Genomic DNA, 456577 nt, shown 5'->3' on the forward strand with positions numbered 1-456577 from the left:
GAGCGCCATCTCCCGTAGGAGCGGTCATCGGCCGCGAAAGGTGCGCCGCGGTGCGCTTGCCGCGTGCGCTGGCCCCTTCGCGGCCACGGACCGCTCCTGCGGGGAGGGGGTGTGGCGCCGGTCATTGCCCCCGCGCATTCGCCGGGAAAAAAGAGTAGAGTGGCGCGCTTTTCCGATCTGCCCAAAGTTTTTTCATGAAAAGTTCCGCACCCGCTGCACCCAAGCGCTTCACCCTCAAGGTCGCCCTCTGGCTGCTCGACAGCCCCCGCCTGGGCCACAAGGTCAACGTCAAGCACCTGGCCGGGCGCATGCTCAAGCAGCCCGCGCGCGAAGGCGTGGTGGTCGCGCAGAGCCGCCTCGGCCAGTTGATGTGCCGCGATTGTGGCAACGCCCGTGACCAGCGCATCGGTCAGCAACTCCTGCGGCAGGCCGCCCGCGCCGGCGATGCGGGCGCACAGAACGCACTGAGCGATCTGCGTCGCGACTGACACTCGGTTTGCCCCAGGCGGCCAATGGCCTCAGACTGCCGCTCATCGAATTCGCATGAGAGCACACCATGGCCCTGGACATGACCAGCCTGTTGATTGGCCTGCTGGCTGCCGCCTTGCCGTGCCTGGCGCTGGCCTGGCAGCTGCAGCGCAGGAGCACCGCCGCCCTGGCCCAGGTCGCCTTGCTCGACGAGCGCCTGAGTAACGCCCAATTGGCTCAGGACGGCCTGAGCGCGCAGCTCGACGCCTGCCGCGATGAGGTCAGCGATCTGAGCCAGGCCAACTCGGCCAAGCAAGCCGAACTGGCCGGCCTGCGCCGCGAGGTCGAACTGCTGCAGAACGAACGCGACAATGCCCGCGATGCCGCCCACGCCTGGAGCCTGGAGCGCAGCACCCGGGAAACCGAGTTGCGTCGCCTCGATGCCCAGTGCGCCGGACTATCAGCCGAATTGCGCGAACAGCAGGACAGCCACCAGCAACGCCTGAACGACCTGCAGGGTTCACGGGACGAACTGCGCGCGCAGTTCGCCGAACTGGCCGGCAAAATCTTCGACGAGCGCGAGCAACGTTTCGCCGAAAACAGCCAGCAACGCCTGGGCCAGTTGCTCGATCCCCTCAAGGAGCGTATCCAGTCGTTCGAAAAGCGCGTTGAAGAGAGCTACCAGAACGAGGCCCGCGAGCGCTTTTCCCTGGGCAAGGAACTGGAGCGCCTGCAACAGCTCAACCAGCGCCTGAGTACCGAAGCCACCAACCTGACCCAGGCCCTCAAGGGTCAGAAAACCCAGGGCAACTGGGGCGAGCTGATTCTGGAGCGGGTGCTCGAGCATGCCGGGCTGGAGAAGGGCCGCGAGTACCAGACCCAGGTCAGCCTCAAGGGCCCGGATGGCGAGCGCTTTCAGCCCGACGTGCTGATCATGCTGCCCGGCGACAAGCAGGTGGTGGTCGATTCCAAGGTCAGCCTCACTGCCTATCAGCAATACATCGCCGCCGAAGACGGTGCCATTGCCCAGGCGGCCTTGAAGCAGCACGTGCTGTCGCTGCGCAATCACGTCAAAGGCCTTTCCGGCAAGGACTACAGTCGCCTGGACGGTTTGCATAGCCTGGATTTCGTCCTGCTCTTCGTGCCCATCGAGGCGGCATTCTCGGCCGCGTTGCAGGCCGAGCCCAACCTGTTCCAGGAGGCCTTCGACCGGCAGATCGTCATCGTCAGCCCGACCACCCTGCTGGCTACTCTGCGCGTCATCGACAGCCTGTGGAAGCAGGAGCGGCAAAGCCAGAACGCCCGCGAGATCGCCGAGCGCGCCGGATGGCTGTATGACAAGTTTGTGCTGTTCATCCAGGACCTCGACGAAGTCGGTAACCGCCTGCAGCAGTTGGACAAGGCCTACGGCGCGGCGCGCAACAAGCTCACCGAAGGACGTGGCAACCTGGTCAGCCGCAGCGAGCAACTCAAACTGCTGGGCGCCCGCGCCAGCAAGAGCCTGCCGCCGGACCTGCTCGAGCGCGCCATGACCGAGGCCCATCAGGACAGCGGCGCCGAGGCCGACGCCGACGGCGTGTCAGTGCCGGCCCAGGTGCCGGTTGAGTAGCGCCCGCAAGGCCGCAGGCTTCACCGGTTTGGCCAGGTAGTCCAGGCCGGCGGCGTGCACCAGGGCGACGGTTTCGGGGCGCGCGTCGGCGCTGATCACCACGCCCGGTACCGGCTCGGCCAGCGCAGTGCGCAGCCAGGCCATCAGTTGCGTACCGGTTTCGCCCTCGTCCAGGTGGAAATCCACCAGCGCCAATTGCGGCCGCTTGCCGGCGGCCAGCAGTGCTGCGCACTCCTGGCGATTGCGTGCGGTCCATACCTCGCACCCCCAGCGGCTGAGCAAGCTGTGCATGCCCAGCAGGATGCTGTCTTCGTTGTCGACGCAGAGCACCCGTGCACCACCCAGCGGTTGGCTCATGGGCGTCGGGGCGGGCAGGGCGGTTGCCGTGTCTGCGCCGGCCAGGGGCACGGTCACACTGAACACGCTGCCATGGCCAGGCCATGAGCGCACCTGCAACGGGTGGCCGAGCACCCGGCACAGGCCGTCGGCAATCGCCAGGCCCAGCCCCAGGCCTTTTTCGGCACGGGTCTGGTGACTGTCCAGGCGCTTGAATTCTTCGAAAATCATTTCCAGCTTGTCGCGGGCAATGCCCGGGCCTCGGTCCCACACCTCCAGGCTCAGCGCACCTGGCTTGCGCCGCACACCCAGCAGGATCGGACCGCGCCCATAGCGGAAGGCGTTGGTGAGGAAGTTCTGCAATACACGGCGCAACAGCTTGATATCGCTGTCCACCCGCAGCGCGCTGCCCCGCAGGCGAAAGTCCAGGCCCTGTTCCCGAGCCTGGGCCTTGAACTCAGGGCCCAACGCGTCGAACAGTTCGTTGAGCGCGAAGCCCTTGCGGTCCGGGCTGATCTTGCCGTTCTCCAGGCGGGAAATATCCAGCAGGTCGCTGATCAGGTCTTCGGCCGAACGCAAGGAGTTGTCCATGTGCTGCACCAGCTGGCTGGCTTCGGCCGACAGGCCCGGCTGATGGGACAGCGCTGCGGAGAACAGCCGCGCCGCGTTGAGCGGCTGCATCAGGTCGTGGCTGACCGCTGCCAGGAAGCGCGTCTTGGACTGGTTCGCCGACTCGGCATGGCCCTTGGCTTCGGTCAGCGCCTGGTTCAGCTGGGACAGCTCATGGGTGCGCTCGGTCACCCGTTGTTCCAGGCCTTCGTTGGCGTCCTTGAGCGCCTGCGCGGCTTCGCGGTAGGCGGTGATGTCGGTGAAACTCATGACGAAGCCACCGCCCGGCATCGGGTTGCCGATCAGCTCGATGACCCGCCCGTTGGGAAACAGGCGCTCGGAGGTGTGCGCGCGACCCTGACGCATCCAGTGCAGGCGCCGGGCAACGTGTACCTGCGCCTCGCCGGGCCCGCACAGGCCGCGCTCGGCGTTGTAGCGGATGATGTCGGCAATCGGCCGGCCCACGCTGATCAAGCCTTCCGGGTAATTGAACAGCTCCAGGTAGCGGTGATTCCAGGCCACCAGGCGCAGCGACTGGTCGATCACGCTGATGCCCTGGGTGATGTTCTCGATCGCACCCTGCAGCAGGGCACGGTTGAACTGCAGCACTTCGCTGGCTTCGTCGGCGATACGCACCACGTCTTCGAGCTGCATGTCGCGGCCTTCGATGGCCGCCTTCACTACCGCGCGCGTCGACGAGCTGCCCAGCACGCCTGCCAGCAGCCGTTCGGTATGGGCTATCCACTGGCCATCGGCATTCTGGTTGGGGTTGAAACCCTTGCCTTGCCGATAGGCGTAGCGCAGAAAGCTTTGCCGTGCGCGCTCCTCGCCGACGAAGCGTGCCGCCAGGTTGAGCAGGTCATTGATCTGCACCGCCAGCAGCGAGCGGCCATGGGGCCCGGCATTGATCTCCTGGCCGATGAATCGCCCGGCTTGCCAGTGTTCGCTGACGCGGGTACGCGACAGCACCGAAACCCAGGCGAACAGAATGAAATTGCCGGCCAGCGACAGCACCACCCCTTGGGTCATGGGGCTGATGGGCAGGCCGAACGGGTTGCCGTGAATCCAGGCCAGGCCGGGGAACACGTCCAGCGGCAGGTTCAAACTGTGCGCCGCCACCGGCAGCACCAAGGTGTAGAACCAGAGAAAGATGCCCACCGCCAACCCGGCGAAAACCCCGCGACGGTTGGCCTGTTTCCAGTACAGCGCACCGAGCATTGCCGGGGTCAGCTGGGTTACGGCGGCAAAGGCAATCTGGCCGATGGTGGCGAGGCTGGCGGTGGAACCGAGCAGACGGTAGCTGACGTAGGCCAGCAGCAGGATCACCACGATGCTCACTCGGCGGACGCTGAGCATCCACTGGCGAAACACTTCGAAGGGCCGTTCCGCGCTTTGCCGACGCAGCAGCCAGGGCAGCAGCATGTCATTGGAAACCATGGTCGACAGCGCTACGCTGGCGACGATGACCATGCCGGTCGCCGCCGAAGCACCGCCGATGAAGGCCAGCAAGGCCAGGGCCGGGTGGGCTTCGGCCAGTGGCAGGCTGATGACGAACGAGTCGGGAATCACCGAGCTGGGCAGCAGCATCTGCCCGGCCAGGGCAATCGGCACCACGAACAGTCCGGCCAGGATCAGGTAGGCGGGAAACACCCAGCGCGCCAGGCGCAGGTCCTGCGGGTCGGTGTTCTCCACCACGGTGACGTGGAACTGCCGCGGCAGGCAGAGAATGGCCATCATCGCCACGCCGGTCTGCACCACCATCGAGGGCCAATTGATCGTCTCTTGCCAGTACGCTTCCAGGCGCGGCGCCAGCATGGCCTGGTCGAGCAGGTCCTCGAAGCCGTCGTACAGTCCATAGGTGACGAAGATGCCCACGGCCAGAAACGCGAACAACTTGACCAGTGCTTCGAAGGCAATGGCCAGGACCATACCGCGGTGGTGCTCGGTGACGTCGAGGGTGCGCGTGCCGAACAGAATGGTGAACAGCGCCAGCACCAGCGTCACCACCATGGCGGTGTCCTGGACGCGGGTCCCGGTGGCGTCGGCACCGGCGCCGATCAGCAGGTTCACGCCCAGCACGATGCCCTTGAGCTGCAGGGCGATGTAGGGCAGCACGCCGACCAGGCAGATCAGCGCCACCACCACGGCGAGGCTCTGCGACTTGCCATAGCGCGCCGCGATGAAGTCGGCAATCGAGGTGATGTTTTCCTGCTTGCTGATCATCACCATCTTTTGTTGTACCCAGGGCGCCAGCAGCATCAGCAGCACCGGCCCCAGGTAGATCGGCAGGAACGCCCACAACTGCTCGGCCGCCTGGCCCACCGCGCCGAAAAACGTCCAGCTGGTGCAGTACACCGCCAGCGACAGGCTGTAGACCCAGGCCCGTACACGGGGCGGCAGGGGCGTGCTGCGGCGGTCGCCGTAGAAAGCGATGGCGAACATCACGGCCATGTAGGCCAGGGCGACGGTGGCGATCAATCCGCTGGACAACGACATCGGTGACTCCGGAACGGGGCAGGCGGAAGCCCGGCGAAGCGGGCACCCGCCAGTCTCGCACGGCGCATGCGATGGCGTCAGCGCCGACCATGGTCGCAGCCACTGTCATCGAGTTGGGCGATAGGCGGTATAGCGTTATGCTGTGCGCCGACGATGCCGCCGCTGCCCGCGGCCTCGTCCCCCCGCCAGAGCCCAGTCCACGCGGCATCATTCAGGTACAGGATCGATGAGTCAGCAGTCGCAGTTCGCCTTGCTCGGCAAGCGCCGTTTCCTGCCGTTTTTCGTGACCCAGGCCCTGGGTGCTTTCAACGACAACATCTTCAAGCAATCGCTGATCCTGACGATCCTCTACAAGCTTGCCATCGAGGGCGACCGCAGCGTCTGGGTCAACCTCTGCGCGCTGCTGTTCATCCTGCCGTTCTTTCTGTTCTCGGCGCTGGCCGGTCAGTTCGGCGAAAAGTTCGCCAAGCACCGCCTGATCCGCGCCATCAAGCTGGCCGAGATCGTCATCATGGCGGTGGGGGCAGTAGGGTTGGCATTCGACCAACTGTGGTTGATGCTGGTCGCGCTGTTCGCCATGGGGACCCACTCGGCGCTGTTCGGCCCGGTCAAGTACTCGATCATGCCTCAGGCCCTGCGACCCGAAGAGCTGGTAGGGGGCAATGGCCTGGTGGAGATGGGCACGTTTCTGGCGATCCTGGCCGGCACCATCGGGGCGGGCGTGATGATGTCGTCCGCCCACTACGCCGGTGTCGTCGCCACCGCCGTGCTGTCGGTCGCCGTACTGGGCTATGTCGCCAGCCGCAGCATCCCGCCGGTCAGCGCCGCCAATCCGGGGCTGGTGCTGGACTGGAACATCGCCCGGCAGACCTGGTTCACCCTGCGCCTGGGCCTGGGTCAGACCCGCGCGGTGTCGCGCTCGCTGGTCGGCAACTCTTGGTTCTGGTTCGTCGGCGCGGTCTACCTGACCCAGATTCCCGCCTATGCCCAGCAGTGGCTGGACGGCGACGAAACCGTGGTCACCTTGATCCTCACCGTGTTCTCGGTGGGCATCGCGCTGGGTTCGATGCTGTGCGAGCGGCTGTCTCGGCACAAAGTCGAGATGGGCCTGGTGCCGCTGGGTGCGCTCGGCCTGACGCTGTTCGGGCTGCTGCTGTGGTGGCATTCCAACGGCGTCGTGCAGGCCGCGCAGCCACAAGGCTGGCTGACGGTGCTGGGTCATGATCAGACCTGGTGGGTATTGCTGGACATCCTCGGCCTGGGGGTCTTTGGCGGGTTCTACATCGTGCCGCTGTACGCGCTGATCCAGTCACGTACCGCCACCGAGCAGCGCGCCCGGGTCATCGCTGCCAACAACATTCTCAATTCGCTGTTCATGGTGGTGTCGGCCATCGTTTCCATCCTCTTGCTCAGCGTGGCGAAGCTGAGCATTCCCCAGCTGTTCCTGGTGGTGTCGCTGGCCAATCTGGCCGTCAATGGGTACATATTCAGCGCGGTGCCCGAGTTCGCTTCGCGCTTCCTGCTCTGGCTGCGGGGTGGTTGATCGCTGCGGCGCCGCCGCTGTACCGAGCAGGCCTACAGCGATTCGGGCCGTCCCAGCACCACGCTGAGCGCGTTGCGTGCGTCGTCGAGCTGGACCAGCGTGGCATGCCGGGCACCCAGGGCATCACCGTTCTCGATGGCCGTCAGAATTGCCTTGTGCCGCGGCAGGGCCAACTCATGCAGGTTGGGCCGCTGGTTGGAATGCCGCAGGGCCTCACGCAAGGCCAGCGACAGCATGTTGCACAGGTGCGCGAGCAGGTCATTATGCGTGGCATCGGCGATGCGGCTGTGGAAATCCAGGTCCGGCTGCAGCACGTCATCGACCGACCCGGCCGCCTCCATGCGCTGGTAGGCCTCGCCGATCGAAGCCACTTCGGCCTCGGTGGCGTGCTGGGCGGCCAGCGCCGCCGCTGCCGGCTCGATGATGCTGCGCACGCTGGTCAACAGGGCGAAGAACTCGTTCTGCGGCGTGCTCTGCATCACCCAGTGCAAGACATCGGGGTCGAGCATGTGCCACTCACGGCGCGGCTTCACCACCGAACCCACCCGCGGCCTGGAGTACACCAGGCCCTTGGCCACCAACACACGGGTCGCCTCGCGCAGCACCGGACGACTGACCGCGTATTCTTCACACAGCAGGGCTTCGGCGGGCAGCCGATCGTCAGGCTTGAAGCGGCCGGAGACGATCTGCATCCCCAACTCCTGGACGATCCGCGAGTGCATGCTTTTGCGATCTGAAGGCTTGCGATAATCCATGGGGTGCATTCGGTCCTTGGGGCAGGTAATGCGCGATGATAGCACCTGCGCGCCAAGTCTTCGGACGGGGTGTCAGAGCCCTTGCTGCAGGTTCTTGCGCAGCGACAGCAGGCTGGTCTGCAGCGCGCGCAGTTCGGCACTGCTGTGGCAGCTGGCCTTGACGATGTTGAGCGGTACCGACTCGGCCTTCTCGCGCAGCGCACGACCCTGCGGCGTGAGCTCGACGATGACCACGCGCTCGTCGTCCTTGCTGCGGGTACGGCTGAGCAAGCCTTCGGCTTCCAGGCGCTTGAGCAGCGGCGTCAGCGAGCCGGGGTCGGTCAGCAGGCGAGTACTGATTTCGCCCACGGTCATGCCGTTCTTTTCCCACAACACCATCATAGTCAGGTATTGCGGGTAGGTCAGGCCCAGTGCCTGCAACAAGGGCTTGTACACCTTGGTCATCAGCAGCGATGTCGAGTACAGCGAGAAGCACAGCTGATTATCCAGCAGCAGGCTGTCGTCGGCGCTGACTGCCTCGTCGTGAGTGGATTCGGTGTTCATGCTGATCCTTTTTCCAATGGTGCAAGTGCATTAGGCGATCCGCCGTTCGCAGGTTTCGGCGCTTCGCTCGTTCCTTCGTGAAGCTGGTGTTGATTTCGAGCTACAAACACCGTGCATAGTTCGTTCGAGGTTGTGCAGCACTTCTACATCCTTCGGCGGCGGTCACACTGGTAGGATGCACGGCTGGATGAGGCGCGGCGGATAGAGAGAGACAGTATGTTCGAAACATTGCTCTACATTGCCTTGGGTGCGGTGATGGGCACGCTGGGTGGGGTGTTCGGCATCGGCGGGGGCTTGATCGCGATCCCGGCACTCGGCGTGCTGTTCGGCGTGGACCAGCAACTGGCCCAGGGCACGTCGCTGGTGATGGTCGTGCCCAATGTGCTCCTGGCATTATGGCGCTATCACCAGCGTCGTCCCATACCCTGGCGCAATGCCTTGCCATTGGCCAGCGGCGGACTGGTGTTCGCCTGGCTTGCCTCGGTGCTCGCGGCAGGGCTGGACCCGGCGTCGATGCGGGTGGGCTTCGTGGCCTTCCTGTTGGTACTGGTAGTCTACAACATTGCGCAGATGTTCCTGCGCCCCGTGAACGGTACGGGCGAGATGCGTCATTCCTGGCCGTGGCTGGGTGTACTGGGTGGCTTTTCCGGGGTGATCGGAGGCTTTTTCGGAGTTGGCGGCGCCGTGCTGGCCACACCCGTACTCACCAGCGTTTTCGGCACCACCCAGATCATGGCCCAGGGCCTGTCGCTGGCCCTGGCCGCGCCCAGCACCAGCGTGACCCTCTTGACCTATGCCGTGCACGATCACGTCGATTGGGCCATGGGCGTGCCGATGGCCATTGGCGGCCTGTTGAGCATCAGCTGGGGGGTGAAGATCGCCTATAGCCTGTCGGAAACGGTCCTGCGCGGCAGCTTCTGCGTGTTTCTGCTGCTGTGCGCCATCCTGCTGCTGTTCAAGGTCTGAGGCCTGGCCCACCACACCAGGTGCCGGCTCGGGTGGATTAATGCCACAATCGGCGCTTTCATACGTCGTGACGAGCCTCCAGGTGGAAGACCAAGACACCCTGCAACCCCGCGAACGCACCGAGCGCATATTGGCCGAGGTGCACGACGCCTGGGGCATGATCCGCGTGCTGGAAGTCGCCGACTACCGCTTCCTCGAATTCGGCGATGCCATAGAACAGAGCTGCACGTTCACGGCCGACCCCAGCTGGCTGGAATACGACTACACCCGCGCCATGCTGGTGGGCGCGCTTTGCCATGCGCAACCTGAAAGTGCCCTGTTCCTGGGTCTGGGTGCCGGTACCCTGACCCAGGCCTGCCTGAAGTTCCTGCCCCTGGAAGACGTCGAGTGCATCGAACTGCGCCCGGACGTGCCTCGCCTGGCCATCGAATACATGGGCCTGGAAGACGATCCAAGGCTGTACATCCGCGTCGGCGACGCGCTTGAACTGCTGCCCACTGCCGAAACCGCCGACCTGATCTTCGTCGACCTGTACACCGACCACGGCCCAGCCCCCGCCCACCTGGCCTGGCGGTTCCTGGAACAGTGCCAGCAACGCCTGAACCCCGATGGCTGGCTGATCATCAACCAGTGGGCCGGTGACGACGGCAAGCCGCTCGGGGCCGCCTTGCTGCGCGGTCTCTACCAGCGTCACTACTGGGAATTGCCAGTCAAGGAGGGCAACGTGATCGTCATGGTGCCGGCCGATGTCGAGCAGGTATTGGACATGGCCGGCCTGTGCCAGCGTGCCGAGGCCCTCGCGCCCCGGCTGGGTTACTCGCTGCAGGGCCTGATCGACCTGGTGCGCCCGGCCAGCTGAGGCAGTGCGGCGCACCACTGGCGACGCTACTGGCCCTGGAACAGGGCAGGGCGCTGCTGCTGCATGGCCGCCAGACCTTCGCGCGCGTCCTCGCTGGCGAACAGGCGCCCGCTGGTTGCCGCCAACTGGAGGCTGGCGGCGCCTTCACCTTCGCTCACGGCCAGGCGTGCCGACGCCAGGGTCGCCTGCACGCCCAGCGGTGCCTGTCGGGCAATCCGCTGAGCAAGCTGCAGGGCGTTGGGCAGCAGGTCTTCGCTGGCCATCACTTCCTGCACCAGACCCAGGCGCAAGGCTTCATGGGCATCGAACTCATCGCCGGTCAGCAACCAGCGCATGGCGTTGCCCCAGCCGGCTATCTGCTGCAGGCGCAGCGTGGCGCCGCCGAACGGGAACAAGCCGCGCTGCACTTCCATCTGGGCAAAACGGGTATTGCTCGCGCACAGGTTGATGTCGGCCGCGAGCATCAGCTCGATGCCCACGGTCAGGCAATAACCCTGGGCTGCGACGATCACAGGCTTGCTCACCACCGGCCCACCCGATACTCGCCAGGGATCGCAGCCCCCAGGCGGTACCTGCCAGCCCTGGCTCAGGCGCGTGCTCACCTCGGCCAGGTCCAGCCCCGCAGTGAAGTGCTCGCCATGGCAGAACACCAGGGCCACGCGTGCCGCCGGCTCGCGCTCGAACGCGCCGTAGGCCAGGCTCAGGGCGTCGAGCATGGGCAGGTCGAAGGCGTTGCGCTTGGCAGTACGGTCCAGGCCGATGAGCATGACGTGCTCGCGCAGCTCGCAGCTGACCTTGCCGGGGCAGGGGGTAGGCATGACGGCATCCTCGGAATGGTTTGAGTGAAAGGTTTCAGCTGCCGCACCTGCGCAGGCGCCTCTGCTAAAATAGACTGCGCCGCCGATTCGCGCAAAGCCCGTGTGGCTCAGGCGTGCACGCGGCACGATGGTTCAAAAAAGTCTCACGTCGCGGCCATTTTCAGGTATAGTGCGCGCCGGTCTTTAACCAGGCCACGTTTAGGTAGCGCAATCCCCCGAAGACAGCTTCGGCTGCATGTCCGTTCCGCGGACTCTCCCTAACGATTCTTTCATTCAATCGTTTTCGCAAATCCCCGCCGACAAAGCTGCCAGGGTGACTCTCGAGTCTTACAAGGCATGCGCAGCTTTGGAGCATGGGTCTTTGCGGATGCACTTAGAGGCAGACCCATGACCCAGGAAATCGGCGGCTTCGCCGCTCTCGAACTTCATCCGAACATTGTTGCTGCTGTAGTCGCTACCGGCTACGAAGAGCCTTCGGCTATCCAGCAACAATCGATCCCGATCATTCTCGCCGGTCATGACATGATCGGCCAGGCGCAGACAGGCACCGGCAAGACCGCGGCCTTCGCTCTGCCGATCCTGCATCGTATCGACCCGAGCAAGCGCGAGCCGCAAGCCCTGATCCTGGCGCCAACCCGTGAGTTGGCGCTACAAGTAGCCACTGCATTCGAAACCTACGCCAAGCAGATGCCTGGCGTTACCGTAGTGGCCGTGTACGGCGGTGCCCCGATGGGCCCGCAGTTGAAAGCAATCCGCAACGGCGCGCAAATCGTCGTCGCCACCCCCGGCCGTCTGTGCGACCACCTGCGTCGTGACGAGAAAGTCCTCGCCACCGTGAACCACCTGGTGCTCGACGAAGCCGACGAAATGCTCAAGCTGGGCTTCATGGATGACCTGGAAGTCATCTTCAAGGCCATGCCCGAGACTCGCCAGACCGTACTGTTCTCGGCCACCTTGCCGCAGTCGATCCGCGCGATCGCCGAGCGTCACCTGCGTGACCCCAAGCACGTCAAGATCCAGACCAAGACTCAGACCGTCACCGCGATCGAGCAGGCTCACCTGCTGGTTCACGCCGACCAGAAGACCTCGGCTGTCCTGCGCCTGCTGGAAGTCGAAGAGTTCGACGCCCTGATCGCCTTCGTGCGCACCAAGCAAGCCACGCTCGACCTGGCCAGCGCCCTGGAAGCCAAAGGCTACAAGGCCGCGGCACTCAACGGTGACATTGCCCAGAACCAGCGTGAGCGTGTCATCGAGTCGCTCAAGGATGGCCGCCTGGATATCGTCGTCGCCACCGACGTCGCTGCCCGTGGCCTGGACGTACCGCGCATCACTCACGTGTTCAACGTCGACATGCCGTACGACCCCGAGTCCTACGTGCACCGTATCGGTCGTACCGGCCGTGCCGGTCGCGAAGGCCGTGCGCTGCTGCTGGTCACCCCGCGTGAACGCCGCATGCTGCAGGTGATCGAGCGCGTGACCGGGCAGAAGGTTGCCGAGGTTCGCCTGCCCAACGGCCAGGCCGTGCTGGATGCGCGCATCAAGAAGCTGACCAACAGCCTCGCTCCGCTGGTCGCAGACGCCGAAAGCACCCATGGCGAGTTGCTCGATCGCCTGACCGCCGACATCGGTTGCACCCCGCGCGCCCTGGCCGCAGCCCTGCTGCGCAAGGCTACCAATGGCCAGGCGTTGACCCTGGATGCGGTCGAGAAGGAGCAGCCTCTGGTTCCGACCAGCGCTCCGCGCGAACGCACCAGCAGCGGTGATCGTCCTGAGCGCAGTGACCGTGAGCGCCGCGCGCCAATGCCCCTGGGCGAAGGCCGCGCACGCTGCCGTACGGCCCTGGGTGCTCGCGACGGCATCGCCGCGAAGAACCTGCTTGGCGCCATCCTCAACGAAGGCGGGCTGGCCCGTGAAGCCATCGGTCGCATTCAGGTGCGCGACAGCTTCAGCCTGGTCGAGCTGCCGGAAGATGGTCTGGAGAGTCTGTTGAGCAAGCTCAAGGACACCCGTGTCGCTGGCAAGCAGCTGAAACTGCGTCGCTATCGCGAAGACTGATTGCCTATAGTCTTCAGGCATAAAAAATCCCCGACTGGTTCGGGGATTTTTTTTGTCTTGATCGCGGCTCGTTCATCGCCAGCTCGAGCTCGCTCCGTGGGAGCGGGCTCTGCCCGCGAAGCGGACACCGCCGATCAATCAGTTCTTGGCTGGCGGCACTTGGGTAGCCGGAGTGGTACCTGGTGCGACCGGCATGCTCGAATCGGACTTGGTAGCTTCCTGAGCTGCAGCCTTGTTCGATTCCATGGCCGCTTCGTTGGCCTTGGCGTTTTCCTTGGCGGCGTCATTCATCTTGTCTTGAGCCGAGTCCATTTTCTCTTGCGCTTCCTGACGGTGCTCGGCAGCGTCCTGGGCCTTGTCTTCGGATTTCTTGTCGCATGCAGCCAGACCAAGGGTGGCAGCCAGCATCAGGGAGTAAGCGAGTGTCTTGCGCATGATGTTTCTCCTTATTGGGTATCTACGAGGCTAAGAGGGTGTGCGCCGGATATAAGTTCCGTCACGGCGGTTATATATAAGTATCGGATCGCAATGAGGTTTTTCCATGACCTTGCTGTACCGTTCAAGCATCCACCCGGTTTTCACGGTGGCCTTCGGTGAAAAGGTCGATGCACGCGCCCTGGCGGGCTCGCCTGTCGAAGCCACCCTTGAAATCCCGATCGGCGGCCCCATCTCCTTGTCATCCCGCCGCTCATCGGCGGCACCTGCCATCTGATTGGAGTTTGATGACCATGAGTGTGGAAACTCAAAAGGAAACCCTGGGCTTCCAGACCGAGGTGAAGCAGCTGCTGCACCTCATGATCCATTCGCTGTATTCCAACAAGGAAATCTTCCTTCGCGAATTGATCTCGAACGCCTCCGACGCTGTCGACAAGCTGCGTTTCGAAGCGCTGGCCAAGCCTGAGCTGCTCGAAGGTGGCGGCGAGCTGAAAATTCGCATCAGCTTCGACAAGGACGCCAAGACCGTCACCCTGGAAGACAACGGTATCGGCATGAACCGTGACGATGTAGTGACCCACCTGGGCACCATCGCCAAGTCCGGTACTGCGGACTTCATGAAGAACCTCACCGGCGACCAGAAGAAGGACTCGCACCTGATCGGTCAGTTCGGCGTGGGCTTCTATTCGGCCTTCATCGTCGCCGACCAGGTTGACGTGTACAGCCGCCGCGCCGGCAGCCCTGCCAGCGAAGGCGTGCATTGGTCCTCCAAGGGCGAGGGCGACTTCGAGGTTGCCAACGTCGAGAAGGCCGAACGCGGCACGCGCATCGTTCTGCACCTGAAAAGCGCCGAAGATGAATTCGCCGATGGCTACCGTCTGCGCAACATCATCAAGAAGTACTCCGACCACATCGCCCTGCCGATCGAGCTGCCCCAGGAAAGCTCGCCCGCCGAAGGCGACGAGGCACCGGCGCAGGAGTGGGAAACCGTCAACCGCGCCAGCGCCCTGTGGACCCGTCCGCGTACCGACATCAAGGACGAGGAATACCAGGAGTTCTACAAGCACGTCGGTCACGACTACGAGAACCCGCTGAGCTGGAGCCACAACAAGGTCGAAGGCAAGCTGGAATACACCTCGCTGCTGTACGTACCTGCGCGCGCGCCGTTCGATCTGTACCAGCGCGAAGCACCGCGTGGCCTGAAGCTGTACGTGCAGCGCGTGTTCGTCATGGACCAGGCCGAATCCTTCCTGCCGCTGTACCTGCGCTTCATCAAGGGTGTGGTCGACTCCAACGACCTGTCCCTGAACGTTTCGCGCGAGATCCTGCAGAAAGATCCGATCATCGACTCGATGAAGACGGCGCTGACCAAGCGTGTGCTCGACATGCTCGAGAAGTTGGCCAAGAACGAACCCGAGCAGTACAAGGGCTTCTGGAAGAACTTCGGCCAGGTCCTCAAGGAAGGTCCTGCGGAAGATTTCGCCAACAAGGAAAAGATCGCCGGCCTGCTGCGCTTCGCTTCCACCAGCGACGACAGCGGGGAGCAGAGCGTTGGCCTGGCTGACTACCTGGCACGGGTCAAGGAAGGTCAGGACAAGGTCTACTACCTGTCCGGCGAGTCCTACGCACAAGTCAAGAACAGCCCGCACCTGGAAGTCTTCCGCAAGAAAGGCATCGAAGTGCTGCTGTTGACCGATCGTATCGACGAGTGGCTGATGAGCTACCTGACCGAATTCGACGGCCAGGGCTTCGTCGACGTTGCCCGTGGCGACCTCGACCTGGGCAAGCTGGATTCCGAGGAAGACAAGAAAGCCCAGGAAGAAATCGCCAAGGACAAGGAAGGCCTGGTCGAGCGCCTCAAAGCGGCGCTGGGCGATTCGGTCAGTGAAGTGCGGGTTTCCCATCGCCTCACCGATTCGCCGGCGATCCTGGCCATCGGCGAGCAGGACCTGGGCATGCAGATGCGCCAGATCCTCGAAGCCAGTGGGCAGAAGGTGCCGGACTCCAAGCCGATCTTCGAATTCAACCCCAACCACCCGCTGATCGCCAAGCTGGATGTGGAGCAGAGCGAAGATCGTTTCGCCGACTTCTCCCATATCCTGTTCGATCAGGCGGCCCTGGCGGCCGGTGACAGCCTCAAAGATCCTGCCGGTTACGTTCGACGTCTGAACAAGCTGCTGGTCGAGTTGTCCGTTTAAACAGTCCAGGTAAAAAGCCCGCTTCGGCGGGCTTTTTCGTTTTCAGTCATGACCTTTTGGAGATGCAAGCGTGAGCACATTGACCGTTCAATCCGTTGTCTACCAAATCGACGGGCAGGCGTACGAAAGCCGCCTGGTCTACGACACTGATATCGTGTCGCCACGTCCGGGCCTGGTGATGGCGCCGAACTGGATGGGCGTCAGCGAAGGTGCCGAACGCATTGCCCAGTCGGTGGCTGCCAAGGGCTATGTGGTGTTGCTGGTCGACTTGTATGGCCAGGGCGTGCACCCGGGCAACAACGATGAAGCAGCGGCTGCCATGATGCCGCTGAAGAACGACCGTGCCTTGCTGCGCAAGCGCATGCAGGTTGCGCTGCAGCAACTGCACGAGCAGACGCATGCCGCTGTCGATCCGGCGCAATCGGCGGCCTTCGGTTTCTGCTTTGGCGGGTGCTGTGCGCTGGAGCTGGCACGTACGGGCGCGGCGCTCAAGGCAACCGTCTCGTTCCATGGCACACTCGACACGCCCAACCCGGCCGATGCCCATGACATCAAGGGTTCGGTCCTGGTGCTGCACGGTGACGCCGATCCCCTGGTGCCTGCCGAACAGCTGCCGGCCTTCCGTTCCGAGATGAACTCGGCGGGTGTGGATTGGCAGTTGACCAGCTACGGCGGAGCCTACCATTCGTTCACCGACACCGAGGCCAACAACCCGGGTGTGCAGATGTACGATGCCAAGGTCTCGGCGCGCGCCTTTCAGGCCATGCACAACCTGCTCGAGGAAGTGTTTCAGGCCTGATTCGCAGGCCCATGGGGGCGGTACGTGGCCGCGAAGAGGGTCGAACCGCCACCCAGGTGCCTGGCTGCTAAGCCTCGGCCAGGTACGTCTCGATATCGACCACTGCACTGGTCATCAGCTTGTGCACCGGGCAGTGATCGGCCACGCGGTCCAGGTCATGACGCTGCGCTTCCGTCAGGTTGCCGAGCAAGGTGAGCTTGACCTGCAGGCGGTATTTGCCGGTGGGCTCCTCGCTCGCATCGCGTTTGACCTCCACATTCACACCCGTGAGCGGGATGTTCTTGCGCTGGGCATAGAGCTTCAGGGTCAGGGCCTTGCAGGCGCCCAGTGCGGCGTCGAAATAGTCATGGGGAGAGGGCGCCGAACCTGCCCCACCCAGGGCTTCCGGCAAGTCGGTGTGAAAAGAGTGGCGGCCATCGATGTCGATGCTGTGGCGAAATCCGTCGCCAGGTTCGGTAGTCACGGTGATAGCCATGGAAATCCCTTCGTTGGTGTGCTCGAGTCACACTGTATAGAGGGTTGCGCCATCCGGGGGGTTCAACCGCAGTCAATTGACCGATTTCAGGCAAAAAAAACGGCGCCCGCAGGCGCCGTCCTTCAGTAGGGCTGCGAGCCTTACTGACCCTGCCAACGCTTGAGTACCAGCGTGGCATTGGTACCGCCGAAGCCGAAGCTGTTGCTCATCACCGTATTGATTTCGACGTTTTCCTGGGTGACGGTCTGCACTGGCAGATCGGCCACGGCAGGGTCCAGTTCGTCGATGTTGGCTGACCCGGCAATGAAGTTGCCTTCCATCATCAGCATGCAGTAGATGGCTTCGTGCACGCCAGCGGCGCCCAGCGAGTGCCCGGACAGGCTCTTGGTCGAGCTGATGGCCGGATACTTGCCGGCGAAGACTTCCCGCACACCCTTCATCTCGGCCACGTCGCCCACCGGTGTGGAGGTGCCGTGAGTGTTCAGGTAGTCGATCGGGGTATCGACGGTGGACAGCGCCTGCTGCATGCAGCGGATGGCGCCTTCGCCGCTTGGCGCGACCATGTCGTAGCCATCCGATGTGGCACCGTAGCCAACGATCTCGGCATAGATGTGGGCACCGCGGGCCAAAGCGTGTTCCAGCTCCTCGACCACGACCATGCCGCCGCCGCCGGCGATGACGAAGCCATCGCGGTCGCTGTCGTAGGCACGCGACGCTTTTTCAGGCGTGTCGTTGCGCTTGCTGGAAAGGGCACCCATGGCGTCGAACAGGAACGACTGGCTCCAGTGTTCCTCTTCGCCGCCGCCGGCGAACACCACGTCCTGCTTGCCCATCTGGATCTGCTCCATGGCCGTACCGATGCAGTGCGCGCTGGTGGCACACGCCGAGGCGATGGAGTAGTTCAGGCCCTTGATCTTGAAAGGGGTGGCCAGGCAGGCCGAGACGGTGCTGCTCATGGTGCGGGTGACCCGGTACGGACCGACGCGCTTGACGCCTTTCTCGCGCAGGATGTCCAGCGCTTCCATCTGGTTCAAGGTAGAGGCGCCGCCCGAACCGGCGATCAGGCCGGTACGCGGGTTGGAAACCTGCTCGTCGGTGAGGCCGGAATCCTTGATGGCATCCTGCATTGCAAGGTACGCGTAGGCGGCGGCATGGCCGACGAAGCGGTACACCTTGCGGTCGATCAGCTCTTCCAGGTTGAGGTCGATGGAACCGGAAACCTGGCTACGCAGACCCATTTCGGCATATTCCGGGTTGAAGCGGATGCCAGGGCGGCTTGCACGCAGGTTTGCGGAGACGGTGTCTTTGTCATTGCCCAGGCACGAAACGATGCCCAGACCAGTGATAACAACGCGGCGCATGCGGATAACCCTTAGAAATTTTCGGTGGATGTAAAGACGCCGACCCGAAGGCCGTCGGCGGTGTAGATCTCGCGGCCGTCGACGCTGACCGAGCCATCGGCGATGGCCATGTTCAGCTTGCCCTTGAGCACGCGCTTGATATGAATGTTGTACGTGACCTTCTCGGCCGTCGGCAGCACCTGGCCGAAGAACTTCACTTCACCCGAACCCAGCGCACGGCCACGGCCCGGCAGGTCCTGCCAGCCGAGGAAGAAACCCACCAGCTGCCACATGGCATCCAGGCCGAGGCAGCCCGGCATCACCGGATCACCCTCGAAGTGGCAAGCGAAGAACCACAGGTCCGGATTGATATCCAGCTCGGCGACCAATTCACCCTTGCCGTACTTGCCACCTTCGGCGCTGATATGGGTGATGCGGTCCACCATCAGCATATTCGGGGCGGGCAGTTGCGCGTTACCTGGGCCGAACAGCTCGCCACGACTGCAGCGCAGCAGATCTTCCCGAGTAAAGGCGTTTTGTTTGGTCATGCGAGCTCCTCAATAGTCCCTGGTGGCAGGGGGCAGATCTTCCCGACCGACCAGAAGAATCAACGCCTGGGTCGGCAGCCTACACATAGACTATTGCGTTGTAGTGAAAGTCACAGCGCAAGCGATACGGAAGTACACTTGTTCACTGAAATTATAATGCCAGACAGCAGGCTTTGTCCGAATGGATGTACAAGACTGCCGCACTTTAGCATTTCTTGCCAGCAACGGGCGCTGTCACGAGGACATCCGGCATCCCTTCCACGGCGCTGGTTCAGCTCGTCCAGCGCAGCAGAACCTGTTGCAGATCTGCCCGTTTGAACGGTTTTGCCAGGTAATCGTTCATTCCGGCATCCAGGCAGGTGGCGCGGTCGCCCAGCAGCGCGTTGGCGGTCAGGGCGATGATCGGCAGCTCTGCGCGGCCAGCAATCTGGCGAATCTGCCGCGACGCCTCGTAGCCGTCGAGGACCGGCAGGCGACAGTCCATCAGCACCGCCGAATAGAGGTGCGCACGCACCTGGCTGACCGCTGCTGCGCCGTCGCTGACCACATCGACGGCGTAGCCCAGGCTGCGCAGCATGGCTTCGATCACGGTCTGGTTGACCGCGTTGTCTTCCACCAGCAAGACACTGTGGCCGACGCCGTCGTCGTTGCCGGACAGGTTGGGCACCGCTGCCGGGCGGGCCAGGCTCTGCTGGCTCAGCGCCAGCGGCATTTCCAGGGTGAACAGCGAGCCGTGCCTTTCCTTGCTTTGCGCACGCAGCGTGCCCCCCATGCGTTCGGCCAGCGTACGCGCGATCGGCAGCCCCAGGCCGGTGCCGCCGTAACGGCGCGAAATCGAACTGTCGGCCTGGGCGAACGCGTCGAACATGCTTTCCAGTCGATCTTCGCCGATGCCGATGCCAGTATCGCGCACGGTGCAGGTCAGCCAGATCAATTGATGATCCAGCACCTGCCACCGCACGCAGATGTCCACACCGCCTTCATCGGTGAATTTCAGCGCATTGCCGATCAGATTGACCAGGATCTGCCGGATGCGCGTCGGATCGCCCTCGACCTGCAACCCCTCGATGCCCTCGGCCAGCGTCAATTCCAGCGCCAGCTTGCGTTGCCTGGCGGTGTGCTGGAAGGCCTGCACGCAACTGGTGATCAGCTCGTGCAGGCTGAAACCGATGTGCTCCAGTTCCATCGCCGCCCGCTCGATGCGGGAAAAATCCAGAATGTCGTTGATGACCTTGAGCAGGTGTTCGGTGGACTCGGTGGCCACCTGAGCGTAATCGCGCTGTTCATGGCTCAGCACGGTGGTTTCGAGCAGCTGCAGCATGCCCAGCACGCCATTCATAGGGGTGCGCAGCTCGTGGCTCATCATCGCCAGGAAATCCGACTTGGCGCTGTTGGCGCGCTCGGCCTCCTCGCGAGTCTGGATCAGTTGCTGCATGGCCTGATGCTGTTCGTGGCTGGCCTTGGCCAGGGCGCTGGCAAGGTTGTTGATATGCCCGGCCAGATGCCCCAGCTCGCTGTCGTCGACGATGGGCAGCGGCCGGTCGAACTCGCCCTGGCCTATGGCCTTGACTACGCGGCTCATTTCACTGATGGGCTGGGCCAGGCTGCGCGCCAGCCGCCGGGCCAGCAGATAGGTGAACAACAGTGCAAACAAAGCCAGCACGCCGGCCTTGAGGACGATTTCCTGCTGGCGCTCGCTGAAGGCGTCGTCGGACATGCCGACGATCACCCGGCCCAGGTAATCGCCGCTGCTGGCACTGCCCATGTGCTGCTGCACCTGAGCCTGATGGTCTTCCAGGAAGGCCCCACGGATCTGGATCGGTGCCTGGAACACTTCGACATGGGCCGACCGGTGCTCGTTTCTGACTCGCTGTTCGACATAGGCCAGGCGCCGGTCGGTCTGGTCCTGAATCTCCAGGAAACGTACGTGAGGGGTAGCCAGGGTTGCGCCGAGCAGCCCTTCGAGTACCGCGGCATTATCGGTGACCACGCCGTATTCCGCGGCGGGGGCGAGCTGGTTGGCGATCAACTGGCCGGTGTGATTGAGTTCCTGGCGCAGGTCCTGCAAACGCACGAAGGTGAAGAAACCGATCAGTAGCAGGGTCAACAGCAGGGCCGGCCCGACGCTGATGATCTGGGTGCGTGTATGAATGTCGCGGTTCAGGCGCAACTTCATGTCGGGGCGCAGGGCAATGGGAAAGTGGCGGACACGACAGGGCCTGAATCGAGTTGAACAGTCAGGCATGTTAACCGGTCAGAGCGACAATTCCAGTCGTATTGTTACCGGGGCGCAGGCCGGGACTGGTCGTGTCGAGGTGGCTCCGTATAATGCCCCTCATCGCCCTCAACTCGACCAAATGGATGGGATATGACTCAAGAGCAGCCGATAGCCGTGCTGGGAGGAGGTAGTTTCGGCACCGCCGTGGCCAACCTGCTGGCCGAGAACGGCCATTCGGTCCGTCAGTGGATGCGCGACCCGGAGCAGGCCGAGTCGATTCGCCTGAACCGGGAAAATCCGCGCTACCTCAAAGGCATCAAGATCCTGCCGGGGGTGATCCCAGTCACCGACCTGCCCGCGACCATCGCCGGCAGTGCGCTGATCTTCGTCGCGCTGCCCTCGAGCGCCTTGCGCAGCGTGCTGGCCCAGCATGCCGATCAGCTGAGCGGCAAGATGCTGGTCAGCCTGACCAAGGGCATCGAGGCGCAGACCTTCAAGCTGATGAGCGAGATTCTCGAAGAGGTTGCGCCAGACGCGCGTATCGGCGTGTTGTCCGGCCCCAACCTGGCCCGCGAGATCGCCGAACATGCCCTGACCGCCACGGTGGTGGCGAGCGCCGACGAAGCCCTCTGCGAGCGCGTCCAGGCCGTGCTGCATGGGCGTACGTTCCGCGTCTATGCCAGCAGCGACCGCTTCGGCGTCGAGTTGGGCGGCGCGCTGAAGAACGTCTATGCGATCATCGCCGGCATGGCCGTGGCATTGGGCATGGGCGAGAACACCAAAAGCATGCTGATTACCCGTGCCCTGGCCGAGATGACGCGTTTTGCCGTCAGCCAGGGCGCCAACCCCATGACCTTTCTCGGTCTGGCCGGTGTGGGCGACCTGATCGTGACCTGCTCGTCGCCCAAGAGCCGCAACTATCAGGTAGGGTTTGCCCTGGGCGAAGGCCTGAGCCTGGAGGACGCCGTGTCGCGCCTGGGCGAGGTGGCCGAAGGGGTCAACACGCTCAAGGTGCTCAAGGCCAAGGCTCAGGAGCTTCAGGTGTACATGCCGCTGGTGGCGGGCTTGCACGCAATCCTGTTCGAAGGGCGTACGCTGAACCAGGTGATCGAGCTGCTGATGCGGGCCGAACCCAAGACCGATGTCGATTTCATTTCCACCAGTGGCTTCAACTGAGGAACACGTCATGAACCGTCCTTTCAACGACCCGGGCCGCGAGGTCATCCTTTTGCGCGTGCTCTGGATGCTGGTGTTCGTGCTGGTCTGGCAGGTTGCCCAGTTCCTGCTCGGCGCGCTGGTGCTGGTGCAACTCATCCATCGCCTGGTCCAGGGCGCGCCGAACGCTGCCATGATGGCCTTCGGCGACAGCCTGAGCCGCTACCTGGCCCAGATCGGTCGCTTCGGCAGCTTTCACACCGAGCAGAAACCCTGGCCGTTTTCCGATTGGCCACAGGCGCGTCCTGCCGACGGCGAAGCAGCCTATGACGCAGGCGCGGCTCGTCCCGTGGCCGACGAGCCCAAGCCATGAAGCTCTGGGTACTGCGCCACGGCGAAGCCGTCAGCCATGCCCGCAGCGATGCCGAGCGGGCCTTGACCTCGGTGGGCGAACGACAGGTGCTGGCCAGCGCGGCGCGCCTGCACGATCAACCTCTGGATGCCATTCTCGCCAGCCCGTATGTACGCGCGCAGCAGACCGCCGCTCTGGTCCACGGCGTGCTGCACGGCGCCCCGGCGGTGCAGACCGTGCCGTGGCTGACGCCTGAAAGCGATCCGCTGGAGGTGGCCGGGCACTTGCAGGCGCTGGGTCTGGAGAACGTGCTGCTTGTCAGCCACCAGCCGCTGGTGGGCAATCTGCTGAGCCTGCTCGTCCACGGCAACTTGCGCGAGCCGGAACCCATGCAGACCGCCAGCCTGGCCGAGCTGCACGGCGACTGGCCCCTGGCCGGGCTGATGTCCCTGTACGCCGTTCACCATCCCTAACCTGTCAGGAATCCTCCCATGAGTTTGTGGCGCACCGAACCGGATCTCGAACGCTTGAATGCGGCGCAGAAAAATACCATCGGCGAGTTGCTGGATATCCGCTTCGAAAGCTTCGATGCGCACTCCCTGACTGCCAGCATGGCCGTTGATGCACGGACCCACCAGCCGTTCGGTCTGCTGCACGGTGGCGCCTCAGTGGTGCTGGCAGAAAGCCTGGGCTCCATGGCCAGTTTTCTGTGCATCGACACCGAGCGTTTCTACTGTGTAGGCCTTGAGGTGAACGCCAACCATCTGCGCGGGTTGCGCAGCGGCCGAGTGACGGGCGTGGCCCGTGCGGTGCACATTGGCCGCAGCACTCACGTCTGGGACATTCGCCTGCAGGGCGACGACGGCAAAGCCAGCTGCATTTCGCGCCTGACAGTGGCCGTGGTGCCGCTGGGGCAGAACCCGCCGGCCCGCTGAGTCATGACTGCGCCGGTCCGCGAAATCCGCCTGTCGCTGCCTCATATCGAGCTGGCCGCCCAGGTCTACGGACCCGAAGACGGCAGGCCGGTGCTGGCGCTGCACGGCTGGCTGGACAACGCCAACAGCTTTGCCCGTCTGGCGCCGAAGCTGGCCGGGCTGCGCATCGTCGCCCTCGACCTGGCCGGGCATGGACACTCCGGGCATCGTCCGGTTGGCGCCGGTTATGCCCTGTGGGATTACGCCCACGATGTGCTGCAGGCGGCCGACCAGCTGGGATGGCAGCGCTTTTCCCTGCTGGGGCACTCGCTGGGCGGGATCGTCGCCACCTTGCTGGCGAGTGCCTTGCCCGAGCGAATAGAGCGCCTGGCGCTGATTGACGGCGTGGTACCGCCGCTGGGCGCTGCCGAGGAGGGGCCACAGCGCCTGGGCGAAGCCCTGCATGCGCAGCAGGCGTTGGGTCATAAGCGCAAATCAGTGTATGCCGACATCAATCGGGCCGTGCTTGCGCGCATGCAGGGTCGTATCGCCGTCAGCCACGAGGCTGCCGAATTATTGGCGTCGCGAGGGCTTGAAAGGGTGGCAGGTGGATTCAACTGGCGTAGCGACAGCCGTCTGACGCTGCCATCGCCGGTGCGCTTGAGCGAAGAACAGGCACTGGCGTACGTGCAGGCGATTCGTTGCCCGAGCCTGTTGATCCTCGCCGAGCAGGGCCTGCTGGTGAAAAATACTGCGCTGCTGGCCCGATTGGGGCTCCCCCTGCAGGCGCTGCCCGGAGGCCATCACCTGCACCTGAATGACGACACCGGGGCCAGGCTTGTCGCAGACTGTTTCAATCGCTTTTTTGCGATACCTTGACTTGCAGCAGGCAACTGCAGAGGCTTGTCAGGTTGAAACAGGAGAAGACCTTGATGGAACTCGCTGCTACGCTCGTTTACAGCCCTCCGGGCCACCACGCCTTGCTGCCCTCATGAATGCCTCGAAGCGGCTGCTACCGGTACTCGCCGCTCTGCTGGGCAGCGCCGTCCTGAGCACCTCAGCCATGGCCGCCGAGCTGCCCGCGCCGCCGGACGCCAAGGTCGTCGACCAACGTCCTGCGGTCGACAAGGAGCGCATCTATCCGCTGGGGTCGCTGCGCAAGATCAGCGGCAAGCTGCGCATGGACGGCCAGGTCAACGCCAGAGGCCAGGTCAGCGCCACCACGTATGAACTTCCCGAAACCCAGACCGCGCGACAAGCCTTCAACGATGCCCGCGAGGCGCTGCAGCAGGGGGGCGCGCACACGCTGTACTGGTGTCAGGCGCGCGACTGCGGTGAAAGCAGCCTGTGGGTCAACGATGTCTTCGACGGCGCGCGGCTGTCGGGGGCCGACGATCAGCAGGCGTTCGTGCTGCTGCGCCAGGCCGCTCCAGACGACAACACCCTCACAGCCATCTATGCCATTACCCGTGGCAACCGTCGCGCCTATCTGCACGTCGAAAACTTCGTTGCCGATGCGCCACTGGGCGAGTTGTTGCCCACCCCGGCCACGGTGCTGCACGAATTGCGCAGCACCGGCGATCTCGATTACCCAGCCATGGGCGAAACGCCCGATGACACCTGGGTGGCCTTGCTGGCCCGCAGCCTGCAACTCGATAGCTCGATTCGGGTGAGCGTATCCGGTGTATCGAACGCTGCGGCCGCTGCATGGCGCGATGCGCTGGTCGCCAAGGGTGTGCGCGCGGCTCGCTTGGAAACCGGTACCGAAAGCGTCAAGGGGCTGCATCTGGAAATCATTCGTTGAGCCTGCGTCGCCTTTGGAGCATTGATGCCGAGTAACGATCGCCTGCTGGTACAGATTGTCTTGCTGGCACTGCTTGGCGCCTGCCTATGGGTACTGGCGCCGTTTTGTTCAGCCCTGCTGTGGGGTGCGATCCTGGCCTACGCCAGTTGGCCGCTGATGCGGCTGCTGACCCGCTGGCTCAATGGCCGCGAGTCGCTGGCAGCCGGTATTCTCACCGGCTGCTGGATGCTGCTGGTGGTCTTGCCGCTGGTCTGGTTGGGCTTCAACCTGGCCGATCACGTGCGCGATGCGACGGCGTTCATTCGCGACGTGCAGGTCGACGGGCTGCCCGATGCGCCTGGCTGGCTGGCCGGCATTCCTCTGGTCGGTACGAGCCTGGTCGGTATCTGGGACACCCTCGACGAGCAGGGCGCGGCGTTCCTGGCCAGCGTAAGGCCGTACTTGGGGCAAGTCGGCAATTTCCTGCTGGCGCGCAGCGCGCAGATCGGCGGCGGGATCCTCGAACTCACGCTGAGCCTGGTCTTCGTGTTCTTCTTCTATCGCGACGGGCCGCGCATGGCAGCCTTCGTGCTCCGGCTGCTGGAACGTCTGATCGGAGAGCGTGCCGGGTACTACATCGATCTGGTGGCGGGTACGGTGCAGCGGGTGGTCAACGGGGTGATCGGTACCGCCGCCGCCCAGGCGATCCTGGCCTTGATCGGCTTCCTGATCGCCGGCGTGCCTGGGGCATTGGTCCTCGGCATCGTCACCTTCCTGCTCAGCCTGATTCCCATGGGGCCGCCGCTGGCGTGGATTCCGGCCACCGCCTGGCTGGTGTGGCAGGGCGACTATGGCTACGCGATATTCCTCGGTATCTGGGGCACCTTCGTCATCAGTGGCGTGGACAACGTGCTCAAGCCCTACCTGATCAGCCGCGGCGGCAACTTGCCGTTGGTGATCGTGCTGCTGGGGGTGTTCGGCGGGCTGCTGGCTTTCGGCTTCATCGGCCTGTTCATAGGTCCGACCCTGCTGGCAGTGGCCTACAGCCTGCTGCACGACTGGACCCATACCGAACACAAACCGCTCTAGATACCCACCCTGTGGGGATCATTTTGGATACAGCGGCGGTAACCCGGCGTTTTCCGCGGAGGGCTCGAGGGGCGGGTCGGTGCGCAGGAGGCTGCCGATGGCGCGCCACAGCTCTTCGCCTTGCCAGTATTGGCCGCTTTCGCTGTAGAGCGCGCCATTGAGCCCATCCAGAGCGTCGGACAAAGGCACGAAGCGCGCCGTCATGTCGGCCAGCGTCTCCGGCTGCTGCCGGGCCCAGGCATCCAAAGCCTGGCGGGTGGCCTGGGGGTCGTTGGCCTGGCAGGCGCGCTTGAGGTCATCGAGCAGAGTGCGCGGGCTTGGTCCGCTTTGGGCTGCGCGCAGGACCGCCGGCTGCCCACGGGCGCGCCACCACAGGGCGAAGCCGATCATCGTGGTGAACGCCAGCATGACGCTGACCAGCTTCCACAGCCAGGCCACGTCCGGCTCGGCATCACGGTTACCGACCGGCGCATCGACCATCAGCCCGGCGTTGCCGGCAACCTCCAGACTACGCGCCGGCAGACCGGTACGCTCCAGATGGTCCTCATGGGTGTTCCACCAGACCATCTCGACGCTCGGCAACTGCAGGGTGCCACTGCGCGCCGGCACCAGTGCCTCGCGTTCCTGGCGGCTGCCGATCAAACCTCGTTCACCGATCTGGTTGTTCAACTGGGGCTGATCCGGGTAGCGTCGCAAGCCTTCCACTTCGGTACCGGGCAACGCCGGCAGTTGCGCACTGGACAGCCCCTCGGCCTTTACCTCCAGTGTGCGAGTCAGAGAATCACCAACCTGGCTGCTCGGCGGGTCGGGGTTCCAGCTTTCACTCAGGCTCAGGCTGCGTGCCGGCAACCACGGCGTGTCGGCGGGGTAGGCCGCTGGGACGCCCTTGACCGTCAGGGCCATCTGCGCGGACGTCACCTTCATCAGCTTGCCGGGCCGCGGCGCGCTGTTGGCGCTGTCGCCAGGTGCGGTTGGCTCGACGGTGGTGGCGGTGAATGCCAGGGCAGGAATAATCAATTCGCCACTGCGTTGCGGATAGATTGCATAACGCATCTCGATGACCCCGTGGCGGACGCCGTCGATGATCTTCTCGAAGGTGCGCGATCCGCCCAGCGGCTCGATGCGCGCCTCGGCCAGTCGCAGAGGTGTGAGGCTGCTGTCGTCGTACAGGGGCACCGAGTGATAGATGCGCAAGGTCAATACTGCCTGGGCCTGCACATAGACACTGTCTTCATCCAGGCTGGCGTCGATGAACACCGGGGCCATGTTCGCGCGCAACGGCGGGTCGCTGTGCAGCACCTGCAGGACGATCGGCTGGCTGCGCAGTTCGCCCAGTTGCAGCGCAGCGATGGTAACGCTGCCGGTCTGTCGCGGGAGCAGGGTGATAATCCAGCGGGTGGTGGCCTGGCGGTCGCCGTCCAGGCTGGTCAGGCGATTGACCTGGCGCGTGTCGCGCACATCGAACGAGCCTTCGAGTGGCGTCAGGTCGGGCTTGCCGAACTGCGTGACGTCGGTGGTTTCCAGGGTCAGCTCGACCGTTTCCCCCGAGTTGAGACGCGAGCGATCGACGCTGGCCACCAACGTGGCGGCATGCGCGCATTGGCCAAGCACGGCCAGGGTTGCACTGATGCAGAGGGCGCTGAAGCGACTCATCGAATCTTGTCCTGATGTTGTTGCTGTTCATACCAGAATTTGCGCCGCAACAGCTCGGCCGGGTCGTCCGGGATCTGTCGCAGCCACTGCTCCAGGGCTTGACGCTGTTCGGCATCCAGGGTGGCCTGGGTTGGTCGTGACGGTGGCCGGGTCGTGGATTCGTCGCTCGGTGGCTGCGCCGGTGCCGAGGATTGTGCCTGATTCTGTTCTCCCCCCGCCTGACCCGAGGGGTTTTCCTGGCTGCTCTGCGCGTCGTTGTTGCCTGGGGAAGCGTCGGCCGCCGCGGACGCGTTCGGATCCTCGTCGTCCGGCGCCGTGGCACCTGGTGCTCGGGGCTGGGCGGCCTGGTCTGCGGAAGCGGCGGGAGCTTCGGCCGGGGCCTGGCGCAGAAGCTGTTCCACCAGCGTGCGGTTGTCCAGCGCCGGCTGCAGGTCCGGCTGGCGCTCCAGCGCCTGCTCATAGGCGTCGAGGGCAGCTTCCAGTTCGCCGCTGCGCGCCAGGGCGTTGCCGCGGTTGTAGTGGTCGCGGGCGCTGTCGCCCTGGGCGAACCGCTCGGCGGCCGCTTCGTAGTCGCCCGCTTCGTACAGCGCCATGCCTTGCCACTGCGCATCGGCGAAGCGCCGCGCGGCCTGGGCCGGACGCTGCTGTTCGAGCAGGGCCTGGCCTTGCTGATCGCGGCGCAGCCAAAGGTCCTGAACATCGAAGGCATAACCTGGCTGCGGCACGATCAGCAGGCATAACGGCAAACAGAACAGCCAGCCGCGGCGGCCAGCGAGCGCCGCCAGCAACAGCAGAGGCAGCAACAGCCAATGACCTTGATCGGCCCAGCTGTCCAACTGCTGCGTCGTGCCGTTGCCGCGCAACAGCGTGGGGCGATCGAGCAAACCGAGGTTGCGCAGGTCCAGATCATCCAGACGCGCTTGTCGGTACAGGCCGCCGACATCGGCAGCGAAGCTGCGCAGGCCGACACTGTCCAGGCGCGGCAAGCGAATCGCGCCTTGCTCGTCCTTGAGAAACTCACCGTCTTCCTGCTTCACGGGCGCCCCGTCACGGGTGCCGATACCCAGGATCAACAACTGTGGAGAGTGATTGTCCAGTCGCTGGGAAATCCCGCGACGTTCCGCTTCGGACAGCTGCGATGCCAGCAGCAGTATGCGGCCCTGACCCTGTTCGGCCTGGTCGAGCAGTTCCAGTGCGCGCTGCACGCCGAGGTCGGCGCGCTGGCCTTCGACTGGCATGATCGAGGGCTTGATCGCCTCCAGCAGGTTGCGACTGGTTCCCAGGTCGTCGGATAGCGGCACCAGCACGTGCGCGCTGCCGGCGTAGACGATAATGGCCGTCTGCGCATCGCGGCGTGCGTCGAGCAGGTCCAGCAGCTTGCGCCGCGCCTGCTCCAGGCGATTGGGCACGACATCGGTGGCCAGCATCTCCGGGCTCAGGGCGAGCACCACCACCAACGGGTCGACGACGGTCCTGCCCGGCTGTTCGATACGCTGCCAGCTGGGTCCGAGCAGGGCCACCGCGGTCAACAGCCAGGCCAGGCCCAGCACTATCCAGGGCGCCTTGCTCTGCCGACCGCTGCCACCGTCCAGCAGGACTCCGTGAAAGTGGCGGGGCAGCAGCAATTGCCAGCGCCCCGCGCGTTTCTGCCGGTGCCACAATTGCCACAGCAGCCAGACCAAAGCTGGCCAGGCCAGCAGCCACCAGGGACGGAACCAATGCGGCCATGCGTCGATCATTTGCGCCTCCGCAATTGCAGCCGCTGCAGGCGCTCGCGCCACTGCGGAGCTGTCGGCAGAAAGCGACGCTTGCGCAGGAACAGCTGCAGCGGGTTGTTCGGCCAGTTCTGGCGCACGACCAGCAACACACTGAGCAGCAATGCCGCGCTCAGCGGCCAGCTATACAGCGCTTGCGCCGGTCGCGCCTGGGTGGGCTTCTGGTCGACCGGTTCGAGGGTGTCGAGGCTGGCGCCGATGGCTTGCAGCTGGTCGCCGTCGCGAGCACGGAAGTACTGGCCGCCGGTGATCTGCGCGATCTCGCGCAACGAGGGCTCGTCCAGGTCCAGGCTGGGATTGAGGCCGAGCATGCTCAGCGCGCCATCGGCACTGGGGTCGGCACCGATGCCGATGGTATGGATGCGCACATGCTCCTGGGCCGCCAGGCGCGCGGCAGTGATGGGATGGATCTGACCACCGTTGTTGGCGCCATCGGTGACCAGAATGAGCACCCGGCTTTGCGCCGGGCGCAGGCGCAGACGTTTGAGCGCCAGGCCGATGGCATCGCCGATGGCGGTATTCTTCCCGGCAATGCCGATGCGTGCTTCGTCGAGCCAGGTACGCACGGTGCGTCGATCGAAGGTCAGCGGTGCCTGCACGTAGGCCTTGCTGCCGAACAGGATCAGCCCGACCCGGTCGCCCTGGCGATGTTCGAGAAAGTCACCGAGCAGGCGCTGCACCAGCTCCAGCCGACTGATGTCTTCGTTCTGCCAGGGCATGTCGGGGTAGTCCATGGATCCGGACACATCCACGGCCACCAGCAGGTCGCGCCCGCTGGCAGCGATGGGCAGGGGGTCGCCCAGCCATTGCGGGCGCGCCGCCGCGATCAGCAGCAGCAGCCACAGCAGCACATACGGCGCCTGTTGCTGCCAGGTCGGCAGGCTGATGCGTGCCCGGCGCCCGGCCAGCCCCTCGAGTTCATCGAGGAAGCTGACCTTGAGCGCCGCCTCGCCGCTGTCGGCGGCCGGCAGCAGCACGCGCAGCAGCCACGGCAGCGGCAGCAGGGCGAAGACCCACAGCCAGGCGAACTCAAACATGCTTGCGTATCCAGGTTTCGACCGACTGCTGCAGGCCGGCGATGGCCTTGTCGTCCAGCTTGCACTCAGGCTTGTAGACCCCTTCGACCAGTACCATCCAGCGCGTCAGACCGGCAGCCGGGCAGCGGTTGTCGAGGAAGGCCAGCCACTGGCGGCCATTGAGCACATGGCTGTTGGCGTTCGGGTAGTGGTTGCGGCACAGGCGCTTGAGCAGGCCGTTGATCTGCTGCAGCCACGCTCCGGCAGGGGCGCCATCGTAGGGTCTGGGCAAGCGCGCCAGCTCTTCCAGCGCGCCTTGGCGCACCGGATCCAGGGGTTGCTCGACGGTGGCCGGCATCACGGCTTTGCGCCGCCAGCGGTGACGCCAGTGCCAGGCAGCCCAGCCCAAGGTCGGCAGCAGCACGACCAGCAGCCACCAGCCAGGCGCCGGTGGCCACAGGCCGATAGGCGGCGGCGCGATCAATGGCTGCAGTTGCTCAAGGGTACTCATTTGAGTTTGCCCGGCCGCTGCGGGTTGAGGTACTCGCGCAGCTGCTCGATCATCTCGCTCTGCGTGCTCAGGGGCATCAACAGTACACGCAGTTTTTGCCCCAGACGTTCCCATCGGGCGATGCGCGCCTCGCTCAACGCGCGGTAGGCCAGGCGCATCTCCGGGTTCAGTGTATCGATTTCCATCTGCCTGCCGCGCTGGGCGAAACGCAACAGCCCGGCGGCCGGCAGCGCATGATCGAGCGGGTCGGAAACCGGCAGCAACAGCAGGTCGCAGTGGCGCGACAGCAGGCTGAGCTGCTGCTCGGCGCCATCGGTCAGCGCGCGCTCATCACAGATGACGATGGCCAGGCTGCCGGGGCGCAACACTTCGCGCGCCCGACGCAGGGCCATGCCCAGCGCGTCCTTTTCCGGCAGCGCTTCGGTGTGCAGCGACTGGTTCACCCGCACCAGGCGGTTGAGCAACTGCAGCAGGCTTTGCTTGCTGCGTCGGGGCTTGATCTCGTAGTGCTCGCCGTCGCCGAATACCAGCCCGCCGACTCGATCGTTGTGCCCCAGCGCGGCCCAGCCGATCAACGCCGCAGCCTGGGCAGCGAGCACCGACTTGAACATCTGGCCCGAACCGAAGAACAACCGCCGGCTCTGCTCGACGAGAATGAAGATGGGCCGCTCGCGCTCTTCGTGGAACAGCTTGGTGTGCGGTTCCTGGGTGCGCGCCGTGACCCGCCAGTCGATGCTGCGCACATCGTCACCTGCCTGATACACGCGCACCTGGTCGAAGTCCACGCCGCGGCCGCGCAGTTTGGAGTGGTGCAGGCCGATCAACGGGCTGCGCTGGGCCGGGGTGGAGAACAGCTGCACTTCGCGCACCCGATGGCGCATTTCGATCAGCTCGGCCAGGCTGATGCGAATGCCAGGCTCTGGCCGCGGCTCCTGGGTCATGGGGCTAGGCGACGGCCACGACGTCGAGGATGCGCTGGATCACGCGGTCCTGATCGACCCCGGCGGCTTCCGCCTCGAACGACAGGATGATGCGATGACGCAGCACATCGAACAGCACCGCCTGGATGTCTTCCGGGCTGACGAAATCGCGCCCCGCCAGCCAGGCATGGGCGCGTGCGCAGCGATCCAGGGAAATGGAGCCCCGCGGGCTGGCGCCATAGGCCAGCCATTCGCCGAGCTCGGCGTCGAACTTGCTCGGGGTGCGCGTCGCCATGACCAGCTGCACCAGGTATTCCTCCACCGCATCGGCCATGTACAGCCCGAGGATTTCCTTGCGTGCGGCAAAGATGGCCTGCTGGCTGACACGCCGCTCGGGCTTGGTTTCGCCATTGAGCGCTTCACCGCGAGCCTGCTGCAGGATGCGCCGTTCCACGGCTGCATCCGGGAAGCCGATCTTGACGTGCATCAGGAACCGATCGAGCTGTGCCTCGGGCAGCGGGTAGGTGCCTTCTTGCTCGATCGGGTTCTGCGTCGCCATCACCAGAAACAACGGCGACAGGTCGTAGGTACTGCGACCGACACTGACCTGACGTTCGGCCATGGCCTCGAGCAGGGCCGACTGCACCTTGGCCGGCGCACGGTTGATCTCGTCGGCCAGCACCAGGTTGTGGAAGATCGGCCCCTGCTGGAACACGAAGCTGCCGGTCTCGGGTCGATAGATCTCGGTGCCGGTGATGTCGGCCGGCAGCAGGTCCGGGGTGAACTGGATACGGTGGAACTGAGCCTCGACGCCTTCGGCCAGTTCCTTGATGGCTTTGGTCTTGGCCAGCCCCGGCGCGCCCTCGACCAGCATGTGACCGTCCGCCAGCAGCACGATCAGCAGACGCTCGACCAGTTTCTCCTGGCCAAGGATCTGCGTTGAAAGAAAGGTTCGCAGCGCCATCAGCGCTTCACGATGTTCCATCGTCGACGGTTCCTGAAAAAGGGACCGAGTACGCAGGTGAGGGCGTCTTGGCCGGGGGTCACTACTTTAATGCATTGGCGGGTGGCAGAGAAATCGGTGTGTTCGATCGGGCACCTCTGTGTCCCGTAGGAGCGGCCAGTGGCCGCGAAGAAGCTTGCACGGCCAGAGAGATCGGTTGGGTCGGCCGGCCATTTCGCGGCCACTGGCCGCTCCTACACGTATACAGATATACAGAGCTGCGGAGAGCGGGGTCAGCCGATTTCCAGCGTACCCACGCCCTCCAGCAGAATCCTCAACGTCTCTTCGATCTGCGCCAGCTCTGCCGCGTCGCTGGCATGCACGATCTCCAGCAGGTCATCCCCACCGAACACCGCGGCATCCCCGGCTGCCACGGCCACCAGCAGGCGGTCGGCGCTCAACGTGACCTTGAGATCGCGCAGCAGGTAAGGGTCGTCGCCGAGGGTGATCTCCAGCTCTTCTTCGTCCGGAAAGCGCGTCATCAGAAACATTTCGTCTGCGCTGCCGTGGCAGCACAGTAGCGCCATGTCGTCTTCTTCCTCGTCACGGGGGTTGGCCAGCAGCAGAGTGGCGGTGATGCGCATACGGGGGAACCTGTCATATGAATATGCCATGATTATACCCGACTACTGTCCGATCGGCTGGAACGCCCGTACCAGCGGTCTCGTACGACAACTCCTGCATGACCGAATATGTCGCCGCACCGCAAGAGTGCATGCCAGGCTCTGGGTAAGCTAGGTCGTTGGACCTCTTGAAATGTCGCCCCGCAGCGCCGGATTGGCTATGGTTGATCCGAACCGGGGTGACTTGCGACGCTTCACCCAATAACAAAGCCCAAGCGGAGTACCACAGATGGCGTTCTTCACCGCAGCCAGCAAAGCCGACTTCCAGCATCAACTGCAATCGGCCCTGGCTCAGCACATCAGCGAACAGGCACTGCCACAAGTGGCGCTGTTCGCCGATCAGTTCTTCGGCATCATCTCGTTGGACGAGCTCACCCAGCGGCGCCTCAGCGACCTGGCCGGTTGCACCCTGTCGGCCTGGCGCCTGTTGCAGCGCTTCGATCATGCCAAGCCAGAGGTGCGCGTCTACAACCCCGATTACGAACGTCACGGCTGGCAGTCCACCCACACCGCCGTCGAAGTGCTGCATCACGACCTGCCGTTCCTGGTGGACTCGGTGCGCACCGAGCTCAACCGGCGCGGCTACAGCATCCACACCCTGCAGACCACCGTGCTCAGCGTGCGCCGCGGCAGCCAGGGCGAGCTGCTCGAAGTGCTGGCCAAGGGTGCCCAGGGCGAAGACGTCCTGCATGAATCGCTGATGTACCTGGAAATCGACCGTTGCGCCAACGCCGCCGAGCTCAGCGTGCTGGCCCGGGAGCTGGAGCAGGTGCTGGGCGAAGTGCGGATGGCGGTGCAGGACTTCGAGCCGATGAAGGCCAAGGTCCGCGAAATGATCACGTTGGTGGAACAGACCGCGTTCGCCAGCGACGAGCAGGAAAAAGCCGAGATCACGGCGTTCCTCGAATGGTTGACCGACAACCACTTCACCTTCCTGGGCTACGAAGAGTTCGTGGTCGATGCCGATGCGCAGGGTGGCCAGCTGCGCTACGACCCGCAGTCGTTCCTGGGCCTGACCCGGCTGCTGCGTGCCGGCCTGAGCAGCGAAGACCTGCATATCGAAGACTACGCCGTGCAGTACCTGCACGAGCCGATGCTGCTGTCCTTCGCCAAGGCTGCGCACCCCAGCCGTGTGCATCGCCCGGCGTATCCCGACTACGTGTCGATCCGCCAGATCGACAGCGATGGCAAGGTACTCAAGGAATGCCGCTTCATGGGCCTGTACACCTCGTCGGTGTATGGCGAGAGCGTGCGCGAAATTCCCTACATCCGGCGCAAGGTCGCCGAGATCGAACGCCGCTCCGGTTTCCATGCCAAGGCGCACCTGGGCAAGGAACTGGCCCAGGTGGTCGAGGTGCTGCCGCGCGACGACCTGTTCCAGACCCCGATCGACGAGCTGTTCAGCACCGTCATGTCGATCGTGCAGATCCAGGAACGCAACAAGATCCGCGTGTTCCTGCGCAAGGACCCCTACGGGCGCTTCTGCTACTGCCTGGCCTACGTGCCGCGCGACGTGTACTCCACCGAAGTACGGCAGAAGATCCAGCAGGTGCTCATGGAGCGCCTCAAGGCCAGCGACTGCGAGTTCTGGACGTTCTTCTCCGAATCCGTGCTGGCCCGCGTGCAGTTGATCCTGCGCGTGGACCCCAAGAGCCGTCTGGACATCGACCCGCAGCAACTGGAAAACGAAGTGATCCAGGCCTGCCGTTCGTGGCAGGACGACTACGCCAGCCTGACCATCGAAAGCTTCGGCGAGGCCGCCGGCACCAATGTGCTGGCCGATTTCCCGAAAGGCTTCCCGGCCGGTTTCCGCGAGCGCTTCGCCGCGCATTCGGCAGTGGTCGACATGCAGCACCTGCTGGCGCTGTCCGAATCGCGCCCGCTGGTCATGAGTTTCTACCAGCCTCTGGCGCAGGGCGGCGAACGCCAGCTGCATTGCAAGCTGTACCACGCCGACACGCCACTGGCGCTGTCCGACGTGTTGCCGATCCTCGAGAACCTGGGCCTGCGCGTACTGGGCGAATTCCCCTACCGCCTGCGTCATCGCAGTGGTCGCGAGTACTGGATCCACGACTTCGCCTTTACCTACAGCGAAGGCCTGAATCTGGACATCCAGCAGCTCAACGACACGCTGCAGGATGCCTTCGTGCACATCGTGCGCGGCGACGCCGAGAACGATGCGTTCAACCGCCTGGTGCTCACCGCAGGCCTGCCATGGCGCGACGTCGCCTTGCTGCGCGCCTATGCGCGCTATCTCAAGCAGATACGCCTGGGCTTCGACCTCGGCTACATCGCCAGCACCCTGAACAACCACACCGATATCGCCCGGGAACTGACGCGGCTGTTCAAGACCCGCTTCTACCTGGCGCGCAAGCTGGCCGGCGATGACCTGGACGACAAGCAGCAACGCCTGGAACAGGCCATCCTGAGTGCCCTGGACGACGTTCAGGTGCTCAACGAAGACCGCATCCTGCGTCGCTATCTGGACCTGATCAAGGCCACCCTGCGTACCAACTTCTACCAGCCCGATGCCAACGGCCAGGTCAAGTCGTACTTCAGCTTCAAGTTCAACCCCAAGCTGATTCCCGAACTGCCCAAGCCGGTGCCCAAGTTCGAGATTTTCGTCTACTCGCCGCGAGTCGAAGGCGTTCACCTGCGTTTCGGCAACGTCGCCCGCGGCGGTCTGCGCTGGTCGGATCGCGAGGAAGACTTCCGCACCGAAGTACTGGGCCTGGTCAAGGCGCAGCACGTGAAGAACTCGGTGATCGTGCCGGTGGGCGCCAAGGGCGGGTTCGTCCCGCGCCGACTGCCACTGGGCGGCAGTCGCGACGAGGTGCAGAACGAGGCAGTGGCCTGCTACCGCATCTTCATCTCCGGTCTGCTCGACATCACCGACAACCTCAAGGACGGCAGCGTGGTGCCGCCGGCCAATGTCGTGCGTCACGACGATGACGACCCGTACCTGGTGGTGGCTGCGGACAAGGGCACCGCGACCTTTTCCGACATCGCCAACGGCATTGCCATCGACTACGGCTTCTGGCTTGGCGATGCGTTCGCCTCCGGCGGCTCGGCGGGCTACGACCACAAGAAGATGGGCATCACCGCCAAGGGTGCCTGGGTCGGCGTGCAGCGCCACTTCCGCGAACGCGGCATCAACGTGCAGAAAGACAGCATCACCGTCATCGGCATCGGCGACATGGCCGGGGACGTGTTCGGCAATGGCTTGTTGATGTCCGACAAGCTGCAACTGGTGGCGGCATTCAACCACCTGCACATCTTCATCGATCCCAACCCCGAGCCGGCCAGCAGCTTCGCCGAGCGTCAGCGCCTGTATGACCTGCCTCGTTCGGCGTGGAGCGACTACGACACCTCGATCATGTCCGCCGGTGGTGGCATCTTCTCGCGCAGTGCCAAGAGCATTGCCATCAGCGCGCAGATGAAAGAGCGCTTCGACATCAAGGCCGACAAGCTGACCCCGACCGAGCTGCTCAACGCGCTGCTCAAGGCGCCGGTCGACCTGCTGTGGAACGGCGGTATCGGTACCTACGTCAAGTCCAGTGACGAGAGCCACGCCGATGTCGGCGACAAGGCCAACGACGCCCTGCGCGTGAATGGCAACGAGCTGCGCTGCAAAGTGGTGGGCGAGGGCGGCAACCTGGGCATGACCCAGCTGGGCCGTGTCGAGTTCGGCCTCAACGGCGGCGCGACCAACACCGACTTCATCGACAACGCGGCCGGGGTGGATTGCTCCGACCACGAAGTCAACATCAAGATCCTGCTCAACGAAGCCGTGCAGGCCGGGGACATGACCGAGAAGCAGCGCAACCTGCTGCTGGGCAGCATGACCGAGGAAGTCGGCCATCTGGTGCTGGGCAACAACTACAAGCAGACCCAGGCGCTGTCCCTGGCGGCGCGCAAGGCCTACGAGCGACTGGCCGAGTACCGCCGCCTGATGGCCGACCTGGAGGCGCGTGGCAAGCTGGACCGTGCCATCGAATTCCTGCCGACCGAGGAGCAGCTCAACGAGCGCGTCGCGAACAAGCAGGGCCTGACCCGAGCCGAGCTGTCGGTGCTTATCTCCTACAGTAAGATCGATCTCAACGAAGCGCTGCTGGCTTCGGCAGTACCCGACGACGTCTATCTGACTCGTGACATGGAGACGGCCTTCCCGCCGTCGCTGGTCAGCAAGTACGCCGAGGCCATGCGCAGCCATCGCCTCAAGCGCGAGATCGTCAGTACCCAGATCGCCAACGACCTGGTCAACAACATGGGCATCACCTTCGTGCAGCGCTTGAAGGAATCCACTGGCATGACCCCGGCCAGCGTGGTCGGGGCCTACGCCATCGTGCGCGACATCTTCCACCTGCCGCACTGGTTCCGCCAGATCGAGGCGCTGGACTACCAGGTATCCGCCGATGTCCAGCTGGCTCTGATGGACGAGCTGATGCGCCTGGGTCGACGGGCCACCCGCTGGTTCCTGCGCAGCCGCCGCAACGAGCTGGACGCCGGTCGCGATGTGGCGCATTTCGGTCCGCACATCGCGGCGTTGGGGCTCAAGCTCGACGAACTGCTCGAGGGTCCGACCCGCGAGCGTTGGCAGACCCGCTACCAGGGCTATGTCGAGTCTGGCGTACCGGAGCTGCTGGCGCGCATGGTTGCCGGCACCAGCCACCTGTACACGCTGTTGCCGATCATCGAAGCGTCGGACGTCACCGGCCAGAATGCCGCCGAAGTGGCCAAGGCGTTCTTCGCCGTGGGCAGCAAGCTGGACCTGACCTGGTACCTGCAGCAGATCAGCAGCCTGCCGGTGGAGAACAACTGGCAAGCGCTTGCACGCGAGGCCTTCCGCGACGACATCGACCTGCAGCAGCGGGCAATCACCATTTCCGTGCTGAAAATGCAGGATGCGCCGGGTGACGTCGAAGAGCGTCTGGACCTGTGGCTGGAACAGCACGAGGTGATGGTCAAGCGCTGGCGTGCCATGCTCGACGAGATCAAGGCCGCCACGGGTACCGATTACGCCATGTACGCAGTGGCGAATCGCGAACTGATGGACCTGGCATTGAGTGGGGGCGTGCAAGTCAGCTGAGGCGAGGTTGGCTTTTTCGCGGCCGATGACCGCTCTTACGGGTTATCCGTAGGAGCGGCCATCGGCCGCGAAGCGCTCAGCGCCCATCTCTGACCCGATCACCGCCCACAAAAAAACCCGTCATTCGACGGGTTTTTTCGTTCAGCTCATTTCAGCGTGGCATCAAGCCTGAACCACCGGAATGTTCGCGTTGGCCGCAGCATCGCGGAACTCGGCGATCTGGTCGATGCTGGCCGCGTACTCCATGTACTCCTCGACGGTCGGCAGCTTGCCCAGGATGGAGGCAACGGCAGCCAGCTCGGCGGACGCCAGGTACACGTTGGCACCATCGCCCAGGCGGTTCGGGAAGTTACGGGTCGAAGTCGACACCACGGTGGAGTTGGGCGCCGTTGATAAGAAATTTAATGCACATCAAAATCAAGCAAGATAGCTTGTCGAAGGTACTGATAAGACGAAAGCCGAAATTTCTGTTTGTAGGCGGGAAAAGATTTCGTCTATGTGGACCATGCGAGTTAAAGAGATATCATTGTCGGGAATTATTAGGCCCTATAGGTCAGGTGTCTGATATTGCAGAAAAAATAAAAAATACGTTATCCTGTGAGATATATTCCACTCCGCATAAGGCGTACTTTGTATGGAAGCAATAACCCTTGATAAGCTCAATAGTAGCTCTTTCGAAAAGCTGTGTAGAACTATTGCTCTTGCGAAGTTTGGAGTTGCTGGAAATGTTTTCCCTGCAGGCGCGGATGCAGGGCGAGATTTTTCTTATAGCGGTCCAATAGCTGGCTATGAAAATCTGGGTTGGGATGGTTACTTAGTTTTGCAGGCTAAGTTTAAGAGCTCTCTTAATTCCGGCAAGCCCAATGTAGAGTGGATTTTAAATCAGCTGATAAAAGAATTCTCGAAGTTCGAAGATGGGAATGGTTACTTGGTTCCAGAGTATTACATAGTTGCAACCAATGTAAGTCTTTCTGGTGCTGACTCTTATTCTACTTCTCTTAGGCAAGGTGGTTTGGCCAAAGTCGAGGAAAAGCTCAAGGCTTTATGTGAAGCTCATGGTGTGAAGGGTTTTGATATATGGGGTGCGGATAAGATCATAGACTTGCTCGGTATGTACCCAGCGATTAGATCGTCTTACAGTACGTGGCTTATGCCGGGTGATGTGCTTGAGGCTATTGCAAAGAAAATTTTCAACAAAGATGAGGATTTTTCTAGAGCATTGAAAATTGCATTAATTCACAGTTTGCGCCGCGATAAAAATGTCAGGCTCAAGGACGCAGGAAGTGTGAGCGATGATCAGATTAGATCGAGTCAAGTATTTGTTGACCTGCCTGCGTCACTTTCAAATAGTAGGCTAGCAAGCTCGTTTCCATTTGTCGCGCAGGTGGTTGAGCTTGCTAAGACAGTTTTCAAGCCGAGCTTGAACTTAGGTGGTGACCGAAAAATAGACAATAAAGTAGTCCTGCTTGGTGGGCCTGGTCAAGGAAAATCCACTGCTTCACTTTACTTGGTTCAGCTTTTCAGGTCGAATCTTCTGGCTAGCGATTCTTCCCAAATGATCGACGGAGCTTTGCAAGATTTGATTGGCGAAACTTTGCAGCGGAGTTGTGAAGAAAATATTCCCGCATGTTTACCTAGTCGATATCCGTTTCACATCTCTCTACCAGCTTATGCTGATTTGGTGAGTGAGTCGAAGAAAGTAGGAAGCCGAAAGATATCTTTGATGCGATATGCAGTGGATGAGCTCGGCAGTATCACAGATACTGATTTTGACGTACCTATGTTCAGGAGATGGTTAGAAGGATTTCCTTGTCTATTTGTTTTTGATGGTTTAGATGAAGTTCCGCCAAGTGGTGAAAGAAAAGAAATAATAGCTGCTATCAATGACTTTGTCGGTGAGTTAGTAGCGCTTGATTCCGATTACTTTGTGATGGTAACAAGTCGACCACAAGGTTATAATTCTGATTTAGACGGAGTTCATTGGACGCACTGGAATTTAGATGATCTAAGTTCTGATAAAGCTATAGCTTATGCACGACTGCTTGCCAAGTCATGCTACAGGGATGACCCCGATAGACAGAAAAAAATCACGGCCCATTTAGAGGTATCTATAGAAAACCCAATCACGCGCCGTCTTATGCTGAGTCCGCTGCAGGTTACAATATTGCACATGATTGTTGATACTGGTGGAGGGGTTCCTAGTTCGAGATGGAATATATTTAATGATTATTTTGAAATATTGAAGCGCCGTGAGAAAGCCAAAAGTGGCGCTGCTCAGAAGATTCTGGACAAAAACATTCATCTCATCGGTCCTATACATCAGAGGGCTGGACTTGTTTTGCATGTCGAGTCTGAACGAGCAGGCCAAGCTACATCGCATCTCGACAATGATAAGTTTGCAGAACTAATAAGAGGTTATCTAAAGACAGAGGAGTACGAGTTCCGGGACTCTTTGACAAGAGAGTCTGAATTGTCCGAGCTGGCTTTGAATCGTTTGGTTTTGCTTTCCGCCCGAGAGGAAGGTCGAATTAGTTTTGATGTGAGATCATTGCAAGAGTATATGGCGGCATCAGCGCTTACTGCCGCATCCCCAGAAGTAATTGAATTCAGATTGCATCATTTAGCTGGAAGATCCCACTGGCAACATGTTTTTACGATTGCAGCAAGTCGGTGCTTTTCCGAAGATAACCTTCACTATCTCAGATCAGTAATTACAAATATTCCTCGACAACTCGATGTAAACGAAGCGCACAAAGTTGTAGGTAGAGGGGCCCGGCTTTCATTCGAACTATTTTGTGACGGCATAGCGGCTGATCAGCCGAAGCATCGCCGACAGCTTGCTAGTCATGCCATGGAGCTTCTTTTTTATGGAAGCTATCATTTGCGGCTGCCGTTAAGTATGTTAAGTGAAGAGCATACGGAAAATCTGATTATGGAAGAGCTAAAGCAGCGTTATCTGGTTGCCTCTTCACCTGAAGTTAAAGCTGCTGCTTGGAATTTGCTAGTGCAGCTAGCCATGTGCGGTGTGCGACCTGCTGTTTACTATTTAGGCCGACATTGGCCAAGTAATTCTCAGGATGTTTTTGAAATCATAAGGTTTGGGGTTTTGCCAGTTGGTCTGTCTTCTGGATTAGGCTCCATAGTCGAAGTCGTTTGCTCTCGTCCTCTAACTGAATTAGCAAAATCTGCTTCAAGTCTTATAGATTTATGCATTAGAGGTACGGGCTACTTATCTGAGGGTGACAACGGTTTAGAGGTAAGTAGTATCAGAAATATTTTTTCAGTATTTAATTCAAAAAATAAAGGCTTCAGCGTTTGGTGTTGGTTCGCCAATTAGTATGTCAATAAATCCAATTGATGGGCTCGGACTTATTAGAAAACCTTCACAGCTCCATGGGGTACATGAAGAATGGAATTTGATATTCGCAGCAAGTGAGTTCTCCAGGGGTCCAAGTCTAGATGCTATAATGGGCTGTATTGATATCTTTCTAAAAATAGATATTGTGAAGCGGGATGAGCTACTAAGCTATCTGCCATGGCCATTAATGTATGTGTTAAGTGATGCTAAAGAGTCTGCAGCTGAACTCATAGATGCGCTGTTGGGCGGTAGGTACGGCTATAGTGGTCAGTGGCTGGATGCTGAGGGTAGGGCGTTGCGCCTAGGTTTTAGCGATGCTGACTTCCTTTACTCTGATAAGTTTGAAGGACCAAACCCAAATATCGCCACAATTGGATGTCTTCCTTATGTAGAGGCCATATTTGAAGGTCGAAACATTTCGAATATAGTCCCCTCTTATATATCAGTGCTGATGAAAGTTTTTTCAGAATGTCAAAGTAAAAATCTAAAGTTGACCCTTGCTGACTGGATCTGTTGGCTAGCTGAATATACCGATAAGGAATTCTGGAAAGATTATTATGAGCTCGGCGTAATAAATGAGATTCTCTCCCGCTATAATGATGTCGATATGTCAATAGCGGTCTTTAATTTAGTAGATATGGCGGGTTGGTCAGAGCAATCTATACTTTATTCTAAAGTTTCTGAGAATTTATATTTTAGGTCTCCCGGGTTTGGGCATTTTTACGGTGACTTAAATGAAATCCCATTACTTAAAATTTGTGCGTATCTCGAGCAAGACTCCAAATTTATGGGTTTTGCAAATCTGCTCTGCTGTTACGCACTGCTGAATCCCGCCTTAAAAATACCTTTTCCGGTCGCCGCTATTAAAGCATTAATTTCGAATGAGCATAAATTAATAAAATTTTCCGCTCATGTTATTCTTTTGCTTGTTGAGGAAATCAATGCTATTCAGTTTGTTTCTATTTTACCTATAGTGTTTGAGTCGGGGAAAAATTTAAAGTCTATATTAAATTGTCTGAATTTGATGTTGGAAAGCTCTTTGTTCAGTAATGATCAGAAGATTCTGATATGCGTGCATGCAGTGAGGGCTCTTGATGAAGCTGGCTCAAATTCCAAACAATTATTTCAGGAGCGATTATCTCGGATCTTGGATTCAGATTTGAGTGGGCTTGCTACTTATGAGGTTTGGGATAGACTTGGTTTGCCGGCTGATGCGTTTATCCGCAATGGTTAGATCTTGGACTTTTGTCTCAGTGGGACTTTGGCAGTATCATAGTCGCCATGCTCGACTATATCGGTTCAGCCATTTTAGCCGATCGCAAAATGCATGTGGCTGATTCTGATCCGATGGACCTGGCATTGAGAGTGTGTAATACAGGTCAAGCAACGGTGGCCTTTTCACGGCCGATGACCGCTCCTACAGATAATCTGTAGGAGCGGTCATCGGCCGCGAACGCTCACCAATCCCGCGACGATCACTACCCACAAAAAAACCCGTCATTCGACGGGTTTTTTCGTTCAGCTCATTTCAGCGTGGCATCAAGCCTGAACCACCGGAATGTTCGCGTTGGCCGCAGCATCGCGGAACTCGGCGATCTGGTCGAAGCTCAGGTAGCGGTACACATCGGCAGCCATGCTGTCGATGCTGGCCGCGTAGCCCATGTACTCTTCGACCGTCGGCAGCTTGCCCAGAATGGACGCGACAGCGGCCAGCTCGGCGGAGGCCAGGTACACGTTGGCACCATCGCCCAGGCGGTTCGGGAAGTTACGGGTCGAGGTGGACACCACGGTGGAGTTGGGTTCCACGCGTGCCTGGTTACCCATGCACAGCGAGCAGCCCGGCATCTCCATGCGTGCGCCAGCCTTGCCGTAGATGCCGTAGTAGCCTTCTTCGGTCAGCTGATGGGCATCCATCTTGGTCGGCGGCGACAGCCACAGGCGCGTCGGCAGTTGGCCCTTGACCTTGTCGAGCAACTTGCCGGCAGCGCGGAAGTGGCCGATGTTGGTCATGCACGAACCGATGAACACTTCGTCGATCTTCTCGCCCTGAACGGTGGACAGCAGACGTGCATCGTCCGGATCGTTCGGTGCACACAGGACCGGCTCTTTCAAGTCGCTCAGGTCGATCTCGATGATCTCGGCGTATTCGGCGTCGGCATCGGCACTCAGCAGTTCCGGGTTGGCCAGCCACGCTTCCATGGCCTGGGCACGACGTTCCATGGTCCGCGCATCGCCGTAGCCTTCGCTGATCATCCAGCGCAGCAGGGTGATGTTGGACTTCAGGTATTCGGCAATGGCCTTTTCCGGCAGCTTGATGGTGCAACCGGCGGCAGAACGCTCGGCCGAAGCGTCGGACAGTTCGAACGCCTGTTCCACGGTCAGCTCGTTCAAGCCTTCGATTTCCAGGATGCGGCCCGAGAAGGCGTTGATCTTGCCTTTCTTCTCGACGGTCAGCAGGCCTTTCTGAATGGCGTAGTACGGAATCGCGTGGACCAGATCGCGCAGGGTGATGCCTGGCTGCATGGTGCCCTTGAAGCGCACCAGCACCGACTCGGGCATGTCCAGCGGCATGACGCCGGTAGCGGCCGCGAAGGCCACCAGGCCGGAACCGGCCGGGAACGAGATGCCGATCGGGAAGCGGGTGTGCGAGTCACCACCGGTGCCGACGGTGTCCGGCAGCAGCATGCGGTTCAACCAGCTGTGGATGATGCCGTCGCCTGGACGCAGGGATACGCCACCACGGGTGCGGATGAAATCCGGCAGGGTGTGATGGGTGGTCACGTCGATCGGCTTCGGATAGGCCGCGGTGTGGCAGAAGGACTGCATGACCAGGTCGGCGGAGAAGCCCAGGCATGCCAGGTCTTTCAGCTCGTCGCGGGTCATCGGGCCAGTGGTGTCCTGGGAACCGACGGTAGTCATCTTCGGTTCGCAGTAGGTGCCGGGACGCACGCCCTGGTTCTCGGGCAGGCCGCAGGCCTTGCCGACCATCTTCTGCGCCAGGGTAAAGCCCTTGCCGGTGTCGACCGGGGCTTCGGGCAGCTTGAACAGATCGGTTGGGCCCAGGCCGAGTTCGGTACGCGCCTTGTCGGTCAGGCCGCGGCCGACGATCAGCGGGATACGGCCGCCTGCGCGGACTTCGTCGAGCAGTACCGGGGTCTTGAGCTCGAACGTGGTGATCACTTCCTCGCTGTCGTGCTTGCAGACCTTGCCCTGGTGCGGGTACAGGTCGATCACGTCACCCATGTTGATGTTCGACACGTCGAACTCGATCGGCAGGGCGCCGGCGTCTTCCATGGTGTTGTAGAAGATCGGGGCGATCTTGGTGCCGAAGCAGAAACCACCAGCGCGCTTGTTCGGCACGTACGGGATGTCGGTACCGAAGAACCACAGCACCGAGTTGGTCGCCGACTTGCGCGACGAACCGGTACCGACCACGTCACCCACGTAGGCAACCGGGTAACCGTCGGCGTACATCTGGGCAATCTGCTTCATCGGGCCGATCGAGCCCTGCACGTCGGGCACGATGCCTTCGCGGGCCATCTTCAGCATGGCCAGGGCGTGCAACGGGATGTCCGGGCGCGACCAGGCGTCGGGCGCAGGCGAAAGGTCGTCGGTGTTGGTTTCGCCGGTGACCTTGAAGACGCGCAGGCTGATCTTGTCGGCCAGGGTCGGACGCTTCTTGAACCATTCGCCGTCGGCCCAGGATTGCAGTACGCCTTGAGCGTGGGCATTGCCGTTCTTGGCTTTTTCCGCAACGTCGTGGAAGGCATCGAACATCAGCAGGGTGAACTTGAGCTGTTCGGCAGCCACCGGCGCCAGGGTGGCGTCGTCGAGCAGTTCGACCATGGTGGCGATGTTGTAGCCACCCTGCATGGTGCCGAGCAGTTCAACGGCACGCTTGCTGTCGATCAGCGGCGAAGTGACTTCGCCCTTGGCCAGGGCAGAAAGAAAACCGGCCTTGACGTAGGCGGCTTCGTCGACGCCCGGTGGCACGCGGTTGGTGATCAGGTCGACCAGGAAAGACTCTTCGCCGGCGGGAGGGTTTTTCAGCAGCTCGACCAGGCCTGCGGTTTGTTCGGCGTTAAGCGGCTGGGGCACGATACCCTGGGCGGCACGCTCTTCGATGTGTTTGCGATAGGCTTCAAGCACAGTTATTACCCTCATCAGTGGTCCCGGAAGGGACGCTCATCCAGAGAACGCCTGCATCCATGCGCACGGTCTTTTCGGCCGTTCAGTCAGGAGGGCAGGTGTTCCATGCAGAAGCTGTTTTCAAAGTTTTACGCCGGTAGAAGGGAAATCTGATGAGGGCTGGCACCGGACGAGCGGTGCCAACACCCTTCTACTGGATCAACTGTGCTCGTGACGCTTTGAAAACAGCTTCCAATGGACATTGGCGCCTAAAAAGGCTGCATGATTCTACTTTATTTCGCGCAGGAAGTTAAGTTAAGCCCCACGATTTCTGGGGTGACCCCTGTTAGACAAAGGACTAACATGCGCCCGGTGTTCCACCGTCCAGCGTGCCGATCCACCATGTCCAACCATTCCATCAAGACGCCCTGCGTGGGCCTGTGCTCCACCGTCTACGGTGACCTGGTATGCCGGGGCTGCAAGCGCTATCACCATGAAGTCATCCATTGGAACGGCTATGACGAAGCCCAGAAACGCGCAGTGTGGATCCGTCTGGAGCAGTTGCTGGTGCAGGTGATGGTGGCCAAGGTGGAAGTGTTCGACCCGTCGAAACTGCGCCAACAACTGGAACAACGCAAGATCCGTTTCGTCGAGCGCCAGTCGGAGTACTGCTGGGCCTACCAGTTGATCGCCCGCGGCGCCCGCGTGATCAACAACCTGGAGGCTTACGGTCTGGTGCTGCTGCCCGAGTTCCGCGACTGGGATCTGCCGCAGCTGCGCGATGCCATCGATCGGGAGTTCTTCATTCTGTCCGAGGCGCATTACCAACGTTATATCGCGCCGGCGTTCGTGCGCGAGCTGACCGAACAGCGCATTATCTGAAGTCGACCCTGCGCTGAGGCCTTCGCGGGCAGAGACCCGCTCCCACAAGGGCCACAACAGTCTCTGTGGGAGCGGGTCTCTGCCCGCGAAGAGGCCCGCCCTGACACACTCACAACCCCGGACACCCCCATGCTCATAGTCGCCGACGAAAACATCCCGCTGCTCGACGCATTCTTCGAAGGTTTCGGTGAAATCCGCCGCTACCCGGGCCGAGCGATCGACCGGACGGCTGTCGCCGATGCCGATGTCCTGCTGGTGCGCTCGGTAACCCAGGTCGATCGCACCCTGCTCGAAGGCAGCAATGTACGCTTCGTTGGCACCTGCACCATCGGCACCGACCACCTCGACCTCGATTACTTCGCCGCAGCCGGTATCCACTGGGCCAGCGCCCCGGGATGCAATGCCCGAGGCGTGGTCGACTACGTGCTCGGCAGCCTGCTCACCCTGAGCGAAATCGAAGGGCTGGCGTTGCCCCAACGCTGCTACGGCATCGTCGGCGGCGGCCAAGTGGGCGGGCGGCTGGTACAGGTACTGCGCGGCCTGGGCTGGGATGTGCGGGTGTGCGACCCATTGCGTGCGGCAAGTGAGGGCGGCGACTTCGTCAGCCTGGAACACATCGTCGAGCACTGCGACGTGATCAGCCTGCACACGCCCCTGACCCGCGACGGCGACCACCCAACCTGGCACCTGTTCGACAGCCCGCGCCTGCGCGCGCTCAAGCCAGGTACCTGGCTGATCAATGCCGCCCGCGGCCCGGTGATCGACAACGCTGCATTGCTTGAAGTGCTGCTCGAACGCGAAGACCTGCAGGCGGTGCTCGACGTCTGGGAGCACGAACCCGCAGTCGACCGTGCGCTGGCCGACTGCTGCGTGATCGGCACTCCGCACATCGCCGGCTACAGCCTCGACGGTCGCCGTCGTGGCACGGCGCAGATCCATCAGGCGTTGTGCGGCTTTCTCGGTCGCAGCGTCGATGTCCACCTGGACGACCTGCTGCCCAGGCCCTGGCTCGGCGAGGTCAGCCTGAGTGCCGACAGCGACCCGGCCTGGGCGTTGGCCATGCTCTGTCGTGGTGTCTACGACCCGCGCCGCGACGATGCCGATTTGCGTCGCAGCCTGGCCGTCGACAGCCCGCATGACCTTCCTCATGAAGCCGACGCTGCCCGGCAGCGGCTGGCCTTCGACCAATTGCGCAAGCACTACCCGCCGCGTCGCGAAATCGAAGGGCTGCGCGTGCGCATCGACGGTCCTGCACCGGAGCTCGAACGCATCGTCGTAGCTCTGGGGGCGTTGCTGGTCCGGACCGACACCTGAGACTGGGTGCCAGAACGTCGAAACCCGGCATCAGGGCCGGGTCTCGTGGGCAGCAGGGCGGTTGGGTCGATCAGTCTTTGCCGACCGGCTTCACCACGTGTTCTTCCAGTTCGCGGCAGGCGTCCTGCACCATGTTTTCGGTGATGGGTACTTCACGCCCCTGTTCATCGATGATCGCGCCCCCAACGGGCTCCTGGGGTTTCACACGTAGCACGTCGATGCGTTTAGGCGTGTCGTCATGCGAGCTCATGGCCTGTCTCCTCTTCAGATGTGTGCGCCGTCTGTTTCGGGCTGCTTCCTAGCTGACTTTGTCCGTTTGCTGGAGTTCCACTGTAGTCGATCGGGCGTCTGGGTGTAGGCTTGCAGATCATCTGAAAACGGATCACCTCCCTTGCAGCTATTGTCTTCGGGTCAGCGTCGCGGTTTGCGCCTGGCCTGGCGCTTCATGCGCCCCTATCGCTGGCAGGCCATCGGCGCGCTGCTGGCACTGCTGGTAACCGCCGGCATCACCCTGTCCATGGGCCAAGGCATTCGCATGCTGGTCGACCAGGGCTTCATGACCCAGTCGGCACACCTGCTCAATCGTTCCATCGCCGTGTTCATGGTGCTGGTACTGGCCCTGGCCACGGGAACGTTCGCGCGCTTCTATCTGGTGTCCTGGATCGGCGAGCGCTGCGTCGCCGACATCCGCAAGCAGGTGTTCGACCATTTGGTCCACTTGCATCCGGCGTTCTACGAAAACAACCGCAGTTCGGAAATCCAGTCAAGGCTGACTACCGACACGGCGTTGCTGCAATCGGTCATCGGCTCGTCGCTGTCGATGTTCCTGCGCAACCTGCTGATGGTGGTCGGCGGGGTGGTGCTGTTGTTCGTCACCAACCCCAAGCTCACCAGTATCGTGGTAGTCGCCCTGCCGCTGGTACTGGCGCCGATCCTGATGTTCGGGCGTCAGGTGCGGCGTCTGTCGCGGCAGAGCCAGGACCGCATCGCCAATGTCGGCAGCTACGTAGCCGAAACCCTGACCCAGATCAAGACCGTGCAGGCCTACAACCACCAGGCCGAAGACCAGAAACGCTTCGCCGTCACCGTGGAGCAGGCGTTCGACACGGCCCGGCAACGCATCGTCCAGCGTGCATGGCTGATTGCACTGGTGATCGTGCTGGTGCTGGGTGCCGTCGCAGTGATGCTCTGGGTCGGTGGCATGGACGTGATCGGCGGGCGCATTTCCGCAGGCGAACTGGCCTCGTTCGTGTTCTACAGCCTGATCGTGGGCAGTGCCTTCGGCACCTTGAGCGAAGTGGTCGGTGAGCTGCAGCGCGCCGCCGGTGCCGCGCAGCGCATTGCCGAGCTGCTGCAGGCGCGCAGCGATATCCAGCCGCCCAGCGTCGGTCTGCAGCAACTGCCGCCGCGGGTCACGGGGGCGCTGGCGCTCGACGAGGTGATATTTGCCTACCCTGCGCGCGAGGCGGCACCCGCCATTCGCGGCCTGAGCCTGCAGGTCAGGCCGGGCGAGACCCTGGCCCTGGTCGGGCCCTCGGGCGCAGGCAAGTCGACGCTGTTCGATCTGCTGCTGCGTTTCTACGACCCGCAGCAGGGCCGCATTCTCATCGATGGGATCGACCTGCGCCAGTTGGATCCGCAGGACGTGCGTCGGCAGTTCGCCACGGTGTCGCAGACCCCGGCGCTGTTCTTCGGCAGCGTCGAGGATAATATCCGCTATGGGCGGGCCGACGCCACGACCGAGCAGGTCGAGGACGCCGCGCGCATCGCCCATGCCCACGACTTCATCATGCAACTGCCGCAGGGCTACCAGACGCCGCTCGGCGATGCTGGCCTGGGGCTTTCGGGAGGCCAGCGTCAACGCCTGGCGATTGCCCGCGCCTTGCTGGTCGATGCCCCGATCCTGCTCCTGGACGAGGCCACCAGCGCTCTGGACGCGCAAAGCGAACACCTCATCCAGCAGGCCATGCCGACGCTGATGCAGGGTCGCACCACACTGGTCATCGCCCACCGCCTGGCCACGGTACAGAACGCCGACCGTATTGCAGTGATGGATGAGGGGTGTCTGGTGGCGCTGGGAACCCACGCCGAGCTGGTGGCCAGCAATGCGCTCTACGCGCGCCTGGCCCACTTGCAGTTCGGTCGCTAGCGCAAGCGGCCCCCAAGGCTGGGGGCCGCGATCATCAACGGTATTGGCAGAGGTAGGCGGTTTCCACTTCCACGGTCAGTTGGAATTTGCTGTTGGCAGGCACGTTGAACTGGCTGCCGGCAGTGAAGGTTGTCCATTCGCTGGCATCGGGCAGCTTGACCGTGAGGGCGCCGGAAACCACGTGCATGATTTCGCTCTGGGCTGTACCGAATTCATACTCGCCCGGTGCCATGACGCCGATGGTGGCAGGGCCGTCCGTTTCGGAGAAAGCAATGGACTTCACGGTGCCGTCGAAGTACTCGTTGACCTTGAACATGAGGCGGTTCCTTGCGGAGGATTGGAAAGGGCTGGCCAGTATGCCCAAGCCCTGGCAGGTCGTCATCCGCTTTACGGCGCGAGCACCATGGGCAGCAGCCGCGCCGTGTTGCGTGCGTCTTCGAGGGCGCGGTGCTGCTGGCCGCAGAACTGCAGTCCGGCCAGTTGCAGGGCACTTGTCAGGCCGAGCGGCCGCGGCAGCTGGCGAGCCTTGGCAAAGCGCTGCTTGAGGTTGATGTGGGGCACTCGCGCCAGTGCGCTTTCCAGGTTGAGCCGCTGCCAGTCCTGCAGCAACTGCAGCCGGTCGTAATCGCCCCAGCTGACCCAGCCCTGCAGTTGCCCGCGGTGGGGTGACAGCCACTGCTCGAAGCTTTTCCACACCTGGGTCAGCACCGCCGCGGCGTCCACGTCCGCTTGCTCGATGTGGGTCAGCGTCCGGCAGAACGGGGTCAGGCTGGGGCGTCGCAACGGTTTGACGAATCGCTGGAAGTGATCCACCTCGCGTCCGTCGCGGTTGACCAGGCTTGCACCGATCTCGATGATTTCCATTTCAGTGACCGGCCAACCACCTTCATCGGTGGTGGCTTCCAGGTCGACGACCAGCCAATGCGGCATACCAGGCTCCCAGGCACATGCGCTTAGAGCCTAGAGCACAACCGCAGGCAAAGAGTTCCGATATCCCTGCAACCGCGCAATAGCGCAGTTCGATGCTGCCTGCCGCAGGCGGACGGGGGAGTGCCGGGCACCGGCACAGGGTTTAGCAGTTGTCAGCCCGACGTAAAACCCCTAGCGTACGTGCTTCGCGAAACGGCTGGTGGGGGTTTTCTGTCTTGAAGTACGGTTATGTTAAGGCGGCCCTGCCACGTCTGTTGCTGGCTGCACTGGTTCCATGGGTAGCGGCCCTGTGGGCATCGGGCACGCAAGCGGCCCAGGAAGTACGCATCGGCGCGGCGCATTTTCCGCCGTACGTCGTGCACCCCGAACAGGGTCGCAACGAAGGCCTGTTGCCCTCGCTCATCGAACAGCTCAACCAGGTGCAGACCACCTGGCACTTCGTTCTGGTGCCGACTTCGATCGCGCGACGCTATCAGGATTTCGAACGCGGCCGGGTCGACATGGCGATCTTCGAGAACCCGCTGTGGGGGTGGCAGCGCATCAAGCACAGTGCGGTCGATCTCGGGCTGGAGGATGCCGAGGTGTTCGTGGCGCTTAAGCAGGGCAATGATCAGGACTTCTTCGCCGATCTGAATGGCAAGCGCATGGCGCTGTTCTACGGTTATCACTACGCGTTCGCGGATTTCGACGCCAACCCGCAGTATCTGCTGCGCAGGTTCAACGCCGTACTGACGTATTCCCACGAAAGCAACCTGATGATGGTGGTGCGCAAGCGGGCCGATATTGCGATGGTCACCCGGTCATTTCTGAGCGATTTCGTCGCACGCAACCCGGATATCGGCTCGCAGCTGCTGGTTTCGCAACGGTTGGACCAAATCTACCGACACTACGCGCTTATTCGCCCCGGTGCGCCGATCAGTGCCGAAGAGTTCACCACCCTGATGCAGCAGATGCACGCCAGCGGCAGATTGCTGCCTATCTTTGCGCCAGCCAAAGTGGCCGTGCTGGCGCAACCTGCTCGCCGTGTAGTGGTGCGCAACCCTGCAGCCAAGCCCTGAAAGGCCTAGCGATAGGATTGACGCCCCGAGACGCGAGAGACATACGCCCGGCTTTCGCGTTCGGCTTCCTCGCGGGTCGCGAAGGGGCCTTCCAGAGTCTTTTCCCGAGTGCTGAAAAAATAGAAACCGTTGACCGTGCTGAATCGTTCGGCACGAAAGTGCGTGGTTTCAACAAGGTCCTGCGCACGCTTGCCAAACATGATGTGCGTCCTGTGTAGAAATGGATCTTGGATGTGGATCGGGCGAGTTCGCCGCCGGCGTCATCGTTGGCAAACGATGACGCCGGCGGCGAGAGCTTAAAGCATTTCTTCGGGCCGCACCCACTGGTCGAACTCGGCTTCGCTCAAGTAGCCCAGGGCCAGTGCCGATTCGCGCAGTGTCAAGCCTTCAGCGTAGGCCTTCTTGGCGATCTCGGCGGCCTTGTCGTAGCCGATGTGCGGGTTGAGCGCGGTGACCAGCATCAAGCCACGCTCGAGGTGCTCGCCCATCTGCTGCGCATCCGGCACCAGACCGGCGACGCAGTGTTCCTGGAAATTGCGACAGCCATCGGCCAGCAGCTTGATGGACTGCAGCAGGTTGTGAATGATCACCGGCTTGTACACGTTGAGTTGCAGGTGACCCTGGCTCGCGGCGATGCCGATGACCACGTCGTTGCCCATGACCTGGCAAGCGAGCATGGACAGCGCCTCGCACTGGGTCGGATTGACCTTGCCGGGCATGATCGAGCTACCCGGCTCATTGGCCGGCAGTTTGATCTCGGCCAGCCCTGCCCGAGGCCCCGAACCCAACAGGCGGAAATCGTTGGCCAGTTTCATCAAGGCCACGGCGAGGGTCTTGAGAGCGCCCGAGAGGCTGGTCAACGGCTCGTGGCCGGCCAATGCCGCGAACTTGTTCGGCGCGGTGACGAACGGCAGCCCGGACAGCGCCGCCAGCTCCGCGGCGATGGCTTCACCGAACCCCTTGGGTGCATTGAGCCCGGTACCCACCGCAGTGCCGCCCTGGGCCAGCTCACACACGGCGGGCAAGGCGTTGCGGATGGCCTTCTGGGCGTATTCGAGCTGCGCCACGTAGGCCGAGACTTCCTGGCCGAAGGTAATCGGCGTGGCGTCCATCATGTGCGTGCGGCCGGTCTTGACCAGCTGCGTGTGGCGTCCGGCCAGCTCGGCCAGGCCTTCGCCGAGCACCGCGATTGCTGGCAACAAGTCAGCCTGCACGGCTTGCACGGCGGCGATGTGCATGGCGGTGGGGAAGCAGTCGTTGGAGCTCTGTGAACGATTGACGTGATCGTTGGGATGCACTGGCGACTTGCCGCCGCGGCCCTTGCCGGCCAGTTCGTTGGCGCGCCCGGCGATCACCTCGTTGACGTTCATGTTGCTCTGGGTGCCGCTGCCAGTCTGCCAGACCACCAGGGGGAACTGATCGTCATGCTCGCCTGCAAGCACTTCGTTGGCGGCTTGCTCGATCAGTCGGGCGATGTCGGCCGGCAGGTCGCCGTTGCGATCGTTGACCCGCGCCGCGGCCTTCTTGACCAGCGCCAGGGCGTGCGAAACCGGCAGCGGCATGCGCTCCTCGCCAATGGCGAAGTTCACCAGCGAACGTTGGGTCTGGGCGCCCCAGTAGGCCTCTTCAGGAACTTCGACCTGTCCCAGGCTGTCTGTTTCGATACGACTCATGCGGTTCATGCTCCTTGTTGTCGATCTCGCGTCACACCCCGATGATGCACGGGCGGGTCTCGCTGCAGTTCATCGGCAGCCTTGCTGTTAGGGTACGTACCTGGCGTCAGGTTCCATGAAACTGCACCTGCGGTTCGCAGTCTGGGGTTGAGAGACGCACGAGCTTGAGCGCAAAATGATCGTTTCTGGGGTTTTACCTCGCCTGCTAGATAAGGAAACTCGATGACTCGTTTTCGCGCCATCTGCACCGCGGCAGTTCTCGTCTGTGCCAGTGGCCAGGTACTCGCCGACACCGCCAGCCACAATGCCAGCGCCGAAGCCTTCCTGATGATGGCTCATGCGGACAAACTGGGTACGCCGGTGTACATGCAAGTGCAGCAAATGTTCGCTCAGCGCTTCGAGCAGACCAAAGCCCCGGCCAGCAAGCAGGCAACCCTGGAAACCTACCAGGCCAAGGCCAATGCCGCGTTGGACCAGGCCATCGGCTGGCCCAAGCTCAAGCCAGACATGGTCAAGCTGTACACCACCAACTTCTCCGAGCAGGAGCTCAAGGACCTGGTCAAGTTCTACCAGTCGCCGTTGGGCAAGAAAGTCCTGGAAAAAATGCCCGCCGTGACCCAGCAGTCCGCCCAGCTCACCCAGCAGAAGCTGGAAAGCGCAGTGCCTGTGGTCAACAACCTGTTGGCTGACATGACCAAGGAACTGGACCCACAGGGCGCTGCCAAAGCTGCTGCCGGTCCGGCCAAGCCAGCGAAGCCGTAACGGAGTCGTTGCTGATGTCTATGAAGGACCGCATCGTATCCACCCTGCAGATGCTGCAACCCGCACATCTGCAGGTGCTGGACGAAAGCCACATGCACAGCCGAGGCACCGAGACCCACTACAAGGCGGTGCTGGTCAGTGACCGCTTTGCCGGGCTCAACAGTGTCAAGCGTCACCAGTTGGTGTACGGCACGCTCGGCGAACTGATGGGCGAGTTCCACGCGCTGGCGCTGCACACCTATACGCCCCAGGAATGGGCGCAGGCAGGGGCCGCACCGGCGTCGCCCACCTGCGCCGGCGGTGGGCACTAGGCAACGGAATTTGCTAGAATCTGCGACCCGCCAGCGGCATGCCGTTGGCGGGTTTTTTCATTTCTGTTCACTGACCTGTCGCCTGGCTCGTCCGGTGAACTGTCCCCCAAGAAAATCCGGTCCGGCTCTTGCGCGGTCGACCACCTGGAGCGTTTTACCCATGACCCAAGCGATCGTCGTGGCGGCACTGTACAAGTTCGTCACCCTGGAAGATTACGTCGAAATGCGTGAGCCGCTGCTGCAGGCCATGCTCGACAACGACATCAAAGGCACCCTGCTGATTGCTGCGGAAGGCATCAACGGCACCGTGTCCGGCACCCGCGAAGGCATTGATGGCCTGCTGGCCTGGCTCAAGCTAGACCCACGCATGGACGACATCGACCACAAGGAATCGTACTGCGACGAGCAGCCGTTCTATCGCACCAAGGTCAAGCTGAAGAAGGAAATCGTCACCCTCGGCGTCGCCGGTGTCGACCCCAACCGCACGGTTGGCACCTATGTCGAGCCGCAGGACTGGAATGCGTTGCTCGACGATCCTGAAGTCCTGCTGATCGATACTCGCAACGACTACGAAGTTGCCATCGGCACCTTCCACGGCGCCGTGGATCCCAAGACCGCGTCTTTCCGCGAATTTCCCGATTACATCAAGGCTCATTTCGACCCGGCGGTGCACAAGAAGGTCGCCATGTTCTGCACCGGCGGTATCCGCTGCGAAAAGGCGTCTAGCTACATGCTTGGCGAAGGCTTCGAAGAGGTCTATCACCTCAAGGGCGGCATTCTCAAGTACCTGGAGCAAGTGCCCCAGCAAGAGAGCAAGTGGGAAGGTGATTGCTTCGTCTTCGACAACCGCGTCACGGTGCGCCACGACCTCAGCGAGGGCGATTACGATCAGTGCCATGCCTGCCGCACACCGATCAGTGTCGAAGATCGTGCCAGCGAGCACTACGTGCCCGGCGTCAGTTGCCCGCACTGCTGGAACAGCCTGAGCGAAAAGACCCGCAAGAGCGCCATTGATCGTCAGAAGCAGATCGAACTGGCTCGCGCGCGCAATCTGCCGCACCCTATCGGCCACAACTATCGCAAAGCTGCCCAGGATTGAGCCCATGTCGCGCAACCGCCTGATCTACGTGATGGACCCGATGTGCTCCTGGTGCTGGGGTTTCGCGCCCGTGGCCCAGGCCCTGATCGATCAGGCCGAGGCGGCAGGGGTCAAGACCCATATCGTAATGGGCGGGCTGCGCAGCGGCGGCGCGGCGCTGGAGCCGACCACCCGCAACTACATCATCGAGCACTGGCATGCGGTGCACGAGGCCAGCGGCCAGGCCTTCGAGTTCGAGGGCGCACTGCCGGCAGGCTTCGTCTACGACACCGAGCCGGCTTGCCGAGCGATCGTGGCGGTGCGCGAACTGGCCCCCGATCTGGCCTGGCCGTTGGTCAAGCTGATCCAGCAGGCGTTCTACACCCTGCGCCTGGATGTGACCCAGCCGGTGCAGTTGGCTGCCCTGGCCGAACAGGCCGGTGTGCCGCGCATCGAGTTCGTCGAGGCGTTCGACAGCGATCGCAGGGTACAAACTACCCAGGCCGATTTCGCCTGGGCGCAGGGGCTGGGCATCGCCGGCTTTCCGACCTTGCTCGCCGAGCGCGATGGCCAGCTGGCTTTGCTGACCAATGGTTACCGACCGTTGGCCGATCTTGCGCCGTTGTTGGCGCGCTGGCTGGAACGTGCTGCCGATGCATGAGCGACCGGGCCCCGTCGGGGTGGCAGGGTCGCAAACCACGCCCGTGGCAGACCGCCTGAGTTGGGGCGAAATACGCCGATTGGCATTGCAGCACAAGCGTACGCTGTGGACCGCCAATGGCGTCGCCGTACTCGCTACCTTGTGCAGCGTGCCGATACCCCTGCTGTTGCCGCTGCTGGTCGATGAGGTCTTGCTCGGGCATGCCGGCAGTGCCACGCGCTGGATGAGTCAGGTGTTGCCCGCCGCCTGGCAGATCCCCGTCGGCTTCATAGGGCTGATGCTGGTGATCAGTTTCACCCTGCGTTGTGGGTCATTGCTTTTCAACGTCGTGCAGGCGCGGCTGTTCGCCGGCCTGGCCAAGGACGTGGTCTATCGCCTGCGCCTGCGTCTCATCGAACGGCTCAAGCGCATCTCCCTCAGCGAATACGAAAGCCTGGGCAGTGGGACGGTCACTACCCATCTGGTCACCGACCTGGAAACCCTCGACAAATTCGTCGGCGAAACCCTGAGCCGCTTCCTGGTGGCGATGCTGACCCTGGCCGGCACCGCGGGCATCCTGATGTGGATGCACTGGAAGCTGGCGCTGCTCATCCTGCTGTTCAACCCCCTCGTGGTGTACGCCACGGTGGTGCTGGGCAAGCGCGTCAAACACTTGAAGAAGCTCGAGAACGACAGCACCGCGCGCTTCACCCAGGCGCTCGGCGAAACCCTGGACGCCATCCAGGAAGTCCGCGCCAGCAACCGTCAGGGTTATTTTCTGGGCCGCCTCGGCCTGCGCGCTCGCGAAGTGCGCGACTTTGCGGTCGCCTCGATGTGGAAGAGCGACGCGTCGGGCCGCGCCAGCGCGCTGCTGTTCCAGTTCGGCATCGATATCTTCCGCGCTGCAGCCATGCTCACGGTGCTGTTCTCCGACCTCAGCATTGGCCAGATGCTGGCAGTGTTCAGCTATCTCTGGTTCATGATCACCCCGGTCGAACAGCTGTTGAATCTGCAATACGCCTACTATGCTGCAGGTGGTGCGCTGAAGCGGATTAATGAATTGCTCGCTCGCGCCGATGAACCCAGGTATCCGGGCGGCAGCGATCCGTTCCGCGATCGCGAGACGGTGGGTATCGAGATCCGTGGCCTGACCTTCGCCTATGCCGAGGACAAGGTGCTGGACCGCCTGGACCTGAGCATCGCGCCCGGTGAAAAGGTCGCCATCGTCGGCGCCAGCGGGGGTGGCAAGAGCACGCTGGTGCAATTGCTGCTCGGGCTCTATACGCCACAGGCCGGGGAGGTGCGCTTTGGTGGCACGCTGCAGCAGGCGATGGGCCTGGAGACCCTGCGCGATAATGTCGCGGTGGTATTGCAACATCCATCGCTGTTCAACGATACGATTCGTGCCAACTTGACCATGGGGCGCACTGCCAGCGACCATGCCTGCTGGAATGCACTGCAGATCGCCCAGTTGGACAGCACCGTGCGGGACATGCCCCACGGCCTGGACAGCATTGTCGGCCGGTCCGGCGTACGCCTTTCCGGGGGTCAGCGGCAGCGTCTGGCGATTGCTCGAATGGTGCTGGCCGAGCCCAAGGTGGTCATTCTCGACGAAGCCACCTCTGCGCTCGATGCCGCCACCGAGTACAACCTGCACCAGGCCCTCGCGCGTTTCCTGCGAGGGCGCACTACCTTGATCATTGCCCACCGGCTCTCTGCGGTGAAGCAGGCCGACCGCGTGCTGGTGTTCGACGGCGGCCGGATCGCCGAAGATGGCGATCACCAGCAGCTTATCGCCGAGGGCGGGCTGTATGCGCGTCTGTACGGTTATCTGCAACAGGTCTGAGTCCGCGGCTGGCGGCGCGCCCAGCCATGAAAAAAAAGATTCGGCACCGACGAAAACTGTGCCGGTCCTTTCCGAAACTAGCCTAGAGTGTGCCAGTGGTGATTGAAGTTCTGACTTGGACGTTGCCTGGATCGCTGAAGCAAGGAACCTCATGAAGCACACACAGACTCTCGATACACCGAGATTGCTGGGGATTGTCTGGCCATTCATCGCCGTCGTGGGGTTGATGGCAATGCTGGGTTGCATCAGCCTCTACGCACTGTCCGCGGTGCGCAGCTATGTCGCGGGCGAAAGCTTCTGGTCCAAGGGTCAGAAAGACGCGATCTACTACCTGAACCTGTATGCCGACAGCCGTGACGAGGAAGTCTTCCAGAAGTACCTGCGCGCCATCGCCATTCCCCAGGGCGGTCATCAGCTGCGCCTCGCCCTCGACCAGCCCGAGCCCGATCTGGCGGCTGCACGGGCGGGCATCCTGAAGGGCAACAACCACCCTGACGACATGCAGAACATCATCTGGCTGTACCGTCACTTCAGCGATGTGAGCTACATGTCCAGGGCCATCGCGCACTGGAAGATCGGCGATACCTACCTGGTCGAACTCGACGCCCTGGCGCAGCAGATGCACGCGGCGCAACAGGCCGGCACCGCCAGCGAAGCGGACATGGCGCGCTGGAAGCACCAGATCATGCTCATCAATGACGCGGTGACGCCCGCCGCCATGGCCTTCAGCGCGGCATTGGGCGAGGGCTCGCGCGCGGTGCAGTACCTGCTGGTGGTCAGCAACCTGCTGGTGGCGCTGCTGTTGATCGTGCTGGCGCTGTGGCGCACGCGCAAGCTGCTCAACCAGCGCCATGCCTTCGCCTATGCCCTGCAACTGGAAAAGGACCGCGCCCAGGTAACCCTGGCGTCCATCGGCGATGGGGTGATCACTACCGATGTCGAGGGCGCGATCCTCTACATGAACCCGGCCGCCGAGCGACTGACCCACTGGAGCGCCGATCAGGCCGTGGGGCTGCCGCTGGCGGCGTTGTTCAACCTGCTCGACGAAAACGCCGAGAAGGACAGCTTCACCCTCATCGACCACATCGTCAGTGGCGACCTGCGCGGCGGCAGCGAACACGCCAAGCTGATCCAGCGCCTGGACGGCAGTACGGTCTCGGTGACGCTCGTCGGCGCGCCGATCCAGACCGACCAGCACATCAGCGGTACCGTGCTGGTGCTGCACGACATGACCCAGGAGCGGCAATACATCGCCAACCTGTCGTGGCAGGCCACGCACGATGCATTGACCGGGCTGGCCAACCGCCGCGAGTTCGAGTTCCGTCTCGAGCAGGCGCTGGCCGCGCTGCAGCGTTATCCTGGCTGCCACTCGCTGATGTTCCTCGACCTGGACCAGTTCAAACTGGTCAACGACACCTGCGGTCACGCGGCGGGCGACGAACTGCTTCGCCACATCTGCGCACTGCTGCAGTCCGGGCTGCGCGAGGGTGACACCCTGGCGCGCCTGGGCGGTGACGAGTTCGGCATCCTCATCGAGAACTGCTCGGCCGCCGAATCGGAGAAACTGGCCGAAACACTGCGCCACACCGTGCAGAACCTGCACTTCGTGTGGAAGGGGCGCCCGTTCGTCACCACCGTCAGCGTTGGCATGGTGCACCTGACCCAGGCGCCGATCACCCTCGAAGCCTCGATGCGCGCCGCCGACATGGCCTGCTACCTGGCCAAGGAGCGCGGTCGCAACCGCGTTCAGGTCTACCACGCCGCCGACAGCGAACTGACCGTGCGGGTCGACGAGATGGCATGGGTCCAGCGCCTGCACATGGCCCTGGAGGAAAACCGGTTCTGCCTGTATGCACAGGAGATCGCCGCCCTGGGGATACAGGACGGACCGCCGGGTGGGCACATCGAGATCCTCCTGCGCCTGAGCGATGAAACCGGCCGCATCATCATGCCCGAAGTGTTCATCCCGGCTGCCGAACGGTACGGCCTGATGACCGCCCTGGACCGTTGGGTGGTGCAGAACGTATTCAAGGTGGTGCGCCAGACTCTCGACCAGCCCGACCAGGGGCCGTTGGCAGTGTGTGCGATCAACCTTTCCGGCATCAGCATCGGTGATGACGAGTTCCTCGAGTTCCTGCGTGAACAATTTCGCCTGCACGCCATTCCGGCCGAGCTGATATGTTTCGAGATTACCGAGACCAGCGCCATCGCAAATCTTGGCAGCGCAATCCGTTTTATCAATGAATTGAAGGGCTTGGGTTGTCACTTTGCACTCGACGACTTCTGCGCCGGTATGTCTTCGTTTGCCTATTTGAAACATTTACCTGTCGATTATTTGAAAATCGACGGCAGCTTCGTTAAAGATATGTTGGACGACCCGATCAATCGGGCGATGGTGGAAGTGATCAACCATATTGGCCACGTCATGGGCAAGCGCACCATTGCCGAGTTTGTCGAGACGCCTCTGATAGAACAGGCCTTGCTGGAAATTGGTGTGGACTACGCACAAGGATATTTGATCGAGCGACCGCAGGTTTTCACCTGTGACAGTCTGCGCCGTCACCTGGGCAGACTGCGGCCGTTGCGCTTTGGCGTTCCCGACACTTTCCGATAAGGGCAATTTGCCGCTGTTCTTCACTTAATTAAATGGAGGTTTGCCAGTGAACGATCCTTTTATTCGCCTGGGTCCGCTGATGGACGCAAAAAGTTATCCCGAGTGGGCACAGAAACTGATCGAAGACTGTGCGCCGAACAAGCGTCGGGTCGTCGAGCATGAGGTTTACGCGCGCATGCGCGACAACCAGCTGAGCTCGCGCACCATGCGTCATTACCTGATCGGCGGCTGGCCCGTGGTGGAGCAGTTTTCACTGTACATGGCGCAGAACCTGACCAAGACGCGTTTTGCCCGGCATCCGGGCGAGGACATGGCGCGGCGCTGGTTGATGCGCAACATTCGAGTCGAACTCAATCACGCCGATTATTGGGTGCATTGGAGCCAGGCGCATGGCGTCAGTCTCCAGGATCTCATCGCCCAGGACGTGCCGGCCGAGCTGCACGCGCTCAGCCATTGGTGCTGGCAGAGCTGTGCCACCGACTCGCTGGCGGTTGCCATGGCAGCCACCAACTATGCCATCGAGGGTGCAACCGGCGAGTGGTCGGCGGTGGTCTGCGCCGACGACACCTATGCCCAGGCGTTTCCCGAGCAGAACCGCAAGCGCGCCATGCGCTGGCTGAGCCTGCATGCCCAGTACGACGACGAGCATCCGTGGGAAGCCCTGGAGATCATCTGCACCCTGGTTGGCAACCATGCCACCGAACTGCAGCAGGCCGAGCTGCGCAACGCCATCTGCAAGAGCTACGACTTCATGTTCCTGTTCCTGGAACGCTGCATGGCGCTGGAGCTGCAGCGCACCACCACCCTGGACAAAAGGGTCGTGGCTTGAAACAGGGTAGGGGCATGACGCAGGACTAGCAGGATCGCCTCAGGCGGCACCACGGTTGCGCGACAGGCTGGCTGGCCGGTCGTTACAGCGGCGGGTGCCCGCCCTGAGGACACATTTCACTGGGCGTCCAACGCCCGGCCATTGACCCCGATACTGTCGGGTCCCATCAGGTACAGATACACCGGCATGATCTGTTCGGGCAACGGGTTGCGGCCAGGCTCCTCCGCCGGATAGGCCTGCGCGCGCATGGCCGTGCGCGTGGCACCGGGGTTGATGCTGTTGGAACGTACCGCGCTGACACCCTCCAGCTCGTCGGCGAGGGTCTGCATCAGGCCTTCGGTGGCGAACTTCGACACACCGTAGGCGCCCCAGTGGGCGCGTCCCTTGCGACCGACACTGCTGGAGGTGAACGCCACCGAGCCATCTGCCGCCTGCTTGAGCAGAGGCAGCAGTGCGCGAGTGAGCATGAACGTGGCGTTCACGTTGACCTGCATCACCTGGATGAACTCGTCGTCGGGCAACGCGTCCAGTGGGGTGCGCGGGCCAATGATCGAGGCGTTGTGCAGCAGGCCGTCGAGGCGGCCGAAGGTGGTCTCGATCATCTGTGCCAATTGCGCGTACTGTTCGCTTCGCGCGCTCTGCAGGTCGAAGGTGATGACCACCGGCTGGGCATGCCCGGCGGCTTCGATTTCGTCGTACACGGTGGTCAGGTTGGATTCGGTCTTGCCCAGCAGCAGCACGGTGGCGCCATGGGCGGCGAAGGTTTTCGCGGCGGCAGCGCCAATGCCACGGCCGGCACCGGTCACCAGGATGATGCGCCCGGCCAGCAGGTCGGGGCGGGCTGAGTAATCGAACATGGAAACTCCTGGAAAGTAGTACGGTTCAGCAGCCGCAAAGGGCCTGGTCGAGCACGCGGCGCAGATCCGACGGGTGATCGACCACCACGTCGGCGCCCCAGTGATCCGGGTTGTCGTCGGGATGGATGTAGCCGTAGCGCACTGCGGCGGTCCTGGTCCCGGCATCGCGGCCCGACTCGATGTCGCGCAGATCATCACCGACGAACAGCACGCTGGCCGGGTCCAGGTCGAGTCTGCTGCAGGCCAGCAGCACGGGTTCAGGGTCCGGCTTGCTGCGCGTTACATGGTCGGGGCAGATCAGCACCGCCGAACGCTGTGCCAACCCCAGTTGCTGCATGATGGGCTCGGCGAAGCGCAACGGCTTGTTGGTCACCACGCCCCAGATCAGCTTGGCCTGCTCGATATCCGCGAGCAGTTGCGCCATGCCTTCGTAGAGATGGCTGTGGACCGCGCAGCCGTGTTGGTAGCGCTCGAGGAACTCCAGGCGCAAGGCTTCGAACTCAGCTGACTCGGGTGCCAGGTCGAACGACGCCTGGATCATGGCCTTGGCGCCACCGGAGATCACGTCGCGCACACGCTGCTGGTGGATTGGCGCCAGGCCGCGTTCGGCGCGCATGGCCTGGCAGATGGCGACGAAGTCCGGCGCGGTATCGAGCAGCGTGCCGTCCATATCGAAAAGTACCGCTCGAAGGCGCATGCTCATTCCTCGCGAAGGGTCTGGATCATGTAGTTGACGTCGACGTCCGAAGCCAGCTTGTAGTGCTTGGTGAGCGGGTTGTAGGTCAGGCCGGTGATGTCCTTGACGGTCAGTCCGGCCTCGCGGCTCCACGCGCCGAGCTCGGAAGGGCGGATGAATTTCTTGAAGTCGTGGGTGCCGCGCGGCAGCAGCTTCATGATGTACTCGGCGCCGATGATCGCGAACAGGTACGCCTTGGGGTTGCGGTTGATGGTCGAGAAGAACACCTGGCCGCCAGGCTTGACCATGCGGAAGCAGGCGCGGATCACCGACGAAGGGTCTGGCACGTGTTCGAGCATTTCCAGACAGGTGACCACATCGAAGCGCTGCGGGCATTCGGCCGACAGGGCTTCGGCGGTGATCTGGCGGTATTCCACTTCCACCCCGGATTCCAGCTGGTGCAGGCGGGCAACCGCCAGCGGCGCCTCGCCCATGTCGATCCCGGTGACCTTGGCGCCGCGCAGGGCCATGGCCTCGCTCAGGATACCGCCACCGCAACCTACATCCAGGACCTGCTTGCCCGCCAGGTTGACGCGCTCGTCGATCCAGTTGACGCGCAACGGATTGATGTCGTGCAGCGGCTTGAACTCGCTGTTGCGATCCCACCAGCGGTGCGCCAAGGCTTCGAACTTGGCGATTTCAGCGTGGTCGACGTTGCTCATTGGGTGTCCTCTAAACGATGTGATTCTTGAATTCTGTAGGGCCGGGCGGCGCAGTCGTCATCGCTCGGCGGCGATACGCTCGCCCCAGGCGCATGCCTTGTCACGCAGCAGTTGCTCGTCCAGGCGGGTCAGGCGACCTTCGTCGAGCAGTTGCCTGCCGGCGACCCAGACATGCCGGACACAATCGCGGCTACTGGCGTAGATCAGTTGCGACACCGGGTCGTAGACCGGCTGCTGAGCCAGTCTGGACAGGTCGAACGACGCCAGGTCCGCAGCCTTGCCGACCTCCAGCGAGCCGATGTGCGTCTCCATGCCCAGGGCTCGGGCGCCATTGAGGGTGGCCATGCGCAGTGCGCGATGGGCATCCAATGCGGTCGCCGAACCGGTCACGGCCTTGGCCAGCAGCGCTGCGATGCGCGTGTCGCCGAGCAGGTCGAGGCTATTGTTGCTCGCCGCCCCATCGGTGCCCAGGGCCACATTGACGCCGGCCTGCCAGAGCTTTTCCACCGGACAGAAGCCACTAGCCAGCTTGAGGTTGGACAGCGGGCAGTGCACGACGTTGCTGTTGCTTTCCACCAGCAGCGCAAGGTCGGCGTCGTCTATCTGAGTCATGTGCACCGCCTGGAAGCGCGGCCCCAGCAGGCCGAGGCGGGCCAGCCTGGCCAGCGGACGCTCGCCGCTCTGTTGCAGGGCATCGTGCACTTCGCCTGCGGTTTCGTGAACATGCATGTGGATGGCGGCATCCATTTCGTCCGCCAGTACCCGGATCTTTTCCAGGTTCTCGTCGCTCACCGTGTAGGGCGCATGGGGGCCGAAGGCAATGCTGACGCGTGGATGGTGCTTGAGGTCGTTGAACAGCTCGACACCCTTGTGCAGCGCCTCGTCGGCATCACGCGCGCCGGGAATGGGGAAGTTCAGCACCGGCACGGTGATCTGTGCGCGCATGCCACTGGCGTGCACGCGCTCGGCGGCCACTTCCGGAAAGAAATACATGTCCGAAAAACAGGTGATGCCGCCCTGTAGCTGCTCGGCGATCGCCAGGTCGGTGCCGTCGCGCACGAACGCTTCGCTGACCCAGCGGGCCTCGGCGGGCCAGATGTGGCGTTCGAGCCAGGTCATCAGCGGCAGGTCGTCGGCGAGGCCACGGAACAGCGTCATGGCCGCGTGCCCATGAGCATTGACCAGCCCCGGAGCGAGCAGCTGCCCCGGCAGTTCGCGGGTTTCGCGTGCCTGCAGCCGGGCGGCTGTGCTGCGTGGCCCGATGAAGGCAATCTGGCCGTCGCGGATGCCCAGGGCATGCTCCTCGAGCACGACACCGGCGGGCTCGACCGGTACCAGCCAGGTGGGCAGTAGCAGCAGGTCCAGGGCGGTATCGACATCGGGCATGGCAAGTTCCGGGGCTTCGGCAGGTGATGGCGAAGTATACCCGAGCGTCTTGGACGGGGGCTCGCTATAATCGAGCGCTTTTGGTGTCTGAGTACGGAGTGGGGCATGCGTGATCGATTGTTGGCGGCGGAACGGGTCAAAGCCGTTGATTGGCGAGGTGACGCGTTGCACCTGCTCGACCAGCGCGCGCTGCCTGCGCAGCAGGTCTGGCGCCCCTGTATCGATGCACCCGGCGTGGCCGACGCGGTCCGCATCGGGGTCGTGGCCGGTGCCTCGGCCGTTGCCATCAGCGTTGCCTATGCGGTAGTGCTGGCGGCACGCCTGCACCGTGCGGCCGGGCCTGACTGGCGCACCGCGCTGGACGAGGACCTGCGCCTGCTGGCGGCGATCCGCCCGGCCACCGCCGACCTGTTCTGGGCGCTGGAGCGCATGCGCGAGCGCCTTGGCCGGGTGCGTGCCGGCGAGGACCCGCTGCCCGCGCTCGAGGCCGAAGCCCTGGCCATTCACGAAAGCGACCGCGAAGCCAACCTGACCATGGCTCAGTTGGGCGTGGAATTGATCCGTCGGCACCAGGGCAATCTGCAGACCGTGCTGACCCACGCCAATCCCGGTGCCCTGGCCAGCGGCGGGTTCGGCACGGCGCTGGGGGTGGTGCGCGCCGCGTTCCACGACGGCATGCTCGAACGTGTCTATGTCGACGAAACCCGGCCGGGCCTGCAAGGCTCGCGGCTGACCGCCTGGGAGCTGTCCAGCGAGGGTGTCCCGGTGACCGTGGCCGCCGACTCGGCAGCTGCGCACCTGATGAAAAGCAAGGGCATCACATGGGTAATCGTCGGTGCCGAGCGGATCGCCGCCAACGGCGATATCGCGGCCCGGATCGGCACCTACCAGCTGGCGGTCTGCGCGATGCACCACGGTGTGCGTTTCATGGTGGTAGCCACCAGTGCGGCGATCGACATGGCGCTGGAGAGCGGCGATGACATTCCCCTGCTCGAACGCGATGGCCGAGAACTTCTGGAAGTGTCCGGGACACGCATCGGCGCGGATGTCGAAGCGTTCAATCCGGTCCACGACGTGACGCCGGCCGACCTGATCGACGTGATCGTCACTGAAAAGGGCATCGTCGAGCGGCCTGATACGGCCAAGCTGGCGCAGCTGATGTGTCGCCGGCGCCTGCATTGAGTCCGTCGCACCGACAAATCGGCCTTTTTTCGATGCGGGCCTGGCCTAGCAGCGCCGCAGCGCCGTGTGAGAGGCTTGATCTCACTCGATCAAGGGTCCTGTCAGGGTTTAAGGGGATAGGTGTCTGACGGCGATTGTGCTACCATCCGGCGGTTTTCGGGGGTGCATCGCGGTGTCCCCCCAACGCCGCAGGTCCAAGGCGTAACTCGTTGATTTGTCGTAAGTCGCCGTTGGCATCGGCCAGCGGTGGCAAGCTTCGTTCTTCTCACAGGGAGGCAACGGAGTTTCACCAGAAAAAGGAATCAGGCTTCTCATGGGCGAACTGGCCAAAGAAATCCTCCCGGTCAATATCGAAGACGAGCTGAGACAGTCCTACCTCGACTACGCCATGAGCGTGATCGTCGGTCGTGCACTGCCTGATGCACGTGATGGCTTGAAGCCCGTGCATCGCCGCGTTCTGTTTGCGATGAGTGAGCTGGGCAACGATTGGAACAAACCCTACAAGAAATCGGCCCGTGTGGTCGGTGACGTGATCGGTAAGTATCACCCGCACGGTGATACCGCGGTCTACGACACCATCGTGCGCATGGCCCAGCCGTTCTCGCTGCGCTACCTGCTGGTCGATGGCCAGGGCAACTTCGGTTCCGTGGACGGCGACAACGCCGCCGCCATGCGCTACACCGAAGTGCGCATGACCAAGCTGGCCCACGAGCTGCTGGCCGACCTGCACAAGGAAACCGTCGACTGGGTGCCCAACTACGACGGCACCGAGTTGATCCCTGCGGTCATGCCGACGCGCATCCCCAACCTGCTGGTCAACGGTTCCAGCGGTATCGCCGTGGGCATGGCGACCAATATCCCGCCGCACAACCTGGGCGAGGTGCTCGACGGCTGCCTGGCGGTCATCGACAACCCGGACGTCACCATCGATGAACTGATGCAGTTCATTCCCGGGCCGGACTTCCCGACTGCCGCCATCATCAACGGTCGCCAGGGCATCATCGAGGCGTACCGCACCGGTCGTGGCCGGATCTACATGCGCGCCCGCTCCCATGTCGAGGACATCGACAAGGTCGGCGGTCGCCAGCAGATCGTCGTCACCGAGCTGCCGTACCAGTTGAACAAGGCCCGCCTGATCGAAAAGATCGCCGAGCTGGTGAAAGAGAAGAAACTCGAAGGCATCTCCGAGTTGCGCGACGAGTCCGACAAGGACGGCATGCGCATCGTCATCGAGCTGCGCCGCGGTGAAGTGCCGGAGGTGATCCTCAACAACCTCTATGCCCAGACCCAGCTGCAGGCCGTGTTCGGGATCAACATCGTTGCCCTGATCGACAACCGTCCGCGCATTCTCAACCTCAAGGACCTGCTCGAAGCCTTCGTTCGCCACCGCCGTGAAGTCGTCACCCGGCGCACCGTGTTCGAACTGCGCAAGGCGCGCGAGCGCGGCCACATTCTCGAAGGCCAGGCGGTTGCGCTGTCCAACATCGATCCGGTCATCGCCCTGATCAAGGCCTCGCCAACGCCGTCCGAGGCCAAGGAAGCGCTGATCAGCACGCCGTGGGAGTCCAGCGCCGTGGTGGCCATGGTCGAGCGTGCCGGTGCCGAGTCCTCGCGTCCGGAAAACCTCGATCCACAGTACGGCCTGCGCGACGGCAAGTATTTCCTCTCGCCGGAACAGGCCCAGGCCATCCTCGAGCTGCGCCTGCATCGCCTGACCGGTCTGGAGCACGAAAAGCTCCTGGCCGAGTACCAGGAGATCCTCAACCAGATCGCCGAGCTGATCCGCATCCTCAACAGCGCCGAACGCCTGATGGAAGTGATCCGCGAGGAACTGGAACTGATTCGCTCCGAATATGGCGATGTGCGCCGGACCGAGATCCTCGATTCGCGCCTCGATCTGACGCTGGGCGACATGATCCCGGAAGAAGAGCGCGTGGTGACCATTTCCCACAGTGGTTACGCCAAGACCCAGCCGCTGTCGTCCTACCAGGCCCAGCGCCGGGGCGGCAAGGGCAAGTCGGCCACCGGCGTCAAGGACGAGGACTACATCTCGCACCTGCTGGTCGCCAACAGCCATGCCACGCTGCTGCTGTTTTCCAGCAAGGGCAAGGTGTACTGGCTCAAGACCTATGAAATTCCCGAGGCGTCCCGTGCTGCGCGCGGCCGTCCGCTGGTCAACCTGCTGCCGCTGGATGATGGCGAGTACATCACCACCATGCTGCAGATCGACCTCGAGGCCCTGCAGGCCACCGCTGGCGCCGACGAAGACCTCGACGACGCCGACGATACCGTCATCGAAGGCGAAATCGTCGAGGCCGAAGAAGTCGTCGAAGCCGTTGAAGGCGACGAGGGCGACACCCCCGAGCTGGTGGCCGAGCCTACCGGTGCCTATATCTTCATGGCGACCGCCTTCGGTACGGTCAAGAAGACGCCGTTGGCGCAGTTCGCCCGTCCGCGCTCCAGCGGCTTGATCGCCTTGAAACTCAAGGAAGGCGACACTCTGATCGCCGCAGCCATCACCGACGGCGCCAAGGAAGTCATGCTGTTCTCCGACGCCGGCAAGGTGATCCGCTTCGCCGAAGGCGTGGTGCGGCAGATGGGCCGTGGTGCCCGTGGTATCCGCGGCATGCGCCTGGGCAAGGGCCAGCAGCTGATTTCGATGCTGATCCCCGAATCCGGCGCGCAGATTCTCACCGCCTCCGAACGCGGCTTCGGCAAGCGCACGCCGTTGAGCAAGTTCCCCCGTCGCGGCCGTGGCGGCCAGGGCGTGATCGCCATGGTCACCAAGGAGCGCAACGGCAAGCTGGTTGGCGCGATCCAGTCCCAGGAAGGTGAAGAGATCATGCTCATCTCCGACCAGGGCACGCTGGTGCGTACCCGTGTTGGCGAAGTCTCGAGCCTGGGCCGCAACACCCAGGGCGTGACCCTGATCAAGCTGGTCACCGACGAGAAGCTGGTGGGCCTGGAGCGAGTCCAGGAGCCATCGGAAGTCGAGGATGACGAGCTGGAAGAGGGTGTCGAAGGCGTTGAAAGCGCCGAAGGCGGCGATGCGGTCGATTCCGAAGTGGCCCAGGGTGATGTCGAGCCCGATGCCGCCGACGAAGCGCTCGAGGAGTAAGCTGTAGGGCAGGGGATTGGGCGGTGCGCCCTTCGCGGGCAGAGCCCGCTCCCACAAGTTCTCCGTTGCATCGGGAGCCTCGTGGGAGCGGTCAACCGCCGCGAAGGCAGCACCGCCGATCTTCCGGCGGACACACCCGGGCCAGGCCCGAATTCAAGCAGAGCGAGAGTGGATGTGAGCAATCGAGCCTTTAACTTCTGCGCAGGCCCCGCTGCGCTTCCCGAAGCTGTGCTGCAGCGCGCCCAGGCGGAAATGCTGAACTGGCGTGGCAAGGGCCTTTCGGTGATGGAGATGAGCCATCGCAGCGAGGACTACACCGCCATCGCCGAAAAGGCCGAACAAGACCTGCGCGACCTGCTTGGCGTCCCGTCCAACTACAAGGTCCTGTTCCTGCAGGGTGGCGCCAGCCAGCAGTTCGCCGAAATCCCCCTGAACCTGCTTCCCGAAAGCGGCACGGCGGACTACGTCGAAACCGGTATCTGGTCGAAGAAGGCCATCGAGGAGGCGCGTCGCTACGGCAACATCAATGTCGCTGCCAGCGCCAAGCCCTACGACTACCTGGCCATCCCCGGCCAGAACGAGTGGAAACTGACGCCCGGCGCGGCCTATGTCCATTACGCTTCCAATGAAACCATCGGTGGCCTGCAGTTCGACTGGGTGCCGCAGACCGGTGATACGCCACTGGTCGTCGACATGTCCTCGGACATTCTCTCGCGTCCCATCGACGTGTCCAAGTTCGGCTTGATCTATGCCGGCGCGCAGAAGAACATCGGCCCCAGCGGCCTGGTCGTGGTGATCGTGCGCGAAGATCTGCTGGGCAAGGCGCGCAGCGCCTGTCCGACCATGCTCGATTACCGGATCGCTGCCGACAACGGCTCGATGTACAACACGCCTGCGACCTACTCCTGGTACCTCTCGGGCCTGGTGTTCGAGTGGCTCAAGGAGCAGGGCGGCGTTGCGGCCATGGAAGCCCGCAACCGTGCCAAGAAAGACCGCCTGTACGGCTTCATCGATGCCAGCGATTTCTACAGCAACCCGATCTCGGTCAACGCCCGGTCCTGGATGAACGTGCCGTTCCGCCTGGCCGACGAGCGTCTGGACAAGGCATTCCTGGCCGGCGCCGATGCGCGCGGTCTGCTCAACCTCAAGGGTCACCGTTCGGTCGGTGGCATGCGCGCCTCCATCTACAACGCCCTGGACCTTGACGCCATCGAAGCGCTGGTCGGCTACATGGCGGAGTTCGAAAAGGAAAACGGCTGATGTCCGAACATGAACTCAAAGCCTTGCGGGTACGCATCGACAGCCTCGACGAAAAGATTCTCGAGCTGATCAGTGATCGCGCCCGCTGCGCCGAAGAAGTCGCGCGGGTGAAGATGGCCGCGCTGGCCGAAGGCGAAGTGCCGGTGTTCTATCGGCCCGAACGCGAGGCGCAAGTGCTCAAGCGGGTCATGGAACGCAACAAGGGGCCGCTGAGCAACGAGGAGATGGCGCGCCTGTTCCGCGAGGTCATGTCATCCTGCCTGGCGTTGGAGAATCCGCTCAAGGTCGCCTACCTGGGCCCCGAGGGCACGTTCACCCAGGCAGCCGCCATGAAGCACTTCGGCCACGCGGTGATCAGCAAGCCCATGGCGGCGATCGACGAAGTGTTCCGCGAGGTGGTTGCAGGTGCGGTGAACTTCGGCGTGGTGCCGGTGGAAAACTCCACCGAAGGCGCGGTGAACCACACCCTCGACAGCTTCCTCGAACACGACATGGTGATCTGCGGCGAAGTCGAACTGCGCATCCACCACCACCTGCTGATCGGCGACAACACCAAGACCGACAGCATCAGTCGCATCTATTCCCACGCACAGTCGCTGGCGCAATGCCGCAAGTGGCTGGACGCGCACTACCCGAACGTCGAGCGCATCGCGGTCGCCAGCAATGCCGAGGCGGCCAAGCGGGTCAAGGGCGAATGGAACTCGGCGGCCATCGCCGGCGACATGGCTGCCGGCCTGTATGGCCTGGAGCGCCTGGCCGAGAAGATCGAAGACCGTCCGGACAACGCCACACGGTTCCTCATCATCGGCAGCCAGGAAGTGCCGCCTACCGGCGACGACAAGACCTCGATCATCGTGTCCATGAGCAACCGGCCGGGTGCGTTGCACGAGCTGCTGGTGCCGTTTCACGACAACGGCATCGACCTTACCCGAATCGAGACACGGCCATCGCGCAGCGGCAAATGGACCTACGTGTTCTTCATCGACTTCATCGGCCATCACCGCGACCCGTTGATCAAGGGCGTGCTGGAGCAGATCAGTCAGGAAGCCGTGGCACTCAAGGTGCTGGGCTCATACCCCAAAGCGGTTCTTTAACAGAAGGGTTAGTACGCATGACCGATTTCCTTGCCCTGGCCCAGACCGGCGTTCAACAACTGTCCCCCTACGTTCCCGGCAAGCCGGTGGATGAGCTGGCCAGAGAGCTGAACCTGGATCCGGCCAACATCATCAAGTTGGCCAGCAACGAGAACCCGTTGGGTGCAAGCCCCAAGACCCGTGCCGCGATCGAACGCGAACTGGCCGAACTCACACGCTATCCCGACGGCAACGGTTTCGACCTCAAGACCCTGCTGGCGCAGCAGTGCCGCGTACAGCTGGACCAGGTGACCCTGGGCAACGGCTCCAACGACATTCTCGAACTGGTCGCCCGAGCCTACCTGGCACCGGGCTTGAACGCGGTGTTCAGCGAGCACGCCTTTGCCGTCTATCCATTGGTCGTGCAGGCCGTGAATGCCGGTGCGCGGGTCATCCCGGCCAGGCAGTTCGGCCATGACCTGCCGGCGATGCTGGCAGCGATCGACGACAAGACCCGCGTGGTGTTCCTGGCCAACCCGAACAACCCGACCGGTACCTGGTTCGGCCCGCAGGCGCTGGAAGACTTCCTCGCCGCGGTCCCGCCCAGCGTGGTCGTGGTGCTCGACGAGGCCTATATCGAGTACGCCGTCGGTGGCGAGCTGCCGGACGGCCTCGACTACCTGGCGCGCTACCCGAACCTGCTGGTCTCGCGCACCTTTTCCAAGGCCTATGGCCTGGCTGGGCTGCGGGTAGGCTATGGCTTGTCTTCGCCGGTCATTGCCGATGTGCTCAATCGTGTCCGCCAGCCGTTCAACGTGAACAGCCTGGCATTGGCTGCCGCCTGCGCCGCGCTGACGGACACCGACTACCTGCAGCGCAGCCGCGAACTCAACAGTGCCGGCATGCAGCAGCTGGAGGCGGGGTTCGCCGAGCTGGGCCTGGACTGGATTCCTTCCAAGGGCAATTTCATTGCCGTGGACGTGGGTCGCGTTGCCGGGCCGGTCTATCAGGGCCTGCTGCGCGAAGGGGTGATCGTGCGCCCGGTGGCCGGCTACGGCATGCCCAACCACTTGCGCGTGACCATCGGCCTGGCCACGGAAAACAGCCGTTTCCTGGAGGCATTGCGCCTGGTGCTGGCCCGTGTCTGAGTTCACGCAATTGCAACCGGGCGCTGCCAGAATAGGCCGCCTGGTGGTTGTGGGGCTGGGACTGATCGGCGGCTCGTTCGCCAAGGGCATCAAGCAAAGTGGCTTGGCCGACGAAGTGGTGGGGGTCGATCTCGATTCGCGCGCCTGCCTGCGGGCCGTCGAGTTGGGTGTGGTCGACCGCTGCGAAAGCGACCTGGCCCGTGCCTGTGTCGGCGCCGACGTGATCCAGTTGGCGGTGCCGATCCTGGGCATGGAAAAACTGCTGGCGGCCCTGGCCCGGCTTGACCTGGGCCGAGCCGTGATCACCGATGTCGGCAGCGCCAAGGGCAATGTGGTACGGGCCTTTCGCGACGCTTTTGGCGGGGACCTGTCACGCTTCGTTCCGGGCCATCCGATCGCCGGTTCAGAGCAGAGCGGGGTAGAGGCGGCCAATGCCGAGCTGTTCAAGCGGCACAAGGTGATCCTCACGCCGCTGGCCGAAACCGCGCCCGATGCGTTGCGATGCGTCGATGGCCTGTGGAGTGCCCTGGGTGCGGACGTCGAGCACATGCAGGTCGAGCGTCACGACGAGGTGCTTGCCGCCACCAGTCACCTGCCGCACCTGCTGGCGTTCGGCCTGGTCGATTCGCTGGCCAAGCGCAGTGAAAACCTGGAAATCTTCCGCTACGCTGCGGGCGGTTTCCGTGATTTCACGAGGATCGCCGGCAGTGACCCGGTCATGTGGCACGACATCTTCCTCGCCAACCGCGAGGCTGTACTGCGCACACTTGATACATTTCGCAGCGATCTCGACGCCCTGCGCGACGCGGTCGATGCAGGGGATGGGCATCACCTGCTGGGCGTGTTCACACGCGCCAAGGTGGCCCGCGAGCATTTCAGTAAAATCCTGGCCCGTCGGGCCTATGTGGACGCTATGAACTCCAACGACGACCTGATCTTCCTGGGCAAACCCGGTGGCAGCCTCAAGGGCCGCATTCGCGTACCGGGTGACAAATCCATTTCGCACCGCTCGATCATGCTCGGCTCCCTGGCCGAGGGCACTACCGAAGTCGAAGGCTTCCTCGAAGGCGAGGACGCCCTGGCGACCCTGCAGGCCTTCCGCGACATGGGCGTGGTCATCGAAGGTCCCAACCAGGGCCGGGTGACCATCCATGGTGTCGGTCTGCATGGCCTGCAGGCGCCGCCCGGGCCGATCTACCTGGGCAACTCCGGGACCTCGATGCGCCTGCTCGCCGGCATTCTTGCGGCGCAAAGCTTCGACACCACGTTGACCGGCGATGCCTCGCTGTCCAAGCGCCCGATGAACCGCGTGGCCAATCCACTGCGGGAAATGGGCGCGGTCATCGAGACGGCTGCCGAGGGTCGTCCGCCGATGGTGATCCGCGGCGGGCAGCGGCTCAAGGCGCTCGACTACACGCTGCCGATGGCCTCCGCACAGGTCAAATCCTGCCTGCTGCTGGCCGGATTGTGGGCCGAAGGCAAGACCACCACCACCGAGCCGGCACCGACCCGCGACCACACCGAGCGGATGCTGCGCGGCTTCGGTTATCCGGTCGAGGTCAATGGCCCGCAGGCGTCGGTCGAGTCCGGCCACACGTTGAAGGCGACCCACATCGAAGTGCCCGGCGATATCTCGTCTTCCGCATTCTTCCTGGTGGCCGCCTCGATCGCCGAAGGCTCGGACCTGACCCTGGAGCACGTGGGTATCAACCCGACGCGCACTGGTGTCATCGATATCCTGCGCCTGATGGGTGCCGACATCACCCTGGAAAACCAGCGTGAAGTGGGTGGCGAGCCGGTTGCCGACCTGCACGTGCGGGCGGCTCGACTCAAGGGTATCGAGATCCCCGAGGCGCTGGTCCCCCTGGCAATCGACGAGTTCCCGGTGCTGTTCGTGGCTGCGGCCTGCGCCGAAGGGCGCACCGTGCTGCGCGGCGCCGAAGAGCTGCGCGTCAAGGAATCCGACCGTATCCAGGTCATGGCCGACGGCCTGCTGGCGCTCGGTGTGAAATGCGAGCCGACCGCAGACGGCATCATCATCGACGGCGTCGGTCACGGACTACCGGCCATGGGCGGCGGCGAAGTCCACGGCCACGGCGACCACCGCATCGCCATGGCCTTCAGTATTGCCTCGCTGCGCGCCAGTGCGCCGATCCGCATCCACGACTGCGCCAACGTCGCCACTTCGTTCCCCAACTTCCTCGGTCTCTGCGCCCAGGTGGGTATCAACGTGGCCGAAGAGGGCGCGTCGTGAACCAGGCGCCGGTCATCACCATCGACGGGCCAAGCGGTTCGGGCAAGGGCACCATCGCCGGTATCCTCGCCAAGCGCCTGGGCTGGAAGCTGCTCGATTCAGGCGCGTTGTATCGCTTGCTGGCCTACGCGGCACGCAACCATGGCGTCGATCTGAGCAACGAAGCGTCGCTGATGGTGATGGCAGCCCATCTCGATGTGCAGTTCATCGCCGCTGCCGACGGCCAGCCCCAGCGCATCGTGCTGGAAGGCGACGACGTCACCCGCGACATCCGCAACGAGCAGGTGGGTGCCGGCGCCTCCCAGGTCGCGGCCCTGCCAGCAGTGCGCGACGCGCTGTTGCAGCGCCAGCGAGCATTCCAGGAGTCACCGGGCCTGGTGGCCGACGGTCGCGACATGGGCACGGTGGTGTTCCCTGAAGCGGCGTTGAAGGTGTTCCTCACCGCCAGCGCGGAGGAACGTGCCCGCAGGCGTTACTTGCAGTTGAAGGCAGCGGGCAACGATGTTAGTCTGTCGAGTCTGCTAGATGAGATACGTGCACGCGATGAGCGTGACACCCAGCGCGCAGTGGCCCCGCTCAAGCCGGCGGCCGATGCCATACAGCTGGATTCCACGGAGTTGTCCATCGAGCAGGTGTTGGAACGCATCATGAGCGAGATCGCGCTACGCGACATCGCCGGGTGACGAAGAAGCCATACGGGAACCCAGTCAACATCCCGGTGGCTTTCTTTTACTTGAACGAAACCCACGTTGTCTGGAGCGTGGCTGATGGGCGTATGTTTCGCCCAAATCTACAGGAATTAAAATGAGCGAAAGCTTTGCAGAACTCTTTGAAGAAAGCCTAAAAACTCTCAATCTTCAGCCAGGCGCAATCATCACCGGTATCGTTGTCGATATCGACGGTGACTGGGTTACTGTCCACGCCGGCCTGAAGTCCGAGGGTGTCATCCCGCTCGAGCAGTTCTACAACGACGCTGGCGAACTGACCATCAAGGTCGGTGACGAAGTTCACGTTGCGCTGGACGCGGTAGAAGACGGCTTTGGCGAAACCAAGCTGTCCCGCGAAAAAGCCAAGCGTGCCGAGTGCTGGATCGTTCTGGAAGCAGCTTTCGCCGCCGAGGAAGTGGTCAAGGGCGTTATCAACGGTAAGGTTAAGGGCGGCTTCACTGTCGACGTTAACGGCATCCGTGCGTTCCTGCCTGGTTCCCTGGTCGATGTCCGCCCTGTGCGCGACACCACCCACCTGGAAGGTAAAGAGCTCGAATTCAAGGTCATCAAGCTGGACCAGAAGCGCAACAACGTTGTCGTTTCCCGTCGCAGTGTCCTGGAAGCCGAGAACTCCGCCGAGCGCGAAGCTCTGCTGGAATCCCTGCAGGAAGGTCAGCAAGTCAAGGGTATCGTCAAGAACCTCACGGATTACGGCGCATTTGTCGATCTGGGTGGCGTCGATGGCCTGCTGCACATCACCGACATGGCCTGGAAGCGCATCAAGCATCCATCGGAAATCGTCAACGTTGGCGACGAGATCGATGTCAAGGTCCTGAAGTACGACCGCGAGCGCAACCGTGTTTCCCTGGGCTTGAAGCAGCTGGGCGAAGATCCATGGGTTGCCATCAAGGCACGTTACCCAGAGAGCACCCGCGTCATGGCGCGCGTCACCAACCTGACCGACTACGGCTGCTTCGCAGAGCTGGAAGAAGGCGTGGAAGGCCTGGTACACGTTTCCGAAATGGACTGGACCAACAAGAACATCCACCCTTCGAAAGTCGTACAAGTCGGCGACGAAGTGGAAGTCATGGTTCTGGACATCGACGAAGAGCGTCGTCGTATCTCCCTGGGCATCAAGCAGTGCAAGTCGAACCCGTGGGAAGACTTCTCTGGCCAGTTCAACAAGGGTGACAAGATCTCCGGCACCATCAAGTCGATCACCGATTTCGGTATCTTCATTGGTCTGGACGGCGGCATCGACGGTCTGGTTCACCTGTCCGACATCTCCTGGAACGAAGTGGGCGAAGAAGCCGTACGTCGTTTCAAGAAGGGCGACGAGCTCGACACCGTCATCCTGTCGGTAGATCCAGAGCGCGAGCGCATCTCCCTGGGCATCAAGCAGCTGGAAGAAGATCCGTTCTCCGACTACGTGTCTGCCAATGACAAGGGCGCCATCGTTCGCGGTATCGTCAAGGAAGTTGACGCCAAGGGCGCTGTCATCACCCTGGCCGACGACATCGAAGCCACTTTGAAAGCTTCCGAAATCAGCCGTGACCGCGTTGAAGACGCGCGCAACGTTCTGAAGGAAGGCGAAGAAGTCGAAGCCAAGATCATCAGCGTCGACCGCAAGTCCCGCGTCATCCAACTGTCGATCAAATCGAAAGACGTTGAAGACGAGAAAGAAGCTATCCAGAGCCTGCGCGAGAAGCCAGCCACTTCGGATATCGCTGCTGGTCCGACCACTCTGGGCGACCTGCTGCGTGCTCAGATGGAAAAGCAGAACTAAGTTCTGTTTGACCTGTAGAAAAAGGGCGACTTCGGTCGCCCTTTTTTGTGCCTGCGATTCTTGCCGTGTCGAGAGTTGAGCGCGGCGGGCGCCGAACTAACCCCGACCTCGGATGCTCAAAGGGATAAGTGAATACCCAAGGATCTCCAGGGATGAAAACCGTAGTAACCGCAGTGCTGTTCGTCGTAGTGGGTCTGACATCCGCATGCTCCACCACGTCGGTGGTCAAACGAGATTATCGGGGCATGCAAGCATTGCAGATCAATTGCAGTGGCCTGGGCTCGTCCTGGGGCAAGTGCTATGACAAAGCGCAGCATGCCTGCCGCGCGATGGGCTATAAAGTCCTGGCGAAGACTTCCGATATCAAGGAAGAGCCCGAAGACGGCTTCCTTGGCTGGAATCCGGGCATGGCCAGCCGAACCATGTTCGTGCGCTGCAACGGTCAAGGTTGAGTAGCCCTTGAAGTTGCTCCAGCTGACCTGCGGCTGGTAAATGACATACGAATGGTTACAAACTTTTCCGTCACGTCTCTGACACCCGCCTGAAGTAAATTAGTAATCGGCCATCTACTTGGATAGGGTAGGTGGTGTATTGCCAGTCATCGTTTTCGATTGAATTCCTGCTCCTTGAACCCGTGTCCCTCCCAGAAGTAGACAAGGCCCGAGTCATGAAATTTACCCTGCTCATCGCAGCATTGCTGCTGGTGACCGCCTGCGCCGCCACCTCCACGTCCCACGGCAAGCGCGGCAGTCGTGGATTGCACATCACCTGTTCCGGACTGACCTCGTCCTGGGCCCAGTGCGAGAAAGAGGCCGAATCGGCCTGCGGCCCTGCCGGTTACCGTACCCTCGCCAAGTCCAGCGACGTCAAGGAAGAACCGGACGACTATGTCTTCGGCCTCAACCCCGCGGGTTATTCCACGCGCAGCATGATCGTCAAATGCCGCAAGAGCACTGCGTTCAAATAGGGCACGCACAACTCATTTTCAAGAAGTCAAGAGTCGGGCTGTTCAAATCTGTCAAGCCATGCTAAAACCTTCTAAGCACTGATCTAGCTGCTTGATAAAGAAGGGAAAAATATGACGAAGTCGGAATTGATCGAACGTATTGTCACCCATCAAGGTCTACTTTCATCCAAGGATGTGGAATTGGCCATCAAGACCATGCTCGAGCAAATGTCGCAGTGCCTGGCCACAGGTGACAGGATCGAGATACGTGGTTTCGGCAGCTTTTCCCTGCACTATCGCGCCCCTCGGGTCGGACGCAATCCCAAGACCGGGCAGTCGGTGAGCCTGGATGGCAAGTTCGTTCCGCATTTCAAGCCCGGCAAGGAATTGCGTGATCGGGTGAACGAAGACGAAGAGCTCGCTTGATCGACGTTGAAGGAGAAGGCTTTGCGTAATCTCAAGAAGTTGCTGCTGGTGCTGATTTTCCTGGCAGTCGCTGCTGTCGTGCTGGTGTTCGTACTGGAGAACCAACAGGCCGTTGCGTTGAGCGCTCTTGGTTGGTCCACCCCGTCGTTGCCAGTGTCTGTGTTCGTGTTGGCAGGCGTGCTGGCAGGCATGCTGATCGGGCCATTGTTCGGCTGGTATATCGCCCTGCGCAGCAAGCACCGTTGGCGCAAGCAGCTGCGCGCCAAGGCCCGGGCGGAGCAACGTGCAACCCTGGCCGCCGCATCCACCGATTCGAAAGCCACTGTTGCCGCACCCCAGCAGGCGGTGGTCAAGTAATACGTCCTGAGGGTTCCGTATCCACTGCGGAAACATCGCGTATTACCGCGTGTCCTGAGCGAACGGCATTTCCTGCGCCGTGCCAGCGCGTTCTGTTGCACAATAGCCGCAGACCGTTTTCCAGGACCCATAATGTCATTTCCATTCCGTTACGGGCGACACCTTCCAGGCGCCGTGCTGGTTCTTGCATGGCTCGGCCTGGCAGGGTGTTCCTCCCCCAAGACCGCCATCTACGAACATGAAAATTTTGCTGACTCAGGTACGTTTTCTCGCAACTACCCGGTCAGCGATATCGCCTCCTGTGAAGCCGCGCGTCGGGCATTGCTGAGCCAGGGCTACATCATCACCAGCAACGATCCGCGTCAGGTGAGTGGACACAAGAGCTTCCAGCAGACCGGCGAGAGTCATCTCGAGATCAGTTTCAACGTAGTCTGCGTCGCCGATGCCAACAGCGAGCACAGCTCCACGCTGTTCGCCAATGCGCTGCAGGATCGCTATGCGCTGAAGAAGGTCAACAACTCGGCAAGCGTAGGCGTGGGGGTGCTGGGTTCGGTCTCGATGCCGATCGGTTCCACCGACGATTCCATGGTCAAGGTGGCCAGTGAAACGGTGGCGTCGGACAAGTTCTACGACCGTTATTTCTCTCTGGTGGAGAGCTTCATGCCCGTGCAGGCGAAGAAGGTCGTATCGACCCCGCCTGTCAAGGATGAGCTGGGCATGCCGGACACTGCACCTGCGGCCCCCGCTGCATCTGTAGCGCCTGCGACTGCGAAGCCAGTCGTGCCTGTAGCCGCGCCGCTGGTTCCGCCGACTCCGCCCGCTCAGGCGCAGCAGGCAGAGGTGGTGCCCGAACAGGAGGCTTCGCAGCCTGTCGCGCCCCCGGCACAACCGGCCCCCATCGAAGTCATCCCGCTTCCCGAGGCCACCGAGGCGACCCCTGAGGCCGTACCGCAGGCGCCCTCTGTAGAGGCGCCCGTTTCGCAGCCCTGAGCGAGCGGTGGGGTCACTGACGGCTGGCGCGGCGGTACTCGCCGGGCGTCATTGCGCACCAGCGTTTGAAGGCGCGCTGAAAAGCCTCGGCCGATGTGAATCCCAGCAGGTAGGCTATTTCGCCGAATGCAAGTTCGGTGTCGCGGATGTAGGTCTGCGCCAGGTCACGGCGGGTGTCGTTGAGAATCGAGCGGAACTGCGTGCCCTCGTGGGTCAGCTTGCGCCGCAAGGTCCAGGCCGGCATCTTCAGGCAGGCAGCGATTTCGTCCAGCGTCGGCTCGCGTCCGCCGTTGAGCTGTGAACCCAGCAGTTGGGCGACCCGCTCGCCAACGGTGCGCACGCGCGTCAAACGCTCCAGTTCCTGCTCACACAGCTGCAACAAATGCTGCCAGGTGCTCGGGCAGTGCTCGGGGTTGCGCAGGTTCAGGCTGGCATGGGTCAGGCGCAGCTGGTTGTGCTCGCAGTTGAAGGCGGTATGGGCGGGGTAGTGTGCTGCATAGCCGGGCGGGTCGAACTCGATTTCCATCCGCTGTGCAATCACGTTCTGCCCGGCAAGTACAGTCAGCTGCTGCAGCCAGCCGGTCAGCAGCGAGTCCACCACAAAACGGTTGTAGGCATTGTAGGGACTGATCGAATAGAACCGCAGCCAGGCGCCTTCGCGGTCTTCGTGAAAACTCGATTGCCCGCGATAGTTGGCGGCGTACAGGGGTTCGAAACGAATCAGCGTACGGGCTGCCTCGCGCACTGTCGGTGCCTGCGCGGCCGTGACGCCGGCCAGGCCTGCCTGGCTCAGGCGGCTTGCCTGGCCGATGCGCAGGCCCAGCGCGGGGTCGCCGGTAAGGGCGATCGCCGCATGGCCCAGGCGCATGTAGCGGGCGATGGTCAGTCGCGCTCCGGCGACGTTGAGCCGGCTTGGCTCCAACCCATACTGGGCCAACAGGGGCAGCGGGTCGTGGCCATGGCTGCGCACTGCCTGTGCCAGGCTCTGGGTGAAGCCGACCGACAGGTCGCCGAGTTTGATCCGCTGGCCGCTCACGCGCCTACAGCCACAGATTGATCAGGCGCGCGCCACGCCCGTCGCCGACCTGGCCGAAACGCTCGCGTTGGCGGGCGAAGCTGTGCCCTTCGTAGAACTGATTCCAGAAGTGCCCGCCCATGAACACGGTCATGCTTGCCAGTGGCGCGCTTTCTGCGACCAGCCGTTGCCAGGCCTGGGCCTCGCTGACCTCGCCGGGCAGCAGGGCGGCATCGCTCGGCGTTGCGTCGATGCGAAAGCCGCGCCAGGGCTCGGACCAGCGCCCACGCCCGAGTACCGAGGCGGGCACCGCGAGCAGCTGCACGTCTTGCTGGCGCAACTGGGCGTGACTCGCCGGATGCCAGCTGTCGGTGCCGATCAGGACGGCCAGTTTGCCCGCCGGGGTGTCGAACACGTTGAACGGTGCGTCACCCAAGGGTTGCACGTAGCGGCGAGTGGGATGGCTGGTGAAATGCTGGAGCTGTGGCTGGCCCAGCACGGAGCCATCGGGCGCGAACACGACACTGGCGTTGTACAAGGCGCCGTTCCCGGTTCGCAGGCGACCCTCCACGACAGAAGGCTTGGGCAGGATGATCGAGCCTGCCACCAGGGTCACCCTGAATTGCCTGGCCAGGCCGCCAAACAGCTGCTGGTACTGCTCGGCCATGCTCGCGGCCTTCATGCGCAGGTAGGCGTCGGCGAAGCGGTCTTCGCCCTCGGCCATGGCCCAGCCGCCGAGCAGGCGCAATGGATTGCTGGCGGCCAGCCACTGTTCGGCATCGCGACGCTGCACCACCTGGTAGAACTCGTTCTTCTCGCCCACCGCCCATAACCAGGTACCGATGTGCTCGGGCAAGACCACGATGGTCTTGCTGCCGACAAGGCCTGCATCCTGGGCATGCTGCAGGTATCCGGCCAGTTTCAGGCGCAGGCGCTCGACGCTCTGGTAATCCGCCGGGAACAGCTCGGGCTGGATCCCCAGCAGATTGCCGCGCTCGGATGGCGCGCCGTCGACACCATCGAGCTCGATGCGCAGGTCGGACAGGTAGTGCCCGGCGGGGCGCTGGGTCGTCCACAGCGCGTAGGTACTCAACGCCGCCAGGCAAAGCAGGGCAACCACGGACATCAGGATTTTGCGCATGAGGGACAACAACCAGCTCCTGTTCGTGAATCCGCACTAGGGTAGACGTCGCGTGCAGCATGATCAATGACTTGTCATTTCAGGTCATTGAGGCGTGCGGCTCGGGTGTCTACTGTTTGACCCTACCTGTGACCGAGCCCGCCGCAAGAGGCTTGGCACTTTTCCGTGATCCGCCTGTGGAGTTCCCATGGCCGCTGCTTCCTATCCTCATCTGCTGGCACCGCTGGACCTGGGCTTCACCACCCTGCGCAACCGAAGCTTGATGGGCTCCATGCACACGGGCCTCGAGGAAAAGCCCGGTGGCTTCGAGCGCATGGCGGCGTATTTCGCCGAGCGTGCGCGGGGTGGGGTCGGCCTCATCGTCACCGGCGGCATCGCCCCGAACGAAGAGGGCGGGGTGTATGCCGGGGCGGCGAAGCTGAGCACGCCCGAGGAAGCCCAGCGGCATGAAATCGTCACCCAGGCCGTGCACGCGGCGGGCGGCAAGATCTGCCTGCAGATACTGCATGCCGGGCGCTATGCCTACAGTCCCAAGCTGGTGGCACCCAGCGCCATCCAGGCGCCGATCAATCCGTTCAAGCCGCTGGAACTGGACGAGCAGGGCATTCGGAAACAGATCGCCGATTTCGTCGGCTGTGCCCGGCTGGCCCAGTCGGCCGGCTACGACGGCGTTGAAATCATGGGGTCGGAAGGCTACTTCATCAACCAGTTCCTGGCGGCTCACAGCAACCAGCGCAGCGATCGCTGGGGCGGCAGCTATGCCAATCGCATGCGCCTGGCGGTGGAGATCGTCGGGCAGGTGCGGCAGGCGGTCGGGCGCGAGTTCATCATCATCTTTCGCCTGTCGATGCTCGACCTGATCGAAGGCGGCAGCATCTGGGAGGAAGTGGTCGAACTGGCGCAGGCCGTCGAGGCTGCCGGGGCCACCCTGATCAACACGGGCATCGGCTGGCACGAAGCGCGCATTCCGACCATCGCCACCAAGGTGCCACGTGCGGCGTTCAGCAAGGTCACCGCCAAGCTGCGCACGGCGGTGCGACTGCCGCTGATCACCACCAATCGCATCAACACCCCGGAGGTGGCCGAGCGCATTCTCGCCGAGGGCGACGCGGATATGGTTTCGATGGCCCGGCCGTTTCTGGCCGACCCCGAATTCATCAACAAGGCTGCGGCCAGCCGCGGCGACGAGATCAACACCTGCATTGCCTGCAATCAGGCCTGCCTGGACCACACCTTCGCCGGCAAGTTGACCAGTTGCCTGGTCAACCCACGCGCCTGCCATGAGACCGAACTCAATTACCTGCCCGTGACTCGGGTGCGCCGGATCGCCGTGGTCGGCGCCGGGCCGGCAGGGCTGGCCGCAGCGACCGTGGCGGCCGAGCGCGGACATGCGGTGACCCTGTTCGATTCCCGTGATGAAATCGGCGGTCAGTTCAACGTGGCCAAGCGCATTCCCGGCAAGGAAGAATTCAACGAAACCCTGCGGTATTTCGATCGTCGGCTGACCCGCCTCGGCGTCGACGTGCGCCTGGGTGCGCGGGTCGATGTCGCTGCGCTGGTCAAGGGGGGCTTCGACGAGATCGTGCTGGCCACCGGGATTGCCCCGCGGCTGCCCGACATCCCGGGCATCGACCACCCCATGGTGCTCGGCTACCTCGACGTGCTGCTCGAAAGGCGGCCCGTGGGCCCGCGTGTGGCGGTGATCGGCGCCGGTGGCATCGGCTTCGACGTCAGCGAGTTCCTGGTACATCAGGGGCCGTTCACCAGCCTCGATCGCGAGGCCTTCTGGCAGGAATGGGGTATCGACCTGACGCTGCAGGCCCGCGGTGGCGTGGCCGGGGTTGCGGCGCAGACCCATGCACCGGCGCGCGAGGTGTATCTGCTGCAGCGCAAGGCCGGCAAGGTGGGCGACGGCCTGGGCAAGACCACTGGCTGGATCCATCGCGCCGGTCTGAAGAACAAGGGCGTGCGCATGGTCAACAGCGTCGAGTACCTGAAGATCGACGACGACGGCCTGCACGTTCGGGTCGCCGGGGGCGAGCCACGGGTGCTGCCAGTGGACAACGTAGTGATCTGCGCAGGGCAGGATCCGTTGCGCGAGCTGGAGCAGGGGCTGCGCGAAGCCGGGCAGCGCGTGCACCTTATCGGCGGCGCCGACGTGGCCGCCGAACTCGACGCCAAACGGGCCATCGATCAAGGCTCGCGCCTGGCGGCGGTGCTGTAGAATCGGCTGCCGCGCCGGACCCGACGCGGCCCTCTTCGTTTCCTTTGGCTGGCCAGGCATCCATGCTTCTCGATCTACCGCGTGCACCGCTGCAACCCTTGCGACTTTCCTGGCTCGGCGCGGCCGGCATAGAGGCTGCCGTGCTGCGCCTGGACCTCGTCGACCCGCTCATCAGCGGCAACAAGGCATTCAAGTTGCAGCATCACCTGCTGGCCGCCCAGGCCAGTGGCTGCAGCGGCATCATCAGCCTGGGCGGGGCCCATTCCAATCACCTGCATGCCCTGGCTGCCGCCGGCAAGCGCCTGGGCCTGCGCACGGTCGGGCTGCTGCGCGGCCATGTTCAGGCCACGCCGACCGTGAGCGACTTGCAGCAATGGGGCATGGAGCTGCACTGGCTGGGTTACGAGGGCTATCGTCAGCGCCACCGGGACGACTTCTGGGCCCCCTGGCAGGCACGCTACCCCGATCTGCGGCCGGTACCCGAGGGCGGCGGTGGGCTGCTGGGCGCCAAGGGCTGCGCCGTCCTGCCCTTGCAGGTGCAGGCGCAGCTCGCAGACATGGGGTGGGACGATTTCGATGGATGGTGGCTGGCCGTGGGTACCGGTACGACATTGGCTGGCCTGGTCCTCGCCGAAGCCGGCCGCCGCTGGGTGTACGGGGCGGTGGCGGTAGGGCCGAAGCATGGCGTGAACGAGCAGGTCAATGCACTGTGTGGCGACCAGGGTCATAGCTTGATCGACGGCAGTCGTGGCGGCTTTGCCAGGATGGACAGCGAACTGCTCGCGTTCATGCACGCCTGTGAAGCCGAGTCGGGCATTCCATTGGAACCGGTGTACACGGCCAAGGCGTTGTGGGCCTTGCGCGATGCCTGTGCGGCAGGCTCGCTGCGGCCGGGTTGTCGTCTGGTGTTCGTGCACACCGGCGGCCTTCAGGGATGGCGCGCCGCCGCCTGAACGGTCAGTCGCGATGCGGCAGCATGCGTCGCAGGGTGTTGTCTCGGCGCAGGTAATGGTGGGCCAGGCCCAGCACGCCGTGCAGGCCGATCAACCAATAGCCCCAGCCGGCAATGCTCATGTGCCATTCCTGCAAGCGTCCGCCGAGGTCGCGGTCCTCGGCGATCAGGTGGGGCAGTTCGATGCCCCAGAACGATACGGACCTGTTCTGTGCGCTGAGGATCAGCCAACCCAGCAGCGGCAGGCCGATCATCAGTGCGTAGAGTGCGGCGTGCATCAGGCTCGCCAGACGCGTCTGCCATACCGGTAGCGGCGGAACGATGCGCGGCGTGACCCCCAGGCTGCGCACCAGCAGACGCAGCCAAACCAGCAGCCCCACGCTCAGGCCCAGCATGAAGTGGAACTGCACGATCAGCGCGCGTGCGCCACTGCCTCTGACGAACTGGCCACGCAGCTCGATGCAGGCATAGGTGGCGGCCAACAGGACAAGCATCGACCAGTGCAGGGCGATGGACAGGCTGCCATAGCGGGCGTGGGTGTTTCTCCAGTTCATCGGGTGACTACTCGGGCGGTCATGCACAGGGTATCGGGCCGGCCGTGGACATCTTTAGCCGCCCCTGCGATTCACACGCCCGACAGGGCCGGCCAGGCATCGGCGACCAGGAAAACCCGTTCGGCTTCCTGCCAGTCGCCGTGGTCGTCGCGGGTCAGGCGCACGAGCATCTGCGCCGCGGCGAGCGGGTCCAGTTGCTGCATCCAGGCCTTGAGCTGGTCGGGTGCCCAGGCGTCGGCGGCGGCGAGCCGTGCCGGCGCCAGCCAGGCATCGCGCGGCAACGGCTGCCAGCGACCCTCCGGGCGTTGCTCGACGAAAATGGGCCAGTCGCGCTGATGCACCCAGCTGCCGCGCAGATGATCAGGATGGGCGTGCTCGGGTGCCTGGGCCTGACCGGGCCAGGGATAGAACAGATAGCCGCCGAGCCACAGGTGCGCGTCGAACTGCTCGATGCCCAGGGCCAGCATGGCCTCGCGACCCTCGCTGGAGGTGGAGATGGGTAATTGGTGCTCTGTCAGGTGGGTCAGCTTGCGACCCAGCCGATCCTGGCTGTTGGGGCCCAGCCACTGGAAAACATCGCGACCGTCGGCGGCGACCGGGCCCAGGTAAAGCTTGATCGCCAGTTCCAGGTGATGCACCCCATCACGGTCGCGGATCACCATGTCGAGTTCGCCCAGGGTGTGCTTGTCACGGCGGATCGGCAGGTTGGCCGCCAGCGGCTCGATACCGGGAGCCTGCTGCAGGGCGAACTGCCAGAGGCGCTCGTAGTAGAGGCCCAGGCGCCGGGTAGGGGCCTGCGCCAGCCAGTCGAGCAGCGGTTGGCTGGCGTCGTCCAGACCGTTCAGCCACGCCTGCAGGTGCTCGGGCTGTTCGGCCCAGGTGCTGCCTGCCAGTGGATGACGTTGCTGCCAGGGCGCCGTGTGCAGCAGGGGTGGGGCGAGGATGACCCACGCCAGGTCGCGCACCTGGGGCTGGCGCAGGCGGCGCGGAAAGTCGGCAAGGGCAGCGAATGGATTCATGGGACGGTCCCGGTCAATGGCGCGGTGGTGGAAAGGGTTTTGTGCGGCAACGGCTTTACTCCATAATCCAGATCCGTATTTGTGTCCGCAACCGGCGGTTGCGCGACAGCGTTGTGGAATGTGCCTGGCGCATCCCGATAGCCAGACCAGACCCGAGCAGGAGCCTCATGGAGCAATTTCGCAACATCGGTATCATTGGCCGCCTCGGCAGCTCGCAGGTGCTCGATACCATTCGCCGCCTCAAGCGCTTCCTGCTGGACAGGCACATGCATGTCATTCTCGAGGACACGATCGCCGAAGTGCTGCCGGGGCACAACCTGCAGACGTCATCGCGCAAGATGCTGGGCGAGGTCTGCGACCTGGTCATCGTGGTCGGCGGCGACGGCAGCCTGCTGGGCGCAGCGCGGGCACTGGCGCGACACAACACGCCGGTGCTGGGGATCAACCGCGGCAGCCTGGGGTTTCTTACCGACATCCGCCCCGACGAGCTCGAGGTCAAGGTGGCCGAGGTGCTCGATGGTCACTACCTGGTCGAAAACCGTTTTCTGCTCGAGGCCGAGGTTCGCCGCCATGGCGAGGCCATTGGCCAGGGCGACGCGCTCAACGATGTGGTGCTGCACCCCGGCAAGTCGACCCGCATGATCGAGTTCGAGATCTACATCGACGGCCAGTTCGTCTGCAGCCAGAAGGCCGACGGCCTGATCCTGGCCACGCCGACCGGCTCCACCGCCTACGCGCTGTCGGCGGGTGGGCCGATCATGCATCCCAAGCTCGATGCCATCGTGATCGTACCCATGTACCCGCACACCCTCTCGGGTCGGCCGATCGTCGTCGACGGCAACAGCGAGATGAAAATCGTTGTCTCAAAGAACATGCAGATCTACCCGCAGGTTTCGTGCGATGGCCAGAACCATTTCACTTGCGCTCCGGGCGACACTGTCACGGTGCGCAAGAAATCGCAGAAACTGCGCCTGATCCACCCTCTGGACCACAACTACTACGAAGTGTGCCGGACCAAACTCGGCTGGGGCAGCCGGCTCGGCAATACCGGAGGCGATTGATGCTTGACCCGGCGCGAAGTTATGACCTGATCGGCGATGTGCACGGATGCGCGCATACCCTCGAACATCTGCTCGACCGGCTGGGCTATCAGAAACACGGTGGCGTGTGGCGGCATGCCTCGCGCCAGGCGCTGTTCCTGGGCGACATCATCGACCGCGGGCCGCGTATCCGCGAGTCGCTGCACATTGTCCACGACATGGTCGAGGCCGATCAGGCGCGCTGCATCATGGGCAATCACGAGTTCAATGCGTTGGGCTGGAGCACCCCGGCATTGCCCGGCAGCGGCAAGCAGTACGTGCGCGAGCACGTGCCGCGGCACGAGCGTCTGCTGCAGGCGACGCTGGACCAGTTCGCCCACCACCCCGGCGACTGGCACGATTTCCTCGGCTGGTTCTACGAGTTGCCGCTGTTCCTCGATGCCGAGCGCTTTCGCTTGGTGCACGCGTGCTGGGATGCCGGCCTGATCGAACCTTTGCGCCGCCAGCACCCGGATGGCTGCATCGACGCCCATTTTCTCCAGGCGTCGGCGGTCAAGGGCAGCTTTGCCTGCCAGGTCTTCGATCGTCTGTTGCGCGGCACCGACATGCGCCTGCCCGACGGCCTGACGCTGACGGGCGCCGATGGCCTGAGCCGTGCGTTCTTTCGCACCAAGTTCTGGGAAGACGACCCGCAAACCTACGGCGACGTGGTATTCCAGCCCGATGCACTGCCTGACGATGTAGCCTGCGCGCCGTTGAGTCCTGAACAGAAAAGCGCTCTGCTGCGTTATGGGGTCGACGAGCCATTGCTGTTCGTCGGTCACTACTGGCGCAGCGGGCGACCGGCGGCGATACGCCCGAACCTGGCCTGCCTGGACTACAGCGCAGTGTTGTACGGCAAACTGGTGGCGTACCGCCTGGATCAGGAAACCCGCATCGATCCGCGCAAGTTCGCGTGGGTCGAGGTCGAGCGCCCGGAGGCGTTTTGATGAGTGCAATTGCTGTAATGCGTCTGCCGCTGAACACCGATCTGAGTGGCTTCGTGGGCCTGTTGAGGCGTCTGAAGGTGCCCCATCGCGTCAGCGAGGAGCAGGGCAGTCAAGTGTTGTGGGTACCCGACGAGCGTCTGGCCCAGGATGTTCGCGAGCTGTACCAGCGCTACCCCGAGGGCAATGCCGAGGTCGATCCTGAATTGATGGCGCGGCATGCGCCGGTGCGCGGTCCGGGGTTTGCCCAGCAGCTCAAGTCCAGCCCCGCCACCGCCCTGGTGCTGCTGGCCTGTCTGGTGGTGGCGGGGTTGACACTTCTGGGCGAGAACCTGGGCAACCTGCGCTGGCTGACCTTTCTCGATTTTCAGGTCAACGGTGAATACATCTATTTCACGCCCTTGGCCGATACCTTGGCCAGCGGCCAATGGTGGCGGCTGTTCAGCCCCATGCTGATTCATTTCGGCTTGTTGCATCTGGCGATGAACGCCTTGTGGTACTGGGAGCTTGGGCGACGCATCGAGGCGCTGCAGGGGCGCATCAACCTGATCGGTCTGACCCTGTCGTTCAGCCTGGTCTCCAACGTGGTCCAGTACCTGGTCAGCGGGCCCAGTCTGTTCGGCGGTTTGTCGGGCGTGCTGTATGGCTTGCTGGGGCACTGCTGGCTGTACCAGTGGCTGGCGCCCAACCCGATCTACCGCCTGCCGCGCGGCGTGCTGGTGATGATGCTGGTGTGGCTGGCGCTGTGCATGAGCGGGCTGGTCAGCGTGCTGGGCTTCGGCGAAATCGCCAATGGCGCGCACGTCGGTGGCCTGCTGATCGGCTGCGCGACCGGCCTGGTCGGCGGCTTTCTGGCCCGCCGCAAGATTCGCTGAACGCAAGCCGCCTCGGCGGTGGGGGTGGTTGGAAATTGGTCGGCTGCTCTTTCGGTCTGGGGTAACTGCGGGCACAATGCGGGTCCTTTTTTTGGCTGGCCATGCCTGGGGCCTCGAAATGATCAATACGCCGTATTACCTCATCGACAAACAGAAGCTCTTGGGCAACCTGGAGAAGATCGCCTACGTGCGTGAACACTCCGGGGCCAAGGCGTTGCTGGCGCTCAAGTGCTTCGCCACCTGGTCGGTGTTCGACCTGATGGAGCAGTACATGGACGGCACCACGTCGTCGTCGCTGTACGAGCTCAAGCTGGGTCGGCAGAAGTTCGCCGGCGAAACCCACGCCTACAGCGTGGCCTGGGCCGACGACGAGATCGAGGAGATGCTCGCCAACTGCGACAAGATCATCTTTAACTCGATCGGCCAACTGCAGCGTTTCGCCCAGGCGTCCCAAGGCAAGACCCGCGGTCTGCGGGTCAACCCGCAGGTGAGCAGCTCCGACTACCTGTTGGCCGACCCGGCGCGTCCGTTCAGCCGTCTGGGCGAATGGGACCCAGCCAAGGTCGAGACGGTGATCGAGCAGATCTCCGGCTTCATGTTCCACAACAACTGCGAGAACGGTGATTTCGCCCTGTTCGACCAGATGCTGGGGACCATCGAAGAGCGCTTCGGTCACCTGCTGCACAAGGTCGAATGGGTCAGCCTCGGTGGCGGCATTCATTTCACCGGCGAAGGCTATGCTCTGGACGAGTTCTGCGCCCGGCTCAAGGCCTTTTCGCAGAAGTACGGCGTGCAGGTGTACCTGGAGCCTGGCGAGGCGGCGATCACCAACAGCGCCTCGCTGGAGGTCACCGTGCTCGACACCCTCTACAACGGCAAGCACCTGGCCGTGGTCGACAGCTCGATCGAAGCGCACATGCTCGACCTGCTGATCTATCGGCTCAATGCGAAGCTTGCGCCCAGCAGCGGCGAACACACCTACATGGTGTGCGGAAAATCCTGCCTGGCCGGGGATATTTTCGGCGAATACCCGTTCGAGCGCCCTCTGGCCATCGGTGATCGCCTGTCGTTCGTCGACGCGGCGGGCTACACCATGGTCAAGAAGAACTGGTTCAACGGCTTGAAGATGCCGTCCATCGTAGTGAAACAACTCGACGGTACAGTCGAGGTGGTTCGTGAGTTTGGTTTCGAAGACTACCTGTCCAGCCTTTCGTAAGCGGACAGCCGAGGAGAAGTGAATAAATTGAAGAAGAACGTTCTTATCATTGGTGCAGGAGGTGTTGCCAAGGTGGTGGCCCACAAGTGCGCGCAGCACAACGATGAACTTGGTCGTATTGCCATCGCGTCGCGCAACATCTCCAAATGCCAGGCCATCATCGACAGCGTCAAGACCAAGGGCAGCCTCAAGCAGCCCGCCGACATCAAGGCTTTCGCGCTCGATGCGCTGGATGTCGAGGCGACCAAGGCGCTCATCGTGGAAACCGAATCGCAGATCGTCATCAACGTCGGCTCCGCTTTTCTGAACATGTCGGTACTGCGTGCCTGCATCGACACCGGCGTGGCCTACCTGGACACCGCCATCCACGAAGAGCCGGGCAAGGTCTGCGAAACGCCGCCCTGGTATGGCAACTACGAGTGGAAACACCTGGAAGAGTGCCAGCAGAAAAACGTGACGGCCATTCTGGGTGTGGGCTTCGATCCGGGCGTGGTCAATGCCTATGCCGCGCTGGCGCAGCAACAGCATTTCGATCGTATCGATTCGATCGACATCCTCGATGTCAATGCCGGCTCCCACGGCAAGTATTTCGCCACCAATTTCGATCCGGAAATCAATTTCCGCGAGTTCACCGGGCAGGTCTGGAGCTGGCAGAACAGCCAGTGGACCAGCAACACCATGTTCGAAGTCAAGCGCACCGATGACCTGCCGGTGGTGGGTTCGCAGAACCTGTACCTGACCGGGCATGACGAAGTGCACTCGCTGTCGAAGAATCTCGATGTGCCCAACGTGCGCTTCTGGATGAGCTTCGGTGAGCATTACATCAATGTGTTCACGGTGCTGAAGAATCTCGGCCTGCTGTCCGAGCAGCCGGTGACGACTGCCGAAGGCCTGCAGGTGGTACCGCTCAAGGTGGTCAAGGCAGTCCTGCCGGATCCGTCGTCGCTGGCACCGGGCTATACGGGCAAGACCTGCATTGGCGATCTGGTCAAGGGCACTCGCAACGGCCAGCCGCACGAAATGTTCATCTACAACGTGGCGGATCACGAAGACGCCTACGCCGAAACCGACAGCCAGGGTATTTCCTACACCGCGGGCGTACCGCCCGTGGCTGCGGCCCTGCTGGTTGCCCGCGGCGAATGGGACGTGCAGCGCATGGCCAACGTCGAAGAGCTGCCGGCCGAGCCGTTCCTCAGGGCGCTCGACGCCATGGGCCTGCCGACGCGTATCAAGGACGCCTCCGGTGACCGTGCCTGGGATGCCAGTGCGTAATCCGCTGTAAATGCTGTTGTAGGAGCGGTCTGTGGCCGCGAAAAGGGCCTCGCGGATTGTCTGGTGGACCGCGGTGTCTGGTTCGCGGCCACTGGCCGCTCCTACGGGACGGTGTGCAGAGTGATTCCCGAGAGTAGCAACTGGGGTCGCGGTATTTAGTGGATTAACCGTTCGTCTGGCGCGAGTCGGGAATTTTGGAACATCACGTTGCTATCAGCGGCCTGATATTTCGTAACGTTCCCACTCTCGTGCGAGGCAATGACAATGATCAAGACTGACCGTAAATGGATGGTGGCGCTGTGCGCCGCCGGCGTGGCAATGGCGTTGAGCGGTTGCGCTCGCGATCCAGAAAAACGCTCGGTTTCCGAACTCGCCGTGAGCGGCACCAAGAGCATGTTCCGTACCGATTCGGACATGCAGACCGTTCTGAACAAATTCGCCAGCTTCGATGCCAAGGCCGTGGAGAAGATCACGGCAGTCGAGGCACGGCAGCAACCTACCATCGCCGACGCCGTGAAAGGCGTGCTCGCCGATGAGAAACGCGACAGCACTCCGACTGCACTGGTCCCCGGCGTTACCACCCGCGACATCACCGTGCCCGGCGCCGCAGGCTCGTTGCCAGCAACCGTCTATACGCCTGAAGGCACCGGCCCGTTCCCGGTGGTCCTGTATTTCCACGGCGGTGGTTGGGTATTTGCCGATCGCAAGGTGTATGACGGCGGCGCTCGTGGGATCTCCAAGCAAGCCAATGCTGTGGTCGTCTCCGTGGACTACCGCCGCGCGCCCGAAAACAAGTTTCCTGCAGCTCATGAAGATGCACTGGCTGCCTATCGCTGGTTGAGCAAGAACGCCGCCTCCGTCAACGGTGACGCGAAGCGCCTGGCGCTGGCCGGTGAAAGCGCTGGCGGCAACCTCGCCGTGGCAACCGCTGTGGCCGCACACAAGGCCGGGTTGACCGCGCCCAAGCACGTGCTGTCGGTCTATCCGGTCGCTCAGTCCAACACCGAAACCGAGTCCTATCGCAAATACGCCGACGCCATGCCGCTCAACCGCCCGATGATGCTGTGGTTCATCGACAACGTGACCAAGGGTCCGGCCGACGTGAAGGATCCACGTATCGACCTGGTGCATGCCGACCTCAAGGGCCTGCCACCGGTGACCGTGATCAACGCCGAAATCGACCCACTGCGTGACGATGGTGCCCAGCTGGAACAGGCGCTGCGTACTGCAGGTGTCAGCGTCGAGCGCAAGGTCTATCCAGGCGTGACCCACGAATTCTTCGGCACCGCAGCCGTGGTGAAAAAAGCCGAAGAAGCGCAGGCCTATGCCGGTGAGCGTCTGAAATCCGACCTGGCCAAATAACAAGAACATCCACCGTGATAAAGACCTGAACCGAGCCGAGGTGTGCACATGAGCCATTCTTCAGACACTCAATATCCAGACAGTCAATTGCCCGACAATCGACTGACCGTCACTCCGCTGGTATTTCAGCCCTCATTCGAGCAGGTGCCCGACGACGAGGAAGATACCAGCCGAGAACTGACGGAAGTGATGCGCAGCATTCTGGACACCACGTTCGAAGATGGCGGCCACGCGTTGCGTGGCGTGCATGCCAAGGCTCATGGGTTGGTACGCGGGCACATCACGGTACTCGATGGCCTTCCTGCGCCGTTGGCGCAGGGGGCTTTTGCCACCCCTGGAAGGTTGCCTGTGGTAATGCGTTTTTCCACCAATCCCGGTGATCTGCTGGACGACAAGGTTTCGACCCCACGGGGCCTTGGCTTGAAGATCGTCGGGGTACAGGGTGCTCGTTTGCCGGGCAGCGAGGGGGACGTCACCCAGGATTTCGTCATGCAGAACGCCAAGGCGTTCACGGCAGCCACGCCCAAGGCTTTCCTGAAGAATCTCAAGCTGCTGGCCAAGACCACCGACAAAGGGCCGGGCCTGAAGAAAGCCTTTTCGGCGCTTCTGCGCGGTGTGGAGTCGGTGATCGAAACCATGGGCGGCGAGAGCGGCACGCTGAAGAGCATGGGTGGGCATCCGCTGACCCATGTGCTCGGTGAAACCTTCTACAGTGTGGTGCCGTTCCTATATGGCGAGCATTACGCCAAGCTGGCGGTAGTGCCGGTGGCACCGTCGCTGACCGAGTTGACGGATCAAGCCGTCGACCTGGACGATAAACCGGACGGCCTGCGTGAAGCGGTCAGCCATTATTTTGCAAGCCATGGGGGTACGTGGGAAGTGCGTATCCAACTGGCCACCGATCTCGACGAAATGCCGATCGAGGACGCTTCGAAAGTCTGGTCCGAAGAGCTGAGCCCCTACGTCACCGTGGCGCGTATCGAGGTGCCGGCGCAGGCGGCCTGGAGCGAAGAGGCTATTCAGACCATCAACGAGCAGATGTCATTCAGCCCGTGGCACGGGCTGGCCGCGCACCGTCCTCTGGGTGGCGTCATGCGCGTGCGCAAGCCGACCTATGAAATGTCCGCAGGCTTTCGCGCCCAGCACAACGGCTGCCCCATTCACGAGCCGCGCTGAACCCCTCGGCCTTTGGTCAATGGCCGGCTGACGCGTAGGCGGGAAACCGGGTGGTGAAGGTAGTGCCGGCCTCGGCGCTGGAAACCACCTCGACTATGCCGCCGTGGGCCTTGGCGATCTCGCTGACGATGAACAGGCCAAGGCCCACGCTACGGACTTCGCGACCCGCTTCGGAGCCCCGCGTCATGGGCGAGAAGATCGAGCTCAACTGCGCTTCGTCGATCGCTTTGCCCTGATTGTGCACGGTGATTTCGACCGCGCCCTGGGCTGCCGCGACTCGCACCTCGATCGGAGTGGTGCCATCGCCATAGGTCATGGCATTGGACACCAGATTGCCCAGCAGCTGTGCCAGACGGTCTGCATCGGCCTGGCAGAACAGCGCTTCGTCGCTGGCGCTGAAGACGATCGTCCGTTGCGGGTAGAGCAGGCGCAGTGAATCCACGGCGGCGGCAATGGCACGGTCCAGCTGCACCGGCGCACGGCTGACGGCCAGGCCCTGGCCGATGCGAGCCTGGGTGAAGTCGAGAAGATCGTTGATCAGGCGCTGCGACCGAGCAGTCGCATCGCTTATATGGCCAAGCATGGTGCTCTGGCGCTCGGTCATGTCCAGCGAACGCAGATACTGCGCAGCCATGGATACCACTTGCAGCGGGTTGCGCAAGTCGTGGCTGACGATGCCGATCATCTGCTCGGCGAACAGGGCGCGGTCGACGGCCAGTTCACGTTGCCGATTGAGTTCGTGTTCGAGCACCACATGCCGCTGCAGCGCGTCTTCGGCCTGACGCTTGGCCTGCAGCAGTTCCTGTTCGAAACGGATTCGGTCGGCGACGATGAACGCCGATATCTCGTCGAACACACCGCCGTTGTGATCGCGGCGACTGGCGTTGAGTACCATCGGCGTGACCTTGCCGTCGGCCGTCAGGAAGTCCAGCTTGACCTCGGCAATCGAGCGCTGCATCACCAGCAACGGCATCCAGTGCGTTTGATAGAAGATGCGGCCGCCAACGGTCAGCAGCTCCTGCAGCTTGCGCACCCCGACCAGTTGTTCGCGGGTGTAGCCCAGCCAGTGGCAGAAGGTCTGGTTGACCTTGAGAATCAAGCCCTTGTTGTCGGTCAGCAGCAGGGCGCACGGAGCTTGCTGATACAGCGCCTCGGCATCCGGGATGCCCGCGGGCTCGGCCGTCATGCCGGCAGGCGGCCGCAAGTCTGGGTCAGGAACGTCTGGATGGCGCCGATGCAGGCTGCGGGCTGGCTCAGGTGCGGGCAGTGGCCCTCGTTCTCGATGACCACCATGCGGCAGTCGGTGATAGCTTCGGTCAGGTATTGGCCAACGGCCTTGGGCGCAATGAAGTCGTCCGAAGACTGGATCACCAGCACCGGCTCGCGCAGCTCGCGCACGTCCGCACGGCTATCGGTGAGGAAGGTGACGCGGGCAAAACGCTTGGCGATGTCCGGGTCGGTCTGGCAGAAACTGTTGGTCAGCTCGACGCCCAGTTCCGGATGTTCGGGATTGCCCATGATGCTCGGCGCCATGGCGCTGGACCAGCCCAGGTAGTTGCTTTCAAGGGTGGCGAGCAGGGCGTCGATGTCGTCGCGGCTGAAGCCGCCGGGGTAGTCCGCATCGTTAATGTAGCAGGGCGATGGGCCGACCATGGCATGGGCGCCGATCAGTCCGGGGCTGCGCTTGGCGGCCATGGCGCCGGCCATCGCGCCGACCGAGTGACCGATGAACACCACCGGGCCCTCGCCGAACTCCTGGATGATCTCGACGATGTCGTCGGCGTAGCCCGCCAGTGTCGAGTACTTGTCGATGTCGTAGGCGCTCACGTCCGAATTGCCGCAGCCGACCATGTCGAACAACACGGTCCGGTAGTGCTCGGCAAAGGTCGGCTCGACCAATCGCCACATGTTCTGGTCACAGCCAAAACCATGGGCAAACACCAGTGTCAGCGGGCCTTTGCCCTTGATCACCACATTGTTGCGAGCCTGAACCGACATCCGTGAAATTCCTGTTTGCGCAAGCGAGCATGCGGGGCCAATCGGGCCGCTAGTCTACCGGAGCATAGCCACCAGCGTCAGGCTCGCCAGCGTTTTCAAACGGTGTTTTTTCTCACGTGTTCGAGCAGTGCCTGCAGCGGGTGACGGACCGTGTGGCCGTCTTCGCGCTTGACCTGGCTGCGGCAGGAGTAACCGTCGGCAAGCAGATTTCCAGCGTCATGATAACGGGCCAGCAACGGCTGCCAGGACTGCCCGTAGATGACCTTGGAGGTGGCGACATTGCGCGCTTCGTGGCCATAGGTCCCGGACATGCCGCAACAGCCACTTGCCAGCACCTGCAGGGTCGCGCCCAGACGGCTGAACACCTGTTGCCAATGGGTGATGCTGCCGGGCTCGTTGGTCTTTTCGGTGCAGTGCGGCAACAGCTGGTAGACCCCAGCGGTGCCGGGCCGGTCGGTCTGTGGCAGCACCTGGGCGAGCCACTCCTGGGGCAGCAGTACGGTAGGCGCATGGTCCTGGCCCAGGGTCTTGGCGTACTCCTGGCGATAGACCAGGGTCATGGCCGGGTCCAGGCCGACCAGGGCGACACCGCTGGCCTGCAATTGGCGCAGTGATTGCGCGTTGTGCCGCGCGGCCTTGTCGAAAGCACCGAGAAAACCCTGCACCTGCAGCGGCTTGCCGTTGGCTGCGAAGGGCGCCAGGTAGATATCGAAACCCAGCCGCGCGATCAGTTCGAGCCAGTCGGCCATGACCGGCGTGTCGAAGTAACGGGTGAAGGCATCCTGCACCAGGACCACGCTGCGCTGACGCTGCTCGGTGGTCAGCCGGGCGAGCTGCTCGGCGCTCGCCGGGCGTACGTTCCAGTCCCGGCAGTGCGCCTGGAAATCGACCAGGCTGAGCAACGGGCTGTCGACCATGCCGGCCACGTGTTGCAGCGCATGACGCACCGGCGAGAACGACATGACCGCGTTGTAGGCCCTTGGAAAGCGTGCCAGGTACGGAATGCTGAATTCCAGCGAACCGATCAGGTAGTCCTTCAGCGGCCGTAGGTAGCGGCCATGGTAGAGCTGCAGAAAGCGCGAGCGGAATTCCGGCACGTTGACCTTGACCGGGCACTGTCCTGCGCACGACTTGCAGGCCAGGCAACCGGCCATGGCGTCGTAGACCTCATGGGAAAAGTCTTCGCGGCCCATGCGCCGAGCCAGGCTGTTGCGGGCACGTTCGAACAGGCTGCCGCTGGCGGTGTGCAATACGTTGGCGCCGTGCAGGCCCTGCAGGCGCAGCCATTCGCGGATCAGCGAGGCGCGTCCCTTGGGCGAATGAATGCGATTGCGTGTGGCTTTCCATGACGGGCACATGGCGTCGTTCGGGTCGAAGTTGTAGCAGGCACCGTTGCCGTTGCAGTGCAACGCACTGTCGTAGCTGCGCCAGACGCGCTCGTCGATGCGGCGATCCAGCTCGCCGCGCAGGGTCACCTCGTCGACCTGGGTCAGGCGCGCACTGGCGACGCTGGCCGGCGTGGCGATCTTGCCGGGGTTGAGCTGGTTGAACGGGTCGAAGGCGGCCTTGAGCACCTGCAGGGCAGGGTACAGCTCGCCGAAATACTCGGGCACGTATTGCGAGCGCAGGCCTTTGCCGTGCTCGCCCCAGAGCAAGCCGCCGTGGCGCTGCGTGAGGGCCGCGACCTGATCGGAAATGGGCCGGATCAGGGCCGCCTGGCGCGGATCCTTCATGTCCAGGATCGGCCGCACGTGCAGCACCCCGGCATCGACATGGCCGAACATGCCGTATTGCAGGCCGTGACTGTCGAGCAGGGCGCGGAATTCGCCGATGTAGGCCGCCAGGTTGTGCGGCGGGACCGCGGTGTCCTCGACGAACGGCTGCGGCCGGGCCTCGCCCTGGACATTGCCGAGCAGGCCGACCGCCCGCTTGCGCATGGCATACACGCGACCCACCGCCAGGGCGCCGACCGCCAGGGTGTGCCCCAGGCGCCGTACCGTGGTGTCCTGCTGCAGGTGGGCGATGAACTGCTCGACGCGCTGCTCGACCACGTCCAGGTCGTCGCCGCTGAATTCCACCAGGTTGATGCCCAGGGTCGGCGCCTGCACGTCGGTGGGGAAGTATTCGGCCACGCCATGCCAGACGATGTCGTTCATCGCCAGCAAGAGGACTTTGGAGTCGACGGTTTCGATCGACAGCGGCTGGTGCGCCATCAATGCGTTGGCATCGTTCAGCGCGTCCATGAAGCCGGCGTAGCGCACGTTCACCAGGATCGAATGCTTGGGGATCGGCAGCACGTTCAACTTGGCCTCGACGATGAAGCCCAGCGAGCCTTCCGAACCGCACAGCACGCTGTTCAGGTTGAAGCGCCCGTCGGCTTCGCGCAGGTGGGCCAGGTCGTAGCCGGTGAGGCAGCGGTTGAGCTTGGGGAACACCGCGTCGATCAGCTCGGCCTGCTCGTCGGCGATGGTCGATGCGCAGCGATAGACTTCGGCGATCCGCCCGTCGCCATCCCGGCTGGCCTGCAATTGCGCGGCATCGAGGGTATGGCTGTGCAGGCGCTCGCCACCCAGCAACAGGGTGGTCAGTTCCAGCACGTGGTCGCGGGTCTTGCCGTAGGTGCAGCTGCCCTGGCCGCTGGCGTCGGTGTTGATCATGCCGCCAATGGTCGCGCGATTCGAGGTCGACAGCTCCGGTGCGAAGAACAGGCCGTGGGGTTTCAGGGCCGCATTGAGCTGGTCCTTGACCACGCCGCTCTGCACTCGCACCCAGCGCTGCTCGACGTTGATCTCCAGCACCTGGTTCATGTGCCGGGAGAGATCCACCACCAGGCCATCGGTCAGCGACTGGCCGTTGGTGCCAGTACCGCCGCCGCGCGGGGTCAGCACAACGCCGCGATGTTCCGGCTGGCTGGCCAGGTGCGCGAGCAGTTGCACATCGGCCTCATGCCGTGGGAACACCGCCGCCTGGGGCAGGCGCTGATAGATCGAGTTGTCAGTGGCCAGGACCGTGCGGGTGGCGTAGTCGTCGACGATCTCGCCCTGGAAGCCCGCACCTTCGAGCTGGCGCAGCAGTGCCTGGTAGGGCGCAAGAGGGGCTTTCTGACGGGACAGTTCGGCGATCATGGCAGGCGGTATCCGGCTGGTTTGAAGGGTCTGCATTCGAAATATGCGGGCTGGCAGTGGGCACTGCTTACCGCGGTCGCTCTGCAGAGAGAGGCCTGCCCATGCTGCAGGTTGCTTGCAACACAGGGGGTGTGGACGTATTTTCGCGAATGCACGACGAGCTGGCAAACGTATATCCTTCGGTTTTTGCATGAGTTCAATGAATGAATCCCAGACGGCTCACGCCCTCCATGTCGTTGTTGCTGGCGTTCGAAGCGGCCGGCCGCCACGGCAGTTTCACTCGGGCGGCGGCCGAGTTGGCCCTGACCCAGAGTGCAGTGAGCCGACAGGTGCAGGCGCTCGAAGCGCTGCTGGAAGTGACGCTGTTCAGGCGTGACGGCAGGCACATCGAGCTGACGGCGGCGGGCGCGCTGTATCAGCACGAACTGGCCGGAGCGCTGGCGCGCATTCGTGGCGCTACCCTGCAGACCATTTCGCACCGTGCCGAGGCCGATACCCTGCACCTGGCGGTGCTGCCGACCTTCGCTTCCAAATGGCTGATGCCGCGGATGGGCGATTTCTACGCTCGCCATCCCGGCAGCCTGGTGCATATCCATTCGAGAATCGTGCGTGGGGACCTGTCCGAAGGCGCGCAGGACATGAGCGCGATCATCTGCGCGGGTTCGGGGCAGTGGCCGGGTTATATGGCGCACCGGCTGCTTTCAGAGAAGCTGGTTGTGGTGGCCAGCCCCAGGGCCCTGCCTGGGCATGCGCACGTGTCGGTGCAGGACGCCGCTCGGCAGCTGTTGCTGGGTGTAGTGTCGCGCCCCCACGCCTGGTCGGACTGGTTCGCCAGCGTCGGGCTGGCAGGGTCGCCGAGCATGCGTCTGGGGCCGAGCTTCGAGCACACCGCGCATCTGATTCAGGCCGTCATCGCCGGCATCGGGATCGGGCTGGTGCCGCGCATCCTGGTGCAGGACGAGATCGCCCAGGGTGAGTTGGTGACCTTGTTCGAACCCATGGAAAGCGGGCGCGGCTACTACCTGGCGTACCCGACGCACAACCAGCAGCTGCCGTCGCTGGTAGCCTTCCGCGAGTGGTTGTTGTCCATTCCATTTCCGGACAGTTGATCGGGTACCCGATCCCCTGTGGGAGCGGTCATCGGCCGCGAAGGGCGCCCTGCGTATTATCTGCCGTACCGCGGCGCTCATTTCGCGGCCACAGACCGCTCCTACATGTTCTGTAGCAACTTCGCCGACCAACCATCGAAGCGGCCAGCTGTCAGAGTGCCACTGACCATGAGGAATCCCTGTGTTTCATATCTATGCGACTGTCGCCTTCCTGTATGTTGCGCTGCGCTTCGTCTACCCGCTGCCCCTGGCCACCGGCTGGCGCGTGCTGATCGGCCTGGCACTGCTGGCCGCGTCCAAGTACCACATGCTGATCCTCGCCTTCACCGGGACGATGTACTCGCCCGAAGTGCCGTACGCGGTCGCCTATGGCGCCGGGTGGGCCTTCACCGCGTTTGCCCTGTTGTTCGTGTTCGTGCTGGTGCTGGACCTTGGCATCCTGTTCACCCGTCTGGTCCGGCGCCATCGCCCGTCGCGTGAAGCCCTGGTCAAGTGGCGCTGCGGAGTCGCGGCCCTGGCGGTAGCAGTCTCGGGTTTCGGCGTGGCGCAGGCCACCCGGGTGCCGGAGGTGCGTCAGCTGGAGCTGGAGATTCCCGGGCTTGCCGCGTCGATGGACGGCTTCCGGCTGGTGCAGTTGTCCGACCTGCACATCAGCGTGCTGTTTCCCGAGCCCTGGGTGGAAGAAGTGGTCAAGCGCAGCAACGCGCTGGCGCCTGATCTGGTGGTGATCACCGGCGACCTCATCGATGGGACCTTGCAGGCGCGGGCCACCGATGTGCGGCCTTTGGCGCAACTGCGCGCCCGCAATGGCGTGATCGCCATCCCCGGCAACCATGAATACTATTTTGGCAACGAAGGCTGGATGGCCAGATTCCGCGAAGCCGGCATGCACAGCCTGATCAACCAGCATGAAGTGGTTGGCGACGCGCGCGGGCAGTTGGTCATTGCCGGTATCACCGACAAGGTCGCCACCCAGTACGGCGGCAGTGCGCCGGACCTGGAGCTGGCCCTGCGCGGCGCACCGGCCGGGGCACCGATCGTCTTGCTCAACCACCGACCTGCGGGGATCAATGAGGCGATCGCTGCCGGGGTCGACCTGCAGCTTTCCGGGCACACCCACGGCGGGATGATTCGCGGCTTCGACCAGGTAGTGGCCAGGGCCAACGAAGGGTTCGTCTCGGGTTTGTATCGCCGCGCCGGCCTGCAGTTGTACGTCAGCAACGGCAGCGGGTTGTGGAACGGCTTTCCGATCCGCCTGGGCGTGCCGTCCGAGATCACCGAGTTCACCTTGCGTGCGGTACCGTCCGGCCAATGAAACGGCAGCTGATTGGAATCAACGGCGCAGGCCGTACTCACTTGTCTGACGCGTGTTCAATCACAACAGGGGCGAGCAGATGAGCAATGCATTCAAGGTAGGCGATGCGGTGCGCTGGAATTCCGAAGCGGGCGAGATCCACGGCAAGGTGACCAAGGTCCACGTCAAGGATGTGGAATTCATGGGCAAGCACCGCCCGGCGTCCAGGGACGAACCGCAGTACGAGGTGAAGAGCGACAAGACCGGGCATTCGGCGCTCCACCACGCCGGCGCCCTGCACAAGGCGTGATGCGGCGCAGGGCTGTCGGCGATCTGTAGGAGCGGTCTGTGACCGCGAACCGGACAGCGCGGTGGATCAGGCAGTGCGCGGTGCCCTTTTCGCGGCCGCTGACCGCTCCTACAGGTCACTGGCGAGGCATGACGCGGTTTGCGCCGCTGCTACAGGGATTGCGCAAGCCGCGGTGGGGATGCATGCGCAGGGGCAAGCTCGGTAGTTATTTGAAATCCGCAGCGCTATGCCGTTCCGGCACTTGGGTCGCTTCATCGCCCCAGGTGCGGTTGACCCGCTGGCCGCGCTGCACCGCGGGGCGTTGGGCGATCTCTTCGGCCCAGCGCTGTAGATGAGGGTACTCCTCGACCGACAGAAACTGCGCGGCGTCATACAGATTGCCGCGCACCAGTTGCCCGTACCAGGGCCAGATGGCGATGTCGGCAATGGTGTAGTCGGCACCGGCCACATAACGGGTCTGGGCCAATTGCTTGTCCAGCACATCGAGCTGGCGCTTGGCTTCCATGGTGAAGCGGTTGATTGGGTATTCCAGCTTCTCAGGCGCATAGGCGTAGAAATGCCCGAAGCCGCCGCCCAGGTAAGGCGCCGCGCCCATCTGCCAGAACAGCCAGTTCATCGCTTCGGTACGGGCGACGGGGTCCGCCGGCAGGAACTCGCCAAATTTCTGCGCCAGATACAACAGGATGGATCCAGACTCGAACACCCGCACGCTTGCGCCTGCGCTGCGGTCCAGCAGCGCGGGAATTTTCGAGTTCGGATTGATTTCCACGAAACCACTGGAGAACTGATCGCCATCGCCGATGCGAATCGGCCAGGCATCGTATTCAGCTTCGGCGTGGCCCAGTTCCAACAGCTCCTCGAGCATGATGCTGACCTTCACACCATTGGGCGTCGCCAGTGAATAGAGCTGCAGCGGGTGCTTGCCCACCGGCAATGGCTGTTCGTGGGTCGCCCCGGCAGTGGGGCGATTGGTCTTGGAGAACTGGCCGCCGGAGTCTGCGTCGTTTTTCCAGACCTTGGGCGGAACGTAGGGGGTAGGGCTCATGCAGTGCGCCTCCTGATGGGCTTGAGATGTGCCTTCACGGTGCTTGAACACCCGTGCCTGGCGTGGGAAGTATGTGGTGAAGATAGGACTTGGCCCGGGCCGGTACAGTTCATCCCCGCACCGTTCGGGACCCGTTGCAGTACCGTCGAGTAGCAACCAGCTGTTTTTCAAGAATATTTGTTACGCATGGGGTTTCCTGTGGAAAAGAAACCTGATAAATTCCCGCTCGTTCATGCAGAGGCCAGCAATTGGCACTTCTTGCACCGGATACAGGGGCGTCGCCAAGCGGTAAGGCAGCAGGTTTTGATCCTGCCATGCGTTGGTTCGAATCCAGCCGCCCCTGCCATTAACCGGTCACTTGAACCAGCATTCTCGTCCCATCCTCTCTCTACCCACAATATACTGTGCATCGATCCCGTTGATCGCTTCTATTGACGGCACCTCGAACATTGCCTGGCGAAACGCCTGTGGTCGCTACCTTGGCCTTCTGGCACCGCTTGCGTCTGGAACTGTGCGGTCAGGCCACTGCCTATAAGGCATAGCGATGCAACCATTGATATCACCTTGATAGGGTAGTTGGAGGCGTTCTGAATCACACGACAAACGTGGCAACTGCTTCTCAGGTCGAGCGTCTGCGCCGGATATTGCAAGAAGCAGGCTTCGATCCGGGCGACGCTCGGACCCGTGCCGCCCTGGAGCAGTTGCAAGCGTCGGTTCCACATCCAGAGCTCGCAGACGATGACGCTGAAGGTCTATCGCAGGCCACGAGTGATGCCCGTGAACGAGCGGCCCTCGAAAGCTTCAAGGAAACCCAGGAGCGTTACCGCCTGGCCGTCAAGGCCACCAACGACGCGATCTGGGATTGGGACCTGAGCCGCAACCATGTGGTGTGGAACGAGGCGCTGGAACAGGCTTATGGGCATCCTCTGGCTTCAGTGGAAGGCACCGGCGAATGGTGGATCGAGCACATCCACCCAGAAGACCGCACCCGCGTCGACACTTCCATCCATGCGGTGATAGACGGCACGCTGTCGGCTTGGTCCGGTGAATACCGTTTCCAGCGGCACGATGGCAGCTATGCCGAAGTGCTCGACCGCGGCCATGTGATCCGCAATGCCGAGGGCCAGGCGGTGCGCATGATCGGTGCGATGCTCGACCTGACCCGCACACGCGCTGCCGAAAGCGCGCTGCGTGAAAGCGAAGAGCGCTTCCGCAAGATTCTTGAAAACATCGAATCGGCCTTTGCCATCGTCGAGGTCAAGTTCGACGAGCAGGATCTGCCGGTCGATTACCGGTTCCTGGAAGCCAACCCGGCCTTCGAGCGCCAGGCCGGGGTCAACCTGCGTGGGCGTTGGGTGACCGAATTCGCTCCGGACCTGGAACAGTTCTGGTTCGACACCTATGGCCATGTGGCCAAGACCGGCGAGCCCGCGACGTTCGAGAACTACGCCGAAGCGTTCAAGCGCTGGTTCGATGTGCGGGCGGTGAAGTTCGGTTCCAGCGACGAGCGCATCATAGCCATCATCTTCAGCGACGTTACCGAGCGGCGTAATGCCGAGGAGCGACTGCGCGCCAGCGAGGCCGTGGCCCGGGAAAACATCGAGCGCGTCCAGCTGGCACTGGCGGCCGGGGCCATCATCGGGACGTGGCACTGGCATCTGCCAACCGATCGTTTTGCGGTCGATGAGGGGTTTGCGGCGGCGTTCGGGCTGGACCCGAAACTGGGCCGCGAAGGCCTGAGCCTCGAGACGATCGTGGCCACTGTGCATCCCGATGACCAGGAGGGCTTGGCTGCCGCCATCGATGAAGTGATCCAGCGCGGTGGCAGTTATTCCCATCAGTATCGCGTGCGCCGGGCCGACGGCCACTACTACTGGATCGAAGCCAACGGTCGCGTCGAGAACGATGCGCAAGGCCAGCCACTGCGTTTTCCAGGCGTGCTGATCGACGTCGAGGCGCGCCGCTCGGTCGAGGCCGAGCGCGATCGGGCCCTGTCTGCGTTGCGCGCGCTCAACGATACGCTGGAACAACGAGTGACCGAGCGCACGGTCAAGCTGATCCAGGCCGAAGAAAAACTGCGCCAGTCGCAGAAAATGGAAGCGGTCGGCCAGCTCACCGGTGGTCTGGCCCATGATTTCAACAACCTGCTGGCGGGCATTTCCGGCGCGCTGGAGCTGATGAGCACGCGCATTGCCCAAGGCCGTTGGATGGAAACCGACAAGTACATCAGCACTGCCCAAGGCGCCACCAAGCGCGCGGCGGCGCTGACCCACCGTTTGCTGGCCTTCTCGCGGCGACAGACGCTCGACCCGCGACCTACCGACGTCAACGTGCTGATGGAAGGCATGACCGAGCTGATCCAGCGCACGGTAGGCCCCAGTATTCGCGTGGAGACGGTCGGCGCCATCAACCTGTGGCCGACCCTGGTCGATGTCAGCCAGTTGGAAAACGCGTTGCTGAACCTGTGCATCAACGCCCGCGATGCCATGCCCGATGGCGGTCAGATCACCATCGAGACGGCCAACCGCTGGATGGACCGGGAGGCGGCCCGTACCCATGACATTCCCGAAGGGCAATACCTGTCGGTCAGCGTCACCGACACCGGCACCGGTATGTCGCCGGATATCATCGCCAAGGCGTTCGATCCGTTTTTCACCACCAAGCCCATCGGCCAGGGCACAGGCCTGGGCCTGTCGATGATCTATGGCTTCGCCAAGCAGTCGGGTGGCCAGGTGCGGATCTATTCCGAGCTGGGTCAGGGCACCACCATGCGCATCTACCTGCCACGCTATTATGGCGAGGTCGATGACGAACTGCCGGAAACCCGCGAGTCGCTGGCTGCCGCGGCCCATGCCGGAGAAACCATCCTGGTCGTCGACGACGAACCGACGGTGCGCATGCTGCTGATCGATGTGCTCGGCGATCTGGGCTATACCCTGATCGAGGCGGCGGACAGCCTCGCCGGGCTCAAGGTCCTGCAGTCGGATGTGCGCATCGATCTGCTGATCACCGACGTCGGTTTGCCAGGCGGCATGAACGGCCGGCAGATGGCCGATGCCGGGCGTGAGGTGCGCTCCGACCTCAAGGTGCTGTTCATCACTGGCTACGCGGAAAACGCAGCGATCGGCAACGGCTATCTGGGTCCGGACATGCAGGTGCTGACCAAACCGTTTGCCATGGATTCCCTGGCTGCCAGGGTCCGGGAGCTGATGAGCCTTTGAGCCGCGCGTCGTAGCGCAGGCCTTCGCAGGAGTTGTCGATGAACCGATTCGTTGCCACCACGGCAGATCTGCAACCCGGCTGGCAGTCGCGATGCCGCCTTGGCTCAGTGGAAATCCCCGCGCACTACATGCGTGGCGGTACGTCGACTGGCGTTGTCCTGTGGGAGCCGTTGCTGCCTGCCGACAGCGTGCTGCGCGAGCAGCTGCTGCGCCAATTGATGGGTGTGCCGGCCGTGGGCAGCTATGCCGGCAATCGGCAGATCACCGGCCTGGGCCGTGGCCCGGCGACCAGCAACAAAGTCTTCGTGATGAACACCGAGCGCGTCGGCGACGGTGTCCGTTTGATCAGCACCCTGGCGCAGCTGGCCAGCGATCACGCGCAGATCGACTGGAGCGTCAACTGCGGCAACATGTCCAGTGCGCTGCTGCTGTGGGCGCTGGACATGGAGCTGGTCGAAGCATCGGCCCGTGGCCTCTGCGAAGTCGACATTCGCAATACCAACACCGGCGTGATCACCTCGGCGCGCATGCAGCGTGATGCGCAAGGACGTTTCACCGAATCGGCGATTCCCGGCGTGTTGGGCGAGTATCCGGCGGTCGATCTGTTTCTCCATGCACCGGTGGGCAACAAGACCGGCGCCCTGCTGCCGACCGGAGCGGTAATCGACCGCATCGAGGGCATCGAGGTGTCCTGCGTGGACGTAGCGGTGCCGATGGTCATCGTGGAGGCGAGCAGCCTGGGCAAGACCGGCCATGAACCTGTGGCGACACTGGCGGCCGATCAAGCCTTCATGGCCACGCTGCGTACCCTGTGGACCCAGGCCGGATTGAAAATGGGCCTGCGCCGCAAGGATGGCGTGTTGATGACCGCCGCCGAACTGGGCCGCAGCGAAACCATTCCGAAAATCTGCATCGTCGCCGCCCCACGCGATGGCGGCAACATCGCGGTGCGCTACTTCACGCCTCAGACCGGCCACGCCTCCATGGCCGTATCCGGCGGTTGCTGCCTGGCTGCCGCCTGCCTGCTGCCGGGCACCACTGCCCACCGCGTGGCCTTGGGTATTGCCACACCGGGTGTATCCCTGATGGACATCCAGGTCAGCATCGAAAACCCGGCCGGTCGCCTGGACACCACGGTTGTGGCGGCCTTGGACGCTGGGCATCTGCAGATCCGCAGCGCGGCCTACCGCCGCAGCACGCAGGTCCTCATGCGCGGCCACGTGCCGCTTTCCGGGGCTTCGAGTGAACTGCGACAGGCACTGCTCGGCGTTCGATCCTGAGCCACCGAGCCCTGCAGGGCCCGGCAGCAGCGGGTAGCTACGGCATGCCCAGCCAGTTCGGCAGGGCCAGGGAGATGAAGGGCACGTAGGTCACCAGCAGCAGGAACATCAGCAGGATCGACAGCCACGGCAGGGCGGCGCGAATGGTCTGGCCCAGGGTCAGTCCGGTGACGGCCGAGGTGACGAACAGGTTCAGCCCTACCGGCGGATGGACCAGGCCGATCTCCATGTTGACCACCATGACGATGCCCAGGTGAATCGGGTCGATGCCCAGCTCCATGGCGATCGGGAAGAAGATCGGCGCCAGGATCAGGATGATCGCCGAAGGCTCCATGAAGCTGCCGGCCACCAGCAACACGATGTTGACCATGATCAGGAAACCCAGTGGCGTCAGGCCTTCGGACAGCACCCAGTTGGTGATCTGCTGCGGTATCTGTTCGGTGGTCAGCACGTGGGCGAAGAGCATGGCGTTGGCGATGATGAACAACAACATGATCGTCAGCCGGCCCGATTCGAGGAGCACCTTCGGGCATTCGGCGAGGCGCATGTCCTTGTATACGAACAGCGCGATGAACGCCGAGTAGACCGCCGCCACGGCGGCCGCTTCGGTGGGAGTGAACATGCCGCTGTAGATGCCGCCGAGGATGATCACCAGCAACAGCAGGCCCCAGAAGGCACGGCGGGCAGTGCTCAGCCATTCGCGGAAGGTGGCCCTGGGCTGCGCCGGCAGTTTCTTGATTCGCGCAACGATGTAGATCACCACCATCAAGATCACGCCGAGCAGGATGCCCGGAATCACCCCGGCCATGAACAGCTTGCCCACCGAGGTCTCGGTGGCCGCCGAATACACCACCATCACGATCGAAGGCGGGATGAGAATGCCCAGGGTGCCGGCGTTGCAGATGATGCCGGCGCCGAACTCGCGTGGATAGCCAGAGCGCACCATGCCGGCTACGGCAATCGAACCGACCGCTGCAACGGTGGCCGGCGACGATCCGGACAGCGCGGCGAACAGCATGCAGGCCAGCACCGCAGCGATCGCCAGGCCGCCACGGATATGGCCCACGCAGGCGTTGGCGAAATCGATCAGCCGTTGTGCCACGCCGCCGGTGGTCATGAAGGCGCCGGACAGCAGAAAGAACGGGATCGCCAGAAAGGTGTAGCTGTCCGAGGTCTCGAACAGTTTGATCGCCAGCGAGCTCAGGGAGTCCTGGCTGAACAGCAGGATCGACACCGCGCCGGACAGGCCCAGCGAAATGGCGATGGGCACGCCCAGGAACATGAACACGAACAGCAGCAGGAACAGGCAGATAACGGTCATCAGCGTTGCTCCTCGCCAGGGTGGGCCAGCTTGCTGGCTTCGGCAGCCTCGTCGGCCAGGCCCAACCCGGTCTGCCGATGGCTGTAGATGCGGTACATGATTTCCAGGTAGCGGGCGATGATCAGGGCGAAGCCGATCGGCACGATCAGCGCGATGTGGCCGACTTCGATGCCGTAGCGATCCAGATCCTCGGCACCGATGCCGGCCACCAGAACCGCCGACACCCACTTGATGCTGGCGACCAGGAACAGGCCGGCATACAGCAGGCAGCAGCCGCAGGCGATCATTGCCAGGACACGCTGGGCCGGCTTGCTGGTTTTCTTGACCAGCACGTCGACTCCCAAGTGGCCGGCAGTACGCACGCCATAGGCGATGCCGAAGAAGATCAGCCAGCCGAACAGTGCTTTGGTCAGCGCGATGCTCCAGGTCATTTCCTGGGCGTAACCCATCAGGTGATCACCGATACCGGCGAACAGATCGCTGCTCCACGCCCATTTGTCGCTGAGGACGTAGAACATCGTGTAGAGGTTGTTGAGCGCGACGTAAGTGAACGTCACCAGTGTCATGGCAGCCAGCAGGAAGGCGATCATGCCTTCTTCGAAACGCTCCCAGACTTGCCTGAGCGATTGCATAGGAATTCTCCGAACGTCGTGAGAGCGACCGCCGCCCGCCGGGCAGCCGCGCGTCCATCACCGCTGGCCCTGGCCAGCGGATGCAGGGTACGGGACAGGCGCTTACGAGGCCTTGTTGGAGGCTTCGGCTGCCTTGATCAGGTCGGGTCCGATCTGCTCGGAGAATTTGTCCCAGACCGGGCGCATGGCTTCGCGCCACTGTTCGCGTTGCTCGGCCGTCAGCGGGTCGATCTCACTGGTCTTGGCATCGATGATTTTCTGCCGGGCGGTCTGGTTCAGGGCCTCCGCCTGCTTGTTCACCTCGACGGTGACCTGGTCCATGAGTGTTTGCAGTTCGCCGCGGACATCGTCGGGCAGGCCGTTCCAGAACTTGGAGTTGGTGATCACCATGTAGTCGATCAGGCCATGGTTGGTCTCGGTGAAGAACGGCTGGACCTCATGGACCTTCTGGCTTTCGTAGTTCGACCAGGTGTTCTCGGTGCCATTCACGGTGCCGGTCTGCAGGCCCTGGTAGACCTCGGCGAAACTCATCTTGCGCGGGTTGGCGCGGATCGCCTTGAACTGTTCCTCGAGTACGCTGGAGGCTTGCACACGGAATTTCAGTCCGCGGGCGTCCTTGGGCAGGATCACCTTCTTGTTCGCCGACAGTTGCTTCAGGCCGTTGTGCCAATAGGCCAGGCCGTGAATGCCCTTGTCGTCCATCGAGGTCAACAGCGCCTTGCCCTGCGGCCCCTGCTGGAAGCGGTCGACCGCAGCCAGGTCATCGAACAGGAACGGCAGATCGAAGATCTGCACCTGCTTGGTGTAGTGCTCGAACTTGGCCAGCGAGGGGGCGAGCATCTGCACGTCGCCCAGCAACAGTGCTTCCATCTCCTTGCCGTCGCCGAACAACGAGGAGTTGGGATAGACCTCCACTTTCACCTTGTCCTTGAGCTTGGGGTCGGCGGCCACCAGTTTCTGGAACAGCAGTGCGCCTTGGCCCTTGGGGGTGTTCTCCGCCACCACATGGGCGAACTTGATGACGACGGGATCGGCGGCCTGGGCCAGGGTTGCCATCGAAACGGCGGCGGCGCAGAGCAGCGCCTGGGTCAGCTTGAACATCGAGATCACCTTGTTATTGTTGTAGGACAATCCATTTTCGGCGGCTGTTTCGAGCCAACCGGCCCGATGCAGCGTAGAAGTGTTTTCAGCTTCAGGGTCGCTCAATCGCGCCTGTGGCGAAAATCTGTATTTGCATAACCCGGCGTTCGGCTCTGGCGAACGCCAATGTGCAGGCTAGCCGCCCGACGATTCCACCAGGCGTCTGGCACGCAGCAGTACCGGTGCATCGATCATCTGGCCATCGAACTGGAAAGCCCCCGCACCTTTCGCAGCCGTACTGGCCGCCAGCACCGCATGAGCCCATTGGAGCTCGGCCGCGCTGGGCGCCAGTGCGGCATGAATGACCGCCACCTGTCTGGGGTGAATGCACAGTGCACCGCCGTAGCCGAGGTTGCGCGCGTGTTCGATGGCGCGTTGCAACCCCGGCGTGTCGTCCAGGGCGGCGAACACACCGTCCAGGGGCGGTAGCAGGGCGGCGGCCCGCGAGTGCAGTTGCACGCTCATGCGGCCCTGATCCAGAAAAGCCTCCGCCGCGGGCGTACCATGGCTCAGGCCCAGATCCAGGGCCAGGTCCAGGCTGCCGAAGCACAGGCGCTGCACCCCGGGGCCATGGGCGATCGCCTGCAGCGCCAGCAAGCCTTTGGCGCTCTCGATGATGGGCCACAACGGTTTGCCGCTCTGGCAGGCCGTGGCGAGTTGCGCGCAGGTCTCGGTCTTGGGCAGCACCACCCCCACCACGCCAGGATTGTTCGCGCAGAAGGCCAGGTCGCTGGCGTGCTGGGCATGCCCTGGGGCATTCACTCGAACCATGACCTGCGCCGTGTCGGTGTGCCGGAGGAAATCTGCAAGGTGCTGACGCGCGTGGGGTTTGAGTGCTTCTTCCACGGCGTCTTCGAAATCGACGATCACCGCGTCGGCGCCAGCGGCCAGGGCCTTGGCGAACCGTTCGGGGCGGCTGCCCGGCACGAACAGCGCCGAGCGAAGGGGAGAGGTCGGCATGGCGCGGATTCCCGTGTTGGTCGTGGCACGCCGCAGCAGGCGGCGGCGATACCGAAGGTGCCGGTTGGTGCGTCAGATCACGCCGCTGGCGCTCATCTGCGCCCGTTGATCGGCGGAGTAGCCCAGTTCCTCGAGAATTCCCGCCGTGTGCTGTCCCAGCGCGGGCACCGCGTCCATGCGCGGGACGAACGCGGTGTTGCTGGCCGGCGGCAACAAAGCGGGAAGCCTGCCGGAGGGGCTGTCCACCTCACGCCAGCGCTCGCGTGCGGCGAGTTGCGGATGCCGCCAGACGCCGGCCATGTCGTTGACCTGGGCATTGGCGATCTGTGCGGTTTCCAGACGGGCCAGCACCTGTTCGACCGACAGCTGCGCAAAACTGTCGACGATGATCTGCCGCAGTTCATCGCGGTTGCGCGAGCGTTCGAAGTTGCTGGAAAAGCGCGCGTCGTCGGCCAGCGACGCATCCAGCAGCACCTTGTCGCAGAACAGCGCCCATTCACGCTCGTTCTGCAGGCCGAGCATGATGGTCCCGCCGTGCCCGGTCGGGAACGGTCCGTACGGATAGATCGTGGAATGCGCCGCACCGGCGCGGGCGGGCGGTGGCGCACCCTTGTAGGCGTAATACAGCGGATAGCCCATCCACTCCACCAGGCTTTCGAGCATCGACACGTCGATCCGGCTGCCCACCCCAGTCTTGTCGCGCAGCATCAACGCCGAGAGCACCCCGGTGTAGGCGTACATGCCGGCGGCGATGTCGGCGATCGAGCAGCCGGCCTTGGCCCGCTCGTCTTCGCCGGGGCCGCCGGTCACCGAGAGAAAGCCGCCCTCGCTCTGGATCAACAGGTCGTAGGCTTTTTTCTTCTCATAGGGGCCGCCTTCGCCGTAGCCGGAAATGTCGCAGACGATCAGTCGCGGATAACGCGCGTGCAACGCCTCGAACGACAGGCCCATCCGCGCTGCAGCGCCGGGTGCCAGGTTCTGCACCAGCACGTCGGCCTTGGCCAGCAGGCCGTGCAGGACCGCGTCGGCGGCTTGCTGCTTGAGGTCCAGGGTCAGGCTTTCCTTGGAACGGTTGGTCCAGACGAAATGCGACGCCAGGCCGTCGACACGCTGGTCGTAGCCACGGGCGAAGTCACCGCTGCCGGGGCGTTCGATTTTCACCACGCGCGCACCGAGGTCGGCCAGTTGGCGGGTGCAGAACGGCGCGGCGATGGCGTGTTCCAGGCTGACGACGGTGATACCGTCCAGCGGACGCGGGTTGAGCTCGGTCATGGGGTCACCTGTGGGTCAGAACAAATCGTTCAGGGTCGATGCGTCGCGCAGGTGCCAGATCTTGTCGATCAGCACGCGCGCCTGGCTCGCCGTACGTGCACCGGAAAAGGCCAGCAGACGCAGGAACTTGTCTTCCAGTTCTGCGCGCGAAAGGGTATTGCCAGGGTCGCCCTTGGGCTCGTCGATCGCGGCGCTCAAGGTGCGGCCATCGGTGGTGGTGACGACGACCCGTCCCAGCCAGCGCGCGGGGTAGGCGGCGTCGACCTCGCGGTCCAGCTCCATGCTGACCTTCTCTCGGAAGCCGTCGACAGCAGGGTCGGTCAGCGCCAGATCGCGGAACTCGATCAATTGCGCACTGCCGTGTACGGCAATCAGACCCAATACCGCGCCCATGGAAAACTTGGCCTGGTGCACCGTGCTGGGCTTGACCACCCGCCCGAGCACATCGATGGCACCCTGATGGACGCGCGTGACGACCTTGGCGATCTGTTCGTGCTGCAGGCCCTCGCGTTGCATCAAGTGCAGCAAGGCGTCGGCGGCAGGGTGGGTGTGGCGGCACGATGCGTGGAACTTGAACGAGGTTTCCGCCAGCGCCCAGCGGCTGCCGAGCCGATCGTCCAGGCGGGTGGCGTCGGCGTCGCTGGACATACCGGCCGCCAGGCCTTGCTCGCCTTCGAGGATGTTGCGCGCACCGCTCAAACCGTCTTCGGTCATGTACGCCGCCAGCAAGCCATCGGCAGCAGCCTTGGCGGCGTGCAACTGCTTGGAATCGGCCGCATCGCGCAGGAATTCCCAGAGCCCGGCGGCCTGGGTGCCGGCAGTGCCCAACAGGTTGATGAACTGTTCGCGGTCGAACCCCAGCAGCTTGCCCACGGCCACGGCGGCAGCCAGGGTGCCAACCGTGGCTGTGGTGTGGAAGATCCGATAGTGGGAGCGGCCCATGAACTCGCCGATGCGGATGCCGGCCTCGTAACCGGCCACGGCCGCCAGCAGCAGCTCGCGCCCCGACTTGCCGCGATCCTGAGCCGCAGCCAGGACGGCGGAAAACACCACCGTGGCCGGGTGCAGTACCGAGCTGTTGTGCAGATCGTCCTGCTCGACCAGGTGCGACGCGGCACCGTTCACCAGCGCGGCGAAGTAGGCCGATGTGCCTTGGCCGCTGCCCAGCATCCTGGCGGGGCCGTCGCCGGGCCCCATGCGCCGTGCATAGCGCTCGAACAGGGGAATGGGATGGGCACCCTGGCTGGCCAGCGCCGAGCCCATCCAGTCCAGGAACAGGTCTTCGCAACGGGCGAGGACGGGCTCGGGAATGTGCTCGTAGTGCAGGTCGGCGAGGAAGGTGGCCAAACGGTGCGTGGCGTTCATCGACAGCTCCTCAGAAACTGCGTGGCAATTCGAGCAGATGCTCGGCCACGTAGGACAGGATCAAATTGGTGGAGATCGGCGCGACCTGGTACAGGCGGGTTTCGCGGAACTTGCGCTCGACGTCGTATTCGCAGGCGAAACCGAAGCCGCCGTGGGTCTGCAGGCAGGCATTGGCGGCCTCCCACGAAGCCTTGGCCGCCAGGTACTTGGCCATGTTGGCGCTGGCGCCGGCGTTCTGCCCGCTGTCATATTCGGCACAGGCGCGCCAGCGCATCAGGTCGGCTGCTTCGATCTCGATGTGCGCTTCGGCAATCGGGAACTGCACGCCCTGGTTCTGTCCGATCGGCCGGCCGAAGACCACTCGATCGCGGGCGTAGGCACTGGCCTTTTCGATGAACCAGCGACCATCGCCGATGCATTCGGCGGCGATCAGCGTCCGCTCGGCATTGAGGCCGTCGAGGATATAGCGAAACCCCTTGCCCTCCTCGCCGATGAGGCTGTCGGCGGGCAGTTCGAGGTTGTCGAAGAACAGCTCGTTGGTCTCGTGGTTGACCATGTTGGCGATCGGCTGCACGGTCAGCCCCATGCCGATCGCTTCACGCAGATCGACCAGGAAGATCGACATGCCTTCGGATTTCTTCGTCACCTGGGCCAGCGGTGTAGTACGCGCCAGCAGAATCATCAGGTCCGAATGCTGCACTCGGGAGATCCACACCTTCTGCCCATTGATGACGTACTTGTCGCCCTGGCGCTCGGCGGTGGTCTTGATCTTGGTGGTGTCGGTGCCGGTGGTCGGTTCGGTTACCGCCATCGATTGCAGGCGCAATTCGCCACTGGCCAGCTTGGGCAGGTAGTGGCGCTTCTGCGCCTCGCTGCCGTGGCGCAGCAAGGTGAACATGTTGTACATCTGCCCATGCACCGTGCCCGAGTTACCACCGCAGGCGTTGACCTCTTCGAGGATCACCGAGGCCTCGGCCAGGCCCAGGCCCGAGCCGCCGTATTCGCTGGGAATCATCGCCGACAGCCAACCGGCATCGGTGAGGGCCTTGACGAAGGTTTCGGGAAAACCCTTGTCCTCATCGATCTTGCGCCAGTAGGCAGCGTCGAAATCTGCGCACAGGGCACGAACGCCCTCGCGGATGGCATTGAGGTCTTCTTCATCGTAGACGGACATGGCACGGTTCTCGGAGTCGATGATGGGTTCGCGGTCAGTGGCCGGACTGGGGCGGGGAGCTGGAGTCGAAGGTGACATCGGCGCTTTGCGCGACGCCCGCCTCGTTGCCGGCCCACAGCCGCGCCTTGCCCTGTTCGAGCAGGCAGCCACTGAGCTGGAACGCAGTGGGCACGGTCAAAGGGCGTACGCCGCGATAGGCGAAGTGGCGCACAGGCTTTCGAGGGTTGGCGCGGATGAAGCTGCGCAGCAGCAAGGTGGCGATCAGCGGCCCGTGCACCACCAGGCCAGCGTAGCCCTCGACGTCAGTCACGTAGGAGTGGTCGTAATGGATACGATGGCCGTTGAAAGTGACGGCCGAGTAGCGGAACAGCAGGGTCGGGGTCGGCTTTACCGTTTCACTCCACTGCGCAGCGACCGGTGCAGGGTCACTGAACAGTTTGGGAGGGTTCGGCTCCCGGTAGACGATGTCCTGCTCTTCGCGCAGGCACAGGCGGCCGCCCTGGGTGTAGTCGTGGCGCACCGTGACGAACAGCAGCGCGCCGGTGTGGCCGTGCTTTTCCTCGATACGCAGGATGGTGGACAGGCGCTCGGCAGCGCTGCCCACCGTCAGTGGCGCGATGAACTCCAGACGGCCACCGGCCCACATGCGGTTGCGATTGTCGGCGGCGGGCAGAAAGCCGCCGCGCAACGGGTGGCCATCGGTGCCCAACTGGTCTTCCGTGACCGGCGCCTGGAAAAAGCACCACTGCCACAGGGGCGGCAGCGGCTCGCCGTCTTTTGGCGCAGGTTCGCCGAAGGTCGCGGCGATGCGCTCGGCAATGTTCTGGCTGAGCACATCCTGCGCCTGATCGGTGCGGCCCATCCAGGCGCTGTAGTCGATGGGTGAATCTGATGCGCTCATGGGTGGCCTCTGCATTTTTGTTGTGCTGCGATGATGCGAGGGCCGCGGCATTCTGTGAATTTGCATTTGCGTAAGGCGGCGTTCATATTTGCCGAACGCCTGAAGGTAGGATCCCCACCATGCACTTCGACCTGGCCGACCTGCGCCTTTTCATCCATATCGGCGAATCACCCAGCCTGACCCAGGGCGCGCGCCGGGCGTTCCTCTCGCCGGCTGCGGCGAGTGCCCGGATCAAGGCACTGGAGCAGCAACTCGATACGCGCCTGCTGTACCGTGACAGCCGCGGCGTAGAGCTGACGCCGGCAGGGCAGAAGCTGCTCGTGCATGCCCGGCTGATCATGCGTCAGGTCGACTACCTCAAGGCCGACTTCACCCACTTGGGCGCCGACTCGGCCGGGCACATCCGTATCTTCGCCAACACCACGGCGGTGACCGAGTTCCTGCCCGAAGTGCTGGCCGGTTTTCTCGCCCGGCGCCCCGGGGTAAGCGTAGATCTGCAGGAGCGCCTGTCGCGCGACATCGTTCGCGGCGTGCTCGACGGCAGCACCGACATGGGTATCATCGCCGGCCCGGTCGAAGCGGCGGGGCTGCAGGTGATGCATTTCAGCACCGACCGCCTGGTGCTCACCGTGCCCGTGGGGCACGAGCTGGCACAGTGCAAGCGCATCAGCCTGAAACAGACCCTGGCGTTTCAACACATTGCCCTGCACGAAGGCAGCACCTTGCTCAGCTTTCTGCGCGAGCACGTCGAGCGAATCGGCCAGGGGCTGTCGCTGCGCATTCAGGTGTCGAGCTTCGAAGCGATCTGCCGGATGGTCGAGGCCGGGGTCGGCATCGGTATCATTCCAGAGTCGGCGGCCCTGCGGCACACCCGTACCATGCGCCTGGTGACCATCGAACTGGACGAGCCCTGGGCGATACGCGAGCGCAGCATTCTGGTACGCGAGCTCGAGGCGTTGCCCGGCACGGTTCGCGCGCTGATCGCCACTTTGATGCCGACACCGGTGCCGGATTGAGATGATGCGTTGCAACTTGGCCCCAGGCTTTCTATCATCGCCGCGGGTGCACCGCTGCATACGGCAGGGGGCAGGTTAAAGTTCAGCGTTGGTCGGGCCGCCAGCGGAGAGCTACCGTGCCTGCAAAAAGACCGGCGACACCTGCCATTCCCCGCCCTCAACAGCTCACCGAACGCGCCCTGGCGGCGCTCGAACGCTTCTCCCACATCGAGGCCGTCAGCGGCATCGTGTTGCTGCTTGCCGCGATCACCGCACTGGTCTGGGCCAACAGCTCGATAGGGGATTCCTACGAGCACTTCTGGCATACCCAGGTCACCTTGGGCCTCGGCGATTTCAGCGTTTCGCAGTCCCTGCATTTTCTGGTCAACGACGGCCTGATGACCATTTTCTTTCTGGTGGTGGGTGCCGAGATACGCCAGGAAATCAAGGATGGCGCGCTGGCCAACCTGCAGCTGGCAGCCCTGCCGCTGGGTGCGGCACTGGGTGGCGTGCTGATGCCCGCCTTGCTGTACCTTGCCCTCAACCACGGCACACCGGCCAGCGCCGGCTGGGCAGTGCCGACCGCCACCGACATCGCCTTCGCCGTGGGCGTGCTGGCGCTGCTGGGTAAATCCATTCCCGCCAGCGTGCGGATCCTGCTGCTGGCACTGGCGATCATCGACGATATCGTGGCCATCCTGATCATCGCCGTGTTCTATACCGCCAGCCTCGATTATCTGGGTCTGCTGGTGGCCGTGGCCGGGTTGCTGCTGGTGCTGCTGTTCCAGCGCATGGGCATCAGCAAGGCATATGCCTATGTGTTGCCGGGCGCGATCGTCTGGTTCGGCCTGCTCAAGACGGGCGTCCATCCCACCCTGGCCGGGGTGATTCTGGGCTTGATGACGCCGGTCTATTCCAAGCCGATGAGCGAGCGCCCGGTGGATATCATCCGCCGCAATTTCAACGAGCTGATGGAGCGCTTCACCCCCGGCAGCGACAATCGCGAGGCGGTTGCCGAGCCGCTCAGGCAGTTGCGCGATGCGCAGCGCGAAGTGCTGCCGCCGGTGCAGCGGATACAGGTCGGGCTGCATCTGTGGGTGGCGTTCGGCGTCATGCCGTTGTTTGCGCTGGCCAATGCCGGGGTCAGTTTCGCCGGCGCCAACCTCAGTGACGCGGTGTCGCAGCATGTGTTTGGCGGGGTGATGCTGGCTCTGGTGCTGGGCAAACCGCTGGGCGTGCTGCTGTTCAGCTTTCTGCTGGTGAGGCTGAACATCTGCAGGCTGCCCGAGGGTGTGACCTGGAGTGGGGTAGGCTTGGTCGGTCTGCTCGCCGGGATCGGCTTCACCATGTCGATCTTCATCGCTTCGCTGGCGTTCTCCGACCCGACCCTGCTGGCTTCGGCCAAGCTCAGTGTACTGGCGGCGTCCACGGTGGCGGCGGTGCTGGGTCTGGTCTGGGGCAAGCTCAGCTTCGGCAAGGCGCGGCCTGCGTGACACCGATGGCCTGAGCTTGTGCTGGCTTTTGTGGGAGCACTGAGCTTGTTCTGGCTTTTGTGGGAGGGCCGAGCCTGTTCTGGCTTTTGTGGGAGCGGGCTCTGCCCGCGAAGAGGCCAGCGAGGACCTCTTCGCGGGCAGAGCCCGCTCCCACATGAATCTGCTGCATCCCACATGAATCTGCTGCATCCCACATGAATCTACTGCTGGCCATATGAGTCTGCTTTGGCAAGAGCCTAGGTGTTCATGGAAGGTCGCGGCTGGCCGATAGCCTTGTATCGGTTCCGCGCATTCTCTTTCAGGCCATCCATGCTCAAGTCCAGTTTCACCTCTCCGGCATCCTCCGCCAGGCCTGCGAGCAGCACCGCCCTGGCGCAGACCTCGTTGGTCACCTTTTGCGCCAGCCTCGCCGTGGTCTTTGCACTGGCAGTCGCTCTGTCCCTGTATTTCGCCCACGGTCTGGATCGCACCGAGCGCGTCCAGGGTCACTCGATGGTGCAGAAAAGCATCGAGTCCGAACGCCGGCTTCTGCAACTGACCATCAAGGACTACTCGTTCTGGGGGGAGGCCTATCGGCACCTGCATCTCAAGGTGGACATGGAGTGGGCCTATGTGCGGGAAAACTTCGGTCCGGCGTTGTACGACGATTTCGGCTACCAGGCCGCGTTCGTCATAGGGCCGGGCAACCGCTCGGTGTATGCGGTAATCGACGGCAAGTATGAAACCATAGCGGCTGCGGATTGGCTGGGCCGCCCCGTCGATGAGTGGGTCGCCGCCGCACGCGCCCTGGCCGACGACGAAAAGGTCTTCACCGCACTGACCAGCCTGGCCGGAACACCGGCCCTGGTCGTGGCGGCAGCGATCACGCCCAGCACCGATCCCACGGTGCAGACCGACGACCGGCCGCCGTCGGTCATGCTGGTGGTCAATCGTCTCGATCCGCAGCGGCTTCAAGCGCTCGGCGAGAGCATGGGCCTGCGCGGGCTGCGGGTGGCCCGTACCGATGACACCACGGCTGCCCACGCGCTGGTCGCGGCCGAGCACGGCACGACTCTCGACATGCAGTGGGACGCAGCAAGGCCGGGACGACAGATGATCATCGTGGTATTGCCCATAATCATCCTGGCGACGCTGATCATCCTCGGCATGACCTGGGTCATGCTGCGGCGCAATACTCGCGCTGCGCGCGCTCTGGACAGCAGCCACCAATTGCTGCGCGACAGCCAGGTGGCGCTGGCGCTCAGCGAGTCGCGCTTTCGCGACGTAGCCGAAGCCAGCTCCGACTGGATCTGGGAAACCGATGGCGATGGTCATGTCACCTACCTGTCCGACCGCTTCGAGACGGTCACTGGGGTGGGCAAGGCGCAATGGCTGGGCATCTCGATCGACGACCTGGTCGAATTGCCCCAGGGCACGCTCCTGGCATGGCTGCGCGGCAATCCAGGGCAGGGCAACCTGACCACTGAATGCAGCTATATGGACGTGCATCGGCAACGGCGTACGGCGCGGATCGCTGCGCGGACCATCGGCGATCAAGGCTTTCGGGGTACCGCCACCGATGTCACCGAGGAGATCGACGCGCGGCGACGGGTCGAGTACCTGTCGCGCCATGACGTGCTGACCGGCCTGCCCAACCGCAGCCAGTTGCGCGACTACCTGGAAAGCCGTCTGGAAAACGCGCTTGCCGCCCGCCAGCCACTGGTCATGCTGACCATCGACCTGGATCGGTTCAAGCCGGTCAACGACCTGCTCGGCCATGCTACCGGCGACCGCGTGCTGTACCAGATCGGCGAGCGCATCAGGCAATGCGTGCGCAGCCAGGACATCGTCGCCCGGGTCGGTGGCGACGAGTTCGTCATGGTCGTGGCGGGCGCGGTCGGGCATGCGGAGATCGAGGCACTGTGTCGACGGCTGATCGAGCTGATCGAGCAGGTCATCGAGGTCGACGACCAGGACATCCATGTCAGCGCCAGTATCGGCATTGCCGTGTCGCCGGGCGATGCGGCGCACGCCCCTGAACTGCTGCGCTATTCGGACATCGCCTTGTACGAGGCGAAGGCGAGCGGGCGCGGCACCTGGCGTTTCTATGATGGCGACATGAATGAGCGGATCATCGAACGTCGGCGCCTGGAAAGCGACCTGCGCTATGCGATCAAGCATGGCGAGTTATGCCTGCAATACCAGCCGCGCTTCCGCATTGCCGACGGCCAGATGGTCGGGGCCGAGGCGCTGGTGCGCTGGCAGCATCCACAGCGTGGCCTGCTGGCGCCTGATGCATTCATTCCGATCGCCGAAGACACGGGCTTGATCACCGCACTTGGCGACTGGGTGATGAACGCGGCCTGCCGGCAGGCCAGTCAATGGCCCGAAGAGCTGTTCGTGTCGGTCAACGTGTCTTCCAAGGAGTTCCAGGGCGGACAATTGGTGGAGCGGGTCAGGGCCGCCTTGTTGAGGTCGGGCCTGACGGCGGCGAGGCTGGAGCTTGAGGTTACCGAAAGCGTGATGCTCGAAGATGCCGACAATGCGTTGACCCTGATGCGAGCGCTGAAGGGCCTCGGCGTCCGGCTGGCCATGGATGATTTCGGCACCGGCTATTCATCGCTGAGCTACCTGCGCACGTTTCCCTTCGATGGGCTCAAGATCGACCGCAGTTTCGTCGGCCGGCTGGGCGACAGCCAACCCGACCTGGCCATCATCGAGGCGGTGATCGGCCTGGGTCGGGCACTGTCGCTGACGGTGACGGCCGAAGGCGTGGAAACGCTGGAACAGTTGCAGCTGCTGGATTCGGTGGCTTGCGACGAGGGCCAGGGTTATTACCTGAGTCGGCCCCTGGACGGCGCGCGGTTCGAAGAGCTGCTGCTCGCCAGTTGCGCGCGTTGATCGACCAGGCCAACCCTCCAAAGCCCGCGGGTATCGCATGCACCGCCGACGCGGCTTGCGCCGCTGCTACAGGGGCTGCGGGGGTGTGTGTCCGCCGACGCGCCTGCACTCCCCGTAGGAGCGGTCAATGGCCGCGAAGGGGCGCTGTGGATTATCTGACACACCACGACGACGGCTTCGCGGCCATAGACCGCTCCTACGAAGGCCCTGCAGGCACGCCTCCATCCCCTGTAGCAGCGGCGCGAGCCGCGTCCGAATACGCCGCGGTGTGACAGCCGGATAGCATGCACCGCTGACGCGGCTTGCGCCGCTGCTACAGGACTGCGGGGGTGTGTGGGGGCGCCTGCACTCCCCGTAGGAGCGGTCACTGGCCGCGAAGGGGCGCTGCGGATTATCTGACACACCACGACGACGGCTGCGCGGCCACAGACCGCTTCTACGAAGGCCCTGCGGGAACGCCTGTGTCCCCTGTAGCAGCGGCGCGAGCCGCGTCCGGGGGCAACGCGTGGCTGCGGTCACTGACCGGGCCGGTGCAGCTTTTCCAACGCCTGCAACTGCATCAGCAACGGATGATACGGCGCGCGGGTACCTGCACCGTCGGCGTCGCCGAACACGCCTGCGGGACAATAACGGCCATCGTCCCAACCCGGATAGTCCAGGAATGGATACCAGCACAGCCCCTGCACATCGACCCCGCGTTGCAGCGCCACTGCCAGCTGACTGCCCACGTAGTCCAGCCACGGCCCTCGCGCATCACCCTCGGCGCCGGTTTCGGCCAGCAGGATCGGCCGTCCATAACGCCGATGGAGCTCAGCCAGCAGCCCGGCCAGCGGACGAAACTCGGGGTGCCCGCGCAAGATCCGTTCGCCATTGTGCCGCCACTGATTCTGCGGGTAGAAGTTGGCCCCAATGATGTCCAGGTAGGCCTCACAGCCGCCCAGCCCCGGCCACTGCCGACCGGCCAGCATGTCCCAGGCCTGGAACTGCGACAGCCGCTGACCCTCGGCGCGCTCCTGGTCCACGGCGCGTGATGAGTCCGGCACGACGTGAATCAGCGGGTCGCACTGAACCAAACGCGCCGCGGGCGCCTGCGCGCGAATGGCCTCGATCGCCTCGATGCTGGCCCGCACCAGCTGATGCTTGAGTTCCAGCCCACGGCCATGCGCGCCGGGGTTGAAATAGCCGACGTCGCCGCCGGCCCAACTCCAGAACGACATCTCGTTGATGGGGGAACAAAAGGGCGCCTCGAAGCCTTCATCAACCATCAACCGTGCCGCGGCCCCGGAGAAGCGCGCAAAGCGTTCGACGAATTCGGGTCGCCAGATATCCAGGCCATCCGGGTAGCCGTAGTGACACAGGTCCCACACCACCTGCAGATTGCACTCGCGTGCGGCGCGCAGCAGGGGCAGGAAACTGCTCCAGTCGTAATACCCTGAACGCTGTTCGATCACATGCCAGCGCAGGCCGTCGCGCGCGGCACCAATGCCACTGGCCAGCAACTGACGATAGTCATGGGCCGCCCAGCGCAGATGGCCGGTGCTGACCTGCACATCCACACGTTCACCATCGCGCCGCCGCTGCGCGGCGCATTCGTAGCCGGCCATGATGAAGGTATTGAACAGGCCAGGCGGGTTCAAGCGCCTTGCTCGTCGAGCGCCGTCGACGCCCCGGCTCCCTCGGTCGGCAAGGCTTGCTGCTCGATCCGTTGATACAGTGCCAGCGCCTGGCCCACGACCTGATCCATGTTGTAGTACTTGTAGGTGCCCAGTCGCCCGAGGAATGTCACCCCCGGCGTGTCGTCCGCCAGCGCTTTGTAGCGTTGATACAGCTGGGCGTTTTCGGCCCGCGGAATCGGGTAGTAGGGGTCGCCTTCGGCGCAGGGGTATTCGTAGGTGATGCTGGTGTGCGGATGTTGCTGACCGGTGAGGTGCTTGTATTCGGTGATGCGCGTGTAGGGCACCGCTTCATCGGGGTAGTTGACTACGGCCACCGCCTGCAACTGTGGTTGCTGGAGGGTCTTGTGTTCGAAGCGCAGCGACCGGTAGGGCAGGCGACCCAGGCGGAACTCGAAGTATTCGTCCACCGGGCCGCAATAGATCAGCTGGGTGTACGCCAACTGCTCGCGCGCCCGGGCGAAATCGGTGTCCAGCAACACGTCGATGCGGGGATGGTCGAGCATGTTCTCGAACATGCGTGTGTAGCCATCGAGCGGCATGGCCTGAAAACTGTCGGTGAAGTAGCGGTCGTCGACGTTGGTGCGCGTGGGGATCCGCGAGGTCACCGACTTGTCCAGCTGCGAAGGGTCCAGGCCCCACTGCTTGCGGGTGTAGCCCTGGAAGAACTTCTGGTAGAGCTGCTCGCCGATCTGATTGATCACCACATCCTCGGAGGTGCGGATGCATTCAACCGGCTGCGCCCGTTCGGCAAGAAAGCGCTCGGCCCCGGCCTCGTCCATCTGCAAGCCGAACAGCGTATTGAGCGTGGTCAGGTTGATCGGGATCGGCACCAGGTGGTCGTCGACCCGGGCCAGCACGCGGTGCTCGTAAGGGCGCCACTGGGTGAAACGCGACAGATAGTCGACGATGCGCTGGGCGTTGGTATGGAAGATGTGCGGCCCGTAGCGGTGGACCATGACGCCCGCTGCATCCAGATGGTCGTAGGCGTTGCCGCCGATATGCTCACGGCGGTCGATCACCAGCACGTTCATGCCAAGCCCTGCGGCCAGGCGCTCGGCAATGACGCTGCCAGCGAAGCCGGCACCCACCACCAGGTAATCATAAGGGCGTCCATCGCCGTGAGCGGACGGACCACGGCAGGCGCTGTCGAGGGTTACCTGAGGCATTCGATCTGCTCCTTCATGGCGTTGCAGGTCTTGTCCCACGACATGCCATCCAATGCGGCATCGGCCTGGACGACCACGCTGTCACGGGCTTCGGCACCCAGTGCGCGTTCCACCGCAGCGATGAATGCCGCGGGGGTGTCGGCGATGCTTACGACACCGCTGGTGCCATAGCCGCTGATCACGTCGGCAATCGGTGTCGACACCACCGGGCGCCCGCCAGCAAGGTATTCGGGTGTCTTGGTCGGGCTGATGAAGCGCGTGGAAGCATTGATCGCGAACGGCATGAGGGCAACGTCCCAGCCGGCCAGGTAGTGGGGCAATTGCTCATACTGCTTCGCCCCGAGGTAGTGAATGTTGGCGCGTTGCGGCAAGGTCTGCGGATCGATCTTGACCACCGGGCCGATCAGCACGATCTGCCACTGCGGCCGCTGCCGGGCCAGCTCATCGACCAGCTGAATGTCGAAACGCTCGTCGATGACACCGAAGAAGCCCAGCCGCGGGTGGCCGATCGCGGCCTGATCGGCCGGATCGGGCAGCAACGCCCGGGCCTGGGCGAAGTGGGCGATGTCGACACTGCTGGGCATGGCGTGGGCGTTGTCGTGCTGATGGCGCTTGGCTTCCCACAGACTCTGCCCCCCGGTGAACACCACGTCGGTACGCGCCAACAGTTGGCGTTCCCTTTCGATGAGTTCCGGCGGAGCGCCCATGAATGCGGACAACTCGTCCATGCAATCGAAGATAGTCACCTGGCCGTGCAGATGGTCAGTGAACGCCAGGCTCATCGGGGTCAGGTACCAGAGCAGCAGTTCGGCGTCGCGGTGCTGGGCCAGGTAGCCATCGAGCAGGTCGCGCTGCATCGCGATGACCTGGTCGTGAGGGGTGCCCGCCGGCAGCTGCGGCACCAGCACGGTCACGCCGTGTGCTGGATGGCTGGCCAGCAACTGCGGTTGCACATGCTCGGCGAACAGCGGCTCTTCGAAGAACAGCACGTCGTAGCTCTGCGCCAGGCGTGACATGAGGTGTTGGGGTCGCTGGTAGACGAACCCCCAGCGCAAGTGCGACAGACATAGCATCAGCGGTCGGCCTGCGGGCGTCGCGGTGCGCGCTGGAGTGGACAGTGGGGCAGGGGTGAAGCCGGGCGGCGCCACATCGGTCATGGGGGTGTCCTTGGTCAGTGCCTGAATCGGGACTGAAGCCAGTTGAGCTGGGCTTCGACGCCACCCGGATGGATGTTGCAAGGCAGTGCGGCGAGCGAGTGCATGCGCGCGGTGCGTTGGTACTGATTGAGACGCCGTCGCTGCAGGCGGCGTTCAACTTTGATTTGCCGACCGCCTGGGATATGCCAACCGTCTGGCTGCCGTTTGGAACTCCGCGCCACCGCGCGCGCCCATAGTTTCATAGGCCTGATCCCGTCGTCGTATCACGCAGGTGCTATCCCTTGATCTTGACCGGTGCGCCTGCGGGCGACGGGAGCGACGGCGATGATTCTGGTCACAGGCGGTACGGGTTACATCGGCGCACAGGTGGTGCTGCAACTGCTTGCTCATGGGCAGACTGTGGTGATCTTCGACAACCTCTGCAACAGCTCGCGTGCAAGCCTGGAGCGTATTGCCCGGCTGGGCGGACGGCGGGCCCGGTTCGTACTCGGCGACGTGCGCAACCGAGCGCAGCTGGATGCCCTGTTCGCGGATTTTCCCATCGCTGCGGTGATTCATTGCGCTGGCTTGAAAGCGGTTGGCGAGAGCGTGCGCGAGCCGTTGCGCTATTACGACAGCAATGTCGGCGGCAGCATTGCGCTGTGCCAGGCGATGGCGGCCGCCGGTGTCTTCACGCTGATTTTCAGCTCTTCGGCGACGGTCTATGGCGACTGCGCCACGATGCCCATCGACGAAACCTGCGCCACCGGATTGCCGACCAACCCGTACGGGTTTTCCAAGCTGATGGCGGAGAACGTCATGCTCAGCCTGGCGGCTTCGGATGCGCGCTGGTCGGTCGGGCTGCTGCGCTATTTCAACCCCATCGGCGCCCATGAATCGGGCGAGCTGGGCGAGGCGCCGGCACAGGTGCCGAACAACCTGCTGCCGTATCTGCTGCAGGTGGCCAGTGGGCGGCGCGACGTGCTGCAGGTGTTCGGCAACGACTACGCTACGCCGGACGGCACTGGCGTTCGTGATTACGTGCATGTGATGGACCTGGCCGAAGGGCACTGGCGGGCTTTGCAGGCATTGTTGGGCGGCAGCGGGGTGCGCGTCTGGAACCTGGGAACCGGGCGGGGGTATTCGGTATTGCAGGTGGTCGATGCTTTCACCCGCACCTGCGGAGTGCCCATCGCCCTGGCCTTCGAGCCCAGGCGCGCGGGCGACGTCGCGCAGTGCTGGGCCGACGCGGGCAAGGCGCGCCGCGAGCTGTGCTGGCAGGCCCGACGCGGCCTGGACGACATGCTGCGCGACGCCTGGCGCTGGGAGTGCCGCCTGGCAGAGGAACACCGGCCCATCGTCTATACAACCGAAACCTCTACCACGATCCCTGTAGCAGCGGCGCAAGCCGCGTCCGGACACGCCGCGGTGTGACAGCCGGACAGCATGCACCGCCGACGCGGCTTGCGCCGCTGCTACAGGGGCTGCGGTGGTGTGGGGGGATGTGCGTGACCGCCGACGCGGCTTGCGCCGCTGCTACAAGGGGCTGCGGTGGTGTGGGGGATGTGCGTGACTGCCGCCAGCACCCTGCGTAGGAGCGGTCATCGGCCGCGAAAGGGCACTGCGGATGGTCTGGCACACCGCGGCGACAACTTCGCGGCCACAGACCGCTCCTACGAAGGCCCTTGAGGAACACCTCCGTCCCCCTGTAGCAGCGGGGCAAGCCGCGTCCGGACACGCCGCCGTGTGACAGCCGGATAGCACGCACCGCCGACGCGGCTTGCGCCGCTGCTACAGGGGGCTGCGGTGGTGTGGGGATGTGCGTGACGAGCCCACCGCCGCCAGCACCCTGCGTAGGAGCGGTCATCGGCCTCGAAAGGGCACCGCGGATGGTCTGGCACACCGCGGCGACAACTTCGCGGCCACGGACCGCTCCTACGAAGGCCCTCGAGGAACACCTCCGTCCCCCTGTAGCAGCGGCGCAAGCCGCGTCCGGATACGCCGCGGTGTGACAGCCGGACAGCATGCACCGCCGACGCGGCTTGCGCCGCTGCTACAGGGGCTGCGGTGGTGTGGGGGGATGTGCGTGACCGCCGACGCGGCTTGCGCCGCTGCTACAGGGGCTGCGGGGGTGTGGGGAGATGTGCGTGACCACCGACGCGGCTTGCGCCGCTGCTACAAGGGATTTCAGTGCATCGGTTCGTTGCGGGGTGTTGGACACCCCGCAACACTTGGATTTACAACACCACGCTCGGCAGCCAGAGGGAGATGGCCGGAATGTAGGTGACCAGCATCAGCACCAGGAACAGCGCCAGGTAGAACGGCAGCAGCGCCTTGACCGTGGCTTCGATGGTCACCTTGCCGACCGCCGCACCGACGAACAGCACCGCGCCGACCGGCGGTGTGATCAGGCCTATGCCCAGGTTCACCAGCATGATCATGCCGAAATGCACCGGATCCACACCCACGCTGACGATCACCGGCAACAGGATCGGTGTCAGGATCAGAATCAGCGGCGCCATGTCCATGATCGTGCCCAGCATCAGCAGCATCACGTTGATGCACATCAGGATCACGTAGCGGTTGTCCGACAGCGTCAGGAACGCCGTGGTGATCTTCATCGGGATTTCCATCAGCGTCAGGATGTAGCCGAAGCTGGCGGCGAAACCGATCAGAATCATCACGATGGAAATGGTCCGCGCCGCCCGGTGCATCAGCTTAGGCAGGTCGCGCCACTTGTAGTCGCGGTAGATGAACATGGTCACGAAGAACGACCACAACACGGCGATGGCTGCCGATTCGGTCGCGGTGAACACGCCCGAAAGAATGCCGCCGAGAATGATCACCAGCGCCATCATTCCCCACAATGCCTCACCGGCGATCTTAAGCGCCTGGCGCATCGGAATGACTTCGCCCTTGGGATAGTTGCGCTTGCGCGCAAAGATCATGCACAAGCCCATCATCACCGCACTGAGCAATAGCCCTGGCATGATCCCGGCCATGAACAGCGAAGCGATCGACACCGAGCCGCCAGCGGCCAGCGAGTACAGCACCGAGTTGTGGCTAGGTGGCGTCAGCAGGGCCTGGACCGAGCCGCTGACGGTCACGGCCGTGGAGAAATCACGCGGATAGCCGGCCCGTTCCATTTCTGGAATCAACACCGAACCCACCGACGCGGTATCGGCGACCGACGAGCCGGAGATGGCCCCGAAAAAGGTCGAAGCGACGATGTTGACCAGCGACAACCCACCGCGCACGAAACCCACCAGCACGCCGGCGAAGGCTACGAGCCGGCGCGACATGCCGCCTTCGGCCATGATCGCACCCGCCAGCACGAAGAACGGAATGGCCAGCAGCGAGAATTTGTTCACCCCACCGGCAATCTGGATCATCAGGGCGTCGGCCGGGATGTCGATCCACCAGGCACCTATCAATGCCGACAGGCCCAGCGCATAGGCCACCGGCATGCCCACCAGGATCAAGGCGATGAAGCTGCCCAACAGTATGAGAGCATCCATTTACGCGGCACCTTCACTGGCTTCTACGACGTCGAACCGCATCACGGCGCGGTGGCTCTGGTCACCCAGGAACAGCTTCTCGAGGATGAATACCAAAGTCACGATGCCGCCGATCGGGATGGGCAGGTAGGAAATGCCTACCCGCATGGAAGGAATTTCACCCAGGTACTGGTTCCAGGTGTTGGCGCACAGCTTGAAGCCCTTGAAGATCATGAACAGCGCGACCACCGCCATCAGCAGCTGAACCGCGAATGCCGCCACTCGGCGAATCTGCGCCGGCATGCGGTCCACGGCCATGGCTACCGCCATGTGTGCGCCGGCGCGGTAGCTGGCGGCGGCGCCGAAGAAGGTGAAGACCACCATCAGCAGGATTGCCACCGGCTCCGGCCAACTGGAACCGCTGCCCAGTGCGTAGCGGGTAAAGATGCCCCATGGAATGATCAGGGTCATGGTCAGGACCGACAAGCCGGCGATCCCGATGCACACCCGGTAAAGCAGGTCGTTGAAACGCAGCACAGTGTTTTTCATGAGGCTCACCCAGCGGCGGGGGAGCGGGCACATGCCCGGTCCCCCGTGGTGTTGACGGACAGACTTACTTGACGGCTTCGATGCGGGTGATCAGCTCTTTGTACGGCGCGCCGTACTTGTCGCGCACTGGCTGGGTCGCATCGTAGAAGGCTTTCTTCTGCTCGGGCGTGAGGGTGATGAACTCCACGCCACCGGCCTTGAGCTTGGCTTCGGCTTCGCTGGATTTCTTGTCCCACAGCACGCGCTCTTCCATTTGTGCTTCGCGAGAGAGCTTTTTCACCAGCGCCTGTTGCTCGGGGTTGAGCTTGTTCCAGGTGATCTTCGACATCACGATCGGCTCGGGCAGGATCAGGTGTTCAGTGAGCGTGTAGAACTTGGCGTTCTGGTAGTGGTTGTGTTCGAGCATGGTCGGCGGGTTGTTCTCGGCGCCGTCGATCACGCCGGTCTGCAGGGCGCTGAAGATCTCGCCGGTGGCCATGGCGATGCCGTTGCCGCCCATCTGGTTGATGGTGTCGATGAACACCGGGTTGCCTTGCACGCGGATCTTCATGCCCTTGAGGTCACTGATCTGCCGTACCGGCTTCTTGGTGTAGAGGTTGCGCGTACCGCCATCCATCCAGCCCAGCGCGACCAGGTTGAATTCGGAGTTGGTGATCTTGTCGAGAATCTCCTGACCGATCTCGCCGTCGATGATGCTGCGCATGTGGGCTTGGTCGCGGAAAATGAACGGCAGGTTGAACACGTTCACGTCCGGTACTACCGGGCCGACGATGCCCAGGCTGACGCGGGTCATCTGCACCGCGTTGCTCTGCACCTGCTCGACCACTTCCTTCTCGGAACCCAGTACACCGCCTGCGAACATCTTGAAGCTGATCTCGCCCTTGCTCTGCTCTTCGAGTTTCTTGCCCATGGCCTGCTCGGCCACCACCGGCGGGTAGCCGGCCGGGTGCACTTCGGCGAACTTGATCTTGATCTCGGCCTGCGCCAGCCCGGACAGGCAGAAGGCGAGCGGGAGAGCGGCTACGAGTAACGTGCGTTTGAAATCCATGGATAACTCCAGCGTTGTTGTTGTTTTAAAGTCGCAAAGGATTCAGTTGTCGCCAAACGGCCCGGCGGCCACGAAGGCGCCGCCCTGATAGACCCTCGCCGGGTCGTCGGCGGCAGGCATCGGCTGGGCTTCGATCTTGTCGCGGAACACTTCCGAGCTGTCCTTGGGTGTGAAGCCCAGGTGCGCGGCAAAATGGTTGTCCCACCACAGATCACGGTTGGCCGAAGCCCCGTAGACCACCGTGTGGCCGACGTCCGGGGTGAACAGGCTCAGCTCGATGAGGCGGGTCAGGTCGTCGAAACTGAGCCAGGTGCTCATCATTCGGCGATTGGCCGGCTCAGGAAACGAAGAGCCGATGCGGATGCTGACGGTTTCGATGCCGTAGCGATCGAAGTAGAACGTTGCCAGGTCTTCGCCGTAGGACTTGGACAGGCCGTAATAGCTGTCCGGACGCCGGGGCGAATGGGCGTCGATGGTCTGGTCCTGCTTGTAGAAACCGATCACGTGGTTGGAGCTGGCGAATACCACGCGTTTGACGCCATGCCGGCGTGCGGCTTCGTAGATGTGGAAAACCCCGCAGATATTGGGCCCCAGGATGTCTTCGAACGCGTGCTCCACCGACACCCCGCCAAAATGCACGATGGCGTCCACGCCCTGCACCAGCTCGTGCACTGCCTGCTTGTCGGCGAGATCGCACAACTGGAATTCTTCCTGGGTATCGGAACGAGTAGCTGTATCGGTAGAGGCGGGAAGCGGGACGATATCGGAGAGCCGCAGGGTACGGGCGAAGGGTTTCAGACTTTCTCGCAGCACCTTCCCCAGACCGCCGGCGGCGCCGGTCAGGAGAAGGCGATCGAAGGGATTCTGGACGGAGTGAGTGCCTGTCATGAGCGAGTCCTTTTATCGTTATTATTTTGTCATCTGTTGTCGTATGACTTATTTCGGATTATCGACAGCTCTCGGCGATCTTGTCAACGCGACTAATGTCGAAATACACCAAGGTCGAATGCAGCTTGCGGTCGGCACGGCCTGGCTACAGGCGAATCCAGCGCTGGCGCATCCAGCCGCTCAAGGCATCCACCGCCAGCACCAGGGCCAGCATGGCCAGAATGAGCGTGCTGGCCCGTGCTTCCTGGAACAGGCTCAGGCTCACGTAGAGCATCTGTCCCAGCCCGCCGGCACCGACGAAACCGAGGATGCTGGCCATGCGAATGTTGTTTTCCCAGCGGTACAGGGTGTAGGCCAGCAGTTGCGGCCACAGATTGGGCAAGGTGCCGTAACAGAAGGCCAGCCAGGCATTGCCGCCCTGCAGGCGGATGGCGGCGGCGGGTGCGGCAGGGGTGTTTTCCAGGGCCTCGGCAAACAGACGGCCGAGGACCCCGGCGGTGTGCAGCGCCAAGGCCAGGGTGCCGGCATTCGGCCCCAGGCCTGCGGCGAGCACCATCAATACCGCCCAGACCAGTTCGGGAATGGCCCGCAGGGCATTGAGCACCAGTTTCGTCAAGCCTTGCGCCACCCACCCCAGGCGCCCGGCCGCGGGGATGGCCAGCAGCAGTCCAGCGAGCGCCGCCAGCAGCGTGCCTAGCGCCGACATCGCCAGGGTTTCCAGCGCGCCATGGCCCACCGCCCGCAGGTGGGTGGCACTGAGGTCAGGCGACATGAAGCGTGCCGCGTAGCTGGTCATGTGCCGCAGGCTGTCGACATTGCCCAGGGTGAACAGGTCCAGCCCCAGATAGACGAAGGAGCCGACCACCGCCAGCACCATCGCCAGTATCAGCAGCAGGTTGCCCAGGCGCCTCATGCGAAGCGTCCTCTGAGCAGGCGGCTGAGCAGGTCCGCGAGCAACACCAGGGCGATGAACGTCAGCAGCATGCTGGCCACCTCGGCCGAGGCGAACATGCGCATCGACAGGTCGATCTGCTGGCCCAGGCCGCCAGCGCCGACGAAGCCCATCACCACCGAGGCGCGCACGGCGCATTCCCAGCGGTACACGGTGTAGGACGTCAGCTCGGCGGCAGCGGCCGGGAGAATGCCATAGGCGAACGCAGCCAGGCGGCCGGCGCCGGCGCGCAGCAGCGCCTGGGCCGGGCGCTGGTCGACCGACTCACAGATCTCGGCATACACCTTGCCGAGCATGCCGGCGTAGGTGATGGCGATGGCCAGCACGCCGGCCGTCGGGCCCAGGCCGACGGCGCGGACGAACAGCAGGGCCCAGACGATTTCCGGCACGCTGCGCAGAAAAATCAGCACGCCACGCACCGGCCAGCGTACGCAGGTGCCGGCCCAGCCGGGTTGGCCGCCGAGGTTGGCAGCCGACAACGACAGCGCGCGGCTGGCCAGCAGGCCGGCGGGAATGGCCAAGGTCAGCGCCAGGGCCATGCCGGCCGTGGCGATGGCCAGGGTCTGCAAGGTGGCGTCCAGCAGCAGCGTCAGAAACGCGGGGTCATGCGCGGGCGGCCAGAAGTCGGCGAGAAAGGCTCCCATGGATTGGGTGCTGGCCGGGTCGAACAGCACCCATGGATCGAGCTCGGCCAGGCGTATGCCCGGCCACAACAACAGTACCGCCAGGGCGGCAAGCAGAAAACGCGGCAGCGCGGCAGGGTCGCGTCGGTCCCTGCTCAGCATCGCGGCAGCCAGTGAGCAGGGGTGTCGGCCGGCGTTTGCACGTGGCTTAGGTGTTCGTTCGCGTACAACGCCTCCAGGCGCTGCGCGGTGACCTGCGTGGCCTCCAGGTCGAAAGCGATCTGGCCGTCGCGCACGCCGACGATCCGTGGGAAGCAGGCCAGCGCCAGCTCCACCGTGTGCAGGCTGGCCACCAGCGTGACGCGCTGTTCGCTGGCATGCTGGCAAAGCATGTCCAGCGTGTGCCTGGCCAGCCGTGGGTCCATCGCCGAGACGGGCTCGTCCGCCAGCAACAGCTCCGGCGCCTGGTACAGGGCGCGGGCGATGCCGACACGCTGCAACTGGCCGCCGGACAATTGCTGGCACTGGGCGAACAGCTTGTCGTCCAGGTCCAACCGCGCCAGCAGCGCGCGGGCCCCGTCGATGTCCACCGGGTGCAGCAGGTTGAGCAGGCTCTTGCCCAGCCCCCATTGCCCCAGCTTGCCGGCCAGCACGGCAGTCACCACCCGTTGCCGCGGCGGCAGCGGCGGGGCCTGATGGATCAGCGCGATACGTGCGCGCAGACGCTGGCGCGCGCGACTGCCGAGGCGCCAGGGCTGCATGCCCAGCACCTGCAGCTCACCGGCGCTGGGCGGCAGAGCGGTTGCCAGCACGTTGAGCAGGCTGGACTTGCCAGCGCCCGAAGGGCCGATGATTGCCACGCGCTCGCCGGGCTCGATGCTCAGGTTCACATCGCGCAGGGCCTGCACACCGTTACGGTGGCGCAGGTCGATAGCCGACAGCCGCAGGGTCATTTCAACAGGTCGGCAGCGCGAGCGGCGTCCTCGATACCCTTGTAGTTCTCAGGCTTGGTGGCGATGAAGCGGCTGGCCGCCTGCAGGTCGAGAATGGCCTTGTCGTCGGGCTTGGCCGGGTCGAGGGCGAGGAAGGCCTGTTTGATCTTTTCTGCCAGGGCCGGGTCCAGGGTACCGCGCACGGTCCAGTTGTAGTCGAAGTAGGTCGGCGTGGTGGCGAACACCTTGACCTTGCTGGTATCTACCTTGCCGCTGTTGACCAGCTTGTCCCACACGCTGGCATTGAGCACGCCGGCGTCGACCTTGCCCGCCTGTACCCACGCCGCGGTGGCGTCATGGGCGCCGGAGTAGGCGACCCGGCTGAAGTAGGTTTCCGGCTTGATGTTGTCCTGCAGCATGAAGTAGCGCGGCATCAGGCTGCCGGAGGTCGACGAGATCGAACCGAAGGCGAAGGTCTTGCCCTTGAGGTCGGCCAGCGACTTGACGTTCGGGTCGCTGGTGATGAACTTGCTGGTGAACTGCGCATCCTGCTCGCGCTGTACCAGGGGAATCGCGTTGCCGGTCTTCAGGTTGACCTGGACGAAGGTGAAACCGCCCAGCCAGGCCATGTCCAGGCGATCGGTCGCCAGCGCCTCGACCACGGCAGGGTAGTCGGCCACCGGCACGAACTCGACCTTCATGCCGATCTGCTTTTCAAGGTAGGCACCCAGCGGCTTGAACTTGCGCAGCAGTTCGGTAGGCGCCTCGTCCGGGATGGCCGAAACACGCAAGACATCGGCAGCGAAGCTGGTGACGGCGCTGGCGCAAAGAGCGAGGCCGGCGACCAGTGACAGGGAGCGCTTGAACATGGTGGGTCTCCGAAAGATGACGCAAGCAGCGCGGGCAAGGCCCGGCACGCGTGGATACGAGGTGGCGCGATTATAAGAGTCACTGCAGGAAAGGCCAGCTTTGATAGAATTCGCAGCCTGATTCCAGGACGTCGAGAATGCTGCCATGAATTCGCCTATCCGTTTGACCCAGTACAGCCATGGAGCCGGTTGCGGCTGCAAGATTTCGCCCAAGGTATTGGAGGTGATTCTGGCCGGCAGCGGCGCACAGAACCTCGACCCGAAGCTGTGGGTCGGCAATGCTTCGCGCGACGATGCCGCGGTGTATGCCATCGACGACGAGCGCGGGGTAGTGTCGACCACCGATTTCTTCATGCCCATCGTCGATGACCCCTTCGATTTCGGGCGCATTGCCGCCACCAACGCCATCAGCGACATCTATGCCATGGGCGGCGATCCGTTGATGGCCATCGCCATTCTCGGCTGGCCGGTCAACCTGCTGCCCCCGGAAGTTGCCCGCGAGGTGATCCGCGGCGGTCGGGCGGTGTGCGATGCTGCCGGCATTCCCTTGGCCGGTGGCCATTCGATCGACGCTCCCGAACCCATTTTCGGCCTGGCGGTGACCGGTCTGGTCGACAAGCGCCACATGAAACGCAACGACACCGCCCAGGTCGGCGACCGCCTGTATCTGACCAAGCCGCTGGGCATCGGCATTCTCACCACGGCGGAGAAGAAATCCCGGCTACGTGAAGAAGACGTGGGCGTGGCCCGCGACTGGATGTGCACGCTGAACAAGCCCGGCAGCCGCTTCGGCAAGCTGCGCGACGTCACCGCGATGACCGACGTCACCGGTTTCGGCCTGCTCGGGCACCTGGTCGAAATGGCCGACGGCGCCCAACTGACTGCACGCCTGGAGTACGCCGCCGTGCCGCGCCTGCCGGGTATCGACCACTACCTGAGCGAGGGCTGCGTGCCTGGCGGCACCCAGCGCAACTTCGACAGCTACGGCGAACGCATCGCTGCGCTGAGCGACGAGCAGCGTGATCTGCTCTGCGATCCGCAGACCAGCGGCGGCCTGCTGGTTGCCGTCAGCGCTGCCGGCGAAGCCGAGTTCGTCGCGCTGGCTGTCGAGCTGGGTCTGCACCTGGCGCCGATCGGCACCTTGATCGAGCGCCAGCCCCACGCTGTCGAGGTGTTCTGATGCGCGAAGACAGCAGCGACTACCGCGCGTTGTTCCTCGGCGAGGTAGCGATGATGGACGCGCGCGCGCCGGTCGAATTCGACAAGGGTGCATTTCCCGGGGTGCACAACCTGCCCTTGATGGACGACCTGGAACGGCAGAAAGTCGGTACCTGCTACAAGCAGCACGGCCAGGAAGCCGCCATCGAGTTGGGGCACCGCCTGGTGTCCGGCGAGATCAAGGCGCGCCGGGTCGAAGCCTGGGTGGCATTCGCCAAGGCCAATCCCCAGGGCTACCTGTATTGCTTCCGCGGCGGCCTGCGCTCGCAGACCGTACAGCGCTGGCTGCGCGAGGCAGGCGTCGAGTACCCGCGGGTACTGGGCGGCTACAAGGCCATGCGCAGCTTTCTGCTCGACACCCTGGAACAGGCCGTCGAACAGTGCCAGTTCGTTGTGCTGGGCGGCATGACCGGCACCGGCAAGACCGACGTGCTGGCGCAATTGAGCAACGCTTTGGACCTGGAAGGCCACGCCAACCACCGCGGTTCCAGCTTCGGCAAGCGTGCGACCGGGCAGCCTGCGCAGATCGATTTCGAGAACAGCCTGGCGATCGACGTGTTGAAGAAGCGGGCCGCTGGCATCGAGCAGTTCGTGCTTGAGGACGAAAGCCGCCTGGTGGGCAGTTGCAATGTGCCGTTGAGCCTGCATCAGGGCATGCAGGCGTATCCATTGGTCTGGCTGGAAGACAGCTTCCAGAATCGCGTCAAGCGTATTCTGCGCGACTACGTGGTAGACCTGTGCGCAGACTTCGTCGGGTTGTATGGCGAGCGCGGTGAAGCGCTGTTTGCCGAGCGTCTGCTGCAGAGTCTGGACCGCATCCACAAGCGTCTGGGCGGCGAGCGCCATCAACGCCTGCAGGGCCTGATGCAGGCCGCGCTGGAAGAGCAGCGGCGCTATGGCCTGGTCGACCTGCACCGTGGCTGGATCGAAGGCCTGCTGCACGAGTACTACGACCCGATGTACGCCTATCAACGCGAGAGCAAGGCGGCGCGCATCGAGTTCGCCGGCGATCAGGCGGCCGTGGTCGACTACCTGCGCGAGCGTCTGGCCAGGGGCTGAAGACGGCGAGTGCAGTCTTCAGCCCCTCGCCAGGCTTGGCTCAGTTGATCCGCGGGTGCTGTTGCACCAGGAGCTCGCGCTTGGCCTGCAGCGCGGCGATCTCGCTGTCGATGTCTTCGATCTTCTGCTCGATGTTGTCGTGGTGCTCGACCAGCAGTTCACGGGCTTCGGCGATGTCCGAGGCCGCTGGCGCAGCGCCGCGCAACGGCTTGTTGGCCGTCTCCTTCATGGTGATGGCGGTGATGAAGCCGACCACGGCGAACACCATCAGGTAATAGGCCGGCATGTACAGGTCGTCGGTGCTTTCCACCAGCCATGCCACGGCCGTCGGTGTCAGGCCGGCGATCAGTACCGAAACGTTGAATGCACTGGCCAGGGCGCTGTAGCGGATGTGCGTGGGGAACATCGCGGGCAACGTGGACGCCATGACGCCGATGAAGAAGTTCAGCACCACGGCCAGCATCAGCAGCCCGGCGAAGATCCAACCGATCTGGCCACTGTTGATCAGCATGAAGGCCGGGATGGCCAGGAAGAACAGGCCGATGCTGCCGAACAGAATGAAAGGCTTGCGGCCGAACTTGTCGCTGGCGAAGCCGATCAGCGGCTGGGCGAACAGCATGCCGACCATGATCGCGATGATGATCAGCACGCCATGGCTTTCGCTGTAGTGCAGGTTGTGCGACAGGTAGCTGGGCATGTAGGTGAGCAGCATGTAGTAGGTGACGTTGGTCACCGCGACGATGCCGATGCAGGTCAGCAGGCTGCGCCAGTGCTTGGTTGCCACTTCCTTGAACGATACCTTGGGGCCGCCGGCCAGGCCTTCGCGGTCGCCTTGTTCGAGCTTTTCGACGTGCTGCTGGAAGGCCGGGGTTTCTTCCAGCGCGTGGCGCAGGTAGAGGCCGATCATGCCCAGCGGCAGGGCCAGGAAGAACGGCACGCGCCAACCCCAGTCAAGGAACTTCTCTTCGCCGATCACTGCGGAGATGCCCACCACCACGCCTGCACCGAGCACGAAACCGGCAATCGAGCCGAAGTCCAGCCAGCTGCCGAGGAAGCCGCGTTTGCGGTCCGGAGCGTACTCGGCCACGAAGATCGAGGCGCCGGTGTATTCACCGCCCACCGAGAAGCCCTGGGCCATCTTCGCCAGCAGTAGCAGGATGGGTGCCCAGATGCCGATGGAGGCATAGGACGGAATCAAGCCGATTGCGAACGTACTCAACGACATGATCACGATGGTGGCAGCCAGGACTTTCTGCCGTCCGTACTTGTCGCCCAGGGCGCCGAAGAACAGGCCGCCCAGCGGGCGAATCAGGAAGGGTACCGAGAAGGTGGCCAAGGCCGCGATCATCTGCACACTGGGATCGACGTCCGGGAAGAACACTTTGCCCAAGGCGTAGGCCACGAAGCCGTAGACGCCGAAGTCGAACCATTCCATGGCGTTGCCAAGCGCGGCGGCGGTGATCGCCTTGCGCATCTTGACGTCGTCGACGATGGTGATGTCGTTCAACCCGATCGGGTTGACGGTTTTTCTGCGAGATTTCATGGGTGTTTCTCTTGTGTCAAAGCGGCTTGTCCCCATGAGATACAAAATGACACTAAATAATTCACTGATGACGGCGATTTAGTATCGCAGCGGTTGTCCGGGCGCCAGCGTACCCATGGGGGCGACAGATCGCCCAAGACGAAGACGCCAAAAAACCGGATAATGCCGGCCATTCGTTTTAGCTGTCATCAGGTGCTGCCCCATGGAAATCAAGGTCAATTTTCTCGACAACCTTCGACTTGAAGCCAAGTTCGACGATTTCACGGTGGTGGCCGACCAACCGATCCGCTACAAGGGCGACGGCTCGGCGCCGGGCCCGTTCGATTACTTCCTGGCATCCTCGGCGTTGTGCGCGGCCTACTTCGTCAAGCTCTACTGCAACACCCGCAACATTCCCACCGACAACATCCGCCTGTCGCAGAACAACATCGTCGACCCGGAAAACCGCTACAACCAGATCTTCAAGATCCAGGTCGAACTGCCTGCGGACATCTCGGCCAAGGATCGCCAAGGCATCCTGCGCTCGATCGACCGCTGCACCGTGAAGAAGGTCGTGCAGACCGGCCCGGATTTCATCATCGAGGAGGTCGACAACCTCGACGCCGATGCCCAGGCCCTGCTGATGCCCGCGCAGGCGGAAGGGGCGAGCACCTATGTGCTGGGCAAGGACCTGCCGCTGGAGCAGACCATCGCCAACATGTCTGGCATCCTTGCCGGGCTGGGGATGAAGATCGAGATCGCCTCGTGGCGCAACATCGTGCCCAACGTATGGTCGTTGCACGTCCGCGATGCCTACTCGCCGATGTGCTTCACCAACGGCAAGGGTTCGACCAAGGAAAGCGCGCTGGCGTCGGCCCTCGGTGAATTCATCGAGCGGCTCAACTGCAACTTCTTCTACAACGATCAGTTCTGGGGCGAAGACATCGCCAATGCGGCTTTCGTGCACTACCCCGACGAGCGCTGGTTCCAGCCGGGCCGCAAGGATGCGCTGCCTGCCGAGATACTCGATGCCCACTGCCTGGCCATCTACAACGCCGACGGCGAACTGCGCGGTTCTCACCTCTACGACACCAACTCGGGCAATGTGGAGCGGGGCATCTGTTCGCTGCCTTTCGTGCGCCAGTCCGACGGCGAGACGGTGTATTTTCCGTCCAACCTGATCGAAAACCTCTACCTGAGCAACGGCATGAGCGCCGGCAACACCTTGGCCGAGGCCCAGGTGCAGTGCCTGTCGGAGATCTTCGAGCGCGCAGTCAAGCGCGAGATTCTCGAAGGCGAACTGGCGCTGCCCGACGTCCCGCCCGAGGTGCTGGCGCGCTATCCCGCTATCCAGGCCGGCATTCAGGGGCTGGAGGAGCAGGGCTTTCCGGTGCTGGTCAAGGATGCCTCCCTGGGCGGTCGCTTCCCGGTAATGTGCGTGACCTTGATGAACCCGCGCACCGGCGGCGTGTTCGCCTCGTTCGGCGCCCATCCAAGCCTGGAAGTAGCGCTCGAGCGCAGCCTCACCGAGTTGCTCCAGGGCCGCAGTTTCGAGGGGCTCAACGACTTGCCCCAGCCGACCTTCGAAAGCCATGCGCTGATGGAGCCGAACAACTTCGTCGAACATTTCATCGATTCCAGCGGTGTGGTGTCGTGGCGCTTCTTCAGCGCCAAGGCCGATTTCGCCTTTGCCGATTGGGATTTCACCGCGCAGGGCGACAATGCCAATGCCGAGGAAGCGGCGACGTTGTTCGCGATCCTCGCCGACATGGGCAAGCAGGTTTACATGGCGGTCTATGAGCACCTGGGTGCCAAGGCGTGCCGGATTCTGGTGCCGGGTTATTCGGAGATCTATCCGATCGAGGATCTGATCTGGGACAACACCAACAAGGCCCTGTTTTTCCGCGAAGACATCCTCAATCTGCACCGGCTCGATGACGACGCGCTGGGCGACCTGTTGCAGCGCCTGGAAGAGTCGGAGCTGGACGACTACACCGATATCCGCACCTTGATCGGTATCGAGTTCGACGAGAACACCGTGTGGGGGCAACTGACCATTCTGGAGTTGAAGGTGCTGATCCAGTTGGTGCTGGAGCGCTTCGACGACGCCAAGGAGCTGGTCGAGATGTTCCTGCAGTACAACGCCAATACGCTGGAGCGCGGTTTGTTCTTCCAGGCGCTGAACGTGGTGCTCGAGGTGCAGCTGGACAGCGACCTGGACATGGCCGACTACGAGTTCAACTTCCGCCGCATGTTCGGTGACGCGCGGATGGAGGCAGCGCTGGGATCCGTGGATGGCAGCGTGCGTTTCCACGGCCTGACCCCGACCAGCATGAAGCTCGAAGGGCTGGACCGTCACCTGCGCCTGATCGACAGCTACAAGAAACTGCACAGCGCCCGCGCCAGGGCCTGATCCACCGCGCTGCCCTTTTCGCGGCCACGGGCCGCTCCTACGGAAAACTCAGCCGCCCGTAGGAGCGGTCATCGGCCGCGAAGAACGCGCTGCGGACTGTCTGATCCCCCGCGGTGCCCTTTTCGCGGCCACGGACCGCTCCTACGGAAAACTCAGCCGCCCGTAGGAGCGGTCATCGGCCGCGAAGAACGCGCTGCGAACTGTCTGATCCACCGCGGTGCCCTTTTCGCGGCCACGGACCGCTCCTACGGAAAACTCAGCCGCCCGTAGGAGCGGTCATCGGCCGCGAAGAACGCGCTGCGGACTGCCTGATCCAACGCGCTGCCCTTTTCGCGGCCACGGGCCGCTCCTACGGAAAAAGGCAACACCGCCTTCAAGGCGCGGCAGGCAGGTAATGGTCCAGCAGACGCTGGATGGAGCCGTTGCGGTGCAGCGTCTCCACCGCCTTGCGCAAACTGCTCACCACGCGCGGCGAGCATGTCTTCGAACACGCCAGGTACAGGTCCGTGGTCATCAGCACCGGGCTCATCAGCAGCGGCTGCTTGGAAACCTGGCGCCAGATGTACTGCGATTCCGGCACCCCGTTGAACCAGGCATCGACCCGTCCCAGCAGCAGCATCTGCGCCGGATTCTCACCGATGCGCAACGGGTAGATCTGCGACGCATCGAACCCTTCGTCGTACAGCTTGCGCTCCTGCGCGCTGCCCATGCCCACGGCGATCCGTCGATAGGTCCGACGTGCCTGGGCAAAGCTGTCGACGCGCTTGTCGAGGGTGAAAAACGCCCGGTCCATGCTCATGATCGGGGCGATCCAGGTGTAGCTGGTTTCCCTGTCGGGAGTTCGCGACAGCGGCACGATAAGCATGTCCTGCCCGTGCTGCACAGTCCGTTGCGCGCGAAGCCAGGGCAGCACATTGATATTCATGTGATAACCCGCCAACGTCATGGCCTGCCGGGCGGCGTCAGCGACAATACCTTGCTGGCCCGCATCGCCCGCCATGCTCAGCGGCGGCGCCTCGGGCATGTACAGATCGAAGGTGCGCGGGTGCGCGGCCCAGGCAGCCGGGAGGAGGGCGCTGCACAGCAGCAGACCGCAGACAGACTTGAACAGCAATCCGCAAGTGCGGTTCAGATGACCCATGGCAACGATCCGATGACTTTCAATGGCAGGCTCCTGGACGGCCAGCATAGTCGCTAATGGCGCTACCTGCTCGCATGGGAACCGCGTCGACCTCAGCCCATCCATATCCGATACATACCTACGCACTGAGGACACTCCAGGTGGAGACCAAGCAAAGCTGGTCGTTCGATGCAGCGCAGATCGCGCAGGCGCAGCGCTTCAACAAGACCCTCGAGCGCCTGCCGCGGTTCCGCATCCGCAACCGCGTCACGCCAATGCTGATCCAGACACTGCTGCGTGCCGACCAGCTGGGCAAGGCGCTGAAGCCTGTCAGCCATGGCCTGGCCATCGAGAACCGCGTGCTGGTCAGCGCCGATGCCGTTCCGGTAAGGGTGCGCATCATCCGCCCGCAGGGGCCGGCCAAGGGCTTGGTGCTGGATTTCCATGGTGGCGGCTGGGTGATCGGCAACGCGCAGATGAACGATGACGTGAACATCGCTCTGGTGCAGGCCTGCGACGTGGCGGTGATATCGGTGGACTACCGGCTGGCCGTGTCGACCCCGCTGCAGGGCTTGCTCGACGACTGTCTGGCGGCTACTCGCTGCGTGCTGGGTGGCGGCTTCCCCGAGTTCGAGGATCTGCCGGTGATCATGGTCGGTGAGTCTGCCGGTGGTCACCTGGCAGCGGCCACATTGTTGCAGCTCAAGCGGTGGCCGGCGTTGCTGCAACGCGTGTGCGGGGCGCTGCTGTATTACGGGGTGTTCGACCTGACCGGCACGCCCAGCGTGCGCCAGGCCGGTCCCGACACTCTGGTACTGGACGGGCCGGGCATGGTCGAGGCATTCCGCCGCCTGACTCCCGACCTGGCCGACGAGCAGCGGCGGCAACCGTCGCTGTCGCCGCTGTATGGCGACCTGGACGGACTGCCGCCAGCGCTGATGTTCGTGGGGGAACTGGACCCACTGCGCGACGATACCCTGCTGATGGCCGAGCGCTGGGGCAGGGAGGCCGCCGTGGATCTGCGCCTGTTGCCGGCCTCGCCCCATGGTTTCATCCACTTCCCTACGCCCATGGCCGCGCGAGCGCTGACGTACAGCCGTGAATGGGTCGTCCGCCTGCTGGCGGCACGCGCTGCCCAAGATCCTGCCGGATGAGTTGAAATACGTTGGCGTGCTCGCCAGAATGCCCGCCCCTGCGGGCCTGAACGGCGCGCGGTCAACCCGGAGAATCGTTGCCTCGTGAACCCGCAGAGCTTGTCTCACCGCCTGGAGCAGGTCGCCGCCCCAGGTCCCCACCGGCGCGCATCTGGCTGACATCGGTTCGGATCATGCCTACCTGCCGGTGGCCATGGTGTTGCGCGGCATCGTCTCTCGGGCGGTGGTCGGGGAGGTCGCCCGGACACCGTTTCTGGCGGCCCGGCGCAGCGTTGACGAGAACGGGCTGGCGCATTGCATCAGCGTGCGTCAGGCCGACGGCCTGGCGGCAATCGAAGCGAGCGACCGGATCACGGCCGTGACCCTCTGCGGGATGGGCGGCGAAACCATTCGCGACATTCTGCAGGCGGGCAAGGCGCGTTTGAGCACCGGCGAGCGGTTGATCCTGCAGCCCAATGGCGGTGAGCGCCACCTGCGGCAGTGGCTGATGGACAATGGCTATGGCATCCGCCATGAAGAGGTGCTGCGGGAAAATCGCTTCGACTACGAGATCATCGTCGCTGACCATGGCGAGCCGGTCGCGTACAGCCCACAGGAATTGTTTTTCGGGCCCTTGCAACTGCAGCGACGCACGCCGGCGTTCCTGGCCAAGTGGCAACGCCTGCTGCACCTCAAGCGCCGCACCCTCGAGCGCCTGGCCCACGCCCGGCAGACCGGGCTCGACGGCAAACGCATGGAGCTGGCCGAACACATCGACTGGATCGAATCCCTGAATCCCCGCTAACCCTACGCATACAGCACGGTTTTACCAATCGATCGCCTGCCCATCCCAGGCCCAGAAGCTGCCGGTCTGGGTTGGCCCGTGCTGGCCGATCAATTCGAGCAGGCAGCGCGCGGCGAAATCGGGGTCGAACAATTTGCCGGCCGGCACGTTGGCTTGAAAGGGCTGGGACAGGCGGGTGTCGGTGGTGCCCGGGTGCAAGGCCAGGACCGTGGCGGCGGGGTTCAAACGCTTGAGCTCGATGCTGGCGGTGCGCAGCAACTGGTTGAGCGCCGCCTTGCTGGCGCGATAGCTGTACCAGCCACCCAGACGGTTGTCGCCGATCGAACCGACGCGGGCCGACAGCGCCGCGAAGGTCGTAGGCTGTTTGCGCAACAACGGCAGCAGATGCTTGAGCAGCAGCACCGGCGCAAAGGCATTGGTGGCAAAACTGGCCTGCAGACTGCTCAGCTCCAGTTGCGCCAGACCTTTTTCCGGCCGCGCGCCGTCCTGATGCAGAATGCCCAACGTGCTGATCACCAGGTGCAAATGAGCGCAATCGGCCGCCACCGCATCGGCCAGCCGCTGCAGCGCCTGTTCATCGCGCGCATCGCAATCGAGGCTGACCAGACGAGGCCCATGGCGCTCAGCCAAAGCCGCCAGCTCGGCGCTGGTTGTGGCCTGCCGGGAAACCGCAAACACCTGGGCGACATCCTCACGCTGCAACAACTGCTCGCACAACGCCAAGCCGATGCCCTGACTGGCACCACAGATCAGCGCGCAGGCGCCACTGGATAGATCGGGTATCAACGCCATGCTGCACCGCCCGGGACAAGGATCGTACCGATAGGACCCGGCACTGCGGTCGAACGTTCTCGGGGGCGTTCATGGATAGCTACCCTGCGCCCTGACAGGCGACCGCACACTGCCGCTGCATGGCCCATGACGCGCCACCCGAACTCGCGTCACTCCTGCTCGGCGGCTGGGCGCGGGGCATCGTCCTCGGGCGCCAGCTTCGCCCGGTCCGCCTTGCTGATGTAACGGTCCTTGCTCTGCGGCGCCAGCTTGGCGCTGGCCTTCTTGGCATGTGCCTGCAACAGCTGTTTGATTTTCTTGCGGCGATTCATGGCGTGGCCCAGGCGGAAAGTGGGGCGATGATACCAGTACGGCTCATCGACCCGCTTGTTGCGCCCGATCAGAAGCTGTACTTGGCCGTCAGCATCAGGTTGCGCGGATTGCCGTAGCTGTCGCCGCCATAGCTGGTCGAGTTGGCGATGGCATTGTAGTACTTGCGGTCGAACACGTTGTTGGCATTCAACTGCAGATCCAGGTTGCGGTTGACCTGATAGCCGGCCATCAGGTCGGTGATGGCATAGCCACCCTGTTCCAGGCGGTAGCGGCTGCCGTCGGCCAGGTCGATGTCGTTGTACAGGCGGCTCTGCCAGGACAAGGTGCCGCCCACGCGCAGTTTTTCCAACGGGCCCTGGAAGCGGTAGCTGGTGGTGACCTTGAACAGGTGCTCGGGAATGTCGGTGTCGAAACGCTGGTTTTCATTCTGTGGGTTCGCGTTGTCCTTGAGCGTGTGGACCCGCGCGTAGGTGTAGCCACCGCCCACCTGCCAGTTATCGGTCAGCGCCCCTTGCAGCTCGAAGTCGATACCCTGGCTGCGCACCTCGCCCGAGGCTTCGTAGCAGCTGAGTTGCGGGCAGTTGTCGACGAAGATCTGCACCGCGCGGTTTTCCTGGTCGACCCGGAACAACGCCAGGCTGGCGTTCAAGGCGCCGTCGAAGTACTCGCCCTTGATGCCGATTTCGTAGTTCTTGCCCACGATCGGCTTGACCGGCGTGCCGCTGGTGTCCTGCGCGCTCTGCGGGGTGAAGATATCGCTGTAGCTGGCGTACACCGAATGGTGGTCGTCCAGCGTGTAGATCAGGCCGGCGTAGCGGGTGACGTTGCGAGTCACCTTGTAGTCGCCTTCGCCGTCGCGATTGTCATAGTCGTACCAGTCCACCCGACCACCCAGGATCAGCTTCAGCGGGTCGGCAAGGCTCAGCCGCGTGGTCAGGTACACGCCATCCTGGGTAGTGACTTCGCGGCCGTTGTCGGTGTGGGTGAAGTTCGGCTTGCCGGCGTCGATCGGCCAGTTGGTGTCGTACGGGTCGTAGTTGTGGGTGGTCATGTCGTAGATGCGCTTGCTGGCCCCCACCACCAGTTCGTGGGTCCGCCCGAACGCCTGGAACGGGCCGCTGGCAAAGGCATCGAGGCCGGCCTGGTTTTCGTCGTGGGCGGACTGGTAGACGGTACGTGCCAGCGTGTTGTTGACCCAGCGCGACTGATAAGAGCCGGAGAACAAGCCGTTCTGCTCGGCGTAGTTGGCGTTGACCTGCAGGTTCCAGTCGTTGGCCAGGCGCTGGCGCACTTCGGCGAACACGGTATTGATTTCCTGGTCCTTGTTTTCCCAGTCGGTACCCGGATTGTAGGAACGCGGCAGGTCCAGATGATGGCCGTCCTGGCCGATCATCGAGGAGCCCCAGAAGTAGTTGGTCTTGTCTTTCTGATGGGAGAAACCGAGGGTCAGCAGGGTGTCTTCGCCCAGGTCCGCCTCGGTGACGGCGTAGAACAGGCCGTGGTCCTCTTCGACGCCGTCGATGAAACTGTTTGCGTCTCGGTACGAACCCACCACTCGGCCCCGCAGCGTGCCGGCCTCGTTGAGCGGGCTGGACGCGTCGATCTCGCCACGGTAGTCGTCGTGGCTGCCGGCAGCGCCGGTCAAGGTCACCTTCTGCTCGGCCAATGGCCGTTTGCGCACCAGGTTGATCGCCGCCGAGGGGTTGCCGGCACCGGTCACCAACCCTGTCGCGCCGCGCACGACCTCGACCCGATCGAACATGGCCAGGTTGGGCTGGGCACCGATGGTGACGCCCGAATAGCCGCTGGGTATGCCGTCGTACATCAGGTTGTCGATGTCGAAGCCGCGCGCCGAATAGGCCTGGCGGCCGGGGCCGTTGGCATAGTTGAGGAACAGGCCCGGGGTGGCGCGCACCGCATCGTTGATGCTGGTCATGGCCTGGTCATCCATGCGCTGACGGGTGATCACGGTCACCGATTGCGGCGTTTCGCGCAGGCTCAGCGGCAGCTTGGTGGCGGTTGCCATGGCGCCGGTGGTGTAGGACTGCGAGCCTTCGGTGAAGCTGCCCAGCTGGAACGAATCCGAGGTGATCTGGCTGGCACCCAATTCGATGACGCCCGGGGCCGTCTGTCCTTGGGTCTGGGCGCCATCGGCAGCCAGTGCCGGGGCCATCGTGGCCATGCAAATGGCCACTGCCAACAGATTGCGCGGAGCGTGGGGGCGTTGCAGCGGGGTAGGGCGTGACATGTAAAGCTTCCTGGCCAGACAAGGTTAATGCGAATCGTTAGCACTATTGTCTCAGAAAATTCCTACACATGGCGCAGGCGTATCAAAAAAACCACCTTCCTTTCTGCGAATTGCTCGCTGGCTTGTAGGAGCGGTCATCGGCCGCGAACCCGGCGCCACGATGCATCAGCCGATCCGTGGCGCTCCATTCGCGGCCGATGACCGCTCCTACGGGGTCCCGAAGGTACCGGTGGTCGCGGCCAGGGCCTACAGGGCCGACGCGTCACCCATATGTCACATTTCATGTCTAGCTTCGATCATCACACCCCGGGCGCCGGCCTTCTTCCCTACCGCAAAGAGCCGCCATGGAAATCGATATCTTCAAAGACCTGCTGGTCCCCGTCATCGGTGGTCTGGGCATCTTCATGCTCGGCCTGGAGTTCATGTCCGATGGCATCAACAACCTGGCGGCCAACCGCATGCGCGCCTGGCTCGCCAAGCTGGCCGGCACGCCGGTGAAAGGCTTGGCCGCCGGCACGGTGATCACCGGCGTGCTGCAATCGAGCACGGCCATGACAGTCATGGTGGTTGGCCTGGTCAACGCCGGCGTGGTCGGCCTGCGACCCGCCATCAGCGTGATCATGGGGGCCAACATCGGCACCACCCTAGGCAACGGCCTGATCGCCATGCCGCTGGGTCCGCTGGGGCTGATCTTCGCCGGGGTGTTTGCCCTGGTCTACGTGTTCAGCAAGAGCGAGAAAACCCGTCACCTGGCGCTGGCCATCATTGGCTTCTCGCTGATCTTCTATGGCCTGAACCTGCTCACCGGCGGCCTCAAACCCCTGCGCGGCCTGCCCGAGGTGATGTCGGTCATTTCCAGTCTCCAGGCCGACAGCTATACCGGGCTGGCCATCTGCGTGCTGACTGCCGCGGGCATCACCGCGATGATCCATTCGTCCTCAGCCACCATCGGCATCGTCATGGGCCTGGGCGCCGCGGGCATCCTGGACTGGCAGACCGCCGTCGCGTTCTCCCTGGGCGCCGACCTGGGCACCACCGTCACCTCATGGCTGGCCTCGCTGAACCTGTCGAAGAACGCCAAGCGCGCCGCTTACGCGCACATCGCTTTCAACTTCATCGGCGTGGCAGTGATGTTTCCGCTGTTCTTCCTGTCCATGGACATCCTGCAAGGCGCCATGGGCCTGTTCGGCATGGACGTCACCCGCTCGGAAATGGTCGACGGCAAGGAAAGCTTCCCGCTGGTGCCCGTGGCAGTGGGGCTCTATTCAATCGGGTTCAATATCTTCAACACGGCGCTGATGTTTCCCTTCATCGGCGTGTTCGACCGCGTGCTGTCGCGCATCGGCGCCAGCCGCAGCGACCAGGAGGACTACGCCGTGCCGCGCTATCTCGACCGCGCCGCGCTGGCCAGCGTGAACACCGGTGTCGCGGCGGTCAGCCAGGAACTGACCCGCCATGGCCAAGGCATGGGTTTGCTGCTGGATGCGGCGCGTGGCCAGTCCCAGGCGCTGAAGAACGCCACGGAACATGAGCACGCGCTGGACACCCTGAGCCAGGAGATCCGCGGCTACACCGCGCAGATGTTCAAGAACGATCTGACTGCGCGCCAGACCAACCTGCTGGCCAGCCTCATCGAGGAAGAGGATTTCAGTGCGAGCCTGACCCGGACCCTGTCGCAGATCACCCGCCGCATCGAGCGTCAGGTGTTCAGCGCCAACGCCCGCAAGATCATCGACGCCATCCTCGATATCGTCGAGCCGGCAGTGCGCAAGGGACCACAAGGGGTCTACCTGCCCAACGCCCATGCCAAGGACCTGCTGGCCCTGCGTGAACGTTGCCTGCAGGGCGAGCAGAAGCTTGGCTGGGACGAACGCGGCGCCATTCTGGCGTTGTTGGGCAGCGCCGAACGGGCGCTGAATCTGGTCCAGCGCATCACTGAGGAACGCCTGTCGGTGTCACGCGAACTGGATCAGGTCGATCCGGTCGCAGCGGCCGACCACCCCCCGGCAGGGGTGTTGGCCAAGCCGCTGTAACCGGCCTCGGTGCTAGCGGGCAGCGGCCGCTGGCGAGGAGTTGTACCAAGGCCGCAGCAGGCTGAGCAGGCCCAGCAGCGCCATGCCTGCACCCACCCAAAGGGGTGCTCGCAGGCCCAGACCGGCATCGATCACCGCGCCGCCGGCCCAACTGCCCAGCGCCAACCCGGCAGTGATCACCGAGGTGTGCAAGGTATTGACCAGCGCGCCGGGCTCGGCGGCTTTCATCACGCGCGCGACCATGGCCGGGTTCAACGCCACGCCGGTCAGGCCGACCGTGAGAAAACACGCCAGGTTGAGCCAGAACACCTGGCCGGCCAGGGCGAATCCGCCCAAGGCCAGCACCAGCAGCGCCAGGCCCCAACCCAGCGCCGCGTAGGTGTGCCGATCGGCAATGCGGCCCACCACCATGTTGCCGAGCACGTTGGCTACGCCGTACAGCGCCAGCAACGGCGCCACCTGGGCGGGCGCCACGCCGACTTCCTCGATGAGGATCGGCGTGCAATAGCTGAACGCGGCGAAGGTGGCGCCGATGATCAGCCCGCTGGTGACATAGGCACCCCACAGGCTGCGGTTCTTCAGGCTGATCCATTGGCTGCCCAGCGACGGCTCGTCTCCAGCCTCGGCGCGAGGCAGGCGGGTGGCAACCAGCACCGTGCACAGCGAGGCCAGCGCCACTACCAACCAGGCACTGGCACGCCAGCCATAGTGATGTTCGACCCAGGCGGTCGCCGACACACCGGCCACCGGCGACAGCATGAGCCCGGCCAGCACCACCGAAATGGCCCGGCCGCGGTCCTGCAGGCTGACCAACCCTGCGCACAGGGTCATGCACAGGCCGATGCAGGCCGCGCTGGAAACCCCCATGACGATCCGCGCCAGGGCCAGCACCGTATAGGTGGGCGCGGCCGCGGCCAAGGCGCCGGCCAGCACATACACCGCCAGCAGCCCGACCAGCGCCCGCTGGTTGCTGATCCCGCGCGACAGCAGCAGAACCGTGACCGGTGGCCCGCCTAGGGCCATGCCCAGCGCATACAGGGCAATCAGGTTGCCGACCTGAGCCAGGCTCACGGAAAACGCCGAGGCCAGCGCAGGCATCATGCCCGCTACCATGAACTCGGCGGTCACCAGCGAGAAAATCGTCAAACCCAACAGGTAGACGGTCGGCGGAAGCTTGGAACGGGTGGTCATGAGCATCTCGGACAAAAATGAAGCTGGCTACCCTAGGGATTCTTGAACGAATGGTCAAATAACCATTGGCGCTGTACTCATGCCCGACGACGGTCGGCGCCGACGCTTGCATCGAGCGGGCGGCGCGGCGATGCTCACAGGCTTTTCCCACCGAGAGCGCGCTGTCATGCCCTGCGTAATGCAAAGCCCTGCCGAATTGGCCATGGATGAAACCTTCTGGAAGGACGTTGCAGCGCGTTACCCGCGCGACGACGGGCCGATCAACCTCGACGGCGGCTATTTCGGGCGCATGAGCGAAGGCGTGGTGAGCGCCTATGAAGACGCGATCCGTCATGTCAACCGGAGCAATTCGGTGCACGTGCGCCAGCACTTCGACAAGCATGAGGCCGACGCCATCCGCCAGCAGCTCGCCGAACTGATGGGCGTGCCTGCAGGCGAACTCACCTTTGCCCGCAGTGCGTCCGAAGCCTTGTATTCACTGATCCGCAACTACAAGTGCCTGCAGCCGGGCGACCAGGTGCTGATCAGCGACCTGGACTACGGCTCGGTGCAGGGCGCCTTCGACTGGTTGCAACAGGCCCGCGGCGTCGAGCTGGTGCGTCTGGTCCACGAGCACCCCGCCAGCTACGAGGGCTTGCTTCAGACCTACCGCCAGGCCTTCGTCACCCACCCGCGGCTCAAGCTCATGGCGCTGACCCACGTCACCCACCGCACCGGCCTGGTCATGCCGGTCAAAGCCATTGCCAGCGAGGCCAAGGCGCACGGGATCGACGTGATTCTCGACGGCGCGCACTCGCTGGGCCAGATGGAAGTCGATCTGGCCGACATGGGCGTGGAAATGGCGGGCTTCAACCTGCAGAAATGGATCGGCGCGCCGCTCAGCCTCGGGGCCATTCACGTACGCCGCGAGCGCCTGGTCGATTTCGCTCCCGACATGGGCAACCCCAGCTACCCGGCCGACGACATACGCTGCCTGACACCCTACGGCACGCCCAATGTGCCGGCGCTGATGAGCCTGCCGACCGTGTTTGCCGAACATGAGGCGCTCGGCGGCTGGCAGGTCAAGGGTGCGCGCCTGCGCTACCTGCGCGACCTCTGGTTGCCTGCCGCGCGCGCGCTGCCCGGCATTGAAGTGCTCACGCCGGACGATCCACGGCTGGCGTGCGGCATCGCCTCGTTTCGCTTTCGCGACGTGGAGGACCAGCAAGGCAAGATCGATCAATTGCTGGCGCAGTTCAACCTCTTCACGGTTGGCCGTGACGGCTCGGCCTGTGGGCCATGCATACGGGTAACGCCAGGCATCAACACCACGCCGGCCGACATGCACGCCCTGGTGGGCGCTTTGACGCTGATGAGCAAGTGACTGAACGCGGTTGCACTACAAGATCTGCGCGGCGGGCGCCGCGCAGATCCGATTCACCCAAGGGCAGGGCGCCCCCAGGTCGGCCTCAACGGTTGGGGGTTACCCGCCAGATGGTGTTGGCCAGGTCGTCGGCGATGATCAGTGCACCACGCGGGTCGACCGTGACGCCCACCGGGCGGCCGCGGGTCTTGCCATCGTCGCCGCGGAAGCCAGTGGCGAAGTCGATCGGCTCGCCAGCGGGTTTGTCACCGGCGAACGGCACGAAGATCACCTTGTAGCCCACGGGATTGTCGCGGTTCCAGCTGCCGTGCTCACCGACGAATGCACCCTGGGCAAATTTCTCGCCCATGGCCGGGATCGAGAAGTCCACACCCAGTGCAGCCACGTGGGAGCCCAGGCTGTAGTCGGGCTTGACCGCAGCGGCGACTTTCGCCGGGTTCTGCGGCTGAGCGCGGGAATCGACGTTCTGGCCCCAGTAGCTGTACGGCCAGCCATAGAACTGGCCTTCACGTACCGAGCTCAGGTAGTCGGGCACCAGGTCCGGGCCCAATTCGTCACGCTCGTTGACCACCGCCCACAACTGGCCGGTCCCCGGCTGAATGGTCAGCGCCGTCGGGTTGCGTATACCGGTCGCGTAGGGCTTGTGCGCACCGGTCTGCGCATCGATCTGCCAGACCATGGCGCGGTCGATCTCGACCTCCATGCCGCGTTCGGTCACGTTGCTGTTGGAGCCGATGCCCACGTACAGGTAGCGCGCGTCGTCACTGATGGCCAGCGACTTGGTCCAGTGGTGGTTGATCGCCGACGGCAGGTCGGCCAGTTTGGTCGGTGCCGCGCCGGCTTTGGTCTGCCCGTCGGTGTAGTCGAAGCGCACCAGGGCATCCTGGTTGGCCACGTACAGTTTGCCGTTGGCATAGGCCAGGCCGTAGGGCGCGTTGAGGTTTTCCGCGAACACCGTTTTCAGCTCATAGGTGCCGTCGCCATCGGCGTCGCGCAGCAGGGTCAGGCGGTTGCCGCCTTTGACCTGGGTGTTGCCCTGGGCTTTGATGTAGCTGGCGATCACGTCCTTGGGCTTGAGCTTGGCGGCGCTGCCGCCGCGACCCTCGGCCACCAGGATGTCACCGTTGGGCAAGACCAGGGTCTGCCGCGGGATGGCCAGGCCGGTGGCGATCGCGCTGATGGTATAGCCTTGCGGCACGGTCGGCTTGCTGTCCCCCCACGCCACCGGCTCGGCGATCTTCATGCTCGGCAGCAGGCCGCGCTGCGCTTCCGGCAACTTCGGGTCGGGCCCGCGTGCCTGGGTGCTGTCGGCTTCGCTGCCGCAGCCGGCGAGCAGCAGCGCCACGCTCAAGGCCGTCAATGCGCCTGAATATTTCATCGAACACCTCCCGAACGCAGATTGCTCAAACCGACCCATGCCGCTACCAGCGACAGTACGGTCACCACCACCGACATGACCAACCCGGTCGGCATCACCGCCCAGGCATCCTTGGCATGCTCGAAGGCGTTCACCAGCCCCAGCACCCACGTGACCAGCAACAGCAGAAAATACAGCACCGCACGTCCGCCCTTGTGCTCGGCACGGACCAGATTGATCAAGGCGAAGACCAGCGCCAGTCCGCAGAACACCAAACCCCCGGCGATGAGCCAGGCAGCGAAGTTGCTCCATTGGATCTGGTAGCTTTGGTAGTAGGCGATATCACTGAGCAGGGCGCCGAGAAACAGCGGCACGGTGCCGGCCAGAAAAATCGCATGCAGCGGGCCTGGCCTGTGTCGATAGGCGAGTTGGGTAGAAGTGGTCACGATTGTTCCTCATCGTTGGACAACATCGGCACGGGTGTACCGGCTCGTCAGGGGCGCAGGGTGCGCATAGCAAGGGATCGCCGACGCCAACTGTTAGTTCACCAGGCTTCGTGTCGAAATATTTTACGCGGCGCATGCGCAGCCCAGCGCAATGGCCCGAGCCAGACGCCACCGGCCGTCGGCCGTCGGCCGCCGCGATCTTCATTCAAGCAATCGCCTCGAGTGGCCGATACAACGCCAGCCCATGCTTTCGCAGGGTTTCCCTTCTCGAGGTCTGTCATGTTCAAAACGTCTCTGCGCGCACAGGTCCTGGCGCTGCTGGCCAGTGGGTTGCTGATCCTGCTGCTGATTGCCCTGGGCAGCTTCAAGTTTCTGGCGGCCAGCCTGGATGACTACACGGCGCTGGTGGCGGGCCCCCTGCGTGCCACTGAACTGGTGGACCGGGCCAACGTCCAGTTCAAGACCCAGGTGCAGGAGTGGAAGAACGTGCTGCTGCGCGGGAAGGATGCCAAGGCGGCGGACAAGTATTGGGCGCAGTTCGAGGAGCAGGAGCGCGCGGTGGCGGCGACCTTGCAAGCGCTCGGCGAGCTGCCGGGGGTGCCCGCGGGCATCAGCCAGAATGCGCAACGCCTGCGCGCCGAACACGCAGTGCTGGGTGCGGCCTATCGCAAGGGGCACGACGCCTTCCTGGCCAGCGGCGCCGATGCTGCCAGCGGTGACCGCGCCGTGGCAGGCGTCGATCGCGCTACCAGCGAGCAGCTCAATGCCCTGGTCAGCGAACTGCGCACACTCGCCGACGAACAATCGCTGCTGATCAACCACCAAGGCCACCAGGCGATCATCTGGGGCATCGCCATCATGCTGGTGTCGGGCCTGTTGATCACGGCCCTGAGCCTGTGGCTGGTCAACCGCAACCTGGTCACCCCGGTACGCGATCTGATCGACTACGTGGCGCGCCTGAGCCAGGGCCATCTGGCCGAGCGGGTGGTCAGCCATCGCCGTGACGAGCTGGGTCGCCTGGCCGTGGCCGCGAACACCCTGCGTGATTTCCTCGCCGACACCTTCACCCGCCTGCAACGCAGCACGGCCAATCTGGACCAGGCCAGCGGCGAGCTCAACACCATCGCTGCAGTCATGCTGCAAGGCACCAGCGAGCAGTTCGAACGCACCGACCAGGTGGCCACGGCGATGCAGGAAATGTCTGCCACCGCCCAGGAAGTCGCACGCCACGCCGCTGGCGCAGCCACTGCGGCGGATGACGCCGACCGCGAAGCCCAGGACGGCGAGCAGGCGATGCAGGCCACCATCCATACCATCACCCGCATGCGCGGTGAAATTGCCGTGACCGGCGACGTCATTCGTCAGTTGCGCGACGACAGTGGCCGTATCGGCAAGGTATTGGAAGTCATCCGCGGCATTGCCGACCAGACCAATCTGCTCGCGCTCAACGCCGCCATCGAAGCCGCGCGCGCGGGCGATGCCGGCCGCGGGTTTGCCGTTGTGGCTGACGAAGTGCGCACCCTGGCGCAGCGCACCGCCGCCTCCACCCAGGAAATCCACCAGATCATCGACACCGTGCAGACAGGCGCGGTGAACGCCGTGCAGGCCATCGAAAGCGGGCAGAAGCGCAGCGACGAGGGCGCCGAGCAAGTGGTGGCGGCGGGTCAGACCCTGACCCGCATCACCCAGACCATCGAGTCGATCAGGGACATGAACCGGCAGATTGCCACCGCTGCCGAGGAGCAGAACGCGGTGGTCGAAGACATCGCGCAGAATCTGGTTGAAATCACCGCCATCGCCACCACCAACCAGGGCAGCGTCGAGCGCACCCAGGCTGCCAGCAGCCACCTGCATCAATTGTCGGCGGAACTGGCTCAGGTCACCGCGCGCATCAAGGCGGCTTGAGCGAGCGCCCCGCCGCCAGCTGGCGCTACTTGCCCTTGGGCAGCAGCCGCGCCAGCTTGCGCATCTCCACTTCGGCCTTGGCCAGCTCCATGGCCGACGCCTCTTCCCAGACCCGCTGCAGCGGCTGCAGGTCGGGCTCGACCTTGACCTTGATGCACCACTGGTGATGGTCGTGCCACGAGCCCAGTGCCGACTGCACCGCCTTGAGGGATTTCTCCGCCTTGGGCGACAGCGGCGACAGGTCCCCGAACGCCTGGATCAGGTAACGTGTGCGCTTGACCAGGATCCGCAGTTCGTGGCGGTCGAACTCGGCATCCTTCAAGGCGTGCCGCAGCTTGCGCACGTGCTTGTCGAGGGTCTTGATCACGAGCTTTTCGAACGCTCGCGAGTGGCTGCCCAGTTCGCTGGCGCGGAACGCGGCCGACCAGGTGTCCAGCGCACTGAACAGGGCGTTCAGGCTCGAATGGTCGACGATCACCCGATGCTCGCCTGCAAGCCGCGCGCGACGTTTGTCGGCCGCGCCGTGCAAGCCACGCCGCTCCAGCTCCTGCACCATGACTTCCAGATCGCGGGTGGGCGTGGTGAAGCGGCCCACGTTCTTGGCTGCGCTCAGCAGCGGTTGCAGCGCCGGCAGCGCACGAACCGGTATCAACAGGCTGCGAATGCGCCGTACGGCAATGCGCAGATCGTGCAGCGCCTCTTCGTCGGTCGCTGCCTGCAGACGTACCCGCGCATGAAAGAGCGCCACTTCCAGTGCGATGATCTCTTTCACATAGCTGTCGACAAATGCCATCGAATCCTCCAATAGATAGTCACGCAGCGTCGTCGCGAACGCCTGTTCAGTGATAGACCGGAAGGCCTGGCCAACGTTGCCCAAGTGCACGGATGAATATGTTTGCAAATACATCAACCGCAAACGGGTGACTGATTTTCCTGTCCGCTAAACCTCGAGGGCCCAGTGCGGTCACACCTACACTTTCCACCGCAGGCAAGCGCTGCACGTCCCACCAGGAGCTTTTCGATGACTGTGAAGTCAGACCCCGTCAAACCCTCGACCCTCAACCCACCGGTATTCTGGATATCGGCCATCTTGCTGTTGCTGCTGGTGCTGTTCGCCAGCCTGATGCCGCGGCAGGCGCAGACCTTCTTTGCCGTGGTGCAAGACTGGATCTTCACCAACGTCAGCTGGTTCTACATCCTGGCCGTGGCGATCATCCTGGGCACCGTGGTGTTCCTGGGCGTGAGTCGCTACGGCGACATCAAGCTGGGCCCGGACCACAGCACCCCGGACTACAGCAGCATGACCTGGTTTGCCATGCTCTTTTCGGCAGGCATGGGCATCGGCCTGATGTTCTTCGGCGTCGCCGAGCCGGTCATGCATTTCCTCAACCCGCCCTACGGGGAGGGTGCCACGGTCGCTGCGGCGGGCGAGGCGATGAAGATCACCTTCTTTCACTGGGGCCTGCATGCCTGGGCCATCTACGCCATCGTCGCCTTGATCCTGGCGTATTTCAGCTTTCGCCACGGCCTGCCGCTGACCCTGCGTTCAGCCCTCTATCCGCTGATCGGCGAGCGCATCTACGGTCCCATCGGGCATGCCGTGGACATCTTCGCCATCATCGGTACGGTGCTGGGTGTGGCCACTTCGCTGGGCTTCGGCGTGGCGCAGATCAACACCGGCCTCAACGCGCTGTTCGGCGTGCCGGTGTCGATCCCGATCCAGATCGCGCTGATCATCGGCACCACGGCGCTGGCCACTCTTTCGGTGGTGTCCGGGCTGGACAAGGGCATTCGCCGGTTGTCCGAGCTCAACCTCGGGCTGGCCGTGCTGTTGATGGCCATGGTGATGATTCTCGGCCCCACCGTGCTGATCCTGCAGACCTTCGTGCAGAACACCGGCGGGTACCTGAGCGAAATCGTCAGCCGCACGCTCAACCTCAATGCCTACCAGCCCACCGACTGGATCGGCGGCTGGACCCTGTTCTACTGGGGCTGGTGGCTGGCCTGGTCGCCGTTCGTGGGGCTGTTCATCGCGCGCATCTCGCGCGGCCGCACCATTCGTGAATTCGTCACCGGCGTGCTGCTGGTGCCTACCGCGTTCACCCTGCTGTGGATGACCGTGTTCGGCAACACCGCGATCCACATGATCCTCGAGCAGGGCATGGTAGACCTGGGCATTGCCGTGGACAAGGACACCTCCCTGGCACTGTTCGCGTTTCTCCAGCACTTCCCGTTTTCCGGGGTGATCAGCGCGCTGGCGATCATCATGGTGGTGGTGTTCTTCGTGACGTCCGCCGACTCCGGCGCCATGGTGGTCGACATGCTTGCGTCCGGCGGTTCGGAAAACACCCCCGTGCGCCAGCGCATCTTCTGGGCCTCGAGCATGGGCCTGGTGGCGATCGCGCTGCTGCTGGCCGACGGCCTCAAGGCCTTGCAGACCGCAACCATCGCCAGCGCGCTGCCCTTTACCCTGGCTTTGCTGCTGAGCATGCGCGGCCTGCTCAAGGCGCTCAAGCTCGACGCCACCAAGCGTGACCTGCGTCACCAGGCACTGGCCATCTCGCCAAGCACGCCGCGTACCGGCGGCACCTGGCAGCGCCGCCTGCGCACCCTGGCGATGTTTCCGCGGCGTGCCCACGTGGTTCGTTTCATCGAGGACGTGGCGCGTCCGGCGTGCCTTGGCGTTGCCGAGGAATGGCGTCTGCAGGGTTACGACTGCACCGTGGAAGATGGCGAGGAGGGCGGCGTGCGCCTGAGCGTCGGTCCTGCCGACACCGCCTTCATCTACGAGATCAGGCCCCATGCCTATGCCACACCCAGCTTCGTCATGAGCGGGCCGCCGGGCGAAGAGCGCAAATACTTCCGCGCCGAAGTGCATCTGCGCGAGGGTGGCCAGGATCACGACGTGATGGGCTGGTCCCGCGACGAGGTGATCGGCGACATTCTCGACCACTACGAGCGGCACATGCACTTCCTGCACCTGGTGGGTTGAGCTTCACGCCGTTTCAATTTGCAATGGCCGGGCGGTAACATGCCGGCCATTGCCATCCCTCATTTCAGGAGCCTCCCATGGCCCATTCCGACATCACGTTCCTGCCAGACCCCGACCCCGAGTCGATTTCCTCGGACGTTGCAGGCTTCGGCGGCCTGCTGGTGACTACCCAGATCCCGACCCGCGCCGACGGAAGCCTGGAGCTGGGCAGCATCACCGAGCAGAGCGAATGCACGCTGCAGGCGCTGAAGGTGGCGCTGGAGGCGGCGGGCAGTTCGCTCGATCGCGTCCTGCACCTGACCATCTACCTGACCGACATGGCTGATCGTCCCGCGTTCAACGAGGTCTACCAGCGCTTTTTCGCCAAGCCCTGGCCGGTGCGTGCGGCGGTGGGCATCACCGCGCTCGCTGCCACAGGCATGCGCGTGGAAGTCACCGCCATGGCAGCCAAGGGCTGATCGTGCAGGAGAGCAGCATGATCGAAGTCACCGAGGTTTCCATCGCGCAACTGCGCGCCGCGCTGGAAAACGGCCAGACCACCGCTGTCGAGCTGGTCCAGGCCTATCTGCAGCGCATCGCCGCCTACGACGGCGCCGACACGCCCACCGCGCTGAACGCGCTGGTGGTGCCGAACCCCTCGGCACTGACCGAAGCCCGCGCGGCGGATGCACGTCGCGCCAGTGGCCAGACGCTGGGGCCGCTCGATGGCATCCCCTACACCGCCAAGGACAGCTACCTGGTCAAGGGCCTGACCGCAGCTTCCGGCAGCCCGGCCTTCGCCGGGCTGGTGGCGCAGCGCGATGCGTTCACCGTCGAGCGCCTGCGCGCTGCCGGGGCGATCTGCCTGGGCAAGACCAACATGCCGCCGATGGCCAACGGGGGCATGCAGCGCGGTGTCTATGGACGCGCCGAAAGCCCGTACAACGCCGACTTTCTCACGGCGCCTTTCGCGTCCGGCTCGTCGAATGGCGCCGGCACCGCGACCGCCGCCAGTTTCGCGGCCTTCGGCCTGGCCGAGGAAACCTGGTCCAGCGGGCGCGGTCCGGCGTCCAACAATGGTCTGTGCGCCTACACACCCTCGCGCGGGATCATCTCGGTGCGCGGCAACTGGCCACTGACGCCGACCATGGACGTGGTTGTGCCATTTGCTCGCACCATGGCCGATCTGCTGGAAATCCTCGACGTGGTGGTCGCCGACGACCCCGACACCCGGGGCGACCTGTGGCGCCTGCAACCCTGGGTGCCGATACCCCAGGTCGCCAGCGTGCGCCCGGCGTCCTACCTGGAGCTGGCCGCGCCCGCCGAGGCACTGGCGGGCAAGCGTTTCGGCGTCCCGCGCATGTACATCAATGCCGACCCGCTGGCGGGCACTGCGGAGCAACCGGGCATCGGCGGCCCGACCGGGCAGCGCATCCACACCCGTGCTTCGGTGATCGAACTGTGGCAGCAGGCACGGCGCGCCCTCGAGGCGGCTGGCGCCGAAGTCGTGGAAGTGGACTTCCCTCTGGTGTCCAATTGCGAAGGCGACCGACCGGGTGCGCCAACCGTGTTCAACCGCGGCATCGTCGACCCGGCGTTCCTTCACCATGAGCTGTGGGACCTGACCGCCTGGGCGTTCGACGATTTCCTGCGCGCCAATGGCGACCCGGCGCTCAACCGTCTGGTGGACGTCGATGGGCCGCTGATCTTTCCGCACGACCCCGGCACGCTGCCCAACCGCGAAGGCGACCTGGCCGCCGGTATGGACGAGTACGTGAAGATGGCCGAGCGGGGCATCACCCCGTGGGACCGGATCGACACCCTCGCCGACGGCCTGCGTGCACTGGAACACACCCGCAAGATCGACCTGGAAGACTGGCTGCAGGCACTGCAGCTGGATGCCGTGGTGTTTCCTACCGTCGCCGACGTGGCACCGGCCAATGCCGACGTCGACCCGGCCGCGGCGGACATCGCCTGGAGCAACGGTGTGTGGGTGGCCAACGGCAATCTGGCGATCCGCCATTTGGGCGTGCCGACCGTGACCGTGCCGATGGGCGTGATGGCCGACATTGGCATGCCGGTGGGTCTCACGTTCGCCGGCCGCGCCTACGACGACACGCAACTACTGCGGTTCGCCGCGGCCTTCGAAGCCACGGGCAACCGCCGGGCGATTCCACCGCGCACGCCACCCCTGCAGCGCTGAGCGTACGGACGACACCCGGGCGTCATGGCGCTCCGGTGTCAGCCGCCGCGCTGGCCATCGGTGCGGTCCATGAGCTCATTCCAGATGTACATGACGGCGTAGGCACGCCATGGTCGCCAGTCTTCGCTGCGCAGCCGTTGATGACCGGGCTTGAGCAGCTCGGGGTGTGCGCGCGTGATCTCCTGCATGATCACCAGATCGCTGCCCGGCCAGGCGTCGGCGTCCCGCCAGGCACGCATCGCCACATATTCGACCGTCCACGGGCCAATGCCCGGCAGTGCCAGCAGGCCTTGGCGCAGGGGCGTCAGGTCGGTACGTGTGTGTTCATCGACGAACGCTTCGATCTGTACCTGATTGCAAGCCACTGCAGCGGCGAAGTTCTGCAGCGCGGCCACGCGCTTGCCGGGCATGCCGATGCGGTCGAGGTTGACCTCGGCCAAGGCAGCGGGAGTGGGAAACTGCCACGCGACTTGTGGGTGCTGTGGCAGCGCCACCGGCCGCCCGGCCCGCTCGGCCAGACGCCCGGCAATGGTGGTGGCCGCCTTGACGCTGACCTGCTGGCCGACGATGGTGCGCACGATCAGCTCGAAGGTCGACCAGGTGCCAGGCACGCGCAGTCCCGGCGTCTGCAGCAGCAGGCGACCAAGCCAGGGGTCGCTGTCCAGCGCCGCGTGCAACCGCTGCGGGTCAAGATCCAGATCGAACATGCGCCGCAGGCGTGGCACCAGCGCGGGCAGGTGAACGCTGGCCGGTCCATCGATGCGCGCGATCAGGCAGTCACGGGTCGGGTCCTGGCGGACACTTAGCAGGCCTTCGTCACCCTGCCATTCGACGGTACGCAGGTAGACGCCGTCGATGACGGTCTCGACCAAGGCGCTGGAGCGTCCGCCGTAGAACCTGAGCAGGCGCTGCCAGTCGAAAGGCGGCTGATAGAACAGCTCGATGTCGGTACTGAGTGAGGGCATGGTGAAAAACTCCTTGCCGGTTCAGACCGTGCATCCCGCCACTTTGCTGCATCCACAGCCGACGCGGCTCGCGCCGCTGCTACATCCAATCCCCGTCGACCTGTAGCAGCGGCGCAAGCCGCGTCCGGCCTTACCGCGTTCATCCAGACACACCGCCTTGCCCACCGACGCGGCTCGCGCCGCTGCTACATCCAATCCCCGCCGACCTGTAGCAGCGGCGCAAGCCGCGTCTGGCCTCACCGTGTTCATCCAGACACGCCGCCTTGCCCGCCGACGCGGCTCGCGCCGCTGCTACATCCAATTCCCGCCGACCTGTAGCAGCGGCGCAAGCCGCGTCTGGCCTCACCGTGTTCATCCAGACACACCACCTTGCCCGCCGACGCGGCTCGCGCCGCTGCTACATTCGATCGCCGTTGAGGCTGCATACCGCATTCCTCTGTAGCAGCGGCGCAAGCCGCGTCCGGCCTTACCGCGTTCATCCAGACACACCGCCTTGCCCGCCGACGCGGCTCGCGCCGCTGCTACAGACATGTGGTTACCTGGCTGCTGCGGGGCGCTTGATCATCAGCAGGGCTACGATCAGCGCCAGCACCGCCACGCCGGTGGCCAGCAGGCCGAGGGATTCCAGGCCAAATTGACGAATGCCCAGGCCACCGAAAATAGCGCCCAGACCAATGCCGGCATTGGCCGCCGAGATGTTCAGCGACGCCGCCAGGGCCTGAGCCTTCGCGCCAGCCTGCATCACGCGCACCTGGCAGATCGGAAACAGCGCCGTATAGGCGATGCCCCAGGCAATCAGTGCCGCGATCAACCAGGCGCGCTGCTCGGCCAGCGCCACCGCAGCGGTCATGCCTGCGCCCAGCACCAGCAGAAACACCACCATCGCCCCCAGCGGGCGTCGGTCGACCATGCTGCCACCCAAGTGGTTACCCAGCATGCCGACTGCGCCGAAGCCCATCAGCCACCAACCGACCTGACCTGCCGGCACACTACCCAACCGCTCGAGGATGTCGGCCAGGTAGGTATAGGCGGTGAACATGGCGGTAAAGGTCAGCACCGACAGCAGCACGTGGGCCAGGAAGCGCGGCTGACGCAGCATCGCTGTCTGCTTCTCGCCGACCGCGGCGGCGGGCGAGCCAGGCAGTTTCGGCATCACCAGATGCATCAGCACGCCAATCAGCAGCGACACCCCAGCCAGCACCCAGAAGCTCCCGCGCCAGCCGATCAGGTCGGCGGCCACGGTGCCTAGCGGAACGCCGAACACCAATGCTGCGGAAATGCCCAGGTACACCTTGGCCACGGCCTTGCCGGATTGTCCGGGCGCAGCCAGTTGGCCGGCGGTTTCACTGGCGGTGCCCCAGAACACCGGTAGCGCCAGGGCAGGGATGAAGCGAGCGATGGCCAGCACCCAGATATTGGTGGACACCGCCGCCAGCACATTGGACGCCGCGAACACCAGCAGAATCAGGGTGAACAGTTTCTGGCGCTCGACGTGCGCCAGACGCGCCGTCAGATACGGTCCGAACAGCATTACGGTGAACGCGAACAGGGTTACCACCTGACCGGCCAGGGCTATGGAAATGTCCAGGTCTCGTGCCAGGCTCGGCAACAAGCCGACGATCAGGAACTCGGTGGTCACGATGATGAAGGCCGCCACGGCCATGATCAGGATCTGCACGCCGGAAGCGCTGCTGCTCGAGGCAGACGGCGCGGCGTCGGCCATGTGGGAAGAAGACATGGAACTTAACTCCGGAAAGATTTTGTAATAGCCTATTGGGGAAGTCCTGGAAAATCCCGGCCATTAATTACCTTGTGAATTGAACTGAATTCACCAATCGGAGATGCGATGTTTTCCTCGGAGCGCCTCAAGGGCATCGACGTCTTCGTCAGCGTCGCCGACCTGGGCAGTTTCACCGCCGCCGCCGAACGCCTGAACCTCAGCAACTCGGCGGTCAGCAAAGGCGTTGCGCGCCTGGAAGCGCGGCTCGGCGTACGGCTGTTCCAGCGCACCACCCGACGCCTGGCGCTGACCGAGGCAGGGCAGACGTTCTACCGCACCTGCACCAGCGTGCTCGCCGACCTCGAAGAGGTTGAACTGGCCATGAGCGCCGAGCAGCGCGAACCCCATGGCCGCCTGCGCATCGACCTGCCTGCGTCCTACGGCCGATTGCACGTGCTGCCCCTGATTCTCGAGTTCGCTGCGCGGCATCCGCGGCTGCAGCCTCACGTGTCGTTCTCGGACCGCTTCGTCGACCCTGTCCAGGAAGGCATCGACATCGTCGTGCGCATCGGGGGTTCCGATGCCTGGCCGAGCAACGTCGGGCGACGCTTCCTGGGGCGTCAGCGACTGGTATTCTGCGCAGCACCCGCCTACCTGCACGAGCACGGTACGCCACAGGGCGAGCGTGAGCTGGAACAGCATCGCTGCGTTGGCTATGGGCAGACCGATGGCACGGTCTATCCGTGGTACTTCAAGGGCCGCCAGGCCGGCGACATGGAGCGACGGACCATTCATCCGCACGTGGCCGTTGGCGACGGCGAAGGGCAGGTAATGGCCGTGCTTGCCGGGCAGGGCATCGCCCAGCTGCCGACCTGGCTGATCCAGCGGCATCTGGACAGCGGCGCGCTGGTCGAAGTGCTCGCGCCATTGGCCACCGACGGCCTGGCAATGAACCTGGTGTGGCTGAAAAGCCGTGAAGCCCTGCCCAAGGTGCATGCTCTGCTGGAATTCCTCACCGCGCGACTGACCCCGGCCGGCTCGGTTCCCTAGCGGTCTATGGCCGGGGGCCGGGATTTCGCTTTACGCACTCGGTACACCGTTTAAAATGCCAGCATCCATTGGAGGCCTCCGCATGTCGTCATTCGCCCACATGATCGAAAACATCACCCCTGATATCTACGAAAGCCTCAAGCTGGCCGTCGAAATCGGCAAATGGTCCGACGGCCGCAAGCTGACCGCCGAGCAGAAAGAACTGACCCTGCAGGCCATCATCGCCTGGGAAATGAAGAACCTGCCCGAAGATCAGCGTACCGGCTACATGGGCCCGCAAGAGTGCGCCTCGAAGTCCGCGCCGATCGAAAACATCCTGTTCAAGTCGGATTCGATCCATTGACCTGCGATCTCTTTGCGCAAGACACCCTGCAAGAGCTCGGTCGCGGTGCGGCCAGCAAGATGTCCGCACAGCTCGAGGCGCCAGTGGTGCAGTACCAGCTGCGTCTGGGCGATACGCAGATTGCCGTCAATCCCTTGATCGGCAGCAAGCTGCGCCTGGAGTTTCTCGGCGCCATCCACTGCGTGAACTGCGGGCGCAAGACCAAGACCAGTTTCAGCCAAGGCTACTGCTACCCCTGCATGACCAAGCTGGCCCAGTGCGACGTGTGCATCATGGCTCCGGAAAAATGCCACTACGACGCCGGTACCTGCCGCGATCCGGCCTGGGGCGAGCAGTTCTGCATGACCGATCATGTGGTCTATCTGGCCAACTCTTCAGGGGTCAAGGTCGGCATCACCCGGGCCAGCCAGTTGCCTACCCGCTGGCTCGACCAGGGCGCCAGCCAGGCACTGCCGATCATGCGCGTGGCGACCCGCCAGCAATCCGGGCTGGTCGAAGACCTGTTCCGCTCGCAGGTCGCGGACCGCACCAACTGGCGCGCGCTGCTCAAGGGTGACGCCCCGGCTGTGGACCTGGTGGCCATCCGCGAGCAACTGTTCGACAGCTGCGCGGCCGGTATCCACATGCTGCAGGATCGCTTCGGCCTGCAGGCGATCCAGGCCCTGAACGATGTCGACCCCATCGAGATCCGCTACCCGGTGCACACCTACCCGAGCAAGATCGCCAGCTTCAACCTGGACAAGAACCCCATCGCCGAAGGCACGTTGCTGGGCATCAAGGGTCAATACCTGATCTTCGACTCCGGCGTCATCAATATTCGCAAGTACACGGCTTACCAATTGGCCGTGCATCAGTAGAAGGGTTTTCGCATGCGTACCGAACAACCGAAAATGATCTACCTGAAAGACTATCAGGCGCCCGATTATCTGATCGACGAGACGCACCTGACCTTTGAGTTGTTCGACGATCACAGCCTGGTCCACGCGCAGTTGGTCATGCGCCGCAACCCGGCGCGTGGTGCCGGGCTGCCACCGCTGGTGCTCGACGGCGAGTTGATGGAGCTGCTCGGCGTCAAGCTCGACGACAGCGACCTGGGCGCCGCCGACTACCAGCTGACCGCCGACAGCCTGACCCTGCAGCCGCGCAGCGAGGCGTTCACCGTCGACACCAGCGTGCGCATCCACCCCGAAACCAACACCGCACTGGAAGGCCTGTACAAGTCCACCGGAATGTTCTGCACCCAGTGCGAAGCCGAAGGCTTCCGCAAGATCACCTACTACCTCGACCGTCCCGACGTGATGAGCCGCTTCACCACCACGTTGATCGCCGACCAGCAGCAGTACCCAATCCTGCTGTCCAACGGCAATCCGGTCGGCAACGGTCCCCAGGAAGATGGCCGGCACTGGGCCACCTGGGAAGACCCGTTCGTGAAACCGGCGTACCTGTTCGCGCTGGTGGCCGGTGACCTGTGGTGCGTGGAAGACAGCTTTACCACCGTCAGTGGTCGCGATGTGGCGCTGCGCATCTATGTCGAGCCGGAGAACATCGACAAGTGCGCTCACGCCATGACCAGCCTGAAGAAGTCCATGCGTTGGGACGAAGAAGCCTACGGCCGTGAGTACGACCTGGACATCTTCATGATCGTCGCGGTCAACGACTTCAACATGGGCGCCATGGAAAACAAGGGCCTGAACATCTTCAACTCCAGCGCCGTGCTGGCCCGCGCCGAAACCGCCACCGATGCCGCCCACCAGCGGGTCGAGGCCATCGTGGCCCACGAATATTTCCACAATTGGTCGGGCAACCGGGTGACCTGCCGCGACTGGTTCCAGTTGTCGCTCAAGGAAGGCTTCACCGTCTACCGCGATGCAGGCTTCAGCGCCGACATGCATTCGCCGACCGTCAAGCGCATCCAGGACGTCGCCTACCTGCGCACCCACCAGTTCGCCGAAGATGCCGGCCCGATGGCCCACGCGGTGCGCCCCGACAGCTTCATCGAGATCTCTAACTTCTACACCTTGACCGTGTACGAGAAGGGCTCGGAAGTGGTCGGCATGCTGCACACCCTGTTGGGCGCCGAAGGCTTCCGCAAGGGCAGCGACCTGTACTTCGAGCGTCACGATGGCCAGGCCGTGACCTGCGACGACTTCATCAGTGCGATGGAAGACGCCAACGGTGTCGAGCTCGAGCAGTTCAAGCGCTGGTACAGCCAGGCGGGCACGCCACGCCTTCAGGTAAGCGAACGCTACGATGCGCAGGCTCGCACCTACAGCTTGACCCTGCGCCAGAGCTGCCCCGAGACCCCGGACAAGGTCGAGAAGCTGCCATTCGTGATTCCCGTTGCGCTGGGCCTGCTGGACGCCAGTGGCCGCGAGCTGCCATTGCGTTTGCGCGACGAGGCCGCGGCGGTCGGTACCAGCCGTGTGCTGGCGGTGACCGAGGCGGAGCAGACGTTCACTTTCGTCGACATCGCCGAGCAACCATTGCCGTCGCTGCTGCGCGGCTTCAGTGCGCCGGTCAAACTGATCTTCCCGTATACCCGTGACCAGCTGATGTTCCTCATGCAGCACGACAGCGACGGTTTCAACCGCTGGGATGCCGGCCAGCAGCTGTCGGTCCAGGTGCTGCAGGAAATGATCGGCCAGTACCAGCGCGGCGAGTCATTGTCGATGGATCCACGCCTGCTCACGGCCCTGGCCAGCGTGCTGGAGAATCCGCAACTGGATCCGGCGATGGTTGCCGAGATGTTGTCGTTGCCCAGCGAGGCCTATCTGGCCGAGATCAGCGAAGTGGCCGATGTCGACGCGATCCATGCCGCTCGCGAATTCGCCCGCAAGCAGCTGGCCGACGGTCTGTTCGATGGGCTGTGGACGCGCTACCAGGCCAATCGCGAGGTCTCCAGGGCCACTGCGTACGTGGCCGAGAAAGAGCATTTCGCCCGCCGCGCGCTGCAGAACATCGCGTTGTCCTACCTGATGCTCAGCGGACGTCCCGAAGTGCTCGCCGCTACCCTCGAACAATATGATGCCTGCGACAACATGACCGAGCGCCTGACGGCCCTGGCGGTGTTGGTCAATTCGCCGTTCGAAGCGGAAAAGGCGCGTGCCCTGCAAGCCTTTGCAGAACACTTCAAGGACAATCCACTGGTCATGGATCAGTGGTTCAGCGTGCAGGCGGCCAGTGGCTTGCCGGGTGGGCTGCAGCGGGTGAAGGCGCTGATGCAGCATCCGGCGTTCACCCTGAAGAACCCGAACAAGGTGCGTGCGCTGATCGGTGCCTTCGCGGGTCAGAACCTGATCAACTTCCATGCGGCCGATGGCTCGGGCTACCGTTTCCTGGCCGACCTGGTGATCGAGCTCAATGCCCTGAACCCGCAGATCGCCTCGCGGCAACTGTCGCCGCTGACCCGTTGGAGAAAGTACGACAGTGCGCGGCAGGCACTGATGAAAGCCGAGCTTGAACGGATTCTCGCCTCCGGCCCGCTGTCCAGCGACGTCTACGAAGTGGTCAGCAAAAGCCTGGCTTGATGGATTGATTGGTGGGGATTCTTCGCGGGCAGAGCCCGCTCCCACAATGAGTGCGTGTACATCGTCTCATTGTGGGAGCGGGCTCTGCCCGCGAAAAGGGCCCCGCAAATTGGCTGACGCGCCGCAGCGCTCGGTTCGCGGCCACAGACCGCTCCTACAGGAGCGTTACAGGGTCAGGTGCTGACCTTCAATCCCACCAACCCCAGGATGATCAGACCCACACTGACCATCCGCATCAGCGCCATCGACTCGCCAAACAGCACGATACCGGCAATCACCGTACCCACCGCACCGACCCCGGTCCAGATGGCATAGGCGGTGCCCAAGGGCAGCTCACGCATGGCCAGGCCGAGCAGGCCGAGGCTCGCCGCCATGGCGGCAACGGTCAACACGGTAGGAAGGGGGCGGGTAAAGCCGTCGGTGTACTTCAGGCCGATGGCCCAGCACACTTCGAACAGACCGGCGAAGAACAACAGTAACCAGGACATGGAAAAACCCTCATCGAAGATGGGGTCGTCCCCGTTTGCAGGAAAAGTGGCGCCGGGTCGTCCCGGCGCCGAACACCATGTTGCCCATCCTTGCCCGATGGATCAAGTGCGACCGGTCAAGGTTCGGTCTTCAACGCGCCCGGCTCGGTGCCTTCCATGCGCCGGAAATAGGTCGAGAGCAGTGCTCCGGAAATATTGTGCCAGACGCTGAACAAGGCGCTGGGCACCGCCGCCAGCGGTGAGAAGTGAGCACTGGCCAAGGCCGCGCCCAGTCCCGAGTTCTGCATCCCGACTTCCAGGGCCAATGACTTGCGCTGCGCCAGCGGCAGCTTGAACAGCTTGCCGGTGAAGTAGCCGAGCAGGAAACCGAAACTGTTGTGCAGAATCACCACCGCCATGATCAACAGGCCCGACTCGGCAATGCGTGCCTGGCTGGCCGCGACCACGGCGCAGACGATCAACACGATACTCACCACCGACACCAGCGGCAGCACATCGACCGCCAGCTGGACCCGCGCACCGAGCAGCTTCTGGGCAACGACGCCCAGAACGATCGGCAGCATGACCAGTTGCAGGATCGACCAGAACATTTCCATGAACGATACCGGCAGCCAGGCCGAAGCCAACAGCCAGATCAGGGCAGGGGTGAGCAGCGGGGCGAGCAGGGTAGTCACCGCGGCGATGGCCACCGACAGCGCCAGGTCGCCCTTGGCCAGCCAGGTCATCACGTTGGACGAGGTGCCGCTCGGGCAGCAACCGACCAGAATCACACCGACGGCGATCTCCGGCGGCAGATGGAACACCTGGCACAACAGCCAGGCGACACCTGGCATGATCACGAAGTGCGCAACCACGCCCAGCGCCACGCGCCACGGATGACGCCCTACCTCGGCAAAATCGTCGAGCTTGAGGGTCAGGCCCATGCCGAACATCACCAGGCCCAGCAGCGGCACGATCAGCGGCTTGAGGCCGATGAACCATTCAGGCGCCAGAAACGCCAGTATGGCGAACAGCAGGACCCAGTAGGCAAAGGTATTGCCAACGAAGCGACTCAAAGCGGCCAAGGCGCGCATGGGGTAGTTCCTTCTTATATAGAATCATCATGTTGGTACCCGCAAACCCCTGGAGGAGCGGTCCGCGGCCGCGAAAGCCGCACCACGGTCTGCCTGACACATCGCAGCGCCCCTTCGCGGGCAGAGCCCACTCCCACAGAAATCGCGCACCCCCTGTAGGAGCGGTCCGCGGCCGCGAAAGCCACACCACGGTCTGCCTGACTCACCGCAGCGCCCCTTCGCGGGCAGAGCCCACTCCCACAGAAATCGCGCACCCCCTGTAGGAGCGGTCCGCGGCCGCGAAAGCCGCACCACGGTCTGCCTGACACATCGCAGCGCCCCTTCGCGGGCAGAGCCCACTCCCACAGAAATCGCGCGCCCCCTGTAGGAGCGGTCCGCGGCCGCGAAAGCCACACCACGGTCTGCCTGACTCACCGCAGAGCCCACTCCCACAGAAACCACACAACCCCTGTGGGAGCGGGCTCTGCCCGCGAAGGGCGCGCTGCCGGTCAAATCCCCTGGGGCAGCTCTTCGCCGCCCAGCGCCTCGAACAGCACTGGCAGGAATTCACCGAAGGTCAGCATCATCAAGGTAAAGCTGGCATCCAGCTGCCCCAGCGCTTCCTCGCCACCGTCCTGCTCGGCTTGATCCTGCAGCAATTCCTCGAACTTCAAACGCTTGACCACCATCTTGTCATCCAGCACGAATGACAGCTTGTCCTGCCACGCCAGCGACAACTGGGTCACCTGCTTGCCAGTGCTCAGGTGCAATTGGATCTCGTCGCTGGTCAAATCCTGGCGCTTGCAACGCACGATACCGCCATCTTCATGGGTGTCGCGCAGCTCGCACTCGTCCAGAACATGGAAGTCATCGGCCGCTTTCTGCGCCTTCACCCACTCGGTCATGGTCGCGGTCGGCGCCACCTTCACGGTCAGCGGGCGCACCGGCAACGAGCCGATCACCTCACGCAGGGTCGACAGCAGATCTTCGGCGCGTTTCGGGCTGGCCGAATTGACCAGGATCAAGCCTTGCTTGGGCGCAATGGCGGCGAAGGTCGACGAGCGACGAATGAACGCGCGCGGCAGGAAGGCCTGGATGATCTCGTCCTTGATCTGGTCGCGTTCCTTCTTGTAGACCTTGCGCATCTGCTCGGCCTCGATCTCCTCGACCTTCTCCTTGACCGCGTCACGCACGACGCTGCCCGGCAGGATGCGCTCTTCCTTGCGTGCGGCGATCAGCATGAAATCCTGGCTGACATGCACGAACGGGGCGTCTTCGCCTTTGCCGAACGGCGCCACGAAACCATAGGTGGTCAGTTCCTGGCTGGCACATGGGCGTGCCGGTTTAGTCGCCAGTGCGGTTTCCAAAGCCTCGGCGTCGAAGGGGATATCCTGGGTAAGACGGTAGACAAGCAGGTTTTTGAACCACATGGGGTGAAGCACTCCTCAACATTAGGCAGGCATTATTCTCCGTGTGCGAAGCCGACGCCATCCCTGTGCTAAGTGTTTGGAAGGCCTCGAAAATTTTTTTGAAAAAGTGCTTGCCAGAGTTTGGGTCGCTCCGTAGAATGCGCGCCACACCGAGAGACAAAGGGTGATTAGCTCAGCCGGGAGAGCATCTGCCTTACAAGCAGAGGGTCGGCGGTTCGATCCCGTCATCACCCACCAATCTCTCTCAGTGTTACGCGCAGCGGTAGTTCAGTCGGTTAGAATACCGGCCTGTCACGCCGGGGGTCGCGGGTTCGAGTCCCGTCCGCTGCGCCATTAATTCCGCCTCAGAGCCCTTGAACTCTCTGAAGCAAAAAACAAGCGACCTTCGGGTCGCTTTTTTTTTGTCCAGAATTCCTGCCCGCAGGCAGCCCGTGGGATCAATGTGTGGGAGCGGGCCGCGAAATTTGTGGGAGCGGGCTCTGCCCGCGAAGCAGGCGCTGCCGTGTGTCAGGGGTAGCACAGCTCCCACAGGGTTTACCACGCTGGCTGCTTCATTCGCCGCGGATGTACTGCTGCAGCTGCTCGATCAGGCTGGCTTGTTCGGCGATGGCTTCCTTGACCAGGTCACCGATGGATAGCAGCCCCAGCAGTTGGCCGTTGTCGACCACCGGCAGGTGGCGCAGACGACCCTCGGTCATCAATGCCATGCAATGATCGATGTTCTGTTGGGGAGTCACGGTGATCACATGGGCGCTCATGATCTCGCTGACCGGCGTGCCAATCGACGAGCGCCCCAGCAGCACCATCTTGCGTGCATAGTCGCGCTCGCTGACGATACCCACCACGCGCCCCTCGACCACCACCGGCAGGGCGCCGACATTCATCTGCGCCATGAGCTTGAGGGCATCGAACACCATCTGTTGCGGCTCGATGGTGTGCACCTGCTGGTTGTGCTGGACTTTACTCTTCAACAGTTCCGCGACGGTTTTCATGGGCTATGGCTCCAGGGAAAGGCGAGTGCAGCTAAAGCGCCCTCGTGTGCCGTGGCGCCATGTCAATTAGTCCACGTTCCGCACCGTCCGCTGCATCCCCAAAGCGAACACCACATGCCCAACTGCGTTATGCGGCTGCCGCGTTCAGCCCGCCGGGGCGGCCTGGCACTGTCGGCAGATATGCTTGCCATTGCGATTGGCCCAGCCCAGTTCGGCAATGCGCGCCTCCGCTGCAGGTTTCTGCGCCTTGGTGCCGAGCTTGGCGTCCACCGCAAATTCGAAGTCGAGGACCTTGCCGCAGCTGTCGCAATTGACTTTCCACTGATGGATCGCCAGTTCGCCGAACACCGGGCCGGTGGCCACGGCCACCCACTGGCCAGGCGGGTTGATCAGATGACGGACCTTCTCCACCACCAGGCGCATCGAAAGATCCTTGCTGCCCTTGAGGGTGACCAGCAGGGTGTCGGTGTTGTGGATCGAGCCGCCGTTGCCGGTGACCTGGTAACGGCCGGGCATGAGCGCGCGGCACTCGATCAAGGTGTGCTGCGGGTTGAGCAGACTGAAGCGGAAATCGTGTTCGACCATGGGTCCTCCAAATAGACGCGACATGCTAGCACGCCGGCCACGGCGGGGCCTCAGGCCATCGCGCGGGCCTGTTCCTCGAGGCGAGTGATGGCGTCGTCCAGTTCATCCAGCGCCGCCAAGGCTGCCGGATCGTTCTGCTTGAGCAGGGTTTCGCTGCGCAGGCAGGCCGCACGCAGTTGCGGCACGCCGCAGTAGCGTGTGGCGCCGTGCAGGCGATGCACCCGCTCGATCATGGCATTCTGATCGGCATTGATTCGCGCCAGTTGAATCGCTTCGCGGTCGGCCTGCAGTGACGCCAGCAGCATCGCCAGCATGTCGGCGGCCAGATCGGCCTTGCCTGCCGCCAGGCGCAGGCCTTCGGCGGCATCGAGCACCTGCAGGGTATTGCTTTCCAGCGGCAGGTCCGCGGTCTTGTCCAGGGACTGCGCGCTGAGCGCCAGCCCGGTCCATTTCAGCACCACCTGGGCCAGCTGGCGTTCGCTGATGGGCTTGGTCAGGTAGTCGTCCATGCCGCTCTGCAGCAAAGCCCTCTTTTCATTGGCCATCGCATGGGCAGTCAGCGCCACGATGGGCAGGGCGGCACCGGTCTGGGCACTTTCCCACAGCCGGATGCGCTCGGTGGTTTCGCGGCCGTCCATCTCCGGCATCTGCACGTCCATCAGCACCAGGTCGAGCCCGCCTTCCTGTACGGCCTTGATCGCTGCCGCACCGTTGTCCACCGCTCGCACCTCGGCGCCGAGGTCTTCGAGCAGGGTCTGCACCAGCAGCAGGTTGGCCGGATTGTCGTCCACGCACAGCACGCGCGGTGCGCGCTCGCCGCTGCCCTCGGGGCTTTCGTAGCGCAATTGCTTGGGGTTGATCAGGTCCGCCAGCGCACGGCGCAGTCGGCGTGTGCAGCTTGGCTTGGCCTGCAGCTGACGATCCGCATTGGGCACTGCGGCATGGAACAGCGCTTGCTCGGTAGTCGGGCACAGCACCAGCACCTGGCAGCCGCTCTGCTCGATCTCGCGAATCTGCACGCCCAGACGTTCCGGCGATATCTCATGGGCGGTGATGCCCAGCACGGCCAGATCGAGCGGCTGGCCTGCCTGCCGCGCAGCGTGGGTGGCCAGTACCAGCTTGTCCAGCGACTTGAAGTCGGTGACGTCCAGGCCACAGTCTTCGAGCTGATGCTGCAGGGCCTGCCGCGCCAGTTCATGGCCATCGACGATCGCGATGCGACGGCCGAGCAGGGGCGCCGACGGCAGGTCCTCGGCATCGTCGCGGGCCTTGGGCAGATTGAGGCTGATCCAGAATTCCGAGCCCTCGCCGGGCGTGCTGTCGACCCCGATCTCGCCGCCCATCTGCTCGACCAGACGCTTGGAAATCACCAGCCCCAGGCCCGTGCCGCCGGGCTGCCGCGACAGCGAGTTGTCGGCCTGGCTGAAGGCCTGGAACAGCGCCCGCACATCCTGGCCGGACAGGCCGATACCGGTGTCCTGGACACTGATGCGCAGTTGCACGCTGTCTTCGTTCTCGTCCTCCATCATGGCGCGGGCGACGATGGTGCCCTCGCGGGTGAACTTGATGGCGTTGCTGACCAGGTTGGTCAGGATCTGCTTGAGCCGCAGCGGGTCGCCGATCAGCGACAGCGGAGTATCGCGGTAGACCAGGCTGACCAGTTCGAGCTGTTTGGCATGGGCGGCGGGTGCGAGGATGGTCAGCGTGTCCTGCAGCAGGTCGCGCAGATTGAAGGGAATATTGTCGAGTACCAGCTTGCCCGCCTCGATCTTCGAGAAGTCCAGGATTTCATTGATGATGCCCAGCAGGCTGTCTGCGGATTTCTCGATGGTGCCCAGGTAATCCAGCTGGCGCGGGGTGAGCTCGCTTTTCTGCAGCAGATGAGTGAAACCCAGTATGCCGTTGAGTGGGGTCCTGATTTCGTGACTCATGTTGGCGAGGAATTCGGATTTGATCCGGCTCGCTTCCAACGCTTCCTTGCGCGCCAGGTCCAGTTCGATGTTCTGGATCTCGATGGTTTCCAGGTTCTGCCGGACGTCTTCGGTGGCCTGGTCGATGCTGTGCTGCAGTTCTTCCTGGGCATCCTGCAGGGTTTCGGCCATGCGATTGATGCCGGCGGCCAGGGCGTCCATTTCATGGCTGCCCATGGCCGGTACGCGACTTTCCAGATTGCCGTCCTTGATCTGCGTGACGGTGTCCTTGATCTGCCGAATCGGCGCACTGATGCTGCGACTCATGTGCGCGGCAAGCAGCGCGGTGATGCTCAGCCCGGTGAGGATCAGCAGCAGGCTGGCGAACAGGCTGCGGTAGCCGCGCAGCAAGGTGCCGTCATGGGACAGTTCCAGTTCGACCCAGCCCAGCAGGTGATCGACTTCGCCGGGCACCTCGTCACTGGCCAGGTCGCGATGGCGGCCGAACACGGGCATCAGATAGCGCGTGGCGTCGAAGCCGCTGCGCTGCAGCGAGTGCGTGCTGTTGCCGATCGGCACCGCGTTGAGCATCATCGGCCCGGCATGGGCGAGCAGGGTCCTGTCCGCCCCCAGGAAGGTCACCGAGCGCACGTCGGTCAGCTCCAGGGATTGCGCGGCGATGCGCTCCAGGCGCTCGCGGTCCTTGGCCGCCAGTGCCGGTGCGGCCAGCGGCGCGAGCTGTTCGGAAATCATGTCGCCGCGCTGCAGCAACTGCCGCTGCAGGTCGGACTGCTGCATCCAGGTGAAATAACCCCCCAGGATCAGCGCCATGCAGGTGGCCGGAATGAGCGCGAGCAACAGCACGCGGGTTTTGATACCGAGTTTCTTCAACACGCCGCAGGCGCCTTTCTGACTGAGCAATGCTGGGAAAATACAGCGGGGCGTGCCGATGCGCCAGTCGCGCGCGCCGCGGCGTTGGGCCAAAGGCATGTGCAAGGTCGCCAGGGGCTGAACCAGAACGACCAAAGGTCATGGAAGGGCATTGGGCTTGCGCGTGTGAAGGTGCCGCACCGGTTGCTTATGCTTTCGCGCTATAAGGTGCGCACTTTGCGTGATATGGGTAGGCGCCGTTTGCCGGTATGATAGGCCACCCCCGCAGTCTGGATTGCGAATACGCCATGACCCCGCAGTACCTAACCATCGCCGACTGCGTCGGCAACACGCCGCTGGTGCGCCTGCAGCGCCTGGCCGGCGAGACCAGCAACACCTTGCTGCTCAAGCTGGAAGGCAACAACCCGGCCGGTTCCGTGAAGGACCGCCCGGCGCTGTCGATGATCAGCCGCGCCGAAAGCCGCGGGCAGATCCAGCCCGGCGACACCCTGATCGAAGCGACCTCCGGCAATACCGGTATCGCCCTGGCCATGGCGGCGGCGATCAAGGGCTACAAGATGATCCTGATCATGCCCGACAACTCGACAGCCGAGCGCAAGGCGGCCATGACCGCCTATGGCGCCGAGCTGATCCTGGTCACCCGCGAGCAGGGCATGGAAGGCGCGCGCGACCTGGCCGAGCGCATGCAGCGCGAAGGGCGCGGCAAGGTCCTCGACCAGTTCGCCAATGGCGACAACCCCGAGGCGCACTATCGCAGCACCGGCCCCGAGATCTGGCAGCAGACCGCCGGTACCATTACCCATTTCGTCAGTTCCATGGGCACCACCGGCACCATCATGGGCACCTCTCGTTTTCTCAAGGAACAGAACCCCGCGGTGCAGATCGTTGGCCTGCAACCCATGGAGGGGGCTGCCATTCCCGGCATCCGCCGTTGGCCGGAAGAATACCTGCCGCGCATCTACGAGGCCGATCGGGTCGATCGGATCATCGACATGGCCCAGCACGAAGCCGAAGAAACCACCCGTCGGCTGGCGCGCGAAGAAGGCATCTTCTGCGGCGTGTCGTCCGGCGGCGCGGTGGCAGGCATGCTGCGCCTGTCGCGCGAAGTGAGCAATGCGGTCATCGTCGCGATCATCTGCGACCGCGGCGACCGCTACCTGTCCAGCGGCATCTTCGACGCGCCCAACTGATGGCCAGAACCAAACCGGGCCTGCGTTTCCAGCCGACAGGCGGCACCCGTGCGCCACAGGTACCGACCGGCAAGAAACAGCGCCTGCCGATCGAGCGCCTTGCCAACGACGGCCGCGGCATTGCCTTCTTCGAAGGGCGGACGTGGTTCGTCAGTGGCGCCCTGGCCGGCGAGCAGGTCGAGGCGCGGGTGCTCAATGCCCACGGCAAGATCGTCGAAGCGCGCTGCGAGCGCGTGCTCGTGGCCAGCGAACTGCGCCGCCCGGCGCCGTGTCCGCATTTCGGCACCTGCGGTGGCTGCAGCCTCCAGCACCTGCCGCACGACCGGCAGTTGGCGCTCAAGCAAGGTCTGCTGGCCGAGCAGTTGTCGCGCGTGGCCGGAGTCGCGCCCGAGCAATGGGCAGCACCGTTGAGCGGGCCCGAGCTGGGCTATCGCCGACGCGCCCGGCTGGCAGTGCGCTGGGATCCCAAGGCGCGTCATCTGGCCGTGGGCTTTCGCGCTGCAGCCAGCCAGGACATCGTCGACATCAGCCAGTGCCAGGTGCTGGTGCCGGCGTTGCAGCCGGTCATCGAGCAGTTGCCACAGCTGCTGCGCAGCTTCGTCAAACCCCAGTCGCTGGGCCACGTCGAGCTGTACGCGGGTACCGCACTGGCCTTGCTGCTTCGTCATACCGCCGCGCTGGCCGATACTGACCTGGCGGCGCTGCAGGCCTTCTGCACGGACCTGGGCCTGCAGTTATGGCTGCACGGCGAAGGCGAGCCGGCACCGCTGGTCGCAGGCGCAACGCTGGGGTTCGCCCTGGCCCCCTGGGGGCTCGAGCTGGCGTACCGACCCGGTGACTTCGTCCAGGTCAACGCGGCCGTCAACGATGCCATGATCGCCCAGGCGCTGGACTGGCTGGCACCCGAACCCCACGAGCGAGTCCTGGATCTGTTCTGCGGGCTCGGCAACTTCGCCTTGCCCCTGGCCCAGCGCGCGCGCGAAGTGGTGGCGGTCGAAGGCGTGGCGGCCATGGTGCAGCGTGCTGCCGACAATGCCGTTGGCAACAATTTGCATAACACTGGTTTTTACCAGAGCGACCTGTCGCAGCCTCTGGACGCCGCCGAGTGGGTGGGTGAAGGTTTTTCTGCGGTACTCTTGGATCCACCTCGCGACGGTGCTTTCGAGGTGGTGCGCACGATCCGCGCACTGGGTGCGCAACGTCTGGTGTATGTCTCCTGTAACCCGGCAACTTTGGCCCGCGATACGGTCGAATTGTTGAGGCAAGGCTACAGGCTAAAACGAGCCGGGATCCTCGACATGTTTCCGCAAACTGCGCATGTCGAGGCCATGGCGTTATTCGAAGCGGGCCAGGATGGCCCGTCCAATCCGACTGGCGCGCGAAACGCCTGACCATTGCCGGCCCAGCATTGGTCATAGCCAGCGACTGTTGATGCGCTTCGGCGTGTTGTAGGGAAAGGTAAGCAAGATGGTACAGGTGAGAGCACGCCAGCCGATCAACACCGACGGCAGTATCAATCTCGATGCATGGCTGGATCATATCGTCAGCGTGGATCTGGTGCTGGATCGCGAGGCCCTGAAGCAGGCCTGCGAGTTCGCCCAGGCCGCCGAACTGGTCGGCAACCCGGCCCAGCATTCCTGGGCCGACGGCACGTCGTGTTTCCAGGCGGGGCTGGAGATCGCCGAGATTCTCGCCGACCTCAAGCTCGACCAGGATTCACTCATGGCCGCGGTCATCTACCGCGCGGTCCGCGAGGGCAAGGCGAGCCTGGAAGAGGTCGGCCGGCGCTTCGGCAGCACCGTGTCCAAGCTCATCGACGGCGTGCTGCGCATGGCGGCCATCAGCGCCAGCCTCAGCCCGCGCCAGTCCATGGTGCTGGGCTCGCAGGTACAGGTCGAGAACCTGCGCAAGATGCTCGTGGCCATGGTCGACGATGTCCGCGTGGCGCTGATCAAGCTGGCCGAGCGTACCTGCGCGATCCGCGCGGTGAAGAGCGCCGACGACGAAAAGCGCAACCGCGTGGCCCGCGAGGTGTTCGACATCTATGCACCGCTGGCGCATCGACTGGGCATCGGCCACATCAAATGGGAGCTCGAGGATCTGTCGTTCCGCTACCTGGAGCCCGACCAATACAAACAGATTGCCAAGCTGCTGCACGAACGCCGCCTGGATCGCGAGCGTTTCATCACCGAGGTGATGAGCCAGCTGCACAACGAACTGCTCGACACCGGGGTCAAGGCCGACATCAGCGGGCGGGCAAAACACATCTATTCCATCTGGCGCAAGATGCAGCGCAAGGGCCTGGAGTTCAGCCAGATCTACGACGTGCGCGCGGTTCGCGTGCTGGTTCCGGAAATGCGCGATTGCTATACCGCGCTGGGCATCGTGCACACCCTCTGGCGGCACATCCCCAAGGAGTTCGACGACTACATCGCCAACCCCAAGGAGAACGGCTACCGGTCGCTGCACACTGCGGTGATCGGTCCCGAGGGCAAGGTGCTTGAAGTACAGATTCGCACCCACGCCATGCACGAAGAGGCGGAGCTGGGTGTTTGCGCGCACTGGCGCTACAAGGGCACCGACGTCAAGTCCGGGTCCAATCAATACGAAGAAAAGATCTCCTGGCTGCGCCAGGTGCTGGAATGGCACGAGGAGCTGGGCGACATCGGTGGCCTCGCCGACCAGTTGCGGGTCGACATCGAACCCGACCGGGTCTATGTGTTCACCCCCGACGGCCACGCCATCGACCTGCCCAAGGGCGCTACGCCCCTGGACTTCGCCTACCGCGTGCACACCGAGATCGGTCACAACTGCCGCGGCGCCAAGATCAACGGCCGCATCGTCCCGCTCAACTACAGCCTGAACACCGGCGAGCAGGTCGAGATCATCACTAGCAAGCACGGCACGCCCAGCCGTGACTGGCTCAACTCCAACCTTGGCTACGTCACCACGTCCCGCGCACGGGCGAAGATCGTCCACTGGTTCAAGTTGCAGGCCCGCGACCAGAACGTCGCCGCCGGCAAGTCGCTGCTCGAGCGCGAGCTCAGTCGCCTGGGCCTGCCTCAGGTCGACTTCGACCAGCTGGCCGAAAAGGCCAACCACAAGGGCGCCGAGGACATGTTCGCCGCCCTCGGCGCGGGCGACCTGCGCCTGGCGCATCTGGTCAATTCGGCGCAGCAACTGGTCGAGCCCGAACGCGGCAACGAGCCGATGGAGCTGGTCACCCGCAAGGCCACCGGTTACAAGCCTGGCAAGCGCGGCGATATCCAGATCCAGGGCGTCGGCAACCTGATGACGCAGATGGCCGGCTGCTGCCAGCCGCTGCCGGGCGATGCCATCGTCGGCTACATCACCCAGGGCCGCGGCGTGAGCATCCACCGCCAGGACTGCGCGTCGGTGCTGCAACTGGGCGGGCGCGAGCCGGAGCGGATCATTCAGGTCAGCTGGGGCCCGGTGCCGGTGCTGACCTATCCGGTCGATATCATCATCCGTGCCTACGACCGTTCGGGCCTGCTGCGCGACGTTTCGCAGATCCTGCTCAACGAGCGGATCAACGTGTTGGCGGTCAATACCCGCTCGAACAAGGAAGACAACACTGCCTTGATGTCGCTGACCATCGAGATCCCCGGCCTCGACGCCCTCGGACGCCTGCTCGGACGCATCTCGCAGTTGCCCAACATCATCGAGACACGCCGTAACCGGACGCCGTGAACCGGCGGATCCCGACACCTTTGCAAAGAGCCCGAGCATGTACACACTGCAAGACCTGCTCAACCTCATGGCCCGGCTGCGTGATCCGCAGCACGGTTGCCCGTGGGATGTGAAGCAAACCTACGCCAGCATCGTGCCGTTCACCCTGGAAGAAGCCTATGAGGTGGCCGACGCCATCGAACGCGAGGACTTCGAGCACCTCCAAGGCGAGCTTGGCGACCTGCTGTTCCAAGTGGTCTATTACAGCCAGCTGGCGCGCGAGGAAGGCCGTTTCGAGTTCGATGGCGTGGTCGATGGCATCACCCGCAAGCTGATTCGCCGCCACCCCCACGTGTTCCCCACCGGCGAGCTCTACGCGGCCCTGGACACGCCGCAGCTGGACGAGCAACAGGTCAAGCAGCGCTGGGAAGAAATCAAAGCCCAGGAGCGTGCCGAGAAGGGCGGGGCGGGCGAGCAGCTGTCGCTGCTTGACGACGTGCCCGCAGCGCTGCCGGCCTTGTCGCGTGCTGCCAAGTTGCAGAAGCGTGCCGCGGTTGTCGGTTTTGACTGGCCGGGACCGCTGCCGGTGCTCGACAAGGTCCGGGAAGAACTCGACGAGGTACTGGAGGCCATGGCCGCCGACGATGCGCCAGCGGTGGCCGAAGAAATCGGCGACCTGTTGTTCAGCGTGGTCAATCTGGCCCGTCACCTCAAGGTCGACCCGGAAAATGCCCTGCGCGGTGCCAACGTCAAGTTCGACAGGCGATTCCGCTTCATCGAGCATGCATTGCGCGACACCCATACCAACATCCAAGATTGCACCCTGGAAGACATGGACGCCCTGTGGGGCGAGGCCAAACGTCAGGAACAGAATCTGCCCAGCTGTGGCTGAGCCGTTTTATAAGTGAGCAGAACACTATGAGCCTTTCCCTCCGCGACCAATTGTTGAAAGCTGGACTGGTCAACCAGAAGCAGGTCAAGCAAGTCAGCAAGGACAAGCAGAAGCAGAAGCGTCTGGAAAACAAGGGCCAGGTCGAGGTGGACGACACGCAGCAGCGTATCGCCCAGCAAGCCATGGCCGAGAAGGCGCGCCGCGACCAGGAGCTCAATCGCCAGCAGCAGGACAAGGTCGAGGAGAAGGCCCGCGCCGCGCAGGTCAAGCAGTTGATCGAGGCGACCCGGCTGCCCAAGCTCACCACCGAGGACTACTACAACTTCGTCGACGACAAGAAGGTCAAGCGCCTGTCGGTCAACAACCTCATGCGCAGCAAGCTGAGCAACGGTTCGCTGGCGATCGTGCAGCATGGCGGAGGCTATGAGGTGATTCCGCGCGAGGCCGCGCTCAAGGTCCAGGAGCGCGCGCCGCAGCGCATCGTCATGCTCAATGTGGCCACTGAAGAAGTCGAGTCGGCAGAAGATCCATACGCCGCCTACAAGATTCCGGACGACCTGATGTGGTAACGGCCTGAAACGACAAACCCCGCCTGAGCGGGGTTTTTCTTGCGCGGCGAACGGTCAATTCGAAGCGCGTTGGCTTTCGAGTGTTTCCAGTTCGTTCTTGTAGCTGTGGGCATCGTTCTCGTTGTGGAACATCCCTACCAACAGGTCCTGCTGATAGACATCCCAGATCTGGATGCCTGCCGCCACGCCTTCGTGGGACATATGGGCTTCGTCGCGTTCGGTCACTTTTACAGTCATGGGAAAGCTCCTTTCTCGAATATCTGCAACCTGGCGTGTGCAGGTCTTTGTTATAGAGTTGGGTAGCTTGCTAAGTAAACAGACGAATCCTGCAACAGTTTTTTACCGAAACAGCAGCAATCGGCAAACGCCCGTGGGGCGTGCGCTGCGGCGGATTGTCGCAGCGGGTTCAGTGCTGTGAAAAAAATTTCATCCAACAAAAAACCCATCCGAAGATGGGTTTTTTTATCGCTGCACGGGATCAGCGAAGGGTAGTGCTCTGTGGCGTGGTGTCGGCATCACGGCCTTCGGCAACGCCCAGGTCGTCTTCCGGACGGCCGTCGACGATGGCGCGGCCACCGGAAGCCAGCTCGGTCTGCAGGACTTTCTCGTCCAGCTCGCCTACCCACTTGGCAACCACCAGCGTGGCAACCGCGTTACCGACCAGGTTGGTCAGTGCGCGTGCTTCGGACATGAAGCGGTCGATACCCAGGATCAGTGCCAGGCCGGCGACCGGCAGTTGGCCAACGGCCGACAGAGTAGCGGCCAGCACGATGAAGCCCGAACCCGTGACACCGGCAGCGCCCTTGGAGGACAGCAGCAGTACCAGCAGCAGGGTGATCTGGTGAGTCAGGTCCATGGTGGTGTCGGTCGCCTGGGCGATGAACACGGCGGCCATGGTCAGGTAGATCGAGGTGCCGTCCAGGTTGAACGAGTAGCCAGTCGGAATGACCAGGCCTACTACCGACTTCTTCGCACCCAGGCGTTCCATCTTGATCAGCATGCGAGGCAGTGCCGATTCCGAGGAAGAAGTGCCCAGAACGATCAGCAGTTCTTCACGGATGTAACGGATGACCTTGACCACGCTGAAGCCGTGAGCGCGGCAGATGGCGCCCAGCACCAGCAGCACGAACAGTACGCAGGTGACGTAGAAGCAGATCATCAGCTGGCCCAGCTGCACCAGCGAACCTACACCGTAGGCGCCGATGGTGAAGGCCATGGCACCGAACGCACCCAGCGGAGCCAGCTTCATGATCATGTTGATGATGTTGAACATGGCGTGGGCGAAGCCATCGATCAGGTCCAGCAACGGCTTGCCGTAGGCACCCAGGCGATGCAGGGCGAAACCGAAGATCACCGAGAACATCAATACCTGGAGGATATCGCCGTTGGCGAAGGCGCCGACGATGGTGTTCGGGATCACGTTGAGGATGAAGCCGACGATGCTCTGGTCAGCGCCTGCCGAAACGTAGCTGGCGATCTTGCTGGCGTCCAGGGTCGATACGTCGACGTGCATGCCGGCACCGGGCTGGACCACGTTGACCACGACCAGGCCGATGATCAGCGCCAGGGTCGAGACGACTTCGAAGTACAGCAGGGCGTAGCCACCGGTCTTGCCGACCGACTTCATGCTCTGCATGCCGGCGATGCCGCTGACCACGGTGCAGAAGATGATGGGGGCGATGACCATCTTGATCAGCTTGATGAAGCCGTCGCCGAAAGGCTTGAGCTTGACCGCGAACTGAGGGTAGAAGTGGCCGATCAGAATACCGATGATGATCGCGACGATCACCTGGAAATACAGCGATTTGTACAGCGGCTGACGAGTCGTCATTTTGCAAGTTCCTCAAGTGTATCGCCTGGCACCCGTTCCGGAGTGTTCGCGACACCTAAAGCACGAACCCTCCTGTCTGGAGGGATTTGTTGTGGGCGAGTTGCACGGTGGCAAACCTCTGCGGAATGTATTGCAGGTGCCGTGCCATAGTTGCGTACTGATGGCACAACACGGGTGGCTGCGGCCTGGGCAGGCGTATAGTTGTCGTCACATAGCTGTACAAGTGGCGGGAATCCGCCCTGTGCGCCTCCCCGCGCCGAAACCGTGGCGGATATCCGCCCACGAAAAAGGGCCCCGCAGGGCCCTTGTCGTTACCGCAACGCAGCCACTCAGCTGCCTTTTACCGATTTGCCGTCCACCGTGCCGTCCTGCAGCATGATGTTGTACTCCTTGCCGTCGGTCTCGACCTGCTGCAGGCGCACCAGCAGGTAGTCCCAATCCTTGGCGAACCAGAGCACGGTGATGCGCTTGCTTTGGGTGGGATCGCGCACGCGCTCGACCTTGATCGCGTCGACCTGGCCTGCCTTGGTCTCGACCTTCTCGGTACCCAGCACGCGGAAGTCGTAGGTGTCGATCTCGTCGCCATCGACCACCTGGTAGCTCATGCTCTTCTTACCTGCGGCAACGTCGTGCTGCAGAGCCAGCTGATAGGTGGATTTGTCCAGGACGCCGGTGTTGAGGGGCAGGTTGATCGGGTCGCCTCGGTCGGTACCGGTGACCTTCTTGGCCGCCCAGTCGAAGTCGAGGTTGACCTTGCGGGCCTTGCCCAGCCCGCCACGTTCGAAATTGTAGGTCTCGGGCAGCATGGCTTCCTTGTCGACACGCAGGGTGCTGACTTCACTCAGGCTGGCGATCATCATCGAGGCCTTGAATGCCAGCGTCCAATCGCCGTTGGCGCCCTTGCTCAGGCTGCGCTCGGCGGTGCCGCTCATGGGCAGCTGTTTCCAGTCGGCCGTGTAGCTGGCGGAAAAGGGCTTGAGCTCTGCGGCGTGAAGCGGAAGGGCCAGCAGGGCAACGGCGAAGAGCAGGGCGCGACGCATATAAACTCCTAGAGTCGAATCAAATGGCCACAAGCCGGTAACGGCTGGCCATCGAGCAGTGCACCCTGTTCGCCCAGGCGCACACGGCCTTCGGCGAACCAGCGCACTGCCAGCGGGTAGATCTGGTGTTCCTGGGCATGCACCCGTTGCGCCAGGGTGTCTGGCGTGTCGGTCGACTGTACCGGAATCACTGCCTGTACGACCAGTGGCCCGCCATCGAGTTCCTCGGTGACGAAGTGCACGCTGCAGCCATGCTCCCGGTCCCCGGCCTCAAGCGCGCGACGGTGGGTATGTAGACCCTTGTGACGCGGCAGCAGGGAGGGATGGATGTTGAGCAGACGGCCCTGATAGTGACGCACGAAAAACGGGCTGAGGATGCGCATGAAGCCGGCGAGGACCACCAGGTGGGGTTGGTACTGGTCGACGAGGTCGATCAGGGCAGCATCGAAGGCTTCGCGGTCGGCGAACCCCTGATGCTCCAGTACGCGTGCCTCGATGCCTGCATCGCGTGCGCGCAGCAGGCCAAGGGCATCGGCCCGGTTGGAAACCACCGCGGCGATGCGGGCGGGGTTGCCTGCCTGCAGGCTGTCGAGCAAGGCCTGCAGGTTGCTGCCGGTGCCCGACAGCAGCACCACGACGTTACAGGTCGAAGGCATCAGTGAGCCTTGAGGTTCTTCAGTTCGACCTGTGCGGCACCTTCAGCGGCCTGGGCGATTTCACCGATGACCCAAGGTTGCTCGCCGGCGGCGCGCAGGGACGCCAGGGTTTTCTCGACATCGGCCTGGGCCACGCAGATGACCATGCCGACGCCGCAGTTCAGCACCCGGTGCATCTCGTGCTCATCGACGTTGCCCTGCTGCTGCAGCCAGTCGAACACCGCAGGACGCTGCCAGCTGGCGACGTCGACCACGGCCTGGGCACCCTTGGGCAGGACCCGCGGGATATTGTCGAGCAGCCCGCCGCCGGTGATGTGGGCCATGGCCTTGACGGCTCCGGTGTCCTTGATCAGTTGCAGCAGGGGTTTGACGTAGATGCGCGTGGGTGCCATCAGCAGGTCGGTCAACGGCTTGCCGTCGAGCTCGACGGTCTCGATGTCGGCACCGGCGACTTCGATGATCTTGCGCACCAGCGAATAACCGTTGGAGTGAGGGCCCGAAGACGGCAGGGCGATCAACGCGTCGCCGTTGGCGACCTTGCTGCCGTCGATGATCTCGGCCTTCTCGACCACACCCACGCAGAAGCCGGCCAGGTCGTAGTCTTCGCCTTCGTACATGCCCGGCATCTCGGCCGTCTCGCCGCCTACCAGAGAGCAACCGGCCAGTTCGCAGCCGGCGCCGATGCCGGTGACCACGGTGGCGGCGGTGTCGACGTTGAGCTTGCCGGTGGCGTAGTAGTCGAGGAAGAACAGCGGCTCGGCGCCACACACCACCAGGTCGTTGACGCACATGGCAACCAGGTCGATACCGATGCTTTCATGGCGATTGAGGTTCAGTGCCAGGCGCAGCTTGGTCCCCACGCCGTCGGTGCCCGACACCAGCACGGGCTGCTTGTAGCCGGCCGGGATTTCGCACAAGGCACCAAAACCGCCCAGGCCGCCCATGACCTCGGGGCGCGCGGTACGCTTGGCGACGCCTTTGATGCGTTCGACCAATGCTTCACCGGCGTCGATGTCTACACCGGCGTCCTTGTAGCTCACGGAGGGTTTATTGCTCATGATCCAGGCCTTTAAAGGAGGGAGTCGGGGGAGTCGACCGTCGTCGATCCACGAAGGCGCGCGATTTTATCAGGCTTGTCCGAACGTCACCAGCGCGGTTCGACGGTTGTGCCATTGCCGGCTTGCGCCCGCCCGCAGCCAAGGCGCGCGCGGGCATGCTACATTGGGCGCCGAGCTTGACCACTGAGCTTTTTGCCGATTGTACGGTCACAGCCTCAATCCGCTATTACCGTCGGGAAACGTCCATGCGTCTGCGCCACTACCTGCTAGCCACCTGCATCACCCTGTCGAGCGTGCCGCTGCACGCCGAAACCATCAGCAACCTGTATCAGGTGCGCGAGCCCGTGGCCAGCCAGACGCCGGAAGAGCGTACCCAGGCCACCCAGCGTGCGCTGGAAACCCTGGTGCTGCGCCTGACCGGCGACGCCAAGGCGTTTGCCAGCCCAGGCCTGGCCAGCGTGCGCAAGGATCCACAGCAGATCATCAGCCAGTACGGCTACGATGCAGGCCCGCCCGAGTCGCTGCAGGTCGATTTCGACATGGCCAGCACCGACACCGCCTTGCGCTCGGCGGGTCTGCCGACCTGGGGCAGCAATCGGCCTTCGATCCTGGGCTGGTGGTTGAGTGACAGCGTCGAGGGCAGCAGCCTGGTCGGTGACGGCCAATCCGCCGCCGAGCCGCTGCGCCGCGCCGCACAGCATCGCGGTCTGCCATTGCGCCTGCCCCTGGCCGACCTCGGCGAGCAGGGCGTGGGGACTGCACAGAACCTCGAAGCCAGCGACCCGGCGGCGCTGCGTGGCGCGTCCGAGCGCTACGGTGCCGATGGCCTGCTGGCTGTGCATGCGCGCGAGGAGGAAGGCAAATGGTCGGGCACCTGGCGCCTGTGGCTGGGCAACCAGCGCGAACAGGGCAAGGCCGAGGGCGCCGACCAGGCGGCCCTTGCCGATGCCGTGCTGCTGGCCGTCAGTCAGCGCCTGGCCACGCGTTTCGTGGCCAAGCCCGGCGCCAGCAGCGAAATGACCCTGGCAGTCGAAGGCATGAACCTGGAGCGTTACGCGCAGATGGGTCGCCTGCTCGAATCCTACGGTGCGCGCCTGCGCACGGTGGACGGCGACAAGGTCGTCTACCGCGTGACGGGCAGTGCCGAGCAGTTGCGCGCGCAACTGGGCCTGGCCAAGCTGCAGGAGGTGCCGTACCAGGCGCCCGCGGTACCGGTCGATGCCCAGGCGGCTCCCGGCACGCCGGCGCCAGCGCCCCAGCCCGCGCCGGACCTGAGCTTTCGCTGGTAAGCCGGCGACGCCAATGCGACGCCGCGCTGGCGTCGCACCCAATTCCCGTTTTGTCTCTTCTATATATAGCTGGGCTGTCCGATGACTGATATGCGCCGTTGGTTCTGGCTGGGAGCAGTGCTGCTGCTCTGCGTGTTCTTCTACCTGCTGCATCCGATTCTCTCGCCTTTCCTGGTAGGTATCCTGCTGGCTTATCTCGCGGATCCGCTGGTCGACCGACTGGAGAAATGGAAGCTGTCGCGCACCTGGGGCGTGGTGGTGGTGTTCGCCCTGTTCACGCTGCTGTTGGTGCTGGCGCTGCTGGTGCTCATCCCCATGCTCGCCAAGCAGTTGGTCAGCCTGTACCAGATGGCCCCGCAGATGCTCGACTGGTTGCAGCATTCGGCGCTGCCATGGGTGCAGGCCCGGCTGGGCCTGGCCGAAGGATTCTGGAAATTCGACCAGATCAAGGCCGCCATCAGCAGCCATATGGGACAGACCACCGATGTGGTCGGGGTGATACTGTCCCAGGCCACGGCGTCCGGTCTGGCGTTCATGGCCTGGTTGGCCAACTTCGTGCTGATCCCCGTAGTCGCCTTTTACCTGTTGCGCGACTGGGACCTGATGATGGCGAAAATCCGCGGCCTGCTGCCACGGCAACGGGAAGGGCAGATCGTGCGCCTGGCGGGTGAGTGCCACGAGGTGCTGGGCGCGTTCGTGCGTGGACAGCTGCTGGTGATGCTGGCCCTGGGTGTCATCTACGCCACCGGATTGATGCTCGTGGGCCTGCAGTTGGGCCTGTTGATCGGCGTCGTGGCCGGGCTTGCGGCCATCGTGCCGTACATGGGCTTCGTCATCGGCATCGGTTCGGCGATCATCGCCGGCCTGTTCCAGTTCGGCCTGGACCCGTTCCACATGATCGCCATCGTCGCCGTATTCATGATCGGCCAGGCGCTGGAGGGCATGGTGCTCACGCCTTTGCTGGTGGGCGATCGCATAGGCCTGCACCCGGTGGCGGTGATCTTCGCCATTCTCGCCGGCGGCGAGCTGTTCGGTTTCACCGGCGTGCTGCTGGCGCTGCCGGTGGCTGCGGTGATCATGGTCCTGGTGCGGCACATGCACGACCTGTACAAGGACTCGAACATCTACGCCGGCTCCGAGGATCCAGACCTGTGAGCGCGGCGGGCCCTGCGGGGCTCGCTGCAGCCAAACTGTAAACCTTTGATTTTCCAAGCAGTGTTGCGCATTGTGCGGCTGCCCGGGCAGGTATAGACTTTGCACACTTCACATTGAGGCCCGTTGCAGCTCGATCCCAGGGCTGTTCAGCCAGCATGAAACCGATTCAGCTGCCCCTAGGTGTGCGTCTGCGGGATGACGCGACCTTCATCAATTACTATCCAGGCGCCAATGCCGCGGCACTCGGCTACGTCGAGCGCCTGTGCGAAGCCGACGCCGGTTGGACCGAAAGCCTCATCTACCTGTGGGGCAAGCACGGGGTAGGGCGCACTCATTTGCTGCACGCAGCCTGCCTGCGTTTCGAACAACTGGGCGAACCGGCGGTGTACCTGCCGCTGGCCGAACTGCTCGATCGAGGCGTCGGCATCCTCGATGATCTGGCCCAGTACGAGCTGGTGTGCCTGGATGACCTGCATGTGGTGGCCGGCAAGCCGGAGTGGGAAGAAGCCCTGTTCCACCTGTTCAATCGCCTGCGTGACAGTGGCCGCCGGCTGCTGATCGCCGCGTCCCACTCGCCTCGCGAACTGCCGGTGAAGCTTGCCGACCTGAAGTCGCGCCTGACCCTCGCCCTGATCTTCCAGATGCGCCCGCTGTCCGACGAGGACAAACTGCGCGCCCTGCAGCTGCGTGCATCGCGTCGCGGCCTGCACCTGACCGACGAGGTCGGCCATTTCATTCTCACCCGTGGCACGCGCAGCATGAGTGCACTGTTCGAGCTGCTCGAGCGCCTCGATCAGGCCTCACTGCAAGCGCAGCGCAAGCTGACCATCCCTTTCCTCAAGGAAACGCTGGGGTGGTAGAAAAGGCAGGTCGATTCAGCCGCTCTATGACCTGTTTCACCGGTGTTCCAATCGGTTCTAAGTGCGCCTCTGCAGCATGCTTATCTGTATAGACGTCCAGTCATGATGGTGGCATTTTGCGATTATCTTTCGGCCAATGAATTCGGGGATTCGGCGTCATTATCGTGCAACGGGGTGCGAGCGGGGCTGCAAAATGGGGCGTTAGATGTCACCGTAATTCTCCTGAGTCACATTTCGTTCGATTGAATTTGCAAATAATCGCGATACAGGTATAGTCGCTTCTCTTTCACTATTCCTCGTCACGGTCGTGCCCATGCTCAATCGCTTAGCACCCCTCGTGCCCATCGCACTGTTGACCCTTCTGGTCGGTTGCGCGGCGCAAGCGCCGGTCTCCCAGCAGCAGGTTCTGGACCCGGTCACCGCCGTCCAGCCGCATCAATCCCCTTCGAAAGCCTCGCTGCTGTTCGAAGAAGAAATCACCACCGAAGACGAGCTGGCCCAGTTCGACGGCAGCAAGGGCTACAGCTTGCCGATCCTGGCCGACAGCATCCTGGAGCGTGGCAAATCCCTGATCGGTACCCGCTACCGTTTCGGCGGCACCGACAAGGCTTCCGGTTTCGATTGCAGTGGTTTCATCGGCTATCTGTTTCGCGAAGAGGCGGGCATGAACCTGCCGCGCTCGACTCGCGAGATGATCAACGTCAAGGCCCCACTGGTTGCCCGCAACAAGCTCAAGCCCGGTGACCTGCTGTTCTTCAGCACCAACGGTCGTGGTCGTGTCAGCCATGCCGGCATCTACCTGGGCGATGACCAGTTCATCCATTCCAGCAGCCGCCGCAGCGGTGGCGTTCGCGTAGACAGCCTGGGCGACAGCTACTGGAGCAAGACTTTCATCGAGGCCAAGCGGGCCCTGGCCATGGCGCCCACCACGATGATCTCCAGCAAATAACGGATGCAGCGCAACAAAGCGGCGGTGAGGTGAAAACCTCAGCGCCGTTTGTGTTTTCGGGTAATGAATCTAGTCTATTACGGCAGTCGGCTCAGGATGGTTCGGTACATGTCTACCCAGGCACGCGTTTTCGCTTCAATCGCATTGGCCGCCGTGCTTGCCGGCTGCGCCAGTGCGCCTCCGGCCAAGGTAGTCAGGCCCAAGGTCATCAACCCGATCGTCATGAACCCCAACAACGACATGGTCGGCGCCGCCGACGACGTCTTGTTCCGGGCCTTGGGATTGGTGGGCACGCCGTACCGCTGGGGAGGCAATACGCCCGACTCCGGGTTCGACTGCAGCGGCCTGATCAGCTTCGTTTATCGCGATGCCGCCGGCATTGCCCTGCCGCGCTCGACGCGGGAAATGATCGTGATGCGCTCGCCGGATGTCGACCAGTCGCACCTGCAGTCCGGGGATCTGGTGTTCTTTGCCACCAGCGGTGGCTCGCAAGTCAGTCACGCCGGTATCTACGTAGGGGAGGGGCGTTTCGTGCATGCCCCGTCGAGCGGCGGCACGGTCAAGCTCGATTACCTGAACAAGCCCTATTGGCAAAAAGCCTATCTCAACGCCAAGCGGGTGCTGCAACCCGGCCAGCTGGCGCGCAATCCGTGACCCGAACGGGGCGAGTGATCTCGCCCCGGCTTGGCTCGATCACTTGGCGGCAGTGACTCGCCAGATCTTGTTGCCCACATCGTCGGCAACCAGCACACCGCCCTTGTGGTCGGGCAGTACCGCAACCGGGCGACCCATGGCTTTCTCGTCGCCATTGAGGAAACCACTGAGCAGGTCGATGGGCTGGCCGCTCGGCTTGCCGTCCACGAACGGCACGAACACCACCTTGTAGCCGCTGTGCGGCTTGCGATTCCACGATCCATGCTGGCCGATCAGTGCGCCCGTGGTGAAGGGGGCAGGCAATCCGCTGCCGTCGGCGAAACTCAAGCCCAGCGATGCCGTATGCGGCCCGACTGCATAGTCCGGCGCGATGGCCTTGGCCACCAGTTCGGGATTCTGCGGCTCGACGCGTACGTCTACATGCTGCCCGTAATAGCTATAGGGCCAGCCGTAGAAACCACCATCCTTGACCGAGGTGATGTAATCCGGCACCAGGTCGCTGCCGATCTCGTCGCGCTCGTTGACCGCCGTCCACAACTTGCCGGTCTTGGGTTCCCAGGCCATGCCGTTGGGGTTGCGCAGGCCGGAGGCGAAAATCCGGTGCTGGCCCGTGGCAGCATCCACTTCCCAGATTGCTGCGCGGCCTTGTTCCTGATCCATGCCGTTCTCGCCCACGTTGCTGTTGGAGCCAACGGTGACGTACAGCTTCTTGCCATCTGGGCTGGCGATGACGTTCTTGGTCCAGTGGTGGTTGAGCGTGCCGCCCGGCAGGTCCACGACTTTCTCGCCCGCGCCGCTGATCGAGGTGGCGCCATCGGTGTATTTGAAGCGCAGCAGCTTGTCGGTGTCCGCCACATAGAAATCGTTGCCGACCAGGGTCATGCCGAACGGCGAATTGAGGTTGGCAATGAAGACGGTACGGGTCTCGGCCACGCCATCACCGTCCTTGTCGCGCAGCAGCGAAATCCGGTTGGCGCTGGGCACGCCGGCGCCCGCCCGGCTCATCACCTTCTCCATGACGAAGCCGCGAATACCCTTGCTGTCGTCGGGCTTGGCCGGCGAGTTGGTTTCCGCCACCAGCACGTCACCGTTGGGCAGCACGTAAAGCCAACGCGGGTGGTCCAGGTCTGCGGCGAAAGCGGCCACCTGGGTGCCGGGCGCCGCCGTTGGCTTGCCACCTTCGGGCCAGCCCACCGCCGGCGCGATATTGACGGTAGGGATCAGGGTCTTGTTGGGCTCGGGCAGCTTGGGCGAGGGGCCCGTCCCGTCGCTGACCTGCAATGACGATGTTTCGCCACAGGCGGCAAGGCCGGCAGCCAGCAGAATCAATGTAGCGAGGCGGGTCTTGTGCATGGTCGGGCTCTCTGAGGTTTTGTTCACAGAAGGTAGAGGCACTGGCGGTTGGCAAGGTTCAACCGCGTTGCCGGTCAGCGGCAGCAGGGGATCAGGTGCTGCGGATCAATTGACGCTCCTGGCTCAACCCTCTAACCTGCGCGGCTGTTCCAGGTGCTCGGCGATCGGACGATCCAGACGAGTGAAACAGGGAAGCCGGTGCGCAGCGTTCGACGCGCCATCCCGGCGCTGCCCCCGCAACGGTAGACGAGTCAAGGCTGCACACGATGCCACTGAAGTGATTCGGGAAGGCGTGCGGCCTGGGTGTGTACAGCCCCGCTCGTGAGCCCGGAGACCGGCCTGGTCCACCTTTACGGCACGCTGCAGGGCCGGCGCTCATTCTCGGGCGCGTTGCGCCGGGCCGTGCCCTGACCCATGTACTGTCGCGCGGGGAGAGCGGCATTGACGTTCACTGTTCGGCCAGCCGGCCTCGGTGTCGCGTTGATGCTGCCTGCGTGCAGGTGTAGCGGAGAGCCACCATGAACGAAACGACCGAACGCGACGCACGTCACCTGGCGCGCATGCTGCGCAAGAAAGCCGTGATGGACGAACGCATCGCCAATTCTCCCAACGAATGTGGCTTGCTGCTGGTGCTCAGCGGTAACGGCAAGGGCAAGAGCAGTTCGGCGTTCGGCATGCTCGCGCGAGCCATGGGCCACGGCCTGCAGTGCGGCGTGGTGCAGTTCATCAAGGGGCGCAACAGCACCGGCGAGGAACTGTTCTTCCGGCGCTTTCCCGAGCAGGTGCGCTACCACGTGATGGGTGAAGGGTTCACCTGGGAAACTCAGGATCGGCAGCGAGACATCGCGGCGGCCGAGGCTGCCTGGGACGTCTCCAGGCAACTGATGAGCGATCCGGCCATTGGCCTGGTGGTGCTCGACGAACTCAACATTGCCCTCAAGCATGGTTATCTCGACCTGGACACCGTGCTGCATGATCTGCAGGCACGTCCGCCCATGCAGCATGTGATCGTCACCGGTCGCGGGGCCAAGCCCGAGCTGATCGAACTGGCCGACACAGTCACCGAAATGGGTGTGGTCAAGCATGCGTTCCAGGCCGGCATCCGTGCCCAGAAGGGCATCGAACTATGACCGAGCCGCGCCAGTGTCCGGCGGTGCTGATCGCCGCCCCGGCCTCCGGGCAGGGCAAGACCACCGTGACCGCCGCCCTGGCGCGCCTGCATCGCAATCAGGGGCGGCGGGTGCGGGTGTTCAAGTGCGGCCCGGACTTTCTCGATCCGATGATCCTCGCTCGCGCCAGCGGCGCGCCTGTCTATCAGTTGGACATGTGGATGGTCGGCGAGCAGGACAGCCGGCGGCTGTTATGGGAAGCGGCGCAGGAAGCCGACATCATCCTCATCGAAGGCGTCATGGGCCTGTTCGACGGCACGCCGTCCAGCGCTGACCTGGCGCGTCATTTCGGCGTTCCGGTGCTGGCCGTGATCGATGGCACCGCCATGGCGCAGACGTTCGGCGCTCTTGCCTTGGGCCTGGCCTGTTACCAACCCGATCTGCCGTTCGCCGGCGTCCTGGCCAACCGGGTCGGCACGGTGCGTCACGCGCAACTGCTCGAGGGCAGCCTGACCCAGGGTCTGCGCTGGTACGGCGCGTTGTCCCGGGAAACCGGGATCGAACTGCCGAGCCGCCATCTGGGGCTGGTCCAGGCCAGCGAGCTCAACGATCTGGATACCCGCCTGGATGCCGCGGCCGCCGCCCTGGCCCAGACCTGCCAGGTGGCCTTGCCGCCTGCGGTCACCTTCGCCGCCCCGGTCGAACGCTCGGTGGCGCGCCTGCTCGATGGCGTGCGCCTTGGTGTGGCCCGCGATGCCGCGTTCGCTTTCGTCTACGACGCCAGTCTGGATGTGTTGCGCGACATGGGCGCCGAGGTGGTGTTCTTCTCGCCGTTGCACGACCTGCGGCTGCCGCCATGCGACAGTCTGTACCTGCCCGGTGGCTACCCCGAGCTGCACCATTTGGCGCTCGCCGCCAACGTTTCGATGCTCGACGATATCCGCGCTCACCATGCCGCGGGCAAGCCGCTGCTGGCTGAATGTGGCGGCATGCTCTACTTGCTCGACGCACTGACCGACGTCGAAGGGGCCCGCGCGCAACTGCTGGGTCTGCTGCCCGGCGAAGCAGTCATGCAGAAGCGCTTGGCGGCCCTGGCCTTGCAGGCGGTCGAGCTGCCGGAGGGGGTATTGCGCGGGCACACTTATCACCACTCGCTGACCAGTACCGAGTTGCAGCCGATTGCTCGCGGCGTCAGCCCCAATGGCGGTCGCGGCGCCGAGGCGGTTTACCGCCAGGGACGGATGACGGCCTCTTACGTGCATTTCTATTTCCCGTCCAATCCGGCGGCGGTGGCCGCACTGTTCGCGCCCGATGATCGCGCGCCTGCAGCCGGGCATCGGGCGGCGTCATGAGCGAGCCCTACAGCGACAGCGAGCGCGCCGCCATCTACCGAGTGATCGCCGAACGCCGCGACATGCGTCACTTCACCGGTGGCAGCGTGCCGCCGGCGCTGCTTGCGCGGCTGCTGGCAGCCGCCCATCAGGGGCCAAGCGTCGGCCTGATGCAGCCCTGGCGTTTCATCCGCATCAGCGACGCCGATGTGCGCGGTCGCATCCAGGCGCTGGTCGAGGAAGAGCGACTGCGCACCGCGCACGCCATGGGCGAGCGTTCGGACCAGTTCATGCGGCTCAAGGTCGAAGGGATCGCGGACTGCGCCGAGGTGCTGGTGGCAGCGCTGATGGACGATCGCGAGCGCCATGTGTTCGGCCGCCGGACCTTGCCGGAAATGGACCTGGCCTCGGTGTCCTGCGCCATCCAGAACCTGTGGCTGGCGGCGCGCGCCGAGGGTTTGGGCATGGGTTGGGTGTCGCTGTTCGATCCCCATGCCCTGGCCGAGGTACTGGGCATGCCCGCTGGAGCCAAACCGGTGGCGGTACTGTGCCTGGGGCCGGTCGAAGGCTTCTACGATGCGCCGATGCTGGAACTTCAAGGCTGGGCTGCCCCCCAGCCGCTCGAACACATGCTGTACGAAAACCAATGGGGAAAATCGTTGTGAGCATTGCGTTGATGACGGCGGCCGGGGTGGCGCTCGATGCCCTGTTGGGGGAGCCGCGCAGGCACCATCCGCTGGTTGCCTTCGGCCGTCTGGCCAACCGGATCGAAGCACGTTTCAACCGCGCCGGGCGTGGCTGGCGCAGCCATGGTGTCACCGCCTGGTTCCTGGCCGTGGTGCCCCTGACCCTGTTGGCGACATTGCTGTCCTGGCTGCCGCTGGTCGGCTGGCTGGTGGAGATTGGCGCGCTGTACCTGGCGCTGGGCATGCGCAGCCTGGGGGAGCACGTGATGCCCGTGGCCCAGGCCCTGCGCAGCGACGACCTGGCCAGCGCTCGTCAGCGTGTCGGCTATCTGGTCAGCCGGCAGACCGATGAGCTGGACGCCGAGGCAGTGGCCCGGGCCGGCACCGAATCGGTGCTGGAAAACGGCAGTGATGCGGTGTTCGCGGCGATCTTCTGGTTCGTCGTGGCCGGCGCGCCCGGGGTTGTCCTGTATCGCTTGAGCAACACGCTGGACGCCATGTGGGGCTACCGCAACGAACGCTTCGAGCGTTTCGGTTGGGCGGCGGCGCGGATCGACGACGTGCTCAACTACATCCCGGCGCGCCTGGTTGCGCTCACCTATGCCGTGCTGGGCAAGACCCGCCTGGCCTTGCGCTGCTGGCGCCGGCAGGCACCGCAGTGGGACAGCCCCAACGCAGGCCCGGTGATGGCGGCAGGGGCCGGCGCATTGGGCGTGCAGCTGGGCGGTCCGGCTATCTATCACGGCGAGCTGCATGAGCGGGCCGTGCTGGGCGAGGGTGCGCCGGCCGATGCCGACAGCATCGAGCGCGGCTGGAACCTGGTCCAGCGCGGCGTGTGGCTGTGGCTGTTGGTGCTGTGTCTGGGAGGCTTGCTCGATGCTTGAACACGGAGGGCGCTTGCGCCAGGCGGTGCTCGAATACGGTATCGCCGAAGACGACTGGGTCGACCTGTCCACCGGTATTGCGCCATGGGCTTTCCCCCTGCCCGAGATCACGGCGCGCGCCTGGGCGCGGCTGCCGGAAAACGAAGACGGTCTGGAAGACGCCGCGCGCAGCTACTATGGCTTCGCGCACGTGCTGCCGGTGCCGGGCTCGCAAGCGGCCATTCAGACACTGCCACGCCTTCGTCGCAGTGGTCGGGTAGGGGTGCTGTCGCCGTGCTACGCCGAACATGCCGAGGGCTGGCGACAAGCGGGGCATGTGGTACGCGAAATCAGCGAAGACGAGGTCGAGCACTTCATCGACAGTCTCGACGTGCTGGTCGTCGTCAACCCGAACAACCCCACTGGCCGGCTGTTGTCCGCCGACTGCCTGCTGGCCTGGAATGCGCGTCTGAACAGCCGGGGCGGCTGGCTGGTGGTCGATGAAGCGTTCATGGACAACACGCCGCGTGCCGGTCTGGCTCGCTACGGCGTGCAACCTGGGTTGATCGTGCTGCGCTCGTTCGGCAAGTTCTTCGGCCTGGCGGGTGTACGGCTGGGCTTCGTCCTCGGCGAGCCGCGCCTGCTGCGCCTGCTGGCCGACCTGATCGGGCCTTGGGCAGTGAGCGGACCGACACGCCAGCTGGGGCAGGCCTGCCTGCTCGACCAGCCGTCGCAGCAGGCGCAGATCGCCCGCTGCGCCGCGGCCAGCGAGCGCCTTGCCCAATGCTTGCGGCGCCACGACCTGGCGCCACAGGGCGGCTGCGCACTGTTCCAGTCGGTGGCGTACGAAGGGGCCGAGCGCCTGCAGGATTTCCTCGCCCGTCGCGGCATCCTCGTGCGGCTGTTCAAGCAGGACAGCCGCCTGCGCTTCGGCCTGCCTGCCCGCGAGGGCGACTGGGCACGACTCGAATCCGCCCTAGGCGAGTATCGCAAGGAGCATGCATGAGCACATTGATGGTTCAGGGCACCACGTCCGATGCCGGGAAAAGCACGCTGGTCACCGCGCTGTGCCGCTGGCTGACCCGTCAGGGCGTGGCGGTGGTGCCGTTCAAGCCGCAGAACATGGCCCTCAACAGTGCGGTGACTGCCGACGGCGGCGAGATCGGTCGTGCCCAGGCGGTGCAGGCCCAGGCCGCGGGCCTGCAGCCGCATACCGACATGAACCCGGTGTTGCTCAAGCCCAACAGCGACACCGGTGCCCAGGTGATCATCCACGGGCGCGCCGTGACCAGCATGAACGCCGTCGCGTATCACGACTACAAGGCCATCGCCATGCAGGCGGTACTGGCTTCGCACCAACGGCTGAGCGCAAGCTACCCGGTGGTGGTGGTCGAAGGCGCCGGGTCGCCAGCGGAGATCAACCTGCGCGCCGGCGACATCGCCAACATGGGCTTCGCCGAGGCGGTGGATTGCCCGGTGCTGCTGATCGCCGACATCAACCGCGGCGGCGTGTTCGCCCATCTGGTTGGTACCCTGGAACTGCTTTCGCCGACTGAACAGGCGCGGGTTCAGGGCTTCATCATCAATCGCTTTCGCGGCGACATCGCCTTGCTCCAGCCAGGCCTGGATTGGCTGGAGGCCCGTACCGGCAAGCCGGTGATCGGTGTGCTGCCGTATGTCATGGACCTGCACCTGGAGGCCGAGGACGGCCTGGATCGGCGTCAGTCAAGCAAGGCCGACAAGGTGCTCAAAGTGATCGTGCCGGTCTTGCCGCGCATCAGCAACCACACCGATTTCGACCCGCTGCGCCTGCACCCGCAGGTCGACCTGCAGTTCATCGGCGTGGGCGATGACATCCCCGCGGCCGACCTGATCATCCTGCCCGGCTCCAAGAGCGTGCGTGCCGACCTGGCCCACCTGCGTGCCCAGGGCTGGGAACAAGCGATCGCCCGCCACCTGCGTTATGGCGGCAAGGTGCTGGGCATCTGCGGCGGGCTGCAGATGCTCGGCACGCGCATCGACGACCCGCTGGGCCTCGAAGGCGCAGCCGGTTCCAGTACGGGGCTGGGCCTGCTGGAATTCACCACCGAACTGCACGCTGAAAAACAGCTGCGCAACGTGACCGGCCAGTTGACCCTTGAACAGGCCGCCGTCAGCGGCTACGAGATCCATGCCGGGGTGACCACCGGGGCGGCGCTGGATCATCCGGCGGTGCAATTGAGTGATGGCCGCCGCGACGGCGCGATCAGCGCTGACGGGCAGATCCTGGGGACTTACCTGCACGGCTTGTTCGAAGCGCCGCAGTCATCGGTGGCCTTGCTGCGCTGGGCGGGACTGGCCGACGTGCAGTCGGTGGATTACCACGCGTTGCGCGAGGCCGACATCGAGCGCCTGGCCGACCTGGTCGAGCAGCACCTGGACACCGCGCGCCTGCGCGAGCTGTGCGGCTTGCCTGGGGGAGGTGCCTGACATGCTGCAACTGATCCTCGGCGGTGCCCGCTCCGGCAAGAGCCGCCTGGCTGAACGGCTGGCCACCGACAGCCAGCTGCACGTTGTATACATCGCTACCAGCCAGCCGGTGGATGGCGAGCTTGACCAGCGGGTGGCCTTGCACCGCGAGCGCCGTCCCGATCATTGGGGGCTGGTGGAAGAGCCACTTGCTTTGGCTGACGTGCTGCGTGCTCAAGCGCGCAGCGATCGCTGCCTGTTGGTTGACTGCCTGACCCTGTGGCTGACCAATCTGCTCATGCTCGACGAGCCCGAGCGCTTGAAGGCAGAGCGTGAAGCTCTGCTGGAAACACTGCCCGGCCTGCCGGGACACATCCTCTTCGTCAGCAACGAAACCGGCCTGGGCGTCGTGCCGCTGGGTGAACTGACCCGGCGCTACGTCGACGAGGCAGGCCTGCTGCACCAGGCCTTGGCCGAACGCTGCGAGCGAGTGGTGTTCACCGTGGCCGGCCTTCCCATGGTATTGAAAGGACCTGCGTTATGAACTCAGCCTGGTGGCTGCACACTGCCCGTGCCGCCGATGCCCGCATTCATCGCGAGGCGCTGGAGCGTCAGCAGCAGTTGACCAAGCCGGCCGGCTCGCTCGGCGCGCTGGAACAGGTGGCCGTGCAACTGGCCGCATTGCAAGGGCGGCTCAAGCCCTCGGTCGAGCAGGTCTGGGTCTCGGTGTTCGCTGCCGACCACGGCATCGTCGCCGAGGGCGTCTCGCCCTATCCGCAGGAAGTCACTGCACAAATGGTGCACAACTTCGTCAACGGCGGTGCGGCCATCAGCGTATTGGCGCGCCGCCTGCAGGCACGCCTGGAAGTGGTGGACCTCGGTACCGCGACGCCGCTGGGCGATCTGCCTGGCGTGCAGCATGTGCGGATCGCTGCCGGTACGCGCAATTTCATCGACGCGCCGGCGATGAGTTTCGAGCAGGGCACGCAGGCACTGCAGGCCGGTCGCGACAGCGTGCTGCGGGCGAAAGCCAGCGGCACCGAGCTGTTCATCGGCGGTGAGATGGGCATCGGCAACACCACGTCGGCCACCGCGCTGGCCTGCGCCTCGCTGGCGTGCGCCGTGGTCGATCTGGCCGGGCCGGGCACCGGTCTGGACGCCGCTGGCGTGACCCACAAGGTGCAGGTCATCGAGCGCGCCTTGAAGGCCCATGCCAAGCTGCCCGATGAACCGCTGCAGCGCCTGTTCTGCTACGGTGGCTTCGAGGTTGCCGCGCTGGTCGGCGCCTACCTGGCCTGTGCCCAGGAGGGCATCGTAGCGCTGGTGGATGGTTTCATCTGCAGTGTCGCGGCGCTGTTGGCGGTGCAATTGAACCCGTCCATCCGGCCTTGGCTGCTGTTCGCTCACAACGGCGCCGAACCCGGCCATCGCCATGTCCTGGCAGCCCTCGAGGCGCAACCGTTGCTGCAACTGGGCCTGCGCCTGGGCGAAGGCAGTGGCGCCGCCTTGGCCGTGCCGCTGTTGCGCCTGGCGTGCGACCTGCACGGGCAAATGGCGACCTTCGCCGAAGCGGCTGTCGCGGACCGTCCGGCATGATCTTGCACCTGGATCTGCTGCGCCATGGCGAAACCGAGATCGGCGGGTTTCGCGGCAGCCTCGATGACGCCCTGACCGAGCGCGGTTGGGCCCAACTGCACGCGGCGGTTGCCGACCGTTCCGGTTGGGACCGCATCGTCAGCTCACCGCTGCAGCGATGCGCACGCTTCGCCGAGGTGCTGGCCGAACAGCGCGGGCTGCCGCTGAGCTTCGAGGCTGGTCTTCAGGAACTGCATTTCGGCGCCTGGGAAGGCCTGAGTGCGGCGCAATTGATGCAGACCGACGAAGCCGGTCTGGGGCTGTTCTGGAACGACCCCTACGCCTTCACGCCACCCGACGGCGAGCCCATGCTGGATTTTTCCGCGCGCATCCATGCCGCGTTGCGCAGGTTGCACCTGCAATATCCGGGCGAGCGGTTGCTGCTGGTGGTGCACGGCGGGGTCATGCGCCTGTTGCTGGCCGAAGCACGCGCCCTGCCACGCGAACAGCTGCTTCAAGTCGAGGTCGGACACGCTGCCTTGTTCAGTGTGGTGATGGCAGCCGACGGCAGCCTGAGCGAGCCGTCCTGAACATGCTGCCGTTCTGGATCGCCTTGCAGTTTCTCAGCAGCTTGCCGGTGCGCCTGCCAGGGATGCCCAGCCCGCAGGATTCGGGTCGCTCGCTGTTGTTCTATCCGGCGGTGGGGCTGCTGTTCGGCGTGCTGCTGTGGTGCGCCAACACCCTGCTCTCCGGGGTGCCGGCTTTTCTCCACGCAGCCCTGTTGCTGACACTGTGGGTGGTGCTCAGCGGTGGGCTGCACCTGGACGGTCTGGCGGACAGTGCCGATGCCTGGCTGGGCGGATTCGGCGACCGCGAACGCACCTTGCTGATCATGAAGGACCCACGCAGCGGTCCCATGGCCGTGGTGACGCTGATGTTGGTGCTGCTGCTCAAGTTCTGTGCGCTGCTGGCCTTGCTCGAGCAGGGCCAGCAGGCCGCGCTGATGCTGGCCCCGATACTGGCGCGGGCCGCCATGCTCGGCCTGTTCATGACCACGCCCTACGTGCGCGCTGGCGGGCTGGGCCAGGCCCTGGCCGACCACCTGCCGCGTCGTGCCGGCGCCTGGTTGCTGGCAGGCGTGGCGCTGGTCAGCCTGGCGTTCTGCGGGGTTTGGATCAGCCTGTTGGTGCTGGCTGGCTTCGTGGCGCTGCGACGCCAGGTGATCAAGCGTTTGGGCGGCACCACCGGCGATACCGCCGGCGCCATGCTCGAGTTGCTCGAACTGTTGGTGCTGCTGGGCGCTGCGCTGTAGAACCTGCCTCGCAGATGGTTGCATGCGGCGCTGCCTGTCGGCGATGAACAGGCATACAATCGAGCGGCCTGTCCCCTCATGCCCGGAGCACACAATAATGACATCGGTATGGCGTACCAGCGGCTGGGTCCTGCTCGGCGCAGCCCTGATCCTTGCCCTGTCCCTGGGCATTCGCCACGGCTTCGGGCTGTTCCTGGCGCCCATGAGTGCGGAGTTCGGCTGGGGCAGGGGCGTATTCGCGCTGGCCATCGCGCTGCAGAACCTGATCTGGGGCCTGGCCCAACCCTTCGCCGGCGCCCTGGCGGATCGCTTCGGCGCCGGGCGGGTGGTTGCGGTGGGTGGTGTGCTCTACGCGGTCGGCCTTGGCTGCATGGGGCTGGCCAACTCCGAGTTGAGCCTGAGCCTCAGCGCTGGCCTGCTGATCGGCCTGGGGCTCTCCGGTACGTCGTTCTCGGTGATTCTGGGCGTGGTCGGGCGAGCCCTGCCCGCCGAACACCGCAGCATGGGCATGGGGATCGCCAGTGCAGCCGGCTCGTTCGGGCAATTCGCGATGCTGCCCGGCACGCTCGGCCTCATCAGCTGGCTGGGCTGGTCGACGGCCTTGCTGGTGATGGGCGTACTGGTGGCGTTCATCGTCCCCCTGGTACGCATGCTCAAGGACCGGCCACTGCCAGCCCAGGCCCACGATCAGAGCCTTGGCCAGGCGCTGCGTGAGGCGTGCGGCCATTCGGGCTTCTGGCTGCTGGCGCTGGGCTTCTTCGTGTGTGGTTTCCAGGTGGTATTCATCGGTGTGCACCTGCCGTCCTACCTCGTCGACCAGCACCTCCCGGCAAGCGTCGGCACCACGGTTCTGGCGCTGATCGGGCTGTTCAACATCTTCGGCACCTACATCGCCGGCTGGTTGGGTGGACGCATGTCCAAGCCGCGTTTGCTGACCGCCTTGTACCTGATGCGCGCCGTGGTGATCGTGCTGTTCCTGTGGTTCCCTGTCACTACCGTCAGCGCCTGCCTGTTCGGCATGGCGATGGGGCTGCTCTGGTTATCGACCGTTCCCTTGACCAACGGTACCGTCGCAACGCTGTTTGGCGTGCGCAACCTGTCGATGCTCGGCGGCATCGTGTTTCTCTTCCACCAGCTGGGGGCGTTTCTGGGGGGCTGGCTGGGCGGCCTGGTGTACGACCAGACCGGCAGCTATGACCTGGTCTGGCAGCTGTCGATTGCGTTGAGCCTGCTCGCCGGTGCGCTCAACTGGCCGGTGCGCGAACGCCCCGTTGCCCGGCTGCAGGCGCAGGGAGCGAGCGCATGAGCAGACTCCGCAGCGTGCAACTCGCCATGGCATGCGCACTGGCCGCGCTGCTGGGTCTGGCGTGGTGGGGCTGGCAGCAGGGCGGACTGGCCCTGCTGCAAATGAACATGAGCCTGTGCTGACGTCACACATGAAAAAGCCCCGAACCGGTCGGGGCTTTTCGTATTACCTGATCGATCAGAAGCGGTAGGTCACTGAAGTACCGAAGCCATGTGCGCTGTTCTCGTACTTGGCCTGGTAGGCACCCTTGGTGGCGCTGACCAGGTTGATCTTCGTGTCTTCTTCCTTCAGGTAGGAATAAGCGAAGTCGAAGGTCAGGTCGTCCGTCGGGCTCCAGCCAGCACCCAGGCTGAGGATGGCGCGGTCGCCCGTCGGGATGCGTGGCGAACGGTTGGTGTTGTTGGTCGGCGACTGGTCAACCGAAAAGCCCGTGCGCAGCGTCCACTGTTTGTTCAATTTGTAGGCGGCGCCCACGGCATGAGACCAGGTGTCGTGCCAGTTCTGTTCTTCGGTGATGGTGCCGATCGATGAGCGCAGCGCGGCAGGCACGCCTTCGTTCTCGACCGAGATTTCCTTCAGGCGGCTCCAACGGGTCCAGGTGCTGCCTGCGTACAGGGTCCAGTCCTGGTTGAGTTCGTGGGTGACCGAGAAGTCCACCGACTCAGGCGTGTCGATGTCCAGCGATGCATCGTACTTGCTGCCGTTGAACGGCCCGAACCCCGAACCTTCGACCTTGGTATGGCCGTCCAGCTTGTACTTGACCTTGGAGTGGTAGGTCAGGCCCACGCGGGTATCATCAGTGGCCTGAACGAGCACGCCGACGTTGAAGCCCACGGCGGTATCGTCGCCCTTGATCTTGACTTCGCCGTCGTTGCGGCCTGGCGTCGCGCGGTTCAGCGCGGCCGACGTCAGCTCGCCTTCAAGGCGGTTGAAGGTAGGACCGAAGCCGATCGACACACGCTCGTTGAAGGCATAGCTGACGGTAGGCTGCAGCGTGACGACCGCCACATGGCTCTTGTCGCCCCAGTAGCGGCCGGCAAAACCACTTTCATAGTCGGTGACCAGACCAAAAGGCGCGTACAGACCGAAACCGACGGTCCAGTTGTCATCCAGGGGTTTGACGTAGTAGCCCATCGGGACGCCAACGAACGGCACCATGTCGCCGTCGTTGCTGCCGCCGAAGGTTCCACGGCCGCTGATGTCGGTCTTGGCGACGATGGCCGCAGCGCCGACGCTGACCTGTTCACGTTTGATGCGGGACATGCCGGCAGGGTTGCCATAGACAGTGCTGGCGTCCTCGGCGGACGACGAGCGACCGGCGAAGCCGGTACCCATGCCGCTGATGCTTTGTTCATTGAGGGCGAAGCCGGCAGCGAAAAGCTGGCTGGATGCCAGGGTGACAGCGAAGCCGAGAGTGGTCTTGAGCATTGGTCTTTTCATTGTTTTAACTCTAGGGGGGCACTGAGGCGCAAGCTACCAACATTTTCACTGCAACGCTATAGCCTGAAACACTCTGGCTAGAGCGGTTTTGTAGGACAATCCGACCAGAATTTACGGGCGCCCGAATGCAGCTTCCAGGGGCCGCGTATGCGCCACCCCTGTGCCATGGGCGCACGCCGGTGCCTTGTGGATTCCACGCAGCTGTCTAGCTCGGGCAAGACGGGGTCATTGGCGTGCAGAAAAATGACGTCAGATTTTCGATCGCGAGTCAGTGGGCGACGCGCGGTGGTCCTGCGGCCGGACTGGCGAACTGTAATGTGTGTTTACAGTTGCATGCATCGACGGCATGCCAAGGCCTGCGCGTCCCTTGAATCGCAGGCATGAAAAAGCCCCGACGGGTCGGGGCTTTTCTATACAGCACATCGTTGTGCATCGCCGCCGCGATCAGGCAACCAGGGCCTGACGCGTACGGTCGATCACGGCCTGCAGCGGTTCGGCACTGGAGTACTGTTCCGGGTACAAGCGTTCGCTGTGACGGGCGATACCGTGCTCATTGACGATGGTGAAGCTGAAGCAGCCTTTGCGCGCGGCCATGATCAGGCAGTTCATCGGAGCGAAGGCGTGGGTGAGGGTGCGGATGGCATCCTGGGTCTGGATATGAGTCATGTTGTTGTATGTTCCTGCAATGGTCACGACTTGGAGCCGTGATCGATAAAAACGTTCCAGTAGCGCGGGCCTTTGGGCCGGGCGAAGAACCTGTCTGGAACAAGACAGCCAGTGAACAGCGCTTTATCGTTTTGGCTGTTGGGCTGACTGGTAGGTACTTAGGAGGGCAGGCAACATTCCGGGCTAAGGTTCGGGGCCCTGGATGCAGATCCTGATCAATCGTAGGTTGGTCGGGGCAGAGTAATTCGCTTGATGCCGGACTTGTTCGCAAGTCGGGGAGCGTTACCTGGAGACCATCATGTTGGTCGAGCCCGTGTGAACAGGGTGGTCGACCTGAATTGACTTTCAGCTTGGTACTAACGGGTCGAAGACTATCGCATCGGCTATGAGAAGCGCAAGCGATATTCCGAAAAAATACCTTATGGCTACCTTGAAGACGCAAACGAAGGCCCGGTCACTGCAAGTGCAAGAAAACGTGTCTGTCCGGTCTGATCGTGCCTCGCCGATCATGGCTACTCGGTATGACTCACGCAAGTCAATGAAAAAAAACGTCTTTTCGAGTTGGTGAAAAAATCGACAGTTTGACTTCAGGCCCCATTCCATATGGGTTTGCGAGGGGCAGGGGGGGGTTGTCCACTGACTTATCCACAGCTTCTGTGGATTGTCCCAAGGACGCGCTCTGGCACGGGGTTGGTCGCCTCCGAAAGGGCAGACATCTGTCGCCTAGGGCTAAACCCTCGGCCATTGCCGCCGATAACACGACCATGACCCTGATGCCGGTGCCTTATGTTCAACAACAAACTCAAGCAGCAACTCAGCGCCCAAGCCGATGAACTGGTGGAATTGCGTCAATTGGTAGCCGGCATGACCCACGAGATGCTCAGCCTGGACATCGATGCATCGCTGCGCATCATCGCCTGCAACGACTTGTTTGCGACCACTTTGGGCTATACCGAAGCCCAGCTGGTTGGCAGGCTGATGACCGAATTGGTCCCTACCTACGTGACCAAACTGCCGTGCTACAACAACTTTCGTGCGGCGGTGGCAGCGGGCACTTCGGTGTCGGACAACTATCGCTACCTCAGGGCGGACGGCAGCCTGGTCTGGGTCAATGCGCACTGGAAGCCCATCCGCAATGCGGCAGGTGTGCTGATGCACATCAAGTGCTTTGCCACCGATGTCACCAAGAGCATGGAGAAAGCAGCGGAGAACGCTTCGTTCATCGACGCCTTGCTGCGCTCCACGGCGGTCATCGAGTTCGATTTGAAAGGCACCGTGCTGTCGGCCAACGACCAGTTCATGCGCGGCATGGGCTATACCCTGGCGCAGGTGCAGGGCAAGCATCACCGCATGTTCTGCCACAGCGAAGAAACCAGTTCGCCGAGCTACACCGAATTCTGGGCAAACCTGAATCGCGGTGAGTTCGTCGCCGGGCGCTTCAAGCGCCTCGACAGCATGGGCCGCACCATCTGGCTCGAGGCGACCTACAACCCGGTCTACGACACCGAAGGCAAGCTCTACAAGGTGGTCAAGTTCGCTACCGTGGTCACCGAGCAGGTCGAGCGCGAGGCCGAGGTCAATCAGGCGGCGCAGACCGCCTATGAAATCTCGCGCAGCACCGACATCAGCGCCCAGCGTGGCGCGGTGGTAGTGACCGATACCGTGCAGACCATGCGCAAGATCGCCGACGACATGCAGTCCGCGTCCAGCGGTGTGGAAGCGCTGGGCAAGCAATCGCTGCTGATCAGCTCGATCATCCAGACCATCAGCAGCATCGCCCAACAGACCAACCTGCTGGCGCTGAACGCCGCCATTGAAGCGGCCCGCGCCGGTGAACAGGGGCGCGGGTTCGCCGTGGTGGCCGACGAAGTCCGGCAACTGGCGGGCCGAACCAGCACCGCCACCGACGAGATCGCCGCCGTGGTGCAGCAGAACCAGGCACTGGTCGACGGCACCGTGCGCGACATGGCCAACAGCAGGCAGCAGGCTGAGCAGGGCGTACAACTGGCCGGTCAGGCCGGTGACGTGATCGTCGAGATCCAGGACGGGGCGAAGAAAGTGGTGGAGGCGGTGGCACGTTTCACCAACCTCTGACGGCCTGTACGGCACCTTCGCAGCGGTTGTATTAGAATGGGCCACGTTCATTCAGCGAAGGTAATCGATATGACAGTCCAGACCGAAACCGCTCTGCTGGCGGGTGGCTGCTTCTGGGGCATGCAGGACCTGATCCGTCGTTATCCGGGCGTCCTGGAGACGCGGGTCGGGTACAGCGGCGGCGATGTCGCCAATGCGACCTACCGCAACCACGGCACCCACGCCGAAGCCATCGAGATCGTCTTCGATCCCAGCGTGATCGGCTATCGTCAGATCCTCGAGTTTTTCTTCCAGATTCACGACCCGTCCACGGCCAACCGCCAGGGCAACGATGTAGGCCTGAGCTACCGCTCGGCGATCTTCTACAACACCGAGGAGCAGAAACGCGTCGCACTGGAAACGATCGCCGACGTCGATGCCTCCGACCTGTGGCCCGGCAAGGTCGTCACCGAGCTTGCCCCGGCAGGTGATTTCTGGGAAGCCGAGCCCGAGCATCAGGATTACCTGGAGCGTATTCCCAACGGCTACACCTGCCATTTCGTACGTCCCGACTGGAAACTTCCCGCGCGCGGCTGATCCGGTTGCGCCAATAGCTAGACATATCCAGTAATAATTTCCCGGCGGTGGCGTTCATCACTGCCGGGACATCCATCCTGACGCCCCCCGCAACGACCCCTCTCTATCGTGCAGCCCGCACGCTCTGCGCTCTTCATACGCACTTATTCAGCCTGCGCGCTCGCTGGCAAAGATCAATGCTTCTGGTTGGCAGCCGCGAATGCTTGCCAAGTGCCATGAATTATCATTTACATTTTTTTGACATTTGCATAGCCTTGCGCCGCTTCCGCATTCAACGCGGTTTCGCACACAAGTTTGCGTGGCTTCCTACAGCCTGCATTCGAGTCTTCGCCCGGGGGGGGCAGACCGCCTTGTGTGGGTTCCTGAGGTCATGCCATGAATCATTTTCCGTTGCGCAGTGTTGCGCTGTGCATCTCTTTGTCCATTGCCGGCCTGGCGCAGGCAGCTCCGATTGCGCTGAATCTGCCCGCGCAGCCTTTGGGCGAAGCGCTGAACCAGTTGGGTCAGGCCAGCGGCCTGCAAGTGGTGTTCGAACCAGCGGCGATTGCCGGCAAGACGGCACCTTCGGTAACCGGCCGGATGGAACCCGCATTGGCACTGCAACGCCTGCTGGCTGGCAGCGGCCTGGTCGGTACGGTGCAGGGCGACGTGGTCAGCGTCACCGCGCCCGCTACAGCGTCCACTGGCGGCGCGGTGGAACTGGGCGCGACGGCCGTCTCGGCCGCCACCAGTTCCATAGCCGGCACGGCCACCACCGAACACTCCGGCTCCTACACCACCGGCAGCATGAGCACCTCGACCGGGCTGTCGCTGTCGATCCGCGAAACCCCGCAGTCGGTCAGCGTCATCACGCGCCAGCGCATGGACGACCAGGGCATGAACGACCTCAACGATGTGGTCAAGTACGCGCCCGGCATCACCTTGCGCAAGTTTGGCGGCGACCGTCAGGCGTTCCAGGCGCGCGGGTTCAACATCGACAACATCATGTACGACGGCCTGCCGACCAGCATCGGCCAGTTCACCCTGGACACCATCGCCGGTGCCGACCTGGCTTTGTACGACAGGGTTGAAGTGGTGCGCGGCGCCACCGGCCTGATGACCGGTGCCGGCAGCCCGTCGGCAACCCTGAACCTGGTGCGCAAGCGTCCTACCGCTACCCCTCAGGTCAGCATCACCACCAGCGCCGGTACCTGGGACCGCTACCGCACGCAAGTGGATGCGTCGAACCGGCTCAACGAATCCGGCACCCTGCGTGGCCGGGTGGTGGCCGCCTACGAAGACGACAACAGCTACATCGACGAGCGTGAAAAGCAGCGCCAGACCTTCTACGGCGTATTCGAAGCGGACTTGAGCGAGGCGACTACCCTGACCCTCGGGGCTTCCAAGCAGCGCGATGACGCCACCTCGGACTGGGGCAGCCTGCCGTCCGGTCCGAATGGCGAAGACCTGCATCTGTCGCGTTCCACCTTCCTGAGCAATGACTGGGCCTACTGGGACCGGGACAACGTCAGCGTGTTCACCGACGTCACCCACCGCTTCGACAACGGCTGGACCGCCAAGGCTGCGGCCGCGAAGATATGGGCCGAGTCCAACACCTTTTCCAGCTATCTGACGGCGCCCCGCAATGGTGTGTACGGGCAGGCCACAGGCGCCTACGACACCACCGACGTGCAGACCAACGTGGATGCCTCGCTCGCTGGCCCGTTCCAGTTGTTCGGGCGCGAGCATCAGTTGACCCTCGGCGCGAGCCGTCGCCAGGAAAAGTTCGACCAGACCGGTGGCTACTGGAACGACTCCACGCCCATCGATATCTACAACTTCGATCCGGGTGTCATCGCCAAGCCTTCGCGTACTCGCAGCGACTATCGCCTTTACGAGAGCAAGAACACCGCGACCGAGAAGGGTGTCTACGCCGCCGCGCGTTTCAACCCGCTGGACCCGCTGCACATCATCGTCGGCAGCCGGGTCAGTTGGTATGACTACGACAACCGCTCGGGCATCGGTGATTACAAGGTGACCCAGGAAGTCACGCCCTATGCCGGCATCATCTACGACCTGAACGACACCTACTCGGTCTATGCCAGCTACACCGAAATCTTCAAGCCGCAGACGCAGCAGGATGTCGGCGGCACGGTGCTGGACCCGATGACCGGCGAAAGCTACGAGATCGGCATCAAGGGCGAGTACTTCGATGGCGGCCTGAATGCGTCCGTGGCCATGTTCGACATGACCCAGCAGAACCGCGCCTACGCCATTCCCGATCAACCGGCCAGCTGCCGGGCCACCAACCGCACCTGCTACGAGGCTGCGGGCGAGGTACGCAGCCGTGGCCTGGATACCGAAATCAGTGGCGCCTTCACGCCCAACTGGCAGTTCTCGGCCGCCTATACCCTGGTGCTCAGCCAGTACGTGAAAGACCGTACCTACGAGAAAGGCAATCTGTTCGCGCCCAACCAGCCCAAGCATCTGTTCAAGGCCGCAACTACTTACCAATTCGAAGGTGCCTTGGACAGGTTGCGTATCGGTGCCGACGTGCTGGCGCAGAGCGCAACCTACGGCCGTGTCGGAACCGGTCATGCGGAGCAGGATTCCTACGCGGTACTGGGCTTGATGGCCGGCTATCGCTTCGACGAACACTGGGACGCCCGCGTCAACTTCAACAACGTGCTGGACGAGAAGTACTGGCAGGGTATTCCTACCGCAACCGGCAGTGGCACCTACGGCGACCCGCGCAACCTGATGTTCTCGCTGAAATGGTCGCTGTGATCCAGTGACCGAGAGGGCGGGCGTGCAATGCGCCCGCCCGTCGATCATCACAGGCATTCGTAGCAGATGCCCATACGTGTCAAGGCCGAAAGGGCGTGGACAGCTGGAACTGTGCCAATTCGCGCAACCCTGTATTCACCTTGAAACGGACGCTGTAAGGTCTGGCATGGGCCAGCTGTGAAGAGAGGCCCCTATCGGCACTGCCATAGGCGCGTTGTGGTGAACTGTCTGCGGAGCACTTTTGAAAACACTCCTCATCATCGGCATCGGCGCCGGTCATCCCGAGCACATCACGGTGCAGGCGGCGCGTGCCTTGGCGCGGGTCGATGTGTTCTTCCTGATGGACAAGGGCGATCACAAGGGCAAGCTCAATGCCCTGCGCAAAGAGATCCTCGAGCGTCATGCAACGCCTGGGGCGTATCGGGTGGTCGAGGTGCGGCAGCCCGAGCGTCCGGCCGGGCCGGACTATCGGACGTCGGTGAATACCCTGAACGCGCGCAAGCGGGCGGCCTTCGAGGGGCTGCTCGATGATGAAGTGGCGGACGGGGAGTGCGCGGGCGTTCTGGTGTGGGGCGATCCTTCGCTGTACGACAGCACGCTGCGCATTGTCGAGGCGATCGCTGCCAACGGCGCGCGAGCGGTGCACTATGAGGTGTTTCCCGGTGTGACCAGCATTCAGGCGCTGACCGCGGCGCACCGGATCACCCTCAACAGCATTGCCGGTGCCGTGCAGATCACTACGGGTCGACGCCTGGCGGCGGGCATGCCCGAGGGCGTCGACACGGTGGTGGTGATGCTCGATGCACAGGACAGCTTCAAGGCGCTGGTCGGCCAGGATCTGGATATCTATTGGGGGGCTTACGTCGGTACGGCCGATGAAGTGCTGCTGTCGGGAAGGCTGGACGACATGGCGCAGACCATTGCCGATGCGCGGCAGCAGGCGCGCAGCCAGCATGGCTGGATCATGGACAGTTATCTGCTCAGGCGGCGTGTCTGAAGTTGCGCGGGGTTGCCGGACGCGGCTTGCGCCGCTGCTACAGGGGCTGTCTGGTGTTTTGCGGGGCTGCCGGACGCGGCTCGCGCCGCTGCTACAGGGGCTGTCTGGTGTTTTGCGGGGTTGCCGGACGCGGCTTGTCGGTCTTGCGCGCGGATTTCGCGTTGCGCAGGCTTGTATTACCTAAACGCCAACGTCACCATCAGGGCACCCTGCGTTCCGCTGTGAGCCGATATGCCGACCCAGCCTCCCGAACATTTTCGCGCCCCCTCCGTACCTGAGGAGACACCCGCCCAAGATGCCGCCGAGCGCCTGCAGCTGGCTCTGGATACCGGGGCCATCGTCGGTACCTGGGTATGGGATGTTGCGGCCGACCACTTCAGTGCCGACGAACGCTTCGCCCGCACCTTCGGTCTGTCCGGCAAGGTCTGTGCCCAGGGCCTGCCGCTGGAGCAAGCGATGGCCAGCGTCCATCCGCAGGATCGCCCGCGGGTCGAAGCAGCCGTGTTCGAGACCCTCGGCAACGGCGGTCACTACCGTTGCGAGTATCGCGTGCTGCAGAGCGACGGCAGCTATCGCTGGATCGAAGCCAACGGCCACGTCGAATTCGACGAGGCGGGGCGTCCGCACCGTTTTCCCGGCGTGCTGCTGGACATCCAGCAACGCCGCAGCGCCGAGGCCGAGCGCGATCGCATGACCCACCTGCTGCGCACCTTCACCGCCGCGGTGCCCGGTGTGGTGTACGCCAAGGATCGCCAGGGGCGGATGCTGGTTGCCAATCGCGGCACCACCGAACTCATCGGCAAACCGCCCGAGCAATACATCGGCCGCACCGATATGGAGTTCCTGGAAGACAAGGTCCAGGCTCGGGTGATCATGGAAACCGACCGGCGCATCATGGAAGGTCGGCACACCCAGGAGGTGGAAGAGGAGGTACGCCAGGCCGACGGCACCGCCGCGACCTGGCTGTCGCTGAAGACGCCTCTGCTCGACGAGGACGGCGAAGTCATTGGCCTGATCGGCTCCTCCATCGACGTCACCGCGCGCAAGAAGGCCGAGGCTGCGGTGCGCGAGCTCAATCAGACCCTGGAAGAGCGCGTGCGCATCGCCATTGCCGAGCGGGAAAAAGCCGAGGCAGCGTTGCACCAGGCGCAGAAGATGGAAGCCGTGGGCCAGCTTACCGGGGGTATCGCCCACGACTTCAACAACCTGCTGGCGGGCCTGTCCGGCAGCCTCGAATTGATGCACATGCGCTTGAAACAGGGCCGTACCGCTGACCTCGAACGCTACCTGGACGTAGCGCAGGGGGCGGTCAAGCGCGCCGCGTCACTGACTCATCGCCTGCTGGCGTTCTCCCGTCGGCAGACCCTGGCTCCGGTGCCCACCGACGTCAACGCGCTGATCCACGGCCTGGAAGAACTGGTGCGACGTTCGGTCGGACCCTCCATCGAACTGAGTGTGCGCCATACCCAGGGTCTGTGGACGGCGCTGATCGACCCGACCCAGCTGGAAAACGCCTTGCTCAACCTGTGTATCAATGCTCGCGATGCCATGCCCGGTGGTGGGCGGATCACTATCGAAACCGCCAATCAGTGGCTGCCTCACAGCGATGCATTCAATCACGAGGTACAGGCCGGCGAGTACCTGGTGGTTCACGTGACCGATAACGGTTCGGGGATGAGCGAGGAGGTCATGGCCAAGGTGTTCGAGCCGTTCTTCACCACCAAACCGGTGGGCGAGGGCACCGGCCTGGGTCTGTCGATGATCTACGGGTTTGCCAGGCAGTCCGGCGGACTGGTGAAGATCCAGTCACGGCCGGGGCTTGGCACGACGGTCAGCCTGTACCTGCCCAGGCATTGTGCCGGTATCGAGACAGAAGCGGTGGTGCCCAGCCAGGCGCCCATCGACCTCGGTGGCAGCGGCGAAACCGTGCTGGTGGTGGACGACGAAGCCTCGGTGCGCGGTTCCGTGGCCGAGCTGCTGGAAAGCCTGGGCTATGTGGTCCTGCAGGCCGGCGACAGCGCCCAGGGCCGAGACCTGCTGCAATCGGCTGCGCGCATCGACCTGCTGGTCACGGACGTAGGCTTGCCTGGCGGGCTCAATGGCCGGCAGATGGCCGAGCTGGGGCGCTCGGCCCGGCCAGGCTTGCCGGTGCTGTACATCACCGGCTACGCGCAGAACCTGGCGTTGGACCAATGCCATCTGCAGCCCTGCACCGAGGTGCTGACCAAGCCGTTCGCCCTGGAGGCGCTGAGCGAGCGCGTGCGCATGCTTATCACGCAACGGCAGCCATGAAACCTGTTCTGCGGCCATGAAAAAGCCCCGCCATGGCGGGGCTGCTCACAACCAGCGGGCTCATCGAGTCAACCTGGCGTTCAGGATCGCGTCGCGCACCAGCGGGCGGCAGGCTTCGACGAAGGCGATCAACTGGCTGGCCGGGATTGTGCCCAATGCACTGACAGGGGTATGGCGGATGGTGTTATATTCCTGCGCTGACATGGCGGATACCTCTCAAGGGTTTCATTCGATGTGTCACCCGAGCCGCCGGGACTCTCACCTCCCGGTGGCTCTCCTTTACTTGGTTCGCCGGGCACGTGAAATTGTTCAATCTTTAAGATGGCCAGTCGCCGTACGGTATGTTAGGCCCTTCCCCTGCTCTATTTGGTAATCACTCCCGCGCGAACACCATGGCCTTGAGGCCGCTGGCTGGATCTATGTCGGCAAACTCAGGTGGGTTGTCCAGGCGCCGCTGCAGGCGCAGCTGCGGTGCTTCGCGGCGCAGCTCGTCGACGAGAAAGTCGGGGCCCAGTGCCGGGTCGTTCATGCACGCCAGCACCACGCCCGATTCGCTGAGCAGTTCCGGCAGGCGGCGCAGTACCCGCTGGTAATCCTTGGTCAGCAGGAAGCTGCCTTTCTGGAACGACGGCGGGTCGATGATCACCATGTCGTAAGGGCCGTCCTTGCCGACCCGGCCCCAGGACTTGAACAGATCGTGGCCCAGAAAGCTGACCTTGCCCAGCTCGTGGCCATTGAGGTGGTGGTTCTCGCGTCCCCGGGTGAGGGCGGCGCGAGACATGTCGAGGTTGACCACATGGGCTGCGCCGCCAGCGATGGCGGCCACCGAGAAACCGCAGGTGTAGGCGAACAGGTTGAGCACACGTCGACCCTGGGCGTTTTCGCGTACCCAGTCGCGACCGTGGCGCATGTCGAGAAACAAGCCGTTGTTCTGTTTACGCCCCAGGTCGATGCGGTACTGCAGGCCGTTCTCGACCAGGATCACCTGCTCTTGCGCTTCTCCGATCAGCCAGTGCACGTCGCTGCCGGGCAGATAGCGGTGCTGCAGTGCCAGACCGCGCGCACCGCTGGCTGCCCAGACTGGCTGCTCAGCAAGTTGGGCAAGCAGCTGTTGCAAGTCTGCCAGCTGTTCGGCAAGCGGCTCCTTGAACAGCGATACCAGCACGATGCCCTGAAGCCAGTCCACGGTCAGTTGCTCCAGCCCCGGCCAGCGCCGACCGCGGCCGTGAAACAACCGACGGGTTTCAATCGGCGGCTGAGCGAGGGCTTGGAGCAGGTGTTGGTGCAAGGTGGCGAAGGCGTCGGCGTTCATGGCAAGGATCACGGCTGCAAAGGGCCGGCATTCTACGTCAGCTCAGGTATTTTTCGAACCAGCCCAGCGTGCGTTCCCAGGCCAGGTCGGCTGCGGCCTTGTCATAGCGCGGGGTCGAATCGTTGTGGAAACCATGGTTGGCGCCGGGATAGATGTACGCCTCGTAGGTTTTGCCTGCCGCCTTGAGCGCTGCCTCGTACGCGGGCCAACCTTCGTTGATGCGCGTGTCCAGTTCGCCGAAATGCAGCAGCAGCGGCGCCTTGATCTTCGCTACATCCTTGGCATCGGCTTGACGGCCATAGAACGGCACCGCGCACGCCAGCTCGGGATAGGCCACCGCCGCCGCATTGGACACACCGCCGCCATAGCAGAAGCCGGTCATGCCGACCTTGCCCGTGGCACCCTCGTGCGCCATCAGCCAGGGGATCGCAGCGAAGAAATCATTCATCAGTTTGGTCGGGTCGACCTTCTCCTGCAGCGCCCGGCCCTTGTCGTCGTTGCCCGGATAGCCGCCGACCGAGCTCAAGCCGTCCGGGGCCAGGGCCATGTAGCCAGCCTTAGCGACCCGCCGTGCGACGTCTTCGATATAGGGGTTGAGCCCGCGGTTCTCATGCACCACCACCACGCCTGGCACCTTGCCGGTGGCCTGCGCAGGCCGCACCAGATAGCCGCGCACCTGGCCATGGCCGTCGGGCGAGGGATAGGTGATGTATTCGGCCACGATCTGCGGATCGGTGAATTCCACCTGCTGGGCCAATGCATAGTTCGGGCTCAGACTGGCCAGCAACGCGCCTGCGGTCAGTCCTCCGAAGGTGAACAGCGCCGCGCGGTCGAGGAACTCGCGGCGGTTGATCTTGCCATGGGCATAAAAGTCGTACAGTTCCAGCAACTCGGGGGAAAAATCCTTGGCACTGAGACGATCCATCGGGCACTCCTATCGGAAGACACCAAGCGGTGAGGGTTGCACTCATTAAAGCAGCGTTTTGCACCCTGGCCAGCGCTTCGCGCGTCAGCGGCGATGCAGCAGGTTCCAGTGGTCCGCGACCTGGCCCATGGTCTTGGCTTCGCCACTTTTGAGCCAGGCCATGAAGGGGCGGTCGAAATGAAAGTTCGGGCCGCACGCCTCGGTCAGGAAACGCCGCACGTTCTGAGTGTTGCGATAGCCTCTGTCCAGGGGGGTGTAACGGGTGATGGGAGCACTGTGCCAGTCGAAGTTCATGAATCGCTATCCTTCGCGAAAAGATCATTGAGTATAGGGGAGGGGGCGAGCCGCGCCTGCACGCTGACGTCGTGCACGCCATCATGCACAGGGCACTTTTCCTGTGCCGCGTTTTGCCTCAGAGTCTGTGAATCGCCAATAGTGCCAAACGTCGACGGAAGGATGATGAGCGAAGATCAGTGGAGCCAACGCATGCAAGACAACGGCTGGCTGTGGAACCCTGCCCAGACTGGCGCGCAGGCGCCGTGCCTGATCCTCGCGCACGGTGCCGGCGCGCCGATGGACAGTGCCTTCATGAACAGCATGGCCGAGCGGCTGGCCGCTGGCGGGGTCAGCGTGGTGCGCTTCGAGTTTCCCTACATGGCCCAGCGCCGCAGCGGCGGCAGCAAGCGTCCACCCAGTCCGCAGGCAAGCCTGCTGGAAAGCTGGCGACAGGCCTATGCCCTGGTGCGACCGCTGGTGACGGGAACCCTGGCCGTGGGGGGCAAATCGATGGGCGGACGGATGGCCAGCCTGCTGGCGGACGAACTGGGTGCCGATGCACTGGTGTGCCTGGGGTATCCCTTCTACGCGGCCGGCAAGCCGGAGAAACCGCGCGTCGAACACCTGGCCGACCTGCGCACGCCAACCCTGATCATCCAGGGCGAGCGCGATACGTTGGGCAACTGCGAGACAGTGGCAGGCTTTGATTTGTCGGGGGAAATCGAGCTGTACTGGCTCAGCGCCGCCGATCATGACCTCAAACCCTTGAAGTCATCCGGGTTCAGCCACGATCAGCATCTGCAGACCGCCGCCGACCGGATCGTGGCCTTCCTGTCCTGACTCGCGTAGCCGACACGTGGCCTGCCATGCAGGCTGCGATGCGAGGGCAGGGGGCAGTCAGCGGTTGAAACGCTCCACCAGCGAATACTGGCTGTTGGCGGTCTTGGTCAGCTCTTCGCTGAGCAGTGCCGAGTTCTGCGCCTGTTCGCTGGTTTCATCGGCCAGGTGCGAGATGGTGGTGATGTTGCGGCTGATCTCCTCGGCCACTGCACTCTGCTCTTCGGTGGCTGCGGCGATCTGCGTGGTCATGTCGGTGATGTTGGCGACCGCTTCGCTGATGCCGATCAACGCCTGGTCGGCTTCCAGCACGCGAGCCACGCCTTCCTCGGCCTGACGGTGACCGGCATCCATGGTCTGCACGGCATTGTTGGCGGTCTGCTGCAGCTTGGCGATGAGCCCGTGGATCTGCCCGGTCGACTCGCTGGTGCGTTGTGCCAGCTGACGCACCTCGTCGGCGACCACGGCGAAGCCGCGGCCCATTTCGCCGGCGCGTGCCGCTTCGATGGCTGCGTTGAGCGCCAGCAGGTTGGTCTGGTCGGCGATACCTTTGATCACATCCACCACGCCGCCGATCTCGTCGCTGTCCTTGGCCAGCTGGGTCACGGTCTGCCCGGTTTCCCCGACGACCACCGACAAGCGCTGGATCGCCTCGCGGGTTTCGCCGGCGATGTCGCGCCCGCGGCTGGTCAGGCGGTTGGCCTCCTGGGTGGCGTCGGCAGTGCGCTGCACATGGCTGGCCACTTCCTGGGTAGTGGCCGCCATCTGGTTCACCGCAGCGGCTACCTGCTCGGTTTCCAGGCGCTGACGGTCCAGGCCCTGGGAGCTCTGGTGCGCGAGGGCATCGGATTGCCGGGCTTGACCGGTCAGGTGCTCGGCGGTGTCCTGCAAACGGGTCAGGCAGGTCTTCAAGCGCGCTTCCTGGCTCAGAATGGCCATTTCCAGGCGCGCCTGGGCGCCCCGGCTGTCGGTGTACATCTGCGCGATGAGCGGATCCGAGGTGGTCTGGTCCGCCAGCTTGAGCAGCCGCTTGATACCGCGCTGCTGCCAGCTCAGGCCCATCAGGCCCAGTGGCAGCGACAGCCCGGCGGCCAGGGCGAACCCCCACGAGGTATCCAGCCAGGTGCCGATCATGAAGCCGACCTGACTGACCAGAATGAACGGCAGCCAGTTCTGCAGCACCGGCATCCAGCGATCGCGGCCGGGTACTGCGGATCTGCCGTTGTTCAAGCGTTCGTAAAGCGACTGGGCACGGCGGATCTGCTCGGCCGTCGGCTTGATCCGTACCGATTCGTAACCCACCACCTGCTTGTTTTCAAGCACCGGAGTGACGTAGGCGTTGACCCAGTAGTAGTCGCCGTTCTCGCAACGGTTCTTGATGATGCCCATCCATGGCAGGCCCTGGCGCAGCGTCGCCCACATGTGCTCGAACACCGCCGAAGGCACGTCCGGGTGGCGCACTGTATTGTGCGGCGCGCGAATCAGCTGCTCGCGGGTGAACCCGCTGATCTCCACGAAAGCATCATTGCAGTAGGTGATCATTCCTTGGGTGTCGGTCGTGGAAATCAGGCGCTGCTGGGCAGGGAAAGTCCGTTCGCGCTGGGTGATAGGCTGATTGTTACGCATGAGTGTCCATTCATTCCGTGGGGCTTTGACAGGTTCTCGGCCAGCTCGGGAAAAGATTGAATGGGATATCGGCGAAGGGTGGTGAGAGGGCTTCAAAGTCATTGCCGAGCAGGCCCGGGAACCGCAGCCTGCTTACGGCAGGGTAGGGTCAAAGGGCCTGGATGACGGCGCTCATGTGAGCCTGCAGGTCGGCGATCGGGTCGTCGCTTTCCTCGGCCAGCACCAGCAGCTTGCTGCCTGCGGCAGTGATCACCGCCTTGACCGCTTCGGGCGGTTGGCGATGGTCGATGACCAGGGCAACGTCGTTGTCCTTGAGCGTCATGCTCAGGTTCTCCAGCTGCGCGGTGTCCCACTGTTCGTCGTTGAGCACCTGGGTGGCCACCGTGTCCAGATTGAGACCGGCTGCAAGGTAGGCGAAGCTGTCGCTGAGGCTGACCACACTGACATTGTCCGCCTTTGCCAGGCGTGCCTCGCTGTCGGCGCTGAGCTTGAGCAGTTGCTGCTTGAGTGCGGCCAGGTTGGCGTCGATCCGCGGTTTGGCGGCCGGAGCCAGGCGTACCAGGTCGGCAGCCATGACGTCGGCCATGCGGCCCATGTTGTTGCTCGACAGCCACGGCTGGCTGTTCAGTCCGCTCACGCCCGGCTGTACCGCGATACCGGGCAGCACCCCGTCGACCGGGCGCGCTGCGTCGATCTCGACGATGCGAATGTTGCTGCGCCGCGCCAGCGGGTACAGGGAGTCGTCAGGCCATAGCGAACGCAGCCCGATCACCGCGTCGGCAGCGCCGGCCAGTCCGGCCAGGGCTTCTGCGCCGCGGCCGGTGAAATAGGCATTCTGTCGGGAGCCGGGCAGGTTGGCGGCGGCCGCACGGTGCAGTTGCACGCCGCTGTCCTTGAGCAGCAGTTGGCCCAGGCCGTAGGTGATCGGCAGGCTGGCGAGAACCTTCACCGGCTCCGCCGCCTGGATCGCAGGGGCGAGCGCCGCACACAGGGCCAGGGCGACTGTCAGTTTGCGCAGAGTAGGCATTTATCCGATGTTCCCTTTGAGGCTGGGCAAGGTGCCGCGGGCGATGGCGGCGAGAGCGAAGGCCAGGCCTGCGACCAGGATGATGGCCGCCCCGGAAGGCACCGGCAGATCGAAGAGGATCGGCAGCAGGATCCCGCACAGGGTGCTCACCGTGGCAATGATCACCGAGATCCAGAAGAAGCCCTTGAGCGACTGGCTCAGCAGCCGTGCCGCCGCTGCCGGAATCACCAGCAGCGCACCGACCAGGATCGCGCCGATGACCTTCACCGCTGCCACGGTGATCAGCGTCACCAGAATCACGAACAGGTAATCCAGGGCTTTCACCGCCACGCCGCGCACCGCGGCCAGCTGCGGATTGAAGCTGGCCAGCATGATGCGGTTGTACAGCGGCAGGCTCAGGCTCAGGACCAGGATACCGACCACGGCCAGTACCAGCAGATCGTTGCCGTTGACTGTCAGTACCGAGCCGAACAGCACGTTCTCGAGAATGTGCACGTTGATCTTGCCGGCCAGGGTCAACAGCAGGCTGGCACCCAGGGCCAGCGAGACCGACAGAAACACGCCGATCAGCGTGTCCGGCGCCAGGCCGGTGCGATTGCGCAGGTAATTGAGCACGATGCCGAACAGCAGGCAGTAGCCGAACAGGCTGCCGTAGGGGCCCGTGTAGGGTTCGCCGAGCAGGATGCCGATGGCCACGCCGGTGAGCGCGGCATGCCCGACCGCTTCGGAAAAGAACGCAAAGCGCTTGACCACCACCAGCGTTCCCAGGCCGCCCAGTACCGGGCCGATCAGCAACCCGGCGATCAAGGCGTTGACCACGAAACCGTAGGCCAGTGCAGCGGGCAGGTAGCCGTCCGAGGCAAGGCCCTGGATGGCCAGGCGAAACTGTTCGTAGTCCATCAGGCGAGGCCCCCGGCGCGTGGATGGGTGGAGAACAGCGTGAGCAGCCGGTCTGGCGTCAGTGCGTCCGCCGGCCTGGCGTCGAACAGCACGCGTCGGTTGAGCCCGGTGACGTGGTCGGCCAGACGCTTGACCGCTTCCAGGTCGTGCTCGATCCACATGACCGTGATGCCGGCTTGCTGCCAGTCCAGCAGCAGGCGCTCGAACACCTGGATGCCGGCTTCGTCGAGCGCCGACATGGGCTCGTCGAGGATCAGCAGCTGCGGCGCCGGGATCAAGCCCTGCGCCAACAGCACGCGCTGGCGTTCGCCGCCCGACAACGCGCCCATGCGGCGCTTGCGCTTGTCCTGCATGCCGACTCGCTCCAGGGCCTCGCCAATGGCGCCGGCATAGCGTTTCGACAGGCCGAGAAAGGCAGGCCGACGCTGGCACATGGCGGCCATGAAATCGTCGACCGTCATCGGCAGGCCACGGTCGAATTCCAGTGCCTGCGGTACATAGCCGATCACCCCGGGGCTGCCCGGCCACTGCAGGCTCAACTGGCCACGATGGGGCATCTGCCCCAGCAGGGTCTTGATCAACGAGCTCTTGCCACCGCCGTTGGGTCCGACCAGCGCGTGCACGCTGCCGCTGGCCACGCGAAAGGAGACCTGGTCGAGAATCAGCGTGCGGCCCAGCACCAGGCCCACTTCGGCGAACTCGATGGCGGGGCCGCTGCGGGCGAGGGCGAGGGGTTCGGCGGCCGTCATGCGCCGGCCTCCTGGATGGCCCGGACCACGGTGTTGAGGTTGCCGCCCATTTCCTTCTCGTACTTGTCGGCGCTGTACTCGCCATAGGAGATGTGCGAGAGGGGGTACATCTTCACTCCCGACTCGCGCTGGATGGTTTCCACATAGGTCGAAGGGAAATCCATTTCCGAGAAGATCACCTTGACGTCCAGTTCACGCAGCTGGTCGATGGTCTTCTTCAGCTGGCTGGGGCTGGGCTCGATGCCGTGCGCCGGCTCGACCACGGCGGTCACTTCCAGGCCGAACTCGCGCAGCAGGTAGTCGTAGGCCGCGTGTACCGTGGCCACCCGCAGCTCGGCGTTGGGCGCCTGGGTCAGCTTGGCCAGGGCGTCGGCGCGCAGGGTGCGCAGGCGCTTGCCGTAGGCCCGGGCATTGGCGGTGTAGAACTTGGCGTTGTCCGGGTCGAGCTTGCCCAGTTCGCGGGCGATGTTGTTGACCTGGGCGATAGAGGCACTGATGGACAGGAACGTGTGCGGATTGACCACTTTGCCGGCGCCACGCGCCATCGTCCCGGTGGCCGCCAGCAGGGGCACGTCGGCATTGGCCTCGATCACGTGGATATCGGGTTTCTCGCTGGCTTCGATCATGCGGTCGGCAAAATCGTCATGGCCGACGCCATTGAGCACGATCACGTCCAGGCTGCCGATGCGCTTGATGTCGTCGGCGCGTGGCTCGTAGGCATGGGGGTTGAACCCGGCCGGGATCAACGGCACCACTTCGGCCTTGTCGCCGACGATGTTCGCCACATAGCTGTAGTAGGGGTGCAATGTGATGCCGATACGCAGCGGCTTGGCGTCGGCGGCCCAGGCGGTGCTGGTGAACAGGGTGCCCAGCACTGCAACGGACAGGAGTCGCAGCAACGGACGGCGGGCGATAGATCTGGGCATGAAGAATCCTGGTGAAGAGGGCGTATTCAATGGCGATGCTGGCGGGTGACACCGGTGTCGAACTGGGCGATGACCTGCTGCCAGCCGCTGTCGGCAAGCGACGTGTCGTCCAGCAGCGCCGGTGCACTGGCGGAGGGTGCGCGGTTGAGCCAGACATCGGCGTCCGCGCCGTTCATGCGCAGCAGGAACGAGCCCGCCACCTCTGGCGCCTGGCTCAGGCCCACGTAGGCGCCCTGGACCATCTGCCAGGCGTGGCTGCCGCGGCTGACCGAGCTGGCGTCCTGGGCGAAGGGTGGGAAGCCCTCGCGGGCCAGTTGCTCGGGCGTGACCGGATCGGACTGTTCCTCGGCCAGCAGGCGGACCTCGTCGAGGGTCACTCGCAGGTCGGCGTAGATGCCCTGTTCGGCGGCGCTCAGGTCGCGTCGGGCGTCGAGCTGGTGGGACGGTACCGCGACGGCTTCGTGGCTGACCCCGTGCCAGGACACAACGCCGGCCGCCGCCAGCAGGATGAACAGGCAGAGCAGGCCGACGTACAGGGTTTCATGGCCCGCACCGGCCGGGCGCACGATGTGCGTGACAGGCGTGCTCATGGTGCCTCGATGTCGGCTTGGTCGATTTCGACGACGTGGCCGGGGCCGGCATCGAACAGCACATAGAACTCGGCATCCGGACGCTTGAAGGTCACGGTCGAATCGCTGCCCAGCTTGCCGGGTACCAGGATGCTTTCGTCATAGCCGACCACGTCCAGGGTCACCCCCGGCGCGCCGCTGCCATCGGAAAATCCGCCGGTGCAGCGGATCTGCTGGTCGTCGATCTGCTTGCATTCGCACATCGGGTTGTGCGCCAGGGCCACGCCGCTGCAGGCGGCAGCGAGCAGCCCCAGTGCCAGGGCGGGCCAGCGGATGAATGAAACGCGGGTCATGGTCGGGTTCCTTGACGGTTCAGCCAGGCCACCGTCGCGGGTGATGCCTGGCTCAATGGAATGGAGGTCTGGTGCATCGAGCCGTCCCAGCCTTCCATGGTGATCCACAGCTGAGCATCGGCTTGGGTTTTGGCCGGCACTGGCAACCCGGCGAACATGCGGTAGCCACTGCCGAAGAAGATCACGCCTGCAGCCCTCAGGCTGCGTGGCTTGCCGATGCGCAGGTAGGTGGCCTTGACCTGGTCGATGCAGGTTTTGCACAGGGCCGCGTTGAAGTACTTGATGTCCTGGCCGCTTTCGGCGGTCGGGCCTTCGATGCGGCGTTCGGCCAAGGTCAGGCTCCACGGCCCGACGGCGATGTCGCCTACTGTCCGCTCGCCCAGGCCGCTGTCGCCGCGATCCATGGCGTTCTCGGCGAAATAGTGCGGCATGAAGCTCAGCGGGATGAACACCAGCAGCACGTTGATATGGAACCGCCACTTGCGCCAGAAACGCGACAGGGGCGAAGGCGTGGGGGCACTGAGGACTCGGCTCACAGGCTGCGCTCCGCGGTCTTGTGGGCAATCGGGTGCAGGCTGCCGGTGGCCGTCTGCGCAGTTTCGTGGCGGGCGCCTCGCTTGAACGCCTGGGCCGTGGCCAGGGCGGTGCGTTTGCTCCAGATCATCAAGCCGCTGAGCACCATCATGCTCAGCAGCAGGCCGAAGAAGGCCCAGATCAGCTTGATCCACAGCCCGCCGAAGTCACCGGTGTGCAGCGGGCGCATGGACTCGGTAACGAACTCCAGTGCATTGCGGTCGCCCAGCAGGTGCGAGCTGATCAGCTGCCCGGTGTAGGGGTTGATGCTGGCGGTCTGGAACATCAGCGGATACCAACTGCGGCCACCCACTTCCATCGGGCTGTAGGCGTTGAGCGGCAGCGACACGTAGCTGGCATCGAGGCCCGGCACTTGCTGTTTGACCACGGCGATGGCCTGCTCGACCGGGATCATCGGTGCCGGCGTGCCGTCGGCCACCAGCGGCACGTCGGCCCGGGCAATCACCGAGGTGACCGGCGAGTAGCTGGAGATGCTGATCTGGTTGTCGTAGAGGATGGCGCGAATCAGGAACCACACGCCGGTAATGGCGATGACCGCGATGAACCAGATCGACCAGATACCGCTGAGGCGGTGGAAGTCACCCCAGAACACCCGTGCGCCCTGGTTCAGGCGCAGGGTGGGCTTGAGAAAGCCCTTCCAGAATTTCTTGTACACCACCAGGCCGGTGATCAGGGACACCAGCAGCGGCAGGCCGAGGAACGACACCAGGTACCAGCCCCAGGAGAAGCCGTTGGTGAAGGGCACCAGCCACCAGCCGTGCAGGGCGCGGGTGAAGGCCGGGAAGTCGAATGCCGGACTGACGCCTTGCAGCACGCCGGTATAGGGGTTCACATAGACCGTTGGCGAGCGGCCGTCCGGGTAGGTGACACTGGCGTTGACGGCGAAGTAGTCGCCGTCGGGGTGAATGAGATTGCTGACTCGCAGCTCGGGATGATCGCGTTCGATGGCGGCCATCAGTTGGTCGTAGTTCAACGGCTGGGCGTCGTCGGACGGTTTGTTGGCACGCATTTCCGGATTGATCAGCCACATGATCTCGGTGCTCACCACGGCCAGGGTGCCGGTCACACATACGATCAGCACGAAAAACCAGATCGGCAGGGCCAACCAGCTGTGCACCAGGAACCAGATTTTCGAGCGGGACTTCTTGGACATGGGAAAACGTTCTCGATTCACGAAGCCGGTCGCCTGAGGGGCAGGTTCCGGATCCAGCGAACAGGTGGCCACGGATTTGGATGGCGGCTATTGCACTGGATAAACAAGAATGAGAACAAGAACCAAATGAATTACGGATGCAATCATTTGAAACCTAATGTTTCAGAAAGCGCTGCAGGCCCCGTTGTGGTTGATACCCGCCGGTCAACGGGAGCAATCCCTTCGATCCCCCGTAGGAGCGGTCCGCGGCCGCGAACCAGACACCGCGGCATGTCAGATCATCCGCGGTGTTCTTTTCGCGGCCGCTGACCGCTCCTACAGATGCTTTACACCACGGGGTTCCCAATCAACTGGCGCAAGACGTAGTGCAGGATACCGCCGGAACGGAAATACTCCACTTCGTTGAGGGTGTCGATCCGGCACAGCAGTTCGACGGTTTCCTGCTGGCCGTTCTCACGGCGGATGCGCAGGTCCAGGCGCATGTGCGGCTGCAGCCGGGCACCACTCAAACCGACGATGTCCAGGGTCTCGCGGCCGGTCAGGGCGAGGCTCTTGCGGCTCTGCCCGTCGGTGAACTGCAAGGGCAGCACGCCCATGCCCACCAGGTTGGAACGGTGGATACGCTCGAAACTCTCCGCCACCACGGCCTTGACGCCCAGCAGATTGGTCCCCTTGGCAGCCCAGTCGCGGCTCGAACCGGTGCCATACTCCTGGCCGGCAATGATCACCAGCGGTGTGCCGGCCTGCTGGTAGCGCATGGCCGCATCGTAGATCGGCAGCTTCTCGCCCGTAGGAATGAACAAGGTGTTGCCACCTTCTTCACCCCCGAGCATTTCGTTGCGGATACGGATGTTGGCAAAGGTCCCGCGCATCATCACTTCGTGGTTGCCCCGGCGCGAGCCATAGGAGTTGAAATCACGCGGTTCCACGCCCTTGTCGCGCAGATAACGGCCCGCCGGACTGTCAGCCTTGATGTTGCCCGCAGGGGAGATGTGGTCAGTGGTGACCGAATCCCCCAGCAAGGCCAGAATGCTTGCGCCCTGCACGTCGGCGATCACGGGTGCGGGACCGGCGATATCCTCGAAAAACGGTGGATGCTGGATGTAGGTCGAGTCGGCCTGCCAGACGTAGGTAGGCGCCTGCGACACTTCGATTGCCTGCCATTGCGCATCGCCGGCGAACACCTCGGCGTACTCCTTGTGGAACATCGCGGTGTCGACCTTGGCCACTGCGTCGGCAATCTCCTGCTGGGTGGGCCAGATGTCGCGCAGGTAGACCGGCTGGCCGTCACTGCCGGTGCCCAAGGGTTCACTGCTGATGTCGGTACGCACACTGCCGGCCAGGGCGTAGGCGACTACCAGTGGTGGTGAGGCCAACCAGTTGGTCTTCACCAGCGGGTGCACCCGGCCCTCGAAGTTGCGGTTGCCCGAGAGCACCGAAGCCACGGTCAGGTCCGCGCTCTGGATGGCTTGCTCGATAGGCTCGTCCAGCGGCCCCGAGTTGCCGATGCAGGTGGTGCAGCCATAACCGACCAGGGCGAAGCCCAGCGTGTCCAGATACTGGGTCAGGCCCGCAGCCCGATAGTAGTCGGTGACCACTTTGGAGCCGGGGGCCAGGGAAGTCTTGACCCACGGCTTGGTGGTCAGGCCTTTTTCGACCGCCTTCTTCGCCACCAGCCCGGCGGCCATCATCACGCTGGGGTTGGAGGTATTGGTGCACGAGGTGATGGCCGCAATGACCACTGCGCCGTGCTGCAGACTGTGCGTCTGGCCGCGCCAGGTATACGGCGTGCCCTCGGTCTGGTCGGCGTTGCCCACCGCCACGCCACCGCCGCCCTCGCTTTCCAGGCGGCCTTCTTCCTTGCTGGTCGGCTTGAGCTGCAGGCCGATGAAATCGTCGAACGCCGCGCTGACCTTGGGCAGTGCCACGCGATCCTGCGGGCGCTTCGGCCCGGCCAGGCTGGCCTCGACCTCACCCATGTCCAGCCCCAGGGTATCGCTGAATACCGGCTCCTGGCCGGGCAGGCGCCACATGCCCTGCGCCTTGCAATAGGCTTCGACCAATTGCACGGTGGCTTCCGGGCGTCCGGACAGGCGCAGGTAACCCAGGGTCACGTCATCCACCGGGAAGAAACCGCAGGTGGCACCGTACTCCGGCGCCATGTTGGCAATGGTCGCGCGGTCGGCCAGGGGCAGATCGGCCAGGCCATCACCGTAGAATTCGACGAACTTGCCCACGACGCCTTTCTTGCGCAGCATCTGCGTCACGGTCAGTACCAGGTCGGTGGCCGTGATGCCTTCCTTGAGCTTGCCGGTGAGCTTGAAGCCAATGACCTCGGGAATCAGCATCGACACCGGCTGGCCGAGCATGGCGGCTTCCGCTTCGATACCGCCGACGCCCCAGCCCAGTACCCCCAGGCCGTTGATCATGGTGGTGTGGGAGTCGGTGCCCACCAGGGTGTCGGGAAAGGCGTAGGTGCGGCCGTCGTCTTCCTTGGTCCAGACCGTACGGCCCAGGTATTCGAGGTTGACCTGGTGACAGATGCCGGTGCCCGGCGGGACCACGCTGAAGTTGTCGAACGCGCTCTGACCCCAGCGCAAGAACGCATAGCGCTCGCCATTGCGCTCCATCTCGATGTCGACGTTTTCCTCGAATGCCTGCCCGGTGGCATAACGGTCGACCATCACCGAATGGTCGATCACCAGGTCCACCGGCGACAACGGATTGATTCGCTGAGGGTCACCGCCGGCCTTGGCCACGGCCGCGCGCATGGCGGCGAGGTCGACCACCGCCGGTACCCCGGTGAAATCCTGCATCAGCACCCGTGCCGGGCGGTATTGAATCTCGCGATCGGAGCGGCGCTCCTGCAGCCAATCGGCCAGGGCCTGAAGGTCGGCACCGGTCACGGTCTTGCCGTCTTCCCAGCGCAGCAGGTTCTCCAGCAGGACCTTGAGCGACATCGGCAGTTTCTGCAGGTCACCCAGGCTGTTGGCAGCATCGGGCAGGCTGAAGTAGTGATAGGACGTGCCCGCGACGTCGAGCGTCTTCAGGCTTTTCAGGCTATCGAGGGAGGACATGGATCAGCTCCTTTTCAGGCCCGCACGGCACGGGCTGGATAAACAGGTTCTTTCAGTCAGGGACTTCCAGTGCATGCCCAGGGTTCCGATTTCCTTTATCATGCGCCGATTTGAGCACCCCGGCGGTGAAAGTCCCTTTATGAATACGCTGTTTATGCATTGCCGCCCCGGCTTCGAAGGCGAGGTCTGCTCGGAGATCGCCGAACACGCCGCACGGCTGGGGGTTGCTGGGTATGCCAAGGCGAAGCCGCTGACCGCCTGCGCCGAATTCATCTGCCACGAACCGGCCGGTCCGGCGCGGTTGATGCGCGAGTTGCGTTTTAGTGACTTGATATTTCCACGGCAGTGGGCCAGGGGCGATTTCGTGCAGTTGCCCGAAACCGACCGCATCAGCGTGCTGCTCGACCACCTGGCGGCCTATCCAGTGTGTGGCAGCCTGTGGCTGGAAGTGCTCGACACCAACGATGGCAAGGAGCTGTCGAATTTCTGCAAGAAGTTCGAAGCACCGCTGCGCAAGGCCCTGCTGGGTGCTGGCAGGCTGGTGGACGATCCTGCCTTGCCGCGCTTGCTGCTGACGTTCAAGAGTGGTCGCGAAGTCTTCCTGGGCATGGCCGACGCGGGTAATTTCGCCATGTGGCCCATGGGCATCCCGCGGCTCAAGTTCCCCCGCGAGGCGCCCAGCCGTTCGACCCTGAAACTCGAAGAGGCATGGCATCACTTCATTCCCCGCGAGCAATGGGACGAACGCCTGCACGGCGACATGACCGGTGTCGACCTGGGCGCCGCACCCGGTGGCTGGACCTACCAGCTGGTACGCCGCGGCATGCTGGTTACCGCTATCGACAACGGGCCGATGGCGCAGAGCCTGATGGACACCGGATTGGTTACCCATCTGATGGCCGACGGGTTCACCTATCGGCCCAAGCAGACGGTGGACTGGATGGTCTGCGACATCGTCGAGAAGCCGGCGCGCAACGCCGCCTTGCTGGAAACCTGGCTGGGCGAGAACCTCTGCCGCGAAGCAGTGGTCAATCTGAAGCTGCCGATGAAGCAGCGCTATGCCGAAGTCCAGCGCTTGCTCGAGCGCATCGAAGAAGGTTTCAAGGCGCGCGGCATCAAGGTGCAGATCGGCTGCAAGCAGCTGTACCATGACCGCGAGGAAGTCACCTGCCACCTGCGTCGACTCGACGGCGGCCGGCGCTGATCGATCCGAGCGCTGCGGCCTGAGGTCGCACGCTGCGCTCGGACCGCGCGCTGGCGCTACACTATTGGTTTCGAACGTGCGCCTGAATGCCCGCTTGACCTGGAGCTTTTCATGACTCAAACCTTGCCTGCCGACCGTACTCTGGATGCCACCGGCCTGAGCTGTCCGGAACCGGTGATGATGCTGCACCAGCATGTGCGCGACCTGCCTGCAGGCGGCCTGCTGAAAGTCATTGCCACCGACCCCTCGACCCGTCGCGACATCCCCAAGTTCTGCGTATTCCTGGGCCATGAGCTGGTTCAGCAGGACGAGGAGGGCGGTACCTACCGCTACTGGATCCGCAAGAAAAGCGACTGATCGCCTCGCAGCGGCGGTCGCGCGGCGCACATACCCAGTTGCTGGCGAGCTGGGTATAATCGCCCCCTTTTTTCCAGGTGCCTGGCCATGCTGTCTGAAATTCATGCCTTTCTCGGCTGCCCCACGCCCAATGCCTGGGTCCAGGCCGCGCTGGCCGACCAGCAGACCCTGCTGATCGACCACAAGAACTGCGAATTCAAGGCAGCCTCCACGGCCCTGAGCCTGATCGCCAAGTACTGCACCCATGCCGATCTGATCAACATGATGTCGCGCCTGGCTCGCGAGGAGCTGGTGCACCACGAGCAGGTCCTGCGCCTGATGAAGCGCCGCAAGATCGAACTGCAACCCCTGTCGGCGAGCCGCTATGCCTCGTCGCTGCGCAAGCAGGTGCGCAACCACGAGCCCGTCAAGCTGGTCGACACCCTGGTGGTTGGCGCTTTCATCGAAGCGCGCAGCTGCGAGCGTTTCGCGGCTCTGGTGCCGCATCTGGACGAAGAGCTGGGCACCTTCTACAACGGCCTGCTCATGAGCGAAGCGCGGCATTACCAGGGCTACCTGAAACTGGCGCATCAATACGGCGATGCCGCCGATATCGCCCAGACCGTCGACAGGGTTCGCGTGGCCGAAGCCGAACTGATCGAAACGCCCGACCCCGAATTTCGCTTCCACAGCGGTGTGCCGGCCTTCGCCTGACCGCTGCCGATGACGCGCTCCCAGGATCGCGTCCCGAGACTTCCCGCCCCTCGATAGCACAGCGGCGTGTATTGACAGGCCTCTCGCTGACGTTTACGTTAACGTAAAGCACCAGGAAGTCGATCGACGTGAGCACGACCTACAGCATTTCCGACATAGCCCAGTTGTTGGACGTAACGCCCAGGACCCTGCGTTTCTATGAAGAGCAGGGCATGGTCACGCCGACGCGCCGTGGCCAGGAGCGGATCTATGCGCCGCGCGACCTGGTGGCGATGAAACTGATCCTGCGCGGCAAGCGCATCGGCTTCTCCCTGGCCGAATGCAAAGAGCTCATCGACATGTACGACCCGTCGGGCAACCGCAAGCAACTCGACCGTTTTCTGGAGAAAATCACCGAGCGCCGGGCGCAGTTGCAGCAGCAGATGCTGGACATCGAACAGATGCAGGTGGAGCTCGACACCGCTGAAGAACGCTGCCGCGCCGCGCTGCAGACTTGACCGGAGCGCGTCTGCGGTGCGCAGTGCCCCCTGTAACGTTTCCTGCAAGATGATTGTGCTCAACAGCTTTCTCCCCAAAAAAAACAACAAGTGGGTGGCGAACATGATTTCAGTACCGGGACTGGATTTCTTCCTTGGCGAAGACATCGACATGCTGCGCGATTCCGTGGCTGCCTTCGTGGCGCGCGAGATCACCCCGCGTGCCGCCGAGGCCGATCGCAGCGACCAGTTTCCTGCCGACCTGTGGCGCAAGTTCGGCGACATGGGCCTGCTGGGCCTGACCGTGGCCGAAGAGTGGGGCGGGACGGGCATGGGCTACCTGGCGCACATGGTCGCGATGGAGGAAATCTCCCGCGGCTCCGGGGCCATCGGTTTGTCCTACGCCGCCCATTCCAACCTCTGCGTCAACCAGATCAACCGCAACGGCACTGCCGAACAGAAGGCCCGCTACCTGCCGAAGCTGATCAGCGGCGAACACATCGGTGCACTCGCCATGAGCGAGCCCAACGCTGGTTCCGACGTGGTTTCCATGCGCTTGCGCGCCGACCTCAAGGGTGACCGCTACGTGCTCAACGGCACCAAGATGTGGATCACCAACGGCCCGGACTGCGACGTGCTGGTGGTCTACGCCAAGACCGACATGGCAGCCGGGGCCAAGGGCATCACTGCGTTCATCCTGGAGAAAGGCGCGCCTGGCTTCAGCGTCGCGCAGAAACTCGACAAGCTGGGCATGCGCGGCTCGCACACCGGCGAGCTGGTGTTCCAGGACGTCGAAGTGCCGCTGCAGAACGTGCTGGGCCAGACGGGGCAGGGCGTCGGTGTGCTGATGAGTGGCCTGGACTACGAGCGCGCCGTGCTCAGCGGTGGCCCCCTGGGGTTGATGCAGGCGGCCATGGACCTGGTGTTGCCGTACGTCCACGACCGCCAGCAGTTCGGCCAGAGCATCGGCGAGTTCCAGCTCATCCAGGGCAAGCTGGCCGACATGTACACCACCCAGCAGGCATGTCGGGCGTACCTCTACGCCGTGGGCCGGCACCTCGATGCACTGGGCCAGGCACCCGTGCGCCAGGTGCGCAAGGACTGCGCCGGGGTCATTCTGTATGCCGCTGAAAAAGCCACCTGGCTGGCCGGTGAAGCCATCCAGATCCTCGGCGGCAATGGCTACATCAACGAATTTCCCGCCGGGCGGCTCTGGCGTGACGCCAAGCTGTACGAGATCGGCGCAGGCACCAGCGAGATCCGTCGCATGCTGATCGGCCGCGAGCTGTTCGAGCAGACCCGCTGAGCCCGCAACCGCTGACGCGTCCCTCTGGTGCCGTATTCGCACAGGAAATGCCCATGGCCATTCTGCACACCCAGATCAACACCCGTTCCGCCGACTTCGCCGCCAATCGCGAAGCCATGCTGCGGCAGCTCGAAACGCTGCAGCAATGCGCGGCGCAGATTCATCAGGGCGGTGGTGAAGCAGCGCAGGCGCGGCATGTCGCGCGCGGCAAGCTGCTGCCGCGGCAGCGTATCGACGTGCTGCTCGACCCAGGCTCGGCCTTCCTCGAAGTGGGCCTGCTGGCCGCCCATGAGGTGTATCCCGAACAGGTCGCCGCTGCCGGTTTGATCACCGGTATCGGACGGGTGTCCGGCGTCGAGTGCATGATCATCGCCAACGATGCCACGGTCAAAGGCGGCAGCTATTACCCGCTGACCGTGAAGAAGCATTTGCGCGCCCAGGAAATCGCCCAGCATAACCGCCTGCCCTGTTTGTACCTGGTCGACTCCGGGGGCGCCAACCTGCCGCGTCAGGACGAAGTGTTTCCAGACCGCGAGCACTTCGGGCGGATCTTCTACAACCAGGCCAACATGAGCGCCCAGGGCATCGCCCAGATCGCCGTGGTGCTGGGCTCGTGCACGGCCGGGGGCGCCTATGTGCCGGCCATGAGTGACGAGACCATCATGGTTCGCGATCAGGCGACCATCTTTCTGGCCGGCCCGCCGCTGGTCAAGGCCGCCACCGGCGAGGTGGTCAGCGCGCAGGCCCTCGGCGGTGCCGACCTGCATTGCCGGCAGTCGGGGGTGGCGGATCACTACGCCGAAAACGACCAGCACGCACTGGCCATCGCCCGGCGCTGCGTCGCCCATCTGAACGGACGCAAGCATGGCTGGCTGGCCTGTATCGAACCTCGGCCGCCACGCCATGCCGCAGACGAGATCTACGGTCTGGTCCCCACTGATCCCAAGCAGCCACTGCCGATCCACGAAATCATCGCGCGCATCGTCGACGACTCGGCCTTCGACGAGTTCAAGGCGCTGTTCGGGCCGACCCTGATCTGTGGATTCGCCCATATCCATGGCTACCCGGTGGCCCTCCTGGCAAACAACGGCGTGCTGTTCGCCGAAGCCGCGCAGAAGGGCGCGCACTTCATCGAGTTGGCGTGCCAGCGTGGAATACCCCTGGTGTTCCTGCAGAACATCACCGGCTTCATGGTCGGCCAGAAATACGAGGCCGGCGGTATCGCCAAGCACGGCGCCAAGCTGGTCACGGCGGTGGCCTGCGCCAAGGTGCCCAAGTTCACCGTGATCATCGGTGCCAGCTACGGCGCGGGCAATTACGGGATGTGCGGGCGCGCCTACGATCCGCGCTTCCTGTGGATGTGGCCGAACGCCAAGATCGGCGTGATGGGCGCCCAGCAGGCGGCCGGCGTGCTGGTCCAGGTCAAGCAGGAGCAGGCCCAGCGCCAGGGTCAGGCGTTCAGCGACGAACAGGCCCGGCAACTGGCCGAACCCATGGTGGCGCAGTACGAACAACAGGCCCACGCGTTCTATTCCTCGGCACGTCTGTGGGACGACGGCGTGATCGATCCTGCGCAAACCCGAACCGTACTGGCGCTGGGTTTATCGGCGGCGTTGAACGCGCCGCTGGCCGAAACCCGCTTCGGCGTCTTCCGCATGTAGCCCATGCACTTATCAGGAATCGGGGATCAGGGTATGCACGAATTCTCCACGATACAGCTGCACATCAGCGCCGAACACGTGGCCAGCGTCTGGCTCGATCGACCGGACAAGAACAACGCATTCAATGCGCTCATGCTGGAGGAGCTGCGCCAGGCTTTCGACCACATCAGCCAGCGGCCAGGGTTGCGCTTCATGTTCCTGCGTGGCCATGGGCAACACTTCAGCGCCGGTGCCGATCTGGCCTGGATGCAAGCCAGTGCCCGGCTGAGCTACGCGGAAAACCTCGCCGAGGCCACACGTCTGAGCGAGCTGATGGAGCAGCTGCAGCGCCTGCCGCTGCCCACCGTCGCGGTGGTGCAAGGCGCCGCGTTCGCCGGGGCAATGGGCCTGGTCAGTTGCTGTGACATGGCCATCGGCGCCGACGACGCGCTGTTCAGTCTCAGTGAAGTGCGCCTGGGCCTGGCGCCGGCGGTGATCAGTCCCTACGTGGTCCAGGCCATCGGCTCGCGCGCCGCGCGCCGCTATGCGCTAAGCGCCGAGCGTTTCGATGCCGTGCGGGCCCGCGAACTGGGACTGCTCGACGAAGTGTATCCGCGCGCCGAGCTGGAACGGGCGGTACAGGCGTGGCAACGGCGTCTGCTGGGTAACGGTCCCGAAGCGATGCGCGCCTGCAAGGCGCTGCTGCTGGCTATCGGCGATGGCCAGGTCACGGCGCCACGCCAGGCCCAGGCGCAGGCCCTGATCGCCCGGCTGCGCACCGGCCCTGAGGGCCAGGAAGGCATGCAGGCTTTCTTCGACAAACGCGCGCCCGCCTGGGCAGAGGTAACCCCATGAAGCCACTCCCGCAGACCGTGGCAACGCTGCTGATTGCCAACCGTGGCGAGATCGCCTGCCGCATCATCCGCACCGCCAGGGCCATGGGCATCCGCAGCGTGGCCATCTACAGCGACGCCGACGCCGATGCCCGCCATGTGCACGAGGCCGATCTGGCCATCCCCCTGGGTGGCAGCAAACCCGCCGACAGCTACCTGCAGATCGACAAGGTGGTTGCCGCTGCCTTGGCCTGTGGCGCCGACGCGGTCCATCCCGGCTACGGCTTTCTTTCGGAAAACGCCGCCTTCGCCCGGCGCCTGGCGCTTGAGGGCATCCTGTTCATCGGCCCGCCCGCCGAGGCCATCGAAGCCATGGGCAGCAAGTCGGCGGCCAAGGCCCTGATGGAACGCGCCGGAGTGCCGCTGGTGCCGGGATACCACGGCCAGGCCCAGGACCTGTCGACCTTCGCCGATGCGGCGCAGCGCATCGGCTACCCGGTGCTGCTCAAGGCCGCTGCCGGCGGTGGCGGCAAGGGCATGAAGGTGGCCGAGTCCGCCGCCGAACTGGCACCTGCCCTGGACTCGGCGCGGCGAGAGGCCGTGGCAGCCTTCGGCGACGGTCATATGCTGGTCGAGAAATACCTGGTGGCACCCCGGCACGTGGAGATCCAGGTCTTTGCCGACGCACAGGGGCATTGCCTCTATCTTCACGAGCGGGATTGCTCCATCCAGCGACGGCATCAGAAAGTACTGGAGGAAGCACCGGCACCGGGGCTCGATGCCTCCCTGCGCCAGGCCATGGGCGAAGCCGCGGTGCGCGCAGCCCAGGCGATTGGCTATGTGGGCGCAGGTACGGTGGAGTTCCTGCTGGATGGGGAAGGGCGTTTCTACTTCATGGAGATGAATACCCGCCTGCAGGTCGAGCATCCGGTGACCGAAGCGATCACCGGGCTGGACCTGGTGGCCTGGCAGATTCGCGTGGCGCGTGGTGAAACCCTGCCGCTGAGCCAGGCGCAGGTTCCCCTGTTCGGGCACGCCATCGAGGTGCGCCTGTATGCCGAAGATCCAGCAGGCGGGTTCCTGCCGGCCAGTGGGCAATTGGCACTGTATCGGGAACCGGCAGCCGGACCCGGTCGGCGAGTGGACAGCGCGGTGCGCGAAGGCGACGTGATTTCGCCATTCTATGATCCGATGATCGCCAAGCTCATTGCCTGGGGTGAAAATCGCGAAGAGGCCCGGCTGCGCCTGCTGGCGATGCTCGCCGAAACGGCGGTCGGCGGGATCAAGAGCAACCTGGCCCTGCTGCAGCGCATCCTTGCCACGCCTGCGTTCGCCGCGTCCCGAATCGACACCGGCTTCATCGAACGCCACGCCGACGCGCTGTTGCCTGCGCCACCGGCGCTGACCGAAGCGTTCTGGCACAGCGCCGCGCGTGCCTTCCTGCGTTCGGCCCCGCTTGTTGCCTGTGAACAAGACCCGCATTCACCCTGGAGCGCTGCCACCGGTTGGCGTCAACTCATGCCTGCGCAAGCCACGCTCGACCTGCGCTGTGGCGCCCAGAGCCGATTGTGCACGGTGGCTTTGAGCAACGCTTGCGCCGGCCCGGATGAAGCACGGCTGATCGGCCGCCGCGGCGACGTCGTCTACCTCCAGTGGCAAGGCGACCCCTACGAGGTCGCGCTGGTTGACTCCCTGGCGGCGGGCAGCGGTGTCCATGCGTCCGACGGTTCGCTCGCTGCGCCCATGAACGGCAGCATCGTCCGTCTGTTGGTCAGTCCGGGCCAGCAGGTGGCGTTGGGCGATGGCTTGGTGGTGCTGGAGGCCATGAAGATGGAGCACACCGTGCGTGCCAACCGCGCAGGCGTGGTTCAGGCGCTGTGCTGCGAAGAGGGCGAGATGGTCAGCGAAGGCAGGGTGTTGATCGAGTTGCAGGAGGCCGAACATGCTGCCTGAACGGGTGCGGATCGTCGAGGTCGGGCCCCGTGACGGGTTGCAGAACGAGCAGGGCCGTGTGCGCGTCGAAGACAAGGTAGCGCTGGTCGACGCGCTGGTCGCGGCGGGCTTGCAGCATGTCGAGGTCGGCAGTTTCGTGTCGCCGCGCTGGGTGCCGCAGATGGCCGACAGCGCGGCGGTCTTTTCCGCCATCCAGCGTTCGCCGGGGGTGACCTACGCGGCACTGACGCCGAACCTGCAAGGCTTCGAGGCCGCCATTCAAGCTGGTGCATCGGAGGTGGCGGTGTTTGCCGCGGCGTCTGAATCCTTCTCCCAGCGCAACATCAACTGCTCCATCGCACAGAGCCTGCAGCGCTTCGAACCGGTTCTGGCGGCCGCCGCCCAGCGCGGCATCAAGGTGCGTGGCTACGTGTCATGCGTGCTGGGGTGTCCGTACGAAGGCGAGATCGCTGCGGTGCAGGTGCGCGACGTGGCCAGCGCCATGCTGCAGATGGGCTGCTACGAGATTTCCCTGGGCGACACCCTCGGCGTCGGTACGCCTGGGGCTGCGCGTAAATTGATCGAAGTGGTCGCACAGCGCGTGCCGCGGGCGCATCTGGCCGGACACTTTCACGATACGTATGGCCAGGCCGTGGCGAACATCTACGCCTGCCTGCTGGAAGGCCTGCAGGTGTTCGACAGCTCGGTGGCGGGGCTGGGCGGTTGCCCCTACGCGCCGGGCGCCAGCGGCAACGTCGCGACCGAGGACGTCCTCTACCTGCTGCACGGGCTGGGCATCGCTACCGGCGTGGATCTGGCGCAGGTCGTGCAGGCAGGGCAGTCGATCATGCTCGCGCTGGGCAGGCAGAGCGCATCGCGCGTAGCGCGCGCCCACGCCGGCGCAGCAGTACCCCGTTAGCGAATCGCGCCCACAAAAAAGGCCATCCGAAGATGGCCTTTTTCAGCGGTACATCAAGCTGCCGAGTTGATCGGCTTCTCTGGGTGCCAGGCGTCCAGCAACGGGCTGACTTCGACGCGGGTCAGTTCGCTGCGACCCTTGAGCCAGGCTTCGACGATAGTGCGGTGCTCTTCGGTGACGGAACCACGCTTGGCCAGGCAAACCAGACCGAAGTCGTCGCCGCCAACATAGTCGAGGCCGTTGGCGTCCATTGCTTCGGTCAGGAACGCATCGAGGAATGCGTCGATCTGCTCGTCAGCCAAATCCTCCTTGAAGTCCAGGTTCAATTCGAAACCCAATTCCTGGAATTCGTCGACGCACAGTTTTTTGCGCAGACGACGGGAGCGGTTAGTGGCCATGAAACAATCCTCTTAGGTAATATCGCGGCGCAGTCTACCAGTTAAGCCAGGCGCCTGCCTGATTCAGTGACAAATGACTTGCCCTGCACCTACTCGCCCAGCCCGGCCAGTGCCAGGCGCAACTGCGTCTGCAATTCCAGCAACGCCAGGTGCAAGGCCTCACGTCCCGGACGCAGATCGTCCCATGGGTGGCTTGCTTCCAGCGCCAGGCACGCTTCATAGACCGCGTGCGCCTGGACGATGCGAGCGGCGCCATTGATCTTGTGAGCAATCTCCACCACGCCCTGGTGGTCGTCGTCGGCAATGGCAAGCAGTCGCTGGCTATCCTCCGTGCAACTGCGCAGTACTTCCTCGAGCAGTCGCCGCGTGAGCACGCTGTTGCCGCCGGTCAAGACGTTGAGTGGGTCGATGATGTTCATTTGTGCAATCACACCAGCGCGTTGCGCTTGGCCATTTCGATAAGTTCAACCAATGAGTTCGCCTGAAGTTTCTGCATCAGGCGTTTCTTGTAGGTACTGACTGTCTTGTTGCTGAGAAACATGCCTGTGGCAATTTCCTTGTTGCTGCGGCCCTGCGCAAACAACTGCAAGACCATCAACTCGCGGTCGTTGATGGTCTTGAACAGCTCGAGTTCCTGAAGTTGGCCTTCATCTTCTCGTGACGGAATCAACGCTTGGCTGGGAAAGTAGTTGTAGCCAGAGAACACTGCGCGGACGGCACTGATCAACTCGCTCAGCGCCTCCTGCTTGCAGACGAAACCGGCGGCGCCCGACTGCATGCAGCGTATGGCGAACAGAGCCGGGGCCTGAGCGGTCAGTACCAGGATCTTGTAGGGGACGTTCATGCCATGGAAGCGGGTCAGTACTTCGAGCCCGTCGAGCTTGGGAATGCTGATATCGAGAATGAGCAAGTCAGGTTGGCACTCGCGCACCATCTGCATGGCATCCACCCCGTTGTCGCTCTCGCCTACGACGCAGTAGCCTTCGTTTTCCAGAAGCATTCTGACGGCGAGCCGAATGACAGGGTGATCATCGATGATGAATACATTACGCATGCAGCCTCTCCTGAACGATCCAGTAAAAGCGCGCACCTTAGCCCAGTTGCTTCGAAGGGCATACGAATGGACTCGGGAAAGAGTGATTCTAGGAAACTTCCTACAGATATAAACGTAACGGAATACAAAGATAGTTTGATTCCAAAGAGTCAACTATCGTTTGTATTCGTTTATTTCCACGCTACAGACTAGAACGAGTTCGAGCGTCCGGTCATTTCGCCGGCCATTTCTGCGGCATAACTGTCGGTCATGCCTGCGATGAAATCGATCATGCGCAGGAACGACTTGTGCAACGGCCAGTCCGGCTGCGGCGCGTTGTGCCCCAGCAGATCGAGAATGCGCTGGTGCTTGAACGACAACCTGCCTGTGGTGTGCTGCTCCAGCGCCGCCCCGCAGAACGCATTGAGCAGCACTTCAAGGGTGGTGTAGGCGCCGATCTCGTGCAGGGTCTTGCGCTTGTCCTGGAAAATCTTCTTGCGCGCCATGTCCTTGGCGTCGAGCACGCAGCGCTTGGCCGGACCGTGCATGTGCTCGACCAGATCGCCGCTGAGCTGGCCCGCCAGCAGCGCCTGCTGCTGTTCGACGAACGCGCGCGCGGCAGCATTGGTCAGGTGCTCGATGGCCTTGCCGCGCAGGATCGCCAGCTTGCGCCGCCGCGAGTCCAGTGGGCCGAGCTGGCGATAGGTGTCCGGGATGTCATCGCCTACCAGGTCGAGCAACAGTGCCTCGACTTCGGCGTAGTCGAGCAGCTCCATTTCCAGGCCGTCTTCCAGATCGATCAGGCCATAGCAGATGTCGTCTGCGGCCTCCATCAGGTACACCAGCGGATGCCGGGCCCAACGCTGCTCTTCGAGCAATGGCAGACCCAGCTTGCCGGCGATCTGTTCGAGCAGCGGCAGTTCGCTCTGGTAGCAACCGAACTTGTGCTTCTTGTAGCCCAATGCATCGGCGTGGCGCGCCGTCCAAGGGTACTTGAGGTAGGTGCCCAAGGTTGCATAGGTCAGCCGGGTGCCCCCGTCGAACTGGTGATACTCGAGCTGGGTGAGCACCCTGAAACCTTGGGCATTGCCTTCGAAATTGAGGAAGTCGTCACGCTCCACTTCGCTCATTGCGTCGAGCCAGCCACGCCCGGCAGCCTGGCGGAACCAGTGGCGAATGGCGTCTTCACCGGAATGCCCGAAGGGCGGATTGCCGATGTCGTGCGCCAGGCAGGCCGACTGCACGACCATGCCCAGGTCACTGGGCTCGCACCATTGCGGCAGCTGGTCGCGCAGGGTTTCGCCCACGCGCATGCCCAGGGAGCGGCCCACGCAACTGACTTCCAGCGAATGGGTCAGGCGCGTATGGATGTGGTCGTTGCTCGACACCGGGTGGACCTGGGTCTTGCGCCCCAGCCGGCGGAAGGCGCCGGAAAAGATGATGCGGTCGTGATCCTTGTGGAACGGGCTGCGGCCCAGTTCTTCCGGGCTGTGCAGGGGCTTGCCCAAGCGTTCGCGTGTAAGCAGTGTGTGCCAATCCAAGGCGATTCCTCCGGGACCCGATCGAGCCTGCAGTGTCGGCCTGCGAGGGCTGGCTGGCAAGGCTGGCATCGGGCCTTGAACGTATTGAGCAGGTAGGTGCAGCCAGGAATGTCAGGCAAAAAAAAGCAACCCGGATACGTTTACGACCGCACCCGGGTTGCTCTTTGAGCCAAGCCTAGCGTCTGCGCGAAGAGCCCTGCATGGCCAGCTTGATCACCGGCAACAGCAACGTGCCGACCTTGGCCAGCCGCGAAAAACGGCCCGGACCACGCACCGGCGCGACTACCGGCGCACGAGCGCTGTTGCCAGCCCCGCGTCCGGTCAGGAAACCCATCAGGGTGACACCTGCGATGCCCCACAGCGAGGCATGCTTGATACCCATGCCGGTCTGCACCGATTGACCCAATCCGCGCAGGCGGTTGAGCGGATTGACCAATTGCCGCGACTCGTGCCGCAACTCCTGGCGATGCATTTCCATGCGCAGGCGAATCAACGACTTGCGCATGTCGCGCCGTGACTGGGCGCTGGTAGGTTCGTTTCGGCTCATGGCAGCAGGCGCTCCCGGTCATTGGCCAGTTCTTCCAGTGTCCCACTGAATGGCGAGGATTCATCGAACACAGCCGCCTTGAGGCGGAATGCGCAGAAAATACCTGCCAATACGTAGAACACCGCCAGGCCGACCATGCCGGCCATGCGGTAGTTGTCCCACAGCAGAATCAGAATGAGCCCGGACAACGCCACCAGTGCCAGCAAGGCGAAGACCAGGGCCAGGCCTGCGAACAGCAACAGGCTGACGGTTCGAGATTTCTGCTCCTGCAACTCGATGCCGAACAGTTCGACATGACTGCGAAGCAGGCCGAGCATGGCAGCACCCAGGCGCCGAGAGGTGGAGCCGGTGCTGTTATCTGTGGTATCCGAGTCGAGGAGGGACATATCAGTGCCTTGTGGCCAGCAGGCCCAGAAGGAAGCCTACGCCTGCGGCGATGCCGACGGACTGCCATGGGTTTTCCTGAACGTAGCCTTCGGCTGCGACTACGGCCTCCTGGCTGCGCTCGGCTGCGGTTTCTTTGGTCTGCTGCAGCGATTCGCGAGCCTTCAGCAGGCTCTCGTTGATCTGCGCGCGCAGTTCTTCGGCCTGGGTGCCGGCGATGCTGGCGGTGTGTTCGAGAAGTTTCTCGGTATCACGGACCAGGGTCTGAAAATCGGCTTTGAGAACTTCTTGGGCTGCTTTGGTGCTCGGGGTGGCCATGTTGATCTCCATATGGGTGGCGTCTGGATATTTCGAGTGAGGGTGATCCCGAAGGTTCAGTGCCATTGCGAGGCATAATCCTCTGTATAGCCCATTATCGACATGTCGGGGCAATTGACGGGTCTCGGACGGCTGCCTTATACTGTATAAAGATACAGTATATGGATAATCACTCGCCCATGCTCAACGTCGAACAACTCAAGTACAGCGTTAACCGCATGGCCCCGGACGTAGTTCGCGAAGCCGTGCTGGAACTGCGTCTCGACGGCCTGGTTACCGAAGGCAAGACCCCGTTCAGCAAGCTGCATTTCAACACCTGTTTTGCCGAGGTCGAGGCGCTGTTCCAGCGTGCCGGCTATCATCGACCGCTGGATGTGGTTGGCTACAAGGGCCTGCTGTACGCCTTGTACGACCCAACCCGCTGGGAAGCGGTCGAGGTGCTGCGTTGGCTCAAGGAATTCACCGAGGCAGCCGAGGCTGTCCACGCGCGATGACAGCCGTAACGCCGTGGGCGATACTCGCGGCCTGAAACCATCGTGGATCTAGGCATGTCTGCACCCAAATTCGACCCTGCTGCGCATCAGGCCAGCACCCTGTGCCTGCCACCCGGCAAATGGGCAACCGTGCTGGATTGCCTGTGCGAACATTTTCCGGCCATCGATCGCGCTCAGTGGCTGAGCCGCATGGCCAGGGACCGGGTGCTGGACGCCGACGGCGTACCCATCGGACCTGCCCATGCCTACCGCCAGGGCCTGCGCATCCACTACTTTCGCGAAGTGCCGAACGAACGGCCGATCGCTGCACAGGAGCAGGTGTTGCACGTCGACGAGCATCTGGTGGTGGCCGACAAGCCACACTTCCTGCCGGTGACACCGACCGGCGAGTACGTCGAACACACCTTGCTGCGGCGGCTCATCCGCCGTCTCGACAACCCGCACTTGGTGCCGCTGCACCGCATTGACCGGCATACGGCAGGTCTGGTGCTGTTCTCGGCCAATCCGCAGACGCGCAGTGCCTATCAGCAGCTGTTTCCCACTCGACAGATCGAAAAGCGCTACGAGGCCATCGCGCCCGCACTGCCCGACCTGGCTTTTCCGTGGGTGCACCGCAGCCGCCTGGAGCATGGCGAGCCGTTTTTTCGCATGCGCGAAGTGCCGGGGCCGAGCAACAGTGAAACTCGCCTGGAGGTCGCCGAAAAAGGCGAACACGTGTGGCGCTACGTGCTCAACCCGGTCACCGGCAAGACTCATCAGCTGCGCGTCCACATGACCGCGCTGGGGGCCAGCATCTGCAACGATCCGTTCTACCCGCAGCTGAGCAATACCGAGGTGGACGACTATGCCCGGCCGTTGAAGCTGCTGGCACGCTCGCTGCAGTTCCACGACCCGCTCGACGGTCGCCTGCGCAATTTCGAGACACAACTGAAGCTGACGTTCTAGAACGACAAAGCCCACCAGAGGGCGGGCTTTGTCTTGCAACACTTAAACTCTGTTTGATCAGAGTTCCTTGACGGTACGTACCTGGTCTTTATTGACACGGGTAGTCTTGCCGTCCAGCTGCTCGAATTCGTAGAAGCCAGCGTCTTCGTCGTAGGAGGGCGTGTCCACCGCCTGGATTTCACGACCGTCGTTCAGGGTGATCACGGTAGGCGATGCGCAACCGGCAAGCGATGCCAGGCCCAGCGCGAGCATGAAAGCGGGAAGGATCCGGTGAGTCATTGTGTTTCTCCACAAAACAAAAAAGGGTGCTGGCGTATACGGGAATAAGACGCTGCTTGCGCCAGCAAAGTTCCGTTGGTCCGACCGGTGCAGTCTAGCGTTTGCCGACCTGCTCAGCGACCCAGCAGTTGAGGCGTATTGAAATTGGCCAGGCGCGGATCGTTCTCGGCACATTGCAGCGGCTGGGCGCCGAGTGCCAGCAAGACCTTGCGCGGGCTCCGTTCGCCGGCATCCCAGGCTTGTCGCACGAGCGGTTGATGCACCTTGCCAACGATGCACAGCAACGGTTCCCAGAACTCACCCTGACGCACCATCAGCGGCTGGGTTGGATGAGTTTGCTGCGCATGGCGCATGGCGTCGAGCAGGGCCTCGTCCACGCCCGGCACATCGCAGGGCAATACCAGCAGCAGCGGGTGTCGAGCGGCGGCCAGGCCGGCCAGAATGCCCGCCAGCGGTCCGGGAAAGTCGCTGCTGTCATCGTGCACCAAGCGGTCGGCGAAGGCTGCGTATCGCGGATAATTGCGGTTGCACGAAATGATCAGGTCATCGGTCAGGGGTCGCACGCGTTGCTGCAGGTGCTCGATCAAGGGCCGGCCATGCCAGTCGATCAGGCCCTTGTCGCGGCCGCCCATGCGTTGTCCGCGGCCGCCTGCCAGCAGCAGGACAGAGCAGGGGGGCAAGGTGTCGGCAGGGTTCATTCGGGGCCTCGGACAGTGGCTGTGGGGCTGTGATATAACACCGTCCATCCCGCCAAACAACCGGACCCAGCCAATGAAAGCCAAGGCAGATGTACCCTTTGTGCCGCTCAATATTGCAGTGTTGACTGTCAGCGACACCCGCAGCGTGGAAACCGATACCTCTGGCCAATTGTTCGTCGATCGCCTGAGCGCGGCGGGCCACGGCCTTTATGCCCGCGTGCTGCTAAAGGACGACCTGTACAAGATCCGTGCACAGGTTGCGCAGTGGATCGCCGATGACCAATGCCAAGTGGTGCTGATTACCGGCGGCACCGGCTTCACCGGCCGTGACAGTACGCCGGAAGCCGTGGCCTGCCTGCTGGACAAGCAAGTCGATGGCTTCGGCGAGCTGTTCCGGCAGATCTCCGTCGCCGACATCGGCACCTCGACCGTGCAGTCACGTGCGCTCGCCGGGCTCGCCAACGGCACCCTGGTGTGCTGCCTGCCCGGTTCGACCAACGCCTGCCGCACCGGCTGGGATGGGATTCTCGCCGAGCAGCTGGACGTGCGCCACCGGCCGTGCAATTTCGTCGTGCACCTCAAGCAGGCCGAGCCCTGCGTCAGCCGTGGCTGAGTTGCCAGCGGCGCAGCCGCTGCTTCCGGTAGAACAGGCACTGGCGCAACTACTGGCCATGGCCGATGGCACGCCGGTGCGCGAGCGCGAAAGGGTCGCCCTGGCCCAAGGCGTCGGTCGCGTGCTGGCCACTGACCTGATCGCCACGCTCGACCTGCCGCCCTGGCCCAACAGTGCCATGGACGGCTACGCGCTGCGCCGCGAAGACTGGCAGGGCGAGCCGTTGCGGGTCAGCCAGCGCGTGTTCGCGGGCGCCGTGCCCGCGCCCCTGGAACCCGGCACGTGCGCACGCATCTTTACCGGCGCGCCGCTGCCCGAAGGCGCCGACTGCGTGGAAATGCAGGAGAACGTGCAAATCGTGGACGACCAGCGGGTGACCTTCGACCAGCCCTTGAGGATCGGCCAGAATATCCGTCCCCAGGGCCAGGAAACCCGCATCGGCGAACGCCTGCTCGAAGCTGGCAGCCGCTTGGGTGCGATCGAACTGGGCCTGTTGGCCTCCATGGGGCATGCGCACATCGACGTGGTCCGTCGGCCACGGGTGGCGGTGCTGTCCACGGGAGATGAATTGGTCGAGCCAGGTCAGCCGCTGGGGCCAGGGCAGATCTACAACAGCAATCGTCAGGTGCTGTGCAGTGCCTTGAGTGGTTTGGGCTGTGAGGTAGTGGATGCCGGGATTCTGCCCGACGATCTGCAGCAGACACGCCAGCGCCTGGCGGCTCTGGGTGATGTGGACCTGATTCTGTCCACGGGGGGCGTCTCGGTGGGCGAAGCCGATTTTCTCGGCATCGCCTTGCGCGAGGAAGGGCAGTTGGCCCTCTGGAAACTGGCGATCAAACCCGGCAAGCCACTGACGTTCGGCCACTTCCGTGGCGTACCGGTCATCGGCCTGCCGGGCAATCCGGCATCGACACTGGTCACTTTCACCCTGCTGGCACGGCCTTACCTGCTGCGTCGGCTGGGTGTTCGCGACGTTGCGCCGCTGAGCTTCCAGGTGCCAGCCGGGTTTGCCTGGCCGCGCGCCGGTACCCGTCGCGAGTACCTGCGCGGGCGTATCGAGCAGGGCCGGGCTGTGATCTACCCCAACCAGAGCTCCGGCGTGCTGCTGAGCGCGGCCTGGGCCCATGGGTTGGTGGAAATACGCGAAGGCTGCACATTGAATGAAGGCGAACTGGTCGCCTTCATCCCGTTCAGCGAACTTTTTTAAGCGTTGCTCTTGGTCGCTTCGACGGCCGCCGGTGCGCGGCCGTAGATGTCGGTGAAGCGCACGATATCGTCTTCGCCCAGGTATTCACCGCTCTGCACTTCGATCATGACCAGGTCGATCACCCCGGAGTTGACCAAGCGGTGCACGTGGCCCTGCTTGATGAAGGTCGACTCGTTGGTGTCGAGCAAAAACTCGTTGTCACCGTTGGTGACTCGGGCCATGCCGCTGACCACGATCCAATGCTCGCTGCGGTGGTGGTGCATCTGCAGCGACAGGGTGCCGCCGGGCTTGACCACGATGCGCTTGATCTTGAAGCGCTTGCCTTCCTCGAGGATCGTGTACGTGCCCCATGGCCGAGTGACCGTGCGGTGCAGTCGGAAGGCATCGTGACCCTGGCGCTTGAGCTGCTGGGCAAGGAACTTGACGTCCTGGGTGCGGCTGCCGTCGGCAATCAGCAGTGCGTCAGGCGTATCGATCACCACCAGGTTGTCGAGGCCGACGGCGCCGACCAGGCGGCGTGGCGAGTCGATGTAGCAGTTGCTCACGTCATGCAGCACGGTTTCGCCGTTGCACTGGTTGCCCTGTGCGTCGGCTGGAGTCAGCTCGCGCACCGCCTGCCACGAACCGATGTCGCTCCACCCCATCTGGCACGGAATGACCGCCACCTTGTCGGAGCGTTCGAGCAGCGCGTAGTCGATGGAAATGTCCGGCGCCAGGGCGAAGGTGCTGCTGTCCAGCTCAACTTGCAGCTCGCGGTTGCCTTGCTTGCTGTGGCTGACCTGCAGGCAGGTGGTGGCCGCCAGCAGCACGTCCGGTGCGTGCTTTTCCAGTTCGCGCAGAAGCACGTCCACACGCATGCAGAACATGCCGGCGTTCCACAGGTAGTCACCGCTGTCCAGGTAGGCTTGGGCGGTGGCCTGGTCCGGCTTTTCCCGGAAGTGCGCGACTTGATAGCTGCCATCGCCCAGGTCGGCGCCGCGCTCGATGTAGCCGAAACCGGTTTCCGCCGTTTGCGGCACCAGGCCGAACGTCACCAGCCAACCCTCGTCGGCTTTCTTGCGTGCTGCACTGACCGCGGCCTGGAAGGCGTCGATGTCGCGGATCAGGTGGTCGGCCGGCAGTACCAGCAACTGCGCCGACGCGCCGTAGTGTTTGGCGGCATGCAAGGCGGCGCTGGCGATGGCTGGCGCAGTGTTGCGGCCCGCAGGTTCGAGAATGAAGTCGAGCAGGGCATCGCGGTCGTTCAATTGGCGGTAGTCGTCCAGCGTGCGGAAGAACACCTCACGGTTGGTCACCGTCAGCACCCGCTCCACGCCTGGCAATTGCGAGGCACGGGTGAAGGTTTTCTGCAGCAGGCTTTCGCCGTCCGGCAGGCGCATGAACGGCTTGGGCATGGCTTCGCGCGATACGGGCCACAGGCGGGTGCCGGAGCCGCCGGCGATGATGCAGGGAATCAGAGTCGTCATAGGTCGAGCCTCGAGTTGAAGGTGGCGGACGGCACCTGCGAAGGCAAGCGCACACGTCCAGCCGGGCTGGATGCATGAAAAGGTCGATGAAGAAGGGCAGGGCGCAGGATTCGGCGATTCGACAATGCTACCGCCCGCCTGGAGACGGGCTGGACGTGCAGGAATCGGGAGGTAACGGCGACTTCGATAGTGGCCAGTTGCTTCGCAGTAAAGCCTAAACGAGAACGGTTGGCGAGTGGTAAATGTACGAATGGTTAAAAACTTTCCGTCGGGGCTTTTTTTCCTGCGGCTGTGGTCACATCAGGCACAGTTCCACTTACTGGCCACCGGAGACATGCAGCATGAGCGAGCGCAAGGCAATTCTGATATTGCACGGCAAACAAGCTTCCAACGAAGACGTCCGCAGCGCGGTGGAGCATTACCGGGAGCAAGGCAACGCGCTGGACGTGCGTCTGACCTGGGAAGGCGGCGACGCCCAGCGTCTGGTCGATGAGGCACTGCAAGCCGGCTACACCCAGATCATCGCCGGCGGTGGCGACGGCACCCTGCGCGATGTGGCCGAAGCGATGGCGCTGGCCAAGACCGACGCCAGCCTGGCGTTGATGCCCCTGGGCACAGCCAACGATTTCGCACGTGCCGCCGGCGTTCCCCTCGAACCCGAACACGCATTGGCGCTGCTTGCCCGCGAGCCTCAGGCCATCGATCTGGGTGAAGTGGGCGGGCAGGTGTTTCTCAACATGGCAACCGGTGGTTTCGGCAGTCAGGTCACGGCCAATACCTCCGAAGACTTGAAGAAGGTGCTCGGTGGCGCCGCCTACCTGTTCACCGGGCTGTCGCGGTTCAGCGAATTGCGCGCTGCCTCCGCTTCGCTCAGCGGCCCGGACTTCCATTGGGAAGGCGATCTGCTGGCGCTGGGCATCGGCAATGGACGCCAGGCCGGTGGTGGCCACGAATTGTGCCCCGAAGCCGTGGTCGACGACGGACTGCTGGAGATCAGCATTCTGCCGGCACCGACCGAAGTGGTCGGCACCTTGAAAAGCCTGCTCGGCGGCGGCGGACTGGAAACACTGTTCGTGCGTGCACGGCTGCCGTGGGTCGAAATCAACAGCAAGGAAAACCTCGACATCAACCTCGATGGCGAGCCATTGCGGGGTGAAAACCTGCGCTTCAGCACCATGCCCAAGGCATTGAAAGTTCATTTGCCCGCCGGGTCGCCGCTGCTGAGCCATGGACAACTGACTTAACTGACATAACCGCAGCGACGGCAGTCAAGATATTCGCGCCAGCGCCGATAGCCCGGTACCTCTTCTTTCACTTGGGCTTTGGAGTTTTACATGGCCGGCATTCTTGACTCGGTTGACCAACGTACGCAGCTGGTGGGTGAAAACCGTCTGGAGCTGCTCATGTTTCGCCTGGCCGGCAGGCAACTGTTCGCGATCAACGTGTTCAAGGTCCAGGAAGTCCTGCAGTTGCCCAAGCTGACGCTGATGCCGCAGCGCCATCCGTATGTCTGCGGTGTGATCAACCTGCGCGGGCAGACCCTGCCAGTGATCGACCTGTCCCAGGCCATCGGCATGCGCCCGCTGGTGCCGGGGCCGAGCAGTACCATCATCGTCACCGAATACAACCGCTCGATCCAGGCCTTCCTGGTCGGTGGTGTCGACCGCATCGTCAACATGAACTGGGAAGCCATCCTGCCGCCTCCGGCCAGTGCCGGGCGCCAGCACTATCTGACCGCAATCAGCCGGGTCGACGAGCAACTGGTCGAGATCATCGACGTGGAAAAGGTGCTCGCCGAAATCGTCCCCTACAACGCCCGCGTTTCCCGCGACAAGCTCGACGACCCCTTGCTGGCGCGCGCTCGTGGCCGGGAAGTGCTGCTGGTGGATGACTCGACGGTGGCACTGGCTCAGCTGCGCGATACCTTGTCGCAGCTGGACATCAAGATGCACGTGGCCAGCGATGGCCTCAAGGCGTTGAACAAGCTCAAGGCGTGGGCCGACACCGGCGAGCGCATGACCGACAAACTGCTGATGGTCTTCACCGACGCCGAGATGCCGGAAATGGACGGCTACCGGCTTACCACCGAGATCCGCAACGATCCGCGACTGCGCGACCTCTACGTGGTGCTGCATACCTCGTTGTCGGGCAGCTTCAACGAATCGATGGTGAAAAAGGTCGGCTGTGACAACTTCCTGTCCAAGTTCCAGCCCGACAAACTGGTCGACGTGGTGCGTCAGCGCCTGGAGCTGGATCAACGCTGACAGGCCCTCGTTATTCTCCTGCCGGTTCCGCTAGACTGGGTTTTTCTCTGTCCTGAGGAGCCGGGCCATGTCGAGCCTTGCCGCGCTGTACCGTTACCCGCTCAAATCGGCCATTGGCCAGTCGCTGCAGCAGTCGCCTGTGGATGGCCTGGGGCTGCTCGGCGATCGGCGCTGGATGCTGGTCGACGCCCAGAGCGGTCGGTTCCTCAGCCAGCGCGCAGACCCCCGCCTGGGGCAGTTGGGTACGCAAGTCGGTGAAGACGCAGGCCTGCGCCTGAGCGCAAGCGGATACCCTGAGCTGAACGTCGCGGTCCCGGAGTCAGGCGAACTGCGCGGAGTCACGCTGTGGAACGACAGCTTCCGCGTGCCCGACGCCGGCGAGGAAGCAGCGCGCTGGGTCAGCGATTTCGTCGGTAAGCCGACTCGACTGGTGTACGTGCCCACCGAGCGCACCCGTACCGTCAGCGCCGGTTACGGCGAGGGCGGCGACAAGGTGGCTTTTGCCGATGGCTTTCCACTGTTGTTGATCGGTCAGGGCTCGCTGGACGACCTGTCCGCACGGGTCGGACGGACGCTGGAGATGGCGCGGTTTCGGCCCAATCTGGTCATCCAGGACAGCGCCGCCTTCGCCGAGGATGGCTGGAAGCGCATTCGCATCGGTGGCCTGGACTTTCGTGTGCTCAAGCCCTGCGCGCGCTGCATTCTGACCACGCTCGACCCGCACACCGGCGAGCGCAGCGCCGATCGCGAGCCCCTGGCAACCCTCAAGCGCTACCGCCAGCAGGACGGCCACGCCATGTTCGGCCAGAATCTGGTATGCGATGGCGCGGGCGTGCTGGAAGTGGGCATGCCGATCACCGTGCTCGAGTGACGGGCCGGCAGCCGGCGGGCTGCCAGGCTCGGCTCACTGGTCGTCGAAGAAGCGTTCGTGCCAGTCCACCACCGGCTGCGGCGCGTTGAGCTTCTCGCCATAGATGACCGCGTAGGACAGCACGTTCTGCACGTACTGGCGGGTTTCATCGAATGGAATGGACTCCACCCAGACATCGAAGCTCAGGTGATTCGCGCCTCTGAGCCACTGCCGTACGCGCCCGGGGCCCGCGTTGTAGGCGGCCGAGGCCAGTACCCGGTTACCGTTGAACTGGCTGTGTACCTGGCTCAGGTATGCCGCACCGAGCTGGATGTTGGTGTCGGGATCGAGTACCTGCTGGGGCGACGACAGCGGGATGCTGAACTTGCGCGAGGTTTCCTTGGCGGTGCCCGGCATCAACTGCATCAACCCCATGGCGCCGGCGCCGGAACGAGCGTCGTCCATGAAGGCGCTTTCCTGACGGGTGATGGCGAACACCCAGCTGGTGTGCAGGCCTCGCACATTGGCTTCGCGAATCAGGGTGTCACGGTGGGCCATCGGGAAGCGGATGTCCAGGTCGTCCCAGTACTGCGCCTGGCTGATCGTGCGAATGGCCGGGAAGTACCAGCGCATGTCGTAGGCCAGCTTGGCCTGGGCGACCATCTCGTCACGGTCGAAATGGCGGCTGACGTGATACCACTCGCGTCGCGCATCGACGATCTGGCCACGTGCGTAGAGCTCTAGCGAACGACGTACACCGGCGGTGTTGCGCACCTTGTTGACCAGCGCCTGGCTCATCACCAGCGGCTTGTTGTTGAGCGAGTAGGGCGCCTGGATGCGGTCGGCCGCCAGGAAGCCGTAGAAGTCGCGCTCCTTGGCCACCGCCTTGTACAGCGATGGCACCTTGGCACTCTGCGGCTGGGCCAGCTCCAGGCTGCGCGCCTGCCAGTACTGCCAGCGGTTGGTCTTGGCCAGGTCCTTGGGCAGGCGGGTGGTCAGGTCGTAGGCGTCCTGCCAGCGGCCCAGGCGCAGCAGCAGGCGCAGACGCCATTCGGTCACGGTGTCGTCGCGCAGCTCCGGATCGTAGCGAGTCATCAGCTCCAGCGCCCGCGGGTCGTAGCGCCGCGCCAGGGTCAGGCCGATCTCGCGAGCGATGGCAACCTTCTCCTCGGCCGAGAAACGCATGCTGCTGGCATAGCTGTCGAGCATGCGCATGGCTTTTTCCGGGTCCTGACGGGCCAGGCGGCGCAGCCCCAGCCCGACCACGTCGGACATGGCTTCGTCGACCGGCATGAAACGCGCCGGTTGGTCGAGCAGTTCGGGTTTCTGCGCGACATCCGGCAGCAGTCGACCCTGGCTCGACAGGCTGGTCAGGCTTTGCACCAGGCTGGTGGCCAACGGGTAGTTGCGCTCCTGGGCCGCGAGCTTGGCGCGCTGCCAGCGCTTGTTCTCGGTCAGCTGGCCTTCGCTGGCCCAGCGCTGGAACAGCCCGTCGCAGGCCGTGGGCAGCGATTTGCCGGTGAGCCACAGTTTGTCGGCATTGGCATAGCCTTCGGCGCGCAGCTGGCTGTTGCTCAGCTGGTACTGGCCGTACAGGCAGTCGAGCTCCTTGAAGTTGAGCTTGGGGTCGTAGTATTTGACGAACGGCGCCCACTCGCCGCGCTCGGCCAGCTGCCGCAGCCAGCGCAGTTTCATCCAGTTGGCCTGGGGCAGGTCGCCGTGCTTGGCGAGAAAGCCTTCGATCTCGGCGTTGCTGGCGCTGCGCAGGCGCGGGGTGAGCTCGTCGTAGGCCAGGTAGGCCTCCAGCGGGTAGTCCTGAAGCTCGGCGGCGTAGCGCATGTACGGGCCGCTGTCGCCCTTGGCCAGGGCGCGCTTGGCCTCGTCGTAGTATTGACGCTGCGTGGCCAGGTCGGCGGCCTGGACGTTGGCGACACTGGATGCGGAGAGGATGAGGCAGGACAACAAGCTGAACAGGCGACTGCGCATGAGACTTCCAGGCAGAAAAGACGTGACAAGTGTCGGCAGTGCCAGCACTAAAGAAGTGAGCCTAGCTTAGCCTCTAGGGCAGGCGCGATGAAAGCGTTCAGGATCATTCATTTTATTGCCGCCTTCGGTCTGCCAGGGCAAAAGTCGGTTAGAATGCGCGCCCGGTTTTTGGAGAAGCTCATGACCCTGCTCAAATTCAGCGATGTGTCCCTTGCATTCGGCGCGATGCCGTTGTTGGACAAGGTGTCCTGGCAGATCGCCCGTGGTGAGCGGGTGTGCATCATCGGCCGCAACGGCACTGGCAAATCCAGCATGCTGAAGCTGGTCAAGGGCGTGCAGAAACCCGACGACGGCGCCGTCTGGCGGGCGCCGGGGCTGAAGATCGGCGAGCTGCCGCAGGAACTGCCGGTGGCCGACGAACGGACCGTGTTCGACGTGGTTGCCGAGGGCCTGGACGGGGTCGGCGCGCTGCTGGCCGAGTACCACCACCTGAGCCAGAACATCGTCACCGACGAAGACCTGAACAAGCTCATGCATGTCCAGCAAGATCTCGAAGCCCGTGACGGCTGGCGCTTGCAGCAACTGGTCGACAGCACCCTGAGCCGCCTGCAGCTGCCTGCCGACAAGACCTTGAAGCAGCTGTCCGGTGGCTGGCGCCGCCGCGTCCTGCTTGCGCAGGCGCTGGTGTCCGAACCTGACCTGCTGCTGCTCGACGAACCGACCAACCACCTGGACATCGGCGCGATCGCCTGGCTCGAAGAAGCCCTCAAGGATTTCCAGGGCGCGGTGCTGTTCATCACCCACGACCGTTCCTTCCTGCAGAATCTGGCCACGCGCATTCTCGAGCTCGATCGCGGCGGCCTGATCGACTGGAACGGCGACTACGCCAGCTTCCTGGTGCACAAAGAGGCCATGCTGTCGGCCGAGGAAACCGCCAACGCGCTGTTCGACAAGCGCCTGGCCCAGGAAGAAGTGTGGATCCGCCAGGGCATCAAGGCCCGACGCACCCGCAACGAAGGCCGGGTGCGTGCGCTCAAGGCACTGCGTGTGGAGCGTGGCGAACGCCGCGAGCGCACCGGCAAGGCCAACATCCAGCTCGATACCGCAGACAAGTCCGGCAAGCAGGTCATGGTCCTCGACAACGTCAGCTTCGCCCATCCGGGTGGGCCGATGCTGATCAAGGATTTCTCCATGGTGCTGCAGCGCGAGGACCGTATCGGCTTGCTGGGGGCGAACGGGACCGGCAAGACCACGCTGCTCAAGCTGATGCTCGATAACCTGCAGCCCACCAACGGTTCGGTCGACGTCGGCACGCGCCTGGACGTCGCCTACTTCGACCAGTTGCGTCACCAGCTCGACCTGGAAAAGACCGTCATCGACAACGTTGCCGAGGGCCGCGATTTCATCGACATCGACGGTCAGAGCCGCCACGTGTTGAGCTACCTGGGCGACTTCCTGTTCAGCCCGCAGCGTGCACGCACGCCGGTCAAGGCCCTGTCGGGCGGTGAGCGTGCGCGCCTGTTGCTGGCCAAGCTGTTCAGCAAGCCGGCCAACCTGCTGGTGCTGGACGAACCAACCAACGACCTCGACGTCGAGACCCTCGAACTGCTCGAAGAAGTGCTGTCCGCTTTCAAGGGTACCGTGTTGATGGTCAGCCACGACCGGGCCTTCCTCGACAACGTGGTCACCAGCACGCTGGTGTTCGAAGGCGAGGGCAAGGTTCGCGAATACGTCGGTGGCTACCAGGACTGGATCCGCCAGGGCGGCTCGCCCAAGCTGCTCGGCGTGACCGAGAACAAGTCAGGCAAGGCCGAGCTCAACAGCGCCGTGGTCAAGGCCGCAGAGCCTGCACCTGTGGAAGCACCGGCGCCCGCCAAGAAGAAGCTCAGCTACAAGCTGCAGCGCGAGCTGGAAGCCCTGCCGGGCCAGATCGAAGCCAAGGAGCAGGAAATCGCTGCGCTGGAAGCCGAGATGGCCGATGCCGGGTTCTATCAGCGGCCTGCCGCGCAGACGGCGGAAGTGATGGCGAAGCTGGAAGCCTCGCAGGCCGAGCTGGAAGTCATGGTCGAGCGCTGGGCCGAACTCGACGCCTGAGCTCTCGACTCTGGAATCATCAGCGAGGCCGCAGCTGCTGCTCGGCCCCGCTGATGATCCTTATTCGGCGCGCTTGACCAGGCGCACCGCCAAAACGTCGCACGGCGCTCCGTGCAACACGTCGTTGGCCGTCGAACCAAGCAGCAATGCCAGGCCATGACGGCCATGACTGCCGACCACCACCAGGTCGCATTCCGATTTCTTCGCCAGGTTGTGAATCTCCTGACGCGGCTGGCCGTAGGTCAGGTGGCAGTCGCCGACGACAAGGTCCGGGTACTTGACCTTCAGCGTTTCCAGGCGCTCCTTGGCCTGATCGAACTGCTGCTGCTGCAACTGCGAGAGGTCCATCGGCACGTCCCCGCCGAAAGCCATGGCCATGGGTTCGACGATGTGCACCAGCGAGAGCTTGGCGCCGTTGCTGACCGCCAGCTCCCGGGCCCGCTTGATGACCGGGTCACACTCCTCGGTGAGGTCGACGGCGACCAGAATGTGTTGGTAGGGCATGAGAAGCACTCCTGACGATTGCGATAGCTTGAGTATGGACTGTTTAGGCGGGGCGCAACATGAACAACCCTCGCCGATCTATTTGAAACGCTTAGCGGGTGTACTCTTTATGACGGTGTGGATAGTCGTGTCAATCCTTGCGCTGATTCTCAGCCCCATGGTATGGCTGCGGCCGTCGCGCAGCCAGAGCGGCCGCATGGCCGTGCGCCTGCAGGCGCGGCGGATGGGCCTGGCCATGCAGTTGGCTCCCCAGCAGTGGCCGCACTGGCTCAGCGTCGAGCCACCCGACCCCTGCGCGCAATACCATCGGCCACGCCGCAAGGGCAGGGTCGACAGCTGGAGCTACTGGCAGATCGAGCCGGGGGTCTGGTGCAACCAGTGGCGCGAAGCCTGTATCGATCCGCTGCTGCTGCCTCACCTTGCCACCTTGCCCGCCGACGTCTACAAGCTCGAAGCCGGGCCGCAGATGCTCGCGTTGTACTGGGGCGAGAAGGGTGACGAAAAGGTGCTTCAGGATATTGCAAAGGTCCTGCAAGCACTGGCTTGATCGTTGTCTCGAGCTATCGTCATATGCCTGCGGCAGGCTGTCGCAGGTGCGCGTTTCTGCGCATTCCAGAAATGACCGCAAAGTCGCGTTTTCTCGCGGCTGGCGCGGCATTTGACAATCGCCCGCAATTCCGTGAATGTACACGCAGCCCAATCAAACGGGCGTATGAATCGAGCGTTTTTCAGTCACGCTCCAGCACTATCCCGACTACCGCGCTGACGGGTATGCCTGGCTACAGAGAGCGGCGGCCATGTATCGCCCCCTTTTATCCAGCGTCAGGCGTGTACTGTTCAGCTTCCATATCGTGGAGATCAGTGGATGATTTACGAAGGTAAAGCCATCACGGTGAAGGCTCTTGAAAGCGGCATCGTCGAACTGCGGTTCGACCTCAAGGGCGAGTCCGTCAACAAATTCAACCGCCTCACGCTCGAAGAGCTGCGCGAAGCGATCGCGGCAATCAAGGCCGACGCTTCGGTCAAGGGCGTGATCGTCGCCAGTGGCAAGGACGTCTTCATCGTCGGTGCGGACATCACCGAATTCGTCGAGAATTTCAAGTTGCCCGAAGCCGAGCTGGTCGCGGGCAACCTGCAGGCCAATCGCATCTTCAGCGACTTCGAGGACCTCGAAGTGCCGACGGTCGCCGCCATCAACGGCATCGCCCTGGGCGGCGGCCTGGAAATGTGCCTGGCTGCCGACTACCGGATCATGTCCAGCGAAGCGAAGATCGGCCTGCCCGAGGTCAAGCTGGGCATCTACCCAGGTTTCGGCGGCACGGTGCGCCTGCCGCGCATCATCGGCGCCGACAATGCCATCGAGTGGATTGCGTCGGGCAAGGAAAACGGCGCCGACGATGCGCTCAAGGTGGGTGCGGTCGATGCGGTGGTGGCGCCGGACAAGCTGGAAGCTGCTGCTTTAGACCTGGTCAAGCGCGCCATCAGCGGCGAGTTCGATCACAAGGCCAAGCGCCAGCCCAAGTTGGTCAAGCTCAAGCTCAACGCCATCGAACAGATGATGGCGTTCGAAACCGCCAAGGGCTTCGTCGCCGGCCAGGCCGGGCCCAACTATCCGGCGCCGGTCGAGGCCATCAAGACCATCCAGAAAGCAGCCAGTTTCGGTCGCGAGAAAGCCCTCGAAATCGAAGCCGCCGGCTTCGCCAAGATGGCCAAGACCTCGGCTGCGCAAAGCCTCATCGGCCTGTTCCTCAACGATCAGGAGCTCAAGCGCAAGGCCCGTGGCTACGACAAGGTGGCCCGCGATGTGAGTCAGGCGGCCGTGCTGGGCGCTGGCATCATGGGCGGTGGCATCGCCTATCAGTCGGCGCTCAAGGGCACGCCGATCCTGATGAAGGACATCAACGAGAAGGGCATCGAACAGGGCCTGGCCGAGGCGTCCAAGCTGCTCGGCGCGCGCGTCGAAAAAGGTCGCCTGACCCCGGCGAAGATGGCCGAAGCGCTCAACGACATTCGTCCGACGCTGTCCTACGGCGATTTCGGTCATGTCGACATCGTCGTCGAAGCGGTGGTGGAAAACCCCAAGGTCAAGCAGGCAGTGCTGGCCGAAGTCGAGGCGCAGGTCAAGGACGACACCATTCTGGCGTCCAACACGTCGACCATTTCCATCAACCTGCTGGCCCAGGCGCTCAAGCGTCCGGAAAACTTCGTCGGCATGCACTTCTTCAACCCGGTGCACATGATGCCGCTGGTCGAAGTGATCCGTGGCGAGAAGTCCAGTGAGGTTGCCGTGGCGACCACCGTGGCCTATGCCCGCAAGATGGGCAAGAACCCCATCGTGGTCAACGATTGCCCCGGCTTTCTGGTGAACCGCGTACTGTTCCCGTACTTCGGCGGTTTCGCCCGGCTGGTCAGCGCCGGTGTCGATTTCGTGCGCATCGACAAGGTCATGGAGAAATTCGGCTGGCCCATGGGCCCGGCCTACCTGATGGACGTGGTCGGCATCGACACCGGCCATCATGGCCGTGATGTGATGGCCGAAGGCTTCCCGGATCGCATGAAAGACGAGCGTCGCTCCGCCATCGACGCGCTGTACGAGGCCAATCGCCTGGGGCAGAAGAACGGCAAGGGCTTCTACGCCTACGAAACCGACAAGCGCGGCAAGCCGAAGAAGGTGGCCGATCCTGCGGCGCTGGACGTGCTCAAGCCGGTGATCTACGAACAGCGCGAGGTCTCCGATGAGGACATCGTCAACTGGATGATGATCCCGCTGTGCCTGGAAACCGTACGCTGCCTGGAAGACGGCATCGTCGAAACCGCGGCCGAGGCCGACATGGGCCTGGTCTATGGCATCGGTTTCCCTCCGTTCCGCGGCGGGGCGCTGCGCTACATCGATTCGCTGGGCGTGGCCCAGTTCGTCGAACTGGCCGACCGCTACGCCGAACTGGGTCCGCTGTACCAGCCTACGCAGAAGCTTCGTGAAATGGCGCGTGCTGGCCAGACCTTCTTCGGGCAAGCGGCCAACGTACAGAACAAGGGTGAATGACTGATGAGCTTGAATCCTAGAGACGTGGTGATCGTCGACTTCGGTCGCACCCCCATGGGCCGTTCCAAAGGCGGCATGCACCGCAACACGCGCGCCGAGGACATGTCGGCGCACCTGATCAGCAAGCTGCTGGAGCGCAATGCCAAGGTCGATCCGGCCGAAGTCGAGGACGTGATCTGGGGCTGCGTCAACCAGACCCTGGAACAGGGCTGGAACATCGCCCGCATGGCTTCGCTGATGACGCAGATCCCGCACACTGCGGCCGGCCAGACCGTCAGCCGGTTGTGCGGCTCGTCCATGAGCGCGCTGCACACTGCCGCCCAGGCGATCATGACCGGCAACGGCGACGTGTTCGTGGTCGGCGGCGTCGAGCACATGGGCCATGTCGGCATGATGCACGGCGTGGATCCGAACCCGCACATGTCGCTGTACGCCGCGAAAGCCTCGGGCATGATGGGGCTTACCGCCGAGATGCTCGGTAAAATGCACGGCATCACTCGCGAACAGCAGGATGCCTTCGGCGTGCGCTCGCACCAGTTGGCTCACCAGGCCACGGTCCAGGGCAAGTTCAAGGACGAGATCATCCCGATGCAGGGTTGCGACGAAAATGGCTTCATCAAGGTCTTCGACTACGATGAAACGATTCGTCCCGACACCACCCTGGAAAGCCTTGCGGCGCTCAAGCCTGCCTTCAACCCGAAGGGCGGTACGGTCACGGCCGGTACTTCGTCGCAGATCACCGACGGTGCCTCGTGCATGATCGTGATGTCGGCGCAGCGCGCCCAGGACCTGGGCATCACGCCATTGGCGGTAATCCGCTCCATGGCAGTGGCCGGCGTCGACCCCGCGATCATGGGCTACGGGCCGGTTCCGGCCACCCAGAAAGCGCTCAAGCGCGCAGGTCTGGGCATTGCCGACATCGACTTCATCGAACTCAACGAAGCCTTCGCCGCACAGGCCCTGCCTGTGCTGAAGGATCTGAAAGTGCTCGACAAGATGAACGAGAAGGTTAACCTGCATGGCGGCGCGATCGCCCTGGGGCATCCTTTTGGCTGTTCAGGCGCACGAATTTCCGGCACTTTGCTCAATGTCATGAAGCAGAATGGCGGCACTTTCGGCCTGTCCACCATGTGTGTAGGCCTGGGGCAGGGCATCACCACGGTCTTCGAGCGCGTCTAGTCCTGACGAGCGAGTCGAACGAACCGGGGCCCAGTGTCCCGGTTTTGTTTTTTCCCGGTTCATTCGAAAAAGTATTTCAAGCGAGGCGCAACATGCATATACAACCAGGGCTCTATCGTCATTACAAAGGCCCCGAGTATCGTGTCTACGGCGTCGCGCGCAGTTCCGAGGACGAACAGGAAGTGGTGTTCTACCAGGCGCTGTACGGTGAATTCGGCCTCTGGGTGCGCCCGCTGAGCATGTTCCTGGAGTCGGTCGAGGTTGACGGCGAGAGCGTCCCGCGCTTTGCTTTGGTGAAGGCCGAACCCAGCCTGTTTTCCGTTCCGCAGGCGCCGACCGCTTGAACCTCGGCGCTTGACCTCACGTTCTCACCACTATATATAGCGGGGCCTCGCAAGGCGCCGCATGCCTTTCATTTCAAGTATTCAGGAATTTTCCGATCCATGGGCAAATCGCTGGTCATTGTGGAATCCCCGGCTAAGGCCAAGACCATCAACAAGTATCTGGGTGACCAGTACGTGGTGAAGTCGAGTATCGGCCATATCCGAGACTTGCCCACCAGCGGTTCGGCGAGCGCCAGCAAGGAGCCGGCCGCCAAGCGCGGCAAGGCTGCGGCTGCCGACGCGCCGGCGCTGTCGCCCAAGGAAAAGGCCCGCAAGCAGTTGGTGGCACGCATGGGCGTCGATCCAGACCAGGGCTGGAAGGCCAAGTACGAGATCCTTCCCGGCAAGGAAAAGGTCATCGAGGAACTGCGCCGGCTGGCCAAGGACGCCGACACCATCTATCTGGCGACGGACTTGGACCGCGAGGGGGAAGCCATTGCCTGGCACCTGCGCGAAGCCATCGGTGGCGATGACAGCCGCTACAAGCGCGTGGTGTTCAACGAGATCACCAAGAAGGCCATCCAGGAAGCTTTCTCTCGCCCCGGCGAGCTGGACATCGACCGTGTCAACGCTCAGCAGGCGCGGCGTTTCCTCGACCGCGTGGTTGGCTACATGGTGTCGCCGCTGCTCTGGCAGAAGATCGCCCGCGGGTTGTCCGCTGGTCGTGTGCAGTCCGTGGCAGTGAAACTGGTGGTCGAGCGTGAACGCGAGATTCGCGCGTTCAACCCCGAGGAATACTGGGAAGTGCACGCCGACCTGGCGTCGGCCAAGGCCGCCAAGGTGCGTTTCGAAGTGGCTCGCGAGAACGGCGAAGCCTTCAAGCCCCTGAACGAAGCCCAGGCCATGGCCGCGCTGGCCAAGCTCAAGGATGCCAGCTACAGCATCGTCAAGCGCGAAGACAAGCCGACCAGCAGCAAGCCGTCGGCCCCGTTCATTACTTCCACGCTGCAGCAGGCCGCGAGCAACCGTCTGGGCTACGGCGTGAAGAAGACCATGATGATGGCGCAGCGCTTGTACGAAGCTGGCTATATCACCTACATGCGTACCGACTCCACCAACCTGTCGGTCGACGCCGTGGAGATGGCTCGGGCCTACATCGAGAGCGAGTTCGGCAAGAAGTACCTGCCCGAAGCACCGATGGTGTACGGCAGCAAGCAGGGCGCCCAGGAAGCGCACGAGGCCATTCGCCCATCGGACGTGAACACTCATCCGAGCAAGCTGAACGGCATGGAACGCGATGCCGAGCGCCTCTACGAATTGATCTGGCGCCAGTTCCTCGCCTGCCAGATGCCGCCTGCCCAGTACCTGTCGACCACCGTCACGGTGGCAGCGGGTGATTTCGAGCTGCGCGCCAAGGGTCGTATCCTCAAGTTCGACGGCTACACTCGCGTGCTGCCGCAGATGAGCAAGCCGGGCGACGACGACGTGCTGCCGGAAATGAACCAGGGTGAGCAGCTCAAGTTGCTGCAGCTGGACCCTACCCAGCACTTCACCAAGCCGCCTGCGCGCTATTCCGAAGCCAGCCTGGTCAAGGAGATGGAAAAACGCGGCATCGGTCGTCCGTCGACCTACGCGGCGATCATCTCGACCATCCAGGACCGTGGCTACGTGGCGCTGCACAACCGTCGCTTCTACTCGGAAAAGATGGGCGACATCGTCACCGAGCGGCTGTCCGAAAGCTTCTCCAACCTCATGGACTACGGCTTTACCGCCGGCATGGAAGAGAACCTCGATGACGTGGCGCACGGCGAGCGCGACTGGAAGAACGTTCTTGACGAGTTCTACGGTGATTTCAAGGGCAAGCTGGACGTTGCGGGTGCGGCCGACAGCGGCATGCGCGCCAACCTGCCGACCCTGACCAACATCGCCTGCCGCGAATGCGGTCGGCCGATGATGATCCGCACCGCATCCACCGGGGTGTTCCTGGGCTGTTCGGGCTATGCGCTGCCACCCAAGGAGCGCTGCAAGGCCACCATCAACCTGATTCCAGGTGATGAGATAGCGGCCGACGACGAGGGCGAGTCCGAGTCGCAGATTCTGCGCGGCAAGCATCGCTGCCCGGTCTGTGCGACCGCCATGGACGCGTATCTGCTGGATGAGAAGCGCAAGCTGCACATCTGCGGGAACAACCCCGACTGCCCGGGCTACGAGATCGAAGAGGGCAACTACCGCATCAAGGGCTACGAAGGGCCGAGCCTGGAGTGCGACAAGTGCGGCAGCGAGATGCAGTTGAAAACCGGCCGTTTCGGCAAGTTCTTCGGCTGCACCAATCCGGAGTGCAAGAACACCCGCAAGCTGCTCAAGAGTGGCGAGGCGGCGCCGCCCAAGATGGACGCGGTGAAGATGCCCGAACTCAAGTGCGAGAAGGTCAACGATACCTACGTGCTGCGCGATGGCGCATCCGGTCTGTTCCTGGCGGCCAGCCAGTTTCCGAAGAACCGCGAGACTCGCGCCCCCCTGGTGCTCGAAATCATCCCGCACAAGGATGAGATCGATCCCAAGTACAGCTTCCTGTTCGACGCGCCGATCAAGGACCCGGACGGCCGTCCGACCGTGATTCGCTACAGCCGCAAGACCAAGGAGCAGTACGTGCAGAGCGAGGTCGAGGGCAAACCGACCGGTTGGAAGGCGTTCTACGACGGCAAGACGTGGAAGGTCGAAGACAAGCGCTAAAGCGCTAGCAGCACCAAGGCCGCACCGTCCCCAGGGCTGTGCGGCCTTTTCATTTGTGGCTTGCACTGGCTGGGCAGGTTCCCGACACTGTGGCAGTCGAGTGTTCACTGCGGAGATCGCCAGCATGGCCTATGAGCTCTATACCCGTACCAACCAGAAAATCTATTTCGCCGGGCTGGCGCTGGAAGCCATGAGCAAGGCCGAACTGGGCCAGGCCATCAATGCGCAGGCTCAGCTGCAGGCGCAGCGCGAATCCGCGCTGTTCCACCTGTACGGTGCATTGTTGGGGCTGTGTCACGAGATCGCTGGTTATTACCGCCTGCCTCAGGCCGGCACTGCCCGTGCGGAAAACCTGCTGACCCCGCAAGCGCTCGACGGCACGTCCATTCCCGAGCTGGCGGAGTTGGTGGAGCTGGCCCAGCATTCGCATACCTGGCTCGCGCAACTGCTTGCGGCGCACAGCGCGCTGTTCGTGCCGCCCAAGGCGCCCAAAAAGCCCAAGGGCGATGTGACCCAGCCACTCATCCAGGCAGTCAATCTGGATGAAGTCGAAGAGCAGGAACTCAGCCGCGAGGTGCTCGAAAGCTGGCGTCAGCAGCTCAAGGGCCTGACCGTTCGTTTCCGCGAAGGGCTGAGTGAGTGCTGATTTGCACTGGCACTGCTACAATGCCCGCCTTTCGTGGAGAACATGTCCTTATGCCAACGTCCTTTCTTGAGATTGTCGAGCTGCCTGACGGCCGCATCGAGTTGCGTCGTGCCGAGGACGAAGGTTCGCTGGTGACGCTGAATTTTTCCGAAGATGCCAAGGCATTCCTGCAGGGCCAGCACGTGGAAGTGGCCAAGGCCATGCTCAGTGTCGGTGTGCAGATGGCCGGCAAGCTGGTGGAAGGCGAAATCGACAAGGACGACGGGCCGCACGTCCTGCACTGATCCTGCCACGCAGCGAGCGCCTTGCGCTGGCCTTGGCGGGCAGTATCGTTTGACCGCAGGTATCACCCCAAACGGATGTTCAGGCTCTGCGCGCTGCCCTGGCGCGCCGCTGCCATCAATTGCTGCCTCGCCACGGAGGGCAGTGGGTTGAGCCAGCTCACCACGGTATGGCTGCGCCCCAGGCGCAGCGCTTCGCACGCCAACTGCTGGGCGCTTTGCATACCGCGCGGCTGCAGCAGCAATATGCGTTCGCGATTGAGCCCTGCATCGCGCAGCCAGGCCTGCGTCAGGCTTGCCGGCGGAGCGATCAGCGTCAACCAGCGCGCGTCCTGCTCTTCGCTCAATTCCCGCAGCATGGGTGCCAGCAGGTTCAGGCAGTTCCCCGCGGCACCACGCAGAGACATCTCGCTGAATACATCCGGATCGGCGACAGTCCAGGGCGATTCTACGGCCTCCTTGAACAGCGGCGTCACCGGTGCAGCCATGAATGCTTCGAACAGCGACATTTGTGCTTGTTGGGGTGACAGGGGAAACTGCATGATGCCTCCTTATCGACGAATGACGCCGACGCTCAGACCTTCAATGACCAGATCCTGATCCTTGAGGTCGACTTCAATGGGTGCGAAGTCGGGGTTTTCCGCAACCAGGAAAACCTTGTTGCCTTCGCGCTGGAACCGCTTCACGGTGACTTCGTCGCCGATGCGCGCCACCACGATCTGCCCGTTGCGGACTTCGCGGCAGGTGTGCACGGCCAGCAGGTCACCGTCGAGAATGCCGACGTCACGCATGCTCATGCCCTGTACGCGCAGGAGGTAGTCGGCGCGAGGATGGAAGAAGCCCGGGTTGATCTTGCAGGACTCTTCGATGTGTTCCTGCGCCAGAATCGGCGCACCTGCAGCAACGCGCCCGACGACTGGCAGGCTGGCGTCGTCGTTGCGGGCTTCGGAGCCGGGGATGCGGATGCCGCGCGAGGCGCCCGGGGTCATTTCGATGGCGCCTTTTCGCGCCAGTGCCTTGAGGTGTTCCTCGGCCGCGTTGGGTGACTTGAACCCCAGTTCCTGAGCAATTTCCGCACGGGTAGGTGGAAAGCCATTGTCGTCAAGGCAGCGCTTGATGAAGGCCAGAATTTCAGCTTGGCGTGGCGTCAATTTCAACATGTCGATGGCTCTGTCTTTTTGTACAGTGACTGGGATTATATACAGTAGATGGCCCTTGGCAATACCGTTTTCCGGGCGCGTCGCCTGCCGAAGTTCGCATGCTGCGCTAAGGCGATGAATTTGTATGCTTTAATACGTGACCGCATGGCCACGAAAAGCCTGTATGGACTTGACAGTCACGCACTTTGAAACGTATGTTTCAAACAAGTGTTTGTCAGGCGGAGTTGCCATGGCCCAGTCGGAAACCGTTGAACGCATCCTCGATGCCGCTGAACAGCTTTTTGCAGAGAAAGGCTTCGCGGAAACCTCGCTGCGCCTGATCACCAGCAAGGCCGGGGTCAACCTGGCGGCGGTGAACTACCACTTCGGTTCGAAGAAAGCGCTCATCCAGGCGGTATTCTCCAGATTTCTCGGGCCTTTCTGTGCCAGCCTCGACCGCGAGCTGGAACGGCGGCAGACCAGCGCGATGCCCAAGGCCAGCCTCGAAGAGCTGCTGGAAATTCTGGTAGAGCAGGCGCTCGTGGTCCAGCCGCGCAGCGGCAACGATCTCTCCATCTTCATGCGTTTGCTGGGCCTGGCCTTCAGCCAGAGCCAGGGTCACTTGCGCCGTTACCTGGAAGACATGTACGGCAAGGTCTTTCGTCGCTACATGCTGCTGGTCAACGAAGCCGCACCGCGCATTCCCCCCCTCGAGTTGTTCTGGCGCGTGCATTTCATGCTGGGCGCTGCCGCCTTCAGCATGTCCGGGATCAAGGCACTGCGTGCCATCGCGGAAACCGACTTCGGCGTCGATACCTCGATCGAACAGGTAATGCGCTTGATGGTGCCGTTCCTCGCTGCAGGCATGCGCGCGCAGAGTGCGGTGACCGACCAGGCCATGGCCGCCGCTCAATTGCGGCCACGCAGCAAGAGCGCCCCGGCGGTTGCCAAGGCCTGACGTGTGCCCGGTCGCCCTCCAGATCCCTCTCTACAAGGAAAATTCATGAGCGCTCGTCTGCAAGGCTCCCTGATGGTCGACGTCGCCGGTACCTGGCTCAGCGCAGAGGACCGCCATCTGCTGCGCCAGCCCGAAGTGGCCGGGTTGATCATTTTCGCGCGCAACATCGAGCATCCGCGTCAGGTACGCGAGTTGACCGCCGCCATCCGCGCGGTGCGGCCCGACCTGATCCTGGCGGTGGACCAGGAGGGTGGACGCGTGCAACGGCTACGCCAGGGCTTCGTGCGTCTGCCGGCCATGCGCGAGCTGGCCTACCACGCGGATGCGGCCGTCCTGGCCGAGCACTGCGGCTGGTTGATGGCCGCCGAAGTACTGGCGGTCGGGCTGGACCTCAGTTTTGCGCCGGTGCTGGACCTGGATCACGGGCACAGCGCCGTGGTCGGCACCCGCGCGTTCGAAGGCGATCCCGAGCGGGCCACGCTGCTGGCGGGCGCGTTCATCCGTGGCATGAATGCGGCAGGCATGGCGGCATGCGGCAAGCATTTTCCCGGTCACGGCTGGGCGGAGGCCGATTCTCATGTAGCAATTCCCACCGACGAGCGCAGCCTCGAGCAGATTCGCGCCTGCGATCTGGTGCCATTCGCGCGGCTGGCGGGCAAGCTGGCGGCGGTCATGCCGGCCCATGTTATCTACCCCCAGGTAGACAGCAACCCAGCCGGCTTTTCGCGCCGTTGGCTGCAGGACATATTGCGCGGCGAGCTGGGCTTCGAAGGGGTGATCTTCAGCGACGACTTGTCGATGGCCGGCGCCCATGTGGTCGGCGACGCCGCCAGCCGTATCGAGGCGGCCCTTGGCGCTGGTTGCGACATGGGCCTGGTGTGCAACGACCGGGCGGCGGCCGAGCTGGCCTTGAGCGCGGCGCAGCGCATGGGCGTGCAGCCCTCGCCACGCATCGCCGCCATGCGCGGGCGGAGCCACGCCGACGTCGAGTACCGCCGGCATCCGCGTTGGCAGCAGGCGACAGCGGCATTGCGCAGCGCCGGCCTGATCGACTGAGGCCTGATCGACTGAGGGTTGCGGTCAGCCGGTCAGCAGGCGCACTGGCTGGCCCGAATGCCAGGCCAGTATGTCTTCGATCATCTGGCTGAAGAACAGCCGATAGTTGTTGCCGCTGACATAGCCGATGTGCGGCGTTGCCAGCACATTGGGCAGGGTCCGGAACGGGTGGTCCAGCGCCAGGGGCTCCTGATCGAACACGTCCAGTCCCGCGCCGCCCAGGTGGCCCTCACGCAGGGACTGAATCAACGCTGCTTCGTCGACGATCGGGCCGCGCGACGTGTTGACCAACCGCGCGCCCGGCTTCATCCACCCCAGCGCCTGGGCATCGACCACCCCCCGGCTGCGTTCGCTCAGCACCAGGTGCACGCTGAGCACATCGGCCTGCTCGAACAGTTGCTGCTTGCTCACGTATTCGACGCCCACCTGCGCGGCACGCTCGGGTGTCAGGTTCTGACTCCAGGCAATCACGCGCATGCCGAACGCCTGACCGAAGCGCGCCACCTTTTCACCGATACTGCCCAGGCCCAGCAGGCCCAGTGTGCTGCCGTGCAGATCGCCACCCAGGCCGATCTGCCAACCGCCAGCGCGCAGCGAGTTCGCTTCACCGAGCAGGTCACGGGTCAGCGCCATCAGCAGTGCCCAGGTGAGTTCCGGCGCGGCGTGCTTGTAGCTGTCCGTGCCGGCCACCTGGATGCCCAGCCGGGTCGCCGCCTGCAGGTCGATGGCTGCGTTGCGCATGCCGCCGGTCACCAGCAGCTTGATCTGCGGCAGTCGTTCCAGCAGACCGGCGTCGAACAGCGTGCGTTCACGCATCACGCAGATGATGGCGTAGGGCGCCAGGCGCTCGGCCAGCGCCGCGCTCCCGCCGCTGTAGTCGTGAATGAAGTCGAGGTCGCCTACGGCCTGCAGCGGGGTCCAGTCGACCACGTTTTCAGCGACCGATTGCCAGTCGTCGATGACGGCTATTCGCATGGGGGGTTGCCTCTTGTCAAAGCGGTTTCTGAGGAGTGTCCAGCCAGTCGAGCAGGGCCTTGTGGAAGCGCGCCGGCTCCTCCATTTGCGGGGCGTGACCAAGCCCGGCAAACTCCACCAGGGTGCTGTGAGGAATCAGCTGGCTGGCCTGCTTGCCCAGTACGGTGTATTTGCCCAGCGTGGCCTTGACTTCGGGCGGTGCGATGTCACTGCCGATCGCCGTGGTGTCGGCGTCGCCGATCAGCAGCAGGGTCGGCACCTGCAGGTCCTTGAACTCGTAGACCACCGGCTGAGTGAAGATCATGTCGTAGATCAGCGCCGAATTCCATGCCACCAAGGTATGCCCCGGACCCTTGTTCAACCCCGCGAGCATGTCTACCCAACGGTCGTATTCGGGCTTCCATCGACCGCCGTAATAGGTGCTGCGCTCGTAGTTGCGGATGCCTTCGGCGGTGACCTTGGTCTCGCGTTCGAACCACTGGTCGACGCTGCGATAGGGTACGCCCATGGCTTTCCAGTCTTCCAGGCCGATGGGATTGACCATGGCCAGGCGCTCGGTGTCTTCGGGGAACATCAGGGCGTAGCGAGTCGCGAGCATGCCGCCGGTGGAATGACCCATGATCACCGCTTCCTTGACCCCGATGCGGGTCAGCAGGTCATGGGTATTGTTGGCCAATTGCTGGAAGCTGTATTGATAGTGCTCGGGCTTGCTGGAGGTGCAGAAGCCGATCTGGTCGGGCGCGACCACCCGGTAACCGGCATCGCTGAGCGCCTTGATCGAGCTTTCCCATGTGGCGCCGCAGAAATTCTTGCCATGCATCAGTACCACCGTGCGGCCGTTGGCCTTGCCATTGGCAGCAACGTCCATATAACCCATCTGCAGGCTTTTGCCCTGGGACTCGAAGGCGTAATGTTGCAGCGTGTACGGATAATCGAAGCCTTGCAGTTCGGGACCATAGGTGGGCGATGAATCGGCGGCCAGCAGTGGCTGGGCAAAGATGCCGGCGAGCGCCAGCGTGGACAGGCGAAGCATGGGGGACCTCCTGGAGTGGACTGTGAAGTGACGTGGACACGCGGGCGCAGGGTGTCGCAGGTCTGTACCGTAGCATCCATTGGAGGTTTGCACGGCCAGGTGGTGCCGAGCTGCGGCGAAAGAATGTCCGCTATCAGGTTTCAGAATGCTACAAACACGACGCGATCCCGGGCAGTTCGCCGCCCAGGGGTCGATACAACAATAATCAGCGAGGCAGACAATGCCTCTATCTGGAGACATGCCATGGCTTTTGAAACCATCCTCTTGGAAACTCGCGGTCGCGTGGGCCTGATCACGCTCAATCGGCCGCAGGCGTTGAATGCCCTCAATGCCCAGCTGATCGACGAATTGAACCAGGCGCTCGATCGCCTGGAAAGCGATCGCGAGATCGGTTGCATCGTCCTTACCGGGTCTGCCAAGGCGTTTGCCGCCGGCGCCGATATCAAGGAAATGGCAGAGCTGCGCTACCCGCAGATCTACCTCGACGATCTGTTCCATGAGAGCGACCGGGTTGCCAATCGGCGCAAGCCGATGATCGCTGCCGTGGCCGGTTTTGCCTTGGGCGGAGGCTGCGAGCTGGCGTTGATGTGCGATTTCATCCTGGCCGCCGACAATGCCAAGTTCGGCCAGCCGGAGATCAAGCTCGGCGTGCTGCCGGGCATGGGCGGCACCCAGCGTCTGACCCATGCGGTGGGCAAGGCCAAGGCCATGGAGCTGTGCCTGACCGGCCGCTTGATGGGCGCCGAGGAAGCGGAGCGGGCAGGGCTGGTTGCCCGTATCGTGGCCGCCGACCGACTGCTCGACGAGGCGTTGGAAGTTGCGCAGCAGATCGCAGCCAAGTCGCTACCGATCGCCATGATGGTCAAGGAGAGCGTCAACCGCGCTTTCGAAGTGAGCTTGTCCGAAGGCGTGCGCTTCGAGCGGCGGGTGTTCCACGCGGCGTTCGCCAGTGACGATCAGAAAGAAGGCATGGCGGCGTTCATCGCCAAGCGCGAGCCGCAGTTCAAGGGTCATTGAGCAAAAAGGGGGACTGGTCGTCGACCAGCCCCCCCTCGATGGCAGGTGTTACATGCGGTACTAGAGCAGATAGTTACGCAGCTCGCGTGCAATCAACATGCGCTGGATCTCGCTGGAGCCTTCGTAGATCTGGGTGATGCGCGCGTCGCGGTAATACTTTTCCACGGGGTAATCTTCGAGATAACCGTAACCCCCGTGCACCTGCACGGCGCTGGAGCAGACCCGTTCGGCCATTTCCGAGGCGAACAGCTTTGCCTGCGAAGCTTCGGACAGGCAGGGCAGACCGGCACTGCGCAGGCGTGCGGCGTGCAGCACCAGCAGGCGTGCAGCGTTGACCTGCACCTGCATGTCGGCCAGCAGGTTGGCCACGCTCTGGTGTTCGATGATCGGCTTGCCGAACTGCACGCGTTCGCGGGCGTAGCCCAGTGCCGCTTCGAAGGCGGCGCGCGCGATGCCCAGCGCCTGGGCAGCGATGCCGATACGGCCGCCTTCGAGGTTGGACAGGGCGATGTTCAGGCCCTTGCCGCGTTCGCCGAGCAGATTGGCGGCGGGCACGCGGCACTGGCTCAAGGTGATTGCACAGGTGTCGGAGGCACGGATGCCGAGCTTGTGCTCGCTGCGGTCGACGCTGAAACCAGGGGTGTCGGTGGGCACCAGGAAGGCCGACAGGCCTTTCTTGCCCAGCTCCGGGTCGGTGACCGCAAACACGATGGCCAGCTTGGCCCGTCGCCCGTTGGTGACGAACTGCTTGGCGCCGTCGATCACCCAATGTTCGCCGTCGAGCACGGCGCGGGTGCGCAGGTTGTTGGCTTCGGAACCGGCCTGGGGCTCGGTGAGGCAGAAACAGCCAATGACCTCGCCGCTGGCCAGGGCGGCCAGCCAGGTGTCCTGCTGCGCCGGGCTGCCGTAGTTGAGCAGCGGGCCGCAGCCTACGGAGTTGTGCACGCTCATCAATGCACCCAGCGCGCCGTCGGCAGCGGAGATCTCTTCGACGGCCAGGGCATATGCGACGTAATCGGTGTAGCTGCCACCCCATTGTTCGGGCACCACCATGCCCAGCAGGCCAAGGGCACCCATCTGCGCCACCAGGGTATCGTCGATCCAGCCTGCCTGTTCCCAGGCACGGGCATGGGGCGCCACTTCGGCGCGGGCAAAGTCGCGCGCCATGTCGCGGATCATGATCTGTTCTTCGCTCAGTTCCAGGTCTTGCATGGCAGACTCCGGCCTCAGAGGCCTTGGAAGAATGGCTCGACGCGTGCGCGGGTAAGCCGGTCTAGCGTCGGTGGGTTCCAACGCGGGTTCTTGTCTTTGTCGATCAGTAAAGCACGCACGCCCTCGATCAGGTCACCCTGTTCGAACCACTGGCGGTTGAGATGCAGCTCCAGGGCGAAGCATTCCTCGAGGGAGCAGTGGCGACCGCGGCGCAGCAGCTCCAGGGTGACCGCCATGGCCAGCGGTGAGCGGGTGCGCATCAGCCGCGCGGTGTTCTGTGCCCACGCCTGGCTGTCGGCGACGTTCACGTGTTCCAGCTGTTCGACCAGGCTGGTCAGGTCGTCCTGGCCGAAAAAGTGGTCGATGGCCGGTCGCAAGCGGTGCAGCGGGGCGTCCGCGAGCGTTTGCACACCGAGGCGGGCAAGTACACCCTGCAGGTCCTTGAGGGCGTTGTCGCTCCATTGCAGTCTGTCCAGGCGCTCGTCCAGCAGGCCCAGGCGGTCGCTTTCCACGTACCAGTCGGCCAAGCCGCAGTAGAGTGCATCGGCCGCCTCGATCTGGATGCCGGTAACCCCCAGGTAAGTGCCGATTTCGCCGGGGATGCGGCTGAGGAAATAGCTGGCGCCGACATCGGGAAAATACCCGATGGCCACTTCGGGCATGCCCAGCTTGCTGCGCTCTGTGACCACGCGCAGTTCGGCTGCCTGTGCCAGGCCCATGCCGCCGCCCAGGGTATAGCCGTCGAGCAGCGCCATGACTGGCTTGCGGTACTGATGCAGGCATTGGTCCAGCGCATATTCTTCATTGAAGAACACTTCGCGCAGGGCGTCCTGGTTGAGATGGCTGTGGTAGAGGCTGCGGATGTCGCCTCCGGCGCAGAAGCCACGGTCGCCGGCGCCGCGCATTACAACGGCATGGATGTGCGGGTCCAGCGCCCAGGCATCCAGGTAGCCGCGCAGGGTACGGATCATGTCGAGGGTGAGTGCATTCAGACCGGCTGGCCGGTTGAGGGTCAAGTGACCGATATGGTTGCGGACTTCGCCGAGTACTTGATCGTCGAGCCCCAGGGAAGAGCGCTGGGGCGGGGGAAAGACATGAGCTGTCATCGCTGAATCCCTGCTTGTTATTGATTTCCTGAGATAAATAAGCGGACCAGGCGATCGTGACAGGCAAGTTTGCAGCTTTCAATGCAGATTAATGCAGGCGTTGCCTGCAAATTTGCACGGGTTGCACGCGCTGGTCGGCATTCAGTAGACCGACCCCAACCAGCGTTCGTTCGCCCGCGCCCTGCGGCAAGTACCCCGTAGGAGCGGTCATCGGCCGCGAAAGGGGCACCGCGGATTGACAGATGCGCCGCGGCGCTCGTTTCGCGGCCACGGACCGCTCCTACAGGAGGGCGGTCACCGTAGGAGCGGTCATCGGCCGCGAAAGGGGCACCGCGGATTGACAGATGCGCCGCGTCGTCCGTTTCGCGGCCACGGACCGCTCCTACAGGAGGGTTGCATTCCCCTGTAGCAGCGGCGCGAGCCGCGTTGGCGATCAATGCGGTGGATCAGGCCACCGCTTCGATGACTTTGCCTTGCTTCTCGTAGAGGAAGCTGAGCACTGCCAGGCGGTACTGGTTGTACTTCGGGTCGTCGGCCAGGGCCAGTCGGCTGCGCGGGCGCGGCAGGTCGATGGTGAGGATTTCGCCGATGGTCGCCGCCGGGCCGTTGGTCATCATCACGATGCGATCGGAGAGCAGCACTGCCTCGTCGACATCGTGGGTGATCATCATCACGGTATTGTGCAGCTCGCTCTGGATGCGCATCACCTCGTCCTGAAGGTGCGCCCGGGTCAGTGCATCGAGGGCACCGAACGGCTCGTCGAGCAACAGCACCTTGGGCTGCATCGCCAGCGCGCGGGCGATGCCGACGCGCTGCTTCATGCCGCCGGATATCTCGCTCGGACGCTTGTGCAGGGCGTGGGTCATGTTGACCATTTCCAGGTTGTGCAGGGTCCAGGCGTGGCGTTCGCTTTTGCTCTTGCTGCGTTTGAAGACCTTGTCCACCCCCAGCGCGACGTTTTCATAGACGGTCAGCCAGGGCAGCAGCGAGTGGTTCTGGAACACCAGGCTGCGATCGGGCCCCGGCTGGCGCACTTCCTTGCCGTCGAGGATCACCGCGCCATTGCTCGACTCGATGAGCCCGGCGACGATGTTCAGCACCGTCGACTTGCCGCAGCCTGAATGGCCGATGATGGAGATGTACTCACCGCGCGCGACGTTGAGGTTGATGCCGCGCAGCACCTGGCTGGTAACGCCATCGCGCTCGAAGTGCTTGTCGACGTTTTCGATACTCAAGTAATGGCTCATGTTGCCTCCTCAGCTTTGCGAAGTGCCGCGGGTGACCAGGCGTCCGACCATCGCCACCAGGCGGTCGAGGCAGAAGCCGACCACCCCCACGTAGGCCAGGGCGAGGATGATGTCGCTGATGCGCGAAGCGTTCCAGGCGTCCCAAATGAAGAAGCCGATGCCGACGCCGCCGATCAGCATCTCGGCAGCGATGATCGCCAGCCACGACAGGCCGACGCCGATGCGCAGGCCGGAGAAGATGTAGGGCGCGGCCGCCGGCAGCATGATCTTGCTGAAGTATTCCGCGCCATTGAGGCGCAGCACCTTGGCCACGTTGCGGTAGTCCTCGGGGATGTTGCGCACGCCGACCGAGGTGTTGATGATGATCGGCCAGATGGCGGTGATGAAGATCACGAAGATCGCCGAAGGATAGCTGTCCTTGAAGCCGGCCAGCGACAGCGGCAGCCAGGCCAGGGGTGGCACGGTGCGCAGGATCTGGAACAGTGGATCGAGCCCGCGCATGGCCCAGGTCGATTGACCCACCAGTACGCCCAGGCTGATCCCCACTACCACGGCCAGGGCGTAGCCATAGGCGACCCGCGACAGGCTCGCCAGCAACTGCCAGGCCATGCCCTTGTCATTGCCACCGTTGTCGTAGAACGGATCGACGATCAGCTCCCAGGTGTCGGTGATCACCTGGGTAGGCGGCGGCAGCGCTGCGCCCTTGCCACTGCAGACCAATTGCCAGACCAGCAACAGCAGGGCACCGATCACCACCGGCGGCAGACACTGCTGAAGCACGAAGCGCCGGGTGTTCTTCAGCAGGCCCGCCAGTACCGGCGGCTTGACCTGAGCCTTGGCGACCGCTTGCGCGGCGCTGTGCAGCTTCTTCACTTCAGCATTCATGATGACCTCCGGTGCGTGCGGGAAACATCAGGCCAGGGCCTTGATGGACAGGCTGTCGAGATAGGCCTGGGGGTTCTGGGGATCGAAGGTCTTGCCGTCGAAAAAGGTTTCGATGCCGCGCGAGTCGGAATCGGGAATCTGCGCCGCTGGCACGTTCAGTTCCGCAGCGGCCAGGCGCCACAGGTCGGAGCGATTGACCCTGGCGACCAGGGCCTGGCTGTCGAAGTCCTTGGGCAGGTAGCCCCAGCGCTTGTTCTCGGTGAGAAACCACAGGTCGTGGCTCTTGAACGGGTAGGAGGCGAAGTCGTCCCAGTAGCGCATGATGTGCGGACTGTCGTTGACCACTTTGCCGTTGCCGTAATCGAAATTGCCTTTCATGCGCTCGGTGATGTCGGCGACAGGCGCGTTGATCCAGCGCCGCTTGGCGCAGATCTGCGCCACTTCTTCCTTGTTCTGCGGCTGCTCGCAGAACATCTGCGCCTCCATCACCGCCTTGAGCAGTGCTTTGGTCGCGTTGGGGTTCTTGTCGACGTAGTCGGCGCGCAGGGCCAGGGCTTTCTCCGGGTGCTTGTTCCAGATCTCGCCGGTGGTGTTGGCGGTGTAGCCGATCTTCTGGTTGATGAGCTGGGCGTTCCATGGCTCGCACACGCAGAAGCTGTCCATGCTGCCGACCTTCATGTTGGCAACCATCTGCGGCGGCGGCACGACGATGGTCGACAGGTCTTTGTTCGGGTCGATCCCGCCTGCCGCCAGCCAGTAGCGCAACCACAGGTCATGGGTGCCGCCGGGGAAGGTCATCGCCGCGTTGACGGCCTTGCCACTGGCGCGCTTGCTGGCCAGCGCGGCCTTGAACGGCGCGGAATCCAGGCCCAGTGCCAGGTCTGCGTGTTCGTTGCCCACCGAGATGCACTGGCCGGCCAGGTTCAGCCGCGCGACGATGTACATCGGCACCGGCTGGTTGTTGGGGGTGACCTTGCCGGCCGCGATCAGGTAGGGCATGGGGGTGAGAATGTGTGCGCCGTCGATGCCATTGGCGGCCGAGCCCAGCACTAGGTTGTCCCGCGTGGTACCCCAGGAGGACTGCTTGAGCACTTCCACTCCGGTCATGCCATGCTTGGCGAAAAAGCCTTTCTCGTCGGCGACGAACAGCGGCGCGGCGTCGGTCAGGGCGATGAAGCCCAGCTTGGCCGTGGTGGTTTCCAGGCCGTCGCTGCCTGCCGCCCACACCGCCGAAGACAGTCCCGGTGGCAGCAGGCCGAGGGCTGCGCCGGCACCGGCGACGGTCAACGACTGCTTGAGAAAGTGCCGACGCCTGGCGTCGTGTGCGCTTTCCGGGTGTCCTTTGAAAGGCTTGTCATCCATCGCTGATTCCCCTGCTGGTGGCGGCCAAAAAAAAATGCAAAAAAAACGGCGTTCACCCGTTCCCGGCAATGCTGTCGGGAGCGCGTGGACACCGTTGTCCAGGATTTGAAATGTCGACCACAGGTGGCTGCGGTCCTGTTGGTCTCAAAGCAGGTTGCGTGCCAAGGCGGCCTGCGCCAGGCGCTGCGGCCGTTTGCCAGCTTCAGGCCGCGTCACCGTGCACGGATGCGGAGCATGCCGCCCGTGGGATGTGCAAATAGGGCGCAATGTCGGCATCAACCCTTGCCGGCCACGGCCAGTACATTCTGCGCCATGTCGACCATGCGCAGCCCGCGCGACATCGCCGATTGCCGCAGTCGGGTGTAGGCCTCGCTCTCGCTCAACGCGTATTCGTTCATCAGCAACTGCTTGGCGCGCTCCACCAACTTGCGTTCGTTGAGCGCCTGGCGTGCTTCGTCCAGCTGCAGGTTGGCGTCCTGCAGGCGGTGGGTCTGGGCCTGCAGCAGGTCCAGCAACGAGCGGCCCATCTGCGGGCCGTGGCCGTCGGGCGCCGGGCTGTCGAGATCGCTGGCCTGCACGCTGAACAGGCGGGCATCGCCACAGCCCATGGTTTCCAGGCTGGCCAGGCGTTGCAGCAGCACGCGGTGGTTGTCCAGGTCGGCATTGGCCAGCTTGATGCTGCTCTGGCAGCTGGCGAGCAGTTGTTCGGCCAGGTGTGTCTCTACCTCGTGCATCTGGTCGATGCGCTGGCTGTGCAGCTCGAACCACAGCTGCGACAGGCCGGGGTCCACGGGGTGTTGCGCCGAGGTGCGCATACCCACTTCGCGCAGGCGTAGCAATTGTGCGGTGATCTCGCTGTGCTGCAGGTCGGCCCAGCGCTGCCCGGCCACTGGGTCGGCGAACTCGCCGAAGGTCTGGAAGCAGCGCTGCTGGCTTTGCGTCAGGTGCAGGATGCGCTCCTGCACACTGGCATCGAAGAAGCCTGCCGAGAAGCCCGCCACGCCGGTGGCGCGTTCCTGGCCGGCCAGCTCCTTGCCCTGCATGAAATTGAACAGCGCCACCAGTACGCGGGTGATACTCGGATCAATGGCGGTGTCGGCCGCTTCGAACACCACGGCCATGAGCCCACCCACCAGGCGGGTCAGGGCCGCCGTGGCGACGCTGGGGCTCAGCAGACGTTCGCGGATGCGACGGCGCAGGCCGGGCAGTTCGTCGAAGCCGTGCAGCACGTAGGCCACACGATTGAACAGGCGGGCACGGTCGGCAGCGCTGGCCGCGTTCAGGTCCATGGCCTGCAACCGCTGCAGCACGTCCTGTTCAAGTGCCCGCGCCTGTTCCGTATGCAGGTCGAGTTGGCTGCGGTAGGTTTCGACCTGGCTGCCCAGGTAGACATTGGTGTAGCCCCGCTCGCGCTGCAACGCATGCACCAGACGGCTGATCAAGGTCACCAGTTCGCAGGTGTCGGCAAGTCCGCGCAGACCTTCCAGCTCGCTGCGGCGGGCGGCCAGCATGAAGCGCAGGGCAGGGGGCATGGGGCGGTCTGGCAGGGCGCGGTCGGGCATGGCGGGCTCGCAACTTCGGTGATGGACAGCCCGACTGCATGCAAGTCCCGGTCCGATCCCCGTTGGCCGCTTGTACGCCGCTGCGTATGCCGGCAGCCGCGTAACTGCTATAACGCCCCAGCCAAACAATAAAAAAGGAGTTCACGATGTCCCCCATTCGTCTCGGCGTGGTCGGCTACGGCAAGATCGCCCAGGATCAGCATGTGCCCGCCCTGCGCGACAACCCGGCCTTCGAGCTGGCCGCAGTGGCCACGCTGGGGGCACCTTGCCCCGGTGTCGCGCATTTCGGCAGCCTGCGCGAGCTGCTCGATAACGGCCCGGACATCCAGGCGCTGGCCTTCTGCACGCCGCCCCAGGGCCGTTATGCACAAGTGCGTGAAGCCCTGGAGGCCGGCAAGCATGTGCTGGTGGAAAAACCACCCTGCGCCAGCCTCGGTGAGGCCATGGCATTGGTCGAACTGGCCGCCGAGAAGGGCGTGACGTGCCTGTTCGCCTGGCACTCGCGCTTCGCCGCAGGCGTCGAGGCCGCGCGGGCCTGGCTGGTGGGCAAGCAGCTGCAGGCGGTCACGGTTCAGTGGAAGGAGGACGTGCGCAAGTGGCACCCGGGCCAGCAGTGGATCTGGCAGGCCGGGGGGCTGGGTGTGTTCGATCCGGGTATCAACGCCCTGTCGATCATCAGCCACGTGTTGCCCGAACCGCTGTTCGTCACCCACGCCAGCCTGCGCTTTCCCGGCAACCGGCAGGCGCCGATTGCGGCCGACCTGACCATGAGTGACGCCACCGGCCTGACGGTCAGCGCCGCGTTCGACTGGGACCACGGCCACGACGAACTCTGGCAGATCGAGGTGCGCTGCGCCGAAGGCTGCCTGCGCCTGACCCATGGCGGTGCACACCTGCTGATCGACGACGTGCCACAGACGCTCGCCACGACAGGCGAATACCCATTGCTCTACCACTACTTCGCGCAGTTGATCGAGGCCGGTCGAAGCGATACCGACTTGCAGCCTCTGCGCCTGGTGGCCGATGGGTTCCTGCTGGGGCAGCGCGAAACGGTCGCCGATTTCCTCGACTGAACCTGCGTTCAGCGGCGCTGGGAGGGAGGGCTGGGCAGCGGTGCGAGCAGGGCGTCGATATCGTCGCCCTGCAGGCGCCAGTCGCTGCCTTCGCGGGCATCGAGAACGCCCGCCGCCAGGGCCGACTTTTCCTGCTGCAGGCGCTGGATCTTTTCCTCTACCGTGCCACGGGTGATCAGCTTGTAGACGAACACCGGTTTCTCCTGGCCGATTCGGTAGGCGCGGTCGGTGGCCTGGTGCTCGGCTGCGGGGTTCCACCACGGGTCATAGTGAATGACCGTGTCCGCCGCCGTCAGATTCAGGCCTACCCCGCCGGCCTTGAGGCTGATCAGGAAGATCTGCAGCTTGCCGTCCTGGAAGTCCTTGACCGGTGCCCGACGGTCGCGGGTGGTACCGGTGAGCAGCGCATAGGGCACGCCGCGCTTGTGCAGCTCCTGTTCGATCAGTCCCAGCATCGAGGTGAACTGGGAAAACAGCAGAATGCGTCGACCGTTGCCCAGCAGTTCGTCGAGCAATTGCAGCAGACTGGTCAGCTTGCCCGAGCTGTGCCCTGGTGCAGGCGGCGCAACGCTGTTGACCAGACGCAGGTCGCAGCAGACCTGGCGCAGCTTGAGCAACGCTTCGAGAATGATGATCTGGCTGCGTGCCAGGCCCTTGCGGTCGATCTCGGCCCGGACCTTCTTGTCCATGGCCAGGCGTACCGTCTCGTACACGTCGCGCTGTGCGTCATTGAGTTCGACCCAGTGGACGATCTCGCTCTTGGCCGGCAGCTCGGTGGCCACCTGCTCCTTGGTCCGACGCAACAGAAACGGCTTGATGCGCGCGTTCAGATGCTGCAAGCGTGCCTCGTCGCCCTGCCTTTCGATCGGCACGCGGTAGTTGCGGCTGAACTGTTTGCTGTCACCCAGCCAACCGGGCATGAGGAAATGGAACAGCGACCACAGTTCGCCCAGATGGTTTTCCAGGGGCGTGCCGCTCAGGCACAGGCGTTGCCGCGCGTTGAGCTGGCGCGCCGTCTGCGCGGCCTTGCTGCCAGGGGTCTTGATGTACTGGGCTTCGTCGAGGACCAATACGTGCAGCGGCACCCGCTCGAGCACCTCGATGTCCTTGGGCAGCAGGGCATAGGTGGTCAGCAATACGTCGTAGTCGGCCAGATGGGCGAAGTGTTTCTTGCGCGCGGCACCGTGCAGCGCGAGGACCTTGAGGGTCGGCGCGAAGCGGGCGGCCTCGTCCTGCCAGTTGGGCACCAGGCTGGTGGGCATCACCACCATGGCCGGGCGATCCAGGCGCCCCGCCTGTTTCTCGATCAACAGATGGGCGAGGGTCTGCAGGGTCTTGCCCAGGCCCATGTCGTCGGCCAGGATGCCGCCCACTTCCAGCTGCCGCAAGGCCTGCATCCAACTCACGCCCTCCAACTGGTAAGGGCGCAAGGTTGCATTCAGGCCCTCGGGCGCTTCCACCGGGCAATGGCGAATGTCACGCAGCCGTTCGGCGAAATGGCGTACCTGCTCGCCGCCTTGCCAGTCCAGGGACAATGCCTGCAGCCCTTCCAGGCGCGTGGCATCGGCTGTGGCCAGGCGGATCGAGGTTTCCCCAGGCTCGCGCAGGTAGAAGTCACCCAGGGTCGCCAGCACCGGCTTCAGCCGACCATAGGGCAGGGCGACCTGCAGGGTTCGCTGGCCGCCGAGGTGGGAGGTGTGGATGGGCACCAGAATCTGCTCGTCGTCGCGCCGTCGCGCCAGGTGCGCCGGGTTGAGCAACTCAGGGTGGCTGCGCAGCAGGTTGAGCAGGATCGGCAGCAGGCTCAACGGCTCGCCGTCGACCACGATGCCCAGCTCCAGATCGAACCAGTCGCGTTCCGGCCCTTCTTCGATTGCGGCGTACCAGCGCTCTACCGGCGTCAGGTCGAACGCGAAATCCTCGGCGTATTCGATTTCCCAGCCTTGCTCGCGCAACCCCGGCAGTTCGTTGAGGATGAAACGCAGCCAGGCGGCATCGCTGGGCAGCTCGAAGATTTCGCCGGCGCTTTCGGGCAGAGCCTTGCTCTGACGGGTGGCGAGTTTGAAACCGATGCCCTGCAGCTGCTCGCGCAAGGCCCGCTCGGCGGCCGGCTGGCGCTGGATCCGGGCGCTCTGGTTGTTCCACTGGCGTGCCACGGCAGTAGGCCGCGGGCCGCTGACATACTCGCCCGCATAGCCGTAGGCCAGCGCTGCGCGGTGCTGCACGTAGCGCTGCATCTTGCCGTTGCGCGGTTCGAAAGCGCTGAACTCGACACTGCCCAGCCACAACCGAGGGCGCGGTTGCAGGGTATCGATCAAGCGCTCATCGGGCATATCAACCGGCTTTCGGCGTGAGGCGTTCGAACAGCGACTCGATGACGTTGAAACGCTCCTCGGCGCGCTCCATCGGCACCATGAACTTGAACAGCGTGGCGCCTTCGAACTTGTAGCGCTTGGGCTGGCTCTGGATCAGCTTGATCAGGGTCAGCGGATCGACCGGCGTGCTGGCGCCGAACTCGATGCGTCCACCCTGCGGGCCGCCATCGACCTTGGTGATGCCCAGTTGCTCGGCTTGAAGCTTGAGCAGCGTCAGGCGCACCAGGTTCTTGGTCGGCTCCGGCAGCAGGCCGAAGCGGTCGATCATCTCCACCTGCAGGTCCTTGAGGCCGTCCTCGTCCACCGCCGAGGCGATGCGCTTGTAGAGAATCAGCCGGGCGTGCACGTCGGGCAGGTAGTCCGCGGGAATCAGTGCCGGCAGACGCAGGTTGATTTCCGGGCCGCCTCCCAGCGGCTGGTCGAGGTTGGGCTGCTCGCCCTTGCGGATCGACTTCACCGCGCGTTCGAGCATTTCCATGTACAGGGTAAAGCCGACTGCCTGGATCTGCCCGCTCTGGCCTTCGCCGAGCAGCTCGCCGGCGCCGCGGATCTCCAGGTCGTTGGTAGCCAGAACGAAACCCGCCCCCAGGTCCTGGGTGTTGGCGATGGCTTCCAGGCGCTTTTCCGCGTCCGGGGTAATCTGCTGGCGCGGCGGAGTCAGCAGGTAGGCGTAAGCCTGGTGGTGACTGCGCCCCACGCGGCCGCGCAGCTGGTGCAGCTGGGCCAGGCCGAACTTGTCGGCACGCTCGATGATGATGGTGTTGGCGCTGGGCACGTCGATGCCGGTCTCGATGATGGTCGAGGCAATCAGTACGTTGAAGCGCTTGTGGTAGAAGTCGCTCATCACCTGTTCGAGCTCGCGCTCGCGCATCTGTCCGTGGCCGATGCCGATGCGTGCCTCAGGCACCAGTTCGGCGAGGTCGGCGGCGCATTTCTCGATGGTCTTCACATCGTTGTGCAGGTAGTACACCTGGCCACCGCGCAACAGCTCGCGCAGCAGTGCTTCCTTCACGGTGCTCTTGTTCTGCTCCATGACGAACGTGCGCACCGACAGCCGCCGTGCCGGCGGTGTGGCGATGATCGACAGGTCGCGCATGCCGGCCACGGCCATGTTCAGGGTGCGCGGGATCGGCGTGGCAGTCAGGGTCAGGATGTCGACTTCGCTGCGCAGCGCCTTGAGCGCTTCTTTCTGGCGCACCCCGAAGCGGTGCTCCTCGTCGATGATCACCAGGCCCAGGTTCTTGATCTTGACGTCGTCCTGAAGCAGCTTGTGGGTACCGATGACGATGTCGATCTTGCCCTCGGCCAGTTGCGCCACCGCGCTGTTGACCTCTTTGGTCGACTTGAAGCGGCTCATCACCTCGACGCTGACCGGCCAGTCGGCGAAGCGGTCACGAAAGCTGTTGTAGTGCTGCTGGGCGAGCAGCGTGGTCGGCACCAGAATGGCCACCTGGCGACCACCGTGCACGGCGATGAACGCGGCACGCATGGCCACTTCGGTCTTGCCGAAGCCAACGTCGCCGCACACCAGGCGGTCCATCGGCTTGGGCGCCAGCATGTCGTGGCGCACCGCGTCGATGGCCGATTGCTGGTCCGGGGTTTCCTCGAAGGCGAAGCCGGCACTGAACGTGGCGTAGTCCAGCGCCGGGTCGGCGAAGGCATAGCCTTTGCGGGCAGCACGGCGCGCATAGATGTCGAGCAACTCGGCGGCCACGTCGCGGACCTGCTCGGCCGCCTTGCGCTTGGCCTTCTGCCAGGTTTCCGAACCAAGCCGGTGCAGCGGCGCCAGTGCATCGTCGCTACCGGTGTAGCGGGCGATCAGGTGCAGGTTGGCCACCGGCACGTACAGCTTGGCGTTCTCGGCGTAGGCCAGGGTCAGGAACTCGGCAACCTGATTGTCGATCTCCAGCGTCGCCAGACCCAGGTAGCGGCCCACACCGTGGTCGATGTGCACCACTGGCGCGCCTTCACGCAATTCGGTGAGGTTCTTGATGACGTTGTCGTTGGCGGCGTCGGCACGCTTGTCACGGCGCCGGCGCTGCATGACGCGCTGGCCGAACAGCGGGCTTTCGGCGATCAGGGCCAGGGCCGGGTCGAGAATCTGCAGGCCCTCGTCCAGTGGCGCGATGGTGATCGCCAGGCGCTCCTTGCCCTGGGCGAACTCTTCCCAGCCGTCCACGGTCCTCGGGCGGACCTTGAGCCGCTCGAGCAACTCCAGCAGCACTTCGCGACGGCCAGCCGATTCGGCGGTGAACAGTACCCGCCCGGGGAACTGGTCGAGGAATCCGGCCAGCGCGGCGAGGGGCTGGCTGGCCTTGGCCTCGATGGCCAGGTCCGGCAGTTTGGCTGCGGCAAAGCGCTCGCGGCCCGGCCCCGGTTCCAGATCGTCCTGGCTAACGATGACGCGCGGCCAGGTCTTGAGTTGGGCGAAGCAGTCTTCCACCGGCATGAACAGCTCTGCGGGCGGCAGCAGGGGCCGCGCGGGATCGACCCGGCGCTCTTCATAGCGGTTGCGCACATCGCTCCAGAAATGCTCGGCGGCCTGTTCGATGCCGGGCAGCGAAAACACCTGGGTGTCCTGGGGCAGGTAGTCGAACAGGGTCGAGGTTTCTTCGAAGAACAGCGGCAGGTAGTACTCGATGCCAGCAGGCGTGATGCCGCTGCTCAGGTCCTGGAAGATCGGGCAGCGCCGGAAGTCGACGTCGAAGCGTTCGCGAAAGCGCGCCTTGAAGCGGGTTACCGCCTCCTTCTGCAAGGGGAACTCACGTGCCGGCAGCAGGCGGATCGATTCGACCTTGTCGATGGAACGCTGGGTCTCCGGATCGAAGGTGCGCAGGGTCTCGATCTCGTCGTCGAACAGGTCGATCCGGTAGGGCAGTTTGCTGCCCATGGGGAACAGGTCGATCAGGGCGCCGCGCACGGCGAACTCGCCGTGTTCATAGACGGTGTCGACATAGCGGTAGCCGCTGGCTTCCAGGCGCGTGCGCATCTGCTCCACGTCCAGGCGCTGACCAACATCCAGCACCAGGCTGCTGCCGAGCAGAAACTGGGTCGGTGCCAGCCTGTGTAGGGCAGTGGTGATGGGCACTACCAAAACCCCGTGTGCCAGCTCGGGCAGGCGGTAGAGGGCGGCGATGCGCTGCGAGATGATGTCCTGGTGCGGCGAGAACAGGTCGTAGGGCAGGGTTTCCCAGTCGGGGAAATGCAGCACCGGCAACTGCGGGGCGAAAAAGCGCAGTTCCTGTTCCAGCCGATCGGCGCTCTGGCTGTCGGCGGTCAGCAGCAGGGTGAAGCGCTTGGCGGCATTGGCCGCTTCGGCGATCGCCAGGCTCAGGGCGGCCCCGGGCAGGTTGCCCCAGGCATGTTTGCCTGCCGAGGCAGGGAGTTGCGGAAGGCGCAGAACAGGCACGGGAGGTTGAGCTCCAAGCGTTGCGGCGGAAAACCGGGATTGTACCGGGGCGGCGGGGGGCTGTCAGGTGCTGTGATGGGGTTGTGCCATTGTGCGGCTTCTACAAGCAGACCCTGAAGGATCCGGGCATTAATTTTCTTGTTCGATCGCGGAGGAATCGGCCCGCAGAGGGCGCGCCATGGTCCCTCGCCATAAAACCGCCGGGTGTCGCCTACCTCATTGGTACACCTCGGTTTTTTTGACGGCCCGATTCGCCAAACTTCACGACGCCGATAAGCGCGGATTGCTCCCGCCGCGCGGCGAAGTCATAATGTAGCCCGTTTTCTCAGCCCCTACATGTGGAAGGTTACCGTGACTCAGAAGCCCGACCAGTGTCTTGGTGAATGGATCGATCGTGAAGCACTCGCCGAAGCGATGATTCCGTTGATCGGCCAGCTCTACCGCAATAACAACGTAGTCACCTCCATCTACGGCCGCAGCCTGATCAACCGTTCGGTGATCGAACTGCTCAAGGCGCACCGCTTCGCTCGCCACCGCCAGTCCGATTCCTCGGAGCTGTCGGTGCACGAGACGTTCCCGCTGATCAAGGCGATGAGCGAACTCAAGCTGGGCGCCGCCTCCGTCGATCTGGGCAAACTCGCGGTCAAGTTCAAGGAAAGCGGGAGCGGGCGCACTGCCGAACAGTTCGTGCGTGAAGAACTGGCAGACGTGGTCGGCAAGCAGAACGAAGGCGAGCGTACCGGTACCGACGTGGTGCTGTACGGTTTTGGCCGCATCGGTCGCCTCCTGGCGCGCATCCTGGTGGAGAAGGCAGGTGCCGGCGATGGCCTGCGTCTGCGGGCGATCGTCGTGCGCAAGGGCGCCGACAACGATCTGGTCAAGCGCGCCAGCCTGCTGCGTCGCGACTCGGTGCACGGTTCGTTCGACGGCATCATCCATGTCGACGAAGCCAACAGCACCCTGACGGTCAACGGCAACCTGATCCAGGTCATCTACGCCAAGAACCCCAGCGAAGTCGACTACACCCAGTACGGCATCAAGAATGCCCTGCTGGTCGACAACACCGGCGTGTGGCGCGATGCCGACGGCCTCGGCCAGCACCTGGCCTGCCCCGGCATCGACCGCGTGGTGCTGACCGCACCGGGCAAGGGCAAGCTGAAGAACATCGTGCACGGCATCAACCACGGCCAGATCACCGCAGACGACAAGATCGTTTCGGCGGCGTCCTGCACCACCAATGCCATCGTGCCGGTGCTCAAGGCGGTCAACGACAAGTTCGGCATCATCAACGGCCACGTCGAAACCGTTCACTCGTACACCAACGACCAGAACCTCATCGACAACTTCCACAAGGGCGACCGTCGCGGCCGTTCCGCGGCGTTGAACATGGTCATCACCGAGACCGGCGCCGCCACCGCTGCCGCCAAGGCACTGCCTGAACTGGCTGGCAAGCTGACCGGCAACGCGATCCGCGTGCCGACGCCGAACGTCTCCATGGCCATCCTCAACCTGAACCTGGAAAAGGCCAGTACTCGCGAAGAAATGAACGAGTACCTGCGCTACATGGCGCTGCATTCGGACCTGTCCCGGCAGATCGACTTCGTCAACTCGCAAGAAGTGGTATCGACCGACTTCGTCGGCTCGCGCTACGCCGGTGTGGTCGATGCCGAAGCCACCATCTGCAACGACAACCGCGTCGTGTTGTACGTCTGGTACGACAACGAGTTCGGCTACAGCTGCCAGGTAGTGCGCGTAATGGAAGACATGGCGGGCGTCAACCCTCCAGCTTTCCCTCACTGAGCCTGACCGCTGAATGAAAACGCCCCGACTGGTTCGGGGCGTTTTTGTGTGTGGGTGTCAGTCAGGACCCCGTCACGGGCAGAGCCCGCGTGCTTTTGTGGGAGCGGGTCTCTGCCCGCGAAGGCCGCGCCACCGTTTCACGCCTGCGCCGCCAACGCAGTCCGCTGCGCATGGCGGTCGCCACGAAACAGCACCAAAGTCGCCACCAACCCCAACACCGCCGCGCCACTGAGCCAGATGCCCGGTGCCGCCTTGTTGTCCAGGGCATGAATCAGGTAGGTGCAGGCGACCGGGGTGAACCCGCCAAACGTCGCCGTGGCCAGGCTGTAGGCCAGGGAAAACCCGGTGGTGCGCACGTCCAGCGGCATGATCTCGGTCAACGCCACAACCATGGCACCGTTGTACGAGCCATACAGGAACGACAGCCACAACTCGACCGTCAGCAGACGCGCGAAGCTGGGGTCAGCCACCAGCCATGACAAGGTCGGATAGGCCGTCAGAATCGCCAGCACCGTGGCCGCGAGCAGCAACGGTTTGCGCCCGATGCGGTCCGACAGCGCGCCCATGATCGGCAACCAGATGAAGTTGGAAATGCCCACCGCCATGGTCACCAGCAACGCATCCATGTCCGACAGGTGCAGCTCGTTCTTGCCGAACGTCGGCGTGTAGGCAGTAATCAGGTAGAACGACACGGTGGTCATCACGACCAGCGCCATGCCCGCCAGCACCAGACGGAAATTCTGCGCCACCGAGTGCACCACCTGCTTGAGGGTTGGGCGGTGGGTGCGAGCCTCGAACTCCGGGGTCTCTTCCAGCGAACGGCGGATGAAAAAGATCACGGGTACGATCATGCAACCCACCAGGAACGGCACCCGCCAGCCCCATTCGCCCATCTGTCGTGCATCCAGGAAGTGGTTGAGCAATACCCCCAGCAGGCCGGCGAAGACCACGGCGACCTGCTGGCTGGCAGACTGCCAACTGACGAAAAAGCCCTTGCGCCCTGGTGTGGCGATTTCCGCCAGATACACCGACACCCCGCCCAGTTCGACGCCTGCGGAAAAGCCCTGCAGCAGCCGGCCGAGCAACACCAGTAAAGGCGCCGCAACGCCCAGGGTTGCATAACCTGGTACGCAGGCAATCAACACCGTGCCCATGGCCATCAACGCCAGGGTCACGATCAGCCCTTTGCGGCGCCCGTGCCGGTCGATGTAGGCACCCAGAAAGATTGCCCCGAGCGGGCGCATGAGAAAACCGGCACCGAAGGTGGCCAGCGATAGCATCAATGAAGCGAAGGCGCTGTCGGTCGGAAAGAAAGTCTTGGCGATTGCCGTGGCATAGAAGCCATAGACCATGAAATCGAACATTTCGAGAAAATTGCCGCTGACAACGCGAAAGATCGCCTTGCCTTTACCCACCTCAGACGTCATGGCCGTGCTCACTCTACTTGATCTTGTTGATGACCCATGGATTCGAACACCTGGCCAATCGGGCACAGCTGTCCGACTCCGGGAACATATCTTGTAACAATATGTTCCAGATCAACCTCAGGTAAAGTGAATTCGTTCGCTAGCTAAGTTTTTCCAGCCACATTGCCGCGCGGGTAATCCGAGCGCCGAGCCTGCTCAGGCAGGGCGCCAGCTCACCGCGTGAATGCCGAATTTCTCGGCCGAGGGCTGGCTGGTCTTGGTCACGTGCTCGCGGCCGAATCGACCGATGCGGCCAACGCCAGCATCACAGCTCGCCCAATGCCAGGCTTCGCTGTTGTCCATTTTCTCGGCTCTGATGACGAAGGATTTGGGATCGCCGTGAAGGGTATAGTCGATGACGAACAGTTTCGCGTTGTTCATGGGGCCGAGGTTCTTCCTTGTGATGAGCGGCGTGATGTGCGTCGGAGTATGGCCCGCCAGAAAAATTCCGTTGGATTGGCGCGCCCGCGCCAATCCGCAGATTGCCTGGTAGCTCGCTCAGCTCAGCTCAGCTCAGCTCAGCTCAGCCCAGGCCGGCCTGGCGGGCCAGCGCGGTTGCCAGGCTCGGAGCCAGCGGCAAGGTCGGCAACAAAGTTGCCTGGTAGGCATGGTAGAGATCAGGCTTGCCCGGCCAGATGGTCCCTGCCGGTCGATTGCGAGCGTCGAGTTCGTGGTGCCAGCTGCCGTGCTCGCGGTCGATCAGGTAGAGGTCGATGTAGTCCCAGAACTCGCGATACCAGCGCTCGTAAGCGGCATCCGCGGTGCGCTGGTGCAACGCCGCGGCGGCGGCCACTGCCTCGGCCAGCGTCCAATGCAGGCGCTGCGCGACCACTGGACGGTGCTGCCAGTCGATGGTGTAGACGATTCCCGGCTGCCCGTCCACAGCCCAGCCCAGGTCGCAGGCTGCGGCGAACAGACGCTGGGCGTCGTCGGCCAGCCAGCTCGGGTTGGTCAGGCCGATGCGGTGCCTGGCGGCCTCCAGGTGCAGGAGCAATCGCGCCCACTCGAATGCGTGCCCTGGGGTTTGCCCGTATGGGCGAAATTCGTCGGCGGGGCGCTCGTGGTTGTAGTCCGCCAGGGGTTGCCAGCAGGCGTCGAAATGTTCGACCGGCAGGTAGCTGGCCGCAGCCGCGTGGTGGTGAATCAGCCGTTCACTGATTGCCAGCGCGCGATCCAGCCATTTGTCGTTGTTGCAGACGTCGGCCAGCGCCAGGCACGCTTCCACGCCGTGCATGTTGCTGTTGCCACCGCGGTAGCTTTCCGGATCGCTCCAGTCCTGGGCGAAGGACTCCAGGAATGCCTGCTCCTCCTCGCACCAGAAGCGTCGTTCCAGCACATCGACCGCATCCGTCAGCAACGCTGTCGCGCCGGGCCGTCCGGCGGCAACCGCCGAGCTCGCCGCCAGGGCAACGAAGGCATGCAGGTAGGCTTGCTTGCGCTCTGCAGCCACGGGTTTCTCGCTGGCATGCCAGCCGCCATTTCGTGCATCACGCAGTGGGCCCTGCAGCGTGCGAATGCCGTGGTCGACCATGGCTGCGCTGCCCGGGATCCCCTGGAGGCAGGCGAGGGCGAAGCTGTGGGTCATGCGCGCGGTCTGAATGGTCAATGCGCCACTGGACAGCAGCGGTCGGCCACGGTGATCGAGGTCGGCGAAACCGTTCTCGATCCGCGCGGCCTTGGCAAATTCCAGCAATCGCTGCCCCTGCAGGGCCAGCCAGTGCCGGTGGGCGGGAAGGGTCAACCAGCTGTTTGCAGCGGGAGTAAGGGGCTCCATCTGTACCAATGCCTCGCTAGGGGATGCAGGAGGCATCCAGCATAGCGGCCAGTGTTCCGTCGTGGGGAGCACTGACCCGTACAGTCATGCTTGTGGCCGATTCGACCTATTCATAGGCGTCATCTTGATCATCTTCGTCTTCAAGCGGCACGGGGGCATTGCTCGTGCCCGATCCGGGGTCTTCGTTGCCTGGATCGTTGATGAAAGGCACGCCGTTCGGGCCTTTCTCTTCAGTACCTTCGGTTTCCGGTGTCATGGTCATTCTCCTGTAGAAGAAATACGTCGCGACCTGCGCGGGTCGCCTCAGACGTTGGACGCTCGGGCACGCACGACGTTCATGCTGACCATGGCCACCACCGCAACCAAGGCAACCAGCACGCTGAAAAATTCCGCCGAATGATGCAGGCCGAACTGTGGAATGCTCACGCCGACGGCAATCACCGGCACCGACATGGACAGGTAATAAACGATGAACAGCGCCGAGGTCACCCCGGCTTTCTGGCCGGCAGGCGCGGCATTGGCCACCGCGCCCATGCCGGCGCGGAAGGTCAGGCCCTGGCCGATGCCGCTCAAGGCGCCGCCCAGCACCAATAGCCACAGCTGCGCGCTGGCGATACTCATGCCCAAACAGGCCACGCCCACGATCAGCACGCTGCAACCGATGCTCATCTGTGCACTGTCGCGGATCCGCCGAACCCAGGCCTGGCCGACGACCGAGCCTGCGAACAGCACGAAGATCACCGCGCCGATCACCACCCCTCCGTCGTGACCCATGACCTGACGCATGATCGACGGCACCAGCGAGGTGAACAGCCCCGTCACGCTGAAACCGGCGAGGCCGGCAATGGCCGCAGGAATGAACGGTCCGCGCACCGCCGCTGGCAGGCTGGGACGTTGGAAGGCAAGCCGCGGCTTGGCCGGGCGTTGGACGGTTTCACCGACAGACAGAATGGCTGCGGTAGCCGCCAACAGCAGCACCAGGTGGACGACGAACGCCAGGTGTACCGGCCACGGCAGGAATTGCGAAGTCAGCCCGGCCAGCAATGGCCCGAGGCCCAGGCCCAGCATGTTGGCCGCGGTGGCGACCAGGGTGGCATTGCCCTGCCAGCGCTTGGGCGCCGCCTCGATCACCGCCACCGTGCCGGTACCGGTCATGATGCCGGCCGAGAACCCCGAGATCAGCCGACCGACCAGCAGCCCGCCGATGGAGTCGGTGCAGAGGAAGATCAGCGCACTGAGCGCGCCCATGGCCAGGCCGGCCAGCAGCATCGGTCGCCGGCCCAGTTGATCGGACCAGCTGCCGACCGCCAGCAACGCAAAGATCACGCCGGCGGCATAGATGGCGAAAATCAAGGTCACCCAGGTCGGACCGAAACCCAGGTGCTGTTGATACAAGGCATACAGCGGTGTTGGCAGAGTGGTGCCGATCATGGTGATCAGAAACGCCAGGGCGATCAGCCAGAAGCGAGTCCGGGCACGCCGGTCGTTGCAGGTGTCGTCGGTGACGCCAGGGTCTTGCGCAGGTGTTCGAGTCATCGGTTTCAGCCAGATCGGAGAAGGCAGTCGGAGTACCCGTCGGTGGCATTTGGCCGGACGCCCGTCAGCAGCGGCGGCCGGCCATGCATCACGGGTGCTTGAAGTGCGCGCCGCGGCGCAGCCGGATCGGCCCCTCGGCTTCAGTGTCCGGGTCGAGCCGCACATCGCCTTGAGTCACGTCGATGATGCGAGCGGCGGCCAGGGCCCTGGCCACCCGGCGAACCTCGGGCATCAGCGCGCGCCACTGCGGTTCATCCTGCTCCAGCGAGCGAGCCACCTCGGAGGGGCAGATCGAAGCGCCGGGAGCGCGCTGTTCCAGCAGTTGCAGGACGCGGCTGGCGATGACGTCGTCGGGATGGGTCATGGAGGGCGTTCGTCCTTGCAGGCAACATGGCGAATATGAAAACAACTTCAGCCATGTTACCTGCAACGTCTCGCACTGGACATATCGACCCGTTGCCGGCTCAGGCGCTGGCGGCCTCGTCCGGAGTGAATTCCTTCTCCATGTGCCGTTCGATCTGCTCCAGCGACTTGCCCCGGGTTTCCGGCACGCAAGTCATCACGAAGATCAGCGACATGACGTTGATCACCGCGAACAACATGAAGGTATAAGGGCCGAAGCCGGCCAGGGCGATCGGGAACATGAACGCCACCGACGCATTGCACAGCCACTGGAAGCACACCGCAGTGCCGGTCATCAGGCCACGCAGGTGCGAGGGAAACAGCTCGGACATCAGCAGCCAGTAGACCGGAGCGATGAAGGTCTGCATGAACAGCAGGAACATCAGGATGCAGGCCAGTGCCAGGTAGCTCTGCAGCAGCGAGGCGGGCAGCATGGTCAGCACGCAGCAGAGCAGCACCTGCGCGAGGATCACGAAGCACAGGCCGGTCATCAGCATCGGCCGACGGCCATGGCGCCCGACCAGCCAGATGCCGATCAGGGTGGCGATCACCGAAGCCACGCCGTTGCCGATGGTGGCGGTGAGTGCCGCGTTGGTACCCAGCCCGGTGGACTTGAGGATGACCGGCGTGAAATACATGAACGCATTCACCCCCGTCAGCTGAGCCACGAAGCCCAGCCCCATGCCCACCAGCAGCAGGCGACGCAGCCAGGGCTCGGCCCAGATCGAGGACCAACTGACATCGGCACGCTGCTCTTCGTTCTGAGCAATGATCTCCTTCATTTCCTTGTCGACCTGCTTCTTGCTCGAACGCAGCCTTTCCAGCACTTCGCGTGCCTCGTCCATGCGGCCCTTGCTGGCGAGCCAGCGCGGTGAGGTGGGCACGAAGTGCATGCCGATCCACAGCAGGGCAGCCGGAATCACCGCGATGGCGAGCATCCAGCGCCATACATCGGGGGTGTGGGCAAAATGCGCGAGCAGGGCGTTGGAGACATAGGCCACCAACTGCCCGGTGACGATCATCAACTCATTCTGGCTCACCAGCCGCGCCCGCTTGTTGGGGCCGGCGATTTCGGCAATGAACATCGGCACGATCGCCGATGCCCCACCGACTGCCAACCCCAGCACGAAGCGAGTGGCGATCATGATCGCCACCGTCGGCGCGAGGGCGGAACCCAGGGCGCCGATCATGAACAGGATGGCCAGGCCTTTGAGCGCCGTCAGGCGTCCGTATTTGTCAGCCAGATGGCCGGCGAACAATGAGCCGAAGGCGGCACCCAGAATCAGCGAGGAAGCCACCAGGCCCTCGGTGAACGGAGTGAGGCCCAGGCCACCTTGATCCGGCCCCTGGGTCATGAAGGGCAGGGCGCCGGAAATCACCCCCGTGTCGTAGCCGAAAGCCAGCGCGCCCATGGTGGCGATGATCGCCACACGCACCACTATCTGGCCGGGAGAGGTGCGTGTGGCGTCGTTTTCCTCGCCTGCAGGCGAAGTGTCGGGTGTTGTGGTGTTGGAACTGGACAAGGCTCATTCCTTTCATTGCGCGCAGGCAATGCGTCGTGATGCGCCACGCAGGATCGCGCACGAAAGGGGCAAGGCAGGTATCAGCGTTCGGTGTTGCGATGCCGGCCCGGGAAGGGAACACTCCCAAAGGCCGTCGGCTCCAGCGGATATTATGATTATGTCGAACTGCTTGAATGTTGAAGTCTTCGGACCGCATTCGGTCATGCTGCCGAAGACACTGCCTGTGCGCTTTTCGCGACCATCTGCCGGTATGGCGCTGGGCTGTGAGTCTTATGAACGAAGTGGTTACAAAAAGTTTTGTATCGTTTGAAATTAAATGATGTCGGCGTGCGCCGCCCAGGCACGGCAGCGGCGCTCTGCTAGCATAGAGGCTTGAATCCCAGGAGAAACCCGTGAGCCGCAAGAATCTGAACCGCACCCCCGAGCAAGTCGCCTTGGCCCGCCGCGCAGGGGCGCTTGCCGCTGACGTACTGCGGATGATTGCACCGCACGTACAGGCCGGCGTCACCACCCAGTACCTGGATGAGCTGTGCAATGCCTACATCGTGAACGAATTGAAAGTAATCCCGGCCAACGTTGGCTATCACGGGTTTACCAAGACGGTGTGCATATCGGTCAACGAAGTGGTTTGCCACGGTGTGCCCAGCAACGAAGTGGTGCTGGCCGACGGCGACATCGTCAACATCGATGTGGCCGTCATAAAAGACGGCTGGTTCGGCGACACCAGCCGCATGTACTACGTCGGTGAGCCGAGCGCGCTGGCAAAGCGACTGGTGGACACCACCCACGAGGCGATGCTGGCCGGTATCGAAGTGGTCAAGCCGGGAGCGACGTTGGGCGATATCGGCCACGCCATCCAGAGCGTGGCGCACCGCGAAGGGTTCAGCGTTGTACGCGAATACTGCGGGCACGGCATCGGGCAGATCTACCACGACGATCCGCAAGTCTTGCACTACGGCCGCAAGGGCGAGGGGATGCGTTTGAGCCAGGGCATGATTTTCACCATCGAGCCGATGATCAACGCCGGCAAGGCTGGAACCCGCCAGTTGGCCGATGGCTGGACCGTGGTGACCCGCGATCGGTCATTGTCCGCGCAATGGGAGCATATGGTGGCAGTGACTGCCGATGGCTACGAAATCCTCACGCTGTAACGCGCGAGCGGCGGCTTTTGCGCCTAGGCCGGATCCAGCGGCACCAATTCGCGCACGCGTGCTACCACTTCGTTGATGTCGAAGGGCTTGTCGTATACGGCGTTGAAAAGTTCGGGCGTTGCCCGGCCGACGTTGCCTTGGGCGCCACTCATCAAAAGAATGGGCACAGACTCGAACGAAGCGTGACTACGGATCTTCTGCGCCAGTTCGAGGCCGTTCATCCCAGGCATCATGAAGTCGGTAATGACCAATGCCGGACGCTCGCGATCGAGGATCTCAAGCGCACGCTTGCCATTACCGGCCTTGACGGCCATATAGCCTTCGTCTTCCAACGCGTAACCAAGAATGTCGGCGATGAGATACTCATCGTCGACGATCAGGATAGTGGGCATGTCAGTTCGACCCCGGCAACATCACGGATTCGAAATCGTGGAGGCACTACCCGATAACACTGCCTCTGCATTTGTGAACGCCTTTCTCAGGTCGATTCCATGACCATGGATGACCAGCTCCAATAGCGACGGATCATAATAACTGTCTCTGATTTTAAGAATGGAAAGCAGGCGTTTTAGTTCAGACTCATGTTCGACGAATCGCGTCAGCAGGATGTTGTCGACGATGCTGGAGAGGTCTGGCGCCGGCGAGGTGATCTCCGGACCGAACAGGCCGCGAACCTCCCACGTGGCGAACACCGTGACGCCACGGGCGCGCAGCTCGCTCATCAGGGTACTGAAGAACTCGGTCAGGCGTACGGTGCTGGTCGCCGTGCGGGCCATGCCGCCCAGGCTGTCGATGAGCAGTCGCTTGATGCCATGGAACTCGACATGGCGCAGCAGCCTTGCCCCCAGACCGTCGAGCAGCCCTTCGGTGGTTGGCTGCCAACACACGTGCAAAGCGCCGCTGGCTTGCAGCGCCTCGAAATCATGGCCAAGCGATCGCGCCTTGACCTGCAGGCGGCGCTCGGACTCGTACATGCCAAACAGCATGCCCGGCTGTTCGGGCGTGGACGCCGACAGGAAGCTGATTCCCATGCTGGTCTTGCCGATGCCCGACGGGCCCATTACCAGCGTCACCGAGGAACGCGGCAGACCGCCGCCAATCAGGTTGTCGAGCGCCGGAATGCCGCTGGGTATGCGGGTAAGATCGGTGGGGTCGGGGCACGAGGGGTGGCTGTACAGGCTTTCCAGGCGCGGGTACACCACCAGCCCATCGTCGGTGATCTCGCATTCGTGCAACCCTGACAGCGCGCCGCTGCCACGGGTCTTGCGCAGTTGGATGCGGCGCACCGAACGGGTGTTGAACAGCTCCTCGCCCAGTTCGATCACGCCATCGACCATGGTGTGCTCTGGGCTGCCGTCGTCCAGTCGCGAGCTGGTCAGGAACAGCACCGTACACCCGGCGAACGCCGCATGGCCCTGCAGCTCGGAGATGAATTTCTTGGTGTCGATCTGTGAATCGGCCTTGGAGCGGGCATTGAGCACGCCATCGACGATCAATACCGTCGCTTTCTGCCGACTGATCTCGCGGCGCAGCAGCTTGACCACTTCGTCCAGGCCTTCGTTTTCCAGGGTGTCGAATGCGCTGACGAACTGGATCTCGTTGCCGATTTTCGAGGCATCGAAAAAGCTCAGCGTGGACAGGTACTGGAACAGCCGCTCATGGGATTCCGCAAGCAGGGTGGCGACCAGTACGCGGCCACCCTGGCTCACGTGATTGAAGCCCAACTGGTTGGCCAGGATGGTCTTGCCCGAACCCGGACGGCCCTGCACGATGTATGACGCACCGGCCACCAGCCCACCCTTGAGCAACAAATCGAGCCCTTCAATCCCGCTTGCGAGGCGCTTTAGCTGTTCCAATATCCGATCTGCCTGTATGGGTTGTACGCGATCGGCCATGTCTGCACGACAGTGACCGATCCATCAAATGCTGGGGATTCTATACCTTTTTGACCAAGCCAGTGCATCCAAACCCATGCCCCTGTAGCAGCGGCTTGCGCCAACGGTATGGCAGGTGTTCGCACTCCCTGTAGCAGCGGCGCAAGCCGCGTCCGGCAGCACCGCGGAGCCCCTGATCCACCTCAACCACCGCTAGACGGATTTCCGCCGACGTTCGTAATGCTCCAGCAACGGCTGGGTGCTGATGCCATGCACCAGAATGCTCAAGGCCACCACCGACAACGTCAGGCTGATACACACCTGCTCGACCGACTCAGGCAGTTCGTGGGCCAGTGCGTAGCACAGGTAGTAGATGGAGCCGATCCCGCGGATGCCGAACCAGCCCAGCAATGCTCGCTGATGGCCATCGAGCAGGCGGCGGCTGACCAGCAGCCATACGCTCAGCGGGCGGATCACGCAGAACAGTGCCGCCGCCAGGCCGACCGCACGCCAGTCCCAGTAGGCAGAAAGCGTTGCCCCCAGAATGGTGATCAGCAGGACTTCCATGGATCGTTCCACCAGATTGCCGAACACCAGGATGTCGCCCATCATCACCCCAGCGGCCAATTGCCCGTCCTCCAGATCCTTGGGGTGGGTGACGGTACCTTCCTCGGGCGCCAGGTCGCGGTGACCCACGATCGGCTTGGCCAGATGCTCCGAAGGAACCTCGGATCTCGACGTACGCACTTCTGCCTGACGCAGCCCCAGGCCGGCCGCGAACACTGCGAGAAATCCGAAAGCGCCCAGGGATGCGGCGCCAAAGTACGACAGGGCAATCAGCGCCAACGCCAGAAAGTCGTTGGGCGAGTTGGTACTGTCGGCATTGCGCACGCGCAGGTAGATCATCAGATGACCGATGGCCCGGCCCATCCCGTAACCGACCAAGAGCCCGACCGGCACGCCCCACAGCAGATTCTCCAAGGCCCACTGGCCCAGCCAGTGGCTGTCCAGGCTGCCATGGTGCAGCATCAGCAGGCTGAGGATCACGAAGGGAAAGGCCGTACCGTCGTTGAGCCCGGCCTCACCCGACAGCCCGAAGCGCACACGGTCGAAGTCCTGCGCGCTATTCACCTGGACCATGGATGCCAGCACCGGATCGGTCGGCGCCAGCATCGCCCCGAGCAAGGTACTCACGCCCCAGGACAAGCCCAGGCCGTAGTGCGCCACCAGGCACACGCCCAGAATCGACACCAGCATGACCGGACCAGACAGCATATAGGCCGCTCGCCACGCGCTGCGCCCCAGGCCAAGTCGCAGCTTGATCCCGGTGCTGAACAGCGAGAACAGCACGGCAGCCTCCGCCAGGCGCTCGAGCCACGAGGCGGTGTCCTTGAAATCGGTGGTGAACAGACCCAGCCCCATGGGACCGATGGCCACGCCGAATGCCAGGCACACCGCAGAGGTCGTCACCGGCAGCCAGCGCAAGTAGGACGCCGTCAGCGCCAGCATCAACAGCAGGACGCCAAGAACGGCCATCCACAAAATAAAGCTCATCAGGCCTCGCCGGGCTTGCGCCCATGAAATGGCTACAAAATGTAACCGCTTCAGCTGTGACTGCCAGGGAGAGCGTTAGTTGAGTGGCAAAACGTCGCGGCCAGTGGCTACTGGCACAGGCGGCGAGCTGGCGTTATGGATTGCCCGAGAGACCATAGCTCTGCTTGACGCGGTCCATGATGCCCGTGCGATTCGACGCATTGACTGTCTTCATCTGCCCCATGAGGTTTTCACCGGTCTTGCTCGCAAGCAGATCCTCATGAGTCTTGGCAATTTCTCCAAGCTCCTCCGCGCCATGCACCACACCGGTCACGGTCCACGCCGTCGACAACACCTTGAGTCCGAACTTCGCTACTGGATGCGGCACCACCGCAGCAGCGCCGTCCAGGCCTGCCTTGACCGTAGCGCCGAACGACAGCCCGGTGATCAGCTTGTCTTGCGTCAGCTCCTGCAGGTCGTGCAGAGATGCTTGCAGTTCCTCGGCCTTGGTTTCGGACAAGGTTGCCAGCTCGGCGGTGCCTTGCACGGCTTTCTGGGTATTCTTGATAGTGGCCTTGATGCTGTGCGCAACGCCGTTCACCGCATCCGTGGCAATAGCCCCCGCCAGAGGTGCCTTGTTGATCTGCGAGAGATCGCCGGTCTGGCTGAACTCGACCACGGTGCCAACGCTTTCAGCACCCTTGAGCACTGCACCGACGCCCGGCACTTGCCCATGCGCGAGGTGATCTGCCGTCTGCGCACGGCCCTTGGCACTGTTCAGAATCTGCTGCCCCGGGCTGAATTGGTCCTTCATGCGCTGAACCTTGCCCATGGCGTTGTCCGCCCGCTGGTCGCCCATCGAGGTGCTTGGCGGAGCAGCAGCTGGCTGTGCTGGCGCTTGCGACTGACGTTCGTGGTACTTGTACGCCTCATAGCCGATACCCGCTGCGCCGACGCCGCCCTTGAACAAGGCACGCATCATCCGGCCATCGTCATCCACTGCAGACGACGGCGAGTTGCGCACCATGGCATACAGATTGAGCCCATCCACCGTCCCCGCCGGATCGGCGCTCAGCCAGCGTCCGGCCCAGGGCTGATAGTAGCGGTAGCCATAGTAGTAGAGCCCGGTGTCGTCGCGTTCCTTGCCCGAGTAACGGACGGTCTTGTAGCTCGCCTCGACCTGGTGGCGGCAGGCCCAGACCGAGGTGGCGCCGAACGGAAAGAATTCCTCGCGGCTGATGACTTGACCGTCGCCGTCGAGTTCCAGGCCATGACTGCCCAGCAGGTCGGTGTAGCTGTAGCGCAACTGATCGTTGGCCAGGCCCTCGGGACTGCCGTCTGGCCAGTGCAACAGGCGAATATGTTCGGCTACCTTGAGGCAATGCAGGGTCTGGCCGTCATGCTGGCGCAACTCCAGCCCCGGCAGGTAGCAAGTGCTTCCCTGCGCGTGGGTCTTGCGCAGTCGCTGGTGCTGCTGGCCGTAGAGGTAGTGCTCGGTGCCGGCCTCGGCGCGCGTCACGCTGGCCAGCTGCATGCGACTGTTCCAGGCAACAGATTGGGAGCCGTCCAGCCCGCGTTGTTGCCCGGCGGCATCGAACTGGCTGTCGACCAGTGCAGGGTCATCGCACACGCTGCTCAACACGGCCCGGTTGCTGCACGCCGAGGTCGTCAGCCTGACCGTGTAGCCGGAATCGGTGGCTGGCACGGTGTGCCGAATGCTCTGCAGGTTGCCGGCCTCGTCGTACGCGTAGCGACGCTGGTACAGCGCATGGGCGTGGGTATCGATGGGGAGTGCAGATGGCAGGCTGCTGCTCATCTGGCCGAGTGCAGCCATCTGCCGACCGCTGGCCAGGATCAACTGCGACAGCGAGTCGTAACGGTAGTCCTGCTGCGGATCGATTTTCTGATTGCGCCAGAAGCGTGTCTGCTCCGCTTGGTTGCGCACCTGGGTCACCCGGCCGGTGGGGTCATAGCGGTAGCGCAGGTCCTGCAAGGTCTGGCGGTCGCTGGCGCGCTGGGTACGCATGCCGACCAGGCGTTGGGTGTCGGCTGCATAGGTATGGGTGATGACGACACCGTTGGCATGCCGCTCGACTTCTTTCTGCCCCCCGGCTGTGTAGGTCACGTCCAGCACCACCGGCGTCTCCAAGCCGCCATTGCGAGTGACCCAACTGGCCCGGTACTGCCCGCAACGGTCATGGCCATGGCGTTGCCGATGGCCCCTGGCATCCTCGCTGGCGATGATTGCGCCGCAGGCATCGAAGCTCACCGTACTGGTCAGGCTTTGCGGTTCCAGGCACCGCGCCTCGCCTTGGGCATCGTCCTGCGCCCAGTCGCATTCGGTGTGGCCAGCTAGCAGTTGCAGGGTCTCGCCTGCGATTGCACCGAGCAGGCTGCGCGCTTGCACGACGTGTCTGCCGGCGCTGTCGAAACGTGTCTGGCAATGGCCGGCCAGGTTGAACGCCTTGGCCTCTGCGTCAACGCCCGCCCATTGCCAGCGCTCGGCGGTGCGAAAGGCACGTTGGGCAGAGCGTTCCCGGATCGACAGCAGCCGGCCGGGCAGCGCCGCAGGTTCGTAGCAGCGCGTCTGCTCGACACCGTTCGCCAGCCATGTCATCGCCTCGCGGCCACACGCGTCGTACAGCGTTCGCGTGTTGCCGGCATCGACACTGCGGGTGTACAGGCATCGACCGCTCAAGCTGCGCACCTGTGCCAGGTTGGCGGCCACTTCGGGACGCTCGGCCTGGGCCGCGTGAAGGCGCGGATCGATACTGCTGATCAATTGCCCGCTGGCGTCATGGCCGTAGCGGGTGATGCGGGCCTGCGCAGAACCCGCTTGGTCGCGGTGGTAGGCAATCTCGCGCAGCACCCGCGCCCGGCCGTCGAAGCAGCGCAGGGCAGGGGTTGCAGCATGGATGGTGTGAGCAGCAGCGTCAGTCATGGCAGTACCGATAAACAGGAATCAGGGATAGGTTTCCCGCTGTTGTAACCTGCCGTGTTTCGGCCCGCCTCGAGTGGGCGCTGTGATGACCCGTGCTACAGCCCGCGGCACCGATTGACAATTCTCCGATCCCTGACCATAGTTCCTGTCACGCAAACGTTTGCGGGTTTCCGCAAGCTGCGCTCGATAACAATCATAAGATCGGAGTAAACCCATGAAGCTGCCCTTCGCCGGACGCCTGCTCGCTGTCTCCCTGATGGCTGCCATCGGCGCCATCGCCCCGTTGCAATCCTCTTTCGCCGATACCCAGAAGCCCAAGGTCGCGCTGGTCATGAAGTCCCTGGCCAACGAATTCTTCCTGACCATGGAAGACGGCGCCAAAAGCTACCAGAAAGAGCACGCTGCCGATTTCGACCTGGTGTCCAACGGCATCAAGGACGAGTCCGACACCGCCAACCAGATCCGTATCGTCGAGCAGATGATCGTCGCCAAGGTCGACGCGCTGGTCATTGCCCCGGCGGACTCCAAGGCACTGGTACCCATCATCAAGAAAGCCATGGATGCAGGCATCAAGGTCGTCAATATCGACAACCAGCTCGATGCCGGGGTGCTTGAGAGCAAAGGAATCCAGGTGCCGTTCGTGGGCCCCGACAACCGCAAGGGCGCCAAGCTGGTGGGTGACTACCTGGCTACGCGCCTGAGCGCTGGCGACCAGGTGGGGATCATCGAAGGTGTACCGACCACCACCAACGCGCAGATGCGCACTGCCGGTTTCAAGGACGCCATGCAAGCGGCGCAGATGAACATCGTCTCGGTGCAGTCGGGTAACTGGGAAATCGACAAGGGCAATGCCGTCGCTTCGGCCATGCTCAACGAGTACCCGGACCTCAAGGCGCTGCTGGCCGGCAACGACAGCATGGCGCTGGGCGCAGTGTCTGCAGTGCGCGCCGCCGGCAAGGCGGGCAAGGTCCAGGTGGTCGGCTACGACAACATCAATGCCATCAAGCCGATGCTCAAGGACGGCCGCATACTGGCCACGGCCGACCAGTTCGCCGCCCGCCAGGCAGTGTTCGGCATCCAGAACGCCTTGGCCCTGGTCAAGGGCGACAAGCTCGACGTCGACGCCAACGGTGTCATCCAGACCCCGGTCGAGCTCGTCACCCAGCCTTGATGCAGTGCACCTCGCGGCAGGTCTGGCCAGTGCCGGCCTGTCGCCTGCAGGTGTGCCTGGAGAAACCTATGACATCCAACGTTGTGCTGTCGGTAAGTGGCATCGGCAAGACCTATGCCCAGCCGGTGCTGTGGGACATCGACCTTGAGTTGCACCGCGGCGAAGTGCTGGCCTTGACCGGGGAGAACGGCGCAGGCAAAAGCACGCTGTCGAAGATAATCGGTGGCCTGGAAGCACCCACCACCGGCCAGATGCAGTTCCAGGGCCAGCCATGGCTGCCGGGCAGTCGCACTGCAGCCGAGCGCGGCGGGGTGCGCATGGTCATGCAGGAACTCAACCTGTTGCCTACCCTGACCGTCGCGGAAAACCTGTTCCTCCATGATCTGCCCAGCCGTGCTGGCTGGATCGACCGTCGCCGCCTGCGCGAACAGGCCCGCCAGGCCATGGCGCAGGTGGGCCTGGATGCCATCGACCCAGATACCCTGGTCAGCGACCTTGGCATCGGCCATCAGCAGATGGTCGAAATCGCCCGTAACCTGATCGGCGACTGTCAGGTGCTGGTGCTCGACGAACCTACCGCCATGCTCACCGCACGCGAGGTCGACATGCTGTTCGCGCAGATCCTGCGGCTGCGCGAACGCGGGGTGTCGATCATCTACATTTCCCACCGGCTGGAAGAACTGGCGCAGGTCGCGCAACGCATCGCCGTGCTGCGCGACGGACGCCTGGTGTGCGTCGAACCGATGGCGCGCTACGACAGCGAACAGCTGGTGAACCTCATGGTCGGGCGCGAACTGGGCGAGCGTATCGACCTGGGCGAGCGACGCATCGGCGCGCCGATGTTCAAGGTGCAGGGCATGACCCGTGGCGACAAGGTCAAGGACGTGTCCTTCGAGGTGCGCCAGGGCGAGATTTTCGGTATTTCCGGATTGATCGGGGCTGGGCGTACCGAGCTGCTGCGGCTGATCTTCGGCGCCGATGCCAGCGATGCCGGTACCGTTGCGATCGGTCAACCACCCAAACCGGTGAGCATTCGCAGCCCGGCCGACGCCGTTGCTCATGGTATCGCCCTGATCACCGAAGACCGCAAGGGCGAGGGCCTGCTGCTGTCGCAGTCGATCAGCGCCAATATCGCCTTGGGCAACATGCCGGCCATTTCCGCGGCCGGCATCGTCGACAACAAGGCCGAGCGAGCCTTGGCCCAGCGCCAGATCGAGGCCATGCGCATTCGCAGTTCCAGCCCGGCGCAGACGGTGGCCGAGCTTTCCGGCGGCAATCAGCAGAAGGTGGTGATCGGCCGCTGGCTGGAGCGTGACTGCAACGTGCTGCTGTTCGACGAGCCCACCCGTGGCATCGACGTGGGCGCCAAATTCGACATCTATGCCCTGCTGGGCGAGCTCACCCGCCAGGGCAAGGCGCTGGTGGTGGTGTCCAGCGACCTGCGCGAGCTGATGCTGATCTGCGATCGTATCGCGGTGCTCTCGGCCGGCCGCCTGATCGACACCTTCGAGCGCGAACACTGGAGCCAGGATGAACTGCTGGCAGCCGCGTTCGCCGGTTATCAAAAACGCGATGCGCTGCTGGCCGAGCCTGCAGCAAGGACCCCTGCATGAAAACTTCGACACTGCCCAAAGACACTCCCGGCGCAAAAACCGGCGGCACTTATCTGGGCCTCGGCACCTACCTGGGTCTGGCTGGCGCATTGCTGGCCATGATCGTCCTGTTCTCCCTGCTCAGCAGCCATTTCCTTTCGTACAGCACGTTCAGCACCATCGCCAACCAGATTCCCGATCTCATGGTGCTGGCGGTCGGCATGACCTTCGTGCTGATCATCGGCGGCATCGACCTGTCGGTGGGTTCGGTGCTGGCGCTGGCGGCCTCGGCGGTCAGTGTGGCAATCCTCGGCTGGGGCTGGAGCGTATTGCCCGCAGCCCTGCTCGGCATGGGTTGCGCAGCGCTCGCCGGCACCATCACCGGCTCGATTACCGTGGCCTGGCGGATTCCTTCGTTCATCGTCTCCCTGGGTGTGCTGGAAATGGCCCGCGGGGTTGCCTACCAGATGACCGATTCGCGCACCGCCTATATCGGCGATGCCTTCGCCTGGCTGTCCGACCCGGTAGCGTTCGGCATCGCGCCCTCGTTCCTGATCGCCCTCGGCGTCATCGCCATTGCCCACCTGACCCTGACTCGCACCGTGTTTGGCCGCTACCTGATCGGCATCGGTACCAACGAAGAAGCCGTGCGCCTGGCCGGCATCAACCCCAAGCCCTACAAGGTGCTGGTGTTCTCCCTCATGGGCCTGCTGGCAGGCGTGGCCGCGTTGTTCCAGATATCCCGGCTGGAGGCGGCCGACCCGAATGCCGGTGCTGGCCTGGAACTGCAGGTGATCGCCGCCGTGGTGATCGGCGGCACCAGCCTGATGGGCGGGCGCGGCTCGGTCATCAGCACCTTCTTTGGCGTGCTGATCATTTCCGTGCTGGCGGCCGGCCTGGCGCAGATCGGCGCGACCGAGCCGACCAAGCGCATCATCACCGGCGCGGTGATCGTCATCGCCGTGGTGCTCGACACCTACCGCAGCCAACGCGCACGCAAGCGGGGCTAGCATGGCGACCATCAAGGACGTGGCGGCGCGAGCCGGTATCTCCTACACCACCGTCTCGCACGTCGTGAACAACAGCCGGCCGGTCAGCGCGCACGTGCGGCGCAAGGTCGAGTCGGCGATCGCCGAGCTCAACTACGTTCCCAGTGCGGTGGCGCGCTCCTTGAAAGCGCGCAGCACTGCGACCATCGGCTTGTTGGTGCCCAACAGCGTCAACCCGTATTTCGCCGAGCTGGCGCGTGGTATCGAAGACTGCTGCGAGCGCAACGGCTACTGCGTGATCCTCTGCAACTGCGACGACGACCCGCAGAAGCAGCGCAACTACCTGCGCGTGCTGCTGGAGAAGCGCGTCGACGGTATCGTATTCGCCTCGGTGGGTGGCGATGCCGCGCTGACCGACATGCTCGCGGCGGTGCGCACGCCCATGGTCATCGTCGACCGCGGCCTGCAGCAGGTGGCAGCCGACCTGGTGTGCATCGATCACGAACAGGGTGGCTACCTGGCCACCCGGCATCTGCTCGAACTGGGCCATCGCGCCATCGCCTGCATCAGTGGCCCGCAACATACCCACGTGGCGCAGCTGCGCCTGGACGGCTATCGTCGTGCGCTCGCCGAGTACGCCGTGCAGCCCGCGCCCGAGCATGTCCTGCACAGCGATTTCACCAGTCCGGGTGGCTACCGTGCGGCAGTCGAGCTGCTCGCGGGGCCGGTGCCCACGGCGATCTTTGCGGCCAACGACATGATCGGCCTGGGCGTGCTGCGCGCGGCCGCCGAGCGCGGCGTCCGCGTGCCCGAACAGCTGTCGGTCATCGGTTTCGACGATATCCAGCTCAGTCGCTATGTGTACCCGGCCCTGACCACCGTCGGCCAGCGCATCGGCGAATTGGGTGAAGTGGCTGCCGAGCGGCTTCTGGCGCGCATCGCCGGAGCGGCCGGTGCGGCTGCGACGCAACACGTCATCGCGCCACAGATCGTGGTGCGCGAGTCCACGGCGCGATACGCCGGTCTTTCCCATGAATTGCGCTGAGAGTGGTAGATGATGCAAGCAAACGTATTGGTAATAGGCAGTCTGAACATGGACCTGGTGGCACAGGCCGAGCGTTTGCCGCAGGCGGGAGAAACCCTGCTGGGCCAGTCCTTCGCGACCGTGCCGGGCGGCAAGGGCGCCAACCAGGCGGTCGCTGCCGCGCGGCTGGGCGGGCAAGTGGCGATGATCGGCTGCGTCGGCGCCGACGCCTATGGCCAGGCGCTGCGCCAGGCGTTGGCCGATGAAGGCATCGACTGCCAGGGCGTACGGGTGGCTGAAGCGGTAGCGACCGGGATCGCGATGATCGTGGTCGATGCCAACAGCCAGAATGCGATCGTCATCGTGGCGGGCGGCAATGGCCAGCTCGAATGCGCCGACATCGAGCGTTTCGACCGCCTGCTGCTGGCCGCCGATGTGGTGGTGTGCCAGCTGGAAATTCCTCATGCGGTGGTGGCTTTCGCCTTGCAGCGCGCTCACCAGGCTGGCAAGACGGTTATTCTCAACCCGGCGCCGGTCAGCGGGCCGTTACCGCAGCAATGGCTGGGCTGGGTCGATTATTTGATCCCCAACGAAACCGAAACTCAGGCGCTCACCGGCCTGAGCGTCAGCTCGGTGGCCGAGGCCGAGCAGGCGGCCAGTCTTCTGCGCCAGGCCGGCGCCGGCAAGGTGCTCATCACCTTGGGTGAGCAGGGCCTGCTGTTTACCGATGGCACGCAGCCCCGGCATTATCCTGGACGCAAGGTGCAGGCGGTGGATACCACGGCGGCTGGCGATACGTTCGTCGGTGGCTTTGCCGCGGCGCTGGCCAGAGGCCTGGACGAGTCACAGGCCATTGCGTTCGGCCAGGCCGCCGCTGCACTGTCGGTCACCCGCGCCGGCGCCCAGCCTTCTATCCCGACCCTGGCGCAAGTGGAGCAGGTTGCATCGTGAAAAAGACCGCCTTGTTGAACATATCGCTTTCGCAACTGGTTGCGTCCCTGGGCCATGGCGATATCGTCGTGATCGGCGATGCCGGTTTGCCGGTACCACCGGGCGTGCCCTTGATCGATCTGGCCTTGACGCCAGGCATTCCCAGCTTCATCAGCACGCTGGACGTGCTGCTCAGCGAAATGCAGGTGGAAAGCCACGTGATCGCCGAGGAGATGCTGCAGGTGCTGCCGCCGGCGTTGGCGCGAATTCAGCAATTGCACGAGCAGGGCGCCCTCGGTGTGCGCCAGTCGGTCAGCCATGCGCGGTTCAAGGAGCTGTCGCGGAACGCTCGCGCCATCGTGCGCACTGGCGAATGCCAGCCCTACAGCAATATCGCCCTGTTGGCGGGCGTCACTTTCTAGACTTACCACTGAGCACAAGGAGTGCAACATGCAACGTTCCCTGCTGACCCTGCTTCGAGGATTTTCATTGATGGCCCTGCTGACCAGCGCTGCCGCCACGGCGGCCGACAAGATCGATCTGATCATCGACACCGACCCCGGCGCCGACGATGTCGTCGCCTTGCTGCTGGCCCTGGCTTCGCCCGAGGAGATCAACGTCCGCGCCCTCACGACCGTGGCCGGCAACGTGCGCCTCGACAAGACCTCGCGAAACGCACGCCTGGCCCGTGAGTGGGCGGGTCGCGAAGATGTGCCGGTCTATGCCGGTGCCCCCAAGCCGCTGGTCCGCGAACCGATCTATGCCGCCAACGTGCATGGCGAGGAGGGCGTGCCTGGCATCGCCGTGCATGAGCCGAGCAAAGGGCTGGCCCAGGGCAACGCGGTGCAGTATTTGATCGATACCCTGAGCAATGCCGAACCCCACAGCATCACCCTGGCGATGTTGGGGCCACAGACCAACCTGGCGCTGGCACTGATCCAGGCGCCCGGCATCACCCAGGGCATCAAGGAAGTGATCGTCATGGGGGGCGCGCACTTCAATGGCGGCAATATCACCCCGGTGGCCGAGTTCAACCTGTTCGCAGACCCTCACGCCGCCCAGGTGGTACTGGCCAGCGGCGTCAAGCTCACCTACGTGCCACTGGATGTCACCCACAAGGTTCTGACCAGCCCGGCGCGCCTGCAGCAGTTGGCTGCCTTGCAGAACAAGGCCGGGCCGCGGGTGGTGGATATCCTGCAGGCGTACGTCAAGGCCGACATGGAGCACTACGGACTGCCCGGTGGCCCGGTTCACGATGCCAGCGTGATTGCCTATCTGCTGGCGCCGGAGCTGTTCAGCGGGCGCAAGGTCAACCTGACCATCGACAGCCGGGAAGGCCCGAGCTTCGGCCAGACCGTGGCCGACTGGTACGGTACGCTCGACCAGCCGGCCAACGTGTTCTGGGTGAACGAGGGGAATGCACAGGGCTTTTTCGATCTGCTGACCCAACGCCTGCAGCGTCTGCCCTGACCGGCCGAAGCGCCGGTGCGTCACGGGCTATGGCGTGGGCACGTTCTTCAAGGGATGCGCCACGGTATTGCCCGTCGCTGCCACGTGTTCGTGGGCGTAGCGCTCGAACACCTGCATGACGAAGCTGCGCGCCGCATCGGTGCCCAGTGCCTTGACCAGCACGTCGACGCCGATGATCGCCAGCTCCTCGGGCGTACCGGGGCTGAAGGAGCTCTGGCCCTGAGGCCACTGGACCTTGATGTCCGCCTTGATTGATACGTTTGCCATGTTGCTCTCGCCAACGGTCACGAGCGAACGACGTTCGCTCCACGTGGCCAAGTAAAGCATTTTCGCCAACGCTTTACACCGGCCCTTGGGCAGATGGCAGGGCGCGTGTCAAACTTCGGTCAAATCTTCGGCATGGAGGCTCATGTGCACATCGACCTCAAGCAAAGCGACTCACTCACCCTGGATGCGGTCCGTGCGCTGATCGCCTCGGGCAATCCGGCCATCCACACCCAGCTGCGCGTGACCCGCGACGGCATCGCCTTCCTCTCCACCGAGGCGGTCGGCGGCACGGATATCCAGGGCCTGTGCTTCCGTCTGGAAACCTGGGCCGCCGGATCCGGTTACGTTGGCGCTGCTGCGGCATCCGACGCCACCTGGGTGAAGCAGATTCACACGGCCCTGCAGACACACTGGCCCATGCCCCTATCCGACTACATTGACTTGTACTGATCCGCAGACACACATCCAGTGACGATTTCTCTGACACCGCGTAACGATGCGCTCGGGCAGACTAGGCCAATGTGCAACCAAATCGGCCAGAGGCGGTCGCACAACCTTACCTACCAGAAAAACCCACTGAAAAGAGGAGGCTGCATGCCTTTCCCGCGCAAGACCTTGTTGATCCTGATGGCAGCCCTGGCTGTAACTGGCTGTTCTACATCCGGAACCTCGACCGGACAGTCTGCCGCTGCCGCCCCTGCATTCGATGGGCGCTGCAACGCTGACGGCGCACGCTACACCGTTGGCAAGCCGGTTTCCGCAGACCTGCTCGAGCAGGCGAGGGTCAAGGCAGGCGCACAGGTCGCCCGCGTCCTGCGCCCGCACGACATGGTGACCCTGGAATACCGTTCCGACCGTCTCAACCTCAACGCCGATGACAGCGGCCAGATCACCCGTGTCAACTGTGGCTGAGTGATCGTCGCACTCGACACGAATCGCAGGCGAAAAAAAACCCGTCACATGGACGGGTTTTTTTCAGTTGCCGAGATTACTCTGGGCGAACTTGAGCAGCTTGCATGCCCTTTTGGCCTTTCTCAGCCACGAACGAAACGGTCTGGCCTTCTTTCAGGCTTTTGAAACCGTCGGATTCGATAGCTTTGAAGTGTACGAACAGGTCGTCACCGCCACCTGAAGGAGTGATGAAGCCGAAGCCTTTCTCATCGTTGAACCATTTTACGGTGCCGGTCTGGCGATTAGACATGGTGAATCTCCAAGAAACATAATATTCAGTAGTGCTGTGCTGCTCAGGCCAACTGGGCACACGGGGCCTATCATAGTCCAAAACCTGGACTGTGAACCCCCTTTGATTGGCGCAAGAACCAAAGTTGTCGCAAATTGGCCTGTCCAAAACTGCTAAGCCCCTTATTTCATTGAGGTTTGCAGCTGAAAAATGTTTTAAAAAAAAACCGCATCAAGTCGCACTTGATTCGATTGACCGCAGCCGTCGACCCCCAGTAGCGCCGTTGGCGTCTCTCGGGGCCGTCCTGCGGTGCTGCTGAAAGCGCTACTGGTTATTGCAAACCAGCACTTCCTTCATCAGCTTCTGGCGCAGCGCCATTGGCGGTTCGACCTGCTTGTTGGTGAGCTGGTCGATCTCGGCCTTGCTGAATTTCTCCTCGATCACTTTCGCGCCACAGCTGCAGTGCGCCTGCGCCTTGGCGGCGTCCACGCCTTGCTGCACGGCTGCGGCCTGGCACTGCGCGGTATATTCGGCCTTGGCATCGGCGGACAGCGCGGCAGCCTGGGCCGCGAATGGAAGCACCAGGGCCAGGCAGGCACTCAGGGGAAGAAGTCGTTTGAGACCCATAATGAATAGCTCCTTGTTCTCAGGCGGTTTTGACTCATGTCATCTGAGGGGTGAAGAGGGCAGCAAGTTCAGCGACGGGCCCAGTTGCCGTATCGTGCATATGACGCAGCAAGTCGACGCATCTTCTGTGCTAGGATGTTCGGCCCTGCGTTCGGCACTGCCTTGAGTAGGCGCCGAGGCGCGGGATTCACCTTTTTCGATTGCTCCAGTCACTCTGGTTCGTGCTCCGGTCGGCCGCAAGGCTCCTGCCAATGTAAGGCGGGCATACCGGGCGAATCGCGTACTGGCTCATCCCAACCCATGTGACCTTTGGTAGGGGTCACCACTAGGAGAGGAGGCGCCATGCCCACCATTACTCTTCCCGACGGCAGTCAGCGTTCGTTCGATCACCCGGTTTCCGTCGCCGAGGTCGCCGCGTCCATCGGCGCCGGTCTGGCCAAGGCCACCGTTGCCGGCAAGGTCAACGGCCAGCTGGTCGATGCCTGTGACCTGATCACCGCCGACGCTACCTTGCAGATCATCACGCCAAAGGACGAAGAGGGGCTGGAGATCATTCGTCACTCCTGCGCCCACCTCGTCGGCCATGCGGTCAAGCAGCTGTACCCCACTGCCCGCATGGTGATCGGTCCGGTCATCGAAGAAGGCTTCTACTACGACATCGCCTACGAGCGGCCTTTCACGCCAGACGACATGGCGGCGATCGAGCAGCGCATGCAGCAACTGATCGACACCGAATACGACGTGGTCAAGAAGGTCACGCCGCGTGCCGAAGTCATCGACGTGTTCACCGCTCGCGGTGAGGACTACAAGCTGCGTCTGGTCGAAGACATGCCGGATGAGCAGGCCATGGGCCTGTACTATCACGAAGAATACGTCGACATGTGCCGTGGTCCGCACGTGCCGAACACGCGTTTCCTGAAATCCTTCAAGCTCACCAAGCTGTCGGGCGCCTACTGGCGCGGCGATGCCAAGAACGAGCAGCTGCAGCGCGTCTATGGCACCGCGTGGGCCGACAAGAAGCAGCTGGCGGCCTACGTCAAGCGCATCGAGGAAGCCGAGAAGCGCGATCACCGCAAGATCGGCAAGCGCCTGGGCCTGTTCCATCTCCAGGAAGAAGCTCCGGGCATGGTCTTCTGGCACCCCAACGGCTGGACCGTGTACCAGGTGCTCGAGCAGTACATGCGCAAGATCCAGCAGCAGAACGGCTACCTGGAAATCAAGACGCCCCAGGTAGTCGACCGCAGCCTCTGGGAGAAATCAGGGCACTGGGCCAACTACGCCGAGAACATGTTCACCACCGAGTCGGAAAACCGCGACTACGCCATCAAGCCGATGAACTGCCCGTGCCATGTGCAGGTGTTCAACCAGGGCTTGAAAAGCTACCGCGAGTTGCCGCTGCGCCTGGCCGAGTTCGGTGCCTGCCATCGCAACGAGCCTTCGGGCGCGCTGCACGGCATCATGCGCGTGCGTGGCTTCGTGCAGGACGATGCGCACATCTTCTGCACCGAAGAGCAGATGCAGTCCGAGTCGGCGGCCTTCATCAAGCTGACCATGGACGTCTACGCCGACTTCGGCTTCAAGGACATCCAGCTCAAGCTGTCGACGCGTCCTGAAAAGCGTGTCGGTTCCGACGAGCTGTGGGATCGCGCCGAGTCAGCCCTGGCTGCCGCACTCGACGCGGCCGGGCTTCCCTACGATCTGCAGCCGGGCGAGGGCGCCTTCTACGGCCCCAAGATCGAATTCTCGTTGAAGGATTGTCTGGGTCGCGTCTGGCAATGCGGTACACTGCAGCTCGATTTCAACCTGCCGATCCGCCTGGGCGCCGAATACGTCACCGAAGACAACGGTCGCAAGCATCCCGTGATGCTGCACCGGGCGATCCTGGGTTCGTTCGAGCGATTCGTCGGGATCCTGATCGAGCACTACGAGGGCGCATTCCCGGCCTGGCTGGCGCCGACACAGGCAGTGGTGATGAATATCACTGATAAACAAGCCGATTTTGTACAGCTTGTCGAAAAAAATCTGACGGAAAGCGGGTTTCGTGCCAAGTCCGACTTGAGAAATGAAAAGATCGGCTTTAAAATCCGTGAGCATACTTTGCTCAAGGTTCCTTATCTCCTGGTCATCGGGGACAAGGAAGTTGAAACGCAAACTGTCGCTGTGCGTACCCGTGAAGGCGCTGACCTGGGCTCCATGCCCATCGCGCAATTCACCGAGTACCTTGCACAAGCGGTTTCCCGGCGTGGTCGCCCAGATTCGGAGTAATTATTATTAAGCGTGAAATGAGACAAGATAAACGAGCTGCACCGAAAGCCCCGATCAACGAGAATATCTCGGCACGCGAGGTTCGGTTAATTGGCGCTGACGGCGAGCAGATTGGCATCGTCTCTATCGATGAAGCGCTTCGTATCGCTGAAGAATCGAAGCTGGATCTGGTGGAAATCTCCGCTGACGCCATCCCGCCCGTATGCCGGGTGATGGACTACGGCAAATCGATCTTCGAGAAGAAGAAGCAGGTTGCCGCAGCGAAGAAGAACCAGAAACAGATTCAGGTTAAAGAAATCAAGTTTCGTCCAGGGACGGAAGAAGGGGATTACCAGGTAAAACTCCGCAACCTGGTACGTTTCCTGAGTGATGGGGACAGGGCCAAGGTATCCTTGCGATTCCGCGGCCGTGAGATGGCGCATCAGGAGCTGGGTATGGAGCTGTTGAAGCGGGTCGAAGGTGACCTGCTCGAATACGGTTCCGTCGAACAGCATCCGAAGATGGAAGGACGCCAGCTGATCATGGTCATCGCCCCCAAGAAAAAGAAGTAACCACCAGGGCACGGCAGGCCTTGCGGTTATGTTTATCAATTGAATGTGGAGTACCCGAACATGCCAAAGATGAAAACCAAAAGTGGTGCAGCTAAGCGGTTCTTGAAAACCGCTAACGGCATCAAGCACAAGCACGCTTTCAAGAGCCACATCCTGACCAAAATGTCGACCAAGCGTAAGCGTCAACTGCGCGGTAGCAGCTTGCTGCATCCGTCTGACGTGGCAAAAGTCGAGCGCATGCTGCGCCTTCGTTAATTTCGGTCAAAGATAGAGGACTAACTCATGGCTCGTGTTAAGCGTGGCGTCATTGCCCGTAAGCGTCACAAGAAAATTCTGAAACTGGCTAAAGGCTACTACGGCGCTCGTTCGCGCGTATTCCGTGTTGCCAAGCAAGCGGTAATCAAGGCAGGCCAATACGCCTACCGTGACCGTCGTCAGAAAAAACGTCAGTTCCGCGCCCTGTGGATCGCTCGTATCAACGCCGGTGCTCGTGTAAACGGTCTGTCCTACAGCCGTTTCATTGCTGGCCTGAAGAAAGCGTCCATCGAGATCGACCGTAAGGTTCTGGCTGATCTGGCAGTGAACGAAAAAGCGGCGTTTGCTGCGATTGTCGAGAAAGCTAAAGCCTCGCTGGCCTAAGTACCCCGACAATCACTCCAGCCTGCCGTCGGCGGGCTTGGGTGTTAAACGTCATGAATAGGGGAAGAGCCTTCAAGCTCTTCCCCTATTTCGTATCTGGAGTCTGTACATGGAAAACCTGGATGCGCTGGTCTCTCAAGCTTTGGAGGCCGTGCAACACGCTGAAGACATCAATGCCCTGGAGCAGATCCGGGTTCAATTCCTTGGCAAGAAAGGCGAACTGACCCAGGTGATGAAGACCTTGGGCAACATGCCTGCCGATGAGCGGCCCAAGGTGGGCGCGCTGATCAACGAAGCCAAGGAACGTGTCACAGATGTCCTCAATGCGCGCAAGACGGCATTCGAAGAAGCCGAACTGAGCGCCAAGCTCGCCGCCGAGCAGATCGACGTCACCTTGCCTGGCCGTGGCCAGACCACTGGCGGCCTGCATCCGGTTACCCGGACGCTGGAGCGTATCGAGGAGTTTTTCACCCACATAGGCTACGGCATCGCCGAAGGCCCCGAGGTGGAAGACGACTACCACAACTTCGAAGCGCTCAACATCCCAGGCCATCACCCGGCCCGTGCGATGCATGACACCTTCTATTTCAATGCCAACATGTTGCTGCGTACCCACACCTCACCGGTGCAGGCGCGGACCATGGAGTCGCAAAAGCCGCCGATTCGGGTCGTCTGCCCGGGACGGGTCTATCGCTGCGACTCGGATATCACCCACTCGCCGATGTTTCATCAGGTCGAGGGGTTGCTGATCGACCGGGACATCAACTTCGCGGACCTGAAAGGCACCATCGAGGAATTCCTGCGCGTGTTCTTCGAAAAAGAGCTGGCAGTACGCTTCCGGCCCTCGTTCTTCCCCTTCACCGAGCCTTCGGCTGAAGTCGATATCCAATGCGTGATGTGCAGCGGCAAGGGCTGCCGGGTCTGCAAGCAGACCGGCTGGCTGGAAGTGCTGGGCTGCGGCATGGTGCACCCGAACGTGCTGCGCATGTCGGGTATCGACCCCGAAGAGTTCCAGGGTTTTGCTTTCGGCATGGGCGCAGAACGTCTGGCCATGCTGCGTTACGGCGTCAACGACTTGCGCCTGTTCTTCGACAACGACTTGCGGTTCCTCGCGCAATTTCGCTAGCCGTAACGAATCTTTCAGGAGAGCAGGATGAAATTCAGTGAACAATGGCTGCGCGGCTGGGTAAGCCCGCAGGCCTCGCGAGACGAGCTGGTTGCACGTCTGTCGATGGCAGGTCTGGAAGTGGACAGTGTGACCCTGGCCGCAGGTGAGTTCAGCGGCGTGGTGGTGGGTGAAGTGCTTGCCACGGAGCAACACCCGGACGCCGACAAACTGCGTGTGTGTCAGGTCAGCGATGGCAGCGAAACCTTTCAGGTGGTTTGCGGTGCGCCAAACGTGCGCCCCGGCCTGAAGATTCCGTTCGCCAAGATCGGCGCCCAGTTGCCGGGCGATTTCAAGATCAAGAAAGCCAAGCTGCGCGGCGTCGAGTCCAACGGCATGCTCTGCTCGCAGTCCGAGCTGCAGGTCGGCGAGGGCAACGACGGCCTGATGGAGCTGCCGGCCGATGCCCCTGCGGGTGAGGATTTCCGGGTTTACCTGGGCTTGGACGATGCCAGCATCGAGGTCGACCTGACGCCCAACCGCGGCGACTGCCTGTCGCTGGCGGGCCTGGCGCGGGAAGTGGGCGCGCTGTATGCAGCCCCAGTGACCCGTCCGGTCATCGCTGCGGTAGCCCCGGTCAGCGAAGACGTGCTGGCAGTGGAGGTGTTGGCGCCTGCCGCCTGTCCGCGCTTCCTCGGCCGAGTGGTGCGCAACGTCGACCTGTCCAGGGCCACTCCGTTATGGATAGTCGAGCGTCTGCGTCGCAGCGAAGTGCGCAGCATCGATGCCGCGGTAGACATCACCAACTACGTGATGATCGAGCTGGGCCAGCCGATGCATGCCTACGACCTTGCCGAAATCGACGGCGGCATCCGCGTGCGCATGGCCGAGGAGGGCGAGAAGATCACCCTGCTCGACGGTCAGGAAGTAGCACTGCGCGGCGACACGCTGGTCATTGCCGACCACGCGCGCCTGCTGGGCATCGCTGGCGTGATGGGTGGCGAGAACAGCGGCGTGACCGCCAGGACCCGCGACGTGTTCCTCGAGGCGGCGTTTTTCGAACCGATCTCGGTGGCCGGCAAGGCCCGCTCGTACGGGCTGCACACCGATGCGTCGCACCGTTTCGAGCGCGGTGTCGATTCGAATCTGGCCCGTGAAGCCATGGAGCGTGCGACCGCACTGTTGCTGGAAATCGCCGGCGGCGAACCGGGTCCGATCGTCGAACACGTCAGCCAGGAGCATCTTCCGCAGATTGCGCCGATCACCTTGCGAGCCGATCGGGTCAGCCAGATGCTGGGCCTGGAAATGGGCGCCAGCGAAATTGAAGGGTTGCTGACCGGCTTGGGCCTGGGTGTCACGGCCGGCGGGGAAGGGCAGTGGTCCGTGGAGGTGCCGAGCCATCGCTTCGATATCAGCCTGGAAGTCGATCTGATCGAAGAGCTGGCACGGCTCTATGGCTACAACCGCCTGCCCGTGCGCTACCCGCAAGCGCGGCTGGCGCCGCAGGCCGCCCCGGAGGCACGTTCCGACCTGCCGGCCTTGCGCCGCCTGTTGGTTGCACGTGGTTACCAGGAGGCTATCACCTACAGCTTCATCGATCCCAAGCTGTTCGAACTGTTCAGCCCCGGCGTCGAGCCGCTGCTGCTGGCCAACCCGATCTCGGCCGACATGGCGGCCATGCGCTCGTCGCTGTGGCCAGGCCTGGTCAAGGCTCTGCAGTACAACCTCAATCGCCAGCAGGATCGCGTACGCCTGTTCGAGAGCGGCCTGCGTTTTGTCGGTCAGCTCGATGGCTTGAAACAAGAGCCCATGCTGGCTGGCGTGGTCTGCGGCAGTCGTCTGCCCGAAGGCTGGGCGCAGGGTCGCGAGACGGTGGACTTCTTCGACGTCAAGGCCGACGTGGAAGCCGTGCTTGGCTTCGCCGGTGCGCTGGATGCCTTCACCTTCGTTCCGGGGCAGCATCCTGCTCTGCATCCGGGCCAGACCGCGCGCATCGAGCGCGAGGGTCAGCTGGTCGGTTATCTGGGCGCATTGCACCCGGAACTGGTGAAGTCGCTGGGTCTGGATCGCGCTGTCTTCGTTTTCGAGCTGGTGCTTGCGCAGGTGTCCGAAGGCCGTCTGCCGAAGTTCCAGGAGTTGTCGCGCTTCCCCGAAGTGCGCCGCGACCTGGCACTGCTGGCCGATCGTGATGTGGCTGCCAGTGCAGTGCTCGCGGTCATTCGCGAGAATGCAGGGGAATGGCTCACGGACCTCAGGCTGTTTGACGTCTACCAGGGTAAAGGCATTGATCCTCATAGAAAAAGCCTGGCTGTTGGCTTGACCTGGCAGCATCCATCGCGCACTCTTAATGACGATGAGGTGAATGCCACGACTCAAACAATCCTCACCTCGCTCGAACAAAGGTTGAACGCCACGTTAAGGAAGTAGCGCATGGGGGCTTTGACGAAAGCTGAAATGGCGGAACGTCTTTATGAAGAGTTGGGCTTGAACAAACGAGAGGCCAAGGAATTGGTCGAGCTTTTCTTCGAAGAAATCAGGCACGCTCTTGAAGACAACGAGCAGGTCAAATTGTCCGGTTTCGGCAATTTCGACCTTCGGGACAAACGCCAGCGGCCTGGCCGCAATCCGAAAACCGGTGAAGAAATCCCGATCACGGCTCGCCGCGTGGTCACCTTTCGTCCAGGGCAGAAGTTGAAAGCCCGAGTTGAGGCCTATGCTGGAACCAAGTCATAACGACGAACTCCCGCCCATTCCCGGCAAGCGCTACTTCACCATTGGTGAAGTCAGCGACTTGTGTGCCGTCAAGCCACATGTGCTGCGGTATTGGGAGCAGGAGTTTCCTCAGCTCAACCCCGTGAAGCGTCGCGGAAACCGTCGGTATTACCAGCGCCAGGATGTGCTGATGATTCGCCAGATCCGCGCGCTGCTGTATGACCAGGGCTTCACCATCGGCGGCGCGCGTCTGCGCCTGTCCGGCGACGAGGCCAAGGATGACACTACGCAGTACAAGCAACTGATCCGCCAGACGATCTCCGAGCTCGAAGATGTGCTGAGTGTCCTCAAGAAGTGAATTTCTGGAAAAGAATACTTCCATAATTCAAATGCTTAAGGTATATTCCTCGACGTTCTCAGAGGTTCTGGAACAGCTTTACGCTCGGTCGGGGCGTAGCGCAGCCCGGTAGCGCACTTGCATGGGGTGCAAGGGGTCGAGTGTTCGAATCACTCCGTCCCGACCATTTATTCCTGAGTAAAATCAGACAAGAAAGCCACTTCTCGAAGATGGCTTTTTTTTGTCTTCATTTTCACACGAGCCGTTATACCGACAGCAGGGCGAGCGGCAGGGGTGCTGGTTGTGCTCCTGATTCAACGCTGGCCAAAACCGTCTCGATAGAGTGATGGCGCAAGCCCGACTGCCTTGCGAAAGGCCACCCTGAAGCTTTCCACCGAGGCGAATCCGCATCGCTCGGCGATTTGCTCGGTATTGAGAACTGTGCTCTCAAGCAGCGAGCGAGCCTGAGTCATGCGTGCATGTTGCAGCCTGTGCCGGCCCTCACTGTAACGGTGTGCACCGGGCAGCTGCACGAATAGCTCAGCTCGGTTATGCGGTGAAGGAAATGATCGGTGGTGTCACCGGCTGGCTCGATGAAGGCCTTAGCCTCTCGAATACCGACATTGTGCAGGGCACCTCCACTTCGATCTCTTGCGCGTGCTGACCTCAGGCTCGGCAGTTCGCGCAGCCGCTGCGACCGATGTCCCTGTACTGATCGAACTGATGCGCGCTTTGGCAGCATTCGAAGACCACCTGGATGATTTCAGAGTGGATGAGCAAAGCCTGCTGGCGCGCACCTTTGGGCGCGAGGTGGTCGGCGAACTTCGCCACTATCACCGGATGAGTGTGTCATCCATCCTCATCTGATCGCCAGGTCAGTACCTTCCGGGTTCGCGGCAATGATTGCCCGGTTCGACGAGCTCGCAGCATCGCGCTTGGTTTAGCCTCGAGGTCGCAAGAAATAGGCAATAACCCGCGCGGATCGGGCAACTTTGGAAAGTCGCTCCAACACATACTGAATCGGGTATTCCCAGCCCACCTCATCGCTCGGGTTTCTGCAAACACAGTGGACCGTAAGCCCCATGAACAACCTTGACCTCCAAGTAGTCCAGCAAGGGCAGCAGTGGCTTGAACAGGGGCAGTGCGTGTGGCTTTGCACTGTTCTTTCTACGTTTGGCTCTGCGCCACGGGGGCCAGGGGCAATGCTGGTTGCGCTGGCCAGTGGAAGTTTTTGCGGGTCCCTTTCAGGCGGTTGTGTCGAGGACGACTTCCTCGAGCGTCTTGCGCGTGACGAGTTCGGGCCCGACAACCAAATCGTCCGATATGGCGAAGGAGGTCTGGCGCCTTCAATGGAGCTGCCGTGTGGAGGCGTCCTTGACGTACTCGTTGAGCAGTTCGGCCTCGGCTGTCAGTCACTCGAGCACTTTTCCTCGATGTTGCACGCGCTGCAAGGCCAGCAACGGATCATCCGTAACGTTTCTCTGGTCAGCGACGACCGTGCACTCGACACCTCTTCTGCGCAGGGTCAAACCGTCGAAGTATTCGACCAGCAGGTCGCCATTCGCATTGGCGCAGCGCGGCGGCTATTGATAGCGGGGCTGTCGCCTGTGGCAGAATTTTGCGCAAGTTTCGCCGTGTCATTGGGCTATGAAGTCATTGTCTGTGATCCGCGCACCGAGCTGCTCCACAGGTTTCACGTGGAAGGGGTGAAAGTCATCGAGCAACTACCCGCGGTCTTCATCGCCAAGGGTGGCTGCCACGCGGGCACCGCCGTTGTCGCGCTCACCCACGACCCACGCCTGGATGATCTGACGTTACTTGAAGCGGTGCGAACGCCCGCGTTCTACATCGGCGCCATGGGCTCACGACGTACCAGTGAAAAGCGCCTTGAACGCGTTCGCCGCATCGGCGCTCTGGACGATCGGGCAATTAGCCGTATCAGCGCACCGGTAGGCTTGAGCCTGGGAAGCAAGACACCGGCGGAGATTGCCCTGGCTGTAATGGCTGACATCGTTCGTGTGAGTAATGGGATCTCCCGGGACTCGCTCTGAGCCATTATCCCTGCCGTGCAGCGACTGATGATCCCCGAGCGTTTGCAGGCGAGTGGGTCAGGAGTTTTCAGCGGCGCAACAGGAGCGCCAGAGCCTGCGCCTGTCTGAAGCCCGCCCTTGGCGGGCATCTGGATTCATTTCAAGCAACCAGGCGCTGTACCGCTGCAATCGCATCTCCATGCTCCAGCTCTGCCTTGCGTAACTCGTACGCTGTTTGCAGGTTGAGCCAGAACTCTGCAGTGGTATCCAGGCAGGCGGCCAAGCGCAAGGCCATGTCAGCCGATACGCCACCACGCTCAAGCAGAATGTTATTCACGGTCGGCGTAGATACGCCTAAAGCACGGGCCAGAGCAGCGGCACTGAAGCCCATTTCGTGCTGGAAATCCTCGCGAAGAATCTCGCCGGGATGTATGGGACGCATGCCATTCTTGAACATGATGCACCTCAGTGATAGTCGACAATCTCAACGTGTTCAGGGCCGTTCTGGGTCCATATGAAGCATACCCGCCACTGCATGTTGATGCTGATGCTGATGCTATGCTGGCCGGCTCTGTCACCTTCCAAGGTGTGAAGCCGGTTTCCGGGCGGTGAGCGCAAGTCTCGAAGCTCCTTCGCAGCATGCAGTGCGGCCAGTTTACGCTCCGCGACTGACTTGATGTCTGCCCAGCGCCTTATCCTGCCGGTGGTGAAAAGTGCTTCCGTATCGGCGCATGCAAAGCTTCGAATCATGGATTGAACGCTTAACGTTATTCGTTAAGAGCGAGCATACGCCTTTCAACGCCGTATTCAACTCATTGTTGAACAGGGTGTCCGGCAATCATTCGAGCAACTATTTCGAGATGGGTTTCGGCGATACTTTCTAGCGAGGTGGCGATGAAACAGCTCCGCTCATGCTCACTGAGCCATTACCTAACCACGACAAACCCTCTCAAAACCTGTTCAAAGGAATCTTCAGGCTGCACAACCCGCTTTCATCGGCAGGGGGCAGATTCCCGGCGCGGATATTCACCTGGATCGCCGGCAGCAACAGCGCCGGGACCGACAGGCTGACATCGCGGGCTGTGCGCATGCGTACGAACGATTCAAGATCGGACGCGTCACCGACATGAATGTTGTTCGCGCGCTGCTCGGCAACGGTGGTGATCCAGGACGCTTCCCTGTCGGCAGGAGGATAGTCGTGGCACATGAACAGTGTGGTCTGGGGGGGTAGGCTCAGCAGCCGTTTGATCGAGCCATACATCTGTACGGCGTCCCCGCCGGGGAAATCGCATCGGGCAGTGCCGACATCCGGCATGAACAGCGTATCGCCGACGAAGACCTGCGTATCCCCAACTCGATAGGCGACGTCCGCAGGCGTATGGCCAGGCACGTGCATAACCTGCACCGGTATGTTGCCGATGTGGAAGATCTCATCCGCTTCGAACAATGTGTCGAACTGCGAGCCATCCAGCAGGAAGTCGGGCTCGAGATTGTAGATATCCCGAAACGCGCCCTGCACGACGGTGATCTGCGCACCGATGCCGATCTTGCCGCCGCGCTTGCCTTTGAGGTAGGCACTGGCCGACAGGTGATCGGCATGCGCGTGTGTTTCCAGCAGCCACTGTACCTGCAACCCGTGGCTGTCCACGAAGGCGATGATACGGTCGGCGTTATCGGTGCCGATCCGCCCGGCTTTGGCATCGTAATCCAGCACTGGATCCACGATTGCACATGGCCCTCCTGACGCTTCGAAAATGACATAGCTCACCGTGGAGGTGGCGGTGTCGTAGAAACCTTCTATCTGAGCCGTCATCGGGCAACCTCTTCGATTCACGTCATTACACTATATTGAAACATATACTATTCAATCGTAGACTGTCGACCGGTCAACCATCGGGGCTTTCCATGACTGCTCAATTGTCCACCGAAGAAATCGGTCTGTTGCGCGATTCCGCGTCCAAGGCGTGTGCCTTGCTCAAGGCCTTGGCGAACGAAGACCGTCTGTTGCTGCTGTGCCAATTGACCCAGGGCGAGCGAAACGTAGGGGAATTGGAGGCACTGTCCGGGATCAGGCAGCCGACGCTGTCGCAGCAGTTGGGTGTGCTGCGCGACGAAGGAATGGTCAACACCCGCAGAATGGGCAAGTACATCTACTACTCGTTGGCCAGCTTCGAGGTGGTCTCGCTGATGCAGACCCTGTCGGGACTTTACTGTGGCCAGGCGCTGAAGAAGTAAGCCTCTGCATGACCCGTTGCTCGTCGCTGCGCCATCGCACCTCGCGTGGCTCGGCCGGGGCGCGTTGTTGGAACTCTCACACGTTGGCTATGCCCGGGGTTTGTAATGGAGCAAGTGATAAAGCGAATAGACGCATCGTTCTCGGTGGCGGGCCAACTTGATCCGCAGGATGTGCCTGAGGTGCGGGCTCAAGGGTTCGCCAGCCTGATCTGCAATCGCCCTGACGATGAAGGTGGGGCTGAGCAACCCAGCCACCAGGCCATGCAACGAGCGGCTGTCGCGTCGGGGCTGGAGTTCCGATATCTACCCGTAGCGAGCTCCGGTGCTACGCCAGCACAGGCTCAAGCGCTGAACGCGCTTCTGGAGCAGTTGCCCAAGCCGGTGCTTGCCTACTGCCGCACCGGCAATCGGTCCGCCAAGCTGTACGAGGCGGCAACCAAAGGCAGCCCCCCGACCCAGCAGTACGATGTAGTGGTCATGGGCGCAGGCTCTGCCGGTATCACCGTTGCGGCCGGTCTGCTCAAGCGAGATTCGTCTTTGCGCGTTGCGATCGTCGAACCTGGCACCGAACATTACTATCAGCCCGCCTGGACGCTCGTGGGCGGGGGCGCTTACCCCATCGATGCCACCGTCCGCCCCATGCAAAGCGTCATTCCTCAAGGTGCATGCTGGATCAAAGCGTCGGTGTCGGCCTTCGCCCCAGACCGCAAGCTGGTGTTGCTCAGCGACGGCAGCGAGCTGGCGTACCAGCAACTCATCGTCTGCCCGGGTCTGCAACTGGCCTGGGAAGAAATCCAAGGGCTTGAAGACACCCTCGGCAAGAACGGCGTGACGTCGAACTACCGTCACGACCTGGCCCCTTATACCTGGGAACTGGTTCGCTCGCTGCGCAGTGGGAAGGTCTTGTTCAGCCAGCCTCCCATGCCGATCAAATGCGCGGGCGCGCCGCAGAAGGCGATGTACCTGTCCTGTGATCACTGGCGCAAGGAGGGCGTGCTGCAGTCGATTTCGGTCGAGTTCAACCTGGCAGCTCCCGTGCTGTTCGGGGTTGCCACGTTCGTCGCCCCGCTGATGAAGTATGTCGAAGCCTACGGCGCAAAACTCGCCTTCCAGTCCAATCTGGTCAGGGTCGATGGCCCGAGCAAGACCGCATGGTTCGATGTGACAGACACGGCCGGAAACGTGACGCGCGTGGAAAAACACTTCGATGTACTGCACGTCGTGCCACCGCAGCAAGCGCCGGATGTGATTCGCCGCAGCGAGCTTGCCGACAAGGCCGGATGGCTGGAGGTCGATCCAGCCACGTTGCAGCACCCGCGCTACCCTGAAATATTTGCCCTGGGGGATGTCTGCGGCACCAGTAACGCCAAAACCGCAGCGGCTGCGCGCAAGCAGGCAGTCGTGGTCGCAGACAACCTCATCGCACTGCGCAAAGGCCGTGAGCTGCCTCGACGTTATGACGGCTACGGTTCGTGTCCGCTCACCGTCGAGAACGGCAAGGTCATATTGGCCGAGTTTGGCTATGGCGGAAAATTGCTACCTACGTTCCCGATGGATCCGACCATCGCGCGCAGGTCGGCCTGGTTCCTCAAGGTCCGATTGCTACCGTGGTTCTATTGGAACGGCATGCTCAAGGGGCGTGAGTGGCTCACCGCCTGCTCTTCGAAGTGACCTGATGCTGACATTCATATTGGGGGCCTGTGTCGGTCTGGTGCTGGGGCTCACCGGGGCAGGTGGTGGCATTCTGGCGATTCCGGCCCTGACCCTCGGACTGGGTTGGTCGATTACCCAAGCCACGCCCATCGCGTTGCTGGCGGTTGGCAGCGCCGCCTCGATCGGCGCGCTGCAGGGGTTGCGCCAGGGCCTGGTACGCTACAAGGCAGCAGCCACCATGGCAGCCGCCGGATGGGTGGCAGCTCCTCTGGGGATTCACGTGGCCGCGCGCGTACCCGGTACAGCATTGACGACAGTGTTTGCGCTGGTCATGTTGGTTGTAGCGTGTCGAATGTACCTGCAGTCCAGACGCGACGATGAGGCCCAGGGCGCGCTGCAGCGCAACTGTATGCTCGACCCTGCAACGGGCAAACTCGATTGGAATGCCCGCTGCCTGGCGACGCTGGCATCGATTGGCGCGACTTCGGGGTTCCTGACCGGCTTGCTGGGAGTCGGGGGAGGGTTTTTCATCGTTCCCGCCTTTCGAACGTTCAGCGACGTGCGCATGCATGGCGTCGTGGCCACTTCACTGATGGTGGTTGCACTGGTGTCACTGGGTACCTTGGGCCATCTGTTCAGCCAGGGTATGAAGTTTTCCTCGGCAGGCGCCGTGTTCACCGTATCGGCACTGGTCGGCATGATTGGCGGCCGCCTTGTGGCGCCGACCCTACCTGCACGGCTTTTGCAGCAGATGTTCTCTGTGCTCTGTGTTTGCGTAAGCCTGCTGATGCTGGGCAAGATTTTCTTTCGCATTGGTTGAGCGGTCAATACAGGGAATGCAGCAGCGGTGTCCAAGTGGATGCCCCTCGAGTGCACATGGGCGAGTGCATATATTCGGCCCCGTGTTCTGCACTACCTGCCCCAGGACGCACTTGGCGTTTTACCGACGTTCAACGCGTCGCGCAAAGATCGCCGATCACCTCGGCGCGGGGCAATTGCTCCATGCGCATGAGGGTATCGCTCAAGGTTGCAACGGCTTGCGTATCCAAGGCCTTGGCCGCGTTGTGGTTGAACTTGGTCATGATGCTCTCCAGAGGGGCTGGCTGGTCGGCGGTCCTGCCGGCCGGACTGTGCGCTCGCACGGTCAGCCGCGTCCCATCGTGCAATCGAATGTGCAAGTCGGTCAGGTAGTTGCCCCGTCTGGCCAGAGACGGGGTGGGGTGAGGCAGGGCATGTATGCGTTGCATGAGCGCCAGCGCTTCGGCGTCGTTGAAGGCGTTTTCGCTGAAGCTGTCAAGTACGATGCGGCCGTCGATCAGGGCGCGGGCCAGGCAATATTGCACGCTGAATTTGGCATCCAGGCTGGTCCGTAGCAGAGAGCGGTCGACATGGGTCAGACGCAGTGGATGCAGGTAAACCTCGATGCCTGCAACGTCGCGAACCTCGAAAGGGTGGTCACGGCGCAGCGTGAACAAGGCATCGAGGCTGGTGTGTGTGCTGTCGCAGCAGGGGTAGAGCTTGATGCCGATACCTGGCTCCACGATGTCCAGGGGAGCAGCCCAATTCTGCAATGCCAGTGCTGGCGTATAGTTTCCGGGGCCGTTGAACACTTCGAAGAAACCTTGGCGATGTTCGAAGGCATCCAGGCTTGCGGTGAAACCGTTGCGGGTCAAAAGCGCTGCCATCAAGCCGTTCCTGGCGGCATGGCCGACGTGGTAGGGCTTGGCCATGGTGCCGAAGTTGGCCTTGACACCCGAGGCCAACGACACACACAGCGCCAAGGCCATCGAGGTCTGCTGTTCATCGAGGCCAAGCAACCGAGCACTGGCCGCAGCTGCGCCGAACACGCCTAAGGTGGCAGTTGGGTGCCAGCCCTTGTCGTAGTGATGAAAATTGACGCTCTGTGCCAGGCGTGCCTGCGTTTCGAAGCCGGCCACGTAAGCCAGCAACAGCTGGCGGCCGGTGTGTCCCCCTTCTGCAGCCAAGGCCAACAAGGCCGGCAGGATCGGCGCGGTAGGGTGCCCGCCCATGGCGATGTTCACGTCGTCGAAATCCAGCGCATGGGCCGCAGCACCGTTGACCAGGGCCGCGCACAGCGGGTCCAGTCGTTCGTGTCTGCCCAGTACCGGTACTGCGCCGAAGGTGTTCAGTCCCCCGGTCTGCAGCAGCGTGTGCACCACGGGTTCACGTGCGCCTGCCAAGGCACAGCCCACGGTGTCGAGGATGGCGAGCTTGGCATTCCATAAGGCCTGTGGGGATAAGTGCTCGAAGGTCAGACTGCAGGTGCGTGCTGCGATGGCAGAGGTCAGTTTCATTGTGAGTCCAATCGTGAAGGGAGGTATCGACCAGGCGTGTCGGTACCTCGTTCAAGGCCGCATTGCCGGGATGGAGTCAAATTCGCCATGCAGAGCGGGATCTACCTGGAGACGGAGATTGCCCCGGTCAGGACGGCAAAAGTCATGTAGGCCAGCGATGCCAGCAGCACCCATTTCCAGGCAAATTTCTGGAAGTCGCCCAGGTCTGCCTTGATGATGCCGAGCAAGGCCCACAAGGGCGCCGAGGCCGGGCCTATCGAATGGGCCATCTGGCCGATGACGGCGGCACGAGCGATCTCCATGGCAGGGATGTCGTAGCGCGCGGCCATTTCCGCCAGTACCGGCACGATGCCAAAGAAGTACGCGTCGTTGGCCATGAAGAAGCTCAGGGGGATGCCGATCAGCGCGGTGGCCAGTGGGATCAATGAGCCGAGGTGGCTGGGCAGACTGCCCACGAAGGCTTCGGCCATCGCCGTGGTCATGCCGGTTTGAGTCAAAATCCCCGTGAAGACCCCTGCGCCTAATACCAGCATCACCACAGGCACGGCACTTGCTGCATGCCGCTGAATGACAGCGCCTTGGTCGGCAGCTTGTGGCACATTGACGAACAGTGCGATGACGAAACCGGCGATGAACAACACCATGAGGTTGGCTACACCCAAGACCAGGCACACCAGCAGCAGGACGGTCAGTGCAGCGTTCAATGCCGTCCGCCAGTTGGCGGCGTGCTCGACCTGGCAGCTCTCGGCGATGATCTGCGCTGAAACCTGCGCACTGTGCTGCGGATCGATTGCCTTGCGCGCTTTGCGCCCCAGCACGTAGGCAATGAGGCAGACGAAGGCGCAGGACAGGATCATCGGGCCGAGCATTGCCGCGAAATACTCGCTGGCGTCCAGGTGCAGGATACTGACGGCCCGTGTTGCAGCACCGCCCCAAGGGGTCGTCCCGGACACGGTACCCAGCGCCATGGTGGCGATGGTCGCGATGATCAACGGGTTGATGTGAAGCCTTTTGTAGAGCGGCAGGAAAGCCGAGCAGATGATCATGTAGCTGGTGGTTCCGTCGCCATCCAGGGCGACCAGACAGGCGAGGACGGCGGTGCCCACGCAGATATTGACTGGGTCGCCTTTGGATATGCGGATGATCAGTCGCGATAGCGGATCGAACAAGCGCGCATCCATCATCAAGCCGAAATACAGCACGGCGAACAACAGCAACACGGCAGTGGGTGCTACCGTCTTGATGCCGGCGGCGATCATTTCGCCCAGCTGTGCGCCCTGGCCGGTAAACAGCAGGAAAAATGCTGGCACGACTATGATCGCAACGAAGGCCGTCATCCATTTGCGGATGACGCACAGCATGAACACACCCAAGGTGGCAAAACCGAGGAGAGCCAACATGTTGGTGCTCCTCAGCAGGCGTCGAATGGGACAGGAACAACAAAGGGGACGGGCGGATGGGGCAGGCAGTGATCTGTCTGCGAGACCAGGTTGTGTCGTGGGTTCATGAGCGGTGCCTTTTGTTTTTATTGTGTCTGGGTAGTGCTGCTGACGAGAACTGCAGCGCTTGATAAAAAGATATCAACGCCAGGTCGTTAAGCCTAACGACAAATGCTAAACACAGATTGAAGTCTGGCTTAATAGCTAATAGGCTCTTTCCATGAAGCTCGATATCGAAAAACTCAGAGTGGTGGCACAAGTCGGCAGAGTCGGCTCGATGACCGCTGCCGCACGCAGCTTGCACCTGACCCCCTCCGCGGTTTCTCAAACGGTACAGCGTGTGGAAAGCGTCATCGGGCTGCCACTGTTCGAGCGTCGACCCCATGGCATGGCGCTTACCGATGCCGGGGAGCGGGTCATGCGCCGGGTCAACCTGATCGAGGCACAGATGGCGCAGCTCGAGACGGAACTGCGCAGTGTTGCCGAAGGCCGCGCCGGCCACCTGTCGCTGGGGGTGTTTCCGACGCTGGGGTCTTCATTGTTGCCGCGAATTGTCATGCAGTTCAGGGCGCGGCATCCGACCATCACCCTGGATGTGCGCAGCACGCGTCTGGTGGCGTTGCGTCAACTCATCGGCTCGGGTGAGCTCGATCTGGCCATTACCTGGACATACCCGTGGCTGAACGAACCTGGGTCGACCTTGCAGCTACGCACGGACCCTACGGTGGTATTGCTGCCAGCAGGGCACGCAATGGCGCAGGAGGCAGGACCTCTGAACCTGGCTCAGCTCGCCAAGGAGGCTTGGGTGTGCCGGTCCGATGGTCATGAAATCACCGAGCTGCTGCACCGCACCGCTGCCCAGTGCAAGTTCACGCCACGCATCGCCCTGTTGGCCAACGACTATCAGGAAACCCAGGCAATGGTCGCTGCAGGGTTGGGCGTGGCGCTTGCACCGAAACTGTCCACCACCACCTGCAGGGCGGATATAGTCGTTCGCGATCTGGATGATTCCGTGGCGTCAAGGCAATTGCATCTGGTGCAGGCACCCAATCGAAGCAGCCCGGCGGTCGAGCCTATGATCGAGCTGCTGCGCACGCTCTTGAGTGAATAGACACCCGACACCAATCGATGGGCCACACCATGGTAGGGGCCTCACGGCCCTGACAGGCTCAGCACCGCCCGGGCGAATGCCTCCGGTGCCTCCTGCGGGACGTTGTGGCCCACGCCTTCGAGGATTGATCGACGAACAGGGGCGCTGAATCGGCGTAGCGCCTGCTGCTCATCCTGAACCGGGGTGACACCGTCGCAAGCACCGGCCAGGATGACCGTTGGCACGGCAATGACGGGTTGCTTCGCCAGCCTCTGTTCGATGGCCGCGTACTGCGCATCGCCGTCGACCAGTCCGAAGCGATGGCGATAGGAGTGCGTGACCACGTCGACGAAGTCGGGAGTGTGGAACGACTGCGCCGAGGCTAAAAACACCTCATCGGTGAATGCCCAGGTCGGCGACCATAGTTGCCACAGCAGCTTGCAGAAGGCATCCCGGTCGGCTTCAAGGCCTGCGTAGCCACGGGCGCCGTGCAGGTAGTACTGATACCACAAGCGCTGTTCGGCTTGCGGGGCGGCGGGGCGGGTCGCATGGGCAATGTCCTGGATGTTGTAGCCCGGCTCGCAACTGACCAGTCCCACGACGCGCTCGGGCCACAGGGCGGACACCACGCACGCTGCGCGGCCACCCCAGTCGTAGCCGGCAAGTACGGCCTGGGGAATTTTCAAAGCATCCAATAATGCCAGCAGGTCCGACCCCAAGGCTGCTTGCTCACCCGAGCGAGGCGTGTTTGCGTCGATGAAATGCGTGCCCCCGTATCCGCGCAGGTAGGGGACGATGCATCGGCAACCGGCAGCGGTGATCCGTTCGGCCACCGCGTCGTAGGCGCGGATGTCGTAGGGGAAGCCATGCAACAGCACGACCGCAGGCCCATCGGCTGGGCCAAGGTCCCGGTACGCGACGTTGAGCACGCCTGCTTGAATCTGTTTCACTTGCTCATCCTTCTTTGGGTGATAAAGCTGTGACAACGGCGCGACTGTCACATCTCGTTGGATCATGGGCGTGGTTATTGATATGTTATGTTATATCCATTCATATCCTCCACTGATGCGATGTATGCCATGCCCGCCACCCCCCATTACATTCAGTCGCCCGAGCCCGCCGTGCTGGCGGAGATCCTGCGCGACGACATAAACCTGGCCATCTGGACGCGGCAATTTTCGCCCGCGATCGCGAGTTTCACTGATGCGTTGTTGTGCCGTGACGATCCACTATCGGAGTCGCGAGTGATTGAGTTACAGGGGGAAGAGCCCCCGGATCTGGTCGGGCTGGCTGCCGCTTTCGCTCAGTGTGAGGGTTACGCCGAGTTCGTCGAGGATGTTGCCTGGTTGATCCAGGCCTACGGTTGCCTATTGGGCGCCGAGCGTATCGGCCTGCGTCTGCGCATTCTGGACAAGGCGATGTGTCCGCGTTATCACGTCGATCGGGTCTCCGTGCGCTTGATCACGACGTACGCTGGCCGGGGCAGCGAATGGCTCGAAGAGGGTGCGATGCGCAGGGCGGGGCTGGGGCAGGCCGGGTCCGAACCGGTGGATGCACCGCACAAGCTGCTGGCGGCTGACGTGGCCTTGTTCAAGGGTGAGCGATGGATGAGCAACGAAGGGCGCGGAATCATTCATCGCTCGCCGCAGGCACGGGCTGGCGAGCGCCGCCTGATCATGACGCTGGATTGGTTGAAATGAAGGGCGGCTCGCGGACTCAGTGTTGGTGTGCCTTGCCGACAAAGGTCAGCGAGGTGAAGAGGCTGCGCTCTGAAACGTCCTTGCGATCGACCGCGGCTACCTTGGCTTGAGCCGCGATGACGTTCAACCCGGCGTTGCGCACGGTGACGGTGGCGCGACCTCGTGCATCGGTGACGACGCTACTGGCGTCCGACATGCCTCGGTAGTCATCGAGCAGGGCGATGCCACCGGCCGGCTTGCCATCGATCGTCAGTTCAACGGGTAATGGATTACCGACGCCTACTTCGCTCGGATCTTTCAACGGCCGAATGACCATGGCCAATTTCAGCGCGTCGGGCACCTGCGCGTGTGCTTTCAGGATCGCCAGGCTGTACTTGTAGCTGTGACTGGCGCTGACGGCGCCAGGCACGTCAGCCATGGGCTTGTTCACCGATTCTCCCTGAGCGTTCTTGCTCCAGACACCGTTGTCCAGGGCAACGGCGAGCACGGCGGGCTGCGCGGCTGGATGCAGGCGCGCGTGGTCGCCGAGCTTCTCGACCGTCACCGGGATCATTTGTCCGCGTTCATCGTAGGCCCATGCGCCTTTGACCTTATCCGCGGCATAGGCCTGGTCTTCTGCGCCGTGCCCGTAGACGACGTCCAACTGGCCGTAGCGTTGTTCGGTCCAGATACCATGGGCATACGCACCTTGGGCGCTGAGAAGGGTTGCAGCGGCAAGCAATGACAAAGCAATTTTCATGGGTTTTCCCAAGTGTTCTGCAGGGGTTGAACCGTGCGCATCGAACGATGCCGATAGGCATCGCGGGTGCAGCACGGCAATCGTGTAGGGCGCTTCTGGTCAACAGACATTTTCGGTTGTAAGCTTGTCACGTTATATCATAACGTAAGCAGAATTATTCATGTACGGATATGCGAATCACTTCAGGCGCCTGGCATTCGCTGGCGCGGCGCTGACTGGCAGCGTTGGTTTCTACACGCCGCTGGCGGCACAGGAGTCGGAACCACCAGGGCCTACCGAGTTGGGCCTTGTCGAGATTTCAGGCGATCGATACGGCACGGGTATAGCGCAACCGCTGGTGCGCAATCGGATCAGCACGGCCTCGCAAAGCCTGCCGACTGCCGTCTCGACGATAACCGAAGAAGAGATCCGCACTTTCAACGTGGATCGCGATATCTCCAACATCTACCGACGGGTGCCGGGCGTGGTAGCCAACAACATCGATCAGGGGGACACCGGTAACGGTTTTCGCATGCGCGGGTTCGCCACCAATGGCACCCACGGGGCCGACGTGGCGGTGTCGGTGGACGGGGTGCCGCAGAACATTCCCTCAAGTCAGGGCGGGGCAGGGCATGGTCCCGTATTTCTGGAATGGCTCACGCCGCAGATGATCAAGCGTGTGGACGTCATCAAAGGCCCGGTGTCGGCACTGTACGGCGATCAGAATCGGGCAGGCGCGGTGAACATCGAAACCTTGGACGGCAGTGACGTCGCGTCCAGCATCGGGGTGGATGTCGCCAGCTTCGATGGCCAGCGGACTAACGTGGTACTAGGCGGTGAACATGAAGGCCTCGAGTCACTGTTGGTGACTGACCTCTACAGGACCAACGGATACCGCAAGGCCGCCGAAAACCAGCGCGACAACTATTTCTGGAAGCTTTCCAAAGTCATTGGCGATGCGAAATACTCGGCGCGGTTCAGCCATTACGAATCGGACTTCAGGAATGACGGCTATCTGAGCCTGCCCGCATTGAAGGCGGGCACCGTCGGCCGCCGCGATACCGACAACCTGTATGGCTTCGGCAACGCCAATCGCAATACCTACGTGTTCAATCGGTCGCCGGCCGAGGGCGAAGCGGGCCTGTACTACACGGCCTATTACGAAGACTTCAGGCGCGTACGCGCCATCTCCAACGGTACGAACACACATAACTATGGCAAGGATGATCGTGACATCTACGGTGGTCGCCTGGCCTATAACTTCGTGTATGAAGACACGGCATCGCTCATGGTCGGTACGGACGTGCGTCGCGACAAAGGCGATGCCTTTCGCCAGCAGTACCGCAACTTCCAGCCCACGCAAAACTTCTACTACGACTTCGACATGGACCTCATCACCTATGGGGTCTTCGCGCAGGGCCAGTACAAGCCCATCGATTCGCTCAAGTTGCTCGCCGGTATCCGTCACGATCGGTTCGACTACGATATCGACAACCTGAAGTTTCGAGACGCCAGTACCGGCTACAACAGCTCGGTGACAACGCCCAGGTTCGGCGTGGCATGGACACCGATCGATCAGCTCGAACTGTTCACCAATGTGGCTCAGGGTTTCCGCTCCCCAGCGGCGGAGTACATCAGTTCAGGCAGCAGCAGTGCGCTTCCGCTCAGGGACACGGGTGGACAGATAAACGGCAGCGTGCGCCCCAGCAAGGTCAAGTCCTACGACGTGGGTTTTACCCTGCGGCCTACCGATAGCCTGTCCAGTACCACCGAGTTCTATTACATCCAGAACGACAGCGAGACCGTGCAAACCTCGCCGGGTGTGTACGAGCAAGTAGGTGACACCACGCGCAAAGGGCTGGAGACCAGTGTCAACTATCAAGCCACGTCGACCGTCAGTACCTACATCAGTTATGGCCGGATCATCGATGCGGTCATCACCAACCCGGCGCCGGGTATCGGTGCGCGACTGGTCGTGCCGGAGCACACCTACAAGGCGGGCGTTCAGTATCGAGACGGGTTCATGGGTGGGCAAGTTACATTGAATGCCGATGCTCATCATCTGGGCGGCATTCCCTATTACGTCGGCACTGGCAGGAAGACCATGCCTGCCTACACGCGCTATGACCTGCGCGCCAGCTACGACTACAGCGATTACCAGTTCAGTGTCTACGGCACTTTTCAGCCCCACCGGTATGGCAGCGAAGTGGCCTATGGCACCAACAGCGGCCTGGTGATCGTGCCTCAGCCATCAACCACCCTGGGCGCATCGGTAAGGTACTTTTTCTGACGGCCAGGGTCGGCCCAAGCGATGCGAGGCTACCACAGCTCGGCTTGTCCGATATGCCGCCGCGCCTTGTCCCGATACTCCAGCAATACTTCGTAATCGGCGAAGGCCGTTTCCTGCACGGTCGTTATAGCCAACACTGCCGCAACCTCTGGCAGATTTGCCAGTGCCGCATTCATGGCCTCGCGCAGCAAGCCTGGCTCTGGCCCGTGGAGGCTGGTGATATAGGGCAATGTCGGCGCATTGGCCGTGCGTTCCACGACCCGCACGCCGGCGACTTCATTCGGGGCATGGCGAGCCAAGTAGGCAAAGGTAACGCTGTCGATGGCCGCCAGGTCGGCGATGCCTGTGGCGACGTGGGCAATGCTCTGGCGATGACTGCCGGTCGCTTGAACGCTTTTGAAGAACCGACCTTCCCGCACATGGGGGATCAGCGCATGGCGTAGCAGGTTCATGCCACTGTTGGAGTCGAGGCTGTTGTAGGCGCCCCGGCAATCGAAGAATTCGGCGAGGGTCTGCCGTGGGTCATCGAGGCGAGCGATCAGCAGGCTGCAATGTTGTCCGGCCTGTGCCTCGGGTAGCGCGAAATGAGGTCGGCCGACGATACGGACCCGATGCTTGAGTTCAGTGATCAAAGGCAAGCCGCAGGTCTGCGCCAACAACAGTCGTGGATGCAGCCACAGCTCCGCGAGTGAACCCGGCCAGGGCTTGGGGCGGTCGGTGCCCAGCAACTGCAGGGTTTCCTCCAGCCAGCGCTGGTACGCCTCACCGATTACGGCGGGCGTGGGATACATGGGCAGTGCAGCGATCACATCGGCGCTCATGGCTGGGTGCCTCGACCTAGAGGATGCAGAGGACTGTCGACGGGGGACACGGCATAACGCCGAAACAGCTCGCTGTAGCCATTGACCAAAAAATGTCCGCTGCGTTGCAGCCAGTCCGTGCGGCGCTCGCGGTACACGCGGGGCAGGTAGTACCAAGGCAACCCCGGCAGGTCGTGATGCACCAGGTGCAGGTTGAGGTTGAGAAACAGCCAGCGCCAGGGCCAGCCCGCCTCGTTGAGCACCGAGCGCTGCTCTGGCGCGTCGGCAGGGCGATGTTCGTAATAGGAGCGGACCATGGACAGCGCCAGCGCCAGAACGCTCGCCAGCAGGTAATCGATGACAGCCACGCCGTGGGCGGTGATGAACCCGCACAGCGCCAGCACGCAGAGCAGATGAGTGCCCCACATCAGCCACGCTTGCGCCTCGCCGCGGACCAAGCGTGCGCACTGCTCTTGAACAAGGCCGGCAAGCGCCAGGGCCGGGCCTACGCAGAGACGGCCCAGCAGGGTCTTGTTCAGCCAGTGCAGCGTCCGGCCGGGCCCCGCGCTGCCTGACCAGGCCCGGGCATCGAGGTATCGGCTTTCCGGGTCGTGGCGCGGCAGCGTGATCGTCTCGTCGCGGTGATGGGCCAGATGGCTGTCGCGGTACAGGGTGTAGGGATACCAGACGGCCAGCGGGGCATAGCCCAAGACCTTGTTGACGCTGCGCCAGCGGGTAGGGTGGCCATGCAGAAGCTCATGCTGCAGCGACATCCACAAGGTAAGCAGCGGCACCAGCAGCAATACGGTGAGCGGTCGCCCGATGGCCGAACCGAATTCGATCAGCGCCCACCAGGCGCCATAGGTGCAGAGCAGCAGCAGCCAGGTTGGCCAGTCGCTGCGCGCGGTCCAGGTATTCTGCAGTTTCAGGATCGATTGGCGGTGACGGGAATCGAGATAATTGGGCATAAGGACGACACGAATGCTGATCGGTATGTCGTCGACACTAGCATTGGTGCTTATGCCTGGATAATCACTAAACGGTTTCAGTAAATTCCTGAATGGAATAAGAGGCTTGTATACTGGACTTTGTGGGATACGAGGCTTTTCGAGCTACGCCGCCTTGGCCATCCTGGACGCGGCCCCTTTTAGATCTTGAATGGACAAGGCCAGAGCGCCCGCCTGGTTTTCAACGAGCAAGACATCATCTATGAGATGGTCGATGTTTCTGCTGCGCAGAAACAGGGCGTGGCCGCGGAGCATTTGGTAGATCATTTCCAACTGACGTGCCGCGTCATGGACGTCTTCCTGCATTTCCGTAATGTGGGTGGTGGGCATGCGGTGCTCCGAGGGCTCTATCTTGGTGTAGGCGTCCTGGCCACGGGATGAGCGTTGTTTCATTTGAGTGTGATCAGTCTATCGGCCATGGCCCGCGTAGCTTAAATAGTCTTTTCCGATAGAGGCTATAGGCCATCATGTTGCTGGATGGGATCGGATACGCCAGCATCGAAGAACAGGGCCTTGCATGGCCGGCTGTTTTGCTAAAAGAGGACTTTCCGATGAGCGACGTCAGATACCGCCGCCTGGGCCGCCATGGCCTGCAGGTTTCCGAAATCACCCTGGGTACGATGATGTTCGGCGGCCAGACCGACGACGCCACCGCCAAGCGTATCGTCGACGATGCCTTGGAGCAGGGCATCAATGCCATCGACACGGCGAACAACTACAACGACGGCGCTTCGGAAATCGCGGTGGGCAAGCTGATCGCCGGCCAGCGCTCGCGCTGGGTGCTGTCGAGCAAGTTCGTCAACCCCAACCCAGGCGTGCAAGGGCCGAATGGGCGCGGGGCTTCGCGCCACAGCGTGATCGAGTCGGTGGAAGGCAGTCTGCGCCGCTTGCAGACCGATTACCTCGACCTCTACTACGTGCACCGTGAAGACCCTTTCACGCCGGTGGAAGAGACCGTGCGCGCCTTGGCCGATCTGATTCGCGCCGGCAAGATCCGCGGCTACGGGCTGTCGAACCACAGCAGTTGGAAGCTTGCCGAATTCTGCCGGGTGGCAGACCTGCTGGGGGTCGAGCGGCCGACCGTGAGCCAGCCACTGTACAACCTGGCCAATCGGCAGATCGAAGCCGAGCATCTGCCGGCAGCCGAGCATTATGGCATCGGCGTGGTGTCCTACAGCCCGCTGGCGCGAGGCGTGCTGACCGCCAAGTACGACCCCGGTGCCGAACCGGGTGTCGACACGCGGGCGGGGCGCAGCGACCCGCGCCTGCAGCAGACCGAGTGGCGCCCAGAGTCGCTGAACCTGGCGCAACGCATCAAGGATCACGCCCAGGCCCGCGGCATCACCTCGGGGCAGTTCGCGCTGGCCTGGGTGCTCAACAACCCATTGATCAGCTCGGCCATCGCCGGGCCTCGCACCGAACAGCAATGGCGCGACTATGTACCGGCGTTGCAGTACCGGTTCACCGCAGAGGACGAGGCGTTCATCGACGCCCTGGTGGTGGCGGGCCATAGCTCGACGCCTGGCTACACCGACCCGAGCTACCCGGTGACCGGGCGTCGGGTTCAGTTCTGAGCTGCGGCGCAGACCGTCAATGGGGCATGGACGGCGGCGGCGATGGTGCTCCCTGCCTGTGGGCGGCCATATAGATAGCCCTGGGCATAGTGGCAACCATTTTCCGCCAGCCATTTCGGCAGGTAGGGCAGGTGGAAGTCCTCGATGCCTTCGGCCGTGACCTTCATTTTCAGGCTGCGTGCCATCCCCAGGATGGCTTCCACCATGGGCAGGTGGTCAATGCTGCCGGCCTCGAAGAAGGACCGGTCTATCTTGATCTTGTCGATGGACAGCCGCGTCAGATGGTACAGGCCCGAATAGCCAATGCCGAAGTCGTCCAGCGCCACGCTGATGCCGTAGGCGTGCAGCTTGCTCAGGTTCCGCTGGGCGGCGTCGAGGTTGCCCACCAGCGCTTCTTCAGTGATCTCCACTTCGAAGCGCTCGTAGGGGAAGCGTTCATGCCTGAGTTGCTCGGCCAGACGATCGGGGAACAGCTCGTCGGTGATCATGGTGGCGCTGACATTGAGCGACAGGTGCAGTGTGTCGTCCCAGAAGCTGGCCGCCCTGCAGGCCTGCTTGACCAGTGAGCGGGTCATGGCCGGAATCAGGCCAAGGCGCTCCAGTATCGGGATGAAGTCGGTAGGCATGCCGGTGCTGCCGTCGGGCCGGGCCCAGCGTGCGAGCACCTCGAAGCCTACGATCGTCTGCGACGGAAGGGTGACGATGGGTTGGAAGAACGGCACGATTTCCTCGCGCTCCACCGCGTGCCTGAGGGCTTGGTCGAGGTCGGCTTGGGCCCGCAGCTGCCGCTCGTATTCATTGTCGTAGAAATTGAACATGGAGCGGCCAGCGTTCTTTCCCCGGTACATCGCCGTATCGGCGCAGTGCAGCAGTGCGGACGCCTCGGTGGCATCGATCCAGGAACGCGATATGCCAATGGTCGCGCCCAGCCGCACGGGGGTGGAGGGTTCGACAAAGGCCTCGCTGACCCGCTGGATGGTGGTTGCGGCAATGTCGCTCAACTCGCGCGCATCCCTGTAGTCCAGAAACAGCAGGCAGAATTCATCCCCACCCAGTCGGGCGGCGGTGCCACCGTGCAAGCGTGCGATGTGCTTGAGCCGGTCGGCCACCTCGACCAGCACGCTGTCTCCGCCAGAGTGGCCATGCTGGTCGTTTATGGCTTTGAAGTGGTCCAGGTCGATCAGCATGATCGATACGCAACGGTGCTGTGCAAGCCGTTCGCACAGCAGGTCCATGAAGCCGCGACGGTTGATCAAGGCGCTGAGGGAGTCGTACTTGGCCAGGGTTTCGGTTTGAAACTGGATCCGCTGCAGACGCCGGTAGCTGAGTTGAGTACTGGTGACCATGCGCTTGAGCACGATGGTCGGCACGATCAGCGAAATCATCGAGAACCCCGAAGATGTCAGCACGAAACGCCAGCGTTCGGCATCTTCGAAATCACCGTCGTAGGGCAGGTTCAGCCAGTGCATCACATAGGCTTCGAGGTGGAACTCCCACAGGATGGAGAGCCCCACGATCGTGAGCAGCGTCAGCGTCAGCAGCATCGGCAAGCGGCATGGATTACGGCGGTTGAGATCGTTCATGGGCGGCATCGCAAGGTCATGCGGATAGAGTGATGTCAGACAGCCATCATCGCATAAGCGTTCATACCGCTGATCGTATGGCAGGTGCATTTGGTCGCCACGACAGATGGTAGGGCCAAGTGGCCACACGGCCTGCGAACACTATTCAAGCTTCCTGCGGCAATGCCGATAGCGGGTTCATACCGCCCACGACGCTAAGGAAAGTGCCGAACCCGGGGCTTTTTTTGGTGGACCTGACAGGATACCTGTATGACGTGGCTTCGCGATGCAAAGTTATCTTCCAAACTGATTGCGGCCTTCGGGTTGTGTGCGTTCATTACCCTCGGCGTCGGCCTGCTGGGGGGCCGCGGCGTCAGTCAGCTGTCGGACAGCCTCAAAGGCGTGTTCTCTAACAACCTGGTGTCGGTTGCCAAGACGGCCGAAGCCAAGAGCAAGGCGATTGCCCAGCTCAAGGACCTGTACGCCCTGATCGCCGCCCATGCGGAGAACGATTCGCAGGGTGTCAAGGACTCGATTCGCCAGAGCATGAACACAAACCTGGCGGACAGCGAGAAGGCTTTTGCGGCGTACCGCAAGACGCCACTGGCCGACGACGAGCGTGCCGCCGGCGACAAGATGGAACGTGACTGGCCGCTGTATCAGGCGCAGCTGCAGAAGGTCCTGTCGGTGCTGGACACCGGCGATGTTTCAGCGGCGCGCTCGCTCATGTCGGGGGAGATCCAGCCGGCCTATCGCACCGTCATGGACGAGTTGACCGTGATGGTCGAGTCGAACAACCGGCAGATCCAGGAAGGCGCGCGTGACGCCGACGAGCAGGAACAGGCGGCAATCACCGTGCTCTACATCGGCATCGCACTGGCCTTTCTGGCAGCACTGGCACTGGGGCTGTTCATGAGCCGCCTGATCAGCAGGCCCATCGCCACCGCGGTGGCCAGCGCGAAATTGATCGCCAAGGGTGATCTGACCCACAGCATTGGCAGCTCGGCCCGTGACGAGACCGGGCAGCTGCTTGCCGCACTCGGCGAAATGCAGGAAGGCCTAAAGGCCACCATCCACCAGATTGCCGACGCCTCGAACCAACTCGCTTCGGCAGCCGAAGAGTTGAACGCGGTCACTGAAGACGGCAGCCGTGGGCTGCTGCGTCAGAACGACGAGATTCAGCAGGCGGCCACGGCCGTCACCGAGATGACGTCGGCCGTGGAAGAGGTCGCGCGCAACGCCATCTCCACCTCGGAAGCCTCGAAGACTGCCAGCAGCCAGGCCACCGATGGCCTGACGCAGGCGCGCAATGCCGTGGAAGCGGTGAACAATGCCACCATCGAAATCCAGTCCTCGACCACCATCGTGGAAGACCTGGCGGTTCAGGTGCGCGATATCGGCAAGGTGCTCGACGTGATTCGCGGTATCGCCGAACAGACCAATCTGCTGGCCCTCAACGCGGCCATCGAAGCGGCCCGCGCCGGCGAACAGGGGCGTGGTTTCGCGGTGGTTGCCGACGAGGTCAGGGCACTGGCGGCGCGTACCCAGTCGTCCACGGGCGAGATCGAAAGCATGATCGGCGCGGTGCGTTCGCGGGCAGACCAGGCAGTCGCTGCCATGGGCAAGAGCCAGGGGCTGGTAGGGGACACTCAGGTATTGGCCAAAGCCACCGGGGATGCGCTGCAATCCATCGCCACCGGGATCGCGCAGATCAACGACCGCAACCTGGTCATCGCCAGCGCCTGCGAAGAGCAGGCCCACGTGGCCCGTGAGGTCGACCGGAATCTGATCAACATCCAGGACCTGTCGACGCAGACGGCCGCAGGCGCTCACCAGACCAGCGCATCGACCCAGGATCTGTCGCGCCTGGCCATCTCGTTCAACGATCTGGTGGGTCGCTTCCGTCTCTGAATTCGTCTCTCAGGTAGTAAAAAATCGTACAGCCGATTCAGCAAATGACCGCAATAGTCCGTACAATTGAGATGGGACGCATTCGCGTCTTCTATCCAGTACGGAGTTACACGCGTGGTCAAGTCGTTGAATCGGGCCCATTCCTGGGTGCTGTTGTGCTCAGTCCTGCCTTGCCTGGCCATGGCGGCCACCGAGCTGCCATCCAGTGTCATCCAGGCCACCGGCGAAGGTGAGGGCGATGACGGCTACGCCCGCGCGCGCGGCGAAACCGCCAGCAAGAGCGCCACGCAGAACCGTGATGAAGCGCAGACCATCAATTCGGTGACGGCACGCACGCTGGACGACTACCAGGTCAAGGATTTGAACGACGCGATGCGCTTCGTCAGCGGTGTCACCCAGACCAACACCCTGGGCGGCACCAAGGATGCGCTGATCAAGCGCGGGTTTGGCAGCAACGACGACAACTCGATCCTGCGCGACGGCATCCGCTCGGCCATCGGTCGCAACCTGGGGGCGACCACCGATCATGTGGAAGTGCTCAAGGGGCCGGCCTCGCTGATGTATGGCGCGCTCGAACCGGGCGGGGTCATCAACGTCGTCAGCAAGCAGCCGCAGTTCACCCGCAGCACCACCCTCGGCGCATCCGGCTTCAGCGAGGGTGGCGGTTCGCTGTCGCTGGACACCACCGGCCCGCTGGGCGATACCGATCTGGCCTACCGGCTGGTGGCCGAGCGCAGCCACGAGGATTACTGGCGCAACTATGGGACCGACGAGCACACCCTGATCGCTCCGTCGATTGCCTGGGTCGGTGAGCGGGCCAGTGCTTCGCTGGCCTATACCTACAACGACTACGCCAGCCCGTTCGACCGTGGCACCGTGTTCGTCGCTGGGCGACCCGCCGACATCAGCTACCGCGACCGCCTCGACGAGCGCTGGGCCAAGACCGTGGGCATCAGCCAGAGCACCACAGCGAAGTTCGAATACCAGCTGGGGGACGCCTGGCGCAGTCGCCTGACCTACGGTTGGACCCAGGATCGCTACAGCCTGGCCATCGCTCAACCCAACACGCTCACCGGCAACACGCTGCGGCGCATCGCCAATGGCGGTCACTACGATTACGAAAGCCGCTACACCGCGCTGGACCTGATCGGCGACCAGCAGCTGTTCGGCCAGCGGCATGAAATCGTGGTGGGCCTGGACAACGAGTCGCTGGACAAATACCGCGGCAAGACCTACCGCAACGCCAATACCGCCGCCGGCAATATCGACATCCGCAACCCGGTCTATGGCCGTCTGGCCGAGCCGGTCACGGTCAGCGCGGCGCAGAGCAATGCCGAGAACAACCTGGTCACCACATCCATGTACTTCAAGGATAACTGGCACCTCAACGATCGCTGGATCCTGGTGTTCGGTGGGCGTCAGGCGCATTGGGACCAATACAGCGATCAGGGCCTGGGCCGCTCGTACGCGCCCGGTGCCGATTCCAACGGCGACGAATTCATTCCCTTTGGCGGGATCGTCTACCAGCCCAGCGAAACGGTGGCACTGTATGCCAACTACAGCCGCTCGTTCGTGCCCAACGACGCCGACGATGCAGGCAACAGCTTCAAGCCCACCGAGGGTCGCAGCTACGAAGCCGGAGTCAAATACACGCCAACCGCTGCGCTGAACGTGAACCTGGCGGTGTATGACATCGAGAAGAAGAACCTGGTCAACAGCGTGCTGCAGAGCAATGGCGACAGCCTCGACGAGGCGGTCGGCAAGGCGCGCTCGCGCGGTGTCGAGCTGGATGTCACCGGTCGGATAGCCGAGAATTGGAGTGTGATCGGCACCTATGCCTACAGCCATACCGAAGTGCTGAAGAACGCCGAAGCGCCCGAGCAGGAAGGCAATCGTCTGCCCAACGCGCCGATGCACACGGCCAGCCTGTACCTGACCCATCATCTGGCCTTGCCCGCGCAGACCGGCCAGTGGCATGTGGGCGCAGGCGCGCGCTACGTGGGCGAGCGGCCGGGCGACAGCGCCAACAGTTTCTGGATGGACAGCTACACCCTGGCCGACGCTTTCGTGCGCTGGGACCTGCCCACCCAGGGTTACGAAACGCGCCTGCAGCTGAACATCGACAACCTGTTCAACAAGCAGTATTACCCAGCTACCACCGGCAGCAGCACGCTGCAGGTGGAAGAGGGCGCGTTGCGCACGGCGCGTCTGACCGCGACCGTGAAGTTCTGAGACGCGAATGCGCCTGCGGCCTCAAAGCAGCCACAGGGCGGCGATCAGGGCCGGCGGCATGACCACGGCGCCAAGCTTGAGGAACGTCCAGGCGCTGATTTCGACCCCTTCGCGGCGCACCGCGATCAACCACAGCAAGGTCGCCAGGGAGCCGGTGACCGAGAGGTTGGGGCCCAGGTCGACGCCGACCACCAGCGCGCCGGTGACAGTGGGCGGCAGGTGCGCCAGTTCGTTGATGGACCCGCTGAGCAGGCCGATCGGCAGGTTGTTGCCGATGTTGCAGGCCAGCGCCACCAGGCCTCCTGCCCACCAGTGCGCCTGGGCCGGCGCGTGCCTTGCGGCCTGTTCCAGCCAGTTGGCCAACTGACCGGTCACGCCGGTCTGGCCAATGCCTTCCACCAGCACGAACAGCCCCGCTACCAGCGGCAGCACGCCCCAGGCCACGCCCTTGCACACCGGCCAGGGATTGCTTCTCTGGTACAGGTGGACGACGGCGAGGGTGCTGACGGCGGCGAGGAACGTCGGCAGGCCCAGCGCTTCGTCCAGGGCCGATACGGTCAACAGCAACACCGCCGTGACGGCCAGCCCGCAGGCGGTGAGTCGAGCACCTGCGCTCAGGCGGGGCAGTTGCTCGACGAGTTGCAGGCGCTGCTGCAGATGGCGACGCTGGGTCAGGCGCAAAACCAGATAGGTCATGGCGATGGCCGCCACGGACGGCAGGCTGAACATGGCCAGCCAATCGAGCAGCGGCGGCATGTGCTTGCCGAATATCACCAGATTGGCCGGGTTTGAAATCGGCAGGACGAAACTGGCAGCGTTGGCAATGAACGCGCAGACGAACAGATACGGCAACGGGTTGACGCGTGCTGCCCGGGTGGCCGCGTACACGGCCGGGGTCAGCACCACGGCCGTGGCATCGTTGGACAGGAAAACAGTCACCACGGTGCCGACCACGAACACCAGATCGAACAGCCGTTGCGCACTGCCGCGGGCCTGGCGGGCAGCGACGGTCGCCAGCCAATCGAACAACCCTTCACGGCGGGCCAGTTCGGCCAGCAGCATCATGCCCACCAGAAACAGATAGACATCGGTACCTTTAAGTACCGCTGCCAGTGCCGAAGACCAGGCGATCAAACCGCCAGCGACCAGACCGATCGCTGCCGCCAGCGCCCAGACGTATTCGGGGATGCGCAATGGCCTGGTGATGATGCCCAACGTCGCGAGGAGGCTGACGCCCCAGATGATCAAGCTGGCGTGGGGCAAGGCGTGGCATCCTGTTCAGTGGCGCGGCGCAGGGTTTCCGGCATGGCAGTGAGCAGCAGGACGAAGGCCACCGCGGCGACCCCGGCCAGGGTCAGGAAGGCTGCGCTGTAGCCGGCCTCCTGCACGACCAGGCCGGCCAGGCCGTTGCTCAGCGCAGCGCCCAGGCCGAACGCCGTGGTCAGGGCGCCCAGGCTGACGTTGAAACGCCCGGTACCGTGGGTGAGGTCTTTGACCACCAGCGGAAACAGTGCACCGAACAGGCCGGCGCCGATGCCGTCGAGCAGTTGCACGCCCACCAGCCAGTACGGATCATTGGAAAACGTATAGAGCACACCGCGAATCGGCAGGATCAGGAAGCCGGCCAGCAGCAGGGGCTTGCGCCCCCATTGATCGGCACGCGCACCCACCAGCAGGGCGGCTGGCACCATCACCAGTTGCGCGGCGACGATGCAGGCCGAGGTCAATGGGGTAGCCATGCTCAGGTCGATCTGCGACAGCTTCTGGCTCACCAGCGGCAGCATCGCCGCGTTGGCCAGGTGGAACAGCGCACAACACACCGCGAACACCAGCAGCGCCCGGTTGCCCAGCAGCACCTTGAAGCCGGAGGGCTGTTCGTGACCGTCCTTGTGGTGTGCCTCCAGCCCGCGGGCGACGTCGTGGTCGATGGCATCGGCCTTCACGCAGCTCACTGCCAGTACGCTGGCCAAGGCCATGGCGGCCATCAGGTAGAACACCGCGACCGGTCCGAACAGGTAGGCAAACCCGCCCGCCAGCAGGGCGGCGAAGGCGTTGCCGGCATGGTTGTAGGTTTCGTTGCGACCGGTACGCCGGGTGAAGGCCTTGGGCCCGGTGATGCCCAGGGAGATGGCGGCGATGGCCGGAGCGAACACCGAGCCGGCGATGGCGCCGAGCGCCTGGGTAGCGGCGACCAGCCCGAACGAAGTAATGAAAGGCAGTACCACGCAGCTGGCGGTTACCAGCAGGGCGGCGACCACCACCACCGCACGTTTGTGCCGGGTCTTGTCGATCAAGGCGCCGGCGGGCGTCTGGGTGAGCAGTGCTGCCAGCCCGGCCAGGGTCATCACCAGGCCGATACTGCCGGGGTCCCATTTGTGCACCGCCAGCAAGTAGATCGCCAGATAGGGTCCGAGCCCGTCACGGACATCGGCGAGGAAGAAATTCAGGCCGTCGAGAGACAGCGCGTTACGCCGCGAAGTGGCAGATGTGGCCAAGGCAGTGGTCTCGAATGAGGGCAGGCAGGTACAGAACTGAGTCGGCGGATCGAGCGTAAGTTCCGGGCTCTGCCGCGCAATCGAATGAAGATTTTGCTAGCGGGTTTTGGGCCTGAGAAATATCGCCAGAAAGGCAGGCAGGGCAAAGGCGAAAAGGGCACCGTTGACACCCATGGCGCCCATGGCTGCACCGAACAACGGCGCGCCGGCCGTCTGCCGGAGTGCCAGGCAGTTTCACGGTTACTACCCTGCGGCAGGGCCCGCCACAGCCAGACGGTGATCGCTGCGCCGATCAGGGCGAACAGTGCATACAGCTGCCATGGCACCGTCGAACAACCGCTGGAATTTCTGAGTTCTTGTCCATCAGGCGACTGTGAAGCGATGGTGTTGAGTGTCAACTCAATGATACAACTCACGGCGGGATTAGTTTGATAGCGTTTAGCTATCATTGCTCCGCGAAATGCCAATTGGCTTCCTTGCCAGCAGCGCCGTAACGTCCGCCGCTTCGGCGCGACTGCACCTTCGGATCGCGCGCCTTTTCCGTCCTCATCGGGCGAACTTTCGAGCCTGCCATGAAAAAACCTCTGTCTCTGGCCACGCGCATAGCCCTGAGCTTCGCGGCCATTCTCGCCTTGTTGGTGATGATCACCGCCATCGGCATTCAGCGCGTTGCGTTCATCGATTCCACGTTGAGTGACGTGAGCGAGAACGCGGCAAAGATCCAGCGTTACGCCATCAATTTTCGCGGCAGCGTGCACAACCGTGCCATCGCCATCCGTGACGCGGTGTTGGTGGACAACGATCGCGACCTGGAAAAACACCTGGCGCAGGTGGCCTCGCTGGAAAAAGACTATGTCGATTCCGCCGCGCCCATGGAGCAGCTGTTCCAGAGCGCTGGCGTAACAGGCGAGGAGCGTCAGTTGCTGGCGGCCATCAAGGGCATCGAGCGGCAGACCCTGGAATCGACCCGCACGCTCATCGAACTGCGGCGGGGCGGTGATGTGCAAGGTGCCCAGGCCTTGCTGCTGCGCCAGACTTCGGATGACTACAGCGAATGGCTCAAGCGCATCAACGCACTGATCGACTACGAGGAAGCCGCGATCAAGGCCAAGCTGGGTGATGTGCAGGCTACCGCCAGCCAGTTCAGCACGCTGATGCTGGTGGCCACCGGTATCGCGCTGCTGCTGAGCATCGTGCTGTCGATCGTGATCATCCGCTTCGTCAAGTCGACGCTGGGCGCCGAGCCGGCCGAAGTGGCCCTGGCGATCGAGCAACTCGCCGCAGGCAACCTGAACCAGACCATCGTGACCGATTACCCCGGTAGCGTGATGGGGGTATTGCAAACCGCCTTGGGCCATTTGCGCGAGACCATCGAGCAGGTGCGTACGGCGGCGCGGGAAGTCACTCACTCTTCGGCGCAGCTGTCGGCGACCTCCACCGCCAACGACGCGCATATTCGCCTGCAGACCCGTGAGGCCGAACAGGTGGCCACCGCCATCACGCAAATGGCGGCGACCGTGGGCGAAGTCTCCGGTTACGCTGCCCAGGCTGCGGATGCGTCGCGCCTGGCGGATATCGAAGTGGAAAGCGGCAATCGGCTGGTGGCCAGCACCACGCGGGCTATCGAGCAGTTGGCGCTCACCTTGGAGCAGACCACCGACACCGTCGACCAGGTGTCGCGCCACAGCGAAAAGATCGAATCGGTCATCGACGTGATCAACTCGATTGCCGCGCAGACCAACCTGCTGGCGCTCAATGCCGCCATCGAGGCCGCCCGCGCCGGCGAGCACGGCCGTGGCTTTGCCGTGGTCGCCGACGAAGTGCGCTCGCTGGCCAATCGCACCCAGCAGTCGACCGAAGAAATCCGCGAGATGATCAGCACCTTGCAATCGGGCACCGAGGCGGCCGCGCAGACCATGCGCAACAGCTGCGAACTGGTGGGGCACACCGTCACCCAGACGCGCAGTGCGCAGCAAGCCCTGGCCAAGATCAGCGAGCAGGTGGGCGCGATCAACCTGATGAACGCACAGATTGCCAGCGCTTCGGTGCAGCAGAACGCAGTTGCCGACGACGTCTCGCAGAACATCACGCGCATCCATGGCTCGACGGTGCAGTCGGCGACCGGCTCGCAGCAGGTCGCGACCGCCAGCACCGAGCTGGCTCGCCTGGCGGACCGGCTTTCGCAGAAGGTGGCCTTCTTCGGCGCTGTCTAGGGAGACGAAGGGCAGTGGTGCTCTTGGGGCAAAGCTGTATACAGTTCCCGGAAAGGCTGCCGATACAGGGATGCAGCCTTGTCTTGAGTGCCTCCCTTTGCGACTGACCATCGGGCAATGAATACCGTGATGACCCACTTCGCTCCACCTTTCCCGGACAACGAGCGCGAGCGCGTTCGCCGCGTAGCCGAGCTCTGCTACCGCGACGCGGTCGACGACGAGGTGCTGGATCGGATCGTGGCGCTGGCCGCTGAAGTCTTCGGCACGCCGATAGCGCTCATTTCCATTCTCGAAGAACAGCAGCAGTGGTTTCGGGCGAAGGTCGGCATCACCGTTTCATCCACGCCGCGGGATGTGTCCTTCTGCGGTCACACCATTCTGGTCGACGACTTCTTCGAAGTGCCGGACACCCACCGCGACCCCCGCTTTCGACACAACGTGCTGGTCACCGGTGCACCAGGCATACGCTATTACGCCGGCGTGCCGCTGCTGACCGATGACGGCCATGCTTTGGGCAGCCTGTGCGTCATCGACAAGCAGCCGCGCGCGCCGATGTCCACCGGCCAGCGGGCGAGCCTGCGGCACCTGGCGCAGTTGGTGGTGCACCGGCTCCACGACCTGCGCGCCGACTCGTTCATCGACCGGCCGACCCGCCTGATGAACCGTATTCGCCTGGAAGACGACATCCATCGGCATCTGAGCGCTAGGGAAGAGCCGTTGCTGGTCGCGGTCGATTTCCTCTCGCCCAGTTTCGTCAACGATATCGTCAAGGCGCTGGGCTATTCGTTTTCCCAGCGTCTGGTCAGCGAAATCAGCCGTCGGGTGGCGGGCTTGATCGGCCACGACTGCGTGCTGTACCGGATCGGTCTCACCCGTTTCGCATTCATCAAGCCGCGTGACGAATGCCTGGCGACCTTGTACGCGAGGTTTTCCACGGCCTTCGCCACCCCGGTCGAACATGACGGGATCCCGATTCGCACGCAGATCGGCATGGGTGCGCTGGAGCTGGACTGCCACACGATCCACGACCGTGACTGGGTCCGTCTGGTGGTCAGTGCCGCCGATTACGCGCGTGATCGCGGCATCGGCTGGGCCAGGTACCAGGCGGAACTGGACATCGCCCAGCAGCGTGCCTTCGTGCTGCTCAGTTCATTGTCGTACGCCCTGGAGGAGTCCGAGCAACTGGGCCTGGTGTTCCAGCCGCGCATCGACTTCGCCAGCGGACGCTGCTGCGCGGTCGAGGCGCTGTTGCGTTGGACCCACCCGACCCTGGGGCCGATAGGACCGGACGAATTCATCCCGCTGGCGGAGAAGACCGACCTGATCCGGCTGTTGAGCGTGTGGGTGGTCGAGGCGGCCATCAAGCAGACGAGGCACTGGCGCGATGCGGGCTACGACTTCAAGGTCGCGATCAATATCAGCCCCTGCGATCTCGAGGGGCCGGCCTTCACCGACCGGCTGATCCAGACCCTGGAACGCTATGACGTCGAGGCTGCGACCCTGGAGATCGAGTTCACCGAAGGCGCGTTGATCAAGAATCCCGCCGAATGCCGGAACCAGCTGACCCGCCTGCGTGCGCTGGGCATCGAGATCTCCATCGATGACTTCGGCACCGGCTACAGCAACTGGACCTATCTGCGCGAACTGCCTGCCACCTCGGTAAAGCTCGACCGTTCGCTGCTCAAGGACATCGAAAACCAGGAGAAGGACCGGCGCCTGGTCACCACACTCATTGATCTGGCGCAGCGTCTGGGCTACAAGGTGGTGGCCGAGGGCATCGAGAACCAGGCCAGTTTCGACGCAGTGAAAGGCTGGGGTTGCGACGAGGGGCAGGGTTACTTCATTGCTGCGCCGATGGCCAGCGGACGACTGATCGAGTGGATCGAGCGCGAAGGCGGTGCCGCTGCCGTCGCACAGGCCGCACGCGAAGTGTCTTGCTGAGGCCTGAGATCATACCCAGCCGAGGAACCTGAATGCCTTTCCCGAGTGCAAGCCAAGCGTTCATGCAGGGCATCCGTGCACTGCTGCCGTTGACCCCTGGGGTGATTCCGTTCGGCCTGGTCACAGGGGTGATGGCGGTCGAGCTGGGTCTGTCGCCGGGCACCAGTATCGGCATGACGTTGCTCTTCTACTCGGGTTCAGCGCAGATGGTCGCCTTGCAGCTGCTGCACGTCGGTGTCCTGCCCGTGGCGATCGTCGCTACGGCATTGATCATCAACCTGCGCTTCATCATGTACAGCGCGTCGCTGGCCCCGCATTTTCACGGCCTGCCGCGGCGCTGGACCTGGCCGCTGTGCTACCTGCTGTCGGACCAGGCCTACGCGCTGTGCACGCTGAAGTTCGACAGCGGCGAACTGGGCCGCCATGCTCACCATTACTACGCTGGCACCGCAGTGGGCATGTGGCTGGCGTGGCAGGTGTCGGTACTGGCAGGCGTGTACCTGGGGGCGAGCATCCCGCAGAGCTGGTCATTGAGCTTCGCCATACCCTTGTCCTTCCTGGCGCTTCTGGTGCCTGGCATCCGCAGTCCGGCGACCTTGGGCGCGGCCGTGGTAGGCGGGGTGCTCGCCGTGCTGGCGGTGAACCTGCCTTACAACCTTGGACTGGTGATCGCTGCGGTGGGTGGCATCGCTGCGGGCCTCGTCATCGAAACCTGGCGCGACCGGGTCGCCTTGCGCACTGGCGCCGAGCCTGAGGAGCGAGCCTCATGAGCGACTGGGGCCTGTGGGCACTGTTCGTTGCCGTGGGCGTGGGGACCTTTGCCATGCGTCTGTGCTTCGTCGAGCTGCACGGCCGCTGGCGCATGCCCGAGCTGCTCAGTCGCGCCTTGCGCTACGTGCCGGCCAGCGTCCTGGCCGCGCTGGTGCTGCCGGCGGTGATCTACCCGAACGGACAGGGTGCACCGGTGCTGGATAACCCGCAGATTCCGGCGGCGATCGCCGCCGCGGTGGTCGCCTGGAAGTTCAAGAGCACGGTGCTGACCCTGGCCGTCGGAATGGCCGTGCTCTGGGGATTGAAGGCCCTGGCGAGCTAGTGGATTGCACCCCGCGCGCGCTTGCCGAATGCACCGTTCTTCGCAAAGCCGCCCATCGCGACCCACGAGTGCGCCATTAAGTGGCAGAATCTGCGCCACTTGATTCCGATGGAGACCCCCATGCTTCGTGCATTCGAACGAAGGCTCGACCCTTTCCCACCCGATGAAGTACCGCCGCCACCCGATGGCCTGGCCCGTTTTCTCTGGGCCTGCACGCGCGGCGCGCGCGGCTATATCCTGGCATTTGCGGTGCTCAGCGCTGCGGTGTCGGTCTATGAAGCCTGGCTGTTTTCCTTTCTTGGCCAGGTCGTCGACCTGCTCACCACCTGGCAGCAGGGCGGCGATGCCGCTGCCCAGGAAAGCCGCGTGTTGTGGGGCATGGGCCTGGTGATGGTGGGCAGCATTGCCCTGGTCGCCTTGCGCACCATGGTCCAGCACCAGATTCTGGCGATCAACCTGCCGCTCAGGCTGCGTTGGGACTTCCACCGGCTGATGCTGCGGCAAAGCCTGTCGTTCTTCTCCGACGAGTTTTCCGGGCGGGTCACCACCAAGGTGATGCAGACCGCCCTGGCCGTGCGCGACGTGCTGTTCACCCTGATCGAGATCCTGCCGGGCATCGGCGTGTATTTCATCGCCATCATCGCTCTGGCCGGTGGTTTCGCACCCAAGCTGATGCTGCCGTTCGTGGCCTGGCTGGTGCTGTTCGGCCTGGCGATGCTGTATTTCGTGCCGCGCCTGGGCAAGGTCGGGCAAGAACAGGCCCATGCGCGTTCGTCGATGACCGGACGCATCTCCGATGCCTACACCAACATCGCCACGGTCAAGCTGTTCTCCCACTCCAACCGCGAGGCGCACTTCGCCCGCGCGGCCATGGAAGACTTCAAGAACACCGGCTTCCGCCAGATGCGTCTGGTCAGCCAGTTCGAGATCGTCAACCAGGCACTGGTGGTCGGCCTGCTGATGGCGGCCGGTGGCTACGCGCTGTGGCTGTGGCACCTGGGCGAGATCGGGACCGGCGCCGTCGCGGCGATCACCGCCATGGCGCTGCGTATCAACGGCATGTCGCACTGGATCATGTGGCAGATGACCTCGTTGTTCGAAAACATCGGCACGCTGCAGGATGGCATGGGCACGCTGACCCGCGGGGCGAAGGTGCAGGACGCGCCTGACGCAGGTGCGCTGACGACTTCCGGCGGGGCGGTGACGTTCGACAACGTGAGCTTCAACTACAACGGCGAACGCCAGGTGCTCGACGGTTTGAGCCTGGACATCCGCCCGGGCGAGAAGATCGGCCTGGTCGGGCGCTCGGGTGCGGGCAAATCGACGCTGATCAACCTGCTGCTGCGTTTTTACGATGTCGACAGTGGCGAGATCCGCATCGATGGGCAGAACATCGCCCATGTAACCCAGGACAGCCTGCGCAGCGCCATCGGCATGGTGACCCAGGACACCTCGCTGCTGCACCGCTCCATTCGCGACAACATCGCCTATGGGCGTCCCGATGCCACTGATGAGCAGGTGCGCAGTGCGGCCGCCAGCGCTCAGGCCGATGAGTTCATCAGCCAGCTGAGCGACCGTCAGGGCCACAGCGGCTACGACACCCTGGTGGGCGAACGGGGCATCAAGCTGTCCGGCGGCCAGCGCCAACGCGTGGCGATTGCGCGGGTGATGCTCAAGAACGCGCCGATCCTGTTGCTCGACGAGGCCACCAGCGCGCTGGACTCGGAAGTCGAAGTGGCCATCCAGGAAAGCCTCGATCACATGATGCAGGGCAAGACCGTGATCGCCATTGCCCACCGCCTGTCGACCATCGCCGCCATGGACCGGCTCATCGTCATGGACCAGGGGCGCATTCTCGAACAGGGCACCCATGCCCAGCTGCTGGCGAAAAACGGTATCTATGCACGGCTCTGGCAGCACCAGAGCGGCGGTTTCCTCGGCGAGGACCAGCAACTGACCGAGGGCGTCAATCAGGACTGAGTGGCGCGCCATGTCCCCTGCGCCGCGTCGCAGATCATCCTTTTTTCAACAGACATCGAGGCTGCCCATGACTGCTCTTAGCGGAATCCGTGTCATCGAGATCGGAACCCTCATCGCTGCGCCGTTCGCTGCGCGCATGATGGGCGAGTTCGGTGCCGAGGTGATCAAGATCGAAACCCTGGGGCAGGGCGACCCCCTTCGCAAGTGGCGAAAACTCCACGAAGGCACTTCGTTGTGGTGGTACCTGCAATCGCGCAACAAGAAATCTCTGGCGCTGAACCTCAAGTCTGCCGAAGGCATCGAGATCGTCAAGCAACTGGCCGAAAGCGCCGACGTACTGATCGAGAACCTGCGTCCCGGCGCCCTGGAGAAACTCGGCCTGGGCTGGGACGTCTTGCATGCGCTGAACCCCAAGCTGACGCTGGTGCGCATCTCCGGCTATGGCCAGTCTGGCCCTTATCGCGACCGGCCAGGTTTCGGCGCGATCGGCGAGGCCATGGGCGGCATTCGCTACACCACCGGCCACCCGGACTCACCGCCGGCACGGGTGGGGGTCAGCCTGGGTGATTCGCTGGCGTCCATGCATGCGGTGATGGGCGCGCTGATGTCGTTGCTGCGGGTCAAGACCGGTCAGGGTGACGGTCAGGTGGTCGATGTCTCCCTGGCCGAAAGCGTCTTCAACGTGATGGAAAGCCTGGTGCCCGAGTATGCCATGCTCGGTCATGTGCGCGAGCGCAGCGGCGGTGCTTTGCCCGGTATCGCCCCATCCAATACCTATCCCACTGTCGATGGCGGTTATGTGGTGATCGCGGGCAACAGCGATCCCATTTTCAAGCGCCTGATGAACGCCATCGGTCGAGCCGATCTGGGCGATGACCCGGCGTTCGCTCACAACGACGGCCGAGCTGCGCAGAGCGACCTGCTCGATGGCGCCATCAGTGCCTGGAGCGCCCAGCGCCCTATCGAGGATGTGTTACAGGCACTGGAAAGCGCCGAGGTGCCTGCCGGGCGCATCTACTCGGTCGCCGATATCGTCGCCGACCCGCACTATCAGGCCCGCGGCATGATTCTCGATGCGCAGCTGCCCGGTGGCGTGGCAACGAAAATGCCCGGCATCGTGCCCAAGCTCTCCGCCACGCCGGGTGTGGTCAATTGGCAGGGGCCCAGCCTGGGGCAGCACACCCAGGCCGTGCTGACCGAGCTGGGCCTGAGCGAGAGCGCTATCCAGCGCCTGAAGGATGAGGGGATCGTGCAGTGATCAACGACTACTCGCAACGTCTCATCGTTCAGGAAGTGGCGCCCCGTGATGGTCTGCAGATCGAGCCGATCTGGGTTGCCACCGCAGACAAGATTGCCTTGATCGACCAGCTTTCGCTGGCGGGCTTCAGCCGCATCGAGGCCGGTTCCTTCGTTTCGCCCAAGGCCATTCCAGCCCTGCGCGATGGCGAACAGGTGTTCCATGGCATCGCCCGCCAGCCGGGTGTGACCTACGTGGCGCTGATTCCCAATCTCAAGGGGGCGCAGCGCGCGCTCGCCGCCAAGGCGGATGAACTCAACCTGGTGTTGTCGGCCAGCCAAAGCCACAACCGCGCCAACATGCGCATGACCCGTGAACAATCCCTGGCAGGCTTCACCGAAGTGCTCGAGCTGGCCCGCGGTACGTCGGTCAGCCTTAATGGCACCATCGCCACGACCTTCGGCTGCCCGTTCGAAGGCGCCATCGATGAACGCGTGGTGATGGACCTGGTCGATGCCTATCAGCGGCTCGGCATGCAGGGCGTGACCCTGGCCGACACCACGGGCATGGCCAACCCGCGCCAGGTCTACGCATTGGTCCGGCGGGTGCTGGAACAGTTGCCCGCCGAAGCGCTGACCCTGCATTTCCACAATACCCGCGGGCTGGGATTGAGCAACGTCCTGGCTGCCTACGAAGCCGGTGCGCGGCGCTTCGATGCGTCGCTCGGGGGGTTGGGCGGATGCCCGTTCGCGCCGGGCGCCTCGGGCAACATCTGCACCGAAGATCTGGTGAACCTGTGTGAGGAGATGGGCATTCCCACCGGCATCGATCTGCCCCGTCTGCTCGACCTTTCCCGCACGTTGCCAGCGCTGCTGGGGCATGAAATGCCGGGGCAGGTGGCGAAGGCGGGGCGCAACGCAGACCTTCATCCGCTGCCGCCGGGACTTGGCTGAGCAGCACCGCAGCATCGTCGTTCGTTACCCAGACAACAACGAAAAAGCATCCCGCTCAGGGGTTCGCCTGGAGAAAAACAGACCGCGATCGAACGTAGGAGCGGTCCGTGGCCGCGAAAGGCGCACCGCGTTGCATCAGGCATACCGCGTCACGGCTTTCGCGGCCGATGACCGCTCCTACAGTGGGGACGCGATCGAACGTAGGAGCGGTCCGTGGCCGCGAAAGGCGCACCGCGTTGCATCAGGCATACCGCGTCACGGCTTTCGCGGCCGATGACCGCTCCTACAGTGGGGCGCGATCGAACGTAGGAGCGGTCCGTGGCCGCGAAAGGCGCACCGCGTTGCATCAGGCATACCGTGTCACGGCATTCGCGGCCGGTGACCGCTCCTACAGTGGGGACGCGATCGAACGTAGGAGCGGTCCGTGGCCGCGAAAGGCGCACCGCGTTGCATCAGGCATACCGCGTCACGGCATTCGCGGCCGGTGACCGCTCCTACAGTGGGGGCGCGATCGAGTGTAGGAGCGGTCCGTGGCCGCGAAGGGGGTGCTGCTGTGCATCAGGCATACCGCATAACGGCTTTCGCGGCCGGTGACCGCTCCTACGGGTTGCGCAGGGGCGGTCGGTGCGCGATTAGCCTACGCGGTCCAGGCGGGTGTCGAGGTTTTCGCCGTCGCCCTTGTAGTCGTCATGCTTGACGTCGTCGAAGCCTTCTTCCGGCAGATGACCTTCCTCGGCGTAGAACTCGTACTCGCCGTCGCGATACTCGAAGATGCTTTTATCGTCGGGCGCGTCGCGCTGGCCGTAGTTGTACATGTAGGTGTCGAGGAATTCGAAGCGCTTGTCGCCGTCTTCGGTCAGCAAGCCCTGCTCGGACAGGTCGGCAAACAACCCTTGCAGGTCATCGCGGTGGTCATCCATGCGGTTGTTGTGCTTGATGTCTTCGACGATCAGGAACGGCGTCAGCGCCAGGGTAAGGGCAGCACCGGCCCACAACAGTGGCCCGGTCAACGCCCTGGCCACGTTGGAACCCACCAGCGCGGCCATCTGCGCACCCCCGCCGGCTACGTTGAAGGCCCCGGCGGCCACGGTGATCGCGCCCTGTGCGACGACCGTCTGGTCGTTGCTGTTGAGCCCGCTCTTGATCTTCAGGCCGCCCAGCACCAGATCGGCCACACCGGTGAAGGTATTGGCGCCGGCGTCCATGATCCGCAGGAATGCCGAAACCGCGCGGGTGCTGGGCGTGCTGCCATTGAGCCCGGGATTCTTGGCGAAGCCGTCGCGGAAGCCCTCGGTCAAGGTCTTCATGTTGTCTTCGGAAAGGTTGAGCTTTTCCGCCAGCTTCTTCTTGTCGTCGATCGGCGCTGCATCGACGGCTGCATTGAAGTCCTCGAACAGCTTCTTCAGATCGCCTTCCACCACACTGAACGGCCGCCCGCCACCCTGAGGCTGGTCCTTACCGAAGATCTGCGGCAGCGACTTGTCCAGGCCTAGCATCTGGTTGACCTGAGTGCCACGCACGCTGTCGACGATATTGGAACCCAGATTGACGAAGTGCTGGCCGGCGCCGAGCACACTGACCATGTCCTTGGCGATGGCTAGCCGCTCTTCCGGGGTATCGGCCAGGCTGCCGCCCTTGCCGACCAGCTGATAGATACCCGAGGCCAGCGAGATCAGTCCGCCGGCCGATCCCAGCACGCCGTTGCCGTTGAGCTCGCTCAGGGTGCGCAGCATGCTGCCATGGGCGCCTTCTCCGAGGGTCTTGTAGACGTCCTTGCCCATGACCTTCTCGATATCGGTCTGGGTCACCGTGCCGTTCTGGCTGAACGTGGCACCCAGTTCCTTCAAGGCACTGGCGAAGGTTTTGGCGGTTTGCTTGTTGCCGAGAAATTCCTGGACGAAACGTTCGGTTTCCACGGTACGTCGAGGGATGTCCACGCCGCCTTTCTTCAAGGCCGTCAGCAGCGTCTTGATCGTATCCTGGGTGGCCAGCGCCGTGTTCTGGTCGTTGATTCCCGACGGATCGGCCAGCAGCTTGTCCAGGTCCATGGTGGTCGCGTCGATCATCATGTGCTGGGAAAACTGGGCGGCCTTTTCTGGATCGAAGGCGGCCAGGGCGGCGTAGGTCTTGCTGATGTCGGCTTCGGCCAGGCCTTCCTTGCCGCTGTTCTTCAGGTCGGCGATGTAGCGCGAGTAGTCTTCGGAGAACGCCATGCTTTCAAGCTTTTCACGCACCGCGGTCTTGTCCGGCAGGGCGTCGAGGGACTTGGCCTGCTGCGCCTGGAAATCCTTCTGCACGCTTTCGGCGCCGAACAGTTCGGCCGTGCGTTCGTCGACCTTGACCCGGTCGATGATCGACGACAGATCGTCGCCGCTGACCTTGGCGGTACTCTGGCCCATGGACATGTCCAGCACCACCATGTCCAGCCCGCCGTCACTGGCGGCCTGCGCGCGCAACGCCGTGTAGAGTTTGGCGCGGTCGTCATCCTTGCCGATGCTGCCGTCCTCCACGCCGGTTTTCCATTGCGCGATCAGGTTCTGCCAGGTCTGCTCACTGACGGTGAGCTTGCGGTTCGCATCGTTGGGGTCGACCGTGCCGGTCTCCAGATTGCCCACATCCAGTTCGCTCATGGCCGGCAGGTCGGCTTCCTTGCGCGCATCGTCTATCTTGCCGTCGTCGTTGCGGCGGCCTTCATCCACGGCCACGAAGCGTTCATACAGCTGCGGATTGCTCTCCTTGGAAACGATGACCTTGCGACTGCCGCCGTCGGCATCGAACACCTCGGCGCGAACCAGGCCCGGACCGACCTCGTCCTTGACCCCGATGGTCGCGCCGTCGATGTCGGCGTCGGTGAACGGGTTGTCCTTGACCTGCTGGTAACCTTCGTCTTCGCTGGTCTTGATACCGTCCAGGGTCTTGCCCATGTCGTCCAGGGTATCGAACGCCTCTGGAGTCAACTCGCGGGTAACCACCACCACGCTGTCGTCATTCTTGTACACCATCAGCACGTCCGGGTTGCTGGGGTCACGTTCGATGGTGCGTACCTGATCCAGGCTCGGCGCCTCTTCAGTGCGCAGCACGCTGGCGTCGTGCAGTTTTTCCTGCAGCTCGATCATCTCCCGGGTTGCGGGGTTCTCGATGGGCAGGGGCTTGGGCTGCTGCTGGGCGATGCTCTTGGCGATCGCGATCAAGGCATCGAAGGTCAGCTCGGGACTGGTTTGCGGTGCGACCGGATCGGTCGACGTGGCAGGCTGAAGGGTATCGGTCATCGGCTTGCTTCCTTGTGAGGTGAATGAGCGCGGCGCGACAGCGAGACAGCCGCCGAATGTCCACCGTACAGCCCGAGTGTTTAACTTTTGGGTCACCGCCTAGATCAACCGTGCACCGACCAGGATGTCGGCCACTTCCTGGAACGTGGCATCCGGTACCGCGTCGCCGGCCGCGCGCACGGCAATGCGACGCGCCAGCAGCGCGTTCACAGCATGGGCGATGCCCAGCGCGCGTGCCTGTTCCAGCATCGCCGCCGATTCCTGCCCATCGGCCCTGCTGACGATCACCGGCACCGGTGTCTCGCCGCGGATGTAGCGCAGGCCCACCGCCCATTGGCCCGCTTCGCCGATCACCAGCGTGGCGTTGTGCACACCGCGCTTGGTGGCCAGCGCATGCATCTGCTTGCGCTGGCGCTGGCGTGCCTGGCGGATCAGTGGGTCACCGTCGCTGTCCTTGGTCTCGCGCTTGCGGTCGCTCTTGGTCATGCGCATCTCCCGGCCGAACAGCCACCGCTGCATGAGCACGTCCAGCCCGCCCACCAACAGGAAGGCGATGATCAGGGTGGCCAGCAGCGGCTGGAACATTTGCAAAAACGAGGCCCGTACGCATTCGGCGCCGCAGCCGGAGGACTGCATCAGGCTCTGCATGCCGGCGCGATATACCAGGACGAAGGCGACGGTCAAAGCGCCGAGCTTGAACAGCCCCTTGAGCAACTCGATGAGGCTGCGCAGCGAAAAAATGCGCTTGAACCCCGCGACCGGGCTGATGCGCTCGAACTCGGGCTTGATCGGGTCGGCGCTGAACACCGGGCCGCCCATGGTCACCAGGTTGCTCAGCACCACGGTCACCACCGTCACCGCCAGCAGCGGCAGGGTGACGCTCAGCAGCAGGTCCACCGCAGTGCTTTGCACCCGCGGCCAGAGGCTGGCGAACGGTTCGCTCCAGACCTGGGCAACCAGCTCGACGAAGGCCATGCAACGTTGCTGCAGGCCTTCGGCGACGCTGATCAGGTACAGGCTGCAGGTCAGGATGACCATGGCGGTAACCATGTCCTGGCTCTTCGGCAGTTGGCCTTTGTTGCGCGCATCGCGCAGTTTCTTCTGCGAGGCGGGCAGTGACTTCTCTTCACTGGGTTGCTCGCTCACGGCGCACCTGTCTGCAGGCCGGCCTGCACCGTCGACTCGACCACATCGAACCAGCCGCGCATCGCGCCCAGCTGGCTGAGCATGTAGGGAATCATGAAGCTGACATAGACGACCATCAGGAACGAGAACAGAAGGTTCTTCACCGACAGCGACAGGTCGAACACATGCAGCTGCGGCGCCATGCGTGCCAGGTAGGCCAGCAGCAGGTCGGCGGTGAGGATGGCGATCACCACCGGGGCGATCATCAGCACGCCGGTCTGCATGACCTTGTCCAGCACGCCCACGATCTCCATGACACTGTTCACGCCCAGTGCCGGCGCCGCTGCCAGTGCCGGCCACAACTGGTAGCTGCGGTACAGCCCGTCGAGCATCAGGGTGAAGCCCCCGGACATGAAGAACAGCGTGATCAAAGTGATGCTCAGCAGGGTCGAGGTGACGCTCGATTCGCCCGAGCTCAGCGGGTCGAGCAGCTGCGCCATGGTCGAGCCACGTTGCAGGTCGATCAGCTCGCCAGCGACTTCGGCGGCCCAGAAAGGGATACCGAAGATCAACCCGATGACCACGCCGATCACCATTTCCTTGATCAGCAGCGCCATCAACATCAGGGTCGACGGTGCCTGCTCGCCTGCCAGGGCGATGAAGATGTCCGGGGCGATCGGAATCGACACCACCACCGCGACCGCGCTGCGGATCATGCCGGTCAGGCCCAGCCGATTGAACGCCGGGGTGATGATGATCATGCCCAGGGCGCGGGCCACGGCCATGCCGAAGGCGCTGAGCAGGGGGTAGGCGAGGTCGAAGAACCCTGCCAGTTGCTCACCGAGCATGGGCCACCGTCAGCGTGTCCACGCGGGAAAGTTGTCGAGCATCTGCCCGGCCAGGTTGACCACCTGGCTCGCCAGCAGTGGACCGAGCACCAGCAGCACCAGCATGACCGCGACCAGCTTGATCGCCTGCGGCAGGGTCTGGTCCTGGATCTGGGTCAGCGCCTGCACCAGGCCGACGCCGAAGCCGACCACGATGGCCACCAGCAAGGCTGGCGCCGACAGCAGCAATACGGTCATCAGCGCGTCTTTCATCACTGTCAGGAAGATATCCTGGCCCATGACTGCTACCTCGCGAGGGGTGGGTGGTCGACGTTCATGCGCCGTAGCTCATGATCAGTCCGTGCATGAGGCGCGACCAACCGCTGACGGCCACGAACAGAAAGATCTTCAACGGGATCGAGATCAGCGTCGGCGATACCATCATCATGCCCATCGCCATGAGGATGTTGGAGACGATCAGGTCGATCACCAGGAACGGGATATAGAGCAGAAAGCCGATCTCGAAGGCACGGGTCAGCTCGGAGCTGACGAACGCCGGGATCAATACCACCAGATCGTCTTCGCGAAGATCGGCGCGGGCTTCCTCCGACCAGATGCTCTCGGTCGCCTGCAGAAAGAACGCGCGCTCATCCGGATTGGCGTAGCGCGACAGGTGCGCCTGCAACGGTGCGCGCAGCACGTCGCCGGCTTCGCGAATGCCGTCCACGCTCTGCAGGCTGATGGGCTGGGCTTCGAGGCGGTGGAGCATTTCCCCCACCAGCGGCGTGGTGATGTAGACGGTGAGAATCAGCGCGATGCCGTACAGCACCAGGTTGGGCGGCGTCTGCTGCACGCCCAAAGCGTTGCGGATGAGAAACAGCACCACGGAGATCTTCAGGAAGCCGGTCATGGTGACCACCACCAACGGCACCAGGCCGATGGTGGAGACCACGATGATGATTTCGATCAGGTTGGGTTGCAGCTCATTCATGGGCTGCACGGCTCGTCAGGCGCACCCCCAGGCCTTCGCCCAAGGTGACCAGTTCGCCTTGGCCGAAGGCTTTGCCATTGGCATGCAGCATGACGTGCTGACCCTCTCGGTCCGGCAGGGGCAACACGCTGCCGCAGACCAGTGCGCCAAGGGTCTGCACCGTCACCTCGAGGTGCCCGACTTCGCAGACCAGGGTGACGGGCAAATGCGCTGCAAGGTGTTCGGGGGATTGCGCCATGGTGGATTCTCCTGAGGAAGGCGAAAGGAACGGAAAGGAAGCCGGCGACGGTGAATCGTCCAGGCGCAGGCCGCCGGGGATGAGCGTGGCAAACGCGTGCAGGCGCTCGGCGATGCTTACCAGCACGCCTTCGCAAGGTCGATCGAGCATGACCACATCGCCCGGCGCCAGGCTGTGCAGTTCGTCCAGGGACAGCCGCTGCCAGCCGCAGGCGACCGACACCGGCAGGGGTAGCCAGCCAGGGTGCTCCGGCACGCGTGGTACCTGGGTATCGAGCAGAGCCAACAGACGTTGGGCGGCGCCCGGGTCGAGCGCCAGACCCAGGGTGGCGTGCCACGCTCCTTGGCTGACGGCCAATCCCAGGCGCACCGGCAACGTATTCTCCGCGGTCGGTTCAGGGACGCACTGCAGGGGCTGGGTGGTCAGTTTTTCCAAGGCTTCGACGAGGTCGAGCAGCAGGTACTCGAGCAGCAGGCAACGCTGTTCCGGGGAGGCCTGTTGCAGGCTGGTGCTCGTTTCGGTACCAAACGCACTGTCCAGCAAGCCCATGGGCAGGTACAGGGCGCCCGCGTCCTGGCCGAGGCTGAAGGCGACGTCGAGGCGGTCGTCGAGCGCCTCGGGCCAGGCGCGCACGGCCAGTTGGCAGGCGTGACCGCCCAGCGCGAACTCGATGACGGCGCGCGGGTGCAACCATTGATTGATCAGTTCCCAGGCAGTGGCATCGACCCGGGGGAAATGCGCAAGCACCTGTTGTGGCAACACCGGCGCTGGCGACGCCTGCGCGGGGCGGATCGGGCGGACGTCACCCATGGGGCACGCGGCCGGGCCGATCTTCTGCTTCCGCTTCGGCGTGCCCCTGCGCGCGCAGGCGGACCTGGCGGACTTCCTGTGCCAGCAGTTGGGCCATGGCCTCACACTGTCGCTGGTGCTGTTGACGCTGCTGCCGCAGGGTTTCCAGGTGAGCGTGCGCCTGGGTCCGTTGCTCGCTGAGGGCTTGCAGCTGCTGTGCGAACTGCCGATCCAGGTAGACTCGCTCGGATGCCTGCTGCTGGTAGCGCTGGACCTGCCAATGATCGACGACTTCACCCAGCAGCGCCGCGCCGTTGCGTGCGTCGCGGCGGGCCAGGGCTTCGCTGTGCAGGCAGTGCGCCTGGGTCAGGGTGTCTATCCGCTGCTCCAACTCGTCGCGGCTGCGCGCCTGTCGGGCGGCAGCCATCCGTGCCTTGCGTTCGCGCAACTCGCGCAGTCGCAGCAGCGCCTGCAGGCGCTCGGCGCCGGTCACTCGAGCAACTCGAGCAGCGCACGCACGGTTTGTTCATAGTCGCTGCAACTGTCGGCCTGCTGGCACAGGAATCGCTCGATAGCCCCCTGCCGCGCGATGGCCGCATCGGTCTGCGGATCGCTGCCAGCGCTGTACTCGCCCACCTGCAACAACAGCTGGACATCGGCGTACAGCGCCATGGACTGACGAATCTGCGCCGCGCTCTGGCGTTGCAGCGGCCGCACCACGGCGTCCATCAGGCGGCTGCGACTGCGCAGTATGTCGATGGCCGGGAAGTGGTTCTTCTGCGCCAGGGCGGCGCTGAGCACGATGTGCCCGTCCAGGATCGAGGTGACTTCTTCGGCCACCGGATCCTGGCTGCCGTCGCCTTCGGTAAGGATCGTGTACAGGCCGGTGATGCTGCCGCGTGCGGCCGGTCCCGCGCGCTCCAGCAGGCGCGGCAGGGCGGCGAAGAACGAAGGTGGAAAGCCGCGCCGGGTCGGTGGTTCACCCGCTGCCAGGCCGACCTCGCGCTGCGCGCGGGCGAAGCGCGTGATGCTGTCCATCAACAGCAGCACATGCAGGCCTTGGTCGCGAAAGTATTCGGCGATGCTGGTTGCCACGTGGGCCGCCTGGACCCGCTCCATGGCTGGACGGTCGGAGGTAGCGACCACGGCGACGGTGCGTGCGCGGGCCTGCGCGCCGAGCTGGACGTCGAGCAATTCGCGTACTTCACGTCCACGTTCGCCGATCAATCCCAGCACGATGACGTCGGCGGCGGTGCCGCGCACGATGCTGGTCAGCAGCGACGACTTGCCCACCCCCGGCTCGCCGAAGATGCCCACCCGCTGGCCACGGGCGACAGTCAGCAGGCCGTCTATGGCGCGGATGCCCAGGGCCAGCGGCTGCTCGATCAGGCTGCGCGAGAACGCCGCCGGCGGCTCGCCATGCACCGGGTAGTGACGTGTCGGCCCCGGCGCCAGAGGCGGCGCCGGGCCGTCGAGAAAGTGGCCCAGCGGGTCGATGACCCGTCCCAGCAGATGCTCACCCACGCTGACCTTCAGGGGCGCGCCGGTGGGGATCACTTCGCAGCGGGTGGACATGCCTTGCAGCTCGCCGATCGGCGTGAGCAAGGCTTCGTCGCCTTCGAAACCGATGACCTGGGCCGCGACCAGACGCTGGTCGAGGGGATCGCGCAGGTAACACAGCTCACCGATGCGGGCCATTGGCAGGCTGGCGTAGACCATGATTCCGCGAATCCGCCGGACCTTGCCGCGCACCGGTCTTGGTATGGCAGTCGTGGCCCGCGCGAGCAATTCTGGCAGCACGGTGTCGAGTACCGCGCTCACTGGGCAGCTCCGCTGCTGTCGGGGGCGGCTGGCAGACCCAGGGCGAAGCGCAGGCCGCGCAACTGCTCGTCGACGTCCAGGTCGACCAGCGCGGCCGGGCTCGACAGCGTGGCCTGCCGCGGCCCCAGGCTGGCATCGCCCTGAACCTGAATCTGCACCTGCACCACGCCGAGCAGCCCGTCCAGCAAACTCGTGACCGGCGCCAATTGAGCCGGCGGCACGCGCAGGGTCAGTTGCTGCTGGTCGCGGAAGTCGTGCAGGGCGCGCTGGCACAACTGCGCGATCAGGGGCGCGGCGTCGAGGTCGTCGAGTACCTGGCGAACCAATGTCAGGCTCAGCTCGGCCAGTTGCACCTGCACCGTGGCCAGATAGCGCTCCATGGCTACAGCGGTCTCGACCAGCTGTCGACCCGCCGCCGCCTGGCCCTCGGCAAGTCCTTCGGCGCGGGCGGCAGTGCGCAGGTCCTGGGCCTGCCGCTCGGCCAGCTCGAGCAGCTGTCGAGCCTGCTCGCGTGCATTCTGCAGATATTCCTGACCGTCGATCCAGTGCGCGGCTTCATCGGCACGCACGATGCGCCTGCCAGGCGTTGGCAATGGGCTGGCTTCACTCATGCATGGGCCCCTGGGTCGGCGGATCGCTGCGCACTACCCGCCGCACGATCATTGGCCCGTACTGTTCGATGCGCGGAGTAATCGGCGTGGCGGCGGCCGGGTCATCGATTTTCAATCGGTACCAGGCGGCCAGTGCGCGAGGTTGTTCGGCCAGCCAGGCGTTGACGCAGGCCTGCCCATCTCGTTCGACCACAGCGTCCAGTTCCTCGAGAGAAGCCGGCAGCTCGTGGCTGGCCAGCGGGCAAGCCAAGGCATGTTCGGCCAGGGCCAATTCGAACAGCGCATCACCAAAGTGCTCGCGCAGCGCACGTACTGCCGGTGCGCGAATTTCCCGAACCAGCGCCTCGGCCCAGAACACCACCCCGCAGCGACGCGCCAGTTGCCTGAGTTGCGCGCTGTCCAGGGTGGCCACCGGGACATCCTCGGCCGCCGGGGCGTGCAGCGCCTCGAGGGGTTGCAAGGCAAAGCGTCGCTCCAGCATGCGCGTCAGCCGCTCGCGCAGGCGTGGTTGGGCCAGCATCGCGTCCAGGGTGGCGGCGGGCAGGTCGAGGTTGTCGAAGCAGGCCTGCAGACGTGCCCGGTGCACGTTGTGCAGGGGGCGGGCGGTAAAGGTTTGCCAGCGGCGTTCATGCTCGGCTGCGGCGATCGTGCGTTCCGCTGCGTTCATGTGGCGTCCACCAAGGCGTAGCTGCGCGGCTGACGTGCTTGCCACAGCACATAACCCAGCACCCCAGCCAGCGCCACGATGGCCAGCAACATCACGCCGAACAGGGTTGCAGCGCGGGTCTGGCTGCTGTCCAGCACCCAGATACCCATGACCGAGGAAAACGCGGGTGCCTGGCGTGCGCGCTCGCGGGCGGCGGCCTGCACGGGAGTGACCGAGACGCCGTCGTAGCCCAACCCGGAAATGCCATTGGCGACCAACGTCTTGATCTGCGGTATCAGTGCATTGATGTCCAGCCCGGCTTCGTAGCGTACGAACACCGAGGCCGAAGAGGGGGTGATGTTGCGCTTGAGCAGGTCGTTGTCCGGCAGCACCACGTGGACTCGGGCCGAGACCACGCCGTCGACCTGCGATACGGTGTGCGCCAGTTCCTCGCTCAACGCGTAGATCAGCTGGGCGCGTTCCTGGGTAGGCGACGAAACCAGACCGTTGCTCTTGAACACCTCGCCCATGCTGGCGAAGGTCTGCTCCGGCAGGCCGGCCTGTTCCAGGATCGCCATGGCTTCGGCAAAGCGCTCCTGCGCCACGTTGACGGTCAAGCGCCCGTCCTTCTGCACCACGCGGTCGGCGGGGATGCCTTCGTGCAACAGCGCAGCGACCATGGTGTTGGCCTCGCGCTCGCTGAGATTGGTGTACAGCTGGGTCTTGCAGCCCTGCATCAGGCAGGCGAGCAGGACGATGGCCAGCAGGCGGCGTGTCGTGCGCTGCAGTATCGGGAGAGGCATAAGGTTCATCATTGACCCTTGAGCAAAGTGTTGGCGGCGCCGGACACCTGGGTGGCACCGCGCACCACCATCTGCGTCTCGATGGAGTGATCGAACATCAGGCTCAACGATTCCACGACTTTTTGCAGTTGCGGGTCGGCAGCGGCCTGCGCCGGGGTCGGGTGACCGGCCGCCGCAGGGTCGCTCTGTCTGGCGCCGAGGTCGGCGGCGCGCTCGGCGAAGCGCTGTGTGCGATTAAAGAAGCCGTCGAGGTTGTCCAGAACACCGGCCCCCAACTGCGCGGGGCTGGTGCCGGTGGGTGCGACGGCGGGTTGCCGGGCCATGTGCTCGAAAAGGTTCTGCGATACCTGGCCGGTGCCCACTGCATCGGCGATGGGTGGCTGTGCCGGTACGGCGGTGGCGGCAATGGGCAGCATGGTCAGGCTCCTGTTCGACGATGGGAAGGTTCAGCGCGACGCAATCACTCGTCGGACATCGCTTCATTCAGCATTTCGTTGGCCTTGGGCATGATGATCATCTGGCCGGCCACGGTGACCGCGCCGCTGACCAACTGATCGGTGAACTCGGCGTCGCTCAGTTCCGTGGAGCTGTCCAGCGCGGCGTTGAATTGCGCTTCGCCGTCCGTGCCGGCAGAGGGATCGAGGTTCGGATCGATAGCGTTTGTAGCCATGGTCGTTCTCCTTGCATGTGAGCCCGAAGGCGGGGTGAACTCAGTTGAGGCCCGAGACCACCTGGGTCTCGGCGCCGCCACGAAAGATCCGCACACTGCCGGCCGCAGGTTGGGTAGCGGCCGTGCGGCGCAGGGGCGGTCGCAGGGCGGCGAGTTGCCCGTCGATCAGGCTCAGGTAGCCTGGCGAGCCGGCCGCGCGCACCGTGCGCGCGTTGGCATCGACGCTCAGCCGGGCGCGCGGGCCTCCGGCAAGCAGCGGGGCCAGCGCGTCCTGAACCGCAGCGGCCGATAGCGTGCCGGTGTCGAAGGTGCGCGCCGCAGTGTCGTTGGCGCTGTCGACGAACAGCGTGCTGCCATCGAAGTACCAGCCAAGCCCGTTGGCGGTGCTCAACGCGGCGAGAAAATCGGCGGCGCTGTCGCCACGCACCTTGCCGCGAACCTTGCCCTTGACGGCGTCGGCGATGACCACCGCGATACCGAGGTTGCTGCCCATCTCCTGCAGCACGCCCCGTACATCCTGGTCGATGATGAGGTACGGATAGGGTTGCGCAGCCCAGGCCGGCGCAGCATCGGTTGTGGCCCAGGCGCTGGGCCCGGCCAGCATGCCCAGGATCACCAATACGCTGAGCAGCCCCGGCGTGCCGGGCGAGCGCTGGCTGGATCTGGCAATGATGTCTGGGCCGTGCTGGCTCATGCGCTGTGCGTTCCTGCCGATTGATTGAACGGGCCGAGTGTAGCCGCGCGCACTTTGCGTTTTTGTGACGGTCGGCAAACGCGCCACGCACTGCAAGCCTTGCACCCCATGCAAGTGCGTGTTGTCACCGGACTGTCATCTGGGTAGGGTTCACTCAGCCCTTTGTCAGCCTTCAGGGGAGGGGTGTAGTGGGTTTTTCAAGACCTGGAAAGTCTCTGCCGATCACGGTACTGGCGGCGGCCTGCGTGCTGTTGGGCGGCTGCGCCACGCAGGCACCGCCCAGCGATGACGGCGCGCGATTGATGCAACTGGCGGCCGAGGTCGATCGTCGCGGCGATCCTTCTTCGGCAGTGGCGCTCTATGAGCGTGCCGCCGTACTGTCCCAGGAGGCGCCCGAGGTCATGTTGCAGTTGGGTGAAGCGCGTTTGGCCAGCGGCGATCCTCAAGGCGCGGCGCGGGCTTTTCGTGGCGTGCTGGTCAACCAGAGCAAGGAGCCGCGGGCGCTGCTGGGCCTGGGCACCGCGTTGCTGCAGAGCGGCGAAGTCAGTCGCGCCAGTGACACCCTGGCGCAGGCAGCACCGCTGATCGGCACGGCCACTGCCTACAATCGCCTGGGTACTGCCGCGATGCTCGCGGGCCGGCAGGCGCAGGGCATCGCCGCGCTGCGCCAGGCCCATGAGCTGGACCCGCAGAACCTGGATATCAGTACCAACCTGGCCTTGGCTCATGCGCTTGGCAGTCAGCCGAACGAGGCCGTCGAGCGCATGGCACAGGTGGTCCGCTCGCCACTGGCACGTCCCAGTCACCTGCGTCAGCAACTGCTGGTGCTGACTTTGGCCGGCCAGGAGCAGCGCATTGCTGCCGAACTGCCCGACCTGAGCGAAAGCGAGCGGATGGCGTTGATCGGCAAGGCACGGGCCATCAAGGTGCTGCAGGATCCGGCCGACCGCGCTCGCGCCCTCGGCATTCTCGCGCGCCAGGCGCGCTGAATCTCAGGGCGCCGGCGCGGCCAGACGTTCACGCTCCAACTCGCGCCTGCGCTCCAGATCAGCCGTTTCCCCAAGCAGGTACTGTTGCGCAGCGCGACCCACGGGCGCCGCCAGGGTCGGTCCCATGGCTTGCCCCTGGTGCAGGTCGCGGGTGTCTTGCACCATGCGCTGCAGGTTCACGGCATTGGCACAGCCCAGCGGCAAGCGCGCGCGGCCTGCGATGTTATCGGCACCCGTGCACGCTGCCGGCACGGTGCGCGCAGCGCCCGTCGACGGATCGTCGCGCAGCTGCAAGTAATCCACGGAGTCGTCCGCGGTGTCCAGTTCGGTGGCGCACCCGCCAAGCATCAGCAGGGACGCGACACAGGCCAATGTTCTGCAGCAGGCCATCCATCGACGATGAGTCCACGCAGGTTTACGCCCCACAGGTTCAGTCCACATAGAAGCCGAACTCCGTGTGGGCGGTGAGCGCAACGTTGCCTCCCGCCAGCCGCCAGGCCGGGTTGTCGCTGGCAGGGTCAAGCGGTATGGCCAGGCTGCGATCGGCCACCGGCTCGACGATGTAGGGGGTGATCAGGATGACCAGTTCGGTTTCACTGCGCTGGAAGCGTTTGGACCTGAACAGATTGCCCAGCACCGGCACGTCGCCCAGCAGCGGCAGCTTGTCGATGTCCTGCGAACTGCTGCGCTGGAACAGCCCGGCAATGGCGAAGGTCTGCCCGCTGCCGACTTCGACCCGAGTGTCGGCCCGGCGGACCTGGAAGCTGGGGACGCTGAACCCGCTGATCTGTACCTGGCTGGTGGTCGACAGGCTGCTGACTTCCGGCCGGACCTGCAGGCCGATGCGTTTGTTGGGCAGCAAGGTCGGGGTGAACTGCAAGGAAACGCCGAACGACTTGTAGTCGATGCCGATCAACTGGTTGCCGACCGGGACGGGCACGGGAATCTCTCCACCGGCCAGGAAGCTGGCGGTCTGCCCGCTCAGCGCGGTGATGTTCGGCTCCGCGAGGATTTCCAGGAAGCCGTTGCTCTGCAAGGCGTCGAGCAGTACATCGACGCTGGCGCTGCTGGAGTTGAACCCGGCCGACAACAGGTTGGTAGCGCCGGCCACCGCCGAACTGGCCAGCGGGCCGCCAGTGATCAGGCCGAAGGAAAACGAGCCGCTGTTGATCAGGGCATTCCAGTTGACCCCGTAGCGCAGCAACTGCTCGCGGGAGACCTCGGCAAAGCGCACACGGATATTGACCTGGGGCGAGCCGTTGTAGGTCGCGGCGTTGATCGGCGGCACGCCCGCCGCTGCGCTGCTGACCAGCAAGGCGTTGAGTTCGATGGCGCTGTCGATGTCGGCCACCGCACCGTCGGCCAGCAAGCGCTTGCCCTGGCTGCGCACCTGCACCTGATTGTCCGGGTTGTGCTGCTGCAGCGCTGTGCCGATCGGCGGGCGGACGCTCACGCCCACGCTACCCTGTGAGGCTTGCTGGGCGTCCAGGGCAATCAGGTTGGTCTGGCCGTCCGTCTTGCCGAACACATAGGCTACGCCGGGCGAAACGATGCGAATGTCGGCTATTGCGTTGTCGGCGATGAACACCGATTCCACGGGCGCGGCAAAGCGCAGGATGCGGCCTTCACCCACGCTCAATTGCACCGTTTCACTGGGCGTCGGATCGAAGTTCATCCCCTGTGCCGGCCCGGCCAGCGCAAGCGCCAGCCATGCGCCGGCGCACGGCACTCGGCGCAGCAGACCACGCAGCCGGCGGGTGGGCATCGACAGCCGGTTCATGCCATGACTCCCGCATCGGGAGCAGCAAGCGCAGCCGCAGGGCTGCCGGGCAGGGCGATGGAGCGCAATGTATGCAAGGTGAATTCTCGGGTCAGGTCTTGATAGGACAGCACGGGGATTTCCAGGTCGTGGCGCACCAGCCACTGGCGCAGATAGCGGCGCAGATCGGCCGACACCATCAACACCACTTGAAAGTCGTCGTCCGTGCGGTTGAACGCTTGACGCAATTGCTCCAGCAGCGCCTGGCCGAGCGCGTCCGGCAGGCCGGCGCTGCGGCTTGCTTCGGTGCGCCGCAGCGCCTGGCGAATCGCGTCCTCGGCAGGTCGGGCGAGGACGAAGGCGGCGATGACCCGGTGCTCGTCGGCGTAGCGATGACAGATCTGACGTGCCAGCGCGCCGCGGGCGTGTTCGCTCAGTACATGCAGTTCGAGATCGCGCGGGCCCCATTCCACCAAGGCCTCGAGCAGGCCACGCAGGTTGCGCAAGGCGATACCCTCGTCGAGCAGGCGGCGCAGGATGTCCGCCAGACGCTGGAGCGAGGTGTGCCGCAGGGCTTCGCGCACCAGCTCCGGATAGTCGGCTTCGATGCGGTCGAGCAGGCGGCGGGTTTCCTGGATGCCGATGAAGTCCGCAGCGTAGCGCGTCAGCACGGTCTGCAGGTGCGCCCCCAGCGCCTGTTCCAGCCCATGAAAGCCGATGCCGGCCTGTTCCAGCGCCTCGCGGTGAACCTGGTCGACCCACAGCGTGTCGCTGCGCCCCACCAAGGCCATGGCGGACTGCGGCTCCACGTCGAGCAACTGCACGTGCAGCGGATCGTCGCGCACCCACAGGTGGGCGGCAGGCAACGGACCGGCGCTGATCGGAATGCCTTCGAGCAGGACCGCGAACTGATCGGCGGCCATACAGGGATCGATCCGCGTTCCCACGTCGGGCAGCTCGATGCCCAGTTGCTGCATCACCGCCTGGCGCGCGTCCTCGGCGTGCTCGCGCAGTTCGCCCGCAGTAAGGTGCAGGGCCAGGGTCTGGCCGACCCGCAGCATGATGCGCCGCTCGGGCTCCACCGGCTCCGGCAAGCGTTCGACGGAAGCCGTGGCACCGGCAACGCTGGCCTGTTCGGTTGCCGTGGCGGGCAGGCTCTGGGTCAGGACGTGGCGCGCCTGGCGCCGGTGCAGGGCCCATGCGGCGGCGCCCAGGATCGCCGAGATGACCACGAACACCAGCGCAGGGAAACCGGGAATGAACGCCACTGCCAGCAGGATAACGGCAGTCAGGGTCAATGCGCGTTGGTTCGAGCCCAGCTGGCCGATGATCTCGCTGCCCAGGTCCTGGTCGTCATCGCTGGCAACGCGGGTCACCACGATGCCGGCGGCCACCGCGATCAGCAGCGCCGGGATCTGCGCGATCAAACCATCGCCGACGGTCAACAGTGAATAGGTATGGCTGGCTTCGCTGAACGAAAGCCCGCGTTTGGCCATGCCGATGGCCATGCCGCCGAGCAGATTGACGAACAGGATCACCAGGCTGGCGATCGCATCGCCCTTGACGAACTTCATGGCCCCGTCCATGGCCCCGTACAGCTGACTCTCGCGCTCCAGCAGGGAGCGCCGCTGTTTGGCCTGCGCCGGCTCTATATCGCCGTTGCGCAGATCATTGTCGATGCTCATCTGCTTGCCGGGCATGGCGTCCAGGGTGAAGCGTGCGGCCACCTCGGCGACCCGCTCGGCGCCCTTGGTGATCACCAGAAACTGGGCCACGGTAATGATCAGGAACACCACCAGGCCGATCACCACCTCTCCGGCAATCACGAACTCGCCAAAGGCCGCGACGATCTCGCCGGCGTCGCCCTGCAACAGGATCAAGCGCGTTGTGGTGATCGACAGCGACAGGCGCAACAGGGTGCTGAGCAGGATGATCGGCGGCAAGGCGGAAAAATCCACCGAACGCGAAACGTAGAAAGCCACTACCAGCACCAGCAGGCTGAAGGCGATGTTCACCGCAATCAGCGCGTCGACCATGATCGTCGGCAACGGAATGATCATCATCACCACGGCCAGCATCATGAAGGCGGCAATGACCACGTCACTGCGCTGCGATGCCAACAGCGCCAGGCGGTTGAGTGGGGCGAGGTTCATGGGTTCGAAGTCCTTGGCGGGGCAGGCCCCAGCAGGTGACGGGAAAAACACTCGCGTGCGCCGGCATGATCGCCGCTGACCCAAAGGGCGCGGCTGCGCAGCAGCGCATGGCACGGGTGCTCGCCTTCCAGGCCGATCAGGTAGTCGAGTGCATTGAGCGCCCGGCGTCCGTCACCCGATTGAGTGAACAAGGCGATCAGGCTGCGCAGGATATGGATGTCGTCCGGGCAGATGCGATAGGCCATCAACAGGTAGGTCAGGCCACGTCGCTCCTGGCCGCTGCGTGCATACGACTGCCCGCGGCTGTGCAGCCACTGGGCGCAGTCACGCGGCGACGGCGCCGCGGGGCTCATGTCCATCTCGCCTGGCAGTTCGCGTTCAGCCGTCATGGTCAGCGCCGGCTTCCAGGTGAGCCTCGATGTCGCGCTGCAGTTGCATCTCTTCGTGCAGCAACGCCAGCGCCACCGCTTCGGTTTCCGCATCGGCGCCCAAGTGCGGCACGATGACGTCGATCAGGTGCTGGAGAATCTGCGCGGTGCGGTGCGGGCTGAATATCGTCGGGTCCTGAACCTGAACCTGAGTCAGCTGCTCGAGCCGTCCGCGCAGCGACTTGCCGATATCGGCACGCCGGTTGCGAATGGCTTTCTCGAAGGCTTCGCGGGTGGCCGTCGCGGCACTGGCGGCGGCTGGTTGCACCGGCTCGCTGCGCAGGCTGCCGGCCGTGGGCTCGGGCCCTTTGCGCGCCTCGACTTTCATGCCGCTGGCTCCCGCCTGGCCCGCAGATTCATAGGGTCAACTCGAATTCCTTGCCCTGGCGGGCAAGAATCAGCCGATCATGTTCGATACGCTGCAGAACCCAGCCATCGGCCAGCGCCGCACCGGGGTAGAGGCGTTCGCCGCGCTCGCCTAGCACATAGGGTTGCGGGCCCAGCCAGACCGCCTGGAAATGCACCCGCGGCGGCACCAGCGGCGGTGCTGGCAGCACGTCGTTGCGCAGCACCGGCGCATTGCCCCAGGTGCGGTCATACCAACTCTGTACCTCGATCCAGCGGGTGCGCTGATCACTGTCGACCAGGCCACTGACCCGCAGCGTGTTGCCCTGGGTGTCGATGGATAACGGTTGCAGGCCGGCTTGATCCAGACGCTCGCGCAGCGCAGCCAGTGCCTGAGGCTGTGCGCTGGCGATTGCAGGCCGGGCTTCGGCAGTCGGCGCAGCGCCGTCGACGGCCAGCGCTGGGGCTGCTTCGGTCCATGGCCGCCACAGGTAGCCGACAACGATCAGCAGGCACGCCATGGCGAGCAGCGCCCAGCGAGCGGTTGCTGCCGAGCGCGGTGGTTCGCTGCCGGGTGGATGCGAGAGGCGCAGGGCGGTGTGGCCAACGCTCAGTTGCACCGGCAGGCTGCAGCGGTAGCCGTGGCCCTGGGCAACGCGCACATCGCCCACCATGACATCGCCGCCGGTGGCCTCGATCGCCAGGAAGCGCCGATGCACATGCACGGTGAGGTGGGTTGCATGGATCTGGGGGTCGCGCAGGACGATGTCGCAGTCTTCATGGGCGCCGATGCGACAGACACTGCTTTCAAGCGCAACGACCGCACCGGCATGGGGGCCGCTCAGTACGTTGAGCTCGGGAAGAACGGTGTGGGCAGTCAATGGCAGGGAGCGGTGTGCAGCAATCACAGGCATTCATCACTCGGCGTCGACAAGAACGGGCGGGTGGCGCAGCACGCCACCCGCCAGCGAATCAGTTCTGCGGACGCTGCTTGGCGGCGTCGAGCTCGGACTTCTTCTCGGTGGTGATCTCAGTCACCTTGGCCGATTTCTCGATGGCCGAGTCGAAGGCAGCGGTCATTTTCTCGATCGCTGCGTCGGCGCTGCTGGTGCTTGCTGCTGGGGTAGTGGTGCTCATGGTGTCTCTCCTTGTTGAGGGGATTAATGTCTGATTCGCTGCTACTGCACAGATGCAGACGGCATGTCACCACAGCCACCTTGAGGTGAGTCCCGGTGGCTGCAGGGGTACCCTACAGGCAAGGCGGTTAAGGAATTGTGTCAGCGGCGAAATGCGCAGCGCTCAGTTGTAGCGGCCATACGGTGGTTGTCGGATAATGACGCGCAGCCCCGCCAGCTTGGTCGGGGGATCGCCACTGAGGATTGTCTGATGGTAAAAGCGCGCCCGCGTCCGGCGGTAAATGGAGTCGCTTCGGCCGATCGGGTGCTCACGGTGCTTTCCGCGTTCGCCATCGGCGACACGGCGCTGAGTCTGGTCGAGTTGGTGAACCGTACCGGGCTGATCAAAAGCACCATCATGCGGCTGATGGTTTCGCTGGAAGACCATGGCTACATCACCCGCATGGCCGACGGACGCTATCAGCTCGCCAGCGAAGTCATGCGGCTGAACGCGGTGTATCAAGAGGCGCTGGACCTGGAGCGCCACGTGATGCCCCGGCTGCACCTGTTGGCTGAACAAACCGGCGAGACCGCCTCGTTCTACGTGCGCCACGGTGCCTACCGAATGTGCCAGTTCCGGGTGAACTCGGCGCATCGGCTCAGGCTCAACCTGCAGCCCGGCGACATGCGCCCGATGGACGAAGCGGCGGGAGCACAGGCATTGCGCGTGCCGGTACAGATCGGCACGTCGCTGGACAAACCCTATTTCTCCAAAGGCGCTACCGACCCACACGCCGCGTCGATTGCCTTGCCGGTGTATGGCGCGCAGCGCGAGCTGATGGGCGCGCTGGTGATCTCCGGACCTGCCAGCCGCCTGACCGAAGAAGCGGCTGAAAGCCACTGGGCGCTGCTGTTCGACACCGCGCGCGACCTCATGCGCAGCCTGGGTTTCAAGCCGGCGGACGAGCAGGCATCCAGCGCTGAGCCAACCGCCGCCCAATAGCGTTCCCCGCAGGGCCGCCCTTCATCGGCAGCGCCCGACGACGATCAATGGCCCAGCAGGTGGCGGTTGACCACGCAGCGTGGGTCCAGCTGCGCACCGTTCCAGACGGCCAGAATCTGCTGCAGCGCCACCAGGCCCACCCGGTCGCGTGCTTCGCTGGTGTTGGCGCCGACGTGGGGCGTGGCGACCAGCGTCGGCAGGTCCCATAGCGCGCTGTCCGCAGGCGGCGGCTCGGGGCTGAACGTGTCCAGCCCGGCACCGGCGATCCGCCCTTGTTTCAATGCCTCCACCAACGCCTGGGTATCCACCAGCTCGCCGCGCGCGGTGTTGATCAGCACGCTGCCCGGGCGCATGCGCGCCAGTTGCACCGCACCGATCAGGTGGTGGTTGCTGTCGGTAAGCGGGCAATGAAGGCTGATCACATCGCTGTCGGCCAACAGCTGGTCAAGGTTTTCTTCGCGCTCGACATGGGTCCGCTGCGGCAGCTCGCGCAGGTAGGGGTCGTAGACCTTGACGCGCATCCGTAGCGGCGCCACCAGGTCCATCAGGATGCTGCCGATAGCGCCCAGGCCGATCAGCCCCAGGGTTTTGCCGAACAATTCGATGCCGTTGGCCGATGACTTGTCCCAATGGCCGGCGCGCAGGCGTGCGTCCAGCCGGGCGGTCTGCCGCGCGACGCTGAACATCAGGGCAAATGCATGTTCGGCCACCGACTGCGCGTTGGCCCCTGCGGCGATGGTGACGGGAATGCCTCGCTCGGCAGCCGCCTGGATGTCGATGGTGTTATAGCCCACGCCGTGCTTGGCGATGATTTTCAGCGAGGGCGCAGCGTCGATCATTGCTCGAGTCAGTTGGCCCTGGCGGACGATGATTGCGTCGGGTTGTTCGCTCGCGATGGTCGCCAGCAGCTCGGTCTCGGGCAGATAGGGCGTGGTGGCGATGATCCTGAGGCCCTCGGCGGCGGCCAGGCGCATGGCCTCGGGGGCAAGTTCGGGACCGGTCAGCAAGACGGTGCGGGGCATCGTGAATACCTTGTTTTTATGTGTGAGTGGTACAAGCCGGGACGCGGTGTGCGACCAGGTCTCGACGGTTACTCGAATCTATCATAATGAAACGACGTTACGATAATTCTGAAAATAAAGTCTTGCTCCTCTGCAGGATAGATTGAATTGGGTGTTGATTTGGCATTTATGAAATGCAATTCTAAAAAACGCCACCTATCCATGACATCGAATAACACCAAGCAGAGGTATGTCACATGAGCATCGGTTTTCAGGTTGTGCAACGTTCACGCCGCGTGAGCCCGCAATGGGTCGAGCGCTTCCGTGAGCTTCCCGTGGCCAACGTCAGTGATTCGATGAATCGCATGACCGCCGCTGGCGCCCGCCTGCGGCCCATGCACCGTCAAGGCGTGCTGGCCGGACCGGCGCTGACGGTCAAGGCGCGGCCTGGCGATAACCTGATGCTGCACTACGCACTGGACATCGCCGAGCCGGGCGACGTGATCGTGGTCGACGCCGGTGGCGACCTGACCAATGCGCTGATCGGCGAAATGATGGTCGCCTACGCCATCAAGCGCGGCGTGGCGGGGATCGTCATCAATGGCGCCATTCGTGATGCCGCCAACATCGCCTCAGGCGACTTTCCACTATTCGCCGCCGGAGTGTCCCACCGCGGGCCGTACAAGGATGGCCCCGGTGAGGTCAACGTTCCGATCGCCATCGACGGCATGGTGGTGGAGCCCGGCGATCTGGTGATCGGCGATGAGGACGGCTTGCTGTGTGTGCCCTTCGAGCATGTCGAGCAGGTGTACGCGCGGGCGGCTGCCAAGTACGCCGCCGAGCACAAGCAGATGGAGCAGATCGCGCAGGGCAGCAATGACCGCACGTGGGTGATCGCGGCGCTCAAGGCCAAGGGTTGCGTGCTGCCGGGTCAGGCATGATGCATGCGTTCACCTGCGTGAAGCACTGGCTGTCCGCCAGTCATTAATCGCTTTTAAAATGGCGTTCTATTCTGCTAGATTCGAAACCCTGCCTACGTGCATCATCCGAAAAAGCTGACAGATACGCCCCGAACACGCTTGTTGCCTCACATAAAAACAACAGAGGAACACTTCATGAATCACTGCAAATCCGTTTTGTCCGCAACGCTCGTGGGTTTGGCCCTGAGCTCGTTCAGTGCTCACGCGGCCTGGCCGGAAGACCGTCCAATCGAATTTCTCGTGGCCTATGCGCCCGGTGGCAGCACCGACGTGATGGCGCGCACCATGCAGCCGTACCTGGAAAAACGTCTCGGGGCGAAAGTCGTCATCGTCAATCGGCCCGGTGCCGCTGGCGAAATCGCCTACACCGCATTGAGCAAGGCACGGCCCGATGGCTACACCTTCGCGTTCATCAACACCCCCGGTTTTCTCAGCACCCGAGTGCAGCGCAAGGTGGGCTATGCGGCCGACTCCATTCGCCCGGTGGCACGTATCGTCGACGACCCCACCGTGCTCGCCGTGCCCAACGATTCGCCCTACAAAACCCTCAACGATTTCATCCAGGCTGCCAAGGCTGCACCCGGCAAGCTGTCGGTAGGTACCTCCGGCGTGGGCACCGACGATCACCTGATGATGGTGCAACTGGACCAGCTCGCAGGCATCGAGCTGACCCACGTTCCCTTCGGTGGCGCATCGGAGTCCAGCACCGCCTTGATGGGCGGGCACATCAGCGCGGCCGGTCAGAACATCAGCGAGCTCAGCGATGACACCAAGTACCGCGTGCTGGCGCAGTTTTCGGCCGAACGCATGCCCCAGGAACCCGACCTGCCCACGGCCAGGGAGCAGGGCGTCGACCTGGTGATGACCTCCGAGCGCGGCATTGCCGCGCCTGCCAAGGTCTCGGTGGAGATTGCCGCGCGCATGTCCGTGGCCGTCAAAGAGGTGCTCGAGGATCCGGCCTTTCTCAAGCAAGCCAAGGACTTGTCGTTGCCGATCGCCTACCTCTCCGGTGAGGACTGGGCGGCCCAGATGCCCGCGCAGACGGAGCGTTTCCAGCAGCTCTGGAGCGCGTCGCCATGGGTGAAATGAGCTTGACCGCACGGGGCAACCGCCCCGATCTGCTGGCCAGCGCGATCTTCATCGGCCTCGGCGGGCTGGTGCTGTGGTCCACGCGCGACCTGCCGGCCGGCAGCGCTGCCATGATGGGGCCCGGGTTCATGCCGCTGATGATCGGCTCGCTGATCATCATCCTCGGCTTGGTCGTGGGGCTCATGGGATTGTTCAAACAGGTGGAGTCGATCGACCCGGTCAAGCTGCGACCGCTGTTGATCCTGCTGGCAGCGGTGGGCGGGTTCGCCCTGGCCGCCGAGCTGGCCGGGTTCGTCATCGCCGCGGCAGGGTTGATCATCTTCGGCAGCATGGCCGACAAAGCGTGGCGGGTCCGCGAGGTGCTCATCTCCAGTACCGTGCTGACCCTGTTCGGGCTGCTCGTATTCATCTACGGACTCGACGTCCAAATGCCGGTGGGGCCCTTCTGATGGACATGTTCGACGCGCTGTACCTAGGCTTTTCCGAAGCGTTGAGCCCGACCAACCTGGCGTTCTGCCTGATCGGTGCGCTGCTCGGTACCTTGATCGGCGTCCTGCCGGGCATCGGCCCGACGGCGACCGTGGCGATCCTGCTGCCGATCACCTACTTCCTGCCGCCGCTGGCCGCGCTGATCATGCTGGCAGGGATTTTCTACGGCGCTCAATACGGGGGATCGACCACAGCCATTCTGGTCAACTTGCCGGGTGAAGCCTCGGCGGTCGTCACGGCGCTGGACGGCCATGCCATGGCCAAGCAGGGAAGGGCTGGCGCGGCACTGGCCACCGCAGCGCTGGCGTCGTTCTTCGCCGGGACCGTGGCGACCGTGGCCCTGGCCGTTGCAGGGCCGCTGCTGTCGAAGTTCGCGCTGTCGTTCGGCCCTGCCGAATATGTAGCGTTGACCGTGTTCGGGTTATTGGCTGCGACCATCCTGGCCAGCGGCTCGGTGATCAAGGCCGTCGGCATGGTCTGCATCGGCCTGCTGCTGGGCATGATCGGCATCGACGTGAGCAGCGGTTCGACCCGGCTGACGTTCGGCAGCACCGACCTGTACGACGGTATCGATTTCGTGGTTATCGCGGTCGGCCTGTTCGGCATCGCCGAGATCGCAGTCAACCTGGAGTCCGGCGAGGCCAAGACCTCACTGGCCGGCAAGATCACGCGCCTGTGGCCCACCCGTGAGGATTTCCGCCGGGCCTGGCCGGCCACGTTGCGGGGCACGGCGCTGGGGACGTTTCTCGGTGTACTGCCGGGCGGCGGTGCAACGTTGAGCGCCTTCAGTGCCTATTCCCTGGAAAAGAAGATGTCGAAGACCCCGGAGAAGTTCGGCACAGGCCTGGTCGAAGGGGTGGCTGCACCGGAAGCCGCCAACAACGCCGGCGCGCAGTCTTCGTTCATTCCGCTGCTGACCCTGGGCATTCCGTCCAACTCGATCATGGCAATGATGCTCGGGGCCATGATGATCCACGGCATTACCCCCGGCCCGTCGGTCATCACCAACCAACCGGCACTGTTCTGGGGGCTGATCGCCAGCATGTGGATCGGCAACGTCATGCTGTTGGTCATCAACCTGCCATTGATCGGCCTTTGGGTGCGTTTGCTGCGGGTACCGTACCGTCTGTTGTTTCCGGCCATCCTGCTGTTCTGCTGCGTCGGCGTGTACAGCGTGAACAACCGAGGTTTCGACGTGGCCCTGGTGATCATCTTCGGCCTGCTGGGGTATCTGTTTCGCAAGGCCAAGTGCGAGCCCGGGCCGCTGTTGCTCGGCTTCGTACTGGGGCCGCTGCTGGAGACCAACCTGCGCCGCGCGCTGTTGATCTCTCAGGGTGACCCCGTCGTGTTGATCGAGCGCCCCATCAGTGCCGTGCTCTTCGCCGCGTCCGCCATTCTGCTGGTGATGATGGTGCTGCCAGCGTTTCGCAAGAAGCGCGAAGAGGCCTTTCAGGACGAAGAGGTCTGAAGGGCTGAGTGGCCGCCGAGCGTCGATCGAGCGCGCTTCAGCCGTTGAGATGGCGGCAGATGTGCTCGACGACGCAGGCCTCGACAGCGCCTTCGCTGGTGTCCTGGGCGAACGCTGCATAACTGGCGCAGACGTCACCCAGGCAGCCTCGGTACACCGCGACGACGCTGCCGGGCCCGCAGCCGGTATGCCCTGCCAACACCACACCGCCTTCCACCGGACCGCGCATCAGCCCCAATGCATAGCCCGGTGCCCTCCAGGGTCTGCCGGCAATCGGGCCGCCCAGGGTGTGCGTTTCCTGCATCGCCTGCAGCAAGTCGCCAGGCAGCAGGTGTTCGCTGAACAGACGGTCAAGCAGCAGTACGGCCTGTGACAGCGGGCCGATCAGCAAGCCGTGATACACCCAACCTGGGTCGTACGTGGCGAGGCCGGTGCAGGCTTGCTGCAGATCGGCGCGATCGATGGCGAAACGCACGTTGGCGATGCCCAATGGCAACAGCACGCGCGCGTGCAGTGCATCGGCCAGCGGCAGGTCGGTGGTGCGTTCGATCAGCCTGGCCACCAGCAGGTAGCCGACGTTGGAATAACGCCAGCCCGCGCCAGGGCTGTAGCGAAGCCGATCGGCCTGCAAGCGCTGCAGCATCTCTTGCGCCGACCAGGCCGGCTCACGGTTGGCGACGGCGGTATGGTATTCGGCCAGCTCGGCATAGTCCGCCAATCCCGCCTCATGCCGCAGCAGGTGGCGCAACGTGTAGTCGTGGCCCGTCAACGGCTCGTCCAGGTCCAGCCTCCCGTCACGGACCAGGGTCAGTGCGGTGGCGGCAAGCACCGTTTTGGTGAAGCTCCACCACGGCAGCATCGGCTCGGGGTGCTCTGCCAGCAGCAAGGGCTGGCCGTTGAGGACTGCGGAAATCAGCATGCTGGGCTCTTGGGCGAATGAGTGGGCGGATGCACGCTTCGCGACTGGCGCATTGTGTTCGCCCGTCCCATGGTAGACCAGACCCGACCGCACTGTGCCTGAACTGTCTGGTCATCTGCGAGCATGTCGTGGAAATCGTGTGGAGTTTTCGAGCGACTTAGCTTTGCGGCGGCAGCTTCGCTATCACCTTGATCTCGAAATCGAACCCATACAACCAGGTAACGCCCACGCAGGTGATGTTGGGGAAAGGGGCTTGTCCCCAGTATTCGGGCACCACTTCCCAGATGGTCTCGAATCGGGACTGCGGATCGACGATGAACACCGTGACGTCCACCACGTCATCGAATGTGCAGTCGGCTGCCAGCAGCACGGCGTTGAGATTTTTGAATGCCAGGCGCACCTGGTCCCGCAAGTCGGGCTCGGGCGAGCCGTCCTCGCGGCTGCCGACCTGGCCAGACACGAACAGCAGGCCATTGCTGCGAACGGCGGGGGAGTAGCGGTTGCGCTCATAAAGCGCCTGGCGGCCGACTGGAAAAACGACGTCACGCTGGGTCATGGGATTGCCTCCTGGGGCCGGGTGACCCGTCATCTATCGTGCAGCCACGGTAGAGGCTTGCCAGGGCTGCATAAACGGGCAAGTCTGACCAGGACTGTTTGGGTTTTCCAAACAATGGCCAGTCAAGACGAGGTGCCGATGGACCGTTTCGATGCCATGCAGGCCTTCGCGCGAGTGGTGGAGACGGGTAGCTTCACCCGCGCGGCGCAGACCTTGCACATGAGCAAGACCACCGTGACCCAGTTGGTGCAGCAGCTCGAAGCGCGCCTGAGGGTGAAGCTGCTGAACCGCACCACGCGCAGGGTCAACGTCACCGCCGACGGTGCCGTCTACTACGAGCGGGCGATAGGCCTGCTGGCCGATCTGGACGATGCCGAAACCGGCCTTTCCAGCGCCGCGATCGCGCCGCGCGGCAGGCTGCGGGTAGACGTACCGAGCCCGTTCGCCAGCCATGTGCTGATGCCGGCCATGCCCGACTTTCATCGGCGCTATCCGGATATCCAGATCGACATGGGCGTCAGCGACCGCATGGTCGATATCATCGGCGAGAACGTCGACTGCGTCGTGCGCGGCGGTGAGCTGACCGATCAATCGCTGATGGCGCGTCGCCTGGGTGATCTGCAACTGGGGGTCTATGCCTCACCTGGTTATTTGCACCGGCTCGGCACGCCGCAACATCCCAGCGAACTCGACGCCACGCAGCACCGTGTGATCGGTTTCCTCTGGGCGCGCACGGGCAGGGCGCTGGCCTACACCCTGCACCGTGCCGCCGAGAGCATCACGGTGCGCGGCCAGCCGGTGCTTTCGGTCGACGACGGCAATGCCTACCTGGCTGCCGGTCTGGCCGGAATGGGGGTGTTGTGGCTACCGGGGTACATGGCCAGGGCGGGACTGGCCCGCGGCGAGCTCGTTCCGCTGTTCCAGGACTGGCAGCTCGATACCATGCCGATGTACATCGCCTATCCGTCCAACCGACACATCAGTTTGAAGTTGCGGGTGTTCATCGATTGGGTGGTGGAGTTGTTGCCATTCGAGGGGCCTGCACAGGGGCGCTGACCTGGCGCGCTCAGCCGATGATCACCGTACCCAACGCGATCACCGTACACGCCAGCACCTTGCGCACGGTCAGGCTTTCACCGAGGAAAAAATAACCGATCAACGCGGCAAACAGCACGCTGGTTTCACGCAGTGCCGAGACCATGCCCATGGGAGCATCGGTCATGGCATAAATGACGATACCGTAGGCCAGCAGCGAGACCAGCCCGCCGGCTGCAGCAGTCGCCATTCCAGGCCGCCAGGCGAACAGGCTGCGCGCGCCACGACGTGCGATATACACCGCTGGCATCAGCACACCCCACAGTGCACACATCCAGACGGTATAGGCCATGGGCGCGCCAGACAGGCGCGCGCCGATGCCATCGGTGACGCTGTAGGCCGCGATGAAGGCGCCTGTGCCCAAGGCGTAGGGCAGGCTAGGCACAGCGAGTTTGCCCTTGCTGAACGCCAGCAGGATGATCCCGCCCGAGACCAGAAAAATGCCCAACAGGGCACTGGCCTGGATCTGTTCCCCGGCGAACAGGGCTGCGCCGAGGGTGATCAGAATCGGCGACGAGCCGCGTGCTACCGGATAGGTCTGGCCAAGATCGCCCGCCCGGTAGCTGCGCACCAGGAACAGGTTGTAGCCCACATGCAGCACGCCCGACAGCACCGCATACGGCCAACTTGCCTGGGCTGGCGCGACCATGAACAACGCCAGGGCGATGCAGGTGACCGCCACTGCCAGGCACATGACGGTCATGGACCACAGTCGGTCCTCGCCGCCGCGCAACAGCGCGTTCCAACCGGCATGCAGCAGGGCGGCGAACAGTACGAGGGAGATGATAGAGATAGGCATGCGCCATGTTAGGCCGCCCATCAGTGGATGTAACAGAGAAGTCTGCTCATTGCGTCATGAGCAAAACCTCATGGGACATCACGATCGTAGGCCAGTTGTGCTTGCGTTGACTGCTCGCTCAACCATTGCCGGAATGAAACTACATGGGGTTGGGTTTCGATACCTTTCGGGCAGACGAAGTAGTACGCCACCGGCGAGGGGAATGGCACCTCGAAGAGCCTGACGAGACTGCCATCGGCGATCTGTGACTCGACGTGGCCGCTGCGAACCAGAGCGATGCCTTGTCCCAGCAGGGCAGCGTCAACGGTCATGTTGGTGTCGGCGAACCGGACATTTTCCTTGAGCGTGGAAATGCTCAGGCCGACGTGCTGGAACCACACTTCCCACCGTGGTACCAGATCGTTTCCGTCACGGGTCAGCAGCGGGTAGCGCAGCAGCTCGCCAGGGTGCTGCGGCAGCCCGAAGCGCGCGAGCAAGGCAGGGCTGGCGACGGGGAAGATATGTTCACGGAACAGAAACTCGGAATAAAGGCCGGGGTAGTTACCGGTGCCCAGGCGGATCGCAACGTCAGGGTCGGTGCCGGAGAACTTGATTGCCGTATCGGTGGTGTCCAGCGTCACCAATATGTCCGGGTGCTGCTGGGCCAGACTCGGCAATCGCGGCAGCAGCCACTTCAGTGCGTAAGAGTAGGTGGTACTGACCTTGAGCCGCACTCTTCCCTTATGCTCCCTCAGTTCGGCGAGCATCGCCTCCAGGTCCGCGAAAAAACCACGGACGATGGGTGCCAGAGCCGCTCCGGCGGGTGTCAGGGTGAGCGACTTGCCCCGTTCGAACAGCTTCAACCCCCACAGATCCTCCAAGTGCCTGAGCTGATGGCTGACAGCGCTTTGGGTTACATGCAGTTCTTCGGAGGCCGAGGTGAAGGTGGCATGCCGCGTTGCCACTTCGAAGGCGCGCAGGCTGGCGGTTGGTGGCAGGTCTTTCATGGCAGGCTCATGACTGATGCACAGGTGGGCAATATGAGTGAATGCTCATGATAGGCGTCTGGCGGAAACGCATCAATGCACGTCAGAGTGAGCTGGGCAGAAAAGTTGCAAGCGAGGCTGTCAGTAAAATATTCAGCCCGTGACGTACAGGCGAACATCCATGGTTAAAGTATGAACTCACTCTTTCTCCATAATGACGACAAAACAAATCTTCTGGTTGTTGGGGCAGCCTTCAGTCCATGTATTGATATTTTTGAGCTTCCAGCCGTCCTTGCTGTACTTATTTAGGTATCCCATTAATTCAGACAGCGGTAATAGATAAGTTGAGTACTCTATCCCTGCTGCTAGAGAAGTGTTCAACAGCAGCCAAGCGCCAATGAGCCAGGTTTTACGCCACGCCAATGATTTCACTTGATTGATCCTTTTGGTCCGGGCTCCCGGATAGCGGCCACTTGATTGGGGGTTCGACTACTCCGTGTCAACCCTCAAGAGAGACAGGGCATTATCGAAGTCGTAGGGTGTTGACCGTCTCGTACGAAGCCTCTTGTGCTCAATAGACCAACGGCAACTTCTTGCAGGCATCGGAAAGCCAGAGTTCCAGCGGTGGGCTGGTGAGCGTTGATTTCGCGAGCTCGGCGCTAAGTTTGATGGGCCATCCTTTCGATATAAAGAAAGCTCCACCTGGTTTTGCGCCACAAGCAAACTGCCAACCGCCGTGATGACTCCCCCAACGCCCAAAACGATCACCCCGCACATCTTGGCCGCTTCAGACCAATAGGCACCTTTGTTCCTCCTTGGAGCGGCTGCGGTTTCGTCTTCGAGCTTTTTTCTTTCAGCCTTGAACTTGTCTGTCTCGGCGCGCAATCTTTCGATCTGGGCAACTTTCAAGTCGGAGTCTTCGCGTTCAGGCGGGGCTGTCATGATGGTCTCCTCACGTGGTCGATAGCCCTTGTAACCGGCGGGGCTATGGTCGTGTAGGGCTGCACGAACACCGCTGTAGAACCAGTGGTTTTTCAACCGGTGCCGACTGTTGTCAAACTCCGCTATCCGGATAGGGAAACGCGGCAGGTTTGCTCAACTCGGGATCGAAGTGAGTGCGCAGCGCAGCGTCGGTCACTGCATAACCCCAGTTGATCAAGCGCTCCTGGAGTTCGTCGTCCATGCGTTTCAAGCGCGTCGCTGTGGTGGCCAGCTCCTGAGTTCTATGCAGCGGGCAGCTGAGGTTGAGCGCGCGATGGGTATAGGAGGCGTAGTCAGTACCGATCCCCCAATAAGCGCCTGAGCGCTTGCCAGCGTCATCGGGTTTTGCCTGGTAACTCGCTATCAGCGTGCGTTTGCGCAGGCTGCGTACCTGATTGTCGACCAGGTCGAGCACCCGGTAGGCATGGCGTGGCCAATCACGTTTGGGTTCTTCTTCGGGTTTGATCTTGGCGCCGGCATCGCTGACAAGCACCGTCCGATACCGTTTCCACACGGTCTCGAGCGCCAGGTTGTCGTATATGCCACCGTCCGCCAATGCAACGACCGAAGTAAACGGAGGCCGTTGCAGGTCCTCGCCCGAGTCGATTTTGAAGGAGGCTGGATGCAGTTCGATCGACATGGGCGAAAGGATGGGGGGGAATGCAGAAGACGCCGCCACCGCGCGCGCGACTGAAAAATCGGGGTTTTCGATACGGCCCACGCGGTAGTCTCCCATATAGGGTTTGGAAAACCGCCACAGGGCACCGGACTGCAGGTTGGTGGCATTGAAAATGAAGCGCGGCGCGTTCGGCAAATCGCGCAGCTTGGCACCTTTGAACAGGTGCTCGTCGTACGCGTCGGCCACGCGATCCGCGATGCTTCCGGGAAGCAGAATGCCCCCTATGAGGGCCTCGGCATCGAGTGTTCGCCGCGCCAACGCACGTATCGGGGTGACGACGAGCGTGTCAAACGGCCCAGTTGCGCCATTGAAGGGTAGATTTTTCCATGCAAGCGCCAGCACCGCATTCGTGATCGACCCTCCCGAGACACTCGAAATACGCTCGACCGAGAAGAGCAATCCGGCTTCATACAGCCGCCATAGACTGCCGACGTGAAACAGCATGGCGCGGTAGCCGCCGCCGGACAGGCACAGGCCCATGCCTGGCAGGAGTGGGCGAGACACAGACTCAGGTTGCCCAGTCATCTCGACGCTCAGAGGCTCGACATGGGTGGCCGCTGCCTCGCCCACATCGGCGTGATCGGTGATGATGTCGAAGGTCGCATCGCCGTCGACTGCCATTGGCTGGTTTTCCAGCTCGAGAACGGCAGGGTGTTGGGCATTGGTCAATTTGCCAGCGCTGTCGAACGTTGCAGCCATCAGGTAGTTGACTTCCAACCTGGTATAGGCCGGGTCCCAATGGGTATTTTCTGGGACGTGACAATGCCCGAAATGCCCACCCTCGGCCCAGTTCATGGTACTGCGCAAATGGCCGCCCGGGTCTTTGCCATCCCGCGAAGGCTTGGGCGGCCCGGCTGGCCAGACTAATGGCACAGCGTGGATCTGCTCAAGCCAGCGGCACAGGCGAGCAAGGTTTTTCAGCGCTGCTTTGTTTTTGGCCTTGCCGGCGAATCCAACCAACTCGATCTGCAGAGCTCGGTCGCGATTGGTCTGAGCCCCGCCGGGAGCATTGCGCAGCGAGCGGGCCGCGGTGTCGGTATCGATATGCTGGTAGACCTTGCTGGCGTCCACCGTGAAGTGCGGATCGGAACGATTGTTCTTGAAGGCCGCGAAAGCGCCGTCCGCGCTACCACCTTCCGTGGTGTGATGGACGATCTTGAAGACCCCGCCCGTGTAACTTCCGCTCGAACCGCTGATCGGGCGTTGTTCCGCAAATGGACATATGGCCATGATTCATCTCCCGTCAGACAGCGTCCAGTTCAACACCGGCGATGTATTTTTCGCGATAGGCATTCATCTTTGCAGCGAGTGGAGGCTGCAATGCCTTCAAGGCGTTGCCGTCGATGGAGAGGACGCCCTCGCTGCGCCGTAGCGACATCTCTCCGCTTTGTAGTTTGAAGAACAGAATTTGAGTCAGCTGGGTGTCGGTCTTGAGTACAAAGGCCATGGCCCGGGCCATGAGGCCTTGTTCTTCGTCCGCATAGACATAGGTGAACTGGAAGCGACTCACACTTTCATGGTGGCGCTGACTGTTGAAAAGGGTGATGAACGGGGTATCTGCCGACATCTTCTGCAACCCCTTGAGCACTGCGAGGACCGCCACGGCTGCGCCGGTAATCGGGCTCAGGAAGGAGGTGATCACCCCGATCATCGCTTCGTGAACATCCAGGGCGTCTGCCGTGTAAGAGAGCTCAGCCGTTTCCTTTTGCCGTATCAGCCAACCTATTTTCACCAGCGTGCCAAAATAGGCATCGAAAAACGCGAGTGGATTGGGGTCGTTACCGATTGATTTGGCAGCAGCGAGTTGGGCGAAGAGAGACGAATCCGTGAGCGCCTGGCGTGCACCGGCATCTACGCCTGTTTTGAACGACATGATGTTGGAACCCACAACCAGTGACTGCGCCTTGGCTGTTTCGAGCGCCGGTACACCCATCCCGGCGGTGACACTGAACATCTCGGGCTTGGCGGGCAAGCCGGTCGTAGTGATGAATTGCTTGGCCTGCTGAAGATCGAAAACCATTGGGCTCACCTGTTGGATCAGAGGACGGTGTATTCGATATAGAGGTTGGTGGCGTTCAAGGCGGTGTTGAGCTGTGCGGAACGGGCGCTCAGAACGTCGTCGTTGCGAAACGTCCGGCCCTTGGTCGCGGCTACGAGGGCGTCAAGTGTTTTGCGGGCCGGCATGCGCCAACCGTTGATTCCCTGTTGGCTGGCAAAGGCCTCATCTGTTGATATGAACGCAATCAAATCTGGATGCGTCATGAGGTCCACGCCTCGTTCCTTCAGCGAGGCATTATGACTGCCGTGGTGCGCAACTTTAAGGAAACGCACCTGACCGAGAATCTTCGTGGCTGTCAACTTCCGTTCGCCGTCTATGTAGGTTTGATCGTGCCATGACAACCAGTTACCAACCTGTGCATCGCCCGGAAACAGCATGAAGGTCTGGTCGGGAAGTTCGAACGCCAGCACCAGGCTCGTGTTGTTGGTATCTGAATCCAGCTTCATGGCCAGTGGACCGGCCGCGCCAAGCCAATCGGCGTCGATGCTGCGTCGAGATTGATCGCGACCATCACTGGCTGTGTCGGTGTAATAGCGCTCGTCCAGCCAGCGCAGCACTTCCTCATCTGCACTGACCTCGCCGCCCGCTGCGGTCTTGGACGCGCCGCGCACGTTATCTGGCTTGATGCGTTGGAATTGGCTGCTGAATGGCAGGTCATCGTCGGTGTCGAGGGCTTCACCATCGACCAGTCGAAACAGCAGATCTTCCAGTGCCGTATTGTCCAGATAGGTTTCCTGGCCCAGACCCGATGAAGGCTTGTCTTGTTTGAGCCGATCCAGCCTGCGCGGTGGGCCGAGGACAAAAGCCTTCAATGTTCCTGGAGCTTCGATTACCTGACCGGGTGAAAGGAATGCAGTCTGCAGCGCACAGGCCTTGAGTTCCTGCATGATGTCTTGGCTTTTGAGCCGTTTGCGCTTGCCTGAAGCAACCGCGAAGGGCGCCCCGGTAGCTGGCAGGGAGACGGATGCAAGTGGACCCAGGAACGCGTCGAGGCCTGCCAGCGCAGTCTGCCTGTCGGCGGCGAACGGGGAAGGCGTAAGACTGCTATGTGCGTCCTGGATGAGTTCGGACAGTGCTGCGAGTGACACGCTGCGTCTATCGCGATCAAGGCGCAGTTGCTTGGCAGTCGCATCGTCGTCGTCCTCGGTCCAGGCCATCCAGAGCTTATGGATGACAAGACCGTCTGACATGATGTCCCTTGCCTGCGAAAAACCCGAGATGTGATCCCAGTGTTCATGGGTAATCACCAGCAAATCCAGCATTCCTTTCTTAGTTACCTTGCCGTGGTCATCGATGACGCCACCGGTAGTTTCGACGATATCGCGAGCGATCTGGCGCATGCGGATGTCGGCCTGCGCACTGCCGGTGAGGATGCCGAAGTCGATCAGAATGTGTGCGGGCGGATGATCGGTATCGAGCACGCGGATGAGAAAGCAGTCACCCAGATACCCGCTGTATGGGCTACCTGGTACGCCCAGAGCTCGGTACATACGGACGATGATCTGAAGTTTGGTTGTCTCCAAACCGGCGTTTTTCACGACATTCATTCCAGGCTCCTGTGCAGCAAGGCAAAGGGTTCGGGAGTTTCACTCACCCGGGAGCCCATTGCCTGCCCTGATGTTTTGCCGATGCGGAAATCACGTTGAGCGACCAGGCGGCGGTTGTCGCAGACATCTTTTCTGATGATGCGAATCAGCTTGCCGTCGCGCAGGTCGATATGAAGGGTCGCGCCTCCGCGGAACCAGAAGTCAGGTTCACGGGACAACACGGTCGAATCGCCGTGATCTGCTTTGTCTTGATCCGCAGGATCGTCGTAGCCGCGCCGCTTTTGGGTCATCTGGATGATGAGTTGATGCGTTTCCTGCCCATCCGGGCCTGCTCGCCGGGCAATACGCGCGGAGTGCACCTCCAGCCTGGGCACCTTTGGAAGCTCGCCCGCCGCATTGGGTTTGCCGGTCCACAGCGTAGGGATATCGACTACCGGAACCTTGCGAAGTGGATCATCGAAGGCAAGCAGACGCATGCCCACCAGCTTTTCCCAACCCTCGTCATACGGGCTGTCTTTTTTGAACCATTCGTAGATGCGTGCCTGGTTGCGTTGGATGACACCGACCGCGGTTTCCCGCAGGTTACGCCGGCCGCCTCCGGAGGTTCCGTGTACATGGTTGGAGCCCCAAGGCTGAAGCGAGACGGAAAGCTCGAGGGAAGCCAGCAGATTGGAAAAGACATTGCTGAGCCCGTCTTCGGCATCCGCAGCCGTCTTACCGAACTCAGGTGTTTCAGCAAGATCGGGGGCATCCCACAACAGGCTGTCAGGCGCCATAGAGATGCACCCGGGCACTGTAATCCCGCGCTTTCTGAAGGCTTCTACAAAAGCAATGCGATAGCGCATCGGATCGTTGCCGACCAGATCCGTGTCGGCCGTGATGATGGCTCGCAGGTACTCACCAAAGTGCAGATCGACTGGTGGGGTGTAGTCCAGTCCTCGGACACACATGCGAAGCACTTGATCCGCAGCTTTTCCGGCTTCGCGGGCCAGGCGGTCAACCAGTTCCCCAGAGAAATAGTCTTGATTGGAGACCGCGCTGGCTCGCGCCAGACGGAAGAGGTCGGCTGTTCGACGCTCGTAGATTGTGACGAAGGCATCGAAGATCGCCGCAACCAGAAAGCCTCCACGCGCATGAGCCTCGGACGTGTTGGATAGCGTCTTGGGCAAAGATTCTTCGCTGCCGCGTTCGCCATCGGTCGTTGCGTTGGCCGTCGCTGGAACGGGCGGTTCCAGATACTGCAGCGCATAGCGCAATGCGCCCCGACGGCCGGTGGCATGTCCGAACTGCAAAGCGAGGCCGTTCAACAAACCAGGCTCGCGCAACGAGCCCCTGCTCTGCATCAGCTGATGACGGACCACATTGGTCAGGCTGAAGTGCTGCAGCAATGCAACGATATCGGCGAACGCCTCATGAAACGCGAGTGAATCGAAGTTGGACGCTTCGATGGAGCGTTGCTGCATCCCGTGAAGAATCGCATGAGTCGTTTCATGGGCAACGATGTCCTGCGAGAGGCAGGTGAAGACCCAGCTACTGAAAGCGGTTTTGCCTTCGACATGCTTGAAATAGCCGAACAATAGCGCGCGTTTGGTGGGGCTATAGTAAGCATTCCGTTCCCGCAGGGCATGGGGATAAATCCGTAGTCGCCTTGTGAAGTTTCGATCAAGCGAGAACTTGGGGGCGTCTCGGTCTCCGGCCCAAAGTACCACCCGCCCCAGAGCTCGCTCGAAGTTACGCACAGTACGCATGGCCACTGCGAACACCATCTGCTGATGGAATTGGGGGTTCCCCTCGGAGGGCGAAAATCCATCCTGAGCCAAAAGAGACGGGGCGTTCAGATCGACCGGCGCATAAAATAGATCCGAACTTGGATCGTAATCGATCACTTCGAGATAGTCGTTGGTGGGGCCAGGTTCCAACTTGTCTTCCCAACGCGTCTCCCAAGGAAGTTCGATGACGGTATCGTTGATAATGGCAGTGTCGAGTTCGACTGAAGATTGTGGATCGAAAGCGTACACTCGCAGTCGACGCACGGAGGGTTGGGGAATGATATGAGTGAGCCGCCGCATACCCGTCATTGTTTTTATCCTTGAGCACTGTAACGACCCGAGCGTGTTCGAACCCAAACTGCAGGCGTCGACGTTTCTTGTATCGCGTGTGATAAGAGTGATTCGCGAGCATGCCTAGTGGATCCCGCTCCCCAGTGCTTAGCCACTGGGTACGGCACGACGGCCAATAGACAAGGATCCCGCCGCCGACCTTCGTTCAAGGGAGGCACAGCGATGCAGGAAAGATTATTTGGAAGGAATGCTGCGTAATGATGCCGACTGAGCGGCTAAAGCTCGCACCCAACAAGTTCCCACCTCGATGGGACAAGTTTCGCGTGGAGTCGCAGACTGCTTGAGCGTTTCATGCGAAGTCTGAATCTGAGTACTAGTCATAGTTGAGATGTGCGCCATCGTCCAGCGCCATCTGCCACTCGACGACAGAAGGTCTTCATCAAGCGCGGTGCCAAACACCTCAATAAGGGCGTAACCTGCCAGCTAGCCCCAGCTTGTGTGAAAGCGAGGTTGGCCATCATCCCCAACCCGAACCGTCCAACGAGATCGCTCCCATGCCGCCAAGACGCTTCGCCGCTCACGACATGGACTTCGATCTTGGCCCCGATGCCGCAGCCAATTGGTCTGACGTCATGCTCGAGCACCACGGCCTGTACTGCCGGTTCGACGACTCACGCGTGCAGGCTTCCACATCGAAAAGTTGGACATTGGGTCACATCGGCCTGACCCAGGCCGACCTGGCGTGCGTCGTGCTGGCGCCGGTGGGCGAGGAGCGCTCCTCGTGGCAGGGCGATTGGCTGTACTTGAAGCTGATGACGCGAGGGCATGTCGACATCGAGGAAGCCGGGCAGCAGCACCGATTCGATGCCGGGAGCATGTTTTTCATCGACCCCGAACGGTCTTTTCAAGAGTCTTTCACTGAACGCGCCCAGATGACGGTGCTGCGTATTCCCAAGAGCAATCTGCGCGAACGCGGGCTCAGGCATTCCCTGCCCAGGCCGGTGATTACCGATTCGAGCTCGGCCGACACGCGCGCCGCCCGCGCCCTCATTCACTGCATCGCACAGCAACAAGTAGCGCCCAGTCCTGTGATTCGCGATCTGATGGGTCGACAACTGCTGGAGTTGATCGACGCGTTATTGGGTGCTCCGGGGGACAAGGCTACTTCGCGCAGTGCGGAAGTCGTACTGCTGCGGGCCCGCCGCTACATCCACACAAGCCTGGCGCACACCGGGCTGGACACTTCGGCGATCGCCGCCGCCGCGCACGTATCGGTCAAGCACCTGCAACACGTGTTCAGAAGCCAGGGCACTACCGTCATGGGCCATGTCTGGCACGTTCGGCTGCAACAAGCGCAGCGCCTGCTGAGCGCCAGACAGACGCTCACCCCCAGCGCTCAGGAAGTCGCCTGGCAATGCGGATTCGCGACCGCCGCCCACTTCAGCCGCGCCTACCGCGCCGAGTTCGGCATTTGCCCCTCGCAGGTCCGAGCCAGTACTCGCTGAACGCCTTTACCTTCGGCCTGCATTCTTCAAACGCATTGAAAAGCGCCTCACGGACAAGCAGCAAGCGCCTCTTGGGTAACGGGTCGGGGTTCTTCACGCCCTAGAATCGGTCGTGTCTTCGCAGACAGATTGTTTCCCCGGCGGCTGTGTCAGCGCCCTTGGTCGTACACCTGCACCTCCTTGCAATGGCTGGCAATGTCGCTCGTTGTCACCCGCTTGAGGGGTGTTCAAAGGCACCTACATGAACAGCTATACAAGCGCTATGCACACCGCAGACTTCTCGCGTCGTGTCGAACACAATCAACGTCAGTTGAAGGCCAGGCTGGCTGAGACCTATGACTACATCGTCTGTGGCTCGGGTACGTCCGGATCGGTGGTTGCCCGCCGCCTGGCGGAGAACCTCGACGTCAGAGTATTGCTGATCGAGGCCGGTGGCACGGACGAGGTGCCCAGTGTCACCGATGCCAGCCAGTGGTTCGTCAACCTGGGCGGCGAACGCGATTGGCAGTTTCAGGCACAACCGAACCCCCATCTCCATGATCGAGCCATTCCCCTGTCCATGGGCAAGGTGCTCGGCGGTGGTGCATCGATCAACGTGATGGTCTGGTCGCGCGGTCACAGCAGCGACTGGGACTATTTTGCCAGGGAGGCTGACGATCCAGCCTGGAACTACGCTTCGGCCTTGGCAACCTTTCGACGTATCGAAGACTGGCAAGGCGCACCGGATCCGCTGCGGCGCGGCACGGGAGGGCCGGTTTTCGTCCAGCCTGCGCCAGACCCCAATCCGGTTGCACCGGCCATGCTGCGCGCCGCCGCATCGCTTGGCCTGCCGGTCTACGACGATCAGAACGGCGCAATGATGGAAGGACCTGGAGGCGCCGCGTTGGCCAACCTGTGCCTTGAAGACGGCCGCCGTCGTTCGATCTTTCGCAGCTATGTGTACCCCTTGATGGCTCAGCCCAACCTGACCGTGCTGACGCATACTCATGTGCTGCGGGTGTTGCTGGACGGCAAGCGGGCGGTGGGGGTGGAGGTGCTTCACGAGGGCAAAGTCATCAGGTTGGGGGCTCGACATGAGGTCGTACTGTCTCTGGGCGCCATCAATACACCCAAGGTCCTGATGCTCTCCGGAATCGGCGACACGCGGCAGTTGAACGCGCAAGGTATCGATGTAGTTCAGGACCTTCCGGGTGTCGGTCAGAACTATCAGGACCACATCATGGTTTCCGGATGCATCTGGGAATATCAGCACCCCCAGCCACCGCGTAACAATGCCGGCGAGTCGACGTTCTTCTGGAAAAGCAATCCATCCCTGGATGTCCCGGACATCCAGACCTTTCTCGCGCAAATTCCCATAGCCACGCCCGAGGCCCAGGCCATGTTCCAGCCACCTGCGGCTGCGTGGTCGCTGCTACCTGGGCTGGTGCGGCCCAAAAGCCGGGGCGCGATCACCCTGGCGAGTGCCAATCCCATGGATGCGCCACTCATCGACAGTGCCGCGCTGTCGGATCCCGAAGACCTGAAGGCCCTGGTACGGGCGGTCGAGTTTTGTCGCGAGCTCGGCAACAGTTCGGCAATGGCACCGTTTGTACGGCGCGAAGTCATGCCGGGGGCCATGAGCCGCAAGGCGCTGGAGTCATTCGTGCGCAATACGGCCTCAACCGTGTGGCACCAGTCGTGTACGGCCAAGATGGGCAGGGATGCCATGTCCGTAGTGGATTCACAGTTGCGGGTCTACGGCATCAGCGGCCTGAGGGTGGCAGATGCCTCGATCATGCCGCGGGTGACCACGGGAAACACCATGGCGCCTTGCGTGATCATCGGAGAACGCTTGGTCAGTTTGCTGACCCAGACCGCGGAAGCCGAGCGCGAGACGGCAAGCGCCCGACCCATGGGTCGGGCGTTTGCCGTTCAGAGGGAGAGAGCCGTCGATTGACGGCCCGTGCGGCCTAGCCGAGGCAGCACTTCAGTCAGGCGAGTGATTCAAACGGTAACGTGCAGGCGAACCTCGATATTGCCGCGCGTGGCATTGGAGTACGGGCACACCTGGTGGGCAGCTTCGACCAACGCCTGGGCATCGGCCTGCTCCAGACCTGGCAGGTTGATGTTCAGGTCGATGTCCAGGCCGAACCCGCCCGGAATCTGGCCGATGCCCACCTGGGCAGTGATCGACGTGTCGGCCGGGATGCTGCGTTTGTTCTGGCCGGCGACGAATTTCAGTGCACCGATGAAGCAGGCTGAGTAGCCGGCAGCGAACAGTTGCTCGGGGTTGGTGGCTTCACCACCGGCGCCGCCCAGTTCTTTCGGCGTGGCCAGCGCCACGTCGAGAATCTTGTCGCTGGAAACGGCACGGCCATCACGGCCACCGGTGGCAGTTGCGGTTGCGGTGTAGAGAACGTTCATGGCTTTTTCCCATCGATGGCTGGAGGAGGTGCCGTCAGCCATGCATTCGCACGCTGACTGGCTGGGCTTAATCTATCTCGCTAATATTTAGTGCGCAAGATATATTTCGCGATGATGTAGTTTGCGTTGTGACGCTGGCTGCCAGGTGCCATGCCCGAAACTCGGTATGTCGCCGTTCAGTCGGATTTCCGTTCGCCAGGCTCGTCAGCGATACCGCCGCACTCATGGGCAATGCTCGCATTCAGGCTATCCCACAGCGCCATTATCTGATCGACCGCGGTATCCAGCCTGGCAGCCGGCACACCGTCGCGCGCCAGGGTCGACAAGCCAAGCATGAAACTGTCGAACGTGGTGGCGAGCACCTCGGGGATCACCGTCTTCGTTAGTTCGCCAGTGCTGACGGCTCGCTCGACACACGCCACCAGACCGGCCCGGTTCACGTTTCTCGTACGCGCCAATGGCTCGGATATCGCCTTGCTTTCCTCGGAACATGCGCTCATGAGGCCCAACGCGACCAGGCACCCTCTGGGGTGACCGGGCTCGCATTGCATTTTCGCCGAGCGGCGCAGGGTGAGCTCGATCGCCTTGCGCGGCGGGAGGGTCGTATCGAACAGGCTTTCGGTGACTCGACCATGGGTGTCGAGATAACGCTCGATCACCTCATGGAACAGCGCCTGCTTGGAGCCAAAAGCGGCGTAGAAACTGGGCGCACTGATGCCGCCCCCGATTCTGGCCTTGAGCTGGCTCAACGAGGTGGCGTCGTAGCCATGCTCCCAGAACAGATGCATCGCTTGGGTGATTGCGGCATCACGGTCGAACGTACGCGGGCGTCCCATCTGTGCCATGTCGAGTCTCCTTCTGCAAGACTTAAATACTAACCGATACATAAGTCGTTGACCACTGCACGCTATCGCCTTACATTTATACCGATCAGTATATAAATCGAAGGGGACAGGCATGACCACACATGAGCGACACAGCGACAAGCTTCCGCTTGGCGCATTGCTGGCTTTGGCGATGACCGGTTTCATCTGCATCGTCACCGAGACATTGCCGGCCGGATTGCTGCCGCAGATCAGCAGCGGCCTGGACGTCTCGCCATCACTGGCAGGGCAGATGGTCACCGTCTATGCATTGGGTTCGCTGCTGGCGGCCATTCCGCTGACCATCGCCACCCAAAGCTGGCGACGCAGAACGGTGCTGTTGATGACGATCGTAGGGTTTCTGTTGTTCAACTCCATCACTGCATGGTCTTCCAACTATGAGCTGACCCTGGTGGCCAGATTTTTCGCGGGCGTCTCCGCGGGGCTGGCCTGGAGTTTGATCGCTGGCTACGCTCGACGCATGGTGGTACCGCGACTGCAGGGCCGTGCGCTGGCGGTGGCGATGATCGGAACGCCGATTGCCTTGTCGCTGGGCGTGCCACTGGGGACCTGGCTGGGCGGTTTCATGGGTTGGCGTATGGCCTTCGGATTGATGTCCGGAATGACCTTGGTATTGATCGTCTGGGTGCTGATTAAAGTGCCCGACTACCCGGGGCATTCGTCCTCGCAGCGGATGGCGTTGCGCGAGGTCTTTTCCACACCGGGCGTGCGCCCGGTGCTGGGGGTGGTGTTCACCTGGATGCTGGCGCACAACATCCTCTATACCTATGTCGCACCTTTCGTTTCCAAGGCCGGGCTGGCGAATGACGTGGATCTGGTCTTGCTGTCCTTTGGTGTGGCAGCGCTGGTGGGCATCTGGGCCACGGGACGGCTGGTCGAAGATCATCTACGAAGAACAGTCCTGGTCAGTTTGGCCACCTTTGCGGCGGTCGCGGTCTTTCTCGGCGTGTTCTCGGCGTCGGCATTGGCCATCTATGTCGGCGTTGCGATCTGGGGGCTGACGTTCGGTGGTGCCGCGACGCTGTTGCAAACAGCGCTGGCCGACTCGGCAGGCAGAGGCGCTGACGTCGCGCTGTCGATGAATGTCGTGGTGTGGAACAGTGCGATAGCGGGCGGCGGGTTACTGGGTGGCGTGTTGCTGGGCCACTGGGGCGTGAGTTGCTTTCCCTGGGTGTTGCTGGTGCTGGTATTGATCAGTCTGGGCATCGCCGCGCAGGCTCGGGTGCATGGCTTCGTTGGAGGAACCAGGGCGTCTGGCCAGACGGTCAGTGGTCACTGATGCACGGGCTGGGCGAGCAGGGGGCGCCGCGCCTGGAACGCCCCCGTGACTCGGCCCTTCGAGCTCAGGGCTTCAAGGCAGCGCTGACGGACGGTGCAATCGGTGTCGTGGGGCGTCCCAACAGTTGGCTCAACTGCCGGCTGCCGTCGTACAGATCGCCCTTGGCAGCTGCTGCATCCGAGTCAGCCAGCATTGCCGCCAATTCATCGGGTAACCCAATGCTGACGAGGGTCTCTTTGTACTGCGCCTGCGGCAAGTCGTTATAGGCAACCGCCTTACCCGATTGCTGCGCCACTTCTGCGGCCAACTCAGTCAAGGTGTAGCTGTCGTCGCCGGCCAGTTCGTAGATCTTGCCGGCCTGGCCGTCTTGGGTCAGCACACTCGCGGCGGCCTCGGCGTAGTCCGCCCGAGCCGCCGAGGAGATTCGACCTTGCTTTGCGCTGCCCAGGATCGCGCCATGCTCGACAGCCGATGCGACGCTGGCGGTGTAGTTCTCGTTGTACCAGCCATTTCGCAAAAGCACATGGCTCAAACCGGATTCGGCCAGTGCCTGTTCAGTATCGCGATGCTCCGCTGCCAATCCCAATGTCGATGTGTCTGCGTGCAGCAAGCTGGTGTAGGCCAACAATGCCACGCCTTCTGCCTGCGCGGCGGCGATAACGGCGCGGTGTTGTGCACGGCGCTGTCCCACCTCGCTGGAGGAGATCAGCAACAGGCGGTCAACACCTTTCAACGCGCTGGCCAGGGTTTCAGGCTTGTTGTAATCCGCCGCTCGGATCTCGATGCCTTTGGCGCGCAGATCGGCTGCCTTTGCCGGGTCGCGTACCAGCGCGATCAGCTCGGCAGGGTCGATGGTTTTCAGCAGCGCGTCGAGAACCAGACGGCCCAGTTGGCCATTTGCACCGGTGATAGCAATCATGAAAGCACCTTCGTCCGAGTTTGAGAACGTCCGATGCTAGAATATAAGCTTACGAAAAGTAAGTACGTACATAAAGGTAAGTGCAATGGTTGATCTCGAATCCGCTTCCCATACGTTCTCCGAGAAAGTCCGCCGCGGTGAAGTGCTGCAAGCCGACTGCCCGTCTCGGGAAATCCTCCAGCACATGACCAGTCGATGGGGCGTTCTGGTGATGGTGGTCTTGCTGGAAGGTACGCATCGATTCAGCGAACTGCGGCGCAAGATCGGCGGCGTCAGCGAAAAGATGCTCGCCCATACGCTGCAACGGCTGGAAGGGGATGGACTGGTGCTGCGCGTGGCCCGGCCAGTGGTGCCACCGTATGTCGAGTACAGCCTGACACCACTGGGGGCGGCGGCGGCTGCGAAACTGGAGATCGTCGTTGATTGGATCGAGGACAACCTGTCTGCAATCCTGGCATTCAGAAGGGCGCACGAACCGGGTGATGAAGGCCAGGCATGACTTCGGGCAGGCCCTATGAGCCCTGGGTGTCGACCTCAAGCTCGGTCAGCAAGCCTGACATCGCCTCCCTGAGTCGTTCTTCATTGCGCCGGTAGTAGGTCCACTTGCCAACCTTGCTGGCCTCGACGAAGCCTTGGTCGAGCAAGGCCTTGAGGCAGATTGAGGTGGCCGGCTGCGAGAGGCCGGCCTTGTCCTGAATCAGGCTGGCACAGACGCCATGCACACTGAAATCGTACAGCTGGCTGTAGCCTTCGAACGAGCGATGGGGGTCCTTGAGCCAGGTCAGAACGGCCCGTCGCGTAGGGCTGGATAGAACCTTGAGTGCCTCGTTCAACGCCGTCATTGCTGTGCCTGCCCCTTTTGACCGACGGGAGTGATCCCGTCGGGGAATGCATATTTTAGGGCGTCGCGAAGGGATAGTCGACGTAACCTGTCTCACCGCCGCCGTAAAGAGTGGCGTAGTCGACGGGATTGAGCGGCAGGCCCTGTTCGAATCGCTTCGGCAGATCGGGGTTGGCGATGAACGTGCGACCGAAACCGAACAGGTCGCCATGGCCGTCGGCAAGTACGCGCTCGGCCTTTTCCTGGGTGTAGCAGCCCGAGTACATGATCGGCCGGGTGAACGTCTCGCGCAGCGCCTTGCGGAACGACTCGGGCAGTTCCGGAGCGTTGTCCCAGTCGGCCTCGGCAATGGACAGGTAACCGATACCCAGCTCATTCAACATGGCCGCTGCCTGGATGTAGGTAGCCTGCGGGTCGCTTTCCACCAGGCCCAGGTAGACGCGTTCTTCGGCGGTTGTCTCGAACAGTGGCGCGAAACGTACGCCGACACGCTCGCTGCCGAACACCGAGATCACCGCTTCGGTCACCTCGCGCAGGAAGCGCAGGCGATTGTCCAGCGAACCGCCATATTCGTCGGTGCGCTGGTTGGTGTGTTCCGAGATGAACTGATTGAGCAGGTAGCCATTGGCCGAGTGCAGCTCGACGCCGTCGAATCGCGCTTCCCTGGCGTTGACTGCCGCGACCCGATACAACTCGACCAGCGCCTGGACCTCCGCAGTTTCCAAGGCCCTTGGCATGCTCGGGTCGGCCAGCGCACCGGTGTCAGGACCGGTTTCGATGAAGACCTTCACGGCCGTTGCGCGAATGGCGGAGGGGGCGACGGGGGGCTGGTTGTCAGGTTGCAGGCTGTCATGAGACACGCGCCCGACATGCCAGAGCTGACAGAAAATCACTCCGCCTTGTTCATGGACGGCGCGGGTGACCTGCTGCCAGCCAGCGATCTGTTCCTGGCTGTAGATGCCTGGCGTCCAGGCATAGCCCTGGCCACGCGGCTCTATCTGGGTGCCCTCGGTGATCATGAACCCGGCGCTGGCGCGTTGCCGGTAATAGTCAGTCATCAAGGCATTGGGCACGTCCCCGGGCTGGGTACTTCTGGACCGCGTGAGCGGGGGCAGGGCAATCCGGTTCTTGAGGGTCAGGCCACCGAGTGTGAGGGAGGTGAACAGGCTGGAGTCGATCATTTCAGTTCCGTAGGACAACGAGAGTAACTTCACATTAACACATTCGAATGTGTTTATGTGATGCGTATCGATATCCATGAGACGCACGCGCTAGCTTGCCTTGGATGCAACCCCAGGCACCTGCGCGCGCGTGACCAGCGCGATACCGACACACACCAGCACCAGGGCTGCCAGGTTCTTCCATTCGAAAATGCTCTCGCCGAGGAACATCGCCGACAGCGCGGCCCCGAACACCGGCACCAGGAATGCGAACACACTGACCCTGCCGACGGGGTTGTATTTGAGGAGCAGGCTCCACAGCGTGAACGCCACCGCTGACAGCAGGGCCAGGTAGATGAGTAGCAGGGTCGACGTGGCTGTCATGTGACCCAGGGTTCCGCCGGTCGCGTACCCGCCCACAAGCAATGCCAAGCCACCAACGGCCAGCTGCCAACCCGTCATCACCATCGCATCCATGCGGTGGGAGACATATTTGCCATAGATGGACGCCGCCGACAGCACGAAAGCGGCGATCACGATGAAGCCCTCCCCGTGCACGGACGGCAAGGCATCGAGCGGACCCGCGCCGGCGTTCACCGTCAATACACCGGCAAATCCGAGCAGGCAGCCCACGCTCTTGCGCGTGGACAGTTTGTCGTTGTGGTAGACGAAGTGCGCCAGCAGCACGCTGAAGAAGGTGGTGGTGGCATTCAGAATCGACGCGCGGACGCCCGTGGTGTAGGCCAGGCCAATGTAGAAAAACACGTATTGCAGCCCCGTTTGCACCAGACCCAGCAGGGCCACCTGGCCAAATGTGCGTGGGCTCAGGCGCAGGACAGGTTTGCCCATCATGACCGCCAGCAGCAACAGGCACAGGCCGGCCAGGAGGAAACGATAACCTGCGAAAATCAGCTTGGACGGCACGTCGTTCGGGGCAATCTGCAGCAGCTCGTAGCCGTTCTTGATCGCCGGGTAAGAGCTGCCCCAAAGGGCGCAACACAGGGTAGCCAAAAGCAATACGGTTCTGGGGTCGGAAAGAAACTGCGACACGGGACGCGTGGCGGATGCGTTCATGGGTGGCTCGTCAAAGGGTAGAAGGAAGGGCGTCGCCGCACATGCCTGTCTGTGCGGCTGGTTAGAGTTTGGCTACTGGGGAGCCTGTAGCGAGACCAGCCCGGTTGCTACGAGGTGAAAGTCGTTCCACGCGTGTTCACGAACAGCGAGTAGATCGAATGACTGCTGGCCATGAACAGTCGGTTGCCTTCCCGTCCGCCAAAGCACAGGTTTGCGCAGCGTTCTGGCAGCGAAATGTGTCCGATCGCCTTGCCTTGGGGGTTGAACACGCGCACGCCGTCCAGTTTTTCCAGGTCGGCCTTGGGATCGCCATTGCCGCCCCAGCCGCACCACAGGTTGCCTTCTTCATCACAGTCGATTCCGTCGATGGCGGCGTAGTCGAGCCCCTCGATATGCTTGCGGCGCTCGCCAAGGGTGCCGTCGTCCTTGACCGCAATGGCCCAGACCAGGCGGTTGGGTTTGGCCCGGCCTTCGACGACGTACAGGGTTTTTTCATCGGGGGAGAAGCACAGGCCGTTGGGGCCATCGAGGTTGTCGATGACCCGAGTGACCTTGCCACTGTCGCCGTCGATGCGGTAAACGCCATGGGGTTGAACCGGCGTGACCTTGTGGCCTTCGTAGTTGTTGTGGGTCTGAAAAGGCGGGTCGGTGAACCAGATCGAGCCGTCGCTTCTACAGACGATATCGTTGGGCGAGTTGAAGGGCTTGCCATCGTAGCTGTCGGCCAGCACGGTGATCGTTCCGTTGTATTCGGTGCGCGTGACCCGGCGACCCTCGGCAGTGGTGGTCGACCCTTCGCAGACCAGCAAACGCCCTTGGCGATCGCGACACATGCCATTGGAAAAGTTGGCGTGCTCGCGGTACACGGAGAAGCCCTCGGTGACTTCGTCCCAGCGCATGATGCGATTATTGGGAATGTCACTGACCAGCAAGTAGCGGCCATCGCCCACCCAGACCGGGCCTTCTGCCCACCGCATGCCGGTGGCGAGCTTTTCCACGCTGGCGTTGAACACACGCAACGCCATGAAGCTATCGTCGAGGGCGTGAACCAACGGGTCGGGGTAGCGCGAGCTCAGTGGTTCGGCGGCATCCGACAGTTGGGGCAGGGCGGCGGCGCCCATTGTCGCCAGCGAGGCAGAGACGGCGAGGGACTTATGCAGGAAGCTGCGGCGGGTGTTGCCTTGAGCAGTGCGTTCAGGCAAGGCGGACAAGGTCGAGTCCATGTAGCGATCTCCGTGATCTTGTTTTTTTTGGAGATGCAGTAATACCGCGTGATAAGACATCGTACAAGTACGGATGGGCTATGCCGGTAGTGCGCCGGTGCAGCCTCGCCTCATATCCGATGTTGAGCGAGCGAGAAATCCACGAATACCCGCACCCTGCAGCATCAATCCACCCGATACCGCAACGCCTCGACCAGCAACGCAAACGCCGGCGACGCTTGCCTGCGGCTTGGGTAATACAAGTGGTACCCCGGGTGCCAGGGGCACCAGTCTTCGAGTACGACCTGCAGTTGCCCGCTGGCAATGTAGGGCGCAGCCATGTCGTCTGGAATGAAGCTCAAGCCGAACCCGTCCAGGGCGGCGTCGAGCAGTTGGTACGCGCCGTTGTAGATGACCTGTCCAGACACCCGCACGTTGAGGGTTTCATCGTCCTTTTCGAACTCCCACGCATACAGTCCGCCGTGAGTGGGCAGGCGCAGGTTGTTGCACAGATGGTTGGGCAGGCAGCGCGGTGTGACCGGGCGCTCGCGTCCGGCGAAGTAGGCCGGTGAACCCACCACGAGCATGCGCATGTCGGGACCGATGCGCGTGGCGATCATGCCATCGGCGACAGCCTCGCCCAGTCTCACGCCGGCGTCGAAGCCCTGGGCCGCGATGTCGACGAAGTTGTAGTCGCAACAGACTTCGATGGAGATGTCGGGGTACCTGGGCAGGAAGGTTTTCAGCACCGGGCGCAAAACCAGTTCCAGAGCATGGTCCACGGCGTTGATGCGGATGTTACCGGCGGGACGGTCGCGCAGTTCGCTGAGTGCCGCCAGCGCAACTTCGATATCGGCGAAACTGGGGCCAACCGTGCTGATCAATCGCTGGCCAGCCTCGGTGGGGGATACGCTGCGGGTCGTGCGCGTCAGCAGTCGCAAGCCCAGGCGCGCTTCCAGGGCTCGCACCGTGTGGCTGAGCGCAGACTGCGAAACGCCAAGCTTGCCGGCGGCCTTGGTAAAGCTGCGCTCCTTGGCAACCGCGAGGAAGGCAAGAAGATCGTTGGCATTGTCGCGAAGCATTCATGAGTCCAGTTCATTTATCCATGCTGATTATAGTGGCTAATCAGACGGACATCTAACGGGTAGATTGGAGTTCTTCGGCAAAGCACAGGAAGATTCTTGGTGAAATCACTCGCAGCCGCCGCGCTCTCATTGTCCTTGTTAACGTTTGAAAGCAAAGGAGCCCAGCCCATGAATGGCACTCACTCCCTCAATGTCACCGTAACGCCCGCAGGCTCGCAGCCGTCCGCGGTCGGGCCCGCCGAGTACTTTACCGGCAAGGTTCGGGTCGATGCCCCATTCAAAGGCACCGACGGCGCTCGCATCGGCGGCGCCACGGTCACTTTCGAGCCCGGCGCGCGTACCGCCTGGCACACCCACCCGCTGGGCCAGACGCTGATCGTGACCGCAGGTGCCGGCTACGTTCAGCAGGAGGGCCAGGGCCGCCAGCTGATTCGCCCCGGTGATACCGTGTGGATTCCTCCCCAGGTGAAACACTGGCACGGCGCACGGCCCGATACTGGCATGAGCCATATCGCCATTGCCGAGGCACTGGACGGCAAGGTGGTGGATTGGCTGGAGCAGGTCAGCGATGCGGAGTACGGCCAGGCGCAGTGAGGCCAATGTCCAGCGTGCATTGGCAACAATCGCCCGTGCACCGAACGGCTGCTGACTGCAAACCCGACTTGCTATAAAATCGATGCCAAAGTGCCATGCCGTTCGACGCTCAGTCGACCACCGGACAGCGGCACGTCTTTGCTCTGACAGGGCACATCGATAGCAAAGGCGGGGAGCCTTGGTATGCCGCTCAGTCGCCAGGAGTTGGGGAGAAGTTTCGCGCGCCGTATCTACGGGCCGCGCTCGATAGGGTGCCTGCTCAGTGCGCTCTTCATCGGTGCAGTGTTGCTGGATCAGCCCGACACGCCCACGTGGGTATGGGCAGCGATGTTGGCCAACCTCGTGGCCTGGCCAACCGGTGCGTACCTGCTCGCACGCAATGCCTCGGATCCCTTCGCTGCCGAACAGCGCAACCTCATGCTGGACGCCCTGTTCGCCGGCGGCTGGGCAGGGCTGATGGCGTTCAACCTGCTGCCGTCGGTGCTGCTGCTCGCCATGGTCGCCATGAACGCGATGGCCGCAGGCGGTTGGCGCCTGTTACGGGCCAGCGTTGCCCTGCAGGTTGTGGGTATGCTTATGGCGCTGAGCCTGAATGGCTTCGAGTTGTCGATGGCGACCACGGCGCTGCAGCAATTGACCTGTCTGCCGATGCTGATCATCTACCCGCTGATCGTGGCCCGCGCCAGCTACGGCGTTTCGGTGCAACTGGCAGTGCACAAGAAGGCCTTCAAGCTCATCAGTAAACTGGACGGCATGACCCGCCTGCTCCATCACGCTTCGTGGAGGGAAAAGCTGGACGAAATCTTTCCTCGCTGCAGGAGGGGCGAGGTAATGGCGATGCTGGCCTTGATCGACATCGACAACTTCAAGCGCATCAACGATGAGCACGGTCATCTGGTGGGCGATGCCATCATCGGCCGCCTGGCCAACCTGCTGCGTTCAGGGCTGGGGACCTCTGCAGTGCCGGGACGCTACGGCGGCGACGAGTTCTGTTTGCTGCTGTTCGATGTCAGCGTCGCGGAAGCGACCCGGCAGTTGGACGACATTCGCCAACGATTCGCCGACTGGGCTGACCTGACCGTGCCCGTAAAAGTGACCCTGAGCATTGGCCTGGTGCCTTACTCCCATGAATATGCCAGCGAACGAGATTGGATAAAGGCCACGGACGAAGCACTATACCGAGCCAAGCGCAGTGGCAAGAATCGGCTTTGTGTGCAGCCGTGGCCGGCCAGCGTTGAGGGCTGATGGCTGCAGCGGGGTCGTACCTACTCGGCCCCCACCGCAAACTCGGGAAGCACATACTCCTGCAGTTCCGCAATCACCTCCAGCGCCGGGCGCCGTGTTGGCTTGAGGTTCAAGGCAACATGGTTGACGCCGGCATCGCGTTGGCGCGCGAAGAAGGCCTTGAGGGCATGACGGCCGCCGCGCAGCACTCGACCGGTCTGCAACGGTGCGTTGGCATCGGTATCCAGGTCGAACATCGCGCCATAGCCGAACGGTACGAAACCACGCGACGCGGTCACTTCACGCCAGTGCGGCACCACCTCCGACATACGCTGGGCATCGCCATGCCAGATCCAGGCGTCGACGTGTTCGCCCAGCCACTCCAGGCTCTGGCCGGCACGGCCAATGGCGATGATGGGGATGCGTGACGCCGCAGGCTTGGGCACCAGGTCGATATCGCCGCGCAGATGGCCGAAGTGTTCGGTTTTCAAGCGCGGGAAGGACACCGAGGTCAGGGTCTTGATCAAGGCCACCGCTTCGCGATAGCGCTCCACGCGCGTGGCGAAGTCGACCCCGAAGGCCGGGTACTCGGTTGGCCGGTCACCGGAAGCCATGCCGGCCAGAAAACGGCCGCCCAACAGTTGGTCGGCGGTGGTGATCTGCTTGGCGGTGATGACCGGCTCGCGCAGGGGCGTAACGAACCCGGCCGTGCCGATTGCGATCCGTTTAGTGAGCGCGGCCAGCCAGCCGGCGTACACCAGTGGGTCGAGCACCTGGCCGGTGTCGCCGAACGACGGGTCGTAGAACGGCACATCGCGCAGCCACAAGGCTGCAGCGTCACTGCGGTCGAGGCTTTGTACGATCTCGGCCTGATCGGACAAATCCGGAAAGGGGCTGTCGGGGTAGCCACTGGCCGGGGAAATGAAACCAATGGTCAATTGACCGTGTTGGAAGGTGCGGCTGAACGCGTCGTGGCCAGCCAGGTCGTGCGATTGATTGTCCTGATTCACAGTGCCTGCCCCAAGATCCAAGAGATGACACCAGTCTAACGCTCGGCCTGATGCCTGTTTCCGACCTTTTGGATCGACACTGATGAATAACTTTCCTCAATCGGCGCTGAAAATCGACCCGAGATACACTGATGCCAAAGAGACATCACCTGCTCTGTAAAGTTCAAAACCTTTACAGAAATAAATATATGTACAACTTTCTGTAAAGTTCTTTGGATCGCTACCGATACGCACGTTTGACCACAGAACAATTGTGCGCAGCCACATGGGCCGAACAGAGCCCAGGCGTCGGAGAAATGGACCGTTCTCACCCCAAGACCCATTACGAACCGTCCCATTTCGGGCTGTGAGAACCTCATGAACATCCTTGCTCCTGCCGTAGCACTGGCCAACCGATTACGCTTTCCGACGAAATTTGCAGTACTGGCCATCATCGTCCTGATTCCCCTGGCGCTGCTGGGCACCCGTTTCATCATTCAAATCAACGACAGCCTCGCGGTCATCCGTTCGGAGCAAGCAGGCCAGCGTTACCTGCTGGACGTCACGCCCGTCTTGCGCTTGTCCATGCTCCAGCGCGCCTTGAGCAATCGTCTGCTCAGCGGCGATTCGACTGCGCAAGCCGATGTACTGGCCAACCAGGCGAAGCTGGAGGACGCATTCTCGAAGCTGGCCGCCACGGACCGCGAGTTCAACGAGCCACTGGAAACCGGTGACCGCGTGCAGGATCTGCACGCAGCAGCCACGCGGTTGATGGCGCAGGCCAAGCCGGGCGCCGACCAGAGCGGCGTGTTCGACGCGTGGAACGACCAACTCACCGAGACGTTGAATTTTGTCTACTACGTGTCGGCCACGTCGGGGATGGTGCTGGATGAGGATTACGCATCGCTGTTCATGATCGACCAGAGCACCTTGCGCCTGCCCCGCCAGATCAACATCGTCGGGCAACTGCGTGGGCTCGCCAGCGGCCTGCGTGAAGGGCAGGTGTTGAGCCCGGCTACGCGCGGCGTGATCAAGTCGATGCTCAAGAACGAACTGCTGATCCACAAGGAACTGCAGCAAAGCCTGGCCTTGCTGCGTCGCCGTGAGCCTGCGCTCGCCGATCGGATCCAGGCACCCATCAGCAGCGCTTTCGCAAGCCTTGAGGGCTTCCGTGCGGACCTCGAGGCAGTGACGTCCTCTACCAGCGATACACTGGGCAACGTGCAGAACGTACCCGCCAAGGGCAATGCAGTGGTGGCTGAGTTGTACAAGGCCCAGGACACCCTCCAGGTGGAGTTGCTGAATCGGCTGGAACACCGTGTCGAGGAGAAGAATGCTCAACGCCAGTTCATCATTGGCATGTTCGCGCTCGTCGGCCTGCTGCTGGTGTACGTGTTCTGCGGCATCTACAGCGCCATGCGGCGTACCATTCAGGATGTGCTGTTGGCCACCCAGCTCATTGCCCAAGGCGACCTGAGCACGCGCGTCCAGGTCCGCGGCAAGGATGAAATGGCCGACGTAGGCAACAGCCTGAATCATATGGTGCAGGCCTTCAGTGGTTCGCTGGCTCAGGTCGAGCGCAGCTCGCAGTCGGTGTCCGACGCCGCCACGCGCATGGGTGTGTCCATCGACCGCGCCAAACGCTCGATGAACACCCAGCAAAGCGAAACCGAGCAGGTGGCCACGGCCATCAACGAAATGACCACCAGCGTTGCCGACGTCGCGCAGAACACCGAAGGTGCTGCCCACGCGGCCGAACAGGCCAGCCAGTCTTCCCATGCCGGGCTGGCGCAGATGCACGAAACCAAGGTCACCATCGAGGCCCTGGCCGACGAAGTGGAGCGCAGCGCGCAGAAGGTCTCGGCGCTTGCCCTGCACAGCCAGCAGATCGGTGGGGTCATCGAAGTGATCCGCAACATTGCCGACCAGACCAACCTGCTGGCCTTGAACGCCGCCATCGAAGCCGCCCGTGCGGGCGAGCAGGGCCGGGGCTTCGCAGTGGTCGCCGACGAGGTGCGGACCCTGGCATCGCGTACGCAAAACTCCACCGAAGAGATCCGCCGGATCATCCAGGAACTGCAATTGGCCACCGCGGCTGCCGTCGAGCAAATGAAGGCTGGCAAGCAGCGCGCCCAGGAATGCCTGCAGTCCGCGGATGCGGCCTCGACCAGCCTGGATGCCATCAGCGATGGCGTCGAGCAGATCGTCGGCATGAACACCCAGATCGCCAGCGCGGCCGTTCAGCAGCATGCCGTGTCGGAGGACATCAACCGCAACGTGACCGAGATTCGCAATGGCAGCCTGGCGTTGATGGAAGGTATCGAAGACAACGCCGTGACCGCAGAAGAGCTCTCGTTGCTGGCGACGGAACTGCGCACCGTGGTGGCGCGGTTCAAGCTATAGGAAGGCGCGCCGGGGAGCGCCGATCAGTGCCCAGGGGCAGATCGGCGCGCTGTGGTCTATCAGCGCTGACAGTCGCAGCGCTACAGGGATGCAGCCAGCTTGGTGGCCGCATCCAGAGCGGCATTGAAGCTGGCCTCGGCCGTTGCGGCATCGCCCAGCGTCGCTTCCGACTCCACCGTGTCGATGGCTGGAATGCCCACCATCCGTGCCCAGGTCCTGAGGAATGCAACCTGATGGTCGTAATCCTCGGTGGGATAGTCCTCGCCCAGCACCACCCCGCGGGTGGCTAGCACCACCACCTTCTTGCCCTTGAGCAGGCCGCACATGCCCTGTTCATCGAAATCGAACAGCACGCCGCGCTGTGACACCGAGTCGATCAGGTGCTTGAGACGGTAGGGCACACCGAAATTCCACATCGGCACACTGAAGACAATTACATCGGCGCGATGGAAGCGCTCGCCCAACGCGTGGATCTGTTTCCACACGGCTGCCTGTTCGGCAGTCATTTCAACGCCTTCGAGGTCGGCGTACTTGGCATTCAACGCAGGGCCGTCGAAAGGCAGCAGATCGGTGGTCCACACATCCAGCACGTCGACGGTGGCGTCAGGCTGATGGGAGGCGACGGTTTCCAGGTAGCGTGCGGCCAGTTTCAGCGAGGCGGAACGCTCGCCACGCGGAGAGCTGGCAATGTGAAGAATATGCATACAGGGGTTTCCTATGTGGCGCAGCTGCGCGGGGTTTCGATTTAGTCCTGTGCACGAGCGCCGATGTTCAATTCTGCAACGCGTACCGTCGGCAATGCTCCAGGTACCCTTGCTCATGACTGCCCACCAGATGAACCACGCTGGACCACAGCCAGGACGGCGCGTCCAGCGTGTTCGAGCGATTGGTCTGTAGCTCGCGCATCCAGTCAGCCCTGGTCGAAAGGTCCATCTGCCGTGCGTGAGCAGCACCCACGACCCTGGCCAGGTAACTCGCCGCGCGCATGGCTTGGGTTTCGCTCAACTGGTCGAGCTCAAGCTTCATGTCCTGAGGCAGCAGTTCACGAATGAAGAAGCCATGGTCGAGCATCCGCGTGGCCAGCATCCGGTTGCCCAAACCGGGCGACAGATGCCGGGCGCCTTCGACCACGCGCCGGCCGTTATCGCGCGGCATGCCTGCGCGCACCGTGCGCGGTGCTGCGGCAGCGACCGCTTCCTTGACGTCCAGGAGACACAGTTCCTGGTCATCGTCGTCGCCCACGCCGAGCAGCACGGCATAGCGCTTGAGGCCCAGAGAGCTGCAACCCTTGACCCAATAAGCCGAATCCAGCAACTCGACACTGTCACTCCCCGAGCGGCCCTTGAGGGACGTGACCAGGGCATGGATCTCGTCGGTGGCGCACAAGGTCTTGATGGCGCTGCGCTCGGTTTTGGAGAGCGCCCAGAAATGCTTGCCCAACGGAATCGTCGGACGCATGTCTTCGATGCGTTCCTGCGCCAGATGCTTCCACGTACGCTGCACAGCGCTGCGCATGCCAGCCTTGACCTGCGCGGGACGCTGCGGCTGTTCTTCCTGGTTGTTCTCGAAGGCTTGCTCGTAGCCCACCATCATCTCTTCGAGCATGCGCGCGGTGGCCACGCCGGGCAGGTCCGAACCGCGAGCCGCGGTCGCCAGCGACAAGCCGAGCCGGACCAGGTCGTGGACAGGGTTGCCGATCACCGTCTGGTCCAGGTCGCGGATATGGATGTCGATGCGACCCTTCAAATCGCCGGTCGGCCCGAGGTTGCCGGCGTGACAGTCGCCACAGATCCACACCGGCGGCCCACTGGGCAAGCGCCGACCGGACTGGGACTGCAGCCATTCATAGAATTGCACGGTGCTGCCGCGCACATAGGCATGCGCGGATCGGGCCATCTTCAAATTGCGCAGTTGCTCGAGGGGTTCCAGGCGTGCGGCAGGACGGGGCGTTTTCATGGAATAGTCTTTGGGGGAAAGACTATGGAGTGGTTATCCGAGGTGCATGTTTCAAAATGTTTCTAGTTTTTTCTCCGGGCAAAACACGACGAGAGGAGCATATGGCTTTGGCAGACGGTGAGCCGTTCTATGCCGGCAGGTAGCGGGCCACCGGCGCAGATGGGTGCAGGGTTCATCCAATACGCGTGGGCTTGGATTCCTCGATGAATACATCTGGCTTGGTATGGAAGCGCTGTGCCAGCGCATAGGCCATCTTGTGGCTGATGGGGCGCGTCCCGGCCAGCACCTTTGACACCACATGCTTATCGCCAATTTCGGGCAAATCCGAACCGGTAAGCCCCAGCATCTCCATGAAGTCACGCAACAGCTGCACGGCAGTGCTGGTGGGTTTCAAATGGGCGTTGATGGCCTCGAACTGCTGCGAATCACGCTCGTAATTCAGAAGCGCATCCTCGAGCTCGACCAGTACCTGCTCTTCATACTTGTTCAGGGTGTGGCCATCAGTCAGCTCGTCGAGCAACGCAGACGCACGCGCGTATTCAGCGGGGCTATGGATGCCGCCAACGAACGACTCACGTAGCTGCTCAACCAATACTTGAAGGCTTTCCAAGGCAGCACGGATGCTTTGAGGATCTTGAAGTACGGTGGTCATGGTTTCGCCCCCTGGTTGTTTCTGGCATACCAGTCATTTGCAGCGTCATATTCAGCATGGGTATAGATGTGTTTGACGTACAGCTTTTGCCGCTTGTAATTGACGCCTGCGATCAATCTCAATTTGTTGCCGCCGATAGCAATCACAACCCACCCCACCTGTGCCCGGGGCTTGAATAGATCCAACCGGCTTCCAAACAGGTCTGCCAGATCGTTGTAACAGCTGGGTTCCAATGCACACAGAATTCGATAGCAGGCTTTGAGGGCAGTGGCGCAGGTAGGGTGCCTACGGCATGCGTCGTCAAATCGATCCTTCTTCAGGACATCCATATGTTTTCCTGGCGTTTATCATCATGATACGCCAGTTGTCATTTTTGGCAACTTCAAGCCGGCCGTAGCAGTGATGTGCAAGCTAGGGCCCCAAGCATTTGCATGTCAGCCATCAACCCTATGACGAGCCAAGTCGGAACTGCTCTCAACGCGGCCCGGACGGTGGCGGCTTTTGCCCGGTACTATCCGCTTCGGGAACTGCACAACTGCCGTTCCTGCAGCGAGCACTGCCGTCCGGGTGGGGCAGCCAGGCCAGATGCGGACGCCAGCGGCAGAACAGCCTATAGCCAACGTTGAACAGCGGCCTGGCCCACCGCCAGGACAATGGCGCGGCCCAGAGGCCAAGGCCTGCGGCGCGCCAGCTCCAGAGTGTCGCGTCCAGGCCGGTGACCCATGTTCCATCGCTGAACCGGGCATGAAGCAACGACTCCATGTGCGCACTGGTGAAGCCCAAGGATTGAGCGTCGAACGCCGGATCGCTGATATCGATGAAATGCAGGCGTTCGGGCAAGGCACGCGCCCTCAGAAGCTTGATTTCGTGGGCGCAGAGGGGGCAGTCACCGTCGAAGTAGAGGGTCAGCGGCCACTTTATGCTGTCGTGCATCGATGAGTGTCCTGGGTGGGTGTGCGAATGAAATGTCTGAAATCGAGCGAGGTGTGCTTGATTGGAATAGACACCCGGTTCTCCCTTTCACTCGTTTTTTTTCGTTAGCCCCAGATTGTTTCGCGCAAAAGCGCGTTCGATCAGCGCCCAAGCGCCTTGCCCCACCCCTGATCCTTTGCATGCCGCCAATCGCGGTCTTCCTTGCTGTCGATGCCGACATGCCGTTGGAAGTCAGCGATGGCGCTGGCTTGGCATTGCCGGAAGCCGTCGTCCCAGCCCGTGGCGTATTGACGATCCGAAAGGTAGACAGGCACGTTCTTGCGAAATTCGCCCAAGGCTTGCGCGGCGTGCCGACCACTGCCGCAGCCGTCCTCGAAGCCGCTGGCGAAGGGGGCAGGGTAGCCCTCGGCCAATAGCCGCTCCCGGGTCGTTTGGCAGGCGCTCAACACTACTGCCGATAAGGCTAGGCTCAGCAGCACCCCAGTTCGTCTACCAGGTCTCCACAGGGCGTTCATCGCCGGTGCCCGTCGGGCACCAGGGCCGCAGCCGGCACAGGTGAAGGCTGTGTCGAGGGGCGGTAGAGAATCCAGCGATAACACAGCACGCAAATGACCCAATCGATCAGCAGCGTCCAGATGTTGTGCGAAAGGAAGTGCGCACCTTGCGCCATTCGCCCCAGCGAAAAGACCGATCCCAGTATCAGCGCCACCGCCAGTGCGATGCGCGCAGTGCGTGGGCGACGATCGCGCCAGAAAAAGAACAGGGCGAGCAGCGAGAAGCCGCTCGACGCATGGCCGCCGGGCCAGCACAGACCAGGCTTTTCCGTTGCGGCGCGGGGGCTGAGCAACGGTGTATAGGTTTCCTGGCCGCCGAACTCTTTCAGGCTCCAGGGGCAATGCACGGCTGTCAGCACCTTGAGCGGCGTCACCACCGACGTAGTCAGCGCCATCGCCAGCACCACATACCCCAGTGGTCGACGCCATTGGCGCAGGCGCGTGGCCCACAGACTCGCCACGAAACCTGCAAGTGCAAGTACGGCAAAGGCGATCACCGCCTGCTTGGCGCGATCATGCAGAATGTTTTCCAGCCAGTAGCTCTGGCGTCCGATGAAGCCAACCCCCGGCACGTAGAAGATCTGCGCCAGGGCGAAGTCGAGGGCGGGCGGATACAGCCACAGCATCGTTGCCATCAGCACGAGCGGAATGCCCAGCGCCAATCGAAAGTCAAAATGCCGGGACGCAGCAACAGGTAATGCGATAGCCATGACAGGCTCCGATCCAATGATGAAGAACAGGTGAAAGTTACGTGGGGAAGTCACGACGACGGCCTGCCATCAATGATCCATTGGCCGCTTGCGTTACGAGCGACGATAAGTTTGCGCCGTTCAGAACGACGTGAACGAACTGTGAAAAATACGTGGAAAGTAGTGCTCGCCTCGGCTGCAGGAAGCGATCGCATTGCTGTGTTCCAGCGCATGCCTCGAAACAGACTCGCGACGAGCTTTTCCTCGCGAATCTTTCACGAAAATTTGAATTATCCGCGTCTAGAGTCCGCGCCATCGACAACCGTAGCACGGCGCACGGCTCGCTTCTTTGCCCGACGGCAGACTCCCATGTTCAAACTCAAACCTGTACGCCCGGAAACCGCGACGGTGCTTGCCAGTGTCTTTCTGCTGGTGGTATTCAATGTGCCCCTCTGGCAGCATCTGGCTGCAATTACCGGGGAGGGGGGCGCTGGAACACAACTTGCCATTGCTTTTGCCATCATGCTGTTGGGCGTGTTCAATATCGTCCTGACGATAGTGGCGTTTCCAATCATATTCAAACCGGTATTGACGGTGCTGTTTCTCACCAGTGCCAGTGTCACCTACTTCATGAGTCACTACGGTGTGCTCATGGACGTTGGCATGCTTCGCAATCTGGTGGAAACCAATATCACCGAAGTACAAGGCTTGTTGTCTCCGATGCTCTGGGTCTATGTCTTGCTGTTGGGCGTATTGCCGTCGGTGCTGTTGTGGAAAACGCCCATCGCCTACCGCAAAGTGCATCGCCAGTTGGTCAGCAAGGCACTGGTCGGCGCGGGCTCTGCGGCGGTCATTGCCGTGGTCGCGCTGGTGGACTATCAGGGGCTGTCGTCACTGTTGCGCAATCATCACGAGTTGCGCCTGATGGTGGTGCCGAGCAATTACATCGGTGCCTCGATCGCCTATGCACGCGAACAAGTGTCCACGGCACGACAGCCATTCCGGGCCATCGGCGAAGACGCCGTGCGAGCCGTCAACGTGGCCAGCAATGCGCCCAAGTCACTGACGGTACTGGTGGTAGGGGAAAGTGCGCGCGCCGAGAACTTCGGCATCCTGGGTTACGAGCGCGAGACCACGCCGCAACTTGCCCAGGAACAAGGGCTGGTGGCCTTTACCGACATGCACTCCTGCGGCACCGAAACGGCTGTCTCTGTGCCATGCATGTTCTCCAACATGGGCCGCAAGCAGTACAAGGCGGACATTGCGAAAAACCAGGAAGGCTTGCTGGACGTGCTCAAACGCGCGGGGCTGGATGTGGTGTGGTGGGACAACCAGTCTGGCTGCAAGGGGACGTGCGACCGGGTCACTTTGCTGGACGTCAGCCATGACAGAGATCCCGCATTGTGCGCGGACAACGAGTGCGGGGACGAAATTCTGCTGCAAGGTCTGCAGGCCTTCATTGACCATTTGAGCAAAGATACCGTTCTGGTATTGCACCAGATGGGCAGCCACGGGCCCGAATATTTCAAGCGTTACCCCAAGGCGTTCGAGAAATTCACGCCGGTGTGCAAAAGCAATGCGCTGGATGCGTGCAGCAGAGAGAGTATCGTCAACGGCTATGACAACACCTTGCTGTACACCGATCACGTGCTGGCTCGGCTCATCGATGTACTGCGCAGCAACCAGGATCATCTGGCCACCGCAATGATCTATCTGTCGGATCATGGCGAGTCGCTGGGCGAGTACAACCTGTTCCTGCATGGCACGCCTTACATGCTTGCCCCCGATCAGCAGAAACACGTGCCGCTGCTGGTATGGCTTTCCGAAAGTTATCAGCGCGCGCTCACGGTCGACAGCCGCTGCCTGCAGCAGACGCGTCATGAACCGCTGAGCCAGGACAATCTGTTTCACTCGGTGCTAGGCTTGCTGCATGTGCAGACGCGTGTCTACGACACCGGGTTGGATATGTTCGCCAGTTGCAGGGGGATCAACGGGCATGCGGCTGACGCGGCGAAACAACTGGCGGCCGGCCGCTGAGCGGGTGACCTTTTTCCGTTGTTCCGTCTGACACCACAAAGAGGGTTCCATGCGCATACTGGTTATCGAAGATCACGCCGATATCCTCGCCAACATCTCCGAGTATTTCACGCTCAAGGGCTGTGAAGTCACCGGGGCGCTGGATGGCGTCACTGGGCTGCACCTGGCGATGACCGGCAACTTCGACGCCATCATTCTGGATGTGATGCTGCCCGGCATGGACGGCAATCGGGTCTGTCACAAGCTGCGCTCGGTTTCCAGGCAGAACACCCCCATCCTGATGCTGACTGCACGTGACGAATTGGAAGACCGCTTGACCGGCTTCAGCGTCGGTGCCGACGACTACATCATCAAGCCCTTCGCGTTGTCCGAGCTGTTTGCTCGCGTCGAGACGGTGAGTCGACGGTCGACAGGCGTTCGGAAGAACGTGCTCCAGGTCCATGACCTGACCTTCGACCTGGATTCGCTTGAGGTGAAGCGGGCGGGCAAGCTGCTCAAACTCAACCCCACCACCCTCGTGCTGCTGGAGTTGCTGATGCGCAAAAGCCCCGCGATAGTGAAGCGTCGCGAGTTCGAACTGGCACTGTGGGGCCAGGAAACGCACGACTCCGACAGCCTGCGAACGGGCATCTATATGTTGCGCAGAACCATCGACAAAACCTTCGATGTACCCCTGCTGCATACCGTGCACAGCATGGGCTACAAGCTGCAGGGCCCGTCCGGTGGCGAGGTGTCGATCGAACGGCACTGAGCTCGGGCCCAGGCCTCGCGGCTCCAGGCTCAGGCGAGTTCTAGCGCCTTCAGCATCTGCACCAGGCGCTCTTTGGACTGCCGGTCGAGCCCCTTTAGGGGAAGAGGCAGGCAATTGGCTGCTGCCTGGCCCATGATCTCGGCTGCGGCAGCGATGACCCGGACACTGCCATATTCACGGAACATTGCCCACAGCGGTTCAAGCCCTGCCGACAGTTCGACGGCGCGGCCCGAGTGTGCACCCTCCGTTGCCTCGATGAGCGCCAGCGCAGTTCGCGGAAACAGTCCGCCCAGCACGGAGTACCACAGCTCGCACCCTGCATTGAGGCCGGTCACTGCAAAGGCATCGCCACTGATGCCTATACTGACGTGGCCAGGGATGCTGGCCCGCAGGCGCGCCACCCGGGCCGAGGCTTGCGCTGGATCCAGGTTCATGCTGGGGATCTTGATCGAGGCGACATTCGGCAAAGCTGCAATGCGCCCGTGCAGCTCGTCCGTGAACTCGAAGTGCGTGGTACCAGGGTTGTCGTAGACCACCAACGGCACCGAAACGTGGTGGGCGAGGGTTTCGTAGAATTCGAATACTTCATCGGCACCAAGCTTCTGGTAACTCACCGGTGGCAGCAACAGCGCGCAGGCCCCAGCGGCCTGCGCATCATCCGCCAGCAGCAGCACATCTCGCGTGGCGACCGAGCCGATCCCGACGATAACGGGCACCTCACCGGCCACGCTGACGGCAAGCCGCGTCGCGAGGCGTCGTTCTTCCCGGTTCAGGTACGCGTAGCTTCCCGTCGAGCCCAGAACGCCGATGGAATCGACCTTTGCCGACGACAGGTTTTCAATCAACCCGGCGAAGGCCGTTTCGTCGACGACACCGTCACGCAGCGGGGTCAAAGGGAATGCGCTCAAACCTGTGAACATGAAAGAACTCCTCATTTTCGGACGGAATACGCGGGTTTGCATCGGCGACCGGCGTTGCTATAGGGTACCTGAGTACCTTGCCAGCGACGCAACAGAGTGGGGCCCCTTATGTCGTTCGATATTCACCATCTGCTTCTGGTGTTCGTCACCTACATTGTCGGCGCAGCCAGCCCTGGGCCCAGCAACATGCGAATCATGAGCGTCGCGATGCACCAAGGCAGACGCCCCGCGTTGGTGCTGGCCGCAGGCGTCATCAGTGGTTCGTTCTTCTGGGGTTCAATGGCTGCTACGGGTGTCTCGGCAGTGCTCGTGCAATACGCCGGCGCGCTGTTCATTCTGAAGATGGCAGGCGGCGCCTATCTGCTTTTTCTGGCCAGCAAGGCCTGCCGTTCCGCGCTGACGTCCAATCAACGCTTTGCCGATGAGTTGGCATCTTCACCGAAGGCATCCTGGCCAAGTCTGTATCGTCGGGGCTTGCTGATGCACCTTACCAATCCGAAAGCCCTCCTGAGCTGGATCGCTACGATGACCCTGGGCTTGGGCCCAGGCGCGACGAGCTCGACCGTGGCGATCATCCTGGCGGGTTGCGCCATACTTAGCGTGACCATTTTTGGCGGTTATGCACTGGTCTTCTCTACGGCCCCAATGGTGCGTGCCTATGGAAAGGCGCGCCGTTGGATCGAGGGCACCTTGGCGATGGTCTTTGCCGCAGCCGGCTTGAAACTCCTGTTCGCCAGGCCCTGATTCGCTGCAGGCCCTGATCGCGCTCGTTTCGCTATCGTCGTGAGCCATATCCGATAGCTGCCGACCTGCCCCATGCTCAAGATTCCTGCCGGCGGGCCGATGATGGTTGTCATCAACCCCCGATCGCAATGGAATCCTGCATGATCATCCGACGCCTCAATCTCGCCCCTCGGGCGATCGCTTTCTTCTCGGCCGTAGTCGCGGTCGTGATCCTTCTGGGCAGTATCTCCATCGTTCAGATGAACAAGCTCTACCAGGCCGAGCAGGACGTGGAAACCAACTGGATGCTCGGCATTCGCGATGCGGGTCAGATGAACAGCGGACTGCTCAGGTTGCGGCTCGAAAGCATGCGCGGTGCCACCACCACCGATGCCGCGCTTCGTGAACAGACGATTGCTGCGTTTCCGGGCTATCGCCGTACTTTTCAGGAAACCATCAAGCACTACGAAAGCACCGTTGCGAGCGACGATGACCGTAAACTTTACGAATCCATACGCTCCGATGCGGCAACGTATGACCAAGTGCTGGGTCAGCTGGAACCTATGCTGCGTGCTGCCGACACCACTGCGGCAACTGCCTTGATCAACACGGTCATTCGTCCGTTGACCAATACCCTCGAAGGCAAGGTCAACCAGCTCATGGCGCTGAACGACCGCGGTGCCACGGATGCCGGCGATGCGGCGCTGGCGACGTTCGAGTCGGGACGCAACTGGGTCATCGGGCTGATGGCTGCGGCCGTGCTGGCTACCATCCTGCTCGCTGCGCTATTGATCCGCAGCATCACCCAGCCGATCAAGGAGGCCGTGCAGATCGCCCAGCGCATCGCGCGCAAGGACCTGACCGAAACGATCGTCGTGGTCGGGCAGGACGAGGCCGCCAGCATGCTCACCGCGTTGGCCCAGATGCAGGCCAACCTGCGCCAGACCATCGCGCACATTTCCGACAGTTCCAGCCAGTTGGCTGCCGCCTCGGAAGAGATGAGCGCCGTGACCGAGGAATCCAGCCGCGGTCTGGCGCGCCAGAACGACGAGGTCAATCAGGCTGCCAGCGCCGTCACCCAGATGAGCTCGGCCGTCGATGAGGTGGCACGCAATGCGGCAGAGGCCGCCGACGCGTCGGCAACCACCCAGTCCCTGGCCAGGGATGGGCTGGGCAAGGTCGAGCAGACCCTCACCGCCATTCAGGCACTGGCCACCAACGTGGGCAGCACCAGCACCCAGGTCAAGCAGCTGTCGTCACGGGCGCGGGAGATCAATACGGTGGTCGAGGTGATTCGCGCCATCGCCGAACAGACCAACCTGCTGGCATTGAACGCGGCCATCGAAGCGGCCCGCGCCGGAGAGCAGGGTCGAGGCTTCGCCGTGGTGGCGGATGAAGTGCGCGCCCTGGCTCACCGCACTCAGCAGTCGACCCAGGAAATCGAAAAGATGATCGGCTCCATGCAGACCGATTCGGTGCAAGCCGTGCAAGCCATGGAGCAGAGTCAGCAGATGGCCAGCGATTCGTCGGCCGTGGCGCAGCACGCCAGCGCATCGCTCAGTCAGATATCGGCATCGATCAACCTCATCAGCGAACGCAATACCGTAATCGCCACCGCAGCCGAGGAGCAGGCACAGGTGGCACGGGAAATCGATCGCAACATCACCAGCATCCGCGACCTTTCGATCCAGAGCGCAGCCGGCGCCACGCAAACGGCCACCGCCAGCGGAGAAGTGTCGCGGCTGGCGGTCGGGCTGACCGCATTGGTCGGGGCGTTCGCGATCTGACCGTGGCCGAGTGGGAGCCGCGTAACTGTGGCATCAGCGATTGTTGCGCAGAATCGAGAAGTTCAGCGCCGCGGCCACGCAGAGCCAGGCCAGGTAGGGGAACAGGATCAGCCCGGTGATGACGTCCAGGCGCATTGCCAGGGCAACCATGGCGGCGGTCACCAGCCACAAGACCACGATGATCACCATCCCGGCGAGCAGGCGATGGGCGCCGAAGAATACCGGCGTCCACAGGGTATTCAGGGCGATCTGCGCGGCCCACAGCGCCAGTACCGTCTCGCTGCCCGGCAGTTGGGTCAGCCGATAGCCCGCCCACGCCAGCAGCAGGTAGATGACCGTCCAGGCCACGGGAAACGCCCAGTTGGGCGGGGTGAAACGCGGCTTGACCAGCGAGGCGTACCATTCGCCGGGCTTGAAGATGACACCGGTGCTGGCTGCGGCGGCGCAGGCCAGCAGAAAGATGAAGAAAACCATGATGAGTCCTTGTGCAAGGGCAGGGGGGCGCTGCAATAGCGAGATGTGCTATCAAGCTGACGCCTGAACCACGGAAAAGTTTGCGCGAGCGTGCAGCGCGTTCAGCCTTCCTCCCGCTGTCCTGCCGGGCCAACCGCAGCGCTCAGGTGACCAATGGGACGCAGCGGCACGAATCGAACCCCAGCTGAAATTGTGCAAGGCAGCCCTGATCATTGTGGTAGGTTTCGATGATTCCCTGCTGCCAAGCTGTTCAATCGACCCTGCGTTTCAGTCCGGAGAATCACCATGTCCCAGAGCAACGTTTCCAAGGTGCCGCGTCAGACCTTGACCGAACAAGTCCTGCAGGCCAAGGCCACGCACAATCTGACCTGGGCGGCGCTGTCCGAGGGGACCGGCCTGAGTACGGTGTATGTGACGGCCGCGCTGCTGGGCCAACACCCGCTGCCGCAGGCGGTTGCCGAAGTGGTGGCCGAGCGTCTGGGCCTCGACGCGCAAGCGGTCGTTCAGTTGCAGACCATACCGTTGCGCGGCAACGCCGAAGACGTGTCCAACGACCCGACCATCTATCGCTTTCACGAAATGGTCCAGGTCTACGGCACTACCTTGAAGGCTCTGGTGCATGAGCAATTCGGCGACGGCATCATCAGTGCGATCAACTTCAAACTCGACATCAAGAAAGTCGAAGATCCAGAAGGCGGATCGCGTGCTGTGATCACCCTGGACGGCAAGTTCCTGCCCTACAAGCCTTTCTAGGATCCTCGCCATGAACCAGGAAAACCGCCCACCGTTGCCACCTTTCACCGTCGAAACCGCCATTCAGAAAGTGCGTGGCGCCGAAGATGGCTGGAACTCCCGGGACGCCGCCAAAGTGGCGCTGGCCTATACCCACGACACCTGCTGGCGCAACCGCAGCGAGTTCATCGAAGGTCGAGCCCAGGCCCAGGCGTTTCTCGAACGCAAGTGGCGCAAGGAGTTGGACTACCGCCTGATCAAGGAGCTGTGGGCCTTCGCCGACAACCGCATTGCCGTGCGTTACGCCTACGAGTGGCATGACGATTCGGGCAACTGGTTTCGCTCCTACGGCAACGAGAACTGGGAGTTCGCCGCCAACGGACTCATGCACCGGCGCTTCGCCTGCATCAACGACCTGCCGATTGCCGAGTCCGAACGCAAGTACCACTGGCCCTTGGGGCGGCGCCCCGACGATCACCCAGGGTTGAGTGATCTGGGGCTTTGAGGGCGCGCTGACGGCCATCGTCAGCGCAAGTGCTCAGGCCAGTTTGCCGCGCGACACGCCCGTTTGTTCCGAGGCCGCCACGCGTGCGGCGGCTTCGGCATCGACCGTGCGCAACGACTTGCCACGGGTTTCACGGGTCAGGCTGACGGCGACGATGGAGATTACCGCAGCCCCGACCAGGTACCAGGCGATGGGCGTGGAGCTGTTGTATTTGTTCAGCAGAGTGATGGCGATCAGCGGCGCCAGCGAGCCGGCGAAGATCGGCGCCACCTGATAACACAGCGACAGCGCTGTGTAGCGCACATGGGTCGGGAACATCTCGGCCATGAGTGCCGAGTAGGGCGCATAGGTCATGGATTCGATGGCCAGGCCCAGAGTGATGGCCGCCATGATCAGCCAGTTGTTGCCGGTGTCCATCATCGGGAAGCCGACGAAACCCCAGAACGCCGTCAGTACTGCGCCGGTCAGGTACACCGGTTTGCGGCCGACCAGGTCGGAGAGGTAGCCCATCAGCGGAATCATGAAGAAGTGCAGGAAGTGCGCGCCGAACATCAGCAGCAGAATCTGCGAGGTGTCCTTGTGAACCACCAGCTTGAGGTAGGTGATGGAAAAGGTCACCACCGTGTAATACAGAATGTTCTCGGCAAACCGCGCGCCGATTCCCACCAACACTGAACGCCAGTGATGGCGCAGTACTTCGACCACACCCAGCTGTTCGGATTGAATCGATGCCTGGCGCGCCTGGGCTTCCTTGAAGATAGGCGCATCGTCGACGCTGCTGCGGATCCAGTAGCCGATCAGCACCACAATGGCCGACAGCCAGAACGCCACGCGCCAGCCCCAGGCCAGGAACTGCTCCTCGGAAAGCCCGGTGGACAGCCCCAGCAAGGCGACGGTAGCGATCAGGTTGCCCGCCGGCACGCCTGCTTGTGGCCAGCTGGCCCAGAAGCCGCGACGGTTGTCTGGGCAGTGCTCGGACACCAGCAGGATGGCACCGCCCCATTCGCCGCCGAACGCGAAGCCCTGGATCAGCCGCAACAGCACCAGCAGCACGGGCGCAGCGTAGCCGATGGTGGCGAAACCTGGCAGGCAGCCCATCAGGAAGGTGGTGATGCCCACCACTACCAGGCTCAGTTGCAGCAGGCGCTTGCGGCCGAACTTGTCGCCGTAGTGGCCGAACACCAACCCGCCCAGTGGTCGGGCCAGAAAGCCCACTGCGTAGAGCGCGAAGGCAGCAATGATGCCGTCGATGGGGCTATCGGTCTGGCGAAAGAACAGCTGGCCGAACACCAGCGCGGAGGCCGTTCCGTACAGGAAGAATTCGTACCATTCGGCGACGGTTCCGGCCATGGCGGCCGCCACGACACGTTTGAGTCCCGCTGGGGTGGTCGCGTTGGAAGAAGTGGACATGATCAGGCTTCCTGGAGTGGCAATGACAGGTACCCGGGCCTGGCGGATGCGCCTGGCCCGGTCGTGATTCAAAGACCGACGTCGGGCAGGGTGGGGCGGTTGGCCAGGGCCTTGGCCATGATGCGTTCGACGAACAGACGGTCTTCATCCGGCAGGGCCAGGCGCGGTGGGCGAGTGAGGGCGCTGCCGCGGCCCATGATCGCTTCGCACAGCTTGATGCACTGCACCAGGTCCGCACGGGCGTCCAGGTGGAGGATCGGCATCAGCCACCGGTAGATTTCCATGGCTTCGGCAAAGCGTCCGGCCTTGGCCAGGCGGAAGATGGTTTCGCCTTCCTGTGGGAAAACGTTGGACATGCCCGACACCCAGCCTTCGGCGCCCACTGCGATGCTTTCCAGGACGACGTCGTCGAGGCCGGCGAACAGCACGAAGCGGTCGCCCACTTCGTTGCGCACGTCGATAAAACGCCGGGTATCGCCGGAGGAGTCCTTGAAGCACACCACGTTGTCGCAGTCGGCCAGGGAAATGAGGATCTCGGCGGTGACATCGTTCTTGTAGATGGGCGGGTTGTTGTAGACCATCAACGGCACGTCGGCGTGCTTGGCCACGTAACGGAAGTGCTCGGCGGTCTCGAAAGGCTTGGAGCCGTAGACCAGCGCCGGCATCAGCATGACGCCGTCCACCCCGGCCTTGCGTACGGCATTGGCGGTTTTTGCGGCAGCGACACTGGTGAATTCCGCCACGCCGCAGATGACCGGCACGCGCCCACCGGAGGCGTCGACGGCCACTTCGGTGACAGCGATCTTCTCTTCGGCGGTCAACGAGGTGTTTTCACCTACCGAGCCGCAGACCACCAGGCCTGACACGCCGTCGCGAATCACATTGGAAATCACCTGATGAGTCTTTTCCAGGTTGATGGAAAAGTCATCGTTGAATTGAGTGGTAACAGCCGGGAATACGCCACTCCAGTTGATGCGCTTGCTCATTCGATTTGCTCCGCTGATTAATGGTATTTCGTATACGCTTCGATTCGTACGTTGCTTGCAAAGGGTGATGCGGTTCCAGCCATGTTGTCTCGAGTAGGCGATGTGCCTGCTCGTGCATCGGTAGCGCCTATTTGACCGACTTCAGGAACGCGGCCGTTTCCGGCTGCAAGGGGTTGCCGATGACCTGGTCCGGGCTGCCGATCTCATGCACCAGGCCGTTGCGGAAAAACGCCACGCGATCGGACACATCGCGGGCGAAACGAATCTCGTGGGTTACCAGTACCATGGTCATGCCGTCTTCGGCGAGCATGCGCATGGTGTCGAGCACTTCGCCCACCAGTTGCGGATCGAGCGCCGAGGTGGCTTCGTCGAACAGCATGTAGTCCGGTGACATGGCCAGCGCTCGGGCAATCGCCATGCGCTGCTGCTGGCCGCCCGAGAGCTTGCCGGGAAAGGTATTGAATTTGTCGCTCAGGCCGACATGGGTCAACTGCTGCACGGCCAGCGCCTCGGCCTGCTCCTTGCTCTTGCCCAGTACCTTGCGTGGCGCCAGCATGACGTTCTCCAGCACGGTGAGGTGAGGAAAGGCGTTCCATTGCTGGAACACGATGCCGATTCGCTGGCGCAGCTGGTTGAGGTTTGTGCTGCTGCCGTGGACCTCGACCCCGTCGACTCGAATACTGCCTTTCTGGATCGGCTCCAGGCCGTTGATGCACATCAGCAAGGTGGATTTTCCCGAACCCGAGCCGCCGATGATCGACACCACCTCGCCCTTGCTCACCGTCAGGCTGACGCCCTTGATGACCTCCAGTTCGCCGAAGGATTTGTGTACGTTGTCGATCTCAATCATTTTCCTGCCACCTTCTTTCCAGACGAGCGCCCAGGCGAGCGACCACCAGGCTCATGACGTAGTAGATGAGCCCGGCGATGCACAGCACCAGCAGCGGCTCCTGTATGCGCGTGACGATGGTCTGCGACGCGCGCAGCAGTTCGACGATACCGATCCACATCACCAGCGCGGTGTCCTTCATGACGCCAAGCACCAGGTTGAGCCAGCCGGGGAAGGCGACCCGGGTGGCCATCGGCAGGACGATGTAGCGCAGGTCTTGCCAATAGCTCAGGCCGAGCGAGCGGCTGGCCCGGCGCACCGATGGCGACACGGCAAGCACCCCGCTGCGGACGATCTCGGTGAAGTACGCCGCCGCGTAGACGCCCAGCACGATGCAGCCGACGCTGAACGCGCTGATGTTCAATCCGACGATGCTCTTGAGCGAGTTGAGCAGCACGAACTGGATCAGCAACGGCACGCTGCGGAACACGTCCAGCACCCACGCCAGCGGCAGGCTGGCGCGCGGTGCGAGGGCCCGCAGCAGGCCGCACAGCAAGCCGCCGAAGGAGCCCGCCAGGATTGCCCAGAACGTCAGTTGCAGGGTGACCCAGGCGCCATCGAGCATGTACAGGAGGTCTGTCGCGGTGAGGCTGGTGGAAAACATGCGCCGCTCCTCAGTAGCGAAACAGACGCCAGCTCAACAGCCGGGCGAGGCCGACGATCAGCTTGGCGATCAGGTAATAGAGCACCGCGGCCATCGCGAAATATTCGAAGGTGCGGAAGGTCTTCACGTTGTAGTCCTGGGTGACCCCGGTCAGGTCGTCGTTGAGCCCGACTACCACGCCCAGGGACGTCATCAGCACCGCCCAGACCATCTGGTTGCTCAGCGGGTAGAACACCACGCGCAACAGTTGCGGAACGATGATCATGCGGTAGGCCTGGAAGGCACTCATGCCCAGCGAGCGCGCGGCGCGCATCTGGGTGTCCGGCACCGCCCTGAGACCGCCGCGGAAATTTTCCGCCAGGTAGCCGGCGTTGTTGAAGGTGATGCCGGCCAGCAGTGCCAGCCAGGAGCTGACGTGCAGGCCCAGCGAGCCGAGGCCGAAGTACAGGATGTAGATCTGGAACAGCGACGGGGTGTTGCGCGCAATCGACACCCAGCCGTCGCCGATGCCGCGCAGCGCCCGGCCGCGGAACGTCCGTTCGGAGCCTGCACGCATCACGGTCAGAAGCAGGGCGATGAGCACACCGAAAATCATCGACAGCGCCGCGGTTTCGAACGTCACCCACGCGCCTTGCAGCATGTCGGGCAGGGCGTGCCACGCAGCCCGCCATTGGAAGGTGTAGTCAAACATGCTCCGCGCCCTCCGCTGCACAGGTGGCCAGCCAGGCGGGCGGTCGAGCGCTGGTGGCGCCGCTGCACGCGCTGTCGACACAGGTGCCGAGGCTGGCGAAATGAACGCTGCGCCCGACCAGGCCGGGCGCGTAGTGGGCGTACTTGCCCGAGTTGGTCATCAGGCTGCGCACACCCACGGGAATGACCGGTTCGCCCAGCATGCACCAACAGGTGTCGGTGATCAGCGTGGCGCCGAAGGCCTCGAGCACGGCCACATGACCCGCCGCCCGTGCCTGTTCCAGCACCGCTCGGCCACAGGTGATGGCCAGTACCACGTCCGGGTGCCTGCGCAGGCCGCGGCAGAGCTCGGCCAGGCGGGCGAATTCGGTCAGGGAGAAGTGCGGGTTGCCCAGGGATACCAACCTTACCTGCGTGTCCCGGGCGCTGTTGAGTTCCATCCAGCTGGCGTAGAGGTCTTGCAGAGAAATCGAGACGCGCGGCAGCGTTTCCGGCGAGTCACTCGAGTGCGCCGGGTTCAGGGCTTCCGGAGTGACGCCGGCGATATGAAACATGGGTGCAGCGCTGGTGGTGGCGAACGCGGCGCCGAATGCCTTGAGGTCGTCCAGGCTGGGCCTGAGGTGCTGCAGGCCGCTGATCAATGGAATGCGGCTGCCGCACTGGGTCCCGACGTGATAGCCGAGCAGCGGGTAGAAGCTGTCATCCAGTTCTTTCAACGCCGGTACGTCGATCAGCAGTTGGGCCCGACGTTGCTCCTGGAGATGGCAGCCGATCAGGGGCGCGCGGCCAGTCAATGCAATGCAGATGTCCAGGTAGTCCGGGTATTTGAGCGTGCGCGCACCGAGCACGCTGTTGGCGTATACCACCGCGTTGGACTCGGCCCACACCACTTGCTCGCCGAGCGCCGGTGCACTGTCGAGCAGATAGGGCGCGCAGGTGAAACTTGCGCGCGCACCCATGGCCGTGTACGCGTCGCCCAACGCGCTGGCAGGCTCGCCCAGGGCCGGATCGATGCCCAGTGCTCGCCAGCGCCGCTGGTCCACCGAGATGGCGTTCAGGGTAGTGGGCACCCGCACCCGCGCGCCCCATTGCACCAGTTGTTCGGCAAACCGCAGGCTGGCAGGGCCGGTGTAGATGCAGCCGTCGATGTGCGCCTGAGTGATATCGACCAGTTCCCGCGCGCCCTGTAGACGGGCCATGCGCAGGACGATCTGCATCGCCACCTGCGCCGCCTTGCCGTGGCTGCCTGCGAGCAACTCATGGTCACGGCTGTCGAGTGCAAAGCCGTCATCGAACGGCTCCGGCTGGCCGACGCCTGGCTGCGGCTGCCAGTCGTCCGCCGGCGCCTGGCTGTAGAGACCGAGCGTTGCCCCATCCAACCGAGCCCATGCCACGCCGCGCAGCGTATCGAAGGCTTCCTGGCCGATGCACAGCACCGGCAGCGAGCGGGCGAAGAAGTGCTGTGCCACCAGCACGCCCAAGCTGAGGATTTCATCGGCTTCGGCCAGTACCAGCGCTGCCGGCGCGTGGCCGTTGCTGATCAGTTCCATCATGACGCTGCTGCCAGTGCAGGACCCGCGACTGCCGGGAATCGCCAGGACCCGGCCCGCCACCCGCTGACCGCTGAGCGGGTGATGACGGTCGATCACCTCGCCACTGCTGGGGTCGACCCCGCCCCAGAAACTCAGGCCAGTGTCGGCAAACAACAGGGCGCCTTGTGCGCTGCCGTCTATCAGGCTGCGTCCACCGACGCTGCGTGGCATGGTCGTCACCTCAGTAGTAGACGTTGGGTACGGTGAGGTTGGCGGGCGCAATGTCGGTGCCGACCCATTTGACGAACAACTCGTTGTAGCGACCGCTGCGCACCTGCTGGTTGACGAACAGGTTGAGGTAGTTGAGCAGACCGTATTCGGTGCGCTTGGCGCCCAGGGAAACGTAGTCGATCACGTAGGGCGCATTGCCGGCGACCTTGAGGTTCTTGTATTTGCCGGATTTCAGAGTGGCGGCGGCCACGGTATTGGTGACCACGGTGGCCTGGATATGGCCTTGGGCGACGGCCAGAATGGTGTCGTTCTGCGACTGATACGCGCGGAAGCTGCCGCTGCCCCAGCCCTTCACGTCCTTTTCCAGCGCGATGGCCTCGTAGGTGCCGCTGGTGTTGCCCACTGCCTTGCCCTTGAGGTCGTCGAAGCTGTTGACGCCGGTGTCGTCGCGGGTCAGCACGACCATCTGGAAGGCGAAGTAGGGCACGCTGAGGCCGACGGTCTTGGCCCGTTCCAGGGTGTCGGAGGTGGAGGCCACGATTACGTCGGCACGGCCCGAGATGAGTGCCGGAATCCGGTCTGGAAACGGCGTCTCGATGACTTCGGCATCGACGCCCAACACCTTCGCCAGGTCGTTGCAGTAGTCGACGTCGAACCCCGCAGGCTTGTTGGCGCTGTCGCGCATGCCCATGGGCGGGAAGTCCAGGGTCACCGCACAGCGCAGCTTGCCGGAACCAATGATGTCGTCCAGCTTGTCGGCCTGGGCGGTCGCCATGAAAGTAGTACTGAGCACAGCGGTTAGGGCTACGGCGAAGGCGGGAGTTTTCATGGAGGCCTCGGAGTTGGGTGGGCACTGGAACTGTCATTGAGAATTTCGTATACGATATTTCAAATGCAACAGACGTGCCTGTTTTCGTTCGTGCTCGCGCTGTCGTCGTAAGCCCCTGAATCAGGGCGTATTCATCATGGATCGGCGATGGTGGAAGAGTCGGGTATGACGCCGTGGGGTGTTACATAAGGGAGCACCGCCCCAATGATTGCCCGCTAACGGAACATCAGCGATGGCTTTCGCGGTACAGGCTTGGCGAAAGGTGCGTCAGCGCGCGGAACTGCCGGCTGAACGCACTGTGGTCGGTGTAGCCACAGCGCAGGGCGACATCGGTGATGGGCAGGTCTTCGTCGCGCAGCAGGCGTGAGGCCTCCTCGAGGCGGGCCTTGTGAATCAGCTGGCGCGGGGTCAGGTGGAAGATCCGCTTGCAGTGACGCTCCAGTTGCGCAACCGACAGCCCGGCAATGGCGGTCAGCTCCGCGAGGCTGATCGGACGATGAAAATGGGTGCGGATGTGCGCGTCGACCGCCGCCAGTTTCGCGAAGGCCGGGTGGCTCGACTGAGGCAACTGCAGGTCGCGGGAAATGCCGGCCAGGCCGATGATCCGACCCTGTTCATCGTGCAAGGCGATCTTGTGGGTCAGGCACCACACGGGCTGGTTGCCATAATAGAGGTGCAGCTCCAGCTGATTGGCCAATTCGCGGCCGCTGCCAAGGACCTTGCGGTCCTGTTCGGTGTACAGCGTGCCAAAGCGTGCCGGGAACACTTGCTCGGCGGTCAAGCCCAGCAGCTGCTGACTGGTCTTGAAGCCGCAACGCTTGGCCAGGGTGGCATTGACGAAGGCATAGCGGGCGGCGTCGTCCTTGATGAAAAACACCACGTCGGCCAAGGCGTCGAGCAAGGGGGCCAGGGGTTGCAGGCTGCCCAGCAGGTTCGGTAGTTGCCACGGGCTGGCGCTGAGGAATGCGGCGAGCATGGGGTCGAGGTCCGGAAGTGACTCCTGCAGGATAGTGCTGCCGGGCTGCTGCGCAAAGCCCGGACACTGTGTTTAGCAGGGCGGGGTTCAGGCGGGCGGGTGGCCGTCGAGGCGCAGCAGGGTCTCGATCCGTGCCGGGCTGAAGGGCGGTCGCGGTGCCGAGGGTTGCCAGCCGAACAGGTGCGCGGTGGCGGCGCCGCATACCCGCCCCTGGCAAGCGCCCATGCCGCAGCGGGTGGCGAGTTTGGCCTCGCGCCAATCGCAATGGGCGGCAAGCGCTGCAAACGGCACGTCTTCGCAGCGGCAGACCAGGGTGTCCGGCGCGCACAGGGCAGCGAGCGCAGGATCGAGGGCAAATGCCCGGTTCAGCACGGCGGCGAAGCCTTGCCAACGGGCCCGCTGCGGCCAAAGCCGCTGCGCCGCCGCCTGGTCGCCAGCGGCGGCGTGTCCGGCGATGCTGCCTTCCACCGAGGCCAGCTCGCTGCCGCCGAAGCCGGTGCATTCGCCTGCGGCAAAATGGTCCGCCAGGCTGCTCGCCTGCCAGGCATCGACGGCGATGGCCCGGTCATGCAGCGCACAGCCCAAGGCCTCGCCCAGCTGCGTGTTGGGCACCAGGCCGAAGCCGCAGGCCAGCCGGTCACAGGGCAGTTCCCTGATTCGGCCCTGTTGCATCAGTCGTACGCCTTCCAGGCGGTCGTCACCCAGAGCGGCCAGCACATGGCTGCCGGTGCGATAGGCGGGCGAAAACAGTTGCAACGACTGCAGCCATTTATGGGGCCAGCGTGGCAGCTGCGTGGCAAATCCTGCCACGGCGCGAGTGCTGGCCTGCTCGGCGATGCGCAGGATCCGTGCGCCGTTCTTCGTTGCACTGTGCGCGCTGGCCAGCAGCAGCGGGCCGCTGCCGGCAACCACCACGCGTTCGCCCGCAACGGGCAGGCCGCCCTTGATCAACGCTTGCAGGCCACCGGCACCGGTCACGCCAGGCAGCGTCCAGCCGGGGAAGGGCAGCAGCAACTCGCGGGCACCGGTGCACAGAATCAGCTTTGCATAGCCGATGATCCAGCCGCGCTGGTCGCTCTCCACCAGTAACTGATGGGGCGCCGGCCGGGCGATCACTCGAGTGGAACCTTGGATCTGCACGTTGGCACACGCCTGCAGGCGCTCGCGCAGCCGTGTGGCCTGGGTGGGCAGCGAGGCCTGCGGGCCATCGCGCCAGATCTGCCCGCCGGGCAACGGATTGTCGTCCAGCAACACGATGCGCAGGCCGCTGGCTGCCGCTGCCAGCGCCGCATGGATGCCCGCCGGCCCGGCACCGATGATGAGAATATCGACGTGCTCGATCATGGCAGGCTCCGTACCTGCATGCCGTCGCGGCAGGACGTCTGGCACGCCAGGCGCCGCGCGCCGTCGATGGTCACACGGCATTCCTGGCAGATACCCATGCCGCACAGCGGCGCGCGCCGTTGGCCGCTGACCGAGGTGCGCGTGCAGCCATCACCGGCCATCGCCAGTGCCGCAGCGACGCTGGTGCCGACCGCCACCTGCAGCGTGCGTCCATCGACCGTCAACTCAAGCATGGCTGGACCCTCCAAGAAAACGTTGCGGCAGGTAGGGCGTTGCCGCCAGCGGCAGTGATTCGTCGAACAGTTGCGCCACCAGCAAATCGGCGGTCGCCGGCGCAGTGGTCACCCCCAGGCCTTCATGACCCACCGCCAGCCACAGGCCCGGACGCTGGGGATGCTCGCCCACCAGGGGCAAGCCATCCGGGCTGGCGGCGCGAAAACCGGTCCAGGCACGAATCACATTCAGCGTGTTCAGCGCAGGCACGTACTCTGCCGCGCGCCGGAGCATCTTGGCGAGCATCCAGCCTTCGACGTCGGGATCCGTGGTGTTGAATTGCCGCGAGGCGCCGATGAACAGTTGTCCGGTCGGGCGCGGCTGGATGTTGCAGGCCGTGGACGGCCCACTGGCGTTGTGGGCGCTGGTGACATAGCCCAGTTCCACCAGCGTGTGAGTGATCTGCGCGGGGTAGCGGTCGGTGATCGCCAGATGGCCTTTCTTGGCCTGGATCGGCAGCTCGGGGCACAGCTCGGTGGCCTGGATGCCGTTGGCCAACAGCACCATGCCAGCACTGAGCCATTGGCCGTCGGCCAGACGCACACGGTTGCCGTCTACCTCGGTGACCTTAGCGCGTTGCTGGCGGATCAACGGATGGTCGAGCATCCACTGGGCGGCCGCCGGCGCATACACAATGCCGTCCCCCTTGATCAACAGACCACCCTCCAGCCCTTCGCGAAGCAACGGTTCGCGCTCGCGCAGGGCGTTGCCAGCGAGGATTTCGCAGGCCTCGCCATGCTCGCGCAACACCTCGAACTTGTGCTCGGCAGCGGCCATTTCCTCATCGTTGGCGGCCAGCCACAGGGTGCCGTTGCTGCGGTAGGCGCAACCGTTGGGCAACGACCCGGCGATGTCGCGCCAGCGCTGCAGCGAATATTGGCTCAAGGCCAGTTCCGCCGCGTTGTCGTCGAGCACCAGCAGGTGGCCCATGCCGGCGGCCGTGGCACCCGGCGTGCCGGCGTCCAGCACCCGTACGCTCAGCCCGCGCTTGGCCAGGGCCTGGGCGCAGGCAGCGCCGACGATGCCTGCGCCGATGACGATGGCGTCGGCCACGGCCGTGGGGTTCACAAGCGGATACCCCAGGCGAAGGGGTCGTCGGCCTGCAGGATCAGTGTGGCTTCGGCGCTGATGTAGGCGCGGCCGCGAATGGTCGGCACAACGGGCCCGTCGCTGCCGTGTTCCATGGCTTCATATGAACCCTCGAACTCGCTGCCGATGACGCTGGCCTGACGCCAGATCTGCCCGGGCTGCAGTTTGCCGTCGGCGGCCAGGCACGCCAGCTTGGCGCTGGTCCCGGTTCCGCAAGGCGAGCGATCGTAGGCTTTGCCGGGGCACAGCACGAAGTTGCGGCTGTCGGCCCGTTGGTCTTCGGCGAACAACTCGATGTGGTCGATCAGCCCGCCGTCCTCGCCGCGTATGCCTTGATCCTCCAGCGCGTGCTGCACGGCGACGGTGTAGGCCGTCAGGGCGTCGAGGTTGTCACCGCTGACCGCCAGGCCATGCTCGGCGATCAGGAAAAACCAGTTGCCGCCCCAGGCGATGTCGCCGGTGACCGAACCGATGCCCGGCACCTGCAGGGCGACGTCCTTGCGGTAACGATAGGCCGGCACATTGCGCACGCTCACCGCACCGTCCTCGTGCAGCGTGGCCTGGACGGTGCCGACCGGCGTCTCGACGGCGTGCACGCCCGGCCCGATTCGGCCCAGGTGGGCCAGCGAGGCGATCAAGCCGATGGTGCCGTGGCCGCACATGCCCAGGTAGCCGGTGTTATTGAAGAAGATCACTCCGACGCAGGCGTTCGGGTCTACCGGCGTGCACAGCAGTGCGCCTACCAGCACATCGCTGCCCCGCGGCTCCAGTACACAAGCGGCGCGCCAGGCATCATGCCGCTCGGCGAGCAATTGCTTGCGCTCGGCCATGCTGCCGGTGCCCAGCTCGGGAAAACCGTCGATCACCAGGCGGGTGGGTTCACCACCGGTGTGCGAGTCGATCACTTGGATGCGGGTCATGGGGCCACTCGTCGGGTCGGTAAAGTGACCCTTAGAATGGCGCAGATAGCCCTCTGCGGCTTGAGCTATTTAGCCCGTGAAAATGACGAATTCGGCACAGTGCCAGGGTTCAGCGGGCGCTTGGCAGATGCTCGAACAGGGTCTGGCAGACGCCGGCGATGTGTTCGTCGAGCAGGCGCACGGCCAGCTCCACGTTGCGCTCGCGGCAGGCCTGGAGAATCTCCCGGTGTTCGTGGTCGGCGCGATCCTTGCCGGCCGACAGGCTCATCTGCATGCGCAGGTAACGCTCCAGCTTGTCGTTGACCGAACGAATCATCCCCACCAGGAACGGCCGTTGCGCGGGCTCGTAGAGGCAGGCGTGCAGCGCCCAGTTCAGCTCGGCCCAGCGGCCCACGTCGGTTTCACCGATGAACTCGCGGCAGATGCTCTCGGCGCGGGTAAAAGTGGCCTCGGTCATGTTCGGAATGGCCAGGCGCAGCACCTTGTCTTCGAGCAGCATGCGCACTTCGAACATCTGCGCCAGCTCCGACTCCGACAGGCGCGTGACCATCGCCCCGCGATTGCGCTGGAACATGACCAGACCCTCGGCTTCGAGGCGCTTGAGCGCTTCGCGAACGGGGATCTTGCTGACATTGAACTGGCGGGCGATGTCGTCCTGACGGATCGGTTCGTCCTCGGCAAAATGCCCGGCAACGATCGCGTCGCGCAGGTGCCGGGTGATGATCTCCGACGTCGAGGGAGAATTGCCGAGGTCCGGCGCGTTGAGTTTGGTCTGGGCCACGATGCTGGGTCATTCGAGGGATTGAGTGCATATGGTATACAGTTTTGCGGCGGGCTGAACCGGCTTTGATCCGGCTAAGGCATCAGGCGCTGCCGCTGATGACGCCGTCGCAGCTTCATCAGCACCCCTGCCAGCAGCGCGCCGCAACCCAGCGCTACCGCTTCCACGCTTGCGCGCTGCCAGTCGCCGGCGACAGCGTAGCGCCACAGGTTCTGCCCCGTGGTCCAGTGATTGAGCAGCGGCAGGCACAGGCACAGCAGCGCCCCCAAGCCGAGCTGTTCGGCCCATGCGCGGTTGCGCGGCCGACACAATGCGTGCAGCAGGGTCGCCAGCCAGATCAGCAGGAAACAGCGTATTTCCCAGTTGGCCCGATCCTGCAGCTGCAGTGGCAGCAGCCGGTTGGCATAGAAGTAGGCACAGCACGCCACGCCAATGCCCGCACTGCACGCCACGTTGAGCGCTTCGACACAGTGATAGAAGCGTTGGGTCGCAGCACCGAATTCGTGCTGCCCCTTGATCCGCCGCTTGATCGAGAACAGCAGCGTGCCGGCGACCATCATCAGCGTGCCCAGCAGGCCGCTGGCGAAGTACACCCCTCTCAATGCCCAACTGCCGAAATCGGCAAAATGCAGGGAGCGCATCACGCCTTCGATGCGTGCGCCCATGGACACGCTGTCCGGGTCAGGCAGCCTGACTTGCAGCACGTCGCCACTGGCCGCGTCGAACAGCACGCTGGCCTGGGGCGTGAACAGATGGGACGACGGCTGACCGGGGTCGGCACGACCGATGACGCGTACGCTGGCGCTCGCGCTACCGGGCTTGTCCACCAACAGCATCTGCGCTGGCTGCCCGGTCAGTCCGCGGGCCTGTTCAAGCAGTTGCTCCCACGCAGGAGCCCGGGTGTCGAGCCGCGCAGTGTTGCGCACAGCCGGAGCCTGTGGCGCCAGGTCGGCGCTGAAGCGTGCATGGGCACCGTCATTCGAGCCGTACACGGCGTGCACCGGCCACGGCATGTAGCTGCTGGCGAAGATGCACAGGCCTGTGTAGGCGATCATCAACTGGAACGGCAACGTCAGCACGGCCGCGGCGTTGTGTGCATCGAGCCAGGCACGCGGCCCGCGGCCTGGTCGGAAGGTGAAGAAGTCGGCGAAGATGCGTCGGTGAATCACGACCCCCGATACCAGTGCAACCAGAAAACCGACGGTCAGCGCGCCGACGATCCAGAAGCCCAGCACCGGCAGTTGCAGCATGTAGTGGAACGACATGAAATGCCGGCCGCCTTCGGTCTTGCGCAGTGCTTGCGACATCACCGGTGTACCACTCGCAGGGTCGAGAGCGATCTGCCGGGTGCCGCTTGCGTCGCGCCACAGCAGGTGCACGGCCTCGCCCGCAGAGGTCGGCAGCTGCACCCGCCACAGCCGCGCACCGGCGCCGTGTGCAGCCAGGTAGCGCTGCGCTTGCCAGGCAGCAGAGCTTTGATCCAGCGGCTCCCCGGTGTAGAGTGGGGCGATCGGCTGCGCCTCCATCCAGCGGGTGATGGGTTCGCGGAACACGCTCAACGAGCCGGTGAGGAAGATCACGCACAGCAGCCAGCCGCAGACCAGGCCGCACCAGGTGTGCAGCCAGCCCAGGGAGCGGCGCAGGGAGCCGTTCAGCGCCCTGATCCCCAGGTCGACGCGATCAGAAATCGCCTCGCAGGGTCAGCATGTAGCTGCGTGGCTCGCCGAACACGTTCGAGCGGTCGACCGCTACCGCAGTGGTGTAGTAACGCTTGTCGAACAGGTTCTCGGCGTTGAGCTGCACCTTCCAGTGCTCGTCCAGCTTCCAGGCCACGCGCGCATCCCAGATCGCATACCCCTGACTGCCAAAGTCCAGCCCGGTGGTCGACGAGGCCTTGTAGTAGGACTGCGCCGACACGCCACCACCGACGGTCAGCCGGTCCCAGGCACCGGGCGGGTTGTAGCTGGTCTGCAGGCGCAGCATGTGCTTGGGCGTCTCGTAGGCCACCTCGACGTCTTCGGTATTGTTGCGCAGCAGGTTGAAGGTGTAGCCACCGAACACCTGCCAGCCTGGCAGGATCTCGCCGCTGGCTTCCAGGTCGACGCCCTTGCTGCGCTTGATGGTGCCGTTGACGTAGCAGGTGCCCTCGGAGTCGTTGCTGGTGCAGTTGGTATTGGCCAGGTCGACCAGAGCGACGTTGGTCTGCTTGATGTAGAACAGCGCCATCGACAGGTTCAGGCGGTCATCGAACAGCGTGCCCTTGATGCCGGTTTCGTAGTTGTCGCCTTCGGAGGGTGAAAGCGGCGTACCGCTGGTATCGACGTAGTTGCCTTGGGCATTGAAGATTTCCGCATAGCTGGCATACCACGCCCAGTCGTCGCTGATGTCGTAGATCACGCCGGCGTAGGGGGTGACCTTGCGTGTCACCTTGGATTCGTAGGGCAGGGCGGCGCCGCGCTTGATGTCGTAGGTGTAGTCGTACCAGCTGGTGCGACCACCCAGTACCAGGCTCAGCGGTTCGCTCAGGCGCAGCCGCGAGTTGGCGTACAGGCCCGCGCGCTCCTCGGTCATGTCGATATCGGTGCTCCATGCCGGCCTGGCAGGCTTGGCGATGGCATGGTGGTCGACATTGAAAATGTTCAGTGGCCGGTTGCCCAGGCTGGCGGTGGCCTGCTGGGTATTGGCCTCCTGGCGCGACCAGGTGCCGCCCACGGTGACGTCATGGGTCAGGCCGAAGGCATCGAAATTGCCGCTGACATGGCTGTCCACCCCGGTGCTGGTGACCTTGTCCTGGCGAAACAGTGCGGCCTGAAACACCGAACCGGTATTGGTCACCGGGCTGATGGTGCGTCGCGCATAGGCAATCTGTTGATCGAAGCTGCCTTCGGAAACGGTCACCGAGGTGGTGCTCGACCAGCGCTCGTTGAAGCGGTGCTCGATTTCCGCGAACGCTTCGCTCATCTCGCTCTGGTGACGGTTCCAATCCTGCACCAGGGAGGTGGAGCGGGAGATGTCCAGGGCGTTGCCGTTGCTGTAGCGCGGCAGGCCGTAGATCGAATAGCCGTTGATGACGTTTTCCTGGTGGCGCAGGCTCAGGCTCACGGTGGTGTCCGGGTCGATATCGGCTTCGACGATGCCATACACCAGCGGCGTGCGGGTGTTGCGTTCATCGAGGTAGGAACCGTTGTCTTCGTAGGCCGTGACCAGTCGGCCGCGCACGCTGCCGGTTTCGTTGAGCTTGCCGCTGGCGTCCAGGTCCATGCGGTAGCGGTCCCAGGAACCGGCGCTGGCCTGTACCGTCAGTCGCGGTTCGGCGGTCGGCCGCTTGCGCACCAGGTTCACCGCGCCGCCGGGCTCGCCTGCGCCCACCAGCAGGCCCGCCGCGCCGCGCAGCACTTCGACCCGGTCGTAGATGGCAGTGTCGGGCTTCATCCACCCGGTGATCTGATAGCCCTGGCCAGGCACACCGTCCACCAGAAAGCTTTCCGCCAGCAGCGAGAAACCGCGGGAGGTGTACACATGCCCGCCGAAGTTTCGGTACTGGAACGTGATGCCCGGGGTTTGTTCCAGCACCTTGTCCAGACTGGTGAGCTTCTTGTCGTCCATCAGCTGCCGGGTCACCACGCTGACGGTCTGCGGGGTGTCCTTGAGGCTCAGGTTGAGTTTCGCGGCGGTGCTGCTGCTACCAGTGGTATACGAGCCCGTGCCGTCGGTGCTGCTGCCCAGATCGTTCATGGCATTGACGGTGGTGGCGCCCAGAGCCATTGCGGGATCGTCGCGCGCGGGCAGCTTCTGCAGCACCAGGGTGCGTGCATCGAGCATCTGCCAGCCGAAGCCGCTGCCGCGCAGCAGCGTCTGCAGGGCCTGGTCGAGGGTGTATCGGCCTTTCAGGGCCGGTGCGCGCAGGTTGGCCACATCCGAGGAGTTGAAGATCAGGCGCACGTTGGCCTGGTCTGCCAGTCGGGTCAGCGCCTGATCCAGCGACTGCTCTGCCGATTGCAGGTTCAGGACGGTGGTCGCTTCTGCCCCCTGTGCCGAAGGCGCAAGCAGTGGCAGGCCTGCCGTCATGGCCAGCATCAATGCCAGGCTCAGGGTGCGACCGGTAGCGGGAGTGAACGAAGGAAAACGTGCCTGCATCTGAAAACGTCCGTAAGCCAATGGAGGCGGAATGCCCGAGAATCTTGCTTCTCACTCCAACGACGAACGAGGTGACCCGACCTTGCCATCCAGATTGAAAATATTTTCATTATCATCTGCCAATCTGATGATAGCCGTTCTCAAGTGGGATAGGATGCGCGCCTCGATCGCCTGGGCCGTGCGCATGTCCGTGTCACCCAACTCCAACCCTTTGCTGATGGTCTTTCAGGAGCACTATGCCGACCTGTTGGCCTTTCTGGCGCGGCGCTTGGGGAATGTGGAAAAGGCTGCCGACGTGGCGCAGGACACCTACGTGCGCCTGGCTGGCCTGGCCGACACGGCGCAGATCCTCGAACCCCGCGCTTTCGTCTTCCGCGTGGCCGGCAATCTGGCCATCGACCGCCTGCGCCAGGAACGGCGCTATTGCGCGCTGCAGGTCGATGAGCCCGACGAGGAACCCTGTGATCCCATGGCCTCGCCGGAACGCTCCTTTCTTGCCGCCGAAGCCATCGAGCAACTCGACAAGGCCCTGCAGCGCCTGCCCAGCAATGCCCGTCTGGCGTTGCTGCTCAGTCGCCTCGAAGGCCTTACCCACGCAGAGATCGCCACACGCCTCGGGGTGTCGGAAAGCTCGGTAGGCAAGTACATGGTGCACGCCATGCGTCATTGTCGCGATTGGCTTCGTCAGTCGGAGTGCCCTTAGAATGCACGGTACTGACGTCTATGCGGCAACGACCGCGAGCCCATTATCATGACCGAGCCCACCCATCCGAGTGCTTCTGCCGTCGACCTGGAGGACCAGGCCATCGAGCAGTGGGTGCACCTGACATCGGGCCGAGCCAGCGAGGCGGATCGCAGCGCCTTTGCCCGCTGGCGGGGACAGAGCGCGGACCACGAGGCAGCGGCACGCCTGGCCGAGCGGATCTGGCAGGCACTTCCCCAGACTTGCGTCGCGCAGCGCTTCGTTGTGCCCGCCAGGGTCACGCGCAGGCCGCTGCGCTGGGCGGCGCTGGCGGCCGGGGTGGGCGCCCTGGCCCTGACCGGATTGAGCGAGCCGGCCAAGGTGTATTTCGCCGACTATGCCACGGCGGTCGGCGAGCGACGGGCGCTGACCCTCGAAGATGGCAGCCAGGTGTGGTTGAACAGCGGCTCGGCTTTATCGGTTCGCTATTCCTCGTCGCGGCGCGAGATCAGCCTGATCAAGGGTGAAGCGCTGTTCCAGGTGAGCAAGGACGCCTCGCGTCCTTTCGTGGTGCAGGCGTCGGGCGGCAGCGTACAGGCCGTGGGCACCCGCTTCGATGTCGATCGGCAGGGTGAACAGGTGCGTGTCGGGGTGACGGAGGGTGAAGTGAAGGTTTCATCTGGCGGGGCGGTGGTTCCCCTGAGGGCCGCCCAGCGTCTTGAATACGTTGCGGGAACGGCGCCGTCGCCGACCGGCGCTCTGGACCTGGGCAGCGCGTCGGCCTGGCAGCGCGGCAAGTTGATCTTCAACCGCCAGCCGTTGGCCGAGGTGTTCGCGGACATTGAACGCTATCTGCCTGGCTCGCTGGTGATCGCGGGCAGCCTGCCGACCACGGCAGTGAGTGGCGTATTCAACCTCGATGACATTCCCGGCATGCTCGACATGCTCGCCCGCACCCAGCCGGTGAGGATCTATCGAATGCCCTGGTTGACCGTAGTGGTGGTGAATCAGACGCGCGCATGAGCCTGGCATAAAGCCTTGGCCGTCGAGGCAAGTGAGGTTTGGCGGGGGAACAGGGCTATCGAGGGGTGGGACGCTAGGGCGCAAGGCCCTAGCAGACAACGGATATCACTTTTTCTTCTTCGCAGGCTTTTCTGCTTTTTCGACCTTGTCAGACTTCTTGGCCTTTTCAGGCTTGCTGTCGGCTTTCTTGGCAGTTTTCTTCGGCTCGGCGTCTTTCTTCTTGTCTTTCTTGTCCTTGTCGGAGGACTTCGAAAGCGCTGAGGCTGCGGCGGATTTCTTTTCCGGTGACGACTTTTTGTCCTTCATTTCCTTGCTGGCTTTCGAAGCATCGCTTTTGGTTTTCTTCTCGTCTTTAGCCACGTTGACCACCTCTGGGGAAAGTGCCGATATTGACACAGTGCCTGTGGGAATATTCACAAGCTGATCATTAGGCGAACGGCTGGAAAAGCAGTTCAACTTTTTTTGCGAAGCGTGCTGCTGCGCCGACGACCTGCCGGCAACGGTCGGCGCAGTCGGGCTCAGGCAGGTTGAGCCACCACGTTGTTACTGACATTGCGGCCCAACACCAACACCGTGGCGAACCCTGCGCCAACCAGTGCCGTGGCCAGGCTCAACAGCACCGAGCTGCCCAACCGATCGACGATCTGCCCGCCGAAGAACGAGCCCAGGGCAATGATCACCTGAAACAGCGCAACGAACAGGGGCATGCCGCGCTCCACATCCTTGGGCGCGACCACGAACATCCAGATGCTGGCGCAGGCCGGGAAAGCCCCGAAAGCGAAGCCCCAGAGGGCTATCAGCATGGCGGCCCCGGTGATACCAGTGGCGAAATGGGGGAACAGGGCGGTGCTGGTGCCGATCATCAGGGCCACCAGCAACAACGTATTGCGCACGCTGCGGTTGGCGGCGAAGCCGGCGAATACATTGCCCAGCACGCCGGCCATGCCGTAGAGCAGCAACAGCGAGCCGATGGTGGACCCATCGAAGCCGGCGCTCTGCTTGAAGAACGGTGCCACGTAGGTGTACGCGGCGAAGTGCGCCAGGCCGATCAGCAATACGGCGATCAAGCCGACCCGCGCCTGTGCATTGGTGAACAGGGCAGGCAGGTCCCTGACCCGAATGGCCCGGTCCGGATACAGCGGCGGCAGCAGGAAGATCTGCGCCAGCAGTACCGGCACGCCCACCAGCGCGGTGACCAGGAAGGTCATGCGCCAGCCCATCAGGCCACTGAGCCAGGTGCCTACGGGCACGCCCAGTACCGTGGCCAGGGTCACGCCCATCATGATGATCGACGTTGCCTTGGCCACGCCGACGCCCTTGGGCGCCAGTCGACCGCTCAAGGCGATGGCCGTGGCCCAGAAGCCGCCGATGCTGACGCCCAGCAACACGCGGCCGATCAGCAGGACGTTGAAATCGCTGGCGAAGGCCACGATGGTGTTGGCGATGATCATGATCAGCGTCAGGCCGGTCAGCAGGTAGCGACGGTCCATCGCACCGATGCCCACCGACAGCAAGGGCGCAGCAAGCGCTGCCATGATCCCTGGCAGGGTGACCATCAGGCCGGCGCGACCGGCACTGATGCCCAGGTCGCTGGCAACATCGTTGAGCACGCCCACGGGCAGGAATTCGCTGGTCACCAGAGCGAAGGCGCCGACGGCGACCGAGAGGATCGCCAGCCACTGTTGCTTGACGCTTTGCGGGGTACGTTCGGAAAGGCCGGGGGCGGCCGAGTGAAGGGTGGGCATGGGCATCGGTTCCAAAGGGGCGTGTCGCCTGCGGGCAGGCGTGAAGAGCGGGGGAATTGGCGGCGATTATAGGGGAGGGTTGCCGCAGCCTGGGAGGCGCGGCGCTTGATAGTGATCATCAGTGAGATCAATGCGCCGCTCGCCCTTGTGGGAGCGGGTCTCTGCCCGCGAAGGGCGCGCCGCGGTCGGCCAGATGCACCGCAGCGCCTTTTCGCGGCCACGGACCGCTCCTACGATGGGTTGGTATATTTCTTCCCCCGTAGGAGCGGTCATCTACCGCGAAGGGCGCACTGCGGTCTGCCTGATTCACCGCAGCGCCTTTTCGCGGCCACGGACCGCTCCTACGATGGGTTGGCGTATTTCTCCCCCCGTAGGAGCGGTCATCGGCCGCGAAGGGCGCACTGCGGTCTGCCTGATTCACCGCAGCGTCCTTTTCGCGGCCACGGACCGCTCCTACGATGGGTTGGCGTATTTCTCCCCCCGTAGGAGCGGTCATCGGCCGCGAAGGGCGCACTGCGGTCTGCCTGATTCACCGCAGCGTCCTTTTCGCGGGCAGAGCCCGCTCCCACAGGGGATTGGGTAGGCAGACGGCTATCGGCCCTCCCAGCGCCGGAACAATGCACTGGCGTTGACGCCGCCGAAGCCGAAGCCGTTGGACAGGGCGTAGGTTATCGCTGTCTTGCGTGCAGTCGGACCGACCAGATCGAGCCCGGCTGCCGCCTCGTCCGGCGTATGCAGGTTCAGCGTCGGCGGTGCAATTTGATCGCGCAAGGCCAACACGGTAAAGATGGCCTCGATCCCACCAGCGGCGCCCAGCAGGTGGCCGGTGGCCGACTTGGTCGAGGTGATGGCAAGGCCGGCCCGAGTGCCGAACAAGGCGCGAATGGCCGCCAGCTCACCCTTGTCGCCGACTGGCGTAGACGTCGCGTGGGCATTGATGTGCTGCACATCCTGGGCGTCGATCTCGCCCTGGCGCAGGGCCTGTTCCATGGCCCGGCGGGCTCCGCTGCCATCTTCCGGGCCGGCCGTCAGGTGGTAGGCGTCGGCACTGGTGCCATACCCAACCAGTTCCGCCAGCGGCGTTGCGCCTCGCGCCAACGCATGTTCGAGCGATTCGATCACCAGCAGGCCCGCACCCTCGGACATCACGAACCCGTCGCGATCCTGGTCGAACGGCCGCGATGCCTCGCTCGGCCGGTCGTTAAAACCCGTGGACAGCGCACGCGCGGCGGCGAAACAGCCCAGGGTGACGCGGTCGATGGCCGCCTCGGTTCCGCCACAGATGGCAATGTCGGCTTCACCGCTGCGGATCAGCCGTGCGGCATCGCCGATCGCCTGCACGCCCGCGGCGCACGCGGTGACCGGAGCACCCAGGGGGCCTTTGAATCCATTGCTGATGGACACGTGCCCGGCCGCCATGTTGGCCAGGAACGATGGCGCGGTGAACGGTGACAACCGTCGCGGTCCGCGCTCGTCGGTCGTGCGCACGGCCCCGGCGAGCGCGCCGAAGCCGCCGACGCCCGAGCCGATGACGGTTGCCGTGCGCTGCTGCTGGGCTTCGCTGGTGGGGTGCCATCTGGCCTGGGACAGCGCCTCATGCGCGGCGACCAGGGCGAACTCGATGAAGCGGTCCATCTTCTTGCGCTCCTTGGCCGGTATCAGCGCCTGCGCATCGTAGCCTGCCACCGGGTCGGCCTCCAGCGTGGGAACCTGCCCGGCCACGGCGACCCCGGTACCTTCACCGATGTGCGCAGGCAGCGGGCTGATGCCCGAAGTGCCCGCCAACAGCCGCCGCCAGACCTCGTAGACGCCGCATCCCAGCGGCGTCACCAGCCCGGTACCGGTGACGACGATGCGTTTCTGACCCTGTCGATTGTTCATGGGTGTTTCTCCAAGCCTGTCATTGGATGACGTGTTGAACGGGTATCCGGACGAATGCGGAACCAGATGGAATACATCGCGGGGAGGAATATCAGGGTCATGACCGTCCCGCCGAACGTGCCCCCTATGAGGGTGTAGGCCAAGGTGCCCCAGAACACCGAATGGGTCAGTGGAATGAACGCCAGGATCGCCGCCAGCGCCGTCAGCAGCACCGGCCGGGCGCGCTGCACGGTGGCTTCGACCACGGCGTGGAAGGGCTCCAGGCCGTTCTTCTCATTGAGGTCGATCTGCCCGATCAGAATCAGCGTGTTGCGCATCAGAATGCCAGACAGCGCGATCAGCCCGACCAGGGCATTGATGCCGAACGGCTGGTTGAACAGCAGCAGTGTAGGCACCACGCCGATCAGCCCCAAGGGGGCGGTGAGGAACACCATGGTCATGGCTGACATCGAGCGGGTCTGCAGGATGATGATCAGCAGGGTGATGGCGATCATGATCGGAAACAGCGGCGCCAGTGCCGCGGTGGCCTTGGCCGATTCTTCGATGGAGCCTGCCTGTTCGATGCGGTAGCCGTCGGGAAGCGTGGCGATGATCGGTTGCAGGGCTTTCGTCAGTTGGCTGGAGACATCCGGCGGCTGCAGGTGTTCGGCGATGTCGCCGCGTACGGTCAGGGTCGGCACCCGATCGCGGCGGCGCAGAAGCGGATCTTCCATGCGGACCTCGACAGCACCTATCTGTGACAGCGGGATGCGCTGGCCATTGCCGCCGACGAGGGTGAAGCCGCCGATTTTCGCCGGGTCGAGGCGGATCTCCCCAGCAGCCCGGCCCACCACCTGCACCGAACGAATGTCCTCGCGCACGGCGGTGATCGGTACCCCGGACAACAGGAACTGCAACTGCTCGGCAACCGCAGCGGAGCTCAGGCCCATAGCCTGCAGGCGATCCTGATCGAGGACGAAATGCAACGTCGGCACCCGCGGCCCCCAGTCGAGGTTGACGGTGCGCATCATCGCGCTGCCTTGCATGACCGTCTGCACCCTGCCGGCGATTTCGCGCAGCACCTGCGGATCAGGCCCCATGACGCGGTAGGCCACGGGGTAGGGCGAGTAGGGCCCGAACACCAGCTGGGTCACCCGCACGCGCGCTTCGGGGGCCAGGCCGCCAGCTACCGCTTCGCGGATCTTCAGCTTGAGGGCCTCGCGCGCCGCCTGGCTGTCGGCCAGCACGACGATCTTGGCGAACGAAGGGTCCGGCAGTTCGGGCGCCATCGCCAGATAGAACCGCGGCGGGCCCTGGCCGATGTAGGCAGTCACGACCTTTGCCGCGTCCTGCTGGCGCAGCCAGGCCTCGATCTTGGCGGTGGCTGCGCTGGTCTGCTCGATGGCCGTGCCATAGGGCATCTGCACTTCGATCAGCACTTCCGGCCGATCCGAGGTGGGGAAGAACTGCTTCTTGACCTGTGCCATGCCCACAATCGCCAGGACGAAAGACAGGAGCACCAAGCCTGCCACCGGCCATTTCCAGCGAATGACCTGGCTCAGGAACCGGCGAAAACGGTTGTAGTGAGGGGTGTCGTAGATCGCTGCATGACCGCCTTCGACGGCCTTGATCGCCGGCAGCAGCTTCACCCCCAGATAGGGGGTGAACACCACTGCCACCACCCAGGATGCGATCAGCGCGATACCGACGATCCAGAACATGTTGCTGGTGTACTCGCCGGCCGTGGACTGGGCGAAGCCGTTGGGCATGAAGCCGACGGCGGTCACCAGGGTGCCGGCCAGCATGGGCGCCGCGGTGTGGCTCCAGGCATAGGCCGAGGCCTTGATGCGGTCGTAGCCTTCCTCCATTTTCACCACCATCATCTCGATGGCGATGATTGCGTCGTCCACCAGCAGCCCCAGTGCCAGGATCAGCGAGCCCAGGGTGATGCGGTCGAAATGCTTGCCGGTGGCTTCCATAACCACGAACACGATCGCCAGGGTCAGCGGCACCGCCGCCGCAACCACCACGCCGACGCGCCAGCCCATGCTCACGAAGCACACCACCATGACCACCAGCAGCGCGACGAAGAACTTGATCATGAACTCGCTCACGGCCGAACCGATGTTCACCGACTGATCGGTAACCTGCGCGAAGGTCATGCCCAGTGGCATCCCGGAACTGATCCGCGCGGTCTCGCCGGCCAGCGCCTTGCCCAGCTCCAGACCGTTCCAGCCATCACGCATGACCACGCCGAGAAGCAGCGCCGGTTCACCCTGATGGCGCACCATGAACGTGGCCGGGTCTTCGTAGCCGCGCGCAACCGTGGCCACATCGCCCAGCTTGAGCGTGCGCTGGCCGGCGATGACGGGCGTGTCGCGAATGGCGTCCAACGTGCCGAAGGCACCGTCGAGTCGTACCACGACTTGAGGGCCTTGGGTTTCCATGGCGCCTGCGGCGGTCAGCCTGTTCTGTCCGTTCAGGCTGGCGAAGATGTCCTGCGGCGAAACGCCCAGCGTCGCCAGGCGCTCATGGGAAAAGGACACGAAGATCCGTTCGGACTGCTCGCCAATGATATTGACCTTCTTCACCCCGGGTACGTGCAGCAGGCGCTGACGCAGTGATTCGTCTTCACGCACCAGCAGGCGTTGCGGCTCGCCTTGCGCCTTGAGCGCGAACAGGGCGAAGGTGACGTCGGCGAACTCATCGTTGACCATGGGGCCGACCACCCCGGCCGGCAGGCTACTGGCCGCATCGCTGAGCTTTTTGCGTGCCTGGTAGAACTCGTCCTCGACCTGAGCAGGCGGCGTCTTGTCCTGCAGAAACAGGAGGGTGAAGGCCAGGCCCGGTCGGGTGTAGGTTTCGCTGCGCTCGTACCATTTCAACTCCTGCAGACGCTTCTCCAGAGGCTCGGCCACCAGGTCCTGCATCTGCTGCGCGGTCGCGCCGGGCCAGGCCGTGATCACGGTCATCTGCTTTACCGTGAACGGCGGATCCTCGGCGCGGCCCAGCTTGAAGAACGACAGGGTGCCGACGATGGCGATCAGGAAAATCAGGAACAGCGTCACCGACCGCTCGCGCACGGCGAGGGCGGACAGGTTGAAGCGACTGCCGCTCAAGGCTGAGACCCGGCCTGGACGCGCAGATCCTGCGGCGCCAGCAGCACTTCCTCGCCCTCATGAAGCAGGTGCGGGCCCAGGGCAACCAACCGCTCACCTGGAAGCACGCCGCGCACCGTGGCTGTGTCATCTCCCAGGCCGACGACCTGGATTGCCCGCCATGCGATCACCGCCGGCGTGCCCGCGACGATCCACACACCTGGCCCGTTGCCTGGGTCGTGAATGGCGGCCATGGGCACGCTCAGGGCGTCGGCTAGCGAAGGCGTCGGGGCAATGGCAAGGGTCACGGTCGAGCCCAGCGGCGCATTGGCCTGTTCGCCGTTCAGCACATAGCGCGCTTCGAAGGTGCGGGTCAGCGGGTCGGCAGCGTCGGCCAGTTGTCGCAGCGCGGCGCTGACGCTGTTGCCGGAACTGCCGAACAGCCTGGCCTGGGCAGTGCTGCCCGGCGCCGGCCGCAGGGTTTCGGGCAGTTGCACGACCGCTTCGCGCAGGCCTGCCTTGGCCAGCTTCACCACAGGTTGTCCGGCGCTCACGACCTGGCCTGGTTCGGCCAGGGTGGCCACGACCACACCGTCGGAATCCGCGGTCAGGGTAGCGTAGCTCGCTTCGTTGCGGCCCACGGCTGCCTGCGCCTGCAGTGCTACCAGATCGGCTCGGGCAGTGTCGGCCGCTGACTTGAAGCGGTCGTAGTTGGCAGCGGAAATGGCGCCGCTGGCAACCAGTTGGCGATTGCGCCGCTCATCGTTCGCAGTCTGCGTGGCCAGCGCCTGGGCGGCGGCCACGGCTTGCTCGCGGGCGTTGGACTGCAGTGCCAGGTCGGCGGGGTCGAGTCGCATCAACCGCTGTCCGCGGCTGACCGACTGGCCAGCATCGACGAAACGCTCCACGACCTTGCCCCCCACTCGAAAGCCCAGGTCGCTTTGCACGCGCGCTGCCACCACACCGGTAAACGCGCGGTCGACATCCGTTGCATGGCCGGCCTCGATCACCCTCACCAAAGGTGGCTGCGTGCGCGGGTCGACAGTGCTGGGCTGGCCGTCGCAGGCGGTCAGAAGCACAGGCAGCAGGCAAATGCCAAGCACAGGAGCGCGAAGCCGAGACATGGGATTCCTTACGCAAGCGGGTAGAAAGAATCCGATTCTGATACTAGTGACCAAATCAGTCAATGGTCACATATCAGGGTGCCAGGCTCCTCAGTATCAAGGCGGGCAGTTGCGCGGCGGCGAGCGAGGCGCTCTCGAGGTTGTATTGCAGCTGCACTGGACTGATGTAGGGCCGCATCACCAGAAAGATCCCATGGCTCGCTTCGTCCAAAGGTGTCTGATGTTCGAACTCGCCGGTTTCTCTGCCTTCGCGCAGGATCTGCTCGATCAGCCCATGCAGGCGTTGGCCGTGTGCCGCCGCCGAGGGCCAGTTGTCCCGCGCCGCGACAGCGGCGATGTCGTAGAGCTTGCGATCATGGAAAAACAGCTCGCTGCCGGCTTCCACCACGGCCTTGAACAGACGCGTCAGCTTGTCGGACGGGCTGCTGGCTTCGCCCATGGCCTGGTCGACCACGGCCATGATCATGGCCAGCCGGCTGGCGCAGATCATTTCGCCGATGGCCTGCTTGGATTCGAAGAACTTGTAGATGTAGGCCTTGGAAAAGCCGATGGCCTTGGCAAGGTCCGATACCGTGGTCTTGTCATAGCCGTAATGGCCGAAGTGGGCCATGGCGGCCTCGACGATCTGATCGCGAACGCTGTGATCGGTTGGGCCCCGGGAGGGGAAAGCGAGGGGCTGGCGGGTCATGGCGGTTGTAGGGCTCGGTAGACTGGGATCTACAGAGAGTGACTGTAACCGCGTCTGGTCACAAGTTCATTTGCGACGCGTCGAGCCTGCGAACGGCCGCTCCCACCCAACGAGCAGCGCCCTCGTAGGCGCGGCCGGTGGCCGCGAAAAGGCCCTGGGCCGGCACGTTGACCTGCGCCCAGGGAAGCGACTGCCGACGGGCCGGCCTGGTTCTAGAAGTCTACGCTGGCCGACAGCTCATAAGTGCGCGGAGCGCCCAGCCCCAGGCTCTGAGTGAGCGGCATCCCCCAGTAATCCTTGTCGGTCAGGTTGCGCACGTTGGCACGCAACGTCACGGGTTTGTTGGAGACGTGCGTGGTGTAACGCGCACCGGCATCGAAGAGGGTGTAGCCGGGGACGGACAGGCTGTTGTCGGCGTTGATGTATTGCTCGGAAACCGCCGTGGCATTGGCGGTCAGCGTCAGGCCTTCAAGCAGGGGGGTGTCCCATTCCATGCCGAGCTTGCCCTGCAGTTTGGGATAACCGGTGGCCTTCTTGCCGTCCGTGGCGCCACCGGCGCTCTTGGTCACTTCCGGGTCGACGTAGGCGACACCGCCCATCAGCCGCACATCCATCATCGGCGAGCCGAAGAAACCCCACTCCACGCCGCGGTTGCGCTGTTCACCGCCGAACGAATAGATATTGGTGGCCGGGTCGGTGTAGGCATTCGGGCGCTTGATCTCGAACACCGCCAGGGTGTGGGTGAAAGTGCCCAGATCGAGCTTGAGGCCGACTTCCTTCTGCTTGGACTTGAACGGCGCGAACACATCACCGGCGTTGGCGGCGCTCGCAGGCGCCGAGGCACCCTTGCTCAGGCCCTCGATGTAGTTGGCATACAGCGACAGGTTGTCGGTGAGCTTGAACAGGATGGCGCCTGCAGGGGAGGTGGCATGGGTATCGTAATTGGGTCGGTTGCGCGCGCCGGTGACGACGCTGAACGTATCGGTGACCACTTCCTGACGGCGTACACCCGCAGTGACCTGCAGACGATTGTCGAACATCGACAGGGTGTCGGCTATGCCGTAGCTCTTCAGGTCGTTTTCGGTGTGCGAAACCGGCGGCCAGGACTCGGGCGATTTTGCTCCCCAGACAGGGTGGTAGATGTTGGTGGTCACGATTGAATTGGGGACCGCACGAAGACCGAAGTTTTTTTCCTTGTCACTGTATTGGGTAGCGTTCACCGACCACTGGTGATTGATGCCGAACGTATCGAAATGACCACGCAGGCCGACCTCGGCCGAGGTTTTCTCGATTTCGGTTTTCAGCAGCCCCATGGTCGTTCTGAAATCACCCGCCGCATTGATCACGGCCGAGGATATGGCTCCGCTGTATTGGTAATGGGTTTTGCTGGTGCCCACCGCACCGTAGGCCATCACGGCGTCGCTGAGGTCGTACTCGCCGCGCAGGATGACGCCTTTGTCCTTGGTTTCGACGTAGGCCCAGTCAGGGTTGAGCAGCGTTCCCGCTTTCGGCGGCTTGGGAATGCCGACGCCGGCAGCCAGGCCAATGCCGCGGTTCTGACCGTTGACACGATCGTCGGCGTCGAAGAGGTCGACGGACAGCCGGGCGCGCTCGCCGCGCCAGTCCAGCGCCAGCGACGACAGCACGTTGCGCGACGACTGGTCATCGGTGGCGGTATCGCCGTCACGGTAGACACCGTTGAAGCGCACACCGAACTGGTTGCCTTCGCCGAAGCGTCGACCGATGTCCAGATGCCCACCGAACTGCGCATCCGATTGGTAGGTGCCGGTCAGACGCGTCAGCGGGGTATCGCCAGCGCGTTTTGGAATCAGGTTGACGATCCCGCCCACCGAGCCGCCCGGTGGCATGCCATTGAGCAGCGCCGAGGGGCCCTTGAGCACTTCGATACGCTCGTACATTTCCGGCGATGCCCGGTAGAAGGGCGCCATGCCGTAGAGGCCGTCGACGGTCATGTCGCTGACGCTCACGCCGAAACCGCGGATCGAATAGTTCTCGCCGTAGGTGCCCTTGATACCGTTGTTGAACACCGACGGGTCGGTGGCGGCGATCACGTCGGTGATGTCCTTGGCCTGCCTGTCCCGAATGTATTTGTCGGTGTAGCTGATGGTGCTGAAAGGCGTCTCCATGATGTCTTTGTTGCCGAGCAGGCCGACCCGCCCACCGGTTGCCACTTGTCCGCCGGCGTACTCGGGCATCAGGGTGCCGAGCGTGTCCTGGGTGCCTTCGATAGTGGTCTCGGACAGCACCAGGCTGCCTTTGTCGGGCGCTGTGCGAGCTTTTTCAGCCTGCTCCTGCGTCTCGCCGAGGGCGCCCATCGCAACGCCGCTCAGGCCGAACAGCAAAGCCATGTGCACGGCGGTGCAGGTACGGCTCAGGGCGAATGTCGGTGCTGTCGGGGCTGGATTCGCGGGTCGCGGGTGACGGTGTGGCAACATGCTGGATTCCTTTCGGTTCGGTAATGAGTGAAGGCTCACTAGGGTTCCGAAACAAAACGAAATGTCCTCAATGGAAAGGATTAACATTCGATAATAATTCTCGTCACTGTGAGCGACCGTTGCCAAGCAGCCACATTTGCCGCTTCGGATCAGTGTGCGTAGCCCTCCATCACCTCATCAGCCATGCGTGAAAGACACGTCACGCTGGCGGTGCACAGGTACCAGGTGCGGGCGTCGACGAAGATCACCCGGCCCTGGGTCCAAGCCTTGGTCTTGCGCAGGAGGGGGTTGTCCAGGCTGTCCAGGTTCAGCGCCGGGCGTCGTTCCATGACGGCGGTGCGGTCGATGACATAGAGGATGTCCGGGTCGGCCTGCTGAATGAACTCGTTGGAGATCGGCTGGCCGTGCAGCCCGGCTTCGATGTCGCTGCTGGCGGGCTTCACGCCCAAAGTGTCGAAAATGAAGCCGTAGCGCGATTTCACGCCGTATGAGGTGAAGGCGCCATTGTTGTGCAGCACGATCAGCGCTTTCTCGGGACGCCCCTCGGTGACCTTGCGCGTCTGCTCGACCTTGGCATCCATCAGCGCGACCTTTTCCTCGGCCAATGCCGGTTTGTTCAGGATGCGGCCAAGCAGGGTCAGGTGACGCTTTGCCGTTTCGATGAAATTGCCCTGTTTGTTGGTCAGGTCGATGTCGTCGTAGACCGTCGGCGCAATCTGGCTGAGCTCGTCATAGCTGCGCGCCTGCAACGGCGAGATCAGGATCAGGTCGGGCTTGAGCGCGTGCAGGCGCTCGAGGTTGGGTTCGATGGTGGTACCGACATCGGCGATGTTCGGGTCATCGCGGTACTTGAGCAGAAAGTCGGCGACATAGTCCTTGGCGATGCCCACCACCGGCGCGCCGAGTTGGTCGAGGCTGTCCAGCTCGCTCATGTCGAAGGCCACCACACGTTGCGGCAGCTTGTCGATAGTGGTCGTACCCAGGGCATGCTTCACGGTGATCGGCGTGTAGGCGGTGGTGGCAGGCGCGGCTTGCACGGCAGCGGGTGGGGTGACCCCGGCCGTGGGTTGGTCGCAGCCGTAGAGCGTGCTGATGGCCAATGCCAGCAGGCCACCGGCGACCTTGTGGTGTGGGGTGTTCATATCGGTTGCCTTGATGTCGAGGGGTTGAAATAGTTGCAGACGAACCCGCGTTCGCTGCGCAGGATTTCGAAATCCAGTTCGTAGAGATCGCGCAGGCACGCTTCGTTGACCACCTGCGCGACCGGGCCCTGGCTGTGCACGGTGCCGTTCTTGATGGCAACGATGTGGTCGGAATAATTGGCGGCAAAATTGATGTCGTGCACGACCAGGATTACCGTGCGCCCCTGTTCGTCGCACAGCCTGCGCAGGGCGCCCATGATCATTACGGCGTGTTTCATGTCGAGGTTGTTGAGCGGCTCGTCCAGCAGCAGATAGTCAGTCTGCTGGGCGATGGTCATGGCCAGGAACGCCAGCTGCCGTTGTCCACCGCTCAGTTCGTCGATGTAGCAGCTGCGCAGTGCCTGCAGGGACAGAAAGCCGATGGCCTGGTCGATTGCCGCGTGGTCGGCGTCGGTGAGGTTGCCCTGGCTGTAGGGGAAGCGACCGAAGGCGACCAGTTCTTCCACCGTCAGGCGCAGGCTGAATGCCTGGGTCTGGCGCAGGGTAGCGACTTGCCTTGCGTAATCGCGCACGGCAATGCGGGCGCTGTCGCGGCCGTTCAGGGTCAAGGTGCCCTGCGACGGCTTCTGCAGGCGGGCAATGAGCATCAGCAGGGTAGTCTTGCCGGCGCCGTTGGGACCTATCAACGAGGTCACCTTGCCGGACGGAAACCGCACGCTGACGTCGTTCAGCACCGGGGTGCTGCCGTAGGATTTGTGCACGTGGCTGAGGGCGATCATGGGCTGCCTCGGGTGCGGATCATCAGCGTGAGGAAGTACACGCCACACACCAGGTTGATGAGAATGCTGACGGAGGTGTTGTAGTTGAACAGCTGCTCGACCAGGTACTGGGCAACGATGAACACGCCGATGGCAACACCGCAGGCGGTCGGCAGGGTGGCGTGGTGGCGCGCGGTGCGGGCCAGGGCGTAGCTGATGTTGGCGACGATCACCCCCATGAAGGCGGTGGGGCCGACCAGGCTGGTGGACACGGCCACCAGCACGGCGATCAGTGCCAGTTGCAGGCGCACGCTGGGTGCGTAGTCGACGCCCAGCGAGACGGCCTGGTCGCGGCCCAGCGTCAGTACATCGAGTACCGGCAAGGTACGGTGCACCAGCAGGCATGCGCCGACGACCAGCACGCCGCCGTAGATCACCTGGTCCAGCCGGGCCCGGTTGAACGAGGCATAGCTGAAGCCCTGCAGGATCGAGAACTCGCCTGGGCTGATCTTCAACTGGATGAACTGGGTGAAGGTAGCCATCACCATGCTCAACACCAGCCCCAGCAGCAACAGCAGGTAGACGTTGCCGCGCCCATCGCGGAACAGCCAATGGTGGATCAGCCACGAATAGCCGAGCATCAGCACGATCGACAGCAGCGCGTTGCCGCCCCGGCCGAGCAGTACCAGGCTGTGCGTGCCCAGGCAGAGGATCAACAGGGCCTGGAACAGCAGGTAGATGGACTCGTAACCCATGACCGCCGGAGTCAGGATGCGGTTGCCGACGATCGTCTGGAACATCACCGAGGAGTAGCCGATGCAGACACCGGCGATGACCATGGCGGCCAGACGAATCAGGCGTCGTGGGATCACGTAGGCGAAATCCATTCCCGAGCCCAGCAGCACGAAAGCCACAGCCAATGCCAGTACCGAGAGCCAGAGTCCGTAGCGGGTCGCATTCGGGTTCATGTGTACTTTCTCAGGAGCACGATCAGGAACACCACGCCGCCGATGCTGCCTGCGGTCAAGCCGATCGGCACCTCGAAGGGGTAGATCAGCAGGCGCCCGATGATGTCGCAGACCAGCAGCAGCGCCGCCCCGCACAGCGCCACGATGAGCAGCGTGCGCTGCAGGTTTTCGCCGTGGTAGAGCGCCACCAGGTTGGGCACCACCAGGCCCACGAAGGGTATCGCCCCCACGGTGATCACCGTCGCCGATACGCACACGGCCACCAGCATCAGGCCCACGGCGGCGTTGGCGGCGTAGTTCACCCCCAGGCTGCTGGCCATGCCTTCGCCCATGCCCAGAATGGTGAAGCGCTGGGCGAACAGGTAGGTGAGCAGCACGATCGGCAGGATCAGATAGATGATTTCGTAGTTGCCCTGCACGATCTTGGAGAAGTCGCCGAGCATCCAGCCCTGCATGCTCTGCAGAAGGTTGTGGCGATAGGCGTGGAATTCGGCGAGTGCGCTGAGCACGCTGCCGTACATCAGGCCGACCACGGGTACCAGCACCACGCTCTTGAACTGGATGCGGCGAATGATCGCCACGAAGAGCACGCTGGCAAGAAAGCAGAAGCCCAGGGCGAACAGCATTCTGACCGTGCTGCTCGAGGCCGGGGCTATGCTCAGCGACATCAGGATTCCCAGCTTGGCTGCATCGAGGCCGCCGCAGGTGGCCGGCTCGACGAAGCGGTTGCGCACGATCTGCTGCAGGATCACCCCGCACATGGCCAGCCCGGCACCGGTCAACACCAGTGCCACCAGGCGCGGCAGACGGCTGGCGGTGAGGGTCAGCCAGGCATCGCCGGAGAAATTCCACAGCTCGCTCCAGGACACCTCCTTGACCCCCAGCGTCAAGGACAGCCCGCACAGCAGCAGGAATGCAACCGGCCAGCTCGCCGCCCTCACGTAGCGTCCTCGTCCGCCGCTGCCGCGGCCAGCCGCCAACCCTTGGCGGCGCGTCGCTGCGCCAGGAAGCGCGCGTAGGGCCCGGCCTGGCGGCTGAGCTGGGCATGGCTGCCCCGTTCGGCGATGCGCC

The 456577-nt window shown here is 63.3% G+C and carries 406 protein-coding genes, 4 tRNA genes, 12 pseudogenes and 1 riboswitch (1 of these 423 cut by a window edge); of the genes and pseudogenes, 200 read left to right on the forward strand and 222 right to left on the reverse strand.

Annotated features, from left to right (window positions below):
- Positions 1–194 precede the first annotated feature (194 nt).
- Entirely contained in the window at positions 195–488 is a 294-nt protein-coding gene (locus tag IFT80_RS00005) for a sel1 repeat family protein (RefSeq protein ID WP_122479144.1), read from the forward strand.
- 182 nt (positions 489–670) lie between these two features.
- Entirely contained in the window at positions 671–2077 is a 1407-nt protein-coding gene (rmuC, locus tag IFT80_RS00010; RefSeq protein ID WP_185794194.1) for a DNA recombination protein RmuC, read from the forward strand.
- Here rmuC and IFT80_RS00015 read toward each other — a convergent pair.
- The gene (locus IFT80_RS00015) at positions 2048–5518 is read right to left on the reverse strand and encodes a hybrid sensor histidine kinase/response regulator (RefSeq protein WP_192053975.1); all 3471 of its coding nucleotides are present in this window, start codon (positions 5516–5518) and stop codon (positions 2048–2050) included. The genes rmuC and IFT80_RS00015 overlap by 30 nt on opposite strands.
- 226 nt (positions 5519–5744) lie before the next feature.
- Between IFT80_RS00015 and IFT80_RS00020 the strand changes: the two are divergent.
- Positions 5745–7049: pseudogene (locus IFT80_RS00020) on the forward strand (MFS transporter); the annotation flags it as partial.
- Between the two features lie 44 nt (positions 7050–7093).
- Here the strand turns inward: IFT80_RS00020 and IFT80_RS00025 are convergent.
- Together IFT80_RS00025 and IFT80_RS00030 are read right to left on the reverse strand one after the other, a co-directional pair.
- Entirely contained in the window at positions 7094–7816 is a 723-nt protein-coding gene (locus IFT80_RS00025; protein WP_122479140.1) for a FadR/GntR family transcriptional regulator, read from the reverse strand.
- A 72-nt stretch (positions 7817–7888) separates the two neighbouring features.
- Positions 7889–8359 carry a MarR family winged helix-turn-helix transcriptional regulator gene (locus tag IFT80_RS00030; protein WP_185793835.1) on the reverse strand — a complete coding sequence of 157 codons (471 nt, stop codon included), beginning with the start codon at positions 8357–8359 and terminating at the stop codon, positions 7889–7891.
- Positions 8360–8575: 216 nt separating this feature from the next.
- Here IFT80_RS00030 and IFT80_RS00035 point away from each other — a divergent pair, with 216 nt between their 5' ends.
- Positions 8576–9325: a sulfite exporter TauE/SafE family protein gene (locus tag IFT80_RS00035; RefSeq protein WP_122479138.1), complete on the forward strand. Its 750-nt coding sequence runs from the start codon at positions 8576–8578 to the stop codon at positions 9323–9325.
- 157 nt (positions 9326–9482) lie between these two features.
- Entirely contained in the window at positions 9483–10184 is a 702-nt protein-coding gene (locus tag IFT80_RS00040; protein WP_192057782.1) for a spermidine synthase, read from the forward strand.
- 26 nt (positions 10185–10210) lie between these two features.
- Here IFT80_RS00040 and IFT80_RS00045 read toward each other — a convergent pair whose 3' ends face one another.
- On the reverse strand, positions 10211–11002 hold the full coding sequence (locus IFT80_RS00045; RefSeq protein ID WP_192103811.1) for a crotonase/enoyl-CoA hydratase family protein: 792 nt from the start codon (positions 11000–11002) through the stop codon (positions 10211–10213).
- Positions 11003–11355: 353 nt separating this feature from the next.
- Between IFT80_RS00045 and IFT80_RS00050 the strand changes: the two are divergent.
- A pseudogene (locus IFT80_RS00050) lies at positions 11356–13057 on the forward strand (DEAD/DEAH box helicase).
- A 138-nt stretch (positions 13058–13195) separates the two neighbouring features.
- Here the strand turns inward: IFT80_RS00050 and IFT80_RS00055 are convergent.
- Entirely contained in the window at positions 13196–13492 is a 297-nt protein-coding gene (locus IFT80_RS00055; protein WP_122479134.1) for a hypothetical protein, read from the reverse strand.
- Between the two features lie 106 nt (positions 13493–13598).
- Here IFT80_RS00055 and IFT80_RS00060 point away from each other — a divergent pair, with 106 nt between their 5' ends.
- From IFT80_RS00060 to IFT80_RS00070, 3 genes are all read left to right on the forward strand, one after another.
- Complete coding sequence (locus tag IFT80_RS00060) at positions 13599–13769, forward strand: hypothetical protein (protein ID WP_192136488.1); 171 nt, start codon at positions 13599–13601, stop codon at positions 13767–13769.
- Between the two features lie 16 nt (positions 13770–13785).
- A complete protein-coding gene (gene htpG / locus IFT80_RS00065) occupies positions 13786–15690 on the forward strand; it encodes a molecular chaperone HtpG (RefSeq protein ID WP_192136489.1) in 1905 nt (634 codons plus the stop codon).
- A 70-nt stretch (positions 15691–15760) separates the two neighbouring features.
- Positions 15761–16489, forward strand: coding sequence for a dienelactone hydrolase family protein (locus tag IFT80_RS00070; RefSeq protein WP_122479133.1), 729 nt, complete (start codon positions 15761–15763; stop codon positions 16487–16489).
- A 67-nt stretch (positions 16490–16556) separates the two neighbouring features.
- Here IFT80_RS00070 and IFT80_RS00075 read toward each other — a convergent pair whose 3' ends face one another.
- The 4 genes from IFT80_RS00075 to IFT80_RS00090 form a co-directional block, all read right to left on the reverse strand.
- Positions 16557–16964: an OsmC family protein gene (locus tag IFT80_RS00075; RefSeq protein ID WP_192136490.1), complete on the reverse strand. Its 408-nt coding sequence runs from the start codon at positions 16962–16964 to the stop codon at positions 16557–16559.
- A 140-nt stretch (positions 16965–17104) separates the two neighbouring features.
- Positions 17105–18325: a beta-ketoacyl-ACP synthase I gene (gene fabB, locus IFT80_RS00080; RefSeq protein WP_122479131.1), complete on the reverse strand. Its 1221-nt coding sequence runs from the start codon at positions 18323–18325 to the stop codon at positions 17105–17107.
- An 11-nt stretch (positions 18326–18336) separates the two neighbouring features.
- A complete protein-coding gene (gene fabA, locus IFT80_RS00085; RefSeq protein WP_192136491.1) occupies positions 18337–18852 on the reverse strand; it encodes a 3-hydroxyacyl-[acyl-carrier-protein] dehydratase FabA in 516 nt (171 codons plus the stop codon).
- 271 nt (positions 18853–19123) lie between these two features.
- Positions 19124–21028: an ATP-binding protein gene (locus IFT80_RS00090; RefSeq protein ID WP_192136492.1), complete on the reverse strand. Its 1905-nt coding sequence runs from the start codon at positions 21026–21028 to the stop codon at positions 19124–19126.
- Between the two features lie 192 nt (positions 21029–21220).
- Between IFT80_RS00090 and IFT80_RS00095 the strand changes: the two genes are divergently transcribed.
- The 7 genes from IFT80_RS00095 to IFT80_RS00125 all read left to right on the forward strand — a co-directional run bounded on the left by IFT80_RS00095 (position 21221) and on the right by IFT80_RS00125 (position 26363).
- Entirely contained in the window at positions 21221–22246 is a 1026-nt protein-coding gene (locus tag IFT80_RS00095) for an NAD(P)H-dependent glycerol-3-phosphate dehydrogenase (RefSeq protein WP_122479127.1), read from the forward strand.
- Between the two features lie 10 nt (positions 22247–22256).
- A complete protein-coding gene (locus IFT80_RS00100; protein WP_192136493.1) occupies positions 22257–22598 on the forward strand; it encodes a DUF4389 domain-containing protein in 342 nt (113 codons plus the stop codon).
- Complete coding sequence (sixA, locus tag IFT80_RS00105) at positions 22595–23050, forward strand: phosphohistidine phosphatase SixA (protein WP_192057502.1); 456 nt, start codon at positions 22595–22597, stop codon at positions 23048–23050. Before IFT80_RS00100 ends, sixA begins: the two co-directional genes overlap by 4 nt.
- Before the next feature lie 18 nt (positions 23051–23068).
- Positions 23069–23512, forward strand: coding sequence for a hotdog fold thioesterase (locus tag IFT80_RS00110; protein WP_122479121.1), 444 nt, complete (start codon positions 23069–23071; stop codon positions 23510–23512).
- A gap of 3 nt (positions 23513–23515) precedes the next feature.
- Entirely contained in the window at positions 23516–24370 is an 855-nt protein-coding gene (locus tag IFT80_RS00115) for an alpha/beta hydrolase (protein ID WP_192136494.1), read from the forward strand.
- A gap of 112 nt (positions 24371–24482) precedes the next feature.
- Positions 24483–25295 (forward strand): DUF4892 domain-containing protein, encoded by an 813-nt coding sequence (locus IFT80_RS00120; protein WP_192103802.1) that lies wholly within the window; start codon positions 24483–24485, stop codon positions 25293–25295.
- Positions 25296–25319: 24 nt separating this feature from the next.
- Positions 25320–26363 carry an AI-2E family transporter gene (locus IFT80_RS00125; RefSeq protein ID WP_192057499.1) on the forward strand — a complete coding sequence of 348 codons (1044 nt, stop codon included), beginning with the start codon at positions 25320–25322 and terminating at the stop codon, positions 26361–26363.
- Between the two features lie 18 nt (positions 26364–26381).
- Here IFT80_RS00125 and IFT80_RS00130 read toward each other — a convergent pair whose 3' ends face one another.
- The 7 genes from IFT80_RS00130 to IFT80_RS00160 all read right to left on the reverse strand — a co-directional run bounded on the left by IFT80_RS00130 (position 26382) and on the right by IFT80_RS00160 (position 33825).
- On the reverse strand, positions 26382–28016 hold the full coding sequence (locus tag IFT80_RS00130) for a BatD family protein (RefSeq protein ID WP_192136495.1): 1635 nt from the start codon (positions 28014–28016) through the stop codon (positions 26382–26384).
- Positions 28013–29755 carry a VWA domain-containing protein gene (locus tag IFT80_RS00135; RefSeq protein WP_192136496.1) on the reverse strand — a complete coding sequence of 581 codons (1743 nt, stop codon included), beginning with the start codon at positions 29753–29755 and terminating at the stop codon, positions 28013–28015. The genes IFT80_RS00130 and IFT80_RS00135 overlap by 4 nt, the downstream gene beginning before the upstream one ends.
- Complete coding sequence (locus IFT80_RS00140; RefSeq protein WP_192136497.1) at positions 29752–30828, reverse strand: vWA domain-containing protein; 1077 nt, start codon at positions 30826–30828, stop codon at positions 29752–29754. Before IFT80_RS00140 ends, IFT80_RS00135 begins: the two co-directional genes overlap by 4 nt.
- Positions 30821–31318 carry a DUF4381 domain-containing protein gene (locus IFT80_RS00145; RefSeq protein WP_122479108.1) on the reverse strand — a complete coding sequence of 166 codons (498 nt, stop codon included), beginning with the start codon at positions 31316–31318 and terminating at the stop codon, positions 30821–30823. The genes IFT80_RS00140 and IFT80_RS00145 overlap by 8 nt, the downstream gene beginning before the upstream one ends.
- The gene (locus IFT80_RS00150) at positions 31315–32259 is read right to left on the reverse strand and encodes a DUF58 domain-containing protein (protein ID WP_122479107.1); all 945 of its coding nucleotides are present in this window, start codon (positions 32257–32259) and stop codon (positions 31315–31317) included. The genes IFT80_RS00145 and IFT80_RS00150 overlap by 4 nt, the downstream gene beginning before the upstream one ends.
- Before the next feature lie 4 nt (positions 32260–32263).
- Positions 32264–33223, reverse strand: coding sequence for an AAA family ATPase (locus IFT80_RS00155; RefSeq protein ID WP_122479105.1), 960 nt, complete (start codon positions 33221–33223; stop codon positions 32264–32266).
- Positions 33224–33474: 251 nt separating this feature from the next.
- Positions 33475–33825 carry a hypothetical protein gene (locus tag IFT80_RS00160; protein ID WP_192053999.1) on the reverse strand — a complete coding sequence of 117 codons (351 nt, stop codon included), beginning with the start codon at positions 33823–33825 and terminating at the stop codon, positions 33475–33477.
- Between the two features lie 268 nt (positions 33826–34093).
- On the opposite strand from IFT80_RS00160, the gene IFT80_RS00165 reads away from it, so the two are divergent.
- Entirely contained in the window at positions 34094–38953 is a 4860-nt protein-coding gene (locus IFT80_RS00165; RefSeq protein WP_122479101.1) for an NAD-glutamate dehydrogenase, read from the forward strand.
- A 162-nt stretch (positions 38954–39115) separates the two neighbouring features.
- Here the strand turns inward: IFT80_RS00165 and IFT80_RS00170 are convergent.
- A pseudogene (locus tag IFT80_RS00170) lies at positions 39116–39364 on the reverse strand (bifunctional aconitate hydratase 2/2-methylisocitrate dehydratase); the annotation flags it as partial.
- A 223-nt stretch (positions 39365–39587) separates the two neighbouring features.
- Here IFT80_RS00170 and IFT80_RS00175 point away from each other — a divergent pair.
- A complete protein-coding gene (locus IFT80_RS00175) occupies positions 39588–42290 on the forward strand; it encodes an NACHT domain-containing protein (protein WP_192136498.1) in 2703 nt (900 codons plus the stop codon).
- Between the two features lie 130 nt (positions 42291–42420).
- A complete protein-coding gene (locus tag IFT80_RS00180; RefSeq protein ID WP_192136499.1) occupies positions 42421–43545 on the forward strand; it encodes a hypothetical protein in 1125 nt (374 codons plus the stop codon).
- A 305-nt stretch (positions 43546–43850) separates the two neighbouring features.
- Here IFT80_RS00180 and acnB read toward each other — a convergent pair whose 3' ends face one another.
- On the reverse strand, positions 43851–46460 hold the full coding sequence (gene acnB / locus IFT80_RS00185; protein WP_163007619.1) for a bifunctional aconitate hydratase 2/2-methylisocitrate dehydratase: 2610 nt from the start codon (positions 46458–46460) through the stop codon (positions 43851–43853).
- 381 nt (positions 46461–46841) lie between these two features.
- Here acnB and IFT80_RS00190 point away from each other — a divergent pair, with 381 nt between their 5' ends.
- Positions 46842–47321: a DUF1289 domain-containing protein gene (locus tag IFT80_RS00190; protein WP_122479098.1), complete on the forward strand. Its 480-nt coding sequence runs from the start codon at positions 46842–46844 to the stop codon at positions 47319–47321.
- 129 nt (positions 47322–47450) lie between these two features.
- Positions 47451–48635 (forward strand): 4-phosphoerythronate dehydrogenase PdxB, encoded by a 1185-nt coding sequence (pdxB, locus tag IFT80_RS00195; RefSeq protein WP_192136500.1) that lies wholly within the window; start codon positions 47451–47453, stop codon positions 48633–48635.
- Positions 48636–48705: 70 nt separating this feature from the next.
- Here the strand turns inward: pdxB and IFT80_RS00200 are convergent, their stop codons facing one another.
- The gene (locus IFT80_RS00200; RefSeq protein WP_192054001.1) at positions 48706–48885 is read right to left on the reverse strand and encodes a PA1571 family protein; all 180 of its coding nucleotides are present in this window, start codon (positions 48883–48885) and stop codon (positions 48706–48708) included.
- Between the two features lie 195 nt (positions 48886–49080).
- Here IFT80_RS00200 and IFT80_RS00205 point away from each other — a divergent pair, with 195 nt between their 5' ends.
- Positions 49081–50784, forward strand: a complete 1704-nt coding sequence (locus IFT80_RS00205; RefSeq protein ID WP_192136849.1) for an ABC transporter transmembrane domain-containing protein — start codon at positions 49081–49083, stop codon at positions 50782–50784.
- 34 nt (positions 50785–50818) lie between these two features.
- On the opposite strand, the gene ppnP is transcribed toward IFT80_RS00205, so the two are convergent.
- Together ppnP and IFT80_RS00215 are read right to left on the reverse strand one after the other, a co-directional pair.
- Positions 50819–51100, reverse strand: a complete 282-nt coding sequence (ppnP, locus tag IFT80_RS00210; protein WP_185793816.1) for a pyrimidine/purine nucleoside phosphorylase — start codon at positions 51098–51100, stop codon at positions 50819–50821.
- A gap of 71 nt (positions 51101–51171) precedes the next feature.
- The gene (locus tag IFT80_RS00215) at positions 51172–51714 is read right to left on the reverse strand and encodes an exonuclease domain-containing protein (protein ID WP_192057495.1); all 543 of its coding nucleotides are present in this window, start codon (positions 51712–51714) and stop codon (positions 51172–51174) included.
- A 215-nt stretch (positions 51715–51929) separates the two neighbouring features.
- Between IFT80_RS00215 and IFT80_RS00220 the strand changes: the two genes are divergently transcribed.
- Positions 51930–52772 carry a substrate-binding periplasmic protein gene (locus tag IFT80_RS00220; RefSeq protein WP_122479088.1) on the forward strand — a complete coding sequence of 281 codons (843 nt, stop codon included), beginning with the start codon at positions 51930–51932 and terminating at the stop codon, positions 52770–52772.
- Positions 52773–52777: 5 nt separating this feature from the next.
- Here IFT80_RS00220 and IFT80_RS00225 read toward each other — a convergent pair whose 3' ends face one another.
- Positions 52778–52972 (reverse strand): DUF6316 family protein, encoded by a 195-nt coding sequence (locus tag IFT80_RS00225; RefSeq protein WP_122479086.1) that lies wholly within the window; start codon positions 52970–52972, stop codon positions 52778–52780.
- 96 nt (positions 52973–53068) lie between these two features.
- Complete coding sequence (locus IFT80_RS00230) at positions 53069–54445, reverse strand: class II fumarate hydratase (protein WP_122479084.1); 1377 nt, start codon at positions 54443–54445, stop codon at positions 53069–53071.
- A 222-nt stretch (positions 54446–54667) separates the two neighbouring features.
- Here IFT80_RS00230 and IFT80_RS00235 point away from each other — a divergent pair, with 222 nt between their 5' ends.
- The 7 genes from IFT80_RS00235 (at position 54668) to IFT80_RS00265 (ending at position 62525) form a co-directional block, all read left to right on the forward strand.
- The gene (locus tag IFT80_RS00235; RefSeq protein ID WP_122479082.1) at positions 54668–55207 is read left to right on the forward strand and encodes a DUF2059 domain-containing protein; all 540 of its coding nucleotides are present in this window, start codon (positions 54668–54670) and stop codon (positions 55205–55207) included.
- Between the two features lie 14 nt (positions 55208–55221).
- Complete coding sequence (locus IFT80_RS00240; protein WP_192136501.1) at positions 55222–55518, forward strand: BolA family protein; 297 nt, start codon at positions 55222–55224, stop codon at positions 55516–55518.
- 160 nt (positions 55519–55678) lie between these two features.
- Complete coding sequence (trhO, locus tag IFT80_RS00245; protein ID WP_192136502.1) at positions 55679–56617, forward strand: oxygen-dependent tRNA uridine(34) hydroxylase TrhO; 939 nt, start codon at positions 55679–55681, stop codon at positions 56615–56617.
- A gap of 4 nt (positions 56618–56621) precedes the next feature.
- Positions 56622–57257, forward strand: a complete 636-nt coding sequence (locus tag IFT80_RS00250) for a DsbA family protein (protein ID WP_192136503.1) — start codon at positions 56622–56624, stop codon at positions 57255–57257.
- On the forward strand, positions 57250–59082 hold the full coding sequence (locus IFT80_RS00255; protein WP_122479074.1) for an ABC transporter ATP-binding protein: 1833 nt from the start codon (positions 57250–57252) through the stop codon (positions 59080–59082). The genes IFT80_RS00250 and IFT80_RS00255 overlap by 8 nt, the downstream gene beginning before the upstream one ends.
- Positions 59083–59233: 151 nt before the next feature.
- Positions 59234–61696 (forward strand): EAL domain-containing protein, encoded by a 2463-nt coding sequence (locus IFT80_RS00260; RefSeq protein ID WP_192136504.1) that lies wholly within the window; start codon positions 59234–59236, stop codon positions 61694–61696.
- A gap of 46 nt (positions 61697–61742) precedes the next feature.
- Positions 61743–62525, forward strand: coding sequence for a TenA family transcriptional regulator (locus IFT80_RS00265; protein ID WP_122479071.1), 783 nt, complete (start codon positions 61743–61745; stop codon positions 62523–62525).
- A gap of 116 nt (positions 62526–62641) precedes the next feature.
- Here IFT80_RS00265 and IFT80_RS00270 read toward each other — a convergent pair whose 3' ends face one another.
- From IFT80_RS00270 to IFT80_RS00285, 4 genes are read right to left on the reverse strand one after another with little or no spacing between them, the layout of a single operon-like run.
- Entirely contained in the window at positions 62642–63382 is a 741-nt protein-coding gene (locus tag IFT80_RS00270; protein ID WP_192057488.1) for a YciK family oxidoreductase, read from the reverse strand.
- 25 nt (positions 63383–63407) lie between these two features.
- The gene (mupP, locus tag IFT80_RS00275) at positions 63408–64079 is read right to left on the reverse strand and encodes an N-acetylmuramic acid 6-phosphate phosphatase MupP (protein ID WP_192136505.1); all 672 of its coding nucleotides are present in this window, start codon (positions 64077–64079) and stop codon (positions 63408–63410) included.
- A gap of 2 nt (positions 64080–64081) precedes the next feature.
- Positions 64082–64780, reverse strand: a complete 699-nt coding sequence (ubiG, locus tag IFT80_RS00280) for a bifunctional 2-polyprenyl-6-hydroxyphenol methylase/3-demethylubiquinol 3-O-methyltransferase UbiG (RefSeq protein ID WP_122479065.1) — start codon at positions 64778–64780, stop codon at positions 64082–64084.
- A gap of 57 nt (positions 64781–64837) precedes the next feature.
- Positions 64838–66166, reverse strand: coding sequence for a TRZ/ATZ family hydrolase (locus IFT80_RS00285; protein ID WP_192136506.1), 1329 nt, complete (start codon positions 66164–66166; stop codon positions 64838–64840).
- Between the two features lie 105 nt (positions 66167–66271).
- Here IFT80_RS00285 and mtnA point away from each other — a divergent pair, with 105 nt between their 5' ends.
- From mtnA to IFT80_RS00350, 13 genes are all read left to right on the forward strand, one after another.
- Positions 66272–67348, forward strand: coding sequence for an S-methyl-5-thioribose-1-phosphate isomerase (mtnA, locus tag IFT80_RS00290; protein ID WP_122479062.1), 1077 nt, complete (start codon positions 66272–66274; stop codon positions 67346–67348).
- Between the two features lie 313 nt (positions 67349–67661).
- A complete protein-coding gene (gene gyrA / locus IFT80_RS00295) occupies positions 67662–70466 on the forward strand; it encodes a DNA gyrase subunit A (protein ID WP_192136507.1) in 2805 nt (934 codons plus the stop codon).
- A 174-nt stretch (positions 70467–70640) separates the two neighbouring features.
- Positions 70641–71726 carry a 3-phosphoserine/phosphohydroxythreonine transaminase gene (gene serC / locus IFT80_RS00300; protein ID WP_192136508.1) on the forward strand — a complete coding sequence of 362 codons (1086 nt, stop codon included), beginning with the start codon at positions 70641–70643 and terminating at the stop codon, positions 71724–71726.
- Entirely contained in the window at positions 71726–72820 is a 1095-nt protein-coding gene (gene pheA / locus IFT80_RS00305; protein WP_122479059.1) for a prephenate dehydratase, read from the forward strand. Before serC ends, pheA begins: the two co-directional genes overlap by 1 nt.
- Before the next feature lie 17 nt (positions 72821–72837).
- Positions 72838–73947, forward strand: a complete 1110-nt coding sequence (gene hisC, locus IFT80_RS00310) for a histidinol-phosphate transaminase (RefSeq protein ID WP_122479057.1) — start codon at positions 72838–72840, stop codon at positions 73945–73947.
- Positions 73940–76201 carry a bifunctional prephenate dehydrogenase/3-phosphoshikimate 1-carboxyvinyltransferase gene (locus IFT80_RS00315; RefSeq protein ID WP_446730970.1) on the forward strand — a complete coding sequence of 754 codons (2262 nt, stop codon included), beginning with the start codon at positions 73940–73942 and terminating at the stop codon, positions 76199–76201. Before hisC ends, IFT80_RS00315 begins: the two co-directional genes overlap by 8 nt.
- Positions 76198–76884 carry a (d)CMP kinase gene (cmk, locus tag IFT80_RS00320; protein ID WP_122479056.1) on the forward strand — a complete coding sequence of 229 codons (687 nt, stop codon included), beginning with the start codon at positions 76198–76200 and terminating at the stop codon, positions 76882–76884. Before IFT80_RS00315 ends, cmk begins: the two co-directional genes overlap by 4 nt.
- Before the next feature lie 121 nt (positions 76885–77005).
- On the forward strand, positions 77006–78694 hold the full coding sequence (gene rpsA, locus IFT80_RS00325) for a 30S ribosomal protein S1 (RefSeq protein ID WP_122479054.1): 1689 nt from the start codon (positions 77006–77008) through the stop codon (positions 78692–78694).
- A gap of 152 nt (positions 78695–78846) precedes the next feature.
- Positions 78847–79146 (forward strand): hypothetical protein, encoded by a 300-nt coding sequence (locus IFT80_RS00330; RefSeq protein WP_122479053.1) that lies wholly within the window; start codon positions 78847–78849, stop codon positions 79144–79146.
- Between the two features lie 215 nt (positions 79147–79361).
- A complete protein-coding gene (locus tag IFT80_RS00335; protein ID WP_122479051.1) occupies positions 79362–79661 on the forward strand; it encodes a hypothetical protein in 300 nt (99 codons plus the stop codon).
- Between the two features lie 111 nt (positions 79662–79772).
- On the forward strand, positions 79773–80066 hold the full coding sequence (gene ihfB / locus IFT80_RS00340) for an integration host factor subunit beta (RefSeq protein WP_043187734.1): 294 nt from the start codon (positions 79773–79775) through the stop codon (positions 80064–80066).
- A 21-nt stretch (positions 80067–80087) separates the two neighbouring features.
- The gene (locus IFT80_RS00345) at positions 80088–80423 is read left to right on the forward strand and encodes a lipopolysaccharide assembly protein LapA domain-containing protein (protein WP_192136509.1); all 336 of its coding nucleotides are present in this window, start codon (positions 80088–80090) and stop codon (positions 80421–80423) included.
- A gap of 132 nt (positions 80424–80555) precedes the next feature.
- Positions 80556–81413 carry a DUF2242 domain-containing protein gene (locus IFT80_RS00350; protein WP_192136510.1) on the forward strand — a complete coding sequence of 286 codons (858 nt, stop codon included), beginning with the start codon at positions 80556–80558 and terminating at the stop codon, positions 81411–81413.
- Positions 81414–81426: 13 nt separating this feature from the next.
- Here the strand turns inward: IFT80_RS00350 and IFT80_RS00355 are convergent, their stop codons facing one another.
- Positions 81427–82449: an AraC family transcriptional regulator ligand-binding domain-containing protein gene (locus IFT80_RS00355; protein ID WP_192057481.1), complete on the reverse strand. Its 1023-nt coding sequence runs from the start codon at positions 82447–82449 to the stop codon at positions 81427–81429.
- Positions 82450–82453: 4 nt separating this feature from the next.
- Positions 82454–83569 (reverse strand): nitrilase-related carbon-nitrogen hydrolase, encoded by a 1116-nt coding sequence (locus IFT80_RS00360; protein ID WP_185794191.1) that lies wholly within the window; start codon positions 83567–83569, stop codon positions 82454–82456.
- A gap of 187 nt (positions 83570–83756) precedes the next feature.
- On the opposite strand from IFT80_RS00360, the gene IFT80_RS00365 reads away from it, so the two are divergent.
- Complete coding sequence (locus IFT80_RS00365; protein ID WP_192136511.1) at positions 83757–85793, forward strand: NADPH-dependent 2,4-dienoyl-CoA reductase; 2037 nt, start codon at positions 83757–83759, stop codon at positions 85791–85793.
- 62 nt (positions 85794–85855) lie between these two features.
- Positions 85856–86746 carry a 1-aminocyclopropane-1-carboxylate deaminase/D-cysteine desulfhydrase gene (locus IFT80_RS00370; RefSeq protein WP_192136512.1) on the forward strand — a complete coding sequence of 297 codons (891 nt, stop codon included), beginning with the start codon at positions 85856–85858 and terminating at the stop codon, positions 86744–86746.
- A 4-nt stretch (positions 86747–86750) separates the two neighbouring features.
- Here IFT80_RS00370 and IFT80_RS00375 read toward each other — a convergent pair whose 3' ends face one another.
- Both IFT80_RS00375 and IFT80_RS00380 read right to left on the reverse strand, forming a co-directional pair.
- Positions 86751–87299, reverse strand: coding sequence for a cytochrome b (locus IFT80_RS00375; RefSeq protein ID WP_192136513.1), 549 nt, complete (start codon positions 87297–87299; stop codon positions 86751–86753).
- A gap of 71 nt (positions 87300–87370) precedes the next feature.
- Positions 87371–88318 (reverse strand): DUF1853 family protein, encoded by a 948-nt coding sequence (locus IFT80_RS00380; RefSeq protein WP_192136514.1) that lies wholly within the window; start codon positions 88316–88318, stop codon positions 87371–87373.
- A 167-nt stretch (positions 88319–88485) separates the two neighbouring features.
- Here IFT80_RS00380 and IFT80_RS00385 point away from each other — a divergent pair, with 167 nt between their 5' ends.
- From IFT80_RS00385 to IFT80_RS00415, 7 genes are all read left to right on the forward strand, one after another.
- The gene (locus IFT80_RS00385) at positions 88486–89379 is read left to right on the forward strand and encodes an NAD(+) kinase (RefSeq protein WP_122479037.1); all 894 of its coding nucleotides are present in this window, start codon (positions 88486–88488) and stop codon (positions 89377–89379) included.
- Positions 89379–90347, forward strand: a complete 969-nt coding sequence (locus IFT80_RS00390; protein WP_122479036.1) for a metallophosphoesterase — start codon at positions 89379–89381, stop codon at positions 90345–90347. Before IFT80_RS00385 ends, IFT80_RS00390 begins: the two co-directional genes overlap by 1 nt.
- Positions 90347–91219 (forward strand): rhomboid family intramembrane serine protease, encoded by an 873-nt coding sequence (locus IFT80_RS00395; RefSeq protein WP_122479034.1) that lies wholly within the window; start codon positions 90347–90349, stop codon positions 91217–91219. Before IFT80_RS00390 ends, IFT80_RS00395 begins: the two co-directional genes overlap by 1 nt.
- 118 nt (positions 91220–91337) lie before the next feature.
- A complete protein-coding gene (locus IFT80_RS00400) occupies positions 91338–92435 on the forward strand; it encodes a carboxynorspermidine decarboxylase (protein WP_122479703.1) in 1098 nt (365 codons plus the stop codon).
- 27 nt (positions 92436–92462) lie between these two features.
- Positions 92463–93707 (forward strand): saccharopine dehydrogenase family protein, encoded by a 1245-nt coding sequence (locus IFT80_RS00405; protein WP_192136851.1) that lies wholly within the window; start codon positions 92463–92465, stop codon positions 93705–93707.
- A 264-nt stretch (positions 93708–93971) separates the two neighbouring features.
- Complete coding sequence (locus IFT80_RS00410; protein ID WP_244652261.1) at positions 93972–95069, forward strand: alpha/beta hydrolase; 1098 nt, start codon at positions 93972–93974, stop codon at positions 95067–95069.
- Between the two features lie 48 nt (positions 95070–95117).
- Positions 95118–96245, forward strand: a complete 1128-nt coding sequence (locus IFT80_RS00415; protein WP_192054021.1) for a catalase family protein — start codon at positions 95118–95120, stop codon at positions 96243–96245.
- A gap of 16 nt (positions 96246–96261) precedes the next feature.
- Here the strand turns inward: IFT80_RS00415 and IFT80_RS00420 are convergent, their stop codons facing one another.
- From IFT80_RS00420 to ydiJ, 3 genes are all read right to left on the reverse strand, one after another.
- On the reverse strand, positions 96262–97431 hold the full coding sequence (locus IFT80_RS00420; RefSeq protein WP_192054023.1) for a PAS domain-containing sensor histidine kinase: 1170 nt from the start codon (positions 97429–97431) through the stop codon (positions 96262–96264).
- A complete protein-coding gene (locus IFT80_RS00425) occupies positions 97428–98243 on the reverse strand; it encodes an alpha/beta fold hydrolase (RefSeq protein WP_122479029.1) in 816 nt (271 codons plus the stop codon). Before IFT80_RS00425 ends, IFT80_RS00420 begins: the two co-directional genes overlap by 4 nt.
- A gap of 95 nt (positions 98244–98338) precedes the next feature.
- Positions 98339–101368 (reverse strand): D-2-hydroxyglutarate dehydrogenase YdiJ, encoded by a 3030-nt coding sequence (ydiJ, locus tag IFT80_RS00430; protein WP_192136515.1) that lies wholly within the window; start codon positions 101366–101368, stop codon positions 98339–98341.
- A gap of 203 nt (positions 101369–101571) precedes the next feature.
- Between ydiJ and IFT80_RS00435 the strand changes: the two genes are divergently transcribed.
- The 3 genes from IFT80_RS00435 (at position 101572) to IFT80_RS00445 (ending at position 104081) form a co-directional block, all read left to right on the forward strand.
- Positions 101572–102477, forward strand: a complete 906-nt coding sequence (locus IFT80_RS00435) for a LysR substrate-binding domain-containing protein (protein ID WP_192054026.1) — start codon at positions 101572–101574, stop codon at positions 102475–102477.
- 181 nt (positions 102478–102658) lie between these two features.
- The gene (locus IFT80_RS00440) at positions 102659–103792 is read left to right on the forward strand and encodes a metallophosphoesterase (protein ID WP_192136516.1); all 1134 of its coding nucleotides are present in this window, start codon (positions 102659–102661) and stop codon (positions 103790–103792) included.
- 79 nt (positions 103793–103871) lie between these two features.
- Positions 103872–104081, forward strand: coding sequence for a DUF2945 domain-containing protein (locus IFT80_RS00445; RefSeq protein WP_192136517.1), 210 nt, complete (start codon positions 103872–103874; stop codon positions 104079–104081).
- A 205-nt stretch (positions 104082–104286) separates the two neighbouring features.
- Here the strand turns inward: IFT80_RS00445 and yghU are convergent, their stop codons facing one another.
- On the reverse strand, positions 104287–105126 hold the full coding sequence (gene yghU / locus IFT80_RS00450; RefSeq protein ID WP_192057472.1) for a glutathione-dependent disulfide-bond oxidoreductase: 840 nt from the start codon (positions 105124–105126) through the stop codon (positions 104287–104289).
- Between the two features lie 271 nt (positions 105127–105397).
- Between yghU and IFT80_RS00455 the strand changes: the two genes are divergently transcribed.
- The 3 genes from IFT80_RS00455 to IFT80_RS00465 all read left to right on the forward strand — a co-directional run bounded on the left by IFT80_RS00455 (position 105398) and on the right by IFT80_RS00465 (position 109627).
- Positions 105398–105472, forward strand: a tRNA-Gln gene (locus IFT80_RS00455).
- 259 nt (positions 105473–105731) lie between these two features.
- A complete protein-coding gene (locus IFT80_RS00460) occupies positions 105732–108347 on the forward strand; it encodes a PAS domain-containing protein (RefSeq protein ID WP_342214318.1) in 2616 nt (871 codons plus the stop codon).
- 38 nt (positions 108348–108385) lie between these two features.
- On the forward strand, positions 108386–109627 hold the full coding sequence (locus tag IFT80_RS00465; RefSeq protein WP_192136518.1) for a PrpF domain-containing protein: 1242 nt from the start codon (positions 108386–108388) through the stop codon (positions 109625–109627).
- A gap of 37 nt (positions 109628–109664) precedes the next feature.
- On the opposite strand, the gene dctM is transcribed toward IFT80_RS00465, so the two are convergent.
- The 8 genes from dctM to IFT80_RS00505 all read right to left on the reverse strand — a co-directional run bounded on the left by dctM (position 109665) and on the right by IFT80_RS00505 (position 118392).
- A complete protein-coding gene (dctM, locus tag IFT80_RS00470) occupies positions 109665–110948 on the reverse strand; it encodes a C4-dicarboxylate TRAP transporter large permease protein DctM (RefSeq protein ID WP_122479017.1) in 1284 nt (427 codons plus the stop codon).
- Positions 110948–111580: a TRAP transporter small permease gene (locus IFT80_RS00475; protein WP_185793792.1), complete on the reverse strand. Its 633-nt coding sequence runs from the start codon at positions 111578–111580 to the stop codon at positions 110948–110950. Before IFT80_RS00475 ends, dctM begins: the two co-directional genes overlap by 1 nt.
- A 102-nt stretch (positions 111581–111682) precedes the next feature.
- On the reverse strand, positions 111683–112681 hold the full coding sequence (locus tag IFT80_RS00480) for a TRAP transporter substrate-binding protein (protein WP_122479700.1): 999 nt from the start codon (positions 112679–112681) through the stop codon (positions 111683–111685).
- A 174-nt stretch (positions 112682–112855) separates the two neighbouring features.
- Positions 112856–113680 (reverse strand): HpcH/HpaI aldolase/citrate lyase family protein, encoded by an 825-nt coding sequence (locus IFT80_RS00485; protein WP_192103747.1) that lies wholly within the window; start codon positions 113678–113680, stop codon positions 112856–112858.
- Between the two features lie 72 nt (positions 113681–113752).
- Positions 113753–114952 (reverse strand): CaiB/BaiF CoA transferase family protein, encoded by a 1200-nt coding sequence (locus tag IFT80_RS00490; protein ID WP_192136519.1) that lies wholly within the window; start codon positions 114950–114952, stop codon positions 113753–113755.
- A gap of 15 nt (positions 114953–114967) precedes the next feature.
- Positions 114968–116317 (reverse strand): MmgE/PrpD family protein, encoded by a 1350-nt coding sequence (locus IFT80_RS00495; protein ID WP_192136520.1) that lies wholly within the window; start codon positions 116315–116317, stop codon positions 114968–114970.
- A 10-nt stretch (positions 116318–116327) separates the two neighbouring features.
- Positions 116328–117491 (reverse strand): acyl-CoA dehydrogenase family protein, encoded by a 1164-nt coding sequence (locus IFT80_RS00500; RefSeq protein ID WP_192136521.1) that lies wholly within the window; start codon positions 117489–117491, stop codon positions 116328–116330.
- Between the two features lie 34 nt (positions 117492–117525).
- Entirely contained in the window at positions 117526–118392 is an 867-nt protein-coding gene (locus IFT80_RS00505; RefSeq protein WP_192136522.1) for a transposase, read from the reverse strand.
- Positions 118393–118511: 119 nt separating this feature from the next.
- On the opposite strand from IFT80_RS00505, the gene IFT80_RS00510 reads away from it, so the two are divergent.
- From IFT80_RS00510 to IFT80_RS00520, 3 genes are all read left to right on the forward strand, one after another.
- Positions 118512–119408: a LysR family transcriptional regulator gene (locus IFT80_RS00510; protein ID WP_192136523.1), complete on the forward strand. Its 897-nt coding sequence runs from the start codon at positions 118512–118514 to the stop codon at positions 119406–119408.
- 116 nt (positions 119409–119524) lie between these two features.
- Positions 119525–120880, forward strand: a complete 1356-nt coding sequence (nhaA, locus tag IFT80_RS00515) for a Na+/H+ antiporter NhaA (RefSeq protein WP_192136524.1) — start codon at positions 119525–119527, stop codon at positions 120878–120880.
- 309 nt (positions 120881–121189) lie between these two features.
- A complete protein-coding gene (locus IFT80_RS00520; protein ID WP_192136525.1) occupies positions 121190–123760 on the forward strand; it encodes a bifunctional diguanylate cyclase/phosphodiesterase in 2571 nt (856 codons plus the stop codon).
- A 515-nt stretch (positions 123761–124275) separates the two neighbouring features.
- Here the strand turns inward: IFT80_RS00520 and IFT80_RS00525 are convergent.
- Genes IFT80_RS00525 through IFT80_RS00535 form a run of 3 tightly spaced genes read right to left on the reverse strand, consistent with a single transcriptional unit; the run spans position 124276 to position 127759 of the window.
- Positions 124276–125364, reverse strand: a complete 1089-nt coding sequence (locus IFT80_RS00525) for a beta-glucosidase (protein ID WP_192136853.1) — start codon at positions 125362–125364, stop codon at positions 124276–124278.
- A 29-nt stretch (positions 125365–125393) separates the two neighbouring features.
- Entirely contained in the window at positions 125394–126602 is a 1209-nt protein-coding gene (gene glf / locus IFT80_RS00530; protein ID WP_192136526.1) for a UDP-galactopyranose mutase, read from the reverse strand.
- On the reverse strand, positions 126590–127759 hold the full coding sequence (locus IFT80_RS00535; RefSeq protein ID WP_192136527.1) for a glycosyltransferase family 1 protein: 1170 nt from the start codon (positions 127757–127759) through the stop codon (positions 126590–126592). The genes glf and IFT80_RS00535 overlap by 13 nt, the downstream gene beginning before the upstream one ends.
- 324 nt (positions 127760–128083) lie before the next feature.
- Between IFT80_RS00535 and galE the strand changes: the two genes are divergently transcribed.
- Entirely contained in the window at positions 128084–129172 is a 1089-nt protein-coding gene (gene galE, locus IFT80_RS00540; protein WP_192136528.1) for a UDP-glucose 4-epimerase GalE, read from the forward strand.
- Positions 129173–129975: 803 nt separating this feature from the next.
- On the opposite strand, the gene IFT80_RS00545 is transcribed toward galE, so the two are convergent.
- The 8 genes from IFT80_RS00545 to IFT80_RS00580 form a co-directional block, all read right to left on the reverse strand.
- Positions 129976–131256, reverse strand: a complete 1281-nt coding sequence (locus IFT80_RS00545; protein ID WP_122478995.1) for a TRAP transporter large permease — start codon at positions 131254–131256, stop codon at positions 129976–129978.
- Positions 131257–131784: a TRAP transporter small permease gene (locus IFT80_RS00550; RefSeq protein ID WP_192049469.1), complete on the reverse strand. Its 528-nt coding sequence runs from the start codon at positions 131782–131784 to the stop codon at positions 131257–131259.
- A gap of 64 nt (positions 131785–131848) precedes the next feature.
- Positions 131849–132832: a TRAP transporter substrate-binding protein gene (locus IFT80_RS00555; RefSeq protein ID WP_185793782.1), complete on the reverse strand. Its 984-nt coding sequence runs from the start codon at positions 132830–132832 to the stop codon at positions 131849–131851.
- 42 nt (positions 132833–132874) lie between these two features.
- Positions 132875–133720 carry an NAD-dependent epimerase/dehydratase family protein gene (locus tag IFT80_RS00560; protein ID WP_192136529.1) on the reverse strand — a complete coding sequence of 282 codons (846 nt, stop codon included), beginning with the start codon at positions 133718–133720 and terminating at the stop codon, positions 132875–132877.
- 145 nt (positions 133721–133865) lie between these two features.
- A complete protein-coding gene (phnE, locus tag IFT80_RS00565) occupies positions 133866–134633 on the reverse strand; it encodes a phosphonate ABC transporter, permease protein PhnE (protein WP_192136530.1) in 768 nt (255 codons plus the stop codon).
- A complete protein-coding gene (locus IFT80_RS00570) occupies positions 134630–135457 on the reverse strand; it encodes a PhnE/PtxC family ABC transporter permease (protein WP_192136531.1) in 828 nt (275 codons plus the stop codon). The genes phnE and IFT80_RS00570 overlap by 4 nt, the downstream gene beginning before the upstream one ends.
- Positions 135451–136248 (reverse strand): phosphonate ABC transporter ATP-binding protein, encoded by a 798-nt coding sequence (locus tag IFT80_RS00575; protein WP_192136532.1) that lies wholly within the window; start codon positions 136246–136248, stop codon positions 135451–135453. Before IFT80_RS00575 ends, IFT80_RS00570 begins: the two co-directional genes overlap by 7 nt.
- Positions 136245–137096, reverse strand: a complete 852-nt coding sequence (locus tag IFT80_RS00580; RefSeq protein WP_122478983.1) for a putative selenate ABC transporter substrate-binding protein — start codon at positions 137094–137096, stop codon at positions 136245–136247. The genes IFT80_RS00575 and IFT80_RS00580 overlap by 4 nt, the downstream gene beginning before the upstream one ends.
- 145 nt (positions 137097–137241) lie before the next feature.
- Here IFT80_RS00580 and selD point away from each other — a divergent pair, with 145 nt between their 5' ends.
- Both selD and mnmH read left to right on the forward strand, forming a co-directional pair.
- Positions 137242–138276 carry a selenide, water dikinase SelD gene (selD, locus tag IFT80_RS00585; protein WP_192054052.1) on the forward strand — a complete coding sequence of 345 codons (1035 nt, stop codon included), beginning with the start codon at positions 137242–137244 and terminating at the stop codon, positions 138274–138276.
- Entirely contained in the window at positions 138276–139373 is a 1098-nt protein-coding gene (gene mnmH / locus IFT80_RS00590) for a tRNA 2-selenouridine(34) synthase MnmH (RefSeq protein ID WP_122478979.1), read from the forward strand. Before selD ends, mnmH begins: the two co-directional genes overlap by 1 nt.
- 40 nt (positions 139374–139413) lie before the next feature.
- Here mnmH and proP read toward each other — a convergent pair whose 3' ends face one another.
- Entirely contained in the window at positions 139414–140916 is a 1503-nt protein-coding gene (gene proP, locus IFT80_RS00595) for a glycine betaine/L-proline transporter ProP (protein WP_122478977.1), read from the reverse strand.
- Between the two features lie 202 nt (positions 140917–141118).
- Here proP and IFT80_RS00600 point away from each other — a divergent pair, with 202 nt between their 5' ends.
- A complete protein-coding gene (locus IFT80_RS00600; RefSeq protein WP_192136533.1) occupies positions 141119–143308 on the forward strand; it encodes an OsmC domain/YcaO domain-containing protein in 2190 nt (729 codons plus the stop codon).
- Positions 143309–143681: 373 nt separating this feature from the next.
- Here the strand turns inward: IFT80_RS00600 and IFT80_RS00605 are convergent, their stop codons facing one another.
- The gene (locus IFT80_RS00605) at positions 143682–144449 is read right to left on the reverse strand and encodes a substrate-binding periplasmic protein (RefSeq protein ID WP_122479698.1); all 768 of its coding nucleotides are present in this window, start codon (positions 144447–144449) and stop codon (positions 143682–143684) included.
- 140 nt (positions 144450–144589) lie between these two features.
- Here IFT80_RS00605 and IFT80_RS00610 point away from each other — a divergent pair, with 140 nt between their 5' ends.
- Positions 144590–145582 (forward strand): alpha/beta hydrolase, encoded by a 993-nt coding sequence (locus tag IFT80_RS00610; protein WP_342214319.1) that lies wholly within the window; start codon positions 144590–144592, stop codon positions 145580–145582.
- Positions 145583–145666: 84 nt separating this feature from the next.
- A pseudogene (locus IFT80_RS00615) lies at positions 145667–146366 on the forward strand (tRNA (adenine(22)-N(1))-methyltransferase).
- Between the two features lie 21 nt (positions 146367–146387).
- Here the strand turns inward: IFT80_RS00615 and IFT80_RS00620 are convergent.
- From IFT80_RS00620 to IFT80_RS00630, 3 genes are all read right to left on the reverse strand, one after another.
- Complete coding sequence (locus tag IFT80_RS00620) at positions 146388–147158, reverse strand: SDR family NAD(P)-dependent oxidoreductase (protein ID WP_192136535.1); 771 nt, start codon at positions 147156–147158, stop codon at positions 146388–146390.
- A gap of 149 nt (positions 147159–147307) precedes the next feature.
- Positions 147308–147469, reverse strand: a complete 162-nt coding sequence (locus IFT80_RS00625; RefSeq protein WP_192136536.1) for a DUF2986 domain-containing protein — start codon at positions 147467–147469, stop codon at positions 147308–147310.
- A gap of 68 nt (positions 147470–147537) precedes the next feature.
- Entirely contained in the window at positions 147538–149718 is a 2181-nt protein-coding gene (locus IFT80_RS00630; RefSeq protein ID WP_192057450.1) for a TonB-dependent siderophore receptor, read from the reverse strand.
- A gap of 344 nt (positions 149719–150062) precedes the next feature.
- Between IFT80_RS00630 and IFT80_RS00635 the strand changes: the two genes are divergently transcribed.
- A complete protein-coding gene (locus IFT80_RS00635) occupies positions 150063–151751 on the forward strand; it encodes a Na/Pi cotransporter family protein (protein ID WP_192136537.1) in 1689 nt (562 codons plus the stop codon).
- Positions 151752–151763: 12 nt separating this feature from the next.
- Here the strand turns inward: IFT80_RS00635 and IFT80_RS00640 are convergent, their stop codons facing one another.
- On the reverse strand, positions 151764–152942 hold the full coding sequence (locus tag IFT80_RS00640; protein ID WP_192136538.1) for an MFS transporter: 1179 nt from the start codon (positions 152940–152942) through the stop codon (positions 151764–151766).
- 178 nt (positions 152943–153120) lie between these two features.
- Between IFT80_RS00640 and IFT80_RS00645 the strand changes: the two genes are divergently transcribed.
- A complete protein-coding gene (locus IFT80_RS00645) occupies positions 153121–154305 on the forward strand; it encodes an aminotransferase class V-fold PLP-dependent enzyme (RefSeq protein ID WP_192136539.1) in 1185 nt (394 codons plus the stop codon).
- An 85-nt stretch (positions 154306–154390) separates the two neighbouring features.
- Here the strand turns inward: IFT80_RS00645 and IFT80_RS00650 are convergent, their stop codons facing one another.
- Together IFT80_RS00650 and IFT80_RS00655 are read right to left on the reverse strand one after the other, a co-directional pair.
- Positions 154391–155683 carry a PQQ-dependent sugar dehydrogenase gene (locus tag IFT80_RS00650; protein WP_192136540.1) on the reverse strand — a complete coding sequence of 431 codons (1293 nt, stop codon included), beginning with the start codon at positions 155681–155683 and terminating at the stop codon, positions 154391–154393.
- Positions 155680–156108 (reverse strand): DUF2231 domain-containing protein, encoded by a 429-nt coding sequence (locus IFT80_RS00655; RefSeq protein ID WP_122713049.1) that lies wholly within the window; start codon positions 156106–156108, stop codon positions 155680–155682. Before IFT80_RS00655 ends, IFT80_RS00650 begins: the two co-directional genes overlap by 4 nt.
- An 864-nt stretch (positions 156109–156972) precedes the next feature.
- Here IFT80_RS00655 and IFT80_RS21775 point away from each other — a divergent pair.
- Positions 156973–158013, forward strand: a complete 1041-nt coding sequence (locus tag IFT80_RS21775) for a methyl-accepting chemotaxis protein (RefSeq protein ID WP_446730976.1) — start codon at positions 156973–156975, stop codon at positions 158011–158013.
- A 25-nt stretch (positions 158014–158038) separates the two neighbouring features.
- Here the strand turns inward: IFT80_RS21775 and IFT80_RS00665 are convergent, their stop codons facing one another.
- On the reverse strand, positions 158039–158806 hold the full coding sequence (locus IFT80_RS00665; protein WP_192054073.1) for a CHAD domain-containing protein: 768 nt from the start codon (positions 158804–158806) through the stop codon (positions 158039–158041).
- A gap of 234 nt (positions 158807–159040) precedes the next feature.
- Between IFT80_RS00665 and IFT80_RS00670 the strand changes: the two genes are divergently transcribed.
- The 3 genes from IFT80_RS00670 to IFT80_RS00680 all read left to right on the forward strand — a co-directional run bounded on the left by IFT80_RS00670 (position 159041) and on the right by IFT80_RS00680 (position 163187).
- The gene (locus IFT80_RS00670; RefSeq protein WP_446730977.1) at positions 159041–161005 is read left to right on the forward strand and encodes a BCCT family transporter; all 1965 of its coding nucleotides are present in this window, start codon (positions 159041–159043) and stop codon (positions 161003–161005) included.
- Positions 161006–161082: 77 nt separating this feature from the next.
- The gene (locus tag IFT80_RS00675; RefSeq protein WP_122478956.1) at positions 161083–161463 is read left to right on the forward strand and encodes a RidA family protein; all 381 of its coding nucleotides are present in this window, start codon (positions 161083–161085) and stop codon (positions 161461–161463) included.
- Between the two features lie 17 nt (positions 161464–161480).
- Complete coding sequence (locus IFT80_RS00680; protein ID WP_192136542.1) at positions 161481–163187, forward strand: amidase; 1707 nt, start codon at positions 161481–161483, stop codon at positions 163185–163187.
- A gap of 38 nt (positions 163188–163225) precedes the next feature.
- Here IFT80_RS00680 and IFT80_RS00685 read toward each other — a convergent pair whose 3' ends face one another.
- Positions 163226–164152 carry a DNA-3-methyladenine glycosylase family protein gene (locus tag IFT80_RS00685; protein WP_192136543.1) on the reverse strand — a complete coding sequence of 309 codons (927 nt, stop codon included), beginning with the start codon at positions 164150–164152 and terminating at the stop codon, positions 163226–163228.
- Between the two features lie 535 nt (positions 164153–164687).
- Positions 164688–165890, reverse strand: a complete 1203-nt coding sequence (locus tag IFT80_RS00690; protein WP_192136544.1) for an MFS transporter — start codon at positions 165888–165890, stop codon at positions 164688–164690.
- Positions 165891–165998: 108 nt separating this feature from the next.
- Here IFT80_RS00690 and IFT80_RS00695 point away from each other — a divergent pair, with 108 nt between their 5' ends.
- The 4 genes from IFT80_RS00695 to pepN all read left to right on the forward strand — a co-directional run bounded on the left by IFT80_RS00695 (position 165999) and on the right by pepN (position 170792).
- A complete protein-coding gene (locus IFT80_RS00695) occupies positions 165999–166922 on the forward strand; it encodes a LysR family transcriptional regulator (RefSeq protein WP_122478950.1) in 924 nt (307 codons plus the stop codon).
- Positions 166923–167004: 82 nt separating this feature from the next.
- Entirely contained in the window at positions 167005–167265 is a 261-nt protein-coding gene (locus IFT80_RS00700; protein WP_122478948.1) for a YeaC family protein, read from the forward strand.
- A gap of 26 nt (positions 167266–167291) precedes the next feature.
- Positions 167292–168122 (forward strand): DUF2797 domain-containing protein, encoded by an 831-nt coding sequence (locus tag IFT80_RS00705; protein ID WP_122479695.1) that lies wholly within the window; start codon positions 167292–167294, stop codon positions 168120–168122.
- Between the two features lie 12 nt (positions 168123–168134).
- Positions 168135–170792: an aminopeptidase N gene (gene pepN, locus IFT80_RS00710; protein WP_192136545.1), complete on the forward strand. Its 2658-nt coding sequence runs from the start codon at positions 168135–168137 to the stop codon at positions 170790–170792.
- 173 nt (positions 170793–170965) lie between these two features.
- On the opposite strand, the gene sugE is transcribed toward pepN, so the two are convergent.
- The 3 genes from sugE to rdgC form a co-directional block, all read right to left on the reverse strand.
- Positions 170966–171280 carry a quaternary ammonium compound efflux SMR transporter SugE gene (gene sugE, locus IFT80_RS00715; RefSeq protein WP_122478945.1) on the reverse strand — a complete coding sequence of 105 codons (315 nt, stop codon included), beginning with the start codon at positions 171278–171280 and terminating at the stop codon, positions 170966–170968.
- A 116-nt stretch (positions 171281–171396) separates the two neighbouring features.
- Positions 171397–172353: a bile acid:sodium symporter family protein gene (locus IFT80_RS00720; RefSeq protein WP_122713038.1), complete on the reverse strand. Its 957-nt coding sequence runs from the start codon at positions 172351–172353 to the stop codon at positions 171397–171399.
- A 488-nt stretch (positions 172354–172841) separates the two neighbouring features.
- Positions 172842–173762 carry a recombination-associated protein RdgC gene (gene rdgC, locus IFT80_RS00725; protein WP_192136546.1) on the reverse strand — a complete coding sequence of 307 codons (921 nt, stop codon included), beginning with the start codon at positions 173760–173762 and terminating at the stop codon, positions 172842–172844.
- Between the two features lie 161 nt (positions 173763–173923).
- On the opposite strand from rdgC, the gene IFT80_RS00730 reads away from it, so the two are divergent.
- Positions 173924–173999: transfer RNA gene (locus IFT80_RS00730), tRNA-Val, on the forward strand.
- A gap of 19 nt (positions 174000–174018) precedes the next feature.
- Positions 174019–174095, forward strand: a tRNA-Asp gene (locus tag IFT80_RS00735).
- Between the two features lie 218 nt (positions 174096–174313).
- Here IFT80_RS00735 and IFT80_RS00740 read toward each other — a convergent pair.
- The 3 genes from IFT80_RS00740 to IFT80_RS00750 all read right to left on the reverse strand — a co-directional run bounded on the left by IFT80_RS00740 (position 174314) and on the right by IFT80_RS00750 (position 178143).
- Entirely contained in the window at positions 174314–174754 is a 441-nt protein-coding gene (locus tag IFT80_RS00740) for a CBS domain-containing protein (RefSeq protein ID WP_122478939.1), read from the reverse strand.
- A gap of 144 nt (positions 174755–174898) precedes the next feature.
- Entirely contained in the window at positions 174899–175339 is a 441-nt protein-coding gene (locus IFT80_RS00745) for a hypothetical protein (protein WP_185793755.1), read from the reverse strand.
- A gap of 50 nt (positions 175340–175389) precedes the next feature.
- Entirely contained in the window at positions 175390–178143 is a 2754-nt protein-coding gene (locus IFT80_RS00750; RefSeq protein WP_122479694.1) for a response regulator, read from the reverse strand.
- A 284-nt stretch (positions 178144–178427) separates the two neighbouring features.
- Between IFT80_RS00750 and cysM the strand changes: the two genes are divergently transcribed.
- The 5 genes from cysM to IFT80_RS00775 all read left to right on the forward strand — a co-directional run bounded on the left by cysM (position 178428) and on the right by IFT80_RS00775 (position 184481).
- Positions 178428–179330, forward strand: coding sequence for a cysteine synthase CysM (gene cysM / locus IFT80_RS00755; RefSeq protein WP_163007601.1), 903 nt, complete (start codon positions 178428–178430; stop codon positions 179328–179330).
- Complete coding sequence (gene rlmD / locus IFT80_RS00760) at positions 179330–180721, forward strand: 23S rRNA (uracil(1939)-C(5))-methyltransferase RlmD (protein WP_192057437.1); 1392 nt, start codon at positions 179330–179332, stop codon at positions 180719–180721. The genes cysM and rlmD overlap by 1 nt, the downstream gene beginning before the upstream one ends.
- A gap of 76 nt (positions 180722–180797) precedes the next feature.
- Positions 180798–183041, forward strand: a complete 2244-nt coding sequence (gene relA / locus IFT80_RS00765; RefSeq protein WP_122478932.1) for a GTP diphosphokinase — start codon at positions 180798–180800, stop codon at positions 183039–183041.
- 37 nt (positions 183042–183078) lie between these two features.
- On the forward strand, positions 183079–183912 hold the full coding sequence (gene mazG, locus IFT80_RS00770; RefSeq protein WP_192136547.1) for a nucleoside triphosphate pyrophosphohydrolase: 834 nt from the start codon (positions 183079–183081) through the stop codon (positions 183910–183912).
- A 26-nt stretch (positions 183913–183938) separates the two neighbouring features.
- A complete protein-coding gene (locus IFT80_RS00775) occupies positions 183939–184481 on the forward strand; it encodes a DUF2058 domain-containing protein (RefSeq protein WP_122797447.1) in 543 nt (180 codons plus the stop codon).
- 54 nt (positions 184482–184535) lie between these two features.
- Here IFT80_RS00775 and IFT80_RS00780 read toward each other — a convergent pair whose 3' ends face one another.
- The 5 genes from IFT80_RS00780 to purM form a co-directional block, all read right to left on the reverse strand.
- Positions 184536–184718, reverse strand: a complete 183-nt coding sequence (locus IFT80_RS00780; RefSeq protein WP_122478927.1) for a hypothetical protein — start codon at positions 184716–184718, stop codon at positions 184536–184538.
- Between the two features lie 241 nt (positions 184719–184959).
- The gene (locus IFT80_RS00785; protein WP_192136548.1) at positions 184960–186312 is read right to left on the reverse strand and encodes a dicarboxylate/amino acid:cation symporter; all 1353 of its coding nucleotides are present in this window, start codon (positions 186310–186312) and stop codon (positions 184960–184962) included.
- A gap of 329 nt (positions 186313–186641) precedes the next feature.
- Positions 186642–187352 carry a DUF3108 domain-containing protein gene (locus IFT80_RS00790; RefSeq protein ID WP_122478924.1) on the reverse strand — a complete coding sequence of 237 codons (711 nt, stop codon included), beginning with the start codon at positions 187350–187352 and terminating at the stop codon, positions 186642–186644.
- An 8-nt stretch (positions 187353–187360) separates the two neighbouring features.
- The gene (gene purN / locus IFT80_RS00795) at positions 187361–188008 is read right to left on the reverse strand and encodes a phosphoribosylglycinamide formyltransferase (RefSeq protein ID WP_192136549.1); all 648 of its coding nucleotides are present in this window, start codon (positions 188006–188008) and stop codon (positions 187361–187363) included.
- Positions 188008–189066 carry a phosphoribosylformylglycinamidine cyclo-ligase gene (gene purM, locus IFT80_RS00800; protein WP_122478920.1) on the reverse strand — a complete coding sequence of 353 codons (1059 nt, stop codon included), beginning with the start codon at positions 189064–189066 and terminating at the stop codon, positions 188008–188010. The genes purN and purM overlap by 1 nt, the downstream gene beginning before the upstream one ends.
- A 245-nt stretch (positions 189067–189311) precedes the next feature.
- Between purM and IFT80_RS00805 the strand changes: the two genes are divergently transcribed.
- From IFT80_RS00805 to IFT80_RS00825, 5 genes are all read left to right on the forward strand, one after another.
- Positions 189312–190355 carry a DUF2066 domain-containing protein gene (locus tag IFT80_RS00805; RefSeq protein ID WP_192103698.1) on the forward strand — a complete coding sequence of 348 codons (1044 nt, stop codon included), beginning with the start codon at positions 189312–189314 and terminating at the stop codon, positions 190353–190355.
- 81 nt (positions 190356–190436) lie between these two features.
- On the forward strand, positions 190437–191510 hold the full coding sequence (locus IFT80_RS00810) for an AI-2E family transporter (protein ID WP_192136550.1): 1074 nt from the start codon (positions 190437–190439) through the stop codon (positions 191508–191510).
- Between the two features lie 155 nt (positions 191511–191665).
- Positions 191666–192370, forward strand: a complete 705-nt coding sequence (gene hda / locus IFT80_RS00815) for a DnaA regulatory inactivator Hda (protein WP_122478914.1) — start codon at positions 191666–191668, stop codon at positions 192368–192370.
- Positions 192371–192683: 313 nt separating this feature from the next.
- A complete protein-coding gene (locus IFT80_RS00820) occupies positions 192684–193319 on the forward strand; it encodes a C40 family peptidase (protein WP_192103693.1) in 636 nt (211 codons plus the stop codon).
- A gap of 108 nt (positions 193320–193427) precedes the next feature.
- Complete coding sequence (locus IFT80_RS00825; protein WP_122478911.1) at positions 193428–193973, forward strand: C40 family peptidase; 546 nt, start codon at positions 193428–193430, stop codon at positions 193971–193973.
- A gap of 39 nt (positions 193974–194012) precedes the next feature.
- Here IFT80_RS00825 and IFT80_RS00830 read toward each other — a convergent pair whose 3' ends face one another.
- Complete coding sequence (locus IFT80_RS00830) at positions 194013–195326, reverse strand: PQQ-dependent sugar dehydrogenase (RefSeq protein WP_122478909.1); 1314 nt, start codon at positions 195324–195326, stop codon at positions 194013–194015.
- 134 nt (positions 195327–195460) lie between these two features.
- Positions 195461–195683: riboswitch (cobalamin riboswitch) on the forward strand.
- A gap of 161 nt (positions 195684–195844) precedes the next feature.
- On the opposite strand from IFT80_RS00830, the gene cobO reads away from it, so the two are divergent.
- The 12 genes from cobO to IFT80_RS21690 all read left to right on the forward strand — a co-directional run bounded on the left by cobO (position 195845) and on the right by IFT80_RS21690 (position 206078).
- Positions 195845–196456, forward strand: a complete 612-nt coding sequence (gene cobO, locus IFT80_RS00835; RefSeq protein ID WP_192057433.1) for a cob(I)yrinic acid a,c-diamide adenosyltransferase — start codon at positions 195845–195847, stop codon at positions 196454–196456.
- A complete protein-coding gene (locus tag IFT80_RS00840; RefSeq protein ID WP_192103691.1) occupies positions 196453–197787 on the forward strand; it encodes a cobyrinate a,c-diamide synthase in 1335 nt (444 codons plus the stop codon). The genes cobO and IFT80_RS00840 overlap by 4 nt, the downstream gene beginning before the upstream one ends.
- The gene (gene bluB, locus IFT80_RS00845; RefSeq protein ID WP_192103689.1) at positions 197784–198431 is read left to right on the forward strand and encodes a 5,6-dimethylbenzimidazole synthase; all 648 of its coding nucleotides are present in this window, start codon (positions 197784–197786) and stop codon (positions 198429–198431) included. The genes IFT80_RS00840 and bluB overlap by 4 nt, the downstream gene beginning before the upstream one ends.
- Positions 198428–199336: an adenosylcobinamide-phosphate synthase CbiB gene (cbiB, locus tag IFT80_RS00850; RefSeq protein WP_192103686.1), complete on the forward strand. Its 909-nt coding sequence runs from the start codon at positions 198428–198430 to the stop codon at positions 199334–199336. Before bluB ends, cbiB begins: the two co-directional genes overlap by 4 nt.
- Positions 199329–200321, forward strand: coding sequence for a threonine-phosphate decarboxylase CobD (gene cobD, locus IFT80_RS00855; RefSeq protein ID WP_122478901.1), 993 nt, complete (start codon positions 199329–199331; stop codon positions 200319–200321). The genes cbiB and cobD overlap by 8 nt, the downstream gene beginning before the upstream one ends.
- Complete coding sequence (locus IFT80_RS00860) at positions 200318–201784, forward strand: cobyric acid synthase (RefSeq protein WP_192103684.1); 1467 nt, start codon at positions 200318–200320, stop codon at positions 201782–201784. The genes cobD and IFT80_RS00860 overlap by 4 nt, the downstream gene beginning before the upstream one ends.
- A gap of 1 nt (position 201785) precedes the next feature.
- Positions 201786–202307: a bifunctional adenosylcobinamide kinase/adenosylcobinamide-phosphate guanylyltransferase gene (gene cobU / locus IFT80_RS00865; RefSeq protein ID WP_122478898.1), complete on the forward strand. Its 522-nt coding sequence runs from the start codon at positions 201786–201788 to the stop codon at positions 202305–202307.
- Complete coding sequence (gene cobT, locus IFT80_RS00870; protein WP_192103681.1) at positions 202304–203359, forward strand: nicotinate-nucleotide--dimethylbenzimidazole phosphoribosyltransferase; 1056 nt, start codon at positions 202304–202306, stop codon at positions 203357–203359. The genes cobU and cobT overlap by 4 nt, the downstream gene beginning before the upstream one ends.
- On the forward strand, positions 203356–203928 hold the full coding sequence (cobC, locus tag IFT80_RS00875; RefSeq protein ID WP_192057426.1) for an alpha-ribazole phosphatase family protein: 573 nt from the start codon (positions 203356–203358) through the stop codon (positions 203926–203928). The genes cobT and cobC overlap by 4 nt, the downstream gene beginning before the upstream one ends.
- Positions 203929–203930: 2 nt before the next feature.
- Positions 203931–204650 (forward strand): adenosylcobinamide-GDP ribazoletransferase, encoded by a 720-nt coding sequence (locus IFT80_RS00880; protein WP_192103679.1) that lies wholly within the window; start codon positions 203931–203933, stop codon positions 204648–204650.
- Between the two features lie 97 nt (positions 204651–204747).
- Positions 204748–205956: an MFS transporter gene (locus tag IFT80_RS00885; protein WP_185793738.1), complete on the forward strand. Its 1209-nt coding sequence runs from the start codon at positions 204748–204750 to the stop codon at positions 205954–205956.
- Positions 205953–206078: a hypothetical protein gene (locus IFT80_RS21690; RefSeq protein ID WP_264382555.1), complete on the forward strand. Its 126-nt coding sequence runs from the start codon at positions 205953–205955 to the stop codon at positions 206076–206078. Before IFT80_RS00885 ends, IFT80_RS21690 begins: the two co-directional genes overlap by 4 nt.
- Positions 206079–206133: 55 nt before the next feature.
- On the opposite strand, the gene IFT80_RS00890 is transcribed toward IFT80_RS21690, so the two are convergent.
- A complete protein-coding gene (locus IFT80_RS00890) occupies positions 206134–207396 on the reverse strand; it encodes an OmpP1/FadL family transporter (protein ID WP_185793737.1) in 1263 nt (420 codons plus the stop codon).
- A gap of 444 nt (positions 207397–207840) precedes the next feature.
- The gene (locus IFT80_RS00895) at positions 207841–208062 is read right to left on the reverse strand and encodes a hypothetical protein (protein ID WP_122478886.1); all 222 of its coding nucleotides are present in this window, start codon (positions 208060–208062) and stop codon (positions 207841–207843) included.
- Positions 208063–208938: 876 nt separating this feature from the next.
- On the opposite strand from IFT80_RS00895, the pseudogene IFT80_RS21780 reads away from it, so the two are divergent.
- From IFT80_RS21780 to IFT80_RS00920, 6 genes and pseudogenes are all read left to right on the forward strand, one after another.
- Positions 208939–209625: pseudogene (locus tag IFT80_RS21780) on the forward strand (PAS domain-containing protein); the annotation flags it as partial.
- A gap of 102 nt (positions 209626–209727) precedes the next feature.
- Positions 209728–210156: pseudogene (locus tag IFT80_RS21785) on the forward strand (methyl-accepting chemotaxis protein); the annotation flags it as partial.
- A gap of 69 nt (positions 210157–210225) precedes the next feature.
- Entirely contained in the window at positions 210226–210732 is a 507-nt protein-coding gene (gene msrA / locus IFT80_RS00905) for a peptide-methionine (S)-S-oxide reductase MsrA (protein WP_192103677.1), read from the forward strand.
- Between the two features lie 375 nt (positions 210733–211107).
- Positions 211108–213498 (forward strand): TonB-dependent siderophore receptor, encoded by a 2391-nt coding sequence (locus IFT80_RS00910; protein ID WP_192103675.1) that lies wholly within the window; start codon positions 211108–211110, stop codon positions 213496–213498.
- A 241-nt stretch (positions 213499–213739) separates the two neighbouring features.
- A complete protein-coding gene (gene cobF / locus IFT80_RS00915; protein WP_192103673.1) occupies positions 213740–214495 on the forward strand; it encodes a precorrin-6A synthase (deacetylating) in 756 nt (251 codons plus the stop codon).
- Positions 214496–214726: 231 nt separating this feature from the next.
- On the forward strand, positions 214727–216787 hold the full coding sequence (locus IFT80_RS00920) for a hybrid sensor histidine kinase/response regulator (protein WP_192103671.1): 2061 nt from the start codon (positions 214727–214729) through the stop codon (positions 216785–216787).
- 60 nt (positions 216788–216847) lie between these two features.
- Here IFT80_RS00920 and IFT80_RS00925 read toward each other — a convergent pair whose 3' ends face one another.
- The 4 genes from IFT80_RS00925 to IFT80_RS00940 all read right to left on the reverse strand — a co-directional run bounded on the left by IFT80_RS00925 (position 216848) and on the right by IFT80_RS00940 (position 219318).
- A complete protein-coding gene (locus tag IFT80_RS00925) occupies positions 216848–216991 on the reverse strand; it encodes a hypothetical protein (RefSeq protein ID WP_163007599.1) in 144 nt (47 codons plus the stop codon).
- Between the two features lie 169 nt (positions 216992–217160).
- Positions 217161–218099, reverse strand: coding sequence for a class I SAM-dependent methyltransferase (locus IFT80_RS00930; RefSeq protein WP_192057420.1), 939 nt, complete (start codon positions 218097–218099; stop codon positions 217161–217163).
- 37 nt (positions 218100–218136) lie between these two features.
- Positions 218137–219024, reverse strand: a complete 888-nt coding sequence (gene yghX / locus IFT80_RS00935; RefSeq protein WP_192103669.1) for a YghX family hydrolase — start codon at positions 219022–219024, stop codon at positions 218137–218139.
- An 84-nt stretch (positions 219025–219108) separates the two neighbouring features.
- Positions 219109–219318, reverse strand: a complete 210-nt coding sequence (locus IFT80_RS00940) for a DUF6434 domain-containing protein (protein WP_122478872.1) — start codon at positions 219316–219318, stop codon at positions 219109–219111.
- Positions 219319–219483: 165 nt separating this feature from the next.
- Between IFT80_RS00940 and IFT80_RS00945 the strand changes: the two genes are divergently transcribed.
- A complete protein-coding gene (locus IFT80_RS00945) occupies positions 219484–220140 on the forward strand; it encodes an alpha/beta family hydrolase (protein ID WP_244652263.1) in 657 nt (218 codons plus the stop codon).
- A 57-nt stretch (positions 220141–220197) separates the two neighbouring features.
- On the opposite strand, the gene IFT80_RS00950 is transcribed toward IFT80_RS00945, so the two are convergent.
- The 10 genes from IFT80_RS00950 to acnA form a co-directional block, all read right to left on the reverse strand.
- A complete protein-coding gene (locus IFT80_RS00950) occupies positions 220198–221763 on the reverse strand; it encodes a methyl-accepting chemotaxis protein (RefSeq protein WP_192103665.1) in 1566 nt (521 codons plus the stop codon).
- A 148-nt stretch (positions 221764–221911) separates the two neighbouring features.
- Entirely contained in the window at positions 221912–222790 is an 879-nt protein-coding gene (locus tag IFT80_RS00955; RefSeq protein ID WP_192103663.1) for a metal ABC transporter substrate-binding protein, read from the reverse strand.
- A complete protein-coding gene (locus tag IFT80_RS00960; protein ID WP_446730971.1) occupies positions 222791–223690 on the reverse strand; it encodes a metal ABC transporter permease in 900 nt (299 codons plus the stop codon). It lies immediately after the preceding gene.
- Positions 223690–224439 (reverse strand): metal ABC transporter ATP-binding protein, encoded by a 750-nt coding sequence (locus tag IFT80_RS00965; protein WP_192136552.1) that lies wholly within the window; start codon positions 224437–224439, stop codon positions 223690–223692. Before IFT80_RS00965 ends, IFT80_RS00960 begins: the two co-directional genes overlap by 1 nt.
- Entirely contained in the window at positions 224436–225365 is a 930-nt protein-coding gene (locus IFT80_RS00970; protein WP_192136553.1) for a metal ABC transporter substrate-binding protein, read from the reverse strand. The genes IFT80_RS00965 and IFT80_RS00970 overlap by 4 nt, the downstream gene beginning before the upstream one ends.
- Before the next feature lie 26 nt (positions 225366–225391).
- Positions 225392–225955: a DUF6162 family protein gene (locus tag IFT80_RS00975; protein WP_192136554.1), complete on the reverse strand. Its 564-nt coding sequence runs from the start codon at positions 225953–225955 to the stop codon at positions 225392–225394.
- Positions 225952–226287 carry a hypothetical protein gene (locus tag IFT80_RS00980; protein WP_122478856.1) on the reverse strand — a complete coding sequence of 112 codons (336 nt, stop codon included), beginning with the start codon at positions 226285–226287 and terminating at the stop codon, positions 225952–225954. Before IFT80_RS00980 ends, IFT80_RS00975 begins: the two co-directional genes overlap by 4 nt.
- Positions 226284–226823 carry a thiamine pyrophosphate-binding protein gene (locus tag IFT80_RS00985; RefSeq protein ID WP_122478854.1) on the reverse strand — a complete coding sequence of 180 codons (540 nt, stop codon included), beginning with the start codon at positions 226821–226823 and terminating at the stop codon, positions 226284–226286. The genes IFT80_RS00980 and IFT80_RS00985 overlap by 4 nt, the downstream gene beginning before the upstream one ends.
- Entirely contained in the window at positions 226820–228034 is a 1215-nt protein-coding gene (locus IFT80_RS00990; RefSeq protein WP_192136555.1) for a PepSY-associated TM helix domain-containing protein, read from the reverse strand. The genes IFT80_RS00985 and IFT80_RS00990 overlap by 4 nt, the downstream gene beginning before the upstream one ends.
- 326 nt (positions 228035–228360) lie before the next feature.
- Positions 228361–231111 carry an aconitate hydratase AcnA gene (acnA, locus tag IFT80_RS00995; RefSeq protein WP_192136556.1) on the reverse strand — a complete coding sequence of 917 codons (2751 nt, stop codon included), beginning with the start codon at positions 231109–231111 and terminating at the stop codon, positions 228361–228363.
- A 139-nt stretch (positions 231112–231250) separates the two neighbouring features.
- Between acnA and rlmM the strand changes: the two genes are divergently transcribed.
- From rlmM to IFT80_RS01040, 9 genes are all read left to right on the forward strand, one after another.
- The gene (rlmM, locus tag IFT80_RS01000; RefSeq protein WP_192103653.1) at positions 231251–232315 is read left to right on the forward strand and encodes a 23S rRNA (cytidine(2498)-2'-O)-methyltransferase RlmM; all 1065 of its coding nucleotides are present in this window, start codon (positions 231251–231253) and stop codon (positions 232313–232315) included.
- Positions 232316–232426: 111 nt separating this feature from the next.
- Entirely contained in the window at positions 232427–232672 is a 246-nt protein-coding gene (gene tusA, locus IFT80_RS01005; RefSeq protein ID WP_122712992.1) for a sulfurtransferase TusA, read from the forward strand.
- An 87-nt stretch (positions 232673–232759) separates the two neighbouring features.
- A complete protein-coding gene (gene miaE / locus IFT80_RS01010) occupies positions 232760–233365 on the forward strand; it encodes a tRNA-(ms[2]io[6]A)-hydroxylase (RefSeq protein WP_192136557.1) in 606 nt (201 codons plus the stop codon).
- 128 nt (positions 233366–233493) lie between these two features.
- Positions 233494–233862, forward strand: coding sequence for a MerR family transcriptional regulator (locus IFT80_RS01015; RefSeq protein ID WP_185793724.1), 369 nt, complete (start codon positions 233494–233496; stop codon positions 233860–233862).
- A 106-nt stretch (positions 233863–233968) separates the two neighbouring features.
- Positions 233969–235147, forward strand: a complete 1179-nt coding sequence (locus IFT80_RS01020) for an isovaleryl-CoA dehydrogenase (protein WP_264382838.1) — start codon at positions 233969–233971, stop codon at positions 235145–235147.
- Between the two features lie 53 nt (positions 235148–235200).
- Positions 235201–236808, forward strand: a complete 1608-nt coding sequence (locus IFT80_RS01025) for a carboxyl transferase domain-containing protein (RefSeq protein ID WP_192136558.1) — start codon at positions 235201–235203, stop codon at positions 236806–236808.
- 33 nt (positions 236809–236841) lie between these two features.
- Positions 236842–237642, forward strand: coding sequence for an enoyl-CoA hydratase-related protein (locus IFT80_RS01030; RefSeq protein WP_192057409.1), 801 nt, complete (start codon positions 236842–236844; stop codon positions 237640–237642).
- On the forward strand, positions 237639–239573 hold the full coding sequence (locus IFT80_RS01035; RefSeq protein ID WP_192136559.1) for an acetyl/propionyl/methylcrotonyl-CoA carboxylase subunit alpha: 1935 nt from the start codon (positions 237639–237641) through the stop codon (positions 239571–239573). The genes IFT80_RS01030 and IFT80_RS01035 overlap by 4 nt, the downstream gene beginning before the upstream one ends.
- Positions 239563–240471, forward strand: a complete 909-nt coding sequence (locus IFT80_RS01040; RefSeq protein ID WP_122478834.1) for a hydroxymethylglutaryl-CoA lyase — start codon at positions 239563–239565, stop codon at positions 240469–240471. The genes IFT80_RS01035 and IFT80_RS01040 overlap by 11 nt, the downstream gene beginning before the upstream one ends.
- Before the next feature lie 53 nt (positions 240472–240524).
- On the opposite strand, the gene IFT80_RS01045 is transcribed toward IFT80_RS01040, so the two are convergent.
- The 7 genes from IFT80_RS01045 to IFT80_RS01075 form a co-directional block, all read right to left on the reverse strand.
- Positions 240525–240869, reverse strand: coding sequence for a YggL family protein (locus IFT80_RS01045; RefSeq protein ID WP_122478832.1), 345 nt, complete (start codon positions 240867–240869; stop codon positions 240525–240527).
- Positions 240870–240958: 89 nt separating this feature from the next.
- Complete coding sequence (locus IFT80_RS01050) at positions 240959–241288, reverse strand: Hpt domain-containing protein (protein ID WP_192103640.1); 330 nt, start codon at positions 241286–241288, stop codon at positions 240959–240961.
- Between the two features lie 8 nt (positions 241289–241296).
- Positions 241297–241923, reverse strand: a complete 627-nt coding sequence (locus tag IFT80_RS01055) for a response regulator transcription factor (RefSeq protein ID WP_122478828.1) — start codon at positions 241921–241923, stop codon at positions 241297–241299.
- Positions 241924–242111: 188 nt separating this feature from the next.
- Entirely contained in the window at positions 242112–243443 is a 1332-nt protein-coding gene (locus IFT80_RS01060; RefSeq protein ID WP_122478826.1) for a deoxyguanosinetriphosphate triphosphohydrolase, read from the reverse strand.
- Positions 243444–243618: 175 nt separating this feature from the next.
- The gene (locus IFT80_RS01065; protein ID WP_192136560.1) at positions 243619–243990 is read right to left on the reverse strand and encodes a hypothetical protein; all 372 of its coding nucleotides are present in this window, start codon (positions 243988–243990) and stop codon (positions 243619–243621) included.
- Positions 243987–244376, reverse strand: coding sequence for a phage holin family protein (locus tag IFT80_RS01070; RefSeq protein ID WP_049859111.1), 390 nt, complete (start codon positions 244374–244376; stop codon positions 243987–243989). Before IFT80_RS01070 ends, IFT80_RS01065 begins: the two co-directional genes overlap by 4 nt.
- Before the next feature lies 1 nt (position 244377).
- Positions 244378–244692, reverse strand: a complete 315-nt coding sequence (locus tag IFT80_RS01075) for a DUF883 family protein (RefSeq protein ID WP_122478822.1) — start codon at positions 244690–244692, stop codon at positions 244378–244380.
- A gap of 179 nt (positions 244693–244871) precedes the next feature.
- Between IFT80_RS01075 and IFT80_RS01080 the strand changes: the two genes are divergently transcribed.
- Positions 244872–245186, forward strand: coding sequence for a transcriptional regulator (locus IFT80_RS01080; RefSeq protein WP_122478820.1), 315 nt, complete (start codon positions 244872–244874; stop codon positions 245184–245186).
- A gap of 54 nt (positions 245187–245240) precedes the next feature.
- Positions 245241–246131 carry a pseudouridine synthase gene (locus IFT80_RS01085; RefSeq protein ID WP_122478818.1) on the forward strand — a complete coding sequence of 297 codons (891 nt, stop codon included), beginning with the start codon at positions 245241–245243 and terminating at the stop codon, positions 246129–246131.
- 57 nt (positions 246132–246188) lie between these two features.
- Here IFT80_RS01085 and IFT80_RS01090 read toward each other — a convergent pair whose 3' ends face one another.
- Both IFT80_RS01090 and mobA read right to left on the reverse strand, forming a co-directional pair.
- Positions 246189–246410 carry a YgdI/YgdR family lipoprotein gene (locus IFT80_RS01090; RefSeq protein WP_043188230.1) on the reverse strand — a complete coding sequence of 74 codons (222 nt, stop codon included), beginning with the start codon at positions 246408–246410 and terminating at the stop codon, positions 246189–246191.
- A 113-nt stretch (positions 246411–246523) separates the two neighbouring features.
- A complete protein-coding gene (gene mobA / locus IFT80_RS01095) occupies positions 246524–247108 on the reverse strand; it encodes a molybdenum cofactor guanylyltransferase MobA (RefSeq protein WP_192054157.1) in 585 nt (194 codons plus the stop codon).
- Positions 247109–247181: 73 nt separating this feature from the next.
- Here mobA and moaB point away from each other — a divergent pair, with 73 nt between their 5' ends.
- The gene (gene moaB / locus IFT80_RS01100) at positions 247182–247721 is read left to right on the forward strand and encodes a molybdenum cofactor biosynthesis protein B (protein ID WP_122478815.1); all 540 of its coding nucleotides are present in this window, start codon (positions 247182–247184) and stop codon (positions 247719–247721) included.
- Positions 247714–248928, forward strand: a complete 1215-nt coding sequence (locus IFT80_RS01105; protein ID WP_342214320.1) for a molybdopterin molybdotransferase MoeA — start codon at positions 247714–247716, stop codon at positions 248926–248928. The genes moaB and IFT80_RS01105 overlap by 8 nt, the downstream gene beginning before the upstream one ends.
- Here the strand turns inward: IFT80_RS01105 and IFT80_RS01110 are convergent.
- Positions 248925–250394, reverse strand: coding sequence for a mannose-1-phosphate guanylyltransferase/mannose-6-phosphate isomerase (locus tag IFT80_RS01110; RefSeq protein WP_122478811.1), 1470 nt, complete (start codon positions 250392–250394; stop codon positions 248925–248927). The genes IFT80_RS01105 and IFT80_RS01110 overlap by 4 nt on opposite strands.
- A 341-nt stretch (positions 250395–250735) precedes the next feature.
- Between IFT80_RS01110 and yegS the strand changes: the two genes are divergently transcribed.
- The 3 genes from yegS (at position 250736) to IFT80_RS01125 (ending at position 253529) form a co-directional block, all read left to right on the forward strand.
- Complete coding sequence (gene yegS / locus IFT80_RS01115; protein WP_122478809.1) at positions 250736–251638, forward strand: lipid kinase YegS; 903 nt, start codon at positions 250736–250738, stop codon at positions 251636–251638.
- A gap of 90 nt (positions 251639–251728) precedes the next feature.
- Positions 251729–252658: a chemotaxis protein CheV gene (locus tag IFT80_RS01120; RefSeq protein WP_122478808.1), complete on the forward strand. Its 930-nt coding sequence runs from the start codon at positions 251729–251731 to the stop codon at positions 252656–252658.
- Positions 252659–252725: 67 nt separating this feature from the next.
- Positions 252726–253529: an MOSC domain-containing protein gene (locus IFT80_RS01125; protein WP_192136561.1), complete on the forward strand. Its 804-nt coding sequence runs from the start codon at positions 252726–252728 to the stop codon at positions 253527–253529.
- A 33-nt stretch (positions 253530–253562) separates the two neighbouring features.
- Here the strand turns inward: IFT80_RS01125 and IFT80_RS01130 are convergent, their stop codons facing one another.
- Positions 253563–255494 carry a transglycosylase SLT domain-containing protein gene (locus tag IFT80_RS01130; protein ID WP_192136562.1) on the reverse strand — a complete coding sequence of 644 codons (1932 nt, stop codon included), beginning with the start codon at positions 255492–255494 and terminating at the stop codon, positions 253563–253565.
- Between the two features lie 180 nt (positions 255495–255674).
- On the opposite strand from IFT80_RS01130, the gene IFT80_RS01135 reads away from it, so the two are divergent.
- Positions 255675–257588 (forward strand): ATP-binding cassette domain-containing protein, encoded by a 1914-nt coding sequence (locus tag IFT80_RS01135; protein ID WP_192136563.1) that lies wholly within the window; start codon positions 255675–255677, stop codon positions 257586–257588.
- 60 nt (positions 257589–257648) lie between these two features.
- Here the strand turns inward: IFT80_RS01135 and IFT80_RS01140 are convergent, their stop codons facing one another.
- Positions 257649–258092 (reverse strand): universal stress protein, encoded by a 444-nt coding sequence (locus IFT80_RS01140; protein WP_043188257.1) that lies wholly within the window; start codon positions 258090–258092, stop codon positions 257649–257651.
- A gap of 109 nt (positions 258093–258201) precedes the next feature.
- Here IFT80_RS01140 and IFT80_RS01145 point away from each other — a divergent pair, with 109 nt between their 5' ends.
- From IFT80_RS01145 to IFT80_RS01175, 7 genes are all read left to right on the forward strand, one after another.
- A complete protein-coding gene (locus IFT80_RS01145) occupies positions 258202–258639 on the forward strand; it encodes a hypothetical protein (protein ID WP_192136564.1) in 438 nt (145 codons plus the stop codon).
- Positions 258640–258957: 318 nt separating this feature from the next.
- A complete protein-coding gene (fadB, locus tag IFT80_RS01150) occupies positions 258958–261135 on the forward strand; it encodes a fatty acid oxidation complex subunit alpha FadB (RefSeq protein WP_192136565.1) in 2178 nt (725 codons plus the stop codon).
- A gap of 3 nt (positions 261136–261138) precedes the next feature.
- On the forward strand, positions 261139–262314 hold the full coding sequence (gene fadA / locus IFT80_RS01155) for an acetyl-CoA C-acyltransferase FadA (protein ID WP_043188265.1): 1176 nt from the start codon (positions 261139–261141) through the stop codon (positions 262312–262314).
- A gap of 92 nt (positions 262315–262406) precedes the next feature.
- Positions 262407–262658, forward strand: coding sequence for a DUF1653 domain-containing protein (locus IFT80_RS01160; protein ID WP_122478796.1), 252 nt, complete (start codon positions 262407–262409; stop codon positions 262656–262658).
- A gap of 99 nt (positions 262659–262757) precedes the next feature.
- Positions 262758–265370: a type I DNA topoisomerase gene (gene topA, locus IFT80_RS01165; RefSeq protein ID WP_192136566.1), complete on the forward strand. Its 2613-nt coding sequence runs from the start codon at positions 262758–262760 to the stop codon at positions 265368–265370.
- Between the two features lie 124 nt (positions 265371–265494).
- Positions 265495–266016 (forward strand): DUF6586 family protein, encoded by a 522-nt coding sequence (locus IFT80_RS01170; protein ID WP_192057397.1) that lies wholly within the window; start codon positions 265495–265497, stop codon positions 266014–266016.
- Between the two features lie 50 nt (positions 266017–266066).
- Entirely contained in the window at positions 266067–266300 is a 234-nt protein-coding gene (locus IFT80_RS01175) for a hypothetical protein (protein WP_163007598.1), read from the forward strand.
- Positions 266301–266362: 62 nt separating this feature from the next.
- On the opposite strand, the gene sulA is transcribed toward IFT80_RS01175, so the two are convergent.
- Both sulA and lexA read right to left on the reverse strand, forming a co-directional pair.
- A complete protein-coding gene (gene sulA / locus IFT80_RS01180; protein ID WP_122478790.1) occupies positions 266363–266839 on the reverse strand; it encodes an SOS-induced cell division inhibitor SulA in 477 nt (158 codons plus the stop codon).
- Between the two features lie 9 nt (positions 266840–266848).
- The gene (gene lexA, locus IFT80_RS01185; RefSeq protein ID WP_043188277.1) at positions 266849–267457 is read right to left on the reverse strand and encodes a transcriptional repressor LexA; all 609 of its coding nucleotides are present in this window, start codon (positions 267455–267457) and stop codon (positions 266849–266851) included.
- 229 nt (positions 267458–267686) lie between these two features.
- Between lexA and IFT80_RS01190 the strand changes: the two genes are divergently transcribed.
- Together IFT80_RS01190 and nagZ are read left to right on the forward strand one after the other, a co-directional pair.
- Complete coding sequence (locus IFT80_RS01190; protein WP_122478788.1) at positions 267687–268394, forward strand: TetR/AcrR family transcriptional regulator; 708 nt, start codon at positions 267687–267689, stop codon at positions 268392–268394.
- A 45-nt stretch (positions 268395–268439) separates the two neighbouring features.
- Positions 268440–269450 (forward strand): beta-N-acetylhexosaminidase, encoded by a 1011-nt coding sequence (gene nagZ, locus IFT80_RS01195; RefSeq protein WP_192136567.1) that lies wholly within the window; start codon positions 268440–268442, stop codon positions 269448–269450.
- Positions 269451–269474: 24 nt separating this feature from the next.
- On the opposite strand, the gene IFT80_RS01200 is transcribed toward nagZ, so the two are convergent.
- Complete coding sequence (locus IFT80_RS01200; protein ID WP_192136568.1) at positions 269475–270425, reverse strand: D-2-hydroxyacid dehydrogenase family protein; 951 nt, start codon at positions 270423–270425, stop codon at positions 269475–269477.
- Positions 270426–270441: 16 nt separating this feature from the next.
- Complete coding sequence (locus IFT80_RS01205) at positions 270442–271458, reverse strand: alpha/beta fold hydrolase (RefSeq protein ID WP_192136569.1); 1017 nt, start codon at positions 271456–271458, stop codon at positions 270442–270444.
- A gap of 243 nt (positions 271459–271701) precedes the next feature.
- Here IFT80_RS01205 and IFT80_RS01210 point away from each other — a divergent pair, with 243 nt between their 5' ends.
- Positions 271702–272475 (forward strand): enoyl-CoA hydratase, encoded by a 774-nt coding sequence (locus IFT80_RS01210; RefSeq protein WP_122478780.1) that lies wholly within the window; start codon positions 271702–271704, stop codon positions 272473–272475.
- Between the two features lie 60 nt (positions 272476–272535).
- Here the strand turns inward: IFT80_RS01210 and IFT80_RS01215 are convergent, their stop codons facing one another.
- From IFT80_RS01215 to IFT80_RS01240, 6 genes are all read right to left on the reverse strand, one after another.
- Positions 272536–273687 (reverse strand): acyl-CoA dehydrogenase family protein, encoded by a 1152-nt coding sequence (locus tag IFT80_RS01215; RefSeq protein WP_122478779.1) that lies wholly within the window; start codon positions 273685–273687, stop codon positions 272536–272538.
- Between the two features lie 14 nt (positions 273688–273701).
- Positions 273702–274793, reverse strand: a complete 1092-nt coding sequence (locus IFT80_RS01220) for an enoyl-CoA hydratase/isomerase family protein (RefSeq protein WP_192136570.1) — start codon at positions 274791–274793, stop codon at positions 273702–273704.
- A gap of 446 nt (positions 274794–275239) precedes the next feature.
- Entirely contained in the window at positions 275240–276040 is an 801-nt protein-coding gene (locus tag IFT80_RS01225; RefSeq protein WP_122478775.1) for an ABC transporter ATP-binding protein, read from the reverse strand.
- 9 nt (positions 276041–276049) lie between these two features.
- A complete protein-coding gene (gene ntrB / locus IFT80_RS01230) occupies positions 276050–276925 on the reverse strand; it encodes a nitrate ABC transporter permease (RefSeq protein WP_122478773.1) in 876 nt (291 codons plus the stop codon).
- A gap of 27 nt (positions 276926–276952) precedes the next feature.
- Positions 276953–278287, reverse strand: a complete 1335-nt coding sequence (locus IFT80_RS01235; protein WP_192057391.1) for a CmpA/NrtA family ABC transporter substrate-binding protein — start codon at positions 278285–278287, stop codon at positions 276953–276955.
- Positions 278288–278562: 275 nt separating this feature from the next.
- Positions 278563–279819, reverse strand: a complete 1257-nt coding sequence (locus tag IFT80_RS01240; protein ID WP_192047583.1) for a nitrate regulatory protein — start codon at positions 279817–279819, stop codon at positions 278563–278565.
- Between the two features lie 176 nt (positions 279820–279995).
- Here IFT80_RS01240 and IFT80_RS01245 point away from each other — a divergent pair, with 176 nt between their 5' ends.
- Positions 279996–280922, forward strand: a complete 927-nt coding sequence (locus IFT80_RS01245; RefSeq protein WP_192136571.1) for a Gfo/Idh/MocA family protein — start codon at positions 279996–279998, stop codon at positions 280920–280922.
- An 8-nt stretch (positions 280923–280930) separates the two neighbouring features.
- Here IFT80_RS01245 and IFT80_RS01250 read toward each other — a convergent pair whose 3' ends face one another.
- A complete protein-coding gene (locus IFT80_RS01250) occupies positions 280931–283255 on the reverse strand; it encodes a DEAD/DEAH box helicase (protein WP_192136572.1) in 2325 nt (774 codons plus the stop codon).
- Position 283256: 1 nt separating this feature from the next.
- A complete protein-coding gene (gene mfd, locus IFT80_RS01255) occupies positions 283257–286706 on the reverse strand; it encodes a transcription-repair coupling factor (RefSeq protein ID WP_192103613.1) in 3450 nt (1149 codons plus the stop codon).
- A gap of 336 nt (positions 286707–287042) precedes the next feature.
- Here mfd and IFT80_RS01260 point away from each other — a divergent pair, with 336 nt between their 5' ends.
- Complete coding sequence (locus IFT80_RS01260) at positions 287043–288506, forward strand: glyceraldehyde-3-phosphate dehydrogenase (protein ID WP_192103611.1); 1464 nt, start codon at positions 287043–287045, stop codon at positions 288504–288506.
- 137 nt (positions 288507–288643) lie between these two features.
- Here IFT80_RS01260 and tcuC read toward each other — a convergent pair whose 3' ends face one another.
- The 7 genes from tcuC to IFT80_RS01295 all read right to left on the reverse strand — a co-directional run bounded on the left by tcuC (position 288644) and on the right by IFT80_RS01295 (position 295207).
- The gene (gene tcuC / locus IFT80_RS01265) at positions 288644–289933 is read right to left on the reverse strand and encodes an MFS transporter (RefSeq protein ID WP_185793698.1); all 1290 of its coding nucleotides are present in this window, start codon (positions 289931–289933) and stop codon (positions 288644–288646) included.
- Positions 289934–290128: 195 nt separating this feature from the next.
- Positions 290129–290353: a DUF6555 family protein gene (locus IFT80_RS01270; protein WP_185793697.1), complete on the reverse strand. Its 225-nt coding sequence runs from the start codon at positions 290351–290353 to the stop codon at positions 290129–290131.
- Between the two features lie 142 nt (positions 290354–290495).
- The gene (locus IFT80_RS01275; protein ID WP_192103609.1) at positions 290496–291746 is read right to left on the reverse strand and encodes a D-mannose isomerase; all 1251 of its coding nucleotides are present in this window, start codon (positions 291744–291746) and stop codon (positions 290496–290498) included.
- Positions 291747–291852: 106 nt separating this feature from the next.
- Positions 291853–292002, reverse strand: a complete 150-nt coding sequence (locus IFT80_RS01280) for a hypothetical protein (RefSeq protein WP_163007597.1) — start codon at positions 292000–292002, stop codon at positions 291853–291855.
- A gap of 47 nt (positions 292003–292049) precedes the next feature.
- On the reverse strand, positions 292050–293282 hold the full coding sequence (locus IFT80_RS01285) for an MFS transporter (protein WP_122478756.1): 1233 nt from the start codon (positions 293280–293282) through the stop codon (positions 292050–292052).
- A gap of 88 nt (positions 293283–293370) precedes the next feature.
- Positions 293371–293646: a DUF3253 domain-containing protein gene (locus IFT80_RS01290; protein WP_122478754.1), complete on the reverse strand. Its 276-nt coding sequence runs from the start codon at positions 293644–293646 to the stop codon at positions 293371–293373.
- A gap of 100 nt (positions 293647–293746) precedes the next feature.
- Positions 293747–295207 (reverse strand): sugar porter family MFS transporter, encoded by a 1461-nt coding sequence (locus IFT80_RS01295; RefSeq protein ID WP_274598223.1) that lies wholly within the window; start codon positions 295205–295207, stop codon positions 293747–293749.
- A gap of 392 nt (positions 295208–295599) precedes the next feature.
- On the opposite strand from IFT80_RS01295, the gene map reads away from it, so the two are divergent.
- Complete coding sequence (gene map, locus IFT80_RS01300) at positions 295600–296358, forward strand: type I methionyl aminopeptidase (protein WP_192057383.1); 759 nt, start codon at positions 295600–295602, stop codon at positions 296356–296358.
- Positions 296359–296381: 23 nt separating this feature from the next.
- Here the strand turns inward: map and IFT80_RS01305 are convergent, their stop codons facing one another.
- From IFT80_RS01305 to IFT80_RS01320, 4 genes are all read right to left on the reverse strand, one after another.
- Entirely contained in the window at positions 296382–296750 is a 369-nt protein-coding gene (locus IFT80_RS01305) for a response regulator (protein WP_122478751.1), read from the reverse strand.
- 21 nt (positions 296751–296771) lie between these two features.
- Complete coding sequence (locus IFT80_RS01310) at positions 296772–298217, reverse strand: ATPase domain-containing protein (protein WP_192103860.1); 1446 nt, start codon at positions 298215–298217, stop codon at positions 296772–296774.
- A gap of 228 nt (positions 298218–298445) precedes the next feature.
- Positions 298446–299786, reverse strand: coding sequence for a cation:proton antiporter (locus IFT80_RS01315; RefSeq protein WP_122478745.1), 1341 nt, complete (start codon positions 299784–299786; stop codon positions 298446–298448).
- Between the two features lie 133 nt (positions 299787–299919).
- Entirely contained in the window at positions 299920–302706 is a 2787-nt protein-coding gene (locus IFT80_RS01320; protein WP_192103607.1) for an RHS repeat domain-containing protein, read from the reverse strand.
- Between the two features lie 214 nt (positions 302707–302920).
- Here IFT80_RS01320 and IFT80_RS01325 point away from each other — a divergent pair, with 214 nt between their 5' ends.
- The 7 genes from IFT80_RS01325 (at position 302921) to IFT80_RS01355 (ending at position 309882) form a co-directional block, all read left to right on the forward strand.
- Positions 302921–303877, forward strand: a complete 957-nt coding sequence (locus IFT80_RS01325) for a sugar ABC transporter substrate-binding protein (protein WP_192103605.1) — start codon at positions 302921–302923, stop codon at positions 303875–303877.
- 68 nt (positions 303878–303945) lie between these two features.
- Positions 303946–305490 carry a sugar ABC transporter ATP-binding protein gene (locus tag IFT80_RS01330; RefSeq protein ID WP_122478740.1) on the forward strand — a complete coding sequence of 515 codons (1545 nt, stop codon included), beginning with the start codon at positions 303946–303948 and terminating at the stop codon, positions 305488–305490.
- A complete protein-coding gene (locus tag IFT80_RS01335; protein ID WP_185793690.1) occupies positions 305487–306479 on the forward strand; it encodes an ABC transporter permease in 993 nt (330 codons plus the stop codon). Before IFT80_RS01330 ends, IFT80_RS01335 begins: the two co-directional genes overlap by 4 nt.
- Position 306480: 1 nt before the next feature.
- The gene (locus tag IFT80_RS01340) at positions 306481–307503 is read left to right on the forward strand and encodes a LacI family DNA-binding transcriptional regulator (protein WP_122478736.1); all 1023 of its coding nucleotides are present in this window, start codon (positions 306481–306483) and stop codon (positions 307501–307503) included.
- A gap of 12 nt (positions 307504–307515) precedes the next feature.
- The gene (gene rbsK / locus IFT80_RS01345; protein ID WP_192136855.1) at positions 307516–308433 is read left to right on the forward strand and encodes a ribokinase; all 918 of its coding nucleotides are present in this window, start codon (positions 307516–307518) and stop codon (positions 308431–308433) included.
- The gene (gene rbsD / locus IFT80_RS01350) at positions 308430–308834 is read left to right on the forward strand and encodes a D-ribose pyranase (RefSeq protein ID WP_122478734.1); all 405 of its coding nucleotides are present in this window, start codon (positions 308430–308432) and stop codon (positions 308832–308834) included. Before rbsK ends, rbsD begins: the two co-directional genes overlap by 4 nt.
- Positions 308835–308862: 28 nt before the next feature.
- Positions 308863–309882, forward strand: a complete 1020-nt coding sequence (locus tag IFT80_RS01355; protein WP_192136573.1) for a nucleoside hydrolase — start codon at positions 308863–308865, stop codon at positions 309880–309882.
- A gap of 27 nt (positions 309883–309909) precedes the next feature.
- On the opposite strand, the gene IFT80_RS01360 is transcribed toward IFT80_RS01355, so the two are convergent.
- Positions 309910–310149 (reverse strand): hypothetical protein, encoded by a 240-nt coding sequence (locus IFT80_RS01360; protein ID WP_122479686.1) that lies wholly within the window; start codon positions 310147–310149, stop codon positions 309910–309912.
- Positions 310150–310293: 144 nt separating this feature from the next.
- Here IFT80_RS01360 and IFT80_RS01365 point away from each other — a divergent pair, with 144 nt between their 5' ends.
- Both IFT80_RS01365 and IFT80_RS01370 read left to right on the forward strand, forming a co-directional pair.
- The gene (locus IFT80_RS01365) at positions 310294–310599 is read left to right on the forward strand and encodes a hypothetical protein (protein WP_192054203.1); all 306 of its coding nucleotides are present in this window, start codon (positions 310294–310296) and stop codon (positions 310597–310599) included.
- Between the two features lie 144 nt (positions 310600–310743).
- Positions 310744–311061, forward strand: coding sequence for an I78 family peptidase inhibitor (locus tag IFT80_RS01370; protein ID WP_122478728.1), 318 nt, complete (start codon positions 310744–310746; stop codon positions 311059–311061).
- Between the two features lie 76 nt (positions 311062–311137).
- Here the strand turns inward: IFT80_RS01370 and IFT80_RS01375 are convergent, their stop codons facing one another.
- Together IFT80_RS01375 and IFT80_RS01380 are read right to left on the reverse strand one after the other, a co-directional pair.
- Positions 311138–311350 (reverse strand): cold-shock protein, encoded by a 213-nt coding sequence (locus IFT80_RS01375; protein ID WP_122478726.1) that lies wholly within the window; start codon positions 311348–311350, stop codon positions 311138–311140.
- Between the two features lie 303 nt (positions 311351–311653).
- Positions 311654–311956, reverse strand: coding sequence for a hypothetical protein (locus IFT80_RS01380; protein WP_122478725.1), 303 nt, complete (start codon positions 311954–311956; stop codon positions 311654–311656).
- 342 nt (positions 311957–312298) lie between these two features.
- Between IFT80_RS01380 and thrS the strand changes: the two genes are divergently transcribed.
- From thrS to IFT80_RS01425, 9 genes are all read left to right on the forward strand, one after another.
- A complete protein-coding gene (thrS, locus tag IFT80_RS01385) occupies positions 312299–314221 on the forward strand; it encodes a threonine--tRNA ligase (RefSeq protein ID WP_122478723.1) in 1923 nt (640 codons plus the stop codon).
- On the forward strand, positions 314221–314772 hold the full coding sequence (infC, locus tag IFT80_RS01390) for a translation initiation factor IF-3 (RefSeq protein WP_172979313.1): 552 nt from the start codon (positions 314221–314223) through the stop codon (positions 314770–314772). The genes thrS and infC overlap by 1 nt, the downstream gene beginning before the upstream one ends.
- Positions 314773–314832: 60 nt before the next feature.
- Positions 314833–315027: a 50S ribosomal protein L35 gene (gene rpmI / locus IFT80_RS01395; protein WP_002553160.1), complete on the forward strand. Its 195-nt coding sequence runs from the start codon at positions 314833–314835 to the stop codon at positions 315025–315027.
- 27 nt (positions 315028–315054) lie between these two features.
- Positions 315055–315411, forward strand: a complete 357-nt coding sequence (gene rplT, locus IFT80_RS01400) for a 50S ribosomal protein L20 (protein ID WP_043188388.1) — start codon at positions 315055–315057, stop codon at positions 315409–315411.
- Between the two features lie 109 nt (positions 315412–315520).
- Positions 315521–316537 (forward strand): phenylalanine--tRNA ligase subunit alpha, encoded by a 1017-nt coding sequence (gene pheS, locus IFT80_RS01405; protein WP_192136574.1) that lies wholly within the window; start codon positions 315521–315523, stop codon positions 316535–316537.
- Positions 316538–316564: 27 nt separating this feature from the next.
- Positions 316565–318943 (forward strand): phenylalanine--tRNA ligase subunit beta, encoded by a 2379-nt coding sequence (gene pheT, locus IFT80_RS01410; RefSeq protein WP_192103601.1) that lies wholly within the window; start codon positions 316565–316567, stop codon positions 318941–318943.
- 3 nt (positions 318944–318946) lie between these two features.
- Complete coding sequence (gene ihfA / locus IFT80_RS01415; RefSeq protein WP_002553164.1) at positions 318947–319249, forward strand: integration host factor subunit alpha; 303 nt, start codon at positions 318947–318949, stop codon at positions 319247–319249.
- Complete coding sequence (locus tag IFT80_RS01420) at positions 319230–319586, forward strand: MerR family transcriptional regulator (RefSeq protein WP_043188397.1); 357 nt, start codon at positions 319230–319232, stop codon at positions 319584–319586. Before ihfA ends, IFT80_RS01420 begins: the two co-directional genes overlap by 20 nt.
- 89 nt (positions 319587–319675) lie before the next feature.
- Positions 319676–319752, forward strand: a tRNA-Pro gene (locus IFT80_RS01425).
- 127 nt (positions 319753–319879) lie between these two features.
- On the opposite strand, the pseudogene IFT80_RS01430 reads toward IFT80_RS01425, so the two are convergent.
- Positions 319880–320053: pseudogene (locus tag IFT80_RS01430) on the reverse strand (helix-turn-helix domain-containing protein); the annotation flags it as partial.
- Between the two features lie 163 nt (positions 320054–320216).
- On the opposite strand from IFT80_RS01430, the gene IFT80_RS01435 reads away from it, so the two are divergent.
- Together IFT80_RS01435 and IFT80_RS01440 are read left to right on the forward strand one after the other, a co-directional pair.
- Complete coding sequence (locus IFT80_RS01435; RefSeq protein WP_192103599.1) at positions 320217–320432, forward strand: hypothetical protein; 216 nt, start codon at positions 320217–320219, stop codon at positions 320430–320432.
- A gap of 215 nt (positions 320433–320647) precedes the next feature.
- Positions 320648–321616, forward strand: coding sequence for an XdhC family protein (locus IFT80_RS01440; protein WP_192136575.1), 969 nt, complete (start codon positions 320648–320650; stop codon positions 321614–321616).
- A 139-nt stretch (positions 321617–321755) separates the two neighbouring features.
- Here IFT80_RS01440 and IFT80_RS01445 read toward each other — a convergent pair whose 3' ends face one another.
- The 3 genes from IFT80_RS01445 to IFT80_RS01455 form a co-directional block, all read right to left on the reverse strand.
- Entirely contained in the window at positions 321756–322052 is a 297-nt protein-coding gene (locus tag IFT80_RS01445; protein WP_192136576.1) for a HigA family addiction module antitoxin, read from the reverse strand.
- Between the two features lie 8 nt (positions 322053–322060).
- Positions 322061–322345: a type II toxin-antitoxin system RelE/ParE family toxin gene (locus IFT80_RS01450; RefSeq protein ID WP_192103594.1), complete on the reverse strand. Its 285-nt coding sequence runs from the start codon at positions 322343–322345 to the stop codon at positions 322061–322063.
- A gap of 199 nt (positions 322346–322544) precedes the next feature.
- The gene (locus IFT80_RS01455; protein WP_192103592.1) at positions 322545–323408 is read right to left on the reverse strand and encodes an MBL fold metallo-hydrolase; all 864 of its coding nucleotides are present in this window, start codon (positions 323406–323408) and stop codon (positions 322545–322547) included.
- Positions 323409–323500: 92 nt separating this feature from the next.
- Here IFT80_RS01455 and IFT80_RS01460 point away from each other — a divergent pair, with 92 nt between their 5' ends.
- The 3 genes from IFT80_RS01460 to IFT80_RS01470 all read left to right on the forward strand — a co-directional run bounded on the left by IFT80_RS01460 (position 323501) and on the right by IFT80_RS01470 (position 326303).
- A complete protein-coding gene (locus tag IFT80_RS01460) occupies positions 323501–323830 on the forward strand; it encodes an ArsR/SmtB family transcription factor (protein WP_122478691.1) in 330 nt (109 codons plus the stop codon).
- Positions 323831–323935: 105 nt separating this feature from the next.
- Positions 323936–325501: a bifunctional protein tyrosine phosphatase family protein/NAD(P)/FAD-dependent oxidoreductase gene (locus tag IFT80_RS01465; RefSeq protein WP_192103590.1), complete on the forward strand. Its 1566-nt coding sequence runs from the start codon at positions 323936–323938 to the stop codon at positions 325499–325501.
- 4 nt (positions 325502–325505) lie between these two features.
- On the forward strand, positions 325506–326303 hold the full coding sequence (locus IFT80_RS01470; RefSeq protein WP_192103588.1) for a sulfite exporter TauE/SafE family protein: 798 nt from the start codon (positions 325506–325508) through the stop codon (positions 326301–326303).
- Positions 326304–326433: 130 nt separating this feature from the next.
- Here the strand turns inward: IFT80_RS01470 and IFT80_RS01475 are convergent, their stop codons facing one another.
- Positions 326434–327798 carry an MmgE/PrpD family protein gene (locus tag IFT80_RS01475; RefSeq protein WP_192103587.1) on the reverse strand — a complete coding sequence of 455 codons (1365 nt, stop codon included), beginning with the start codon at positions 327796–327798 and terminating at the stop codon, positions 326434–326436.
- A gap of 101 nt (positions 327799–327899) precedes the next feature.
- A complete protein-coding gene (locus IFT80_RS01480) occupies positions 327900–329198 on the reverse strand; it encodes a CitMHS family transporter (RefSeq protein ID WP_192057374.1) in 1299 nt (432 codons plus the stop codon).
- Positions 329199–329457: 259 nt separating this feature from the next.
- Here IFT80_RS01480 and IFT80_RS01485 point away from each other — a divergent pair, with 259 nt between their 5' ends.
- Positions 329458–330348: a LysR family transcriptional regulator gene (locus IFT80_RS01485; RefSeq protein ID WP_122712926.1), complete on the forward strand. Its 891-nt coding sequence runs from the start codon at positions 329458–329460 to the stop codon at positions 330346–330348.
- 41 nt (positions 330349–330389) lie between these two features.
- On the opposite strand, the gene IFT80_RS01490 is transcribed toward IFT80_RS01485, so the two are convergent.
- Complete coding sequence (locus tag IFT80_RS01490; protein ID WP_192103586.1) at positions 330390–331277, reverse strand: alpha/beta fold hydrolase; 888 nt, start codon at positions 331275–331277, stop codon at positions 330390–330392.
- A gap of 120 nt (positions 331278–331397) precedes the next feature.
- On the opposite strand from IFT80_RS01490, the gene IFT80_RS01495 reads away from it, so the two are divergent.
- Complete coding sequence (locus tag IFT80_RS01495) at positions 331398–332027, forward strand: DUF1826 domain-containing protein (RefSeq protein ID WP_192103856.1); 630 nt, start codon at positions 331398–331400, stop codon at positions 332025–332027.
- A 16-nt stretch (positions 332028–332043) separates the two neighbouring features.
- On the opposite strand, the gene IFT80_RS01500 is transcribed toward IFT80_RS01495, so the two are convergent.
- The gene (locus tag IFT80_RS01500) at positions 332044–332766 is read right to left on the reverse strand and encodes a DUF4198 domain-containing protein (RefSeq protein WP_122712924.1); all 723 of its coding nucleotides are present in this window, start codon (positions 332764–332766) and stop codon (positions 332044–332046) included.
- 160 nt (positions 332767–332926) lie between these two features.
- On the opposite strand from IFT80_RS01500, the gene IFT80_RS01505 reads away from it, so the two are divergent.
- Positions 332927–335035, forward strand: coding sequence for a TonB-dependent receptor (locus IFT80_RS01505; RefSeq protein WP_192103585.1), 2109 nt, complete (start codon positions 332927–332929; stop codon positions 335033–335035).
- Between the two features lie 29 nt (positions 335036–335064).
- Here IFT80_RS01505 and IFT80_RS01510 read toward each other — a convergent pair whose 3' ends face one another.
- The 3 genes from IFT80_RS01510 to IFT80_RS01520 all read right to left on the reverse strand — a co-directional run bounded on the left by IFT80_RS01510 (position 335065) and on the right by IFT80_RS01520 (position 337172).
- A complete protein-coding gene (locus IFT80_RS01510; protein WP_192103584.1) occupies positions 335065–335856 on the reverse strand; it encodes a phosphate/phosphite/phosphonate ABC transporter substrate-binding protein in 792 nt (263 codons plus the stop codon).
- Positions 335853–336803 (reverse strand): fatty acid desaturase, encoded by a 951-nt coding sequence (locus IFT80_RS01515; protein WP_192103583.1) that lies wholly within the window; start codon positions 336801–336803, stop codon positions 335853–335855. Before IFT80_RS01515 ends, IFT80_RS01510 begins: the two co-directional genes overlap by 4 nt.
- 144 nt (positions 336804–336947) lie before the next feature.
- Positions 336948–337172, reverse strand: a complete 225-nt coding sequence (locus IFT80_RS01520) for a hypothetical protein (RefSeq protein WP_122712920.1) — start codon at positions 337170–337172, stop codon at positions 336948–336950.
- A 221-nt stretch (positions 337173–337393) separates the two neighbouring features.
- Between IFT80_RS01520 and IFT80_RS01525 the strand changes: the two genes are divergently transcribed.
- The gene (locus tag IFT80_RS01525; RefSeq protein ID WP_192103581.1) at positions 337394–338416 is read left to right on the forward strand and encodes an aldo/keto reductase; all 1023 of its coding nucleotides are present in this window, start codon (positions 337394–337396) and stop codon (positions 338414–338416) included.
- Here the strand turns inward: IFT80_RS01525 and IFT80_RS01530 are convergent.
- A complete protein-coding gene (locus tag IFT80_RS01530) occupies positions 338407–339999 on the reverse strand; it encodes a putative bifunctional diguanylate cyclase/phosphodiesterase (RefSeq protein WP_192103579.1) in 1593 nt (530 codons plus the stop codon). The two genes, IFT80_RS01525 and IFT80_RS01530, sit on opposite strands and share 10 nt — an antisense overlap.
- Positions 340000–340248: 249 nt before the next feature.
- On the opposite strand from IFT80_RS01530, the pseudogene IFT80_RS21790 reads away from it, so the two are divergent.
- The 3 genes and pseudogenes from IFT80_RS21790 to IFT80_RS01540 form a co-directional block, all read left to right on the forward strand.
- Positions 340249–341031, forward strand: a pseudogene (locus tag IFT80_RS21790) (MCP four helix bundle domain-containing protein); the annotation flags it as partial.
- Positions 341026–341889 (forward strand): methyl-accepting chemotaxis protein, encoded by an 864-nt coding sequence (locus IFT80_RS21795; RefSeq protein WP_425311990.1) that lies wholly within the window; start codon positions 341026–341028, stop codon positions 341887–341889. The pseudogene IFT80_RS21790 and the gene IFT80_RS21795, both read left to right, overlap by 6 nt.
- Before the next feature lie 180 nt (positions 341890–342069).
- On the forward strand, positions 342070–344121 hold the full coding sequence (locus IFT80_RS01540) for a TonB-dependent siderophore receptor (RefSeq protein ID WP_192103854.1): 2052 nt from the start codon (positions 342070–342072) through the stop codon (positions 344119–344121).
- Between the two features lie 21 nt (positions 344122–344142).
- Here the strand turns inward: IFT80_RS01540 and IFT80_RS01545 are convergent, their stop codons facing one another.
- Positions 344143–345384, reverse strand: a complete 1242-nt coding sequence (locus IFT80_RS01545) for an arsenic transporter (RefSeq protein WP_192057366.1) — start codon at positions 345382–345384, stop codon at positions 344143–344145.
- Positions 345366–346616, reverse strand: coding sequence for an MFS transporter (locus IFT80_RS01550; protein WP_192057365.1), 1251 nt, complete (start codon positions 346614–346616; stop codon positions 345366–345368). The genes IFT80_RS01545 and IFT80_RS01550 overlap by 19 nt, the downstream gene beginning before the upstream one ends.
- A 572-nt stretch (positions 346617–347188) precedes the next feature.
- Between IFT80_RS01550 and IFT80_RS21800 the strand changes: the two are divergent.
- The 8 genes and pseudogenes from IFT80_RS21800 to IFT80_RS01585 all read left to right on the forward strand — a co-directional run.
- A pseudogene (locus IFT80_RS21800) lies at positions 347189–347698 on the forward strand (MCP four helix bundle domain-containing protein); the annotation flags it as partial.
- 609 nt (positions 347699–348307) lie between these two features.
- A pseudogene (locus tag IFT80_RS21805) lies at positions 348308–348829 on the forward strand (methyl-accepting chemotaxis protein); the annotation flags it as partial.
- 129 nt (positions 348830–348958) lie between these two features.
- Entirely contained in the window at positions 348959–350770 is a 1812-nt protein-coding gene (locus IFT80_RS01560) for a putative bifunctional diguanylate cyclase/phosphodiesterase (protein WP_192136578.1), read from the forward strand.
- A 32-nt stretch (positions 350771–350802) separates the two neighbouring features.
- A complete protein-coding gene (locus IFT80_RS01565; RefSeq protein ID WP_192103572.1) occupies positions 350803–351540 on the forward strand; it encodes an AzlC family ABC transporter permease in 738 nt (245 codons plus the stop codon).
- A complete protein-coding gene (locus tag IFT80_RS01570; protein ID WP_122712911.1) occupies positions 351537–351863 on the forward strand; it encodes an AzlD domain-containing protein in 327 nt (108 codons plus the stop codon). Before IFT80_RS01565 ends, IFT80_RS01570 begins: the two co-directional genes overlap by 4 nt.
- Positions 351864–351983: 120 nt before the next feature.
- Positions 351984–353843 (forward strand): ABC transporter ATP-binding protein, encoded by a 1860-nt coding sequence (locus IFT80_RS01575; protein ID WP_122478667.1) that lies wholly within the window; start codon positions 351984–351986, stop codon positions 353841–353843.
- A 67-nt stretch (positions 353844–353910) separates the two neighbouring features.
- Positions 353911–355101 carry a CaiB/BaiF CoA transferase family protein gene (locus tag IFT80_RS01580; protein WP_192054258.1) on the forward strand — a complete coding sequence of 397 codons (1191 nt, stop codon included), beginning with the start codon at positions 353911–353913 and terminating at the stop codon, positions 355099–355101.
- Positions 355098–356033 carry a hydroxymethylglutaryl-CoA lyase gene (locus IFT80_RS01585; RefSeq protein WP_192103570.1) on the forward strand — a complete coding sequence of 312 codons (936 nt, stop codon included), beginning with the start codon at positions 355098–355100 and terminating at the stop codon, positions 356031–356033. Before IFT80_RS01580 ends, IFT80_RS01585 begins: the two co-directional genes overlap by 4 nt.
- 632 nt (positions 356034–356665) lie before the next feature.
- Here the strand turns inward: IFT80_RS01585 and IFT80_RS01590 are convergent.
- The 14 genes from IFT80_RS01590 to IFT80_RS01655 all read right to left on the reverse strand — a co-directional run bounded on the left by IFT80_RS01590 (position 356666) and on the right by IFT80_RS01655 (position 368517).
- Positions 356666–359302 carry a hypothetical protein gene (locus tag IFT80_RS01590; protein ID WP_192103568.1) on the reverse strand — a complete coding sequence of 879 codons (2637 nt, stop codon included), beginning with the start codon at positions 359300–359302 and terminating at the stop codon, positions 356666–356668.
- 99 nt (positions 359303–359401) lie between these two features.
- Complete coding sequence (locus IFT80_RS01595; protein WP_192103566.1) at positions 359402–360448, reverse strand: EscU/YscU/HrcU family type III secretion system export apparatus switch protein; 1047 nt, start codon at positions 360446–360448, stop codon at positions 359402–359404.
- A complete protein-coding gene (gene sctT, locus IFT80_RS01600; RefSeq protein WP_192103564.1) occupies positions 360445–361275 on the reverse strand; it encodes a type III secretion system export apparatus subunit SctT in 831 nt (276 codons plus the stop codon). The genes IFT80_RS01595 and sctT overlap by 4 nt, the downstream gene beginning before the upstream one ends.
- A 9-nt stretch (positions 361276–361284) precedes the next feature.
- Complete coding sequence (locus IFT80_RS01605) at positions 361285–361554, reverse strand: EscS/YscS/HrcS family type III secretion system export apparatus protein (protein ID WP_122741901.1); 270 nt, start codon at positions 361552–361554, stop codon at positions 361285–361287.
- A 34-nt stretch (positions 361555–361588) separates the two neighbouring features.
- The gene (gene sctR, locus IFT80_RS01610; protein WP_122796795.1) at positions 361589–362245 is read right to left on the reverse strand and encodes a type III secretion system export apparatus subunit SctR; all 657 of its coding nucleotides are present in this window, start codon (positions 362243–362245) and stop codon (positions 361589–361591) included.
- Complete coding sequence (sctQ, locus tag IFT80_RS01615; RefSeq protein WP_192103562.1) at positions 362238–363293, reverse strand: type III secretion system cytoplasmic ring protein SctQ; 1056 nt, start codon at positions 363291–363293, stop codon at positions 362238–362240. Before sctQ ends, sctR begins: the two co-directional genes overlap by 8 nt.
- On the reverse strand, positions 363286–363765 hold the full coding sequence (locus tag IFT80_RS01620; RefSeq protein WP_192136579.1) for a hypothetical protein: 480 nt from the start codon (positions 363763–363765) through the stop codon (positions 363286–363288). Before IFT80_RS01620 ends, sctQ begins: the two co-directional genes overlap by 8 nt.
- A complete protein-coding gene (locus IFT80_RS01625; protein WP_192136580.1) occupies positions 363762–365093 on the reverse strand; it encodes a FliI/YscN family ATPase in 1332 nt (443 codons plus the stop codon). Before IFT80_RS01625 ends, IFT80_RS01620 begins: the two co-directional genes overlap by 4 nt.
- A complete protein-coding gene (locus IFT80_RS01630) occupies positions 365090–365704 on the reverse strand; it encodes an HrpE/YscL family type III secretion apparatus protein (RefSeq protein ID WP_192103558.1) in 615 nt (204 codons plus the stop codon). Before IFT80_RS01630 ends, IFT80_RS01625 begins: the two co-directional genes overlap by 4 nt.
- Positions 365697–366371, reverse strand: coding sequence for a type III secretion protein (locus IFT80_RS01635; protein WP_192103556.1), 675 nt, complete (start codon positions 366369–366371; stop codon positions 365697–365699). The genes IFT80_RS01630 and IFT80_RS01635 overlap by 8 nt, the downstream gene beginning before the upstream one ends.
- Entirely contained in the window at positions 366368–367153 is a 786-nt protein-coding gene (gene sctJ / locus IFT80_RS01640; RefSeq protein WP_192136581.1) for a type III secretion system inner membrane ring lipoprotein SctJ, read from the reverse strand. Before sctJ ends, IFT80_RS01635 begins: the two co-directional genes overlap by 4 nt.
- Positions 367154–367161: 8 nt before the next feature.
- Positions 367162–367569 carry a hypothetical protein gene (locus IFT80_RS01645; protein WP_244652059.1) on the reverse strand — a complete coding sequence of 136 codons (408 nt, stop codon included), beginning with the start codon at positions 367567–367569 and terminating at the stop codon, positions 367162–367164.
- A gap of 44 nt (positions 367570–367613) precedes the next feature.
- Positions 367614–367823 (reverse strand): hypothetical protein, encoded by a 210-nt coding sequence (locus IFT80_RS01650; RefSeq protein WP_122796789.1) that lies wholly within the window; start codon positions 367821–367823, stop codon positions 367614–367616.
- 40 nt (positions 367824–367863) lie between these two features.
- Positions 367864–368517, reverse strand: coding sequence for a hypothetical protein (locus IFT80_RS01655; protein WP_192136582.1), 654 nt, complete (start codon positions 368515–368517; stop codon positions 367864–367866).
- Between the two features lie 188 nt (positions 368518–368705).
- Between IFT80_RS01655 and IFT80_RS01660 the strand changes: the two genes are divergently transcribed.
- Positions 368706–369506 carry a tetratricopeptide repeat protein gene (locus IFT80_RS01660; RefSeq protein ID WP_192136583.1) on the forward strand — a complete coding sequence of 267 codons (801 nt, stop codon included), beginning with the start codon at positions 368706–368708 and terminating at the stop codon, positions 369504–369506.
- Positions 369507–369509: 3 nt separating this feature from the next.
- On the opposite strand, the gene IFT80_RS01665 is transcribed toward IFT80_RS01660, so the two are convergent.
- The 7 genes from IFT80_RS01665 to IFT80_RS01695 form a co-directional block, all read right to left on the reverse strand.
- Positions 369510–369809 carry a hypothetical protein gene (locus IFT80_RS01665; protein ID WP_192054282.1) on the reverse strand — a complete coding sequence of 100 codons (300 nt, stop codon included), beginning with the start codon at positions 369807–369809 and terminating at the stop codon, positions 369510–369512.
- A 127-nt stretch (positions 369810–369936) separates the two neighbouring features.
- Positions 369937–371181 (reverse strand): type II and III secretion system protein family protein, encoded by a 1245-nt coding sequence (locus tag IFT80_RS01670; protein WP_192136856.1) that lies wholly within the window; start codon positions 371179–371181, stop codon positions 369937–369939.
- Positions 371182–371282: 101 nt separating this feature from the next.
- Positions 371283–373418 carry a type III secretion system export apparatus subunit SctV gene (gene sctV / locus IFT80_RS01675; protein WP_192136584.1) on the reverse strand — a complete coding sequence of 712 codons (2136 nt, stop codon included), beginning with the start codon at positions 373416–373418 and terminating at the stop codon, positions 371283–371285.
- Positions 373415–373807 (reverse strand): tetratricopeptide repeat protein, encoded by a 393-nt coding sequence (locus IFT80_RS01680; RefSeq protein WP_244646849.1) that lies wholly within the window; start codon positions 373805–373807, stop codon positions 373415–373417. Before IFT80_RS01680 ends, sctV begins: the two co-directional genes overlap by 4 nt.
- Positions 373797–374174: a hypothetical protein gene (locus tag IFT80_RS01685; RefSeq protein ID WP_192054286.1), complete on the reverse strand. Its 378-nt coding sequence runs from the start codon at positions 374172–374174 to the stop codon at positions 373797–373799. The genes IFT80_RS01680 and IFT80_RS01685 overlap by 11 nt, the downstream gene beginning before the upstream one ends.
- 28 nt (positions 374175–374202) lie before the next feature.
- Positions 374203–375105 carry a SctD/MshK family protein gene (locus IFT80_RS01690; protein ID WP_192136585.1) on the reverse strand — a complete coding sequence of 301 codons (903 nt, stop codon included), beginning with the start codon at positions 375103–375105 and terminating at the stop codon, positions 374203–374205.
- 58 nt (positions 375106–375163) lie between these two features.
- On the reverse strand, positions 375164–375328 hold the full coding sequence (locus IFT80_RS01695; RefSeq protein WP_167335519.1) for a hypothetical protein: 165 nt from the start codon (positions 375326–375328) through the stop codon (positions 375164–375166).
- Positions 375329–375577: 249 nt separating this feature from the next.
- Between IFT80_RS01695 and IFT80_RS01700 the strand changes: the two genes are divergently transcribed.
- The gene (locus tag IFT80_RS01700) at positions 375578–376309 is read left to right on the forward strand and encodes an IclR family transcriptional regulator (protein WP_185793634.1); all 732 of its coding nucleotides are present in this window, start codon (positions 375578–375580) and stop codon (positions 376307–376309) included.
- A 44-nt stretch (positions 376310–376353) separates the two neighbouring features.
- Here IFT80_RS01700 and IFT80_RS01705 read toward each other — a convergent pair whose 3' ends face one another.
- Complete coding sequence (locus IFT80_RS01705; RefSeq protein ID WP_192136586.1) at positions 376354–377331, reverse strand: hydroxyacid dehydrogenase; 978 nt, start codon at positions 377329–377331, stop codon at positions 376354–376356.
- 236 nt (positions 377332–377567) lie between these two features.
- Here IFT80_RS01705 and IFT80_RS01710 point away from each other — a divergent pair, with 236 nt between their 5' ends.
- The 4 genes from IFT80_RS01710 to IFT80_RS01725 all read left to right on the forward strand — a co-directional run bounded on the left by IFT80_RS01710 (position 377568) and on the right by IFT80_RS01725 (position 381336).
- Positions 377568–378251, forward strand: a complete 684-nt coding sequence (locus IFT80_RS01710; protein ID WP_185793632.1) for an RraA family protein — start codon at positions 377568–377570, stop codon at positions 378249–378251.
- A 174-nt stretch (positions 378252–378425) separates the two neighbouring features.
- Positions 378426–379379 (forward strand): tripartite tricarboxylate transporter substrate binding protein, encoded by a 954-nt coding sequence (locus IFT80_RS01715; protein ID WP_192136587.1) that lies wholly within the window; start codon positions 378426–378428, stop codon positions 379377–379379.
- Positions 379367–379828 carry a tripartite tricarboxylate transporter TctB family protein gene (locus tag IFT80_RS01720; RefSeq protein WP_185793630.1) on the forward strand — a complete coding sequence of 154 codons (462 nt, stop codon included), beginning with the start codon at positions 379367–379369 and terminating at the stop codon, positions 379826–379828. The genes IFT80_RS01715 and IFT80_RS01720 overlap by 13 nt, the downstream gene beginning before the upstream one ends.
- The gene (locus IFT80_RS01725; protein WP_192102259.1) at positions 379828–381336 is read left to right on the forward strand and encodes a tripartite tricarboxylate transporter permease; all 1509 of its coding nucleotides are present in this window, start codon (positions 379828–379830) and stop codon (positions 381334–381336) included. The genes IFT80_RS01720 and IFT80_RS01725 overlap by 1 nt, the downstream gene beginning before the upstream one ends.
- Before the next feature lie 37 nt (positions 381337–381373).
- Here IFT80_RS01725 and IFT80_RS01730 read toward each other — a convergent pair whose 3' ends face one another.
- Together IFT80_RS01730 and IFT80_RS01735 are read right to left on the reverse strand one after the other, a co-directional pair.
- Complete coding sequence (locus IFT80_RS01730; RefSeq protein WP_192136588.1) at positions 381374–382255, reverse strand: serine hydrolase domain-containing protein; 882 nt, start codon at positions 382253–382255, stop codon at positions 381374–381376.
- Positions 382256–382412: 157 nt separating this feature from the next.
- Positions 382413–382811: a RidA family protein gene (locus IFT80_RS01735; protein ID WP_192136589.1), complete on the reverse strand. Its 399-nt coding sequence runs from the start codon at positions 382809–382811 to the stop codon at positions 382413–382415.
- A gap of 138 nt (positions 382812–382949) precedes the next feature.
- On the opposite strand from IFT80_RS01735, the gene IFT80_RS01740 reads away from it, so the two are divergent.
- On the forward strand, positions 382950–383867 hold the full coding sequence (locus IFT80_RS01740; protein WP_192136857.1) for a LysR family transcriptional regulator: 918 nt from the start codon (positions 382950–382952) through the stop codon (positions 383865–383867).
- A 10-nt stretch (positions 383868–383877) separates the two neighbouring features.
- On the opposite strand, the gene IFT80_RS01745 is transcribed toward IFT80_RS01740, so the two are convergent.
- The 8 genes from IFT80_RS01745 to IFT80_RS01780 form a co-directional block, all read right to left on the reverse strand.
- On the reverse strand, positions 383878–384705 hold the full coding sequence (locus IFT80_RS01745) for an EamA family transporter (RefSeq protein WP_185793626.1): 828 nt from the start codon (positions 384703–384705) through the stop codon (positions 383878–383880).
- 68 nt (positions 384706–384773) lie between these two features.
- Complete coding sequence (gene gcvA, locus IFT80_RS01750; protein ID WP_192136590.1) at positions 384774–385691, reverse strand: transcriptional regulator GcvA; 918 nt, start codon at positions 385689–385691, stop codon at positions 384774–384776.
- A gap of 177 nt (positions 385692–385868) precedes the next feature.
- Positions 385869–386102 carry a hypothetical protein gene (locus IFT80_RS01755; RefSeq protein WP_192136591.1) on the reverse strand — a complete coding sequence of 78 codons (234 nt, stop codon included), beginning with the start codon at positions 386100–386102 and terminating at the stop codon, positions 385869–385871.
- Positions 386103–386159: 57 nt separating this feature from the next.
- Positions 386160–386612 (reverse strand): hypothetical protein, encoded by a 453-nt coding sequence (locus tag IFT80_RS01760; RefSeq protein ID WP_192136592.1) that lies wholly within the window; start codon positions 386610–386612, stop codon positions 386160–386162.
- Between the two features lie 112 nt (positions 386613–386724).
- Positions 386725–388560: a patatin-like phospholipase family protein gene (locus IFT80_RS01765; RefSeq protein WP_192136593.1), complete on the reverse strand. Its 1836-nt coding sequence runs from the start codon at positions 388558–388560 to the stop codon at positions 386725–386727.
- Between the two features lie 13 nt (positions 388561–388573).
- Complete coding sequence (locus IFT80_RS01770) at positions 388574–389350, reverse strand: hypothetical protein (protein WP_192136594.1); 777 nt, start codon at positions 389348–389350, stop codon at positions 388574–388576.
- A 17-nt stretch (positions 389351–389367) separates the two neighbouring features.
- Positions 389368–390936 (reverse strand): hypothetical protein, encoded by a 1569-nt coding sequence (locus IFT80_RS01775; protein ID WP_192136595.1) that lies wholly within the window; start codon positions 390934–390936, stop codon positions 389368–389370.
- Positions 390933–392954: a hypothetical protein gene (locus tag IFT80_RS01780; protein WP_342214321.1), complete on the reverse strand. Its 2022-nt coding sequence runs from the start codon at positions 392952–392954 to the stop codon at positions 390933–390935. The genes IFT80_RS01775 and IFT80_RS01780 overlap by 4 nt, the downstream gene beginning before the upstream one ends.
- Before the next feature lie 596 nt (positions 392955–393550).
- Here IFT80_RS01780 and IFT80_RS01785 point away from each other — a divergent pair.
- Complete coding sequence (locus IFT80_RS01785) at positions 393551–394501, forward strand: AraC family transcriptional regulator (protein WP_192136597.1); 951 nt, start codon at positions 393551–393553, stop codon at positions 394499–394501.
- A gap of 241 nt (positions 394502–394742) precedes the next feature.
- Positions 394743–396437 (forward strand): GMC family oxidoreductase, encoded by a 1695-nt coding sequence (locus IFT80_RS01790; protein ID WP_192136598.1) that lies wholly within the window; start codon positions 394743–394745, stop codon positions 396435–396437.
- Between the two features lie 47 nt (positions 396438–396484).
- Here the strand turns inward: IFT80_RS01790 and IFT80_RS01795 are convergent, their stop codons facing one another.
- Positions 396485–396904, reverse strand: coding sequence for an organic hydroperoxide resistance protein (locus tag IFT80_RS01795; RefSeq protein ID WP_192054306.1), 420 nt, complete (start codon positions 396902–396904; stop codon positions 396485–396487).
- A gap of 176 nt (positions 396905–397080) precedes the next feature.
- On the reverse strand, positions 397081–397749 hold the full coding sequence (locus tag IFT80_RS01800; protein WP_192136599.1) for a TetR/AcrR family transcriptional regulator: 669 nt from the start codon (positions 397747–397749) through the stop codon (positions 397081–397083).
- A gap of 112 nt (positions 397750–397861) precedes the next feature.
- On the opposite strand from IFT80_RS01800, the gene IFT80_RS01805 reads away from it, so the two are divergent.
- The gene (locus tag IFT80_RS01805; protein WP_192136600.1) at positions 397862–399067 is read left to right on the forward strand and encodes an MFS transporter; all 1206 of its coding nucleotides are present in this window, start codon (positions 397862–397864) and stop codon (positions 399065–399067) included.
- Between the two features lie 64 nt (positions 399068–399131).
- Here the strand turns inward: IFT80_RS01805 and IFT80_RS01810 are convergent, their stop codons facing one another.
- Complete coding sequence (locus tag IFT80_RS01810) at positions 399132–399986, reverse strand: SDR family oxidoreductase (RefSeq protein ID WP_192057349.1); 855 nt, start codon at positions 399984–399986, stop codon at positions 399132–399134.
- Positions 399987–400071: 85 nt separating this feature from the next.
- Here IFT80_RS01810 and IFT80_RS01815 point away from each other — a divergent pair, with 85 nt between their 5' ends.
- Positions 400072–400485, forward strand: a complete 414-nt coding sequence (locus tag IFT80_RS01815) for a winged helix-turn-helix transcriptional regulator (RefSeq protein ID WP_192136601.1) — start codon at positions 400072–400074, stop codon at positions 400483–400485.
- A 13-nt stretch (positions 400486–400498) separates the two neighbouring features.
- On the opposite strand, the gene IFT80_RS01820 is transcribed toward IFT80_RS01815, so the two are convergent.
- The 5 genes from IFT80_RS01820 to IFT80_RS01840 all read right to left on the reverse strand — a co-directional run bounded on the left by IFT80_RS01820 (position 400499) and on the right by IFT80_RS01840 (position 405345).
- The gene (locus tag IFT80_RS01820) at positions 400499–400828 is read right to left on the reverse strand and encodes an ArsR/SmtB family transcription factor (protein ID WP_122478642.1); all 330 of its coding nucleotides are present in this window, start codon (positions 400826–400828) and stop codon (positions 400499–400501) included.
- A gap of 55 nt (positions 400829–400883) precedes the next feature.
- Positions 400884–402008, reverse strand: a complete 1125-nt coding sequence (locus IFT80_RS01825; RefSeq protein ID WP_192136602.1) for an alkene reductase — start codon at positions 402006–402008, stop codon at positions 400884–400886.
- 90 nt (positions 402009–402098) lie between these two features.
- Positions 402099–403061, reverse strand: a complete 963-nt coding sequence (locus IFT80_RS01830) for a DMT family transporter (protein ID WP_192136603.1) — start codon at positions 403059–403061, stop codon at positions 402099–402101.
- A gap of 107 nt (positions 403062–403168) precedes the next feature.
- Complete coding sequence (locus IFT80_RS01835) at positions 403169–404284, reverse strand: SMP-30/gluconolactonase/LRE family protein (RefSeq protein ID WP_192136604.1); 1116 nt, start codon at positions 404282–404284, stop codon at positions 403169–403171.
- Between the two features lie 164 nt (positions 404285–404448).
- Positions 404449–405345 (reverse strand): LysR family transcriptional regulator, encoded by an 897-nt coding sequence (locus IFT80_RS01840; protein WP_192136605.1) that lies wholly within the window; start codon positions 405343–405345, stop codon positions 404449–404451.
- Positions 405346–405447: 102 nt separating this feature from the next.
- On the opposite strand from IFT80_RS01840, the gene IFT80_RS01845 reads away from it, so the two are divergent.
- The gene (locus tag IFT80_RS01845) at positions 405448–405942 is read left to right on the forward strand and encodes a (R)-mandelonitrile lyase (protein WP_446730929.1); all 495 of its coding nucleotides are present in this window, start codon (positions 405448–405450) and stop codon (positions 405940–405942) included.
- A 183-nt stretch (positions 405943–406125) separates the two neighbouring features.
- A complete protein-coding gene (locus IFT80_RS01850) occupies positions 406126–407187 on the forward strand; it encodes a diguanylate cyclase (RefSeq protein ID WP_192136606.1) in 1062 nt (353 codons plus the stop codon).
- Between the two features lie 20 nt (positions 407188–407207).
- Here IFT80_RS01850 and IFT80_RS01855 read toward each other — a convergent pair whose 3' ends face one another.
- On the reverse strand, positions 407208–408176 hold the full coding sequence (locus IFT80_RS01855) for a TIGR03571 family LLM class oxidoreductase (RefSeq protein WP_192136607.1): 969 nt from the start codon (positions 408174–408176) through the stop codon (positions 407208–407210).
- A gap of 1395 nt (positions 408177–409571) precedes the next feature.
- Between IFT80_RS01855 and IFT80_RS21810 the strand changes: the two are divergent.
- Positions 409572–409694, forward strand: a pseudogene (locus tag IFT80_RS21810) (HAMP domain-containing protein); the annotation flags it as partial.
- A 159-nt stretch (positions 409695–409853) separates the two neighbouring features.
- Complete coding sequence (locus IFT80_RS21815) at positions 409854–410558, forward strand: methyl-accepting chemotaxis protein (RefSeq protein WP_446730978.1); 705 nt, start codon at positions 409854–409856, stop codon at positions 410556–410558.
- Positions 410559–410638: 80 nt separating this feature from the next.
- On the opposite strand, the gene IFT80_RS01865 is transcribed toward IFT80_RS21815, so the two are convergent.
- From IFT80_RS01865 to IFT80_RS01895, 7 genes are all read right to left on the reverse strand, one after another.
- Entirely contained in the window at positions 410639–411262 is a 624-nt protein-coding gene (locus IFT80_RS01865; protein ID WP_122712882.1) for an FMN-dependent NADH-azoreductase, read from the reverse strand.
- 67 nt (positions 411263–411329) lie between these two features.
- The gene (locus tag IFT80_RS01870; protein WP_192136609.1) at positions 411330–412514 is read right to left on the reverse strand and encodes a DUF2252 domain-containing protein; all 1185 of its coding nucleotides are present in this window, start codon (positions 412512–412514) and stop codon (positions 411330–411332) included.
- 172 nt (positions 412515–412686) lie between these two features.
- Complete coding sequence (locus IFT80_RS01875) at positions 412687–413166, reverse strand: helix-turn-helix domain-containing protein (RefSeq protein WP_122478625.1); 480 nt, start codon at positions 413164–413166, stop codon at positions 412687–412689.
- Complete coding sequence (locus IFT80_RS01880) at positions 413163–413495, reverse strand: type II toxin-antitoxin system HigB family toxin (protein WP_185793601.1); 333 nt, start codon at positions 413493–413495, stop codon at positions 413163–413165. The genes IFT80_RS01875 and IFT80_RS01880 overlap by 4 nt, the downstream gene beginning before the upstream one ends.
- A 145-nt stretch (positions 413496–413640) precedes the next feature.
- Positions 413641–414099 (reverse strand): thiol-disulfide oxidoreductase DCC family protein, encoded by a 459-nt coding sequence (locus tag IFT80_RS01885; RefSeq protein WP_192136610.1) that lies wholly within the window; start codon positions 414097–414099, stop codon positions 413641–413643.
- A gap of 140 nt (positions 414100–414239) precedes the next feature.
- Complete coding sequence (locus tag IFT80_RS01890; RefSeq protein ID WP_244646846.1) at positions 414240–414614, reverse strand: hypothetical protein; 375 nt, start codon at positions 414612–414614, stop codon at positions 414240–414242.
- The gene (locus IFT80_RS01895) at positions 414611–415363 is read right to left on the reverse strand and encodes a phosphatase PAP2 family protein (protein ID WP_192136611.1); all 753 of its coding nucleotides are present in this window, start codon (positions 415361–415363) and stop codon (positions 414611–414613) included. Before IFT80_RS01895 ends, IFT80_RS01890 begins: the two co-directional genes overlap by 4 nt.
- A gap of 348 nt (positions 415364–415711) precedes the next feature.
- On the opposite strand from IFT80_RS01895, the gene IFT80_RS01900 reads away from it, so the two are divergent.
- Together IFT80_RS01900 and IFT80_RS01905 are read left to right on the forward strand one after the other, a co-directional pair.
- Positions 415712–417379: a phosphoethanolamine transferase gene (locus IFT80_RS01900; RefSeq protein ID WP_192136612.1), complete on the forward strand. Its 1668-nt coding sequence runs from the start codon at positions 415712–415714 to the stop codon at positions 417377–417379.
- Positions 417380–417428: 49 nt separating this feature from the next.
- Positions 417429–418130 carry a response regulator transcription factor gene (locus IFT80_RS01905; protein WP_192057335.1) on the forward strand — a complete coding sequence of 234 codons (702 nt, stop codon included), beginning with the start codon at positions 417429–417431 and terminating at the stop codon, positions 418128–418130.
- A gap of 29 nt (positions 418131–418159) precedes the next feature.
- Here the strand turns inward: IFT80_RS01905 and IFT80_RS01910 are convergent, their stop codons facing one another.
- Entirely contained in the window at positions 418160–419092 is a 933-nt protein-coding gene (locus tag IFT80_RS01910) for a dihydrodipicolinate synthase family protein (RefSeq protein ID WP_244652268.1), read from the reverse strand.
- 66 nt (positions 419093–419158) lie between these two features.
- Here IFT80_RS01910 and IFT80_RS01915 point away from each other — a divergent pair, with 66 nt between their 5' ends.
- The 3 genes and pseudogenes from IFT80_RS01915 to IFT80_RS21825 all read left to right on the forward strand — a co-directional run bounded on the left by IFT80_RS01915 (position 419159) and on the right by IFT80_RS21825 (position 421560).
- Positions 419159–419794, forward strand: coding sequence for a LysE family translocator (locus IFT80_RS01915; protein ID WP_122478612.1), 636 nt, complete (start codon positions 419159–419161; stop codon positions 419792–419794).
- A gap of 140 nt (positions 419795–419934) precedes the next feature.
- A pseudogene (locus IFT80_RS21820) lies at positions 419935–420705 on the forward strand (MCP four helix bundle domain-containing protein); the annotation flags it as partial.
- 66 nt (positions 420706–420771) lie between these two features.
- Positions 420772–421560 carry a methyl-accepting chemotaxis protein gene (locus tag IFT80_RS21825; protein WP_446730937.1) on the forward strand — a complete coding sequence of 263 codons (789 nt, stop codon included), beginning with the start codon at positions 420772–420774 and terminating at the stop codon, positions 421558–421560.
- Between the two features lie 33 nt (positions 421561–421593).
- Here IFT80_RS21825 and tspO read toward each other — a convergent pair whose 3' ends face one another.
- Entirely contained in the window at positions 421594–422034 is a 441-nt protein-coding gene (tspO, locus tag IFT80_RS01925; protein WP_122712873.1) for a tryptophan-rich sensory protein TspO, read from the reverse strand.
- Between the two features lie 285 nt (positions 422035–422319).
- On the opposite strand from tspO, the gene cynS reads away from it, so the two are divergent.
- Both cynS and IFT80_RS01935 read left to right on the forward strand, forming a co-directional pair.
- Complete coding sequence (gene cynS, locus IFT80_RS01930) at positions 422320–422787, forward strand: cyanase (RefSeq protein ID WP_122478607.1); 468 nt, start codon at positions 422320–422322, stop codon at positions 422785–422787.
- 10 nt (positions 422788–422797) lie between these two features.
- A complete protein-coding gene (locus IFT80_RS01935; protein WP_185793594.1) occupies positions 422798–423271 on the forward strand; it encodes a nuclear transport factor 2 family protein in 474 nt (157 codons plus the stop codon).
- 33 nt (positions 423272–423304) lie between these two features.
- Here the strand turns inward: IFT80_RS01935 and abaF are convergent, their stop codons facing one another.
- From abaF to IFT80_RS02010, 15 genes are all read right to left on the reverse strand, one after another.
- Positions 423305–424681, reverse strand: a complete 1377-nt coding sequence (abaF, locus tag IFT80_RS01940; RefSeq protein ID WP_122478604.1) for a fosfomycin efflux MFS transporter AbaF — start codon at positions 424679–424681, stop codon at positions 423305–423307.
- Positions 424682–424749: 68 nt separating this feature from the next.
- On the reverse strand, positions 424750–425667 hold the full coding sequence (locus tag IFT80_RS01945) for a dihydrodipicolinate synthase family protein (RefSeq protein ID WP_122478602.1): 918 nt from the start codon (positions 425665–425667) through the stop codon (positions 424750–424752).
- Positions 425668–425794: 127 nt separating this feature from the next.
- The gene (locus tag IFT80_RS01950) at positions 425795–426517 is read right to left on the reverse strand and encodes an amino acid ABC transporter ATP-binding protein (protein WP_122478600.1); all 723 of its coding nucleotides are present in this window, start codon (positions 426515–426517) and stop codon (positions 425795–425797) included.
- Positions 426510–427160: an amino acid ABC transporter permease gene (locus tag IFT80_RS01955; protein ID WP_122478598.1), complete on the reverse strand. Its 651-nt coding sequence runs from the start codon at positions 427158–427160 to the stop codon at positions 426510–426512. Before IFT80_RS01955 ends, IFT80_RS01950 begins: the two co-directional genes overlap by 8 nt.
- A gap of 10 nt (positions 427161–427170) precedes the next feature.
- Complete coding sequence (locus IFT80_RS01960; RefSeq protein WP_192057332.1) at positions 427171–427851, reverse strand: amino acid ABC transporter permease; 681 nt, start codon at positions 427849–427851, stop codon at positions 427171–427173.
- Positions 427844–429613, reverse strand: a complete 1770-nt coding sequence (lhpI, locus tag IFT80_RS01965; RefSeq protein WP_192102229.1) for a cis-3-hydroxy-L-proline dehydratase — start codon at positions 429611–429613, stop codon at positions 427844–427846. Before lhpI ends, IFT80_RS01960 begins: the two co-directional genes overlap by 8 nt.
- A 10-nt stretch (positions 429614–429623) precedes the next feature.
- Positions 429624–430442, reverse strand: a complete 819-nt coding sequence (locus IFT80_RS01970) for an ABC transporter substrate-binding protein (RefSeq protein ID WP_192102228.1) — start codon at positions 430440–430442, stop codon at positions 429624–429626.
- A gap of 226 nt (positions 430443–430668) precedes the next feature.
- Positions 430669–431418, reverse strand: a complete 750-nt coding sequence (locus tag IFT80_RS01975; protein WP_192136614.1) for an AraC family transcriptional regulator — start codon at positions 431416–431418, stop codon at positions 430669–430671.
- Between the two features lie 87 nt (positions 431419–431505).
- Positions 431506–432762: an NAD(P)/FAD-dependent oxidoreductase gene (locus IFT80_RS01980; RefSeq protein WP_192136615.1), complete on the reverse strand. Its 1257-nt coding sequence runs from the start codon at positions 432760–432762 to the stop codon at positions 431506–431508.
- The gene (locus IFT80_RS01985) at positions 432759–432995 is read right to left on the reverse strand and encodes a (2Fe-2S)-binding protein (protein ID WP_192047320.1); all 237 of its coding nucleotides are present in this window, start codon (positions 432993–432995) and stop codon (positions 432759–432761) included. Before IFT80_RS01985 ends, IFT80_RS01980 begins: the two co-directional genes overlap by 4 nt.
- Positions 432988–434103, reverse strand: a complete 1116-nt coding sequence (locus IFT80_RS01990; RefSeq protein ID WP_192136616.1) for an FAD-dependent oxidoreductase — start codon at positions 434101–434103, stop codon at positions 432988–432990. The genes IFT80_RS01985 and IFT80_RS01990 overlap by 8 nt, the downstream gene beginning before the upstream one ends.
- The gene (locus IFT80_RS01995) at positions 434100–435044 is read right to left on the reverse strand and encodes a 4-hydroxyproline epimerase (protein WP_192136617.1); all 945 of its coding nucleotides are present in this window, start codon (positions 435042–435044) and stop codon (positions 434100–434102) included. The genes IFT80_RS01990 and IFT80_RS01995 overlap by 4 nt, the downstream gene beginning before the upstream one ends.
- A 109-nt stretch (positions 435045–435153) precedes the next feature.
- Positions 435154–435825: a GntR family transcriptional regulator gene (locus tag IFT80_RS02000; RefSeq protein WP_122478581.1), complete on the reverse strand. Its 672-nt coding sequence runs from the start codon at positions 435823–435825 to the stop codon at positions 435154–435156.
- A 74-nt stretch (positions 435826–435899) separates the two neighbouring features.
- Positions 435900–437513, reverse strand: coding sequence for a PepSY-associated TM helix domain-containing protein (locus IFT80_RS02005; RefSeq protein ID WP_342214332.1), 1614 nt, complete (start codon positions 437511–437513; stop codon positions 435900–435902).
- Entirely contained in the window at positions 437506–439962 is a 2457-nt protein-coding gene (locus IFT80_RS02010) for a TonB-dependent siderophore receptor (protein WP_244652270.1), read from the reverse strand. The genes IFT80_RS02005 and IFT80_RS02010 overlap by 8 nt, the downstream gene beginning before the upstream one ends.
- Positions 439963–440116: 154 nt before the next feature.
- On the opposite strand from IFT80_RS02010, the gene IFT80_RS02015 reads away from it, so the two are divergent.
- Together IFT80_RS02015 and IFT80_RS02020 are read left to right on the forward strand one after the other, a co-directional pair.
- The gene (locus IFT80_RS02015; RefSeq protein WP_244646842.1) at positions 440117–440665 is read left to right on the forward strand and encodes a sigma-70 family RNA polymerase sigma factor; all 549 of its coding nucleotides are present in this window, start codon (positions 440117–440119) and stop codon (positions 440663–440665) included.
- 48 nt (positions 440666–440713) lie between these two features.
- On the forward strand, positions 440714–441667 hold the full coding sequence (locus IFT80_RS02020; protein ID WP_192136618.1) for a FecR family protein: 954 nt from the start codon (positions 440714–440716) through the stop codon (positions 441665–441667).
- 105 nt (positions 441668–441772) lie between these two features.
- On the opposite strand, the gene IFT80_RS02025 is transcribed toward IFT80_RS02020, so the two are convergent.
- The 12 genes from IFT80_RS02025 to IFT80_RS02080 form a co-directional block, all read right to left on the reverse strand.
- Positions 441773–442036, reverse strand: coding sequence for a hypothetical protein (locus tag IFT80_RS02025; RefSeq protein WP_163007615.1), 264 nt, complete (start codon positions 442034–442036; stop codon positions 441773–441775).
- A gap of 149 nt (positions 442037–442185) precedes the next feature.
- Positions 442186–443412 (reverse strand): MFS transporter, encoded by a 1227-nt coding sequence (locus IFT80_RS02030; protein ID WP_185793584.1) that lies wholly within the window; start codon positions 443410–443412, stop codon positions 442186–442188.
- Between the two features lie 591 nt (positions 443413–444003).
- The gene (fabF, locus tag IFT80_RS02035) at positions 444004–445293 is read right to left on the reverse strand and encodes a beta-ketoacyl-ACP synthase II (protein WP_192136619.1); all 1290 of its coding nucleotides are present in this window, start codon (positions 445291–445293) and stop codon (positions 444004–444006) included.
- Positions 445290–448391: an efflux RND transporter permease subunit gene (locus tag IFT80_RS02040; protein ID WP_192136620.1), complete on the reverse strand. Its 3102-nt coding sequence runs from the start codon at positions 448389–448391 to the stop codon at positions 445290–445292. The genes fabF and IFT80_RS02040 overlap by 4 nt, the downstream gene beginning before the upstream one ends.
- Positions 448388–449494 carry an efflux RND transporter periplasmic adaptor subunit gene (locus tag IFT80_RS02045; protein WP_192136621.1) on the reverse strand — a complete coding sequence of 369 codons (1107 nt, stop codon included), beginning with the start codon at positions 449492–449494 and terminating at the stop codon, positions 448388–448390. Before IFT80_RS02045 ends, IFT80_RS02040 begins: the two co-directional genes overlap by 4 nt.
- A 73-nt stretch (positions 449495–449567) precedes the next feature.
- A complete protein-coding gene (locus tag IFT80_RS02050; RefSeq protein WP_192136622.1) occupies positions 449568–450182 on the reverse strand; it encodes a TetR/AcrR family transcriptional regulator in 615 nt (204 codons plus the stop codon).
- Positions 450183–450394: 212 nt separating this feature from the next.
- Positions 450395–452638, reverse strand: a complete 2244-nt coding sequence (locus IFT80_RS02055) for a TonB-dependent receptor (RefSeq protein WP_244652272.1) — start codon at positions 452636–452638, stop codon at positions 450395–450397.
- Between the two features lie 149 nt (positions 452639–452787).
- The gene (locus tag IFT80_RS02060) at positions 452788–453780 is read right to left on the reverse strand and encodes a siderophore ABC transporter substrate-binding protein (protein WP_122478563.1); all 993 of its coding nucleotides are present in this window, start codon (positions 453778–453780) and stop codon (positions 452788–452790) included.
- Positions 453777–454559, reverse strand: coding sequence for an iron ABC transporter ATP-binding protein (locus IFT80_RS02065; RefSeq protein WP_192136623.1), 783 nt, complete (start codon positions 454557–454559; stop codon positions 453777–453779). The genes IFT80_RS02060 and IFT80_RS02065 overlap by 4 nt, the downstream gene beginning before the upstream one ends.
- On the reverse strand, positions 454556–455506 hold the full coding sequence (locus tag IFT80_RS02070) for an iron chelate uptake ABC transporter family permease subunit (protein ID WP_192136624.1): 951 nt from the start codon (positions 455504–455506) through the stop codon (positions 454556–454558). Before IFT80_RS02070 ends, IFT80_RS02065 begins: the two co-directional genes overlap by 4 nt.
- A complete protein-coding gene (locus tag IFT80_RS02075) occupies positions 455503–456447 on the reverse strand; it encodes an iron chelate uptake ABC transporter family permease subunit (RefSeq protein WP_192136625.1) in 945 nt (314 codons plus the stop codon). Before IFT80_RS02075 ends, IFT80_RS02070 begins: the two co-directional genes overlap by 4 nt.
- Positions 456444–456577, reverse strand: partial view of an ABC transporter ATP-binding protein gene (locus IFT80_RS02080; RefSeq protein WP_192136626.1) — the final stretch only. The gene runs 1633 nt beyond the window's last position; 134 of the gene's 1767 nt are visible here — the last part of the coding sequence; its start codon lies off the right edge, out of view; the stop codon is at positions 456444–456446. The genes IFT80_RS02075 and IFT80_RS02080 overlap by 4 nt, the downstream gene beginning before the upstream one ends.

The sequence above is a fragment of the Pseudomonas sp. CFBP 8771 genome, from assembly GCF_014841695.1.
Lineage (GTDB): Bacteria > Pseudomonadota > Gammaproteobacteria > Pseudomonadales > Pseudomonadaceae > Aquipseudomonas > Aquipseudomonas baltica.

What these genes read in the sequence shown, in the direction of transcription:
- IFT80_RS00215 (WP_192057495.1), bottom strand. Translation starts at nt 51,714, where the DNA reads ATGCCGCATTGGCTGGTCGTCGACCTGGAAGCCACCACCGATGAAGGT.
- IFT80_RS01160 (WP_122478796.1), top strand. Translation starts at nt 262,407, where the DNA reads ATGCATATACAACCAGGGCTCTATCGTCATTACAAAGGCCCCGAGTAT.
- IFT80_RS01360 (WP_122479686.1), bottom strand. Translation starts at nt 310,149, where the DNA reads ATGGCAAACGTATCAATCAAGGCGGACATCAAGGTCCAGTGGCCTCAG.
- miaE (WP_192136557.1), top strand. Translation starts at nt 232,760, where the DNA reads ATGCTGTCTGAAATTCATGCCTTTCTCGGCTGCCCCACGCCCAATGCC.
- IFT80_RS00690 (WP_192136544.1), bottom strand. Translation starts at nt 165,890, where the DNA reads ATGTCTTCTTCCCACATGGCCGACGCCGCGCCGTCTGCCTCGAGCAGC.
- IFT80_RS00960 (WP_446730971.1), bottom strand. Translation starts at nt 223,690, where the DNA reads ATGGACTACGAACAGTTTCGCCTGGCCATCCAGGGCCTTGCCTCGGAC.
- IFT80_RS00370 (WP_192136512.1), top strand. Translation starts at nt 85,856, where the DNA reads ATGCTTCTCGATCTACCGCGTGCACCGCTGCAACCCTTGCGACTTTCC.
- IFT80_RS01370 (WP_122478728.1), top strand. Translation starts at nt 310,744, where the DNA reads ATGCCTTTCCCGCGCAAGACCTTGTTGATCCTGATGGCAGCCCTGGCT.
- moaB (WP_122478815.1), top strand. Translation starts at nt 247,182, where the DNA reads ATGAAAGCCAAGGCAGATGTACCCTTTGTGCCGCTCAATATTGCAGTG.
- IFT80_RS00505 (WP_192136522.1), bottom strand. Translation starts at nt 118,392, where the DNA reads ATGAGCGCATCAGATTCACCCATCGACTACAGCGCCTGGATGGGCCGC.
- rlmM (WP_192103653.1), top strand. Translation starts at nt 231,251, where the DNA reads ATGAATACGCTGTTTATGCATTGCCGCCCCGGCTTCGAAGGCGAGGTC.
- cobO (WP_192057433.1), top strand. Translation starts at nt 195,845, where the DNA reads ATGAACGAAACGACCGAACGCGACGCACGTCACCTGGCGCGCATGCTG.
- IFT80_RS00645 (WP_192136539.1), top strand. Translation starts at nt 153,121, where the DNA reads ATGCAAAGCCCTGCCGAATTGGCCATGGATGAAACCTTCTGGAAGGAC.
- IFT80_RS01945 (WP_122478602.1), bottom strand. Translation starts at nt 425,667, where the DNA reads ATGAGCAAGCGCATCAACTGGAGTGGCGTATTCCCGGCTGTTACCACT.
- IFT80_RS01905 (WP_192057335.1), top strand. Translation starts at nt 417,429, where the DNA reads ATGCGCATACTGGTTATCGAAGATCACGCCGATATCCTCGCCAACATC.
- IFT80_RS00365 (WP_192136511.1), top strand. Translation starts at nt 83,757, where the DNA reads ATGGCCGCTGCTTCCTATCCTCATCTGCTGGCACCGCTGGACCTGGGC.
- IFT80_RS01885 (WP_192136610.1), bottom strand. Translation starts at nt 414,099, where the DNA reads ATGCACGACAGCATAAAGTGGCCGCTGACCCTCTACTTCGACGGTGAC.
- IFT80_RS01275 (WP_192103609.1), bottom strand. Translation starts at nt 291,746, where the DNA reads ATGGAGCCCCTTACTCCCGCTGCAAACAGCTGGTTGACCCTTCCCGCC.
- IFT80_RS01480 (WP_192057374.1), bottom strand. Translation starts at nt 329,198, where the DNA reads ATGTTGGCTCTCCTCGGTTTTGCCACCTTGGGTGTGTTCATGCTGTGC.
- sulA (WP_122478790.1), bottom strand. Translation starts at nt 266,839, where the DNA reads ATGCAGTTTCCCCTGTCACCCCAACAAGCACAAATGTCGCTGTTCGAA.
- cobD (WP_122478901.1), top strand. Translation starts at nt 199,329, where the DNA reads ATGCTTGAACACGGAGGGCGCTTGCGCCAGGCGGTGCTCGAATACGGT.
- IFT80_RS01635 (WP_192103556.1), bottom strand. Translation starts at nt 366,371, where the DNA reads ATGAACGCAGCGGAACGCACGATCGCCGCAGCCGAGCATGAACGCCGC.
- IFT80_RS01575 (WP_122478667.1), top strand. Translation starts at nt 351,984, where the DNA reads ATGCTTCGTGCATTCGAACGAAGGCTCGACCCTTTCCCACCCGATGAA.
- rpmI (WP_002553160.1), top strand. Translation starts at nt 314,833, where the DNA reads ATGCCAAAGATGAAAACCAAAAGTGGTGCAGCTAAGCGGTTCTTGAAA.
- IFT80_RS00945 (WP_244652263.1), top strand. Translation starts at nt 219,484, where the DNA reads ATGAGCGAAGATCAGTGGAGCCAACGCATGCAAGACAACGGCTGGCTG.
- sctV (WP_192136584.1), bottom strand. Translation starts at nt 373,418, where the DNA reads ATGAACCTCGCCCCACTCAACCGCCTGGCGCTGTTGGCATCGCAGCGC.
- IFT80_RS00035 (WP_122479138.1), top strand. Translation starts at nt 8,576, where the DNA reads ATGTTCGAAACATTGCTCTACATTGCCTTGGGTGCGGTGATGGGCACG.
- IFT80_RS01995 (WP_192136617.1), bottom strand. Translation starts at nt 435,044, where the DNA reads ATGACCCGCATCCAAGTGATCGACTCGCACACCGGTGGTGAACCCACC.
- IFT80_RS01240 (WP_192047583.1), bottom strand. Translation starts at nt 279,819, where the DNA reads ATGCCCCCTGCCCTGCGCTTCATGCTGGCCGCCCGCCGCAGCGAGCTG.
- IFT80_RS01500 (WP_122712924.1), bottom strand. Translation starts at nt 332,766, where the DNA reads ATGAAAATTGCTTTGTCATTGCTTGCCGCTGCAACCCTTCTCAGCGCC.
- IFT80_RS01050 (WP_192103640.1), bottom strand. Translation starts at nt 241,288, where the DNA reads ATGAACATCATCGACCCACTCAACGTCTTGACCGGCGGCAACAGCGTG.
- IFT80_RS01090 (WP_043188230.1), bottom strand. Translation starts at nt 246,410, where the DNA reads ATGACTCACCGGATCCTTCCCGCTTTCATGCTCGCGCTGGGCCTGGCA.
- IFT80_RS01540 (WP_192103854.1), top strand. Translation starts at nt 342,070, where the DNA reads ATGGCGGCCACCGAGCTGCCATCCAGTGTCATCCAGGCCACCGGCGAA.
- IFT80_RS00235 (WP_122479082.1), top strand. Translation starts at nt 54,668, where the DNA reads ATGACTCGTTTTCGCGCCATCTGCACCGCGGCAGTTCTCGTCTGTGCC.
- IFT80_RS01190 (WP_122478788.1), top strand. Translation starts at nt 267,687, where the DNA reads ATGGCCCAGTCGGAAACCGTTGAACGCATCCTCGATGCCGCTGAACAG.
- IFT80_RS00685 (WP_192136543.1), bottom strand. Translation starts at nt 164,152, where the DNA reads ATGCCCTCACTCAGTACCGACATCGAGCTGTTCTATCAGCCGCCTTTC.
- IFT80_RS01695 (WP_167335519.1), bottom strand. Translation starts at nt 375,328, where the DNA reads ATGAGCACCACTACCCCAGCAGCAAGCACCAGCAGCGCCGACGCAGCG.
- IFT80_RS01560 (WP_192136578.1), top strand. Translation starts at nt 348,959, where the DNA reads ATGACCCACTTCGCTCCACCTTTCCCGGACAACGAGCGCGAGCGCGTT.
- IFT80_RS00200 (WP_192054001.1), bottom strand. Translation starts at nt 48,885, where the DNA reads ATGAGCTCGCATGACGACACGCCTAAACGCATCGACGTGCTACGTGTG.
- IFT80_RS01770 (WP_192136594.1), bottom strand. Translation starts at nt 389,350, where the DNA reads ATGGTTTTCGATCTTCAGCAGGCCAAGCAATTCATCACTACGACCGGC.
- IFT80_RS01790 (WP_192136598.1), top strand. Translation starts at nt 394,743, where the DNA reads ATGAACAGCTATACAAGCGCTATGCACACCGCAGACTTCTCGCGTCGT.
- IFT80_RS01605 (WP_122741901.1), bottom strand. Translation starts at nt 361,554, where the DNA reads ATGGGCCAGGATATCTTCCTGACAGTGATGAAAGACGCGCTGATGACC.
- IFT80_RS01810 (WP_192057349.1), bottom strand. Translation starts at nt 399,986, where the DNA reads ATGATTGCTATCACCGGTGCAAATGGCCAACTGGGCCGTCTGGTTCTC.
- IFT80_RS00225 (WP_122479086.1), bottom strand. Translation starts at nt 52,972, where the DNA reads ATGTTTGGCAAGCGTGCGCAGGACCTTGTTGAAACCACGCACTTTCGT.
- IFT80_RS00415 (WP_192054021.1), top strand. Translation starts at nt 95,118, where the DNA reads ATGAGCCATTCTTCAGACACTCAATATCCAGACAGTCAATTGCCCGAC.
- IFT80_RS01420 (WP_043188397.1), top strand. Translation starts at nt 319,230, where the DNA reads ATGCTGGAACCAAGTCATAACGACGAACTCCCGCCCATTCCCGGCAAG.
- IFT80_RS00575 (WP_192136532.1), bottom strand. Translation starts at nt 136,248, where the DNA reads ATGACCCTGCGGCTGTCGGCTATCGACCTGCGCCACCGTAACGGTGTG.
- IFT80_RS00950 (WP_192103665.1), bottom strand. Translation starts at nt 221,763, where the DNA reads ATGCGTAACAATCAGCCTATCACCCAGCGCGAACGGACTTTCCCTGCC.
- IFT80_RS01505 (WP_192103585.1), top strand. Translation starts at nt 332,927, where the DNA reads ATGTACGGATATGCGAATCACTTCAGGCGCCTGGCATTCGCTGGCGCG.
- IFT80_RS01760 (WP_192136592.1), bottom strand. Translation starts at nt 386,612, where the DNA reads ATGACAGCCCCGCCTGAACGCGAAGACTCCGACTTGAAAGTTGCCCAG.
- IFT80_RS00375 (WP_192136513.1), bottom strand. Translation starts at nt 87,299, where the DNA reads ATGAACTGGAGAAACACCCACGCCCGCTATGGCAGCCTGTCCATCGCC.
- IFT80_RS02010 (WP_244652270.1), bottom strand. Translation starts at nt 439,962, where the DNA reads ATGCAGGCACGTTTTCCTTCGTTCACTCCCGCTACCGGTCGCACCCTG.
- mazG (WP_192136547.1), top strand. Translation starts at nt 183,079, where the DNA reads ATGTACACACTGCAAGACCTGCTCAACCTCATGGCCCGGCTGCGTGAT.
- fabF (WP_192136619.1), bottom strand. Translation starts at nt 445,293, where the DNA reads ATGAACAATCGACAGGGTCAGAAACGCATCGTCGTCACCGGTACCGGG.
- IFT80_RS01460 (WP_122478691.1), top strand. Translation starts at nt 323,501, where the DNA reads ATGACTGCTCAATTGTCCACCGAAGAAATCGGTCTGTTGCGCGATTCC.
- IFT80_RS00025 (WP_122479140.1), bottom strand. Translation starts at nt 7,816, where the DNA reads ATGGATTATCGCAAGCCTTCAGATCGCAAAAGCATGCACTCGCGGATC.
- IFT80_RS01890 (WP_244646846.1), bottom strand. Translation starts at nt 414,614, where the DNA reads ATGAACGCCCTGTGGAGACCTGGTAGACGAACTGGGGTGCTGCTGAGC.
- IFT80_RS01135 (WP_192136563.1), top strand. Translation starts at nt 255,675, where the DNA reads ATGACCCTGCTCAAATTCAGCGATGTGTCCCTTGCATTCGGCGCGATG.
- IFT80_RS00335 (WP_122479051.1), top strand. Translation starts at nt 79,362, where the DNA reads ATGAAATTTACCCTGCTCATCGCAGCATTGCTGCTGGTGACCGCCTGC.
- IFT80_RS01070 (WP_049859111.1), bottom strand. Translation starts at nt 244,376, where the DNA reads ATGTCCCTCCTCGACTCGGATACCACAGATAACAGCACCGGCTCCACC.
- tcuC (WP_185793698.1), bottom strand. Translation starts at nt 289,933, where the DNA reads ATGACGTCTGAGGTGGGTAAAGGCAAGGCGATCTTTCGCGTTGTCAGC.
- IFT80_RS00120 (WP_192103802.1), top strand. Translation starts at nt 24,483, where the DNA reads ATGAATGCCTCGAAGCGGCTGCTACCGGTACTCGCCGCTCTGCTGGGC.
- IFT80_RS01215 (WP_122478779.1), bottom strand. Translation starts at nt 273,687, where the DNA reads ATGCAAGACCTGGAACTGAGCGAAGAACAGATCATGATCCGCGACATG.
- IFT80_RS01485 (WP_122712926.1), top strand. Translation starts at nt 329,458, where the DNA reads ATGAAGCTCGATATCGAAAAACTCAGAGTGGTGGCACAAGTCGGCAGA.
- IFT80_RS01720 (WP_185793630.1), top strand. Translation starts at nt 379,367, where the DNA reads ATGGGTGAAATGAGCTTGACCGCACGGGGCAACCGCCCCGATCTGCTG.
- IFT80_RS01175 (WP_163007598.1), top strand. Translation starts at nt 266,067, where the DNA reads ATGCCAACGTCCTTTCTTGAGATTGTCGAGCTGCCTGACGGCCGCATC.
- IFT80_RS01910 (WP_244652268.1), bottom strand. Translation starts at nt 419,092, where the DNA reads ATGCAAACCCGCGTATTCCGTCCGAAAATGAGGAGTTCTTTCATGTTC.
- IFT80_RS00015 (WP_192053975.1), bottom strand. Translation starts at nt 5,518, where the DNA reads ATGTCGTTGTCCAGCGGATTGATCGCCACCGTCGCCCTGGCCTACATG.
- IFT80_RS00125 (WP_192057499.1), top strand. Translation starts at nt 25,320, where the DNA reads ATGCCGAGTAACGATCGCCTGCTGGTACAGATTGTCTTGCTGGCACTG.
- ihfA (WP_002553164.1), top strand. Translation starts at nt 318,947, where the DNA reads ATGGGGGCTTTGACGAAAGCTGAAATGGCGGAACGTCTTTATGAAGAG.
- IFT80_RS00510 (WP_192136523.1), top strand. Translation starts at nt 118,512, where the DNA reads ATGCACTTCGACCTGGCCGACCTGCGCCTTTTCATCCATATCGGCGAA.
- IFT80_RS00785 (WP_192136548.1), bottom strand. Translation starts at nt 186,312, where the DNA reads ATGACGACTCGTCAGCCGCTGTACAAATCGCTGTATTTCCAGGTGATC.
- IFT80_RS01785 (WP_192136597.1), top strand. Translation starts at nt 393,551, where the DNA reads ATGCCGCCAAGACGCTTCGCCGCTCACGACATGGACTTCGATCTTGGC.
- IFT80_RS01900 (WP_192136612.1), top strand. Translation starts at nt 415,712, where the DNA reads ATGTTCAAACTCAAACCTGTACGCCCGGAAACCGCGACGGTGCTTGCC.
- IFT80_RS00360 (WP_185794191.1), bottom strand. Translation starts at nt 83,569, where the DNA reads ATGCGCAAAATCCTGATGTCCGTGGTTGCCCTGCTTTGCCTGGCGGCG.
- sugE (WP_122478945.1), bottom strand. Translation starts at nt 171,280, where the DNA reads ATGTCCTGGTTACTGTTGTTCTTCGCCGGTCTGTTCGAAGTGTGCTGG.
- IFT80_RS01935 (WP_185793594.1), top strand. Translation starts at nt 422,798, where the DNA reads ATGAACCAGGAAAACCGCCCACCGTTGCCACCTTTCACCGTCGAAACC.
- IFT80_RS00980 (WP_122478856.1), bottom strand. Translation starts at nt 226,287, where the DNA reads ATGACCCGCGTTTCATTCATCCGCTGGCCCGCCCTGGCACTGGGGCTG.
- IFT80_RS01355 (WP_192136573.1), top strand. Translation starts at nt 308,863, where the DNA reads ATGCAACGTTCCCTGCTGACCCTGCTTCGAGGATTTTCATTGATGGCC.
- IFT80_RS02020 (WP_192136618.1), top strand. Translation starts at nt 440,714, where the DNA reads ATGACCGAGCCCACCCATCCGAGTGCTTCTGCCGTCGACCTGGAGGAC.
- IFT80_RS01820 (WP_122478642.1), bottom strand. Translation starts at nt 400,828, where the DNA reads ATGACGGCGTTGAACGAGGCACTCAAGGTTCTATCCAGCCCTACGCGA.
- IFT80_RS00895 (WP_122478886.1), bottom strand. Translation starts at nt 208,062, where the DNA reads ATGACTCATATCCAGACCCAGGATGCCATCCGCACCCTCACCCACGCC.
- IFT80_RS01335 (WP_185793690.1), top strand. Translation starts at nt 305,487, where the DNA reads ATGAAAACTTCGACACTGCCCAAAGACACTCCCGGCGCAAAAACCGGC.
- IFT80_RS00695 (WP_122478950.1), top strand. Translation starts at nt 165,999, where the DNA reads ATGTTTTCCTCGGAGCGCCTCAAGGGCATCGACGTCTTCGTCAGCGTC.
- IFT80_RS01330 (WP_122478740.1), top strand. Translation starts at nt 303,946, where the DNA reads ATGACATCCAACGTTGTGCTGTCGGTAAGTGGCATCGGCAAGACCTAT.
- IFT80_RS00555 (WP_185793782.1), bottom strand. Translation starts at nt 132,832, where the DNA reads ATGGATTTCAAACGCACGTTACTCGTAGCCGCTCTCCCGCTCGCCTTC.
- IFT80_RS02015 (WP_244646842.1), top strand. Translation starts at nt 440,117, where the DNA reads ATGCGCGCCTCGATCGCCTGGGCCGTGCGCATGTCCGTGTCACCCAAC.
- IFT80_RS01570 (WP_122712911.1), top strand. Translation starts at nt 351,537, where the DNA reads ATGAGCGACTGGGGCCTGTGGGCACTGTTCGTTGCCGTGGGCGTGGGG.
- IFT80_RS00145 (WP_122479108.1), bottom strand. Translation starts at nt 31,318, where the DNA reads ATGAGTACCCTTGAGCAACTGCAGCCATTGATCGCGCCGCCGCCTATC.
- IFT80_RS02050 (WP_192136622.1), bottom strand. Translation starts at nt 450,182, where the DNA reads ATGACCCGCCAGCCCCTCGCTTTCCCCTCCCGGGGCCCAACCGATCAC.
- IFT80_RS01040 (WP_122478834.1), top strand. Translation starts at nt 239,563, where the DNA reads ATGCTGCCTGAACGGGTGCGGATCGTCGAGGTCGGGCCCCGTGACGGG.
- sctJ (WP_192136581.1), bottom strand. Translation starts at nt 367,153, where the DNA reads ATGCCTCTCCCGATACTGCAGCGCACGACACGCCGCCTGCTGGCCATC.
- IFT80_RS00640 (WP_192136538.1), bottom strand. Translation starts at nt 152,942, where the DNA reads ATGACCACCCGTTCCAAGCTTCCGCCGACCGTCTACCTGTTGGGTTTG.
- IFT80_RS00820 (WP_192103693.1), top strand. Translation starts at nt 192,684, where the DNA reads ATGCTCAATCGCTTAGCACCCCTCGTGCCCATCGCACTGTTGACCCTT.
- trhO (WP_192136502.1), top strand. Translation starts at nt 55,679, where the DNA reads ATGACCCAAGCGATCGTCGTGGCGGCACTGTACAAGTTCGTCACCCTG.
- IFT80_RS21690 (WP_264382555.1), top strand. Translation starts at nt 205,953, where the DNA reads ATGAGCAGACTCCGCAGCGTGCAACTCGCCATGGCATGCGCACTGGCC.
- phnE (WP_192136530.1), bottom strand. Translation starts at nt 134,633, where the DNA reads ATGAGGCGCCTGGGCAACCTGCTGCTGATACTGGCGATGGTGCTGGCG.
- IFT80_RS00165 (WP_122479101.1), top strand. Translation starts at nt 34,094, where the DNA reads ATGGCGTTCTTCACCGCAGCCAGCAAAGCCGACTTCCAGCATCAACTG.
- IFT80_RS00350 (WP_192136510.1), top strand. Translation starts at nt 80,556, where the DNA reads ATGTCATTTCCATTCCGTTACGGGCGACACCTTCCAGGCGCCGTGCTG.
- IFT80_RS01280 (WP_163007597.1), bottom strand. Translation starts at nt 292,002, where the DNA reads ATGACACCGGAAACCGAAGGTACTGAAGAGAAAGGCCCGAACGGCGTG.
- IFT80_RS01975 (WP_192136614.1), bottom strand. Translation starts at nt 431,418, where the DNA reads ATGCTCGCCGCATTCCTCAGCGCCAGCCCGTGGCAACTACCGAACCTG.
- IFT80_RS00410 (WP_244652261.1), top strand. Translation starts at nt 93,972, where the DNA reads ATGATCAAGACTGACCGTAAATGGATGGTGGCGCTGTGCGCCGCCGGC.
- IFT80_RS01465 (WP_192103590.1), top strand. Translation starts at nt 323,936, where the DNA reads ATGGAGCAAGTGATAAAGCGAATAGACGCATCGTTCTCGGTGGCGGGC.
- IFT80_RS01065 (WP_192136560.1), bottom strand. Translation starts at nt 243,990, where the DNA reads ATGAGCCGAAACGAACCTACCAGCGCCCAGTCACGGCGCGACATGCGC.
- IFT80_RS00240 (WP_192136501.1), top strand. Translation starts at nt 55,222, where the DNA reads ATGTCTATGAAGGACCGCATCGTATCCACCCTGCAGATGCTGCAACCC.
- IFT80_RS01220 (WP_192136570.1), bottom strand. Translation starts at nt 274,793, where the DNA reads ATGACAGCTCATGTCTTTCCCCCGCCCCAGCGCTCTTCCCTGGGGCTC.
- IFT80_RS01200 (WP_192136568.1), bottom strand. Translation starts at nt 270,425, where the DNA reads ATGCGAATAGCCGTCATCGACGACTGGCAATCGGTCGCTGAAAACGTG.
- IFT80_RS00500 (WP_192136521.1), bottom strand. Translation starts at nt 117,491, where the DNA reads ATGTCCGTCTACGATGAAGAAGACCTCAATGCCATCCGCGAGGGCGTT.
- IFT80_RS01380 (WP_122478725.1), bottom strand. Translation starts at nt 311,956, where the DNA reads ATGGGTCTCAAACGACTTCTTCCCCTGAGTGCCTGCCTGGCCCTGGTG.
- IFT80_RS00005 (WP_122479144.1), top strand. Translation starts at nt 195, where the DNA reads ATGAAAAGTTCCGCACCCGCTGCACCCAAGCGCTTCACCCTCAAGGTC.
- IFT80_RS01740 (WP_192136857.1), top strand. Translation starts at nt 382,950, where the DNA reads ATGGACCGTTTCGATGCCATGCAGGCCTTCGCGCGAGTGGTGGAGACG.
- IFT80_RS02055 (WP_244652272.1), bottom strand. Translation starts at nt 452,638, where the DNA reads ATGTTGCCACACCGTCACCCGCGACCCGCGAATCCAGCCCCGACAGCA.
- pheS (WP_192136574.1), top strand. Translation starts at nt 315,521, where the DNA reads ATGGAAAACCTGGATGCGCTGGTCTCTCAAGCTTTGGAGGCCGTGCAA.
- IFT80_RS01705 (WP_192136586.1), bottom strand. Translation starts at nt 377,331, where the DNA reads ATGCCCCGCACCGTCTTGCTGACCGGTCCCGAACTTGCCCCCGAGGCC.
- IFT80_RS01455 (WP_192103592.1), bottom strand. Translation starts at nt 323,408, where the DNA reads ATGACGGCTCAGATAGAAGGTTTCTACGACACCGCCACCTCCACGGTG.
- ntrB (WP_122478773.1), bottom strand. Translation starts at nt 276,925, where the DNA reads ATGAATGCTGAAGTGAAGAAGCTGCACAGCGCCGCGCAAGCGGTCGCC.
- IFT80_RS01035 (WP_192136559.1), top strand. Translation starts at nt 237,639, where the DNA reads ATGAAGCCACTCCCGCAGACCGTGGCAACGCTGCTGATTGCCAACCGT.
- rlmD (WP_192057437.1), top strand. Translation starts at nt 179,330, where the DNA reads ATGGCCAGAACCAAACCGGGCCTGCGTTTCCAGCCGACAGGCGGCACC.
- IFT80_RS00380 (WP_192136514.1), bottom strand. Translation starts at nt 88,318, where the DNA reads ATGAATCCATTCGCTGCCCTTGCCGACTTTCCGCGCCGCCTGCGCCAG.
- IFT80_RS00630 (WP_192057450.1), bottom strand. Translation starts at nt 149,718, where the DNA reads ATGTCACGCCCTACCCCGCTGCAACGCCCCCACGCTCCGCGCAATCTG.
- sixA (WP_192057502.1), top strand. Translation starts at nt 22,595, where the DNA reads ATGAAGCTCTGGGTACTGCGCCACGGCGAAGCCGTCAGCCATGCCCGC.
- IFT80_RS01325 (WP_192103605.1), top strand. Translation starts at nt 302,921, where the DNA reads ATGAAGCTGCCCTTCGCCGGACGCCTGCTCGCTGTCTCCCTGATGGCT.
- IFT80_RS01800 (WP_192136599.1), bottom strand. Translation starts at nt 397,749, where the DNA reads ATGGCACAGATGGGACGCCCGCGTACGTTCGACCGTGATGCCGCAATC.
- IFT80_RS00745 (WP_185793755.1), bottom strand. Translation starts at nt 175,339, where the DNA reads ATGGTCGAACACGATTTCCGCTTCAGTCTGCTCAACCCGCAGCACACC.
- topA (WP_192136566.1), top strand. Translation starts at nt 262,758, where the DNA reads ATGGGCAAATCGCTGGTCATTGTGGAATCCCCGGCTAAGGCCAAGACC.
- IFT80_RS01700 (WP_185793634.1), top strand. Translation starts at nt 375,578, where the DNA reads ATGGTAAAAGCGCGCCCGCGTCCGGCGGTAAATGGAGTCGCTTCGGCC.
- relA (WP_122478932.1), top strand. Translation starts at nt 180,798, where the DNA reads ATGGTACAGGTGAGAGCACGCCAGCCGATCAACACCGACGGCAGTATC.
- IFT80_RS00890 (WP_185793737.1), bottom strand. Translation starts at nt 207,396, where the DNA reads ATGAAAAGACCAATGCTCAAGACCACTCTCGGCTTCGCTGTCACCCTG.
- IFT80_RS01470 (WP_192103588.1), top strand. Translation starts at nt 325,506, where the DNA reads ATGCTGACATTCATATTGGGGGCCTGTGTCGGTCTGGTGCTGGGGCTC.
- IFT80_RS01850 (WP_192136606.1), top strand. Translation starts at nt 406,126, where the DNA reads ATGCCGCTCAGTCGCCAGGAGTTGGGGAGAAGTTTCGCGCGCCGTATC.
- IFT80_RS00260 (WP_192136504.1), top strand. Translation starts at nt 59,234, where the DNA reads ATGAAGCACACACAGACTCTCGATACACCGAGATTGCTGGGGATTGTC.
- IFT80_RS00840 (WP_192103691.1), top strand. Translation starts at nt 196,453, where the DNA reads ATGACCGAGCCGCGCCAGTGTCCGGCGGTGCTGATCGCCGCCCCGGCC.
- cobT (WP_192103681.1), top strand. Translation starts at nt 202,304, where the DNA reads ATGAACTCAGCCTGGTGGCTGCACACTGCCCGTGCCGCCGATGCCCGC.
- IFT80_RS01630 (WP_192103558.1), bottom strand. Translation starts at nt 365,704, where the DNA reads ATGAGTGAAGCCAGCCCATTGCCAACGCCTGGCAGGCGCATCGTGCGT.
- IFT80_RS00465 (WP_192136518.1), top strand. Translation starts at nt 108,386, where the DNA reads ATGAACCGATTCGTTGCCACCACGGCAGATCTGCAACCCGGCTGGCAG.
- IFT80_RS02065 (WP_192136623.1), bottom strand. Translation starts at nt 454,559, where the DNA reads ATGATCGCCCTCAGCCACGTGCACAAATCCTACGGCAGCACCCCGGTG.
- IFT80_RS00525 (WP_192136853.1), bottom strand. Translation starts at nt 125,364, where the DNA reads ATGGCCGGCTACGAATGCGCCGCGCAGCGGCGGCGCGATGGTGAACGT.
- pheA (WP_122479059.1), top strand. Translation starts at nt 71,726, where the DNA reads ATGTCCGAACATGAACTCAAAGCCTTGCGGGTACGCATCGACAGCCTC.
- IFT80_RS00560 (WP_192136529.1), bottom strand. Translation starts at nt 133,720, where the DNA reads ATGACAGGCACTCACTCCGTCCAGAATCCCTTCGATCGCCTTCTCCTG.
- IFT80_RS01985 (WP_192047320.1), bottom strand. Translation starts at nt 432,995, where the DNA reads ATGCTTGAGTTGACGGTCGATGGACGCACGCTGCAGGTGGCGGTCGGC.
- IFT80_RS01895 (WP_192136611.1), bottom strand. Translation starts at nt 415,363, where the DNA reads ATGGCTATCGCATTACCTGTTGCTGCGTCCCGGCATTTTGACTTTCGA.
- IFT80_RS00790 (WP_122478924.1), bottom strand. Translation starts at nt 187,352, where the DNA reads ATGCGTCGCGCCCTGCTCTTCGCCGTTGCCCTGCTGGCCCTTCCGCTT.
- IFT80_RS00425 (WP_122479029.1), bottom strand. Translation starts at nt 98,243, where the DNA reads ATGTCGGTTCAGGCTCGCAACAATGTGGTGATCAAGGGCAAAGGCCCG.
- IFT80_RS01270 (WP_185793697.1), bottom strand. Translation starts at nt 290,353, where the DNA reads ATGAACAACGCGAAACTGTTCGTCATCGACTATACCCTTCACGGCGAT.
- IFT80_RS00925 (WP_163007599.1), bottom strand. Translation starts at nt 216,991, where the DNA reads ATGTCAGCGCAGGAATATAACACCATCCGCCATACCCCTGTCAGTGCA.
- IFT80_RS00205 (WP_192136849.1), top strand. Translation starts at nt 49,081, where the DNA reads ATGCGCCCCTATCGCTGGCAGGCCATCGGCGCGCTGCTGGCACTGCTG.
- cobU (WP_122478898.1), top strand. Translation starts at nt 201,786, where the DNA reads ATGCTGCAACTGATCCTCGGCGGTGCCCGCTCCGGCAAGAGCCGCCTG.
- IFT80_RS01225 (WP_122478775.1), bottom strand. Translation starts at nt 276,040, where the DNA reads ATGAGCCATTACTTGAGTATCGAAAACGTCGACAAGCACTTCGAGCGC.
- fabB (WP_122479131.1), bottom strand. Translation starts at nt 18,325, where the DNA reads ATGCGCCGCGTTGTTATCACTGGTCTGGGCATCGTTTCGTGCCTGGGC.
- IFT80_RS01795 (WP_192054306.1), bottom strand. Translation starts at nt 396,904, where the DNA reads ATGAACGTTCTCTACACCGCAACCGCAACTGCCACCGGTGGCCGTGAT.
- IFT80_RS01340 (WP_122478736.1), top strand. Translation starts at nt 306,481, where the DNA reads ATGGCGACCATCAAGGACGTGGCGGCGCGAGCCGGTATCTCCTACACC.
- IFT80_RS01315 (WP_122478745.1), bottom strand. Translation starts at nt 299,786, where the DNA reads ATGAGCTTTATTTTGTGGATGGCCGTTCTTGGCGTCCTGCTGTTGATG.
- IFT80_RS21825 (WP_446730937.1), top strand. Translation starts at nt 420,772, where the DNA reads ATGAGCGCCGTGACCGAGGAATCCAGCCGCGGTCTGGCGCGCCAGAAC.
- selD (WP_192054052.1), top strand. Translation starts at nt 137,242, where the DNA reads ATGAATTCGCCTATCCGTTTGACCCAGTACAGCCATGGAGCCGGTTGC.
- IFT80_RS00030 (WP_185793835.1), bottom strand. Translation starts at nt 8,359, where the DNA reads ATGAACACCGAATCCACTCACGACGAGGCAGTCAGCGCCGACGACAGC.
- IFT80_RS00150 (WP_122479107.1), bottom strand. Translation starts at nt 32,259, where the DNA reads ATGACCCAGGAGCCGCGGCCAGAGCCTGGCATTCGCATCAGCCTGGCC.
- IFT80_RS01130 (WP_192136562.1), bottom strand. Translation starts at nt 255,494, where the DNA reads ATGCGCAGTCGCCTGTTCAGCTTGTTGTCCTGCCTCATCCTCTCCGCA.
- IFT80_RS00675 (WP_122478956.1), top strand. Translation starts at nt 161,083, where the DNA reads ATGGCCCATTCCGACATCACGTTCCTGCCAGACCCCGACCCCGAGTCG.
- rbsK (WP_192136855.1), top strand. Translation starts at nt 307,516, where the DNA reads ATGCAAGCAAACGTATTGGTAATAGGCAGTCTGAACATGGACCTGGTG.
- IFT80_RS01285 (WP_122478756.1), bottom strand. Translation starts at nt 293,282, where the DNA reads ATGACTCGAACACCTGCGCAAGACCCTGGCGTCACCGACGACACCTGC.
- IFT80_RS00680 (WP_192136542.1), top strand. Translation starts at nt 161,481, where the DNA reads ATGATCGAAGTCACCGAGGTTTCCATCGCGCAACTGCGCGCCGCGCTG.
- IFT80_RS01690 (WP_192136585.1), bottom strand. Translation starts at nt 375,105, where the DNA reads ATGCCTGTGATTGCTGCACACCGCTCCCTGCCATTGACTGCCCACACC.
- IFT80_RS00480 (WP_122479700.1), bottom strand. Translation starts at nt 112,681, where the DNA reads ATGTTCAAGCTGACCCAGGCGCTGCTCTGCGCCGCCGCCGTTTCGATG.
- IFT80_RS01815 (WP_192136601.1), top strand. Translation starts at nt 400,072, where the DNA reads ATGGTTGATCTCGAATCCGCTTCCCATACGTTCTCCGAGAAAGTCCGC.
- gcvA (WP_192136590.1), bottom strand. Translation starts at nt 385,691, where the DNA reads ATGAAAGACCTGCCACCAACCGCCAGCCTGCGCGCCTTCGAAGTGGCA.
- IFT80_RS00650 (WP_192136540.1), bottom strand. Translation starts at nt 155,683, where the DNA reads ATGAAATATTCAGGCGCATTGACGGCCTTGAGCGTGGCGCTGCTGCTC.
- IFT80_RS00140 (WP_192136497.1), bottom strand. Translation starts at nt 30,828, where the DNA reads ATGTTTGAGTTCGCCTGGCTGTGGGTCTTCGCCCTGCTGCCGCTGCCG.
- IFT80_RS01235 (WP_192057391.1), bottom strand. Translation starts at nt 278,287, where the DNA reads ATGGATGACAAGCCTTTCAAAGGACACCCGGAAAGCGCACACGACGCC.
- IFT80_RS01290 (WP_122478754.1), bottom strand. Translation starts at nt 293,646, where the DNA reads ATGACCCATCCCGACGACGTCATCGCCAGCCGCGTCCTGCAACTGCTG.
- IFT80_RS00420 (WP_192054023.1), bottom strand. Translation starts at nt 97,431, where the DNA reads ATGACGGCCGAGCCCGCGGGCATCCCGGATGCCGAGGCGCTGTATCAG.
- IFT80_RS00740 (WP_122478939.1), bottom strand. Translation starts at nt 174,754, where the DNA reads ATGAAAACCGTCGCGGAACTGTTGAAGAGTAAAGTCCAGCACAACCAG.
- proP (WP_122478977.1), bottom strand. Translation starts at nt 140,916, where the DNA reads ATGAAATCTCGCAGAAAAACCGTCAACCCGATCGGGTTGAACGACATC.
- IFT80_RS01445 (WP_192136576.1), bottom strand. Translation starts at nt 322,052, where the DNA reads ATGTTCAAGAATGGCATGCGTCCCATACATCCCGGCGAGATTCTTCGC.
- IFT80_RS21815 (WP_446730978.1), top strand. Translation starts at nt 409,854, where the DNA reads ATGACCACCAGCGTTGCCGACGTCGCGCAGAACACCGAAGGTGCTGCC.
- IFT80_RS01650 (WP_122796789.1), bottom strand. Translation starts at nt 367,823, where the DNA reads ATGGCTACAAACGCTATCGATCCGAACCTCGATCCCTCTGCCGGCACG.
- IFT80_RS01260 (WP_192103611.1), top strand. Translation starts at nt 287,043, where the DNA reads ATGTGGAAGGTTACCGTGACTCAGAAGCCCGACCAGTGTCTTGGTGAA.
- IFT80_RS21795 (WP_425311990.1), top strand. Translation starts at nt 341,026, where the DNA reads ATGCAGGAAGGCCTAAAGGCCACCATCCACCAGATTGCCGACGCCTCG.
- msrA (WP_192103677.1), top strand. Translation starts at nt 210,226, where the DNA reads ATGACAGTCCAGACCGAAACCGCTCTGCTGGCGGGTGGCTGCTTCTGG.
- IFT80_RS01655 (WP_192136582.1), bottom strand. Translation starts at nt 368,517, where the DNA reads ATGAGCCAGCACGGCCCAGACATCATTGCCAGATCCAGCCAGCGCTCG.
- IFT80_RS00390 (WP_122479036.1), top strand. Translation starts at nt 89,379, where the DNA reads ATGCTTGACCCGGCGCGAAGTTATGACCTGATCGGCGATGTGCACGGA.
- ihfB (WP_043187734.1), top strand. Translation starts at nt 79,773, where the DNA reads ATGACGAAGTCGGAATTGATCGAACGTATTGTCACCCATCAAGGTCTA.
- IFT80_RS00625 (WP_192136536.1), bottom strand. Translation starts at nt 147,469, where the DNA reads ATGAATCGCCGCAAGAAAATCAAACAGCTGTTGCAGGCACATGCCAAG.
- IFT80_RS00600 (WP_192136533.1), top strand. Translation starts at nt 141,119, where the DNA reads ATGGAAATCAAGGTCAATTTTCTCGACAACCTTCGACTTGAAGCCAAG.
- IFT80_RS01745 (WP_185793626.1), bottom strand. Translation starts at nt 384,705, where the DNA reads ATGCCTATCTCTATCATCTCCCTCGTACTGTTCGCCGCCCTGCTGCAT.
- IFT80_RS00545 (WP_122478995.1), bottom strand. Translation starts at nt 131,256, where the DNA reads ATGGATGCTCTCATACTGTTGGGCAGCTTCATCGCCTTGATCCTGGTG.
- IFT80_RS01685 (WP_192054286.1), bottom strand. Translation starts at nt 374,174, where the DNA reads ATGAAAGTCGAGGCGCGCAAAGGGCCCGAGCCCACGGCCGGCAGCCTG.
- IFT80_RS00975 (WP_192136554.1), bottom strand. Translation starts at nt 225,955, where the DNA reads ATGAGCACGCCTGTCACGCACATCGTGCGCCCGGCCGGTGCGGGCCAT.
- IFT80_RS00880 (WP_192103679.1), top strand. Translation starts at nt 203,931, where the DNA reads ATGCTGCCGTTCTGGATCGCCTTGCAGTTTCTCAGCAGCTTGCCGGTG.
- IFT80_RS00100 (WP_192136493.1), top strand. Translation starts at nt 22,257, where the DNA reads ATGAACCGTCCTTTCAACGACCCGGGCCGCGAGGTCATCCTTTTGCGC.
- ubiG (WP_122479065.1), bottom strand. Translation starts at nt 64,780, where the DNA reads ATGAGCAACGTCGACCACGCTGAAATCGCCAAGTTCGAAGCCTTGGCG.
- IFT80_RS00385 (WP_122479037.1), top strand. Translation starts at nt 88,486, where the DNA reads ATGGAGCAATTTCGCAACATCGGTATCATTGGCCGCCTCGGCAGCTCG.
- IFT80_RS00175 (WP_192136498.1), top strand. Translation starts at nt 39,588, where the DNA reads ATGGAAGCAATAACCCTTGATAAGCTCAATAGTAGCTCTTTCGAAAAG.
- IFT80_RS00620 (WP_192136535.1), bottom strand. Translation starts at nt 147,158, where the DNA reads ATGGCGTTGATACCCGATCTATCCAGTGGCGCCTGCGCGCTGATCTGT.
- cysM (WP_163007601.1), top strand. Translation starts at nt 178,428, where the DNA reads ATGACCCCGCAGTACCTAACCATCGCCGACTGCGTCGGCAACACGCCG.
- IFT80_RS01075 (WP_122478822.1), bottom strand. Translation starts at nt 244,692, where the DNA reads ATGGCCACCCCGAGCACCAAAGCAGCCCAAGAAGTTCTCAAAGCCGAT.
- IFT80_RS01025 (WP_192136558.1), top strand. Translation starts at nt 235,201, where the DNA reads ATGGCCATTCTGCACACCCAGATCAACACCCGTTCCGCCGACTTCGCC.
- IFT80_RS01045 (WP_122478832.1), bottom strand. Translation starts at nt 240,869, where the DNA reads ATGGCCACTAACCGCTCCCGTCGTCTGCGCAAAAAACTGTGCGTCGAC.
- IFT80_RS00395 (WP_122479034.1), top strand. Translation starts at nt 90,347, where the DNA reads ATGAGTGCAATTGCTGTAATGCGTCTGCCGCTGAACACCGATCTGAGT.
- rdgC (WP_192136546.1), bottom strand. Translation starts at nt 173,762, where the DNA reads ATGTGGTTCAAAAACCTGCTTGTCTACCGTCTTACCCAGGATATCCCC.
- rpsA (WP_122479054.1), top strand. Translation starts at nt 77,006, where the DNA reads ATGAGCGAAAGCTTTGCAGAACTCTTTGAAGAAAGCCTAAAAACTCTC.
- IFT80_RS00580 (WP_122478983.1), bottom strand. Translation starts at nt 137,096, where the DNA reads ATGTTCAAGCGCTCCCTGTCACTGGTCGCCGGCCTCGCTCTTTGCGCC.
- IFT80_RS01080 (WP_122478820.1), top strand. Translation starts at nt 244,872, where the DNA reads ATGCTCAACGTCGAACAACTCAAGTACAGCGTTAACCGCATGGCCCCG.
- IFT80_RS00825 (WP_122478911.1), top strand. Translation starts at nt 193,428, where the DNA reads ATGTCTACCCAGGCACGCGTTTTCGCTTCAATCGCATTGGCCGCCGTG.
- IFT80_RS01805 (WP_192136600.1), top strand. Translation starts at nt 397,862, where the DNA reads ATGACCACACATGAGCGACACAGCGACAAGCTTCCGCTTGGCGCATTG.
- IFT80_RS00520 (WP_192136525.1), top strand. Translation starts at nt 121,190, where the DNA reads ATGCTCAAGTCCAGTTTCACCTCTCCGGCATCCTCCGCCAGGCCTGCG.
- IFT80_RS02030 (WP_185793584.1), bottom strand. Translation starts at nt 443,412, where the DNA reads ATGCCCACCCTTCACTCGGCCGCCCCCGGCCTTTCCGAACGTACCCCG.
- yghU (WP_192057472.1), bottom strand. Translation starts at nt 105,126, where the DNA reads ATGAGCCCTACCCCCTACGTTCCGCCCAAGGTCTGGAAAAACGACGCA.
- IFT80_RS00720 (WP_122713038.1), bottom strand. Translation starts at nt 172,353, where the DNA reads ATGCGCGCCTTGGCCGCTTTGAGTCGCTTCGTTGGCAATACCTTTGCC.
- IFT80_RS01830 (WP_192136603.1), bottom strand. Translation starts at nt 403,061, where the DNA reads ATGAACGCATCCGCCACGCGTCCCGTGTCGCAGTTTCTTTCCGACCCC.
- IFT80_RS01915 (WP_122478612.1), top strand. Translation starts at nt 419,159, where the DNA reads ATGTCGTTCGATATTCACCATCTGCTTCTGGTGTTCGTCACCTACATT.
- IFT80_RS00110 (WP_122479121.1), top strand. Translation starts at nt 23,069, where the DNA reads ATGAGTTTGTGGCGCACCGAACCGGATCTCGAACGCTTGAATGCGGCG.
- hisC (WP_122479057.1), top strand. Translation starts at nt 72,838, where the DNA reads ATGACCGATTTCCTTGCCCTGGCCCAGACCGGCGTTCAACAACTGTCC.
- yghX (WP_192103669.1), bottom strand. Translation starts at nt 219,024, where the DNA reads ATGGATCGTCTCAGTGCCAAGGATTTTTCCCCCGAGTTGCTGGAACTG.
- IFT80_RS01875 (WP_122478625.1), bottom strand. Translation starts at nt 413,166, where the DNA reads ATGACCACCGTACTTCAAGATCCTCAAAGCATCCGTGCTGCCTTGGAA.
- IFT80_RS01320 (WP_192103607.1), bottom strand. Translation starts at nt 302,706, where the DNA reads ATGACTGACGCTGCTGCTCACACCATCCATGCTGCAACCCCTGCCCTG.
- IFT80_RS00445 (WP_192136517.1), top strand. Translation starts at nt 103,872, where the DNA reads ATGAGCAATGCATTCAAGGTAGGCGATGCGGTGCGCTGGAATTCCGAA.
- IFT80_RS00810 (WP_192136550.1), top strand. Translation starts at nt 190,437, where the DNA reads ATGACTGATATGCGCCGTTGGTTCTGGCTGGGAGCAGTGCTGCTGCTC.
- IFT80_RS00485 (WP_192103747.1), bottom strand. Translation starts at nt 113,680, where the DNA reads ATGCCGACCTCTCCCCTTCGCTCGGCGCTGTTCGTGCCGGGCAGCCGC.
- IFT80_RS00285 (WP_192136506.1), bottom strand. Translation starts at nt 66,166, where the DNA reads ATGCCCGATGTCGATACCGCCCTGGACCTGCTGCTACTGCCCACCTGG.
- IFT80_RS01250 (WP_192136572.1), bottom strand. Translation starts at nt 283,255, where the DNA reads ATGCCCGATGAGCGCTTGATCGATACCCTGCAACCGCGCCCTCGGTTG.
- IFT80_RS01145 (WP_192136564.1), top strand. Translation starts at nt 258,202, where the DNA reads ATGACGGTGTGGATAGTCGTGTCAATCCTTGCGCTGATTCTCAGCCCC.
- fabA (WP_192136491.1), bottom strand. Translation starts at nt 18,852, where the DNA reads ATGACCAAACAAAACGCCTTTACTCGGGAAGATCTGCTGCGCTGCAGT.
- IFT80_RS01950 (WP_122478600.1), bottom strand. Translation starts at nt 426,517, where the DNA reads ATGATTGAGATCGACAACGTACACAAATCCTTCGGCGAACTGGAGGTC.
- IFT80_RS01510 (WP_192103584.1), bottom strand. Translation starts at nt 335,856, where the DNA reads ATGAGCGCCGATGTGATCGCTGCACTGCCCATGTATCCCACGCCCGCC.
- IFT80_RS01580 (WP_192054258.1), top strand. Translation starts at nt 353,911, where the DNA reads ATGACTGCTCTTAGCGGAATCCGTGTCATCGAGATCGGAACCCTCATC.
- IFT80_RS00075 (WP_192136490.1), bottom strand. Translation starts at nt 16,964, where the DNA reads ATGGCTATCACCGTGACTACCGAACCTGGCGACGGATTTCGCCACAGC.
- IFT80_RS01375 (WP_122478726.1), bottom strand. Translation starts at nt 311,350, where the DNA reads ATGTCTAATCGCCAGACCGGCACCGTAAAATGGTTCAACGATGAGAAA.
- IFT80_RS01670 (WP_192136856.1), bottom strand. Translation starts at nt 371,181, where the DNA reads ATGAACTTCGATCCGACGCCCAGTGAAACGGTGCAATTGAGCGTGGGT.
- IFT80_RS01825 (WP_192136602.1), bottom strand. Translation starts at nt 402,008, where the DNA reads ATGATCGACTCCAGCCTGTTCACCTCCCTCACACTCGGTGGCCTGACC.
- IFT80_RS01205 (WP_192136569.1), bottom strand. Translation starts at nt 271,458, where the DNA reads ATGCTTCGCCTGTCCACGCTGGCGCTCGCCGGCATCTTTGCCCAGCCA.
- IFT80_RS00920 (WP_192103671.1), top strand. Translation starts at nt 214,727, where the DNA reads ATGCCGACCCAGCCTCCCGAACATTTTCGCGCCCCCTCCGTACCTGAG.
- IFT80_RS01125 (WP_192136561.1), top strand. Translation starts at nt 252,726, where the DNA reads ATGTCGAGCCTTGCCGCGCTGTACCGTTACCCGCTCAAATCGGCCATT.
- IFT80_RS01515 (WP_192103583.1), bottom strand. Translation starts at nt 336,803, where the DNA reads ATGCCCAATTATCTCGATTCCCGTCACCGCCAATCGATCCTGAAACTG.
- IFT80_RS00955 (WP_192103663.1), bottom strand. Translation starts at nt 222,790, where the DNA reads ATGCCTACTCTGCGCAAACTGACAGTCGCCCTGGCCCTGTGTGCGGCG.
- IFT80_RS01495 (WP_192103856.1), top strand. Translation starts at nt 331,398, where the DNA reads ATGTATGCCATGCCCGCCACCCCCCATTACATTCAGTCGCCCGAGCCC.
- IFT80_RS01870 (WP_192136609.1), bottom strand. Translation starts at nt 412,514, where the DNA reads ATGAAAACGCCCCGTCCTGCCGCACGCCTGGAACCCCTCGAGCAACTG.
- IFT80_RS01880 (WP_185793601.1), bottom strand. Translation starts at nt 413,495, where the DNA reads ATGGATGTCCTGAAGAAGGATCGATTTGACGACGCATGCCGTAGGCAC.
- IFT80_RS00255 (WP_122479074.1), top strand. Translation starts at nt 57,250, where the DNA reads ATGCATGAGCGACCGGGCCCCGTCGGGGTGGCAGGGTCGCAAACCACG.
- IFT80_RS00040 (WP_192057782.1), top strand. Translation starts at nt 9,483, where the DNA reads ATGATCCGCGTGCTGGAAGTCGCCGACTACCGCTTCCTCGAATTCGGC.
- IFT80_RS01305 (WP_122478751.1), bottom strand. Translation starts at nt 296,750, where the DNA reads ATGCCCACTATCCTGATCGTCGACGATGAGTATCTCATCGCCGACATT.
- IFT80_RS00830 (WP_122478909.1), bottom strand. Translation starts at nt 195,326, where the DNA reads ATGCACAAGACCCGCCTCGCTACATTGATTCTGCTGGCTGCCGGCCTT.
- IFT80_RS00805 (WP_192103698.1), top strand. Translation starts at nt 189,312, where the DNA reads ATGCGTCTGCGCCACTACCTGCTAGCCACCTGCATCACCCTGTCGAGC.
- IFT80_RS01955 (WP_122478598.1), bottom strand. Translation starts at nt 427,160, where the DNA reads ATGTTTTCCACCAGCCTCACCGCGACAGACCTCCTGTACATGCTCGAT.
- mobA (WP_192054157.1), bottom strand. Translation starts at nt 247,108, where the DNA reads ATGAACCCTGCCGACACCTTGCCCCCCTGCTCTGTCCTGCTGCTGGCA.
- cobC (WP_192057426.1), top strand. Translation starts at nt 203,356, where the DNA reads ATGATCTTGCACCTGGATCTGCTGCGCCATGGCGAAACCGAGATCGGC.
- ydiJ (WP_192136515.1), bottom strand. Translation starts at nt 101,368, where the DNA reads ATGATCGCCGAACTGTCCCGTCAGAAAGCCCCTCTTGCGCCCTACCAG.
- IFT80_RS01565 (WP_192103572.1), top strand. Translation starts at nt 350,803, where the DNA reads ATGCCTTTCCCGAGTGCAAGCCAAGCGTTCATGCAGGGCATCCGTGCA.
- IFT80_RS01680 (WP_244646849.1), bottom strand. Translation starts at nt 373,807, where the DNA reads ATGACGGCTGAACGCGAACTGCCAGGCGAGATGGACATGAGCCCCGCG.
- IFT80_RS01085 (WP_122478818.1), top strand. Translation starts at nt 245,241, where the DNA reads ATGTCTGCACCCAAATTCGACCCTGCTGCGCATCAGGCCAGCACCCTG.
- IFT80_RS00940 (WP_122478872.1), bottom strand. Translation starts at nt 219,318, where the DNA reads ATGAACTTCGACTGGCACAGTGCTCCCATCACCCGTTACACCCCCCTG.
- mupP (WP_192136505.1), bottom strand. Translation starts at nt 64,079, where the DNA reads ATGCGCCTTCGAGCGGTACTTTTCGATATGGACGGCACGCTGCTCGAT.
- IFT80_RS00775 (WP_122797447.1), top strand. Translation starts at nt 183,939, where the DNA reads ATGAGCCTTTCCCTCCGCGACCAATTGTTGAAAGCTGGACTGGTCAAC.
- rplT (WP_043188388.1), top strand. Translation starts at nt 315,055, where the DNA reads ATGGCTCGTGTTAAGCGTGGCGTCATTGCCCGTAAGCGTCACAAGAAA.
- IFT80_RS00400 (WP_122479703.1), top strand. Translation starts at nt 91,338, where the DNA reads ATGATCAATACGCCGTATTACCTCATCGACAAACAGAAGCTCTTGGGC.
- IFT80_RS00095 (WP_122479127.1), top strand. Translation starts at nt 21,221, where the DNA reads ATGACTCAAGAGCAGCCGATAGCCGTGCTGGGAGGAGGTAGTTTCGGC.
- IFT80_RS01030 (WP_192057409.1), top strand. Translation starts at nt 236,842, where the DNA reads ATGCACGAATTCTCCACGATACAGCTGCACATCAGCGCCGAACACGTG.
- IFT80_RS01530 (WP_192103579.1), bottom strand. Translation starts at nt 339,999, where the DNA reads ATGAACGATCTCAACCGCCGTAATCCATGCCGCTTGCCGATGCTGCTG.
- IFT80_RS01775 (WP_192136595.1), bottom strand. Translation starts at nt 390,936, where the DNA reads ATGAATGTCGTGAAAAACGCCGGTTTGGAGACAACCAAACTTCAGATC.
- IFT80_RS01980 (WP_192136615.1), bottom strand. Translation starts at nt 432,762, where the DNA reads ATGATCGAGCACGTCGATATTCTCATCATCGGTGCCGGGCCGGCGGGC.
- IFT80_RS00060 (WP_192136488.1), top strand. Translation starts at nt 13,599, where the DNA reads ATGACCTTGCTGTACCGTTCAAGCATCCACCCGGTTTTCACGGTGGCC.
- hda (WP_122478914.1), top strand. Translation starts at nt 191,666, where the DNA reads ATGAAACCGATTCAGCTGCCCCTAGGTGTGCGTCTGCGGGATGACGCG.
- IFT80_RS00885 (WP_185793738.1), top strand. Translation starts at nt 204,748, where the DNA reads ATGACATCGGTATGGCGTACCAGCGGCTGGGTCCTGCTCGGCGCAGCC.
- IFT80_RS00160 (WP_192053999.1), bottom strand. Translation starts at nt 33,825, where the DNA reads ATGCGCATCACCGCCACTCTGCTGCTGGCCAACCCCCGTGACGAGGAA.
- nagZ (WP_192136567.1), top strand. Translation starts at nt 268,440, where the DNA reads ATGAGCGCTCGTCTGCAAGGCTCCCTGATGGTCGACGTCGCCGGTACC.
- purN (WP_192136549.1), bottom strand. Translation starts at nt 188,008, where the DNA reads ATGCCTTCGACCTGTAACGTCGTGGTGCTGCTGTCGGGCACCGGCAGC.
- sctQ (WP_192103562.1), bottom strand. Translation starts at nt 363,293, where the DNA reads ATGGGTGACGTCCGCCCGATCCGCCCCGCGCAGGCGTCGCCAGCGCCG.
- IFT80_RS01590 (WP_192103568.1), bottom strand. Translation starts at nt 359,302, where the DNA reads ATGACCGATACCCTTCAGCCTGCCACGTCGACCGATCCGGTCGCACCG.
- bluB (WP_192103689.1), top strand. Translation starts at nt 197,784, where the DNA reads ATGAGCGAGCCCTACAGCGACAGCGAGCGCGCCGCCATCTACCGAGTG.
- ppnP (WP_185793816.1), bottom strand. Translation starts at nt 51,100, where the DNA reads ATGTTCAAGGTCAACGAGTACTTCGACGGCACCGTGAAGTCCATTGCT.
- IFT80_RS00970 (WP_192136553.1), bottom strand. Translation starts at nt 225,365, where the DNA reads ATGCCCAGATCTATCGCCCGCCGTCCGTTGCTGCGACTCCTGTCCGTT.
- IFT80_RS01440 (WP_192136575.1), top strand. Translation starts at nt 320,648, where the DNA reads ATGAACAACCTTGACCTCCAAGTAGTCCAGCAAGGGCAGCAGTGGCTT.
- IFT80_RS00860 (WP_192103684.1), top strand. Translation starts at nt 200,318, where the DNA reads ATGAGCACATTGATGGTTCAGGGCACCACGTCCGATGCCGGGAAAAGC.
- IFT80_RS01055 (WP_122478828.1), bottom strand. Translation starts at nt 241,923, where the DNA reads ATGCGTAATGTATTCATCATCGATGATCACCCTGTCATTCGGCTCGCC.
- IFT80_RS01730 (WP_192136588.1), bottom strand. Translation starts at nt 382,255, where the DNA reads ATGCTGATTTCCGCAGTCCTCAACGGCCAGCCCTTGCTGCTGGCAGAG.
- IFT80_RS00435 (WP_192054026.1), top strand. Translation starts at nt 101,572, where the DNA reads ATGAATCCCAGACGGCTCACGCCCTCCATGTCGTTGTTGCTGGCGTTC.
- IFT80_RS00965 (WP_192136552.1), bottom strand. Translation starts at nt 224,439, where the DNA reads ATGACGGCCGCCGAACCCCTCGCCCTCGCCCGCAGCGGCCCCGCCATC.
- IFT80_RS02045 (WP_192136621.1), bottom strand. Translation starts at nt 449,494, where the DNA reads ATGTCTCGGCTTCGCGCTCCTGTGCTTGGCATTTGCCTGCTGCCTGTG.
- abaF (WP_122478604.1), bottom strand. Translation starts at nt 424,681, where the DNA reads ATGTCCACTTCTTCCAACGCGACCACCCCAGCGGGACTCAAACGTGTC.
- IFT80_RS00910 (WP_192103675.1), top strand. Translation starts at nt 211,108, where the DNA reads ATGAATCATTTTCCGTTGCGCAGTGTTGCGCTGTGCATCTCTTTGTCC.
- IFT80_RS01765 (WP_192136593.1), bottom strand. Translation starts at nt 388,560, where the DNA reads ATGGCCATATGTCCATTTGCGGAACAACGCCCGATCAGCGGTTCGAGC.
- lhpI (WP_192102229.1), bottom strand. Translation starts at nt 429,613, where the DNA reads ATGCCACGCAGCGTCGGTGGACGCAGCCTGATAGACGGCAGCGCACAA.
- IFT80_RS00700 (WP_122478948.1), top strand. Translation starts at nt 167,005, where the DNA reads ATGTCGTCATTCGCCCACATGATCGAAAACATCACCCCTGATATCTAC.
- acnA (WP_192136556.1), bottom strand. Translation starts at nt 231,111, where the DNA reads ATGTCCTCCCTCGATAGCCTGAAAAGCCTGAAGACGCTCGACGTCGCG.
- dctM (WP_122479017.1), bottom strand. Translation starts at nt 110,948, where the DNA reads ATGACCGTTATCTGCCTGTTCCTGCTGCTGTTCGTGTTCATGTTCCTG.
- IFT80_RS01120 (WP_122478808.1), top strand. Translation starts at nt 251,729, where the DNA reads ATGGCCGGCATTCTTGACTCGGTTGACCAACGTACGCAGCTGGTGGGT.
- cynS (WP_122478607.1), top strand. Translation starts at nt 422,320, where the DNA reads ATGTCCCAGAGCAACGTTTCCAAGGTGCCGCGTCAGACCTTGACCGAA.
- IFT80_RS00665 (WP_192054073.1), bottom strand. Translation starts at nt 158,806, where the DNA reads ATGGCATTTGTCGACAGCTATGTGAAAGAGATCATCGCACTGGAAGTG.
- IFT80_RS01450 (WP_192103594.1), bottom strand. Translation starts at nt 322,345, where the DNA reads ATGATTCGAAGCTTTGCATGCGCCGATACGGAAGCACTTTTCACCACC.
- IFT80_RS01970 (WP_192102228.1), bottom strand. Translation starts at nt 430,442, where the DNA reads ATGAAAACTCCCGCCTTCGCCGTAGCCCTAACCGCTGTGCTCAGTACT.
- IFT80_RS01710 (WP_185793632.1), top strand. Translation starts at nt 377,568, where the DNA reads ATGAGCATCGGTTTTCAGGTTGTGCAACGTTCACGCCGCGTGAGCCCG.
- IFT80_RS00270 (WP_192057488.1), bottom strand. Translation starts at nt 63,382, where the DNA reads ATGTTCGATTACTCAGCCCGCCCCGACCTGCTGGCCGGGCGCATCATC.
- IFT80_RS00090 (WP_192136492.1), bottom strand. Translation starts at nt 21,028, where the DNA reads ATGAAGTTGCGCCTGAACCGCGACATTCATACACGCACCCAGATCATC.
- IFT80_RS01865 (WP_122712882.1), bottom strand. Translation starts at nt 411,262, where the DNA reads ATGCATATTCTTCACATTGCCAGCTCTCCGCGTGGCGAGCGTTCCGCC.
- IFT80_RS00550 (WP_192049469.1), bottom strand. Translation starts at nt 131,784, where the DNA reads ATGAAAAACACTGTGCTGCGTTTCAACGACCTGCTTTACCGGGTGTGC.
- IFT80_RS00180 (WP_192136499.1), top strand. Translation starts at nt 42,421, where the DNA reads ATGGGCTGTATTGATATCTTTCTAAAAATAGATATTGTGAAGCGGGAT.
- IFT80_RS00495 (WP_192136520.1), bottom strand. Translation starts at nt 116,317, where the DNA reads ATGAACGCCACGCACCGTTTGGCCACCTTCCTCGCCGACCTGCACTAC.
- pepN (WP_192136545.1), top strand. Translation starts at nt 168,135, where the DNA reads ATGCGTACCGAACAACCGAAAATGATCTACCTGAAAGACTATCAGGCG.
- IFT80_RS01960 (WP_192057332.1), bottom strand. Translation starts at nt 427,851, where the DNA reads ATGTTTGACTACACCTTCCAATGGCGGGCTGCGTGGCACGCCCTGCCC.
- IFT80_RS00490 (WP_192136519.1), bottom strand. Translation starts at nt 114,952, where the DNA reads ATGACCGAGCTCAACCCGCGTCCGCTGGACGGTATCACCGTCGTCAGC.
- IFT80_RS01245 (WP_192136571.1), top strand. Translation starts at nt 279,996, where the DNA reads ATGTCCCCCATTCGTCTCGGCGTGGTCGGCTACGGCAAGATCGCCCAG.
- sctR (WP_122796795.1), bottom strand. Translation starts at nt 362,245, where the DNA reads ATGAATGAGCTGCAACCCAACCTGATCGAAATCATCATCGTGGTCTCC.
- lexA (WP_043188277.1), bottom strand. Translation starts at nt 267,457, where the DNA reads ATGTTGAAATTGACGCCACGCCAAGCTGAAATTCTGGCCTTCATCAAG.
- galE (WP_192136528.1), top strand. Translation starts at nt 128,084, where the DNA reads ATGATTCTGGTCACAGGCGGTACGGGTTACATCGGCGCACAGGTGGTG.
- IFT80_RS00045 (WP_192103811.1), bottom strand. Translation starts at nt 11,002, where the DNA reads ATGCCTACCCCCTGCCCCGGCAAGGTCAGCTGCGAGCTGCGCGAGCAC.
- IFT80_RS00930 (WP_192057420.1), bottom strand. Translation starts at nt 218,099, where the DNA reads ATGAACGCCGACGCCTTCGCCACCTTGCACCAACACCTGCTCCAAGCC.
- IFT80_RS02060 (WP_122478563.1), bottom strand. Translation starts at nt 453,780, where the DNA reads ATGAACACCCCACACCACAAGGTCGCCGGTGGCCTGCTGGCATTGGCC.
- IFT80_RS00570 (WP_192136531.1), bottom strand. Translation starts at nt 135,457, where the DNA reads ATGCTGAGCAGGGACCGACGCGACCCTGCCGCGCTGCCGCGTTTTCTG.
- htpG (WP_192136489.1), top strand. Translation starts at nt 13,786, where the DNA reads ATGAGTGTGGAAACTCAAAAGGAAACCCTGGGCTTCCAGACCGAGGTG.
- IFT80_RS00190 (WP_122479098.1), top strand. Translation starts at nt 46,842, where the DNA reads ATGTCCAACCATTCCATCAAGACGCCCTGCGTGGGCCTGTGCTCCACC.
- IFT80_RS01170 (WP_192057397.1), top strand. Translation starts at nt 265,495, where the DNA reads ATGGCCTATGAGCTCTATACCCGTACCAACCAGAAAATCTATTTCGCC.
- IFT80_RS01840 (WP_192136605.1), bottom strand. Translation starts at nt 405,345, where the DNA reads ATGCTTCGCGACAATGCCAACGATCTTCTTGCCTTCCTCGCGGTTGCC.
- IFT80_RS02070 (WP_192136624.1), bottom strand. Translation starts at nt 455,506, where the DNA reads ATGAACCCGAATGCGACCCGCTACGGACTCTGGCTCTCGGTACTGGCA.
- IFT80_RS00475 (WP_185793792.1), bottom strand. Translation starts at nt 111,580, where the DNA reads ATGCAATCGCTCAGGCAAGTCTGGGAGCGTTTCGAAGAAGGCATGATC.
- IFT80_RS00535 (WP_192136527.1), bottom strand. Translation starts at nt 127,759, where the DNA reads ATGACCGATGTGGCGCCGCCCGGCTTCACCCCTGCCCCACTGTCCACT.
- IFT80_RS00115 (WP_192136494.1), top strand. Translation starts at nt 23,516, where the DNA reads ATGACTGCGCCGGTCCGCGAAATCCGCCTGTCGCTGCCTCATATCGAG.
- IFT80_RS00330 (WP_122479053.1), top strand. Translation starts at nt 78,847, where the DNA reads ATGAAAACCGTAGTAACCGCAGTGCTGTTCGTCGTAGTGGGTCTGACA.
- mnmH (WP_122478979.1), top strand. Translation starts at nt 138,276, where the DNA reads ATGCGCGAAGACAGCAGCGACTACCGCGCGTTGTTCCTCGGCGAGGTA.
- mtnA (WP_122479062.1), top strand. Translation starts at nt 66,272, where the DNA reads ATGCGTGATCGATTGTTGGCGGCGGAACGGGTCAAAGCCGTTGATTGG.
- IFT80_RS01725 (WP_192102259.1), top strand. Translation starts at nt 379,828, where the DNA reads ATGGACATGTTCGACGCGCTGTACCTAGGCTTTTCCGAAGCGTTGAGC.
- purM (WP_122478920.1), bottom strand. Translation starts at nt 189,066, where the DNA reads ATGAGCAATAAACCCTCCGTGAGCTACAAGGACGCCGGTGTAGACATC.
- thrS (WP_122478723.1), top strand. Translation starts at nt 312,299, where the DNA reads ATGCCCACCATTACTCTTCCCGACGGCAGTCAGCGTTCGTTCGATCAC.
- sctT (WP_192103564.1), bottom strand. Translation starts at nt 361,275, where the DNA reads ATGCTCGGTGAGCAACTGGCAGGGTTCTTCGACCTCGCCTACCCCCTG.
- IFT80_RS01835 (WP_192136604.1), bottom strand. Translation starts at nt 404,284, where the DNA reads ATGGACTCGACCTTGTCCGCCTTGCCTGAACGCACTGCTCAAGGCAAC.
- IFT80_RS01140 (WP_043188257.1), bottom strand. Translation starts at nt 258,092, where the DNA reads ATGCCCTACCAACACATTCTGGTCGCCGTCGACCTCACCGAGGAGTGT.
- IFT80_RS00135 (WP_192136496.1), bottom strand. Translation starts at nt 29,755, where the DNA reads ATGATCGACGCATGGCCGCATTGGTTCCGTCCCTGGTGGCTGCTGGCC.
- fadA (WP_043188265.1), top strand. Translation starts at nt 261,139, where the DNA reads ATGAGCTTGAATCCTAGAGACGTGGTGATCGTCGACTTCGGTCGCACC.
- IFT80_RS01520 (WP_122712920.1), bottom strand. Translation starts at nt 337,172, where the DNA reads ATGCCCACCACCCACATTACGGAAATGCAGGAAGACGTCCATGACGCG.
- IFT80_RS00605 (WP_122479698.1), bottom strand. Translation starts at nt 144,449, where the DNA reads ATGGGTCATCTGAACCGCACTTGCGGATTGCTGTTCAAGTCTGTCTGC.
- IFT80_RS00130 (WP_192136495.1), bottom strand. Translation starts at nt 28,016, where the DNA reads ATGAGTCGCTTCAGCGCCCTCTGCATCAGTGCAACCCTGGCCGTGCTT.
- tspO (WP_122712873.1), bottom strand. Translation starts at nt 422,034, where the DNA reads ATGGTTTTCTTCATCTTTCTGCTGGCCTGCGCCGCCGCAGCCAGCACC.
- IFT80_RS01475 (WP_192103587.1), bottom strand. Translation starts at nt 327,798, where the DNA reads ATGAAACTGACCTCTGCCATCGCAGCACGCACCTGCAGTCTGACCTTC.
- IFT80_RS01210 (WP_122478780.1), top strand. Translation starts at nt 271,702, where the DNA reads ATGGCTTTTGAAACCATCCTCTTGGAAACTCGCGGTCGCGTGGGCCTG.
- IFT80_RS00635 (WP_192136537.1), top strand. Translation starts at nt 150,063, where the DNA reads ATGGAAATCGATATCTTCAAAGACCTGCTGGTCCCCGTCATCGGTGGT.
- IFT80_RS01735 (WP_192136589.1), bottom strand. Translation starts at nt 382,811, where the DNA reads ATGACCCAGCGTGACGTCGTTTTTCCAGTCGGCCGCCAGGCGCTTTAT.
- IFT80_RS00155 (WP_122479105.1), bottom strand. Translation starts at nt 33,223, where the DNA reads ATGGAACATCGTGAAGCGCTGATGGCGCTGCGAACCTTTCTTTCAACG.
- fadB (WP_192136565.1), top strand. Translation starts at nt 258,958, where the DNA reads ATGATTTACGAAGGTAAAGCCATCACGGTGAAGGCTCTTGAAAGCGGC.
- tusA (WP_122712992.1), top strand. Translation starts at nt 232,427, where the DNA reads ATGACTCAAACCTTGCCTGCCGACCGTACTCTGGATGCCACCGGCCTG.
- glf (WP_192136526.1), bottom strand. Translation starts at nt 126,602, where the DNA reads ATGCCTCAGGTAACCCTCGACAGCGCCTGCCGTGGTCCGTCCGCTCAC.
- IFT80_RS01110 (WP_122478811.1), bottom strand. Translation starts at nt 250,394, where the DNA reads ATGACGACTCTGATTCCCTGCATCATCGCCGGCGGCTCCGGCACCCGC.
- IFT80_RS00230 (WP_122479084.1), bottom strand. Translation starts at nt 54,445, where the DNA reads ATGAGTCGTATCGAAACAGACAGCCTGGGACAGGTCGAAGTTCCTGAA.
- IFT80_RS01715 (WP_192136587.1), top strand. Translation starts at nt 378,426, where the DNA reads ATGAATCACTGCAAATCCGTTTTGTCCGCAACGCTCGTGGGTTTGGCC.
- yegS (WP_122478809.1), top strand. Translation starts at nt 250,736, where the DNA reads ATGAGCGAGCGCAAGGCAATTCTGATATTGCACGGCAAACAAGCTTCC.
- gyrA (WP_192136507.1), top strand. Translation starts at nt 67,662, where the DNA reads ATGGGCGAACTGGCCAAAGAAATCCTCCCGGTCAATATCGAAGACGAG.
- IFT80_RS01645 (WP_244652059.1), bottom strand. Translation starts at nt 367,569, where the DNA reads ATGCTGCCCATTGCCGCCACCGCCGTACCGGCACAGCCACCCATCGCC.
- pheT (WP_192103601.1), top strand. Translation starts at nt 316,565, where the DNA reads ATGAAATTCAGTGAACAATGGCTGCGCGGCTGGGTAAGCCCGCAGGCC.
- IFT80_RS00055 (WP_122479134.1), bottom strand. Translation starts at nt 13,492, where the DNA reads ATGCGCAAGACACTCGCTTACTCCCTGATGCTGGCTGCCACCCTTGGT.
- IFT80_RS01525 (WP_192103581.1), top strand. Translation starts at nt 337,394, where the DNA reads ATGAGCGACGTCAGATACCGCCGCCTGGGCCGCCATGGCCTGCAGGTT.
- IFT80_RS00990 (WP_192136555.1), bottom strand. Translation starts at nt 228,034, where the DNA reads ATGTCCAAGAAGTCCCGCTCGAAAATCTGGTTCCTGGTGCACAGCTGG.
- pdxB (WP_192136500.1), top strand. Translation starts at nt 47,451, where the DNA reads ATGCTCATAGTCGCCGACGAAAACATCCCGCTGCTCGACGCATTCTTC.
- IFT80_RS00250 (WP_192136503.1), top strand. Translation starts at nt 56,622, where the DNA reads ATGTCGCGCAACCGCCTGATCTACGTGATGGACCCGATGTGCTCCTGG.
- IFT80_RS00780 (WP_122478927.1), bottom strand. Translation starts at nt 184,718, where the DNA reads ATGACTGTAAAAGTGACCGAACGCGACGAAGCCCATATGTCCCACGAA.